Origin of the sequence: Mesorhizobium sp. B2-8-3 (assembly GCF_006440815.1) — a bacterium.
In the GTDB taxonomy this organism is placed as follows: domain Bacteria; phylum Pseudomonadota; class Alphaproteobacteria; order Rhizobiales; family Rhizobiaceae; genus Mesorhizobium.
In genome coordinates this window covers 1-435,994 of the sequence record NZ_VFTW01000004.1, presented here as the reverse complement: position 1 = coordinate 435,994, position 435,994 = coordinate 1, and the positions used below count along the sequence as shown (strand labels likewise).

The 435,994-nt window shown below is 64.6% G+C and carries 419 protein-coding genes, 3 tRNA genes and 9 pseudogenes; 228 read left to right on the top strand and 203 right to left on the bottom strand.

All coding sequences use genetic code 11. The features are described from left to right. The 7 genes and pseudogenes from FJ418_RS09905 to zigA all read right to left on the bottom strand — a co-directional run. The coding region (locus tag FJ418_RS09905) for an autotransporter-associated beta strand repeat-containing protein (protein WP_246682991.1) at nucleotides 1-6,065 on the bottom strand (6,065 nt) is incomplete at its 3' end. Nucleotides 6,066-6,759: 694 nt separating this feature from the next. Continuing rightward, nucleotides 6,760-6,951, bottom strand: a pseudogene (locus FJ418_RS09900) (invasion associated locus B family protein); the annotation flags it as partial. 205 nt (nucleotides 6,952-7,156) lie between these two features. Beyond that, entirely contained in the window at nucleotides 7,157-8,071 is a 915-nt protein-coding gene (locus FJ418_RS09895) for a zinc ABC transporter substrate-binding protein (RefSeq protein ID WP_140865107.1), read from the bottom strand. 18 nt (nucleotides 8,072-8,089) lie between these two features. Then, nucleotides 8,090-8,959 carry a metal ABC transporter permease gene (locus tag FJ418_RS09890; RefSeq protein ID WP_140786185.1) on the bottom strand — a complete coding sequence of 290 codons (870 nt, stop codon included), beginning with the start codon at nucleotides 8,957-8,959 and terminating at the stop codon, nucleotides 8,090-8,092. Next, the gene (locus FJ418_RS09885; RefSeq protein WP_140865105.1) at nucleotides 8,956-9,741 is read right to left on the bottom strand and encodes a metal ABC transporter ATP-binding protein; all 786 of its coding nucleotides are present in this window, start codon (nucleotides 9,739-9,741) and stop codon (nucleotides 8,956-8,958) included. The genes FJ418_RS09890 and FJ418_RS09885 overlap by 4 nt, the downstream gene beginning before the upstream one ends. After that, nucleotides 9,738-9,881, bottom strand: a complete 144-nt coding sequence (locus FJ418_RS31865) for a hypothetical protein (protein ID WP_181166889.1) — start codon at nucleotides 9,879-9,881, stop codon at nucleotides 9,738-9,740. Before FJ418_RS31865 ends, FJ418_RS09885 begins: the two co-directional genes overlap by 4 nt. Continuing rightward, nucleotides 9,878-11,095, bottom strand: a complete 1,218-nt coding sequence (gene zigA / locus FJ418_RS09880; RefSeq protein ID WP_140865103.1) for a zinc metallochaperone GTPase ZigA — start codon at nucleotides 11,093-11,095, stop codon at nucleotides 9,878-9,880. Before zigA ends, FJ418_RS31865 begins: the two co-directional genes overlap by 4 nt. 104 nt (nucleotides 11,096-11,199) lie before the next feature. Between zigA and FJ418_RS09875 the strand changes: the two genes are divergently transcribed. After that, the gene (locus FJ418_RS09875; RefSeq protein WP_181166888.1) at nucleotides 11,200-11,625 is read left to right on the top strand and encodes a Fur family transcriptional regulator; all 426 of its coding nucleotides are present in this window, start codon (nucleotides 11,200-11,202) and stop codon (nucleotides 11,623-11,625) included. A 57-nt stretch (nucleotides 11,626-11,682) separates the two neighbouring features. On the opposite strand, the gene FJ418_RS09870 is transcribed toward FJ418_RS09875, so the two are convergent. From FJ418_RS09870 to FJ418_RS09860, 3 genes are read right to left on the bottom strand one after another with little or no spacing between them, the layout of a single operon-like run. Then, nucleotides 11,683-12,558 carry an alpha/beta hydrolase gene (locus tag FJ418_RS09870; RefSeq protein WP_140865099.1) on the bottom strand — a complete coding sequence of 292 codons (876 nt, stop codon included), beginning with the start codon at nucleotides 12,556-12,558 and terminating at the stop codon, nucleotides 11,683-11,685. Between the two features lie 4 nt (nucleotides 12,559-12,562). Continuing rightward, on the bottom strand, nucleotides 12,563-12,886 hold the full coding sequence (locus FJ418_RS09865) for a nitrate reductase (protein ID WP_140865097.1): 324 nt from the start codon (nucleotides 12,884-12,886) through the stop codon (nucleotides 12,563-12,565). Nucleotides 12,887-12,917: 31 nt separating this feature from the next. Continuing rightward, nucleotides 12,918-13,880 carry a GTP-binding protein gene (locus tag FJ418_RS09860; protein WP_140786180.1) on the bottom strand — a complete coding sequence of 321 codons (963 nt, stop codon included), beginning with the start codon at nucleotides 13,878-13,880 and terminating at the stop codon, nucleotides 12,918-12,920. 181 nt (nucleotides 13,881-14,061) lie between these two features. Between FJ418_RS09860 and FJ418_RS09855 the strand changes: the two genes are divergently transcribed. The 3 genes from FJ418_RS09855 (at nucleotide 14,062) to FJ418_RS09845 (ending at nucleotide 17,651) form a co-directional block, all read left to right on the top strand. Continuing rightward, nucleotides 14,062-15,942, top strand: a complete 1,881-nt coding sequence (locus tag FJ418_RS09855) for a M23 family metallopeptidase (protein WP_181166887.1) — start codon at nucleotides 14,062-14,064, stop codon at nucleotides 15,940-15,942. Between the two features lie 283 nt (nucleotides 15,943-16,225). Further along, on the top strand, nucleotides 16,226-16,870 hold the full coding sequence (locus FJ418_RS09850) for a HupE/UreJ family protein (RefSeq protein ID WP_348643096.1): 645 nt from the start codon (nucleotides 16,226-16,228) through the stop codon (nucleotides 16,868-16,870). A 55-nt stretch (nucleotides 16,871-16,925) separates the two neighbouring features. Then, nucleotides 16,926-17,651 carry a hypothetical protein gene (locus FJ418_RS09845; RefSeq protein WP_140865093.1) on the top strand — a complete coding sequence of 242 codons (726 nt, stop codon included), beginning with the start codon at nucleotides 16,926-16,928 and terminating at the stop codon, nucleotides 17,649-17,651. Nucleotides 17,652-17,742: 91 nt separating this feature from the next. On the opposite strand, the gene FJ418_RS09840 is transcribed toward FJ418_RS09845, so the two are convergent. Genes FJ418_RS09840 through FJ418_RS09830 form a run of 3 tightly spaced genes read right to left on the bottom strand, consistent with a single transcriptional unit; the run spans nucleotide 17,743 to nucleotide 20,202 of the window. Further along, a complete protein-coding gene (locus FJ418_RS09840) occupies nucleotides 17,743-18,546 on the bottom strand; it encodes a metal ABC transporter permease (RefSeq protein WP_210242130.1) in 804 nt (267 codons plus the stop codon). Further along, entirely contained in the window at nucleotides 18,530-19,324 is a 795-nt protein-coding gene (locus tag FJ418_RS09835; RefSeq protein ID WP_140865091.1) for an ABC transporter ATP-binding protein, read from the bottom strand. The genes FJ418_RS09840 and FJ418_RS09835 overlap by 17 nt, the downstream gene beginning before the upstream one ends. Next, on the bottom strand, nucleotides 19,321-20,202 hold the full coding sequence (locus tag FJ418_RS09830) for a zinc ABC transporter substrate-binding protein (protein WP_140865089.1): 882 nt from the start codon (nucleotides 20,200-20,202) through the stop codon (nucleotides 19,321-19,323). Before FJ418_RS09830 ends, FJ418_RS09835 begins: the two co-directional genes overlap by 4 nt. Before the next feature lie 317 nt (nucleotides 20,203-20,519). On the opposite strand from FJ418_RS09830, the gene FJ418_RS09825 reads away from it, so the two are divergent. From FJ418_RS09825 to copD, 3 genes are all read left to right on the top strand, one after another. Continuing rightward, nucleotides 20,520-20,888 carry a DUF2946 family protein gene (locus FJ418_RS09825; protein ID WP_140865087.1) on the top strand — a complete coding sequence of 123 codons (369 nt, stop codon included), beginning with the start codon at nucleotides 20,520-20,522 and terminating at the stop codon, nucleotides 20,886-20,888. 110 nt (nucleotides 20,889-20,998) lie between these two features. Then, the gene (copC, locus tag FJ418_RS09820; RefSeq protein ID WP_140865085.1) at nucleotides 20,999-21,367 is read left to right on the top strand and encodes a copper homeostasis periplasmic binding protein CopC; all 369 of its coding nucleotides are present in this window, start codon (nucleotides 20,999-21,001) and stop codon (nucleotides 21,365-21,367) included. Nucleotides 21,368-21,451: 84 nt separating this feature from the next. Continuing rightward, nucleotides 21,452-22,342, top strand: coding sequence for a copper homeostasis membrane protein CopD (copD, locus tag FJ418_RS09815; RefSeq protein ID WP_140865083.1), 891 nt, complete (start codon nucleotides 21,452-21,454; stop codon nucleotides 22,340-22,342). Nucleotides 22,343-22,416: 74 nt separating this feature from the next. Here copD and FJ418_RS09810 read toward each other — a convergent pair whose 3' ends face one another. From FJ418_RS09810 to FJ418_RS09780, 7 genes are all read right to left on the bottom strand, one after another. Then, nucleotides 22,417-23,817: a PepSY domain-containing protein gene (locus FJ418_RS09810; protein WP_140865081.1), complete on the bottom strand. Its 1,401-nt coding sequence runs from the start codon at nucleotides 23,815-23,817 to the stop codon at nucleotides 22,417-22,419. Nucleotides 23,818-23,906: 89 nt separating this feature from the next. Beyond that, nucleotides 23,907-24,152, bottom strand: coding sequence for a hypothetical protein (locus FJ418_RS09805; protein ID WP_140865080.1), 246 nt, complete (start codon nucleotides 24,150-24,152; stop codon nucleotides 23,907-23,909). Between the two features lie 2 nt (nucleotides 24,153-24,154). Next, entirely contained in the window at nucleotides 24,155-24,769 is a 615-nt protein-coding gene (locus FJ418_RS09800) for an SCO family protein (RefSeq protein WP_140865078.1), read from the bottom strand. Continuing rightward, nucleotides 24,750-25,301 carry a copper chaperone PCu(A)C gene (locus FJ418_RS09795; RefSeq protein ID WP_140865076.1) on the bottom strand — a complete coding sequence of 184 codons (552 nt, stop codon included), beginning with the start codon at nucleotides 25,299-25,301 and terminating at the stop codon, nucleotides 24,750-24,752. The genes FJ418_RS09800 and FJ418_RS09795 overlap by 20 nt, the downstream gene beginning before the upstream one ends. Nucleotides 25,302-25,394: 93 nt before the next feature. Continuing rightward, nucleotides 25,395-25,784 carry a hypothetical protein gene (locus tag FJ418_RS09790; RefSeq protein WP_140860901.1) on the bottom strand — a complete coding sequence of 130 codons (390 nt, stop codon included), beginning with the start codon at nucleotides 25,782-25,784 and terminating at the stop codon, nucleotides 25,395-25,397. A gap of 321 nt (nucleotides 25,785-26,105) precedes the next feature. Beyond that, entirely contained in the window at nucleotides 26,106-26,573 is a 468-nt protein-coding gene (locus tag FJ418_RS09785; RefSeq protein ID WP_140860899.1) for a hypothetical protein, read from the bottom strand. Nucleotides 26,574-26,763: 190 nt separating this feature from the next. Continuing rightward, nucleotides 26,764-28,236 carry a PLP-dependent aminotransferase family protein gene (locus FJ418_RS09780; RefSeq protein ID WP_140865074.1) on the bottom strand — a complete coding sequence of 491 codons (1,473 nt, stop codon included), beginning with the start codon at nucleotides 28,234-28,236 and terminating at the stop codon, nucleotides 26,764-26,766. A 556-nt stretch (nucleotides 28,237-28,792) separates the two neighbouring features. On the opposite strand from FJ418_RS09780, the gene iolE (FJ418_RS09770) reads away from it, so the two are divergent. From iolE (FJ418_RS09770) to iolG (FJ418_RS09745), 6 genes are all read left to right on the top strand, one after another. Further along, nucleotides 28,793-29,722, top strand: a complete 930-nt coding sequence (gene iolE / locus FJ418_RS09770; protein ID WP_140858758.1) for a myo-inosose-2 dehydratase — start codon at nucleotides 28,793-28,795, stop codon at nucleotides 29,720-29,722. Then, nucleotides 29,712-30,554 (top strand): polysaccharide deacetylase family protein, encoded by an 843-nt coding sequence (locus FJ418_RS09765; protein ID WP_140865072.1) that lies wholly within the window; start codon nucleotides 29,712-29,714, stop codon nucleotides 30,552-30,554. Before iolE (FJ418_RS09770) ends, FJ418_RS09765 begins: the two co-directional genes overlap by 11 nt. 102 nt (nucleotides 30,555-30,656) lie before the next feature. Then, a complete protein-coding gene (locus tag FJ418_RS09760) occupies nucleotides 30,657-31,637 on the top strand; it encodes a sugar ABC transporter substrate-binding protein (RefSeq protein ID WP_140659507.1) in 981 nt (326 codons plus the stop codon). A gap of 195 nt (nucleotides 31,638-31,832) precedes the next feature. Then, entirely contained in the window at nucleotides 31,833-32,942 is a 1,110-nt protein-coding gene (locus FJ418_RS09755) for an ABC transporter permease (RefSeq protein WP_226892047.1), read from the top strand. 3 nt (nucleotides 32,943-32,945) lie between these two features. Next, nucleotides 32,946-33,764 carry an ATP-binding cassette domain-containing protein gene (locus FJ418_RS09750; RefSeq protein ID WP_140858760.1) on the top strand — a complete coding sequence of 273 codons (819 nt, stop codon included), beginning with the start codon at nucleotides 32,946-32,948 and terminating at the stop codon, nucleotides 33,762-33,764. A gap of 122 nt (nucleotides 33,765-33,886) precedes the next feature. Continuing rightward, nucleotides 33,887-34,879 carry an inositol 2-dehydrogenase gene (gene iolG / locus FJ418_RS09745; RefSeq protein ID WP_140858761.1) on the top strand — a complete coding sequence of 331 codons (993 nt, stop codon included), beginning with the start codon at nucleotides 33,887-33,889 and terminating at the stop codon, nucleotides 34,877-34,879. Nucleotides 34,880-34,902: 23 nt separating this feature from the next. On the opposite strand, the gene FJ418_RS09740 is transcribed toward iolG (FJ418_RS09745), so the two are convergent. Beyond that, the gene (locus FJ418_RS09740) at nucleotides 34,903-36,012 is read right to left on the bottom strand and encodes a Gfo/Idh/MocA family oxidoreductase (protein ID WP_140858762.1); all 1,110 of its coding nucleotides are present in this window, start codon (nucleotides 36,010-36,012) and stop codon (nucleotides 34,903-34,905) included. Between the two features lie 248 nt (nucleotides 36,013-36,260). Between FJ418_RS09740 and FJ418_RS09735 the strand changes: the two genes are divergently transcribed. The 9 genes from FJ418_RS09735 to phnN all read left to right on the top strand — a co-directional run bounded on the left by FJ418_RS09735 (nucleotide 36,261) and on the right by phnN (nucleotide 45,992). Continuing rightward, nucleotides 36,261-37,106: a MurR/RpiR family transcriptional regulator gene (locus FJ418_RS09735; protein ID WP_181166886.1), complete on the top strand. Its 846-nt coding sequence runs from the start codon at nucleotides 36,261-36,263 to the stop codon at nucleotides 37,104-37,106. 154 nt (nucleotides 37,107-37,260) lie between these two features. Next, entirely contained in the window at nucleotides 37,261-39,195 is a 1,935-nt protein-coding gene (gene iolC, locus FJ418_RS09730) for a 5-dehydro-2-deoxygluconokinase (protein ID WP_140659513.1), read from the top strand. A 33-nt stretch (nucleotides 39,196-39,228) separates the two neighbouring features. Next, the gene (iolD, locus tag FJ418_RS09725; protein WP_140865070.1) at nucleotides 39,229-41,073 is read left to right on the top strand and encodes a 3D-(3,5/4)-trihydroxycyclohexane-1,2-dione acylhydrolase (decyclizing); all 1,845 of its coding nucleotides are present in this window, start codon (nucleotides 39,229-39,231) and stop codon (nucleotides 41,071-41,073) included. Nucleotides 41,074-41,114: 41 nt separating this feature from the next. After that, nucleotides 41,115-42,029, top strand: coding sequence for a myo-inosose-2 dehydratase (gene iolE / locus FJ418_RS09720; protein WP_140708419.1), 915 nt, complete (start codon nucleotides 41,115-41,117; stop codon nucleotides 42,027-42,029). Between the two features lie 82 nt (nucleotides 42,030-42,111). Further along, nucleotides 42,112-42,324, top strand: coding sequence for a DUF3329 domain-containing protein (locus FJ418_RS09715; RefSeq protein ID WP_127859449.1), 213 nt, complete (start codon nucleotides 42,112-42,114; stop codon nucleotides 42,322-42,324). A 15-nt stretch (nucleotides 42,325-42,339) separates the two neighbouring features. After that, a complete protein-coding gene (gene iolB / locus FJ418_RS09710; RefSeq protein ID WP_140865068.1) occupies nucleotides 42,340-43,152 on the top strand; it encodes a 5-deoxy-glucuronate isomerase in 813 nt (270 codons plus the stop codon). Between the two features lie 249 nt (nucleotides 43,153-43,401). Then, nucleotides 43,402-44,109, top strand: a complete 708-nt coding sequence (locus FJ418_RS09705) for a DUF1045 domain-containing protein (RefSeq protein WP_140659518.1) — start codon at nucleotides 43,402-43,404, stop codon at nucleotides 44,107-44,109. A gap of 120 nt (nucleotides 44,110-44,229) precedes the next feature. Next, entirely contained in the window at nucleotides 44,230-45,369 is a 1,140-nt protein-coding gene (locus tag FJ418_RS09700; protein ID WP_140865066.1) for an alpha-D-ribose 1-methylphosphonate 5-triphosphate diphosphatase, read from the top strand. After that, on the top strand, nucleotides 45,366-45,992 hold the full coding sequence (phnN, locus tag FJ418_RS09695; RefSeq protein WP_181166885.1) for a phosphonate metabolism protein/1,5-bisphosphokinase (PRPP-forming) PhnN: 627 nt from the start codon (nucleotides 45,366-45,368) through the stop codon (nucleotides 45,990-45,992). The genes FJ418_RS09700 and phnN overlap by 4 nt, the downstream gene beginning before the upstream one ends. Nucleotides 45,993-46,154: 162 nt before the next feature. Here the strand turns inward: phnN and FJ418_RS09690 are convergent, their stop codons facing one another. The 7 genes from FJ418_RS09690 to FJ418_RS09660 all read right to left on the bottom strand — a co-directional run bounded on the left by FJ418_RS09690 (nucleotide 46,155) and on the right by FJ418_RS09660 (nucleotide 53,301). After that, nucleotides 46,155-46,970 (bottom strand): ATP-binding cassette domain-containing protein, encoded by an 816-nt coding sequence (locus FJ418_RS09690; RefSeq protein ID WP_140641633.1) that lies wholly within the window; start codon nucleotides 46,968-46,970, stop codon nucleotides 46,155-46,157. Continuing rightward, nucleotides 46,970-47,701: an ABC transporter permease gene (locus FJ418_RS09685; protein ID WP_246682990.1), complete on the bottom strand. Its 732-nt coding sequence runs from the start codon at nucleotides 47,699-47,701 to the stop codon at nucleotides 46,970-46,972. Before FJ418_RS09685 ends, FJ418_RS09690 begins: the two co-directional genes overlap by 1 nt. Nucleotides 47,702-47,710: 9 nt before the next feature. After that, nucleotides 47,711-48,457, bottom strand: coding sequence for an ABC transporter permease subunit (locus tag FJ418_RS09680; RefSeq protein ID WP_246680842.1), 747 nt, complete (start codon nucleotides 48,455-48,457; stop codon nucleotides 47,711-47,713). 174 nt (nucleotides 48,458-48,631) lie between these two features. Continuing rightward, nucleotides 48,632-49,474: a transporter substrate-binding domain-containing protein gene (locus tag FJ418_RS09675; RefSeq protein WP_210243146.1), complete on the bottom strand. Its 843-nt coding sequence runs from the start codon at nucleotides 49,472-49,474 to the stop codon at nucleotides 48,632-48,634. A gap of 185 nt (nucleotides 49,475-49,659) precedes the next feature. Beyond that, the gene (locus FJ418_RS09670) at nucleotides 49,660-50,655 is read right to left on the bottom strand and encodes an ABC transporter permease (protein ID WP_140786131.1); all 996 of its coding nucleotides are present in this window, start codon (nucleotides 50,653-50,655) and stop codon (nucleotides 49,660-49,662) included. After that, nucleotides 50,652-52,217, bottom strand: a complete 1,566-nt coding sequence (locus tag FJ418_RS09665; RefSeq protein WP_140865062.1) for a sugar ABC transporter ATP-binding protein — start codon at nucleotides 52,215-52,217, stop codon at nucleotides 50,652-50,654. The genes FJ418_RS09670 and FJ418_RS09665 overlap by 4 nt, the downstream gene beginning before the upstream one ends. 121 nt (nucleotides 52,218-52,338) lie before the next feature. Then, the gene (locus tag FJ418_RS09660; protein WP_140641641.1) at nucleotides 52,339-53,301 is read right to left on the bottom strand and encodes a sugar-binding protein; all 963 of its coding nucleotides are present in this window, start codon (nucleotides 53,299-53,301) and stop codon (nucleotides 52,339-52,341) included. A gap of 628 nt (nucleotides 53,302-53,929) precedes the next feature. Here FJ418_RS09660 and FJ418_RS09655 point away from each other — a divergent pair. The 4 genes from FJ418_RS09655 to FJ418_RS09640 all read left to right on the top strand — a co-directional run bounded on the left by FJ418_RS09655 (nucleotide 53,930) and on the right by FJ418_RS09640 (nucleotide 56,910). Then, a complete protein-coding gene (locus tag FJ418_RS09655) occupies nucleotides 53,930-55,036 on the top strand; it encodes a LacI family DNA-binding transcriptional regulator (protein ID WP_181166884.1) in 1,107 nt (368 codons plus the stop codon). 88 nt (nucleotides 55,037-55,124) lie between these two features. Continuing rightward, the gene (locus FJ418_RS09650; protein ID WP_140708439.1) at nucleotides 55,125-55,430 is read left to right on the top strand and encodes a DUF1778 domain-containing protein; all 306 of its coding nucleotides are present in this window, start codon (nucleotides 55,125-55,127) and stop codon (nucleotides 55,428-55,430) included. Continuing rightward, nucleotides 55,430-55,966, top strand: a complete 537-nt coding sequence (locus FJ418_RS09645; RefSeq protein ID WP_140865060.1) for a GNAT family N-acetyltransferase — start codon at nucleotides 55,430-55,432, stop codon at nucleotides 55,964-55,966. The genes FJ418_RS09650 and FJ418_RS09645 overlap by 1 nt, the downstream gene beginning before the upstream one ends. A gap of 143 nt (nucleotides 55,967-56,109) precedes the next feature. After that, a complete protein-coding gene (locus tag FJ418_RS09640; protein ID WP_140786127.1) occupies nucleotides 56,110-56,910 on the top strand; it encodes a class I SAM-dependent methyltransferase in 801 nt (266 codons plus the stop codon). A gap of 30 nt (nucleotides 56,911-56,940) precedes the next feature. Here the strand turns inward: FJ418_RS09640 and FJ418_RS09635 are convergent, their stop codons facing one another. Then, nucleotides 56,941-57,645: a YafY family protein gene (locus FJ418_RS09635; protein ID WP_140786126.1), complete on the bottom strand. Its 705-nt coding sequence runs from the start codon at nucleotides 57,643-57,645 to the stop codon at nucleotides 56,941-56,943. Between the two features lie 128 nt (nucleotides 57,646-57,773). On the opposite strand from FJ418_RS09635, the pseudogene FJ418_RS09630 reads away from it, so the two are divergent. Continuing rightward, nucleotides 57,774-58,405 (top strand): annotated as a pseudogene (locus tag FJ418_RS09630) (LysE family translocator). Nucleotides 58,406-58,426: 21 nt separating this feature from the next. Here FJ418_RS09630 and FJ418_RS09625 read toward each other — a convergent pair. The 7 genes from FJ418_RS09625 to FJ418_RS09595 form a co-directional block, all read right to left on the bottom strand. Continuing rightward, nucleotides 58,427-59,518: a 3-deoxy-7-phosphoheptulonate synthase gene (locus tag FJ418_RS09625; protein ID WP_140865058.1), complete on the bottom strand. Its 1,092-nt coding sequence runs from the start codon at nucleotides 59,516-59,518 to the stop codon at nucleotides 58,427-58,429. A gap of 451 nt (nucleotides 59,519-59,969) precedes the next feature. After that, a complete protein-coding gene (locus tag FJ418_RS09620; RefSeq protein WP_140708447.1) occupies nucleotides 59,970-60,764 on the bottom strand; it encodes an SDR family oxidoreductase in 795 nt (264 codons plus the stop codon). Nucleotides 60,765-60,792: 28 nt separating this feature from the next. Next, complete coding sequence (gene iolG / locus FJ418_RS09615) at nucleotides 60,793-61,785, bottom strand: inositol 2-dehydrogenase (protein ID WP_140865056.1); 993 nt, start codon at nucleotides 61,783-61,785, stop codon at nucleotides 60,793-60,795. Nucleotides 61,786-61,868: 83 nt separating this feature from the next. Then, nucleotides 61,869-62,639: an ATP-binding cassette domain-containing protein gene (locus FJ418_RS09610; protein ID WP_140641685.1), complete on the bottom strand. Its 771-nt coding sequence runs from the start codon at nucleotides 62,637-62,639 to the stop codon at nucleotides 61,869-61,871. 2 nt (nucleotides 62,640-62,641) lie between these two features. After that, nucleotides 62,642-63,718 carry an ABC transporter permease gene (locus tag FJ418_RS09605; RefSeq protein ID WP_140708451.1) on the bottom strand — a complete coding sequence of 359 codons (1,077 nt, stop codon included), beginning with the start codon at nucleotides 63,716-63,718 and terminating at the stop codon, nucleotides 62,642-62,644. A gap of 136 nt (nucleotides 63,719-63,854) precedes the next feature. Next, complete coding sequence (locus FJ418_RS09600) at nucleotides 63,855-64,796, bottom strand: sugar ABC transporter substrate-binding protein (protein ID WP_140641688.1); 942 nt, start codon at nucleotides 64,794-64,796, stop codon at nucleotides 63,855-63,857. Nucleotides 64,797-65,139: 343 nt separating this feature from the next. After that, nucleotides 65,140-66,171 carry a LacI family DNA-binding transcriptional regulator gene (locus FJ418_RS09595; protein ID WP_140865054.1) on the bottom strand — a complete coding sequence of 344 codons (1,032 nt, stop codon included), beginning with the start codon at nucleotides 66,169-66,171 and terminating at the stop codon, nucleotides 65,140-65,142. 182 nt (nucleotides 66,172-66,353) lie between these two features. On the opposite strand from FJ418_RS09595, the gene FJ418_RS09590 reads away from it, so the two are divergent. From FJ418_RS09590 to FJ418_RS09580, 3 genes are read left to right on the top strand one after another with little or no spacing between them, the layout of a single operon-like run. Continuing rightward, a complete protein-coding gene (locus FJ418_RS09590) occupies nucleotides 66,354-67,451 on the top strand; it encodes a fatty acid desaturase family protein (RefSeq protein WP_140865141.1) in 1,098 nt (365 codons plus the stop codon). Nucleotides 67,452-67,489: 38 nt separating this feature from the next. Then, the gene (locus tag FJ418_RS09585) at nucleotides 67,490-67,804 is read left to right on the top strand and encodes a MocE family 2Fe-2S type ferredoxin (RefSeq protein ID WP_127234133.1); all 315 of its coding nucleotides are present in this window, start codon (nucleotides 67,490-67,492) and stop codon (nucleotides 67,802-67,804) included. 4 nt (nucleotides 67,805-67,808) lie between these two features. Then, entirely contained in the window at nucleotides 67,809-69,038 is a 1,230-nt protein-coding gene (locus FJ418_RS09580) for an FAD-dependent oxidoreductase (RefSeq protein WP_140865052.1), read from the top strand. A gap of 6 nt (nucleotides 69,039-69,044) precedes the next feature. Here the strand turns inward: FJ418_RS09580 and FJ418_RS09575 are convergent, their stop codons facing one another. The 5 genes from FJ418_RS09575 to hslV all read right to left on the bottom strand — a co-directional run bounded on the left by FJ418_RS09575 (nucleotide 69,045) and on the right by hslV (nucleotide 73,258). Then, nucleotides 69,045-70,004 (bottom strand): DUF1402 family protein, encoded by a 960-nt coding sequence (locus tag FJ418_RS09575; protein WP_140865050.1) that lies wholly within the window; start codon nucleotides 70,002-70,004, stop codon nucleotides 69,045-69,047. 214 nt (nucleotides 70,005-70,218) lie between these two features. After that, nucleotides 70,219-71,529 carry an ATP-dependent protease ATPase subunit HslU gene (hslU, locus tag FJ418_RS09570; RefSeq protein ID WP_140658744.1) on the bottom strand — a complete coding sequence of 437 codons (1,311 nt, stop codon included), beginning with the start codon at nucleotides 71,527-71,529 and terminating at the stop codon, nucleotides 70,219-70,221. A gap of 5 nt (nucleotides 71,530-71,534) precedes the next feature. Continuing rightward, nucleotides 71,535-72,134, bottom strand: coding sequence for a DUF2585 domain-containing protein (locus FJ418_RS09565; protein ID WP_140865048.1), 600 nt, complete (start codon nucleotides 72,132-72,134; stop codon nucleotides 71,535-71,537). 4 nt (nucleotides 72,135-72,138) lie between these two features. Further along, the gene (locus tag FJ418_RS09560) at nucleotides 72,139-72,663 is read right to left on the bottom strand and encodes a GNAT family N-acetyltransferase (RefSeq protein ID WP_140865046.1); all 525 of its coding nucleotides are present in this window, start codon (nucleotides 72,661-72,663) and stop codon (nucleotides 72,139-72,141) included. 43 nt (nucleotides 72,664-72,706) lie between these two features. Continuing rightward, a complete protein-coding gene (hslV, locus tag FJ418_RS09555; protein ID WP_140865045.1) occupies nucleotides 72,707-73,258 on the bottom strand; it encodes an ATP-dependent protease subunit HslV in 552 nt (183 codons plus the stop codon). Nucleotides 73,259-73,476: 218 nt separating this feature from the next. Between hslV and hisB the strand changes: the two genes are divergently transcribed. From hisB to FJ418_RS09490, 11 genes are all read left to right on the top strand, one after another. Continuing rightward, the gene (gene hisB, locus FJ418_RS09550; protein WP_140865043.1) at nucleotides 73,477-74,073 is read left to right on the top strand and encodes an imidazoleglycerol-phosphate dehydratase HisB; all 597 of its coding nucleotides are present in this window, start codon (nucleotides 73,477-73,479) and stop codon (nucleotides 74,071-74,073) included. A gap of 4 nt (nucleotides 74,074-74,077) precedes the next feature. Continuing rightward, complete coding sequence (locus FJ418_RS09545) at nucleotides 74,078-74,554, top strand: DUF2628 domain-containing protein (protein ID WP_140865041.1); 477 nt, start codon at nucleotides 74,078-74,080, stop codon at nucleotides 74,552-74,554. Between the two features lies 1 nt (nucleotide 74,555). Further along, nucleotides 74,556-75,206, top strand: a complete 651-nt coding sequence (hisH, locus tag FJ418_RS09540) for an imidazole glycerol phosphate synthase subunit HisH (protein ID WP_140865039.1) — start codon at nucleotides 74,556-74,558, stop codon at nucleotides 75,204-75,206. Nucleotides 75,207-75,208: 2 nt separating this feature from the next. Further along, nucleotides 75,209-75,499, top strand: coding sequence for a DUF1330 domain-containing protein (locus tag FJ418_RS09535; protein ID WP_140641712.1), 291 nt, complete (start codon nucleotides 75,209-75,211; stop codon nucleotides 75,497-75,499). A gap of 3 nt (nucleotides 75,500-75,502) precedes the next feature. After that, nucleotides 75,503-76,249: a 1-(5-phosphoribosyl)-5-[(5-phosphoribosylamino)methylideneamino]imidazole-4-carboxamide isomerase gene (gene hisA, locus FJ418_RS09530; protein ID WP_140641714.1), complete on the top strand. Its 747-nt coding sequence runs from the start codon at nucleotides 75,503-75,505 to the stop codon at nucleotides 76,247-76,249. Next, complete coding sequence (locus tag FJ418_RS09525; protein WP_140641716.1) at nucleotides 76,246-77,085, top strand: arginase family protein; 840 nt, start codon at nucleotides 76,246-76,248, stop codon at nucleotides 77,083-77,085. The genes hisA and FJ418_RS09525 overlap by 4 nt, the downstream gene beginning before the upstream one ends. After that, nucleotides 77,082-77,876: an imidazole glycerol phosphate synthase subunit HisF gene (gene hisF / locus FJ418_RS09520; protein WP_181166883.1), complete on the top strand. Its 795-nt coding sequence runs from the start codon at nucleotides 77,082-77,084 to the stop codon at nucleotides 77,874-77,876. Before FJ418_RS09525 ends, hisF begins: the two co-directional genes overlap by 4 nt. A gap of 9 nt (nucleotides 77,877-77,885) precedes the next feature. Then, nucleotides 77,886-78,209: a phosphoribosyl-ATP diphosphatase gene (locus FJ418_RS09515; RefSeq protein WP_140641720.1), complete on the top strand. Its 324-nt coding sequence runs from the start codon at nucleotides 77,886-77,888 to the stop codon at nucleotides 78,207-78,209. Between the two features lie 37 nt (nucleotides 78,210-78,246). Further along, nucleotides 78,247-79,206 carry a type I pantothenate kinase gene (gene coaA, locus FJ418_RS09510; protein ID WP_140641722.1) on the top strand — a complete coding sequence of 320 codons (960 nt, stop codon included), beginning with the start codon at nucleotides 78,247-78,249 and terminating at the stop codon, nucleotides 79,204-79,206. Between the two features lie 359 nt (nucleotides 79,207-79,565). Next, nucleotides 79,566-81,248 carry a hypothetical protein gene (locus FJ418_RS09500; RefSeq protein ID WP_246682987.1) on the top strand — a complete coding sequence of 561 codons (1,683 nt, stop codon included), beginning with the start codon at nucleotides 79,566-79,568 and terminating at the stop codon, nucleotides 81,246-81,248. Nucleotides 81,249-81,587: 339 nt separating this feature from the next. Continuing rightward, nucleotides 81,588-83,186: a hypothetical protein gene (locus FJ418_RS09490; protein WP_140865031.1), complete on the top strand. Its 1,599-nt coding sequence runs from the start codon at nucleotides 81,588-81,590 to the stop codon at nucleotides 83,184-83,186. A gap of 98 nt (nucleotides 83,187-83,284) precedes the next feature. On the opposite strand, the gene FJ418_RS09485 is transcribed toward FJ418_RS09490, so the two are convergent. The 5 genes from FJ418_RS09485 to FJ418_RS09460 form a co-directional block, all read right to left on the bottom strand. Next, on the bottom strand, nucleotides 83,285-84,499 hold the full coding sequence (locus FJ418_RS09485; protein ID WP_140865030.1) for a glycosyltransferase family 87 protein: 1,215 nt from the start codon (nucleotides 84,497-84,499) through the stop codon (nucleotides 83,285-83,287). Nucleotides 84,500-84,573: 74 nt separating this feature from the next. Further along, on the bottom strand, nucleotides 84,574-85,191 hold the full coding sequence (locus tag FJ418_RS09480; RefSeq protein WP_140865028.1) for an alpha-ketoglutarate-dependent dioxygenase AlkB: 618 nt from the start codon (nucleotides 85,189-85,191) through the stop codon (nucleotides 84,574-84,576). A 202-nt stretch (nucleotides 85,192-85,393) separates the two neighbouring features. After that, entirely contained in the window at nucleotides 85,394-85,870 is a 477-nt protein-coding gene (lysM, locus tag FJ418_RS09470; RefSeq protein WP_140658730.1) for a peptidoglycan-binding protein LysM, read from the bottom strand. 78 nt (nucleotides 85,871-85,948) lie between these two features. Next, nucleotides 85,949-86,386, bottom strand: coding sequence for an alternative ribosome rescue aminoacyl-tRNA hydrolase ArfB (gene arfB, locus FJ418_RS09465; protein ID WP_140641734.1), 438 nt, complete (start codon nucleotides 86,384-86,386; stop codon nucleotides 85,949-85,951). 86 nt (nucleotides 86,387-86,472) lie between these two features. Continuing rightward, nucleotides 86,473-88,080, bottom strand: a complete 1,608-nt coding sequence (locus FJ418_RS09460; RefSeq protein ID WP_140865024.1) for a phosphoenolpyruvate carboxykinase — start codon at nucleotides 88,078-88,080, stop codon at nucleotides 86,473-86,475. Between the two features lie 340 nt (nucleotides 88,081-88,420). Here FJ418_RS09460 and FJ418_RS09455 point away from each other — a divergent pair, with 340 nt between their 5' ends. The 14 genes from FJ418_RS09455 (at nucleotide 88,421) to FJ418_RS09380 (ending at nucleotide 107,521) form a co-directional block, all read left to right on the top strand. After that, nucleotides 88,421-89,122 (top strand): response regulator transcription factor, encoded by a 702-nt coding sequence (locus tag FJ418_RS09455; RefSeq protein ID WP_006201274.1) that lies wholly within the window; start codon nucleotides 88,421-88,423, stop codon nucleotides 89,120-89,122. 147 nt (nucleotides 89,123-89,269) lie between these two features. After that, on the top strand, nucleotides 89,270-91,054 hold the full coding sequence (locus FJ418_RS09450) for a sensor histidine kinase (protein WP_140865023.1): 1,785 nt from the start codon (nucleotides 89,270-89,272) through the stop codon (nucleotides 91,052-91,054). Between the two features lie 14 nt (nucleotides 91,055-91,068). After that, entirely contained in the window at nucleotides 91,069-91,530 is a 462-nt protein-coding gene (locus FJ418_RS09445; protein ID WP_140865021.1) for an HPr kinase/phosphorylase, read from the top strand. Between the two features lie 164 nt (nucleotides 91,531-91,694). Further along, nucleotides 91,695-92,096, top strand: coding sequence for a PTS sugar transporter subunit IIA (locus FJ418_RS09435; protein ID WP_027166957.1), 402 nt, complete (start codon nucleotides 91,695-91,697; stop codon nucleotides 92,094-92,096). Next, the gene (locus FJ418_RS09430) at nucleotides 92,093-92,389 is read left to right on the top strand and encodes an HPr family phosphocarrier protein (RefSeq protein ID WP_140658726.1); all 297 of its coding nucleotides are present in this window, start codon (nucleotides 92,093-92,095) and stop codon (nucleotides 92,387-92,389) included. The genes FJ418_RS09435 and FJ418_RS09430 overlap by 4 nt, the downstream gene beginning before the upstream one ends. A gap of 323 nt (nucleotides 92,390-92,712) precedes the next feature. Beyond that, complete coding sequence (gene ahcY, locus FJ418_RS09420; RefSeq protein ID WP_140865017.1) at nucleotides 92,713-94,113, top strand: adenosylhomocysteinase; 1,401 nt, start codon at nucleotides 92,713-92,715, stop codon at nucleotides 94,111-94,113. A gap of 190 nt (nucleotides 94,114-94,303) precedes the next feature. Beyond that, nucleotides 94,304-96,883, top strand: a complete 2,580-nt coding sequence (locus FJ418_RS09415; protein WP_140865015.1) for a PAS domain-containing sensor histidine kinase — start codon at nucleotides 94,304-94,306, stop codon at nucleotides 96,881-96,883. 10 nt (nucleotides 96,884-96,893) lie between these two features. Next, nucleotides 96,894-98,405, top strand: a complete 1,512-nt coding sequence (gene tsaE, locus FJ418_RS09410; protein ID WP_140865013.1) for a tRNA (adenosine(37)-N6)-threonylcarbamoyltransferase complex ATPase subunit type 1 TsaE — start codon at nucleotides 96,894-96,896, stop codon at nucleotides 98,403-98,405. Continuing rightward, nucleotides 98,402-99,163: a nucleotidyltransferase family protein gene (locus tag FJ418_RS09405; RefSeq protein ID WP_140865011.1), complete on the top strand. Its 762-nt coding sequence runs from the start codon at nucleotides 98,402-98,404 to the stop codon at nucleotides 99,161-99,163. The genes tsaE and FJ418_RS09405 overlap by 4 nt, the downstream gene beginning before the upstream one ends. A gap of 85 nt (nucleotides 99,164-99,248) precedes the next feature. After that, the gene (addB, locus tag FJ418_RS09400; RefSeq protein WP_140865009.1) at nucleotides 99,249-102,383 is read left to right on the top strand and encodes a double-strand break repair protein AddB; all 3,135 of its coding nucleotides are present in this window, start codon (nucleotides 99,249-99,251) and stop codon (nucleotides 102,381-102,383) included. Next, nucleotides 102,380-105,892: a double-strand break repair helicase AddA gene (addA, locus tag FJ418_RS09395; RefSeq protein ID WP_140865007.1), complete on the top strand. Its 3,513-nt coding sequence runs from the start codon at nucleotides 102,380-102,382 to the stop codon at nucleotides 105,890-105,892. Before addB ends, addA begins: the two co-directional genes overlap by 4 nt. A 74-nt stretch (nucleotides 105,893-105,966) precedes the next feature. Further along, complete coding sequence (trxA, locus tag FJ418_RS09390) at nucleotides 105,967-106,290, top strand: thioredoxin (protein WP_095767992.1); 324 nt, start codon at nucleotides 105,967-105,969, stop codon at nucleotides 106,288-106,290. A gap of 130 nt (nucleotides 106,291-106,420) precedes the next feature. After that, a complete protein-coding gene (locus tag FJ418_RS09385) occupies nucleotides 106,421-106,702 on the top strand; it encodes a cupin domain-containing protein (RefSeq protein WP_140865006.1) in 282 nt (93 codons plus the stop codon). A 54-nt stretch (nucleotides 106,703-106,756) separates the two neighbouring features. Continuing rightward, nucleotides 106,757-107,521 carry a sulfite exporter TauE/SafE family protein gene (locus tag FJ418_RS09380; protein WP_140865004.1) on the top strand — a complete coding sequence of 255 codons (765 nt, stop codon included), beginning with the start codon at nucleotides 106,757-106,759 and terminating at the stop codon, nucleotides 107,519-107,521. A gap of 34 nt (nucleotides 107,522-107,555) precedes the next feature. Here FJ418_RS09380 and FJ418_RS09375 read toward each other — a convergent pair whose 3' ends face one another. From FJ418_RS09375 to FJ418_RS09350, 6 genes are all read right to left on the bottom strand, one after another. Then, entirely contained in the window at nucleotides 107,556-107,975 is a 420-nt protein-coding gene (locus FJ418_RS09375) for a VOC family protein (RefSeq protein ID WP_140865003.1), read from the bottom strand. 51 nt (nucleotides 107,976-108,026) lie between these two features. Continuing rightward, nucleotides 108,027-109,352, bottom strand: a complete 1,326-nt coding sequence (locus FJ418_RS09370; RefSeq protein ID WP_140865001.1) for a folylpolyglutamate synthase/dihydrofolate synthase family protein — start codon at nucleotides 109,350-109,352, stop codon at nucleotides 108,027-108,029. Nucleotides 109,353-109,489: 137 nt separating this feature from the next. After that, complete coding sequence (accD, locus tag FJ418_RS09365; protein WP_140864999.1) at nucleotides 109,490-110,416, bottom strand: acetyl-CoA carboxylase, carboxyltransferase subunit beta; 927 nt, start codon at nucleotides 110,414-110,416, stop codon at nucleotides 109,490-109,492. A gap of 95 nt (nucleotides 110,417-110,511) precedes the next feature. Then, on the bottom strand, nucleotides 110,512-111,351 hold the full coding sequence (gene trpA / locus FJ418_RS09360) for a tryptophan synthase subunit alpha (RefSeq protein WP_140641784.1): 840 nt from the start codon (nucleotides 111,349-111,351) through the stop codon (nucleotides 110,512-110,514). A gap of 2 nt (nucleotides 111,352-111,353) precedes the next feature. Next, nucleotides 111,354-112,574, bottom strand: a complete 1,221-nt coding sequence (trpB, locus tag FJ418_RS09355) for a tryptophan synthase subunit beta (protein WP_140641786.1) — start codon at nucleotides 112,572-112,574, stop codon at nucleotides 111,354-111,356. Nucleotides 112,575-112,600: 26 nt separating this feature from the next. Next, nucleotides 112,601-113,260 (bottom strand): phosphoribosylanthranilate isomerase, encoded by a 660-nt coding sequence (locus tag FJ418_RS09350; RefSeq protein WP_140865139.1) that lies wholly within the window; start codon nucleotides 113,258-113,260, stop codon nucleotides 112,601-112,603. A gap of 110 nt (nucleotides 113,261-113,370) precedes the next feature. On the opposite strand from FJ418_RS09350, the gene FJ418_RS09345 reads away from it, so the two are divergent. Continuing rightward, nucleotides 113,371-113,586 (top strand): hypothetical protein, encoded by a 216-nt coding sequence (locus FJ418_RS09345; protein ID WP_140641788.1) that lies wholly within the window; start codon nucleotides 113,371-113,373, stop codon nucleotides 113,584-113,586. Between the two features lie 254 nt (nucleotides 113,587-113,840). Here FJ418_RS09345 and FJ418_RS09340 read toward each other — a convergent pair whose 3' ends face one another. From FJ418_RS09340 to FJ418_RS09325, 4 genes are all read right to left on the bottom strand, one after another. Beyond that, on the bottom strand, nucleotides 113,841-114,599 hold the full coding sequence (locus FJ418_RS09340; RefSeq protein ID WP_140641790.1) for a M48 family metallopeptidase: 759 nt from the start codon (nucleotides 114,597-114,599) through the stop codon (nucleotides 113,841-113,843). 121 nt (nucleotides 114,600-114,720) lie between these two features. Continuing rightward, nucleotides 114,721-115,200, bottom strand: a complete 480-nt coding sequence (locus FJ418_RS09335; RefSeq protein ID WP_140658714.1) for a DUF2852 domain-containing protein — start codon at nucleotides 115,198-115,200, stop codon at nucleotides 114,721-114,723. 116 nt (nucleotides 115,201-115,316) lie between these two features. After that, nucleotides 115,317-116,459, bottom strand: coding sequence for a benzoate/H(+) symporter BenE family transporter (locus FJ418_RS09330; protein ID WP_140658713.1), 1,143 nt, complete (start codon nucleotides 116,457-116,459; stop codon nucleotides 115,317-115,319). Continuing rightward, entirely contained in the window at nucleotides 116,459-117,232 is a 774-nt protein-coding gene (locus FJ418_RS09325; RefSeq protein WP_140864998.1) for an alpha/beta hydrolase, read from the bottom strand. The genes FJ418_RS09330 and FJ418_RS09325 overlap by 1 nt, the downstream gene beginning before the upstream one ends. Nucleotides 117,233-117,446: 214 nt before the next feature. On the opposite strand from FJ418_RS09325, the gene infC reads away from it, so the two are divergent. The 8 genes from infC (at nucleotide 117,447) to FJ418_RS09285 (ending at nucleotide 124,637) form a co-directional block, all read left to right on the top strand. Further along, complete coding sequence (infC, locus tag FJ418_RS09320; RefSeq protein WP_095767981.1) at nucleotides 117,447-117,983, top strand: translation initiation factor IF-3; 537 nt, start codon at nucleotides 117,447-117,449, stop codon at nucleotides 117,981-117,983. A gap of 230 nt (nucleotides 117,984-118,213) precedes the next feature. Further along, the gene (locus FJ418_RS09315) at nucleotides 118,214-118,861 is read left to right on the top strand and encodes an isoprenylcysteine carboxylmethyltransferase family protein (protein ID WP_140641798.1); all 648 of its coding nucleotides are present in this window, start codon (nucleotides 118,214-118,216) and stop codon (nucleotides 118,859-118,861) included. A 336-nt stretch (nucleotides 118,862-119,197) separates the two neighbouring features. After that, entirely contained in the window at nucleotides 119,198-119,401 is a 204-nt protein-coding gene (gene rpmI / locus FJ418_RS09310; protein ID WP_027166935.1) for a 50S ribosomal protein L35, read from the top strand. Between the two features lie 91 nt (nucleotides 119,402-119,492). Then, the gene (rplT, locus tag FJ418_RS09305; RefSeq protein WP_042637600.1) at nucleotides 119,493-119,894 is read left to right on the top strand and encodes a 50S ribosomal protein L20; all 402 of its coding nucleotides are present in this window, start codon (nucleotides 119,493-119,495) and stop codon (nucleotides 119,892-119,894) included. Nucleotides 119,895-120,036: 142 nt separating this feature from the next. Next, complete coding sequence (pheS, locus tag FJ418_RS09300) at nucleotides 120,037-121,134, top strand: phenylalanine--tRNA ligase subunit alpha (protein ID WP_140864996.1); 1,098 nt, start codon at nucleotides 120,037-120,039, stop codon at nucleotides 121,132-121,134. Continuing rightward, a complete protein-coding gene (locus FJ418_RS09295) occupies nucleotides 121,131-121,583 on the top strand; it encodes a GFA family protein (protein WP_140864994.1) in 453 nt (150 codons plus the stop codon). Before pheS ends, FJ418_RS09295 begins: the two co-directional genes overlap by 4 nt. Further along, a complete protein-coding gene (pheT, locus tag FJ418_RS09290; RefSeq protein ID WP_140864992.1) occupies nucleotides 121,580-123,988 on the top strand; it encodes a phenylalanine--tRNA ligase subunit beta in 2,409 nt (802 codons plus the stop codon). Before FJ418_RS09295 ends, pheT begins: the two co-directional genes overlap by 4 nt. A gap of 46 nt (nucleotides 123,989-124,034) precedes the next feature. Next, on the top strand, nucleotides 124,035-124,637 hold the full coding sequence (locus FJ418_RS09285) for a nucleotidyltransferase family protein (protein ID WP_140864990.1): 603 nt from the start codon (nucleotides 124,035-124,037) through the stop codon (nucleotides 124,635-124,637). A gap of 280 nt (nucleotides 124,638-124,917) precedes the next feature. Here the strand turns inward: FJ418_RS09285 and FJ418_RS09275 are convergent, their stop codons facing one another. Then, on the bottom strand, nucleotides 124,918-125,913 hold the full coding sequence (locus FJ418_RS09275; RefSeq protein ID WP_140864988.1) for an aldo/keto reductase: 996 nt from the start codon (nucleotides 125,911-125,913) through the stop codon (nucleotides 124,918-124,920). A gap of 96 nt (nucleotides 125,914-126,009) precedes the next feature. On the opposite strand from FJ418_RS09275, the gene FJ418_RS09270 reads away from it, so the two are divergent. From FJ418_RS09270 to FJ418_RS09200, 15 genes and pseudogenes are all read left to right on the top strand, one after another. Next, nucleotides 126,010-126,900: a LysR family transcriptional regulator gene (locus FJ418_RS09270; protein WP_140708536.1), complete on the top strand. Its 891-nt coding sequence runs from the start codon at nucleotides 126,010-126,012 to the stop codon at nucleotides 126,898-126,900. 169 nt (nucleotides 126,901-127,069) lie between these two features. After that, a pseudogene (locus FJ418_RS09265) lies at nucleotides 127,070-127,360 on the top strand (YceI family protein); the annotation flags it as partial. 269 nt (nucleotides 127,361-127,629) lie between these two features. Continuing rightward, complete coding sequence (locus FJ418_RS09260) at nucleotides 127,630-128,616, top strand: Gfo/Idh/MocA family oxidoreductase (RefSeq protein WP_140641812.1); 987 nt, start codon at nucleotides 127,630-127,632, stop codon at nucleotides 128,614-128,616. 72 nt (nucleotides 128,617-128,688) lie between these two features. Next, nucleotides 128,689-130,344, top strand: a complete 1,656-nt coding sequence (locus FJ418_RS09255) for an FAD-binding dehydrogenase (protein WP_140864986.1) — start codon at nucleotides 128,689-128,691, stop codon at nucleotides 130,342-130,344. A 101-nt stretch (nucleotides 130,345-130,445) separates the two neighbouring features. Next, nucleotides 130,446-131,411, top strand: coding sequence for a 2-dehydropantoate 2-reductase N-terminal domain-containing protein (locus FJ418_RS09250; protein ID WP_140864984.1), 966 nt, complete (start codon nucleotides 130,446-130,448; stop codon nucleotides 131,409-131,411). A 96-nt stretch (nucleotides 131,412-131,507) separates the two neighbouring features. After that, on the top strand, nucleotides 131,508-131,828 hold the full coding sequence (locus FJ418_RS09245) for a hypothetical protein (RefSeq protein WP_246680844.1): 321 nt from the start codon (nucleotides 131,508-131,510) through the stop codon (nucleotides 131,826-131,828). An 80-nt stretch (nucleotides 131,829-131,908) separates the two neighbouring features. Next, entirely contained in the window at nucleotides 131,909-132,337 is a 429-nt protein-coding gene (locus FJ418_RS09240) for a sigma factor (protein ID WP_246682984.1), read from the top strand. A 124-nt stretch (nucleotides 132,338-132,461) separates the two neighbouring features. Continuing rightward, nucleotides 132,462-132,767 (top strand): helix-turn-helix transcriptional regulator, encoded by a 306-nt coding sequence (locus FJ418_RS09235; protein WP_140858820.1) that lies wholly within the window; start codon nucleotides 132,462-132,464, stop codon nucleotides 132,765-132,767. Beyond that, nucleotides 132,767-134,779, top strand: coding sequence for a hydrogenase 4 subunit B (hyfB, locus tag FJ418_RS09230; protein ID WP_181166891.1), 2,013 nt, complete (start codon nucleotides 132,767-132,769; stop codon nucleotides 134,777-134,779). The genes FJ418_RS09235 and hyfB overlap by 1 nt, the downstream gene beginning before the upstream one ends. Beyond that, the gene (locus FJ418_RS09225) at nucleotides 134,770-135,726 is read left to right on the top strand and encodes an NADH-quinone oxidoreductase subunit H (RefSeq protein WP_140864980.1); all 957 of its coding nucleotides are present in this window, start codon (nucleotides 134,770-134,772) and stop codon (nucleotides 135,724-135,726) included. Before hyfB ends, FJ418_RS09225 begins: the two co-directional genes overlap by 10 nt. Further along, nucleotides 135,726-136,388 (top strand): hydrogenase-4 component E, encoded by a 663-nt coding sequence (locus FJ418_RS09220; RefSeq protein WP_112098328.1) that lies wholly within the window; start codon nucleotides 135,726-135,728, stop codon nucleotides 136,386-136,388. The genes FJ418_RS09225 and FJ418_RS09220 overlap by 1 nt, the downstream gene beginning before the upstream one ends. After that, nucleotides 136,385-137,836 (top strand): hydrogenase 4 subunit F, encoded by a 1,452-nt coding sequence (locus FJ418_RS09215; protein WP_140864978.1) that lies wholly within the window; start codon nucleotides 136,385-136,387, stop codon nucleotides 137,834-137,836. Before FJ418_RS09220 ends, FJ418_RS09215 begins: the two co-directional genes overlap by 4 nt. Continuing rightward, nucleotides 137,836-139,380 (top strand): NADH-quinone oxidoreductase subunit C, encoded by a 1,545-nt coding sequence (locus FJ418_RS09210; RefSeq protein WP_140864976.1) that lies wholly within the window; start codon nucleotides 137,836-137,838, stop codon nucleotides 139,378-139,380. The genes FJ418_RS09215 and FJ418_RS09210 overlap by 1 nt, the downstream gene beginning before the upstream one ends. A 21-nt stretch (nucleotides 139,381-139,401) precedes the next feature. Further along, nucleotides 139,402-139,938, top strand: coding sequence for an NADH-quinone oxidoreductase subunit NuoB (gene nuoB, locus FJ418_RS09205; RefSeq protein WP_140864974.1), 537 nt, complete (start codon nucleotides 139,402-139,404; stop codon nucleotides 139,936-139,938). A gap of 247 nt (nucleotides 139,939-140,185) precedes the next feature. Next, nucleotides 140,186-141,421, top strand: coding sequence for an MFS transporter (locus tag FJ418_RS09200; protein ID WP_246682981.1), 1,236 nt, complete (start codon nucleotides 140,186-140,188; stop codon nucleotides 141,419-141,421). Nucleotides 141,422-141,468: 47 nt separating this feature from the next. Here FJ418_RS09200 and FJ418_RS09195 read toward each other — a convergent pair whose 3' ends face one another. Both FJ418_RS09195 and FJ418_RS09190 read right to left on the bottom strand, forming a co-directional pair. Beyond that, nucleotides 141,469-141,999: a dihydrofolate reductase family protein gene (locus FJ418_RS09195; RefSeq protein WP_140641834.1), complete on the bottom strand. Its 531-nt coding sequence runs from the start codon at nucleotides 141,997-141,999 to the stop codon at nucleotides 141,469-141,471. A 136-nt stretch (nucleotides 142,000-142,135) separates the two neighbouring features. Beyond that, nucleotides 142,136-143,035 carry an AraC family transcriptional regulator gene (locus tag FJ418_RS09190; protein WP_140864972.1) on the bottom strand — a complete coding sequence of 300 codons (900 nt, stop codon included), beginning with the start codon at nucleotides 143,033-143,035 and terminating at the stop codon, nucleotides 142,136-142,138. A 172-nt stretch (nucleotides 143,036-143,207) separates the two neighbouring features. On the opposite strand from FJ418_RS09190, the gene FJ418_RS09185 reads away from it, so the two are divergent. Next, nucleotides 143,208-144,161 (top strand): aldo/keto reductase, encoded by a 954-nt coding sequence (locus FJ418_RS09185; RefSeq protein ID WP_140864970.1) that lies wholly within the window; start codon nucleotides 143,208-143,210, stop codon nucleotides 144,159-144,161. A gap of 542 nt (nucleotides 144,162-144,703) precedes the next feature. Here FJ418_RS09185 and FJ418_RS09180 read toward each other — a convergent pair. Next, the gene (locus FJ418_RS09180; RefSeq protein WP_140864967.1) at nucleotides 144,704-145,348 is read right to left on the bottom strand and encodes a hydrolase; all 645 of its coding nucleotides are present in this window, start codon (nucleotides 145,346-145,348) and stop codon (nucleotides 144,704-144,706) included. Nucleotides 145,349-145,502: 154 nt separating this feature from the next. On the opposite strand from FJ418_RS09180, the gene FJ418_RS09175 reads away from it, so the two are divergent. Further along, entirely contained in the window at nucleotides 145,503-146,396 is an 894-nt protein-coding gene (locus FJ418_RS09175; protein ID WP_140864965.1) for a LysR family transcriptional regulator, read from the top strand. A 164-nt stretch (nucleotides 146,397-146,560) separates the two neighbouring features. Then, on the top strand, nucleotides 146,561-146,758 hold the full coding sequence (locus FJ418_RS09170; protein ID WP_140654505.1) for a hypothetical protein: 198 nt from the start codon (nucleotides 146,561-146,563) through the stop codon (nucleotides 146,756-146,758). Nucleotides 146,759-147,005: 247 nt separating this feature from the next. Here FJ418_RS09170 and FJ418_RS09165 read toward each other — a convergent pair. Next, nucleotides 147,006-147,082 (bottom strand) — tRNA-Arg (locus FJ418_RS09165). 188 nt (nucleotides 147,083-147,270) lie between these two features. Continuing rightward, nucleotides 147,271-148,761 (bottom strand): HAMP domain-containing sensor histidine kinase, encoded by a 1,491-nt coding sequence (locus FJ418_RS09160; protein WP_140654506.1) that lies wholly within the window; start codon nucleotides 148,759-148,761, stop codon nucleotides 147,271-147,273. A 254-nt stretch (nucleotides 148,762-149,015) separates the two neighbouring features. Between FJ418_RS09160 and rpmH the strand changes: the two genes are divergently transcribed. Genes rpmH through yidC form a run of 3 tightly spaced genes read left to right on the top strand, consistent with a single transcriptional unit; the run spans nucleotide 149,016 to nucleotide 151,355 of the window. After that, nucleotides 149,016-149,150, top strand: coding sequence for a 50S ribosomal protein L34 (gene rpmH / locus FJ418_RS09155; RefSeq protein ID WP_008833937.1), 135 nt, complete (start codon nucleotides 149,016-149,018; stop codon nucleotides 149,148-149,150). Nucleotides 149,151-149,166: 16 nt separating this feature from the next. Then, on the top strand, nucleotides 149,167-149,520 hold the full coding sequence (gene rnpA / locus FJ418_RS09150) for a ribonuclease P protein component (RefSeq protein WP_140641883.1): 354 nt from the start codon (nucleotides 149,167-149,169) through the stop codon (nucleotides 149,518-149,520). Between the two features lie 14 nt (nucleotides 149,521-149,534). Continuing rightward, nucleotides 149,535-151,355 (top strand): membrane protein insertase YidC, encoded by a 1,821-nt coding sequence (gene yidC / locus FJ418_RS09145; protein ID WP_140641885.1) that lies wholly within the window; start codon nucleotides 149,535-149,537, stop codon nucleotides 151,353-151,355. A gap of 445 nt (nucleotides 151,356-151,800) precedes the next feature. On the opposite strand, the gene FJ418_RS09140 is transcribed toward yidC, so the two are convergent. The 3 genes from FJ418_RS09140 to FJ418_RS09130 are packed head-to-tail and all read right to left on the bottom strand — an operon-like array spanning nucleotide 151,801 to nucleotide 155,088. Next, nucleotides 151,801-153,345 carry a DHA2 family efflux MFS transporter permease subunit gene (locus FJ418_RS09140; protein ID WP_140654507.1) on the bottom strand — a complete coding sequence of 515 codons (1,545 nt, stop codon included), beginning with the start codon at nucleotides 153,343-153,345 and terminating at the stop codon, nucleotides 151,801-151,803. Continuing rightward, complete coding sequence (locus FJ418_RS09135) at nucleotides 153,342-154,631, bottom strand: HlyD family secretion protein (RefSeq protein WP_140858832.1); 1,290 nt, start codon at nucleotides 154,629-154,631, stop codon at nucleotides 153,342-153,344. The genes FJ418_RS09140 and FJ418_RS09135 overlap by 4 nt, the downstream gene beginning before the upstream one ends. Continuing rightward, a complete protein-coding gene (locus FJ418_RS09130; RefSeq protein WP_140864964.1) occupies nucleotides 154,624-155,088 on the bottom strand; it encodes a MarR family transcriptional regulator in 465 nt (154 codons plus the stop codon). The genes FJ418_RS09135 and FJ418_RS09130 overlap by 8 nt, the downstream gene beginning before the upstream one ends. Nucleotides 155,089-155,254: 166 nt before the next feature. Here FJ418_RS09130 and FJ418_RS09125 point away from each other — a divergent pair, with 166 nt between their 5' ends. From FJ418_RS09125 to yihA, 3 genes are all read left to right on the top strand, one after another. Beyond that, on the top strand, nucleotides 155,255-155,569 hold the full coding sequence (locus tag FJ418_RS09125) for a hypothetical protein (RefSeq protein ID WP_140654510.1): 315 nt from the start codon (nucleotides 155,255-155,257) through the stop codon (nucleotides 155,567-155,569). Nucleotides 155,570-155,656: 87 nt separating this feature from the next. Continuing rightward, nucleotides 155,657-156,295 carry a CatB-related O-acetyltransferase gene (locus tag FJ418_RS09120; RefSeq protein ID WP_140864962.1) on the top strand — a complete coding sequence of 213 codons (639 nt, stop codon included), beginning with the start codon at nucleotides 155,657-155,659 and terminating at the stop codon, nucleotides 156,293-156,295. 32 nt (nucleotides 156,296-156,327) lie between these two features. Beyond that, nucleotides 156,328-156,963 (top strand): ribosome biogenesis GTP-binding protein YihA/YsxC, encoded by a 636-nt coding sequence (yihA, locus tag FJ418_RS09115; RefSeq protein ID WP_112098374.1) that lies wholly within the window; start codon nucleotides 156,328-156,330, stop codon nucleotides 156,961-156,963. Nucleotides 156,964-156,975: 12 nt separating this feature from the next. Here the strand turns inward: yihA and FJ418_RS09110 are convergent, their stop codons facing one another. Together FJ418_RS09110 and FJ418_RS09105 are read right to left on the bottom strand one after the other, a co-directional pair. Next, nucleotides 156,976-159,450, bottom strand: coding sequence for a DNA translocase FtsK (locus FJ418_RS09110; protein WP_140864960.1), 2,475 nt, complete (start codon nucleotides 159,448-159,450; stop codon nucleotides 156,976-156,978). Nucleotides 159,451-159,670: 220 nt separating this feature from the next. Further along, complete coding sequence (locus tag FJ418_RS09105; RefSeq protein ID WP_140641901.1) at nucleotides 159,671-160,369, bottom strand: TetR/AcrR family transcriptional regulator; 699 nt, start codon at nucleotides 160,367-160,369, stop codon at nucleotides 159,671-159,673. Nucleotides 160,370-160,502: 133 nt separating this feature from the next. Here FJ418_RS09105 and FJ418_RS09100 point away from each other — a divergent pair, with 133 nt between their 5' ends. Next, on the top strand, nucleotides 160,503-161,696 hold the full coding sequence (locus FJ418_RS09100; RefSeq protein WP_140864959.1) for an HlyD family secretion protein: 1,194 nt from the start codon (nucleotides 160,503-160,505) through the stop codon (nucleotides 161,694-161,696). A gap of 118 nt (nucleotides 161,697-161,814) precedes the next feature. Next, nucleotides 161,815-163,428, top strand: coding sequence for a DHA2 family efflux MFS transporter permease subunit (locus FJ418_RS09095; protein ID WP_140864957.1), 1,614 nt, complete (start codon nucleotides 161,815-161,817; stop codon nucleotides 163,426-163,428). A gap of 93 nt (nucleotides 163,429-163,521) precedes the next feature. Here FJ418_RS09095 and msrB read toward each other — a convergent pair whose 3' ends face one another. The 4 genes from msrB to FJ418_RS09075 all read right to left on the bottom strand — a co-directional run bounded on the left by msrB (nucleotide 163,522) and on the right by FJ418_RS09075 (nucleotide 166,300). Continuing rightward, nucleotides 163,522-164,025, bottom strand: a complete 504-nt coding sequence (gene msrB, locus FJ418_RS09090; protein ID WP_140864955.1) for a peptide-methionine (R)-S-oxide reductase MsrB — start codon at nucleotides 164,023-164,025, stop codon at nucleotides 163,522-163,524. Nucleotides 164,026-164,259: 234 nt separating this feature from the next. After that, complete coding sequence (locus FJ418_RS09085; RefSeq protein WP_140864954.1) at nucleotides 164,260-164,817, bottom strand: fasciclin domain-containing protein; 558 nt, start codon at nucleotides 164,815-164,817, stop codon at nucleotides 164,260-164,262. A gap of 224 nt (nucleotides 164,818-165,041) precedes the next feature. Further along, nucleotides 165,042-165,764, bottom strand: coding sequence for an anti-sigma factor (locus FJ418_RS09080; RefSeq protein ID WP_140864952.1), 723 nt, complete (start codon nucleotides 165,762-165,764; stop codon nucleotides 165,042-165,044). Further along, nucleotides 165,761-166,300: a sigma-70 family RNA polymerase sigma factor gene (locus tag FJ418_RS09075; protein WP_140864950.1), complete on the bottom strand. Its 540-nt coding sequence runs from the start codon at nucleotides 166,298-166,300 to the stop codon at nucleotides 165,761-165,763. The genes FJ418_RS09080 and FJ418_RS09075 overlap by 4 nt, the downstream gene beginning before the upstream one ends. A gap of 143 nt (nucleotides 166,301-166,443) precedes the next feature. Between FJ418_RS09075 and FJ418_RS09070 the strand changes: the two genes are divergently transcribed. Then, nucleotides 166,444-167,958 carry an amidase gene (locus tag FJ418_RS09070; protein WP_140864948.1) on the top strand — a complete coding sequence of 505 codons (1,515 nt, stop codon included), beginning with the start codon at nucleotides 166,444-166,446 and terminating at the stop codon, nucleotides 167,956-167,958. A 452-nt stretch (nucleotides 167,959-168,410) separates the two neighbouring features. After that, complete coding sequence (gene argB / locus FJ418_RS09065) at nucleotides 168,411-169,304, top strand: acetylglutamate kinase (RefSeq protein WP_140641918.1); 894 nt, start codon at nucleotides 168,411-168,413, stop codon at nucleotides 169,302-169,304. Between the two features lie 44 nt (nucleotides 169,305-169,348). Here the strand turns inward: argB and bchE are convergent, their stop codons facing one another. After that, on the bottom strand, nucleotides 169,349-170,917 hold the full coding sequence (gene bchE / locus FJ418_RS09060) for a magnesium-protoporphyrin IX monomethyl ester anaerobic oxidative cyclase (RefSeq protein ID WP_140864946.1): 1,569 nt from the start codon (nucleotides 170,915-170,917) through the stop codon (nucleotides 169,349-169,351). 289 nt (nucleotides 170,918-171,206) lie between these two features. Then, a complete protein-coding gene (locus FJ418_RS09050; protein ID WP_140864942.1) occupies nucleotides 171,207-171,683 on the bottom strand; it encodes an Lrp/AsnC family transcriptional regulator in 477 nt (158 codons plus the stop codon). A 135-nt stretch (nucleotides 171,684-171,818) separates the two neighbouring features. Here FJ418_RS09050 and phhA point away from each other — a divergent pair, with 135 nt between their 5' ends. Then, nucleotides 171,819-172,655 (top strand): phenylalanine 4-monooxygenase, encoded by an 837-nt coding sequence (gene phhA / locus FJ418_RS09045; protein WP_140641925.1) that lies wholly within the window; start codon nucleotides 171,819-171,821, stop codon nucleotides 172,653-172,655. Between the two features lie 93 nt (nucleotides 172,656-172,748). Here the strand turns inward: phhA and FJ418_RS09040 are convergent, their stop codons facing one another. The 3 genes from FJ418_RS09040 to FJ418_RS09035 all read right to left on the bottom strand — a co-directional run bounded on the left by FJ418_RS09040 (nucleotide 172,749) and on the right by FJ418_RS09035 (nucleotide 175,273). After that, nucleotides 172,749-174,188, bottom strand: a complete 1,440-nt coding sequence (locus FJ418_RS09040) for a GMC family oxidoreductase (RefSeq protein ID WP_140864940.1) — start codon at nucleotides 174,186-174,188, stop codon at nucleotides 172,749-172,751. Then, nucleotides 174,185-174,343: a hypothetical protein gene (locus FJ418_RS31860; protein ID WP_181166880.1), complete on the bottom strand. Its 159-nt coding sequence runs from the start codon at nucleotides 174,341-174,343 to the stop codon at nucleotides 174,185-174,187. The genes FJ418_RS09040 and FJ418_RS31860 overlap by 4 nt, the downstream gene beginning before the upstream one ends. Before the next feature lie 168 nt (nucleotides 174,344-174,511). Continuing rightward, on the bottom strand, nucleotides 174,512-175,273 hold the full coding sequence (locus FJ418_RS09035) for a GGDEF domain-containing protein (protein WP_140641929.1): 762 nt from the start codon (nucleotides 175,271-175,273) through the stop codon (nucleotides 174,512-174,514). A 150-nt stretch (nucleotides 175,274-175,423) separates the two neighbouring features. Between FJ418_RS09035 and FJ418_RS09030 the strand changes: the two genes are divergently transcribed. After that, nucleotides 175,424-176,131, top strand: coding sequence for a pyrimidine 5'-nucleotidase (locus tag FJ418_RS09030; RefSeq protein ID WP_140641931.1), 708 nt, complete (start codon nucleotides 175,424-175,426; stop codon nucleotides 176,129-176,131). A gap of 328 nt (nucleotides 176,132-176,459) precedes the next feature. On the opposite strand, the gene FJ418_RS09025 is transcribed toward FJ418_RS09030, so the two are convergent. From FJ418_RS09025 to FJ418_RS31855, 3 genes are all read right to left on the bottom strand, one after another. Then, the gene (locus FJ418_RS09025; RefSeq protein WP_140864938.1) at nucleotides 176,460-176,927 is read right to left on the bottom strand and encodes a hypothetical protein; all 468 of its coding nucleotides are present in this window, start codon (nucleotides 176,925-176,927) and stop codon (nucleotides 176,460-176,462) included. Further along, nucleotides 176,927-177,379, bottom strand: a complete 453-nt coding sequence (locus FJ418_RS09020) for a hypothetical protein (RefSeq protein ID WP_140864936.1) — start codon at nucleotides 177,377-177,379, stop codon at nucleotides 176,927-176,929. The genes FJ418_RS09025 and FJ418_RS09020 overlap by 1 nt, the downstream gene beginning before the upstream one ends. A 175-nt stretch (nucleotides 177,380-177,554) precedes the next feature. Next, nucleotides 177,555-178,364: a hypothetical protein gene (locus FJ418_RS31855; protein ID WP_181166879.1), complete on the bottom strand. Its 810-nt coding sequence runs from the start codon at nucleotides 178,362-178,364 to the stop codon at nucleotides 177,555-177,557. Here FJ418_RS31855 and FJ418_RS09005 point away from each other — a divergent pair. Both FJ418_RS09005 and FJ418_RS09000 read left to right on the top strand, forming a co-directional pair. Beyond that, entirely contained in the window at nucleotides 178,323-178,925 is a 603-nt protein-coding gene (locus FJ418_RS09005) for a sensor histidine kinase (RefSeq protein WP_181166878.1), read from the top strand. The two genes, FJ418_RS31855 and FJ418_RS09005, sit on opposite strands and share 42 nt — an antisense overlap. A 296-nt stretch (nucleotides 178,926-179,221) precedes the next feature. After that, nucleotides 179,222-179,845 carry a response regulator transcription factor gene (locus FJ418_RS09000; protein ID WP_246677222.1) on the top strand — a complete coding sequence of 208 codons (624 nt, stop codon included), beginning with the start codon at nucleotides 179,222-179,224 and terminating at the stop codon, nucleotides 179,843-179,845. Nucleotides 179,846-179,880: 35 nt separating this feature from the next. Here FJ418_RS09000 and FJ418_RS08995 read toward each other — a convergent pair whose 3' ends face one another. Further along, nucleotides 179,881-180,720 carry an LOG family protein gene (locus FJ418_RS08995; RefSeq protein WP_140641938.1) on the bottom strand — a complete coding sequence of 280 codons (840 nt, stop codon included), beginning with the start codon at nucleotides 180,718-180,720 and terminating at the stop codon, nucleotides 179,881-179,883. A 144-nt stretch (nucleotides 180,721-180,864) separates the two neighbouring features. On the opposite strand from FJ418_RS08995, the gene dapD reads away from it, so the two are divergent. The 3 genes from dapD to FJ418_RS08980 are packed head-to-tail and all read left to right on the top strand — an operon-like array spanning nucleotide 180,865 to nucleotide 182,824. Then, entirely contained in the window at nucleotides 180,865-181,719 is an 855-nt protein-coding gene (dapD, locus tag FJ418_RS08990; protein ID WP_140864930.1) for a 2,3,4,5-tetrahydropyridine-2,6-dicarboxylate N-succinyltransferase, read from the top strand. Nucleotides 181,720-181,743: 24 nt separating this feature from the next. Next, nucleotides 181,744-182,115, top strand: a complete 372-nt coding sequence (locus FJ418_RS08985; RefSeq protein ID WP_140641942.1) for a DUF805 domain-containing protein — start codon at nucleotides 181,744-181,746, stop codon at nucleotides 182,113-182,115. A 7-nt stretch (nucleotides 182,116-182,122) separates the two neighbouring features. Continuing rightward, a complete protein-coding gene (locus tag FJ418_RS08980) occupies nucleotides 182,123-182,824 on the top strand; it encodes a hypothetical protein (protein ID WP_140864928.1) in 702 nt (233 codons plus the stop codon). Here the strand turns inward: FJ418_RS08980 and FJ418_RS08975 are convergent. After that, complete coding sequence (locus FJ418_RS08975; protein WP_140864926.1) at nucleotides 182,799-183,833, bottom strand: 2-dehydropantoate 2-reductase; 1,035 nt, start codon at nucleotides 183,831-183,833, stop codon at nucleotides 182,799-182,801. The two genes, FJ418_RS08980 and FJ418_RS08975, sit on opposite strands and share 26 nt — an antisense overlap. Before the next feature lie 176 nt (nucleotides 183,834-184,009). Between FJ418_RS08975 and dapE the strand changes: the two genes are divergently transcribed. Further along, on the top strand, nucleotides 184,010-185,209 hold the full coding sequence (gene dapE / locus FJ418_RS08970) for a succinyl-diaminopimelate desuccinylase (protein ID WP_140864924.1): 1,200 nt from the start codon (nucleotides 184,010-184,012) through the stop codon (nucleotides 185,207-185,209). Between the two features lie 2 nt (nucleotides 185,210-185,211). After that, nucleotides 185,212-185,817, top strand: coding sequence for a transporter (locus FJ418_RS08965; RefSeq protein ID WP_140642079.1), 606 nt, complete (start codon nucleotides 185,212-185,214; stop codon nucleotides 185,815-185,817). 102 nt (nucleotides 185,818-185,919) lie between these two features. On the opposite strand, the gene truA is transcribed toward FJ418_RS08965, so the two are convergent. From truA to def, 4 genes are read right to left on the bottom strand one after another with little or no spacing between them, the layout of a single operon-like run. Beyond that, entirely contained in the window at nucleotides 185,920-186,675 is a 756-nt protein-coding gene (gene truA, locus FJ418_RS08960; RefSeq protein WP_140864923.1) for a tRNA pseudouridine(38-40) synthase TruA, read from the bottom strand. Nucleotides 186,676-186,698: 23 nt separating this feature from the next. Beyond that, nucleotides 186,699-187,205 (bottom strand): N-acetyltransferase, encoded by a 507-nt coding sequence (locus FJ418_RS08955; RefSeq protein ID WP_140641953.1) that lies wholly within the window; start codon nucleotides 187,203-187,205, stop codon nucleotides 186,699-186,701. Beyond that, entirely contained in the window at nucleotides 187,202-188,137 is a 936-nt protein-coding gene (fmt, locus tag FJ418_RS08950) for a methionyl-tRNA formyltransferase (protein WP_140709205.1), read from the bottom strand. Before fmt ends, FJ418_RS08955 begins: the two co-directional genes overlap by 4 nt. Before the next feature lie 58 nt (nucleotides 188,138-188,195). Continuing rightward, nucleotides 188,196-188,726, bottom strand: a complete 531-nt coding sequence (gene def, locus FJ418_RS08945) for a peptide deformylase (protein ID WP_140709207.1) — start codon at nucleotides 188,724-188,726, stop codon at nucleotides 188,196-188,198. 103 nt (nucleotides 188,727-188,829) lie between these two features. On the opposite strand from def, the gene FJ418_RS08940 reads away from it, so the two are divergent. Continuing rightward, nucleotides 188,830-190,083 carry a DNA recombination protein RmuC gene (locus tag FJ418_RS08940; protein ID WP_140864921.1) on the top strand — a complete coding sequence of 418 codons (1,254 nt, stop codon included), beginning with the start codon at nucleotides 188,830-188,832 and terminating at the stop codon, nucleotides 190,081-190,083. A 56-nt stretch (nucleotides 190,084-190,139) separates the two neighbouring features. Here the strand turns inward: FJ418_RS08940 and FJ418_RS08935 are convergent, their stop codons facing one another. Together FJ418_RS08935 and FJ418_RS08930 are read right to left on the bottom strand one after the other, a co-directional pair. Further along, nucleotides 190,140-190,544, bottom strand: a complete 405-nt coding sequence (locus tag FJ418_RS08935) for a GFA family protein (RefSeq protein ID WP_140641961.1) — start codon at nucleotides 190,542-190,544, stop codon at nucleotides 190,140-190,142. A gap of 36 nt (nucleotides 190,545-190,580) precedes the next feature. Continuing rightward, nucleotides 190,581-191,540 (bottom strand): cation diffusion facilitator family transporter, encoded by a 960-nt coding sequence (locus FJ418_RS08930; protein ID WP_140864919.1) that lies wholly within the window; start codon nucleotides 191,538-191,540, stop codon nucleotides 190,581-190,583. 223 nt (nucleotides 191,541-191,763) lie between these two features. On the opposite strand from FJ418_RS08930, the gene FJ418_RS32545 reads away from it, so the two are divergent. Both FJ418_RS32545 and sugE read left to right on the top strand, forming a co-directional pair. Continuing rightward, nucleotides 191,764-191,889, top strand: coding sequence for a hypothetical protein (locus FJ418_RS32545; protein ID WP_095819016.1), 126 nt, complete (start codon nucleotides 191,764-191,766; stop codon nucleotides 191,887-191,889). A 193-nt stretch (nucleotides 191,890-192,082) separates the two neighbouring features. Continuing rightward, the gene (gene sugE / locus FJ418_RS08920) at nucleotides 192,083-192,397 is read left to right on the top strand and encodes a quaternary ammonium compound efflux SMR transporter SugE (protein WP_140709213.1); all 315 of its coding nucleotides are present in this window, start codon (nucleotides 192,083-192,085) and stop codon (nucleotides 192,395-192,397) included. 176 nt (nucleotides 192,398-192,573) lie between these two features. Here the strand turns inward: sugE and FJ418_RS08915 are convergent, their stop codons facing one another. Next, a complete protein-coding gene (locus FJ418_RS08915; RefSeq protein ID WP_140641967.1) occupies nucleotides 192,574-193,002 on the bottom strand; it encodes a DUF6481 family protein in 429 nt (142 codons plus the stop codon). Between the two features lie 231 nt (nucleotides 193,003-193,233). Between FJ418_RS08915 and FJ418_RS08910 the strand changes: the two genes are divergently transcribed. The 6 genes from FJ418_RS08910 (at nucleotide 193,234) to FJ418_RS08885 (ending at nucleotide 198,690) form a co-directional block, all read left to right on the top strand. Next, nucleotides 193,234-194,289 carry an LLM class flavin-dependent oxidoreductase gene (locus FJ418_RS08910; protein WP_140864917.1) on the top strand — a complete coding sequence of 352 codons (1,056 nt, stop codon included), beginning with the start codon at nucleotides 193,234-193,236 and terminating at the stop codon, nucleotides 194,287-194,289. A 140-nt stretch (nucleotides 194,290-194,429) separates the two neighbouring features. Next, the gene (locus FJ418_RS31850) at nucleotides 194,430-194,570 is read left to right on the top strand and encodes a hypothetical protein (RefSeq protein ID WP_181166877.1); all 141 of its coding nucleotides are present in this window, start codon (nucleotides 194,430-194,432) and stop codon (nucleotides 194,568-194,570) included. Nucleotides 194,571-194,734: 164 nt separating this feature from the next. Further along, nucleotides 194,735-195,904: an AI-2E family transporter gene (locus tag FJ418_RS08900; RefSeq protein ID WP_140641971.1), complete on the top strand. Its 1,170-nt coding sequence runs from the start codon at nucleotides 194,735-194,737 to the stop codon at nucleotides 195,902-195,904. An 89-nt stretch (nucleotides 195,905-195,993) separates the two neighbouring features. After that, the gene (locus FJ418_RS08895) at nucleotides 195,994-196,815 is read left to right on the top strand and encodes an arylamine N-acetyltransferase (RefSeq protein WP_140864915.1); all 822 of its coding nucleotides are present in this window, start codon (nucleotides 195,994-195,996) and stop codon (nucleotides 196,813-196,815) included. Nucleotides 196,816-196,818: 3 nt separating this feature from the next. Then, nucleotides 196,819-197,817, top strand: a complete 999-nt coding sequence (locus tag FJ418_RS08890; protein ID WP_140864913.1) for an LLM class flavin-dependent oxidoreductase — start codon at nucleotides 196,819-196,821, stop codon at nucleotides 197,815-197,817. 72 nt (nucleotides 197,818-197,889) lie between these two features. Beyond that, on the top strand, nucleotides 197,890-198,690 hold the full coding sequence (locus FJ418_RS08885; protein ID WP_140864911.1) for an inositol monophosphatase family protein: 801 nt from the start codon (nucleotides 197,890-197,892) through the stop codon (nucleotides 198,688-198,690). Here FJ418_RS08885 and FJ418_RS08880 read toward each other — a convergent pair. Beyond that, on the bottom strand, nucleotides 198,680-199,699 hold the full coding sequence (locus FJ418_RS08880) for a LacI family DNA-binding transcriptional regulator (RefSeq protein WP_140641981.1): 1,020 nt from the start codon (nucleotides 199,697-199,699) through the stop codon (nucleotides 198,680-198,682). The genes FJ418_RS08885 and FJ418_RS08880 overlap by 11 nt on opposite strands. Before the next feature lie 219 nt (nucleotides 199,700-199,918). On the opposite strand from FJ418_RS08880, the gene FJ418_RS08875 reads away from it, so the two are divergent. The 9 genes from FJ418_RS08875 to FJ418_RS08835 all read left to right on the top strand — a co-directional run bounded on the left by FJ418_RS08875 (nucleotide 199,919) and on the right by FJ418_RS08835 (nucleotide 209,983). Then, nucleotides 199,919-201,499 carry a sugar ABC transporter ATP-binding protein gene (locus FJ418_RS08875; RefSeq protein WP_140864909.1) on the top strand — a complete coding sequence of 527 codons (1,581 nt, stop codon included), beginning with the start codon at nucleotides 199,919-199,921 and terminating at the stop codon, nucleotides 201,497-201,499. After that, the gene (locus FJ418_RS08870; RefSeq protein WP_140641985.1) at nucleotides 201,496-202,791 is read left to right on the top strand and encodes an ABC transporter permease; all 1,296 of its coding nucleotides are present in this window, start codon (nucleotides 201,496-201,498) and stop codon (nucleotides 202,789-202,791) included. The genes FJ418_RS08875 and FJ418_RS08870 overlap by 4 nt, the downstream gene beginning before the upstream one ends. Nucleotides 202,792-202,809: 18 nt before the next feature. Continuing rightward, the gene (locus tag FJ418_RS08865; RefSeq protein WP_140654562.1) at nucleotides 202,810-203,778 is read left to right on the top strand and encodes a substrate-binding domain-containing protein; all 969 of its coding nucleotides are present in this window, start codon (nucleotides 202,810-202,812) and stop codon (nucleotides 203,776-203,778) included. A 462-nt stretch (nucleotides 203,779-204,240) separates the two neighbouring features. Further along, complete coding sequence (dnaK, locus tag FJ418_RS08860; RefSeq protein ID WP_140641989.1) at nucleotides 204,241-206,157, top strand: molecular chaperone DnaK; 1,917 nt, start codon at nucleotides 204,241-204,243, stop codon at nucleotides 206,155-206,157. A gap of 222 nt (nucleotides 206,158-206,379) precedes the next feature. Further along, the gene (gene dnaJ / locus FJ418_RS08855) at nucleotides 206,380-207,510 is read left to right on the top strand and encodes a molecular chaperone DnaJ (protein ID WP_140641991.1); all 1,131 of its coding nucleotides are present in this window, start codon (nucleotides 206,380-206,382) and stop codon (nucleotides 207,508-207,510) included. A 165-nt stretch (nucleotides 207,511-207,675) separates the two neighbouring features. Next, nucleotides 207,676-208,278 carry a phospholipid N-methyltransferase PmtA gene (pmtA, locus tag FJ418_RS08850; RefSeq protein ID WP_140864907.1) on the top strand — a complete coding sequence of 201 codons (603 nt, stop codon included), beginning with the start codon at nucleotides 207,676-207,678 and terminating at the stop codon, nucleotides 208,276-208,278. Nucleotides 208,279-208,351: 73 nt separating this feature from the next. Continuing rightward, complete coding sequence (locus FJ418_RS08845) at nucleotides 208,352-208,948, top strand: NADPH-dependent FMN reductase (RefSeq protein WP_140864905.1); 597 nt, start codon at nucleotides 208,352-208,354, stop codon at nucleotides 208,946-208,948. Nucleotides 208,949-208,971: 23 nt separating this feature from the next. Continuing rightward, a complete protein-coding gene (pyrF, locus tag FJ418_RS08840) occupies nucleotides 208,972-209,655 on the top strand; it encodes an orotidine-5'-phosphate decarboxylase (protein ID WP_140709428.1) in 684 nt (227 codons plus the stop codon). Between the two features lie 40 nt (nucleotides 209,656-209,695). Beyond that, complete coding sequence (locus FJ418_RS08835; RefSeq protein ID WP_040986451.1) at nucleotides 209,696-209,983, top strand: DUF1330 domain-containing protein; 288 nt, start codon at nucleotides 209,696-209,698, stop codon at nucleotides 209,981-209,983. Nucleotides 209,984-210,000: 17 nt separating this feature from the next. On the opposite strand, the gene FJ418_RS08830 is transcribed toward FJ418_RS08835, so the two are convergent. The 8 genes from FJ418_RS08830 to FJ418_RS08795 all read right to left on the bottom strand — a co-directional run bounded on the left by FJ418_RS08830 (nucleotide 210,001) and on the right by FJ418_RS08795 (nucleotide 219,284). Then, the gene (locus tag FJ418_RS08830; protein ID WP_210243145.1) at nucleotides 210,001-211,269 is read right to left on the bottom strand and encodes a low temperature requirement protein A; all 1,269 of its coding nucleotides are present in this window, start codon (nucleotides 211,267-211,269) and stop codon (nucleotides 210,001-210,003) included. A gap of 83 nt (nucleotides 211,270-211,352) precedes the next feature. Beyond that, complete coding sequence (locus FJ418_RS08825; RefSeq protein WP_140864903.1) at nucleotides 211,353-212,411, bottom strand: D-alanine:D-lactate ligase-like protein; 1,059 nt, start codon at nucleotides 212,409-212,411, stop codon at nucleotides 211,353-211,355. A gap of 112 nt (nucleotides 212,412-212,523) precedes the next feature. After that, nucleotides 212,524-213,396, bottom strand: coding sequence for an SMP-30/gluconolactonase/LRE family protein (locus FJ418_RS08820; protein ID WP_140864901.1), 873 nt, complete (start codon nucleotides 213,394-213,396; stop codon nucleotides 212,524-212,526). Further along, a complete protein-coding gene (locus FJ418_RS08815) occupies nucleotides 213,396-214,034 on the bottom strand; it encodes a 2-dehydro-3-deoxy-6-phosphogalactonate aldolase (RefSeq protein WP_140642001.1) in 639 nt (212 codons plus the stop codon). The genes FJ418_RS08820 and FJ418_RS08815 overlap by 1 nt, the downstream gene beginning before the upstream one ends. Then, the gene (locus tag FJ418_RS08810; RefSeq protein WP_246682980.1) at nucleotides 214,034-214,966 is read right to left on the bottom strand and encodes a 2-dehydro-3-deoxygalactonokinase; all 933 of its coding nucleotides are present in this window, start codon (nucleotides 214,964-214,966) and stop codon (nucleotides 214,034-214,036) included. The genes FJ418_RS08815 and FJ418_RS08810 overlap by 1 nt, the downstream gene beginning before the upstream one ends. Next, a complete protein-coding gene (locus FJ418_RS08805) occupies nucleotides 214,963-215,730 on the bottom strand; it encodes an SDR family oxidoreductase (protein WP_140864898.1) in 768 nt (255 codons plus the stop codon). Before FJ418_RS08805 ends, FJ418_RS08810 begins: the two co-directional genes overlap by 4 nt. Before the next feature lie 152 nt (nucleotides 215,731-215,882). After that, nucleotides 215,883-217,232: an EAL domain-containing protein gene (locus tag FJ418_RS08800; protein ID WP_140654624.1), complete on the bottom strand. Its 1,350-nt coding sequence runs from the start codon at nucleotides 217,230-217,232 to the stop codon at nucleotides 215,883-215,885. Nucleotides 217,233-217,487: 255 nt separating this feature from the next. Beyond that, complete coding sequence (locus FJ418_RS08795) at nucleotides 217,488-219,284, bottom strand: GtrA family protein (protein ID WP_140864896.1); 1,797 nt, start codon at nucleotides 219,282-219,284, stop codon at nucleotides 217,488-217,490. Nucleotides 219,285-219,410: 126 nt separating this feature from the next. On the opposite strand from FJ418_RS08795, the gene FJ418_RS08790 reads away from it, so the two are divergent. The 3 genes from FJ418_RS08790 (at nucleotide 219,411) to gshB (FJ418_RS08780) (ending at nucleotide 221,956) form a co-directional block, all read left to right on the top strand. Further along, complete coding sequence (locus FJ418_RS08790) at nucleotides 219,411-220,415, top strand: glycosyltransferase (RefSeq protein ID WP_140859646.1); 1,005 nt, start codon at nucleotides 219,411-219,413, stop codon at nucleotides 220,413-220,415. Continuing rightward, nucleotides 220,415-220,789 (top strand): GtrA family protein, encoded by a 375-nt coding sequence (locus tag FJ418_RS08785; protein ID WP_140864894.1) that lies wholly within the window; start codon nucleotides 220,415-220,417, stop codon nucleotides 220,787-220,789. Before FJ418_RS08790 ends, FJ418_RS08785 begins: the two co-directional genes overlap by 1 nt. A gap of 225 nt (nucleotides 220,790-221,014) precedes the next feature. Further along, nucleotides 221,015-221,956 carry a glutathione synthase gene (gene gshB, locus FJ418_RS08780; protein ID WP_140864892.1) on the top strand — a complete coding sequence of 314 codons (942 nt, stop codon included), beginning with the start codon at nucleotides 221,015-221,017 and terminating at the stop codon, nucleotides 221,954-221,956. A 48-nt stretch (nucleotides 221,957-222,004) separates the two neighbouring features. On the opposite strand, the gene FJ418_RS08775 is transcribed toward gshB (FJ418_RS08780), so the two are convergent. Then, a complete protein-coding gene (locus FJ418_RS08775; protein WP_140783111.1) occupies nucleotides 222,005-222,895 on the bottom strand; it encodes a LysR substrate-binding domain-containing protein in 891 nt (296 codons plus the stop codon). A 186-nt stretch (nucleotides 222,896-223,081) separates the two neighbouring features. On the opposite strand from FJ418_RS08775, the gene FJ418_RS08770 reads away from it, so the two are divergent. From FJ418_RS08770 to FJ418_RS08755, 4 genes and pseudogenes are all read left to right on the top strand, one after another. Then, nucleotides 223,082-223,969, top strand: a complete 888-nt coding sequence (locus FJ418_RS08770; protein ID WP_181166876.1) for an MEDS domain-containing protein — start codon at nucleotides 223,082-223,084, stop codon at nucleotides 223,967-223,969. A 218-nt stretch (nucleotides 223,970-224,187) separates the two neighbouring features. Beyond that, nucleotides 224,188-225,930, top strand: a complete 1,743-nt coding sequence (locus FJ418_RS08765) for a GGDEF domain-containing phosphodiesterase (protein ID WP_181166875.1) — start codon at nucleotides 224,188-224,190, stop codon at nucleotides 225,928-225,930. Nucleotides 225,931-226,107: 177 nt separating this feature from the next. Next, nucleotides 226,108-226,674, top strand: a pseudogene (gene gshB / locus FJ418_RS08760) (glutathione synthase); the annotation flags it as partial. 64 nt (nucleotides 226,675-226,738) lie between these two features. After that, the gene (locus FJ418_RS08755) at nucleotides 226,739-227,803 is read left to right on the top strand and encodes a glycosyltransferase (RefSeq protein ID WP_140864886.1); all 1,065 of its coding nucleotides are present in this window, start codon (nucleotides 226,739-226,741) and stop codon (nucleotides 227,801-227,803) included. Between the two features lie 78 nt (nucleotides 227,804-227,881). Here the strand turns inward: FJ418_RS08755 and FJ418_RS08750 are convergent, their stop codons facing one another. Next, nucleotides 227,882-228,877, bottom strand: coding sequence for a LacI family DNA-binding transcriptional regulator (locus FJ418_RS08750; RefSeq protein ID WP_181166874.1), 996 nt, complete (start codon nucleotides 228,875-228,877; stop codon nucleotides 227,882-227,884). A gap of 229 nt (nucleotides 228,878-229,106) precedes the next feature. On the opposite strand from FJ418_RS08750, the gene FJ418_RS08745 reads away from it, so the two are divergent. The 3 genes from FJ418_RS08745 (at nucleotide 229,107) to FJ418_RS08735 (ending at nucleotide 233,391) form a co-directional block, all read left to right on the top strand. Beyond that, entirely contained in the window at nucleotides 229,107-230,039 is a 933-nt protein-coding gene (locus FJ418_RS08745) for a nucleoside hydrolase (protein WP_246682992.1), read from the top strand. Beyond that, nucleotides 230,040-231,695: an ABC transporter substrate-binding protein gene (locus FJ418_RS08740; protein ID WP_140864880.1), complete on the top strand. Its 1,656-nt coding sequence runs from the start codon at nucleotides 230,040-230,042 to the stop codon at nucleotides 231,693-231,695. It begins immediately after the preceding gene. A gap of 166 nt (nucleotides 231,696-231,861) precedes the next feature. Beyond that, on the top strand, nucleotides 231,862-233,391 hold the full coding sequence (locus FJ418_RS08735) for a YifB family Mg chelatase-like AAA ATPase (RefSeq protein ID WP_140864878.1): 1,530 nt from the start codon (nucleotides 231,862-231,864) through the stop codon (nucleotides 233,389-233,391). 129 nt (nucleotides 233,392-233,520) lie between these two features. Here FJ418_RS08735 and FJ418_RS08730 read toward each other — a convergent pair whose 3' ends face one another. From FJ418_RS08730 to FJ418_RS08720, 3 genes are all read right to left on the bottom strand, one after another. Further along, nucleotides 233,521-234,177, bottom strand: coding sequence for an outer membrane protein (locus tag FJ418_RS08730; RefSeq protein ID WP_140864876.1), 657 nt, complete (start codon nucleotides 234,175-234,177; stop codon nucleotides 233,521-233,523). A gap of 253 nt (nucleotides 234,178-234,430) precedes the next feature. After that, complete coding sequence (locus tag FJ418_RS08725; protein ID WP_140783154.1) at nucleotides 234,431-235,018, bottom strand: TetR/AcrR family transcriptional regulator; 588 nt, start codon at nucleotides 235,016-235,018, stop codon at nucleotides 234,431-234,433. A 30-nt stretch (nucleotides 235,019-235,048) separates the two neighbouring features. Beyond that, a complete protein-coding gene (locus FJ418_RS08720) occupies nucleotides 235,049-235,627 on the bottom strand; it encodes a DUF308 domain-containing protein (protein WP_140864874.1) in 579 nt (192 codons plus the stop codon). 172 nt (nucleotides 235,628-235,799) lie between these two features. Between FJ418_RS08720 and FJ418_RS08715 the strand changes: the two genes are divergently transcribed. After that, entirely contained in the window at nucleotides 235,800-236,315 is a 516-nt protein-coding gene (locus FJ418_RS08715; protein WP_246682979.1) for a GNAT family N-acetyltransferase, read from the top strand. Nucleotides 236,316-236,355: 40 nt separating this feature from the next. On the opposite strand, the gene FJ418_RS08710 is transcribed toward FJ418_RS08715, so the two are convergent. The 8 genes and pseudogenes from FJ418_RS08710 to FJ418_RS31845 form a co-directional block, all read right to left on the bottom strand. Further along, a complete protein-coding gene (locus FJ418_RS08710) occupies nucleotides 236,356-238,536 on the bottom strand; it encodes a malate synthase G (RefSeq protein WP_140864872.1) in 2,181 nt (726 codons plus the stop codon). A 305-nt stretch (nucleotides 238,537-238,841) separates the two neighbouring features. Continuing rightward, entirely contained in the window at nucleotides 238,842-240,863 is a 2,022-nt protein-coding gene (locus FJ418_RS08705; RefSeq protein ID WP_140864870.1) for a hydantoinase/oxoprolinase family protein, read from the bottom strand. A gap of 168 nt (nucleotides 240,864-241,031) precedes the next feature. Next, nucleotides 241,032-241,401, bottom strand: a pseudogene (locus tag FJ418_RS08700) (DUF559 domain-containing protein). Nucleotides 241,402-241,501: 100 nt separating this feature from the next. Beyond that, nucleotides 241,502-242,128, bottom strand: a complete 627-nt coding sequence (locus FJ418_RS08695) for a CDGSH iron-sulfur domain-containing protein (protein ID WP_140864868.1) — start codon at nucleotides 242,126-242,128, stop codon at nucleotides 241,502-241,504. Between the two features lie 134 nt (nucleotides 242,129-242,262). Next, nucleotides 242,263-242,634 (bottom strand): hypothetical protein, encoded by a 372-nt coding sequence (locus tag FJ418_RS08690; RefSeq protein WP_140864866.1) that lies wholly within the window; start codon nucleotides 242,632-242,634, stop codon nucleotides 242,263-242,265. A 429-nt stretch (nucleotides 242,635-243,063) separates the two neighbouring features. Beyond that, a complete protein-coding gene (locus FJ418_RS08685; RefSeq protein WP_140864865.1) occupies nucleotides 243,064-243,411 on the bottom strand; it encodes a hypothetical protein in 348 nt (115 codons plus the stop codon). A gap of 310 nt (nucleotides 243,412-243,721) precedes the next feature. Beyond that, nucleotides 243,722-244,246, bottom strand: coding sequence for a hypothetical protein (locus tag FJ418_RS08680; RefSeq protein ID WP_140864863.1), 525 nt, complete (start codon nucleotides 244,244-244,246; stop codon nucleotides 243,722-243,724). After that, entirely contained in the window at nucleotides 244,243-244,755 is a 513-nt protein-coding gene (locus FJ418_RS31845; protein WP_181166872.1) for a hypothetical protein, read from the bottom strand. The genes FJ418_RS08680 and FJ418_RS31845 overlap by 4 nt, the downstream gene beginning before the upstream one ends. A gap of 90 nt (nucleotides 244,756-244,845) precedes the next feature. Here FJ418_RS31845 and FJ418_RS08670 point away from each other — a divergent pair, with 90 nt between their 5' ends. Both FJ418_RS08670 and FJ418_RS08665 read left to right on the top strand, forming a co-directional pair. Then, the gene (locus FJ418_RS08670) at nucleotides 244,846-245,436 is read left to right on the top strand and encodes a hypothetical protein (RefSeq protein WP_140864861.1); all 591 of its coding nucleotides are present in this window, start codon (nucleotides 244,846-244,848) and stop codon (nucleotides 245,434-245,436) included. After that, the gene (locus FJ418_RS08665) at nucleotides 245,433-246,176 is read left to right on the top strand and encodes a hypothetical protein (RefSeq protein WP_140864859.1); all 744 of its coding nucleotides are present in this window, start codon (nucleotides 245,433-245,435) and stop codon (nucleotides 246,174-246,176) included. Before FJ418_RS08670 ends, FJ418_RS08665 begins: the two co-directional genes overlap by 4 nt. A 332-nt stretch (nucleotides 246,177-246,508) precedes the next feature. Here FJ418_RS08665 and lepA read toward each other — a convergent pair whose 3' ends face one another. Beyond that, nucleotides 246,509-248,314, bottom strand: coding sequence for a translation elongation factor 4 (gene lepA / locus FJ418_RS08660; protein WP_140783124.1), 1,806 nt, complete (start codon nucleotides 248,312-248,314; stop codon nucleotides 246,509-246,511). A 400-nt stretch (nucleotides 248,315-248,714) separates the two neighbouring features. Between lepA and FJ418_RS08655 the strand changes: the two genes are divergently transcribed. The 4 genes from FJ418_RS08655 to msrA all read left to right on the top strand — a co-directional run bounded on the left by FJ418_RS08655 (nucleotide 248,715) and on the right by msrA (nucleotide 251,570). After that, nucleotides 248,715-249,407, top strand: coding sequence for a DUF1223 domain-containing protein (locus FJ418_RS08655; protein WP_140864857.1), 693 nt, complete (start codon nucleotides 248,715-248,717; stop codon nucleotides 249,405-249,407). 86 nt (nucleotides 249,408-249,493) lie between these two features. Beyond that, nucleotides 249,494-249,805, top strand: coding sequence for a hypothetical protein (locus FJ418_RS08650; RefSeq protein ID WP_140864855.1), 312 nt, complete (start codon nucleotides 249,494-249,496; stop codon nucleotides 249,803-249,805). Nucleotides 249,806-249,964: 159 nt separating this feature from the next. Continuing rightward, nucleotides 249,965-250,744, top strand: a complete 780-nt coding sequence (locus FJ418_RS08645; RefSeq protein WP_140645991.1) for an alpha/beta hydrolase — start codon at nucleotides 249,965-249,967, stop codon at nucleotides 250,742-250,744. Between the two features lie 85 nt (nucleotides 250,745-250,829). Then, nucleotides 250,830-251,570: a peptide-methionine (S)-S-oxide reductase MsrA gene (gene msrA / locus FJ418_RS08640; RefSeq protein ID WP_140864853.1), complete on the top strand. Its 741-nt coding sequence runs from the start codon at nucleotides 250,830-250,832 to the stop codon at nucleotides 251,568-251,570. A 326-nt stretch (nucleotides 251,571-251,896) separates the two neighbouring features. On the opposite strand, the gene FJ418_RS31840 is transcribed toward msrA, so the two are convergent. After that, nucleotides 251,897-252,250, bottom strand: a complete 354-nt coding sequence (locus tag FJ418_RS31840) for a hypothetical protein (protein WP_181166871.1) — start codon at nucleotides 252,248-252,250, stop codon at nucleotides 251,897-251,899. Between FJ418_RS31840 and FJ418_RS08635 the strand changes: the two genes are divergently transcribed. The 3 genes from FJ418_RS08635 (at nucleotide 252,237) to FJ418_RS08625 (ending at nucleotide 255,904) form a co-directional block, all read left to right on the top strand. Next, nucleotides 252,237-253,940 carry a phospholipase D-like domain-containing protein gene (locus FJ418_RS08635; protein ID WP_181166870.1) on the top strand — a complete coding sequence of 568 codons (1,704 nt, stop codon included), beginning with the start codon at nucleotides 252,237-252,239 and terminating at the stop codon, nucleotides 253,938-253,940. The genes FJ418_RS31840 and FJ418_RS08635 overlap by 14 nt on opposite strands. 261 nt (nucleotides 253,941-254,201) lie before the next feature. Further along, on the top strand, nucleotides 254,202-255,128 hold the full coding sequence (locus FJ418_RS08630) for an ABC transporter ATP-binding protein (protein WP_140864849.1): 927 nt from the start codon (nucleotides 254,202-254,204) through the stop codon (nucleotides 255,126-255,128). Beyond that, nucleotides 255,125-255,904: an ABC transporter permease gene (locus tag FJ418_RS08625; RefSeq protein WP_140709343.1), complete on the top strand. Its 780-nt coding sequence runs from the start codon at nucleotides 255,125-255,127 to the stop codon at nucleotides 255,902-255,904. The genes FJ418_RS08630 and FJ418_RS08625 overlap by 4 nt, the downstream gene beginning before the upstream one ends. Nucleotides 255,905-255,996: 92 nt before the next feature. On the opposite strand, the gene FJ418_RS08615 is transcribed toward FJ418_RS08625, so the two are convergent. The 3 genes from FJ418_RS08615 to FJ418_RS08605 are packed head-to-tail and all read right to left on the bottom strand — an operon-like array spanning nucleotide 255,997 to nucleotide 257,621. Then, nucleotides 255,997-256,701: a DUF2807 domain-containing protein gene (locus FJ418_RS08615; protein ID WP_140864847.1), complete on the bottom strand. Its 705-nt coding sequence runs from the start codon at nucleotides 256,699-256,701 to the stop codon at nucleotides 255,997-255,999. A gap of 30 nt (nucleotides 256,702-256,731) precedes the next feature. Continuing rightward, complete coding sequence (locus FJ418_RS08610; RefSeq protein ID WP_140864845.1) at nucleotides 256,732-257,298, bottom strand: DUF1700 domain-containing protein; 567 nt, start codon at nucleotides 257,296-257,298, stop codon at nucleotides 256,732-256,734. Next, complete coding sequence (locus FJ418_RS08605) at nucleotides 257,295-257,621, bottom strand: PadR family transcriptional regulator (protein WP_140864843.1); 327 nt, start codon at nucleotides 257,619-257,621, stop codon at nucleotides 257,295-257,297. Before FJ418_RS08605 ends, FJ418_RS08610 begins: the two co-directional genes overlap by 4 nt. Before the next feature lie 107 nt (nucleotides 257,622-257,728). Between FJ418_RS08605 and FJ418_RS08600 the strand changes: the two genes are divergently transcribed. Then, nucleotides 257,729-258,724: a dienelactone hydrolase gene (locus FJ418_RS08600; protein WP_140864841.1), complete on the top strand. Its 996-nt coding sequence runs from the start codon at nucleotides 257,729-257,731 to the stop codon at nucleotides 258,722-258,724. A 27-nt stretch (nucleotides 258,725-258,751) separates the two neighbouring features. Here FJ418_RS08600 and FJ418_RS08595 read toward each other — a convergent pair whose 3' ends face one another. After that, a complete protein-coding gene (locus FJ418_RS08595; protein ID WP_140864839.1) occupies nucleotides 258,752-259,789 on the bottom strand; it encodes a phosphatidylglycerol lysyltransferase domain-containing protein in 1,038 nt (345 codons plus the stop codon). A gap of 262 nt (nucleotides 259,790-260,051) precedes the next feature. Between FJ418_RS08595 and FJ418_RS32350 the strand changes: the two are divergent. Further along, nucleotides 260,052-260,362 (top strand): annotated as a pseudogene (locus tag FJ418_RS32350) (GNAT family N-acetyltransferase); the annotation flags it as partial. 241 nt (nucleotides 260,363-260,603) lie between these two features. Here the strand turns inward: FJ418_RS32350 and FJ418_RS08585 are convergent. After that, complete coding sequence (locus FJ418_RS08585; RefSeq protein ID WP_140864838.1) at nucleotides 260,604-262,601, bottom strand: PhoX family phosphatase; 1,998 nt, start codon at nucleotides 262,599-262,601, stop codon at nucleotides 260,604-260,606. Between the two features lie 270 nt (nucleotides 262,602-262,871). On the opposite strand from FJ418_RS08585, the gene FJ418_RS08580 reads away from it, so the two are divergent. The 3 genes from FJ418_RS08580 to FJ418_RS08570 all read left to right on the top strand — a co-directional run bounded on the left by FJ418_RS08580 (nucleotide 262,872) and on the right by FJ418_RS08570 (nucleotide 264,289). Continuing rightward, complete coding sequence (locus FJ418_RS08580) at nucleotides 262,872-263,210, top strand: hypothetical protein (protein ID WP_140645897.1); 339 nt, start codon at nucleotides 262,872-262,874, stop codon at nucleotides 263,208-263,210. Between the two features lie 18 nt (nucleotides 263,211-263,228). Next, entirely contained in the window at nucleotides 263,229-263,930 is a 702-nt protein-coding gene (locus FJ418_RS08575) for a phosphatase PAP2 family protein (protein ID WP_140864836.1), read from the top strand. An 89-nt stretch (nucleotides 263,931-264,019) separates the two neighbouring features. After that, entirely contained in the window at nucleotides 264,020-264,289 is a 270-nt protein-coding gene (locus FJ418_RS08570; protein ID WP_140864834.1) for a helix-turn-helix transcriptional regulator, read from the top strand. A 70-nt stretch (nucleotides 264,290-264,359) separates the two neighbouring features. On the opposite strand, the gene FJ418_RS08565 is transcribed toward FJ418_RS08570, so the two are convergent. Further along, on the bottom strand, nucleotides 264,360-265,286 hold the full coding sequence (locus FJ418_RS08565) for a DMT family transporter (RefSeq protein ID WP_140864832.1): 927 nt from the start codon (nucleotides 265,284-265,286) through the stop codon (nucleotides 264,360-264,362). Between the two features lie 172 nt (nucleotides 265,287-265,458). After that, on the bottom strand, nucleotides 265,459-266,310 hold the full coding sequence (locus tag FJ418_RS08560) for an ATP/GTP-binding protein (RefSeq protein WP_140864830.1): 852 nt from the start codon (nucleotides 266,308-266,310) through the stop codon (nucleotides 265,459-265,461). Between the two features lie 113 nt (nucleotides 266,311-266,423). On the opposite strand from FJ418_RS08560, the gene FJ418_RS08555 reads away from it, so the two are divergent. Continuing rightward, nucleotides 266,424-267,209, top strand: a complete 786-nt coding sequence (locus FJ418_RS08555) for a helix-turn-helix transcriptional regulator (protein WP_140864829.1) — start codon at nucleotides 266,424-266,426, stop codon at nucleotides 267,207-267,209. Between the two features lie 49 nt (nucleotides 267,210-267,258). On the opposite strand, the gene FJ418_RS08550 is transcribed toward FJ418_RS08555, so the two are convergent. Next, nucleotides 267,259-268,191, bottom strand: a complete 933-nt coding sequence (locus FJ418_RS08550; RefSeq protein WP_140859439.1) for a CHAD domain-containing protein — start codon at nucleotides 268,189-268,191, stop codon at nucleotides 267,259-267,261. Beyond that, nucleotides 268,188-268,661 (bottom strand): CYTH domain-containing protein, encoded by a 474-nt coding sequence (locus tag FJ418_RS08545; protein ID WP_140864827.1) that lies wholly within the window; start codon nucleotides 268,659-268,661, stop codon nucleotides 268,188-268,190. The genes FJ418_RS08550 and FJ418_RS08545 overlap by 4 nt, the downstream gene beginning before the upstream one ends. A gap of 90 nt (nucleotides 268,662-268,751) precedes the next feature. On the opposite strand from FJ418_RS08545, the gene FJ418_RS08540 reads away from it, so the two are divergent. The 5 genes from FJ418_RS08540 (at nucleotide 268,752) to FJ418_RS08520 (ending at nucleotide 273,925) form a co-directional block, all read left to right on the top strand. Then, complete coding sequence (locus FJ418_RS08540; protein WP_140864825.1) at nucleotides 268,752-269,456, top strand: DUF1956 domain-containing protein; 705 nt, start codon at nucleotides 268,752-268,754, stop codon at nucleotides 269,454-269,456. Next, nucleotides 269,453-270,406 carry an HlyD family efflux transporter periplasmic adaptor subunit gene (locus tag FJ418_RS08535; RefSeq protein ID WP_140645906.1) on the top strand — a complete coding sequence of 318 codons (954 nt, stop codon included), beginning with the start codon at nucleotides 269,453-269,455 and terminating at the stop codon, nucleotides 270,404-270,406. The genes FJ418_RS08540 and FJ418_RS08535 overlap by 4 nt, the downstream gene beginning before the upstream one ends. Then, entirely contained in the window at nucleotides 270,403-271,323 is a 921-nt protein-coding gene (locus FJ418_RS08530) for an ABC transporter ATP-binding protein (RefSeq protein ID WP_140864823.1), read from the top strand. The genes FJ418_RS08535 and FJ418_RS08530 overlap by 4 nt, the downstream gene beginning before the upstream one ends. After that, nucleotides 271,320-272,456 (top strand): ABC transporter permease, encoded by a 1,137-nt coding sequence (locus tag FJ418_RS08525; protein ID WP_140864821.1) that lies wholly within the window; start codon nucleotides 271,320-271,322, stop codon nucleotides 272,454-272,456. The genes FJ418_RS08530 and FJ418_RS08525 overlap by 4 nt, the downstream gene beginning before the upstream one ends. A gap of 443 nt (nucleotides 272,457-272,899) precedes the next feature. Next, the gene (locus tag FJ418_RS08520) at nucleotides 272,900-273,925 is read left to right on the top strand and encodes a hydroxyacid dehydrogenase (protein ID WP_140864819.1); all 1,026 of its coding nucleotides are present in this window, start codon (nucleotides 272,900-272,902) and stop codon (nucleotides 273,923-273,925) included. Between the two features lie 359 nt (nucleotides 273,926-274,284). Here the strand turns inward: FJ418_RS08520 and FJ418_RS08515 are convergent, their stop codons facing one another. The 5 genes and pseudogenes from FJ418_RS08515 to FJ418_RS08495 all read right to left on the bottom strand — a co-directional run bounded on the left by FJ418_RS08515 (nucleotide 274,285) and on the right by FJ418_RS08495 (nucleotide 278,012). Beyond that, a complete protein-coding gene (locus FJ418_RS08515) occupies nucleotides 274,285-275,202 on the bottom strand; it encodes an NADP-dependent oxidoreductase (protein ID WP_140865124.1) in 918 nt (305 codons plus the stop codon). Between the two features lie 59 nt (nucleotides 275,203-275,261). After that, the gene (locus FJ418_RS08510) at nucleotides 275,262-276,662 is read right to left on the bottom strand and encodes a mercuric reductase (protein ID WP_140864817.1); all 1,401 of its coding nucleotides are present in this window, start codon (nucleotides 276,660-276,662) and stop codon (nucleotides 275,262-275,264) included. A gap of 220 nt (nucleotides 276,663-276,882) precedes the next feature. Further along, a pseudogene (locus FJ418_RS32345) lies at nucleotides 276,883-276,981 on the bottom strand (cyclic nucleotide-binding protein); the annotation flags it as partial. Nucleotides 276,982-277,051: 70 nt separating this feature from the next. Next, nucleotides 277,052-277,366 carry a hypothetical protein gene (locus FJ418_RS08500; RefSeq protein WP_140658173.1) on the bottom strand — a complete coding sequence of 105 codons (315 nt, stop codon included), beginning with the start codon at nucleotides 277,364-277,366 and terminating at the stop codon, nucleotides 277,052-277,054. A gap of 94 nt (nucleotides 277,367-277,460) precedes the next feature. Next, the gene (locus FJ418_RS08495) at nucleotides 277,461-278,012 is read right to left on the bottom strand and encodes a carboxymuconolactone decarboxylase family protein (RefSeq protein WP_140645915.1); all 552 of its coding nucleotides are present in this window, start codon (nucleotides 278,010-278,012) and stop codon (nucleotides 277,461-277,463) included. Nucleotides 278,013-278,107: 95 nt separating this feature from the next. Here FJ418_RS08495 and FJ418_RS08490 point away from each other — a divergent pair, with 95 nt between their 5' ends. After that, nucleotides 278,108-278,938 (top strand): AraC family transcriptional regulator, encoded by an 831-nt coding sequence (locus FJ418_RS08490; RefSeq protein WP_140864815.1) that lies wholly within the window; start codon nucleotides 278,108-278,110, stop codon nucleotides 278,936-278,938. Nucleotides 278,939-279,138: 200 nt separating this feature from the next. Here FJ418_RS08490 and FJ418_RS08485 read toward each other — a convergent pair whose 3' ends face one another. Further along, nucleotides 279,139-279,885 (bottom strand): glucose 1-dehydrogenase, encoded by a 747-nt coding sequence (locus tag FJ418_RS08485; RefSeq protein WP_140864813.1) that lies wholly within the window; start codon nucleotides 279,883-279,885, stop codon nucleotides 279,139-279,141. A 110-nt stretch (nucleotides 279,886-279,995) separates the two neighbouring features. Here FJ418_RS08485 and FJ418_RS08480 point away from each other — a divergent pair, with 110 nt between their 5' ends. Next, entirely contained in the window at nucleotides 279,996-280,883 is an 888-nt protein-coding gene (locus tag FJ418_RS08480) for a LysR family transcriptional regulator (protein ID WP_140864811.1), read from the top strand. A gap of 15 nt (nucleotides 280,884-280,898) precedes the next feature. Here FJ418_RS08480 and FJ418_RS08475 read toward each other — a convergent pair whose 3' ends face one another. Both FJ418_RS08475 and FJ418_RS08470 read right to left on the bottom strand, forming a co-directional pair. Then, the gene (locus FJ418_RS08475) at nucleotides 280,899-281,876 is read right to left on the bottom strand and encodes a threonine/serine dehydratase (RefSeq protein ID WP_140784676.1); all 978 of its coding nucleotides are present in this window, start codon (nucleotides 281,874-281,876) and stop codon (nucleotides 280,899-280,901) included. 320 nt (nucleotides 281,877-282,196) lie between these two features. Continuing rightward, complete coding sequence (locus tag FJ418_RS08470) at nucleotides 282,197-282,520, bottom strand: hypothetical protein (RefSeq protein ID WP_140658183.1); 324 nt, start codon at nucleotides 282,518-282,520, stop codon at nucleotides 282,197-282,199. Nucleotides 282,521-282,700: 180 nt separating this feature from the next. Here FJ418_RS08470 and mbfA point away from each other — a divergent pair, with 180 nt between their 5' ends. Then, complete coding sequence (gene mbfA / locus FJ418_RS08465) at nucleotides 282,701-283,684, top strand: iron exporter MbfA (RefSeq protein WP_140645921.1); 984 nt, start codon at nucleotides 282,701-282,703, stop codon at nucleotides 283,682-283,684. Between the two features lie 143 nt (nucleotides 283,685-283,827). Here the strand turns inward: mbfA and FJ418_RS08460 are convergent, their stop codons facing one another. Both FJ418_RS08460 and FJ418_RS08455 read right to left on the bottom strand, forming a co-directional pair. Continuing rightward, nucleotides 283,828-284,172 carry an antibiotic biosynthesis monooxygenase gene (locus FJ418_RS08460; protein ID WP_140864809.1) on the bottom strand — a complete coding sequence of 115 codons (345 nt, stop codon included), beginning with the start codon at nucleotides 284,170-284,172 and terminating at the stop codon, nucleotides 283,828-283,830. Continuing rightward, nucleotides 284,169-284,537, bottom strand: coding sequence for an NIPSNAP family protein (locus FJ418_RS08455; protein ID WP_140645923.1), 369 nt, complete (start codon nucleotides 284,535-284,537; stop codon nucleotides 284,169-284,171). The genes FJ418_RS08460 and FJ418_RS08455 overlap by 4 nt, the downstream gene beginning before the upstream one ends. A 170-nt stretch (nucleotides 284,538-284,707) precedes the next feature. Between FJ418_RS08455 and FJ418_RS08450 the strand changes: the two genes are divergently transcribed. Next, a complete protein-coding gene (locus FJ418_RS08450; RefSeq protein WP_140864807.1) occupies nucleotides 284,708-285,382 on the top strand; it encodes a winged helix-turn-helix domain-containing protein in 675 nt (224 codons plus the stop codon). Between the two features lie 207 nt (nucleotides 285,383-285,589). Here the strand turns inward: FJ418_RS08450 and ligD are convergent, their stop codons facing one another. Both ligD and FJ418_RS08435 read right to left on the bottom strand, forming a co-directional pair. Further along, nucleotides 285,590-288,091, bottom strand: a complete 2,502-nt coding sequence (gene ligD / locus FJ418_RS08440) for a DNA ligase D (protein WP_140864805.1) — start codon at nucleotides 288,089-288,091, stop codon at nucleotides 285,590-285,592. Nucleotides 288,092-288,103: 12 nt separating this feature from the next. Beyond that, complete coding sequence (locus FJ418_RS08435; RefSeq protein WP_140864803.1) at nucleotides 288,104-288,967, bottom strand: Ku protein; 864 nt, start codon at nucleotides 288,965-288,967, stop codon at nucleotides 288,104-288,106. Nucleotides 288,968-289,331: 364 nt separating this feature from the next. On the opposite strand from FJ418_RS08435, the gene FJ418_RS08430 reads away from it, so the two are divergent. The 3 genes and pseudogenes from FJ418_RS08430 to FJ418_RS08420 form a co-directional block, all read left to right on the top strand. After that, nucleotides 289,332-289,478: a hypothetical protein gene (locus tag FJ418_RS08430; RefSeq protein ID WP_108702809.1), complete on the top strand. Its 147-nt coding sequence runs from the start codon at nucleotides 289,332-289,334 to the stop codon at nucleotides 289,476-289,478. Nucleotides 289,479-289,690: 212 nt separating this feature from the next. Then, nucleotides 289,691-290,137 carry a thiol-disulfide oxidoreductase DCC family protein gene (locus tag FJ418_RS08425; RefSeq protein ID WP_140859425.1) on the top strand — a complete coding sequence of 149 codons (447 nt, stop codon included), beginning with the start codon at nucleotides 289,691-289,693 and terminating at the stop codon, nucleotides 290,135-290,137. 24 nt (nucleotides 290,138-290,161) lie between these two features. Beyond that, nucleotides 290,162-291,754: pseudogene (locus FJ418_RS08420) on the top strand (DUF4166 domain-containing protein); the annotation flags it as partial. 44 nt (nucleotides 291,755-291,798) lie between these two features. Here FJ418_RS08420 and FJ418_RS08415 read toward each other — a convergent pair. The 3 genes from FJ418_RS08415 to FJ418_RS08400 form a co-directional block, all read right to left on the bottom strand. Further along, the gene (locus tag FJ418_RS08415) at nucleotides 291,799-292,176 is read right to left on the bottom strand and encodes a DUF1850 domain-containing protein (protein WP_140859424.1); all 378 of its coding nucleotides are present in this window, start codon (nucleotides 292,174-292,176) and stop codon (nucleotides 291,799-291,801) included. Next, nucleotides 292,173-294,299 carry a TRAP transporter permease gene (locus FJ418_RS08410; RefSeq protein WP_140864801.1) on the bottom strand — a complete coding sequence of 709 codons (2,127 nt, stop codon included), beginning with the start codon at nucleotides 294,297-294,299 and terminating at the stop codon, nucleotides 292,173-292,175. Before FJ418_RS08410 ends, FJ418_RS08415 begins: the two co-directional genes overlap by 4 nt. Nucleotides 294,300-294,531: 232 nt before the next feature. Continuing rightward, the gene (locus FJ418_RS08400; protein ID WP_140859422.1) at nucleotides 294,532-295,491 is read right to left on the bottom strand and encodes a TAXI family TRAP transporter solute-binding subunit; all 960 of its coding nucleotides are present in this window, start codon (nucleotides 295,489-295,491) and stop codon (nucleotides 294,532-294,534) included. Between the two features lie 309 nt (nucleotides 295,492-295,800). On the opposite strand from FJ418_RS08400, the gene FJ418_RS08395 reads away from it, so the two are divergent. Both FJ418_RS08395 and FJ418_RS08390 read left to right on the top strand, forming a co-directional pair. After that, a complete protein-coding gene (locus tag FJ418_RS08395; RefSeq protein WP_140658202.1) occupies nucleotides 295,801-296,169 on the top strand; it encodes a YciI family protein in 369 nt (122 codons plus the stop codon). 11 nt (nucleotides 296,170-296,180) lie between these two features. Further along, nucleotides 296,181-297,428, top strand: coding sequence for an RNA polymerase sigma factor (locus tag FJ418_RS08390; protein WP_140859421.1), 1,248 nt, complete (start codon nucleotides 296,181-296,183; stop codon nucleotides 297,426-297,428). A 217-nt stretch (nucleotides 297,429-297,645) separates the two neighbouring features. On the opposite strand, the gene cysK is transcribed toward FJ418_RS08390, so the two are convergent. The 5 genes from cysK to hrcA all read right to left on the bottom strand — a co-directional run bounded on the left by cysK (nucleotide 297,646) and on the right by hrcA (nucleotide 302,686). Next, nucleotides 297,646-298,626 carry a cysteine synthase A gene (cysK, locus tag FJ418_RS08380; protein ID WP_140859420.1) on the bottom strand — a complete coding sequence of 327 codons (981 nt, stop codon included), beginning with the start codon at nucleotides 298,624-298,626 and terminating at the stop codon, nucleotides 297,646-297,648. A 189-nt stretch (nucleotides 298,627-298,815) separates the two neighbouring features. Then, complete coding sequence (locus FJ418_RS08375; RefSeq protein ID WP_140645935.1) at nucleotides 298,816-299,433, bottom strand: LysE family translocator; 618 nt, start codon at nucleotides 299,431-299,433, stop codon at nucleotides 298,816-298,818. A gap of 443 nt (nucleotides 299,434-299,876) precedes the next feature. Then, nucleotides 299,877-301,217: a sorbosone dehydrogenase family protein gene (locus tag FJ418_RS08370; RefSeq protein WP_140864799.1), complete on the bottom strand. Its 1,341-nt coding sequence runs from the start codon at nucleotides 301,215-301,217 to the stop codon at nucleotides 299,877-299,879. 117 nt (nucleotides 301,218-301,334) lie between these two features. Further along, a complete protein-coding gene (locus FJ418_RS08365; RefSeq protein WP_140864797.1) occupies nucleotides 301,335-301,532 on the bottom strand; it encodes a hypothetical protein in 198 nt (65 codons plus the stop codon). Between the two features lie 71 nt (nucleotides 301,533-301,603). Then, nucleotides 301,604-302,686, bottom strand: coding sequence for a heat-inducible transcriptional repressor HrcA (gene hrcA / locus FJ418_RS08360; protein WP_140645938.1), 1,083 nt, complete (start codon nucleotides 302,684-302,686; stop codon nucleotides 301,604-301,606). Between the two features lie 197 nt (nucleotides 302,687-302,883). Between hrcA and rph the strand changes: the two genes are divergently transcribed. The 5 genes from rph to FJ418_RS08330 all read left to right on the top strand — a co-directional run bounded on the left by rph (nucleotide 302,884) and on the right by FJ418_RS08330 (nucleotide 306,387). Further along, entirely contained in the window at nucleotides 302,884-303,600 is a 717-nt protein-coding gene (rph, locus tag FJ418_RS08355; protein ID WP_140658214.1) for a ribonuclease PH, read from the top strand. Nucleotides 303,601-303,793: 193 nt separating this feature from the next. Beyond that, nucleotides 303,794-304,204, top strand: a complete 411-nt coding sequence (locus FJ418_RS08345; RefSeq protein WP_140864795.1) for a VOC family protein — start codon at nucleotides 303,794-303,796, stop codon at nucleotides 304,202-304,204. Next, nucleotides 304,204-304,881 carry an RdgB/HAM1 family non-canonical purine NTP pyrophosphatase gene (gene rdgB, locus FJ418_RS08340; protein WP_140864793.1) on the top strand — a complete coding sequence of 226 codons (678 nt, stop codon included), beginning with the start codon at nucleotides 304,204-304,206 and terminating at the stop codon, nucleotides 304,879-304,881. Before FJ418_RS08345 ends, rdgB begins: the two co-directional genes overlap by 1 nt. Further along, nucleotides 304,878-306,050 carry a radical SAM family heme chaperone HemW gene (gene hemW / locus FJ418_RS08335; RefSeq protein WP_140864791.1) on the top strand — a complete coding sequence of 391 codons (1,173 nt, stop codon included), beginning with the start codon at nucleotides 304,878-304,880 and terminating at the stop codon, nucleotides 306,048-306,050. The genes rdgB and hemW overlap by 4 nt, the downstream gene beginning before the upstream one ends. A gap of 4 nt (nucleotides 306,051-306,054) precedes the next feature. After that, the gene (locus tag FJ418_RS08330; protein WP_140864789.1) at nucleotides 306,055-306,387 is read left to right on the top strand and encodes a low molecular weight protein tyrosine phosphatase family protein; all 333 of its coding nucleotides are present in this window, start codon (nucleotides 306,055-306,057) and stop codon (nucleotides 306,385-306,387) included. A 211-nt stretch (nucleotides 306,388-306,598) separates the two neighbouring features. Here the strand turns inward: FJ418_RS08330 and FJ418_RS08325 are convergent, their stop codons facing one another. Beyond that, complete coding sequence (locus tag FJ418_RS08325) at nucleotides 306,599-306,787, bottom strand: hypothetical protein (RefSeq protein ID WP_095767932.1); 189 nt, start codon at nucleotides 306,785-306,787, stop codon at nucleotides 306,599-306,601. 214 nt (nucleotides 306,788-307,001) lie between these two features. Here FJ418_RS08325 and rsmI point away from each other — a divergent pair, with 214 nt between their 5' ends. After that, nucleotides 307,002-307,892: a 16S rRNA (cytidine(1402)-2'-O)-methyltransferase gene (rsmI, locus tag FJ418_RS08320; RefSeq protein ID WP_181166869.1), complete on the top strand. Its 891-nt coding sequence runs from the start codon at nucleotides 307,002-307,004 to the stop codon at nucleotides 307,890-307,892. Between the two features lie 51 nt (nucleotides 307,893-307,943). Beyond that, nucleotides 307,944-308,321: a YraN family protein gene (locus FJ418_RS08315; RefSeq protein ID WP_140864787.1), complete on the top strand. Its 378-nt coding sequence runs from the start codon at nucleotides 307,944-307,946 to the stop codon at nucleotides 308,319-308,321. Between the two features lie 256 nt (nucleotides 308,322-308,577). Here FJ418_RS08315 and FJ418_RS08310 read toward each other — a convergent pair whose 3' ends face one another. Further along, complete coding sequence (locus FJ418_RS08310) at nucleotides 308,578-309,384, bottom strand: undecaprenyl-diphosphate phosphatase (RefSeq protein ID WP_140864785.1); 807 nt, start codon at nucleotides 309,382-309,384, stop codon at nucleotides 308,578-308,580. Between the two features lie 213 nt (nucleotides 309,385-309,597). Here FJ418_RS08310 and FJ418_RS08305 point away from each other — a divergent pair, with 213 nt between their 5' ends. The 11 genes from FJ418_RS08305 to FJ418_RS08255 all read left to right on the top strand — a co-directional run bounded on the left by FJ418_RS08305 (nucleotide 309,598) and on the right by FJ418_RS08255 (nucleotide 321,356). Next, the gene (locus tag FJ418_RS08305; protein WP_140645947.1) at nucleotides 309,598-310,290 is read left to right on the top strand and encodes a glutathione S-transferase family protein; all 693 of its coding nucleotides are present in this window, start codon (nucleotides 309,598-309,600) and stop codon (nucleotides 310,288-310,290) included. Continuing rightward, a complete protein-coding gene (gene queG, locus FJ418_RS08300) occupies nucleotides 310,271-311,422 on the top strand; it encodes a tRNA epoxyqueuosine(34) reductase QueG (RefSeq protein ID WP_140864783.1) in 1,152 nt (383 codons plus the stop codon). The genes FJ418_RS08305 and queG overlap by 20 nt, the downstream gene beginning before the upstream one ends. Before the next feature lie 13 nt (nucleotides 311,423-311,435). Beyond that, on the top strand, nucleotides 311,436-312,338 hold the full coding sequence (locus FJ418_RS08295) for an SDR family oxidoreductase (RefSeq protein WP_140864781.1): 903 nt from the start codon (nucleotides 311,436-311,438) through the stop codon (nucleotides 312,336-312,338). Nucleotides 312,339-312,594: 256 nt separating this feature from the next. Then, entirely contained in the window at nucleotides 312,595-313,674 is a 1,080-nt protein-coding gene (gene mepA / locus FJ418_RS08290; RefSeq protein ID WP_140864779.1) for a penicillin-insensitive murein endopeptidase, read from the top strand. Between the two features lie 609 nt (nucleotides 313,675-314,283). Next, nucleotides 314,284-315,303, top strand: coding sequence for a glucokinase (locus tag FJ418_RS08285; RefSeq protein WP_140645951.1), 1,020 nt, complete (start codon nucleotides 314,284-314,286; stop codon nucleotides 315,301-315,303). Nucleotides 315,304-315,435: 132 nt separating this feature from the next. Next, nucleotides 315,436-317,307: an ABC transporter ATP-binding protein gene (locus FJ418_RS08280; protein ID WP_140864777.1), complete on the top strand. Its 1,872-nt coding sequence runs from the start codon at nucleotides 315,436-315,438 to the stop codon at nucleotides 317,305-317,307. Beyond that, nucleotides 317,304-318,125, top strand: a complete 822-nt coding sequence (gene dapB / locus FJ418_RS08275) for a 4-hydroxy-tetrahydrodipicolinate reductase (protein ID WP_140864775.1) — start codon at nucleotides 317,304-317,306, stop codon at nucleotides 318,123-318,125. Before FJ418_RS08280 ends, dapB begins: the two co-directional genes overlap by 4 nt. A 30-nt stretch (nucleotides 318,126-318,155) precedes the next feature. Next, nucleotides 318,156-318,776, top strand: a complete 621-nt coding sequence (locus FJ418_RS08270; RefSeq protein WP_140864774.1) for a 2,3-bisphosphoglycerate-dependent phosphoglycerate mutase — start codon at nucleotides 318,156-318,158, stop codon at nucleotides 318,774-318,776. 141 nt (nucleotides 318,777-318,917) lie between these two features. Next, nucleotides 318,918-319,002: transfer RNA gene (locus FJ418_RS08265), tRNA-Leu, on the top strand. Nucleotides 319,003-319,377: 375 nt separating this feature from the next. Further along, complete coding sequence (locus tag FJ418_RS08260; protein WP_140864772.1) at nucleotides 319,378-321,051, top strand: cyclic nucleotide-binding domain-containing thioredoxin-disulfide reductase; 1,674 nt, start codon at nucleotides 319,378-319,380, stop codon at nucleotides 321,049-321,051. Continuing rightward, nucleotides 321,051-321,356, top strand: a complete 306-nt coding sequence (locus tag FJ418_RS08255) for a UBP-type zinc finger domain-containing protein (RefSeq protein WP_140681002.1) — start codon at nucleotides 321,051-321,053, stop codon at nucleotides 321,354-321,356. Before FJ418_RS08260 ends, FJ418_RS08255 begins: the two co-directional genes overlap by 1 nt. A gap of 10 nt (nucleotides 321,357-321,366) precedes the next feature. Here FJ418_RS08255 and FJ418_RS08250 read toward each other — a convergent pair whose 3' ends face one another. From FJ418_RS08250 to FJ418_RS08240, 3 genes are all read right to left on the bottom strand, one after another. Then, nucleotides 321,367-321,543, bottom strand: coding sequence for a hypothetical protein (locus tag FJ418_RS08250; RefSeq protein ID WP_140645956.1), 177 nt, complete (start codon nucleotides 321,541-321,543; stop codon nucleotides 321,367-321,369). Between the two features lie 528 nt (nucleotides 321,544-322,071). Then, the gene (locus FJ418_RS08245) at nucleotides 322,072-322,893 is read right to left on the bottom strand and encodes an aspartate/glutamate racemase family protein (protein ID WP_140864770.1); all 822 of its coding nucleotides are present in this window, start codon (nucleotides 322,891-322,893) and stop codon (nucleotides 322,072-322,074) included. A 39-nt stretch (nucleotides 322,894-322,932) separates the two neighbouring features. Further along, on the bottom strand, nucleotides 322,933-324,174 hold the full coding sequence (locus FJ418_RS08240) for a D-amino acid dehydrogenase (RefSeq protein WP_140864768.1): 1,242 nt from the start codon (nucleotides 324,172-324,174) through the stop codon (nucleotides 322,933-322,935). A 255-nt stretch (nucleotides 324,175-324,429) separates the two neighbouring features. On the opposite strand from FJ418_RS08240, the gene FJ418_RS08235 reads away from it, so the two are divergent. Further along, nucleotides 324,430-324,717 carry a GIY-YIG nuclease family protein gene (locus FJ418_RS08235; protein ID WP_140864766.1) on the top strand — a complete coding sequence of 96 codons (288 nt, stop codon included), beginning with the start codon at nucleotides 324,430-324,432 and terminating at the stop codon, nucleotides 324,715-324,717. A 144-nt stretch (nucleotides 324,718-324,861) separates the two neighbouring features. Here FJ418_RS08235 and FJ418_RS08230 read toward each other — a convergent pair whose 3' ends face one another. From FJ418_RS08230 to FJ418_RS08205, 4 genes are all read right to left on the bottom strand, one after another. Next, nucleotides 324,862-326,031: a cystathionine gamma-synthase gene (locus tag FJ418_RS08230; RefSeq protein ID WP_140864764.1), complete on the bottom strand. Its 1,170-nt coding sequence runs from the start codon at nucleotides 326,029-326,031 to the stop codon at nucleotides 324,862-324,864. Beyond that, on the bottom strand, nucleotides 326,028-327,464 hold the full coding sequence (locus tag FJ418_RS08225) for a pyridoxal-phosphate dependent enzyme (RefSeq protein ID WP_140645961.1): 1,437 nt from the start codon (nucleotides 327,462-327,464) through the stop codon (nucleotides 326,028-326,030). Before FJ418_RS08225 ends, FJ418_RS08230 begins: the two co-directional genes overlap by 4 nt. Before the next feature lie 460 nt (nucleotides 327,465-327,924). Next, nucleotides 327,925-329,265 (bottom strand): FAD/NAD(P)-binding protein, encoded by a 1,341-nt coding sequence (locus FJ418_RS08215; RefSeq protein WP_140864763.1) that lies wholly within the window; start codon nucleotides 329,263-329,265, stop codon nucleotides 327,925-327,927. A 475-nt stretch (nucleotides 329,266-329,740) separates the two neighbouring features. Continuing rightward, on the bottom strand, nucleotides 329,741-329,926 hold the full coding sequence (locus tag FJ418_RS08205; RefSeq protein WP_140645963.1) for a hypothetical protein: 186 nt from the start codon (nucleotides 329,924-329,926) through the stop codon (nucleotides 329,741-329,743). A 309-nt stretch (nucleotides 329,927-330,235) separates the two neighbouring features. Between FJ418_RS08205 and FJ418_RS08200 the strand changes: the two genes are divergently transcribed. The 4 genes from FJ418_RS08200 (at nucleotide 330,236) to FJ418_RS08185 (ending at nucleotide 333,503) form a co-directional block, all read left to right on the top strand. Then, nucleotides 330,236-330,598 (top strand): septal ring lytic transglycosylase RlpA family protein, encoded by a 363-nt coding sequence (locus FJ418_RS08200; protein WP_095767965.1) that lies wholly within the window; start codon nucleotides 330,236-330,238, stop codon nucleotides 330,596-330,598. A gap of 337 nt (nucleotides 330,599-330,935) precedes the next feature. Continuing rightward, nucleotides 330,936-332,213 (top strand): polyhydroxyalkanoate depolymerase, encoded by a 1,278-nt coding sequence (locus FJ418_RS08195; protein WP_140864759.1) that lies wholly within the window; start codon nucleotides 330,936-330,938, stop codon nucleotides 332,211-332,213. Between the two features lie 189 nt (nucleotides 332,214-332,402). After that, the gene (locus FJ418_RS08190; RefSeq protein ID WP_140645966.1) at nucleotides 332,403-333,020 is read left to right on the top strand and encodes a transglutaminase-like cysteine peptidase; all 618 of its coding nucleotides are present in this window, start codon (nucleotides 332,403-332,405) and stop codon (nucleotides 333,018-333,020) included. 228 nt (nucleotides 333,021-333,248) lie between these two features. Further along, the gene (locus tag FJ418_RS08185; protein WP_140864757.1) at nucleotides 333,249-333,503 is read left to right on the top strand and encodes a hypothetical protein; all 255 of its coding nucleotides are present in this window, start codon (nucleotides 333,249-333,251) and stop codon (nucleotides 333,501-333,503) included. A gap of 293 nt (nucleotides 333,504-333,796) precedes the next feature. Here FJ418_RS08185 and FJ418_RS08180 read toward each other — a convergent pair whose 3' ends face one another. From FJ418_RS08180 to FJ418_RS08165, 4 genes are read right to left on the bottom strand one after another with little or no spacing between them, the layout of a single operon-like run. Next, the gene (locus FJ418_RS08180) at nucleotides 333,797-334,159 is read right to left on the bottom strand and encodes a helix-turn-helix transcriptional regulator (protein ID WP_140864755.1); all 363 of its coding nucleotides are present in this window, start codon (nucleotides 334,157-334,159) and stop codon (nucleotides 333,797-333,799) included. A 10-nt stretch (nucleotides 334,160-334,169) separates the two neighbouring features. Continuing rightward, nucleotides 334,170-334,694 (bottom strand): Smr/MutS family protein, encoded by a 525-nt coding sequence (locus FJ418_RS08175; protein ID WP_140864753.1) that lies wholly within the window; start codon nucleotides 334,692-334,694, stop codon nucleotides 334,170-334,172. Beyond that, nucleotides 334,691-335,797 (bottom strand): murein transglycosylase A, encoded by a 1,107-nt coding sequence (locus FJ418_RS08170; RefSeq protein ID WP_140864751.1) that lies wholly within the window; start codon nucleotides 335,795-335,797, stop codon nucleotides 334,691-334,693. Before FJ418_RS08170 ends, FJ418_RS08175 begins: the two co-directional genes overlap by 4 nt. A 23-nt stretch (nucleotides 335,798-335,820) precedes the next feature. After that, nucleotides 335,821-336,528 carry a Tim44/TimA family putative adaptor protein gene (locus FJ418_RS08165; protein ID WP_140659563.1) on the bottom strand — a complete coding sequence of 236 codons (708 nt, stop codon included), beginning with the start codon at nucleotides 336,526-336,528 and terminating at the stop codon, nucleotides 335,821-335,823. A gap of 201 nt (nucleotides 336,529-336,729) precedes the next feature. On the opposite strand from FJ418_RS08165, the gene FJ418_RS08160 reads away from it, so the two are divergent. Both FJ418_RS08160 and secB read left to right on the top strand, forming a co-directional pair. Then, complete coding sequence (locus FJ418_RS08160) at nucleotides 336,730-337,224, top strand: FxsA family protein (RefSeq protein ID WP_140864749.1); 495 nt, start codon at nucleotides 336,730-336,732, stop codon at nucleotides 337,222-337,224. Nucleotides 337,225-337,512: 288 nt separating this feature from the next. Beyond that, complete coding sequence (gene secB / locus FJ418_RS08155) at nucleotides 337,513-338,016, top strand: protein-export chaperone SecB (RefSeq protein WP_140645973.1); 504 nt, start codon at nucleotides 337,513-337,515, stop codon at nucleotides 338,014-338,016. 324 nt (nucleotides 338,017-338,340) lie between these two features. Here the strand turns inward: secB and dnaQ are convergent, their stop codons facing one another. From dnaQ to FJ418_RS08125, 5 genes are all read right to left on the bottom strand, one after another. After that, on the bottom strand, nucleotides 338,341-339,198 hold the full coding sequence (dnaQ, locus tag FJ418_RS08150) for a DNA polymerase III subunit epsilon (RefSeq protein ID WP_281407561.1): 858 nt from the start codon (nucleotides 339,196-339,198) through the stop codon (nucleotides 338,341-338,343). Beyond that, nucleotides 339,125-339,730, bottom strand: coding sequence for a dephospho-CoA kinase (gene coaE / locus FJ418_RS08145; protein ID WP_140864745.1), 606 nt, complete (start codon nucleotides 339,728-339,730; stop codon nucleotides 339,125-339,127). Before coaE ends, dnaQ begins: the two co-directional genes overlap by 74 nt. Further along, nucleotides 339,730-340,563 (bottom strand): shikimate dehydrogenase, encoded by an 834-nt coding sequence (locus FJ418_RS08140; protein ID WP_140864743.1) that lies wholly within the window; start codon nucleotides 340,561-340,563, stop codon nucleotides 339,730-339,732. Before FJ418_RS08140 ends, coaE begins: the two co-directional genes overlap by 1 nt. Beyond that, a complete protein-coding gene (locus FJ418_RS08135; protein ID WP_140659567.1) occupies nucleotides 340,556-341,155 on the bottom strand; it encodes a Maf-like protein in 600 nt (199 codons plus the stop codon). The genes FJ418_RS08140 and FJ418_RS08135 overlap by 8 nt, the downstream gene beginning before the upstream one ends. Before the next feature lie 306 nt (nucleotides 341,156-341,461). Continuing rightward, nucleotides 341,462-342,283 (bottom strand): pyruvate, water dikinase regulatory protein, encoded by an 822-nt coding sequence (locus FJ418_RS08125; protein ID WP_140659568.1) that lies wholly within the window; start codon nucleotides 342,281-342,283, stop codon nucleotides 341,462-341,464. Nucleotides 342,284-342,686: 403 nt separating this feature from the next. Here FJ418_RS08125 and hemE point away from each other — a divergent pair, with 403 nt between their 5' ends. The 3 genes from hemE (at nucleotide 342,687) to rho (ending at nucleotide 345,757) form a co-directional block, all read left to right on the top strand. Beyond that, complete coding sequence (gene hemE / locus FJ418_RS08120) at nucleotides 342,687-343,715, top strand: uroporphyrinogen decarboxylase (RefSeq protein ID WP_140864741.1); 1,029 nt, start codon at nucleotides 342,687-342,689, stop codon at nucleotides 343,713-343,715. After that, nucleotides 343,712-344,257: a protoporphyrinogen oxidase HemJ gene (hemJ, locus tag FJ418_RS08115; protein ID WP_140864739.1), complete on the top strand. Its 546-nt coding sequence runs from the start codon at nucleotides 343,712-343,714 to the stop codon at nucleotides 344,255-344,257. The genes hemE and hemJ overlap by 4 nt, the downstream gene beginning before the upstream one ends. Before the next feature lie 234 nt (nucleotides 344,258-344,491). Beyond that, nucleotides 344,492-345,757 carry a transcription termination factor Rho gene (gene rho, locus FJ418_RS08110; protein WP_140645981.1) on the top strand — a complete coding sequence of 422 codons (1,266 nt, stop codon included), beginning with the start codon at nucleotides 344,492-344,494 and terminating at the stop codon, nucleotides 345,755-345,757. Nucleotides 345,758-345,975: 218 nt separating this feature from the next. Here rho and FJ418_RS08105 read toward each other — a convergent pair whose 3' ends face one another. Further along, a complete protein-coding gene (locus FJ418_RS08105; protein ID WP_246682978.1) occupies nucleotides 345,976-348,012 on the bottom strand; it encodes a thioredoxin domain-containing protein in 2,037 nt (678 codons plus the stop codon). Between the two features lie 109 nt (nucleotides 348,013-348,121). On the opposite strand from FJ418_RS08105, the gene mnmE reads away from it, so the two are divergent. The 7 genes from mnmE (at nucleotide 348,122) to FJ418_RS08070 (ending at nucleotide 356,137) form a co-directional block, all read left to right on the top strand. Continuing rightward, nucleotides 348,122-349,429 (top strand): tRNA uridine-5-carboxymethylaminomethyl(34) synthesis GTPase MnmE, encoded by a 1,308-nt coding sequence (mnmE, locus tag FJ418_RS08100; protein WP_140864737.1) that lies wholly within the window; start codon nucleotides 348,122-348,124, stop codon nucleotides 349,427-349,429. Between the two features lie 162 nt (nucleotides 349,430-349,591). Continuing rightward, nucleotides 349,592-351,466, top strand: coding sequence for a tRNA uridine-5-carboxymethylaminomethyl(34) synthesis enzyme MnmG (gene mnmG / locus FJ418_RS08095; RefSeq protein ID WP_140864735.1), 1,875 nt, complete (start codon nucleotides 349,592-349,594; stop codon nucleotides 351,464-351,466). After that, nucleotides 351,463-352,098 (top strand): 16S rRNA (guanine(527)-N(7))-methyltransferase RsmG, encoded by a 636-nt coding sequence (gene rsmG, locus FJ418_RS08090; protein WP_140864733.1) that lies wholly within the window; start codon nucleotides 351,463-351,465, stop codon nucleotides 352,096-352,098. Before mnmG ends, rsmG begins: the two co-directional genes overlap by 4 nt. A 17-nt stretch (nucleotides 352,099-352,115) precedes the next feature. Beyond that, nucleotides 352,116-352,913 carry a ParA family protein gene (locus FJ418_RS08085; RefSeq protein WP_140659574.1) on the top strand — a complete coding sequence of 266 codons (798 nt, stop codon included), beginning with the start codon at nucleotides 352,116-352,118 and terminating at the stop codon, nucleotides 352,911-352,913. A 66-nt stretch (nucleotides 352,914-352,979) separates the two neighbouring features. Then, nucleotides 352,980-353,873 (top strand): ParB/RepB/Spo0J family partition protein, encoded by an 894-nt coding sequence (locus tag FJ418_RS08080; RefSeq protein WP_140864731.1) that lies wholly within the window; start codon nucleotides 352,980-352,982, stop codon nucleotides 353,871-353,873. 817 nt (nucleotides 353,874-354,690) lie between these two features. Next, nucleotides 354,691-355,317 carry a DUF1326 domain-containing protein gene (locus tag FJ418_RS08075; RefSeq protein ID WP_140864729.1) on the top strand — a complete coding sequence of 209 codons (627 nt, stop codon included), beginning with the start codon at nucleotides 354,691-354,693 and terminating at the stop codon, nucleotides 355,315-355,317. Nucleotides 355,318-355,348: 31 nt separating this feature from the next. Further along, the gene (locus FJ418_RS08070; protein ID WP_140864728.1) at nucleotides 355,349-356,137 is read left to right on the top strand and encodes a DUF2182 domain-containing protein; all 789 of its coding nucleotides are present in this window, start codon (nucleotides 355,349-355,351) and stop codon (nucleotides 356,135-356,137) included. Nucleotides 356,138-356,366: 229 nt separating this feature from the next. Here the strand turns inward: FJ418_RS08070 and holA are convergent, their stop codons facing one another. Next, nucleotides 356,367-357,410 (bottom strand): DNA polymerase III subunit delta, encoded by a 1,044-nt coding sequence (gene holA / locus FJ418_RS08065; protein WP_140864726.1) that lies wholly within the window; start codon nucleotides 357,408-357,410, stop codon nucleotides 356,367-356,369. Nucleotides 357,411-357,950: 540 nt separating this feature from the next. On the opposite strand from holA, the gene FJ418_RS08060 reads away from it, so the two are divergent. From FJ418_RS08060 to lpdA, 4 genes are all read left to right on the top strand, one after another. Further along, nucleotides 357,951-359,183 (top strand): 3-methyl-2-oxobutanoate dehydrogenase (2-methylpropanoyl-transferring) subunit alpha, encoded by a 1,233-nt coding sequence (locus FJ418_RS08060; RefSeq protein ID WP_140864724.1) that lies wholly within the window; start codon nucleotides 357,951-357,953, stop codon nucleotides 359,181-359,183. A gap of 2 nt (nucleotides 359,184-359,185) precedes the next feature. Further along, a complete protein-coding gene (locus tag FJ418_RS08055) occupies nucleotides 359,186-360,199 on the top strand; it encodes an alpha-ketoacid dehydrogenase subunit beta (protein WP_140864722.1) in 1,014 nt (337 codons plus the stop codon). Nucleotides 360,200-360,214: 15 nt separating this feature from the next. Continuing rightward, entirely contained in the window at nucleotides 360,215-361,525 is a 1,311-nt protein-coding gene (locus FJ418_RS08050; RefSeq protein WP_140864720.1) for a dihydrolipoamide acetyltransferase family protein, read from the top strand. 239 nt (nucleotides 361,526-361,764) lie between these two features. Then, entirely contained in the window at nucleotides 361,765-363,162 is a 1,398-nt protein-coding gene (gene lpdA / locus FJ418_RS08045; protein ID WP_140864718.1) for a dihydrolipoyl dehydrogenase, read from the top strand. Between the two features lie 321 nt (nucleotides 363,163-363,483). Here the strand turns inward: lpdA and FJ418_RS08040 are convergent, their stop codons facing one another. Then, complete coding sequence (locus tag FJ418_RS08040; RefSeq protein WP_140864716.1) at nucleotides 363,484-364,587, bottom strand: saccharopine dehydrogenase family protein; 1,104 nt, start codon at nucleotides 364,585-364,587, stop codon at nucleotides 363,484-363,486. Between the two features lie 137 nt (nucleotides 364,588-364,724). Between FJ418_RS08040 and FJ418_RS08035 the strand changes: the two genes are divergently transcribed. Further along, on the top strand, nucleotides 364,725-365,153 hold the full coding sequence (locus tag FJ418_RS08035; protein WP_140836102.1) for an Lrp/AsnC family transcriptional regulator: 429 nt from the start codon (nucleotides 364,725-364,727) through the stop codon (nucleotides 365,151-365,153). A 238-nt stretch (nucleotides 365,154-365,391) separates the two neighbouring features. Continuing rightward, complete coding sequence (locus FJ418_RS08030; protein WP_140864715.1) at nucleotides 365,392-365,679, top strand: GIY-YIG nuclease family protein; 288 nt, start codon at nucleotides 365,392-365,394, stop codon at nucleotides 365,677-365,679. Nucleotides 365,680-365,965: 286 nt separating this feature from the next. Here FJ418_RS08030 and FJ418_RS08020 read toward each other — a convergent pair whose 3' ends face one another. Genes FJ418_RS08020 through FJ418_RS08000 form a run of 5 tightly spaced genes read right to left on the bottom strand, consistent with a single transcriptional unit; the run spans nucleotide 365,966 to nucleotide 372,176 of the window. Next, nucleotides 365,966-367,999, bottom strand: a complete 2,034-nt coding sequence (locus tag FJ418_RS08020; RefSeq protein ID WP_140864713.1) for an aldo/keto reductase — start codon at nucleotides 367,997-367,999, stop codon at nucleotides 365,966-365,968. Between the two features lie 57 nt (nucleotides 368,000-368,056). Further along, nucleotides 368,057-369,142: a sn-glycerol-3-phosphate ABC transporter ATP-binding protein UgpC gene (gene ugpC, locus FJ418_RS08015; protein ID WP_140864711.1), complete on the bottom strand. Its 1,086-nt coding sequence runs from the start codon at nucleotides 369,140-369,142 to the stop codon at nucleotides 368,057-368,059. An 11-nt stretch (nucleotides 369,143-369,153) separates the two neighbouring features. Continuing rightward, entirely contained in the window at nucleotides 369,154-369,990 is an 837-nt protein-coding gene (locus tag FJ418_RS08010) for a carbohydrate ABC transporter permease (protein WP_140864709.1), read from the bottom strand. Beyond that, entirely contained in the window at nucleotides 369,987-370,847 is an 861-nt protein-coding gene (locus FJ418_RS08005) for a sugar ABC transporter permease (protein ID WP_140864707.1), read from the bottom strand. Before FJ418_RS08005 ends, FJ418_RS08010 begins: the two co-directional genes overlap by 4 nt. Nucleotides 370,848-370,907: 60 nt before the next feature. After that, nucleotides 370,908-372,176 (bottom strand): ABC transporter substrate-binding protein, encoded by a 1,269-nt coding sequence (locus FJ418_RS08000; RefSeq protein ID WP_140864705.1) that lies wholly within the window; start codon nucleotides 372,174-372,176, stop codon nucleotides 370,908-370,910. 106 nt (nucleotides 372,177-372,282) lie between these two features. Here FJ418_RS08000 and FJ418_RS07995 point away from each other — a divergent pair, with 106 nt between their 5' ends. After that, nucleotides 372,283-373,152 carry a helix-turn-helix domain-containing protein gene (locus tag FJ418_RS07995; protein WP_140647233.1) on the top strand — a complete coding sequence of 290 codons (870 nt, stop codon included), beginning with the start codon at nucleotides 372,283-372,285 and terminating at the stop codon, nucleotides 373,150-373,152. A gap of 58 nt (nucleotides 373,153-373,210) precedes the next feature. Here the strand turns inward: FJ418_RS07995 and FJ418_RS07990 are convergent, their stop codons facing one another. The 5 genes from FJ418_RS07990 to FJ418_RS07970 all read right to left on the bottom strand — a co-directional run bounded on the left by FJ418_RS07990 (nucleotide 373,211) and on the right by FJ418_RS07970 (nucleotide 376,993). Next, nucleotides 373,211-373,465, bottom strand: coding sequence for a DUF1344 domain-containing protein (locus FJ418_RS07990; protein ID WP_140659076.1), 255 nt, complete (start codon nucleotides 373,463-373,465; stop codon nucleotides 373,211-373,213). A gap of 157 nt (nucleotides 373,466-373,622) precedes the next feature. Continuing rightward, nucleotides 373,623-375,002 (bottom strand): ATP-binding protein, encoded by a 1,380-nt coding sequence (locus tag FJ418_RS07985; protein ID WP_140864703.1) that lies wholly within the window; start codon nucleotides 375,000-375,002, stop codon nucleotides 373,623-373,625. Between the two features lie 39 nt (nucleotides 375,003-375,041). Beyond that, the gene (locus FJ418_RS07980) at nucleotides 375,042-375,719 is read right to left on the bottom strand and encodes a winged helix-turn-helix domain-containing protein (RefSeq protein ID WP_042645381.1); all 678 of its coding nucleotides are present in this window, start codon (nucleotides 375,717-375,719) and stop codon (nucleotides 375,042-375,044) included. Nucleotides 375,720-375,919: 200 nt separating this feature from the next. Next, complete coding sequence (locus FJ418_RS07975) at nucleotides 375,920-376,717, bottom strand: hypothetical protein (RefSeq protein ID WP_246682977.1); 798 nt, start codon at nucleotides 376,715-376,717, stop codon at nucleotides 375,920-375,922. 18 nt (nucleotides 376,718-376,735) lie between these two features. Next, the gene (locus FJ418_RS07970; RefSeq protein WP_140864701.1) at nucleotides 376,736-376,993 is read right to left on the bottom strand and encodes a hypothetical protein; all 258 of its coding nucleotides are present in this window, start codon (nucleotides 376,991-376,993) and stop codon (nucleotides 376,736-376,738) included. Between the two features lie 208 nt (nucleotides 376,994-377,201). Between FJ418_RS07970 and FJ418_RS07965 the strand changes: the two genes are divergently transcribed. Further along, the gene (locus FJ418_RS07965) at nucleotides 377,202-377,834 is read left to right on the top strand and encodes an isoprenylcysteine carboxylmethyltransferase family protein (protein ID WP_140659073.1); all 633 of its coding nucleotides are present in this window, start codon (nucleotides 377,202-377,204) and stop codon (nucleotides 377,832-377,834) included. A 324-nt stretch (nucleotides 377,835-378,158) separates the two neighbouring features. Here FJ418_RS07965 and FJ418_RS07960 read toward each other — a convergent pair whose 3' ends face one another. The 6 genes from FJ418_RS07960 to FJ418_RS07935 all read right to left on the bottom strand — a co-directional run bounded on the left by FJ418_RS07960 (nucleotide 378,159) and on the right by FJ418_RS07935 (nucleotide 384,003). Next, on the bottom strand, nucleotides 378,159-378,374 hold the full coding sequence (locus FJ418_RS07960; protein WP_140864700.1) for a hypothetical protein: 216 nt from the start codon (nucleotides 378,372-378,374) through the stop codon (nucleotides 378,159-378,161). Beyond that, nucleotides 378,371-379,126, bottom strand: coding sequence for a COG4280 domain-containing protein (locus tag FJ418_RS07955; RefSeq protein WP_140864698.1), 756 nt, complete (start codon nucleotides 379,124-379,126; stop codon nucleotides 378,371-378,373). The genes FJ418_RS07960 and FJ418_RS07955 overlap by 4 nt, the downstream gene beginning before the upstream one ends. A 25-nt stretch (nucleotides 379,127-379,151) precedes the next feature. Next, nucleotides 379,152-380,195 (bottom strand): ABC transporter ATP-binding protein, encoded by a 1,044-nt coding sequence (locus FJ418_RS07950; protein WP_181166868.1) that lies wholly within the window; start codon nucleotides 380,193-380,195, stop codon nucleotides 379,152-379,154. Then, on the bottom strand, nucleotides 380,192-381,988 hold the full coding sequence (locus FJ418_RS07945) for an ABC transporter permease subunit (RefSeq protein ID WP_181166867.1): 1,797 nt from the start codon (nucleotides 381,986-381,988) through the stop codon (nucleotides 380,192-380,194). Before FJ418_RS07945 ends, FJ418_RS07950 begins: the two co-directional genes overlap by 4 nt. 22 nt (nucleotides 381,989-382,010) lie before the next feature. Further along, complete coding sequence (locus FJ418_RS07940; RefSeq protein ID WP_140647225.1) at nucleotides 382,011-383,015, bottom strand: extracellular solute-binding protein; 1,005 nt, start codon at nucleotides 383,013-383,015, stop codon at nucleotides 382,011-382,013. A gap of 85 nt (nucleotides 383,016-383,100) precedes the next feature. After that, on the bottom strand, nucleotides 383,101-384,003 hold the full coding sequence (locus tag FJ418_RS07935) for a MurR/RpiR family transcriptional regulator (RefSeq protein WP_140864694.1): 903 nt from the start codon (nucleotides 384,001-384,003) through the stop codon (nucleotides 383,101-383,103). A gap of 244 nt (nucleotides 384,004-384,247) precedes the next feature. Here FJ418_RS07935 and FJ418_RS07930 point away from each other — a divergent pair, with 244 nt between their 5' ends. From FJ418_RS07930 to FJ418_RS07910, 5 genes are all read left to right on the top strand, one after another. Then, nucleotides 384,248-385,267: an LLM class flavin-dependent oxidoreductase gene (locus tag FJ418_RS07930; RefSeq protein WP_140864692.1), complete on the top strand. Its 1,020-nt coding sequence runs from the start codon at nucleotides 384,248-384,250 to the stop codon at nucleotides 385,265-385,267. 159 nt (nucleotides 385,268-385,426) lie between these two features. Next, entirely contained in the window at nucleotides 385,427-386,392 is a 966-nt protein-coding gene (locus FJ418_RS07925; protein WP_140659067.1) for a sugar ABC transporter substrate-binding protein, read from the top strand. Nucleotides 386,393-386,521: 129 nt separating this feature from the next. Next, nucleotides 386,522-388,024 (top strand): sugar ABC transporter ATP-binding protein, encoded by a 1,503-nt coding sequence (locus FJ418_RS07920; protein ID WP_140864690.1) that lies wholly within the window; start codon nucleotides 386,522-386,524, stop codon nucleotides 388,022-388,024. Beyond that, nucleotides 388,021-389,037 (top strand): ABC transporter permease, encoded by a 1,017-nt coding sequence (locus tag FJ418_RS07915; protein ID WP_140659065.1) that lies wholly within the window; start codon nucleotides 388,021-388,023, stop codon nucleotides 389,035-389,037. The genes FJ418_RS07920 and FJ418_RS07915 overlap by 4 nt, the downstream gene beginning before the upstream one ends. Nucleotides 389,038-389,049: 12 nt before the next feature. After that, nucleotides 389,050-390,048, top strand: coding sequence for a substrate-binding domain-containing protein (locus FJ418_RS07910; protein WP_140864688.1), 999 nt, complete (start codon nucleotides 389,050-389,052; stop codon nucleotides 390,046-390,048). Between the two features lie 351 nt (nucleotides 390,049-390,399). Here the strand turns inward: FJ418_RS07910 and FJ418_RS07905 are convergent, their stop codons facing one another. Beyond that, nucleotides 390,400-391,458: an ornithine cyclodeaminase gene (locus FJ418_RS07905; protein ID WP_140864686.1), complete on the bottom strand. Its 1,059-nt coding sequence runs from the start codon at nucleotides 391,456-391,458 to the stop codon at nucleotides 390,400-390,402. Between the two features lie 2 nt (nucleotides 391,459-391,460). Further along, entirely contained in the window at nucleotides 391,461-392,393 is a 933-nt protein-coding gene (rocF, locus tag FJ418_RS07900; protein WP_140864684.1) for an arginase, read from the bottom strand. A 127-nt stretch (nucleotides 392,394-392,520) separates the two neighbouring features. Here rocF and FJ418_RS07895 point away from each other — a divergent pair, with 127 nt between their 5' ends. Next, nucleotides 392,521-392,961, top strand: a complete 441-nt coding sequence (locus FJ418_RS07895; protein WP_140864682.1) for an Lrp/AsnC family transcriptional regulator — start codon at nucleotides 392,521-392,523, stop codon at nucleotides 392,959-392,961. A 255-nt stretch (nucleotides 392,962-393,216) separates the two neighbouring features. Here the strand turns inward: FJ418_RS07895 and FJ418_RS07890 are convergent, their stop codons facing one another. From FJ418_RS07890 to FJ418_RS07870, 5 genes are all read right to left on the bottom strand, one after another. Beyond that, entirely contained in the window at nucleotides 393,217-393,594 is a 378-nt protein-coding gene (locus FJ418_RS07890) for a hypothetical protein (RefSeq protein WP_140864680.1), read from the bottom strand. A gap of 214 nt (nucleotides 393,595-393,808) precedes the next feature. Further along, nucleotides 393,809-394,006 (bottom strand): hypothetical protein, encoded by a 198-nt coding sequence (locus tag FJ418_RS07885; RefSeq protein WP_140786359.1) that lies wholly within the window; start codon nucleotides 394,004-394,006, stop codon nucleotides 393,809-393,811. A 696-nt stretch (nucleotides 394,007-394,702) separates the two neighbouring features. Continuing rightward, a complete protein-coding gene (locus FJ418_RS07880) occupies nucleotides 394,703-395,785 on the bottom strand; it encodes a glycosyltransferase family 4 protein (protein WP_181166866.1) in 1,083 nt (360 codons plus the stop codon). 59 nt (nucleotides 395,786-395,844) lie between these two features. After that, the gene (locus FJ418_RS07875) at nucleotides 395,845-396,822 is read right to left on the bottom strand and encodes a hypothetical protein (protein ID WP_140864676.1); all 978 of its coding nucleotides are present in this window, start codon (nucleotides 396,820-396,822) and stop codon (nucleotides 395,845-395,847) included. Between the two features lie 334 nt (nucleotides 396,823-397,156). Further along, nucleotides 397,157-397,231, bottom strand: a tRNA-Gly gene (locus tag FJ418_RS07870). A 262-nt stretch (nucleotides 397,232-397,493) separates the two neighbouring features. Here FJ418_RS07870 and FJ418_RS07865 point away from each other — a divergent pair. The 4 genes from FJ418_RS07865 (at nucleotide 397,494) to FJ418_RS07850 (ending at nucleotide 400,319) form a co-directional block, all read left to right on the top strand. Further along, nucleotides 397,494-397,988: a prolyl-tRNA synthetase associated domain-containing protein gene (locus FJ418_RS07865; protein ID WP_140864674.1), complete on the top strand. Its 495-nt coding sequence runs from the start codon at nucleotides 397,494-397,496 to the stop codon at nucleotides 397,986-397,988. A gap of 121 nt (nucleotides 397,989-398,109) precedes the next feature. Beyond that, complete coding sequence (gene trxA, locus FJ418_RS07860) at nucleotides 398,110-399,102, top strand: thioredoxin (RefSeq protein WP_140865114.1); 993 nt, start codon at nucleotides 398,110-398,112, stop codon at nucleotides 399,100-399,102. Between the two features lie 276 nt (nucleotides 399,103-399,378). Further along, nucleotides 399,379-400,050: an LON peptidase substrate-binding domain-containing protein gene (locus FJ418_RS07855; RefSeq protein WP_140864672.1), complete on the top strand. Its 672-nt coding sequence runs from the start codon at nucleotides 399,379-399,381 to the stop codon at nucleotides 400,048-400,050. A gap of 23 nt (nucleotides 400,051-400,073) precedes the next feature. Continuing rightward, entirely contained in the window at nucleotides 400,074-400,319 is a 246-nt protein-coding gene (locus FJ418_RS07850) for a Trm112 family protein (protein WP_140647205.1), read from the top strand. Nucleotides 400,320-400,388: 69 nt separating this feature from the next. Here FJ418_RS07850 and FJ418_RS07845 read toward each other — a convergent pair whose 3' ends face one another. Genes FJ418_RS07845 through FJ418_RS32335 form a run of 3 tightly spaced genes read right to left on the bottom strand, consistent with a single transcriptional unit; the run spans nucleotide 400,389 to nucleotide 406,160 of the window. Further along, nucleotides 400,389-403,724: an error-prone DNA polymerase gene (locus tag FJ418_RS07845; protein ID WP_140864670.1), complete on the bottom strand. Its 3,336-nt coding sequence runs from the start codon at nucleotides 403,722-403,724 to the stop codon at nucleotides 400,389-400,391. Further along, nucleotides 403,721-405,211 (bottom strand): DUF6504 family protein, encoded by a 1,491-nt coding sequence (locus FJ418_RS07840; RefSeq protein ID WP_140864668.1) that lies wholly within the window; start codon nucleotides 405,209-405,211, stop codon nucleotides 403,721-403,723. The genes FJ418_RS07845 and FJ418_RS07840 overlap by 4 nt, the downstream gene beginning before the upstream one ends. Then, nucleotides 405,153-406,160: a hypothetical protein gene (locus FJ418_RS32335; protein WP_140864666.1), complete on the bottom strand. Its 1,008-nt coding sequence runs from the start codon at nucleotides 406,158-406,160 to the stop codon at nucleotides 405,153-405,155. Before FJ418_RS32335 ends, FJ418_RS07840 begins: the two co-directional genes overlap by 59 nt. 183 nt (nucleotides 406,161-406,343) lie before the next feature. Here FJ418_RS32335 and FJ418_RS07830 point away from each other — a divergent pair, with 183 nt between their 5' ends. Then, the gene (locus FJ418_RS07830; RefSeq protein WP_140647199.1) at nucleotides 406,344-406,781 is read left to right on the top strand and encodes a metallopeptidase family protein; all 438 of its coding nucleotides are present in this window, start codon (nucleotides 406,344-406,346) and stop codon (nucleotides 406,779-406,781) included. A gap of 253 nt (nucleotides 406,782-407,034) precedes the next feature. On the opposite strand, the gene FJ418_RS07825 is transcribed toward FJ418_RS07830, so the two are convergent. Then, nucleotides 407,035-407,241, bottom strand: coding sequence for a DUF1737 domain-containing protein (locus FJ418_RS07825; RefSeq protein WP_140864664.1), 207 nt, complete (start codon nucleotides 407,239-407,241; stop codon nucleotides 407,035-407,037). A gap of 28 nt (nucleotides 407,242-407,269) precedes the next feature. Continuing rightward, complete coding sequence (locus FJ418_RS07820; RefSeq protein ID WP_140864662.1) at nucleotides 407,270-408,148, bottom strand: CoA ester lyase; 879 nt, start codon at nucleotides 408,146-408,148, stop codon at nucleotides 407,270-407,272. A gap of 545 nt (nucleotides 408,149-408,693) precedes the next feature. Here FJ418_RS07820 and FJ418_RS07815 point away from each other — a divergent pair. From FJ418_RS07815 to FJ418_RS07800, 4 genes are read left to right on the top strand one after another with little or no spacing between them, the layout of a single operon-like run. Beyond that, entirely contained in the window at nucleotides 408,694-410,229 is a 1,536-nt protein-coding gene (locus FJ418_RS07815) for a DUF4173 domain-containing protein (RefSeq protein ID WP_246682976.1), read from the top strand. Between the two features lie 3 nt (nucleotides 410,230-410,232). Continuing rightward, a complete protein-coding gene (locus tag FJ418_RS07810) occupies nucleotides 410,233-410,931 on the top strand; it encodes a response regulator transcription factor (protein WP_140783192.1) in 699 nt (232 codons plus the stop codon). Further along, nucleotides 410,919-412,490, top strand: coding sequence for a HAMP domain-containing sensor histidine kinase (locus tag FJ418_RS07805; RefSeq protein ID WP_140864660.1), 1,572 nt, complete (start codon nucleotides 410,919-410,921; stop codon nucleotides 412,488-412,490). The genes FJ418_RS07810 and FJ418_RS07805 overlap by 13 nt, the downstream gene beginning before the upstream one ends. Nucleotides 412,491-412,517: 27 nt before the next feature. After that, nucleotides 412,518-413,684, top strand: a complete 1,167-nt coding sequence (locus tag FJ418_RS07800; protein WP_140864658.1) for an FAD-binding oxidoreductase — start codon at nucleotides 412,518-412,520, stop codon at nucleotides 413,682-413,684. Here the strand turns inward: FJ418_RS07800 and FJ418_RS07795 are convergent. The 4 genes from FJ418_RS07795 to FJ418_RS07775 all read right to left on the bottom strand — a co-directional run bounded on the left by FJ418_RS07795 (nucleotide 413,662) and on the right by FJ418_RS07775 (nucleotide 415,782). After that, nucleotides 413,662-414,159 (bottom strand): SRPBCC domain-containing protein, encoded by a 498-nt coding sequence (locus tag FJ418_RS07795; RefSeq protein WP_246682974.1) that lies wholly within the window; start codon nucleotides 414,157-414,159, stop codon nucleotides 413,662-413,664. The genes FJ418_RS07800 and FJ418_RS07795 overlap by 23 nt on opposite strands. Before the next feature lie 93 nt (nucleotides 414,160-414,252). Continuing rightward, nucleotides 414,253-414,702, bottom strand: coding sequence for an SRPBCC family protein (locus tag FJ418_RS07790; RefSeq protein WP_140864654.1), 450 nt, complete (start codon nucleotides 414,700-414,702; stop codon nucleotides 414,253-414,255). After that, entirely contained in the window at nucleotides 414,699-415,013 is a 315-nt protein-coding gene (locus tag FJ418_RS07785; protein WP_210243147.1) for a metalloregulator ArsR/SmtB family transcription factor, read from the bottom strand. The genes FJ418_RS07790 and FJ418_RS07785 overlap by 4 nt, the downstream gene beginning before the upstream one ends. 343 nt (nucleotides 415,014-415,356) lie before the next feature. Next, nucleotides 415,357-415,782 (bottom strand): GNAT family N-acetyltransferase, encoded by a 426-nt coding sequence (locus tag FJ418_RS07775; RefSeq protein WP_140864650.1) that lies wholly within the window; start codon nucleotides 415,780-415,782, stop codon nucleotides 415,357-415,359. A 184-nt stretch (nucleotides 415,783-415,966) separates the two neighbouring features. On the opposite strand from FJ418_RS07775, the gene leuD reads away from it, so the two are divergent. The 5 genes and pseudogenes from leuD (at nucleotide 415,967) to leuB (ending at nucleotide 420,250) form a co-directional block, all read left to right on the top strand. Then, nucleotides 415,967-416,572, top strand: coding sequence for a 3-isopropylmalate dehydratase small subunit (gene leuD, locus FJ418_RS07770; protein WP_140647189.1), 606 nt, complete (start codon nucleotides 415,967-415,969; stop codon nucleotides 416,570-416,572). 71 nt (nucleotides 416,573-416,643) lie between these two features. Continuing rightward, the gene (locus FJ418_RS07765) at nucleotides 416,644-417,585 is read left to right on the top strand and encodes a hypothetical protein (protein WP_140864648.1); all 942 of its coding nucleotides are present in this window, start codon (nucleotides 416,644-416,646) and stop codon (nucleotides 417,583-417,585) included. A 480-nt stretch (nucleotides 417,586-418,065) separates the two neighbouring features. Beyond that, nucleotides 418,066-418,464 (top strand): RidA family protein, encoded by a 399-nt coding sequence (locus FJ418_RS07760; RefSeq protein WP_140647187.1) that lies wholly within the window; start codon nucleotides 418,066-418,068, stop codon nucleotides 418,462-418,464. Continuing rightward, nucleotides 418,461-418,810 (top strand): annotated as a pseudogene (locus FJ418_RS07755) (VOC family protein). Before FJ418_RS07760 ends, FJ418_RS07755 begins: the two are co-directional and overlap by 4 nt. A gap of 336 nt (nucleotides 418,811-419,146) precedes the next feature. After that, entirely contained in the window at nucleotides 419,147-420,250 is a 1,104-nt protein-coding gene (gene leuB / locus FJ418_RS07745; protein WP_140647185.1) for a 3-isopropylmalate dehydrogenase, read from the top strand. Nucleotides 420,251-420,574: 324 nt separating this feature from the next. Here the strand turns inward: leuB and FJ418_RS07740 are convergent, their stop codons facing one another. Continuing rightward, nucleotides 420,575-422,440 (bottom strand): DEAD/DEAH box helicase, encoded by a 1,866-nt coding sequence (locus tag FJ418_RS07740; protein ID WP_140864646.1) that lies wholly within the window; start codon nucleotides 422,438-422,440, stop codon nucleotides 420,575-420,577. 666 nt (nucleotides 422,441-423,106) lie between these two features. Here FJ418_RS07740 and FJ418_RS07730 point away from each other — a divergent pair. Beyond that, nucleotides 423,107-424,141 (top strand): aspartate-semialdehyde dehydrogenase, encoded by a 1,035-nt coding sequence (locus tag FJ418_RS07730; RefSeq protein WP_140864644.1) that lies wholly within the window; start codon nucleotides 423,107-423,109, stop codon nucleotides 424,139-424,141. 505 nt (nucleotides 424,142-424,646) lie between these two features. Here the strand turns inward: FJ418_RS07730 and FJ418_RS07725 are convergent. Beyond that, complete coding sequence (locus tag FJ418_RS07725) at nucleotides 424,647-425,054, bottom strand: ACT domain-containing protein (protein WP_140864642.1); 408 nt, start codon at nucleotides 425,052-425,054, stop codon at nucleotides 424,647-424,649. 162 nt (nucleotides 425,055-425,216) lie between these two features. Here FJ418_RS07725 and FJ418_RS07720 point away from each other — a divergent pair, with 162 nt between their 5' ends. From FJ418_RS07720 to FJ418_RS07705, 4 genes are all read left to right on the top strand, one after another. Then, a complete protein-coding gene (locus FJ418_RS07720; protein WP_140864641.1) occupies nucleotides 425,217-426,122 on the top strand; it encodes a bestrophin family ion channel in 906 nt (301 codons plus the stop codon). 331 nt (nucleotides 426,123-426,453) lie between these two features. Then, nucleotides 426,454-426,864 (top strand): DoxX family protein, encoded by a 411-nt coding sequence (locus tag FJ418_RS07715; protein WP_140864639.1) that lies wholly within the window; start codon nucleotides 426,454-426,456, stop codon nucleotides 426,862-426,864. Nucleotides 426,865-426,876: 12 nt separating this feature from the next. Continuing rightward, complete coding sequence (locus FJ418_RS07710) at nucleotides 426,877-427,404, top strand: SRPBCC family protein (RefSeq protein ID WP_140858010.1); 528 nt, start codon at nucleotides 426,877-426,879, stop codon at nucleotides 427,402-427,404. 147 nt (nucleotides 427,405-427,551) lie between these two features. Further along, a complete protein-coding gene (locus tag FJ418_RS07705) occupies nucleotides 427,552-427,815 on the top strand; it encodes a YMGG-like glycine zipper-containing protein (RefSeq protein ID WP_095770014.1) in 264 nt (87 codons plus the stop codon). Nucleotides 427,816-427,888: 73 nt separating this feature from the next. Here the strand turns inward: FJ418_RS07705 and rpsP are convergent, their stop codons facing one another. From rpsP to FJ418_RS07670, 7 genes are all read right to left on the bottom strand, one after another. Continuing rightward, entirely contained in the window at nucleotides 427,889-428,290 is a 402-nt protein-coding gene (gene rpsP, locus FJ418_RS07700; protein ID WP_140658644.1) for a 30S ribosomal protein S16, read from the bottom strand. Nucleotides 428,291-428,337: 47 nt separating this feature from the next. Beyond that, nucleotides 428,338-428,664 carry a chorismate mutase gene (locus tag FJ418_RS07695; RefSeq protein ID WP_140658643.1) on the bottom strand — a complete coding sequence of 109 codons (327 nt, stop codon included), beginning with the start codon at nucleotides 428,662-428,664 and terminating at the stop codon, nucleotides 428,338-428,340. 7 nt (nucleotides 428,665-428,671) lie between these two features. Next, nucleotides 428,672-430,252, bottom strand: a complete 1,581-nt coding sequence (gene ffh / locus FJ418_RS07690; protein WP_140864637.1) for a signal recognition particle protein — start codon at nucleotides 430,250-430,252, stop codon at nucleotides 428,672-428,674. Nucleotides 430,253-430,522: 270 nt separating this feature from the next. Then, a complete protein-coding gene (locus FJ418_RS07685) occupies nucleotides 430,523-431,473 on the bottom strand; it encodes a type II CAAX endopeptidase family protein (RefSeq protein WP_140864635.1) in 951 nt (316 codons plus the stop codon). A 146-nt stretch (nucleotides 431,474-431,619) separates the two neighbouring features. Then, nucleotides 431,620-432,225: a DUF1236 domain-containing protein gene (locus FJ418_RS07680; RefSeq protein ID WP_140647871.1), complete on the bottom strand. Its 606-nt coding sequence runs from the start codon at nucleotides 432,223-432,225 to the stop codon at nucleotides 431,620-431,622. 86 nt (nucleotides 432,226-432,311) lie between these two features. Continuing rightward, nucleotides 432,312-433,391 carry a putative zinc-binding metallopeptidase gene (locus tag FJ418_RS07675; RefSeq protein WP_140864633.1) on the bottom strand — a complete coding sequence of 360 codons (1,080 nt, stop codon included), beginning with the start codon at nucleotides 433,389-433,391 and terminating at the stop codon, nucleotides 432,312-432,314. 69 nt (nucleotides 433,392-433,460) lie between these two features. Next, nucleotides 433,461-434,708, bottom strand: a complete 1,248-nt coding sequence (locus tag FJ418_RS07670; RefSeq protein WP_140864631.1) for an NAD(P)/FAD-dependent oxidoreductase — start codon at nucleotides 434,706-434,708, stop codon at nucleotides 433,461-433,463. A 155-nt stretch (nucleotides 434,709-434,863) separates the two neighbouring features. Between FJ418_RS07670 and FJ418_RS07665 the strand changes: the two genes are divergently transcribed. Next, on the top strand, nucleotides 434,864-435,667 hold the full coding sequence (locus FJ418_RS07665; protein WP_140707258.1) for a lytic transglycosylase domain-containing protein: 804 nt from the start codon (nucleotides 434,864-434,866) through the stop codon (nucleotides 435,665-435,667). Nucleotides 435,668-435,994 lie beyond the last annotated feature (327 nt).

The window sequence follows — 435,994 nt, the reverse complement described above, 5'->3', positions numbered from 1 at the left end:
ACCGATGTCGGGCCGGTAGCACCCGACTGGTTGCCGTTGATCAGCAGCGTCCCGGCATTGACGTTGGTGGCGCCGCTATAGCTGTTGGTGCCGGTGAGCGTGGTCACGCCGGTGCCGAGCTTGTTGACCGAACCCGTGCCAGAGATGGCCCCATCGAAGGTATAGGTGTTGTTCAGGTTGAAGGCGAGCGTGCCGTTGTTGGTCACGCTCGGTGTCGTCAAGGTACCCGCTGTCGCGCCGCTGCCCACCTGGAGCGTCCCGCCCTGGATCGTCGTGCCGGCGCTGTAACTGTGGTCACCAACAAGCGTCAACGTTCCGGTGCCCTGCTTGTCCAGGCTCTCGAAGCCGCTGATGCCCGCGCCCTGGACTGTGCGATTCACCGTGTTGATTACCCGAAGCGTGTCGCCCGCGCCCGTCTCGCCACCGGTGCCGGCGTTGACTGTTCCGGTGAGAACGGCGCCGTCGTTAAGCGTCAGCGTGTCGTTGCCGGCGTCAAGGTTCAGCGCTCCCACTCCGGTGTTCAAGGTCCCGGTCAGGTTGACAGTGTCGCTGCCACCGCCAAGGTCGCCATTGCCGCGCAGCGTGCCGCCATTGGCGATGTTGATCGTGCTTGCCCCTGCGTCGCCGGTGATTGCTACGGGGGTCGCGCCGACCGCCTGCACGGTGCCATTGATGTTCAAGGTCGAGCCGCCATCCATGGCGAGGGTCGGGGTGGTCAGCACCTTGCCCGCGTCGACCTGCAGCGTGCCGGCATTCACGGTCGTGCCGCCGCTGCTGGTCAGGTTGGTTGCCAATTCCAGCATGCCGGCATCGACCTGCGTCGTGCCGCCGATGCTGCTGTCGATCGCCGACGTCAGCCTGGTCGTGCCGGCGCCGATCTGGGCGATGTTGCCCGCGCCGCTCAGGTTGCCGGCAAAGTTGAACGTGTCGCTGCGATTGAACGACAGCGTCGAGGTCGAGTTGACGACAACGACATTGCCTGTGCCGGCGTTGCCCGACGTGCCGCCATTGCCGATGATCAGGTTCCCGTCATTGATGACGGTGTTGCCGGAATAGCTGTTGTTGCCCGTCAGCACCCACGTGCCGGCATCGTTCTTGGCCAGCGTCGTTTTCCCGGTCGTGGCATTCTGGTCGACGATCGTTCCGCCCATTATGTTGAGACCGGTGTTCGTGCCGCCCAGCGCCAGCGTGCGCGCTCCGGCCCCACTGTATAATGCGGACCCGGTATTGGTGAACTGGATCGCCCCGGTGCCGGACGATTCGATGAAGCTGACGCCGGTCTGCAGCGTGAACAGCCGGTCGGTGGTGTCGCCCGTGCCGGTATAGCGCAGCGTCGAACCGCTGCCGATCACGAGGCTGGATGCCAGGTTCGACGACTTCCCGATCGAACTCGCCTGGCCGCCATCGGCGAGCTTGTCGACGGCAAGCACGCCGCCGCTGATCGTGGTGATGCCGGTATAGGTACTGGTCTGGTTCTTCAGCACCCAGGTACCCGTGCCGCTCTTGGTGAGAGCGGTAGTGCCGCCCGTCGGGTTGTCGATCCGCGCCGAAAGCGAGTTGTCGGCAGTGCTCAGGCCCGCGAGCTGCAGCGTTCGGCTCCCGCTGCCTGACATGGTGACAGGCGCCGTGCTGGTAAAATTGATCGGACCCGGGCCAGAGGCGTACGCGTCGAGACCGCCGCCATTGGGGCCGAAGGTGAACTGCCGGTCGGTGCTGCCACCCGTACCGTTATAACGCAGCACGCCGCCATTGATGATCAGATTGCTCGGCGCGGAACTCGATGCTCCGATCGAGCTGTTGGTGCCACCATTGGCAAGGCTGGCCACGGCGAGGATGCCGCCATTGATGACAGTCGGGCCGGTGTAGCTGCTAGCGCTGCCGGACAACGACTGCGCGCTGGCCCCGTTCTTCACAAGCCCGCCGCTGCCGCTGATGGCACCGTTGTAATTGGCGCTTCCGATACCGCTTATCGTCAACGTGGCGCTGCCAAGCGTGATGTTGCCGCCAGTAATGCCCAGATTACCTTGGCTGATATAACCGACCGTATTGCTGAAACCGTTCAGATCCAGGGTTGCCCCGGTCGTGTCCATTCGCAGGCCGCTCAAGCCGAATGCGCTGGTCGACCCCGCGCGGAGGGTGCCGCCGTTGACGAAAGTCGCACCGTTGTAGGTATTGGCACCGGAGAGCACCAAGGTGCCGGGCCCGAACTTTTCGAGCTGCGTCCCCGTCGCCACCCCGCTGAACTCGAGTGTCGTGGCGGCGTTCTCCACGGTGATCCTGCCCGAGGTCAGTGTAAAGCCGCGATCGGTCGTGACGCTGGCGCCGGTATAGTTCAGTGTGCCATCGATCTGCAGATTGGTCGAGGCGCTACTCGAGGCGCCGATGTCGCTCGGCTGTCCGCCATTGCGCAGGCAGCTGACGTTCAGCGTGCCGGTGATGGTCGTGGCTCCCGTGTAGCTGTCGGTGCAGCCGCTGAAGGTCTGGCTGCCGCCCGCGACGGCGACGCCGCCGCTGCCGCCGATCGTGCCCGAAAAGCTGCCGTTGCCGTTCGTCGTCAGGGTCGCCGCGCCCAGCAGCACGCTGCCCCCGCCGCCGAGCCCGCCCACGGTGTTGTTGTTGTTGGCCAGATCGAGAGTCGCTCCCGTGGCCACTGTCATCGCCCCTGTGCCGAACGCACCGGCAGACCCTGCACGCAGAATGCCAGCGCTTACCGTGCTGCCGCCGGTATAATTGTTCGTGCCCGACAGCACCAAGACACCGGCGCCGCCCTTGGTGAGACCACCTGTCCCGGTGCCAACCCCGCTCATCGTCAGCGTGGTGCCGCCGATTACGTCGATAGCTCCGCCGCCGGTGCCGAGCGTGAAGCCACGGTCGCTGCTGGTGGTTCCGCCGATATAGCTGAGCTTCCCACCGTTTTGCAGCACAAGATTGGATGAAGCGTTGCTCGCCGCGCCGATACCGCTCGCCTGCCCGCCATCGGCAAGCGTGCTTATGGCCAGAGTGCCGCCGGCAATGGTGGTGACGCCGACATAGTCGTTGCTCGCGTTTGTCAGTGTCAGCGTGCCGGCGCCGGTCTTGGTGAAGCCGGCATCGTCCGGGCTGGTCACTTGGCCGGAGAACGTCAGGTTGGTGGCGGCGTTGGTGACCTCGAAGGTGCGCGATGGACCGCCGTTGACGAGGGTGAAGCCGCGATCGGTCGAGGCCGTTGCGCCGGTGTAGCGCAACGTGCCGTTCTCGATCACCAGGTTCGACGACGCGCTGGATGAGGCGCCGATGCCGCTCGCCGCGCCGCCATTGGCGACACTGTTGAAGGCGAGCGTGGCACCGCTCACCGTCGTCGCACCGGTGTAACTGTTGCTGCCCGTCAGCGCGACGACACCGGTGCCGGTCGAGCCTCCCGTGCCGCCCACCGTGAAGGAGGTCGGGCCACCGTTGTTGATAATGTTCGAGGCGACGGTGAAGGTGCCGCCACTGTTCTGCTGCACGCCAAGCGCGCTTCCACCGGCGCCTCCGGTCAAGGAGCCGCCCTGGATGGTCTGGTTCGCGGTGCCGACCGAGGGAGAGACGATTATAGTGCCGTCCACGCCGAGCGTATTGCCGGCGCCAACAGTGACGATGGAATTGGCCGCCGCCGTGTATTTGAGGCCGCCGAGCGCGACATTGCCGTTCACCGTGCCGAAATAGGGCGTATTGGCGTTGCCGGCTTCGTCGCTAAGGATATTGCCCGTCGCCCACAGGGCCGCGTTGTCCTCATCAACATAGGCGGTGAATGCGGTGATGAAGCCGCCCGACACTTGCGCATAGTCGGTGCCGTTGACGGTTGCCCAGCCGCCAAGCGCGCCGTTGGCATTGCTGGTGGCCATCGACGTTCCCGTGCCGATGCCGAAATCGACCAGACCGCCGGTACGGCTGACGGCGCCGAGTTTGACCGCCAGCACGCCGCCCGCGCCAGCGGTCGCGTTGATCCGGTTGTTGCCCGCCGTGACGTTCAGGCCATTGAAGCTTTGGCTGTTCGTCCCGGTGCCACCTTTCACGGTGAGCGTGCCGCCGCTCATATTGAGCGCCGAGGATATGGAAACGATATTGTCCGTCGGCGCGCCGGGCGCTGTGAAATCCAGCGCCAGCGTGCCGCCGCCGATGCTGGTCGCGCCGGAATAGGTGTTGGCGCCCGTCAGCGTCTGCGTGCTGGCACCTAGCTTGGTGAGGCCGCCGGCGCCGGTAATGACGCCGGCATAGGTGGCGCTGCCCGATGTGCCGTTCACCGTCAGGTTGTTGCTGCCGAGGTCCACGGTCCCGCCGGTGCCCGCCAAGGAGCGCGCGGTTATGTCGAAGCCACCCAGGTCAAGCGTGCCGCCATTGACGACAAGCGGATTGGAAGGCCCGAATGCAGCAGAGCTGCCGGCGGTGAGCGTTCCGCCCTGGACCGTGGTGGTGCCGGTGAAAGTGTTGCTGCCGCTCACCACCCAGGTGCCGGCGCCGTTCATGGTGAGGTTGCCGGCGCCGGAGATCACGCCGGAGAATGTGTTCGCCCCCGCGAAGCTGCCGCCGAGCGTCAGCGTATCGGCGACGCCGCCCGCGACAAAGCTCGTCGGTCCGCTGAAGGAGAGCGCGCCGGTGCCGTCATTGCTGATGGTGCTGGAGCCCGAGATCGTCAGCGTGCGGTTGGTCGCCGAGCCCGTTCCGGTATAGCTCAGCGTGCCGCCGCCGAAATTGATAGTGTTGCCGGTGCCGAACGAGCTGTTGGCACCGCTGTTCGCCAGGGTCCCGGCCCTGACGGTGATAGTGTTGATCGTGGTCGGCCCGGTGTAGGTGTTGGCGTCCCCGAGGGTGATGATCCGGCCAGCATTTCCGGTAAAGGCGATAGCCCGGGCGACCGAGGAACTAATGACGCCCAGCAGGTCCATGTCGCCGGACGCCGCGGAGAAATTCATGGTAAGTCCGTAGGCACCGCCGGCAAGAATATCGCCGGTCAGCGTCAGCGTCCCGGTGCCAGCGTTCTGGAGATAGTTGCCTCCGCTGGAGGTGTTGTTGAAACGCCAGTTGCGATTGGAGCTGTCGCCGTCACCGAAATAGACCAGATTGCCGCCCACTCCGCCACCGGCGCTTACAGTGATGGTACCCGACGCCGCATCCGTAGGCGCGCCGAGCGAGCTTGCCACCCCAAGGTCTGCTACCGAGGTGAAGCCGTTGGTGCCTTGGCCGAAAACCGTCTGACCTGTATAGTCGTTGGCGTCGTTGCTGATTGTGCCTAAAACCTGCAGCCCGCCGGCCCCGGTGAAGCGCGCTGTGAGCGCCCCACTACCTGCGACCGCACGTCCGCTGACGATCGTAACAACCCGGCTGGCGGCAAGTGCGCTGGTCGAGCTGATAGAGGTACCATTCGCAAGTGACACGCCATTGCCGGCCGCGCCGAGTGAGGCATCGCTGGCGAGCCCAAGTCCTCCGGCCGAGACGGTGATGTCACCCGTGAAGGTGTTCGCGCCGGTGAGCGTCAGCCCGCCGGCGCCGACTTTGGTGAAGCCTGATCCGGCGATCACCGAACTGATTGTGGTGGTTCCGGCAGTGGAAATCGTCGGCGTCGTGCCGGTGAGCGTCAGCGTGCTGCCAGCGATTGTATAGCCCGCGACACCGAAGGTCAGATTGTGGGCCGTCATCGGCCCCGCGAGCGTCACCGTCCCGGCGGTGCCGTTGAAGAAGGCATTGTCGCCGCCGACGGCGGCATTGTTCCAGCTGGCCATCGGCCCGGTGACACCATCACTGCTCGGATTCCAAAGCAGGGACGAGGTGTTCCAGGCTCCGGTACCCCCGAGGCCCACAGCGGTGCCGTTGACGTCCCAATAGAGATCGGCCGCCCCTGCAGGGACGGCGCCAAGCCCGGCCAATAGCGCGGCCGACACAAGCGCACCACGCAAGACCGGAGCTGCCGTCGAAGCCAGGTGGGCAAGATTCGGCGCATAGCTCGCCGCCTGGCCTTTCCATTTGGTCATACGGCCGCCGCGCAGCAGGCGATGGGCAAATGATGGTTCGCGCGTCGGCTCCGCCGACATGCCTGCTTTGCTGTTCACGATTCTATCCATCATATTCCCCCGCGTCGAATGGCCACTGCCGCAACCAGTCGTCGTAACATGCCGGCCGCCTTGCAAATCGATATGGCCGGGGCGGCAGCCGACCGATCCATGTGATAAGAGATTTGCTGAAGGGGTTGGTGGCGAACCGACAGCTGGCAAGGAGGGTTGCCTGCCCGCTTTGCCGGGCCGGAACGGGATGACCCTCGGCGGATCCTTGCATCAGTCGACTGACCGACGGCAATGACGCGCCACTCGCCTGACTAGGCTGCGCCACGACCTCATATATCCGCAATGCCCACTGCTGGCTTGATCTGCTCCAGCATCACCCTCTCCTCAGCCTGATCAGATTGCCAACCGCGATCGCACCTTGGTCCCGGGCAATGGCGGCGTTGCACTGGCGATCGAATCGGCACCCGCAAAGCAAGTCTGTCAAGAACATCACACATCAAGCAACTTATAAAGAGGTTAATTGAATTGTTTCGGATTTATTGATGTAAACATTAGGATGTTTAAATATAAGTCAGATCTTACATTCGACTGCAGAATCCCGAGCTTCGCTCGACGGCCTTCATGAAGACACCGCGCGGGTAGCCATCCGGAGAAATCCAGCGAACGAGACCCGGTGTAACGGGGAGCTGTTTTGCGAACACATTGCCGATGCCCAGGAGCAACGGTACGGGAAATAGAACGTCTACTTCAACAGCGCCATCGTCCTGTCGACGGCGCTGGGGAAGCCATTCAGCGAGAGTGCCAGATTGGTCTCCTTCCCCCCGTCCGCGACCACCTTGACCTTGAGGCTTTTGCCGTCGCGCAGGCTCGCCAATGTCTCGACGTCGAAACTCAGATCGACGAGGCAGCCGCCGGGCAGGCAGGTGCGGAAGCGAGCCCATCGCGGCTCCCACGCATCTTGAAACCCGTACCTGGATTCTGGAGGTCACCGTCACGCCGCAAGCCGGCCTCCCGATACCACTCTGGACAGAGCCAAGAGCCGCACGGCGCGGCTTCTTCGATCTCATCGCCAGAGGCGGAATCGCAGGGTGAATCCACGGATGGGGCGACGGCCCCATCCGCTTTTGGCATGGAATATTCTATTGCTGCGCCAGCGTTTGTTTCGCCATGGCAGCAGCCAATTGGTCGACGTTGTATTTGAACATCCTGGCGTAGGTTGGCGCGGGACCGTCCTCTTTCGAAAGGGCCTCGACGTAGAGCTCTCCGCCCGCTTCGGCGCCCGTGGCGCCCGCGATCTGCTTGACGGGACGAGGATCGTTGGAGTTTTCAAAGAAATAGGTCTTCACGCCTTCCTTCTTGATCTGCTCGATCAGCTTGGCGACGTCGCCGGCCGAGGCCTCGGCTTCAGTTGACAAGCCAAGCGGCGACAGGAAAGAAACCCCGTACTCACGTCCGAAATAGCCGAAGGCGTCATGGCTGGTCAGCACCTTGCGCTTCTCCTGCGGAATCGGGTCGATCTTGGAACGCGCGTAGGCGTCGAGTTCATGGAGCTTCTTCATGTATCTCTCGGCATTCGCCTTGAAATGTCCTGCCCCCTCGGGATCGGCCGCCTCGAGCGCCTTCTCGATGTTGCCGACCCAGACCTCGACATTGACCGGGCTGTTCCAGACATGCGGATCGGTCACGGTCTTGCCATCCTCATCCATCGTGCGGGTCTTGACGCCTTCGGAAGCGACGACCGGCGTTCCGGTGTAACCGGAACCGCTGATCAGGCGATCCATCCAGCCCTCCAGCCCTTCGCCACTGACGAAAACGACATCGGCGGCTTTGAGGTTCTTGGCGTCGTCCGGCGTCGGCTCGTATTCATGGGGATCGCCGTCGGCCGGTACGATTGTCTTGACTTCGACATTGCTGCCGCCGACTTCCTTGGCCACGTCGGCAAGCACCGTGAAGCTCGCAACGACATGCAGCGTCTTCGCGGAGGCAGCGGCCGCCACCGCCAACACGGCAACAGCGCTGAGCCCAAGCGTGGCCATCATGTTCAGTCTTCTCATCGAAACTCTCCTTGGTGATCAGCCCGTAAGGTGTGGGCGGGGAAACAGACGCCGCACGGCACCCGACGGAGCGGCAAGCAGCGAGACGCAATAGAGGAGGCTTGCGGTCAGGATGATGCATGGTCCCGAGGCGTAGCCGAGATGGAATGAGGCGATCAGCCCGACGAAACCGGAGAGCGCTGCCGTCGAAGCCGCGACGATGAACATTCCGGGCACGCTGCGTGCCCATAGCCGCGCGATCGCGGCGGGCAGCATCATGAGCCCCACCGCCATGAGCGTACCCAGGGCCTGAAAGCCGGCGACGAGATTGAGAACGACCAGGAAGAGAAAGACGAGATGGTGGAGCGACCCGCGTCCGCCGACCGCGCGAAGAAATCCCGGGTCGAAACATTCGGCGATCAACGGGCGGTATACGATCGCAAGGATGATCAGCGTGAGCGAGGCGATCGTCGCGACGAGGTAAAGCGCCGGCGCGTCGATCGCGAGGATGGTGCCGAACAGTACGTGCAGCAGATCCCGGCTCGATCCGCGCAGCGAGACGATCAGCACGCCGGCGGCGAGCGACGTGAGATAGAAGGTGGCGAAACTGGCATCCTCGCGCAGCGACGTCGTGCGGCTGACGATGCCCGACAGGATCGCAACGGCGAGCCCGGCGATCAGCCCGCCGATGCCCATGGCAGTCAGCGAAAAGCCCGCGAACAGGAAGCCGACCGCCGCGCCGGGCAAGACGGCATGGCTGAGCGAATCCCCGACCAGGCTCATACGGCGCAGCATCAGGAGCACGCCGACCGGGCCGGAGCCCAGTCCAAGGCAGAAACAGGCGACAAGCGCCCGGCGCATGAAGCCATAGTCGGCGAAAGGCGCCAAAATCAGGTCGTGCAGGCTCATGCCGCTTTGTTCCTGGCCCGGTGACAAACCTCGGCAAAGTCGTCCCAGTTTTCCGCCATGGCTCTTGCCTTGAGCAGATTCTCTGCGGTCATCACCGATGATGTCGGACCCCATCCGATCGGTTCGCGGGCGATCAGCAGCGTTTCGGGGAAATGTGCCCTCACCTGTTCGAAATCATGCAGGACGGCGATGATCGTGCGGCCGTCGCGGTGCCAACGCAGCAGGATATCCATCAGATCGCGCGTGGTCCTGGCGTCGATGGCGGTGAACGGCTCATCGAGCAGGATGACCCGTGCGTCCTGCAGCAGCAGCCGGGCGAACAGCACACGCTGGAACTGCCCTGCGGAGAGCGAGCCAATGGGACGACGTTCGAACCCTTCCAGGCCGACGGCCGACAGCGCCTCCCGCGCCTTCGCCGTGATCGCCGCGGTGATACCGCGAAACGCACCGACAACGTGCCACGCGCCGAGCATGACCGTGTCTCCGACGCTCAGCGGGAAACTGCGGTCGATCTCCGCCGCCTGCGGCAGGTAGCCGAAGTCGCGCGAGGAAAGTTCGGTGTGGTCGATATGTCCTTCCACGACAGGGAGCTGGTTCATCAGCGCCTTGACCAGCGTCGATTTGCCGGCGCCATTCGGGCCCGCGATCGCCGTCATGCTGCCCGGAAGAAATGAGCCGGAAAGATGATGCACGGCCGGGCGCCGATCATAGGCGACTGTCACGTTCGACAGGCTGATGAGGCGGCCGCCCGCCTCGGCGGCTGCGGGATCTGTCTTGTTCATGCCAGCGACACCGCCCAGGCAACCGCCAGCCACAGCGCGACGATGATGAGGACCAAGACCCCCAGACGCTCGAACGCGGACCAGACGAGAAAGCTGCGGGCGAAGATCGTTCGCCCCGCCGAGATTCGTGGCCAGTTCATGCGGCTTCCTCCGTCCAGCGCGGAAACGGATCGGACAGATGCTTCCATTGTGCCGGCGAGAAAGTTTCGGCGGCAACCAGGCAGGAATCGAGTTCATTCCGGATGCGCGCTTCGTTCATCGGGTGCGTTCCGATGAAGACGATCTCCTGCCGGCGGTCTCCCCAGACCGGATCGAAATAAGGCTGCATGGATTGGCGCCAGCCGTCGTTGTCGGGCCATCTGGCCTTCGGAACCGCCGACCACCAGAAGCCGCGCCGGCCGCTGCGGACCAACGCACCAGCCTGGCTCAATTCGCCAACATGCTGCGGGCGCGTGGCCAGCCAGAAGAATCCCTTGGCGCGGACGACGCCCGGCCATGCGCGGTCGATGAAAGCCTTGAATCTCGTCGGATCGAAGGGCCGGCGCGCCCGGTAAACGAACGAACTAATCCCGTATTCCTCGGTTTCGGGAACGTGTTCGGAAAAGCCGTTCAGCTCCTTGAACCAGAGCGGATGCTCATGCGCCTTGTCGAAATCGAACAGGCCGATGTCGAGGATTGCCGCAAGGTCCACCCGACCAAAATCAGTCTCGATGATCCGCGCATCCCGATTGAGCGCACGCACGATCTTTCGCGCGGCGTCGAGGTCGGCCGCCGTCGCGGCCGACACCTTGTTGAGCACGATGACATCGGCAAATTCGATCTGCTCGACCAACAGATCGACCAGCGCGCGGTTGTCCCCATTGCCAAGCGATTCACCGCGATCTTTCAGGAAATCGCTCGAGGCGTAGTCCTTCAGCAGATTGGCGGCGTCGACCACAGTGACCATGGCGTCGAGCCTCGCCACGTCCGACAGGCTGACGCCATTTTCGTCACGAAACTCGAAGGTGGAGGCAACCGGAAGCGGCTCGGAAACGCCGGTGGATTCGATCAGAAGATTGTCAAACCGGCCCTGCCTTGCCAGCGCCTGAACTTCCTTCAGAAGGTCGTCCCTCAAGGTGCAGCAGATGCAGCCATTGGTCATCTCGACCAGTTGCTCGTCGGTCCGCGACAGGTTCGCCCCGCCGTCGCGGATCAGCGACCCATCGATGTTGACCTCGCTCATGTCGTTGACGATCACAGCGACCCGCCGACCCTGGCGATTGCCGAGAATGGTGTTGAGAAGTGTCGTCTTTCCGGCGCCGAGAAAGCCGGAAAGGACGGTCACCGGCAATTTGCGCCCTGCCTCTGCCTGCATGTGATCTCCGGTAGATTTTCAATTCCAGTTGACCCCTGGGTAGGTTATGTTATTACATTGGTCAACAGAAAGTTATGTTATTTCATAACAGAAATGTGAACCGAATGCTCGATCTCAATCGCGTCGGCACGATCCCCGGCGGTCTGACCAAGAACCAGGCGCTCGTGCTGGAGATCATAGACAAGGCAGGTAAGCCGATCGGCGCCTACGAGATTTTGAGGGAACTTGGGCCTCGGGGGATCAAATCACCGGTGCAGGTTTACCGGGCGGTCAACGGTCTTATTCAATGCGGTATCGTCCACAAGGTCGAGAGCATGAACGCCTTTGTGCGCTGCACCGACGCGCACCCCCATCATGGACAAACAACGATCCTCGCGGTCTGCGACCGGTGTGGAACTGTTGTTGAACACCACGACGAGACAGTCGATCGTCGGCTTGTGGCCTGGGCCGAGCAAGAGGCCTTTCAGGTCGATACTGTCGCCATTGAACTCAAGGTGCGCTGCGCCAGCTGCAATGCCTCAGCTTCCTGAAGTGGCAGCCTGCGTTACGCCAACTTCACACCCTGGGTATCGTGAACCAGTCCGGCCTCAGTCGGATTCTGAAAGGAACGGGTTGATCGTCTCCCAGGTCTGGTTCGGAAACTCCTCGTAGAATGAGAGCTTGCCGCGCGGCAGTTCGACGGTCCGCACATTCGTCAGCGATGCCAGGCCCGTCATCTCCGCCTTGGACTTGCGTGGGGTTCCGCCGCCGTAGACGACGAGTATCTTCGTCAAGATTCGTCGCGCGCTTTCCAGGAAGGCATCGCGATCGGTGAACGGATCGAGTTCCCCGGCGACGAAGCGGAAGGAAGCGTAGCGGGCGCCGGGCGCGTCGGTGACGGTGCGTTTTTCGGCCATGCGCTCCGGCGTCAGCCAGGCCGGATCGGCATAGACATGGCCGCGCGCCATCATGCCGATGACAAGGCTGTTCACATTGAGCCGATAGAGAAAAGACCCGGCGAGCGGCAGGTCGACGGCCTTTGCCAGCCCGCGAAACAGCGCCATGCGCCTGCCGGTCATGGTTGGAAGCGGCCCACGCCAGGTCGGCGACAGCAGGCAAAGGCGACCCAAGCCACCCGGATTTTCGGCGGCCACTGCCAGCGCATAGCCCGCGCCATGACCGGCAGCGATGGTCGCAGCAGGCTGAACGACACTCTGCGTCACGAAGCGCAGGAATGTACGATAAAGTTCCGGGCGCCAGGCAATCCTGGGGCGAGGCAAGGCGCCGAAGCCGGGCCAGTCGATGGCCGTCGTGGCAAAGGATGCGCCGAGCCGCTCCTGCAGCGGTCGCATTTCGGTGCGGGTCGAGATCGAGCTGAGCGCCGGCAAAAGGAGCAGGTTCTTGCCCATTCCAAAACGGGTCAGGCCGACGGCAACCTTTTTGCCGTCCGCAATCCATTCAATTTGATCCTCGATCCAGTCCATGCCTTCAATGCTGTTTGACGCTGACCTTCGGGGATGAACTCTCCGCGTTTGCGTCGAGAAGCCGTTGCCCGATTTGCAGCGCGAGCGCGATGTCGGGCTCTGCGATCATTGCCACGGCCTTGCCGACGCGCAAGGAGCGTATCGGCCGCTCCAATATGCTGATGACCGTCTTCAGGTCGGGGCAGCCGGATTCGCGGCAGCGAACCTCCGTCACGGTGATTGCGACATCTTCCTTCAGATCAAGCCGATCGCGTATCCATTGTTTGATCCTGTCGGCATGAGATGATGAAGGTCCCCGTCTGGGCGCAAAGGGATTGACGAATTTCACCAGCTTCGCGGCCTCTCGTGATAGGCGAAGGTCACGCCCGGCACCCCATGAACCCGCTCTCGATGATACCCTTCGGCAGATTGCGGCCGATGAAGACAAGACGACTGGTCCGCTCCTCATCAGCCTTCCACGGCCGCTGGTGATCGCCTTCCAGCAGCATATGGACGGCTTGCACCACAAAACGGTCGTCGTCGTCCTTGAAAGCGAGAATGCCCTTCATGCGCAACATGTCCATGCCGAACTGCTGCGTGACCGTCTGCAGCCACGGCAGGAATTTTTTCGGGTCGAGCGGTTCCCTGGTGACCAGGGCGAAGCTGGTCACATGGTCATCGTGCTCATGCTCGTGGAACTCGTCGAGGAAATCCGGTTCAACTTCGAGGATACGGTCAAGGTCGAACGAATTGCGGCCGAGAACCTTGTCGAGATCGACGTCGCAACGCTGTGTGCGGTGGATGGAAACAGTGGGGTTGATGCGCCGGATGCGGCTTTCGACCTCCTTCAGGTCTTCGGCCGAGACGAGGTCGGTCTTGTTGAGCAGCACCGTATCGGCGAATGCCAACTGCTCCTGGGCTTCGTGCGCTTCGTCGATCTCGCCGAGCAGATGCTTGGCGTCGACCACAGTCACGATGGAATCGAGCCTGGTCTTGGAACGAACGTCCTCGTCGACGAAAAACGTCTGCGCGACCGGCGCCGGGTCGGCGAGGCCGGTCGTCTCCACCAGGATAGCGTCGAAACGGTCGCGACGGCGCATCAGGCTGTCGATGATGCGGATCAAATCGCCGCGCACCGTGCAGCAGATGCAGCCATTGTTCATCTCGAACACTTCTTCGTCGGCGTCGACGATAAGATCGTTGTCGATACCGACCTCGCCGAACTCGTTGACGATGACGGCAAACTTCTTGCCGTGATTTTCGGACAGGATACGGTTCAACAGCGTGGTTTTGCCCGCGCCGAGATAGCCGGTCAGCACGGTCACTGGAGTCTGGGTCTGCATGGCGGGAAACTCCGTTGAGGGGGCGGTTTTCATCTTGTTATCGGTTATAGTATAACGTATCAAGCACAAAGATGTGAGGGTTGAACGGGTGTCCTTCGGGACGCTTCCTCGTCATAGAGGGCGGGGATCGTTCGATCCTGACAAGATGTGGGGCGGGGACCAGAGAGGGGAAATCTGGCAAATGGCAGTGCCTGTCGTGCCCGCAGCGGGCAAGTATCGTCGGGGGCATGATGGCAATTCCGGCGCGTTCCGGCATCGCGGTATCGATTTGAGCCATGGTCCCCTGGCGGGCATTCACTGGCAGGAACGAACCGTGCGGTTTGCGTTTCGAACCCATGCGCGACTCGTGCTCGCGATCATGGTCGCGGCCATCGGCGCCACGGGTATGCTGCTTGGCACATTGCGTGTTGCCGTGCGTCCTCCGGCCTTTGCCCAGGCAATCCCGGCAAAACCACAAAGGACAAGACAAGGATCGACACCAAAGGACGATCGGCTGCCACCGCCGCATGTCGCCGGAACGGATGCGATCGCCAATCTGGTGGAAGCCGGCCCCAATGGATCCGCCAACGAATTCACCTATCGCCATGTCGAGTTTTCGCTGGGAAATCCATCTGCTGACGATCAATCGGATGCGGCGGAACCGCTGCTTTTTCAGGAAGATGCTGTTGCGCGGCCGAGTCCCTTCGATGCGCTGCTCGCAAAGCCACGGACCGACGCCTCATCAAACCGTGCTCCGAGCGCGGTCCCTCGGCCAATCCCGGGCAATTCCAAGATGATGGCGGCGCGAGGGACTCCTATCAATGTCAGCATGGCCGCGGAGCAGCCGGCGCCGCATATCAAACGGGTGGCGGCGATGCCGAAGTCCGATGTGGACGTTGCCGCTTTTCTAGCTGCCGCGGGTTTGAGCAATGCCGATGGCCATTTGCTGGCGGATGCGTTGAAGGAGCAGGCCATTGCCCCTTCCGACCGTGTCGACCTGATGCTTGAAACGCCGGCATCGAAAGCCGGAACCGCGCAACTCGCGGCGGTCCGGGTCCTTCGGGATAATGGTGCAGAGGCGATTCTTGCGCGGAGCGACGCTGGAGGTTTTCAGCCGGTCGCCAACCACGACTTGTTTGACCGTCTCGCTGCCGAGGCGACCGAAGCAGGCTTCCACGCGGGAGGCATGGACGGACTGGATGCGGATGGAAATGTCTCGCAACTGCGGGCGAAATATCCGCTTGTCATGCAGCGCCTTGAAAAGGAAAACGTGCCGCCCGCCGTGGCGAGCCAGATTATCGGGCTGGCGCGCAATTGCGGCCTCAAGCTCGATGGTGACTCGGCTGACGCCCACTCGATCGAGCTGATCTTCCGGACACGTGCTGATGGCAGCTCCGAACTTGTCTCGGCAAGATTCGACAGCGGAGATGGCGGCAAGACATTCTATCGCTATCGGCCGTCCGCAAACGAAGAGGCGGAATTCTTCGATGACCAGGGCCGGTCTGTTTCAAAGATGATGATGGCAAAGCCGGTCGCCAACGGAAGGCTTGGCGATGGTTTTGCCTGGCGGCTGCACCCCATTCTCAGGCGATGGCTGCATCATAACGGCGTCGACTACGCCGCCCCCTATGGCTCTCCGATCGTCGCCGCGGGGGACGGCAAGGTTGCCATCATCGGTTGGCAGCCCGGCTATGGCAAGTATGTGCGCCTGCAGCACGATGGCGGGTATTTCACGACCTACGCCCATATTTCCCGAGTGCCCGCGACGCTTCAGGTTGGACAATATGTGAAGCAGGGGCAGGTCATCGCCTATATCGGCTCGACAGGTCTTTCGACTGGGCCGCACCTTTATTACGAATTGCGGATCGGCGGCCGCTACTACGATCCTACATCCGTGCGGCTGACGGCCGGCACTCGATTGACCGGGCAGAGGTTTGAAGCCTTGCGAAAGCAGATCGACCACGTGGGGAGAATTTCGCGATATTTGGAGCAGGCCATGACGGCGGTCCCGAAGGACCGTGGACACCTCAGTCACGTGAACTTCGATCACGCGAATGCTCTCGCGGCGCCAGCCCGAAGCTGATCGCCTCCGTCTCTCGGCAAGTGTTCGATTCCGAAGACAATCTGCCCGCCAGATCTGCTCCGGACTGAACTCCCAGAGGGGACCGGGACTTCAAGCGCCTCTTCGTTTCAGCTTCGGCACCCTTGCGCTCTCACGCTCCGGCGCCGACGATTAACGCTCCGCTTCGAGTTCAACGCCAAAAATAGCCGTTTTCTGGTTCGCTGAATCCATTGAGCGTAAAAGTCTTATCTTGATGATTCCATCGATGGCAATTTGCCGCTTTGGCAACATGGCAGGTTCGTGAGTGGCGCAGACACTTGAAGAGAAAGCGGAACTGCCGTCCATCAGCAGCCCCCTCCGGTTTGGCTACCTTCCATACGGCATGGTGGCGGCGGCAACAGCTCTGACGGCCGGGTCCACGACGGCGCAAGCGCATATCATTCAGTCGGGGACGGGTGGATTTGGCAGCGGCTTCGAACATCCGCTGACAGGGCCTGATCATTTCCTGGCCATGTTTGCCGTGGGACTGTGGGGCGCCCAGATCGGTGGGCGTTCGATCTGGACGCTGCCGGTTGCATTCCCGCTGATCATGGTCGTCGGCGGAATTGCCGGAATAGCAGGTGTCCCGCTGCCCGGTGTTGAGATTGGCATTGCGCTGTCGATCATCGCCCTGGGGCTGGCCATCGCCTGCGCTTGGCGGCCGGCGGAATGGGTTGCGTTGCTAATGATTGCCGTGTTCGCCATCTGCCACGGCCACGCCCACGGCGCCGAACTGCCGAATGCAGCCGACCCGGCCGACTATGCAATCGGCTTCGTCATCGCCACCGGCTTGATCCACCTGCTGGGTATCGGATTCGGACTTCTGCTGGGCAAGGCATTCAGCGGACGGTTGTCGCAGGGCCTGGGCGGATTGATCGCGGCGGGAGGCGTTTATTTCCTTGTCGCCTGAAACATATCCCAAGCGATCGGCGTGGCGATTCCTGCTTCGATGGTCAGGCCCTGTCGTGGCCATCGCCGGCGCTGCCATGATCGGCCTACTTGCGACCTCTTCCGAAAGGACGCAGACGTCGTGGTGGATCCTCAACAGCGCCCTTTCTCCTGAACGCGTCTTGCCGCTGGTCGGACTGGGCGTCGCAACCGCTCTGGTAAGCCTGAGGCTTGGAGTTCTCACACTCGTGGCATTGCTGCTGGGCGAGGTGGTCGGGACTCTGCTTTACGATCGATTCCTTGATGTGATGGCCGGCGTACGGGGAGCGACGACTCACGCTTTCCTTACCGCGCCATTTTCGATGCTGATAATCGGCATCGTTCTCGTCGTTTCCGGTCGTTTCCGAACTTGCACAATACCCGCCGCGGCGTTGCTCATCGGCGCGTTGTTGGCCGTCGTCACAAAGTTCACCGACCCTACGTTGAACGATCTCCGAATACCGCTCTCGGGGACGATCATCGCCCTTTGGATCGTTGTCGCCGTCGGCCTTATCGGACGGATTTTCCCGCCTGCGTGGTACACGATCGGCACACGCATTCTGGGCAGTTGGCTGGTCGCGATCGGGCTCCTCCTTGGAGGAACGGCGATCGCCACCAAGCCTCCAACAACCATGTCCCAACCATCGGGGGCTGCTCCCGCCGATGGATTGCCCACTGGGAAATACCGCTACGAGCCTCCTGTTCAGCAATTTACGCGTCCGCGCGATTCCTTGAAGCAGGGCGAACACAAGCTGATGCCGTGAACGGTATCCCGGCCAGAAAAACATCTTGGTTGCGTGGCTGCGGCGGGCCGGCTGCTCTGGTGTTCGACGCTTTCAGCCGTTCATCAGGGAGTCATTGCGCCGCCTTCAAGCGCCGGATGAGACCGGCGCCCAGATAGGCAGTGGCACCGAGCGATGTGATCCAGAAGCTCGTCGGCCAGTCTGTTTCGAACGCAAGCCACAAGCTGGTCCAGGCGATGGCGACCGCTAGCGCGATCGAGACAAGGATGCCCCGCAGCACACCGCGGGTCAGGCGCAGCGTCGTTGCCGCCGGGGCGACCATCAGCGCGAAGACGAGAAGCACGCCGACGATTTGGGTGGCTTCAGCCGTGGTCACGGCGACAATGATCATGAACAATGTCGAAACCAGATCGAGGTTCACGCCCTTGGCCTCCGCCAGCTCAGGCTGCAGGCTGGCGAAGAGCAAGGGTCTGGAAATGAAGGTCAAGCCGACCAGGATCGCCAGGGAAAGCGCTGCAAGGATGACGACCGTCCGGAAACTGATGCCGAGCACGTTTCCAAACAGGACATTCGTCGCCTGGGACGCGAAAGCGGTGTAGAAATGCAGGAAAAGCAAGCCGAGACCGAGCGAAAGCGTCAGCACGATGCCGATCGCGACGTCGCGATGCGCTCTTTCGCCCAGAAGGCCGATGCCGATGCCGGCCAGCACGGTGAAGATAGTCAACCCGAAGAATGGCGACAGGCCGAGCAGGCCGGCGCCCGTTGCGCCAGGAAATCCGACATGAGCCAGCGCATGTCCTGCGAAGGTCTGGCCTCGCAGCACGAGGAAATATCCTACCGCCCCGGTCACGATGGCAACGACCGTGCATGCGGCGAAGGCGTTGCGCATGAATTCGTAGTCAAACATCGTGAACATGCGCGGCGCCCTCCAGTTCAACGTCGTCGGCCATCACGAAGATGCGTCCGCCTACCCGCACCACGTTGATGTGCGTTCCATAAAGCCTCGACAGGACCGGACCGTTGATGACCTCATCGACGCTCCCGATCGCGGCGTTGCCGTTCCCGAGATAGAGGACGGCATCGACGGCGCGAAGCAAGGGGTTGATCTCGTGCGAGCAGAAGATGACGGCGATACCCAGCCGCTCGCCGACCTCATGGACGAGTTCGATGATGGTGCGCTGATGCGCGGCGTCCAGGCTGATCAGCGGCTCGTCGAGCAGCAGCAGCTTGGGGTCGCCGATCAGCGACTGGGCGATAAGGATTCGCTGCCGCTCGCCCCCCGACAGCTCCGCGAACGGCCTCCTGGCGATATCGGCCGCGCCGACCTCTTCAAGCGCTTTCCATGCCGCGTCCTTCTCGAGCGCCGACGCCGCCGGCCAGCGCCAACGATGGCCGCCCGCCGCCGTGACGACGAGATCGAAGCCGCTGATGCCGGCATGGGTCACGGTGCGGCGCGCCTGCGGCATATAGCCTATGGCGGGATTGCCGCGTGTCGGCGGCCGGCCAAGGACGAAAATCGTTCCGCTGGCCGGACGGAAAAGCCCCAGGACCGCGCGCAGCATCGTTGTCTTGCCCGCCCCGTTGGCGCCAAGCAGCCCCACGAACGCACCCTGTGGAATGGAAAAGGAGACGTCGGTAAGAACCCGGCGTCCCCCATAGGTCAATGTGACCCTGTCGAAGGCGATGACATTCATTGTGTGCGGGCGGCCAGGGCCTTCTGCACGTCGCTGATCTGGCCGCCGAACCACGACTGGATCGTCTTGCCGGCGGGTTCCGTCTCGGTTACGCCTATGACGGTGACCTTGTTCTGCTTGGCAATGTCGAGGAGACGCGTCGTCGCTTCGTCCGTCACCTGCGAATTGTAGAAGAGGATCTTGGCCGATCCGTCCTTGAGGCTGTTCTCGAATGCCGCCACCTGCGTCGGGCTCGGCTCGGCATCGTTCATCACCGTGACCTGAAAATCGTAGTTCAGCATCTTGAGGCCGAGGGCATCGGCCATATAGCCGAACACCGGCTCCGTCGCAGTGACCTCGGTTCCGCCATAGGCCTTCTTGACGTCGTCGATCTGCTTGTTGATTGCGTCCAACGACGACTGAAACTTCGCCAGGTTGGCCTGATAGTGCGCTGCATTGGCGGGGTCGAGCTTTGAAAGGTCGGCGGAGAGTTGCTTGGCGATCGCGGGCAGCGTCGCCGGATTGTACCACAAATGCGGGTTGTCGCCCGACTTCTTGCCGATCAGATCCGCGGCCACGATGGTCGTGCGCTGCGCGTTGGTGGAGGCTGATAGAAGTTTCTCCATCCACGGATCGTAATCCGCGCCGTTGTAGATGATGATCTTGGCGTCGGCGATCGTGCGCGCCGTCGAGGGGCTGGTCTCGAACAGATGCGGGTCATCGTCGGGATTGGCAAGGATGCTGGTCACCGCGACATTGCTGCCGCCGATCTGATGGGCGAGATCGCCATAGAAATTCTCGGCCGCGACGATGTTCACCTTATCTTCGGCGCGAGCACCGCCGCCTGTCAGCAATGTCACGGCGAACAACAGCGCCGCCAAAAATGGAAAGGAACGCATGTCTTTCTCCCTTTGCAGAGCGAGGCAACCCCTGTCGCCGAAGCGATCACTGGGTAGGTTATGTTATTACGTCAGTCAACCAGAAAGCGATGTTATCACATAACGGAAATGTGAAATATGTGCGATCCGCTCTCGGCAGGTCCGACCTCCCGCGGCCTGACGATACCCAGGCACCGTAGGCCAATCGGTGCTCGCCGGCCGCCACGGTTTCGCCCGCGGCGCCCCATTTTTTGTTATCGTCCCGCTGGCCGAAGCCACGATAGCCAAGCCGAAATCACGTATGCTATAGCCCTGGAGGACAGGATCGGCTTGGCCAAATGACATTGTCGCGCAGACGATCGCCCGCACCAGTAGCGATCGCCGCTGTACTGGTTCTTTTCGTTCAGGCATTCGTAAGCGGTGCGGGAATCGGCGCGCAGGCCGCCACCGGGCCGCGCGATGCTTTCGGCAACATCTTGTGCACCGCCGATGCGGGAACCACTTCGCACAGCGGATCGCATAGCGGCGGCTGTGATTGCGACTGCTGCCTGTCCGGCTGCGATTTCGCAACGGCGATCATTCCCGAAGCGAACAGCGTCGAGCCGCTGTTGAACGCCTTCCTCATCACCTCCGACAGCAGGCGTTTTTCCGATGCATTGGTCCGGCGTTACGAGCTTCAGCCGCTCAGCTCACGCGGTCCCCCCTGACTGGAAACCGGCGGAAGCAACCGTGGCGGTTGCAGGATCGCTTCTAGATCTCGACCAATCTCCAATTCAATTCGGGCCGGCCTAGTCCGCCCACCATAAGGAAATGAACCATGCGCAATATCGTTCTCGCAACCGCATTTGCAGCCCTCTCTTCCGTCGCGCTTTCGGACGCCGCGTATGCCCATGCCCATCTCGAAGCGGCGCAACCGCCGATCAACGGGACGGTCAAGGAAGCGCCTACGGAGCTCGACCTCAAGTTCAGCGAGGAGCTCAACCTGAAGTTCACCGGCGTGAAGGTCACCGGACCCGATAAGAAGGCGGTCAAGACCGACAATGACATGCTGATGGACGGCGATAAGACCTTCATGGTCAATCTACCTGCCGGTCTCGCCGCCGGTGTGTACAAGGTCGAGTGGCATGCGCTGTCGCAGGACGGCCACAAGACGCATGGCGACTACAAGTTCACCGTGAAGCCGTGATCGGCCAGAGGGGGCACGATTCGTGCCCCCTCGTTCGCTCCGCCCGATGATGGACCACCCTACATCCGATCGCCCGGCCGCCCGATGACGCCGGACACCCTGCTCATGGCCTGCCGCTTCGTTCACGATGCGGCGCTGATGCTGCTATGGGGAGGCTTCGGCTATCTTGCAACGCTTGTCCCGCGACGTCTGGCCGAGCCGGTGGCGGAGAGGTTGACGATCTTTCGCCTTACGGCGGTCAGCCTGGCCCTGGTCACGACATGCGCGGCATTGCCGCTGCAGGCCGCGATGATCGGCGATGGCTGGCCGGATGCCGTCAACGGACAGGTGCTCGGCGACATCCTTGTCTCGACGAGCGTCGGCAAGGCGTGGCTTTGGCAACTGTCCGCTGCCGGCGCGCTGGCGATCGCGCAGAGCGCTTCCGCCCGCCTTGTGCCAATGGCGACGGCTGCGACGGCGGCCCTGGCCTTGGCCAGCCTCGCGCTCACTGGACACGCCGTCATGCAGGACGGCTGGCAAGGCGTTGTCCATCCGCTCAACGACATCCTGCACCTGCTTGCCGCCGGCGCATGGTTCGGCGCCCTGCTGCCGCTTGTACTCGTGCTGGCCAGATTCGGCCGGCCGGCATTTCGGGCGGAGACCGCGACAGCGCTTCGCCGTTTCTCGACGGCCGGCCACTGGGCGGTCGCGCTGGCGATCCTCTCCGGCATCGGCAACAGCCTTTTCATCGTCGGCTGGCCGTTCGGCTGGAGTTCGACCTACCGGGCGTTGTTGACGGCGAAGATCGCTGTCGTGCTCGTCATGACTTCGGTAGCGATTCTCAACCGCTATCGGTTTGTGCCCCGCATCGGCCGCGACCGAGCCTCGGCCCTCGCGGCAATCCGGACGGGCACGCTGGTCGAGATCGGCCTCGGCCTTGCCGCCATCCTGCTCGTCGCGATCTTTGGCATGCTCGATCCGAACGGCGGGGAGTGATCCTACCTGATGGCGGAGCCCGATTGTTCCGCGATATGGGCTCGTCCGCAAAAGCGGGCGAGCCCGTTCGAGCGTCAGGCTCCCGCCGGCTGAAGACCAGCTTCCTTGAAGCGCTTCGGCACCAAGCAGTCGATGATGGCGAAGACGACGATCGCGATGCCAGTCAGCGGGAAGATGACTGAGACCGCGAGTGCGATGACGATGATCGCCACTGGCGCCCGGTAGTCCTTCGGATAAAGCGGCGCGCCGAGGCGCCCCGTGGGGCGACGCTTCCACCACATCACGACGCCGGACAACGCCATGGTGATGACGGAGAGGCAAAACAGCACGTTGAGCGCCGTGTTCCACCAGCCGAGATTGGCCTGGTGCAGGGCAATACCCACCGCCATCGCCTTGCCGGCCAGACCGTAGTCGGCGAAGCGCACGTCGGCGAGGATCTTGCCGGTGTAGCGGTCGATATGCACAGTGCGGTCGCCGAACGGGTTCTTGGTGTCGGCATCCATCGAGTCGGCCGAGATCGTGTACACGCCGCCGTCGTCCTGCGGCGCGTTGATGCGAAACTGCTCGGTGAATCCATTGGCACGGGCGTAGGCGGCGACCGTGTCGAGATTGACGGAACCCATCTGCAGCCCGGCGGAACCCGCCTGCGAACCCGACATCGGCATCGGCGTCTGCTCCAGCGCCCAGGGCACTTCCTTCATCGCGCCATGGTTCATCGAGGCATGGGTCTTGTCGGAGAGCGGAACATTGTCCCATTTTGCCGCCGGAAAGGTGCTCCAGGCCTGCATGATCTTGGTGCCCCAGATGCCGGTCCAGGAGAGACCGGAGAGCAGGAAGAAGAACAGCACGATCGAGAGGTAGAAGCCCAGGGAGACGTGGATTTCCTTCCAGAACGAGCGCCCCCGCGCGGAGAGATTCGGGAACAGCACCTTGCCGAGCGAACGTCCGTTGCGCGGCCACCACATATAGAGCCCGGTGAGGATCAGCACGATGCCGAGGCCGGCGGCGACCTCGATCAGACGATCGCCGACATCGCCTAGCAGCAGCGTGCCGTGGATGTTGTCGGCCCAGTAGAACCAAGTATCATCCTTGACGATTGTATCCAGCGCCTTGGCGTCATGCGGATCGATGGCGACGACATTGTCCTTGCCATTGCCGTTGACGATGAAGACGGTGGCGCGGTCGTCCTCCTTCGGCACCACCATCAGCTTCAGCGCGCCGCCGGGAATCGCCGCGACGGCCGCTTGCGACTGCGCCTCGTAGGAAGCGCGCTCGCCACCGGGCGCCACGTAGTGCTTGGCGCCGAGAAAGGTCTCGATCGAATTGCCGTAGACCATGATGAGGCCGGTGCAGGCGAGCACCAGCAGGAACGGGATGACATAGAGGCCGGCATAGAAATGCCAGCGCCATATGGCGCGATAGAGCCTTGTGCTGACAGCCACGTCCGGCTGTGTCGCAAGCGTTGCGGTAGACATGATAACCTCTCCAGGAAGGCGGTCCGAGCGGCCGCCGTTGCAAATGTTTGAAGGGGGAACAGCCGCGTCCGGGACGCGGCCGTGCTATTTCAGTCGCGTGCGATGCCAGGCAGCACATGGTGGACGAGAACAGCCAGTTGGCCGAACAGCCATGCCACCACGAAGGCATCAAAGACGTCGAGGCCGTTGCGCTGCAGATCGAACAGCCGCGCGCCCGGTTCGGGAGACTTCGGGACAACCCAGGCGAACACGGCAAGGCCGGACGCCGCACCCGTGGCGAAGGTCAGTCCTAACTGCACCCAGGGACTGGAGCTTGTGCACTGGCCCAGTCTCATGCCTAGCCGCCGATCAGCCGACGCAGCTTCTGCACCCGCATCGCCATCTCCTCGCCATAGGAGATCGTCCCGGTGAACTGCCCTTCGGCATCCATCAGGAACATCGTCGCGGTGTGGTCCATGGTGTAGTCGCCGTCGTCGGTCGGCACCTTCTTGTAGTAGATGCGGTATTCCTTGCCGATTGAGGCGATCTCGGTTTCGGTGCCGGTAAGCCCGGTAATGTGCTTGTCGAAGGACTGCAGGTAGCGCGCCATGAATTCCGGCGTATCCCGCGTCGGATCGACGGAGACGAACAGCACCCTGAGCTTGTCGGCATCAGGGCCGAGGGTCTTGAGCGCTTCCGTCGTCTCCCACAGCGTCGTCGGGCAGACTTCCGGGCAGCGCGTGAAGCCGAAGACGATCGCGAACGGCTTGCCGCGCAGGTCGGCGTCCGAAAGCTTCTCCCCGGTCTGGGTGGTGAGCGTGAACGACCCGCCGATCGGCGAGACGTTCCGCTGCACCAGCCTTGGCCAGACAAGCATTGCGGTTATCCCGACCAGCATAAGCGCCAGGCAGGCGAGCGCGATGATCGAGCCCAATCGCTTTGCCGGACGAGCACTATTCGCCGTGGTCGTCATGCTCGCCTCCCATGGCGTCGACGGCGTATTCGACCTCGACCGTGCCCACCTTCTCGAAGGTTAGCGTGCCCTTGAAGGGCTGGCCCTGTTTGACCGGCTGCTTCAGGTCCATGAACATGATGTGGAACGAGCCGGGCTTGGGCGTGACCTCACCGCCGGCCGGTATCTCCAACCCGTCGGCGAGTTGCTTCATGGTCATGACGCCCTGGGCGTCCACAGCCATTTCGTGGACTTGCGTCATGCCGGCTATGTCGCCGGTTGCCGAGACGAGGCGATCGGCCGTCGATCCATGGTTCTTCAGCGTGAAGTAGCCGGCGGCAACCGCCGCGCCTTCAGGTGTGGCGCGCGACCAGGGATGGACGATCTCGATATCGCCGGCCTTGAACTCATGTGCCCACAAGGAGTGGGTTGTTGCGAAAATCAGTGCCAGCGTGAAAACGGCGATGCCTAGCCGTTCCTCGAACGAACGAAATCGGCCGAGCGGATGGGCAAACGAAAGCGTGCGCGCGAAAGCGCGGAATGGATGTTGCATCTGGATTGCTCCCAAGGCGGTCCCACCGATTTGACGGCGGAATCCGAAGCCTTTGATCTTGAAGGGTAATGTCCCGCCTACGCGGGTCGCCGATCAGACCAATATTGGGGGAGCGCGGGGATTGCCGGGCCGATAGCCCTGCTCGTTGAGGTCTATCGTCTTGGGGTGGGTGAACGCCAGTCGCTCGGCGATGCGAAGACCTGGCGCGATCTGGCCGATAGTCGTCGGCGCGGCCACGCCTGGCCAGAACATGCTGCAGGCAAAGGTGCAGCAGGAGGGGACTTTGGAGTGATCCGGCGAACTGTTGCCGCCCGAACCGTCATGACCCGGACCGTTGATGCAGAGCGGATTGCCGAAAGCATCCAGTTGCTGCCCAGCGCCAACCGCGCCGAGCGCGAAGGCGCCGACGACGGATTGGACGACAAGCACCAGCGCAAGCGCTAGCGCTCCAATCAGCCCTGCTCTCCTGGTGCGATAGCCCACAAACGGCCTCCAATGACCGATACCTATCATCACGCCGGAGTGATCAGAAATACTTTCCAAAGGTGCGGCGATTTGTGCAGGCCGTTTTGCGGCACCAAACGGCCTACGATTGGGCGATGAGGTTTGGACCCTGAGGGCAAGCCATGCGCAGGGCATCCAAGGCTGTTATAAGAAGTACAGCAGGCGCAATTCTTGCCCAACGCGGCAGACCCAACCAGATTGAGAAGGTGCGATCTATCATCGTGCGATGGATCCTGAACCGGTGGTCATTTACTCGAGCGGCCGCAGAGACGCTTCGCGACACTTCAACAATGTGAACCGTCACGCACAAGTAGTGAGCGAGCCCTGTTTGATCATCTTCGGCCACTCTGGACCAAGCGTGGTTCTGGCATCGACCGCATTAGTGCCCAGAGGGTCGCCGGCCTTAAACATCTTTATCGCGAAGGCCTGGGAATGATGGCCTGAGTAGATAGTTGGTCCTGGCTGATAGGTCGTTGTCGCATTCAACGATCCGCCGTAGAGAGTGCCCACTGTCGAATACGTTCCAGGCATCTGCGTCGCGGTGACAGTGTTCTGCGCCGCCGCATCGTAGATGATGTACTTATCGAATCCAGCTTTGATCGTCTCGATGGCCGCTTCTCTTACGGCGACTCTTTCCGCCCCTACACCACCACAGACAGGCGCCGCTCTTGCCGTCACGATGGCAGTGTCGCCTGATGTCTGCACAACACTAGTCCCTGCACATCCTGAAACGACTAGCGCACTACAAAGTGCCGGTACGACTTTCATGAAATTCCCCCATTCTTACCCAACCAAGTAATATCCCGGTCGCTGATAAAAAAGAAGGTGGTTGGTGCTGCGACAAGCCAAGCTCGGCGGCAACCACTCACTACGTCGCCGCAACTCGACCCGCCAAACTGAGATGAGATGGACATCAGATGTCAGGGTGGCTCTATTAATCTTCAAGAAAATCGAAGCCTCACCCCAGCGTCTCCCTTATCGCCGCCGCCAACCGCTCCACCCCGTCCCGCGTCTGCGCCGCGTCACATGCCGCATAGCCCAGCACCAGCCCTTGCGTCGGCGCCGTGTTCTGGAAATATTTCGACAGCGGTGAGACGTTGATCGCTCTTCTTGCCGCGGCCTGGCTGACCTTGATGTCGTCTATGCCTGGCTTGAGGTAGCCCACCACTTGGATGCCGGCTTCGGCGGGGGAGAGGGTGATCTCGTCGCGCAGGCGCTCGGTGACGATGTCGCGGAAAAGCTGGCGGCGCTGGGCGTAGATGCGGCGCATGCGCTTCAAGTGCCGGCTCATATGGCCTTCGGTGATGAAATCGGCCAAGGCGGCCTGCAGCAGCAGCGGCGCGAACTGGCCGGTGGTGGAGAGCGCGTTGACGATGCGGCCGGCGAGCTCCACGGGAAGCACCATGAAGCCGAGGCGCAGCGCGGGGAACAGGAGCTTGGCGAAGGTGCCGACATAGATGACGCGGCCGGAGCGGTCCATGCTCTGGATCGCCGGCACGGGACGGCCTTGAAAGCGGTATTCGCCGTCGAAATCGTCCTCGATCACCCAGGCGTTCGCGGTTTCGGCGATGTCGAGCAGGCGCAGCCGCTCCTCCATGCGCATGGTGATGCCAAGCGGATGCTGGCAGGCCGGCGTCACATAGATGAGGCGGGGCAACGGGTCCGGCGGGTCGAGATACCAGCCGCGCTCCTGGTCGACCGGGATGGGTAGGATTTTCGCGCCGGCCACGGTGAAGGCGGCCTTGGCGCCGTAATAGCCGGGCTCCTCCATCCACACCGTATCGTCGGGGTCGAGCAAAAGGCGCGCAAGAAGGTCGAAAGCTGCCTGCGCGCCGGTGGTGATGACGATCTGCTCGGGCCTGCAGCGCACGCCGCGCGCGGAGAAGAGGTAGCCGGCGATCGCGTCCTTCAGCGCTGGGTGGCCGGTGACGTCATAGGTGCCGAACAGCGTCTCGCCGCCATGGCTGGCGCGGCGCGCCACCAGCCGGCCCCAGACGCCGAAGGGAAAGCTCTGCGCATCCGGCATCCCGGGGTGGAAGGCGACGTGACCCGGCCTGCCGTGATGATAGGGCTGGCTGAGCAGTTGCTGGCCGCGCAGCGAGGGCTGGCGCAGCGGCACCGGCGGCTCCTCCGCCGGCGTTTCGCGCGGGCCGTCGGGCAGGTCGACGATGACCGGGCGGGCGCCCTGGCGGTTGGCAAGATAGCCTTCGGTGACGAGCTGGTCGTAAGCGGTAACGATGGTGTTGCGGCCAAGGCCGAGCTCGGCGGCCAAGGCGCGGGTGGAGGGCAGCTCCGAGCCCGGGGGAAGCGCGCGGCTGCGGATGATGGCGACGAGGCCGTGATAGAGCTGGCGCGAGAGATGCTCGGGGCTCGAGCGGTTTACCGCCAGCATGTCGAGGGGGAAGGCCTGGGGCTTGGGGTGCGGGCGCATGGATGGTTAGTCTACGCGGCCTGCTGGCAACGGAAGCTTCCAAAGAGCTCGCTCTGCAGCGTCGAGTTCCCGCCCACCCCCCTCTGGCCTGCCGGCCATCTCCCCCGCAAGGGGGGAGATCAGATGTCGTCCACGCCTTCGCCAATCGCCGACGTTGCAAGGGAAGAGCCGGCACTGAAACTGCCAATCTCCCCCCTTGCGGGGGAGATGTCCGGCAGGACAGAGGGGGGTGCCTCGCGCCGACGATGGCCGCCGGTGCTGCGTGAGCGCTTGCAAATCTCCCATCCCCCATCCTGCCACAGCCGAACGCCGGCACAAACTGGTTCCTTCATTTTCTGGAAAACTGGCCCTCGCGGGGGAGACAGAGCGGGATAGACTTCCCGCACTGACGTTGGGGTAAGACGTCGAAGACGAGGCAAGTTGGGCGGGGTGCTGGGAGGGCGTCCTGCCAAACGAAACGGCAGGGTTTCGCGCCCTGTCGCCAGCAATCGCAGCCATCTCCTCCCGAGACCAGACACCCCGCAGCCGTCCCCGGCTGCGGGGCGGAAAGCGAGCAATGACCACAGTTCGACTTGGCATAAACCCGATCACCTGGACCAATGACGACGTGCCGGAACTGGGCGGCGACACGCCGCTCGAGACCTGCCTCAGCGAAACCGCCGAGGCCGGCTATGCCGGCACCGAGCTCGGCGGCAAGTTCCCGCGCGACAGCCGCGCGCTCAGGCCCATCCTCGACCATTACGGGCTGGCGCTGGTCTCCGGCTGGTATGACGGCCGCATCTGCGAGAAGGATGTCGACGAGGAATTCGAGGCGATCCGGCCGCATCTGACGCTGCTTCGAGACCTCGGCGCCAGGCGCGTCGTCTATGCCGACACCTCGCACGGCCGGCATGGCGCGATCCACGACCCGATCTCGCAGCGGCCGAAGCTGATGGATGGGGAATGGAAGGCCTATGGCGCCAAGATCACCCGGCTCGCCGAGCGTTTTTCCGATTTCGGCGTCGGCATGGCCTTCCACCACCACATGGGCACCATCGTCGAGACCGACGCGGAGATCGACAGGCTGATGCACACAAGCGGCGAGGCGGTCGGCCTGCTTTACGATACCGGGCACTGCGCCTTTTCGGGCGGTGACCCGGAGCAATTGCTGCGCCGGCATGTCGAGCGCGTCGTGCATGTGCATTGCAAGGATGTGCGCCCGGCGGCGCTGAAGAAGGCGCGCGACGCCGACATGAGCTTCATGGGCGCGGTGATGGAAGGCATCTTCACGGTGCCGGGCGACGGCGCGATCGACTATCCGACGCTGCTGAAGATCCTCGCCGACCAGGGCTATTCCGGCTGGTTGGTGGTCGAAGCCGAGCAGGACCCGGCCAAGGCGCATCCCTTGACCTATGCCACGATGGGCTACCGCAACCTGAAGAGGCTGGCGCAAGGCGCGGGCTTCTACGTGCACGAGCGCGCACAGGAGGTCCGCCATGCCGGCTGAACGCAAGGTCGTCATCAACATCGACGATGTCGGCATGTGCCACGGCGCCAATGTCGCCTATCTGAAGCTGAAGCGCGCCGGCGCGGTCGACAGCGGCTCGGTGATGGTGCCCTGCCCTTGGTTCCTCGAGATCGCCGAGGAAGGCGCGAAAGACGCCTCGCTCAATCTCGGCGTCCACATCACGCTGACCTCCGAGAAGAAATATTACCGCTGGCGGCCGCTGACCAAGGCGAGCCAGGCGTCGGGCATCGTCGATGGCGACGGCTATCTGTTCCGCTCCGTGCCGGAATTGCGCGCCAAGGGTGAGCCGGAAGCCGTGGAGGCCGAGATGCGGGCGCAGATCGAAGCGGCATTGGCCGCCGGGCTCTCGCTCACTCATATCGATGGCCATATGGGCGCGGTGTTCTCGCCCGAATTCGTCGACCGCTATGCAGCGGTCGGCATCGACTACGGCCTGCCGACTTTGTTTCCGAGAAGCATTGCGGTCTACGGGCCGATCCATAATCTGGGCAAGCTGGACGACGGCGTCTATGCCGCGCCGGGGAAACGGCTGGAGCAAGCCGGCGAGACGCTGGCGAGCGCCGTTCTGGAAACGCCCTGGCATCGCAACCAGCCGGCCCACGCGCGCTACGAGGCGCTGTTCAACCAGATCGGCGAAGGGCTCAATTTCCTTTGCCTGCACGCCAATGCGCCCGGCGAGATCGAGGAGATCGAACCGAACTCGGCGCAGATCCGCATCGACGAATTCGAGCTGCTTCCAGACCCGGACTTCATGGCCTTCGTGGAAGGATTGTCCATCCGCCGCGGCTCGCTCCGGGATTTCCGGGCATGATCGTGCCCGCAAGGAGAGACCTGCAATCATGACGAAATGGCCTGACCAGGGAGGGTCGAGGCCAAGACTTTGGGAACACAACAACAACTGAGGAGAACCACTATGAGTGCCTTATTCTCGATCCGGAATGTGCTCGGCGCCGCGGCGCTCTCGCTTGCTTTTGCCGGCGTCGGCATTCTGCCTGCGCCAGCCCAGGTGAAGAAGGAAAGCGATGTGCGCATCGTCTTCGTCACCCACGGCCAGGCCAACGACGTCTATTGGAGCGTGGTGAAGAACGGCATGCAGGCCGCCGCCCAGCAGCTCGGCGTCAAGGTCGAATACCAGGCACCGGAAACCTTCGACGTGGTGCGCATGGCGCGCATGATCGAGGCGGCGACCGCGTCAAAGCCGGACGGGCTGGTCGTCTCCATCCCCGACATGGACGCGCTGAAGGCGCCGGTGGAAGCGGCCAAGGCCGCCGGCATCCCGGTGGTGGTCATCGACAGCGGCGAGGAAGCGGTGGAGCCCTGGGGCCTCGACCTCTTCGTCGGCGGCGGCTCGGAATACGACAATGGCGTCAAGGCCGGCGAGATCATGGCCAAGGCCGGCGTCAAGAAGGGCATCTGCATCAACCACGAAGTCGGCAATGTCAGCCTCGACAAGCGCTGCGAAGGCTATAATGACGGGCTGAAGAAGAGCGGCGGCTCCTCCGACGTGGTCGCGGCCACCATGGACCCGACGGACGTGACGCGCCGTGTCGAAGGCTACCTCACCGCGCATGCGGACGTCACCGGCGTGCTGACGCTCGGCCCGACCGTCGCGGCGCCGCTGCTCAAGATGTTTTCGGATGCCGGCACGATCGGCAACTACAAGATCGGCACCTTCGACCTGTCGCCCGAGATCCTCGATGCCGTAGCCAAGGGCACGATGATGTTCGGCATCGACAACCAGCAATATATGATGGGCTATTATCCCGTCGTCTTCCTGACCAACAAGGCGATGTACAAGACCTTCCCGACCTCCGCCGTGCGCACCGGTCCGTCCTTCATCATGAAGGATGATGCCGCGGCCGTACGTGATCTCAGCAAGGCCGGCATCCGCTGATGCTATAATGGCCCGCTGGCGCTCTAAGATAGAGCATGATGTCGTCCGAAAACCGCTTCACACTTTTCGGCATCATGCTCTGGCCGGCGGGCACTTGTTGGACGCGGAATCCGGACGGAAGCCAAGGCGAAGCCGCCGAACCTGCCGCTTCGGATTTTTCCTGGGGTGCCCTGGACGCTTATTGGGATGACGATCTTGACCGATGCACTGAACCCGGCCCATCCACCCGAGCCGAAGCCCGTTTCGCGACGCCTGGTGCGCCTGATGCGGCGGCCGGAGCTCGGCGCCATCACCGGCACGGTCATCGTCTTCCTCGCTTTCGGCATCACAGCCGGCAACAGCGGCCTGTTCTCGATGGCCGGCATCGCCAATTTCCTGCAGGTGTCGGCGCAGCTCGGCATCCTTGCCGCGGCGGTCGCGCTTCTGATGATCGGCGGCGAGTTCGACCTGTCGCTGGGTTCGATGATCGGCTTTGCCAGCGTCACAATCGGGCTTTGCGTCACCCAGTTCGGGCTGTCGATCCCCGCGGCGGTGGCGATCGCCTTCGTCATCGCCATCATCGTCGGCGCTTTGAACGGCATCCTTGTGGTGCGCACAAGGCTGCCCTCCTTCATCGTAACGCTGGCAGGCCTGTTCATCCTGCGCGGGCTGACGCTGGCCATCACGCGCACCGTCACCGGGCGCACGCAGATCCCCTATATCACCGACGGCCAGGAAGGCAGCTTCGTGGTCTGGCTGTTCGGCGGCAAGTTCGGCGCGCCGGTCTTCGCCTGGCTCGCCTCGCATGGCGTGATCGACGCCCGGCCCGACGGCTCGGCGATGGTGCAGGGCCTGTCGATGTCGATCCTGTGGTGGGTGGCGGTGACGGCCTTCGCCACATGGCTGCTGGTCAAGACGCGCTTCGGCAATTGGGTGTTCGCCGTCGGCGGCGACGACCGCGCGGCGCGCAATGTCGGCGTGCCGGTCGACCGGGTGAAGATCCTGCTGTTCATCGGCACGGCGCTGTCGGCGACGCTGTTCGCCGTCATCCAGGTGCTGGAAGCCGGCTCCGCCGACACGCTGCGCGGCACGCAGAAGGAGTTCCAGGCGATCATCGCGGCGGTGATCGGCGGCTGCCTGCTCACCGGCGGCTACGGCTCGGCGATCGGCGCCATGTTCGGCGCGCTGATCTTCGGCACGGTGGAGATGGGCATCTTCTACACCGGCATCGACACCGACTGGTTCCAGGTCTTCCTCGGCTCGATGCTGCTGATCGCCGTGCTGGTCAACAATTACGTGCGCCGCAAGGCGACGGAGGCGCGCTGACAGATGGCCGAGCCCGTTCCGCTCATCGAACTGCGCAACGTCACCCGCCGCTTCGGCTCGGTGACGGCGCTGCGCGACATGTCTTTCGCCGCGCATGCGGGCGAGGTCCACTGCCTGCTCGGCGACAACGGCGCCGGCAAGTCGACGCTGATCAAGACGCTGTCGGGCGTGCACACGCCGAGCGAAGGCCAGATGTATGTCGACGGCAAGCCGGTAACGTTCAGTTCCCCCAGGCAGGCGCTGGACGCCGGCATCGCCACCGTCTTCCAGGACCTGTCGATGATCCCGCTGATGAGCATCACCCGCAACTTCTTCCTCGGACGCGAGCCGGTGAAGGGCTGGGGACCCGCCAGGCGTATCGACATGAAGGCGGCCGATGCGATCGTCTATGACGAGCTCGGCAAGATCGGCATCAATGTGCGCGATCCGCAGCAGGCGGTGGGCACGCTTTCCGGCGGCGAGCGGCAGTGCGTGGCGATCGCGCGCGCCGTCTATCACGGGGCGCGGGTGCTGATCCTCGACGAGCCGACCTCGGCGCTCGGAGTGCACCAGGCCTCGATCGTGCTGCGCTATGTGGCGCAGGCGCGCCAGCGTGGGCTCGCCGTCATCTTCATCACCCACAACATCCACCACGCCTATCCGATCGGCGATGTCTTCACCATGCTCAACCGCGGCCGTTCGCTCGGCACGTTCCGCAAGGGCGAGATCACCGAGAAGGAGGTGCTCGACATGATGGCCGGCGGCCGCGAGATCCGCGAATTGCAGCAGGAACTGGAGCGCTTCACCAAACCGGGATCCGGCGCGGAAGCGGCTGCCCACTAGAGCATGATCCCGAAAAGTGGGAACCGGTTTTCGGAAAAGATCATGCTCCAACAAAGAGTTAGAGCAGGATGACGATTCAATGAAACGTCGTCCTGCTCTAAGGCATTACAGAAGGTAGAAAAATGATCGACGCCGCATTGTTCGGCGCCGGGCTGATCGGCTCGGTGCATGCGAAAAACCTTGCCCGGCATCCGGGGGTGCGCCTGCGCACTATCGTCGACCCGCGCCGTGACGCGGCTGAGCACATCGCCACCGGAACAGGCGCGGAGATCGCCGACACCGCAACGGTGATGAACGACCCGTCGATCAAGGCGGTGGTGATCGCTTCCGCCACCCGCACCCATGCCGACCTGATCGTCGAGGCCGCCGCCAAGGGAAAGGCGATCTTCTGCGAAAAGCCGATCGACCTCGACATCGCACGCACGGACGCATGCTTGGCGGCGGTCGAGAAGGCTGGCGTGCCCTTGCAAATCGGCTTCAACCGGCGCTTCGATCCGTCCTTCGCCGCCGTGAAGCGAAGGATCGAGGCCGGCGAGATCGGCGCGGTCGAGCAGGTGATCATCACCAGCCGCGACCCGGAACCGGAAACCGAGGAGGCATTGGCCGGCGGCGGCGGCGTGTTCCGCGAGATGACCATCCATGATTTCGACATGGCGCGCTTCCTGCTCGGCGAGGAGCCGGTGGAGCTCTTCGCCATCGGCTCGTCGCTGGTCGAGCCCTACTACGCAAAACTCGGCGATTACGACACGGCGATGTTCATCCTGCGCACCGCGTCGGGCCGGCAGTGCCACATCAACAACAGCGTGCGCGCCGTCTATGGCTACGACCAGCGCATCGAGGTGCATGGCTCGAAGGGCATGCTGCAGGCCGGCAATCGCACTCCGACCTCTGTCAGCCTCAGCGGCGAGAACGGGATCGCCGCAGACCGGCCGCTTTATTTCTTCGTCGAGCGCTATGCCCAATCCTACGAGGCGGAGGTCGATCATTTCATCCAGTCGGTCGCCGCAGGGCGGAAGCCGGCGGTCGGCGCGGCGGACGGGCGCAAGGCGATGATCCTGTGCGAGGCAGCACTTGCCTCGGCCAAGTCCGGCCGCTTCGAGCCGGTCCGATTCTAAGGCGTGACGCCTTGCCCGCTGCCCTATCTCACATCGACCCAGCGCTGCTCCTGGAACGAGCGCGCCATGGCATGCACGGTGCGCTCGATCTCCAGCCCCTCGTCGAAGTCGATGATGCGGGCCGGCCTGTCGGCGATGCGCATCAAGAGCTCGCGGCATTCGATCATCTTGAGGTCGTTGAAGCCGAGGCCGTGGCCGGGCGCCGGCAGGAAGGAATCGTAGGGCTTGTGGTGCGGCGCGACCAGGACGGTGCGGTAGCCCTGTTCGGTCGGCCGGTCGGCGGTGAGGTAGAGCTGGAATTCGTTCATCCGCTCCTGGTCGTAGAGGATCGAGCCCTTCGAGCCGAAGATCTGGATGGCGATGCGGCCCTTGCGGCCCCAGGCCGAGCGATTGACCATGAGCGTGCCGGCAACGCCGTTTTCCAGATGCATCAAGACGCTGGCGATGTCGTAGGTCTCGACCGCGCGGCGGGCGCCGGAAGCGGTCTTGCGGTCGGCATAGGGTTTGACCATGTCGCACATGACGCGGGAAACACGGCCGAACAGCACCTTGATCAGCGACAGCGGATGGACGGCGAAATCGTCAAGCGCGCCATAACCGGACGAAGCCTCGTGCTTCCAGAAGAACAGCGCTTCCGGATCGGCCATGAAATCCTCGTCCATCTCGATGCGCACGAGGTTGACGTCGCCGATGATCTTTTCCTCCAGCAGCGCGCCGATATGGCGGATGGCGGGGTTCTGGATGTAGTTGTAGCCGAGTACGGCGACCTTGCCGGATTGCTTCGCCGCGGCAGCCATGGTCTCGGCCTCCGCAAAACTCGGCGCCATCGGCTTCTCGCACCACAGATGCTTGCCGGCTTCCAGGATGGCGATCGCCATTTCGGGGTGGAACTGGTTGGGCGTGGTCAGCGAGACGATTTCGACGTCCGGATCCTCGACCACGGCACGCCAGTCGCCGGAGCCTTTTGCGAAGCCGAATTCGCCGGCCTTGCGCCGGGCAAGCTCGTCATTCACCTCGCCCAGATGCACCAGTTTCGGCTTCTCGACATCGGGAAAGACCGTGCCCACCGCATTCCAGGCGATGGCGTGGCATTTGCCCATGAAGCCCGTGCCGATGAGGCCCACTCCGACCATGTCGATTGTCTCCGCGCCAGAGCAATTCCAGGAAAAGTGCCGAGCGGTTTTCCGTCCGGAATTGCGTCAACAAACAGATGGAGCGGTTGCGTGAAAGCGGAATCGCTCCGGGGAAATACTAATGTGGATGAATTAGTCCATTTTGGTAAAGAATGGAACATCCAAATCATTTTTTATGGTGTTCTTGCGCGAACTCGTTATGATGAGGCAGGAGAGGGGCAAACCTTATGGGCGTGGGCGGAGCGACGATGGACGAACGGGTGCCTCGCGATTTCGAAACGCTGCGCGCGACGATCCTGGACAGGCGCGCGAGCCTGCCCAAGCGCATTGCGCAGATCGCCGCCTATGCGCTCGACAACCCCGACGACATCGCTTTCGGCACGGCGGCAAGCATCGCCGCCTCGGCCGGCGTTCAGCCCTCGACGCTGATCCGTTTTGCCCAGCAGCTCGGCTTCGACGGATTCACCAGCCTGCAGCAGGTTTTCCGCGAGCGGCTGCGCGAACGCAACTCCTCCTATGACGAGCGGCTGGCGGCGCTGCGCGCCAAGGCCGAGGACGGCGGCGGGCATCGGGCGATCTTCGACGGCTTCGTCGCCGCCGCCAGCACCTCGCTGGGCGATATTTCTCGCGCGCTCAACGACGCGCATTTCGAAGAAGCGGTGGCGCTTCTGGCGAAAGCCGAGACGATCTATGTCCTGGCCAAGCGCCGATCCTATCCGGTGGCGTCCTACATCGCCTATGCGCTGGGCAAGCTCAAGATCCGCAACCAGCTGGTGGAATCGGCCGCAGGGCTCAACGCCGAGATGATCGGCTTCGCCACGCCGCGCGACGCCGTCATCGCCATCAGCTTCTCGCCTTACGCGCCGGCAACCATCGACGAGACACGCTCGATCGCGGAACAGGGCGTGCCGATCGTGGCCATCACCGACTCGTCCTTCTCGCCGCTGGCGCAGTTCGCCAAGGTCTGGTTCGAGGTCGCCGAGGCCGATTTCGGCGGTTTCCGCTCGATCTCGGCAACGATGGCGCTGGCCATGGCGCTGACCGTCGCCGTCGGCGAGAAGCGCCGCGAAGCCGGGCGCCGGCGCAAGGGCTGAGCCTCGCCGAGGAGCGCTTTTCGGCATGGGAACGCTCATTCCATATTGACTGTAGATTGGAATTAATATTTCATATTGACGACACCACGCCGTCGCTGGCGCGTGCTGTCCAAAACGACGCTGCTCTATCCAACAAGGCCGATGGGAGGTTCGAATGGGCGAAGCCGTGGAAGGGAAATACCCGCCGCTCGACGTCATCACCATCGGCCGCGCCTCGGTCGATCTCTATGGCCAGCAGATCGGCTCGCGGCTGGAGGACATCGCCTCTTTCGCCAAGTCGGTCGGCGGCTGTCCGGCCAATATTTCCGTCGGCACGGCAAGGCTCGGCCTGCGCTCGGCGCTGCTGACGCGCGTCGGCGACGAGCAGATGGGCCGCTTCGTCCGCGAGCAGCTTCGGCGCGAGGGCGTGTCGGTCGACGGGCTGAAGACCGACAAGCAACGGCTGACGGCGCTGGTGCTGCTTTCGGTCGAGAGCGAAGGCGTCTCGCCGATGATCTTCTACCGCTCCGACTGCGCCGACATGGCGCTTGCCGAAGAAGACATCGACGAAGCCTTCATCGCCTCGGCACGTTCGGTCGTCGTCACCGGCACGCATTTCTCGCGGCCCAATTCGGATGCCGCGCAGCGCAAGGCGATCCGCCTGATGAAGGCCAAGGGCGGCAAGGTCGTGTTCGATATCGATTACCGCCCGAACCTCTGGGGCCTTGCCGGCCATGCCGAGGGTTTCGAGCGCTATGTCAAATCCGACCGCGTCTCGGCGCAGCTGAAGACGGTGCTGCCGGATTGCGATCTCATCGTCGGCACCGAGGAGGAGATCATGATCGCGTCGGGCGCCGACGATTGCCTGAGCGCGCTGAAGACGATCCGCGCGCTGTCGTCGGCCACCATCGTGCTCAAGCGCGGCGCCAAGGGCTGCATCGTCTATGACGGCCCGATCAGCGACGACCTAGAGGACGGCATCGTCGGCAAGGGTTTCCCGATCGAGATCTACAATGTGCTGGGCGCCGGCGACGCCTTCATGTCCGGCTTCCTGCGTGGCTGGCTGGGCGGCGAGAGTTTTGCCACCGCCGCGACCTGGGCCAATGCCTGCGGCGCCTTCGCCGTGTCGCGCCTGCTTTGCGCGCCGGAATACCCGACCTTCGAGGAGCTGCAGTTCTTCCTGAAGCACGGCAGCAAGCACCTGGCGCTGCGCAAGGACGAGGCGATCAACCACATCCATTGGGCGACGACGCGGCGGCGCGATATCCCCTCGCTGATGGCTTTGGCCTGCGACCATCGTGTCCAGCTCGAAGACGTTGCCGCCAAGGTCGGCGCCGACGTTTCGCGCATCCCAGACTTCAAGGTGCTCACCGTCAAGGCGGCGGCAAAAGCCGCCGCCGGCCGCGACGGCTACGGCATGCTGATCGACGAGAAATACGGGCGCGACGCGATGTTCGAATTCGCACGCCATCCCTTCGCCTGGCTCGGGCGTCCCGTCGAATTGCCCGGATCGCGGCCGCTGCGCTTCGAGTTCTCGCAGGATATCGGCTCGCAGCTCACCGAATGGCCGGTCGACCATTGCATCAAATGCCTGTGCTTCTACCACCCGGACGACCCGGAAGCGCTCAAAGTCGAGCAGCAGCAGAAGCTGCGCGCTTTGTTCGAGGCGGCACGGAAAGTCGGCCGGGAACTGCTGGTCGAGATCATCGCCGGCAAGCATGGCAAGCTCGACGACACCACCGTTCCGCGCGCGCTGGAGGAGCTCTATGCGCTGGGCATCAAGCCGGACTGGTGGAAGCTCGAGCCGCAGGCTTCGGCGGGCGCCTGGGCGAAGATCGAACAGGTGATCGTCAGGAACGATCCCTGGTGCCGCGGCGTCGTGCTGCTCGGGCTCGAAGCGCCACAGGACGAGCTGGTCGCGGCCTTCGCGGCAACCGCCAACGCGCCGATCGTCAAAGGTTTTGCCGTCGGCCGCACCATCTTCATCAACGCCGCCGAACAATGGCTGGCCGGCAGGATGTCGGATGACGAAGCGGTGGCCGACATGGCCGCGCGCTTCGAGCAGCTGACCGAGGCGTGGCTTGCCGCGCGCGGCCGCAAGGCCGCATAAGAAGACCGCTGAAGAATTGCGGAGGAAACGACAATGAGCAAGACCGTTCGCCTGACCATGGCGCAGGCGCTAACCCGCTTTCTCAGCCGGCAAATGACCGAGATCGACGGGAAGACGGTGCCGATCTTCGGCGGCGTCTGGGCGATCTTCGGCCATGGCAATGTCGCCGGCGTCGGTGAGGCGCTCTATCAGGTGCGCGACGAGCTGCCGACCTTCCGCGCCCATAACGAGCAGGCGATGGCGCATGCGGCGATCGCCTATGGCAAGGCGAATTTCCGCCGCCGCTTCATGGCAGCGACCACCTCGATTGGCCCCGGCGCGCTCAACATGGTGACGGCAGCGGCACTCGCGCATGTAAACCGGTTGCCTGTCCTGTTTTTGCCCGGCGACGTCTTCGCCAACCGCCTGCCCGATCCGGTGCTGCAGCAGGCCGAGGATTTTTCCGACGGTACGGCGAGCGTCAACGACTGTTTCCGCCCGGTATCGCGCTATTTCGACCGCATCACACGGCCGGAGCAGATCATCCCGGCGCTGAACCGCGCCATGCAGGTGCTGACCGATCCGGCCGAATGCGGCCCGGTCACGCTCTCGCTCTGCCAGGACGTGCAGGCCGAGGCCTATGATTATCCCGAAAGCCTGTTTGCCGAACGCGTCTGGACGCCGCGCCGGCTGCGCCCCGACCGCAACGAGCTGGCGGCCGCCGTCGCGGCGCTGAAGGGCGCCAGCAAGCCGCTGGTGATCGCCGGCGGTGGCGTCCTCTATTCGCAGGCTTCCGGAGAGCTAGCGAAGCTGGTGCAGGGCGCCGGCATCCCCGTCTGCGAAACGCAGGGCGGCAAATCCTCGCTGCCGGACGATCATCCGCTCAACATGGCCGCCGTCGGCGTGACCGGCACGTCGGCCGCCAACCGGCTGGCTGAGGAAGCCGATGTCGTGCTCGCCGTCGGCACCAGACTGCAGGATTTCACCACCGGCTCCTGGGCGCTGTTCAAGAATGCCGGCCGCACCATCATCGGCCTGAACACCCAGGTTTTCGACGCCGGCAAGCACTGGGCGTCGCCGCTGGTCGCCGACGCCGCTGAGGGTCTGGCCGAATTGGCTTCCGCGCTGAAGGGCTGGAAGGCGCCCGCCGCCTGGACCGACAATGCGCTGAAGGGCAAGACGGAATGGCAGGCCGCTGCCGCCAAGGTGACGGCCTCGACCAACGCGGCCTATCCTTCCGACGCGCAGGTGATCGGCGCCGTGCAGCGGGCGATGGGCTGCGATGTAACGCTGCTGCATGCCGCCGGCGGCCTGCCCGGCGAATTGCACAAGCTCTGGCAGGCAGGCGCGCCGGGCTCCTACCATGCCGAATACGGCTTCTCGACCATGGGCTACGAGATCGCCGGCGGGCTCGGCGTCAAGATGGCAAGGCCCGACCAGGAGGTCGTCGTCATGGTCGGCGACGGCTCCTATCTGATGCTCAATTCCGAGATCGCCACCTCGGTGATGCTTGGCCTGAAGCTCACCATCGTGCTGCTCGACAATCGCGGCTATGGCTGCATCAACCGGCTGCAGATGGCGACCGGCGGCGCCAATTTCAACAATCTCCTGAAGGACGCCCGCCACGAGGTGATGCCCGACGTCGACTTCGCCGCCCATGCGGCGAGCCTCGGCGCCGTCGCCGAGAAGGTGGCGTCGATCGCGGAACTGGAGACGGCGCTGGCCAAGGCAAAGAACAACGACAAGACGACGGTGCTGGTCATCGACACCGATCCGCTGGTGTCGACCGATGCCGGCGGCCATTGGTGGGATGTCGCCGTGCCGGAAGTCTCCTCGCGGCCCCAGGTCAACGCCGCGCGCAAGAAATACGAGGAAGCCGTGGACGGCCGGCGAGGCTGAGCCGCGTCCGTCTCATAATGAACTGACATCGGAGCGAAGACTTGAAAGCCAAACTGGGCATGTCCCCCATCGCGTGGTGGAACGACGATCTCGTGGAACTGAGCGATGACGTGTCGCTGGAGGAGTGTCTGCGCCAGTCGCGTTCGGCAGGCTTCACCGGCATGGAGATGGGCCGCCGCTTCCCCAACGATCCGAAGGTCATGCTGCCGATCCTGAAAGCAGCCGATGTCACGCTGTGCGGCGGCTGGTTCTCCGGCACGCTGGTCAATGAGGACCTGGCCAGGAACAAGGACCGCATCCAGCCGATGATCGACCTGTTCAAGGCGGTCGACGCGCCCTGCATCGTCTATGGCGAGGTCGGCCGCTCCATCCAGGGCGATCGTTCGAAACCCTTGGCCACCAAGCCGACGCTTACCGGCGACGAGATGAAGGCCTATGGCCGCCGCGTCACCGAATTCGGCGAATGGTGCGCGGACCAAGGCATGCCGCTTTCCTACCACCATCACATGGCGGCGGTGGTCGAGACCGAGCCGGAGCTCGACGCTTTCATGCGCCATTCCGGCGAAGGCATTCCGCTTTTGCTCGATGCCGGCCATCTGGCCTTTGCCGGCGGCGACGTGCTGCGCGCCATCGACAACCACCACAAGCGCATCAACCATGTCCATGTGAAGGACGTGCGCATGGGCGTCATCGACGGGCTCGACCGCTCAAAACAGTCCTTCCTCGATGCCGTGGCGCTCGGCGCCTTCACCGTGCCGGGCGACGGCTCGCTCGATTTCGGCGCCATCGTCCAGCGGTTCGCCGATCATGGCTATGAGGGTTGGTTCGTCGTGGAAGCCGAGCAGGATCCGAAGAAGAACCCGCCGCTCAAGATGGCTCAGGTCGGCCACAAGGAGTTGATGCGGGTGATGACGGCCGCCGGCTACACGGTCGAAACGCAGGGTTTTCCGGCCTGAACGGTGGATTGGTCATGAATGATGGATTAGTCCGGGCACTCGGTCTATCTGATGCGCTTTGGGCAAATCCTGGATTGGCGCGATGAAAGACTATGAGCACCCCTTCTTCCGGCCGCTGTGGCGCCGCATCGCCGTCGTCGCGGTCTGCCTGGTCTGGTCGGTGATCGAGTTCGCCTCCGGCACGCCATTCTGGGGCGTCATCGCGCTCGGCTTCGCCGGGTACGCGGTGTGGCAGTTTTTCTATCTCTACAAGCCGGCGGAGGAGGCGAAGCCTCCGGCCGAGCCAAAGGAATAATCCAAGGAGTTCCGTATGTCGAAACTGCTCGTCAAGGCCGACAAGGGCCACGGCCATGTCGCTCATGTCACGCCGCAAAGCGCCGGCTGGACCTATGTCGGTTTCGATCTGCATCGGCTGAAAGCGGGCGAGACGGTCTCCGGCAAGACCGGCGAGCGCGAGGTCTGCCTGGTCTTCGTCACCGGCAAGGGCAAGGCGTCGGCCGGCGGCAAGGACCTCGGCCTGCTCGGCGAGCGCATGTCGCCCTTCGAAGGCAAGCCTTGGTCGGTCTATGTGCCGGAAGGCGACGACTGGTCGGTGACCGCCGATACCGAACTGGAGCTTGCCGTCTGCTCGGCGCCGGGCTTAAGCGGCGGCCTGCCGGTGCGCGTCATCGGACCTGACGATCTCGGCCAGGAGGTGCGCGGCAAGGGCACCAACACGCGCTACGTCACCAACATCCTGCCCGAGGGCAAGCCGGCGGATTCGCTGCTGGTGGTCGAGGTGATCACGCCCGGCGGCCACACGTCGAGCTATCCGCCGCACAAGCACGACCAGGACAATCTCCCCGTGGAATCCTATCTCGAGGAGACCTATTACCACCGGCTCAACCCGCCGCAGGGCTTTGCCTTTCAGCGCGTCTACACCGACGCCGACCGCAACGGCGTGCGCGAGCTGGACGAGGCGATGGCGATCGAGGACGGCGATGTCGTGCTGGTGCCGAAGGGCTATCACCCCTGCGCGGCCTGCCACGGCTACGACCTCTATTACCTCAATGTCATGGCCGGACCGAAGCGGACGTGGAAATTCCACAATGCGGCCGAGCACGAGTGGCTGATGAAGGCCTGATCAAGCAGTTCGGCAAAGCCGTTGGTCCAGTTAAGAGAAATCGTCGGCTAACGACCTTGCGGCTGGACTTGCCTTCGAAAACCCACGAAAGCTTCGTCAATCCGTCATGGAAATCACCTATGGCAGCGGTTCCGGTGCATGTCGCCGCAAACGCTCCGGCGTTTTTGGGCCACGACTTGCCAAGACAATGACTTGAAGCGCGTCGCATATTCCTTTCGGGGCGCGCAGCGCGCTTGACGAGGAATGCCCATGCGCTACGCCATCTACTACACTCCGGGACAGGACGAGAAGCTGGCGCGCATTGCCGCCAACTGGCTGGGCCGCGACCCGTTTGGCGCGGCGACGCGACCGGTCGAGGCCGTGGGCGATCTGTCGGCCGCGGAAGTCGCCTTCCATACCGCCTCCGCCAGGCGCTACGGGTTCCACGCGACGCTGAAGGCGCCGTTCCGGCTGGCGCCGGACGAGACGGAAGCTTCGCTGCGCGCCGCTCTCGACAGCTTCGCCGAAGCCACGCCGCCAGTCGTCATCCCGCGCCTCGTGGTCGGCCAGATCGACGATTTCTTCGCCCTGGTGCCCGAAACCGCGTTCGCCCCGATCAACGATTTCGCCGGCGAGGTCGTGCGCGCCTTCGACGGCTTCCGTGCGCCATTGACCGAGGCCGAGATCGAGCGCCGCAGCCCAGATTCGCTGAAGCCGGACGAGTTCCGCAACCTTTGCCAATGGGGCTACCCATATGTTTTCGACACTTTCCGTTTCCACATGACGCTGTCGGGGCGCGTCGGGCCACAGGAAAGCCCACGTCTTCGCGCAGCGATAGACGGCCTGTTCGCCGACGTGCTGCGGCAGCCGGTGCCGGTGGATGCGCTGACATTATTCGTCGAAAGCGAGCCCGGCGCCCCGTTCATGGTGCTTTCCCATCATGCGCTTGGCCACGGCCCGGCCCGCAAGACCGCTTAGGGCGGGTCAGCGGAAACGCTGAACCGCCTGTCTCTTTGTTTACGCAATTCCGGACGGAAAACCGCAAGGCACTTTTCCTGGAATTGCTCTGATTGACCGCTCGAGATAGGACCGCCTGAGATGACCGCCGAAACCGTTCTCACCAATGCCCGCATCGTGCTGCCGGACGAAATCGTCGAGGGCTCGCTGTTGTTGCGCGACGGCCTGATCGCCGCCGTCGAACCGGGCGCTGCCCGCACCGGGGAGGACATGGGCGGCGACTACATCATTCCGGGCCTCGTCGAGCTTCACACCGACCATCTCGAAGGCCATTACGCGCCGCGCCCGAAAGTGCGCTGGAATCCGATCGCCGCCGTGCTTGCGCATGACGCCCAGGTCGCGACCGCCGGCATCACCACCGTGCTCGACGCCTTGCGCGTCGGCATGGACGAGGACGCCGACCTGAAGTCCGACGACGTTCGCAAGCTGGCCGACGCGATCGAGGACAGCGTGCGCCAGGACCGGCTCAGGGCCGACCATTTCATCCATCTGCGCTGCGAGGTCTCGGCGCCGGACTGCCTCGAGGCTTTCGCCAATTTCGAGACCGACGACCGGGTGAAACTTGCCTCGCTGATGGACCATGCGCCTGGACAGCGCCAGTTCGTCAATCTCGAGACCTATGCCTACTACTACCAGCGCAAGCTGAAGCTGACGGACCAGGATTTCAAGAAATTCTGCGAGAAGCGGATGGCGGAATCGACCCGCAACTCCGGTCCGAACCGCGTCTTCATCTCGGCCGCCTGCCAGGAGCGCGGCATCGTGCTGGCGAGCCATGACGACGCGACCGCCGGCCATGTCGAAGAAGCGATCGAGCAGGGCGTGCGCGTCGCCGAGTTCCCAACGACGGAAGAGGCGGCCAAGGCCTCCAAGGCGGCAGGGCTTGGCGTGCTGATGGGCGCGCCGAACGTCATGCGCGGCGCTTCGCATTCCGGCAACGTCTCGGCGCGCACGCTTGCCGCCGACGGCCTGCTCGACATCCTGTCGTCCGACTACATCCCCTTCAGCCTGATCCAGTCGGCCTTCTTCCTCGGCGATGTCGTCGAGGGCATCTCGCTGCCGCAGGCGGTCGCCATGGTCTCGAAGAACCCGGCCGAAGCCATCGGCCTTGCCGATCGCGGCGTCATCGAGCCGGGCCGCCGTGCCGACCTGGTGCGGGTGCGCGTCGACGATCATGTGCCGGTCGTGCGCACCGTGTGGCGCCAGGGCCGCCGGGTCGCATGATGGTCTCGGCCCTCATCGAGCGCGAGCTGGCCGAGAGCCTGCCGATCCGCAACGGCGTCTTCGTCGCGGTGGTGGGGCCGAGCGGCGCCGGCAAGGATACGCTGATCGGCTACGCCAAGCAGCGCTTCGCCGGCGAGACGCGGCTGGAATTCGTGCGCCGCGTCATCACCAGGCCGAGCGACACGGCAAGCGAGGACCACGACACACTGGCCGACGCCGCCTTTGCCGAAGCGGAGGCCGACGGCGCCTTCTCGCTGTGCTGGGACGCGCATGGCCTGCGCTATGGCCTGCCGGCCGATGTTGACTGGGCTGTCGCCAATGGTCATGTGGCCGTGGCGAATGTCTCCCGCGCGGTCATCCCGGCGCTGCGCGAACGCTACGCCAATCTGGCCGTGGTCGAGATCACCGCGGCGCCGGAGATCCTCGCGGAACGGCTGGCGGCGCGCGGCCGCGAATCACGCGGCGAAGTGCTTGCCCGCCTGGCGCGCAGCACGAACGTCAAGCTGACAGGACCGGACATCACGTCGATCGACAATGGCGGCGACAAGGAGGTCGCCGGCGAACGCTTTGCCGAAGTGCTGCGCAAGGCGATGGCGTTCTCCGACCTGTCGGACATGATCTAAGATGCGCTGATATTCAGGTGAGCCCGGCCTGCAAGTAGCGGCTCCCTGCGCTTCCGGTGCTCACGTACTTAAGTACGCTCCGCTCCGGTTCTCGGAAGCCACCACTTTCGGCTCGGCCTGACCTGAATCTCAGCGCATCTTGGCGCCGAGCAAGGTCCGTCTTCACTTGTTGAAGTTGGCGATGAACTGCTTGAACTGCGGCGTCGGCGGCCTGGCGAACATCTCCTTCGGCTCGCCGGCCGAATCCACGTCGCCCTTGTGCAGGAACATCACCTTGCTCGACACGTCGCGGGCAAAGCCCATTTCATGGGTCACGACCAGCATGGTGCGCCCTTCTTCGGCAAGCGAGCGCATGACGCGCAGCACCTCGCCGACCAGCTCCGGATCGAGCGCGGATGTCGGCTCGTCGAACAGCATCACCTTGGGATTCATCGCCAGCGCGCGGGCGATCGCCGCGCGCTGCTGCTGGCCGCCCGACATATGCGGCGGATAGTAATTGCGGCGCTCCCAGATGCCAACGCGCTTCAGCAATGCCTCGGCCTGCTCCAGGCACTCCGCGCGCGGCCGCTTCAGCACATGCGTCGGCGCGGCGACGAGGTTTTCCAGCACGGTCATGTGCGACCAGAGATTGAAGCTCTGGAAAACCATGGCGAGGTTGGCGCGGATCCGCTCCACCTGGCGGATGTCGGCCGGCATTTGGTGGCCGTCGCGGCCCCGCTTCATCCGGATGAGCTCACCATCCACGCGCACTTCGCCGGAATCCGGAGTCTCCAGGAGATTGATACAGCGCAGCATCGTGCTCTTGCCGGACCCCGAGGAGCCGAGGATCGAAATCACATCGCCCTTGTGGGCTTCCAGCGAAATGCCCTTGAGCACCTCGTGATCGCCAAAACACTTGCGCAGGTCCTTGACGCTGATGGCTGCCTTGTCGTCCGGGGACGATGCCGCTTGCGCGGCGGCGGCGACATTTGCGGACATCACAACACCTCCGGTACGGATTTGATTTGCTGGCTCTGCTCGGGCGGGGGGCGCAGATGCGGTGAAAGCCGGTATTCGACCCAGGCGAACAGCCGGGCGATCGACAGGTTGAGAAGCAGATAGATCACGCCGGCGCAGGTCAGCACCTCGATCGGCCGGAACGTGTCGTGCTGGATCTTTTGCGCCGTTCCCATCATCTCCATGATGGTGACGACGGACGCGAGCGCGGTCGCCTTGGTCATGAGGATGATTTCGGTCGAATAGGCCGGCAGGGCGAGCCGCAGCGCGATCGGCAGCGTGACGAGGCGAAGGCGCGTGAACGCCGACATGCCGAATGCCTTGGCCGCCTCGATCTGGCCGACAGGTACTGCCTGCAGCGCGCCGCGGAAAATCTCGCTCTCATAGGCGGCTGTGTTCAAGGCCATGGCGACGATCGTGCAATACATCGGATCGCGCAGGATCGGCCACAGGATCGGGCTGTGGCGAACGAAATCGAACTGGGAGAGCCCGAAATAGATCAGATAGAGCTGCACCAGCAGCGGCGAGCCGCGGAAGACGAAGACATAGGCGCGGGTAAAATATTCGCCGAACTTATAGCCGGAAGCCCGCAACCAGGTCAGGCCGGTGGCGATGAGGAGCCCGAAGGCGATGCCGAAGAACCAGATCTCGAGCGTCAGCGGCAGTGCCTTCAGCACACTCCACATGGTCGAAAGGTAGAAGTCGAAATCCACCGCCACCTCTTATTTCGGCCGGGTGAAGCTGCGGGAGGTGTAACGCTCGGCCCTGTCGAAGATCGGCGTCGAGATCGAGGTCATCACCAGGTAAAGGATGCCGGCGACCGTGTAGAAAAGCAGCGAATGATGCGTCGAGCGCGCCGCCTTGTTCGCGGTGAGCATCAGTTCGGCGACGCCGGTGACCGAGATCAGCGCCGAGTCCTTGATGGTCAATTGCCAGACATTGCCCAGCCCCGGCACCGCGAGACGCAGGACCTGAGGCATGATCACGAGGCGAAACCGCAACCAGGCCGACATGCCATAGGCGCGCGCCGCTTCCAGCTCGCCGCGGTGGATCGCCAGGAACGACCCGCGAAATACCTCGGCTTGGTAGGCGCCGGAAATGATGCCGACCGCGAGCACGCCGCCGAGGAAGCTCGGCATGTTCAAGATGTCCGTCGAGCCGATCGATCCGGTGGACCTTGCCACGCCGGTCAGGACCTGCGTGCCGCCATAGTAGAACAGATAGATGATCAGCAGTTCCGGTTCGCCGCGAAACACGGTGGTGTAGCTCTCGCCGATGAACCTCAACCCGCCGCGATGCGAGAGCTTGGCCGCCGCCACCAGCGAGCCCAGCACGGCACCAATCAGCATCGAGACGACGGTGACGGCGAGCGTCCAGCCGATGCCCCAGAGCAGTTGCACGCCCCAGCCGGCAGCCAACAGCTCATAGGCCGTCGACACCTGGTCCTTGAGATCGTTGAGAAACTCCACGTACGGCTCCTGCGGGCGTCGACGGGTTGCCCGCCTTAAAGCGCGTGTCAAAACGGGTTAGGCGACGCGCTTTAAGGCCTTGCCTTGATGCATGTCGTTCTCCCAAAACCGCTGCGCACTTTTGGGCGACATGCAAAGCAAACGGGAGCAGCCTTGGCTGCTCCCGTTGCGACATTACTTGGTAATGTCGATCTTGAACCACTGCATGGAATATTTCGACACCGAGCCGTCATCGAGCGCGGCCTTGAGCGCCTTGTTGTAAATGTCCTGCAGGTCCTTGTCGGTCTTGCGGAAAGCGGCGCCGATGCCCGGCCCGAGGATCGGGCCACCCTTGAATTGCGGGCCGACGAATTCCAGGTCCTTGGCGTCCGGCTTGGCCAGCGTGCCGAGGAAGTAGGTGGTGTCGGCGAAAGCGACGTCGATGCGGCCCGCCATCAGGTCGAGGTCATGCTCGTCGGTGGTCTTGTATTCATGGACGTTGGCGACGTCCTTGAGATACTTGTCGGCAAACGTCGCCTCGGTGGTCGAAACCTGCAGGCCGACATTCTTGCCGGTGAGCTCCTTGCGCAGCGTGTCGAGCGCCGCCTTGGATTCGGCGTCGTCCTTCGACAGATCGATCATCTTGCCGCTGTTGGACAGCTGCGCCAGCGGACCGTTCTTGTCGGCAAGGAAGGCGACCGGCGAAGAGGCATAGGGGATCGAGAAGTCAATCGTCTTCATGCGCTCTTCGGTGATCGACATACCATCCATGACGATGTCGAACTTGCCGGCCGTGAGGCCGGGAATGACGCCGTCCCAATCCTGCGCCACGATGTTGCATTCCAGCTTCGCGCGGGCGCAGACGTCGTTCAGGATGTCCACCTCGAAGCCGACGATCTTGCCGCTGGCATCCGTCTGGTTCCAGGGGGCGTAGGAGCCCTCCATCGCGACCGTCACGGTCTTCCAGTCCTTGGCCATTGCCGGGGTCGAGCAGGTCAACGCCAGCGCGGCGAGCGCGATCCAACGTGCTGATGTCACGGTAATTTCTCCCATATTCTGTTCTTGGAACCCTCAGATGCCAATTGCTTAGCCCAGCCCCAATTCTGCGACAAGGGCGGTTTTCCGGTTCACGCGTTGTTGCAATCCGCCCGCGAATCCGGGCCTGCCCGTTGGGTTTTCCCGCGAGCACCGATCCAATCAGGACCGTGAATGTTAAAGCGAGGCTACTCCGCCGGCGCGCCCGCAACGTTTTGGCGCGTCGCTTCGATCATGCGGCGGCGGGCGCGGAAGACGCCCCATTGCTGGTCGACCAGCACGCCGATCAGGATCACGCCGCCCATCACGGCGAAGTTGAGCGAGGAGGGAATGCCGAGCAGGTTGACTAGGTTCTGCAACTCCTGCAGCAGCACGGTGCCGAGGATGACGCCGACCAGCGAGCCTTCGCCGCCACGCAGCGAGAAGCCGCCGAGCACCGCCGCGGCAATGGCATAGAGCTCGTAGAACTGGCCGTGGCTCGCCGGCGAGATCGAGCGCGTGTACATGGCGAAATAGATCGCAGACAGCGCCGTCAGCACGCCGCAGATGACATAGGCCGCGATGATCACCCGGCCCGTGCGGATGCCGGAATATTTCGCCGCTTCCTCGTTCTTGCCGATCGCATAGAGGTAGCGGCCGAACACCGAGCGGTGCAGCACCACCCACATGACGATGCCGATGACGATCAGCGCGATGAAGCTGTTCGGCAGGCCATAGGAGCGACCCGCGGTCAGGAATTCGAGCGTCGGGAAATTCTGGCCGAAGGCGAAGCCCGCCGTGCCGTCGGCGGTGTAGAAGCGGGCCACGCCGCGATAGATGAGCAGGCCGCATAGCGTCACCACGAAGGGCTGCAGTTTCAGCCGCGTGATCAGCCAGCCATGCACGAAGCCGATGATGGCGCCAAGCACGAGGATCAGCACGAAGGCCAGCGGCCAGTTCACCTCGCGCACCGCGATGAAGTCGATGAACAGCGTGCCGAGCAGGGCGACCAGCGAGCCGACCGACAATTCGATGCCGCCGGTGATGATGACGAAGGCCTGGCCGATCGACAGGATGCCGAACAGCGCCACCAGGTTGGAGGTGTTGGCGAGGTTGATCGCCGACAGGAAGCGCGGGTTGATGGCCGTCACCACCGCGCCGACCACCAGGATCAGGATCAGCAGGCCGAGATCTTTCTTGCTCATTGCGCTCCTCCCGCCGCTTGCAGCAATTTCGGCTTCTTGCCGACCGCCAGCAAGAGCACGTTCTCCTGGCTGAAATCGTCCTTGTCGAGGATGCCGGAGATCTGCCCCTCATGCATGACCGCGATGCGGTCCGACACGCCGATCACCTCTTCCATGTCGCTGGAGATCATCAGCACGCCGACGCCGGCATCGGCCAGCGCCCGCATCAGCCCGTAGATCTCGGCCTTGGCGCCGATGTCGATGCCGCGCGTTGGCTCGTCCAGGATCATCACCTTCGGGTTCATCGCCAGCCATTTGGCCAGAACCACCTTCTGCTGGTTGCCGCCTGACAAAGTGCCGGTGAGGGTCAGGACCGACGGTGCCTTGATGCCGAGGTTTTTCTTCTGCTTTTCGGCCGTCGCGAGTTCAGCGCTGGCGGACACCAGCGAGCGCCTGGCATGCGCAGGCAGATTGGGCAGCGAGATGTTCTGGGCGATCGACAGGTCGAGCAATATGCCGGTCAGCTTGCGGTCCTCCGGCACCAGGAAGATGCCGTTCGCCACCGCGTCCGCCGCCGAGCCTACATCGAGCGGCTTGCCGTCGAGCGTGACACTGCCTGCCAACCGCTCGTCGATGCCGAACAGCACGCGCGCCAGCTCCGTGCGGCCGGAGCCGACCAGGCCCGCGAGGCCGAGGATCTCGCCGTGTCTCAATTCCAGGCTGACCGGCCGGTCGGGATAGGTGCTGGTGCGGATCGCGTCCGCCGACAGGGCCACGCTGCCCGGCGCGCGGGCAGCTTCGCCGGCCTTCTCGCGCTCCTTCAGCATACGGCCGATCATCAGCCTGACCATCTCGTCGTGATTGATCTGGTCCTTTGCCAGCGTGCCGGCCAGCGTGCCGTCGCGCAGCACCACCACACGGTCGGCGACGCGCTCGATCTCATGCAGCCGGTGCGAGATGAAGATGACGCTGATGCCTTCCGCCTTCAGGCCCTTGATGACGTCGAGCAGCTTTTCGGTCTCGGCGATCGGCAGGCTGGAGGTTGGCTCGTCGAGGATGACCAGCCGCGCCTTGATCGACAGCGCCTTGGCGATCTCGACCATCTGCTGCTGGGCGAGCGACAGCGAAGCCACCGGCGCGTCGGCCGAGAAATTGGCGCCGACGCGCTTCAGGAGCGGCGCCACCATCTCGCGCAGTTTCGCGCGGTCGACCAGCTTCAGCGGCCCGGCGCGCAGCGGCTCGCGGCCGAAGAAGATGTTGGCGGCGACGTCGAGGTTTTCGAAGAGGTTGAGCTCCTGGTGCACGAAGGCGATGCCGGAGCCGATGCTTTGCTCGACGGTCAATCCGTCATGCGCCGCGCCATCGACGGCAACGGTGCCGCTGTCCGGCCGCGTCACGCCGCCGAGGATTTTCATCAGCGTCGATTTGCCGGCGCCGTTTTCGCCGACGAGGCCGATGACCTCGCCGGGCCGGACCTCCATCGAAAACCTGTCCAACGCCACAACACCCGGATAGGTCTTGCGCACGGCCTCCAGGCCCAGGAACGGAGCGGCGATCGGTTGAGTGGTGTCGGTAGAGGTCATCGCGCCATAGTTTACCGCACGGGGCAGCAGCCGGTGGGCCACAGACTGACGGGCCTTGGCAGGTCCGTCAATACGAACGCCGGCTCAAGGTGGACCTCGAGCCGGCGCAACTGTCTTGGGCTTACTTGCCCGCCATCGCCTTGAGGTTGGCGGCGTAGGTGTCGACGTCATCCTTGCCGATGATCTTGGTCGGGATGATGATCAGGTTACCGGCCGGGATGCCCGACTTGTCGCCCTTGAGGTAGGCGGCCATCAGCTTCATGCCCTGATAGGCCCATTCGAACGGCTGCTGCACCACGGTCGCGGCGACAGTGCCTTCCTTGACGCCGCCCAGCGTGATCGGATCGTCGTCGAAGCCGACGACGGTGATCTGGCCGAGCTTGCCGGCATCGCGCAGCGCTTCGTAGATGCGCGGCGTGTTGTAGGAGTAGAAGCCGACCATGCAGGTGATGTCGGGGCTGGCGACCAGCGCGTCCTCGACATTCTTCTTGGCGCGCGCCTGGTCGATGTCGTCGCCGCGCACGTCGACCAGCTCGATCTTGCTGCCGGCGAGCCCGTCCTTCATGCCCTGGATGCGCTCCTTGGCGTTGTCGGCGCCGAGCAGGCCGACGAAGCCGAGGCACTTGCCGCCGTTCGGCATCGCCTTCTTGGCGATCTCGGCCGCCTGCTTGCCGGCATCGACATTGGACGAGCCGATATAGGCGACGCGTTTGGTCTGCGGCGCGTCCGAGTCGGTGGTGAACAGCGCCGTTTCCGACGCGATCTTGTTCAACCCGTCGGTCGAGGTCTTGGGATCGACGGCCGAGACCATGATGCCCTTGACGCCTGCCGTCACCAGGTCGTCCATCAGCCGCTGCTGGATGGCGACCGAGGACTGTTCCGGATATTTGAGCTCGAGATTGTAGTCGGGCAGTTCACCCTGCGCTTTCTTCACGCCGGCTTCCGCCGCCTTCCAGAAGTCTGACGCACCGTTGACGACGAAGGCCAGCGTCGGCTTGTCGTCGGCGCGCACGCTGGCGCTTACCGACAGGCCGACAAGCAGGGCCGCCGCGGCGACAGATGCGTTACGGATCATGGATTTCATAGTTCAACCTCCCTTGTAGAACTTGCCTTGTAGAACTCTTCGCTGATGTCTCGGCTGCGGCGCGGATAACCCTCCTCCTCAAGGGTGTGGCGCAAAGGTCCGCCGACTTAAGAACGGTGCCGATCCGGCCGCGGTCGAGACACTAGACACTCATGTGGCGTTCGTAAATAGTCCGATTTGTCTGACATTTTCGTGAGACGGAGTGCACACCCAATCCGGCATGCCGCCGGGTTCCAAGCAAGCATCCTTCGCACTTTGCCGGCACCGAACGGAAGCCCAGACGGTTACGACGAGTTGACAGTAGAACGCTAACAGCTATTAGTAAAGAGTATTAGTTATGAGGCCGCGAGGTGCGCTTTCGACGCGGAGGAGAACGCTGGTCGAAGGGCGCGCCGGGAGTGAGGGGAGCGAACGCCGCAACGCTTGAAACCGCGCGGAAAATACGGGAATCGTCAGCATTGCTGACCTTGTCTGGCGGTTTCGTCGCGAAGCGGCGCAGCCGGCGATTTGCCTGTCGCGCTTGCTAATATGTATTAGTCGAGCGCAATGTCGATAAACGCACCGCCTCGACCATCTTGCCGTTGCCGTCGGCCTTTGCTTTAGAGCCGGCTGGGTTTGGGAAACGACCATGAGCGAACCGACGGAACTGAGCGATCCCCCCGGAGCTTCCAAGCGCCGCAAGCCGGCCGCCAAGCCCAAGGGACGCATCACCATGACCGACATCGCGCGCGCCGCCGGCTGCTCGCAGGCGACGGTGTCGTTCGTGCTCAACAATTCGCCGGGCATCAGGCTGTCGCAGCAGACACGCGACCGGGTGATCGAGGCAGCCCGAGCGCTGGGCTATTCGCCGCCGGTCTTTTCAGCGCTGCGGCCGCCCGTGACGCCGTTCGAAGGCCTCGACGGCGTCATCGGCTTCGCGGTCGACCAGCTCGCCACCAGCCCCGAGGCGGTGGTCGCCATCGAGGGCGCCCGGCAAGCCTCCTGGAACGCCGGCAATGTGCTTCTGGTGGCGCAGACCATGGGCGACGCGGTGATGGAGCCACGCGCGGTTTCAGCACTGACAAGGCGCGGCATCTCGGCGCTGATCTACATGACCATCTTCACCCGCGAGATTGCCGCGCCGGATTTCCTCTACAGCCTCGACATCCCGGTGATCCTGCTCAACTGCTACACCGCCGACTATGCCTTCCCGGCCGTGGTTCCCTCCGAGATCGCCGGCGGCCAGAGCGCGACAAGGCACCTGATCGCCCACGGCCATCGCCGCATCGCCACCGTCACCGGCGAGCCTTGGATGCAAGCCGCGCAGGATCGACTGAAAGGTTATCGCCGCGCCTTAGCCACCGCCGACATCCCGTTCGACCCGGAACTGGTGGTCGAGGGCGACTGGTCGGCCAGCGCCGGCTATGCCGCGACGGTCAAGCTGCTCGGGCTCAAGGAGCGACCGACCGCCATCTTCTGCCAGAACGACCGCACCGCGATCGGCTGCTACGAAGCGCTGAAGGAAGCGGGCCTGCATATCCCGCAGGACATTTCGGTGGTCGGCTATGACGACGAGGAGATCGCCCGCCATCTCTTCCCGCCGCTGACCACCTCCATCCTGCCGCATCTGGCGATGGGCCAGTGGGCGATCGAGCAGCTGGAAACGCCGCCAACGCCCGGCCGCGGCCGCTATCCCATCACCAAGCTCGAGTGCCCGCTGGTGGAGCGGGAGAGCGTGGGGAGCGTGAAGGAATAGGTATCCCAGATCACCACTTCAAAGCCGGTACGTATTGACATTGTATTGACAGTCGCTAGGTATCTGATCCTGACATAGGAGGATTTCGATGGCGCATTCCAGTCATGTCGGCAGCAATCGCGACGCAGCGCGCAAGGACGACGTGATTCAGATCCGCGCCTCGGCGGGGATGAAGGCTATTCTCAACCGCGCCGCGAGTTTGCGCGGGCAGAAGCTGTCGGAGTTCATGCTGGACAGTGCCCGCAGGCAGGCCGAGGAGACGATTCTCGACCAGCGCGCCTTCTTTCTCGATACGGACGCGCATGAAAAATTTCTCAACCTGCTTGATGCTCCGAACAAACCGTCGGAGGAGCTTCGCGCGCGTATGACGCGTAAGCCGGCCTGGGAGCGCTGATGTCCGCTGGCCGACCGCAAGGATGGCGAGTCCGCGCTCCGGAACGGCTGACCATTGGCCACGACGTATCCGAATTTCACAATGGCAAGCATTCATCTCTCGATGACTGGCTGCGAAACCGCGCCTTGGTTGCCGAAGGACTGTCCGCCCGAACCTATGTCGTCTGTGACGCGGGCACTAAAAATCGCGTCGTCGGTTATTATGCGATCTCGACGGCGATGGAAGAACGGATCGCGCTGCCAAGCGCAAAGCTTCGGCGAGGCATGCCCGAGCAAGTGCCCCTGCTGCTGATCGGTCGCCTTGCGGTCGATCAGACGTTCCAGGGAATGGGACTCGGAGGCGACCTGCTTTCCGACGCGCTTAGGCGATGTCTCGCTGTCTCGGACATTGCCGGGGTTCGTGCTGTGGTGGCACACGCGATCGATGATGCAGCAATGGGTTTCTATCAACGACATGGCTTCATCGCGTCTCTGCTTGGCGAGCGGGTCATGCTGCTGCCAATCGAAACCGCTCAGGCGTTATTCTCGAACGTTTGAGCCTGATCCCATAGCCAGGCGAGCGTGAGATCGCCCACATAAACACCTGTGTGCACCACGCTATCCTTGCTCCGATTACGATCGCTCTGCGTCTTGGCAGCAATTCCGCCGAGGTTTAGCTTGGGCTCATATGGGAGGCTCCAATGACATCCAACTTCACCGTTCATGCCGCATCCGGCTATGAGCAGCTCATGGGGCGATGGAGCCGCAGGCTCGCGCCCAAGTTCATCGACTTCACCGGTCTGGCCGGCGGCGAAAAGATCCTCGATGTCGGCTGCGGCACCGGCAGCCTGGCCTTCGAATTGGCAAAATCGGCCGATCTTGCCGAGATCCAGGCCATCGACTTTTCGCCGGTCTTCGTCGACGCGGCCAGACAGCGCAACAGCGATCCGCGCGTCACCATCAGTCAGGCCGACGCCACGGCGCTGCCATTCGCCGACAACGCGTTCGACCGCGCGTTGGCGTTGCTGGTGCTGCACTTCGTGCCGGAGGCCGGTAAGGCGGTGGCCGAGATGCGCCGCGTTGTGCGGCCGGGCGGCGTCGTCGCGGCCGTGGTCTGGGATCATTACGGCGGCATGCCTGGCATGCGCATGATGATCGACACCGTCGCGGCGCTCAGTGAAAGCGGGCGCCAGATGCGCGGCCGCTATTGCTTCCAGCCGATGATGCAGCCGGGCGAGATGAAGCGGACCTTTGTCGAGCAGGATCTCATCGACGTCAGCGAGGCCGAGCTCATGATCCGCATGGACTACGCGGATTTCGACGACTTCTGGGCGCCGATCGGCGCCGGCGAAGGGCCACTCGGCAAATACATGACTACATTGGATCCGGCCGAGCGGGAGCGCGTCGAGGCCGCCGTGCGCGATGCCTATCAGGCCGGCCGGCCCGACGGGCCGCGGTCCTTCGCCAATGTCGCCTGGGCCTGTCGGGGCATCGTGCCCTGAAAGTCACCTCGACCGCGGCGGGGCGGCGCCTCAGTTGCCGGCAGCGGCCGAAGCATTGATCTCCCAGCCATCCACCCAGACCTGCCGCAGCCGGTCGCCCTCGCCCTTGAACCATTGGCCGGCCGCCCGGCAGTCCTCGATGCGGTCGCTGCGGAAATTGCGGATGGCCTGGCGCAGCTCGCACCAGGCGACGATGTTGGCGGTCTCGGCATAGTAGATCAGCGCGACCGGGCGGATGACACGGCCGGTCGCCCGCCCCGCCTCGTCGCGATAGGAGAGGTCGAGCTTCTCCTCGTCGCGGATGGCGCGGCGGACCAGAGCGAGATCGACGGCGGAAGCGGAAGGCGCTGCAAAACCCCAGGCATGAAGGGCGTTGGCGTCCAGCGTCTGCCGCAAGGGCGGCGGCACCGCGCCGGCGATCTTGGCCCCAACGCGCTTCGCGGCCTGCTTGAGCTCATCGTCGCCGGTGCGTTCGAGCAGCGCCAGCGACAGCACGATCGCCTCCATCTCCTCGATGGAAAACATCAGCGGCGGCAGGTCGAAGCCGGGACGCAGTATGTAGCCGATGCCACGCCCGCCCTCGATCGGCACACGCATCGCCTGCAGCGCGACGATGTCTCGATAGACCGAGCGGACCGTGACCTCCAGCCGCCCGGCGATCGTCGCCGCCGTCACCGGCTTCTTGGCCAGCCGCAGGATCTGGATGATCTCGAACAGGCGCGAGGCCTTGCGCATTTTTTCTCACCCGGCCGAAACGCAACTGACATATCCCCGTCAGTTGGGATCGCCTATAGGGCCGCCTACCGACTTGAAAATCAACAGGTTCCTTTTTGCGCAAGCGGGTAATGCGACGAGCAACTGACATGAGCTACGCCGAAAACCTCTGGCTGTTCTTCGTGCTTCTGTTCGGCATCATCGCCGTTCCGGGCATGGACATGCTGTTCGTGCTGGCCAACGCGCTGACCGGCGGCAGCAACAGGGGTCTCGCCGCCACCGGCGGCATCATGCTCGGCGGCGCCGTGCACACGCTGAATGGCGCCATCGGCGTCGGCCTGCTCATGCATTTCGCGCCGATCCTGTTCACGCCGCTGGTGGTAGCCGGCGCCGCCTACATGGCCTATATCGGCATTTCGCTGATGCGCAGCTCGATCACCGTCGGCGACGGGCCTACGGGAGCCGCTCGGCCTGGAAGGCGTTTCGCCAGGGACTGGTCACCTGCCTGATCAATCCGAAGGCCTATCTCTTCATCCTAGCCGTCTATCCGCAATTCCTGAAGCCGGCTTACGGCCCGATCTGGCTGCAGACGACAATCATGGGATTGCTGACGGGCGCCACGCAGGCGGCGATCTATGGCGGGCTCGCCGTCACCGCCGGCCGCAGTCGTGGGCTGCTGGTCGACAATCCGCAAGCGACAATCCTGGCCGGACGGGGCGCCGGACTGCTTTTGTTTGCCGTTTCGATATTCACTGCCTGGGAAGGATTGAGGGCGGCGTGAGCGCCGCCCTCACCTTTTCGCTCAAGCCGCGCCCTGACGGCTGGCGAGCATCTCGCGCTTCACCGACCGGCGCCATTCGACGGCGCCGGCGAGGCCGTGCAGCACCGTTTCGGTGGTCGCCCAATCGATGCAGCCGTCGGTGATGCTCTGGCCGTAGACCAGCGGCTTGCCAGGCACGACATCCTGACGGCCGGCGACGAGATTGCTCTCGATCATGACGCCGACGATGCGCTCGTCGCCCGCGGCAACCTGGCCCGCCACGTCATGCGCGACCTTTGGCTGGTTCTCCGGCTTCTTGGCGCTGTTGGCGTGGCTGACATCGATCATCAGCCGCGGCGCTATGCCGATCCGGCCAAGCTCGGCAGCGGCCGCTTCCACACTCGCCGCATCATAGTTCGGCTCGACGCCGCCACGCAGAATAACGTGGCAATCCTCGTTGCCGGTGGTTGCCGCAATGGCGCTGCGTCCACCCTTGGTCACCGCCATGAAATGATGCGGCTGGGCGGCCGACTTCACCGCCTCGGCGGCAATGCGCAAATTGCCGTCGGTGCCGTTCTTGAAGCCGACCGGGCAGGACAGGCCCGAGGCCAGTTCGCGGTGGATCTGGCTTTCGGTGGTGCGCGCGCCGATGGCGCCCCAAGCGACGAGATCGGCGATGTATTGCGGGATGGTCATGTCGAGGAACTCGGTCGCCGCCGGCAGGCCGAGATTGTTGACGGCCGACAGCACGTTGCGCGCCATGCGCAACCCCTTTTCGATGTTGAAGCTGCCGTCGAGGTCGGGATCGTTGATCAGGCCCTTCCAGCCGACCGTGGTGCGCGGCTTCTCGAAATAGACGCGCATGACGATCTCGAGCCGGTCGGCCAAGGTTTCGCGCAGCGCCGCCAGACGGCTGGCATAGTCAACGGCGGCGACCGGATCGTGGATGGAACAAGGGCCGACGATGACAAGCAGTCGATCGTCGGCCCCCGAGAGGATGGAATGGATGGCGTTGCGCGCGGTGGCGACGGTGCGCGTCGCCGTCAGCGTGCGCGATATTTCGCGCATCACCTCGTCCGGCGTGCTCAAGGCTCTGATTTCGGCGACCCGAAGGTCGTCTGTGGTGGTCAACACGGCTTTCTGCTCCTGGTTTAGGAGACCTGCCGGCTGAAACAAAAAAGCCGCCAGGTCTGGCGGCTTGTCGGATGTTTGATCTGCAAATCTTCAGATCGAGCGCAATCCTCCCGCCGCCAGCGAGCTGCTAAAGTACCAATAGGTGGCGGTCAGGTTGATCATGCGGCTCATATAGTCGATGCGGGAGTGTTTGTCACGCGGGTGATGAGAGCCAATTCGGAATGGCCGAATCTCGCGATTTCGTCATCCCAGGGCGAAGCAGGAGCGAAGCTCCGTCGCGGAGACCCTGGGATCCATTCCGTGACCTTGGCCGAGGGTTGCACCGGAGCAAATTCTGCGCCGCTGCGCCGCTTCAAAGTAACGGCATGGATCCTCGGGTCTGCGCGCGTCGCTTCGCTCCTTGCTCCGCCCGTGGATGACGAAGTGACGGTTTCCACCGGGCTCGCCGTCACTACTCCCCGATCACGCCAGCAATGTTCTGGTCATAATCGACCAACGAGCCGGTCATGACGCCGGCCTGGGGGCTCAGCATATAGGTGATCAGCCGGGCAAGCTGCGCCGGCTTGACCAGTTGGCCCATGGGCTGCGCTGCCTCGGCCTTTGCCAGCCAATCGTCGGGGGCGTCGTGCCACTTCTTCTGCACGATCGCCTCGCCTTCGGTGTCCATCCAGCCGGGCAGCACCGCGTTGCAGCGGATGCGGTTCTTCCGGTAGGAGCTCGCAACATTCTTGGTCAGCGTCATCAGCGCGCCCTTGCTGGTCGAATAGGGCGTCAGGAACGACTGGCCGGCATGCGCCGACATCGACAGCACGTTGACGATCGAGCCGGGCGCCTTGCGTTCGAGCAGATGCGCGACGAGGCCCTGCATCAGGAAGAAGGGGCCGCGCACATTGGTGTCGAAGATCTGGTCGAAAAGCTCTTCCGAGGTCTCGACCAGCGAGCCGCGCGCGGAAGTGGCGGCGGCGTTGACCAGCGCGTTCAGCGTGCCGAAATGCGCGATGGCCGTTGCCACGGCGCGCTTGCAATCGGCGACCTTGGCGACATCGGCGCTGATGAAGATGGCGTCGACGCCGTTCTTCTTCAGCGCCGCGACCGCCCTGTCGCCCTTTTCCTGCGAGCGGCCGATCAGGGCCAGCGCGCGGCAGCCCTCGTCGGCCAAGGCTTCCGCAACCGCGAAGCCGATGCCCTGCGCGCCGCCGGTGACGATGGCACGCGTTTCTGAATTGCGACCGGCCAAACCGTTCATCGCTCTGCTCCTCAATCCGTATTCAAATTCAATCGACGCGGACGGTCTTGCCCGTCTTCGCCGACTTCAGCGCCGCATCCGCCAGCTTCAGCGCGACGAGCCCGTCGGCTCCGCTCGGCGCTGCTTTCTTGCCCGACGTCGCCGCCGCGATGAAAGCTGCGATCTCATTGGCATAGGCGTCGAGATAGCGGGTCATGAAGAAGTCGTGTAGCGGCGGGCGGGTGTAGCCCTTGTCGTTGGCGAGTTCGATCGACACCGGCCGCTGGTTCTCGGCCGCGACCATGCCCTTGGAGCCATGCACCTCGATGCGCTGGTCGTAGCCATAGGTGGCACGGCGCGAATTGGAGATGACGGCCTGCTTGCCGGAGGCGGTTTCGAGGATGACGCTGACGCTATCGAAATCGCCTGCTTCGCCGATCTTCCTGTCGACCAGCACGGAGGCGTGGGCGCTCACCGCAACCGGCTCCTCGCCGAGCAGGAAGCGCGCCATGTCGAAATCATGGATGGTCATATCGCGAAAAATGCCGCCCGAGCGGGCGATGTAATCGAGCGGCGGGGCGCCGGGATCGCGCGACGTGATGGTGACCATCTCGACCGTGCCGATGGCGCCGTCATCGATCGCCTTGCGGACGGCGGCGAAATGCGGATCGAAGCGGCGGTTGAAGCCGACCATCAGCGTGGCCTTGGTCTTCTCGACCACGGCCAGGCATTTTTCGACGCGCTCGACGGAGAGATCGATCGGCTTCTCGCAGAAGATCGCCTTGCCGGCCTTGGCGAAGCGCTCGATCAGATCGGCGTGGGTGTCGGTCGGCGTGCAGATGATGACGGCGTCGATGTCCTTGGCCTTCTCGATCGCCTCGATCGTGCGGACTTCCGCGCCATAGGCGGAAGCGAGCTCCGTCGCCGCTTTCTCGAACGCATCGGCGACGGCGACCAGCTTGGCCTGCGGGTTGGAGGCGACGGCGCGGGCATGCACCTTGCCGATACGGCCGGCGCCGAGGAGAGCGAAGCGGAGTGTCATGGAATGTCCTTCGAGGGTGGGTTTTGTAGGCATATCCGCGCCTTCCGGCGCGGATGACTGGTTTGATCCCGTCGTGGCGCCCGTCAGGCGGCCTGCAGCTCCGCCTGTCCGGTCTTGGCGCCGGTGATGTAGGCGACGATGTCGTTGCCGTCGGTGTCTTGTTTGCGCAGATTGGCGACGATCTTGCCGCGACGGAAGACGACGATGCGGTCGACCAGGTCGAACACCTGGCGCATGTTGTGGCTGACCAGGATCAGCGGCTCGCCGTTTTCCTTCAGCGTGCGGATGATGTTTTCGACCTGCGCCGTCTCTTGCACGCCGAGCGCCGCCGTCGGCTCGTCCATGATGATCAGCTTGGAGGCGAAGGTCGCGGTCCTGGCGATCGCCACGCACTGGCGCTGGCCGCCCGACATGTGGCGAATGGTGCTGGAGAGGTTCGGGATCTTCACCGCGGTGCGGACAAGTGCTGCCTCCGTCGCCTTGCGCATCGCCTTGCGGTCGAGGATGGAGAAAGGCCCGAGATTGAACAGCACCTTCTCGCGGCCGAGGAACAGGTTGGACGGCACGTCGAGGTCGTCGGCCAGAGCGAGGTTCTGGAACACTGTCTCGATGCCCGCTTCGCGCGCTTCGATCGGGCCGGCGAAATTCACCTCCTTGCCGTCGAACCAGATCTTGCCGTCGGTGCGCTGCTCGACGCCGGTGATCTGGCGCACGAAGGTCGACTTGCCGGCGCCGTTGTCGCCCATGATGGCGACGTGCTCGCCCTTGCGCAGCTCGAAATTCGCCTCCTGGAGCGCGTGCACGCCGCCATAGTGCTTGGTGAGGTTTTCGGTCTTCAGAACGATGTCGGACATGGTCAAGCTCCTATCGCGCGGCGGCGCTGGCGCCATTGATCGAGAACGACCGCGCCGACGATGATCACGCCCTTGACCATCTCCTGATAGTAGGCGTCGAGGCGCAGGAAGGTGAAGCCGGAAATGATGACGCCGAAGATCAGCGAGCCGATCACGGTGCCGATGATGGAGCCGCGGCCGCCCGACAGCGAAACGCCGCCGATGACCGCCATGGCGATGGCGTCGAGCTCGTACATGACGCCCATGCCGGCTTGGGCGGTGAGGTTCTTGGAGGAGAGAACCACCGCGGCGATCGCTGCCAGGATACCGGCGATGGCATAGACCAGCACCTTGTGGTTGGCGATCTTGATGCCGGACATGCGCGCGGCATCCTCGTTGGAACCGATGGCATAGCAGTGCTTGCCGTATTTCGTGTAGGTCAGGATGAGCTGGAACAGGATTGCCAGCGAGATGAAGATGACGACGGGCATCAGGCCCTTGCCGATGGCCGCGAAGCTTTCGGTCGGGAACGAGATCGGCTGGCCCTTCGACCACCATTTGGCGATGCCGCGGGCGGTAACCATCATGCCCAGCGTGGCGATGAAAGGCGGGATGCGGGTGTAGGCGATCAGCAGGCCGTTGATGAGGCCGGCGATCAGGCCACAGCCGACCGCGACCAGCAGCGGCACGACGACCGGCAGGTCGGTCCAGCCATAGTCGATGAACATGGCCTTGGGATTGGGATTGCCGTTGACGGTCGCGACTTGCGCGAAGCTCATGGCGATCATGGCGGTGGCGCCGACGATCGAGCCCGAGGAGAGGTCGATGCCGCCGCAGATGATGACCTGGGTGACGCCGATGGCGATGATGCCGACGATCGACACCTGCAGGATGATGATTTCCAGACGCTGCTGGTTGAAGATCGCGTTGACGTTCTCGCGGGTGTTGAACAGGAAGCTGTCGCCAAGGAAGACTCGGCCGATCAGCTCGAAGGCGACGACGAGGATGACCAGCGCCAGAAACACGTTGAATTCGGCGGGCCATGGGCGCTTCTTGGCGTCATAGCTCAACCCGCCAATGCCATGCGATGTCTGTGACACGTCTTCTTCCTCCGAATGACCGCGCCCGTTCTCCCGCCCGGTGGGGCGGGAGAACGAAGGGAGCGGCGCCGCTTTAACAGAAGCCGATTTCAGCCGGTCCGATGCGTCGGCGCGCCGCTCATCGAGAAGTGCAGCCTCAGTTCTTCTTCAGGAACTTGTCGATGTTCGCCGGGGTGACAAGCTGGAAGGGCACATAGACCTTGTGCTCGACCTTCTCGCCCTTGGCGAGCTTCAGCGCTGCGTCGAGCGCGCCGGCGCCCTGGCCGGCGGCGTCCTGGAACACCGTCACATCAAGATCGCCGGCCTGCATCGCGGCCAGCGCGTCCTGGGTGGCGTCGACGCCGCCGACCACGACCGACTTCATGTCGACATTGGCGGCCTTCATTGCCTGGATGGCGCCGATGGCGCTTTCGTCGTTGTTGGCGATGACGCCGTCGAACGGCTTGCCGGACGACAGCCAGTTGGTCATCAGGTTCTGCGCCTGGTCACGATCCCAGTTCGAGGTCTGCTTGTCGATGATCTTTATGAAGCTGCAGTCCGGGGTGGCGATCACTTCCTCGATGTCCTTGGTGCGCTGCACCGCGGCCTGGTTGGAAAGCTCGCCCATGATCACATAGACATTGGCTTCCTTCTTGCCGGCTTCCTTGAACAGGCGGCAGGCTTCCTTGGTCTCGAGCGTGCCGGATTCGGACTCGTTCGAAGCGACGAAGGCCTGGTTGTCGGGCAGCGAGTCGACATTGACCGGCTGGCGATTGACATAGACCAACGGGATCTTGGCCGCGGCGGCCGCATCCGACATCGCCTGGGTGGCCGAGGTGTCGACCGGATTGACGATGATGGCGTCGACGCCCGATGCGGCAAAATTCTTGATCTGGTCTAGCTGCTTGGCCACGTCGTTCTGCGCGTCCTCGACCTGCAGCTCGACGCCGTCCATGCCCTTGGCCTGCGCGATCATGCCGTTGCGCAGCACGGTCAGGAAGTTGTCGTCGAACTTGGCCATCGAAACGCCGATCTTGGCGGCGAAGGCGGATGAACACATCAGCGCCGAAAGCGCGACGCCCAAAAGCAGTTTCTTCATTTTATCTCTCCTCCACTTGGTGTCCGGCTGCACCCATTTGAACCGGAATCCCCGGTTTGCCCGGGGAATCTCTCCCTGCGGCCATGCGGCGCTGCCAATCCGGTGGAACGCCTCTTCCTCCGTTCGAAACAGACGCTTCGGAACGAAAGAACCAAAAAGCCTAGTTAGTGAAATATTTATTCCATTTCGTTTGGAAACGTCAAGGGTGATTCCGACTGGGGCAGTCGGTTTTTCGATCGCGGTCGTCGCGGCGAAGACCCACGATCATCGCCGCATGGGCCAGAATCGCGGCAAACCGCCGTGAAAGAATCCATCAGCCTGATGGATTCCATCACCGCGGACGCTAGATATTTTCCGGCAGGTAGATGTCGAAGGGCAGGAAGGTCTGTCCCGGCGCATTGGCCGCGCCGCTTTCGATGGCATGGGCCATCAGCCCGACGAGTTCCCGGGAGAGTGCCGCAAGCGGCGTCGAGATGACCATGGTGAGGATGTTGTCGGCGAGCGCAGCGCGCGAGACGGCGTTGATCTCGTTGCAGATGACGATCGGCATCTCGGCCGGGCTCGCCGCCCTCAGCGCCGAGACCGCGCCCTCCATGCCGCCGCCGGCGACATAGCAACCGGCAAGATCGGGATGGCGCGCCAGAAGATCGAGCATGGCGCCATGCGTGACGTCATTGGCCTCGAGGTTGACCAGCGTCTCCATCACGGTGAAGTCCGGCGCGTGCTCGCGGAAATAGGAGCGGAAGCCGATCTCGCGCAATTCATGGCCGTGGAAGCGATGGCTGCCGACGAAGAGCGCGACCTTGCCTGGCTTCCTGGCGGCCTTGGCGATCATCCAGGCGGCGCTGCGCCCGACCTTGCGGTTGTCGAGACCGACATAGCCCTCGCGGATACCGGCGGCAAAATCGGACAGCAGCGAGAAGACCGGCTGCCCCCTCGCCTTCAGCGCCTCCACGACCGCCGTCAGCGTCGGATGATCCGGGCCGACGACGGCGATGGCTCTCGACTTCGCCGCCAGCCCACGCATTTGGGCGGCAATCTCGTCGGGTGCCAGCGAGGCGGCGAAATCGACTGTCGCAGCGCCGCGAAAGCGTTGCGATTGTGCGACCGCCAGCTCGAGCTCCCTGGCGAAATCGCCATAGAAGACGTCATTGCCCCTCAGCAGCAGGAAGCCGAGCCGGTATTCCGGCAGTTCCTGTCGCATGCGCTGCTTGATCAGTCCCGCCGCGTGATAGCCGATCTCGGTGGCGGCCTCGTAGACTCGGCGCGCCGTCTCCTCGCGCACAGGCAGGCGGCTGTTCAGCACTCTGTCGACGGTAGCGACGCTGACGCCCGAGACGCGCGCGAGATCGGTAATGGTCGGCCGCTTTGCCATGAATGCTCCATCGCTTATCCGGCTGAGGATATCTCATTCTGATAGGAAATGATAGAAACTATCTTTCTGATGTTGAGCCTATCATATGCTGGCGGTATGTTGAAGTGGAAGCTGGCCATGGACGAGCCCGGACCTGCCGGAGCCGTTCACCAGGCGCTGTTGGAGGAACCTCAATGACGGCCATGACATCTTCGGCGGCGCCGCCACGCGACTACAGCCTGACCGGCCGCGATGCAAAACGCGCTGTCGAGAAAGGGTTGGCGGCGGCCGAGTGGTACCACACCGAAATCCCGCGCAAGCGGATGAAGGAGCTGATGCAGCGCTCGGACCAGCCGGCGATCCGCGACACCATCATATGGCTGGCCGCTTTCATCGTCAGCGCCGCGGGCGGCATCTGGTTCTGGGGCAGCTGGTGGTGCGTGCCGTTCCTGTTCGTCTACGGCACGCTCTACGGTTCCTCGACCGATTCCCGCTGGCACGAATGCGGCCACGGCACGGCCTTCCGCACGCAGTGGATGAACGACGCCGTCTACCAACTCGCCTGCTTCATGATCATGCGCAACCCGGTGACCTGGCGCTGGAGCCACACGCGCCACCACACCGACACCATCATCGTCGGCCGCGACCCGGAGATCGCCGTCATGCGGCCGCCGGACCTGCTGCGCGTGGTGCTCAACTTCTTCGGCATTCTCGACGCCTGGCACGCGGTGGTCGACATGGTGCGCAACGCCGCCGGCGTCATCAGCGCCGCTGAAAAAACCTTCATTCCAGAGCAGGAGCAGCCGAAGGCGATCCGGGTGGCCCGCCTATGGCTCGCCATCTACGTCGCGACCATCGCCTTGGCCCTCTACCTGCATTCCTGGCTGCCGCTGATGCTGATCGGCCTGCCCCGGCTCTATGGCGCCTGGCATCACGTCATGACCGGCCTGCTGCAGCATGGCGGCCTCGCCGACAATGTCATCGACCACCGCCTGAACAGCCGCACGGTGCTGATGAACCCGATCAGCCGCTTCATCTACTGGAACATGAACTACCATGTGGAGCATCACATGTTCCCGATGGTGCCCTATCACGCGCTGCCGAAGCTGCATGAGATGGTCAAGCACGACCTGCCGGCGCCGACGCCTTCGATCCTGGCCGGTTATCGCGAGATGGTCCCGGCCTTCCTGCGCCAGTTGCGCAACGAGGATTATTTCCTCAAGCGCGCGCTGCCGCCGACGGCGAAGCCCTATCGCGAGGAACTGCATAACGATATTCCGATGGCTGCCGCCGCGGAGTGAGGCCCAAGGAAATTCAAGGATATTCGCTGGAGGACGAGATGAGCGACTGGGTCGAGGCCTGTGCGGCCGGAGACATCGACGAAGAGGACGTGATGCGGTTCGACCATGCCGGCCGCACCTTTGCCATCTACCGCAGCCCGGATGACGAATATTTCGCGACCGACGGCCTGTGCACGCATGAAAAGGTGCATCTGGCCGACGGGCTGGTGATGGACGACATCATCGAATGCCCCAAGCACAACGGCCGCTTCAACTACAAGACCGGCGACGCGCGCGGCGCGCCGGTCTGCGTCAACCTCAAGACCTATCCGGTCAAGGTCGACGCCGGCAAAGTCCTGATCCAGATCGGGTGAGATCATGCAAGCGGGGATGGTGATCATCGGAGCAGGCGAATGCGGCGGGCGCGCCGCGCTTGCGCTCCGCGATCTCGGTTTCGAAGGGCCGGTCACGCTGGTCGGCGACGAGCCGCATCTGCCCTATGAGCGGCCGCCGCTGTCGAAGGAAGCGATGACCGGCGAGGCGCCGGCCATCAAGGCGATCGCCAGCGACGCGCTTTTCGCCGAACGCTCGATCCGCCACATCCATTCCGTCCGCGCCATCGCGATCGATCGCGGCGTGCACGTCGTGCGGCTGTCGGACGGCTCTTCCCTGCCATATGAAAAGCTTTTGCTGGCGACCGGATCGGTGCCGCGCAAGCTGCCGATGCCGGGGCTTGGCGGCCGCTGCGTCTATCTCAGGACCTTCAACGACGCTTTAGCCATTCGCGCCCATCTCAGCGCCGGCAACCGCGTCGCCATCATCGGCGGCGGCTTCATCGGCCTCGAGCTCGCGGCCTCGGCGCGCAAGCTTGGCGCCACCGTCACGGTCATCGAGGCGCAGCCGCGCATCCTGATGCGCGGCGTGCCGGCCGAGATCGCCGAAATCATCCACAAGGCACATGAAGTCGAGGGCGTTGCGATCCGCACCGGCCAGGGAATCGCGGCGATTGACGATGACGGCGCGGAGGTCGGCATCACGCTGGCCGACGGACAGAAGTTCATCGCCGATCTCACGGTGATCGGCATCGGCGCCGTGCCGGTGACGGCGCTTGCCGCCGAAGGTGGACTAACAATCGACAACGGCATCGCCGTCGACGAGCATTTGCGCACCGCCGACCCGGATATCTTCGCCGCCGGCGATTGCTGCTCGTTCCCGCTCGCTGTCTATGGCGGCCGGCGCGTGCGGCTGGAGGCTTGGCGCAACGCCCAGGAACAGGGCGCACTGGCTGCGAAGAACATGCTGGGCGCCAAAGAGGCGCATGCCGCCGTGCCTTGGTTCTGGTCGGATCAGTACGGGCTGACCCTGCAGATCGCCGGGCTGTCGGACGAAGGCAAGAGCATCGTGCGGCGCGACTTCGACGACGGCGCCTTCATCCTGTTCCACCTGGCCGAAGACGGCAGACTGGTCGCCGCCAGCGGCATCGGCCCCGGCAATTCGGTGGCGCGCGACATCCGCCTGGCGGAGATGCTGATCGCCAAGAGAGCGAGCCCGGCGCCGGAAGCGCTCGGCTCGCAGGCGGTCAAGCTGAAGTCGCTGCTGGCGGCGTGAGGTTTTTTAGAAAAGCGCCTTCAGCTCGTCCAGCTTGTCGTTAACCAGCCAGCCGTAATAATTCTCCTCCGGCAGCTTTTCCGGCTCGCCGGCGGCGCTGCGCTTCTCGTTTTCGGCCTTCAGTGCATAGGCGCGCTGCTCGGGATTGCCGACATTGTAGAGCGTGGCGGTCAGGCCCGGATTTTTCGAGATGTCGAAGCCGGCGATGCCGCGATAGGCGTCGATCGACTTTTTGATGGTCGCGGCGACGTAGGGCAGCGTCAGGTCCGGGTCCATGATGGTCTTGTAGACCGCGTTGGGATCGACGACGTCGAGCCTGGGCAGGCCGGAGACCTTGTGCACCAGGTCGCTCATCTGCAGCGCCGTCAGCGGGTTCAACTGGCCGAGCCCGAACGTCTGGCCGGCATAATAAGGCTGGAAGAAGGTGGCGCCGAAGCGGTCATCGGGGAAATCCTCGCCGCCGACGCTCTTGCCGCGGAAGGAGCGGTTCCAGACCTGCTCGCGGCATTCCCAAAGGTCGTAGCTGTCGTCCATGCCGGCGCATTTCTTGAATTCCGGCCGCTGGATGAAATCGCTGACGTCCTCACCGTGATAGGCGAAGGAAAGCTTGCTCGACAGGTATGAGATCGCCTTGACGTAGTAGGTCTGCAGGCGGTCGTAGGCGTCGACATTGTAGGTGTGCTCGCCGACGATGGCGCCGACAATATGCATGGGATCTATGCCGTAGGCCGCCGCCACCTTCCTGATCTTGCCGCGCAGCTCGGCGTCGTTCTGCAACAGCGCGTAGACCTTGCGGTACTTGGCCTGGAAGGTGGTGTTGGTGGCTTGGGTGCGCCGGCTGGAGGCGCCCGGAATATCCGGCTGCACGCTGTTGCGGTTGCCCGGCGGCACCATTGTCGCGGCATCGGCGGTTGCCACCGCCGTCGCCAAGGCCATGCCGAGAAAAAGCAGGATAAGTTTCTTCATACGCCGCCGCTTTCGAATGCGCGGCAAACTAGGTAAAGCGCGTGGCAGAGTCGAGAGAAGGCTTCGAGCCACCCACCAGAATGGTGGCCAGATGCTTCCATTTGGCCACACTTCGCATTGGAAGGCGTTTCAGGCCGGCCTGAACCCGGCTCTAAATCGGGCATTGGCGAGGGGGCGTTTCGGGGCGAGCTTGAGCCCCGAAACCAAGACAGGCTTAAAGGATGAACCGCGACAGGTCGGTGTTGCGCGACAAGTCGCCGACATGCTTCTCGACATAGGCGGCGTCGATGGTGACGGCCGTGCCGTTGCGGTCCGGGGCGTCGTAGGAGATCTCGTCCAGCACGCGCTCCATCACCGTCTGCAGGCGCCGCGCGCCGATGTTCTCGACGCTGGCGTTGAGGTCGACGGCGATGCCGGCGAGCGAATCGATGGCGTCGTCGGTGAAGGTCAGCTCGACGCCTTCGGTCTTCATCAGCGCGATATACTGCTTGATGAGGCTTGCCTCCGTCTCGGTGAGGATGCGGATGAAATCCGCCTTCTCCAGCGCGCGCAGCTCGACACGGATCGGCAGGCGGCCCTGCAGCTCGGGCAGCAGGTCGGACGGCTTGGAGACGTGGAAGGCGCCCGAAGCGATGAACAATATATGGTCGGTCTTGATCGGCCCGTATTTGGTCGCGACCGTGGTGCCTTCGACCAGCGGCAGCAGGTCGCGCTGCACGCCTTCGCGCGACGGGCCGCCCGAAATGTCGCTCCTGGCCGCGATCTTGTCGATCTCGTCGAGGAAGACGATGCCGTCGTTTTCGGCCGATTCCAGCGCTCTGCGCACCACCTCGTCCTGATCGAGCAGCTTGTCGGACTCGTCATTGACCAGCAGCGCGTAGGAATCGCGCACCGTGGTCTTGCGGGTCTTGGTCTTGCGGCCGCCCATCGCCTTCGACAGCATGTCGTTGATGTTGAGCACGCCGACATTGGCGCCGGGCATGCCGGGAATCTCGAAGCCGGGCATGCCGCCGGTGCCGGTGTCGGCGACCTCGATCTCGATCTCCTTGTCGTCAAGCTCGCCGTCGCGCAGCTTCTTGCGGAACGAATCGCGGGTCGCCGGGCTCGCCGTCTTGCCGACGAGGGCTTCCAGCACGCGTTCCTCGGCATTGACCTGGGCGCGCGCATTGACATCGCCGCGCATCTTTTCGCGCGCCAGGCCGATGGCAACCTCGACGAGGTCGCGCACGATCTGTTCGACATCGCGGCCGACATAGCCGACCTCGGTGAATTTGGTCGCCTCGACCTTGACGAAGGGCGCGCCGGCAAGCCGCGCCAGGCGGCGCGAGATCTCGGTCTTGCCGACGCCGGTCGGACCGATCATCAGGATGTTCTTCGGCATCACCTCTTCGCGCATCTGGCCTTCCAGTTGCTGGCGGCGCCAGCGGTTGCGCAAGGCGATCGCCACGGCGCGCTTGGCGTCCTTCTGGCCGATGATGAAGCGGTCGAGTTCCGAAACGATTTCACGGGGAGAAAAGGTGCTCATAAGACTCAAATTCCACTTTGCCACTGTTTGATGGACTCGAACGGATGCAGCAGCATGATCACGTTGAGCGTCAGATTGTCCCGGATGATGTAGCCCGTGCCGAGCTCGAAGATGAGCGCCAGGGCCACGATCACCCATATAGGTAGCTTTCGCGCCATCACAAATCCCAGCGCCATGAACAGCGTGTCGGACACCGAGTTGATGATGGAGTCGCCGTAATAGTTGAGCGAGATCGTGCCGGCGCGGTAGCGGTCGATGATGAGAGGGCTGTTTTCCAGAAGCTCCCAGCCGCCCTCGATCAGGACCGCGAAAGCGAGCCTCAGCCCGACCGGCGAGCGTGGAAACAGGAACGTCGCCAGCGCGTAGAGCAGGAAGCCGTGGATGATGTGCGAGAAGGTGTACCAGTCGGCGATGTGCTGGGAATTCTCCGAGCTGTTGACCACGCCGTGCCAGAGCTTGACGTAGCCGCAGGTGCAGATCGGCGGATGACCCATGCCGTACAAGGCGCCCGCCTGGAAGATGACCAGGGCAAGCACGAGCAGCAGGCCCATTCGCCAGCTGTCCTCATAGGCCGATAGCGTCTTATTCCCTTCGGATGCGGTCATTCGGTCAGTCCCCCAAAATTTCGTCGTCTTCGGCCGCATCGACAGCCATCAGCACGACGTCCCCATATTGCGAATGCCTGCGGCCGATCGGCCTGAAGCCCGCCTTCTCATAGGCGCGGATGGCGCGGCCATTGTCGGGATGCGGATCGATGATGACGCGCGGCGCGCCTTCCTCGAAAAGCTCCTCGACGAACTGGCGCACGATGGCCGAGCCATGGCCGATGCCGACCAGCTCCGGCGGACCGATCGACAGATCGATGCCAACCGTGCCGAAGGGCTGATCGGCATAGGGATGATCGTCCTCCATATGCGGGTCATAGCTCTGCAGATAGGCGATCGGCCTGCCGTCGAGCTCGACGATGAGCGGTTCCACCGAGACCGAATCGATATGCTCGCGGATCTCGGCGATTTCCTTGGTCGGATCGTCCCACCATGCGGCAACATGCGGCTCGCGCAGCCAACTGGCGATCATCGGCAGGTCTTTTTCCGTGACCGGCCGAAAATCATATGTGTCTGCTGGTTCGACCATGATCCTGTCCGAAAACCGGCGGCCACTTTCGGGATCATGGTCGTCAGGCGGCATCGAGCGTTTCGACAACAAAATTGTTGTTGGTGTAGACGCAGATGTCGGCCGCGATCTGCATCGCCTTGCGGGCGATCGCCTCGGCATCCTTGTCGGTGTCGATCAGCGCGCGGGCAGCCGCCAGCGCATAGTTGCCGCCGGAACCGATGGCCATGACGCCATGCTCGGGCTCCAGCACGTCGCCATTGCCGGTCAGCGCCAGCGAGACCGACTTGTCGGCGACCAGCATCATGGCTTCCAGGCGGCGCAGATAGCGGTCGGTGCGCCAGTCCTTGGCGAGCTCGACGCAGGCGCGCGTCAGCTGGTCGGGATATTGCTCGAGCTTGGCCTCGAGCCGCTCGAGCAAGGTGAAGGCATCGGCGGTGGCGCCGGCGAAGCCGGCAATGACGCTGCCGCCCTTGCCGATGCGGCGCACCTTGCGGGCGTTGCCCTTCATGATCGTCTGGCCGAGGCTGACCTGGCCGTCGCCGGCGATCACGACCTTATTGCCCTTGCGCACGCTGATGATGGTCGTGGCGTGCATGGTGAGTTCGTTCGACATTTGAGCTCCGATGCGCGCTATCCCTTGAAAAGGCGATTGGCGCGGTACGAGTGAGTTTGATCGGCCATATGTATGCACAAGGCCAACGATTGCAAACCGCCCCTCGCCCGAGCGCCGATAGCGGCCGGAATGGCAACTGGCAATCGCCGGATCATGCTGATAGAAGGCTTTCGTTTTCAAGCCCTGGCGCCTCCGAACAGGGCAACAAGGACAGAGCGATGACGCGTTCGGCCGAACTCAGCCGCAAGACCAAGGAAACCGAGATTTCGGTCTCCGTCCATGTCGACGGCAAGGGAAAATCCGACATTTCGACCGGTGTCGGCTTCTTCGACCATATGCTCGACCAGTTGTCGCGGCATTCGCTGATCGACATGACGATCAAGGCCAAGGGCGACCTGCATATCGACGACCACCACACCGTCGAGGACACCGGGATCGCGATCGGCCAGGCGTTGAGCAAGGCGCTGGGCGAGCGGCGCGGCATCATGCGCTACGCCTCGATCGACCTCGCCATGGACGAGACGCTGACCAGGGCGGCGATCGACGTCTCCGGCCGGCCTTTCCTGGTCTGGAATGTCGCCTTCTCGTCGCCGAAGATCGGCACGTTCGACACCGAACTGGTGCGCGAGTTCTTCCAGGCGCTGGCGCAGAATGCCGGCATCACGCTGCATGTGACCAACCATTACGGCGCCAACAACCATCACATCGCCGAAACCTGCTTCAAGGCGGTGGCGCGGGCGCTGCGCGCGGCGCTGGAGCGCGATCCGCGCCAGCCCGACGCGGTGCCTTCCACCAAGGGATCCCTGAAAGGATAGCCCTATGGCGATCTATGTGGTGATGCAGCCGCCGGCTGGCGGCAACAAAGCCGAGGACGCGATCTTCGTGCGCGACAGTTTCACCTGGCTGGGCTTCCTGGCCGCGCCGCTCTGGCTCGCCTGGCACCAGCTGTGGATCGAGGCGGCCCTGACCTTCATCGTCATGGCGCTCCTGTCGGTGCTCGGCGAGAGGCTCGGGCTCGAAGCGGCCGGATCGCTGCTGTCGCTGCTGGTCTCGCTCTATGTCGGGTTCGAAGGCCGGGGCCTGCGCATCGCGGCACTTCGCCGGCGCGGCTGGCGGGAATGGGGCGTGGTCGAGGCCGGCAATCTCGGCGATGCCGAGACGCGCCATGCGCTGGAAACCGCCGGCGATGTCGAGGAGGCGGCGCCAATGCCGCGCATCGTGCCGGATGCGTCGCTGGCCCGTCCGCCACAGACAGGCATGGCGCTGGGACTGACCCATACGCCCGGAAGGCCCTGACATGCGGGTAGCCATCATCGACTACGGCTCGGGCAATCTGCGCTCGGCCACCAAGGCCTTCGAGCGTGCCGCGCATGAGGCGGGCCTTGCGGCGACGATCGAGCTGACGGCCGACGCCGAGCGGGTGCGTTCCGCGGACCGCATCGTGTTGCCGGGTGTCGGCGCCTATGCCGACTGCGCCGCCGGCCTGCACGCGGTGGCGGGTATGTGGGAGGCGGTGGAGGAAGCGGCAATCGCCAAGGGGCGGCCTTTCCTCGGCATCTGCGTCGGCATGCAGCTGATGTCGGAACGCGGCCTCGAAAAGACCGTCACCAAGGGCCTCGGCTGGGTCGCCGGCGACGTCAAGGAGATCACGCCGTCCGATCCGGCGCTAAAGATCCCGCAGATCGGCTGGAACACGATCGAGCTTACCCGCCCGCATCCGCTGTTTTCCGGCATCGAGACCGGCGCGAAGGGATTGCACGCCTATTTCGTCCATTCCTATTATCTGGACGCGACGAACGCGGGCGAGGTGCTCGCGGTGGCCGACTATGGCGGCGCGGTGACGGCAGCGGTTGCGCGCGACAATATCGCCGGCACGCAGTTTCATCCTGAAAAGAGCCAGGCGCTCGGCCTGGCCTTGATCACCAATTTCTTGAAGTGGAGGCCCTGAAAATGAGCAAGAAGGGCTATTGGATGGCGATGATCGATGTCCGCGATCCGGACGTCTACAAGCAGTATATCGAAGCGAATGCCGTCGCCTTCGCGAAATACGGCGCGAAGTTCCCGGTCCGGGCCGGCCGCTACGAGAGCCCGGAAGGAGCGACCGGCAACCGTCACGTGCTGGTCGAGTTCGACACCTACGACAAGGCGATCGAATGCTATCACTCGCCTGAATATCAGCATGCCTCGAAGTTCCGGCTCGCCGCCTCGACCGGCCATTTCGTCATCGTCGAGGGCGCCTGACCCATGATCCTGTTTCCGGCGATCGACCTCAAGGACGGCAAGTGCGTGCGCCTGAAGCACGGCGACATGGCCACCGCCACCATCTACAACGACGATCCCGCCGCGCAGGCGAAGGCCTTCGAGGACCAGGGTTTCGAGTGGCTGCATGTCGTTGACCTCAACGGCGCCTTCAAGGGCCAGAGTGTCAACTCAGCGGCGGTCGGCGCCATCCTGAAGGCGACGAAGAATCCGGTGCAGCTCGGCGGCGGCATCCGCACCTTGCCGCAGATCGAGGATTGGCTGGACCGCGGCCTGACGCGCGTTATCCTCGGCACGGTGGCGGTGCGCGAACCCGAACTGGTCAAGCAAGCCTGCAAGGTTTTTCCCGGAAAAATAGCGGTCGGCATCGACGCCAAGGGCGGCAAGGTCGCCGTCGAGGGCTGGGCCGAGGCCTCCGAGCTCGGCGTCATCGAGCTGGCGAAGAAGTTCGAGGGCGCAGGTGTGGCCGCCATCATCTACACCGACATCGATCGGGACGGCGTGCTGACCGGCATCAACTGGGATTCGACCATCGACCTCGCCGAGGCGGTGTCCATTCCGGTGATCGCGTCCGGCGGCCTCGCCTCGATCGCCGACATCGTGCGCATGACCATGCCCGACGCGCACAAACTCGAAGGCGCGATCTCCGGCCGCGCCCTATATGACGGACGTATCGACCCGGCCGAAGCGCTGGCGATCCTGCGCGGCGAGCGGGCGGAGGCAAGAGCGTGAACATTTCCATCATCCTGGCATCCTATGACAGCGGCCATTTCCACGGCGGCTGCGGCCAGGGCCCGGACGCGCTGATCTCGGGCGGGCTGGCCGAGGCGCTGAAGCTCGCCGGCCACGACGTCGAGGTGCATGACATCGGCAAGGTGGTCGAGGACGAAGAAGAGCGCGAGATCAGCACCGGATTCGCCGTCTGCAATGCCGTTTCGGGCCAGGTCCGCATCGCGATGGACAAGAAGCGGTTTCCGATCGTGCTGGCGGGCAACTGCCTGACCGCCGCGGGCGCCGTGGCCGGTGCCGGCGCTGACGCCATTATCTGGGCCGACCAGCATGGCGACCTCAACACGCCTGAGACCTCCACCACCGGCTTCCTCGACGGCATGGCGCTGGCTGTCGCACTCGGCCTGTGCTGGCGGCCGATGGCCAACCAGATTCCCGGCTTCAAGCCGGTCGATCCGTCGCGTTGTGTTTTGGTCAATGCGCGCGACCTCGACGAGGCCGAGAAGGAGCTGCTGAAAACGCTGCCCGTCATCCGGACCGAGTGCCCGGACTGGAAGGCTGCTGCGCAAAGGCTGAAGGCCGATGGCGCAAACCAGGTGCACATGCATGTCGACCTCGACGTGCACGATCCCGAGAAGCTGCAGGCCAACCGCTACACCACGCCCGGCGGTCCGGCGCCCGAACAGGTGCGCACCGCGATGTGCGGTCTCGCCGGTCCGCTCGCCATCGCCGGGCTGACCATTTCCGCCTATGATCCGGCCTTCGACCCCAAGGGCGACGTGCCGCCGCTGGTCGGCGAGCTGGTGGTCGACCTGCTCTCGACCCTGGAAGGCAAGTGATGCTCAAGGCCCGCGTCATCCCCTGCCTCGACGTCAAGAACGGCCGCGTGGTCAAGGGTGTCAATTTCGTCGACCTGATCGATGCCGGCGACCCGGTCGAAGCCGCCAAGGCTTATGATGCGGCTGGCGCCGACGAGCTCTGCTTCCTCGACATCACCGCATCGTCCGACAATCGCGAGACGATCTTCGACGTGGTCGCCAGGACGGCCGAGCAGTGCTTCATGCCGCTCACCGTCGGCGGCGGCGTGCGGCAGGTCGCCGACATCCGCAAGCTGCTGCTGGCCGGCGCCGACAAGGTATCGATCAACACTGCGGCGGTGAAGAACCCGGATTTCGTCGCGGAAGCCGCCGACAAGTTCGGCAACCAGTGCATCGTCGTGGCGATCGACGCCAAGAAGGTGTCTGCGGCCGGCGAAGCCGATCGCTGGGAGATTTTCACTCATGGCGGACGCGAGAAGACCGGCATCGACGCGGTCGAATTCGCCAAGACGATGGTCGATCGCGGCGCCGGCGAGATCCTTTTGACCTCGATGGACCGCGACGGCACCAAGGCCGGCTACGACATTGCGCTCACCCGCGCGATTGCCGACGCAGTGCGCGCGCCGGTGATCGCTTCCGGCGGCGTCGGAACGCTCGATCACCTGGTCGAAGGCATCCGCGACGGCCATGCCGGTGCGGTGCTTGCCGCCTCGATCTTCCACTTCGGTACCTTCACGATCGCCGAGGCCAAGGCGCACATGGCCAGAGCCGGCCTGCCGATGCGGCTGGACTCGTCGGCATATCGGACTTAAACCACTGCTATGGCTCAATTTTCGCTCGCCGAGCTGGAAACGATCATCCATCAGCGCGCCCATTCCGGCGACGCTGACTCATGGACGGCGAAGCTGTTCGCCAAAGGCATGGACAAGGCGGCGCAGAAGCTCGGCGAGGAAGCGGTCGAGACCGTGATCGCCGCCATCCGCGGCGACAGGCAGGCCCTCGTTTCGGAAAGCGCCGATCTTATATATCATTGGCTGGTCGTCCTTAGCATAGCGGGCATTCCGCTTGACGACGTGCTGAAGGAGCTCGAGAGCCGAACCGGCCGCTCGGGCATCGCCGAAAAGGCGTCCCGTCCCCGCGGTTGATGGCCCGGGGCTGACGGCGAGGAGGGTAGGAAACCCGATGGACCAGCTTGCTCCGACCGAGAAGTATTCCCCCTATCGATTCTTCTCCGCCGAGCAATGGTCGCAGTTCCGTGCCGACACGCCGCTGACGCTGACCGGGGAAGAGATCGACCGGCTGCGCTCGCTCAACGACCCGGTCGACCTGGAAGAGGTCAAGCGCATCTACCTTTCGTTGTCCCGCCTGCTTTCGGCGCATGTCGAGGCAAGCCAGCTTTTGTTCAGGCAGCGCCAAGCCTTCTTCAAGGCGCAGGATGTCGTCAAGACCCCTTTCATCATCGGCATCGCCGGCTCGGTCGCGGTCGGCAAGTCGACCACGGCGCGCGTGCTGAAGCAGCTTCTGGCGCGCTGGCCGTCGAGCCCGAAGGTGGACCTCATCACCACCGACGGCTTCCTGTTGCCCAACGAGATCCTGCGCCGCGAGAACCTCATGGAGCGCAAGGGGTTCCCCGAGAGCTACGACGTCGGCGCGTTGCTCAGGTTCCTGTCCGGCATCAAGTCGGCGCAAAACAGCGTCATCGCGCCGGTCTATTCGCACCTGACCTACGACGTGATCCCCGGCGAGTTCGTCACCATCGACCGTCCGGACATATTGATCTTCGAAGGCATCAACGTCCTGCAGCCGGGCAAGCTGCCGAAGGACGGCAAGATCGTGCCGTTCCTGTCCGACTTCTTCGACTTCGCCATCTATATCGATGCTGACGAGAAGCTGATCCATCAATGGTACATCCAGCGCTTCATGCGGCTGCGCGAAACCGCCTTCCGCAATCCGGACTCCTTCTTCCACCGCTATTCGCAGCTCTCCGAGGATGCCGCGCGGGCCATCGCCGAAGGGCTCTGGGCCAACATCAACCTGAAGAACCTGCGCGAGAACATCCTGCCGACCAGGGCGCGGGCCGATCTCATCCTGCGCAAGGGCGCCAACCACCTGATCGAGGAAGTGGCGTTAAGGAAATTGTGACCCCCTTAACGGCGCCTTAGGCAATCCCGACTAGCTTTGCGAGCCAAACTCCAGCGGGTGTCGGGAGGCAACCGGTGATCAATGCGGGCAATGCCGCCGGCCGCAAGGCCCGGTCTATTCACTGGTCATTCCGATCTTCAACGAGGAGGCGGTGCTGCCGCTGCTCGTGCGGCGGGATGAGCCTAACTCGACAAGCTCGACGCCAGCGCCGGAGCAGTGTTTTCCTATTGCGGGCATCGCTGCGTGACGTTCATGCCTGACAGTGCGCTTGGCGTCGAAATCTTCCGCTTCGCCTGTGCAACCGGTGCCGGATTCCTTCTCTCCGTTGGGCTGGCCGCAATTCTCACCGATCTTGCTGGATGCCCGTCGTCGGCGCCGGTGGCGCTTGCTTCCATTCTAGTGCCGGTTCTGAACTTCGCAGTCTTACGCAAGTTTGTCTTCGACGCTCCCATGGGCGCCAACGGCCCCCTCTGCCCCGAAGGAGAGAGCCGATGACCGCCGTCCTCGACAGACCGACAGCAGACGCGCCGATCGGCGAAGCGCGCAACACGTGGGCATGGACCTTGATTCTTTGCCTGCTGGTGCTGGCAGCCGCCGTTCCCTGGCAGATGCGATGGGGCGTCATACCCGACACGAGCTGGGTGATCACCATGTGCGAGCGGATGCTTGCCGGATCAAGGCTCTATGTCGACATTTTCGAAGTCAATCCGCCTTTCACGCCATGGATGTTCATGCCGGCCGTGGCGCTCGCGCACAAGGTCGGCATGTCGCCGGAAATCGCGGTTCATGTCTACGCCTATGCGATCTGCCTGGCAGGATTGGGCCTTGCCGCATGGATCGCCAGGCGGGCGGGTTTTGTCGAGAACCGCACCCTGTTTTCGCTGCTGCCTCTGTTTCTGGCGCTGCTGGTCATCTTCCCCGGCAATGCCTTCAGTGAGCGGGAGCATTTGGGGATCGCGCTGTTTTTGCCGTTGCTCATGCTGACGGCCTGGCGCGCGGCGCCAATCGACGGTCGAGTACCCAGCCTGCCGGTGGCCCTCCTTGCCGGATTGAGCGGCAGCATCCTGGTGCTGGTGAAGCCCTATTACGCGTTGGCCGTGCTCGTTCCGGCGCTTTACGCGGCCTGGAGCAGCCGGTCGATCCGGACGCTTTTCGCCGTCGAGTACTGGGTGATCGGACTGCTCTGCGTCGCCTATCTCGTTGCCGTGCAGCATTTCTATCCGGAATTCCTGAGTGTCATCTACCCGACGCTGGCCGACACCTATATGCGGATGCAGAAGATGCTGGCGCTGCTGACGACCTATGTGCCGATCTATGTGGTCGCGCTCCTGGCACTGCGCTTTCTTCGCCCGGGACTGCCTTTGTCGCCGCTGGTCACCGTGTTCACGCTTGCTTCTCTAGCCGCGACCGTGCCGCTGATCTACCAGGCCAAGGGCTGGTCCTATCACGCATTTCCGGCCTTCAGCCTGATTCTGGCGGCCCTCCTGCTGAGGATGGCGCAAACTGCCCCCGCAACATACAAGTCGCCGGGCACGGCAATGGAACTGGGACGCAAGGTGCTGCTGGCTGTCATCATTGCCGCCGCCGCCATCCCGTTCATGCAAACGCAGAAGCTCAGTGCCGAGTTTGTCGCCAAGATCGAGGCCGCGACGCATCAGCCGACCATCGCGCTTGTCGGCGCCGATATCTCGGGGGGCCATCCGCTTACCCGCACGCTCGGCGGCACGTGGATTTCCCGCGATTGCAGCGACTGGCTGGGTGAATCGGCGCTTCATCTTTCGGGCATCGCAACCCGGGAGGGCGACAAAGAGGCGGTATCCCACTACCGGCGGATCGTCGACCGCTACATCGAGGGCAAGCTCGCCGAACTCGAAGCCCGACAGCCCGCCGTGATAATCATCGAGAAAAAGGACAGGGATTGGAATGCGGAGCTTGCCCGGTGGCGGGACTACGTCAACTTCATGCGAGGCTACCAGCAGATTGCCGAGAATGACGAACTTCAGGTGCTGCTGCGCGATCCAGGAACTGCCCAGGCAGAGTGATCCGTAGTCGCCCTTTCGGGACAGGTCGCGAGGATCAAGTGTGAGTGGGTAGGCTCGGCAATTTCGCTGTGGCGACGCGGGCACGGGCTGACCTCATCCTGCGCAAGCACGCCAACCATCTGGTCGAAGAGGTGGCGCTGCGGAGGCTTTGGAGCGCGTCGCTGAAACGGATTTTGATGCATGTCGTTGTCGCAGAACCGCTGCACACTTCTGGGCGACATGCATTAGGAACCGATCGACGCTCGTCGAGGACGTCCTGGCTCCCGGTTAAAGCGCGCTTAACTGCCGATCCGTTAGAAACTGAGCCACAAACGCTGTGTTGCTATTGAGGCTCCCGGCATGGATGCGCCATTGGTTGCTTCGGACGAGCAGGCTGATCTGCGGCCCCGTCAGGCCGGAACTGCATTTCGTCTTGGCCTGCCGGCTGCAGCAACATTGTTCATCGCCCTCTATGCGATCGTCGTCTCGCGCGTCTTGCCGGGCAATGTCGACGTATCGTGGCTGCTGACCGTCGGCGACCGCGTGCTGAGCGGCGAACGCCTCTATGTCGACGTAGCCGAGGCCAATCCGCCCTTTTCCACATGGCTCTATTTGCCATTCCTGATTCTTGAGCGGTTGACCGGGCTTTCTGCGGAGCTCTGGGTGGGGCTCGGCATGGCAGTGCTGGCAGTCGGTTCGGTCTGGCTTTCAGCTCGAATTCTTGTACGTGCCGACCAAACGCTGGCGCGATTCGTCTGGACAGTTCCGGTCCTGGTGTTTCTTCTGCTTAGCCTGTCCCCGGCGGATTTCGGCCAGCGCGAACAAATCGCAGTCATCTGCCTTTTGCCTTGGCTGGCGCTGCTTGCGGCACGCGACCGGACAGCGGATTTCCGCGCCGGCAGCACGGCCGAGCGGCTCGCCGCCGGGCTTGGCGCCGCGATTTTCGTCATGATCAAACCGCCTTTCAGCGTGCTGGCGCTGGCTGTCCCGGTGCTGGTCCTTGCCGCGCAGCGACGCTCGGCGCGGCCTCTGCTGACGACCGAGAATGTCTTCGGCGCTGCTTTGACCGTCGCCTATCTGGTCGTGCTTGTGGTTTTCATGCAGCCGTTCTTCACCGATGTCCTGCCTTTGCTGCGCGAGGTCTATTTGCCGATGCGCTTGCCGGCCGTCGACGTGTTGATGCTCTTGCCGGTGAAGATTTCCGTGGCCATGGCCGGGGCAACGTTGGCCATGGCCTACCCTGACCGGCCCCATCGCGATGCGAAGATCCTGCTGCTGGCGGGTATTGGCTATGTCCCTGCCTTTGTCGTCATGGGCAAAGGCTGGACCTATCAGGCGATCCCGTTCCTGATGCTAGGCATGTTGGCGTTTGTGCTTCAGTTCATCCGGTTGCTGCCACAGCGCGACCTGCCTGCGCTGGCAAAGGCGGGTGTCGGGTTCGGTTTGCTTTTGCTCGTGACGACCGTCGCGCCACGGCAAGGCCTGGCATTCGTCCAATCGCGCGGCGATCTCGACGCGGCGACGGCCGCCATCAACCGGATCGCCGATCACCCGACCTTGATATCGATAGGCTCGGCGCTGCAGATCGGCAATCCGCTCGTCCGGATGGCCGGCGCTCGCATGGTTGGGCGTCACCCGTCCAGTTGGATGATCAATGATGCCCAGGTCTTGATCGAGTCCGGGCCGGATGCCGCGACCCGGCTCAGGCTCGAAGCCTTGCGGGCGGACTACACGCGGGCGATCGCCCGTGAGTTGGCGACCAAACGGCCCGATATCGTTGCCGATGACGGAACCGCAGGACCGGATGTACCCGTAAAGCTCCATCTGACGCAGCCGCACGCAGCGGCGCCGCTGCGTGACAGCCCTCTGATCGCAAAGGCGTTGCAAGACTATCGTCTGCTCTATCAGAACGCCGTGGTAACCCTGTTCATCCGCAGCGATATCGCCGAACGCAATTAGGGCGGCACTGGCCAGATCAATTGACGTTAAGGCATGTCTTTCCAAAGCAGTCCTTAAAGTCGCCAAGCCCATCGCTGCCCACGCATCCCGGAATTGCTTCAGGCTAGGGACGGTTCTCCCGAGGGTTCCGCCTTCCGGCCCCTCGTCCATATCGAATGCAGCATCCACGCGGCAAGAAACAGCGGGATCAGGACAGCGACGCAATATCCGCCCCAGGTGAAAAAATGCACGACGAAAGGCCCGAGCCAGCAAATCGCCAGGATCAGTCGAGGCGGCCTCGAAACCATCGTGGCGAGCATCGCGACCGCTACGGCCACACCGATCGTGTCGTAGGTGTAGCCGTAGGGCGTGGCAAGGATCGCAAGGACAGCGGTAAGCGCCACGCGTTGCTGGTGCGAGACTAGGCGCCCCGGCCACCAGAGCCAGATCGCCGCTGCAATGGAAGCGATGGTCGCGACCGCCTGCACGCCATAGGCGGAGGTCACGCCAAGGCCGACAGCCCTTGCCGTGAAGAACACCGTGATCGCGTTGTACTGATAGGGTTGCGGATAAGGCGCCTCCATGATCGCCGTCATCAAGGGACGGGTTTCGGTCAGGAACAGGCGCCAGACATCGAAGCCGAAGAACAGGCCGGTGGCGACGGCGATCGCGACGCTGGTCCCGACGGCCGCGAGAATGGCCCGCCAGTTGCCGCTGGCGAACAGGCAGAAAGGCACGAGAATGCCGAGATGCGGTTTGATCGTCAGCAATCCGAACAGTATCCCGGCCAGCAGCGGACGCTTGGGCGCCACGGCGAGGCCTCCGATCAAGAGCGCGGTGGTCAGCGCGCCGTTCTGGCCGAACACCGAGTTCCAGATCACGGCGGGACTGAGGACAATCGCCAGTTCCAGGGCCGCTCCGAGCTTCAGCGGCCGGATCGCCAGCCACAGACAGAGCACAGTCCCAACCGTCCAGACCAGGTAGGCAGGCAGGATCGGCAAGGTGGCAAGCGGAACACCGAGCAGGAGGATGTTCGGCGGATAGCTCCATTCCTGATTGGGAAGGTCGGGCGAGAACATGTCGCGCAGCGCCGCGCGGTAGGCGTCCACGTCGAAAAGAAGGGCGACGTGGCCCTCCATCGCCATGCGGGACCCAGCCCAAAGGTTGGTGAAATCCCAGTAAGGCAGCCGGTGCGACAGCGCGGAAAATCCCTTGCTGTTCAGGGTCCACAAACTGCTCAGGTAAAACTCGGTCATCCAAAGCGCGACGATCGATACCACCGTGACGATGGCCACGTCCAAGAGGCTTCGGGTTCTGATCCAGTCCGGCTGCATGGCGACCTCGATTTCGCAACCGACCTTTTAGTCGCAGTGTCCTTAAGATCGCGTTGCCCCGGCGCCTGGCATCCTCAGCCCGGTACCGTCACCCGCCGAAGCGTCAGATTGATGCGGCCGCCATTCTTCAAGAGGGCCGATGTCGCGGGATAGATGCGGTCGACGCCATGGAAGGCGAGGCGTCCCTCGCCGCCAAGCACGACGACGTCGCCGCTCTTCAGCCTGAACGACTTCGTGCCGTCTTCGCGCCTGTCCTGACCGACCCGGAACAGGCAGTCGTCGCCCAGCGAGACCGACACCACGGGCGCGGCGAAGTCCTGCTCGTCGCGGTCCTGATGCAGGCCCATTCTGGCGTCCGCCGCATAGAAGTTGACCAGGCATGCCTCGGGCGGATGCGGGTAGGCCGAGACCTCGCGCCACAGTTGCAGCAAGGCTTCCGGGATCGGCGGCCAGGGCTCGCCCGTCACCGGATGCGTGGGCTGGTAGCGATAGCCGCGCTCCTTGTCGGTGACCCAGCCAAGCGCGCCGCAATTGGTCATGCGCACGCTCATCTCCTTGCCGGTGCGCGGCATGGCCGGCACGTAGAGGGGTGCTGCCTGCACGACGCGCCTGATCTCCTCGACCAGCGCTTCCTGGGCCGGCCGGGCGATGTAGCCCGGCATATGGCGGACGCCTTTGGGAAGTACGAGCATGGGTCGATCCGTTTTATCCGCCCTGGAGCGTGATGCCGAAAAGCGTGAAGCGGCTTTCGGACGACATCATGCTCTATCTCTTTGATTTAGAGCCGGATGATTTCAGGTCGAACAGACCTGAAATCATCCGGCTCCAGCATGCTACCGGCAAAAGAAAACGGCGACCCGAAAGCCGCCGTTCGTTCAATCTTGGCGATGCCGCTCAGGCCTGGTCGATATCCGGTATGCGCAGCACCTGGCCGGGATAGATCTTGTCGGGATGCGTCAGCATCGGCTTGTTGGCCTCGAAGATGACGTTGTTCTTCGCGCCCTTCCCCTTGCCGTAATATTTCTCGGCGATCTTCCAGAGATTATCGCCCTTCTGGACGGTATAGAGCGTCGGTTCCTTGGCCGGCGCCGCCTTGCCGGCCTCGGGCGCGACCTTCAGCTCGTCCGCCTGCACTTTGGAGACGCCGAGCGTGTTGCCGACGGCGATCACCGCCTTTTCGAAGACCGACTGATCCTTGACCGTGCCCTTCAAAACCGCGGTGTCGCCCTGGACGGCAACCTCGACGCCGTCCGTGCCCAGCTTGTGGGAATCGAGCTCCTTCTTCAACGTATCCGCGTTTGGCGATGCCTCGTCGTCGCCGCCGATGCCGAGCTTCTTGCCGACGCCTTTGACGAAATCGAAAATACCCATGGCTGGTCTCCTCGCTGTTGCAGCAATCGGAACTTGCCATCTGCAACCCAGAATTGGAAGCAGCCGATTCAACCGTGCTTAATCGTTCTCGACACGGCCGCGCAGCTTTTTCACCGTCGATCGGCCCGCCTTGCTCTTGAGGCGGCGCTCCACGGCACCTTTGGACGGCCTGGTCTTCTTACGCGGCGGCGGTGGAGGCTCGGCCGCCTTGGCGATCAACGCCGTCAGCCGCGCCCGCGCATCGGCCCGGTTCTGCTCCTGGGTGCGGAAGCGGCCGGCCTCGATGACGATGACGCCGTCCTTGGTGGCGCGCTGGCCGGCAAGCTTGATGGCGCGCTCGCGCACCCGCTCGGACAGGCCGGAAGCGTTCGCCGCGTCGAAGCGCAGTTGCACGGCGGTGGCCACCTTGTTGACGTTCTGGCCGCCCGGACCGGACGAGCGGATGAAGTCCTCATGCAGGTCGCCCGCACGAATGACCGCTTCGCCGGAGATGATGATGTCGTCGTCGCTTGCCATGCACGCACTCATGACGCGATGACGGCAAAAAGAAAAGGCCCGGCGCGAGCCGGGCCCTGGAGGAAAGATATGAGAAGCGGCCGCTATTAAGCCGCTTCCTGCAAGCGCGGCGCGGCGCCGAGGATGGTGGCGTCGACGTGGCGTTCGAACTTCTCGAAATTGGTCGCGAACATGTTGACCAGCTTCGCGGCCTGGCGGTCGTAACCGGCCTTGTCCGCCCAGGTCGAGCGCGGGTCGAGAATGGCGCCGTCGACACCCGGGACGGCCACCGGCACTTCGAAGCCGAAATTGGCGTCGGTGCGGAACTCGGCCGCGTTCAGCGAACCGTCGAGCGCGGCGCCCAGCAAGGCGCGTGTCACCTTGATCGGCATGCGGCGGCCGGTGCCATAGGCGCCGCCGGTCCAGCCGGTGTTGACCAGCCAGCAGTCGACGCCGTGGCTGGCGATCAGCTCGCGCAGCAGATTGCCGTATTCGGACGGGTGGCGCGGCATGAACGGGGCGCCGAAGCAGGTCGAGAACGTCGCTTCCGGCTCGGTGACGCCCTTTTCCGTGCCGGCGACCTTGGCTGTATAGCCCGACAGGAAGTGGTACATCGCCTGCGCCGGCGTCAGCCTGGCGATCGGCGGCATGACGCCGAAGGCATCGGCGGTCAGCATGATGATGTTCTTCGGATGACCGGCGCGGCCGGTCTTCGAGGCATTGGGGATAAAGTCCAGCGGATAGGCGCAGCGCGTGTTCTCGGTCAGGCTGCCATCGTTGAAATCCGGAACGCGGCTGGCGTCGAGCATCACGTTCTCCAGCACCGTGCCGAAGCGCTGCGTGGTGGCGAATATCTCCGGCTCGGCCTCGGCCGACAGCCTGATCGTCTTGGCGTAGCAGCCGCCCTCGAAATTGAAGATGCCCTGCGGACCCCAGCCATGCTCGTCGTCGCCGATCAGCGTGCGCGACGGATCCGCGGAAAGGGTCGTCTTGCCGGTGCCGGACAGGCCGAAGAAGACGGCCGCGTCGCCGTCCGGACCTTCATTGGCGGAGCAGTGCATCGGCAAGACGCCCTTTGCCGGCAGCAGATAGTTCAGCATCGTGAATACCGACTTCTTCATCTCGCCGGCATAGGAGGTGCCGCCGATCAGCACGATCTTGCGGGTGAGATCGACCGCGATCACCGTCTCGGTGCGGGTGCCGTGACGGGCCGGATCGGCGCGGAAGGAGGGCAGGTCGATGATCGTCATCCGCGGCACGAAACGCTCGAGCTCCGCGGCTTCAGGGCGGATCAAAAGATTGCGGATGAACAGCGAATGCCAGGCGAATTCGGTGATGACCCGGGTCGGCAGCTTGAGATCGGCGTCGGCGCCGCCGACGAGGTCCTGCACGTAGAGGTCCTTGCCGGTTGCGTGAGCCTTGAAATCCGCGAGCAGCGCTTCGAACTGTGCTGGCGAGATCGCCTTGTTGTTGTCCCACCAGACTTGGCCGCCGGTCGCCTCGTCGCGGACGACGAATTTGTCCTTCGGCGAACGTCCGGTGTGCTGGCCGGTCTCGGCGACCAGCGCGCCCTGCGCGGTCAACCTCGCCTCGCCGCGCCGGATCGCTTCCTCGTAGAGTTTCGCCGCGCCAAAATTATAGCGTACCATGCCCGTTGTCTTCAGGCCGATCGCGTCGATGGCGCAGTCGGGGTTGCGTTTGCCGGCTTCCGACATCAAATTTCCTCTCTGGATTTGGCCGCATCTGACGGGTGGCTTCCCGGAGCCCACGCTGGGGCCGTCAGGTTCAGAACCAGAAAAAGCGAATGATATCAAATCATTAATCGATTTAAAAAATTTGAAAGTTGTTTAAATCGTTTATATGTGCAAAAAACGCAGAGGTTGCCCAAAGGATTGGCAGGCTTGGTGCGTCCAATCCCAATTAGGGTGCGATGTCGTGTGACGGCAGGCCGCTCGTGACTTCGGACAAGGCCCGTGCCACATTTTGTACCCAATTTGTCCTGCAAAAGCCCCTTCTCGACGACAGAAGGGACAGCTCATGAGGGAGCCGCTTGAAATGGCAACAATCGCGCTTGTCGACGACGACCGTAATATTCTGACCTCGGTGTCGATCGCGCTCGAATCCGAGGGCTATCGGGTGGAAACCTACACCGACGGCGCGTCGGCGCTGGAAGGCCTGGCGGCGCGGCCGCCGAACCTCGCCATCCTCGACATCAAGATGCCGCGCATGGACGGCATGGAGCTGCTTCGCCGCATGCGCCAGAAGTCGGACCTGCCGGTCATCTTCCTGACGTCGAAGGACGACGAGATCGACGAATTGTTCGGCCTCAAGATGGGCGCCGACGACTTCATCCGCAAACCCTTCTCGCAGCGCCTCCTTGTCGAGCGCGTGCGCGCCGTGCTGCGCCGGACCAGCGCCCGCGAGGCGGCGGCCAAGGCGCCGAGCCAGCAGGCCCGCTCGCTCGAACGCGGCCAGTTGGTGATGGACCAGGAGCGGCACACCTGCACCTGGAAGGGCGAGCCGGTGACGCTGACGGTGACCGAGTTCCTCATCCTGCATTCGCTGGCGCAGCGCCCCGGCGTGGTAAAAAGCCGTGATGCGCTGATGGATTCGGCCTATGATGAGCAGGTCTATGTCGACGACCGCACCATCGACAGCCACATCAAGCGGCTGCGCAAGAAGTTCAAGGCCGTCGACGACGACTTCGAGATGATCGAAACCCTTTACGGAGTCGGATACCGGTTCCGCGAAGCATGAGAATAGGCAGTAGGCAGTAGGGAATAGTCCGTAGTCAGTTTTGAATGATGCGAGCGGCCATTCGTGCATAGCCGCGGTCAGCCAATCATTGCTCCTACTGCCTACTGCCCACTCACTACCCACTAACTAAGCAGGGCCTGCTAGTCGATGGCAGTGGAAGTAGAGCGAGGCAGACGGGCGGGCGCGGCAAGGCGCCCGTCGCGGATCGTGCCCGCCTTCGTGTCGAAATTCACGGTGCCGATGCGCCGGTTTCTCGGCCATCACATCTTCTCCAGCCTGACCCGGCGCATCCTGTTCCTCAACCTGGCCGGCCTCGCTGTGCTGGTCACCGGCATCCTTTACCTGAACACCTTCCGCGACGGGCTGATCGACGCGCGCGTCGAAAGCCTGATGACGCAGGGCGAGATAATCGCCGGCGCGATCGCGGCCTCGGCGACCGTCGAGACCGATTCGATCAGCATCGATCCGGAAAAGCTGCTTGAGCTGCAGGCGGGCGAAAGCCTGGGGCCGGGGTCGGACCAGCTCGACAACCTCGATTTCCCGATCAATCCCGAGCGCGTGGCGCCGGTGCTGCGACGCTTGATCTCGCCGACGCGCACCCGCGCCCGCATCTATGACCGCGACGCCAACCTGCTGCTCGATTCGCGGCATCTTTATTCGCGCGGCCAGATCCTGCGCTACGACCTGCCGCCCGTCGACGACGAACAGCCCGGCGTCGTGGAGCAAGTCGAGAAATTCATCTTCGACTTCTTCCGCAACAAGGACCTGCCGGTCTACCACGAGCAGCCCGGCGGCAATGGCGCGGCCTTCCCCGAAGTGGTCAAGGCGCTGACCGGCAGCCCCTCGACCATCGTGCGGGTGAGCGAGCAGGGCGAGCAGATCGTCTCCGTCGCGGTGCCGATCCAGCGCTTCCGCGCCGTGCTCGGCGTGCTGATGCTGTCCACCGAAGGCGGCGACATCGACAAGATCGTCGCGGCCGAGCGCAAGGCGATCCTGCGCGTGTTCGGGGTGGCGGCGCTCGTCACCGCGATCCTGTCGATGCTGCTCGCCTCCACCATCGCCAATCCGCTGCGCCGGCTTTCCGCGGCCGCCGTCAGGGTGCGGCGCGGCGTCAAGAACCGCGAGGAAATCCCCGATTTTTCCGATCGCCAGGACGAGATCGGCAATTTGTCCATTGCCGTGCGCGACATGACGAATGCGCTGTACGCGAGAATCGAGGCGATCGAAAGTTTTGCGGCGGATGTCTCGCATGAATTGAAGAACCCGCTGACCTCGCTGCGCAGCGCGGTCGAGACGCTGCCTCTGGCGAAGAACGAGAACTCGCGTGGCCGGCTGATGGAAATCATCCAGCACGATGTGAGGCGGCTCGACCGGCTGATCACCGACATCTCGGACGCTTCGCGGCTCGATGCCGAGCTGGCGCGCGAGGATGCCGCAACCGTCGATCTGAAGAAATTCACCACCGATCTCATCGCGGTCTCGCGCGAGGCGACGCGCAACAAGAAGGCCGTCGAGATCGAGCTCAAGGTCGCCAAGCTGCCGGCCGGCGCCAAAGGCTATTTCGTTGTCGGCCATGACCTCAGGATCGGCCAGGTCATCACCAATCTGATCGAGAACGCGCGCTCCTTCGTGCCCGACGAGCATGGCCACATAGCGATCTCGTTGGCGCGCGCGGGCAAGTTCAACATCATCACCGTCGACGATAACGGCCCGGGCATCCGGGCGGAGAAGATCGATCGCATCTTCGAACGCTTCTACACCGACCGGCCGGCCGGCGAGGCATTCGGCCAGAACTCCGGCCTCGGGCTGTCGATCAGCCGCCAGATCGTCGAGGCGCATGGTGGCACGCTGACGGCCGAAAACATCCCCGGCACCAAGCCCGGCGAGATCAAGGGCGCGCGTTTCGTGGTGACGCTGCCGGCGGAAGGCTGACCGCCGAGCCGAACATGCCGGACGCCGCCGCAAAGCCCCGCAACATCCATGGCACGGCCATACTGGTCGGCGAGCGCGGCGTGCTGATCACCGGGCCGTCGGGCGCCGGCAAGACGACGCTGGCGCTGGCGCTAATCGATCATTGCCGCGCGCGGGGGCTTTTTGCCCGGCTGGTGGGCGACGACCAGTTGTTTGCCGTGGCCCATGGCGGCCGGCTGGTGTGCCGCGCGCCGGCGAGCATCGCCGGTCTCGCCGAGGTGCACGGCATCGGCCCGCGGCCGCTGGCCTTCGAACCGGCCGCCGTGATCGACCTCATGGTGCGGCTGGTCGAGGCGGCCGACATGGCGCGCCTGCAGGACGAAGCCGCGGAAACGATCGACGAATGCCGGCTGCCCCGTGTCGACGTCGCCCGGCAAAACGTCACCGCCGCGCTGCCCCTGCTGATGGCGCGGCTGTCGATCCAGCCTTTTTCATGATCCGCCCCGGGTTTTTTGCTGCGATGCGTCAAAATGGCCCGAGCTGCCGCAATTTTGGGCTTGTCAACCGGCCGTGCGTCGACAAGATAGCGCTCCCGCCGCCTGGAATGGCTGGCGAACATAAGATACGCCTGTGAAGAGGCGATGACGGGAGCCACCAGAGAATGATCGGACTCGTGCTCGTGACGCACGGTCAACTCGCTACCGAGTTCCGGCATGCCGTAGAGCATGTCGTCGGGCCGCAGGACAATTTCGAAACCGTGGCGATCGGCGCCGATGACGACATGGAGCAGCGCCGGGCCGACATCGTCGACGCCGTGGCGCGCGTCGACACCGGCGCCGGCGTCATCGTGCTCACCGACATGTTCGGCGGCACGCCCTCCAACCTCGCCATCTCGGTGATGGAATCGGGCCGCACCGAGGTGATCGCCGGCATGAACCTGCCGATGCTGATCAAGCTCTCCTCGATCCGCAAGGGCGACAACATGGCCGCCGCGCTCGACGAGGCGCAGGCGGCGGGCCGCAAATACATCAACGTCGCCAGCCAGCTCCTGAGCAGCAAATGAACGCACCGGCGCCGCGTACGGATGAGGTGGTGCGGGAGTTCCCGATCATCAATCAGCGCGGCCTGCATGCGCGCGCTTCGGCCAAGTTCGTCCAGGTCGCCAGCGGCTTCGACGCCACCATCCATGTCGAGAAGGACGGTGTGAAGGTCGGCGGCACCTCGATCATGGGCCTGATGATGCTGGCGGCAAGCCCGGGTTATTCGATCCGTGTCATCGCCAGCGGCCCGGAAGCCGTGCCGGCCATGGATGCGCTGGAGCAGCTGGTCGCCTCGCGTTTCGGCGAGGAAATCTGAAATTTTTGCTTTGGTACATGTCGTGATCCCAAAACCGCTGCACACTTTTGGGTGACATGATTTCTGCTTGTACATGTCGTGATCCCAAAACCGCTGCACACTTTTGGGCGACATGATTTCTGGTTGTGCATGTCGTGATCCCAAAACCGCTGCGCACTTTTGGGCGACATGCACCGCCCCGCAGAGACATGCGCGCATAAAGATTTCTTTATATCCCATTGTCGGGCGACGGCCGATCTGCTAGTCAGGCCGGCAACCGCGCCCTTCCACGCGCCTCCCGGCGCCGGCGCGTCTTTGAGAAAAAATCACACCGGAGCACTGCCATGACGGGTAGCAAGGACTATGTGGTCGCCGACATCTCGCTTGCCGGCTGGGGCCGCAAGGAGATCGAGATCGCCGAAACCGAAATGCCGGGCCTGATGGCCTGCCGCGAGGAGTTCGGCGCCAAGAGGCCGCTGAAGGGCGCGCGCATCACCGGCTCGCTGCACATGACCATCCAGACGGCGGTGCTGATCGAGACGCTGAAGGCGCTGGGCGCCGACATCCGCTGGGCCTCCTGCAACATCTTCTCGACCCAGGACCACGCGGCCGCGGCGATCGCCGAGGCCGGCATCCCGGTGTTCGCGGTCAAGGGCGAGTCGCTGGAGGACTACTGGGATTACACCGACAAGATCTTCCAGTGGGCCGATGGCGGCCTCTCCAACATGATCCTCGACGATGGCGGCGATGCCACCATGTACATTCTGGTCGGCGCGCGCGCCGAGGCCGGCGAGGATGTGCTGTCCAATCCGCAGAGCGAGGAGGAGGAATACTTCGTCGCGCAGATCAAGAAGCGCCTGAAGGCCTCGCCCGGTTTCTTCACCAAGCAGCGGGAAGCGATCCGCGGTGTCACCGAGGAGACCACCACCGGCGTCAACCGCCTCTACCAGCTGCAGAAGAAGGGCCTGCTGCCCTTCCCGGCGATCAACGTCAACGATTCCGTCACCAAGTCGAAATTCGACAACAAATACGGCTGCAAGGAATCGCTGGTCGACGGCATCCGCCGCGGCACCGACACGATGATGGCCGGCAAGGTCGCGGTGGTCTGCGGCTATGGCGACGTCGGCAAGGGCTCGTCGGCCTCGCTGCGCGGCGCCGGCGCCCGCGTCAAAGTCACCGAGGTCGACCCGATCTGCGCGCTGCAGGCGGCTATGGACGGCTATGAGGTGGTGACGCTGGAAGACGCGGCCCCCAACGCCGACATCGTCATCACCACCACCGGCAACAAGGACGTCGTCACGCTCGACCATATGCGGTCGATGAAGGACATGGTGATCGTCGGCAATATCGGCCACTTCGACAACGAGATCCAGGTGGCGTCGCTGCGCAACCTGAAATGGACCAACGTCAAGCCGCAGGTCGACCTGATCACCTTCCCGGACGGCAAGCGGATGATCCTTCTGTCCGAGGGACGCCTGCTCAACCTCGGCAACGCCACTGGTCATCCGAGCTTCGTCATGTCGGCCTCGTTCACGAACCAGGTGCTGGCGCAGATCGAGCTTTTCAGCAAGCACGGCCAGTACGAGAACCAGGTCTATGTGCTGCCCAAGCACCTCGACGAGAAGGTCGCGCGGCTGCATCTCGACAAGCTCGGCGCCAAGCTCACCGAGCTGTCCGGCGAACAGGCCGCCTATATCGGCGTGAAGCCGCAGGGCCCGTACAAGCCCGAACACTACCGCTATTAACCAAAACGAAATTATCTACCATATATTGAAGCCGGGTGGTTGACTTTCCATCCGGCTTTATTTTTTGCGCCAATGATTCTTCACGTCGATTCCGGCAAGCGTTATTGTTGTGATTCGCGGCTCGGGGACATGTTGGGCCGGGGACGCATTCAGGGCGGTCTTGCATTCAAGCGGCGAAGAGGACCAAGACATGCCGGGGGATTACCCGCCACGCGCGGGAAAGGCCGTTTCCGGCGGCCATGAGGATTCGAACGAGGCTGGCCCCGCCGTGAGCGGCGGCGGTTTTCGTGCCGGCTTGCGGCTGGCGTCGCTGCTTGCCACCTCGGCGCTTGCAGGCCCGCTGCTCGCCTTTGCCGCCCACGCCGAGACAGGCATCCCGGGAAAGGCCGCGGCGCCGGTCAGCACCGTCGAGGTCATGCAACTCGCCATGTTCGTCGGCGTCATGGGCGCCGCACTCGTCTCGGCCATCTTCCTGATCCGCGAGCGCGCACGCACCGCCTCGCAGAATCTACAGCTCAGGGCCCGCATCGCGGACGTCAACGCGGCGCTGCAGCGCTCCGAGGCGCTGCTCAACCTGCGCGACCAGCGCCTGGTGGTGTGGACCACGGACAACAAGAAACCCGAGCTCATCGGCAGCCTGCCGCTGGAAAGCGGCGCGCCCGACGACAGATCCGCTTTCCTGGCCTTCGGCCGCTGGCTGATGCCGCGCTCGGCGGCGGCGCTGGAGCACGCGGTTGCGGCGCTGCGCGAACAGGCTAGAGCCTTCGATCTCGTCATCGAAACGCAGGCCGGCGTGCCGCTGGAGGTGCATGGCCGCAAGAGCGCGGCGCATGTGCTGGTGCGCTTCGTCTCGCTGTCGGAGACGCTGCGCAACCAGGCCAGGCTGAAGATCGAGAACCAGCGGCTCAGCGCCGACTACGACACCATGGTCGGCCTGCTCGACGCGTTGAAGATGCCGGCGTGGCTGCGCGGCGCGGACGGGCGATTGCAATGGGTCAACCGCGCCTATGCCGAGGCGGTGGAGGCGGAAAGCACGGCCGCGGCCGTGCGCGACGCGAAGGAATTCCTCGGCGGCCAGGCGCGCGAGCAGATCGCCGAGCAGCACAAGTCGCGCCCGGTCTTCGAGCAGACGCTCTCCACCGTGATCGAGGGCGACCGCCGCATGTTCGCGGTCACCGATTTCGCCGGAGCCGACGGTTCGGCGGGACTTGCCTGCGACACCAGTGCCGCCGAGACGATCCGCGCCGAATATGAGCGGACCGTGCGCAGCCATGCCGACACGCTCGACCAGTTGAATACAGCGGTAGCGATCTTCGACACCGAGGAAAAGCTGCGCTTCTTCAACCAGGCCTTCCAGAAGCTGTGGGGTCTCGACTCGGGCTTCCTGCTCAGCGCTCCCTCCAACACGTTGCTGCTCGACAGGCTGCGCAGCGAAGGCAGGATCGCCGAGCAGCCCGAATGGCGGCGCTGGAAGGAAAACCTGCTCAGCGCCTATCGCGCCGTCGAATCGCAGGAGCATTGGTGGCATCTGCCGGACGGCAAGACGATCCGCGTCGTGGCGAACCCGCAGCCGAAGGGCGGCGTCACCTGGGTGTTCGAGAACCTGACCGAGAAGATGGATCTCGAAAGCCGTTACCAGACCGCCGTGCGGGTGCAGGGCGAGACGCTGGACAACCTCGCCGAAGGGGTGGTCGTGTTCGGTCCGGACGGCCGGCTGCGCCTGTCCAATCCGGCCTTCGTCGCGCTGTGGGGGCTGACTGTGGAAGCGGTCAAGCCGAAAGTCCATGTCTCGGCGATCCGCGACTTTTGCGACCAGCGCGCCGCGAACAGCCCGTGGGGCGGCTTCGTCGCCGCGGTCACCGGCTTCGACGACGAGCGCCGCGACCGCCGCGGCCAGATCGAGCTGGTCAACGGCACGGTGCTGAGCTACGCGGTGATCCACCTGCCCAACGGCCAGGTGATGATCACCTTCGTCGACGTCACCGACACCGTCAATGTCGAACGGGCGCTGAAGGACAGGAACGAGGCGCTGGAGAAATCCGACCAGCTGAAGAACGAATTCGTGCAGCACGTGTCCTATGAGCTGCGCTCGCCGTTGACCAACATCATCGGCTTCACCGAGCTTCTGTCGCTGCCCGCGACCGGGCCACTGACGCCGAAACAGCGCGAATATGTCGAGCATGTCGGCTCGTCGTCCTCGGTGCTGCTCACCATCGTCAACGATATCCTCGACCTGGCCACCGTCGATGCCGGCATCATGCAGCTCGACATCTCCGAAATGAACATCGACCGGACGATCGCCGCGGCCGCCGAACTGGTCGCCGACCGGCTGGACGAGCACCGGATCAAGCTCGAGATCGACGCGGCGGAGGCGCCGGCGAGCTTCCATGGCGACGAAATCCGCATCCGCCAGATTCTCTACAACCTGCTCAGCAACGCGGCGAACTACGCGCCGGAGGCAAGCACGATCCGGCTGACCTGCCGCCGCTTGGCCGACGGCGTCGAGTTCTCGGTGCATGACGACGGGCCGGGCATGCCGCCGGACGTGCTTGAATCGGTCTTCCGCCGCTTCGAGCCGCGCGCCAATGGCGGGCGTCGGCGCGGCGCGGGGCTTGGGCTCTCGATCGTCAAGAGCTTCGTCGAACTGCATGGCGGGACCGTGCGCATCGAGACCGGCCAGGACAGGGGCACGACCGTCATCTGCACCTTCCCGGACAAGCCTTCCGGAATCCCGGATACGCCGGCGGGCATCCGCGACGCGGCCGAGTAGCGCGGCCTATATGACAGGGATGGCGCTGGAGCGTTTTCTCGCCGACGAGGCGGCAACGGCAAGGCTTGGCGAGGACCTCGCCATGGCGTTGCGCGCGGGCGACGCGATCGCGCTGAAAGGCGATCTCGGCGCCGGCAAGTCGACGTTGGCCCGCGCGCTGATCCGGGCGCTCGCCGACGACGCCAATCTCGAAGTGCCGAGCCCGACCTTCACCCTGGTGCAGAGCTACGAGACGCGCGTTCCGGTGCATCATTTCGACCTCTATCGGCTGTCCGCTCCGGACGAGCTCGACGAGCTCGGCCTCGACGACGCGCTAAGCCAAGGCGCGGCGCTCATCGAATGGCCGGAACGGGCCGCAGACCGCTTGCCGGAAACGGCGCTGTGGGTCGATCTTGCCGAGCAGGGCGAAGGCCGGGTGGAGCGGCTTTCCGGGCAGGGACCAATCTATGACCGCGTGGCGCGATCGCTGGCGATGCGCGATTTCCTGGCCTCCGCCGGATGGGGCGAAGCCAGCCGCCGTCATTTCGTCGGCGACGCCTCCGCCCGCTCCTATGAGATCGTCGCGCTGCCCGGCCAAGCGCCGCGCGTGCTGATGAATTCGCCGCGCCTGGTGCTCGGGCCGCCGGTTCGCGGCGGCAAGCCCTATGCGGTGATCGCCCACACGGCGCAATCCGTCGCCGCCTTCGTCGCCATCGACCGGGCGCTCTATGCCGCCGGCGTCAGCGTGCCGGCGATCCACGCCCAGGATCTCGACCAGGGCTTTCTGCTCATCGAGCATCTCGGCTCGGAAGGTTTCCTCGGTCGCGACGGCCAGCCCATCGCCAAACGCTACGAGGCGGCGGCCGAGCTGCTGGCCATGATGCATGGCAAGACTTGGCCTACGCGCTTGGAAGCGGCGCCCGGCGTATTTCACGACGTGCCGCCTTTCGACCGGGAAGCCATGCTGATCGAGGCCGACCTTCTGGTCGACTGGTATGTGCCATGGATCACCGGCGAACCGGCAAACGACGCGTTGCGGGAAGGCTACCACAAGGTATGGAACGCACTTCTCGATCACCTGGCAGGCAGCGAATACACGCTGATGCTGCGCGACTTCCATTCGCCCAACATCATCTGGCGGGCCGAGCGCGCCGGCCTCGACCGGCTGGGCATCGTCGATGTGCAGGACGCGCTGATCGGGCCTGCCGCCTATGACGTCGCTTCCTTGGCCATGGATGCGCGCGTCACCGTCCCGCCCGAGATCGAGCGGCGCACCGTCGCGGCTTATGTCGCGGCGCGGCGCGCCGCCGGCGCTTTCGACGAGGCCGGCTTCGCCGAGGCCTATGCGATCATGGCCGCGCAGCGCAATTCGAAGATCCTCGGCATCTTCGTGCGGCTCGAAAAGCGCGACGGCAAGCCTTACTATCTGAAGCACCTGCCGCGCATTCGCGACTATCTGAGGCGGGCGCTGGCGCATCCGGCGCTGGCTGGCCTGAAGGATTTCTACATGGCCCACGGCCTGCTCGAGGAACGGGTCCCATGAAGCCGACGACGGCGATGGTGCTGGCGGCCGGGCTCGGCAAGCGCATGCGGCCGATTACCGATTCGATGCCGAAGCCGCTGGTGAAGATCGCTGGCAAGACCTTGCTCGACTGGGGGCTGGACAGTTTGGAAGCTGCCGGCGTCGCCAAGGCCGTCGTCAATGTCCACTACCTGCCCGAGCAGATCGTCGCCCATGTCGCCCATAGGCGCGCACCGAAGATCGTCATCTCCGACGAGCGCGAGGCGCTGCTGGAATCGGCTGGCGGCATCGTCAAGGCGCTGCCGCTTTTGGGCAGCGAGCCCTTCTACATCATCAACGCCGATACCTTCTGGATCGACAGCGGCCAACCCAGCCTCGAGCGCCTTGCCCTTGCATGGGACGCCGCCAGAATGGATATTCTGCTGATGCTTACCGATCTCGACTCAGCGACCGGGCATTGCGTCGGCACCGATTTCCTGATCGCGCATGACGGCGCGCTCAGGCGCTCAAAGGGTGATCCGACGGGCCTGATCTATGCAGGTGCTGCGATCATCCATCCGCGTATCTTCAAGGATGCTCCCACAGGCTCGCATTCGCTCAACATCTATTTCGACAAGGCGATCGCCGCCGGCCGCCTGTTCGGCATGAAGATGAACGGAAGCTGGATCACCGTCGGCACCCCGGGCGCCATTCCAGCCGCCGAGGCAGCCGTCGCCGGCGCGCTCGCATCCGCATCGGCCCGAAAATCGGCTCCGATTTTCGGAAAGCACGATGCGTAGAGTCTTCGGAAAGCACGATGCGTAGAGTCAAAGGGTTAGATCGTCCTTTGTGCGCCCAAACGGGCGCACGGCGATCTAATGCGGTATGAGCGGCGCGCGCCGCGTCCTTTCCATCCCGTCCGGAGCGCCGTTCCTGCCGACGCTGGCTGGAGCGTTGCTCGATGGACGCCTGATCCCCGGCTTCCGCTTCGACGGCGATCCGCTGGCGCTCGCCGACGCCACCATCTATGTGCCGACGCGCCGTGCGGCGCGTGCGCTGCGCGGCGCCTTCGTCGACATGCTTGTTGAATCGGGAGGGGGCAGACGCTCCGCCATCCTGCCGACGGTGCGCCCGCTCGGCGAATTCGACGAGGACGAGGCCGCCTTCGACGCCGAGGCGGCGCCGGCCATCGAGCTCGCGCCGCCGATCGCCGCGCAGGAGCGGCTGTTGTTGCTGGCGCCGCTCGTGCGCGCCTGGAAGGAAAGCCTGCCGGCGCATGTGAGAGAGCGGTTCAACGAGGAATTCGTCGTGCCGACCTCGGCCGCCGACGCCATCTGGCTGGCGCGCGACCTCGCCCGGCTGATGGACGAGATCGAGACCGAAGGCACGGACTGGGCGAAGCTCGCGACGCTGGTGACCGGCAACCTTGCCGGCTGGTGGCAGGTGACGCTGGATTTCCTCGGCATCGTCACCGACAACTGGCCGGAATTGCTGAGGGAGCGCTACCGTTCCAATCCGGCAGCGCATCGCAGCGCGCTGATCCGGCTTGAAGCGGCGCGGCTGAAGCGCAATCCGCCGGCCGGACCGGTGATCGCCGCCGGTTCGACCGGCTCGATTCCCGCCACCGCCGAACTGCTTGGCGTCATCGCCGGCCTGCCCAACGGCGCCGTCGTGCTGCCTGGGCTCGACCGCGAGCTGGACGACGCATCCTTCGCGGCGATCACGGCGCCCGGCGCGCGTCCGGCAACGCTCGGCCACCCGCAATACGGCCTCGCCAAGCTGATCGGAAGCATCGGCATTCCGCGCCGCGACGTCGAGGATATCGTCGCCGCGCCACCGCCGCTTGCGTTGCGCGCCGCCCTTGTCGGCGAGGCGCTGCGGCCGGCCGAAACCACCGAGTACTGGACCGAGACGCGGCCGCGCTTCGCGGCGCACGATGTCGAACAGACGCTTGCCGGCGTGACGCTGGTGGAAGCGGCGAACGAACGCGATGAGGCGGCGGCAATCGCCATCGCGTTGAAGCGCGCGGTGGAGATCCCAGGCAAGCGCGCGGCGCTCGTCACCGGCGACCGGGCGCTGGCGCGACGGGTTTCGGCCGAGCTTCTGCGTTTCGGCGTCGTTGCCGACGATTCCGGCGGTGCGCCGCTCGTCAACACGCCGGCCGCCAGCCTGCTCAGGCTCGCGCTGAGCGCAGCCTTCCGGCCCGGCGATCCGGTAAGCCTCCTGTCATTGCTCAAGCATCCGCTGCTTGGACTCGGTCTCGAACGCCGGAGCGTGCGCAAGGCGGCCGAACTCGTCGAGCTGGTGGCGCTGCGCGGCGGCACGGGGCGCCCCGATGTCGCCTCGCTCGGCGCGCTTTTCGAGACACGACTCGCGAAGCTGAGCGGCGACACCAGGCAGCCTTTCTGGTTTTCGCGCCTGACCGTGCGCGGTATCGAGCAGGCGCACGGCATGCTTAGCCGCCTTACCAAGGCGCTGCTGCCGCTCACCGCGATGCGGGATGAGAAGGACGCCGACATCGCGACGCTGACGCGCGCGAGCGTTGTCGCGCTGGAGGATCTGGGCCGCGCGGCTGATGGCGGTCTGGCGGAACTCTATGCCGGCGACGCCGGCGAAAAACTCGCCGAGCTGTTGCGCGGGCTGGTGGCGGCGTCCTCGCCCTTCACCTTCGCCGCTTCGGAATGGCCCGACGTGATGGAAGCGCTGATCGCGCCGGAGGCGGTGAAGCCGGCGCAAGGCACCGACCGCAACATCGCCATCTGGGGCGCGCTGGAAGCCCGATTGCAGAGCGTCGACACGCTGGTCATCGGCGGGCTCAATGAAGGTGTCTGGCCGCGCAAACCCGAGAGCGACCGCTTCATGTCGCGGCTGATGAAGACCGGCATCGACCTCGAACCGCCGGAACGGCGCATTGGCCTTGCCGCGCATGATTTCCAGATGGCGATGGGCGCGAGCGAAGTGGTGCTGACGCGTTCGGCACGTTCGGGCGACGCGCCGGCGGTGCCGTCGCGCTGGCTGCAGCGCATCCTGACCTTCATCGGCAAGGAGCCGGCGGCAGCACTTCGCGGGCGCGGCGACGCGCTGCTTGCCTGGGCGCGCGCGCTCGATGCCGGCGAGAAGAAGGATTTTGCCGCCCGCCCGCAGCCGAAGCCGCCGCTCAGCATGCGCCCGCAGCATTTCTCGGTCACCGAGATCGAGACGCTGCGCCGCGACCCCTACGCGGTCTACGCACGGCGCATCCTCGGCCTGATGCCGCTGGAGCCGCTTATCCGCGATCCGGGCGCCGCCGAACGCGGCACATTGTTCCACGAAATCCTGCATTTGTTTTCGCGCCGCGTCGAAGACCCCCGGGCACCAAACGCGCTGCAAAGCCTCATCGAAGCGGGTCGTGCCTGCTTTGCCGAGGCAAAGCTTCCGGCGGATATCGAGGCGATCTGGTGGCCGCGCTTCGAAAAGCTCGCCGAAAACATCATCGAATGGGAGCATGGCCGCGCCGATGCGGTGGCGAGGCGCTATGCCGAGGAACGCGCGCAGAAGACAGTGGTCGGCCGCACCGGCGTGACGCTTTCCGGCTATGCCGACCGCGTCGACCTGCTTGCCGGCGGCATGGCCGACATCCTCGACTACAAGACAGGCTCCTCACCCTCGAAAGCGCAGGCGCACACGCTGCTGTCGCCGCAGCTTGCGTTGGAGGGCGCGCTGCTGAGGCGCGGCGCCTTCAAGGAGCTTGGCATTCGCGAGCCCTCGCAACTCGCCTTCGTGCGGCTGAAACCGAATGGCGAGGTGTTCGAGGAATCGATCCTCGAATACAACCGCAAGCCCCGTACCGCCAACGACCTTTCCGAGGAAGCCTGGGCGCGGCTGGAGCGGCTGCTTTTCCATTATGCCGACCCGACCGCCGGCTATCTGTCGCGCGCCCTGCCGTTCCGCGAGGGCGAAGCCGACGGCGACTACGACCATCTGGCGCGTGTGCTCGAATGGTCGGCTGGCGGCGCCAGCGAAGACGAGGCCGACGGATGAAATATCCGATCCCCTCCGATACCGCGGCCAGCCAGGCGCGCGCCTCAGATCCGGCCTATTCCGCCTGGGTGTCGGCAAATGCCGGCTCGGGCAAGACGCATGTGCTGGCGCAGCGCGTCATCCGGCTCCTGCTCAACGGCACCGACCCATCGAAGATCCTGTGCCTCACCTATACGCGGGCCGCCGCCGCCAACATGTCGAACCGTGTGTTCTCGACCCTGTCAGAATGGACGGCGCTGCCCGATGCGGAACTTGGCGTGCGGATCGCGGCGCTGGACGGCCGCGGCGCCGACCGCGACACGATGCGGCGCGCGCGGCGATTGTTCGCCGAGGCGCTCGAGACGCCGGGCGGGCTGAAGATCCAGACCATCCACGCCTTCTGCGAATCGGTGCTGCACCAGTTCCCGCTCGAAGCCAATATCCCGGCGCATTTCGAGATGCTCGATCCGCAGATGGAGGCCTCACTGTTTGGCGACGCTCGTCGAGACATGATTTCGAGGGCGGGCGCCGGCGTCGAAGGCCTGGCGGAGGCCTTCGCCACCGTGCTGGAACGCGGCGGCGAGTTCGGGCTCGACACGCTGCTTGGCGAAATCGTCGGCAAGCGCGACGAATTGCGCGATTTCATCGCCAAGCTCGGCAGGGATCGGGATTTCCGGCCGTTGTTCGCCGAATTCGGTTTCAGGCCCGGACAGACGGCCGAGGGCATCGCCGCTTCGCTGTGGCCGCTGCCTGGCTTCGCCCCCGGCCAATTCGCCGAATTCGCGCAGGCCGCCGAAACCGCCGACGCGCGGCAGGTGCTGAACAATGTCATCCCCTATGCACGGGGCGCCTTCGCCGAAACCGACCCGATCCGCCGGCTGCGGCTGCTGGCAAAGGCCTTCCTGAAGGCCGACGGCGACCCCTATGAGCCGCCCAAGATCTTCAAGAAGGCGCTGGTCGACCGGCTGCCGGACTTGGCCGATCGCTATCTGGCCGCGGCCAAGGCGATCCTCGAGGTAACCGACCGGCTGGCGCTGTTCCGCATGCTGGAAGGGACAGCGGCGGCGCTCACCGTCGCCGGCTGGCTGATCGCGCGCTACGAGCAGTTGAAGCGCGGGCGGGGTTTTCTCGACTTCAACGATCTGATCACACGCACGGTCGGTCTCTTGTCGCGGCCGGATGCCGGACCGTGGGTGCAGTTCAAGCTCGACCAGGGCATCGACCACATCCTGCTCGACGAGGCGCAGGACACTAGCCCCGACCAGTGGGAGGTGGTGAAGAAACTGACGGAAGAGTTCTTTGCCGGGCTTGGCCAGCGCGAAGCGGTGCGCCGAACTGTCTTTGCCGTCGGCGACGAGAAGCAGTCGATCTACTCCTTCCAGGGCGCGGCGCCGGATTCCTTCGCCGAAAGCCGGCTGTTGTTCGCCGGCCGCGTGCGCGGCGCCGAAGCCGCCTTCGCCAATCTCAAGCTCACCTGGTCATTCCGTTCAAGCGACGACGTGCTTGCCGCCGTCGACCGGGTCTTCGCCGAGCCGGGTGTCAGGCGCGGCATCAGCCACGACCCCGATCCGCTGAGCCATAAGGCGATCCGCAATGACGCGCCGGGCTATGTCGAGGTGTGGCCTTCGATCGGCGCCGAAATGGTCGAGGAGCCCGACGATTGGACTTTGCCGGTCAACCATGCCAGCGCGCCGGCCGTGCGCGTGGCCGAGCATGTGGCTACAACCATCCAGACCTGGCTGCGCAGCGGCGAGGTGATCGAAGGCAAGGGCAGGAAACTGACTGCCGGCGACATCCTCGTCCTGGTGCGCAAGCGCGACCGCTTCGTCCATGCGCTGTCGCGCAGCCTGAAGAACCGGCAAATCCCGGTTGCCGGCGCCGACAGGCTGAGCCTGCCCGGCCATATAGCCATCCAGGACCTGATCGCGCTTGGACATTTCCTGATCCAGCCGGAAGACGATCTTTCGTTGGCCGCGGTGCTGCGCAGTCCGATCTTCGAGGTCTCCGAGGAGACGTTGCTGGCGTTCGCTGGCTCGAGGCCGAAAGGCCAGTCGCTGATCGCTTCGCTGCGGCACCATGCGGCGGAAGATGTCGCGCTCACCGCTGTCGTTAGCCGGCTCGACGCCTGGGCGAGCGAAGTGGCGTTCAAGCCGGTGTTCGAATTCTATGCCGCGGTGCTGGCGCGTGACGGCCTGCGCCGCAAGATGACGGCGCGGCTGGGGCCCGAAGCCGGCGATATCCTGGACGAATTCCTGAGTTTCTGCCTGGCCGAGGAACGCACTGGCCTGCCGGGGCTGGAGTCCTTCCTGTCGACGCTGGAAAATGCCGGTCCCGAGATCAAGCGCGAGATGGACCAGACGCGCGACGAGGTCCGCGTCATGACCGTGCACGCCGCCAAGGGCCTGGAGGCGCCGGTGGTTTTCCTGGTCGACGGCGGCTCGGCGCCGTTCAGCGACCAGCATCTGCCGCGGCTGATGCCGTTCGAGGGCTCGGGCGCGCACTGGAAGGGCAAGGGCTATCTGTGGCGCTCGGCCAGCGATGTCGCCAATGGCGTCTCAAAGGCGGCTTCGATCCGGGCGCGCGAACTGGCGGACGACGAATACCGACGGCTGCTCTATGTCGGCATGACGCGCGCCGAGGACCGGCTGATCGTCTGCGGCTATCACGGCAAGCGTCAGCCCAGCCCCGGCACGTGGCATTCGATCGTCAGCCGCGCGTTGCTTGGTGCGCCGGAAAGCGAGGAGCGCCGGCATCCGGCAACGAACGATGTGGCCGTGCACCGCTTCCACATGACCAAATTGCCGCCGGTGGCGCTGACCGGCGTCGACAAGGCGGGGTTGTTCGAGCATACCGCGCCATTGCCGGACGGCCTGTTCCGGCCGCTGCCGCCCTATGAGGAGCTGCCGCGGCCGCTTTCGCCTTCCGGCGCCTCGGCGCTGATCGACGAGGCGAAAGACACCGCGCCCGACACACGCTCGCCGGTGCTCGATGCCGCCGCCGAGCCCGGCTTTGCGGTGATGCGCGGCCTGGCCCTGCACAAATTGCTGCAGATGCTGCCCGGGATCGCCGAAGATGAAAGGCCGGGAGCGGCGGAGCGCTATCTGGCACGCGCCGGTGTCGATTGGCCGGAAAGCGAGCGCGACCGGGCGCTGGAAGCGGTGCTGTCGATCCTGTCCGACGACCGCTTCGGCACGCTGTTCTCGTCGTCCTCGCGCGCCGAGGTCGCCGTCATGGGCAGCCTCGAGGTGAAAGGCAAGCTGCGCTCGATCTCCGGCAAGATCGACAGGCTGGCTGTAACCCCGGAGAAAGTGTCGATCGTCGACTACAAGACCAATCGCCCGGCGCCCACGAGTCTGGCCGAAGTGCCGCCCGCCTATGTGCTGCAGCTTGCGCTTTACCGGGCGCTGCTCCAGCCGCTCTATCCGGGCCGCGAAGTAACGGCCGCGCTGCTGTTCACCGAGGCGCCGCGGCTGATCGAGCTGCCGGCGGCGGCCATGGACGACGCCCTTGCCCGACTCACGGCAGCGTGACACAAGAACTGCTTGAACATCGCCGCCACAACCACCACATTTGGTGCAACCCGAGTTTTCGAAAGGATTTCAGCATGGCCACCGTCAAGGTCGACAAGGGCAATTTCCAGGCCGATGTGCTCAACGCCAAGGAGCCGGTCGTGGTGGATTTCTGGGCGGAATGGTGTGGCCCCTGCAAGATGATCGCCCCGGCGCTGGAAGACATCGCCAACGAGCTCGGCGCGAAGATCAAGGTCGCCAAGCTCAACATCGATGAGAATCCCGAGCTAGCCGCGCAGTACGGCGTGCGCTCGATCCCGACGCTGATGATCTTCAAGGGTGGCGAAGTGGCCGACATGAAGGTGGGCGCCGCGCCGAAGACCGCGCTGTCGCACTGGATCAACGGCAGCCTCGCCTGAGCCAATCCGAAAGTTCAAGAACAAGCCCGGCCGATCGCGCCGGGCTTTTTCTTTGGCGTCATCGCTCGGCGCGCTCTGGCCCTCGCACGCGAGCACGTCATACTCTCTGCTTCAGAAAAAGGAGAGCGCCATGACCGGAACAGCCAAGGCCACAGTTCACGTCGACAACGAGCGCGTCATCGTCACCGAATACCGCTTCGCGCCCGGCGCCAACACCGGCTGGCACCGCCATGGCCACGATTATGTCGTCGTGCCGCTGATGGACGGCACGGTGAAGCTGGTGACCAAGGACGGCGAGTCCTTTGCCGAGATGAAGCAAGGCGCGCCCTATTTCCGGCGGGAAGGCGTCGAGCACGACGTCATCAACGCCAATGACGGCGAGTATGCTTTCATCGAGATCGAGCTGAAGTAGGCCGGCCGTGGTTGCCGGCTTGCACGGTTCCATTTCGGCCCCGTGCGGGATGTCGTGACTGTAGCATCTCTCCTCGCCTTTGCCGGTTTTGCGGCGGTGGCCGCATATGTCCAGACCCTGACAGGCTTCGCCTTCGGCCTGGTGATGATGGGCGCGATTACGCTTGTCGGCTTGCTGCCGCTGCCCGACGCAGCCGCAATGGTCGGCATGCTGACCCTGGTCAACGCCACGCAGATGCTGATCCAAGGCGGCTGGCGCGAGATTGCGCGCGGGGAGCTGCGGCTTATCCTGGTGGCAAGCCTGCCTTCGCTGCTCTTGGGGTATGCCCTGTTGGAATGGCTGGCGGACACGCGGGCCGACCTGCTGAAGATCGGACTAGGCCTGGTCATCATGGTGTCCAGCCTGCAACTGGCCATCAGGCCCGCCGGCTTGGCAAAACGGTCGTCGGATGCGAGTTTCGTCGGCTTCGGTGTCGTTTCGGGCCTGATGAGTGGGCTGTTTGCGACCGGCGGCCCACCGCTCGTTTATCATCTCTTTCGCCAGCCAATGGCGCACATACGTGTCCGTGAAACGCTCGTCACCGCCTTCGGCGCCGCGCAGGTGGTCCGGCTTATCCTGGTGATGGCAAGCGGCAACCTCCCGACCATGTCGCCAGTCGCGCTCGTCCTCGCCTTACCGGCCGTAATGCTGATGACCTATGCCGCGCGCCGCTGGCCACCGTCATTGTCGCAAGGGACGATGCGAAAGATCGTCTTTGTTCTGCTTTTCCTGTCAGGGCTCTCGCTGGCGCTGCCCGCCGCGATGCATCTTGCCGTCTAAGTTCAATTGCTCACGCCGGCGACGCATAGCTCCATCACCAGTCGGCGATGCGGTCGCCGCCGACGAATTGCGCGCTCTTGGCGGTGTATTCGAACAGCTCGATCTTCACGCCGTTGGGATCGGCGATCCAGGCCTGGAATGTGTCGTCGCAGGCAAGCTTCTTTGGCGTCACCGCGACGCCTTTCGACCGGATGTGAACGATCGCCGCATCGATGTCTTCCACCTCAAGGCAGAAGTGGTTGATCTGGTTTGCCTCGCTGTAGCTGGCTTCACTTTTCTCGAACACCTCGACGTGGCTGCGGCCACTGCAATCGAGGTAGAAGCCGAAGATCTTGCCGTCACGCAGGAAATTGAACCGCGTGTCCATGCCGAGCACGTCACGATAGAAGCGGCGCGTCTCCTCCAAGTCATGCGCGAAGATGCAGACATGGGCAAGCTGCTTCACCTTGATCATGGCCGGCTCCTTTCGACCCCCGCCGAAATCCAATACGCCATGCCGATCGCTTCAGGTCGGCGGCGTGCCGTTCTCGGCCAGCACGGCGCCGGCAAAATAGAGCGAGCCGCCGATCAGGATGCGCGGCGCCGGGCCGTCCCAACTGTCGCGCAACAGCATCAGCGCGCTGGCGACGGAGCTGACCGGCTCGGCTGACAGCCCGGCCTCTGCGGCACGCAGGGCCAGCTCATCATTCGGCACGCCGGCGTCGCTGTTGTTCACCGGCACGGTATAGACATGGCGGGCCAGCCCCTTGAAGGCGCTGAAATAGCCCGTCTGGTCCTTGGTGTTGATCATGCCGGAGATCAGAACCAGCGGCCTCGGATTCTTTTCCTCCTGCTCGGCCAGCGCCTCGGCGATGACGATGCCGGCGCCTGGATTGTGGCCGCCGTCCAGCCAGATCTCGGTGCCCTTCGGCGCCAGGTCGACGAGCTTGCCCTGCGTCAGCTTCTGCATGCGTGCCGGCCAGGCGACTTGGGTCATCGCCCGCTCGGCGGCGCGGTGGCCGATCTCGAAGCCGGCCGCCTTGACGGCGGCGATCGCCGCCGCGGCGTTGGCGTATTGATGGCGCCCCGGCAGGCGCGGCGAGGGCAGGTCCATCAGCCCGTCCCCGTCCTGATAGACCATGCGGCCGTTCTCCTCGAAAGCGAGGAAATCCTGGCCATAGACCACGGTCGGGCAATCCAGCCGCTCGGCGGTCTCGATCAGCACCTGAAGCGCGGTGTCGCTTTCCTGGGCGCCGATCACCACCGGGCAGCCGTGCTTCATGATGCCGGCCTTTTCGGCGGCGATCAGCTCGACGCGGTCGCCGAGATAGGCCTCGTGGTCCATCGAGATCGGCATGATCACCGAAACCGCCGGCCGCTCGATGACATTGGTGGCGTCGAAGCGGCCGCCGAGGCCGACCTCGATGATCGCCGCCTCCGCCGGATGTTCCGAAAACAGGATGAAGGTGACGGCGGTGAGGATCTCGAAGACGGTGATCTTCTGGCCGCCATTGGCCTCGGCGACACGCGCGATGGCCTCGGCGAAGATATCGTCATCGACGAGCTTGCCGCCGCCTTCGTCCGCCAGCCGATAGCGTTCGTGCCAGTTCACCAGATGCGGCGAGGTGTGGACGTGAACGAGATGGCCGGCTGCCTCCAGCAGCGCGCGCGAGAAGGCGGCGCAGGAGCCCTTGCCGTTGGTGCCGGCGATGTGGATGACCGGCGGCAGCCGGTCCTGCGGATTGCCGAGGCGCTCGAGAAGCCGCGTGACACGGTCCAGCGAAAGGTCGAAGCCTTTCGGATGCAGCGTCATCAGATGTTCGATTTCGCGTTCGGCGGAAAGCGTTGTCATGATGGAATCCTAGCGCACGGTCCCGAAACCGGGAATCGGTTTCAGAACGGCCATGCGCAAATCAGAGGCTACAGCACGCAACGGGCGGCGCAAATCGCGGTTCGCGGCGAGCGATGTCGCGTCAGGCCGATATCGCGTCAGGCTTGCGGCCGCGCCTCGGCATTGACCACCGCCGGCGGCAGGATCTCCGGCGCCAGCGGCTTCTCGGCCTCCGGCATCTTGAGCAGCATCTTCAAGAGCTGGGAAATGGTCTGGCGCATCTCGAGGCGCGAAACGACCATGTCGACCATGCCATGCTCCATCAGATACTCGGCGCGCTGGAAGCCATCGGGCAGCTTTTCGCGGATGGTCTGCTCGATGACGCGCGGGCCGGCAAAGCCGATCAGTGCGCCGGGCTCGGCGATCTGGACGTCGCCCAGCATGGCGTAGGAGGCGGTGACGCCGCCGGTGGTCGGGTTGGTCAGCACGACGATATAGGGCAGGCCGGCTTCCTTCAGCCGATCGACGCCGACCGTTGTGCGCGGCAATTGCATGAGCGACAGGATGCCTTCCTGCATGCGGGCGCCGCCGGAGGCGGCGAACAGGATCAGCGGCCGTTTGCGCTGCAGCGCGACCTCGAAGGCATGCACGATGGCTTCGCCGGCGGCCATGCCAAGCGAGCCGCCCATGAAGGCGAAATCCTGCACCGTGACGATGACCGGCAGGCCGTCGATGGTGCCGGCGCCGTTGAGGATCGCGTCTTCGAGGCTGGTCTTGGCCTTCGCCTCCTTCAGGCGATCGGTGTAGCGCTTCTCGTCGCGGAACTTCAGCGGATCGAGGACGACCTTGGGGTTTTCCAGCACCTCGTATTTGCCGTCGTCGAAGAAGTATTTCAGCCGCTCCTTGGCCGAGATCTTCATGTGGTGGCCGGAAGCCGGGATGACGAACTGGTTGGATTCGAGATCCTTGTGGAAGATCATCTCGCCGGTCTCGGGATCCTTGATCCAGAGGTTTTCCGGCATGTCGGTGCGCCGGCCGAGCATCGAATTGATCTTCGGGCGGACGTAATTGGTGATCCAGTTCATGGCTTCGGCTCCTGTCCTGGAAAGAACTTCAAGCTATTCCAGGAAAAGTCTGTGGCGGTTTTCCGGCCGGAATTGCTCAAGAACAAATAGTCAGGCTATTCGGCGGCGGCAAGGCGGGCCGAGCGGACGCCCTGGGCAAGGCCGCTGACCAAAGTGGCGACGGCTTCGGCCGGATCGGCGGTCTTCTCGCCCTTCGGTCCAAGCACATTGGCTATCGCGTTGACGATCGCCGTACCGACGACGACGCCATCGGCCGAGGCGCCTATGACACGCGCCTGCTCGGCGGTCTTGACGCCGAAGCCGACGCAGACCGGCAGCGCCGTATGGCCCTTGATGCGGGTGACAGCCGCCGAGACCTTGGCGGTGTCGGCCAAGGCCGAGCCCGTGATGCCCGTCATCGAGACGTAATAGACGAAGCCGGAAGTGTTTTCCAAAACCTTGGGCAGGCGCTTGTCGTCGGTGGTCGGGGTCGCCAGGCGGATGAAGTTGACGCCGGCTTTCAGCGCCGGAATGCAAAGCTCCTCATCCATCTCCGGCGGCAGGTCGACGACGATCAGGCCGTCGATGCCGCTCGCCTTGGCATCCGCGAGGAAGCGGTCGACGCCATAGATATAGATCGGATTGTAGTAGCCCATCAGCACGATCGGCGTCTCGTCGTCGCCGGCACGGAACTCGGACGCCAGCTTCAGCGTCTTGGCCAGCGTCTGGCCGCCCTTCAGCGCTCGAAGACCCGCCGCCTGGATCGCCGGGCCATCGGCCATCGGATCGGAGAAGGGCATGCCGAGCTCGATGACGTCGCTGCCGGCGCCCGGCAGCGCCTTCATGATGGCCAAGGCGGTATCGTAGTCCGGGTCGCCGCCCATGAAATAGGTGACCAAAGCCGGGCGGCCTTCGGCTTTGAGCTTGGCCATACGGCGGTCAATGCGGGTGGTCATTGTCAGATCTCCATGCCCAGCATGTTCGCCACCGTGTGCACGTCCTTGTCGCCGCGGCCGGACAGGTTGACGATGACGATCTGGTCCTTGTCCATCTTGGGCACGATCTTCATCGCATGGGCGATGGCATGCGCCGACTCCAGCGCCGGGATGATGCCTTCGACCCGGGTGGTGAGCTGGAAGGCTTCCAGCGCCTCGTCGTCGAGGATCGGCTCATACTGGACGCGGCCGGAATCGCGCAGCCAGGAATGCTCGGGGCCGACGCCCGGATAGTCGAGGCCGGCCGAGATCGAGTGGCCGTCGAGGATCTGGCCGTCCGAATTCTGCAACAGATAGGTGCGGTTGCCATGCAGCACCCCTGGCTTGCCGGCATTCATCGAGGCGCAGTGCTCGATGCCGTCGAGACCGCGGCCGCCGGCTTCGATGCCGATGATGCGCACATCCTTGTCGTCGAGGAAGGGATGGAACAGGCCGATGGCGTTGGAGCCGCCGCCGACGGCAGCGATGATGACATCAGGCAGCCGGCCTTCCTGCTCCAGCATCTGGGCGCGGGCTTCCGTGCCGATCACCGACTGGAAGTCGCGCACCAGCTCCGGATAGGGATGCGGGCCGGCGGCGGTGCCGATCAGATAATAGGTGTCCTCGACATTGGTGACCCAGTCGCGCAGCGCCTCGTTCATGGCATCCTTCAGCGTGCCGTGGCCGGCGGTGACCGGCCGCACCTCGGCGCCAAGCAGCTTCATGCGGAAGACATTGGGGCTCTGGCGGGCGACGTCGGTGGCGCCCATGTAGACGACGCACGGATAGCCGAAGCGCGCAGCGACGGTTGCCGAAGCCACGCCATGCTGGCCCGCACCCGTCTCGGCGATGATGCGTTTCTTGCCCATGCGCTTGGCGAGCAGGATCTGGCCGAGGCAGTTGTTGATCTTGTGCGAGCCGGTGTGGTTGAGGTCCTCGCGCTTGAAATAGACCTTGGCGCCGCCGAGATGCTTCGTCAGCCCTTCGGCGAAATAGAGCTTTGATGGCCGCCCGGCATAATGGGTCGACAGGTTCTGCAATTCGGCCTTGAACTCTGGATCGTTCTTGACCTCGTTCCAGTTCCTTTCCAGATCGAGGATCAGCGGCATCAGCGTTTCGGCGACGAAACGACCGCCGAAAATGCCGAACATGCCCTGCTCGTCGGGGCCGGTGCGGAAGGAATTGGGCATTGCCGGCTTGTTCATCGCCGATCTCCTGATTTTGGTTGCGCTCAGGCGGCGCGGTCGTCGCGCGCGGCCCTGACGGCCCGGAAAAACTGCTCGATCAGCGCCGGATCCTTGACGCCGGGACCGCTTTCCACGCCGGACGAAACGTCTATTCCGGGCGGGTTGGCCTGTCTCAGGGCATCGCCGATATTGGCGGCGTTGAGCCCACCGGAAAGCATGTAATCGAGCCCGGCGTCAAGGCCGGCAAGGATGCGCCAGTCGAAGGCGACGCCGTTGCCGCCGGGCAATTGCGACCCCTTCGGCGGCTTGGCGTCGAAAAGGAAACAGTCGGCGACGCCGACAAAGGGTTTTACCCGCTCCAGATCCGCCGCCTCGCTGACCGACAGCGCCTTCATGACCGGGAGGCCATAGCGGGCCTTCAGTTCCGCCACGTGCTCGGATGTCTCCGAACCATGCAGTTGCAGCATGTCCGGCTGCATCTTGGCGACGATCTCGTCGAGGAAGGCATCGTCGGCATCGACGGTGACGGCGACCGCCTTGGCCTTGCCGCGCGCCGCTTCGCGCAGGCGCCCGGCCTCGGCGGGCTCGACATAGCGCGGGCTCTTGGCGAAGAAAATAAAGCCGACATGGCTGGCGCCGCCGGCAAGCGCGGCGGTCATCGCGGCGTCGGTCTTCAATCCGCAGATCTTGATGTCGAGCGTCATGGCGCGGGATTGGCACGAAACGGCCAAAGAGTCGAGAAAAAGCATGCTGTTGCCGGTTCTGCGGAAAACACTACGTTGATATAGGAACCACAGGCGGGAGAACGATAAGCATGGCCGACCGGACCGTCGCCGAACTCAAGCAGAAGATCGCGCAGGCGCGCGAGGTGATCGCGCATCTGATGGACAAGGCCGCCTACAATGGCGCCGAGGCGCACCGGGCGCTGGAGTATTTCAGCGGCGACGCGTTCGATCGGAATTTCCTGCCCTGGCCGCATTCCGAGGAAGGGCTGCGACCGGAGGAGCTGAATGCGGCGAATGACGATTGAAACTGCTTATGCCGTGAACCCGGCAAGCGTCGGCGGGACAGCGCCCCCCTCTGTCCTGCCGGACATCTCCCCCACGAGGGGGGAGATTGGATTTCACGCCGGCTTTCGCCAATCACCAACATTACAGAAAGAGCGAGGCGCCCGAGCTGCTGATCTCCCTCCTTGTGGGGGAGATGCCCGGCAGGGCAGAGGGGGGCGCGAAGGAACTCGGCGTCTAGATGTTGCGCGCGCATCCGCGCGCAACATCAGAGTAGCTACTCAAAAACAATCGCCTGCAACGCCCCACCATTCCGCTTAAGCCAGTCCTTGCAGCGGTCGGTGTCGGGGCAGAGCTTCTCGCACAGTTTCCAGAATTTCGGGCCGTGGTTCATCTCTTTCAGATGCGCCACCTCATGCGCCACCAGGTAGTTTATCACCGCCGGCGGCGCCATCATGATGCGCCACGAGAAGGAGAGATTGCCCTCCGAGGTGCATGACCCCCAGCGACTGGAGGTATCCTTATACCTTATCGCCTTGGCGCGCTTGCCGATCGCCTCGGTGTGCTTCACCACCAGCTTCTCGATCTCCTTCTTGGCCTCGCGCTTGAGGTAATCGGCGATGCGGCGCGGCAGGTGGATGCGCTCGCCATGGACGATCAGGAGCGGGCCGCGCTCGTCGCGCGCGACGGTGACGGTGCCGCGCCTCGAAGACTCATGCACGATACGGTGCGGCACGCCGCGGATCGGGATTCTGATGCCCGGGCGCACCTGCGGCCTCGTCGGCACCTTGGCCAGCCGCTGTTCCAGCCAGTCCTGGTGGCGGTCGAGGAATTTCTCCACCTCGCCCCGGCGCAGGCCCGGCGGCACGGTGACGCGCAGGCCCTGGCCGCCGGAATCGATGCGCAGCGTGAGCCGCCGGGCCCTGGCGCTTTCGACGATTTTCAGCGGCAGCGTGCGGCCGGCGACGCAATGTTCGCGCTCCACGACAGGCGTGGGCTTTGGCTTGGTCAGATTGCGAAAGAAGCCGAGGGTCATGGCTGGACGATACGCGATTCGAAAAAAACGGCCAGTGGAGGGAAGGCACATGGAGAACAAAAAAGAAACGGCGCCGCTCGCGCGACGCCGTTTTATCAGCCTAAGAACCTGTCGCCGGATCTTAGTCGTCGAGCAGGGTCGTGCCCTTGCCGCGCTTGGGAGCGGTCTTGTCGGTCGAGCCGGTGGGGGTCGGCGCGGTCGACTTGTTGCGGTTCGCCATGAAGCGGTCGAACTCGTCCTGGTCCTTGGCGCGGCGGAGTTCGCGGACGTAGTCATCGAACTCGGTCAGCATCTCGTCGAGCTTGCGGCGCTCCTCGGCGAGGCGCTCGAGTTCCTTCTCGCGCCAGTCGTCGAAGGCGACGTTGCCGGTGCGGGCCGAGCCGTGGCCCCAGCGGGCCGCCTTGTCGGAACCGCGGCGGCAGCCGGCGAAGATGCCGTCCGTGGCGCGGTTGACGTCGCGCTTGAAGCCTTCCAACCGATCGCCCCAGATGATGTAGGCGAGCATGGCGAAGCCGAGCGGCCAGAACACCATGAAGCCGATGACCATCAGCGCGATGGTGGCCGGCGTCCAGGCCGGACGGATCAATGCACTTGTGTTCATTTTCTCCCAATCCTTCCATTGGAGACAGCCAAACCGGCTGCGTGGAATCGAAATGGGAAGGCGAAATCGGCTATTCAAGGCAAACCCGGCCAAAACCGGCGAAGCACCTGAAATGATTATCGCTTTTTGAGCTTCTCGAGGAAAAGCACTGCCATTCCGGCGACCAGCCCCCAAAATGCGGCGCCGACGCCGAAGAGCGTGAGCCCCGAAGCCGTCACGGCGAAGGTGACGGTGGCCGGCATGCGTTCGGCCTCGTCCTTCAGCGCGATCGACAGCGCGTTGGCCAAGGGCGCCGTCAAGGCGAGCCCCGCGACCAGCACGATCAGGCTTTGCGGCAGAACGGCGAAGATCGCCACGAGCGAGGCGCCGAAGATCGCGAAGATGAGATAGGCGAGCGCGTAGAACGGCCCGGTCTTCCAGCGCTCGGCCGGGTCGGGATGGACATCGGGACCGGTGCAGATGGCGGCCGAGATCGCCGCAAGATTGGTGGTCGCGGCGCCGAACGGCGCCGAGAGCAGCGAAAACAGACCGGTGACGCCGATCAGCGGACCGGGCTCCGGATGATAGCCCGCGGCGCGCAGCACGGCGAGACCGGAAAGGTTCTGGGATGCCATGGTGACCAGATAGAGCGGCAGGGCAAGGCCGATGATCGCCGAGGCGGTGAATTGCGGCGCAATGAACGTCAATGTCGACAGTTCCGGCGCCGGCAGGCTGCCGACGCGGCCAGTAAGGAAAGCGGCGAGGCCGCCGCCGATCAGCACCACCAGCACCGATAAGGCCGGGTTGAACAGGCGGATGACGAAGAAGGCGGCGATCAAGGGCAGGATCAGCCAAGGGTCGGCTGGAATGGCCTTCACCGCATTGACGGCGAAGCTGACCAGGATGCCGGCCAGCATGCCGGACGCGACCGAGGCCGGGATCTTCGCGATCAACCGGGTCAGCGGTCCGAACAGGCCGGTGGCGACCAAAAGGATGCCGGTGACGATGAAGGCGCCGACGGCCTGCGGAATGGTAAAACCGCTGGAGGCCGCGATCAGCGCCAGGCCGGGCGTCGACCAGGCGGTGATGACCGGCATCTTGGTGCGCCAGGATAGCCACAGACATTCCACGACCATGGCCAGGCAGATCGCCGTCACGCCGCTTGCGGTCTCGATCTGGGTGGCGCCGACCGCCTTGGCGGCGGCGATGACGAGGGCCAGCGTGCCGCCGAAGCCGACGATCGCCGCGACGAAGGCGGATATCGGGATGGAAATGCGCATTATTCCGCGGCCCGCTTGACCATGTCGCCTACGGCTCGCTTGAGCATATCGAGATCCTCGGGGCGGGACAGGCGATGGTCGCCGTCCGGGATCAGCGACAGCGTCACGTCGTCGGCGGGCAGCATCGCGGCCAGCTTCAGCGCATGGCCCGAAGGCACGTCCGGATCGGCCAGGCCCTGCAGGATGTGCACCGGGCAATGGGTGTCGATCGGCCCCGTCATCACCCGGTTGGCGCGCCCATCCTCGATCAGCGCGCGCGTGTAGATATAAGGCTCGTCCGAATAGTCGGACGGCTCGGCGAAGAAGCCTTTTTCCTCGAGATCGCGGCGCTGCGCGTCGGTCAACACCGGCTCGATCAGCTCGATGGTGAAATCAGGCGCCGGGGCGAGCAGAACGAGGCCGGCAACCCTCGTGTCGCCCGCCTTGCGCAGCTCCTGCGCCATGCGCAGCGCGATCCACGCCCCCATCGAGGAGCCGACCAAGATCTGCTTGCCCTGGCTGAACCGGCGAAAGACGGCAAGGCTCTCGGCCAGCCATCTGGAGATCGTGCCGTCGGCGAACGCGCCGCCCGATTCGCCATGGCCGGAATAGTCGTGGCGCAGATAGGCACGGCCTTCGCTCGTGGCCCAGGCGGCAAGCGTGTCCGCCTTCGTGCCCAGCATGTCGGACTTGTAGCCGCCCAGCCAGACCACGCCGGGCGCCGCGCCAGGCGCCTGCCTGACGGCGATGTCCGATCCGTCCACATCGATGAAAACCGGAGCGCTGGCGGCCATGAGCTTGTCCTCTCGGCCGGTCTTTTGGCACAGGCGGTGGTTCAACGAAAAGTGCTCGCGGCGTTTCTTTGCTTGGTGCAGACAATTGCCAGGCGGCAGGTGATTTTCCGGCGGGGCTATGCTATTGACTCACGCCCCGCGCTCACCACATAGGCGCGTCCACCTATTTTTTGTCTAAAGAACCCAGAACGAAACGGCCGAGGAGACCACGACCATTCGCAGACCTTTCAAAGCAGCGGCACCCACCAAGGACGGGCCGCGCTCCAACCGAGACATCCGGGTGCCCCGGGTCCAGCTTATCGATGCCGACGGCCAGAACCGAGGCGATGTTTCCATCAACGACGCATTGCTGCTGGCCGAAGAGGCCGGGCTCGATCTGGTCGAGATATCGCCCAACGCGGTACCGCCGGTCGTCAAGATCCTCGATCTCGGCAAGCTGAAATACGCCAACCAGAAGAAGGCGGCCGAAGCGCGCAAGAACCAGAAGGTCATCGAGATCAAGGAGATCAAGATGCGCCCGAACATCGACAGCCATGACTACGAGACCAAGATGAAGGCCGTGCGGCGCTTCTTCGAGGAAGGCGACAAGGTCAAGCTGACGCTGCGCTTCCGCGGCCGCGAGATGGCGCATATGGAACTTGGCATGCAGCTTCTGAACAAGGTGCGCGAGGAAGTTGCGACGATCGCCAAGGTCGAGGCGGAGCCGAAGCTCGAAGGCCGCCAGATGATGATGGTGCTGGCGCCGCGCTGACCGGGAAAGGCGCGACCGTCAAAGCGTCGCGTCTATCACGGTTTCGAGAGTTGCCGGGCTGTTCGTATCCCGCTCTAAAATCCGCCCGAATTGCCGGGCACGGCGTCCCGGCGATCGGCGGGGCGCCTGTTTTCCATCCGATCGCCGGCTACCTCGACGATCGCTTCGCGATCGCGAACAAATCGACGATCGGGTTTCTCGATCGCGAGCAAAATGCGATCGGATGGGTCATGGTCGATGAAGTGAAGGTCCCGGCCGACAACCAGAATGAAGGGTTGGGCGGCTATCAGCACATGCGCCGGATCGTGCTGGCGGTGCTGATCGTGGTGCTGTTCTGCGCATTGCTGTTCGGCCAATCGAGCTTTCCGCCCGAGACCTCGATGCACGAGTCGATCGAGATGTTCGGCGTGCTTCTGATCTTCCTCGGCATCGTCGGGCGCTTGTGGTCGACGCTCTATATCGGCGGGCGCAAATCGGCCGAAGTGGTCACCGGCGGGCCTTATTCGATCACCCGCAACCCGCTCTATCTGTTTTCGACGGTCGCTGCCGCCGGCGTCGGCGCGCAGATCGGCTCGTTCAGCGGCATCGTCCTGTTTTCGCTGCTCTGCGCCGGCGCCTTCCACATCGTCATCCTGCGCGAGGAGCGGTATCTCAAGGAAGTGCTCGGCGCGCCCTACCAGGCCTATCTCGCCAGGGTGCCGCGCTTCTTCCCGAACCTTTCGCTCTACCAGGAAGGCGATACCGGCAGCTTCAAGCCCCGCCTGCTCTTGAACACGCTGCTCGACGGGCTGGTGTTCCTTGTCGCGCTGCCGGCCTTCGAACTGATCGACGGCATGCAGCAGTCGGGGATGCTGCCGGTGTGGTTCACGCTGCCTTAGGAACGGTGATCTTCAGGTGAGGCCGGCCTGCAAATGACGGCTTCCTGCGCTTCCGGTGCTCACGTACGAAAAGTACGCTCCGCTCCGGTTCTCGGAACCCACCATTTTCGACTCGGCCTGACCTGAATCTCAACCGTTCCCGCCGGCGCACGGCGAGGACAGCGCGTCGCATGGCTTGAGGTGTTGCGCCCGCGCCGTCTTTGATCTATAGGACCGCCGTTCCAAGAAAACCGCCCGGCAGGGCATGCCGTGGCGGTTTCATTTGCTTTTCGGGCTTTGGTCGGCCCGAAGCGAAAAAAGAAGCGCGATGGTGCGCCACCAATATGGAGTAGCAAAATGCCCAAGATGAAGACCAAATCGGCCGCCAAGAAGCGGTTCAAGATTACTGCCACCGGCAAGGTGCTGTCGGCTGCCGCCGGCAAGCGCCACGGCATGATCAAGCGTTCCAACAAGTTCATTCGCGATGCCCGCGGCACGATGGTTCTGGCTGAACCGGACGGCAAGAAGGTCATCAAGAATTTTCTGCCGAACGGCCTCTGAGCATTCGGCCTGGACGCATTTGTTTGACGCAATTCCGAACGGAAAACCGCTAGACACTTTTCCTGGAATTGCTTTTTAAGGAGATCATGACATGGCACGCGTAAAGAGAGGCGTCACCGCCCACGCCAAGCACAAGAAGGTCCTGAAAGCCGCCAAGGGTTTCTACGGCCGCCGCAAGAACACCATCCGCATCGCCAAGCAGGCGGTGGAAAAGTCGCTGCAGTACGCCTACCGCGACCGCAAGAACCGCAAGCGCTCGTTCCGCGCGCTGTGGATCCAGCGCATCAACGCCGCGACGCACGAGCACGGCCTGACCTATGGCCGCTTCATCGACGGCCTCAACAAGGCCGGCATCGAGATCGACCGCAAGGTTCTTTCGGACATGGCCATCCACGAGCCGCAGGCTTTCGCCGCGCTGGTCGCGAAGGCCAAGGTTGCGCTCGAATATCTGAAGAACACCACGCCGAATGCTTTTGAGAGCGCTGTCGCCTAAGCCAGCGCTTCCCAAGCATTTTTAGTACTGATTTGGGGAACCCGCGCTGGCACGGCTGGCGCGGGTTCTTTTTTGCGCCTGACCTGTCACGTTTAAAGTGATTTTCACCTTTAGCGTGATTTCCAACGAAGCGAGTTTGACCGTGAACGACGCAACTACCGGCTTGGATACACTTGAAAATTCCCTTCTAGCCGAAATCGCGGCCGCGGCCGACGAGCCGGCGATTGAGGCGGTGCGCGTCTCGGCGCTGGGCAAGAAGGGCTCGGTTTCCGAAATGCTGAAGACGCTCGGCGCGATGAGCGCCGAGGAGCGCCAGGTGAAGGGCCCGGCGATCAACGGCCTGAAGAACCGCGTCACCGAGGCGCTCGCCGCGCGCAAGGCGGAGCTCAAGGATGTGGCGATCGCCGCCCGGCTCGCTGCCGAGAAGGTCGATGTCACGCTGCCGGTTCGCCAGTCGCCAGCCGAGCGCGGCCGCATCCATCCGATCAGCCAGGTGATCGACGAGATCGCGGCGATCTTCGGCGACCTCGGCTTCGCGATTGCCGAAGGTCCGGATATCGAGACCGATTATTACAATTTCACCGCGCTGAATTTCCCCGAGGGGCATCCGGCGCGCGAAATGCACGACACCTTCTTCTTCCAGCCGGACGAGAAGGGCGAGCGCAAGCTGTTGCGCACGCACACCTCGCCCGTGCAGATCCGCACCATGGAGCGGCAGAAGCCGCCGATCCGCATCGTCATCCCCGGCAAGACCTACCGGCAGGATTCCGACGCCACCCACTCGCCGATGTTCCACCAGGTCGAGGGGCTGGTGGTCGACAAGTCGGCCAACGTCGCCAACATGAAGTGGGTGCTGGAGGAGTTCTGCAAGGCCTTCTTCGAGGTGCCGTCGGTCAAGATGCGCTTCCGCCCGTCCTTCTTCCCGTTCACCGAGCCCAGCCTCGAGGTCGACATCCAGTGCGACCGTTCGCGTCCGGGCGAAGTGCGCTTCGGCGAAGGCTCCGACTGGATGGAGATCCTGGGCTGCGGCATGGTTCACCCCAACGTGCTGCGCGCCGGCGGGCTCGATCCCGACGAGTATCAAGGCTTCGCCTGGGGCATGGGCATCGACCGCATCGCGATGCTGAAATACGGCATGCCGGACCTGCGCGCCTTCTTCGACGCCGACGTGCGCTGGCTGGCGCATTACGGCTTCAGGCCGCTCGACCTGCCGACGCTGTTCGGGGGATTGTCGACATGACCGCACCCCATACCGGGGGTTGCCGCTGCGGCGCCGTGCGGTTCGAGGCTTCGGCCGAACCGCACCACATCAGCTATTGCCATTGCGGCGATTGCCGGCGCGCCACTGGCGCGCCGGTGTCGGCTTTTGTCGGCTTCATGGCCGACCAGGTAGCGCTCAACGGCAAATCGCTGAAAAGCTACCGCAACGGTCCGGTGGAGCGCACCTTCTGCGGCATTTGCGGCTCCCCGATCGCCTATATCGACCAGCGGCTCGACAACCAGATCTATTTCATGCTCGGCGCCATGGACATGCCGGCTTATTTCAAGCCGACGCTGCATGCCTATGTGCGTGAGCAGCTGCCCTTCCTGCACATGCCGGACGATCTGCCCAGACATCTGAAGACCAGCGTGCCCCGCCCCAACCAACAAGGGTCGGACGGGCAAGGACCAAACGGAACAGAACCATGAAATTCACCCTCTCCTGGCTCAAGGACCATCTCGAGACCGACGCCTCTCTGGCCGAAATCGTCGAGCGGCTGACCGCGATCGGCCTCGAAGTCGAGCATGTCGACGACAAGGCCGGCCTGAAGCCCTTCGTCATCGCCAAGGTGCTGACTGCGGTGCAGCATCCCGACGCCGACCGGTTGCGTGTGCTGACCGTCGACACCGGCGACGGCAAGCCGCCGGTGCAGGTCGTGTGCGGCGCGCCCAACGCCCGCGCAGGCCTGATCGGCGCCTTCGCGGCGCCCGGCACCTATGTTCCCGGCATCGACGTGACGCTCTCGGTCGGCAAGATCCGCGGCGTCGAAAGCCACGGCATGATGTGCTCGGAGCGCGAGCTGGAAATCTCCGACGAGCATAACGGCATCATCGATCTGCCGCAGGATGCGCCGGTCGGCACCAGCTTTGCCGCCTACGCGCATCTCGACGATCCGGTGATCGAGATCAACCTGACGCCGAACCGGCCGGACGCGACCAGCGTCTACGGCATCGCGCGCGACCTCGCGGCGAGCGGGCTTGGCCGGCTCACCGGCGGCGGAATCATGCCGCATGCCGGCGATGGCCTGTGCCCGGTCAAGGTCACGATCGCGGCACCGGAGCTCTGCCCCGGCTTCGCGCTGACGCTGGTGAAGGGCGTCAAGAACGGCCCGTCGCCGAAATGGCTGCAGCAGCGGCTGATCGCCATCGGGCTTCGCCCGATCAGCGCTCTGGTCGACATCACCAACTACGTCACCTTCGACCGTGGCCGGCCGCTGCACGTCTTCGACGCAAAGAAGGTCGCCGGCAACCTCGTGGTGCGCCGCGCCAAGGATGGCGAGAAGGTGCTGGCGCTCGACGGGCGCGAATACACGCTGACGCCGGAAATGTGCGTGATCGCCGACGACAATGGCGTGGAATCGATCGCCGGCATCATGGGCGGCGAGCATTCGGGCTGCAACGAGAACACCACCGACGTGCTGATCGAATCGGCGCTCTGGGATCCGATCACCACGGCCCGCACCGGCCGCGCGCTCGGCATCATCAGCGATGCGCGCTACCGCTTCGAGCGCGGCGTCGACCCGGAATTCATGGTGCCGGGCGTCGAGCTGGCGATCAAGCTGGTGCTCGATTTCTGCGGCGGCACGCCTTCTGAAATCGAGGTGGCCGGCTATGCCGGCCACAAGCCGAAGATCGTCTCGTTCCCGCTGTCGGAAGTGAAACGGCTGACCGGCATCGAGGTGCCGAGAGAGGAAGCTCTCGGCATCCTTACCCGGCTCGGCTTCGAGCCGAAAGGACTGAGCGACGTCGTCAAAGTGGAGGTGCCGTCCTGGCGGCCGGATGTCGACGGCAAGGCCGACCTGGTCGAAGAGGTGATGCGCATCCATGGCGTCGACAACATCTTGGCCCAGCCGCTGACCTCGCATGACGCGGTCAACGGCAGGATCCTGACCACGCTGCAGGTGCGCACCCGTTCGGCCAAGCGCGCGCTGGCCGTGCGCGGCATGATGGAGGCCGTCACCTGGTCGTTCATTCCGGCAAAACATGCCGAGCTGTTCGGCGGCGGCCAGACGGGGCTCAAGCTCGCCAACCCGATCGCCGCCGACATGTCCGACATGCGGCCCTCGCTGCTGCCGGGGCTGATCGCGGCCGCGCAGCGCAATGCCGATCGCGGCATCGGCGACGTGGCGCTGTTCGAGGTCTCCGGCACCTATGAAGGCGATGCGCCCGAACAGCAGCGGCGCGTCGCCGCCGGCGTGCGGCGCGGCACCGCCAAGCTCGACGGTTCGGGGCGCAGCTGGGCCGGCAATGCCGGGCCGGTCGGGGTGTTCGATGCCAAGGCGGACGCGATCGCCGCGCTCGAGGCCTGCGGCGCGCCGGTCGACCGGCTGCAGATCGAGCCGGGCGGTCCCGCCTGGTATCATCCCGGGCGCTCGGGTACGATCAAGCTCGGCCCCAAGACCGTGCTCGGCACCTTCGGCGAGTTCCATCCGAAAACGCTGGACGGGCTGGACGTGTCCGGTCCGCTCTGCGGCTTCGAGGTTTTCGTCGACGCCGTGCCGGAGCCGAAGGCCAAGCCGACGCGCACCAAGCCGAAGCTGGAACTCTCGCCCTTCCAGGCTGTGAAGCGCGATTTCGCCTTCGTCGTCGACCGGACGGTCGAGGCCGGCACGCTGGTGCGTGCGGCTTTAGCCGCCGACAAGAAGCTGGTCACCGGCGTTTCGGTGTTCGACGTGTTCGAAGGCGCCTCGCTGGGGGCGGCCAAGAAGTCGATCGCCATCGAAGTGTCGATCCAGCCGGTCGAAAAGACGCTGACCGACGAGGATTTCGAGGCGCTGGCAAAGCGCATCGTCGAGAACGTCAACAAGCAGACGGGCGGCGTGCTGCGGACCTAAAGAATTCAGAATTGCGGAGCGATGGCGAATCGCCCTCCAAAGGGCGATGGACCATCTCCGCTATTCCGGCCTTTCCTTCGAAGAACAGCGCGCGGCCTTCCTCGCCATCGTCGCGGCCGATCCAGTGCTCAGCGACACGCTGCCGCGGGTTCGTGAGCTTGCGCTGCCGGATTGGCTGGTGGTTTCCGGCGCGCTCTACAACAGCGTCTGGAACCATCTGACCGGCAAGCCGCCTGGATACGGCATCAAGGATGTCGACCTGTTCTATTTCGACGACGCCGATTTGTCCTACGAGGCAGAGGATGCGGTGATCCGCCGGGCGGCGAAGCATTTCGCGGGACTGTCGCTGCCGGTCGAGGTGCGCAACCAGGCGCGGGTGCATCTGTGGTATCCGCAAAAATTCGGGCAGGAGTGCCCGCGCTATGCGAGCGCGAGCGAGTCGGTGAGCTATTTTGCCTCGAAGACGCATGCGGTCGGGGTGCGGTTCGGACGGGACGAAGCGCTGGAGCTGGTGGCGCCGTTCGGGTTGGACGACATTTTTTCGTTTCGGATTACGCCGAACAGGGTGCTGGACAATCAGCGGACGCATGAAGCCAAGGGGAAAAGGGCGCGGGAGTACTGGCCGGAGATCAGTGTGGTGCCGTGGTAGGGGCAGTCCCCCGACGCGCTCAATTGGACAAAGAGCCCTCTGTCGGCGGGACAGCGCCCCCCTCTGGCCTGCCGGCCATCTCCCCCACGAGGGGGGAGATCAGAAGCTTCGGCGCTGTGCCTCTTCCTTCAACCTCGGTAATTGACGAAAGCGGCGGTGACAGCCAATCTCCCCCCAAGTGGGGGAGATGTCCGGCAGGACAGAGGGGGGCGCCTCGCGCCAGCGCCCCAAATAGAAGGGGCGCCGAAGCGCCCCTCCATTATCTCAACACGCCTCGCACTCACCCATTCACCAGCGCCAGCAGTTCCTCCGTGTAGCGCTTGCCGACCACCTTGTCGGGCGACAGCGCATCGCCGATCGCCGCTACTTCCGCCGCGCTCAGCTCGATGCCGGCCGCCGCCGTGTTTTGCTCCAGATGGCGTATCTTCCTTGCGCCGGGGATCGGCACGATGAAATCGCCCTGGTGCAGCACCCAGGCGAGCGCCAGCTGCGCCGGTGTGACGCCCTTTTCAGCCGCCAGCTTTTCCAGCACGGCGATGACCGCGTTGTTGGCTGCCATCGCCTCGGCCTGGAAGCGCGGCAGGGTGCGGCGCCAGTCAGCGGCGCCGAGCGCGTCCGGTTTGTCGAGCGTGCCGGTGAGCAGGCCGCGGCCGAGCGGGCTGTAGGGGACAAAACCGATACCGAGCTCGCGGCAGACGGCAAATATCTCGTCCTCGGGATCGCGGCTCCACAGCGAATATTCGCTTTGCACCGCAGCGATCGGATGCACGGCATGCGCCCGGCGCAGCGTCGCGCCGCTCACCTCCGACAGGCCAAGCGCACGAACCTTGCCCTCGCGCACCAGCTCGGCCATGGCGCCGACCGTGTCCTCGATCGGCACGTGGGGGTCGACGCGGTGCTGATAGTAGAGGTCGAGCACGTCGGTATTGAGCCGCTTGAGTGAGGCTTCGGCCACTGCCTTGAGGTGCTCGGGGCGACTGTCGACGCCGATCATGCGGTCCATGCCCGAGCCGTGCTCGGAAATCTTGAAGCCGAATTTGGTGGCAATCGTCACATGATCGCGCACCGGCTTCAGCGCCTTGCCGAGCAGGATCTCGTTCTCGAACGGACCATAGACCTCGGCGGTGTCGAAGAAGGTCACGCCGATCTCGACGGCGCGGCGCAGCGTGGCGATGGCTTCCGTCTCCGGCTGGCCGCCATAGCCGAAGCTCATGCCCATGCAGCCGAGGCCGACGGGGAAGACTTCGAGTTCAGTTCCTAGCTTGCGGGTTTTCATCACGCATCTCCTTGTTGCGGTGGGAGGGAGATAACGTCTTGCGATCCGTTCGATAATCGGTTCTCTTTCGCACGGCTTGCTCTATAAAATAGAACAATGAACCGGACCAACCTCTCCCAACTCGCCGTGCTCGCCACCGTCGCCCAATGCGCCAGCTTCCGCCGCGCGGCGCGCGAGCTCGGCATCGCGCCGTCGGCGGTCAGTCATGCCGTGTCGAGCCTGGAAGCACGGCTCGGCGTGCGGTTGCTGGCCCGCAGCACGCGCAGCGTCGCGCCGACCGAGGAAGGCGCGCAATTGCTCGAACGGCTAAGGCCGGCGCTGTCGGAGATCGATCTGGCGCTGGAAACGGCGGTCGAGGCGCGCGACCGGCCGGCTGGCAATCTGCGGCTGACCGTACCGCGCACCGCCGCGCATCTGGTGCTGACGCCACGGCTTGCCGACTTCGCCGCCGCCTATCCCGACATCGTGCTGGAGATCGTCATCGAGGATCGCTTCACCGACGTGGTCGAAGGCGGTTTCGATGCCGGCGTGCGGCTCGGCGAAAGCCTGCAGCGCGACATGATCGCGGTCCGTATCGGGCCGAATATCCGCGGCGCGGTGGTCGCAGCGCCGTCCTATTTCGCGGTGATGCCGAAGCCGCGCCATCCGAGCGAGCTGGCCGACCACCGCTGCATCCGCTTCCGCTTCTCCAGCGGTATCCTCTACCGCTGGGAATTCGAGAAGGACGGCGAGGAAATCGAGATCGCGGTCGAGGGGCCGCTGATCCTCGACGAGGATCACCTGATCGCCCAGGCGGCGGTCGACGGCGCCGGGCTTGCCTTCGTCTTCGAGCCCTATGTGCGAGCGCCGCTCGCCGACGGCCGGCTGATCCGCGTGCTGGAGGATTGGTGCCCGACCTTCGAGGGCTTTTTCGTCTACTATCCGAGCCGCAGGCAGATGCGGCCGGCGCTGAGGGCGTTCGTGGATTTCTTCAAGGTGAGCGGGTAGGAGTGCGGCAAGATCACGCTTCAAGGTTGATAAGCAAATTTTCAACCGTCGGCACCGCCCCTCATCTGCCTGCCGGCATCTTCTCCCCGTTGAACGGGGAGAAGGGGCTGGTCGCCAGGCCGGCGCCTTTCCTGCGACTTCTGAGATTAGCGAAACCACCGGCGGAAGCTTGCGCTCCGACGCGGTGTTCGACGCGGCCAACAATCCGGAGATCCGGTTCCGCTCGACCAGCGTCACCCGCACCGGCGACACGACGGCGCTTGTCACCGGCCGGCTGACGGCGCGCGGCAAGACGTTTCCGGAAAAATTCACGGCCGAGCTCGGCGGATTGAAGAGCGGGGCGAGCAAGTTCCACGTCACCGGCAAGGTGCTCAGGTCGCGCTACGGGATGGATGTCGGCACGCCGCTCTATTCCAACATCGTCGACTTCGACATGACGCTGATGGGGAGAAGGGGGTAGTTCCAAGCCCCGCGTCCTCGAGTTCGTCATCCTAGGGCGAAGCAAGGAGCGAAGCGACGGGCGCAGACCCTAGGATCCATTCCGTGACGCTAAAGCGTTGCAACGGTTACAGAATTCTGCGCCGCTGCACTTTACGTCAAGGGTTACGGAATGGATCCTCGGGTCAAGCCCGAGGATGACGAAGGCGTTTTGTGGCCCGCGTCTGCGATTGGCTTTTCCGTCGATTTCGGGCAAACCTCGTTACCTGTAAACCGACATGGAGAAGCGTGATGTTCCGATGGGGTGTTCTGTCGACGGCAAAGATCGGCCGCGAGCAGCTTTTGCCGGCAATCGTGGATTCGGAGAACGGCGTCCTGTCGGCGATCGCCAGCCGCGACCTGTCGAAGGCCAAGGCATTGGGCGAGCGTTTCGGCGCCCGCCATGCCTTCGGCTCGTACGAGGAACTGCTCGCCTCCAAGGACGTCGACGGCGTCTATATCCCGCTGCCGACATCGCAGCATGTCGAATGGACGGCGAAGGCGATCGAAGCGGGCAAGCATGTGCTGGTCGAGAAGCCTCTGGCGCTCGACGCCAAGGACATCCCGCCGCTGATCAAGCTGCGCGACGAAAAGAAAGTGCTGGTCTGCGAGGCCTTCATGGTCGTCTACCATCCGCAATGGATCAAGGTGCGCGACCTCATCGCCGGCGGCGCCATCGGCCGGCTGCGGCATGTGCAGGGCGCGTTTTCCTATTACAATGTCGATCCCAAGAACATGCGCAACCAGCTCGATCTCGGCGGCGGCGCGCTGCCCGATATCGGCGTTTATCCAACGGTGTCGACGCGCTTTTCGACCGGCAAGGAGCCGATCCGCGTGCAGGCGACGATCGAGCGCGACAAAACCTTTGGCACCGACATCTATTCCTCGATCCGCGCCGATTTCGGCGACTTCGAGCTGTCCTTCTATCTGTCGACGCAGATGGCGGCCCGCCAGGTTATGGTGTTCCACGGCGAGAAGGGCTTCATCGAGGTTTTTGGCCCGTTCAATGCCGGGCTCTACGAGCATCACCGCATCGAGCTGCACAACCAGAACCACACCGAAGCGCAAGTGTTCCGCTTCCCGGGCACGCAGCAGTACCGGCTGGAATGCGAGGCCTTCGTGCGTGCCGCGCAGGGTGGCAAGGACCGCGTCTTCACGCTGGAGGAATCCGTGCTCAACCAGAAAGTCATCGACGCCATCTTCCGCGCCGGAGAAAAGGACGGCTGGGAGAACGTCTAGCTCTTTTGTTTGACGCAATTCCGGACGGAAAACCGCCTTTCCTGGAATTGCTTTGCCGGCCACGGAGGAAAAATGGCTGACGCGGACGTGATCATTGTCGGCGCGGGGCTGGCGGGCCTCGTCGCCGCGGCCGAGCTGGCTGACGCCGGCAAGAAGATCGTCATCGTCGACCAGGAGCCGGAGCAGTCGCTGGGCGGCCAGGCCTTCTGGTCGTTCGGCGGCTTGTTCCTGGTCGATTCGCCCGAGCAGCGGCGCATGCGCATCCGCGATTCGCACGACCTCGCGCTCGAGGACTGGATGGGCACGGCCGCCTTCGACCGTCCGGAGGATTTCTGGCCGCGCAAATGGGCCGAGGCCTATGTCGGCTTCGCCGCCGGCGAGAAGCGCTCATGGCTGATCGAGCGCGGCCTGAAATTCTTCCCCGTGGTCGGCTGGGCCGAGCGCGGCGGCGGCAATGCGACCGGCCACGGCAATTCGGTGCCGCGCTTCCACATCACCTGGGGTACCGGGCCCGGCGTGCTCGAACCTTTCGTGCTGCGCGTGCGCGAGGTGCAAAAGCGCGGGCTGGTGGAGTTCAGGTTCCGCCACCGGGTCAACGAGATCGTCCGCACCGGCGACACCGTCACCGGCGTCCGCGGCGACGTGCTGAAGCAGAGCAGCGTCGAGCGCGGCCACAAAAGCTCGCGCGCCGTGACCGGAGACTTCGAGCTCCATGCACAAGCGGTGATCGTGGCTTCCGGCGGCATCGGCGGCAACCACGAGCTGGTGCGCAGGAACTGGCCTGAGCGCCTCGGCGCGCCGCCAAAGCGCATGATCACCGGCGTGCCCGACCATGTCGACGGGCGCATGCTGGCGATCACCGAGGCTGCCGGCGGCTCGATCATCAACCGCGACCGCATGTGGCACTATGTCGAGGGCATCAAGAACTGGGCGCCGATCTGGACGGATCACGCGATCCGCATCCTGCCCGGCCCCTCGTCGATCTGGCTCGACCCACGCGGCAAAAGGCTGCCGGTGCCGCTCTACCCGGGCTTCGATACGCTCGGCACGCTCAGCCACATCATGGGCACCGGCTTCGACTATTCCTGGTTCATCCTGACCAAAAAAATCATCCAGAAGGAGTTCGCGCTGTCGGGCTCCGAGCAGAACCCCGACCTCACGGGGAAAAGCTGGCGGCAGGTGCTGGGGCGCGCAACAAGCGGCATTCCCGGGCCGGTGAAAGCCTTCATGGAAAAGGGCGAGGACTTCATCGTCGAGGCTGACCTTGCAAAGCTGGTGGCGCGCATGAACGCGCTGGCCGGCGGCGCGCCGCTGCTGGAGGTCGCCCAGGTCGAGCGCGAGATCCGCGCCCGCGACATGCAACTCGACAATCCATTCTCCAAGGACGCGCAGATAACCGCGCTGCGCGGCGCCCGCGCCTATCTCGGCGACAAGCTGATCCGCACCGCCAGGCCGCACAGGATGCTCGATCCGGCGAACGGCCCGCTGATCGCGGTGCGCCTCAACATCCTGACCCGCAAGACGCTGGGCGGCTTGCAGACCGATCTCGACAGCCGCGTTCTCGACGCCGCCGGCGAGCCGGTGCCGGGTCTCTATGCGGTGGGCGAAGTGGCCGGCTTCGGTGGCGGCGGCGTGCACGGCTACGCGGCGCTGGAAGGCACCTTCCTCGGCGGCTGCATTTTTTCGGGGCGCAGCGCGGGGCGGGCGGCGGCAGCCACGATTGCGTGAACGCAGCGCCTGGGTGATCGCCGGTTCAGCGACAACGCTGTAGGCTTTTTCGCTCAATCGTTGTCGACCGAAGTCCCAACTCCAATCACAGCGGGAACAGCATGCGCATCATCGTCTATGGCATCGGCGCGGTCGGCGGCGCCATCGCGGCCCAGCTGAGTTTTTCAGGCCACACGGTCCTCGGCATCGCCCGCGGCAGGCAGCTCGATGCCATCCGCGCTGCGGGGCTGTCGCTTTCCACCCCGCAAGGCACCAGGATCGCGCGCTTTCCCGTCCATGCCGACCCGACGGAGATTTCCTTCAGGCCGGACGATGTCGTGCTCCTGACGATGAAGACCCCCGACACACTCGGCGCACTGCAGCGGCTCAACGCCGCCGGCGTAACGGCGCAACCCGTATTCTGTTTCCAGAACGGCGTTGCCAACGAGCCGCTGGCGTTGCGTTTCTTCGCCAATGTCTATGGCGCGACGGTGATGCTGCCGGCCGATTACGACACGCCTGGCCAGGTAGCGGCCTATTTCGCGCCCAGGATCGGCGCCTTCGATATCGGCCGCTATCCTTCCGGAATCGACGACACAGTCGAGAAACTGTGCGGGGTTCTGAGCGCGTCCGGTTTCATCGTCGACCCCAGGGACAATGTGATGAGCAGCAAATATCGCAAGCTGCTGGCCAACCTTCGAAACATCATCGACGCCGCGCTCGGGGATACCGAGCTGCAGCGGAAATGGTATGCGAAGGCACGAGCCGAAGCCGAGGCGGTGCTCACCGCCGCCGGAATCGACTGGGACAAGACCGACGCCATGGCGCGCGAGGAATTGAGCATAACCGCCATCCCCGGCCGAACGCGTGTCGGCTCCTCGACGCTGCAAAGCATCGTGCGCGGGACCGGTTCGCTCGAAACGGACTTCCTCAATGGCGAGATCGTCCTTCTGGGGCGGCTCAACGGCATGGCGACGCCGGTCAACTCGGCCTTATGCAAACTGTCGATCGAGCTGGCCAGCGGCCGGATGCGACCGCAATCGGCCGGCGACGACACGATCGTCTCCATGATCGGCGGAAGCGGCTGATCGCAGGAGACGAATCGAAAGATAGCAACCCGCCCGGGAATCCTTTCGAGCCCATGGAACGTCTTCCTCACGCAGATCCGCAAACAGGAGGCGACCATGACCTACAATCTCATCCGCTACGGCGTGAAGGACGCCAGCACCGCCGAGAACCGGGCGCTGGTGGCAAAGGTGTTCGAGGCGCTGGATGAAACGCAGCCGCAATCGGTGCGCTATCTGGTGCTCGAACTGGAGAATGGCGAATTCGTCCACCTCGTCGGTTACGACAAGGACAGTTCGGCGCTGACCGAACTGGACGCGTTCAAGGCGTTCGGCGCCGATCATGCCGGGCGGCGTTCGACGCCGCTTGCCAGGTCGCCGGCGAAGATCGTCGGCAACTATCGTATGCTGGCCAAAGCCGATGAAGCCGTGCCCGCCTGACCCGGGCACGGCTTGTGATCGGCGAGGCGAGAAAGAGGACGATGAGCTCAGCAGGGTTCGGCCGCGCGGAACTTGAAGCCATGCTCGTCGGCCTGCGGCCGAAACTGCACCGCTATGCGGCGCGCATGGCCGGCTCGGCGATCGAGGGTGAGGACATCGTGCAGGAGGCGGTGGTGAAGGCGCTTGCCGCCCATGATGGCGGCGCGCGCGTCGAGCGTCCCGAGCAATGGCTGTTCCGCATCGCCCATAATGCGGCGCAGGATCATCTGCGCCGCCGCCAGCGGGAGCGTTCGCGAATGAGCGAGGCCGACATGACCGCAATAGCGGACCTCTCCGCCAGCGCCGAGACGCGGCTCGCGACTGCCATGAGCCTGGGCCGCTTCATGCGGCTGACGCCGCTTATTGCGTCGCGGAGGCCGATATTCTCCTCGCCTCTGGCGAGCGGGCATGACGGCTCCGGACCACGTTTGCTACTTCGCAATCGATCTTCCGCTGGCAAATGCCCATAGCCGACCTGCGGCTGCGGTGGCATCAACATATATGTTTCATACATCAATCCTTGACGATAGAACATTTTAATGTAGGGTGCAGCACCGACACCTCATATCTCAGAACTGAACGAGAGAATCGTCGGTGATAACCGCACCGCAATTGCGCGCCGCAAGATCGTTGCTCGGCATCGATCAACGCCGGCTTGCCGAATTGTCCGGCCTGTCGGTGCCGACGATCCAGCGCATGGAAGCCAGCGGCTCGATCATCCGGGGCAATGTCGATTCGCTCATGAAGCTGATCGCCGCGCTCGAGGCGGCCGGCATCGAACTGATCGGCGAAGGCACGGTCAGCCAGGGCGGCGGTCGCGGCGTGCGGCTGAAGAGCGGGTTCGATCCGGCCAGGGCATCCGATGCCGGCGATGTCGAGCCTGGCGGGAGCCTGCCGTGATCTTGGCTGTGGCTCTTGTGCTGTGCGGTCCTGCCGCGCTTCTGGGAACAGCCATCCTTGCCGCGGCCGTCAGCCGGCACACCTTTGCGACGCGTCTGGTCTACGGCGCCGCGTTTGCCATTTCAGCCGCCCTGATCGTGATCGTTGCCAGCCATCTCGCCGGCAATTCCGGCGACGCGTCCGCCACCTTGCCGCTCGGCCTGCCCTGGACCGGCGCCCGGTTCCGCCTCGACGGCCTGTCGGCGTTCTTCCTCATCGTCGTCAATCTGGGCGGCGCCGTCACCAGCCTTTATGCCCTTGGCTACGGCCGGCACGAATCCGCGCCGCATCGCGTGCTGCCGTTCTATCCGGCGTTCCTCGCCGGCATGAACCTCGTGGTGCTGGCCAACGACGCCTTCAGCTTCCTCTTGTCCTGGGAGTTCATGTCGCTCGCCTCCTGGGCGCTGGTCATGGCGCATCACCGCGACGAGGCCAACCGACGCGCCGGCACCATATACCTGGTGATGGCGAGCTTCGGCACGATGGCGCTGCTGCTTGCCTTCGGCCTGCTGGCGGGACCGGCGGGAACCTATGCGTTCGACGCGATGCGGACGGCGCATCCGGGCCCGCTCGCGGCAGGCGCGGTGCTCGTTCTCATGCTGCTCGGCGCCGGCTCCAAGGCCGGCCTGGTGCCGCTGCATGCCTGGCTGCCGCTTGCCCATCCGGCGGCACCCAGCCACGTCTCGGCGCTGATGAGCGGCGTCATGACCAAGGTCGCCATCTACGGCTTCCTCCGCGTGGTGTTCGACCTGCTTGGCGCGCCGGCATGGTGGTCGGGCGTCGCCGTGCTCCTCATCGGCGGCGTGACGGCAGTGCTCGGCATCCTTCACGCGCTGATGGAAAAGGACCTGAAGCGGCTGCTCGCCTATTCGACCATCGAGAATATCGGCGTCATCTTTGCCAGTCTCGGCCTTGCGCTCGCCTTCAAGGCGAACGCCATGTCCTCGGCCGCAGCGCTGGCCCTCACCGCGGCGCTCTTCCATGTGCTCAACCATTCCTTCTTCAAGAGCCTGCTGTTCTTCGGCGCCGGCGCGGTGCTGATGTCGACCGGCGAACGCGACATGGAAAAGCTCGGCGGCCTCATCCACCGCCTGCCGGTCACCAGCTTCGTCTTTCTCGTCGGCTGCGTCTCGATCTCGGCGCTGCCGCCCTTCAACGGCTTCGCCTCCGAATGGCTGGTCTTCCAGGCCATATTGCGCAGCCCCGAGCTGCCGCAATGGGGGCTGAAGGTCATCGTGCCCGCGGTCGGCGGCATGCTGGCGCTGGCGGCGGCGCTGGCCGCGGCCTGCTTCGTCAAGGCATTCGGCATCACCTTCCTTGGCCGGGCGCGATCGGCGGCGGTGGAACGCGCGCATGAGGTCGACCGCTGGTCGCTGGCGGTGATGGTCGTACTTGCCGCCTTCTGCCTGCTCGCCGGCATCCTGCCCGGCTTGGTCATCGACGGCCTGTCGCCGGTGACGCTTTCGCTCATCGGCGACCGCATGCCGGTGCAGATGGCCGAGCCCTGGCTGTCGATCGTGCCGATCGCGGAGAGCCGCAGCTCCTATAACGGCCTGCTGGTCTTCGCCTTCATCGCCATTTCGGCGTCGCTCGCGGCCTTCTTCATCCACCGCTTCGCCTCGCATGCGCTGCGCAGGGGCATTGCATGGGGGTGCGGCTTCGCCGACCCGGTGCCGGCCGCGCAATACACCGCCGTCAGCTTCGCGCAGCCCATCCGCCGCGTCTTCGGCAGCTTCGCGTTCCGCGCCCGCGAGACGGTGGACATGCCGGCGCCGGGTTCCCTCGAACCGGCGCGCCTCAAGGTGGATATGCATGATTTGGCCTGGGAGATCTTCTACCAGCCGATCGCCGGCGCGATCGATTTCGCCACCGAGCGCCTGAACCACCTGCAGTTCCTGACCATCCGCCGCTACCTGACGCTGGTCTTCCTCTACCTCGTCATCCTGCTCCTGGTGCTTGCGCTATGGCCGTGATCCTGGAGCTTGCCGTGCAGGGCGCGCAGATGTTTTCGGTGCTGTTGCTGGCGCCGCTTCTGATCGGTTTCGTGCGCAAGGTGAAGGCGAGGCTGGTGCGGCGGCAGGGACCCTCGGTGATCCAGCCCTATCGCGATCTCGTCAGGCTGATGCGCAAGGAGGTCGTGCTGGCGGACAACGCGTCCTGGCTGTTTCGCGTAACGCCCTACCTGATCTTCGCCGCCACATGGGTCGCGGCGGCGCTCGTTCCGACCTTCGCCTCCGGCCTCCAGTTCAGCTGGGCGGCCGATCTCATCGCCATCGTGGCGCTGCTCGGCAGCGCGCGCTTCTTCCTGGCGTTGGCGGGGATGGAGGTCGGCACCAGCTTCGGCGGCATCGGCGCCAGCCGCGAGGTGATGATCGCGTCGCTGGCCGAACCCGCGATGCTGCTCATCGTCTTCAGCCTGGCACTGATGGCCGGCGCCACGCAGCTTTCGACTGTCGCCGCCTTCATGGGTTCGCCGCAGGTCGGGCTGCGGGTGTCGCTCGGCATGTCGCTGATCGCGCTGGTGATGGTGGCCATCGCCGAGAACGCGCGCATCCCGGTCGACAATCCCGCCACGCATCTGGAGCTCACCATGGTGCATGAGGCGATGATCCTGGAATATTCCGGCCGCCATCTGGCGATGATCGAGCTCGCCAGCTTCCTCAAGCTGCTGCTCTACATGTCGCTGATCTCCTGCGTCTTCCTGCCCTGGGGGCTGGCGAGCGCCGGGACGGGGCCGCAATCGCTGGCCATCGGCGCCGCCGCCTATCTCGCCAAGCTCGCGGCGCTTGCCATCCTGCTCGCCGTGTTCGAGACGGCGGTCGCCAAGATGCGCGTCTTCCGAGTGCCGGACTTCCTCGGTGCAGCGCTGATGCTGGCATTGCTCGGCACGCTCCTGCTGTTCGTCTCACGGAGCCTGTGATGAACGGTCTCACCTTCGACATCGCCCATCTGCTCGCCGGCAGCCTGGTGCTGATCTCCTTCATGATGCTCTACCAGGACCGGCTGTTCGCGCTGATCAACGTCTTTGCGCTGCATGCGGTGGTGCTGGCGCTCTCGGTGGCCTGGCAGGCCTATATCCAGGACGCGCACCATCTCTACATCACCGCCGGCATCGCTTTGGTCTTCAAGGCGATAGTCATTCCCGTCGGGCTGCATCGCATCATCCAGCGGCTCGGCATCCACCGCGACATCGAGACCGCCGTCGGCATCGGCCCGACCATGCTCGCCGGCATCGGGCTGGTGACGCTTTCCATGGTGCTGATGCTGCGGGTGACGCCCGAGGCCGACCCGCTCGCGCGCGAGGACCTCGCCTTCGCGCTGTCGATCATCCTGCTGGGGCTGCTGGTGATGGTGACAAGGCGCAACGCCGTCAGCCAGGTCGTCGGCTTCATGTCGCTGGAGAACGGCCTGGTGCTGGCCGCCACCGGCGCCAAGGGCATGCCGCTGGTGGTCGAGATCAGCGTCGCCTTCTCGATACTGATCGCCTTCATCGTCATCGGCGTCTTCCTGTTCCGCATACGGGAACGGTTCGATTCGGTCGATGTTGGCGCGCTCGACGACTATCGGGGAGAACGCCGGTGAGCGGGTTCTCCTTCGACGCCGTGGCCGCGATCCTTTTCATTCCGGCCGCTGCCGCGGCCATTCTGGCGGCATTGCCGAACTACCGCATGACGGCGATCGTGAACGTGATAGCGAGCCTGCTCACCTTGCTCGCGGCGCTGTCGCTGTTCGTCACCGAGCGGCCGGCGCCGGGGCAATATCTCATCGTCGACGATCTCAACATCGTCTTCATCGTGCTCAACACATTCGTCGGCTTCACCACCAGCGTGTTCAGCGCCTCCTATATCGCGCATGAGCTGGAGACCGGCCGGCTGACCGCGCCGAACCTCAGATTCTACCACGCGATGTACCAGATCATGATGTTCGGCATGAACCTCGCGTTCGTGTCGAACAATATCGGCCTGATGTGGGTCGCGGTGGAGTTCGCCACGCTGACCACCGTGCTGATGGTCGGCATCTATCGCACGCATGAGGCCCTGGAGGCGGCCTGGAAATACTTCATCCTCGGCAGCGTCGGCATCGCGCTGGCGCTGTTCGGCACCATCCTCGTCTATATGGCCGCGCAGCCGGTCGTCGGCGAAGGCACCAACGCCATGGTCTGGTCGGTGCTGATCGAGAAGGCGGCGCATTTCGACCCCGCGCTGCTCAGCGTCGCCTTCATCTTCCTGCTGCTCGGCTACGGCACCAAGGTCGGTCTCGCGCCGCTGCATGCCTGGTTGCCCGATGCGCATGCCGAGGGCCCGACGCCAATCTCGGCGGTGCTGTCGGGCCTGCTGCTCAACGTCGCGCTCTATGCCGTTTTGCGCTTCAAGCTTTTGCTCGCGGCAAGCCCGGCGGCGATCGGCCCCGGACCGCTGATGGTCACGATGGGGCTGACCTCGCTGATCTTCGCGGCCTTCATGCTCTACCGCCGCCGCGACATCAAACGCCTGTTCGCCTATTCCTCGATCGAGCACATGGGCATCATCGTCTTCGCCTTCGGCATGGGCGGCCCGCTCGCCAACTTCGCCGGCCTGCTGCACATGGTCATGCACAGCCTGACCAAATCGGCGATCTTCTTCGCCGTCGGCCATATCGCGCAGGTCAAGGGGACGCAGAATATCTCCGAGATCAGGGGCCTGACCGAAAGCCATCCCGGCCTCGGCTGGGCGCTCGTCATCGGCGTCGTTGCGATCGCCGGCCTGCCGCCGCTCGGCATCTTCATGAGCGAGTTCCTGGTCGTCAGCTCGACTTTCGCCAGGCATCCGTGGCTGGCGATCCCGCTGGTGTTCGGGCTGCTGATCGCCTTCGGCGCGCTGCTGTTGCGGCTGACGGGGCTTGCCTTCGGCGAGCCGCGCGGCGGCATGGCGCCGGTCGAGGCGTCCTACGTGCCGATGTACTCGCACCTCGCCTTGGTGTTTGCCGCCGGCATCTATCTGCCGGCGCCCCTGGTGGCGTGGTTCCAGCACGTCGCCGGGATTCTGGGGTGATGCGCGCGGTGAGGAAAAAAACGCCCGTGCTCGCCGATGTCATCGAAGCCGGTCGTCGGATCGAGCATCACGTTCCCTGGCCGCGCGCCGTGGTGACCGCGAAGGCCTGGAACCTCGCGGTCGAGGAGCTCGCCAATGGTCGCTGGAGCCTGCTCGGCCTGTGGGGGGAGCCGGACAAGGTGCATATGGCGCTTCTCGACGAAGCGCAGACCATCGGCGTCGTCAGCCTGGATTGCCGCGGCGGCCGCTACCCGTCGGTCGGCCAGCACCATGCGCCGGCCTTGCGGCTGGAACGCGCCGCCGCGGACCTGTTCGGGTTGGCGCCGCAGGGCCTGGCCGACACCCGCCGATGGCTCGACCATGGCCAATGGGGCGTCTCGCATCCGCTGGCCGTGCGGCCCGGCGGACTGGCGACCGCCGCCTCCTACCGGTTCCTCGCGGCCGAGGGTGAAAGCCTCCACCAGATCGCGGTCGGGCCGGTGCATGCCGGCATCATCGAGCCGGGGCATTTCCGCTTCACGGCCGGCGGCGAAACGGTAGTGCGGCTGGAAGAGCGGCTGGGCTATGTGCACAAGGGCATCGAAGGCCTGATGGCAGGCGCGCCGATCGACCGGGCCGCAAAACTCGCGGGCAGGACGTCGGGCGACAGCACGGTCGCTTATTCGCTGGCCTTTGCCCGCGCCGTCGAAGCCGCGCTCGGGCTCGAGGTTCCCGCGCGTGCAATCTGGCTGCGGGCGCTGATGGCCGAACTGGAGCGCCTTGCCAATCATCTCGGCGACATCGGCGCCATCTGCAACGACGCCGCCTTCGCGATCATGCACGCGCATTGCGGCGTGCTGCGCGAGCGCGTGCTGCGCGCCGCCGACGCCGCCTTCGGCCATCGCCTGATGCGCGACCGTATCGTGCCCGGCGGCACGGCGAGCGATCTGGACGAGGCGGGGACGAGCGCCATCCGGTCGCTGGTCGCGGAGATCAGGCAGCGCTTCCCGCATCTGGTCGAACTTTACGACAACACGGCATCGCTGCAGGACCGCACGGTGGCGACCGGCCGGCTCACGGTCGAGCTTGCCCGGCAATATGCCGCCGGCGGTTATGTCGGGCGGGCGTCGGGCCGCGATTTCGACGCGCGGCGCGATCTTGCCTACGCGCCTTATGACGAACTCGCCTTCGATGTGCCGGTGCTGCGGGAGGGCGACGTCAACGCGCGCGTCTGGATCCGCGTGCGCGAGGTCGAGCAGAGCCTGTCGCTGGTCGAGCAGATTCTCGGGCGGCTGCCCGCCGGCCCGATCCGCGCCGATATCGCCGCAGCGGGCGATATTGCGGATGGACCGCGTGAGGGCATGGCGCTGGTCGAGGGTTTCCGCGGCGACATACTGGCCTGGCTGCGCATCGGCGAGAACGGCACGATCGAGCGCTGCCACCTGCGCGACCCTTCATGGTTCCAATGGCCGCTGCTGGAAGCGGCGATCGAAGACAACATCGTCGCCGACTTCCCGCTCTGCAACAAATCGTTCAACTGCTCCTATTCGGGCCACGACCTCTAAGCCGGGCCAAGGCACACCGCCATGCGAAAACTGCTCTTCGAAAGCCTGATCCGCCCGCCCTTGACCGAGCGCCCGCCGCAATCGAGCGACGCGGCCGTCGACGAGCTGGCACGCGCCCTCGACGGGCTTGCCCGCAAGCGGCTCGGCCGGAGTCTGTCGATCCGCGCCGTGGACGCCGGCTCCTGCAATGGTTGCGAGCTTGAAATGCACGCGCTCAACAACGCCTTCTACGACATCGAGCGCTTCGGCTTCCGCTTCGTCGCGTCGCCGCGCCATGCCGACGTGCTTCTGGTCACCGGGCCCGTCACGAAAAACATGCGCGAGGCGCTGAAGCGGACTTTTGACGCGACCCCCAACCCGAAATGGGTGGTAGCGCTCGGCGACTGCGCCAGGGACGGCGGCTGCTTCGCCGGCAGCTACGCGGTCGTCGGCGGCGTGGCGGACGTGGTGCCGGTCGACCTGCGCATTCCGGGCTGCCCGCCACCGCCGATCGAGATCCTCAAGGGATTGATCGCGCTGCTCGACGGCGCCAACGGCAAGGCGGGCGCCCGCAGCTGACGGAGACGACGAGCCCGGCAATCGCATTTTCAGTGCGAGCCGAGCCGTGCTAGGATTTCGAAGAGAGGTCCGGGCCGCAAAATTCGAGAAGCTCGATTGCGCAGGCAGCAGGCCGGCCGTAGCGGCCGCCCGCAGATTTGGTGGGGCAAAAGATGGGAGGGGGCAGTTCGGCCGTATGGCCAAGGTTGGCGTTGGCCTGCACGCAGTGCCGGAGCGCCGGGCGCGGGCCGGGCGAAAGCAGGTCTTTTTGCACGAACCAACCGATGCGCCGGCAGGCATGCCCTCCGCGCCGGACCTGATCGTTATGCGTGGCCGCTGGACGATCCTTGCAGTCCTCTTTGCCGCTCGCGCCGCAATGGCGGTGCAATTCCAGAGCATCGCGGCCATCGCGCCGGAGCTGGGGAAGACACTGAACGCCAATCTCGCCGATATAGGCGTGCTCATAGGCCTCTATTTCGCGCCGGGCATCGCGCTGGCGCTGCCGGGCGGTGCGATCGGACGTCGCTTTGGCGACAAGGCGACCGTGCTTGCCGGATTGGTCATGATGCTGGCGGGCGAGGCACTGCTTTGCATCTCGACTTCATGGAGCGTGCAAATCGCCGGCCGGCTGATCGCGGGCATAGGCGGCGTGCTGTTGAACGTGCTCATGACCAAGATGATGGTCGACTGGTTCGCGGGCCGGCAGATCGCCACGGCGATGGCGATCTTCATCAACTCATGGCCGCTGGGCATTGCCCTCACGCTCGTCGCGCTGCCGCTGATCCAGGCTGAATTCGGAATTGCGGGCGCGCAGATCGCGGTCATGGCGCTTATCGGCGCAGCCCTGGCGCTGGTGGGGCTTTTCTACCGGCCGCCAGGCCAGTCCGCCGCTCCGGTTTCAGCGCAAGACGCGCGACTTGGGCTGCCGGTCGTCTGGGCCGTGCTGCTGGCAGGCTTGATATGGGCCTTCTACAATGTCGGCTTCGCCATGATCTTCAGTTTCGCGCCGTCGATGCTGGTCGAGCGCGGCTGGTCGACGGCCGCCGCCGGCTCGGCCGTCAGCATCGTGCTGTGGCTCGCGGCCCTATCCGTTCCCCTTGGCGGCTACCTCGCGGACCGCGCGGGAAGCCGCAATGCGCTGCTTGCCGCAAGCTGCCTGGCTTTCGCTGCGCTGATTGTGCTGTTGTGGCGGGGCTCGCCAGTGCCGCCCACACTGGTTGCACTCGGCCTCGTCTGCGGGCTCCCAGCCGGATCGATCATGAGCCTGCCGGCGCGGGTGCTGGCGCCGGCGACACGAGCGCTGGGAATGGGACTCTTCTACACGGTCTACTACGCCACGATGCTGATCGCGCCTTGGCTCGGCGGCAGGCTGGCGCTTTGGACTGGCCACGCAGGCGCGGCCCTCGGCCTCGGCTCGGCGGCACTTATGGCCTGTCCGATGCTTTTGTGGGGGTTTGAACGCTGGCTGCTCGTGCAGGCCCGAACGGCGCCGCGCGCGAGCTGAGACCTTACGAATTTTCGACAGGCGGTGGCGCGCCGGACGTCGCGAGATCAGGCTGGAGCGTAGGTCAACCTGATCACATCTTCGCCGATCCGATCATGCGCCATCAGGCGGAGCGGTGGGCGGGGTCCGGCGAAATAGGGCTTGCCGTGACCAAGCACGACCGGGTGCAGGTAGATCCGATATTCGTCGATCAAGCCCAGTTCGGCGAGGCTTCGCGCCAAGTCCGGGCCGGCGACTTCGATCTCGCCGTCGCGCTCGGCCTTCAGCTTCCGCATTGCGCCCTCAAGATCATCTTCGACGAGCGTGGCGTTGGGACCTACAGACTTCAACGAGCGCGAGACGACCCATTTCGGCTGGCGCCGCCACGCCGCCGCGTAGGCAAGCCGCTCGGCATCCCACTCGGGATGCTCGTCGTCCCAATAGCGCATGATCTCGTACATGCGGCGACCGTAGACGCTGCCCGACTGCCGCTCGGCCTCCGCGATGAAGTGGCGGAAGAGCGTGGGGCTTGGCCCGAACGCCGTATGATCGACATAGCCGTCCAGCGACTGGTTCATTCCGAACACGAGCTTGGCCATTGCCTGCTCCTCACATGTATTCGCGCGATCTGATTGCGTTGTGCAATCGGTCTAGGTTAGGTCGACTGATTTTATTTTGCAATTGGTTTTGACGCGCATGAACGCCGATTTGAAACCGGTGCCGGGCAGGCTGAACTCAAGCCACCACCGCCAAGCCCGGCGAAGCGCGCAAACGGGCTATGTCGCGCGCCGGCGGTTCTCCAAAGTGGCGGCGATATTCGCGACTGAACTGCGACGCGCTTTCGTAACCTACGCGGAAGGCGGCAGTCGTGGCGTCGATGTCCTGGACCAGCATCAGGCTGCGCGCGTCCTGCAGCCTGAGCTGCTTCTGGAATTGCAGCGGCGTCATCGCCGTCACGGCGCGAAAATGCTCGTGCAGGCTCGACGGACTCATGCCTACTTCCGCGGCAAGCCGCTCGATGCTGAACCGTCCCCGGAAGTTCTTCCCGATCCAGGCGATGGCGCGGCCGACCTGGGCCACCCGACCTTGGCCGGAGGTGATGTGCCGCATCCTGGCGCCGTCCGGGCCGGCGAGCAGGCGATAGAGAATTTCCTGCTCGGCAAGCGGCCCGAGCACGGGCAGCGCTGCCGGATCGTCGAGCAGGCGCAGCAGGCGCAGCGCCGCGTCGAGCAGACCGGCGCCGGCGTCGGACACCGTCTTGCCTATGGGCGGGGATGACGCTCCCGGCGGCAGTGGCACGCGCAACGCCAAGTCCCCCAGCATGACCGGATCGAAATCGAGATACAGGCAAAGATAGGGCTTGTCGGGCGTCGCCTCGACCACACGGCCTATGGCTGGCAGGTCGTAGGTCACGACTCCATAGCGCCCCGGTGCGTATCTGAACACGCGGTCGCCCAGGGTGACCTCCTTGTGCCCCTGCGCGACGAGGCACAGTTGCGGCCGGTAAACATTCGGCATCGGCATCGTCACCGTGGAGGATCGAACAAGCGTCACACGTTCGACGGGGGTGGCGTGGAAGCCATCCTTCGCGACGTGCCGGGCAATCACGGCCGCGATTTCGGTCAGCGTTTCCATGAATCGGACCATCGCACGCGCGCGGAAGGGCGGCAATGCGAACCCGCAGCTTCTGGAGGATTGGGCAGCAATCCCGGCGCATCAGGCTAACGGTTCGACGTCGCCCCGCATCACAGTGTCAGCGGCGCCTGGTTCACAGCAAACCTGGCCGCGGGACAAGGATGGAGCAAACATGAGAACCGATGATCTGAAGATCCCCACGGTCGCACTGGGCACGTGGGCCTGGGGCGACAGCGGCGAGACTGGCAACGGCTACTTCGGCAGCCACCTGACTCAAGCTGGCCTGGAAGAGGCCGCCGACAAGGCGCACGCGGCCGGGTTCACCCTGTGGGACACCGCCCTGGTGTACGGCATGGGCCGTTCCGAAACCGTACTCGGGGAGGTCCTGAAGCGCTACGCCCGCAGCGGCTACCAGCTCTCCACGAAGTTCAACCCGCGGATCGCGGGAACCAGCGACGATCCGGTGGCGGACATGCTGCAGCAGAGCCTGGCCAACCTCGGCACCGACTACATAGACCTCTACTGGATTCACAATCCAGCCGATGTGCCGCGGTGGACTCCGCACCTCATTCCGTTGCTGAAGAGCGGGAAGGTCAAACATGTCGGCGTCTCGAATCACAACCTGAGCGAGATCAAGCTCGCCGACCAGATCCTGCGCGAAGCCGGGTTCCGGGTCGAAGCCGTCCAGAACCACTATAGCCTCCTCTACCGCAGCTCTGAGCAAGCTGGCATCCTGGACTACTGCCGCAACCAAGGCATCCCGTTCTTCGCCTATATGGTGCTCGAACAGGGCGCCTTGACCGGCCGGTACAGCCCGGAGAATCCGCTGCCGGAAGGCAGCAGCCGGGCGAAGATCTACAACGGCATGCTGGCTCAACTGAAGGCTCTGACGGACAAGCTCGCCTCGATCGGCCTGAGCCAGGGTGCAGCAGCGCCCGATGTCGCGACAGCGTGGGCGATAGCCAAGGGCACGACGCCGATCGTCGGCGTCACCAAGCCCCATCATGTCGACGGTCTGGCCCGAGCCAGCAGCATCACGCTCACCAGCGACGACATCGCGGAGTTGGAAGCTCTTGCCGACGCCGCTAACGTGAACACCCGCGGCTTCTGGGAACAAGAGATGTAAGTCTAAGCCGTCGGACCGCCGCTCCGAGCGACACGGCAGGCGATCATTTACCTCCGCGTGATGATCGCCTGTGACCGAGCAGGTTGCCGGTTGCCTCCACCTGATTGTGCAAGTGCTCCAGAACGCGTTGCGCCATTCCGCAAAGTTCCGGATCACCTGCGCTGCGATGGTTGCCTTGTCTTGCGGTAGGAACCGCTCTTAGCGTTGCTGCACCATGTCGGGCGTGTCCTGGATCGCGTAGCTCACCGCGCACCGACCCTTTCCGGCCTCTGCCTTTGGCGCCATGGGCGGCCGCGCCTAGTCGCGCCAGATGACGCTTTCGGGATCGGCCAGCCACTTGCTCAACGACCAGAAAGAGGCGCGGCGGGCCAGATCGAGCCGTTTCGGCGGAAGGCTTCACCGCTGCCGGGTCAGCCGGGGCCAGCATCCGCGCACATGATTTATCGCTGACATCAAAGGCTTTCCCGTGAGGTGAGAATGGCGAGGGCCGGCAAACGGATCGATTCCGACCCTCATCGAAATGCTCGCCATCCCGGCCGGGATCAGCCAGCTACTGGCGTGTTGAGAAGCTGCTGCTCCCAAAGATACGCGATGCCGCTGCCGCCGAAGTGCTGGATGAGAATCTCGGTCAGCTCCTCGACATGCTCGGTGCGCGCCCAATCGCGTTGCCATTCGCCAGCGAGCGCCATCACGGTCATCACGTTCGCGCCGGCCGCGATCATTCGCTGGATGGCAACTTCGTGAGACTCCTTCGAAATCCCGCCCGACGCGTCGGTGATCACGGTCGCGTCCCAGCCTTCGCCGGCGGCTTGGATCACAGGCATTGCGACGCAGACCTCGGTCCACAGGCCGGCGATGATCAGCTGCTTGCGGCCGGTCGCCTTGACGACGTTCACCACATTCTCGTCCTGCCAGGTGTTCACCCAGGTGCGATCGATGACTTCCTGGCCCGGAAATACGTCGGTGATCTGCTTGAAGGGACGTCCGCCGCGCGCCGCGATCACGCTGGTGAGAATGGTCGGAACATTGAAGGCTTTTGCCAGCTTCGCCAGCGCGGTCGTGTTGTTGACCACCATGTGCGGATCGTGGCTGTTCAGGTTTGCGAGTTGATAAGGCTGGTGGTCGATCAGAACGAGGACCGAATCTTCGGGACGAAGAAGCGAATCGAGGCCGTTACGAGGGGTCATCAAGACATCCTTTCTCTGCCGCTATGGACGGCGATGGGTTCACGGGAGACATGCGCCAGCCGGCGACGTTGCCGGGACGCAATTTGCTGTTCCTTTAGGTGATGAGGTAGTGCCGTATTCAGGTAAGCTGTGTCGCGAAATAAGGAACGACGAAATGAACATCGAAGATCTCCAGACATTCGTCGCCGTGGCCGATGCAGGGGGCGTATCGGCCGCCGCACGCCGGCTCGGCGTCTCCAAGTCAATCGTGAGCCGGCGGCTTTTCCGGATCGAGGCAGAACTCGGCGTCCAGCTTCTTGCACGAACGACCCGCGGGGCCGCGCTTACGGAAGCGGGGATCACGTTCAGAGACCACGCGGCCAGAGCCAGCGCCGAGATCGATACCGCCAGGGAAACCATCCTGCCATCCGGCGACCTTCGCGGCCGCCTGAGGGTTGCCATGCCGCTTACTTTCGGCCCGACGCACTTCGCCCCCGTGCTTGCGGAAATGGCGCGCCAGCACACGCGGCTTCACATCCAGACCTCCTACAGCGATCGCTTCGTCGATCTCATCGCAGAGGGTTTCGATTGCGCGATCCGGGGCGCCTACCTTCAGGACTCCAACCTGATCGCGCAGCGCGTCGGGCCGATCCATGGAAAACTTGTCGCAAGCCCGGATTACATCAAAGCGCATGGGTCACCGGAGACTCTGGACGAACTCGTCACCCATCAGGCCCTCATGCAGGGAACGGAAGCCTGGCAGTTCATGGATGGCAGCAAGATTGTTACGGTCCAGCCGCAGGGCAAGTTCAAGGCCGACAGCGCCACGGCACTTGCCGCTGCTGCTGCGGCAGGCCTCGGCATCGCCTGGCTCCCCGATTGCATCACATATGAATATGTGGCCTCCGGTGCATTGGTTCCGATCATGACACGCTATCCGGTACCTCCGGGGGCCGCGTATGTCGTACGCCCGCCGGGTCAGCATCCCGCGCGGAAAGTGCGGGTGCTCACCGAAATGCTGACTGAGTATTTCAAACGGAACCCGAAGCTTTGGGGTCTCGACGGCTAAGAAGCTTAGCCAAGGATCTGCATTCGACGTCGGCATTCCTTCGGCGATATAGGCCCGAATGTTCCACCTGCTGCGACACAGCTTGACTTATCTAGGTGTTTGCTAGTCTGGCAGCCGGTCGCGCGCCAGTTTAGACATTCTGGCAGCGCAGGAGAATGACGCACATGAGTTGGAACCCAGCCATCGAGCCCGGCTGCCCCGATGAGGTGGGCATCGACGCCATCGAGACCCTCATCGTCGCGCCCTGCCAGCGCCGAAGCGGCAAGCCGGTTGGCGCGCGCAGAATTGGGGCAAGGGGCGCTTCGATCTGCCGGTCGATGACCGGGATGAGCATATTCCTCTTCCGGACTGACCGGCGCTGATAAGGTGATCGCCGGACACGGCTCGGGCGGTCGAAGACGACCTGAAGACGTCCGTCTTGCGGCGCATAGCGATCATCCAACGCCGAATGCGTGAGCTCCGCCTTTGGCCAAATTGCTCATCCGAGCGTAAGCGATTCGAACTTCTTCACCGCCTAACGTCGCCATTTCTACTCATATTTGTACTTGGGCTGTCTGCCGCTCTTCGCGCCGGCGTAGTTCGGCGGCATGGAGGGCAGTTGGCGGTATTTGGCGCGCCCGAAGAGATTCGAACTCCTGACCCCCAGATTCGTAGTCTGGTGCTCTATCCAGCTGAGCTACGGGCGCGCAACAGGCCGTGCATGACACAGGCCCCGCGTTCCGGTCGAGACGGCCGGCCGCGATGTGGAGTGTTCCCTAACGACTGAATTCGCGAAAAGCAAGCCGATCCGGCAAAAGTTTTGTCGCAGGCGGTTTTGCCGGCTTTGATCGAGGCGCGCCGCTGCCGACAGGCGGCTCAGCCGGAGGTGGCAACCTCAAGCCGGGCGGCGCAGGCCGTTGCGCGCCTGGTCGAGCCGGACAGGCTGGTCGGGGATAGTGACGGCGAAGACGGTGCGGCCGCCGATCGATTCGACGAGCTCGACGGTGCCGCCATGGGCGCGGGTCAGCTCGTGCGCGATCGCCAGGCCGAGGCCGGTGCCGCCGCTGCGGGCCGAGCCGCGGAAGGCGGCGAACAGGTTCTCGCGCGCCTTGGGCGGCAGGCCGGGGCCGGTGTCGGTGACGGTGATGCGGCTGACGCTGCCATGGCGCTCGGCCGCGACCGCCAGCCGGCGCACCACCGCGCTTTCGGTGTCGGCGGCCATCGCCTGAATGGAGTTGCGGCAGAGATTGGTGAGCACGCGGAAGAGATGGTCGGAATCGGCGTCGACCTCGAAGGCGAGCTCGACGCCATTGATGAACTCGATGCCCTCCTCGATGTCGAGCAGGCCGTGCACGTCGTCGACCAGCTGGCGCAGCCTGAGCCGCCGGCGCGACGGCGCCGGCTCCTGGGTGCGGCCGTAGTGAAGCACGCCTTCGGAATAGGAGACGGCGCGGTCGAGGGCGCGCAGAAGCTTCGGCGCGAAGGCCTGCACGGTCGGGTCCTTCACCTGGCGCAGCCGGTCCGACATCAGCTGCGCGGACGCCAGGATGTTGCGCATGTCGTGGTTGATCTTGGAGACGGCCAGGCCGAGGTCGGCGAGATGCTTCTGCTCCGACAGCATCTTCTGCAGCCGGTCCTGCATCTGCGACAGCTCGCGCTCGGCCACGCCGATCTCGTCGGCGCGGTCGGCGGGGCGGATGACGCGGCCGGGATCGTCGGGCGCCTCGGAGAAGGCCAGGATCGAGCGTGTCATTGTGCGGATCGGCCCGATCATGATCAGGTCGATCGCCGCATAGACCAGCATGGCGGTGAACAGCGAAATCAGCAGCGAGACGACGGCGACGTTGCGCGAATATCGAAGCATGGCGTCGCGCAGCCTGTAGTCCGGCATGATCAGCTCGAATTCCTTGTCGCTGTCGCCGACCGGGCCGAAGACCCGCAGCATGCGCTTGCCGCCGAAGAACAGCGTGTCGAGCGCGCCGGTCATGCCGTTGACCAGGCCGACATCGGCGATGTCGATATGCTCGTCGACCTGGGGCGGCATGTCGGAAACGACGAGCAGCCGCGAGACGCCGCCGTCGCGCACGGCGATCGCCTTGGCGCCGATCGCCATCAGCACGTCGTTCTGAGCGTTATGCGACAGCGCGTTGGGCTCGCCCTGCAAGAGCACGATCGACACGGCGGCGGCGGTGCTCAACCGCTCCTTCAGCCAATTGACCCGATAGCTGGCGATCCAGGGCAGGAAGATCAGGATTTCAGCCAAAAGCACGAAGGCGATGGTGAGGAAGAGGAGCTTGGTCGACAGGCCACGCGACAGCGGCACCCGGCGCGTCGAATTCGCCGCCGGCCTTGCCTTCTCGTTCGTGGGCAGAGTTTCACTCGTCATTGACGCGCATTCACAAAGGCTTGATCGGCCAAGATTATGCGATTTGCGGCTTTTTTGCCAATTTCAACCTTGGTCCAGCAAAAATGCCTCGGGGGCACCCCGGATTGACTTCCCAAAACCTTCTTCCTATAAGCCCGCTCACGCTCGGGCCATTCGTCCCGGCGCGGTTTCGATCGCGCCTAAGCCGGCCTGGCAAAGCTCCTGTTACAGAGTGACAGAATCAAGAAGGGCCGCACCCCGCGGTATTAAAACAAATGAAGCGTACCTACCAACCGTCCAAGCTCGTCCGTAAGCGCCGGCATGGTTTCCGTGCCCGTATGGCCACCAAGGGTGGCCGTGGCGTCGTTGCCGCCCGCCGCAATCGCGGCCGCAAGCGGCTCAGCGCCTGAACGAAAGACGAGATCGTTGCCCGCAACCGGCAAGCCAAAGGGGAAAACCCCCGGGCGGCTTCTGAAACGCGCGGAATTCCTGGCTGTGCGCGGCGGCGAGAAACGCCGCGGGCGGCTTTTTCTCGTTGAAGTTCTCGACCGCGGCGATGACCTTGCGCCGCGCGTCGGCTACACCGTCACCAAGAAGGTCGGCAACGCCGTGGTGCGCAACCGCGTCCGGCGGCGACTGAGGGAAGCCGTGCGCGTCCATGCCGCCGATGACATGGCGCCCGGCAGTGATTATGTCATCGTCGGGCGTGAAGACGTGCTTGCCATCCCGTTCGGCCAGTTGAAGGCCGAGCTTTCCCGCCGGCTGCGCGGAACACGATAGGCCAAAGGCTTTCGATGGAAAACAACCGCAATTTCTTCATCACCATCGCGCTGTCGGTGCTGATCCTGACCCTCTGGCAGGTGTTCTACATGAACCCGCGCATGGAGCAGCAGCGCGAGCAGACCCGCGTCGAGCAACAGCGCGTCGAGGCGCAGAAGAAGGAAGCGGGCGGCGGCGCCAACTCCGGCGCGGCCGGAACGCCGGCTCCCACCGCCGGCGCGATCCCCAACGCGCCCGGCGGCGATACGGTGACGGCGGCCAGCCGCGACCAGGCTGTTGCCGCGACCAAGCGCGTCAAGATCGACACGCCCAGCCTCGAGGGTTCGATCAACCTGACAGGCGCGCGCCTCGACGACCTGAAGCTCAAGCACTACACCGAGACGGTCGACAAAAACTCGCCCGAGATCCAGCTTCTCAACCCGCAGGCGCTGCCCACCGGCTATTTCGCCGAGATCGGTTTCGTCGGCACCGACAAGACAGGCGCGGTGCCTAGCTCGGACACGGTGTGGAGCGTCGAAGGCAATCCGACGCTGACCCCGTCGACGCCGGTGACGCTCACCTACACCAACGACAAGGGCCTGACCTTCAAGCGCACCATCTCGGTCGACGACAACTACATGTTCACCGTTTCCGACACGGTGCAGAATTCGGGAAGCGCAGCCGTCAGCCTGTTCAACTACGGCCGCGTCACGCGCTATGACAAGCCGGCCGTCGCCAGCACCTATGTGCTGCATGAAGGCCTGATCGGTGTCACCGGCACCGAAGGGCTGACGGAATACAAATACGCGGCCATCGAAAAGGACAAGGAAGTCAAGCCGGGCAAGTCGACAGACGGCTGGCTCGGCATCACCGACAAATACTGGGCCGTCACCCTGGTGCCCACCGAAAAGCAGCCCTTCCAGCCGCGCTACGGCTACTTCGAGGACGGGCGCCACCGCTATCAATCCGACTTCCTCACCGATGCGATCAATGTCGGTGCCGGCCAGTCCGCGACTGTCGAGACGGAGATTTTCGCCGGCGCCAAGGAAGTCGCCAAGATCAACGCTTATGAGGCTGACCGTCACATTCGCCAGTTCAACTTGTTGATCGACTGGGGCTGGTTCTACTTCATCACCAAGCCGATGTTCTGGCTGATCGACACGCTCTACAAATTCTTCGGCAATTTCGGCCTGGCGATCCTCGCCACCACCGTCGTCGTCAAGGCCATCTTCTTCCCGCTGGCGAACAAATCCTACGCCTCGATGGCGAACATGAAGAAGGTGCAGCCGAAGATGGTCGAGATCCGCGAGAAATACGCGGACGACAAGATGAAGCAGCAGCAGGCGATGATGGAGCTCTACAAGACCGAGAAGATCAATCCGCTCGCCGGCTGTTGGCCGGTGGCGCTGCAGATCCCGGTCTTCTTCTCGCTCTACAAGGTGCTCTACATCACCATCGAGATGCGGCACGCACCGTTCTTCGGCTGGATCCACGACCTTGCGGCGCCCGATCCGACGTCGATCTTCAACCTGTTCGGCCTGCTGCCCTTCGCCGCGCCCGCCTTCCTGCCGCATATGGGCGCCTGGGCGGTGGTCATGGGCATCACCATGTTCCTGCAGATGCGCATGAACCCGGCGCCGCCGGACCCGACGCAGGCGGCGATCTTCACCTGGATGCCGGTGATCTTCACCTTCATGATGGGTTCGTTCCCGGCCGGCCTCGTCATCTACTGGGCCTGGAACAACACGCTGTCGATCCTGCAGCAGGGCGTGATCATGAAGCGCCAGGGCGCCAAGATCGAATTGTGGGACAATCTGGCGGCGCTGTTCCGCAAGAAACCATCGCCAGCGGAATAGAAGGCGCCACGGGTTACAGATCAAAACCCCGGCCTTGGCCGGGGTTTTGTTGGAGATGCCGACGGGACAGCGCCAACCTTCGCGATTGGCCGTGGCCCTCTTCCCGGTCGTCATGTATGGGGCGGAGCAAGGAGCGAAGCGACGCGCGCAGACCCTGGAATCCATGCCGTTACGCTAAGGCGTTGCAACGGTTGCAGAATTCTGCACCGTCACACTCTGCAGCAAGGTCACGGAATGGATCCTCGGGTCAAGCCCGAGGATGACGACGTCACGGAAGTTTCGGCCAATCTCCAACGCCGGCATCAGTAGCGCCCGCGCCAACCTTCGCGATTGGCCCTGGCCCTCTTCCCGGTCGTCATTCCAAGGCGGAGCAAGGAGCGAAGCTCGAGTCAAGCCCGAGTATGACGACGTCGCGGGGGCCGGATGGCCGAGCTGAGCGGACGCCTCACTCCATAACAGCGCTGTGGTCGACCTTGGCCGGCGTGCCCGGCTTGCGCAGCAGAAGCACCAGCGGGATGGCGGCTAAAGACAGGATCATCATCAGCTTGAAGTCGTCGACATAGCTGATGATCGTCGCCTGCAGCGTCACCAGGCCATCGAGCGCGGCGCGGCCGGCGGCGGTGTAGGGGCTCAGCGCCTGCGAGACCGCCGGATCGCTGAAGGCCGGGTTGTACGGCGTCACATAGGTGGCGATGTTGGCGTGGTTGATCTGCTGGTTCTGCGTCAGCAACGCCGTGACGACCGAGATGCCGACGCTGGAGCCGATGTTGCGCGACAGATTGTAGAGGCCGGTGCCCTCAGAGCGCCGCTCCGGCGCCAGCGTGGCGAAGGTGATGGTGGTGAGCGGCACGAACAGGAAGCCCAAGCCGGCGCCCTGGATGAAGCCGGTGCTGATGATCGTCCATTGCGAGACGTCCGGCGTCCATCCGGTCATGTCGTACATCGCCCAGGCGGTGATGGCGAGGCCGATGAACAGCAGCCAGCGTGTGTCGACCTTGCCGACCAGCCTGCCGACGATGAACATGCATGCCATGGTGCCGAGGCCGCGCGGCCCCATGACGATGCCGGCCGTCACCACCGGATAGCCCATCAGAGTCTGCAGGTAAGGCGTCATCAGCGCCAGCGAGGCGAGATAGGTGATGCCGATGATGAAGATGAACACCATGCCGACGGCGAAGTTGCGGTCGAGGAACAGCCGCGGGTTCACGAAGGTGTCGCGCGCGGTGAAAGTATGGACGATGAAGATGTAGAAGGCCGAGGCGCAGACCAAGGCTTCGACGATGATCTCGGCCGAGGAGAACCAGTTGAGCTGCTCGCCGCGGTCGAGGAACATCTGCAGCGAGGCGATGGCGATCGAGAGCATGCCGAAGCCCAGCCAGTCGAGCCTGGCCTTCAAGTCGAGCTTGGTTTCCTGGACGAACATCGAGACGCCGATAAAAGCCAGCGCGCCGATCGGCACGTTGATGTAGAAGACCCAGCGCCAGGAGACGTTCTCGGTCAGCCAGCCGCCGATGACCGGGCCAAGCACCGGGCCGACCATGACCGAGACGCCGAACAGCGCCATGGCCGAGCCGCGCTCCTCGACGCTGTAGATGTCGAGCAGGATCGACTGCGACAGCGGCACGAGCGCCGCGCCGAACAGGCCCTGCAGCAGGCGAAAGCCGACGATCTGCGGCAGCGACTGGGCGAAACCGCACAGCACCGAGGCGACGACGAAGCCGGTGATCGCCACCAGAAGGATGCGCTTGCGGCCGAAGCGGTTGGCGAGATAGCCGGACGGCGGCGTCATCACCGCGGCGGCGACGATATAGGAGGTGAGCACCCAGTTGATCTGGTCGGCGCTCGCCGAGACGCTGCCCTGGATATAGGGCAGCGCGACGTTGGCGATGGTGGTGTCCAGCGCCTGCATGATGACCGCAAGGATCACACAAGCGGTGATGGCGCCGCGATTGGCGACCACGGGCGCGCCTGTCGCGGAAGCCGTCGTCATGACTTTGGTCCGGATTGCTTGAAGAGATTGGTGATGAAATCCGGCAGGCCGCGGGCGTGGCCGGTGTCGATGCTGACGACGGCGCTCATGCCGCCGCGCAGCGGCGGCTTGCCGTCCGGATCGTCGATCGTCACGCGCATCGGGATGCGCTGCACGACCTTGACCCAGTTGCCGCTGGTGTTCTGCGCCGGCAGCAGCGAGAAGCTGGACGAGGAAGCAGGGCTGATCGAGCCGACGGTGCCGTGCCAGACCTCGCCCGGATAGCCGTCGATGCTGATCGTCGCCGTCTGGCCGGGACGCACATAGGTGAGCTCGGTTTCCTTGGGCTCGGCCGCGATCCAGATGTCGGTCGACGACACCAGGCTGAAGGCCGGCTGCGAGGCCGGCAGGTACTTGCCGACCTGCAGCGCGTCGACATTGGTGACGATGCCGTCGAACGGCGCCTTGACGACGGAATCGTTCAGGTTGCGCTGCGCGTCGTCCACCGCCGACTGGGCCTGCAGATAGAACGGGTTCTGCTCGACCGGCTGGCCGGCGTCGCCGCCGAGCTGGGCAAGCATCGCCTGCGCCTGCGCCTTGGCGACAGTCACCTTCTGGCGGGCCGCAACGAGGTCGTGCTGGGCGCTGTCGAAGGTCGCCTTGGAGGCGGTCGAAGTCTTGAGCAGGTCCTGCTGACGCTGGAAGGCGGACTCGTAATAGGGGATGTCCGCTTGCGCCTGGTCGATCGACGCGAGCGACTGCTGGTAGCTCGCCTGCAGCGTCAGCACCTGGTTGCGCACGGTGCCGAGCTGCGCCTTGGCGCCCGCGAGCGCGGTTTCGAAGGAGGCAGGCCGCAGCCGGAAGAGCACATCGCCCTTCTTCACCGCCTGGTTGTCGTGCACGTCGATCTCCTGCACGGTGCCGGAAACGTCGGTCGAGACGCCGAGCGATTGCGCCTGGATATAGGCGTTGTCGGTGGTCATGATCTGGCCGCCGATGACGTAGTAGTAGCCGCCGGCCACCAGTGCGACGGGCAGCAGCGCAAACAGGATCGGCCGCGTCAGGCTGCGGCGCGGCTTTACGGGAGCGGGCGGAGCCACCGTGACGGCTGCCGGCTTCGGCTGTGCCGAGGGAGCCTCGGCTACCGGCTCCGGCGCCACGGGCGCTTCCAGCTCGTCGTCTTCGACGACAGGCGGGTTGGCGCGCCTCTGTTCGCGCTGGCTGTCCAGGCTGATGACCTGGTCGCTTACTCTTTCGCCGACATTTTCCTCGTCGGTGGGCTTTCTGGGTGAGGTTCCTTCAGACATGGACTTTCTCCCGGTCGAGGGCCGGCTGGGCGCAGGCCTGGAGCAGATTGGATTTGATCAGGCAAAGGGTTTGCAGCAGTTGCCGCTGCGCTTCCGCGGACAGGCCGGTGAAGGCCTCCTCGCGCGTCTTCTGGCCGTTGCTGCGCATCACTTCGATGAGCGGATGGGCCTTCGGGGTCAGATAGAGAAGCCACGCCCGGCGGTCGGCCGGATTGGGCCGACGCTCGATGAAGCCGCGCGCCTGCATCTTGTCGAGCAGCCTCGCGAGCGTGATCGGCATGATCTCGATGAGGTCGGCCAGCTTGTTCTGGTGGATGCCCTCACGCAGCGAAAGATAAGCCAGCACCTGCCACTGCGCGCGGGTCAGGCCAAAGGCTCGCGACCGCTGCTCGAACCGCTTCCTGAGCAGGCGCGCGACATCGTGCAGCACAAAGCTGATATTTGGCGAGGTGGACATGGGAGGACTTCGGAGGCTGCGGACAAACTTTCGTGAGCATGCTTATTATCATCATGCACATAATCCTGCTGGACGCGGAGCGCAAGACCGACTAAGGCGCTTGGTAAAAATATCGCATAGGCCAAAACCCGGCCGGGCCGGCCTGGTTTGCGGCAAGGACAAGACGATGAACCGGCTCAAGATCATCATGCTGGCGCTGCTGGCGGGATATGCTTTTCCGGCCGCCGCGAAGGACGCGGTGAGCTGCGGCGGAGCGGCGATGCTGGGTGGCGCGCAGCTCAATTGCAGCCACGTGCAACCCAAGGCGCCGCCGCAATTCTGCACCTTCAGCTGGGCGCTGCACACGACGGCCGGCGAGCAGAAAATCGTCGAAGGCAGCTTCTCGCTGCCGCCCGGAGCCTCGAACGTACAGGTCTATCAGGGCAGCGGTTTCGACAGCGCCCTTTCCAACCCGATCGTGATCTGCCGCGGCAACCATTGAACGGTTGGCGCTGCGGAACGGATCACGTTAGTTTGATCGCGCGCGGGTGCCGTCGGCCGCGCCCAAACACGCCTGCAAAGGACCGCGATGACCGGACCCAACCCCAACATCAAGCATCCGATTGCGATGCATCCGCGCGTCGGCTTCCTGAAGGGGCTGGTGAGCGCGCCGAATATCGAGATCGGCGACTTCACCTATTACGACGACCCCGATGGTCCCGACAAATTCGCAGAGAAATGCGTGCTGCATCACTACGACTTCATCGGCGACCGGCTGGTGATCGGCAAGTTCTGCGCCATCGCCGAGGGCGCGCGCTTCATCATGAACGGAGCCAACCACGCCATGTCCGGCTTCTCGACCTATCCGTTCAACATCTTCGGCCATGGCTGGGAGGAGGGTTTCGACCCGCGGACATGGTCGAACGAGATCCGCGGCGACACCGTCATCGGCAATGACGTGTGGATCGGCATGGACGCGGTGGTCATGCCGGGCGTCAAGATCGGCCACGGCGCCATCGTCGCCGCGAAATCGGTTGTCACGCACGACGTGCCGCCTTATGCGATCGTCGCCGGCAATGCGGCCAAGGTGGTGAAGATGCGCTTCGATGAATTCACGGTGCGGCGGCTTTTGACGGCAGCATGGTGGGACTGGCCGGTCAATAAGATCAGCCGCAACCTCGATGCCATCCGCGGCGCCGATATTTCCAAGCTGGAGGCAGCGGTTTGAACGCGCCCGACAAGAGCACGAACGAAACGGCGATAAGCCCGGAGCTGTTCACCCGCGGCTGGATCTTCATCCGTGGCGTGCCGTCGATGAAGTTCCTGCCGCCGGAAGGACCGCCCGAGATCGCCTTCGCCGGACGCTCCAATGTCGGCAAGTCGTCGCTGATCAACGCGCTGGTCGGGCACAAGGGCCTGGCGCGGACATCGAACACGCCGGGGCGCACGCAGGAGCTCAACTATTTCGTGCCCGACGGCTTTTCCGGCGAAGGCGCCGACCTGCCGCCGATGGCGCTGGTCGACATGCCGGGCTACGGCTACGCCAGCGCGCCGAAGGACAAGGTCGATGAGTGGACGAAACTCATCTACGAGTATCTGCAGGGCCGCGTGACGCTGAAGCGCGTCTATGTGCTAATCGACGCGCGCCACGGCATCAAGGCCAAGGACGAGGAAGTGCTGACCCTGCTCGACAAGGCGGCCGTGTCCTACCAGGTGGTGCTGACCAAGACCGACAAGATCAAGGCCGCCGGCGTGCCGAGGCTGATCGAGGAGACGCTGGCCAAGATCAAGAAGCGGCCGGCGGCATTCCCTGTGGTGCTGGCCACCTCGTCGGAAAAAGCCGCCGGGCTGGACGAGTTGCGCGCCGCCATCGCCCTGGTGGCGAACGGCGGCTGATTTCGTTGGACCTCAATCCATCTCGTCGCGTTCAGGCTCGCGGTCGCGCCGGCCGGTGAGTATCTCGCGCTTGCCGACATGGTTAGGAACGCCGACCAGGCCTTCCTTCTCCATGCGTTCGACCAGCGAGGCGGCGCGGTTGTAGCCGACGCCGAGGCGGCGCTGGATGTAGGAGGTCGAGCATTTCTTGTCGCGCTTGACCACCTTGACCGCTTCCTCATAGAGCGCGTCGCCATCCTCCTCGGCGATCGCGCTTTTGTCGAAAACCGGACCGGCGTCGGCGGCTTCCTCGGCTTCCTCCTCGTCGGCGGTGACGGTGTCGAGATATTCGGGACGTCCCTGCGCTTTCAGATGCGCCACGACCTGCTCGACCTCCAGGTCGGACACGAAGGGACCGTGCACGCGCGAAATGCGGCCGCCGCCGGCCATGTGCAGCATGTCACCCTGGCCGAGGAGCTGCTCGGCGCCCTGCTCTCCGAGGATGGTGCGGCTGTCGATCTTCGACGTCACCTGGAAGGAGATGCGGGTCGGGAAATTGGCCTTGATCGTGCCGGTGATGACGTCGACGGACGGGCGCTGCGTGGCCATGATCAGATGGATGCCGGCGGCGCGCGCCATTTGCGCCAGCCGCTGGATGGCGCCTTCGATCTCCTTGCCGGCGACCATCATCAGGTCGGCCATCTCGTCGACGATGATGACGATGTAGGGCATGGGCGCGAGGTCGATCGCGCGCTCCTCGAACAGCGGCGCGCCGGTGCCCTTCTCGAAGCCTGCCTGCACCTGCATGGTCACGACCTCGCCCTTGTCTCGGGCGCTTGCGGCGCGCTGGTTGTAGCCGTCGATGTTGCGCACGCCGAGGCGCGCCATCTTGCGGTAGCGGTCCTCCATCTCGCGCACCGCCCATTTGAGCGCTGTAACCGCCTTCTTGGGATCGGTGACGACCGGCGTCAGGAGATGCGGGATGCCGTCATAGACCGAGAGTTCCAGCATCTTAGGGTCGACCATGATGAGGCGGCATTCCTGCGGCGTCAGCCTGTAGAGCAGCGACAGGATCATGGTGTTGATGGCGACCGACTTGCCGGAGCCGGTGGTGCCGGCCACCAGCAGATGCGGCATCTTGGCGAGTTCGGCGATGACCGGCTCACCGCCGATCGTCTTGCCGAGGCCGAGCGCCAGCTTGCAGGAGGTGTTGCGGAAACCGGCCGATCCGACCAGCTCGCGGAAATAGACCGTCTCGCGCGTTTCGTTGGGCAGCTCGACGCCGATGACATTGCGGCCCGGCACCACGGCGACGCGAGCCGAGATGGCCGACATGGAGCGGGCAATATCGTCGGCCAGGCCGATGACGCGGCTGGATTTCACGCCCGGTGCCGGCTCGAACTCATAGAGCGTGACGACCGGGCCGGGGCGGACATGGATGATCTCGCCCTTGACGCCGAAATCCTCCAGCACGCTTTCGAGCAGGTCGGCGTTCTGCTCCATCCGCTCCTGCGACATGTAGAAGCCCTGGCCTTCCGGCGGCATCTGCAGAAGGTCCTCGGAGGGAAGCTCGTAACCGGCCATCGCAGACAGCGGCACAACCTCGCCGGCCATGGGCAGCGAAGGCGTCCGCCTGGCCGTCCTTGCACTCGACGGGGCGGAAACCGGCACGGGTTCGACAGGCGTCGGCTGGACGGCCGCGAAGGCCGGCGTGGACATCGAGGCAGAGCCAGCATTCGACACGTTGGAGCGCCATTCGATGACCCGGTAAAACGACGTCGCCTCGCTCATGAAGGGGGCATGGGCTTGGCTCGACTGGGCCGCCGGACGATGCGCCGGCATCGGCTTGACCGGCGGTTGCGCCGGAACGGCCGGCGCCTGACCGGCTTCGTTCAAACGCGCCCGCGCCAGGCGCTCGGCGAGGAAGGGCATGCCGAATTCGAAAAAGGCATGATCGGAAAGATAGGACCAGCGCAGTCCGCTTGGGCGCGGTTTTGGCGTCGGAGCGGCGGCAACCTGGGAGGGCGCCGCGGCCGGAGGGATTGCGGCAGGGGCAATCGCGGAAGGCGCGCGGACCGGTCTGGTTTGCATCGGCGCTGCGGCGGGAGCGGCTGCGACGGTGGGACTTTTGCGGACCGGAGCGGCGGCTGCCGGCCGCGCGGGCCGGACGGGCTCGGATACCTTGCCATGCGCGGCATCTTCCACCTGGGGGGCGGCGCGCCTGGAGAGATCGGTATCCGGTGTGCGGGTGAACCGTACATTGGGCGCAAGGAAGAAATAGTCCTGCCATGCCGGGCGGCTGAACTCGCCGCCATCGGCCGATTCGGAGGATGCGGCGCGAGCCGCGTCCGCTTCGCCTGCCGGCGCAACGCGCAACGCGACCACCTGCCCCGATTGCGCCTGCGGCTGCGAGGCCCCGCCACCGCGCCCGTTCGTGCCGTGATCGTCTTCGCCGTTGTAAGCGGAAGCGCCGGAAAGATTGGCACGGGAAAAGCGCGTGGATGTCATTCTCGAGACTCGCCGATTGAACGTCTCCCGAGACATAGGAAGCGATGGTTAACAGGTCCTTCCGAAAGTGGCTGCCGGACGATGCCGATCGAAATTTTGAGAGGGCCGCGGACGATCCCGACGACGTCGCGTTCAGCCGTCATTGCCCGCGCCGTCAAAGACGCGGCGAGGCCCTTCAGCCTTGCTTCGCACGCTTTGGGATCCACGTGCCCCGGGGCAATCAGGCCGATTGCAACGCCTTTTCCTCGGCGAAGAATTTTTCCGTGGCGTAGGCCTTGAGGAAGACGTCGACACCGGAGGTCACGATGTGCTCGATCTCCGCCTGGCTCGGCGCCTTGGTGCGGTAGGAAAAGATGCACTGGCGGAACAGTCCGGCGAGACAGAGCTCGGTGAACTGATAGGCGGCAAGGTCGACATCGTCGATCTTGAGCAGGCCGCGTTCGACGGCTTCAATAAGGAAAGCCATGACCTTGTCGTGGCCGCGCTTCGGGCCGCGCTCGTAGAAGCGCGCGCCGAGCTCCGGGATCCTGTCGGACGCGCCGACCACCGTGCGCTGGGCCTGGATGACCTTGGCCGAGGTGATCTTGACGGAAAGCACGGTGCCAAACTTCACCAGCGTCTTGCGCAGGTCGTCGAAGTGGTCGAGCACCTCATACATATTCTTGAAGATGGTGCCGCGCTCTTCCTCGATGAGAGCCTCGAACAGCTCTTCCTTGTTTTCGAAATAGACGTAGATCGTGCCTTTGGAGACGCCTGCCTCGCGCGTGATGTCGTTCATCGAGGCGGCCTCGAAGCCCTTGTCTATGAAGACGCGGCGGGCGCCCTCGATGATCTGGGCCCGTTTTACAGGATCCTGCCCGGCCGCCGGACGGCCCTTGCGCAAGTCGAGCAGATCGCTATCGGCTGTCGTTTCGACCATGGAAGTCATTCCCTAGAAAATATTTCGAACCGCTCGGTTCGATTTCCTCTTGATATGGTCCTCTTTCCGCGCTATGTCAACGGCGAATTCGAACCGAACGGTTCAGTCTGACTGACATTCCAGAGAGATCGCCATGTCCTCGAACGCGCCCGCCACCGCCGAAGTCCGCACGTTTCCCAACGCCAAGGTCCAGCCCTCGACCGAAGCCCCGGAAGCGCCTGTCCAGCCCGTCACCCCGGTCGCGCCTCCCGCGGCCGACGCGCCGGCCAGGAAGAAGCGTTCGGTGCGCTCTTTCCTTCTGCCTATCATCGGCCTTGCCCTCCTCGGCGCCGGGTCCTGGTACGGATACAACTATTGGACCGACGGCCGGTTCATGATCGCCACCGACGACGCCTATGTCCAGGCCGATATGTCGTTCGTGTCGCCGAAAATATCCGGTTACATCGACAAGGTGCTGGTGAGCGAGAACCAGCAGGTCAAGGCCGGCGATCCGCTGTTCGTCATCGACAATGGTGACTACAAGATCGCGGTCGCCCAGGCCGAGGCGCAGATCGCCACATTGAGCAAGACGCTCGACCGCATCGACGCCCAGACCAAGGCGGCCCAGGCCTCGCTGTCGCAGGCCGAGGCGCAGAAGGTCGCGGACCAGGCCGCCGCCGATAATGCGGCGCGCGCCCAGGTGCGCGCCGCGCAGCTGCTCAAGACCCATGTCGGCACGCAGGCCCAGCTCGACGACGCCCAGACCGCGCTCGACCAGGCCAAGGCGGCGCTTGTCGGCGCCGACGCGCAGATCGCCGCGGCGCAGGCCAATGTCGGCGTTCTGGAAGCGCAGCGCGCGGAATCGGCCTCGACGCTCGCCTCGCTGCGGCTCACACGCGACAAGGCGCAGCGCGACCTGTCCTTCACCGTGCTGAAGGCGCCCTATGACGGCGTCGTCGGCAACCGCTCGGTCGAGCAGGGCGACCTCGTCAGCCCCGGCCAGAAGCTCGCCGTCGTCGTGCCGATGGACAAGCTCTACATCGTCGGCAACTTCAAGGAGACGCAGCTTGGCCGCATGGTGCCCGGCGAGAAGGTCCGCATCACCGTCGACGCGATCGACGGCCAGACCTTCGAGGGCACCGTGTCTTCACTGGCGCCGGCTTCGGGCGCGGTGTTCTCGCTGCTGCCGCCGGAAAACGCCACCGGCAACTTCACCAAGGTGGTGCAGCGCGTGCCCGTCCGCATCGACGTCCCGGCCGACGTCTTGAAAACCGGCAAGCTGCGCGCCGGCCTGAGCGTCGTCGTCGCGGTCGACAGCCGCACCGCGCCGGCCTCGACGACCAACTAATTGGGGGGCGGTTCGGTGGCCATTCGAGCGCCGAGCCGCCCAGCCTGCTTTATCCGTTTCGACGCAATTCGGGACCGCCACGCGCTTGTCCTCGAGAATTGCCTAGGGAGGCCATGACATGGCAACCGCAACCATCACCGCAGGATCGGCACCGGGACGCCCGGTCGCTGCCGCGCCGGCCCTGCCCGCGGACCATATGCCTGTGCGCCGCGTCGTCGCCTTCCTGGCGATGGTGTTCGGCATGTTCATGGCGATCCTCGACATCCAGATCGTCTCGGCCTCGCTGTCGGAAATCCAGGCAGGCCTGAGCGCCAGCTCCGACGAGATCCCGTGGGTGCAGACCGCCTACCTGATCGCCGAGGTGGTGATGATCCCGCTGTCGGGCTTCCTCAGCCGCATGCTGTCGACGCGGGTGCTGTTCACCACCGCGGCCGCCGGTTTCACCGCGGCCAGCGCGCTCGCCGCCACCGCCACCAATATCGACCAGATGATCGTCTACCGCGCCATCCAGGGTTTTATCGGCGGCGGCATGATCCCCAGCGTGTTCGCGGCCGCCTTCACCATCTTCCCGCCCTCCAGGCGCGCCGTCGTCTCGCCGATGATCGGCCTGGTGGCGACGCTGGCGCCGACGATCGGCCCGACGGTGGGCGGCTATATCAGCCATGCCATGTCCTGGCACTGGCTGTTCCTGATCAATGTCGTGCCCGGCATCCTGGTGGCGACGGCGGCCTGGGCGCTGATCGATTTCGACAAGCCCAACCTGAAACTGTTCTCCAAGTTCGACTGGTGGGGCCTCGCCGGCATGGCCGCCTTCCTCGGCTGCATGGAATATGTGCTGGAGGAAGGCCCGAACCATGATTGGCTGCAGGAGCCGGCGGTGTTTGCCTGCGCCATCATCATGACCATCGGCGGCATCATCTTCTTCTGGCGCGTCTTCACCGCCGAGGAGCCGATTGTCGACCTCAGGGCCTTCAGCAACGTCAACTTCGCCTTCGGCTCGCTGTTCTCCTTCGTCGTCGGCATCGGCCTTTACGGGCTCACCTATCTCTATCCGGTGTTCCTCGGCCGTATCCGCGGTTACGATTCGATGATGATCGGCGAGGCGCTGTTCGTCAGCGGCCTGGCGATGTTCTTCACCGCGCCCGTTGCCGGCATCCTGTCGAACAAGATCGATCTCAGGCTGATGATGATGATCGGCTTCCTCGGCTTCGCCACCGGCACCTGGTGGATGACGAACCTCACCGCCGACTGGGATTTCTATGAGCTGTTGATCCCGCAGATCCTGCGCGGCTGCTCGATGATGCTGTGCATGGTGCCGATCAACAACATCGCGCTCGGCACGCTGCCGCCGGAACGGCTGAAGAATGCGTCGGGCCTGTTCAACCTGACCCGCAACCTCGGCGGCGCCGTCGGCCTCGCGCTCATCAACACGGTGCTGATCGACCGCAACGCCTTCCACTATGCGCGGCTCGCCGAGCATGTGCAGTGGGGCAGTCAGGCGGCGCAGGCCAAGCTGCAGAACATGACGCAGACTTTCGAGCAGACCGCCGGCCTCGACGCCACAAGTGCCGCGATCTCGAAACTGTCCGGCATGGTGCAGCAGCAGGCCGCGCTTTTGTCCTTCATGGACGTGTTCATGATGCTGACGGTGCTGTTCGCCTCGCTTGGATTCTTCGTTCTGTTCATCAACAAGCCGGCCCAGCAGGGCGGCGGTGGCGGCGGAGGTCATTGAGGAGCCGGAACCCCCGCCTGGCTTCCTCAACGCGTGACCCCGGAAATCGGCGACGATTTCCGGGGTCATTCTTTTCGGCAGGACTGGATTTGCTCAGGCGGCGGCCGGCTTGAAGCTCAGCGCCACGCCGTTGATGCAATGGCGCAGGCCGGTGGGCGGCGGACCGTCGTCGAAGACATGGCCGAGATGGCCGCCGCAGCGGCGGCAGTGGACCTCGGTGCGGGTCATGCCGAGAGAATTGTCCACGGTCTTGCCGATGGAGTTAGCGATTTCCTGGTAGAAGCTCGGCCAGCCGGTGCCGGAATCGAATTTCGTCTCCGACGAATAGACCGGCAGGTCGCAGCCGGCGCAGGCGAAGATGCCCTTGCGATGCTCGTTGAGCAGCGGGCTGGTGCCGGGATATTCGGTGCCCTCTTTGCGCAGCACGTCGAAGGCCTCGTCCGAAAGGATGGCGTGCCACTCGGCATCGGTCTTTGTGACCTCGAAGGTCTCGGCGGCAAGAGCGGGTTTCGGTCCGCCGGCGCGCAGCATCGCCCCGGATCCGACGATGAGAGCGATGGCGGCAGCCCCGCTCCAGAGAAAATCGCGACGGTTCATGGCCGTTCCTCCTGACGCATTTTGCCAAGATAGAGCGCCGCCCGGAAATCAAAAGCCGGTGACGCCCTATCCGTCATGTTGAGCAATTCCAGACGGAAACCGCGTGGCGCCTTGCTGGAATTGCCGCTCCGCGCCCCCTTTCGGGACAGCGCGGAGCACACCCTTGCCGGCGGCGCGGATCTTGGATGTCGCGGCCGGCGCTCAGCCATGTCTTCGCCGGCCAGGTCCGCTTTGTTACATCTTCGGCAAGAGAACCTTGTCGATGACGTGGATGACGCCGTTCGACTGGCGGACATCGGCGATGGTGACGTTGGCGACATTGCCGTTCTCGTCGGTAACGGTGACGTTGCCGCCCTTGGCCTTCAGCATCAGCTCGCAACCGCCGACCGTCTTGACCTGGTGGGCGCCGCCATCGGCCTTGGCCATCTTGGCGACATCGGCGGCCAGCGCCTTGGCGGCGATGACATGGCAGGTGAGTATCTTGGTCAGCTTGTCCTTGTTTTCGGGCTTGAGCAGCGTTTCGACGGTGCCCGCGGGAAGCGCCGCAAAGGCTTCGTTGGTCGGCGCGAAGACGGTGAACGGACCGGGGGTCTGCAGCGTATCGACCAGGCCGGCAGCCTTGACGGCAGCGACCAGCGTGGTGTGGTCCTTCGAATTGACGGCGTTCTCGATGATGTTCTTCTTGGCGTACATGGCCGCACCGCCGACCATCGGATTGGCGGCATAGGCAACGGCGCCGAGCGCGGAAAGGCCGATCGTGGAGGCAAGCAAAAGGGTGGCGAATTTACGCATGGTAATAAGTCTCCTCGGGTTGTTTTTCCCATCCTTGGGAACGCGAGGAGATACGGACCTTGGAAAGCTAAGTTTCGCCTCCGCCGGAAGAATTTTTCTTCTCGGCAAAATACGATACGGATTTTCATGGATGCAATCTGGCGGCGCGTTGAACTTGTTCGCTATAGCCACGGCCGAACATGGATTTGTGCCATTCTTGCAGCTGTAGAATTCTGCCTGAGCTGTCAGATGCCCTTCAGGTCACCCGCGGCGACGACCGGACCGGTCGGCTGACCGGTCGGCGAACCGCCCGAAGGCTCAAGGCTGACGGCGAGCACGGCGCCTCGCGCCAGCTTCTGCTGGACGGCCGGCGTGACCGCCATGCGCGCGGTCGGGCCGGCGGGGATGACGCCCATCGAGACCGGCGCGTTCTTGCCTTCGATCATCCACAATTCGAAATCCTTGCCGGCGCCGCGATCGCCGGAGACCAGCGACAGGCCGACCTCGTGGCGGGCGGCGTCATAGACGGCAAGGTATTTGACATTGCTGTTGTCGGCGGCGAGCGAGGCGACCAGCCTGGTCTCGGGCGGCTGGACCGGCGGGTTGACATAAGGCAGGGCGACATAGACGGCCAAGGCGGCGATGGCCGCCGCGGCGAGGCCGCGCCAGAAGGCCAGGCTCGCCCACAGGCCGGCGCTGGGCGCCGTGGGCGTGGATGCGGACGACGCGAACAGGCGGCGGTCGATCGCCGCCTTGATCGAAGCCGGCGGCTCGACCGCGGCATAGGCGGCAGCCATCGGCGTGAAGTGGGCTTCCCAGGCATCGACCAGGCGGGCGAACGCCGTCTCGGCGTCGATGCGGCGGGACGCGATCTGGCGTTCGTCGGCCGCCAGAACGCCGAGAACGTATTCGGCGGCGAGCAGCTCGTCGCCTCCACGTTCCGGTCCGTTGTCTTCCGCCAGCGTCATCTTTCCAGGCATTCTCTAAGTTTGAGCAGGCTTCGCCGCAGCCAAGTCCGCATCGTGTTCAGCGGAACCTTGAAGCGCTCCGCCAGCTCGGCATAGCTTTCGCCGCTCAAATAGGCGCCCCGGACGGCCGCCGCCCGGTCTTGTTCCAGCTCGTCAAGGCAATGGTAGATGCGTTCGGCCTCGCCGGCCGCCACTGCCATGGCCTCAGGTCCCGGCGTCGGATCGGCGACGTCGAAGGCCGTATCGATGTTGGCAGAAGGGCTGCGCCGCGCCCGGATGCGATCAATCGCATGGTTGCGCGCAACGGCCACCAGCCAGGAAATCGGGCTCAAATCGGAAACCGCGAAACGATCCGCCTTCATCCAGATTTTGACGAAGACCTCCTGCAGCGCTTCTTCCGCATCTCCCCTGTCCCGCAATACACGAAGGCAGACACCGAAAAGTTTCGCGCTGGTCTGCTTGTAGAGCAGATCGAACGCTGCCCGGTCCTTCATCGAAGTCCGGACGATCAGCTTGCTGATGTCCTGCGGCGCCATGCAGGCAAATTAGAAGGTTGCGATTTATTTGCAACGGGCGCCGGGAGCTTGGTCACCCCAAGGTTTGTCGTGCCATTGGCTTGTCGAATCCCGATACCGATTTGCAGGCTCATGAGATAGTCTTCGCCAAAAGAGGGGCGGCGATGTCGATTGAACACGTGCTTTGGGAGCGGGACGCGACCGGTCTCGCCGACCTCGTGCACAGGAATGAAATCTCGCCGCCCGAACTGGTCGACGCGGCGATCGCGCGCGCCGAGGCGACACGGCCCGACATCAACGCCATCGCCACGCCGCTTTACGAGGCAGCGCGGGCACGGGCGAAGGCCGTCGACCGCACGCTGCCGCTGGCCGGCGTGCCGTTTGCGCTCAAGGACCTCGGCATCGGGCTCAAGGGGGTGCCGATCCACGGCGGCAGCCGCATCCCGCCCTTCACGGCCGATTTCAGCTCGGTGATGGTCGAGCGTTATCTTGCAGCCGGCCTGATCCCGATCGCCACCAGCACCTCGCCCGAGCATGGGCTGAGGCTGATGACGGAGTCGGCCCGCTTCGGCATCACCCGCAATCCCTGGAACACGGGCCACACGACCGGCGGCTCATCGGGCGGATCGGCAGCGCTCGTCGCTGCGGGCGTTGTGCCGGCGGCGCACGCCTCCGACGGCGGGGGCTCGATCCGCGTGCCCTCGGCCTGCAGCGGGCTGGTGGGGTTGAAGACCTCGCGCGGGCGCGTGCCGCTGACGCCGCTCGTCAGCGAAAGCTGGTACGGCATGGTGGTCGACCATGCCGTCAGCCGCTCGGTGCGCGATACGGCGCTTCTGCTCGACCTCACCCACGGCGCCGATCCGCTCTCGCCTTACGCGGCGCGCGCGCCGCAGGGTTTCTTCGCGGTCGCCGCGGCGCGCGACCCGGGCAAGCTCACCCTCGCCGTCTACCGCAAGTCGCCGCTCGGCCTGCCGATCTCGGCCGAAACGCTCCAGGCGCTCGACACCGCGGTGGCGCTGGCGCGCGAAGGCGGCCACACCGTGGAAGAGATCGACCTGCCTTTCATCGGCCGCGATTTCATTTCCGATTTCTGCAAGACGGTCGCTTCTGCCGTTGCCGGCACGATCCGGGGCGAGGCGCAGCGCGTCGGCCGTCCGGTGACCGGCGAGGTCGAGCGTGCGACCCGCGTTCTCGCACGTCTCGGCGAAATGCTGTCCGCCGGCGAAATCTATGAGGGCGTGCAGCGGCTCAACGCCACGGCGCGGCGGCTGATCGAAGAGACCGCGCGCTTCGACGCCGTGCTGATGCCGATCATCGCGCATCCGCCTTTGGCCTGCGGTTCGATGGACCCCAAAGGCGCCGACGAATTCGTCGAGAACCTGCTCGACAAATTGCATCTCACCCGCCTGCTCAAGGTCAAGGCGCTGTTCGGCCAGCTGATGGACAAGAGCCTTTGGTTCACCCACTGGCCGGCGATCCAGAATGTCAGCGGGCAGCCGTCGATCGCGCTGCCGGTGCATGTCACCGCGGACGGCCTGCCGCTCGGCATCCAGGCGGCCGGCCGGCCCGGCGACGAGGAGACGCTGTTGTCCTTCGCCGCGCAGATGGAGAAGCTTTCGGGTTGGCTGAAGCGGCGGGCGCCGCTGAAAGTGCCTGGTGGTTCTGCGCAGGGATTTTGAAAACTGCCACTTATCACGGTAAGATTGTCATCGTCATTTCGGTGAGATCAGCGCAAACGCTGCGAATTGGCCGAAGCCTTCCGACCTCGTCATTCCAGGGCGGAGCAGCCGCGAAGCGGCGTCGCGGAGACCCTGGAATCCACGCCGTGACCTTGATCGTAGACTGCAGCAGAGCAGAATTCTGCACGGTTGCGGCGCTCATGCGTCACGGAATGGATCCTCGGGTCTGCGCGCGTCGCTTCGCTCCTTGCTTCGCCCGTGGATGACGAGGTTGGGCCGTTTCGGCCGATCTCCAAGGCATGCCACCTACCAACACAGATACGGCCTGCCCGTCAAAATCACTGTGCTGGGGAACTAGCAGATTTCGTCATTGTGACCGCAAAGCCGTTTGCGGCCTGCGGCAATTCCCGCTAAGACGCCGCCGTCCTTTCCTAGAAGCCGGGAACCAATCGATGACGGACATCGCCGCCACCGCCGAAATGCAGGCCGCGCTGCTTTCGCGCGCGCTGCCCTATATGCAACGCTACGAGAACAAGACCGTGGTGGTGAAGTATGGCGGCCACGCCATGGGCGACCATGAGCTCGGCAAGGCGTTCGCCCGCGATATCGCGCTGTTGAAGCAGTCCGGCGTCAACCCGATCGTCGTGCATGGCGGCGGGCCGCAGATCGGCGCGATGCTCAGCAAGATGGGCATCGAATCCAAGTTCGAGGGCGGCCTGCGCGTCACCGACCAGAAGACGGTCGAGATCGTCGAGATGGTGCTGGCAGGCTCGATCAACAAGGAGATCGTGGCGCTGATCAACGCCGAGGGCGAGTGGGCGATCGGGCTCTGCGGCAAGGACGGCAACATGGTGTTCGCCGAAAAGGCGCGCAAGACGATGGTCGATCCGGACTCCAACATCGAGCGGGTGCTCGATCTCGGCTTCGTCGGCGAGCCGGTCGAGGTCGACCGCACGCTGCTCGATCTTCTGGCGCGCTCCGAAATGATCCCGGTGCTGGCGCCGGTCGCGCCGGGCCGCGACGGCCACACCTACAACATCAATGCCGACACGTTTGCGGGCGCCATCGCGGGCGCATGCCGGGCCTCGCGCCTGCTCTTCCTCACCGACGTGCCCGGCGTGCTCGACAAGAACAAGAAGCTGATCGACGAGCTGACGGTCGCCGAAGCCAGGGCGCTGATCAAGGACGGCACCGTGTCGGGCGGCATGATCCCGAAAGTCGAGACCTGCATCGAAGCGATCGAGCGCGGGGTCGAGGGCGTCGTCATCCTCAACGGCAAGACGCCGCATTCGGTGCTGCTGGAACTCTTCACCGAGCACGGCGCCGGCACGCTGATTGTTCCGTAACAAGGGCAAGTTCACCGTTTTCATGAAACGGTGAACTTGCATAATCAGCCGGCTAATCTTTTTTCACCCGCCTCGGCTCGGACTTCGATAGCAGGCAAGGCCGGCCTGCGGACCGGCCGCCTGACGATCATCGATTCTTCCTCGGCGTCCTGTGGCGCGCCCCAGAACTCAGCAAGCGTTGGGCCGTCCGTGACGCGGCCATCGCGGGCGAGAAAACCCCAGACCTCACGGAACCAGACGCGACGCCCCATCTTCGTGTACCAGCGCATCGAATGGCGCTGCTCGGGATCGGGGTGGAAGAGGATGCGCGCCAGCGCCTTCGGCCGCGACTGCACCGCGACCTCGATCAGCTTGACGGCGAAGAACAGCATCCAGGGTTTCAGCCGGGTCATGTGCAACACCTGGTGCTTGTAGTCCCAGAGGCGCACGTCCTTCTGGATCACCTTGCGGTCGCTGGCGATGCGGAAGAACGGCGTCCAGCGATGCGGCGTGACATAGAGCGCCTGGATCTGGTCCGGATCATAAGCGATGAGCTGGCGGAAGCCGCGCCAGAGATCGCGCAGGGTCTCGTCCTCGAAGCCGGCGACCCAGGTCGCCATCGACAGGATGCCGTGTCGCCTGAGCAGCCGGATCGCCTCGCGGTCGGATTTGGTGCTGCCACCCTTGCGGATCAGCGACAGCGTCTCCTCGTCGGTGTTCTCCATGCCGAGCAGCCAGCGGATGATTCCGCCCTTGCGGTAGAGGTGGAGGATGTCGGCATCGCGCACGATGTCGTCGGCGCGGGTCGAGCCGACGATCAGCACCGGCACATTCTCGGCGATCATGGCATCGAGAAAGGCGCGCCAGGCCTTCTTGAAGGAGGTCGGGTTCTCGTCCGCCAGGTTGATCAGTTCGACGCCGTGCTCGCGATGGAGCCAGGCGATCTCCCTGGCGAATTTGACGGGGTCGCGGTGGCGCCAGCGGGTCCAGAAGCCGCGCTGGCCGCAATAGTTGCACAGATGCGGGCAGCCGCGCGAGAACTGCATGACCACGGCCCGCTTGCCGCCCCAATAGGAGTAGCGGCGATGATCGATCAGCTCCCAGCCGACGCGCCAGGCGTCGAGATCGCCGATCGTCATGGCCGGCTGCGTGGCGACGGGACGGCCGAGGTCGTCGCGATAGGCGATGCCGGCGACGCTTGCCACCGGCTGGCGCATCTCGATGGCCTCGACCAGCGCCGTCGCGGTCGCCTCACCCTCGCCGCGCACGATGAAATCGAAGACGTCCGTCGCCGCCAGGATGTCGCGCCAATGATAGGTCGGGAAGACGCCGCCATAGATGACGATGACGCCCGGTGCGCGGCCCTTGATCGTTTCGGCGATCTTCAAGGCGGTCGGGTGCGCCGAGGTCGAGCCGGAATGGCCGATCAGGACGAAATCCGGTTCGCCGCGCAGGGCATCGTCGACCAGCACGGCAAGCGGCATCGGCCCGAACTCGGCATCGACCAGCCGCACGTCATGGCCGGAATCGATCAGGGGACCGCCGATCGCCAGCAGCCCAAGCGGCGGCAAATGATCGTCGGGCACGCGGCTGCCGATGGCCGTGTGCGGTGGATTGATCAGCACGATGTTCATGGCGGACCTCTTGCGTTGGTCCGCTTGTGCTAGTCGCCTATGTCGAAGCCGCCTTGGCGCGGTTCAGCAGTTTCCACGCAGCTTTTCGGGAGAAGTTTTGTTCTGAAGCAATTCCGGACGGAGGGCTACGGCGAAGTTGCCGAGCCTAAACGCCTCACACTTTCCTGGAATTGCTTTTTGCTTGGACGCAATTTCCGACGGAAAACCGCATCGCACTTTTCCTGGAATTGCTTTTTGCCTGGACGCAATTTCCGACGGAAAACCGCGTCGCACTTTTCCTGGAATTGCGTCAGCGCCGCAGGTGGCTGAGCGGTACGTGGCCAGGTCCCTTGATGTTCTGCAGCACCAGTTGCGTGTGGACGTCGCGCACGCCGGGCAGGCGCATCAGCCGGTGCATGACGAAGGCATTCAGATCGTCCACCGACGGCACCATGACATGCAGCAGGAAATCGTGGTCGCCGGTCATCGTCCAGCAGGACGAGACTTCGTCCATGCGCTGCACGGCGGCGATGAAGCTTTCGGGCGAGCCGTCGCTGTGGCTGACCAGCCGCACCTGGATGAACACCTCGACCGTGAGCCCGACGGCGCGGCGGCTGAGCACGGCGGCAAAGCCCTTGATGATGCCGGTTTCCTGCAGAGCCTCGAAGCGGCGCGCGCAAGGCGTGGTCGACAGGCCGATCTCTTGCGCCAGCTCCGAGACGGGCTTGCGGCCATCGCGCTGCAGGATGTCGAGCATCCTTATCTCGAAACCATCGAATTGAGGCATGTTTTGTCGATCTCACGTCTATCTGAGTTCTTTTACCTCGAAATCAGCTAACGAGCTACAAACAAGGCGGATTTACCTCAGCGTTCGCTCCTAAACTCCTCTCCACGATCCGCGGATCACGATCTCGAGGAGGATATGATGACGATCAGCGTTGCCGATTACGCCGCCGAATGCGCGGCGCAGGGCCTTCGCGGCGACTATTCGGTCTGCCGCGGCGATTTCACCGTGGCGCAGGGCTACGACTATTCAGCCGAGGAACAGGCGGTGTGGCGCATGCTGTGCGACCGCCAGACGAAGCTGACCCAGAAGCTCGCGCACCACTCCTATCTGGATGGTGTCGCCGCGCTCGGCCTGCTCGACAGGATTCCGGATTTCGACGAGGTCAGCGAAAAGCTCACCAGGCTGACGGGCTGGGAGATCGTCGCCGTGCCCGGCCTGATCCCAGCCGGCCCGTTCTTCGATCATCTCGCCAATCGCCGCTTTCCGGTGACCAACTGGCTGCGGACGAAGAAAGAGCTCGACTATATCGTCGAGCCGGACATGTTCCACGATTTCTTCGGCCATGTGCCGATCCTGACCCAGCCGGTGTTCGCCGATTTCATGCAGATGTATGGCGAGAAGGCCGAGGACGTCATTGCGCTCGGCGGCGACGAGATGATCACAAGGCTCTACTGGTACAGCGCCGAATACGGCCTCATCCAGGAAGCCGGGCAGCCGCTGAAGGCCTTCGGCGCCGGGCTGATGTCGTCCTTCACCGAGCTGCAATTCGCGGTCGAGAGCAAGGATGCCCACCACGTGCCGTTCGACCTTGCGACGGTGATGCGCACCGGCTATGAGATCGACAAGTTCCAGCGCGCCTATTTCGTGCTGCCGTCCTTCGATGCGCTGCGCGATGCTTTCGCCCATGGCGACCTCGCCGGCATCGTGGCGCGGTTCAAGGGTCAGCCGGCGCTCGACCCGGCCACGGTCTGAGGTCGGTTTTCGCCCAACCGACATTCAGGGCGGTTCAGCCGCTGACAGGCGGCTGGGCCGCTTTGCATCGGCCAAGCCGGTCTTTTCGGTAGATCAGACGACGATCACCTTGCCGAGGTGCTCGCCCAGGCGGCAAGCGAGCGCGGTGATGGTCGTCGTCGGGTTGCACTGGCCGGAGGTGCAGAACACCGAGGAGCCGCCGACATAGAGATTGTCCATGCCGTGCACCTTGCAATTGGCGTCGACGACGCTTTTCAAGACATCGGTGCCCATGCGGGTGCCGCCCATGTGGTGGTGGCCGGCCGTTTCCTCATTGGTCGGATAATCGTCGCCATTGCCGATCCAGTCGTCGATGCGGACGCGGCCGAGATTCTTCTGCGCCATGGTCGCGCCGAAAAGCTTCAGGCCTTCGAGCAGCGTGCGGCGCTCGAGCGGCGACTTCTTCCAATGCAATTCGATGCGCGGCACGCCGGCGTGGTCGACATCGACCTTCGACAGCTCGATCTGGTTGGAGGCAAGCGGCGCCTGTTCCCAGGCGACGTAAAGCTGGGCCGCGCAGTGCAGCCTCTGGTCCAGCTGGGACGACATCCACTCCGCCATGTTGGGCGCGGTGCAGGCGAGATCGGCGATCAGCTTCTTGACATTGGGATAGGGCGACTCGATCAGCCGGATGCCGAAATTCATGATCCGCAGCCGCTCCATCGCGGCAAGCGTCGGCGAGAAGAAGGCTTCGTTCGAGGCGTCGACCTCGAACTCCGAGTAACTGGCGAGGATGGCATTGCCGCCCTCGAAGGTCGGATGCTCCATCCAGTAGCGGCCGAGCGCCGTCGCATTCGGCACCACGCCGCCATTCGAGCGCTCATTCGACCATAACAGCAGCCGCGAGTTTTCCAGCCCGCCGGTGCAGGTGACGAAATAGTCCGCGCCGAAGGTGCCGGCGTTCTGCCCGTTCGACCAGAGCTTCGCGCCGGTGACGCGCTTGCCGTCGCCGGTAAGCTCGGTCGCGTAGGTGTTGAGCACGACGGCGATGTTCTTGCTCTTGTCGAGTTCGTCGGCGAACTTCTCGCCGAAGCGCACCGCCGGGCTCTTGATCAACTGCACCCAGCGGATGTCGTCCGAAACCGGCACATCGGGGCGGAAGTCGGGAAGCTCGAGGATGTCGTGGACTTCGCCGAGGTAGGGTTCGATGTCGGCGCGGCTGATCGGCCAGCCGGTGTCCGGCGCCCAGGCCTTGGGCTCGAAATCTTGGCTGTCGAGCACGCGGCACCAGCCGGCCCAGTGGTTGGATGAGCCGCCCATGAAGCGCAGCCTGGTGATGTCGAGGTCGAAATAGAAATCGCCGACCGTCCTGCCGCGATAGAAATCCTGCGACTCGTCGCTGAATTCGCGCGAACCCGCCTCCAGGACGACGACCGGGATGCCCGCTGCGCCGAGCTTCCTGGCGATCGTCGTACCGGCCGGACCGGAGCCGAGGATGCAGGCCTTGGGTTTGAAGCCGGCCTGCTTGTAGGCTTCGTAGCTGTCGAAGATCATGCGAGATCGCTCCGCCGCAGGATCCAGCCATTGATCTCGACGATTTCATCGGGGTCGGCCACGGCCGGCTGGTTGCGGAACAGCGACAGCGCGGGCAGCGCGATCAGCGCCTGCACGATCGCGCGGCGCGACATTTTTCTTATGAACCTGCTCATGACACGTCTCTCGATAGGGGCGTCGATCCACGCATGCCGTTCCTGAACGGCACACATGCCGCCAAGGAGGCCAATTCCGTGCCAAACCTAGGTGAAAACGGGGTTACACCCGGAAGTTCAGCGCGGTTGAATATGGACATGGTTAGGGTTTTCCTAACGCCCGCGGCTTCATGCCGCCTCGGGGAGTTCGCGGTCGAGGATCGAAAGATTGCGGCCGCGGTTCTTCGCCTCGTAAAGCCTGCGATCGGCGGCGCGCATCAGATCGGAAACGGTAGCGCTCTCGCCGCAGCTTATGCCGCCGATCGAGACCGTGAGCGGCACGGTCCGCTCGTCGACGGGGCGGAAGCGGATCAGCTCGACCTCGCGGCGGATACGCTCGGCGATATGCTTGGCTTCCGGTTCGCTGGCGCCGACCAGGAAAGCCGCGAATTCCTCGCCGCCGATGCGGCCGAGCATGTCGCCGCTGCGAATGCCGCGTTCGATGGCGCCGGCAATCAGAAGCAGCGCTTCGTCTCCCGTCAGATGACCGTAGCTGTCATTGATCCTCTTGAAGTGATCGGCGTCGATGATGAGCAGCGCGCCGCGATCGCTCTTGCGCCGCGACCCGTCGAGCGCGGCAAAGAAGGTTTCGCGGTTGAGCATGCCGGTCATGTCGTCGCGGCTTGCCTTTTCCGACAGGCGCCTGTGCGCCGCCGCAAGCTGCGCATGGGCGCGGGCAAGCTCGCGATGGGCGTTCTGCAACCGGTCGCTCTGCCAGAAGCTGCTGGCGCTGGCGGCCCAGGCAAGCACGAGCGGGCAAACCGTCGATGCCAGCCAGACGGTGCGGCTCATCGGAAAGCCCATTGCCGGAACCACAATCAGCGTCAACAACAGCGAGGCAGCGACCGAAGCGAACGCCACGGCAGCGGCCCTCAAAAATATGCGACTCATCACTTGCTCCCAACGGATAGCCTCTGTGCCAGCAAGCGCTGAAGGCGACCTTTCCGAGACTTTTAAAATTTGAAGTGAGACGCCATTTTCACACTTCGTGACGCGCATAAGTTGTGGATAACCTCCGCGCCGGCGTGCCATAAGAAGCGTATGACGATGACACCCGATCCTGCCCGCTTTGCCCATGTCACGGACTGGGTGTTCGATCTCGACAACACGCTCTATCCGCATCACTCGAACCTGTTCGCGCAGATCGACGTCAAGATGACCGCCTATGTCGGCGAGTTGCTGACGCTTTCGCGCGACGAGGCGCGCAAGCTGCAGAAGGAGCTCTACCTGGAATACGGCACGACGCTGAACGGGCTGATGAAGCGGCACGGCATCGATCCCGACGATTTCCTCGAGAAGGTGCACGACATCGACTATTCGCGGCTGGTGCCGGATCCGGTGCTGGGCGCGGCGATCCGCCAGCTTCCCGGACGCAAATTCATCTTCACCAATGGCGACCGCAGGCATGCCGAGCGCACCGCGCGCCAGCTCGGCATACTGGAACATTTCGACGCCATCTTCGACATCGTCGCGGCGGGGCTCAATCCCAAGCCGGAGCGCCAGACCTATGAGCGTTTTGCCGAACTGCACTCGGTGACCGGACATAATGCGGTGATGTTCGAGGATCTGGCGCGCAATCTGGCCGTGCCGAAAACGCTCGGCATGACGACCGTGCTGGTGGTGCCGCGCAATTTCGAGCCGACCTTTTCGGAGATATGGGAACGCGACCCTGCAAACGAGGACGACGTCGATTTCGTCACCGACGATCTCGCCAGCTTCCTGACCGCGATCGTCGAGGTCGTGGCCTGAACGATGTTTGCATAGGGCAGGCCTTGGAGGTTGGCCGAAACGCCCATCGCGATCGTCATCCACGGGCGGAGCAAGGAGCGAAGCGACGCGCGTAGACCCGAGGATTCATTCCGTGGCTTTCGAGCGTTGCCGCGGTGCAGAATTCTGCTCTGCTGCATTCCACGGCCCAGGTCACGGAATGGATTCCAGGGTCTGCGCGACGCCGCTGCTCCGCCCTAGAATGACGAGGCTGGGAGGCTTCGGCCAATCCCCAGCGTTTGCCCTGATTTCATCGAATGAGCGGTGAATATCTGGCCTATCGATGGGCCTGCAATCTTGTATCGAGGACCTAATCGAAATCCGGAATCGTGCCGGGCGGCAGCCCCAATCGGCCGTTCAGCTCCTTCAAAAACCGGCACAAGTCCGGAGTGCCTCCAGCTCCCCTGCCGTTGCCATTGCCGTCGGACGAATAACCGTTGCCGTGGCCGTTGCCGCAATTGGCGTTGCCGTTGAAGCTGCCGCCATTGAAGTTGCCGCTGAAACTTCCGGCATTGCCGTTGCCGTTGAAGTTGCCGCTGTTGCCATTGCCGTTGAAGTTGCCGGAATTGCCGTTGCCGTTGAAATTGTCGGTGTTGCCAAGAGCGTTGGTCACGCCGACGCCGATCGGAAGGCCGGCAATCCTGACCAGGGTCGAGGCGTCGGCAGCCAGGATCGCGGCAAGCAGCGTGCCGAGCGCGAGGCGGTTTCCGTCAAGCAGCCTCGCCGCCACGCCGCGCTGGCGACGCCGAACGGGCGCGGCTGATCTCAAGCTGGTCATCAGCGGTTCCCCCGGCCGTTGGAGTTGCCGTTGAAGCCGCCGACATTGCCGTTGCCGTTGAAGTTGCCGCCGTTGAAGTTGCCGTTGCCGGCACCGATGTTGCTGTTGCCGTTGTATTGGCCGGTGTTGGAGTTGCCGTTGAAGGCGCCAATGTTGCTGTTGCCGCTTGTCGGCGAGGTGTTGCTGTTGCCGTTGAAGGCGCCGACATTGCCGGTGCCGCTGTTGAAGGCGCCGACATTACCGGTACCGCTGTTCTTGTAGCCGACATTGCCGCCGAAGTTGCCGAGCGGGTTCATGCTCTTGACGTTCGAACCGATGGCTTGGCCGTATTTGCCGACCGCCCCCTGGACAGCCGACATGCCGAAGGCCTGGCTGCCCGTCGCGGTGTCAGCCTTCGCCGCGGTTGCACTCAACAACCCCAGGCATAGCGCCGATATGATGTAGCGTTTCATTTGCGAGCTCCTTCCATGGCTTAGCTTTTTGAAAGTGCACCTGTTTCGAAAAGGACTGGGACCGCCGGCGACATGTCGCGATAGCCTTGCGCGGGGGACGGGCGCGTGGCTCGGCGATCCCAGAGACGTCTGCGTCTTTCCAAGTTAAAGCTTGGCGACGCTGAAGTTGGCGACGCTAGTGGTTGGCGTTGCCGTTTCCGTTGCCGCTACCGGCGCCCCAGTTGCCGTTGCCGTTGGCATTGCCGTTGCCGAGGCCGAAGTTGCCGTTGCCGTTCACGTTGCCGTTGCCGAGGCCGAAGTTCCCGTTGCCGTTGCCGTTGCCGTTGGCGGCGCCGGCATTGAGGTTGCCGTTATAGTTGCCGCTGAAGGCACCCATGTTGGCGTTTCCGTTGCCGTTGCCGTTGCCAGCGCCGAAATTGCCGTTGCCGTTGAAGTTGCCGTTGAAGGCGCCGGTGTTGGCGTTGCCGTTGCCGTTGCCGTTGCCGACGCCGACATTGCCGTTGCCGTTGCCGTTGCCGCTACCGACCGAAAATGCGGATGCCGAACCAGTCAGAGCCGACAGGACAGCCGCGGCCAGGATGATCTTTTTCATGACGTTCTCCTTGGTTTGTGTTGAGCTTCCCGGCCAGTTCAAGATGACCGAGAGGACGCTCCAAGGATGCACGCAGAAATAGCGCCCATGAATTCGGGCTGATCGGCAGGTGCCGTCGGTTTTTCTGCTGATCCCCGTGTCAGGGAAAGTTGAAGTAATCGGGAAAAAACTGACAGGCATAAAGGCATATGCCGGGTGTATATTGCGCGGAGCATCAACCCCTTGTGCCTCTTCTCGCGGGGCCGGCATTTCGCGGCGTTGACGGAAAAGAAGTCGATGGAGGGTGGCATCGACACCGGCAAAGACGATAGCTCGAGAAAGCGCCGTGGCCTGGCGCGGCATCTGGTTGCCGTGCAGGAAGAGCAGCGCCTGCGCCTGTCGCGCGAGCTGCATGACGATCTTGGCCAGCTGCTCGCCAGCGTCGCGCTCGAATTGCACATCGTTCGCGCCGGCTCGCCGGAGATGGACGCCCGCCTCGAGCGCGCCGCGATGCTTATCGACCAGCTGAGCGCCAGGGTGCATGACGCCGCCTGGAGCCTGCGACCCGCGGACCTCGATCGCCTCGGCTTCAAGGCTTCGGTCGAGGACCTGACAACCATGCTTTGCGGTCAACTCGGCATTGCATGCGAGATGGACCTTGAAGCCCTGTCGAGCCCGCCGCCTGCCGAGATCGCGCTCACGCTGTACCGCATTGCCCAGGAAGCGCTCACCAATATCGGCAAGCATGCCGCGCCGAGCCGCGTCAGCGTCACGGCGCACATCCAGGACGACCGGATGCGCCTGACGATCGAGGATGACGGCTGCGGCTTTGACGGCAGCGCCGAACCTGGTCCGGGCCATTTGGGACTTGCCGGAATGCGGGAGCGGCTGGCGCTGGTCGGCGGCGAATTGTCGGTTGAAACCGCCTGGGGCAAGGGGACCACCATTTACGCCGATGTGCCCCTCGCCGGCTGACCGGCGGCTTCGAGCCGGCAACGATGCGATCGGGTCTGAAACGGCATCTTCGGCGTCAGGTGGGATTACGTGAAGCGCTGCACATCCCGGACATTAGCCGCGGCTTACAGTGCGGCATCATTGGGTTAGGCGGGGGATGGCTTACCCGTTGCGGCCGTTAGGCCTGCCAGGACAGACGGGCGTCCCGCGCCAGGCGGGGCAGTTGCCTAGACCATCAAGAACAAGAGGGCCCGCTCCAGGCGAGAGGCTCTTTCATCGACTGATGGAGGTTAAAGGTGTGCTGCAGACGGATATTTGTGGTCGATGACCACCCGATCATCCTGTCGGGGGTCGGGGCGATGATCAACAGCCAGGACGATCTGACGATCGTCGGACTGGCCGGCAATGCCGACGATGCCCTCGAGGGGATCGGCAAGTCGCTGCCCGACGTCGCGGTGGTCGACATATCGCTTCCGGGCATCAACGGGGTCACGCTGATCGAGCGGCTTGGCGAACGCTTTCCCGAGGTCAGCTGCATAGCGCTGACGGCGCATGAGGATCCGGGCTGCCTGCGCCAGGTGCTTGCGGCCGGCGGGCGCGGCTTCGTGGTCAAGCGGTCGACCGCGACGGACCTGCTGCAGGCCATCCGATGCGTGTTGGCCGGCGACAACTATGTCGACCCGGCGCTTGCGGCGCGCATATTGAGCCCACGCGGCGCCGCGCAGGGCGATCCGGGCAATCTCAGCGAACGGGAGCGGTCGGTCATCCAGTTGGTGGCGCTCGGTTACAGCAACAAGGAAATCTCGTCGCGGCTCAGCCTCAGCATAAAGACGATCGAAACCTATCGCACCAGGGCAACCGACAAGCTCGAACTTCACTCCCGCGCCGCCATCGTGCGCTTCGCGCACTCGAATGGCTGGCTGATCGAACTGCCGGTGTAGGCGAACCGGCAGGTTGCGCTTCCGGGGCCGCGCTTTCAGAGCTTGTAGAAGCGGCGGATGATGTCCCAGGCTTCGTCGGCCGTGTCGACGAAATCGATGATGTCCTGATCGCCGGGCGAGATCGTGCCCTGCTCGGCGAGGAAGTCGAGATCGATCGCCCTTTGCCAGAATGCCTTGCCGAACAGGATGACCGGGACGCGCTCCATGCGTCCCGTCTGGATGAGCGTCAGCGTCTCGAAGAACTCGTCCATCGTGCCGAAGCCGCCCGGAAACACCGCGACCGCCTTGGCGCGCATGACGAAATGCATCTTGCGGATGGCGAAGTAGTGGAAGTTGAAGCAGAGCTCCGGCGTGACATAGGCGTTGGGCGCCTGCTCGTGCGGCAAAACGATGTTCAAGCCGATCGACGGCGCGCCGACATCGTCGGCGCCGCGGTTGCCGGCCTCCATGACGCCAGGCCCGCCACCGGTCACCACGACATATTCACGATAATAGGAGGTGGCCGACTGCTGCGAGCACAGGCGGGCGAATTTGCGCGCTTCCTCGTAGTATTTGCTGTTCGCCTCGAGGTTCTTCTTCTGCGTCTCGTTCTTCGCCGCCCAGGCCTCGCCACCCGGTTCGGGCAGGCGGGCCCCGCCGAACAGGATGACGGTCGAGCGAATGCCGCGTTCGGCCAGGATCATTTCCGGCTTGAGCAGCTCGAGCTGCAGCCGTACGGCGCGCAATTCACGACGCGTCATGAACTCGGGATCGTTCCAGGCCAGCCGGTAGGTCTCGGCGCGTGTCTGCGGGGTATCCGGCACGCCTTTCGAGCGTTCCAGATCCTCGTCCGAATGCGGCAGCGGCGTCCATCCCGCCTTTTCCATGGGAGTCATCGAATCCACCCGTCCAATTCCCTTACTTGCGCCGTCCCGTGACGCAGGCGCGATTGACCCCCATTGAGCCTTAACATAGGGTCCGCGCGACTTTTAAACAGGTTAAGGCGCAGCCCCTTAACAGCTTGGTAATGGAGCGAAATCATGTCGAAGCCCGATCTGGCGAGCCTCGAAAAGACCATCGAAAAGGCCTTCGAGGAGCGTGACACGATTTCGACCGCGACGCGCGGCGAGACGCGCGACGCCATCCAGACGGCGCTCGACCTGCTCGATCGCGGCGTCGCCCGCGTCGCCGAGCGGCGGGACGACGGCAAGTGGCACGTCAATCAATGGCTGAAGAAGGCGGTGCTGCTCTCCTTCCGGCTGAACCCGATGGAAATCATCAAGGGCGGTCCCGGCCAGGCCGTGTGGTGGGACAAGGTGCCATCCAAGTTCGACGGCTGGAGCGAAGTCGACTTCGAGAAGGCCGGCTTCCGCGCCGTGCCGTCCTCGATCGTGCGCCGCTCGGCCTATGTTGCGCCGGGCGCGGTGCTGATGCCGTCTTTCGTCAATGTCGGCGCCTATGTCGATAGGGGCACCATGGTCGACACCTGGGCCTCGGTCGGCTCCTGCGCCCAGATCGGCAAGAACGTGCATCTTTCCGGCGGCGTCGGCATCGGCGGCGTGCTGGAGCCGATGCAGGCCGGCCCGACCATCATCGAGGACAATTGCTTCATCGGCGCGCGCTCCGAAGTGGTCGAAGGCTGCATCGTGCGCGAAGGCTCGGTGCTCGGCATGGGCGTGTTCATCGGCCAGTCGACCAAGATCGTCGACCGCGCCACCGGCGAGGTCTTTTACGGCGAAGTGCCGCCGAATTCGGTGGTGGTCGCCGGATCGCTGCCGGGCAAGCCGCTGCCCAATGGCGAGCCAGGTCCCAGTCTCTACTGCGCCGTCATCGTCAAGCGCGTCGACGCCAAGACCCGTTCCAAGACTTCGATCAACGAATTGCTGCGCGACTGATCCTCCACCACGGAGCGGACGCTAGTGTCTGAAAGATCGCAATTCCTCTGGCTGTTCTTCAGCCTTTCGGGGCGGCTGAGCCCGGTCGCCTATGCGCTGGCCGGGATTTTGCTGGTGCTTGTCCAGTTTTTCCCGTTCTACCAGTTCGCGCGGGTGGAGCTGAACACGAGCGCCAGCCAGAACTGGGCCATGATATGCTGGGGCGTGCTGCTGATCTCGGCCTGGGCCACGTTCGCGGTGACGGCGAAGCGCTTCCATGATTTCGGCAAGCCGACCTATTTCGCGCTGATCTCGCTGATCATCGGTCCCATCCTGCTCATCATCCTCGCCTGTTTCCGCAGCGATCCCGGACCGAACCGCTACGGCAGGCGCACCAACGCGCCGGGCGATAGCTGAGGTCGCCATGCGCTACCGCACGCTCGATCCGACGCGGATCATCGAGACCGCCCAAAGGCTGGAGGAGCGTGTCGCCGAGCGGTTCCCGGAAAGGGGCCTGCGCGCCGTCGCCGCCGAACTGGTGTCGCTGTCGCGGGACCTCGCCAAGGCCGCCAAGCAGCTGGAAGCGCCGATCTGGTGGCTGCGCGGTGTCATCGTCGCGGCCTTCATTGCCGGCGTGGCGATGTTCCTGTTCGTCGGCACCATCCTGCCGCTCGACCGCATTTCGGGCGCCGACGATGCCGTGCAGTCGATGCAGGGCATCGAGGCGACGATCAACACCGTGATCCTGGCGGTGCTCGGCCTGCTGGCGCTGATCCGCGCCGAGGAGCGGATCAAGCGCAAGAAAGTGTTCCGGCAGCTGCACGGGCTGCGCTCGCTGATCCATGTCATCGACATGCACCAGTTGACCAAGGATCCGGCGACGCTGTCGGCCGATTTCAAGCCGACCTCGCACTCGCCCGCTCGCATCACCAACCCCGCCGACCTGGCGCGCTATCTCGACTATTGCTCGGAGATGCTGTCGATCACCGGCAAGGTCGCGGCGCTGTTCGCGCAGTCGGTCAACGACGATGTCGTCGTCAACGCGGTCAACGACATCGAGAACCTGTCCTCCAACCTGTCGCGCAAAATCTGGCAGAAGATCACGCTGATCGAGGACCGCCGCTGACCATTTCCGGCCTAAGACCAGGCGGACCGCGCTTTGCCGCTTCCGCCTGACGCACCAGCGCGGTGACGCGTTCGTTGACCGGCGTCGGGGCGCCCGATCGCCTGGCCAGGCGAATGACCGCGCCCTGCAATTCGTCGATCTCGGTCGGGCGGCCGCGTTTGAGGTCGTCCCACATCGACGAGCGCGCCTGAGGGTCGATCGCCAGCATGCGGCGCGCCAGAAGCCCGAACAGCCAGTCGGGCAACCGCAGCACTTTCGGCAGCAGCGCCGGCGGCAGGCCGGTGATGCGCGCCGGCGCTATGCCCGCCGCCCTCATCGCGGCGAGCGCCTCGTCGATCTCGGCGGCGAGGATGACGCGCCAGCTTCGGTCGGCCAGTTGCCTCGCCAGCGGCAGGTCGGAGAGCGCCACCAGGGCATTGTTGAGGTTCATCAGCAATTTGCTCCACTGCACCGCCTTCATGTCGGCGCGCGCTTCGACGGCAAGCCCGTCGACGTCGAGCAGACCGACAAGGCCATCGACGCCATCGTCGATCATCACCTCGCCCTGGCTGGCGCGATGCGCACGCAACGGCGCCTCGCCGTCGGGCGACTGGACGACGTTGAACATGACCATGCCGGTCAGCACCCGCCGTCCAGGGAGCGCGGCGCGCAACCTGTCCGCATTGTCGACGCCGTTCTGCAGGCTGACCACCACGGCATCCGGGCGCCCGTGGGCGGCGATCAGCCCGGCCATCTCCGCGGTTGCGCCGCTCTTCACCGTCACCAGGATGACGTCCGCGTCGGGGAGTGCTGCCGCCGGATCGTCCGTGGCCGAAATCGCTCGCGCTTCGACGCGGCGGTCGCGGCCGTCAAGATCGCTGACGCGCAGCCCGCATTCGCGCATGGCCTCGACGACGCGGCCGCGGCCGAGGAAGACGACCTTGCGTCCGGCGAGCGCCAGGCAGCCGCCGACATAGCAGCCAATGCTGCCGGCGCCGGCTATCGCGATGGCGCTTGTTTCACTGGCCATGCATTCGTCCTGGCTTGGCCCGCAACTTGCTATTATGCATGTCGTTTTCCCGGAAACGCTGCCCACACTTCCGGGCGACATGCATTTATACGCCATGAAAACCATATTGTCGGCGGCATGACCGGCGATGATCTGCCATCGTGACACGACAAACGCTTTCGACTATCGCTTTGCCCATGACATTGCCGACCGATCCCGCCGCGAATCTTGCCGCCCTGATCCGTTGCCCTTCCGTGACGCCCGCCGAAGGCGGGGCGCTTGCCGCGCTGGAGGGTATGCTGAAGCCGCTCGGCTTCTCGGTCGAGCGACCGGTCTTCTCGGAAGACGGCACGCCGGACATCGAAAACCTCTATGCGCGGCGCTCGGGCAACGGCCCGCATCTGATGTTTGCCGGCCATACCGATGTCGTTCCGGTGGGCGACGAGGCGGCCTGGACGCATCCGCCCTTCGCCGCCGAAATCGCCAATGGCGAGATGTATGGCCGCGGCGCCGTCGACATGAAGGGCGGCATTGCCTGCTTCATTGCCGCGGTGGCGCGCCATGTCGCGAAGAATGGCGGGCCAAAGGGCTCGGTGTCGCTGCTGATCACCGGCGACGAGGAAGGACCGGCCATCAACGGCACGACGAAGCTGCTCGACTGGGCGGCGGCCAAGGGCGAGAAATGGGATGCCTCGATCGTCGGCGAACCGACCAATCCGGATGCGCTCGGCGACATGATCAAGATCGGCCGGCGCGGTTCGCTGTCGGGCAGCGTGACCGTCAATGGACGCCAGGGCCATGCCGCCTATCCGCAGCTTGCCGACAACCCGGTGCGCGGGCTCATCAGCCTGGTCGACGCGCTGCTCCATCCGGTGTTCGACAAGGGAACCAAGGATTTCCAGCCGACCAACCTCGAAGTGACGTCGATCGATGTCGGCAATCCGGCGACCAACGTCATCCCGGCCAAGGCGACGGCCATTTTCAACATCCGCTTCAACGACACCTGGGATGCAGAGACCGTCCAGGCCGATATCCACAACCGGCTCGACCAGGCCGCCGGGCGCAAGAAATACCGGCCGGGCAAGAAGGCGCCGGTCGAGTACGAGCTCGTCTGGCGCGATCGGCCGAGCCATGTCTTCCTCACGCGTGACGAAAAGCTGATCGATACGCTGGGCAGCTCGGTCAAGGCGGTGGTCGGCAAGACGCCGGCGCTCTCCACCTCCGGCGGCACGTCGGACGCGCGCTTCATCAAGGATTTTTGCCCGGTGGTCGAGTTCGGCCTGGTCGGCAAGACCATGCATATGGTGGACGAGCGCGTCGCGCTTGCCGACCTCGAGACGCTGACGCAAATCTACGAACGCTTCATCGAAGACTGGTTCGGACAAGGCCTTTCGTGACCATGCTTTCGGCGGACGAAACCTATGCTTCGCTGGCCGGCGCCTGGCGGCTGATGTTCGGCAAGGCCGACGGCTTGCGCCTGCTCGACCTTTCGGCCGACGGTTTCTGGAATTCCTTCTTCGCCATTGTCGTGGCGGCGCCGGCGCTGATCGTCGGCTGGGTCGGGATAGCCAATGAGATCGGCGATCCGGACGCCTTCGCCGGACGCCTCGGCATGCTGATACGGCTGGCGACCGTCGATATCGGCTCTTGGGTGCTGCCGCTGGTGGCGCTCGCGCTGGTCGCGCCGCGCGCCGGCATCGGCGGCCGCTTCGTCCACTATGTCGTCGCTTCCAACTGGACGTCGGCGATCATCGCCTGGCTGATGCTGCCCTCGGCGCTGCTCAGGCTCTTCCTGCCTTCGACCAGCGACGTGAACAGCCTCGTGTCGCTGTTCCTGTTCGCGCTCTCGATGGTGCTGACATGGCGCATGACCAATGCATCGATCGGCAGGGGCGCCGCCGTGGGCACCACCGTGTTCGTCGGCATGTTCATTGCCTCGCTGCTCGTCCTGTTTGGCTTGCAGGCACTGCTCGGCATCGACATACCGGACGGCACGACGGGCTGATCTTTGCAAACCCTGGCAAAGTCATTTCGCCTGCGGAAATGGCCGAACGGGCGCGCAAGCACCACGAGACCCACTCGCAGAAGAAGCCGTGAAGCGCCGCCCTCAGGCGTCCTCCGGATAATCCACCCCGACGAGAAACAGTCCATCCGGCGGCGCAACCTGGCCGCAGGCGGCGCGGTCGCGCGCTTCGAGCGCCGCCTTGAGATCGGCGGCGCCCCAGGAGCCGTCGCCGACGCGCTTCAGCGAGCCGACCATCGAGCGAACCTGGTTGTGCAGAAAAGAGCGGGCCGAACCGCGCACCTCGATGAAGTGGCCATCGCGGCTGACGTCGAGGCGGTCAAGCGTGCGAACCGCGCTTTCGGCCTGGCACTGGGTGGAGCGGAAGGTGGTGAAATCGTGCCGGCCGAGGAGCACCTTGGCAGCCTCATGCATGGCCTCGGCGTCGAGGCTCTTCGGCACCCACCAGATCTTGCCCTTTTCCAGCGCCGCCGGCGCCCGGCGATTGAGGATGCGATAGAGATAGTGGCGGCCGGTGGCGGAAAAGCGCGCGTCGAAGCCGTCGGCGACCACGGCCGCTTTCAGGACGGCGACGCGCGCGCCGGCCGCCTGCAGATGGGCGTTCACCGCATCGCGCACCTTGTCGCCCGGCCACGCTTTGGCCAGGTCGACATGCGCCACCTGGGCAGTGGCGTGCACGCCGGCATCGGTGCGGCCGGCGGCACGTATTCTCACGGCCTCGCCGCAGAACTTTTCGATCGCCTGCTCGATCGCCTGCTGCACCGAGGGCTGGTCGGCCTGATGCTGCCAGCCGGCGAACTGGCTGCCGTCATATTCGATATCGAGCCGAAAACGCGGCATGCCAGCTGTGCTTTCGCCTTAACCTAGGCGGCTAAAGCGGTGAAGGCTGAAGCGTAGACCAGCTTGCCGGTCTCGGGCGAGTCGCCCCAGGCCAGCGCCTGCAGCGCCTCGCCCTGGTACTCGCTTTCGAACTTTCCGGCGCGGGCGTGGGTGTAGCCGAAGCGGCCGTAATAGACCGGATCGCCCAAAACCACGGCCAGCGTCTCGCCGGCTTCCTTGAGCCGCACATGCGCCTCGCGGATCAGCGCGCCGCCGATGCCGGTGCCGTGGAAGGAGGGCTCGACCGCCAGCGGCGCCAGCGCGACAGCGGCGAACTGCTTGGCGCCGTTCTGCACGAAAAGCCGCGAGAAAAGAATATGGCCGACGACCTGGCCGTCTTCCTCGGCAACCAGCTCGACGACGGCATCGCCGCCGGTGACAATCGCGTCGACCAGGCCGGCTTCCGCCTGCTGGCCAAAGGCATGCTCTTCGACGAGGCGGATCGCCTCGCGATCCCGCGGCGTCGCCGCGCGTATCGACATCATGCTCATGTGAGTTTCATTCCTTTTTCGATCTTGGCTCCGCGCAAAAACTCCTGCGCGGCGGCAGGCCTTCCGCCCGCCCGTTGAACTTCGACCAGCCTGACCGCGCCCGACCCGCAGGCGACCGTCAGCCGGTCATCGAGAATTCCTCCCGACTCGCCGACGCCATCCGAGAGCGTCGAGCGAAGCAGTTTCAGCCGCTCCGTGCGGCCGCCAATTTCGACCTCGCACCACGCGCCCGGAAAGGGCGAGAGGCCGCGAATGTGATTGTGGACTTCGCCAGAAGGCCGCGTCCAGTCTACGCGTGTCTCCGATTTATCGATCTTTCGGGCGTAGGTCACCCCTGCCGTCGCCTGTTGGGCAAATGTCAGACAATTTATCCCCAACTGGGCGAGCGCCTCAACCATCAGCGAAGCGCCCTGAACCATCAGCAGGTCGTGCAATTCGCCGGCCGTCATATCGGGTGCGATGGCGACTTTTTCAACCATTGCCACCGGCCCGGTGTCCAAACCTTCTTCCATGCGCATGATCATCATGCCGGTCTCCGCATCGCCGGCCATGATCGCGCGCTGGATGGGAGCAGCACCACGCCAGCGTGGCAAAAGCGAGGCGTGGCCGTTCAGACAGCCCAGCCTCGGCGCGTCCAGAACGGCCTTTGGCAGCAGCAGCCCGTAGGCGACGACCACGGCGACATCGGCCTGCAAGGCTGCGAAAGCCTGCTGCTCGGCCTCGCTTTTCAGCGACGTCGGCGTCCGAACGTCGAGCGCCAGCCGCTCCGCCTCGCGCTGCACCGGCGAGGGCGTCAGCTCCAGCCCGCGCCGGCCGGCGGCGCGCGGCGGCTGGGTGTAGACGGCCGCGATCTCGTGGCCGGCCTCGGCGATGGCGCGCAAGGTCGGCACGGAAAAATCCGGCGTGCCCATGAAGATGACGCGAAGCGGCATGACGTCCTGCGATCCTGTCTCGTGGCAGCTCCAGGTGCTCGCGCGGTCCAGACCGCCCCTACCCTACCATCTTGCCCGGCACCTTGTCCCTGGCGAGCTTCTTGAACTTCCTCACCACCATGTCGCGCTTCAGCTTCGAGATGTGGTCGATGAACAGCACGCCGTTGAGATGGTCGATCTCGTGCTGCAGGCAGGTGGCCATCAGGCCTTCCGCCTGCATCTCCTGCAGCTTGCCGTCGCGGTCGAGATACTTCACCCGCACCGAAGCCGGGCGCTCGACCTCGGCATAATAGTCCGGGATCGACAGGCAGCCTTCCTCATAGACGGAACGCTGGTCGGAACTTTCGAGCACTTCCGGATTGATGAAGACATGCGGCTCCGGCGGCTCGCCTTCCTTGGCGAGGTCGATGACCAGCAGCCGCCGCGGCTCGCCGACCTGGATCGCCGCAAGGCCGATGCCCGGCGCGTCATACATGGTGTCAAGCATGTCGTCGGCGAGCTTGCGCAAATCGGCATCGACGCGCTCGACCGGCTCGGAAACCTGGCGCAGGACGGGATCGGGAAGGATGATGAGAGGCTTGATCGACATGGCGTCTCACCTAAGACCTCGCTTGAAAAGCGTCAACCGGGGCATCTTTGGCTTGTTCACGTTTTGATCTGTGCCAGGAGGCCGAATCGGTTATGCTGGCCAAATGAACGACATGACCTCCATGCTTTCCGAGCCCATCGCGCGGCTTGGCGCCACGACCATCACGCTTGGCCAGGCGCTGGCTTTCGGCGCAATCCTTTTGCTTGCGCTGTTCATGGCGCTCGTGGTCGCCTTGTGGCGCGCGGCCGGGGCGCGCGCGGTGGCGGCCGCCGAAGCCGCCGACCATGCCCGCGATGCCGAGGCGAGGATGGCCGACATTATGCAGGCGCAGGCCGAGATGCAGGGGCGGATGGGCGCGATCGCCGAAGTGTTCGGGGCACGGCAGGCCGAGCTCACCCAGTCGCTCGGACAACGGCTCGACGCCATGACCGGGCGTCTTGGCCAGACCATGGCCGAGCAGACCAAGTCGACGCATGAGAGCCTGGCCAAGCTGCAGGAGCGGCTGGCGGTGATCGACACCGCGCAAGGCAACATCCAGTCCTTGGCCGGCCAGGTCGTGCAACTGCAGGCGATCCTCTCCAACAAGCAGACGCGCGGCGCCTTCGGCCAGTCGCGCATGGAGGCGATCGTCGCCGATGGGTTGCCGCACGGCGCCTATGAATTCCAGGCGAGCCTTTCCAACGGCAGCCGGCCCGACTGCCTGGTGCGGATGCCGAACGGCGCGCCGATGCTGGCCGTCGACGCCAAGTTCCCGCTCGAAGCCTGGAACGCCATCCGGGCCGCCGAGGGCGCCGACATGCAGAAGGCGGCGGCGCAGGCTTTTCGGCGCGACATCGAGATACATATCCGCGATATCGCTGAAAAATACCTGATCCAGGGCGAGACGCAGGACACCGCCTTCATGTTCGTGCCGTCGGAATCGGTGTTCGCCGAAATCCACGAGAACTTCGAGGCGGTGGTGCAGAAGGCGCACCGCGCCCGCGTCGTCATCGTCTCGCCCTCGCTGCTGATGCTGTCGATCCAGGTCATCCAGTCGATCCTGAAGGACGCCCGCATGCGCGAGCAGGCGCATCTGATCCAGGGCGAGGTCATCCGGCTGATGGAGGATGTGGCGCGGGTCGACGAGCGGGTGCGCCGGCTGCAGACGCATTTCGGCCAGGCGACCAAGGACATCGACGACATCCTGGTGTCGACGTCGAAAGTGACCAAGCGCGGCCAGAAGATCGAGGCGCTGGAGTTTGCCGAGGGCGAGGCCGAGCCGCCGCGCAACGGGCCGGCCAAGGTCGAGGCCGGGGCGCGCGTGGCCGATTCAAAGACGGGTCAGCTCAGGCTGCGCGTCGTCGAGGGCGACGAGTAGTCGCGGAAGATTCGGCCAACCGCCAAGGCTCGCGCCAGCTGGCCGATCCGATAGCGCTATTGCTCTTCCGTCGTCGCCATGCCCTCGAATTCCGGAAGCCAGCGCAGGGCCGACCGGTGCCATTTCTGCTGTCTGGGAACCAAGTCCTGACGCTGCCGCGCGGTCCCGACCCTGATCCCATAAACCTTCGGACCATCGCCGACCGACGTTGCATAAAGATGCGAGCCGCAGTCCGCACAAAAAGCCTGGGCGCGCCTGGCGCCGCTTGCCACGACCTTGATGTAGATCTTCGGCGCGCCCCTGGTGATCCGGTAGTCGCTTTCCGGCGCCGGAACGGTGACCCGAAAGGCCGTGCCGGTCAGCTGCTGGCAGTCGGTGCAGTGGCAGATCGAGGTCTTTTGCGGATCGACCTCCGCCTCATAGGCGATCGCGCCGCAGTGGCATCCGCCGTCGATTTTCATCGCCTTTTCTCCCTAGAAAATTTCGCCGCCTCAAGCCTAGCCCTCGTCCGAAGCCTCGGCGATGGCCTCGCGCCGCTGCTTCCATGTGCCAGTCGTTTGCGGCTTGACGAACAGCCTGGATATCTGCGGCATTTCCTGCTTCAGCCTTGCCTCCAGGCGCTCGACGCAGGCCTCGATCTCGGGCGCGGTGAGATGATCCTCGAATTCGATGCTCAAACCCGCGACGATTTCCTCCGGACCGATATGGACGCTCAGGATTCCGTTCGCCCGCTGGACCGCCGGATCCTCCTGGACGATCGCCAGCACCTTCTTCTGCACTTCGGACGAGGCAGGTTCACCCAGCAGCAGGCCCTTGCTCTCGCGCGCCAGGAAGATGGCCGTGGCGCCCAGGATGATGGCGATGCCGATCGAGCCGACGCCATCGAGCTCGGGGATTTCCAGAAGTTCGGCCGACAGGATGCCGGCGAAGGCGACGATAAGGCCAAGCAGCGCGGCGCTGTCCTCGAACAGCACCGTGTAGACGCTCGGATCCTTGCTCGATTGCACAGCCTGCAGCCAGCCTTGCTTACCCTTCTGCTGCCGGAACTCCTTCAGCGCCACCAGCCATGAGCTGCCCTCGAAGACGAAGGAGAGGGCAAGCACGATGTAGTTGACCTTGGCATTGACGACCGGTTCGGGCGCCATGATGTGGATAACGCCCTCATAGAAGGAAACGCCGGCGCCGAGCGCGAACACCAGAAGCGCCACGATGAAGCTCCAGAAATAGAGCTCGCGTCCGTGGCCGAGGGGGTGGGTGCGGTCGGGCGGCCGCGCGGCGCGGTGCATGCCATAGAGCAGGAGACCGCCATTGCCGGTGTCGACCAGCGAATGCACGCCTTCCGACAGCATGGAGGACGAACCGGTGAAGAACGCCGCCGCGAATTTGGTCAGCGCGATCGCCAAATTGCCGGCGAGCGCGGCATAGATCACTCGTCTCGACCCGCTATGTCCTGCCATTCGATCTCCCGGCGCGCCCGAGCATTGATGCCCGCCCAGGCGAAACTCCACAGACAATGCGCCAGTCAGTCCGAAGTTCAAGCCACCACAGCGCGCTCGAGCCAGCATGGCGTCGGGAAACCGGTTGACATCCGGCTGGACGGCTTCGCAAGCGAGGCGGGGCCTCTTGCGGTCCGGCATTTCTCTTGTTTCACTTGCACGTCCACAATCGGAGGAGCGAATCATGGCTAAAGGTGCGATGAAGGCGGGCAAGGAAGCCCGCAAGCCGAAGAAGGACGCCAAGAAGCCCGCTGCGGCCCCGGCTCCGAAGGCGCCGCCGGTCAAGGCGATGCGCATAAAGGAAAAGTAAGCGGCCGAAATTCGGTCGATCCGGCTCAATGCAGACTTTGAACCGGCGGCATGACAATGCTGCCGGTGTTTTGTTGATCGGGAAACAGGCCACCCCATATCAAGGGCGAGGACGACCTCGCTTCCCCGAAAACCGGCCGGGACGACCCGCCACCAAGCATCTCAAGCGATGCCGGAATGACGGAGTGTCTTCGATGTCCTGGATTCTTCTTTTCTTCGCCGGCCTGTTCGAGATCGGCTGGGCGATCGGCCTCAAATATACCGACGGCTTCTCGAAGCCGCTGCCGACCCTTCTCACCATTGCCTCGATGATCGTCAGCCTCGGCCTGCTCGGGCTGGCGCTGAAGACGCTGCCCGTCGGCACGGCCTACGCGGTGTGGACCGGCATCGGCACCGTCGGCACGGCGCTGCTCGGCATCTGGCTGCTCGGCGAGCCCGCGACGATTGTCCGGCTCGCCTGTATCGGCCTGATCGTCTGTGGCATCGTCGGGCTGAAACTGGTCGCCTAAAAGCGCGTCGCGTCGAAACGGATTCACGCGATGCGCTTTAAGCCTTTGTTTTCATGCATGTCGTTATCGCAAAACCGCTGCACACTTTTGCGCGACATGCATTAGCCCGTTATCCGCAGCACAAACGCGTTCAGGGCCGCTTTCGGCGACCCTGAGCCATTTTTCCTGGAATTGCTCTAGCGGGCGGAGAAGCCCGGAGGCGTGCGGCCGACGCGTGCCTTGCGAGCGGCGTAGCGTGCGTCACGCTTGGCCTTGCGCGCGGCCTCATCGGCGAGTTCGAAAGCGATGCGCTCGGAGTCCTCGGCCTCGCGGCGCTTGGCCTCTTCGGCCGCCGCAGCTTCCGCCGCAAGACGCGCCGCTTCAGCAATCGCCTCGCGCTCGGCCTTCTGGGCCGCTTCGCGCGCCAGCTTTTCCTGCTTCAGCCTTGCCTTTTCCGCCTCGCGGATGGCGCGGGCCTCAAGGATAGCCTTGCGTTCGGCCTGGCGAGCCAGCACTGTCGGATCATCCGCCGCCGGTTTTGCCTTGAAGCGCTCGAGCAGCGCCTTCTTTGCCTCGTTCGCGGCATTGCGCCGCTCGAAAATGTCTTTTTCCCTGTAGATAGCCAAGTGCACTTCCCTGCAGTCTATTCGCGACGCTTACATACGCGTGAAAGCGGCAAGTTCAAGCGCCAAAACGGTATACCAGCCATGAAAAATCCGGGCTTGTTGCCGCAGGGATACGGCTCGGCAGCACGCGATGCACTGTTCACAGATCGCACCTCTGGCGGGCAGAACGCTAGATGGCTACCTCTAGTGCCGACAAGCAACACCCATATGAACACCTCAGGATAAAACCAGATGGAACTCGGTCTCTACACTTTCGCCGATGTCAGCCCGGAGCCGGGTGTCGGCGCGATCGGCCCGCATGAGCGGCTGCGCATCGAGGAAATCGAGCTGGCCGACCAGGTCGGCCTCGATGTGTTCGGCCTCGGCGAGCATCACCGCCCCGACTATGCCGCCTCGGCTCCGGTCGTGGCGCTGGCCGCGGCGGCCGAGCGCACGAAACGCATCCGCCTGACCAGCGCGGTCACGGTGCTTTCCTCCGACGATCCGGTGCGCGTCTTCCAGCAATTCGCGACGCTCGACCTTCTGTCCGGCGGCCGCGCCGAGATCATGGCCGGGCGCGGCTCCTTCATCGAATCCTTCCCGCTGTTCGGCTACAATCTCGAGGACTATGACCAGCTCTTCGCCGAGAAGCTCGACCTGTTGCTCGCCATCCGCGACCAGGTGACAGTGACGTGGCAGGGCAAGCTGCGCGCGCCGATCAACAGCCGCGGCGTCTATCCGCGACCGTTGCAGGAAAAACTGCCGGTCTGGATCGCCATCGGCGGCACGCCGCAATCCGCCGCCCGCGCCGGCGTGCTCGGCCTGCCGCTGGCCCTGGCCATCATCGGCGGCGAGCCGGCACGTTTCGCGCCGCTGTTCGATATCTATCGCGAGGCGGCGCGGCGCGCCGGCACCGACCCCGCAACGCTTGCCACCAGCATCAACGTGCACGGTTTCATCGCCGAGACGACCGAACAGGCCGCCGACGACTTCTATGGACCGCAGGCCGAAGTAATGAACCGCATCGGCCGCGAGCGCGGCTGGGGCCCAACCTCGCGCGCCCATTTCGACCAGGCACGCGGACCCAACGGCGCGCTCTTCGTCGGCAATCCTGAAGCTGTGGCGGAAAAGATCGTCGCCCAGCACAAGATCTTCGGCAACGACCGCTTCCTGCTGCAGATGGCGATCGGCACCATGCCGCATGCCAAGATCATGAAGGCGATCGAGCTCTACGGCACCAGGGTGGCGCCGATCGTGCGCAAGGAGACGGCGAAGGCCGCGCCCGCCATCCTGGCGCCCGTCGCCTGAGCGGCAGTCGAAGCCGGTCTCCAGATGCTAGAGAAATTCCAGGAAAAGTGTGAGCGGTTTTCCGTCCGGAATTGCGTAGAAACAAAGAGATAGAGCGGTTCGCCGTTTCCGTGAAACGGTGAAACGCGCTAGGCCTCTGGATGCCCGGCGCCGACGGCCATCATTTCGGCATGGAGCGTCTCGGTTGCCTCATCGGCCGGGAATATGCACTCGACACGCAGTTCCTGGGCGGCGACGGTTTGCGGCTCGATCTGCCGTCGCGAAAGCCTGCCCCGTATTAGGCCCGGCCGGCGCGGCGGCTCAATTACATGTCGTGTACTAGCGCGACCGCATGAGCGATGCCGGGGGAAAGCCGGCTCATGGAACCTTGCCCGGAACTCCCGCGTTTCGCGCAGAAGCCTGCCATGCATTCATTGTTTGGGTGACGGGCTTGCAAGGGGAACCGATGAAAACCGAACCGATCGCTTCGGGCGCGAGCGTTGCCGAAAGCCCTGATCCGCGTGCCAACGCCCGGGCGGATATGCGCTTGACGCGGTCGCTGGTGATCGGGATTTTCATTCTGCTGACGATCGCAGCGCTCTACTTCGCCCGTGACTTCTTCATGCCGGTGATCCTCGCCTTCCTGCTGGCGCTGACGCTGACGCCGATCGTGCGCTTCCTGCGCAAGCACGGCGTACCGGAGGTGGTTTCGGCGACGTTGCTGGTGCTGCTTTCCATCTTTGTTTTCGTCGTCGCGGGCTATCTGCTCAGCGGTCCGGTCATCGACCTCATCAACAACAGCTATTCGATCGGCCAGCAGCTCACCGAGCGGCTGGCACCGTTCAAGCGGCCGCTCGAACGGGTGATGGATCTCGCGCATCAGCTCGAAGCGCTGACCGAGACTTCGCAGGAGCCAGGCGTGCAGCGGGTCGCGGTGGCGCCTTCCGGCGTTCTGTCCACGGCGGCCAGCAATATCCTGGAAGCCGGCACCTCGATCACCATCGTCTTCGTGCTGTCGCTGTTCCTGCTCGCCTCGGGCACGCTGTTCTACGAGAAGATCGTGCAGTCCTTCACCAGCATGACCCAGAAGAAGCGGGCGCTGCGCGTGGTCTATGACGTCGAGCACGAAATCTCGCACTATCTGCTTACCGTTGCCCTGATCAATGCCGGCCTCGGCACGACAATCGGACTGGGCCTCTGGGGGCTCGGCATGCCCACCCCGCTGGTCTGGGGCGCGGCGGCGGCGCTGCTCAATTTCCTGCCCTATGTCGGCGCGCTGATGACCGTCCTGCTCGTCGCCATCATCGCGCTGATCAGCTTCGACACGATCGCCTATGCGCTGCTGCCGCCGGCTTTCGTGGTGTTGTGCGATATCGTCGAAGGCCAGTTCGTGACGCCGACGGTGGTCGGCCGCCGCCTCGAGATCAACGCGGTGGCGATCTTAATCGCCATCGCCTTCTGGTCATGGCTATGGGGCTTCGTCGGCGCGTTGATGGCGGTGCCGTTGCTGGTCGTCATCAAGGTCTTCTGCGACCATTTCGAGGGCTTGAGCCATGTCGGCAACTTCCTCGCGGCGCAGCAGTCCATGGCCGTGGACGAGGAAGCGACCGAGAACAATCACAAATCCGCGCCCTGAAACCCTGGCATAATCTCAAACCTCGCACATTGTTTGCGGCACCGCCGGCGAGTGCCTATATCGGACCGGTCAAGCCGGACCCTGCCTGTATGAGCGACTTCGATCTCGATGGCTATTTCGCCCGCATTGGCTATGACGGGCCAACCAACATTTCGCTCGCCACGCTGCAGGCGCTGCACGCAATCCACCCGCGGGCGATCCCGTTCGAGAATATCGACGCCTTGATGGGCGTTTCCGTCGGCCTCGACGTCGCTTCGCTGCAGGACAAGATTTTTAGCCAGGGCCGCGGCGGCTATTGCTTCGAGCACAATCTGATCTTCATGCATGCGCTTGACGCACTGGGGTTCACGGTCAGCGGACTTGCCGCCCGCGTGCTCTGGGGCCAGCCTGACGACGCCATTACGGCGCGCAGCCATATGCTGCTGCGCATCGAGCTTGGCGGCCGTGCCTATATCGCCGATGTCGGCTTCGGCGGCCTGACGCTGACGGCGCCGTTGCTGCTGGAGCCGGGCCTCGAACAACAGACGCCGCACGAGGCCTTCCGCGTCGTCGGAACCGGCGACCGTTTCCGCCTGCAGGCCAATATCGGCGGTGATTGGCGCACGCTCTACCGCTTCGACATGAGCCAAGCCTATGAGGTCGATTACCGGGTCGCCAGCCATTTCCTGTCGACGCATCCGAGCTCGCATTTCCTGACCACGCTGGTGGCCGCGCTCGCCTTGCCCGACCGGCGCTATGCGCTGCGCAACAACCGGCTGTCGACACATCATGCCGGCGGCCGCAGCGAGCAGCGCGAAATCGCGATGGCCGCCGAACTCGCTGACGTGCTGGAGAACCAGCTCGCCATCGTCATTCCCGACCGCGCCGCCTTCGAGACAAGGCTGCGGGAAAAACGCATCGTGGAGACCTGACCAATGACGGACCTTTCGGTTCTCGACCTGTCGCCGATCACGCAAGGCAGCACCGCAACGCAGTCGCTCGCCAATTCGCTCGACCTTGCCCGCCATGCCGAGCGGCTGGGCTACAAGCGTTACTGGCTGGCCGAGCACCACAACATGCCGGGCATTGCGAGCGCCGCGACGTCCGTCGTGATCGCGCATGTCGCCGGCGGCACCAAGTCGATCCGCGTCGGCGCGGGCGGCATCATGCTGCCCAACCATGCGCCACTGGTGATCGCCGAGCAGTTCGGCACGCTGGCCGCGCTTTTTCCCGGCCGCATCGACCTCGGTCTCGGCCGCGCGCCGGGCACCGACATGCTGACCGCGCGAGCGCTGCGCCGCAACCTGGAGTCCACCGATAACTTCCCGCAGGACGTGGTCGAGCTGATGGGCTATTTCCAGCCGGCCGAGGAAGGCCAGCGCATCCGCGCGGTGCCCGGCGAAGGCCAGACCGTGCCGGTCTGGATCCTCGGCTCCAGCCTCTATGGCGCGCAGCTCGCGGCACTTCTCGGCCTGCCTTACGCCTTCGCCTCGCATTTCGCGCCGGCCGAGCTCGACCATGCGCTGGAGGTTTATCGCACGCGGTTCCAGCCCTCGGCGCAGCTCGACAAGCCCTATGTCATGCTCGGTCTCAATGTCTTTGCCGCGCCGACCGACGCCGAAGCGAAGCTTCTGTTCAGCTCGCTGCAGCAGGCCTTCGTCAATCTGCGCAGCGGCCGGCCCGGCCAGTTGCCGCCGCCGGTCGAGAATTACTACCGCGATCTCGATTCCGTCGCGAAGAGCATGCTTGCCCAGGCGCTGTCCTGCGCCGTCGTCGGTTCGCCGGAAACGGTGCGCCAGGGCATCGACGCCTTCATAGGCCGCACCGGCGCCGACGAATTGATGGTGACGGCGCAGTGCTTCGACCACGCGGCGCGCGTGCGTTCCTTCGAGATCCTCGCCGACGTGCACAAATCGATGTCGAAGGCGGCCTGAGAGGGCCGCTTTTGAATGACACACCGGTCTGTTAAGGGCGGGGACGGCCTTTCCTCAACAAAGAGTTCCCCCGTGACCCACGACCTCGACGACCGCATGCATTTTGCCATCGACCTGGCGCGGCGCGCCGGCGAGCTGGGCCTCAAATATTTTCGCGACCTCGACAATTTGACCGTCGAGAGCAAGGGCCATCAGGACCTGGTTTCCGAGGGCGACCGCGAGGTCGAGCTGTTCATCCGCGCGGCGATCGCCGAGGCCTATCCGCAAGACGGCATCGTTGGCGAGGAGCACGCGGCCGTGGCCGGAACAACCGGTCATGTCTGGGTGATCGACCCGATCGACGGCACCGCCAATTTCGTGCGCGGCATTCCCGCCTGGTGCGTGGTGATCGCCTGTGCCAGGGATGGCGAGACAGAGGTCGGCGTCATCCATGAGCCTTCGACCGACGAGACCTTCTACGGCCGGCTCGGCGGCGGCGCCTTCCTCAACGGCAAGCCGATCAAGGCCAGCGATGCCACCTCGCTTTCGGAAGGTTCGGTCGGGACCGGGCTCTCCAACCGCGCTTCGACCACGAATGTCGTCGTGCTCATCGGCTTGATCATGGGCGAAGGCGGCGTCTTCTACCGTAATGCTTCTGGAGCGTTGATGCTTGCCTATGCGGCGTCCGGCCGGCTGCTCGGCTATATCGAGGAGCACATGAATGCCTGGGACTGCCTGGCCGGCATGCTGCTGGTCGAAGAGGCCGGCGGCACGGTGCTGAAAGCGGATCCGAAGAGGGTGCTCGGCCAGGGCACGCGGGTGATCACCGGCGGCAAACACATCTTCCCCAGGCTGCAGCTGCTTTGCGAGACCGCCTTCGGATTTACGCGCTGACGGTCTGCGCGACCGCGCCCAGCGGCCGACAGGAATTGCGGATCATCAGCCGGCCCTTGAGGACGAGCTTGCGCGGCGGCGCGTCGCGATTGCCGGCCAGCCGGTCGAGCAGAAGGTTCGCCGCCTGCTCGCCGATCGCCTGCACGGGCTGCGCCACGGTGGTCAGCTGCGGCACGAACACGTCCGACCAGGGAAAATCGTCGAAGCAGGCGACCGAGATGTCCTCGGGGCAGGATAGGCCGATGTCGCGGATCGCCTTCATGGTGCCGATCACCATCGGGTTGTTGGCCGAGAAGATCGCGCTTGGCCGGTCGTGCAGCGACAAGAGCTGCATGGTCGCGTTGTAGCCGTCGATCTCGTGGAAATTGCCGGAGCGAACGAGTTCCTCAGCCACCGGCAGGCCGGCCGCCTGCAGCGCCTCGCGGTAGCCGATCATGCGGTCATGCATGGGGGATATGTCGGAGGTGCCGGTGATGTAGCCGATGCGCCGGTGGCCAAGATGGATCAGATAGGTGACGGCGTCGAACACGGCGCGCTGGTTGTCCAGCACCACCGCATCGGTGTCGACGCCTTCGCAGAGACGGTCGAGCAGCACCACCGGCACATTGGCGTCCTCGACGATGCTCTTCAAAATGCCGCCGTCGCCGACGCGGGCCACGATCAGCCCGTCGACCATGCGGTCGAGCAGCAGGCGTATCTGCTCGTCCTGCGTGTTCAAATCCTCGTCCGTGCAGCACAGCATGACGGCATAGCCGGCGCGGTCGAACGCCTGCTGGATGACCGAGACGACATCGGTGAAGAACGGGTTGGTGATGTGCGGCACGGTGAGGCCGATGGTCCGCGTGGTGCCCATCTTGAGGCTGCGGGCAATGGCATTGCGCTTGTAGCCGATGTCGCGGATCGCCTGCTCGATGCGCTGGGTAAGCTCGGGACTGACGGTGGCGGTGCCGTTGAGCAATGCTGACACGGTGGCCACGGACACACGCGCCGCCTCGGCCACATGCAACATGGTCGGCGCCGTAGATTTCCGTTGGTTTTTCCGCCCTGACACCGTCATTTTCGAAACGTTTAGCCACCCTTATTTGGCTAAACCTACGTAAACCCGGCGTTTTTCGCAAGAATTGAAATGCATCAATCCTCAATGAGGAGATAGGCGCTTGACACGTTCGAAACGTTTAGATTAGCGTTCGGGCAGTCGAAGACGACGGAGGGAGGCCGTCCTTTTACCATGCAGCGCGCTGATTCCATCACGACTGGCAACGCGACCGCCGACGGTCCCGCCGTCGTCCTGAGCGCGACCGGCATTTCCAAGCGATTTGGCGGCATCGCCGCGCTGTCCGATGTGAAGCTGGACCTTAGGCCCGGCGAGGTGCATGCGCTGATGGGCGAGAACGGCGCCGGCAAGTCGACGCTGATGAAGATCCTCTCCGGCGTCTATACCGATTACGAAGGCGCCGTGGCGATCGACGGTCAGGCGGTGCGTTTCACCGGCGTCCGCGACGCCGAGGATGCCGGCATCGCCATCATCCACCAGGAACTCAACCTCGTTCCCGAGCTCAGCGTCGCCGACAACATCTTCCTCGGCCGCGAAAAGCTGATCGCCGGGCTGGTCGTCGACCGCAAGGCGAGCAGCCGCGCGGCCAGCGCGCTGCTGCAGCGGCTGGGCATCGAGCTCGATCCGGAAGCGCGGATCGGCACGCTCAGGGTCGGCGAGCAGCAACTGGTGGAGATCGCCAAGGCGCTGTCGAAATCGGCGCGCATCCTGATCATGGACGAGCCGACCTCGGCGCTGTCGCCGGCCGAGTGCGAGAGACTGTTCCGCATCATCGGCCAGCTTGCGGCAAGCGGCGTCGCGATCGTCTACATCTCGCACCGCATCGACGAGGTGATGCATCTGGCAAGCCGGGTGACGGTGCTGCGCGACGGGCGCCATGTGCTGACTGAGGACATGGCGGGACTGGGCGAAGACGCCATCATCTCGGCCATGGTCGGGCGCGACCTCCTCGCTTCCTCCGGCCACGAAGGCGGCCCCGGCGACAAGGTGGTGCTCTCGGTCAGGGACCTGTCGCTGTCGAAGCCCGACCGGCATGGCTGGCGCACGGTGATCGACGGCGTCGGCTTCGACCTCGCCGCCGGCGAGATCCTCGGCATCGGCGGGCTGCTGGGTTCCGGCCGCACCGAGATCCTGGAAGCGATCTTCGGCTCCAGCGGCGGCCGCACCGGCGGCGAGATCCAGCTCGACGGCGCGCCGGTCGAGATCGGCTCGCCGCGCGAGGCCCGACGGCTCGGCATCGCCCTGGTGACCGAGGACCGCAAGACGCAAGGCCTGCATCTCCAAGCCTCGATCACCGACAATGTCGCCCTGCCTCTGGTCGGCGCGCTGGCGCGCTTTGGCCTGCGCTCGCGCTCAGGCGAGCAAGGCCTTGCGCGAGAGGCGGTCAGCGCGCTCGGCATACGCTGCGAAAGCATCGAGCAGGCCGCCGGCACGCTGTCGGGCGGCAACCAGCAGAAGGTGGTGATCGGCAAATGGCTGGCGACGCGACCGCGCGTGCTTCTGCTCGACGAGCCGACGCGCGGCATCGATGTCGGCGCCAAGCGCGAAATCTACGACCTCATCTTCAAGCTCGCCGGCGACGGTTTGGCGATTGCCGTGATCAGCTCCGAACTGCCGGAGCTTCTGCATCTCGCCGATCGCATCCTGGTCATGGCGGAGGGCCGCCAGCGCGGCATCCTGTCCCGCGCCGAAGCCAGCGAGGAAGCGATCATGCGGCTCGCCGCGCCGAGACGCACAGCGAGATCCGCCGCATGAACCTCATCAGCCTTCTCTCCCGCACCAAGCTTTACTGGGGGCTGATCGCCATCTTCCTGATCGGCGTGTTCGGCTCGCCAATCAGCTCCAAGGGCAACAACATCTTCTTGTCCTACGGCAACCTGCTCGACGTGCTGCGCCAGGTGTCGACCACCGGCCTCATCGCCACCGGCATGACGGCGGTGATCCTGACCGGCGGCATCGATCTTTCCGTCGGCTCGCTGATGGCGATCTGCTCGGTCGTCTGCGCCATGCTGCTGACGGTGCCGGGCGTCACGCCGTCGGCGGCGCTCGGCGTGCCGACAACGGCGCTGGTCGCCTTGTGCCTCGGCGCGCTCGTCACCCGCTTCATCCTGCTCAACATCGAGAAATCCCGCGCCGGCGCCGAAGCCGGCCGCGAGGTGCGGCTGGACAAGGCGCGCGGGCTGGTCATCCCGGGCGTGGTCGGCGTCATCCTATGCTGCCTTTCGCTGTGGTACCTGCTGCCGCAGGTCGAGACCAAGTTCGGTGTGCTCGGCGTGCTTCTGGTGGCGCCTTGCGTCGGCCTTCTGTTCGGCACCATCAACGGCTTCATCATCGTCGCCGGGCGGCTGCAGCCCTTCATCGTCACGCTGGCGATGATGGTGACGGCGCTCGGCATCGCAAGGCTGACCGCCGGCCAGAACAATGCGGTGCTGCCGGTCTATACCGGTTCCAATGCCACCGCCGAATTCGAGATCCTGCGCTCGCTGGTGTTCGGCGTCGTGCCTATGCCGGGCCTGTTCTTCCTCGGCGCGATCGTGATCTACGGCGCGGTGCTGCGCTTCACGCCCTTTGGCCGCTATGTCTACGCCATCGGCGGCAATGAGGAAGCGGCGCGGCTTTCGGGCATCGCCGCGGGGCGCGTCAAGATCGCCACCTATGCCGTGTCCGGCCTGCTCGCCGGCATCGCGGCGGTGCTCTACGTGGCGCAATACCGGCAAGGCAAGCCCGATGCCGGCGCGGGGCTCGAGCTCGACGCCATCGCCGCCGTGGTCATCGGCGGCACCAGCCTGATGGGCGGGCGCGGCAGCCTGATCGGCACCTTCTGCGGCGTGCTGATCTTCGGGCTGCTGTCCAACATCCTGCAACTGCACAACATCAATTCCAACCTTCAGCTGGTGCTGAAGGGGGCGATCATCATCGGCACCGTGCTCGTGCAGGAGCGCAACGCCGGCGACCTTCTCAGCTATCTGCGCCTGCCCAACGGACGGGCGGCGCAAAAGGAAACGGCCGCGGCCAAGCGACCGTCACAGGAGACCTCGTCTCTATAATCCGGAGGAAACAGGACCATGAAACGACGTGATATGCTGAAGCTCGCCACTTTCGCGGCGGCACTTCTGACGACCACCGCAATCTTGTCCGGCAACCATGCCTTTGCCCAGGACAAGAAGTGGAAGATCGGCTTCTCGCAGGTGACGACCATCGAGCCCTGGCGCGCCCAGTTCAACAAGGACATCATCGCGGAGGCCGCCAAGCATCCGGACGTCGAGCTGATCATCACCGACGGCGAGGACAAGACCGAAAAGCAGGTCGCCGATGTCGAGAACCTGATCCGCCAGGAAGTCGACGCGCTGCTGGTGTCGCCGAAGGAATCGGCCGGGCTCACCGGCGTGGTGCAGCAGGCGATCGACGCCAAGATCCCGGTCTTCGTGCTCGACCGCAATGTCGACACCAAGGACTACACGCAGTTCGTCGGCGGCGACAACGCGCTGATCGGCCGCGCCGCGGGCGAATACGCCGTCGAGCTCCTCGGCGGCAAGGGTAAGGCCGCCGGCAATGTCGTCGAGATCTGGGGCGGCATGGGAACGCAGCCGGCGCATGACCGCCATGACGGCTTCCATGAGTTCACCGACAAGGAGCCGGGCATCAAGTACCTGCTCGACCAGCAGTCGGGCGACTGGAAGCAGGACCAGGCCTACAACATCATGGCCAACGCGCTGAAGACCAACGAGAAGATCGACCTCGTCTACGGTCACAACGATCCGATGGCCTATGGCGCCTATCTCGCGGCCAAGGACGTCGGGCGCGAAAAGGACATCAAGTTCATCGGCATCGACGGCCTGCCCAACGAAGGCGTGCAGATGGTGAACAAGGGCGAACTGACGGCGACCTTCACCTATGTCACGCCGGGCGCCGAGGGCCTGCGCCAGGCGATCAAGTTCCTGAACGGCGAGAAGGTCGAGAAGACCATCACGCTGCCGACGGAAAAGGTCACCAAGGACAACGCCGCCAAGATTCTCAAGGACAACGGGCTCTAAGCCCGGGATACCCTGCCGGACCACGCGCCCGGCAGGGCTTTTGCCCGGGCGCCGGGCGCTCTTCAATTTCGTCGCCAGGTGCCGAAACCATGGCGGCGACGCGGATTTCCGGCTCTTTCGCGACCGAAAGTCACGCCCGCCAGGGCAAGCCTTGCCATGCCCGGAAGGCCTATCCGCGCGCCGTCAACCGCGCCTGTTTCAAAAAAGCGATCCGGAACAATGCGATAGCGCAATCTCGCGCCGGTCCTGCCGCAAGGCGCGGCGGCTCGCCTTCCGGCCCGCGTCGAGACGACGGACACCTTGCGCAGAATGCTTGCGCCTTGTGTCGCCTGTTCTTATATACGCGCCAGCCGTCCGGCCTCGAAAAGCGGGGACCGCGATGGGATTTCTTGTGAACAGGGGCTTTCGTCGGAACGCCTTTTGAAGGGTCCTGAGAGCCTGCTTAGAGGAGAGACTAGAACAATGGCAAAAGTTATCGGTATCGATCTCGGCACCACCAATTCCTGTATCGCCATCATGGATGGCAAAGACCCCAAGGTGATCGAGAACGCTGAAGGCGCGCGCACGACGCCTTCCATCGTCGCCATCTCGAATGACGGCGAACGTCTCGTCGGCCAGCCGGCCAAGCGCCAGGCGGTCACCAATCCGGAAAACACCATCTTCGCGGTCAAGCGCCTGATCGGCCGCCGCTATGACGACCCGGTGACGGAGAAGGACAAGAAGCTTGTCCCCTACAAGATCGTCAAGGGCGACAATGGCGACGCGTGGGTCGAGGCCGGCGGCAAGAAGCAGTCGCCCAGCCAGATCTCGGCCATGATCCTGCAGAAGATGAAGGAGACGGCGGAAGCCTATCTCGGCGAGAAGGTCGAGAAGGCGGTCATCACCGTTCCGGCCTATTTCAACGACGCCCAGCGCCAGGCGACCAAGGACGCCGGCAGGATCGCCGGCCTCGAGGTGCTGCGCATCATCAACGAGCCGACGGCCGCGGCGCTCGCCTATGGCCTGGAGAAGAAGGACGGCAAGACCATCGCGGTCTATGACCTTGGCGGCGGCACCTTCGATATTTCCGTGCTGGAAATCGGCGATGGCGTGTTCGAGGTGAAGTCGACCAACGGCGACACCTTCCTCGGCGGCGAGGACTTCGACATGCGGCTCGTCGAGTATCTGGCAGCCGAGTTCAAGAAGGAACAGGGCATCGACCTGAAGAACGACAAGCTTGCCCTGCAGCGCCTCAAGGAAGCCGCGGAAAAGGCCAAGATCGAGCTGTCGTCGACGACGCAGACCGAAATCAACCTGCCCTTCATCACCGCCGACGCCAGCGGCCCGAAGCACCTGACGATGAAGCTCACCCGGGCGAAGTTCGAAAGCCTGGTCGAGGACCTCGTGCAGCGCACGATCGAGCCCTGCAAGGCGGCGCTCAAGGATGCCGGCCTGAAGGCCGGCGAGATCGACGAAGTGGTGCTGGTCGGCGGCATGACCCGCATGCCCAAGATCCAGGAGATCGTGAAGCAGTTCTTCGGCAAGGAGCCGCACAAGGGCGTCAACCCGGATGAGGTCGTCGCTCTCGGCGCCGCCATTCAGGCCGGCGTGCTGCAGGGCGACGTCAAGGACGTGCTCTTGCTCGACGTGACGCCGCTGTCGCTGGGCATCGAGACGCTGGGTGGCGTGTTCACCAGGCTGATCGAGCGCAACACGACGATCCCGACCAAGAAGAGCCAGACCTTCTCGACCGCCGAGGATTCGCAGTCGGCGGTGACGATCCGGGTCTTCCAGGGCGAGCGCGAAATGGCGGCCGACAACAAGATGCTCGGTCAGTTCGACCTGGTCGGCATCCCGCCGGCCCCGCGCGGCGTGCCGCAGATCGAGGTCACTTTCGACATCGATGCCAACGGCATCGTCAACGTCTCGGCCAAGGACAAGGGCACCGGCAAGGAGCACCAGATCCGCATCCAGGCTTCGGGCGGGCTGTCCGACGCCGACATCGAGAAGATGGTGAAGGACGCCGAGGCCAATGCCGACGCGGACAAGAAGCGCCGTGCCCTCGTCGAGGCGCGCAACCAGGCCGAAGCGCTGGTGCATTCTTCCGAGAAGTCGCTCAAGGACTATGGCGACAAGGTCTCGGAGGCTGACCGCACCGCGATCGCCGACGCCATCGCCGCGCTGAAGGCCGCGGCCGAAGGCGACGACCCGGCCGATATCGAGGCCAAGTCGCAGTCGCTTGCCGAAGCTTCGATGAAGCTCGGCCAGGCCATGTACGAGGCCTCGCAGAAGGAAGCGGCCGAAGCCGACGCCAAGGCGGATGCCGCCAAGGATTCGGACGTGGTCGACGCCGACTTCGAGGAAATCGACGAAGACGACGACAAGAAGAAGTCGGCTTGAGCCGGCTGACGGCGAATAAGTGCAAAAGCCCGGCGCAAGGCCGGGCTTTTTTGCAACCTTCGTTGAAAAAGTGCGGACCTGCCTGAAAATGTGACGGAAAAACCCGGAGTGGCGCCGGCTTGGTACTAGCATCCGGGAAACATCGCTCCTAAATCCAAGAACGTGCCGGCAAACGTCGCCAACAATGCTTGAAGACATTGAGCATCCGGACAGCGGGAAAAAATGAAAGCTGATTTCTACGAAACGCTGGGCGTGCAAAAAGGCGCCGACGACAAGGAACTCAAGAGCGCTTTCCGTAAGCTCGCCATGCAGTTCCATCCCGACCGCAACCCGGGTGACGGTGCCTGCGAGCACAAGTTCAAGGAAATCAACGAAGCCTACGAGACGCTGAAGGACCCGCAGAAGCGCGCCGCCTATGACCGTTTCGGCCACGCCGCCTTCGAGCAGGGCGGCATGAACGGCGCAGCACATGGTTTCGGCGCCGGCGGCTTCGCCGACATCTTCGAGGATATTTTCGGTGACATGATGGGCGGCCGCCAGCGCCGTTCCTCCGGCGGCCGCGAACGCGGCGCCGACCTGCGCTACAACATGGAAATCACGCTGGAAGAAGCCTTTGCCGGCAAGACGGCGCAGATCCGCGTGCCGGCTTCGATCTCGTGCTCGGAATGCTCCGGCAGCGGCGCCAAGCCCGGCACGCAGCCGGTGACCTGCTCGATGTGCCACGGCCACGGCAAGGTGCGCGCCACGCAGGGCTTCTTCTCGATCGAACGCACCTGTCCGCAATGCCAGGGCCGCGGCCAGACGATCAAGGACCCCTGCCCGAAATGCGCCGGACAGGGCCGCGTCACCGAGGAGCGCTCGCTGTCGGTCAACATCCCGGCCGGCATCGAGGACGGCACCCGCATCCGGCTGGCCAATGAGGGCGAGGCCGGCCTGCGCGGCGGACCGTCCGGCGACCTCTACATCTTCCTGGCGGTCAAGCCGCACGAATTCTTCCAGCGCGACGGCGCCGATCTCTACTGCAAAGTGCCGATCTCGATGACGACGGCCGCGCTTGGCGGCTCCTTCGAGGTCACCACGCTCGACGGCACGCAGACCAAGGTCAAGGTGACGGAAGGCACGCAGAACGGGCGCCAGTTCCGCTTGAAGGGCAAGGGCATGCCGGTGCTGCGCCAGCCCAATGTCGGCGACCTCTATATCCAGACGGCGGTCGAGACGCCGCAGAACCTGACGCGCCGCCAGCGCGAATTGCTGGAAGAGTTCGAGCAACTCTCCTCAAAGGACAATTCGCCCCAGTCGAGCGGCTTTTTCGCCCGCATGAAGGACTTCTTCGAGTCGTTCGGCGAAGGCTGAGGTCTTGTCGACGCAAGTCGTTGTCCCAAAACCGCTTCGCGCTTTTGAGCGACTTGCGTCCGGCTTCCCAAGCGTCGTCAACACCTTATGCCAGGTTGACGCCTTGCCTTGTCCCACCCAACTGCTAAGTAGCGGATCGGGGGGTGAGCATTGAGGAGAGCTCGCATGGCACGTAGTCCCGGGTTGCGCAAAGCGCTGGCGGAAAAATTCGACGACGAGCTGAAGTTCTTCAAAGGCTGGATCGACAAGCCGAAAACCGTCGGCTCGATCGTTCCCACCAGTTCCATCACCGCCCGCAAGATGGCGTCGATCGTCAATCCGAGATCGGGCTTGCCGGTGCTCGAGGTCGGGCCCGGCACCGGGGTCATCACCCGCGCCATCCTGGCCCAGGGCGTGAAGCCCGAAAACCTCTACGCGGTCGAATATTCGACCGACTTCGTGCGCCATCTGCGCGGGCTCTATCCCGGCGTCAACGTGATCGAGGGCGACGCCTTCAATCTCAATGCCACGCTCGGCGACAAGCGCGACATGATGTTCGATTCGGTCGTTTCCGGCGTGCCGCTGCTCAACTTCCCGGTCGCCCAGCGCATCGCCTATATCGAAAGCCTGCTCGACCGCATTCCCGCCGGCAGGCCGATCGTGCAGCTGACCTACGGCCCGCTGTCGCCGATCCCGCCCGGCCGCGGCAACTACACGGTCAAGCATTTCGATTTCATCATCCGCAACATCCCGCCGACGCAGCTTTGGATCTACCGAAGGGAGGGATAAGGCGGTAGGGAATAGTCAGGGAACCACTCTCCTAATGCCTATTCCCTGCTGCCTACTGCCTTTTTGCGAAGCAATGCCCGTGATCCCAAGAATCCTCGTCTTCGCCGGCTCGGTCCGGACCGGCGCCTTCAGCGGCCGGACCGCCGATGCGGCGCAGAAGGAACTCGCCATGCAAGGCGCTGAGGTGACGCGGATCTCGCTCGGCGATTATCCGCTGCCGATCATGGACGAGGATCTGGAAAAGGAAAAAGGCCTCCCCGAGAATGCCATCAAGCTCGGCCGCCAGATCGCGGCGCATGACGGCTTGCTGATCGCGACGCCCGAATATAACGGCTCGATCCCGCCCCTGCTCAAGAACAGCATCGACTGGGTGAGCCGGATACGGCGCGACGGCAGCCGCGCGTACAGACCGCTTGCCGGCAAGCCGGTCGGACTCTGCTCGTCGTCGGAGGGCAAATTCGCCGGCATACGCTGCATCAATCATCTGCGCGCGGTGCTGGTGCGTTGCCAGATGGAGGTGATCACGCCGGAATGCTCGGTCTCTGAGGCCGACACGGCGTTCGCCGAGGACGGACAGTTCAAGGACGCCAGACTACACCAATCGATGGAGCGCCTATGCCGTACACTGATCGAAACCTCGCGCATGCTGTCCACCCGGATCGAGGCGTGATCAATTTCGCGGAGGCCGATGCAATGCGGGAGCGGCTGATCGTCGGGCTCGACCTGCCGACGCTGAAGGAGGCCGAGAAGGCGGTGCGCGAGCTCGAAGGCGCCGTTTCCTTCTACAAGATCGGCTACCAGCTCGCCTTCGCCGGCGGATTGGACTTCGCGCGGGAACTGGCCAGCGGCGGCACCAAGGTGTTCCTCGACATGAAACTGCTCGACATCGACAACACGGTGGCCAAAGGGGTCGAGAACATCGTCAGGATGGGCATGACGATGCTCACCATCCATTCCTATCCGAAGGCCATGCGGGCCGCCGTGGAGGCGGCCAGGGGAAGCGAGCTTTGCCTGCTGGCGGTCAGCGTGCTCACCTCGATGGACGAGCAGGACATGATCGACGCCGGCTATGAATACGACCCGCACACGCTGGTGCTCAGACGCTCCGAACAGGCGCTGCACACCGGCATGGGCGGCATCGTCTGCTCGGCCGAGGAGGCCGAGGCGGTGCGCCGGATCGTCGGACCCGACATGGCGGTGGTGACGCCGGGCATCCGGCCGGCCGGCAGCGACCATGGCGACCAGAAACGCGTGGTGACGCCGGCGCAGGCGATCCGCAACGGCGCCAGCCACCTGGTCGTCGGCCGGCCGATCGTCGCGGCGCCGGACCGGCGCGCGGCGGCCGAAGCGATACTCGCCGAAATGCAATCCGCCTGAGGTCCGGTCCTCGTCGCGAAAGAAAGACAGGAGAAAAAGAATGCCGAAGGGATATTGGATCGCCCGTGTCGATGTGCGCGACGCCGAGGGCTACAAGGACTATGTCGCCGCCGCGAAGCTCGCCTTCGACCGCTTCGGCGCGAAGTTCCTGGCGCGCGGCGGCGAGCATGAAAAGGCCGAAGGGCCAGGCCGCGCCCGCAACGTCATCATCGAATTCGAATCGCTTGCGGCGGCGCATGACTGCTACCACTCGCCGGAATACCAGCGCGCCGTCGCGATCCGCCAGAAAGTGGCCGACGGCGAGATCGTTCTGGTCGAAGGCATCTGACCAGCCTCGAAAACCCGTCAGTGCAGCGTGTGCCGCTCGTCGATGGCGAGCGATTCCGCTTCATGCCGGTGGCCATGGATCTCGTAGCCGACGACGGTGACCGCCGGCGCCAGCGTCAGGATGATCAGGCACACCGCCATGTCGACGCCGGCAATGGCGGCGGCGACGGCAAGTGCCACGACCGCCGCCGTGGCCAGCAGCAGCCAGATGTGGAACGGGTCGAAGCGCCGCACGAGATAATAGTAGAGCGCATAGATCATGCCGAGGAAGATGGCGAGCGGGATCGCGGTTGAGAGCAGCGTCGCCAGCGGACCGATATGGGCCTTGTGCTCGAGGAAATAGGCCGCGACATGCAGGCCGGCGCCGGTGGCGACGATCGCGGCCACGATCAGCATCTGGCCGTAGCCCCAGACGAATGAGCGGTCGCGGTGCTTATGCAGGACCGGTGCCGACGGCAGCATGTAGTAGCACCACCACATGCCGAAGGTGAGACCGGTGCCGGCGACGCCGACCAGCGCGGCATCGAGGTTCCAGCCCTGCTCCTCGACGACGGCCGACAACGAAGCCAACGTGCCGACAACCCCTTCGCCGAGCGCGATGATGGCGAACAGGCTGTAGCGTTCGGCCATGTGATGCGCGTGCCAGGGCGTGCCGCCATTCCTGCGCTCGGCGAGCACGGGCCCGGCAAGCTCGACCAGCAGCAGGATGATTGCAAGCACGGCGCTGGTCTCGATCGAGAAATCGACCAGGATCTGCACCACCCAGCCGACCTGGGCGATGGCTATGGCCGTGACATAGGTGAGGCAGATGCCGCGCCGCGCCGGATCCTGCCTAGCCGCGCGCAGCCACTGGAAGATCATGGCGACGCGCATGATGACGTAGCCCAGCACCATGACGGAATTGTCGAGATGCTCACCATGCTCGATCGAGGCGAACATGCGCGGCAGGCCGATGGCCAGCACCAGCACACCGATCATCTGCACCATGGTGATGAGGCGGAAGACCCAGTCGTCGGTGTCATAGGCCGAGGAGAACCAGGAGAAATTGATCCAGGCCCAACAGATGGCGAAGCTGGCGAAGCCGAAGCCGAGCAGCCCGGCCGCGTAGTGGCCCTCGGCCAGGGCATGCGCCAACTGCGAGGCGGCGAGGCCGAAAGCGGTGACGAACGTCAGGTCGAAGAGCAGCTCGAGCGGCGTGGCGACGCGATGCTCCTCATGCGGGTCGCGGCCGCTCATGCGCTTCAAATGATGGTGGAGACTTTGAACGCTGACCGGCGTTGTGTTCATTGCGCGGCTTTCGTTGACACAGCCGCGACAGTAGAGGCGATGAATCAAGCGTCAACGCGCGGCTATCGCGCCGAGAGCCTGTCTCAACCAAAGAGCCTGTTGGCCGCTGTCTCCGCCATCGCATCGGCGAGGCTCAGGCCCCACTGCCTGCGGCAATAGTCGCGGAAGTCGAAACAGGGCAGGCCGGGGCACACTTCGAACTCGATGAGATGCACCGTGTCGTCGGCCTCGACCCTGAAATCGACGGAAAAAACATCCCGAAGGCCAAGACCGCTTATCAGTTTTTGCGCAATGGCGCGGATTTTCCGGTCGGCCGCCGGCTGGCTCGAGCCGACCGGCTCGAGCTCCGGCTCGGCATAGGTGCCCGCATCCTTCGCGGCCTGGCCGGTTTCGCCATAGAGCGCCATGCTATCGGCCATGGTCTGAAAGTCGCCGCCGGAGTCGACGAAGAAGATGCCCAAAGCCTCGACGCCGGTTTCGGGTTTCAACCCGAGGAAGCTCGCGCGCACGTTGCGGCCGGCGACATAGGGCTGGACGACGACGTCGTCGCGATAATGGGAAAAGACACGCCGGCTAAGCTCCAACGCATGGCCGAGATCGCTGACGCGGGAATCCGGCCAGATGCCGATCTTGGCGCCGAGCCGGTTGGGTTTCACGAACCAACCGGCAGGCGACGGCGGCGGCTCGACAAGCCATTCGCCGTGTCGGGCAAGGCCTGCTTGCGGCGCCGGAAGACCGAGAACGCCAAGCACGGCGCCGCAGCGGAACTTGTCCTGGCAAAGCGCGAACAGCGAATCGTCGGCACCGATGGTGCGCAGGCCGTTGAGGCGGGCGAGCGCAGGGGCCGCGCCGCCACGGAAATAGGCGATGCCGTCGGTCAGCGTCCAGACCAGCGTGACGTTTGGGTCAGCCCCGGCGAGCGCGTTTGCGGCGGCATCCAGTTCCACCGGTACGAAGGCGAGGCCGCGTTTGTCGCAGGCGACGGCCAGCGCATCGAAATCGGGCGCGAGATCGGTCGACTGCGCCAGGTAGGACGATATCTCGGCGGCGCGATCCGGCGCATGGCCGTCCGCGACCAAGCGGTCGAAACAAGCCTTCTCGGGCTCATGGACGAGGATCAGCTTGGGATTGCTACGCGGCATGGGTGGACTGCTCTGGAGGGACGTCGGCCGCCACCATCGCATGGCGTCCATGATTGGCTTGCGGGAAACCGACCGGGCCGGACGGTTGCGCGACAGCTGCGCGCCGTTCTGCTCAGGCGATCAGCACGCGAGGCTCGAAGCGGCCTTTGACCGGAATGTCGAGCAGGAAGGTCATGCCGGCCTGCGGATCGAGCGCGCGCTGCTTCTCGTCCTTGCCTTTCCAGGCCGAGGTCACCGCCAACCGGTCGGCTTTCTGGCCGACAAAGGCGGGGCAGGACGCCTGCGTCACCGGCATGGCGATCTCGCGCAGCAGCGTGCCGTCGGGGGCATAGGCCTTCACCGCCCTGCCGCCCCAGATGGCGTTCCACAGCACGCCGTCGCGGTCGACGACCGAACCGTCGACATAGCCTTTCGAGGAGCGATGATCGACGAACACTTTCACTTCACCGGCGGGCAGGCCGGTCGCCGGATCGCAGGCGACGCGCATCAGAAGCCCGGTCGCGGTGTCGGTGTAGTAGGCGATTTTGCCGTCCTCTGAGAAGCAGATGGAATTCGAGACTGTGATGCCCGAAAACAGCCGGCGCAGCTCGCCCTTGAAGAACCAGTAGATCGAGCCGGCGCCCTTCTCCTCGTCCTTGCCCATCGTGCCGGTCCAGAAGGCGCCGCAGGGATGAACGCGGGAATCGTTGGAGCGCGTCAGCGGGTTGTCGGCCTCGATCGGCGTGTGCAGCGTCAGCCTGCCGGTCTTGACGTCCCGGACCTGCAGGCCGACCTCGGTGGCGATGAGCTGGCGGTCGTCGTCGATGACGGCGATGGCGCTGGCCATGACGCCGAGATCATGCACCTTCAGCGCGCCGGCAAGCGGCTTTTCCAGAAGCTCGCCGTTGACGATGTCGAACCAGAACAGCGTGTCGGTGGCGGGATCGTAGCTCGGGCCTTCGCCGAGCTCGCAGATATGGTCGGAAAAAACCGAAACGCCGTCCATCACGCCACTCCGAAAGCTTCATCCCAGGCGGCGACCGCGGCGCGGGCGCGCTGCGCCACATCCTCGACCGTCGCGCCCGGCTTGTAGAGGCTCGAGCCCAGGCCGAAGACGCTGACGCCGACCGCCTTGTAGCCGGCAAAATCCTTGTCGGAAACGCCGCCGACGGCGCCGACCAGCGTCGTTGCCGGCAGCACGGCGCGGATCGCCGCAATGCCGCTCGATCCAAGCACGCTGGCGGGGAAGAATTTCAGCGCCGAGGCGCCGAGCCGGATCGCCTGGAAAGCCTCGGTGGGCGTGAACACGCCTGGCATCGTCACCATGCCATGATGCATGGCGCGGCCCATGACCTCGGCATCGATGTTGGGGCTGACCAGCAGGCGTCCGCCTGCCTTGTGCAAAGCATCGACGTCCGTCGCCGTCAGCACCGTGCCGGCGCCGATCAGCGCGGTCTGCGGAAGCGCCTTGACCAGATCGGCGATGGAGACGAACGGCTCCGGCGAATTGAGCGGCACTTCGATCGCCTCGATGCCGGCGTCGTGGACCGCTCGGCCGATCGCCACCGCTTCGGCCGGCTTGAGGCCGCGCAGGATGGCGACAAGGCCGCGTTTCAGCTTCGGGAAGGGTGCGGTCTGGCTCATCAAGCGCCTCCAATCATGCCGTTCTCGCGCGCGGCCTCGACGAGACCAGCGCGCACCGCTTCATCGGCGTCGACAGAGCGAAAAGCAAGGCCGGCAAGGCCGAGCGCCGCGCCATAAAGCGTGGCCAGCGCGCCCGAGGCGACCAGCGCCACTGGTGCGTCGCTCGCGCCATAGCGGTGCCTTGCCGAGGCGATCTCGCCGCCGATCAGAAGTCCGGACAGGCATGCCGCCGCGTCGGCGGGCTGCAGATCCTGCAAGAGGCCGGCTGCGCGGATGGCAAACAGTTTCGAGGTGACATCACCACCCTCGCCCAGGGCCCGCTCGCACCACTGACGAAAGAATGGGCTGTCCGCGGCGACCGGAGCGGGATGCTCGCCCAGCGAATGTTTCAAGATCGAGTGCGTGGCGAGCACCGAAAACAATTCCCCGGTCGGCCAGGTGCCAAAACCTTCGACGGCGCCAGCGTCGACCGCGACCCATTTGGAATGCGTGCCGGGCATGCAGACGAGATGGTGTCCCTTTGCCGGCAAACCGGCGCCGGCAAGCTGGGTTTCCTCGCCGCGCATGACATCCGGCGCTTCGGCCAGGCGCTGCGCGAGGCCTGGCACGATGCGGATGTCGCGGCTCGAGTCCTCGATGCGGGCGGCGCCGCGCAGGATGGCGCCGATCGGCGCCGGTACGGTGACGTAGGGCGCCTCGATCCAGCCTTGCCGGGAACCGGCCATGCCACAGATGATGACGGGCAGCGTGTCCGGCGCGCCCATGGCGCCAAGATGGCCTTCCAGCACGTTGGCAAACCCTTTTTCGCGGGCGGTGATCAGACCGTCGTCGCCGCGCCGTTCGCCAAGAACCTTGCCCGAACCGTCGAGCAGCCAGGCCCTGAGCCTGGTCGTGCCCCAGTCGAGCGCGGCGACCGCGGGTGCCGGGCTCACAGGAAGCCTCCGTCGACGATCAACATCTGCGCGGTCAGCATGCGCGAAGCATCCGACGCCAGGAACAGCACCGTGCCCACCATGTCGTCGGGCTGCATCACTTGCCTGATGCATTGCTTGGCGACATGGGCGGCAAGCCCCTCATCGGTGACCCAAAGCTCGCGCTGCCGGTCGGTGATGACCCAGCCGGGCGCGACCGCGTTGACGCGGATGCGGTCGGCGCCGAGCTTGCCGGCAAGGCCCTTGGTCAGGCCGAGTATGCCTGCCTTGGCCGCGGTGTAGGCCGGCATGTCGGGGTGGTTGATCAGATAGGAGGTGGAGGTGAAGTTGATGATCGAGCCGCCGCCGGCGCGCTTCATGCCGGGCGCCACCGCCTGCGCGGTGAAGAAATGCGGCCGCAGATTGACGGCGAGGTTGTTGTCCCAGAACTCGACGGTGACGTCCTCGACCGCATGGCGGTCATCGAGCGCGGCGTTGTTGACGAGCGTCGTCACATCGCCATGCGCTTCAGCCGCCCTGGCCGCGGCGGCGCGCAGCGCCTCGATGTCGCGCAGGTCTGCCTTGAGATAGAGCGGGCGGCGGCCGATCTCCTTCTCCAGCCGGTCGGCAAGGGCAGTGCTTGGCTTGTCGGCGATATCGATGAAGGCGACTTTCGCGTTCTGCCGCATGAAGCCTTCCGTCAACGCGGCACCGATGCCGGAGCCGCCGCCGGTGATCAGCACCGAGGCGCCGTCGAGGTCGGCGAAACGCGCCGATGGCATCATGGTCTCTTCTCCCTTTGGCCGGCGCGCATCCTAGCCAGACAAAGCGCGGGGGCAAGGGGAGACCGTCCGATTTCCGGCCAAATGTCAGACAAATGATCGGCGCTGTGCCGGAGCGGCAGCCACCGGTCTTGCGAACGGCCGGAAAGCCGGGGTCAGATCGCCTTGGCGTGCAGCGCGCCGCGATAGGAATCGCGCAGATAGCCGAGCGTGGCGTCGGCGTCGGCCGGCTTGCCGAACAGATAGCCCTGCCCGCCGGCGCAGCCGAACTGGACGAGGCGGTCGGCCTGCGCCTCGTCCTCGATGCCTTCGGCGACGACATCCATGCCGAGCCCCTCGCACATGGCAAGAATGGCGCGGATGATGTGCTCGGACGGGCGGTCGTCGAGGATGGAGGAGACGAAGGCGCGATCGATCTTGAGCTTGTCGAAATGGAACTCGCGCAGGCGGCCGAGCGACGACTGGCCGGTGCCGAAATCGTCGAGCGAGACACGGATGCCGACACGGCGCAGATCCTCGACGATCTTCTCGGCCGAGGCCGGATCGTTCATCAGGCCGGTCTCGGTGATCTCGATCTCCAGCCGGCGCGGATCGAAGCCGGTGCGGTCGAGAATGGCCAGGATATGCAGGCCGGTGTTCTGGTCGACGAGCTGCGACGGCGACAGGTTGAAGGACAGGAACAATTCCTTCGGCCAGCTGCGCGCCGCCTCGGTCGCCTTGCGCAGCACCAGCTGCGACAGCGGGCCGATGATGCCGCGTTCCTCGGCGATCGGGATGAAGACGGATGGCGGCACGACGCCGAGGTCGCGGTCGGTCCAGCGCGCCAGCGTCTCGAAGCCGATGGTGCGGCGGCTGTTCAAGTCGACGATCGGCTGGAAATGCGGTTCGACCTCGCCGGCCGAGACGGCGCGGCGCAGCGCCTGCTCGATGCGGGTGACGCGCTTGGCCGCCTCTTCCATCTCGCGGGTGTAGACGACGACGCGGCCGCGGCCCGAGCGCTTGGCGTGATAGAGGGCGGTCTCGGCCTTGTTGATGAGGATCTCGGTGGTCTCGTCGCCGGAATAGAAAAGCGAGCAGCCGACCGAGGCCGAAAGCCTGGCGGTGCGTTCGCCGACATCATAGGGCGCCGACAGAATCTCGATCAGCATGCGCGACTTCTCGGCCGCCTGCTCCTCCGAGAACACCATCGGGTAGAGGTAGGCGAACTCGTCGGCGCCGATGCGGCAGACGGTGGAGTAGCCATCCATCGAGGCGCGCAGCCGCATCGCCACCTGGATCAGGATGTCGTCGCCGGCCTTGTGGCCGAACAGGTCGTTGATCGGCTTGAAGCCGTCGAGGTCGAGGATGCCGACGGTGAACGGCGCGGGATCGTCGGCGCGGTCGCTGATCAGGCGATCGACCTTGTCGAAGAAGCGACGATGGTTGCCGAGCCCGGTCAACGAATCCGTGAAGGCCAGATCCGTATTTTCCTTGCCTGGCTGACTGGTGCCAAACGTCGTTTGCATCATGCCTCTGTTCTGATGTCGGTATTTTCGGCCACACTGGCAGCAAAGCGTTTAGGAAAAGTATCGGAAAATCGATTTTCCGTTATGCAAAAGTTGCTTGCCTCGCTGGCGGTTGTTCAGCTTCGGGCAAAAAACGGTAATCTAGCCCAATAGTCGTTCATGCGTAATCTCTAATAGAAATATCGAACGATCTTTTCCGGGATGCTCCCGTTTGAGGCGAACGGATGAGCGCTTCGCACCTTTCGGGACATTGCTTTAGCCGGCTTGCTTTACGCGGTAGAGCTCGATCGGGCTGCCTTTCCCGCTGACCGGCTCGAGCCAGTCCGGCACGGAGCCGCGCAGCAGGCCGGCAAGGAAGCCCTGCGGGGCTTTCCGGGTCAGGATCAGGGTCTCGACATTGCCGGGGCAGACGGCGACGAGGCCGACGCGATGCGCCTCGACGATTGCTCGCGCGTTGTCGGCCGAGCCGAGAAAGGCGTCCAGCGCCAGGAGATTGCCGGCGACATTGCGGTGATAGGGACCGGCGAAGACGCGATGGTCGCTATAGACGAGGACCGGCGCTCCAAGATTGGAAATCGTGAGCACGGTGGTATCGGCCATGGCGCCAAGCGGCGCGAAGGTGGCCTTCTTCTCGCAGGTCTGATCCGTCGTGGTGCCGTCAGCGACGGCCTTGCCTTTTTCGAACGCGACCGAGGCGGCCGCGGCGACGCCTGTCCATACCGGATTGATCGAGACCAGCCAGACAGCCGCAAGGCGCAGCGCCACGCCAAGCGAGGAACTGGTTTCGGCCCGCGCCCGCCATTTGGCGATCCACGCCGACAGCGGGACGACCGCGAAGGCGATCGAGAAGGTGGTGCCGCGCACCTGCCAGGCGCCGACCACGAAAGCGACGGCGAGCAGTGCCGCGACGAGGCTGTCCTGCCGCCGCCAGCCGCCGCGGCGCAGACGCAGCGCCATCAGGACGATCGCGACCAGCGGCGTGGCATAACGTGCCGCGACACGCGCCGGATCGCGGACAAGCAGCGTGAACAGCGACTGGGCCTCGTCGATATGGTCGAGCCACAATTCCTTGAGGCGCGGGTCGAGCGAGGCGTAGGGCGCCGAGAGGCATTGCGGAAACAGCACCGCCACGACCACGCCGAGCACGACGCCCAGCGCGGCAAGCGACGCCAACCTGCGCCGCCAGCTGCCTGCGGCGGGTTCGGCGGAGGCGATTGCCGCCAGGCCGATGCCGGCAATGGCCGCGACGGCGAACTGCGCGACCGAGAAGGCATCGCACTGCGCCGCGCCCCAATCAGACGGACGGATGGTGACCAGGAAGACAAGCGCCGCGACGCCGGCGAAGCCGAGGCCGAAATCCCGGGCGATCGCCCGCTCGCCGTCCGGATCGGCGACGAACAACAACGACACGCAAAGGCCGATGGTGGCGACGTAGGGCACGGTTTCCATGCCGACGGCGAGCGTCAGCGCGGCGCAGAGGCCGGACAACAGCGCGGCCCAGCGCCGGGAAGGCGCCTCGAGCAGCAAAGCGAGGCTCGCCATGGTGAGCATCAGCTGGACGTTGTGATGATCGAGCGCGCCGGGATCGTAGATGCCGATGAAATAGTAGCCGGCCGCGCCAATCAGGATGGCGGGCAGCACCGCGCCGTCGCCGCCGAAGCTGCGCGCGGCGCGGGCGGTGAAGAACAAGGTCGACCAGAGCAGCAGCGCCGGCCACAGCACCTGCGCCACGTCCTCGCCAAGCGGCCTGCTGCCGGTGAGCGCCGAGGCGGCGAGCGCGATGGCGGCGATCGGCGCATCGACCAGCCTCGACCAGTGCATGACGAAGCCGCCTTCCAGCCCCATCCGGTACTGGTGCAGGTCGAACCAGCCCTGACCGGCCAGCAGGTCGCGGACCTCGACGAGGCGCAGCAGATTGTCGTTGTCGCCGCCGGCATCGGTCAGTTGGCCAAAGCCGGCCCACGCATCGACGGCGAAGGCGAGCAGGGCGGCAAGCAGCGCCAGCACCAGATCGGACTTCCAGGTGGCGGCGCCGGTTTCGGCTGTGCCCATTGCGGTGGCCTTTGCAGGGAGAGGATCGGTTTTAAACCTAGCCTTAACGGCTTCAATAAATAGTAAAACGGCTCGAGGGGCCGGCACAGGGACGGCTGGAGGCTGGTCGAGCGTCCGGAGACAGACATGCCGCATGCAGTCCGCCACGAGCCGGTTATTGCCGTGCTCCTGCCTTGCTACAACGAGGAGCTGACGATCGGCGAGGTCGTGCGGCGCTTCCGCGAGACGCTGCCTTCGGCCGCGATCTATGTCTATGACAACAATTCCAAGGACCTCACGGCGCTGAAAGCTCGCGCCGCCGGCGCCACCGTCGTGCGCGAACCGCGCCAGGGCAAGGGCAATGTGGTGCGGCGCATGTTCGCCGACATCGACGCGGACATCTATGTGATGGCCGACGGCGACGGCACCTACGCGCCGGAAGATGCGCCGCAGCTAATCAATGTGCTGCAGACGGAGCGCTCCGACATGGTGGTGGGCACCAGGCGCGGCGTCACCGACGATGCCGGCCGCAACGGCCACGCCTTCGGCAACCGCGTCTTCAACCGCCTTTACAAGGGCCTGTTCGGGACCGACTTCACCGACATCTTCTCCGGCTACCGGGTGTTTTCGCGCCGTTTCGTCAAGAGTTTCCCCGCCGTGTCCGGCGGCTTCGAGATCGAGACCGAGATGTCGGTGCATGCCTCGCAGCTCAAGCTGCCGGTGAGCGAGATGGCGCTCGATTACGGCCGCCGCCCGGAGGGCTCGTCGTCGAAACTGTCGACTTTCCGCGACGGCGCCAGGATCCTGTGGATGTTCGCCATGCTGGTGAAGGAGACGCAGCCGCTGCGCTTCTTCGGCACGTTCGCGCTGTTCTTCCTGGCGGCGAGCATCGGCCTGATGATACCCGTGCTGGTCGAATTCGCCGAGACAGGACTGGTGCCGCGCATGCCGACCTGGGTGCTGTCGATCGGCATGCTGCTTCTGGCCATGCTTTCGATGATGACCGGGCTGATCCTCGATTCGGTGTCGCGCGGCCGGGCCGAGCAGAAGCGCATCTTCTACCTGTCGATTTCCTCCGGCCGGGCCGAGCGCGGGATATCCGGGCAGGCCTCATCTAAAAGCGAGCCGGGCAAGGCCTCGCGGGCGGCATAGTGGGCCGCCTCGTCCGCTTCATCCTTACCGGCGGCATCGGTTTCGTCGCCGACGCGGCGGCGCTCTGGCTGCTGCTTGCCACCACGCCGCTCGGCCCGATAGCGGCGCGCGTGCTGTCGATCGGCTTCGCGCTCTGCGTCACCTGGCAGATCAACCGCCATTTGACCTTCTCGCCGTCGAGCCGAGGCTTGGCGCAGGAAGGCGCGCGCTATGGCGGCGTCGGCATCGCCACCGGCATCGTCAACTATCTGGTTTATTGCGCCATCCTGTTCGCCCTGCCGACGCTGCCGCCGCTCGCGGCTCTGGCCTTTGCCTCGATCGTCGCGATGGCGCTGTCGTTTATGGGCTATTCCAGGCTGGTCTTCGACCGCTGAGACCGTTTGGAAATTCTACTCTGGCGGCCATCTGATGGCGGTTTCTGCGCTTCCGGTGCTCACGGACCCAAACGTCCGCTCCGCTCCGGTTCTCGAAACCACCACCATATGACTCGCCAGAGCGAAGTTCGAAACGGGTCTCTGAGCGTCTGCACCAAGCGAGCACGATTGGCAGGCGCCGCCGATTTCCCTATATCGGGCGTCTGAGTTCCCCGGAGACCGCAAATGCCGCTGAAGATCGCCGTCCAGATGGACCATGTCTCGACCGTGTCGATCGCCGGCGACACCAGCTTCGCGCTGTCGCTGGAGGCGCAGCGGCGCGGCCACAAGCTTTTCCACTACACGCCGGACCGGCTGTCGATGCTGGGCGGCAAGGTGTTCGCGCGCATCGAGGAGATGCAGGTGCGCGACGAGAAGGGCAACCACTACGCGCTCGGCGAGAAGGTGCGCACCGACCTCTCCGAGATGGACGTGGTGCTGCTGAGGCAGGACCCGCCCTTCGACATGAACTACATCACCACCACGCATATACTGGAGCGCATCCATCCGAAGACGCTGGTGATCAACGACCCGGCCTGGGTGCGCAACAGCCCGGAAAAGATCTTCGTCACCGAATTCCCGGACCTGATGCCGGAGACGCTGATCACCAAGGACCCTCAGGAGGTGGCCGCCTTCCGCAAGGAGTACGGCGACATCATCGTCAAGCCGCTCTACGGCAATGGCGGCGCCGGCATCTTCCATCTGCTTGAAGCCGACCGCAATCTCGCCTCGCTGCTCGAGATGTTCGGCCAGCTGTTCCGCGAGCCCTATATCGTGCAGCGCTATCTCAAGGACGTGCGCAAGGGCGACAAGCGCATCATCCTGATCGACGGCGAGCCGGTGGGCGCCATCAACCGCGTGCCGGCCGATCACGATTCCCGCTCCAACATGCATGTCGGCGGCCGCGCCGAAAAAACCGAGCTGACGGAACGCGAGCGCGAGATCTGCGCCCGCATCGGACCGGCGCTCAGGGAACGCGGCTTCATCCTGGTCGGTATCGACGTGATCGGCGACTACATGACCGAGATCAACGTGACCTCGCCGACCGGCGTGCGCGAGGTGCAGCGTTTCGGCGGCGCCGATATAGCTGCCCTGTTCTGGGATTGCGTGGAGGAGAAGCGGGGGTAGCTTCGGCCTGCGCTATGGGTCAGTTCGGGCAGTGGCATTCGACTGACCCTATGGCATATCCAATAGATTCAAAAAGGCTCGCGCAGCATGATCTGGCGGTCCCTCATCGTCGCCTTCTACTGTCTGGTAGGCCACCACGAGTTCCCAGCAAATCTCCGGCCCGGCGAGTTGAGCAATTCCGAGCGAGGGGAGACGAGCTTCCGCGATCGCTTCGGGTAAAAGAGCCACGCCCATGCCTCGCCTCACCAACTCGAAGAGAGTTTCGAGATCGCTGACCTCGAAGGCAATGTGTCGGCCAATGCCGGCGCCGAGAAATCCTTGGTCAACCAGCCATCGCGTCCCCCAGGTCGGTTCGAAATCGACAAAGGGCTCATCTTTCAGAGCGGCAAAAGAGACGCCTTGCGCCCCCGCGAGGGGATGCCCTGGAGCACATGCCAGGACGAGAGGCTCGCAGGCAATCATATCGGTCTTGATATCGGCTGGTGACTCGCTGAGGGGGAAAAACGCCAGATCGAGACGACCGTTTCTCATTCTTTCGATGAGTTCCGAAGAGCTGCCTTGGCGGAGTTTGACCTCAACGCCGGGATGCAAGGCGTGGAATTTTTCGATGAGCGAGGGCAGATCAAGAAACGCCGGCAGACTTTGGACCGTACCGATGCTCAATGTTCCTCGTTCCAGATTGCGGACAGCTGCAACCGACTCGCGCGCATCCCGGATGGAATCCAGCGCACTCCTCGCCTTGTCGAGCAAGATTCGTCCAGCGTCAGTCAGCCTTACTTGACGCGTGCTCCGGATAAACAATTTGGCGTCGAGTTCTTCCTCGAGCAACCGGATCGAATTTGAAAGCGCCGACTGCACGATGTTCACGCGCTGCGCGGCACGGGTGAAGTGCTTTTCCTCCGCCACGGCGACGAAATGCTGCAGCTGTCGAATTTCCAAGGAAGCGTCCTTTAATTAAGCTATAAAATCGCTTAATGACATCAGTATAATCTATTTGAGTGATAGGCAAGGGATGCCCATCTTGGGTTTTCATGTCGCGGCGAGCGCCTCGTCGCTTTCCGGTCCATGTGCGACCCTATGTTGCGATTAAGGATATGCAACGCCTGCGCTGCAGGTGATTTTCCGATGACCTCCAGGCACTCCTCAGAATGGCATGACGGCGATGGGACCGGCCCACAGCGCAAGTCAGGGATAGGCGTTTTCGGCGAGATTTCTTGGGGCATGCATATGTGCGTTTTCTACGAAGCCGCACAAGATTTGCTAGATGCCAACGTCGCATACTTTCAGGCCGGGTTGGAGAACAACGAGTTTTGCCTATGGGCGATCTCCGAGCCGATCACAGAGGAAGAAGCCAGAAACGCGCTGCGAGGTTCCATTCCCGATATCGACGCGCGCCTATCTGCCGGCCAGATCGAAATGGTGTGTGCTGCCGAGTGGTACCTGCCCGGCGGTGAATTTGACCTGAAACGGATTATCCGGAGCTGGAACGAAAAGCTTGGGAACGCACTGACGAAAGGCTATGACGGAATACGGATCAGCGGGAACGCATTCTGGCTCGGCACCGACCATTGGGAGAAGTTTTGCCAATATGAGCACGACCTGGACCGGTCCGTCGCTGGCCAGAAAATGCTCGTCTTGTGCACTTATTCCATGGCGAAAAGCGGGATCGTGGACCTTCTCGAGGTGGCGCGCGCCCATCAGGGCACGATTATCAGGCAAAACAATGATTGGGAGTTTCTTGAGTCCCCTGAGCTCAGGCAACCAAAACACCAGGGCGGGAAGAAGCCCAACGGCGCGCCGGACATTCTGCCGAATTCATTTCCGGGACATGATGCGCTGACGTCAAGAGAGCGGACGGTGCTGGCCCAGATCGTCAAAGGGCACTCGAGCAAGGAGATCGCCCGCATCTTGAACATCGCCCCCCGAACCGTCGAGTTTCACCGCGAGAACCTAATCAAGAAGACCGGGGCGAGGAGCACCGTCGACCTGCTTCGCATCGTCCTGAGCGATTAGCGCGAACGAACACAGCAAGGTTCATTCCCGACGGACTTCGGAAGTTCCGCCAGTCTGCCAGCGGAGTACTCATTTTTCGCGCTCCCGCCTCACCACGTGGCGCACCAGGCTGGCGTCGCTACGCTGGACGTGAACATCTGCCCTGTTATTCCTCCCAGTAGAAAGTGTGACGGCGGCTGATACTTTCTGGCTGAACCCACATGTCTTGCAGGCGAGCCATGCCACCAAAATTCAAGGCCGGTTTCGGCGCGCTGGTTACCTCGACAGGGAATGAACGCTCGGACTGGCTTCGCGACCACTTACCGGAAACAATCACGAATAGGCTGCCTGATCTCTCACGAGATGGCGTGGCCATCAGTGATCTCCGCGACAAGGATTGCGCGCTGGTGTACGTCAACCGAGCCTTCCAGGAGATTACAGGCTACGTCAGCAGCGAGCTTGTCGGGAAAAACTGCCGCTTTCTGCAAGGTAGCGACCGGCTCCAGCCTGAAATACATGCGGTTAGCGAGGCAATTGCGAGGCGGACGAGCATATCCGTCACTTTGAGGAACTATCGCAAAGACGGCAGTCTGTTCTGGAATGATCTTCGGCTCGTGCCGGTCAGTGCGGATGGGCAGGAGGCAACGCACTACATCGGATTGATCCGCAATGTGACCGCAGTGAAGAACGCCGCTGAGCAGATCGAGCATAGTGCGCGCTCCGACCTTCTGACCGGTGCCCTCAATCGGTATGCCTTTATCGAGGAAATTGGAAATCTCCTGGTTGGCCGGCAGGAACAGATCCTGATCGCCAAGATCGACATGGCAGGGTTCCATGACATCAACGAAGGCTACGGCTACGACGTCGGCGATCAGGTCCTGAAGCAGATTGCGCAGCGGCTCGCCAGAGCGAGCATCGCCGTGGTCTCGCGGACCGGCTCAGACGAATTTGGCGTCGCGCATCCGCTGACGCCCGGCCAAAGTGCCGAGACCACCAATGCGACGATCCGATCGGTCCTTTCGCAAAGCTTCGTCGTTGCCGGCGCCACCATCAACATGCGGTTCGCCATGGGTTATGTCGTCGGACACCCGAAGGCCGATGCGATGACTCTGGCCCGCCAAGCCGGCGTTGCCTTGCGCAGATCAAAATCATCGGCTTTCCTGGAGGTTCGCGAATTCAAACCCGAGGATGAGCGGCAGGCCCGCAATCGGCTGCGCCTGACCCGCGAAATGCAGCAGGCATTGGCCAATGACGAATTCGGTTTTTATTATCAGCCGCAGGTCGAGCTGGACACGGGGACTCTGGTCGGCGCTGAGGCTTTGTTGCGATGGCATCACGGCCTGTTCGGAACTCAGCAGCCCGGTAGATTCATCGAGCACGCCGAAGACACGGGCCTCATACTTGACATCGGGTTCCGCGGTTTGCGTGCAGTCGTGGACTATGCGCAGCGGACAAACGACGGCCGGTCGACTGCGCTCAAGTTCTCGATGAACGTCTCGGCGATCGAATTCAAGCTTCGCGATATGCCGCAATTCGTTTCCGAGGTTCTGTCGGAACGCGAGGTCAATCCCGCCTGGATCACGCTTGAGCTTACCGAGGGCTTGATGGTCGAAAGCTCCGCTGAAATGCTGTCGATAATGAGAGACCTTCGTCAACTTGGGGTCGGGCTCTCGATCGATGACTTCGGGACGGGCTACGCGAACCTGCGCTACCTGGAAGAGCTTCCAATTACGGAGATCAAAATCGATCGCACCTTTGTCACAGGGCTTGGAGAGAGCCGCTCCAAGCAGATCATCGTCGAATCGATCATCAGGATCTCGAACGAACTCGGATTTCGTGTCGTAGCGGAGGGGATACAAACGGGCGATGACTGCGCACGTCTACGGGATATGAATTGCCGCTTCGGACAAGGGTTTTTCTTTGGCGAGGCCGTTGATGCCGCGACTTTCGCGTGCCTCCCGCCCCAGCTTGGACACCGTTAAGATCGTGCGTGGCTGGTATAACCTCAGCGTCGATATGTTCCCGTAATGTTCTTGCCCAAAGCAAAAATCTGTGGTTGTCTGGCTTGGTCTCGCTCGCGGCCTGACGCAGGGCCGCGAGCGAGCCCGTATCCGGGGGCTTGAGAAAAGATGGTGGCGCGGATTCGCACGGTCGCCCGGAAGTTCCCGGACCTGATGCCGGAGACGCTGATCACCAAGGACCCTCAGGAGGTGGCCGCCTTCCGCAAGGAGTACGGCGACATCATCGTCAAGCCGCTCTACGGCAATGGCGGCGCCGGCATCTTCCATCTGCTTGAAGCCGACCGCAATCTCGCCTCGCTGCTCGAGATGTTCGGCCAGCTGTTCCGCGAGCCCTATATCGTGCAGCGCTATCTCAAGGACGTGCGCAAGGGCGACAAGCGCATCATCCTGATCGACGGCGAGCCGGTGGGCGCCATCAACCGCGTGCCGGCCGATCACGATTCCCGCTCCAACATGCATGTCGGCGGCCGCGCCGAAAAAACCGAGCTGACGGAACGCGAGCGCGAGATCTGCGCCCGCATCGGACCGGCGCTCAGGGAACGCGGCTTCATCCTGGTCGGTATCGACGTGATCGGCGACTACATGACCGAGATCAACGTGACCTCGCCGACCGGCGTGCGCGAGGTGCAGCGTTTCGGCGGCGCCGATATAGCTGCCCTGTTCTGGGATTGCGTGGAGGAGAAGCGGCTGAAGTCGGCCGCGTAATTGCCGCATGTTGACTCTACAGCACGGGTATCGCCCTCCTACCGTATTCGAGATTGTCGGAGCAATGCTGCGTCATCGCCGCTATCTCCGGAAAGGGTACCCTTCGGCGAAGTTGCAACCTGCTCTTCAGGCAAGTTTGCTGTCGGACGATCCGTTCATATCCTATTCGGGAATGTCCGGCACGCCCCTCGGATTGGCAAGTCACATGCCTCTCCTTCCACGCAGCCACCGTGCCTGGTTTCTCATCTCGCCAACTTGGTCCATCGAAAACAATTCCAGCGTCAAAGCGATCCGGACCTATGCCGTTCTGCATAGACTTAGGAACCCCCGTCACTCGCTAATCTTCCTATCCAACACACAAGCCGAGGCTGATCTCTTGAACCAGTCCGGTGAGGCGGCCGTCCTGCACAACAAGACTTCAACAACCTCCGAATACATATTCAGGCCCCTCAAGAACGTCCCTGTAGAATTTGATGCAATCTACAATGCGCAACTGGCTTCGTGGAAACGCCACGACTTGTCTCTTGCCATCGAGCGTTGCGCATTTGTCTTTTATCGTGATTTAGTCGGGTCATCTACGACGGAGTCGGAAAGGGCGCGAATAAATCGGCACAAGGAGTTCGCGCCGGGTCACGTGTTTATCAATGAGTTTGACAGCACCGGCAAGCCTGTCCGATTGGCGCCGGCTCACGTGAACATGCATCTAAATCGTGCAGCCGTGGGAATTTGTCTCTCTGAAATGGAGGGACCAATGTTCGCCAGCACAGAATATCTTCTCGCTGGGCTACCTGTTGTCACGACCCCGAACCTTGGTGGCCGAGACCTTTATCTGGATGACGATTATTCGCTTACAGTTCCACCCGATCCTCGATCCATCGCGGAGGCTGTCTTAGCGCTGAAGGAGCGACGAATCCCCCGGGCTTATATTCGTTCGCAAACTTTGAAACGAGTTGAACGAGACCGCGGGCGGTTCATAGACCTTGTAAATGAGATTTTTCTGGAAAGCGGCTCTTTGCGCCGGATCGCCATGCCTTGGCCTTTCCGATATCCTGTCATGGAGTGGCTTCCACCCCACATCGCAATCGATCGATCGCTTTCAGGTACGGTCGATGCCTTCATCACCGCCTAATGCATGTCGCGCAAAAGTGACCTCGGTTTTGCGCGACATGCATTAGGTAGCGCTCCAGGCGTCGTCCCACTGCGCCAATTAGGCCGTCTTGCGCTCGACCACGCTGGGCTCCATCACGATCGCCGCGCGACGCCGGTCGGGCCCTTCGAGGAAGTCGATCAGCGCGTCGATGGCGATGGTGCCTGCTTCGAAGATGCGGCGGTCGATCGTCGACAGCGGGCGTTCCAGCAGCGGCGCCAGATAGATGTTGTCGAAGCCCATGACGGCGCAGTCGTCGGGGACAACAAGCCCCTTTTCGCGGAGCGCAACCGTGGCGCCGATGGCCAGCATGTCGCTCATGCAGCAGATGGCCGAAAACCGCGTGCTTTCCAGCAGGTCCCGCGTCGCCTGGCGCCCAAAACTGTGCTGGAACTCGCCGCAGCGGATGAGGTTTCGATCGACGGCGATGCCAGCCTGGCGGTGCGCTTCCTCGAAGCCGGCGAGCCTGATCCTGGTGTTCGAGCTTTCCGCCGAACCGCTCAGGAAGGCGATGCGGGTGTGGCCCTTGGCGATCAGGTAGCCGGCCGACTGGAAGGCGCCGTTGCGATAGTCGGTATCGACGGTCGCCGCCAGGCAATCGAGCTCCGGGACCTCGCGGTCCATCGACACGAACGGGATGTTCAGGCCCCGCAGCAGGCCGGCATTCGGGATCACGCCGCTCGCCGCCAGCACGATGCCGTCCACGCCATGGCCGGCGAGGAAGGCCAGATGCGCCTCCTCCTTATCCGGAATACCATCCGAGTTGCACAGGATCGTCGTATAGCCGCGCTGCCGGGCAGCGTCGTCGCAGGCGCGAACCAGCTCGGTGAAATAGGGGTTGAGAATATCCGGAACGATGATGCCGAGGACCTGCGAGCGACGGGTGACCAGCGAGCGGGCAATGGAGTTGGGCGTGTAGTTGAGCTCGCGCGCCAGCGACCAGATGCGGTTGCGCGTTTCCTCGCTGATGAAGGCGTCCTTGCGGTTGAGGACCTTGGAGACGGTGGCGATGGATACGCCGGCACCTCTCGCAATATCCTTGATGGTCGCCGCCACATGTCCTCGCATTGCTTGCCAAGCACCGTCGCCCTGATCCCGTAGCCTCTTACGTCGGCAAAGTCGACAGGCCAGGTGTCGAGCAGGAGCTCCGGCCGACCGATCGTGTTGACAGCTGGCCGGTATTGCCTTAGGTAAACGTTTAACTCCTCGATATATGAGACTTTCCAATGCCCGTTCCGCTGTCCCACAGTGCAAGCCCGGCAACGCAAGAGACCGCGACGTGACCATGCTTTCCAGGATCCCGCTGGTGATGGATGTCGACACCGGCACCGACGATGCCGTCTGCATCGCGGCGGCGACGCTTTGCGCGGACAGGATCGAGCTGGTCGGGATCGGCGCCGTCTGCGGCAATGTCGAGATCGAGAAGACGGCCAGGAACACGCTGGATCTGATCGATTTTCTCGGCTGCGACGCGCCCGTGCATGTCGGCGCTTCTCGCCCGCTCGCCAGGCCATTGTGCACCGCCGTCAGCCACGGCACGACCGGACTGGGCGACGTGGTGCTGCCCGCCGCGCGGCGCGGCTTTGCCGAGGGCGGCGTAACGGAATTGATCCACGAGGCGGCGAAGCAGCACCCGGGCAGGCTCGAGATCCTCGCCGTCGGGCCGCTGACCAACATTGCCACCGCGCTGATCGAACACCCTGAGCTGCCGTCGCTGATCAAACGCATCACCATCATGGGCGGCGCCATCCGCGGCGGCAACATGACCCTGGCCTCGGAGTTCAATCTCTATTGCGATCCCGAAGCCGCACGCATCGTCTTCGAATCCGGATGCGCGATGACGATGGTCGGCCTCGACGTCACGCTGAAGCCGGAGCTGCCGCGCCATGTGTTCGACCGGATAAGGGCTGCATCAGGTCCGCAAGCGGATGTGGTGGCGCGGGTGCTGGACTTCATGATGCGGCGCAAGGACGAATTCGGCGCCGACGACCCGAACCTGCATGACGTGATTGCGCTCGCCGCGATCGTAAAACCGTCGCTGTTCAGGTTCGAAAGCTATTACGTGCATCTGGAAACCAGCGGCGAGGTCACCCGCGGCATGACCATCGCCGATTTCAACAATGTATCAAAGAGGCCGCCAAACGCGCGGGTGGCCGTCGATATCGACGTCGACGGCTTCTGGGACTGGTTCGTCGATCTTTTCGGAGCTGGGAGATAAATGGGGCAGGATAGCGAGCATTGCGAATTCGACCGCCATCATGCGCTGGTCGAGGGCCTGGCGGCGGAGGTCCGGGGCGGATGCCTTCACCGGCGCGAGTTCCTGGCGATGGCAAGCATTTTCGGCGCGTCGGCGGTGGCCGCCTATGGCCTGATCGGGCTCGCCGCGCCGACGCCGGCGCGTGCCGCCGAGCCGAAGAAGGGCGGCGTGCTGCGCGTTTCCACCTTCGTCAAGGGGCAGAAGGACCCGCGCGCCTATGACTGGCCGGAAATGGCCAATATCGCGCGCCAGTTCCTCGACACACTGGTGCGCTACGACACCGACTACACGTTCAAGCCTTCGCTGCTGGAAAGCTGGAAGGTCAATGACGACGCCACCGAATACACGCTCAATCTGCGGCGCGGCGTGACCTGGAACAATGGCGACGACTTCACCGCCGAGGACGTGATCTTCAACCTCGAACGCTGGTGCGACAAGGCGGCCGAAGGCAATTCCATGGCCGGCCGCATGACCGCGCTGATCGACGCCAAGACCGGCAAGGCGCGCGACGGCGCCATCATCAGGACCGACGACCACACGGTGGTGCTGAAACTGTCCTCGTCCGACATCTCGATCATCCCGTCGATGACGGAGTATTCGGCGCTGATCGTGCATCGCGGCTATGAGAAGGCCGGCGCCAACCTCATCGCGCATCCGGCCGGCACCGGCGCGTTCGAGCTGGTCTCCTACGACGTCGGCACCAAGGCCGTCGTCAAGCGGCGCCAGAACGGCAAGTGGTGGGGCGGCGAGGCCTATCTCGACGGCATCGAGTTCATCGACTACGGCACCGATCCGGCCGCCTGGGTGAGCGCCTTCGAAGCCGGCGAGATCGACACCAATTTCGAGACCACCGCCGACTATGTCGCGATCATGGACGGCCTGGGGCTGGTGAAGTCGGAAGTGGTGACGGCGGCGACGATCCTTGCCCGCACCAATGTGACCAACAAGCCCTATGACGACATACGCGTGCGCCGCGCCCTGCAAATGGCGACCGACAATCAGGCCGTGCTGACGCTCGGCTATGGCGGCAAGGGCACGGTCGCCGAGAACCACCATGTCAGCCCGCTGCATCCGGAATATTACGCGCTGCCGAAGAAGACGCGCGACCTCGAAGGCGCCAAAAAGCTGATGGCGGAGGCCGGGCAGCTCGATTTCGAGCATGAGCTGATCACCGGCGACGAGGACTGGCACCGCAGCACGGGCGACGCCATCGCCGCGCAGCTGCGCGAGGCCGGCTTCAAGGTGAAGCGCACCGTGCTGCCGGGCTCGACCTTCTGGAACAACTGGACCAAATATCCCTTCTCGATGACGTCGTGGGGCATGCGGCCGCTGGGCGTCCAGAATCTCGCGCTCGCCTATCGCAGCGGCGAGGCGTGGAACGAATCCGGCTACGCCAATCCCGCGTTCGACAAGAAGCTCGACGAGGCGCTTGCCGTGCCGGACGTCGAAAAGCGCAAGGAGATCATGAAGGATGTCGAGCAGATCCTCCAGGATTCCGGCATCCTCATCCAGCCTTACTGGCGCTCGCTGTTCACCCATTCGGTGGCGGCGGTGAAGGACAATCCGGCGCATCCCAATCTCGAGCAGCATTTCGAGAAGGTGTGGCTGGACCGGTAGGCTGGGGGGCGACAATATGCCGGTTCGGCCACGCACCGTCGCTGCGGCAGAATCGATGTTCTTGTAATGTTCTTGCCTCAGCGACAAATCTGTGGTTGTCTGGCGTGAAGTCTTGCGTGGGCTGATCGCAGCGCCGTGCAGGAGCCTGGATCCGGGGGCGGGAAACATGGTGGCGCGGGTTCGCACGGTGGCTTTCCAGGGCATCGAGGCCGTGCCGGTCGATGTCCAGGTGATGGTCGGGCCGGGCAAGGTCGGCATGCAGATCGTCGGCCTGCCGGACAAGGCGGTGGCCGAAAGCCGCGAGCGCGTACAAGCGGCGCTGCACGCATCGGGCCTGTCGATGCCTTCGAAGAAGGTGACGGTGAACCTCGCGCCGGCCGATCTTCCCAAGGAAGGCAGCCATTACGACCTGCCGATTGCGCTTGGCCTGATGGCGGCGCTCGGCGCCATACCGGGCGACATGCTCGCCGGTTATGTGGTGCTTGGCGAATTGTCGCTCGACGGCACGATCGCCGGCGTGGCGGGCGCGCTGCCGGCGGCGATCGGCGCCAATGCCGAAGGCAAGGGCCTGATCTGCCCCTTCGCCTGCGGGCCGGAAGCGGCGTGGGCCGGCAAGGATTTCGACATATTGGCGCCACGCAGCCTGATCGCAGTCGCCAACCATTTTCGCGGCACGCAGGTGCTGTCGCGGCCCGAGGCCGGCATAAAGCTCGCCGCGCGCGACCTGCCGGACCTAGCCGACATCAAGGGCCAGGAGAGTGCCAAGCGGGCGCTCGAGGTGGCCGCCGCCGGCGGACACAACCTCCTGATGGTCGGACCGCCTGGCTCGGGCAAGTCGATGCTGGCGCAGCGCCTGCCCTCGATCCTGCCGCCGCTGGCGCCCAAGGAACTGCTCGAAGTGTCGATGATCGCTTCCGTCGCCGGCGAGCTCGGCGAAGGCAAGCTGACGGACCGGCGGCCGTTCCGCGCCCCGCATCACTCCGCCTCGATGGCGGCAATGGTGGGCGGCGGGCTGCGCGCGCGGCCAGGCGAGGTCTCGCTCGCCCATCACGGCGTTCTGTTCCTCGACGAGTTGCCGGAGTTCACGCCGCAAACGCTCGACGCGCTGCGCCAGCCGCTGGAAACGGGCGACTGCATGATCGCGCGGGCCAACCATCGCGTCACCTATCCGGCGCGCATCCAGCTGGTGGCGGCGATGAATCCGTGCCGCTGCGGCATGTCCGGCGAGCCCGGCTATCGCTGCTTGCGCGGCGACCGCTGCCGCACCGAATACCAGGCGCGCATTTCCGGCCCGCTGCTCGACCGCATCGACCTTCGGATCGAGGTGCCGGCGGTCTCGGCGAGCGACCTGATCCGACCGGACAAGGCTGAGACAAGTGCCGCGGTGGCGCAGCGCGTGGCCCGTGCGCGCGCCATGCAGCGCGAACGGCTGGAAAGACTGGGAGCGGGCGCCACCACCAACGCGCATTGCCCGCCTTCGATCATCGAGGAGATCGCCAAGCCCGATACCGCCGGCCTGACGCTGCTCAAGGACGCCAGCGAAAAGCTCGGCTTTTCGGCGCGCGCCTATCATCGCGTGCTGAAGGTCGCCCGCACGCTGGCCGATCTCGACGCCAGCGAAACCGTCGGCCGCATCCATCTGGCCGAGGCGATTTCCTACCGGATGAGCGCGGAGCGGATGGCGCAGGCGGCTTGATGAAGCGACCTGATGCCGCCGGAACGGGGAAGAGCTCTGTCATTTTTTGTTCAAGGCAATTCCTGACGGCGGCGCGATTTGGCGTGCAGCCGCGCCGGCATCATCATGAGCAAATTGCGATGCCCGGAATCAGAATTTGTAGGCTAAGGCAGCGCGAACGACACTGAAGTTCGTCCTCACGTTATACGGATCGATCGGGTCAAACCCGAAGTCTTTCTTGCCGAGGTCGACATAGAGATATTCCGCACGGGCGGTCCAATTGTTGCTGAAAGCGTATTCAACACCGCCGCCGACTGCATATCCTGTCTGGAATTTGGTCCTGGCTACACCGAAGACGTGCTCATCGATCTTCACATCACCCATCGCAACGCCGGCCGTGACATAAGGAAGCCAGCGATCAAAGGCGTAGCCGACGCGGCCCCGGATCGTTCCGAAGGCATCGACGCTCGCTTCTGCGCCAAGGCCGCCGCCGCCAACCCCCGGCGAGAATTCTTTCTTGAAACCCAGGTAGTTGATATCGCCTTCGATACCGAGAACCCACTGACCGTACTGATAATTGGCGCCAACCAAAGCGCCGCCGGTGAAATTGCCGATGTCTGCCGACCCAGGAATGCCGATGAAATCGCCATCGACCTTTCCGAAGGCCCCACCCGCATTCGCACCAACATAAAGGCCGGTCCAGGAATAGGGAACTTCCATGGAGGCCACGGGTTGGACGATGTCAGCGGCATTGGCCCCAGTCATGGCCACGCCCAGAACCAGGAAAGTCCCAAGGATAGAACGCATCGATTGTCTCCCAAGCGTCGCTCGTTATCGCCGCCACTGCAAAGAGCTTAATCTTAATTGTCTAATAAACCTGTAGCAAAACAGTCACTCAATGCGGGAAATGGGGATTGCCGAACGTCCAAGGCGGAACACTTTCTGATCTGCGGACAAAGTGCTGAAGCGGCAATTGATGCCGGTAAGGACGCCAACGGGACGCTCGGCTTCATGCGTGAACTTATCGCCGGAAAGGGGCGGATGCCGGCCGATCTCCTCCTCAATCGGTCGCCGGGATCAGCTTCTGCAGCGTCGGCGCCAGGATCATGCCGAAAGTCAGGACGTCGCCATAGGCCCGCGCGGAAATCATCGCCCCGTGCACAGTCGCCATGAAGGCCTCCGCTTCCGCGCGCGGGGCGGCGGAGATCGTCAATGCTCCCTGCGCGGCGCCGCGCTCGATGACGCCGGTCAGCCACCCCGAGAGAAACTGAAAATACGCCCGGACCTCCACGGCAACCTCCGGCGGAAGGGCGGGAAGCTCGCTGGCGAGCAAGGCGCAGACGCAGATCGGCCGGCTCGCGTCCTCGATGCACTGCGCCCAGAAGCCGGCATAGGTTCGCAGCAATTCCGGCGGCGCAGGCACATTGCGCTCAAGCTCCGTCATGCCCGTCACGGCATCCTCGAGGTAGCGCCTGACTAGGGTCTGCACGAGGTCGACCTTGCTGGGGAAATGATGATGGATGCTGGCTTTGCGGATACCGACGACCTCGGCGATATCGGCGTAGCTGAACCCGTTATAGCCGCCGGCGACGATGAAGCTTCGCGCGGCGGCCAGGATGTCATCGGCGGTGTTCGAGGGCTTATCCATAGACATGCCTAACGTCCGACGGAAGAAAGCTCAACTCGCCACCTGCCGCGACTTGCGAAGCATATCGCTGACGGAAAGCCACACGGCGGACACCAGGAAGTAGAAGGCGCCGAAGGCGGCGTAGGGCGCGACATTGGCGATGCCGATGGCCTCCGCGCCGCCCGCCATCTTGACGAAGAAGAGGCCGGCCAGCGCCGACTGGGCGCCGCTCAGGATCATCGCCCACTGCGCGCCGTTGGTCTTCCAGCGGCGTAGGGCGGTGAGGAGCTGAAATGCGCCGGAGACGACCGCCCAGACCCCATAGACCGCAAGCACCGCGTTCATGCTGCGGCCAAGCGCGAGGGCGACCGCGATCGCGGTGAGGATGCTGACGGCGAAATTGAGGAGCTGCGACTTGTTGCGGCCGAGCCCTCCGCTGCGCTGCGCGTCGACATAGTTCGCGAGCGCGTCCCATAGGGGATAGGCAACCAGCATGACCGCGGCGAGCGGCGGAACCGACTTAGCGACGGTGAAGGCTACCGCGACCCAGGCCGCCGATACGGCAAACCGTAGATAGTAATAGTTTTTGAGCCAGCCGCTCGACGACTGGGCGCGGTTCTGGCCGCTCATATGTGCAGACAGACGGATACCTTTCCTCGAATGTCGTTATCTACCTACTAATAGGTAGGCAAATATTCGTCAAGCGATTTGCGAGGTCGCCGCCTCGTTGAGCGCTCGACGATGCGTTCGCATCCCGGTAACCTGCGTGGTATGGTGGAACGGATCCGCGCGGGGGCGAAGGATGATTTCAGTTCTGCCGGCGCGCAGCGCCGAAGACTTCGAGACCATGGCCATGCTCTGCGGCAGGCTAGCGCAGTGGGATGTCGACGCGTCCGCGCCCCATGGTGTCTCGGAGGAGGATATAAGGACGCTCTTCCAGCCCGGCACCAGCGGCCATAAACTGGCAATGCAATTCGGTGTGCCGGATGCCATGGCCTTCATTGCGCGATCGGGCAACGTGCCGGCGGGCTGTCTCGCCTTCGGTCCGTTCGGCGATGGCACGGCGGAACTTCACAAGTTCTTCGTCGATGCATCCTTCCGGGGACAAGGCATAGGTCGCGCGCTGATGGGCGCGGTCCTGGCGGAGATCGACAAGAGCCCGGCCCGCATGGTGCTGATCCACACCACTTTCTATATGGAAAGCGCGATTGCCGTGTACGAGGCGTTCGGCTTCAGGCCCTGCGCGCCGTTTCGCGACACGCCCGCGCATGTCAGGCACACGGACGTCTTCCTGTCGCGCACGATCAAAGGCGGGTGAGGGCCGCAACCGCCGACCAGCCGGCGGTAAGCCAGCAGACTCAAGCAGAATCCTGCCTGCCGCGCGCCTTCAGCTCCAGCCGCCGCTTATGCAGCACCGGCTCGGTGTAGCCGTTGGGCTGGCTCGCCCCTTTGAACACCAGGTCGCAGGCGGCCTGGAAGGCGATGGAATTGTCGAAATCCGGCGCCATCGGCCGGTAGAGCGGGTCACCGACATTCTGGCGGTCGACGATCGCCGCCATGCGCTGCAGCGAATCGCGGACCTGGATTTCCGAGCAGACCTTGTGGCGCAGCCAGTTGGCGATGTGCTGCGAGGAGATGCGCAGCGTCGCGCGGTCCTCCATCAGGCCGACATCGTTGATATCCGGCACTTTCGAGCAGCCGACGCCCTGGTCGATCCAGCGCACGACATAGCCCAGAATGCCTTGCGCGTTGTTGTCGAGCTCGCGCTGGATCTCGTCCGGCGTCCAGTTCGGCCGCACCGCGACCGGCACCGACAGGATGTCGTCGAGCTTGGCCTTCGGCCGGCTCTTCAGCGCCGCCTGCACGGCGTGCACATCGACCTTGTGATAGTGCGTGGCATGCAGGGTCGCGGCCGTCGGCGACGGCACCCAGGCGGTGTTGGCGCCGGCCTTGGGATGCGCGATCTTCTCGACCAGCATCGCCGCCATCAGGTCCGGCATCGCCCACATGCCCTTGCCGATCTGGGCATGGCCGGCAAGCCCGCATTCGAGCCCGGTGTCGACATTCCAGGCCTCATAGGCGGAGATCCAGGCGGCCTGCTTCATGTCGCCCTTGCGGATCATCGGGCCGGCTTCCATCGAGGTGTGGATCTCGTCGCCGGTGCGGTCGAGGAAACCGGTGTTGATGAACACCACGCGCTCTCTTGCGGCGCGGATCGCTTCCTTGAGGTTGACGGTGGTGCGCCGCTCCTCGTCCATGATGCCCATCTTGATGGTGTTCTTCGCCATGCCGAGCAGCGCTTCTACGCGGTCGAAAATCTCGACGGCGAAGGCGACCTCTTCTGGCCCGTGCATCTTTGGCTTCACGACATACATCGAGCCCGCGCGGGAATTGGCGCGGCGGCCACCTTCGCCGACATCGTGCAGCGCGATCAACGCGGTGATCGCGGCGTCCATGATGCCTTCCGGCACCTCGTGGCCCTCGCGATCCAGGATAGCCGGATTGGTCATCAGGTGGCCGACATTGCGCACCAGCATCAGCGAGCGCCCCGGCAGCAAGAGCTGGCCGCCATTGGGCGCCGTGTAGCGGCGGTCGGGGTTGAGCGTGCGGGTGAACGTCTTGCCGCCCTTGGTGATCTCTTCGGCAAGGTCGCCCTTCATCAGGCCGAGCCAGTTGCGATAGACGACGACCTTGTCCTGCGCATCCACGGCGGCGACCGAATCCTCGCAATCCTGGATGGTGGTCAAGGCCGATTCCAGGATGACGTCGGCGATGCCCGCGGGATCGGTCCTGCCGATCTGGTTGGCGCGGTCGATTGCAATCTCGATATGCAGGCCGTTCTTCACCAGAAGCACGGCTTCGGGATTGGCGGCATCGCCGCGATAGCCGGCGAACTGTTTCGGGTCGGCGAGCGTCGTGGCGCCGGCGCCTTCGCCCACCTTGAGCGCGCCATTGGCGACCGAGAGCCCGTTGACGCCCGCCCATTTGCCTGATGTCAGCGGCACCGACTGGTCGAGGAAATCCTTGGCCCAGGCGATGACCTTGGCGCCGCGCGCCGGGTTGAAGCCCTTGCCCTTCTCGGCGCCGCCGGTCTCGGGAATGGCGTCGGTGCCGTAGAGCGCGTCATAGAGCGAGCCCCAGCGGGCATTGGCGGCGTTGAGCGCATAGCGCGCGTTCATCACCGGCACGACCAGCTGCGGTCCGGCGACGACGGCGATCTCGGGATCGACATTGACGGTCGAGACGCTGAAGGCCGGGCCTTCCGGCACCAGGTAGCCGATCTCCTTCAGGAAGCCTTTGTAGGCCTCCATGTCGATCGGCGCGCCATTGGCGCGATACCAGCCGTCGAGCTTTTCCTGCATGGCGTCGCGTTTTGCCAGCAGCGCCCGGTTCTTCGGCGCAAGGTCGTGGACGATCTCTGAAAAGCCGGTCCAGAATTTCTCCGGGTCGATGCCGGTGCCGACTGCCGCCTCCTCGGCCACGAAGTCATGGAGCTCCCGGGCAATCCGCAACCCGGCGATCTCGATGCGGTCGGTCATCTGCACGTCTCCAGATAGTAGGCTTGCCGGGCGTTTGGCATGTTTGGGGTTGCGGGGTCAATTCGGCTTAGGATGTAGGGAGGATTTGGCGGGGCGGCGAAGCTGCTGATCTCCCCCCTCGTGGGGGAGATGCCCGGCAGGGCAGAGGGGGGCGCGAAGGAACGCCAATCTTGTCACTTCTATCCCGTGCAAATGTCACCCAGACTGGCTGTCGGAGAGGCGGAAGAACGGAGACGCTGGCGGGACAGCGCCCCCCTCTGGCCTGCCGGCCATCTCCCCCACAAGGGGGGAGATTACGCTCTCCCTCACACCGCAATCCGCGGCCGTCCCGACGCCACCGCCACGACATGTGCCTCGATGAACATGCGCTGGCCTTCGATGGTCGAGACCTTGAACTCGGTGGCGATTTCGATCTCGGCGCTGTCGGTACCGGCGTCCTTCGCGCGCTCGGCCGCCAATGCCCGCACATCGGCCTCAGCCGCCGCGATCGCCTTGTCCTCTTCGGTGAAGTCGCGCACCGTCTGGCCCGAGGCGAGGCGGAACAGGCCTTCCTTGGGCTGGCTGACGCGGGCTTCGGCCGAGACGCGCACCTGGCCGACCACGGCGCCGAGCGCGTTGGCGACGTCTGTGTCTTCCGGCACGATGCAGCCATTGCCGACCAGCACGGCCAAGCCGGCATAGTGCAGCGGCGCCGACGCGCCGAGGCCGATCACCGGGCGGTCGAGCGCGACGGTGAAGCGGGCGATGCCGGGATGGGCGTCGACCGCGCGCTGCACCAGCGCGTGCGCGACGGTGGCGGCGCCGTCCAGCCCGTCCTCGGCGAAGGCGGTTTCGAGGATGTATTCGGCCGACCAGCGGGTCAGCGTCACCAGCACGCGCTCGGCGATCGCTTCCGGCGTCGCGGCGATCGTCTGGCCGCGGCCGTCGCGGCGGCGGGCGAAGAGCTCGGCGCCGAGGCGGGCGGCGGCGGCGTCCCAATTGGCCTGTTTTCCCACAACATGGGCGGCATCGGACGGCGTGAAACCGCTGATGTGCACGAGCCCCCGTGCGACCAGCCGGTTCAGCGTGGCGTTCTGGGCGTTCGAAGCGAGCAGCCTGTCGAGCGCGAGCGGCACGGAACCGATCGTCTCGTACAGCTTCGCTTCCGGCGCGGTGAGGCCGGCGGCGAGCCGGTCCGGCACGCCGGTGCGCATGGCTAAGCGCCCGTCCATGCGGCCAGGGTTCGGCGCGCGCAGCTGCCGCTCCAGCTCCGACGTCACCGCCTCGCCATGCACCATGCCCGACAGCGCCAGCGGCACCAGGCGGCGCGGCCCAAGCAGGATTTTCGGGTCGAGCGCGCCGTCTTCCAGCGCGACTTCCGAGTCGCCGCCGAGGCCGAAAGTGCGCATTGCGACCGCCTCGACCATGGTGCGGAAGCCGCCGACGGTGGCGCCTTCCGGATCGAGGCGCGGGCGGCCGCCGTCGAGCACGGCGACGTCCGTCGTGGTGCCGCCGATATCCGAGACCATGGCGTCGTCCAGCCCGGTCATGTGGCGGGCGCCGACAAGGCTGGCGGCCGGGCCGGACAGGATCGTCTCGATCGGCCGCTGGCGGGCAAAGGCCGCCGAGACCAGCGCGCCGTCGCCGCGCACCACCATCAGGGGTGCCGCGATGCCGCGATGGCCAAGAAAACCTTCGGTCGCAGCGACCAGCCGGTCGATCATCGAGATCAGGCGGGCGTTGAGCAAGGTGGTGAGCGCCCGGCGCGGGCCGCCGAGCTTGGCCGACAACTCGTGGCTGGCGGTGACCGGCAGGCCCGTCTTGTCGCGGATCAGGTCGCGGGCCGCGAGCTCATGCGCCGGGTTGCGGGTGGCGAAATAGGCGCAGACGGCAAAGCCCGACACCGAGCCGCCAAGCTCGGGGAGCGCCGCCTCGAGGCCGGACAGGTCGAGTTTCGCCGCATTGCCATGCACGTCATGGCCGCCGGGGCAAAACACCACCGGGTCGGTGCCGAGCGCCGTCTTCAACCCGTCGCGCGCAAGGTCGGCCTCGGAAAAGCCGATCATGACCAGCGCCACGCGCCCACCCTGGCCCTCGACCAGCGCGTTGGTGGCCAGAGTGGTGGACATCGAGACCAGCTTGATGGCGGCCGGATCGGTGCCGGATTCCTGAAGCACCGCATCCACCGCGCCGGAAATGCCGACGGCGAGGTCGTGCCGCGTGGTCAGCGACTTGGCCTTGGCCAGGACTTTTCCCTTGGGACCGCCTCCCTCCGACCACAGCACGGCATCGGTGTAGGTGCCGCCGGTGTCGATGCCGAGGAAGAGGGGATGAGGCTTGGCGGTCATTTTGGGCGGGCGGTCCGGGCAAGAGGGCTTTGTGGCGAAGCCCTTAGCCGATACGGGCTGGCCGATAAAGGCGGGAGAGGTGGGCCAGGGGGAAGAGCTAATCTCCCCCCTTGTGGGGGAGATGGCCGGCAGGCCAGAGGGGGGCGCTGTCCCGCTGACCTGACCGCGCTATTCGGATGGACTTCCAAGCCCGGTCACGATCACGATATGCTGGCAAACATTATCGATGTCGCGAATGACATCTTCGTTCCAGAACCGCAGAACGGTCCAGCCATCTTTCTCCAGCCTCGCAGTCCGTGCCTCATCGCCTGCGACGGGCTTCTCCGTGCTGAGACCCGTCGACCTCGACGACGAGCTTCTTCTGCGGGCAAGCGAAGTCTACGATATATCCGGCGATCGGGAACTGGCGCCGGAAGCCTAGGCCCATCAACCGATGGGCGCGAAGCTCGTTCCAAAGCTTCAATTCGGCTCCTGTCATCACCTTGCGCATTGATCTGGCGTTGGCACGGTGTTTTGGTGACAGCGGCGTATGGGGCATTTGCATCGCTCGGTGATTGTTAAGGTTCGCGCTCTACGGCGCCCCCCTCTGTCCTGCCGGACATCTCCCCCACGAGGGGGGAGATTGGCAGCTTCGACGCCTACCCCACAAACCCCACCCTTTTATGGCTCCCGTCGCAGAATGGCTTGTTGGCCGAATGCCCGCAGCGGCAGAGAAACACCTTGGTGGTGCGGGCGATCGTATGTCCTGTCCCGGTGACGATCTCGGCATTGCCTTCGACCTTGAGCGGGCCGTTGACGGTGGGCGTCACGGTCAGCGGGCCATCCCGCGCCTCCAGCACCTGCGCTTCCTTCAGCGGCGGCTCGCCGGTGGCGATGAAGCCGGCCTTGATGTGGCTGTTGTCGCAGAACGGCTTGTTCTGGGAGAGGCCGCAACGGCAGAGCGTGGCGCGAAAGACGGTTTCGTCACCCAGCACGATCTCGGCATGCACCGCCAGCGGGCCGTTTTCCCTCAACCACACCGTGTTGACCACCGGCGGCTTCTCCTGCGGTCCGCCATCCTTTCTGGTGTAGGTGATGGCGCCGGACGGGCAGTTCTGCGCCAGCGCCACGACCTGCTCGACGCTGGCCGCTTCCGGATGGATCCACTCGCCCGGCGCGTTGGGCACGAAGACATGCGGGTTGCCGAGCACGCAATTGCGCGAATGGATGCAGCGCTTGCCGCTGAAAGAAACGTCGAGCTTCTCGCCTTCGACCGTGCCTGCCATTTGGGTGGGGTCTCCTGTTGGTGGGTGGAGACGAGGCTAGGGCGGGGGCGAGAGGGGCGTCAAGCTGGCCGGATGCACAGCCTGCTCCTTCTCCCCTGTGGGCCCCTGTGGGAGAAGGGGAAGAAGGCGCGACTCTACTCCTCCAGATCGATCTCCTCGGTCTCGCCGCCGCTGCAGGTGTAGCAGCAGTCTTCGCATTTTTCCTTGTTGCCGGGGCCGACGCCCCAATAGGTCGCCTCGTCGCCGTCGACCCAGGCGCCGTAGCAGATGGATTCGCCCTCGTTGCAGGAGATCGGCAGTTCTTTGGTCTCGCCGTCGTCGAGGTAGAAATCCTTGCCGTTGCCCGGCCAGACATAGTCGCGGTCCTGGCTGTAGAGCTCGAGCCGCATGGCATTGGGATGGCTGTTCTTGATCTGGAAGGTGACGTCGCCGGCATGAGCGGCAGCCGAAAACAGGACGGCAAGCGAAAACGCGGCGGCAAAGCGGCGCGCGGATAGCAAAGACATGAAAACCCCCGATGACGAATCGGCCCCCACGGCCGATGGTTGGATGATGACATGGCCGGCGCGTATGCCAAGGGGCGGCAGCGAAAATGGCTGACGGAATTGGGGGTGATTGTTGAGGCTGTGGCGATTGGCTGATCTCCCCCCAAGAGGGGAGATGGCCGGCAGGCCAGAGGGGGGCGCTGTCCCGCCGACGTGTCTATGCTTGGGTTCCTCGCTCCCGCCGAAGGCGGGGCGAGGTGGCCGCGAAGCGGACGAAGAGGGCGCCTTCGTAGGGCGCTCCCCCTCTCCGTCTCGGCTTCGCCGAGCCACCTCTCCCCACTCCGCGGGGCGAGGAACCTTGTTCTTGCAGCGCCGCGATCCTTCGCGCCCCCCTCTGCCCTGCCGGGCATCTCCCCCTCTTGGGGGGAGATTGGCAGCTTCAACGCCCCGCTACTCCACCAAATCAATCGTCTCGGTCGAGTGCTCGGTGCAGATGAAGCAGCAGGTGTCGCAGCGCTGGTCGTTGTCGGGGCCGACGCCGGCGGTGACGGAATCGTCGCCGTTCACCCAGGCGCCCCAGCAGATGTGCTCGCCCGGCTCGCAGGAAATCGGCACCGACTTTCGCGCCTTCGGCCGGATGAGGAACACCTTGTCGTCGCCCGGCCAGACTTTGCCGCTGTCGCGGCCGAACAGCTCGACCGCGACCCCGTCCGAACGCTGGTTGCGCACGAAGACAGACATGTCGGCGGCGAAGGCCGGCGAGGTGAGCAGAAGGAAGGCGAGCAGAGCGCGAATCATGGCGAGGTCCCCGAGGGGAGTAGAGCACGGGTGAAGTGCGTAATCTCCCCCCTTGTGGGGGTTGAGGAGCGGTCCGCGTAGCGGATGGGAAGCCAATTGCTTGGCTTTCCGAGCAACGAAAGCCCGGCAGGGCAGAGGGGGGCGCGAAGGAACGCGGCGTTTGTGTCAATCAAAGAGAACCTGGCCGCGAAAGCTTACCCTTTGAGATGCCGGCGGGACAGCGCCCCCCTCTGGCCTGCCGGCCATCTCCCCCACGAGGGGGGAGATCAGCAGCTTCGGCGCCCCGCTCCTTCTAAAACGCAGGCGATCGCTACCTCCTCACCACCACATGCGGCGCGAATGTCTTCACGGCATCCACCATCTCCTCGCCGCGCACGTCGAGCGAGGAGATCTCCATATGCACGATGGTCCGGCCGAAGGGCATCAGGCCGAAGGCGTTGGCGGAGGAATAGCGGATTGCGTCGGGCGGCTCCTCGGTGAGCTCGAAATTGAGCATTGCCGCGCCCTTGCCGCCGGCGGCAAGCCGCACGCTCCGCACCTTGCTCCACGGCACCAGCACGTCGCCGGCGCGGGCATCGCGGAAGCCGTGGCTGTCCAGCACCACCTTGACCGAACTGTCGAAGGCGCCGCGCGCGATGAATGCGCCGAGCCCCAGGCAGGCTGCGCCGAGCAGCGCGATCCACAGCACATGCCCGCCATCGGCGCCGGAGGCCACGCCCTGCAGCGCGCCGAAGCCGAAAATGCCGCCAAGCAGGAACGGCCCGATGGCGGGAAGGATCTTTCCCGACGGGCTGTTGCGGATTTCGAGCGGCGCGGCCATCGCCTTTGCAGTCAACGCTCCGGCTTCAGCAAAGTCCAGATCCAGCCGATGAAGGTCAGCACCAGGAACGGATAGCCGGCCGCCGGCAGCGGCGCGGAGGTGGGCAAAAGCGGCGCGCCCCACAGGATCATGAAGACCGAAACAGCGAAGAGCAAAGCGGCGACGGACGCCGTGAGCCGCATCCAGAGCGCGAAGGTGGCTTGCGCGCTGACCATCGCCAGCCCCGCCGCCCACAGCGCGATGCCGCCGGCATAGGAAGGCACGCTGGCCTGCAGCCCCGCCGCATTGCCGGCCAGAAGCAGGCTTTCGCCCGCGAGGAAGGTGAGGAAGCCCGCCGCGACGAGGTCATTGCCGAGCCGCTGGTATTTCATCGTGAGCAGCGCCGTGGCGACGACGATGCCGACGCCGTCGATGGCCCAGACCGTCTCGCGCAGCGCATCGCTGGCAACAAAAGTGCCCGCCAAGCCAAAAGCGCCGCCGATGGCGAGACCAATCGCGGCGACGATGTCTGAGGTGGAGCGCATGTGATGTCTCCCCAAGCCGGGGAAGGATACAACGGGGTGCGGGGATGGTGAAGGGTGTGGCTGTCTTGTTGGTCTATCCTAACGATCGACTTGGCAAAGTATCTGTTGATTCTCCCATTGTTTTGCCTGTTTATCGCGGGCTTGGGGGAATCGATGGCCCAATGGCTAGACATAAAGTCGGACAAACACGCCGCTGAATCGGTGGCAGAGTTTCTTGCTGCTACAAAGACTATTGAAGGGACTAGTGGTTGGTCCTGCGATGCTCATACCGAGGAATGCCGGCTCAAATACCTTCTCGCAATTGACGGCATCCCCGTCAGCGCCTCGCTGGATATCATGTCCTTTCCAATGAGCACCAATAATGGCTTCACTATCACACTTAACGTGCCGCCTTGCATCGCAAGATTGGATTTTGATCCACTTGAGAAATTTCACGACAACCCCGTAGGGGATTTTTCAGAATTCGAAAGCAGAATTTACGGACCGCATTGCCATGCATGGCCGGACAACGCCTGCTTTTGCGAGGCAAACGCGCTTCCAAAGGAACTTTCCTACGCTCGGCGCCTTGACCCTGCTATAATGTCGTATCAGTCAGCACTGTTTTGGTTTTGTCAGAGTGTCAACATCGTCTTTCATAACGGTGTCTTCGTTGACCGCCCGTCGCGCGGACGATTGCTATGAACAAAATTGAAGCGCTGAAAGCTCTGGTCGACCAGAACTGCTTTAAGACGTTTCTCGTTGACAACGAGATCGCCGTGGCAACCGGCTGCCTGTACCCATCCAATGGATCCGTGACGGTTTACGTGTCAGGCGGTGCAGACCTTTGCGTGGTATCGGATAGAGGTGCAACAGCGCATACTGTAGAGGCACATGGTATCAAGGTTCCTGACATTGCTCGCTGGCTCGGGCCAATCTGCAAGCAGAATGGATTGCGGCTTGAGGGAAACCAGATCACGTCGCCAGCGATCGATGTCGCCCATGTTCCGACATTGGTTTCATTAGTGGCCAATACCGCTTCAATTGCAGCGCGTTACGCCTTAGATAAATATACCAATGAGGTCGGCGTTAAGCTTATCGAGCGGCTGTATGAATCACTCGTTGTGACTTTTGGGCGCCGTAACATCGCAAGAGAAGTTGAGGTCGCTGGCGCCAGCAATCGTATTTATCACTTCGATTTTCAGGTCGGCGTCGAGCGCGACCGGATCCTGTTCGATCATGTAAATCCGCATCCTAGTTCGATCAACGCCAAGGCAGCGGCCCACATGGATATTGGTCGTAGAGATGACGATCCTTCGCACTATCTAGTCTATGACAAGGCCGCAAAGTGGAATGCAGCCGATATAGGATTCCTACAATCGCTGGCTCAAATGATCCCTGTAGGGAGAGTTGACGATGTCTTTCAGCATCGCGTCCAACACTGAACGTGGGTACTCAACCTCAGCTAATCCGTTTTCCATCGACGAAGATATTGCGGCGAACGAGTGACGGTCGCGTCCCCGTTTGAATGCGAATCGAGAAACCTTTGAGAATGAGGCGAATTGCCTCTTCCTCGGTTCGGACAAGGACCTCGTTCCTTTTGTGGTGTTTGATATTCCGGGCTTCCGGATCCCCAAGAACGAACAGTCCGTCTTTTTGGGCTGGCGGCCATTTCACGCCATCGGCAGCCAACCTATAAATTCGCATCACTATTCCCTGATGTTATGGAATGGTTCGTTGTTTGCTGGTCGTTTGACGGCCTATGTGGACATCGTCCTCAATCCCCCATCTTAAGCGCCTGGATAAACGCCTCCTGCGGGATATCCACTTTGCCGAACTGGCGCATCCGCTTCTTGCCCTCTTTCTGCTTGTCGAGCAGCTTGCGCTTGCGGGTCACGTCGCCGCCATAGCATTTGGCGGTGACGTCCTTCCTGAGCGCCGAGATGGTCTCGCGGGCGATGACCTTGCCGCCGATGGCCGCCTGGATCGGGATCTTGAACAGATGGTGCGGGATCAGCTCCTTCAGCTTCTCGCACATGGCGCGGCCGCGCTTTTCCGCCGCCGTCCGGTGCACCAGCATGGATAGCGCGTCGACCGGCTCCTCGTTGACCAGGATCGACATCTTCACCAGGTCGCCCTCGCGATAGTCGGTCAGATGGTAGTCGAAAGAGGCGTAGCCCTTGGAGATCGACTTCAGCCGGTCGTAGAAATCGAACACCACCTCGTTGAGCGGCAGGTCGTAGGTCAGCATGGCGCGTTTTCCCACATAGGAGAGATCGGCCTGGATGCCGCGCCTGTCCTGGCAGAGCTTCAGGATGCCGCCGAGATAATCGTCGGGGGTGAGGATGGTGGCGCGGATCCACGGCTCCTCGATCGAGGCGATCTTGACCACGTCGGGCATGTCGGCCGGGTTGTGCAGTTCCTTCACTGAGCCGTCATTGAGGTTCAGGCGGTAGACGACGGAGGGCGCCGTGGCGATGAGGTCGAGGTTGAACTCGCGCTCCAGCCGCTCCTGGATGATCTCCAGATGCAGCAGGCCAAGGAAGCCGCAGCGATAGCCGAAGCCGAGCGCGGCGCTGGTTTCCATCTCATAGGAAAAGCTCGCATCGTTGAGGCGCAATTTGCCGACGGCGGCGCGCAGATCCTCGAAATCGGCGGCGTCGACCGGGAACAAGCCGCAAAACACCACCGGCTGCGCCGGCTTGAAGCCGGGCAGGGCCTTTTGCGTCGGGCGGCGGTCCTCGGTGATGGTGTCGCCGACGCGGGTGTCGGCCACTTCCTTGATCGAGCCGGTGAAGAAGCCGAACTCGCCGGGGCCGAGCTCGTCGACATTGACGCGGGCCGGCTTGAACACGCCGGTGCGCTCGACGAGGTATTTTGCGCCGGTGCCCATCATGCGGATGGTCTGGCCCTTCTTCATGACGCCGTCGATGATGCGCACCAGAACGATGACGCCGAGATAGGCGTCGTACCAGCTGTCGACCAGCATCGCCTTCAGCGGGGCTGCGATGTCGCCCTCGCGCGGCGGCGGCAGCTGGTGGACGATCGCCTCCAGCACGTCGGGCACGCCAAGGCCGGTCTTGGCCGAGATCAGCACGGCGTTGGAAGCGTCGAGGCCGATCACCTCCTCCACCTGCTCGCGGATGCGCTCGGGCTCGGCCGCCGGCAGGTCGACCTTGTTCAGCACCACGACGATCTCGTGGTTGTTGTCGATGGCCTGGTAGACATTGGCCAGCGTCTGCGCCTCGACGCCCTGGGAGGCGTCGACCACCAGCAGCGAGCCCTCGCAGGCGGCCAAGGAGCGCGAGACCTCGTAGGCGAAGTCGACATGGCCGGGCGTGTCGATGAGGTTCAGCACATAATCCTCGCCGTTCCTGGCGCGGTAGTTCAGCCTCACCGTCTGGGCCTTGATGGTGATGCCGCGCTCGCGCTCGATATCCATCGAGTCCAGCACCTGCTCCTTCATGTCGCGCTCCTCCAGCGTGCCGGTGAGCTGGATCAGCCGGTCGGCAAGCGTGGATTTGCCATGGTCGATATGGGCGACGATGGAGAAATTGCGGATGTGGTCGAGGGGCGTCGTCATGCGGCGCGCTTTAGCAGGGGCAGGGTTGAGGGGCAAGCGGTGGGGCTTTTTCCTTCGCCTTCTCTCCCATGCGGGAAGGTGGATCGGCGCGCATCTGAGACGGATCCAAGCGTCGCGATCCTTCACACCCCCCTCTGGCCTGCCGGCCATCTCCCCCGCAAGGGGGGAGATTGGCTGTTCCGCCGCCGGCATCTCCCTTTCGACCTGGGAGATTGGCGAAGGCCTGCGCGACATCTGATCTCCCCCCTTGCGGGGGAGATGCCCGGCAGGGCAGAGGGGGGTGCTGTCCCTCCAACGTTCCGCACTGAGGCACCCACATCACAAACCGGTGAAGCTGTAACGAAGCCCTGCGCCGTCGCGAAATGGGAGCATGACCCGCCGCAACGGAGACTGCTTCCCCATGATCGGATTGAAGACAAGGACCGGCCTGCTCGCCGGGGCGATGCTTGCCGCCACGCTCGGCGCCGCTTCGGCACAGCCGCTGACCGTGGTCGAGCTGTTCACCAGCCAGGGCTGCTCGTCCTGCCCGCCGGCCAACGCCAACCTGATCAAGGTCAAGGACCAGCCGGGCGTGCTGGCGCTGTCGTTCAACGTCACCTACTGGGACTATCTCGGCTGGAAGGACACGTTCGGCCGCAAGGAATTCACCGATCGCCAGGTGACCTACGAGCCGTCGCTCGGCCGTGACGGACCGTTTACGCCGCAAGTGGTGGTGAACGGCAGACGCGACGGCGTGGGCGCGGCGCCGGGCGAGATCCAGAGCCTGATCGCCAAAGGCGGCCACACCCAGGGTCCGGAGCTTTCGCTCGACAAGGCCAAGGTCAGCATCGGCGCCGGCAAGGCGCCGGGCGGCGGCGCCGACATCTGGCTGGTGCGCTACACGAGAGGCGTCGTCGAGGTGCCGGTGGCGCGCGGCGAGAACACCGGCCGAACGCTGCCGCACGCCAATGTCGTGCATGCGCTGACGAAACTCGGCAGCTGGAACGGCAAGGCCACCACGCTGCCGCTGCCGGCGGCCACCGGCGGCTTGAACACCGCGGTGCTGGTGCAGGCGCCAGGCGGCGGCCCGATCCTGGCCGCGGCCGCCAACTGATTTCTTTTTCCCTACGCGCGGGGCCGCAGGCAGCGGCAACGCATAACCCGGCCCGCTTCCGCGCGCCAAAACCCAAGGAGACTATCATGACCAAATACCTGACCCTGCCGGCGCTCGCCCTCGCGCTTTCCGCGTCCGTCTTCGTCGCCGACGCCCGCGCCGACGACACGACCAATGCGATGAAGCCCGCCAACGCGATGGCGACCGACGCCATGAAGCCGGCGACGGACGCGATGAAGCCGGCTGACGCCATGAAGCCCGCCGACGCCATGAAGCCCGACGCGATGAGCACCGAGGCGATGAAGCCGGCTACCACCGACGCGATGAAGCCGGCCACGGATGCCATGAAGCCGGCGGATGCGATGAAGCCGGCGGACGCCATGGCTCCGGCTCAATAGGTCCGGTCTTTGCAGCCTCGGCGCGTCGGCAGACGAGGGCGCGCCAAGGTTGGTCTCTCGCGGCGCGAGAGCCAGTTGTTTTGTACACAATTCCGGACGGAAAGCCGCTGCACGCTTTTCTGGAATTGCCAAGTTTGCGACCCTCGCAAGGAACCCACTATCATGTTGAACAGACGTACTTTCTCCGCCGCACTCGCCGCTGGAATGGCAACGACGCTGTTGGCCGGCGCCGACAAGGCGCGAGCGCAGACGGGCTCCAAGGTTCGCAATGTCATCCTGGTCCACGGCGCCTATGCAGATGGCTCGTGCTGGTCGGAGGTGATCGGAGTTCTTCAGAAGGCCGGCTTCAACGCAACCGCCGTCCAACACCCGCTGACCACCCTGGAGGCGGGCGTCGAGGCGACGCGCCGCGCGATCGCGCTCCAGGATGGACCGACGATCCTTGTCGCGCACTCCTTTGCCGGCATGATCATCACCGAGGCAGGCGTGGATTCGAAGGTTACGTCGCTGGTCTATGTCGCGGCGCGTGCACCGGATGCCGGTGAAGACTACACGGCGCTCGCCAAGACTTTTGCGGCGCCGCCCGCCTCCGCCGGCCTTGTCTGGTCGGGAGGCTATGGCAAGCTCGGAGAAGAGGCTTTCCTGCGAGATTTCGCCGGCGATCTTCCTAGCGAGAAGGCGCGCATCCTTTATGCCGTGCAGGCACCGATCTCGGACAAGCTATTCTCCGGAAAGACGACGCAAGCGGCCTGGCGCTCGAAGCCAAGCTGGTACGCCGTCTCGACCGAGGATCGCACGATCAACCCGGATCTCGAGCGCTTCATGGCCAAGCGCATGAACGCAAAGACCATAGAAGTGAAGGCAAGCCATTTGTCGCTGATTTCTCATCCGCATGAGATCGCCAACCTCATCGAGGCTGCCGCCCGGCATGTCGGATGATTGGATTTGACCGGCGCAAGGCAATGTGCGCCGCCGGCGGCACCATATATCGTATAGTCGTACCAACAGGCATGGGAGATTTGACATGACCGACATTCGGAAAACGGCCGGGAGCCGACCGGCGAATTTCGTCAAGAGCGCGCTCGCGGCGATCATCCTGACGGCGGCTGCCGCGACCTTCTGGCAAAGTCCGGCCCGCTCGGCCGAGGACGCGGTGGTGATCCCGCCGCCGGCGATGGATGAAAAGGCGGCGAGCGGCACCGAGAAGGCGATCTTCGCCGGCGGCTGCTTCTGGGGCGTGCAGGGCGTGTTCCAGCACGTCAAGGGCGTGAGCAAGGCGGTGTCCGGCTATACCGGCGGCAGCGCCGAAAACGCCGTCTATGAAGTGGTCGGCACCGGCCGCACGGGGCACGCCGAATCCGTCGAGATCACCTACGACCCGTCGAAGGTCACCTACGGCCAGCTGCTGCAGGTCTATTTCTCGGTCGCGCACAATCCGACGCAGTTGAACTACCAGGGGCCGGATTCCGGCACGCAATACCGCTCGACGATCTTCGCCGAGAATGACGAGCAGAAGAAGGTCGCCGAGAGCTACATCGCCCAGCTCGACAAGGCCAAGGTGTTCGGCAAGCCGATCGTCACCACGCTCGAAACCGGCAAGACCTTCTACCCGGCCGAGGATTACCATCAGGACTTCCTGACGCTGAACCCGACCTATCCCTATATCGTCTACAACGACCTGCCCAAGATCGAGAATCTGAAGGCGCTGTTCCCGCAGCTCTACAGCGAGAAGCCGGTGCTCGTGCTGGCCTCCAGCAAGAGCTGAGGAAGGCCGGCCGGTTTCCTGACACAGGGGAATCTCGACCGTCAGGTATGCCTGTGTCGGCAGGTGACATGCCTTGGCGATTGGCGGAAACGCCCATCGCGATCGTCATCCACGGGCGGAGCAAGGAGCGAAGCGACGCGCGCAGACCCGAGGATCCATTCCGTGACGTCCGAGCGCTGCTACGGTGCAGAATTCTGCTCCGCTGCGCTCTTCGATCAAAGTCACGGAATGGATTCCAGGGTCTGCGCGACGCCGCTTCGCGGCTGCTCCGCCCTGGAATGACGAGGCTGGGAGGCTTCCGCCAATCCCCGGCGTTTGTGCCGACTTCACGGAAAGGAACGGTGAGCCCCGATGGCAACCTCGCCGCTCGCACTTTCCTGGAACCACCCCAAGCCGGTTTGGGCGGAGTGTCGGCGAAACCATCCGCCTTTGTTTTGCCAGCAAACAGAACACAATGTGAAGCAGTTCATAGAATTATACTTGGCGCTGCAAAACATTGACATCCGATCTTCTGCCACCGCATAATCATCGCCGTCACCTTTCGAACATTCTGTTTCAACTGATCCGGAACCCTGTTTCCGGGGCGAATTCTTGTTGGCTGCATTGATGAGCCGGGTATCCCAGCCGCGCGCTTTGGGAACAACGACAGATGGGGAGGAACGACAAATGGCCATCGACATAAAAGTCTCCGTCTACACCAATGGCGACGACGCCTTCGTCGCCTGGGCGCCCAGCGACTTCATCGCGGGATGCCGGGGCTTCCTTCTGGAGCGCGGCCGCAAGGCCGGCGCGACCGAGAAGATCGAGCCCGTCGAGAACCGCGTCGGCTTCACCAAGGACAAGCCGAAATCGGGCGACCACCGGCCGTCGGACGTGTGGCCGTTCCAGCGCTTCAACTGGACCGACCACGCGGCCGATGTCGGCAATGTCGTGCGCTACCGGGTGACCGCGATGATGAGCGCCGGCCCCGGCAAGCCGCTGACCAAGGGCGTGTCGAGCGACTGGACGGACTGGCATACGCTCGCCACCGATGCCGGCGGCGGCTTTTCCTGCTACTTCAACCGCGGCCTGGTGCTGTCGCAATTCGTCACCCGCTACATGGCCAAGAACAAGCTCTCGCCGGCGGCCTTCAAGAAGAGCCTGCAGACCAATGGCGACGCAAAGTTCCGCGCTTTCCTGGAAGGCGATCTCGGGCTGCGCATGATCGGGCTGACGCAAGGCGCAGGCGACGAACTGCATGCGGCCCTCTACGAGCTCGGCGACGCGACGCTGGAGACGGCGCTGATCGGGCTCGGGCCGCGGCTCCATCTTATCCTCGCCAACGGCTCCGACAAAAGCGGCGACGGCAACAAGGACGCGCGCAAGAACCTCAACGACCACGGCATCGCGACCATCGACCGGATGCTGAAATCGAAAGGCCTCGGCCACAACAAGTTCGTCGTGGTATCGCAAGACGGCGAGCCGAAGAAGGTGTGGACGGGCAGCACCAACTGGAGCACGACCGGCCTGTGCACGCAGGTCAACAACGGCCTTCTGATCGAGGACGCGGCGGTGGCGGAGCATTTCCGCAAGCATTGGGACCTGCTCAAGGATGCCTCGCCGCCGAAGACCGACCCGGCCAATTTCACACCGGCGCTGATGGCGGACAACAACGCACCGAAAACCTTCACGGTGGGTACCGCCAACGCGACCGTGTGGTTCACCCGCACCTCCGACGGGGCCGACATGGCGGCGCTGCGCGATGTGATCACATCGGCCAGGCAGGCCGTGCTCTTCCTGATGTTCACGCCGGGCAAGCAGGGGCTGCATACGCTGGCTGGCCAGCGCGCCAAGGAAAAGGGCATGTATGTGCGTGGCGTGGTCTCGACGCTGAGCGCGGAGGAGGGCGGCACCGAGCAGAATTTCCTCGACATCGACCTGGTGAGCAGCGACCGGAAGTTCACGCCCGACCGCTACGCGGTGGCGCAGCCGCAGGGCCTCGACGCGCCGCTCGGACCGTGGATCGCAGAGGTCAACCGGCCGACCTTCCTGTCGCAGATCGGCCATGCCATCGTGCATTCGAAGATCCTGGTGACCGACCCGCATTCAGACGACTGCGTGGTGGTGACCGGCAGCCACAATTTCTCGGCGCCGGCGAGCCAGAAGAACGACGAGAACCTGGTGATCGTGCGCGGCCACAGGAAGCTTGCCGCCGCCTATGCCACCTATGCAATGTCCGTCTACAGCCACTACCGCTACCGCTCCTACATCCGCGAGATGCGGGCGCAGGGCAGGACGCCGTGGAGCTACCTCGACGACGACGATCAATGGCTGAAGACCGAGCTCAGGACCAAGGCGCAGGAGATCGCGTTCTGGACGCAGCAGACCTGATTTCCTTCGCCCCGTTTACGGGGAGAAGGTGCCCGAAGGGCGGATGAGGGGCGGCACCGGCATCTGCGGTTCGGCAGCCGGGAGCACGATTGGTTGAAGGTCAGCGCCGCCCCTCATCGCCCTGCCGGGCATTTCTCCCCGTAAACGGGAGAAAGAACCTCCTCACTGTCGAAAGTTGTCAGGAACGGCGTCGATTCACGGTTGCACCGGGCGGCATCCGACCTATATCAGGTCACCTTTTCCAGCCGGCCGTATTTCAGCATGTCATCCATCATCTCGATCTCCGGTGTCACGAAAACCTATGCCACCGGCTTCAAGGCGCTGAAGGAAATCAATCTCGACATCGAGCGCGGCGAGATCTTCGCGCTGCTGGGGCCGAACGGCGCCGGCAAGACGACGCTGATCTCGATCGTCTGCGGTATCGTCAACCGCTCTTCGGGCACTGTCACGGTGGACGGCCACGATATCGGCAAGGATTATCGCGCGGCGCGCAGCCTGATCGGGCTGGTGCCGCAGGAGCTGACCATCGACGCCTTCGAGACGGTCTGGGCGACGGTGAACTACAGCCGCGGCCTGTTCGGCAAGGCGCCCAACGCGGCCTTCGTCGAAAAAGTGCTGCGCGACCTCTCGCTGTGGGACAAGAAGGATTCGAAAGCGATCACGCTGTCCGGCGGCATGAAGCGCCGGCTGATGATCGCCAAGGCGCTGTCGCACGAGCCGCGCGTGCTGTTCCTCGACGAGCCGACCGCCGGCGTCGACGTCGAACTGCGCCAGGACATGTGGGCGATGGTCAGGCGCCTGCGCGAAGACGGCGTCACCATCATCCTCACCACGCATTACATCGAAGAGGCCGAGGCGATGGCCGACCGGGTCGGCGTCATCAACAAGGGCGAGATCATCCTGGTCGAAGGCAAGGCCGAGCTGATGCGCAAGCTCGGTCGCAAGCAGATGAAACTGGAGCTGCGCGCGCCGCTTGCCGCCGTTCCGGACGGGCTTTCCCACTATTCATTGGAGCTGTCGGACGACGGCAACCAGCTCACCTACACCTATGACAACCAGAGCGATCGTCCGGGCGTCGCCTCGCTGATCCGCGACCTCGAGGCGGCCGGCATCCAGTTCCGCGATCTCGACACCAAGAACAGCTCGCTCGAAGAGATCTTCGTCAATCTTCTGAGGCAAGAGCCATGAACCTGCGCGCTGCCCCTAATTTTCGTGCGGTATGGGCGATCTACCGGGTGGAGATGGCGCGCGCCTTCCGCACGGTGCTGCAGAGCATCATCTCGCCGGTCATCTCGACATCGCTCTATTTCGTCGTCTTCGGCTCGGCCATCGGCTCGCGCATCAACGAGATCGACGGCATCGCCTACGGCGCCTTCATCGTGCCGGGCCTGATGATGCTGTCGCTGCTGACGCAATCGATCTCCAACGCCTCCTTCGCCATCTATTTCCCGAAATTCGTCGGCTCGATCTACGAGCTTTTGTCGGCCCCGGTCTCCTATCTGGAGATCATCATCGCCTATGTCGGAGGCGCCGCGACCAAGTCGATCATCCTCGGCCTGATCATCCTGGCCACCGCGGCACTGTTCGTGCCGCTCAGGATCGAGCATCCGTTCTGGATGATCGCCTTCCTGGTGCTGACGGCGGTGACTTTCAGCCTGTTCGGCTTCATCATCGGCATCTGGGCAAAGACCTTCGAGCAGCTGCAGCTGGTGCCGCTGCTCATCGTCACGCCGCTCACCTTCCTCGGCGGCAGCTTCTATTCGATCCACATGCTGCCGGGCATCTGGAAGACGATCACCCTGTTCAATCCCGTCGTCTACCTGATCAGCGGGTTCCGCTGGAGTTTCTACGGCAAGGCTGATGTCTCGGTCGGCGTCAGCCTCGGCATGACGCTGATGTTCCTGGCCATCTGCATCGCGATCGTGGCGTGGATCTTCAAGACGGGCTACCGGTTGAGGAACTGACCCGTTCAGGCCTTGGGTTTGCAGCGTGAGCCGGATCTTTGCTGGAGCATGATCTTTTCCGAAAACCGGTTCCCACTTTTCGGGATCATGCTCTAGTGCTGCGAGATGCTGCCGCTGCCGCGCACCTCGGAACGCCGCATCGTCGGATGTCCGTAGATATCGACGTCGCCGCTGCCGGAGATCAGGACATCGGCGTCCGCCTGCGCGGTGATTTCGGCATCGCCGCTGCCGCGAATGTCGATCTTCGCGGATTGCGCGGTCAGATCCTTGAGGTGCCCGCTGCCTGAACCAGAGACCCTGAGATCGATGGTCTGAGCCGTTCCGGCGGCGGTAACACTGCCGCTGCCGCGGATGTCCAGCAGCAGCGCCGGCTGGTTGATCTTGTCCAGGGCAAGGTCGCCGCTGCCCAATATCTTCCAGTCCGTTATCGTGGGTCCCGACAGGGTGACGTCGACCCGGTTGTTGAACCAGCCGGGATTGCAGTCGAGGCTGATCTTGCTGCCTTCCATCCGCACATGATCGACCAGAACCGAATCGCCGCTGACGACGGCTTGCGCCTTGTCCCCGGGCTGGTAGCGCACCGATGCCGGCACGGCGATGGTGAAACTGTCGCCGGCGCTGAAGGTCAGCGTGACCTCTTTCGTGGTGGACGTGGACTTTCCACAAGTGGATTGCTCGCCGATCCACGAGCCGCCGGCATAGACCCAGTCCGGCCCGGAAAGTCCGATGCCCATTGCCAGCAAGACGATTGACCCGATCAGCCCCGCTGACGCGACGAATGCCAGTTTTCCAGTCATTGTCCGGTTCCTTCAACGTGATGACAAAGTTCAAGCCTGGTTGCGGTCAAGCTGTGCCAACCGCGAATGCAGGCGCGCATAGCGTCCGACGACGCGTATGCCGGCATTGAAACCGAGCAGCAGCAACGCGCCGCCGCCGACAAAACTGCTCACCAGCCCGGCGCCGATGAAGAGGCGGCCGAGTGTCGCCGCGAGCGTGCCCGCAGGGTCGAAGAGCAGCGTCGAAAGGACGATCTTGATGCCCAGCGCGCCGATGGCGACGAGCGTGATGCCGAGGCCTATACTGAGGATGACCGCGGTCAAGAGCAACGGCAGCAACAGGACGAGGTCGACGAAGGCAAGGCCGGCAAGCGCGAGCGTCGCCGCCAGCATGTTGGACATGCTCCAATGCGCCTCCAGGCGGCGCAGTCCGGCTTCGGCGCGCAATTCGCGGGCGAGTCTGGCCGGGTCGCCCAACGCCGCCGCGACTTCCGCTTCGCTGCGGCCCGACGCATCGGCGAAATGGGCGCTGTAGTCGCCGACGATGTCGTCGATCTCATGCGCCGGCAGGCCGGCAAGCCTCTGCCGCAGCGTCTGCAGGAAAGCATCCTTGGTCATGGCAGATCCTCGAGAAGTTTGTCGATGGCGCGGGCAAACGCGCGCCAATCGCGGCGATGTGCTTCGAACGCCTGCTGGCCCTGCGGCGTAAGCCGGTAATATTTGCGGGGCGGCCCGTTGCTCGATTCCACGATGCGCGTGGCGACCAGGCCGTCATTCTGCATGCGGCGCATCAGCGGATAGATCGTGCCTTCCCCCATGCCGACAGCGGCGACGAGCTGGCTGGCGATCTCATAGCCGTAGCTTTCGCCGCGCGACAGCACAGCCAGCACGCACAGATCGAGCGCGCCTTTTCGCAATTGCACCTGGATCGAGTCGGTCATGCCAGCTTCCGGTTCACCGGCCGTTCCGGTTTACAAGATAGATATAACAAGCTACCTTCTTATGCAAGGTACTTGTTTATGCAGCCCGCCGAACAGGAGGCACTCTCATGATTCACCCACGCTTCCTTCTCGCCGCCATGCTGAGCCTCGCCGCCTCGCTGGGACACGCCGCTGGCCTGAAATTCGTTCACATTGCCGACGACGCCGACGGCCCCGCAATCGACGCGGCCGTGTGGTCGCCTTGCGCTGAGGCTCCTCAAAAGGTGAAGGTCAAGGGCACGACCGTTTCCGCCGTGCTCGACTGTCCAATCGCGGCTGAGAAAATGCCGCTGATCGTCATCTCGCACGGCTATGGCGGCTGGTATCTTGGCCATCACGACACCGCCGAAGCGCTTGCAGACGCCGGTTTCATGGTCGTGGCCATCAATCACCCGCACGCAAATCATGCCGACATGAGCGAAGCGAACGGGCTGAAGCCGCTTCGGCGGCGTCCGGCCGATATCAAGCGCACGATAGACTTCATGCTCGGCGCTTTCCCCGACGCTGCGGGGATCGACGCACAGCGGATCGGCTTTTACGGTTTCTCGCAAGGAGGCTATACAGGCCTCGTCATTGGCGGCGCCAATCCGGACTTCAACAAACTACCCCCGCGCTGCGCCGATCCGAAGGCGGTGAACTGTCCGCCGTCAACAAGCCAGGTCCAGACTGCCGGGCACAGCCTGCCGGCGGAATCATTGACCCACGATGCGCGCATCAAGGCGATCGTCGTCGCCGATCCGTTGAGCGTCGTTTTCCAGACCGCGGACAGCGTCAAGGACGTCCAGGTTCCGCTCCAGCTCTGGGCGTCGCAGCTGGGCGGCGGCGCCGGCGCATCGCCGAAGGACATCGCAACGCTTGCCGGCTTGCTGCCCGCGAGGCCGGACTTTCGCACCGTGCCCAACGCCGTCCATTTCTCATTCCTGACGCCGTGCCCGCCGCAGAGCCGCAACGACGCCTGCGTCGACGCCCCGGGATTCGACCGCGCGGCGTTTCATAAGGCGTTCAACGCGGAGGTGCTGGCGTTTTTCCGCAAGCATTTGATAGATCGGCAGCAATCCCAATAAGTGCCTTGGGGCCCGGCGTTTGCCGGCTCAAATCGCCTTCAGCAGGCGCAGCAGCCCCAGCATTTCCACGAAAGTCCCTTTGCGGAAGGCGATGTAGGTCGGCTCCTCGACGCCGTGGAAGCGGCGCTTGAAGGCCGCCTGGCCCTGCAGGTTGAAGCGCGAGCGGTTGACCCAAGGCGAGTTGTAGGCGCGCTGGAAGGCGCCGCGCCAGAAATCCGATTCGGCGAAGCCGCTCGGCTCGATATCGAGCAGCGGCGAGAGGCCGAGCGTCACCTCAGAAATGCCTTCCTCGCGAAAGCGGTCGACGGCGAATTTGGTCAAGCCGATTTCAGCATGCGGCGTCGCGTCGACCTGCTTGCGCTTGAAGGAGGTGGTGTAGCCGATGACCTTGCCGTCGCGAAACAGCGGGTCGAAATCGAGAATGGCGAGAAGCCGGCCTTCGGGGCCGTGCAGAAGGAAGCGGCGCATGTCGGCGCCGAGCTCTTCGGAGAAGCGGCGGTTGAGGAAACCCATCTCCCAGCGCTTGATGATGCGCTCCTTGCGCCAGTCGGCGGAAAGCTGAATGATCTCCTCCTGCAGCCCGTCGCCCCTGTCCTCGGCGAGGATAAAACCCTTCTTCATCAGCCAGCGTTCGGAATAGCGCACGGTCTCGTTGCGCTTGCCGGAAAAATCATGCGCCGGCAAAAGCAGCCTGGTGTCGATGCCGAGGCGATTGACCTGGTAGCCGAGACCGGCCAGCACCTTGGCGGTATCGGCGCCGACCTGGACGAACCACGGGCCGCCGCCGGCCTCGACGAATCGCTTGATATAGGCCGGGCGGTCGGCCGGGTCGGCGACCGGATCGCCCAGCGCGAAATGACGGCTCATCTTGGTGCCGAAGGCGATATAGCCGTCGCCATCGCTGAAATAGGACAGTTTCTTCTGCACGGCCGTGGAATAGGCGAGCGAGAAATCGCCGTGGCGGCGCACCAGCGCCAGGCGCTCGGCATCGGTCAGTTCGCGCCGCGGAACCTTGGGCGCCACGGCGTCGAGAAGCCTGTCGAAATAGATGCGCAGGGGCGCCATGAGCTCCGCGTGCCAAGAATGGATGACCTGCCGCCCTCAGGTCGCGAATCGCTGGCGACCGCTGCCGGCCACGTCGCGCCAGCGCGATATAGGATGCAATTGGCGGCGAATGAAGGGCAAACGTCCGAAAGCGTCCAGTATCGTCCATCGGCCGGGCGAAACGCGCCATGCGCGCGTCGGCTTGGCGCAGTCCCTCGGCGTCGCGCAACCGGGCGTGACGCGCAGCGTGGCGCTGTTTGCTCGCGTCTCTCACCAAGCCCGGCCGTTCACGCTGGAGGCGCCGAGCCTCGGCGATTTCTGGGGCATCAGGATCGACGGCAGGCTGGCGGCGATGGCCGGCGAGCGCATGAGGCAGCCCGGTTGCCCGGAACTCAGCGGCGTCTGCACGCATCCGGATTTCCGCGGCCTTGCCCGCCTGCTGTCGGTGTTCGTGGCGGGCCGGATCGCGGCACGCGGCGAGGTCGCGTACCTGCACGCCTATGACAGCAATGCTGCGGGATCGGGCTTTACGAGTCGATCGGCTTCCGCCTGAGGAACAGGATGAACATGGCGATGCTTCAACGCGCGAAGTGACTGCTCGGCTTCGTCATCCACGGGCGGAGCGAGGAGCGCAGCGACGCAGCGCAGACCCGAGGATCCATTCCGTGACATGCGAGCGTTGCAACGTGCAGAATTCTGCTCCGCTGCGCCCTGTGATCGCGGTCACGGCATGGATTGCAGGGTCCGCGACGGAGCTTCGCTCCTGCTTCGCCCTAGAATGACGACGTTGGGGAGGCTTCCGCCAATCCCCAACGTTTGCGCTACCCTCAGCGCATCACACCGCGATCTTGCCGCCGCCCTGCTTCGTAATCGCAACGACGGACGGCCGCACCGGCATGTCCGGCTTGAAGTCCGGCCAGCGGGTCGACGGGTCCTCGTAATAGGACGGGCGGCCAAAGCCTTCCCAGTCCTCGCCGCCGTCGCCCGGATGCTGGACGGCGACGAAAGCGGTCTGGTCGTCCGGCGCGAAGAGCGGGCCGCACATTTCGGCGCCGATCGGCACGCGGAAGAACAGTTTTGAAGTCGCGCGCGCCGGGCCTTCGGTGTCGACCGCCCACAGGCCATCGGTGCGGCCGGTGGCCTTCGGACCCTGGCCGTCGGTGGCGACCCACAGACGTCCGGCCGAATCGACGGCGCAATTGTCCGGCATGCCGAACCAGCCATGGGCGGTGGTCGCGGTGGAGAAGGTGGCGCCGACATCGGCCACCGACGGATCGCCGCATTTCAGCAGCACTTCCCATTTGCCCTTGGGGGCGGCGAAGTCGCCGCCGTCCTCGATGATCTCGATGATGTGGCCGAAGGCGTTGCCGGCGCGCGGATTGGCGGCGTCGACCTGCTCGGCCTTGCGCTTGGTGTTGTTGGTCAGCATGACATAGACCTTGCCGTTGCCGGCATTCGGCTGGATGTCCTCCGGCCGGTCCATCTTGGTGGCGCCGAGCAGGTCGGCGGCGCGCCGCGTCTCGATGAGCACGTCGGCCTGGGACGCAAAACCGTTCTCGGCCGTCAGCGGGCCCTGCCCGAACACGATCGGCATCCATTCTACCGAGCCGTCCTCGGCGAACTTCGCCACATGCAGCGTGCCGTCGTCGAGCAGGTTCATGTTGGCCGCGCGGTCATCGGGATTGAACTTGCCGGCGGTGACGAATTTGTAGACGTAGTCGAAGCGTTCGTCGTCGCCGAGATAGAAGACGACGCGGCCATCCCTGGCGACGATCGATTCGGCGCCCTCATGCTTGAAACGGCCCATGGCGGTGCGCTTCCTCGGCACCGAAGCCGGATCGTTGACATCGACCTCGACGATCCAGCCGAAGCGATTGGGCTCATTCGGCTCCTTGGCAAGGTTGAAGCGATCATAATGCGCGCCCCACTCATAGGCGCCTTCGGGGATGCCGAGGCGCTTGTAATTGGCGGCTTCCCTGTGGCCCTCCGGCAATTCGCCCGAGAAATAGCCGTGGATGTTCTCCTCGGCCATCACATAGGTGCCCCAGGGCGTGACGCCGCCGGCGCAGTTGTTGACGGTGCCTATGACCTTGGCGCCGGACGGATCGGCATTGGTCTTGACGCGATCATGGCCGGCGACCGGGCCGGACAGCGCCATCTCGGTGTTGGAGGTGATGCGGCGGTTGAGCTTGCCGTCGCGCACGACCTGCCACTTGCCGCCCTGCTTGCGGATTTCGACGATCGTGCCGCCATGCGCGGCCATCTCGACATCGACCTGCTCCTTGGAGAGCGGCGCCACCTCGGCGGCCTTCTTGCCGTCCTTCTCGACGATCGAGACGATGCCGGGGAACATCAGATGCGGGTTGGTGTATTCGTGATTGACCACCAGCAAGCCGTGCTCGGCGGAGCCGTCGATCGGGATATAGCCGACATAGTCGTTGTTGTAGCCGAACTGTCTGGCCTGGGCTTCGGCCGATTGTTTTGCCGGATCGAACTCCGGTGAGTCGGCGAACAGCGGATCGCCCCAGCGCAACAGCACGTCGGCGTCATAGCCCGGCGCGACATGGTGCTTGTCGTCGATGCCGGCCTCGAGCTCGTCGAACTTGAAGGCCGAAGCCTCTGCGGCGCGCGCCTCGTCGGCGGCGATCAGCGCTAGCGGGCTGACGGTGGCGGCAATGGCCGAGACGGCCAGCGAGCCCATGAGAAAGCCGCGGCGCGAGAAACGCGCGGCGATGATCTCGCCCATGGTGCGGTTGTCGGTCGGATTGACGGGCGGGCCGTCATTTTCCTCGAGCAGGCTGGTGCGGAAGCGGGTCTCAGGGGTCACGGTCATGGGATTCCTCTGGCTTCTTGAGGTGGCTGGGATTTTGACCTTTCGACCCCTAAAGCGCGCCGATCACATTTTCGTGACATGGCTTCGATGTACCCCCGGTGATTGGCGAAGTCGTCGATGTCGGTCCCTTTCACCCGTATAGTGACGGGGAGAAGGGGCTTGCCGCGGCCTTCGCCCTATCCTCCACCACCCAGCTTGACGGTTTCGTCCGCTTCGGAAACAAAGGCTGCGGCCGGCGTGGCGATGGCGCTTCAAGAAGGGGACGACAAGGTGAGTTTCTGGGGACTGGCGCAGCTCGGCATTTCGACGGTGATGTTCCTGCTGGCGGCGATGGCGGCCAAGCATTGGGGGATGGCGCCGAGCCTGGCCAAGCTTCTTTTGACCCTGGCGCTCTACACGGCCGGCAATCTGATCATGCTGCGGCTGGTGCGCGAGTTCGGCATGTCGGTGTCGTTCAGCCTGTCGGCGGTCATCCAGCTCGTCTCGGTCAATGCCGTGGCGCTCGCCTTCTTCGGCGAACGGCTAAACGCCTTGCAAGCGACCGGCATGGTGCTGGCGGTCGCCGCCGTCGCGCTGATCACGCTCGGGCCCTATATGCAACGGCTGTAGCTGGACCCAAGGGCCCGAATGAAATCGACCGCCAACGCGCTGCTCAACAAGTTGGAATTCCCGGTGCTGCTGGCCGGGCTGGCGATCGCCGGCGGTCTATGGGGCCTGGTGGAGCTCATCGAGGTGGCGCGCGCCACCACGCCACATGCCTTCGATACGGAAATCCTGCTTGCCTTCCGCCATGCCGGGCAGCCGGACAGTCCGATCGGTCCACCCTGGCTCGAAGGCGCGGTGCGCGACGTCACCGCGCTGGGCAGCACCGCCGTGCTGGCGCTGATCACGACGGCGACGATCGTCTATCTGCTCTTGCTCCGCAGACCCCTGACAGCTCTGTTCATGTTCGCGGCCGTGGCGGGCGGGCAAGTGCTTTCCAGCCTGCTCAAATTCGAGGTCGACCGGCCGCGCCCCGATCTCGTCTCGCATCTCGTCACCGAGACTTCGCTCTCGTTTCCCAGCGGCCACGCGATGCTGTCGGCGGTGACCTATCTGACCCTCGGCTCGCTGGCGGCCCGCTTCCTGCCGGACCGCAGGACGAAAGTCTTCGTGCTTGGCCTTGCCGTGCTCACCACGGTGCTGATCGGCGCCAGCCGCGTCTATCTTGGCGTGCACTGGCCGTCCGACGTGCTTGCCGGCTGGTGCGCGGGCTTCGCATGGGCCATGCTGTGCTGGCTTGCGGCGCGCCTGCTGCAGCGACGCAAAGTAGTGGCCGACAGCGACTGATCGATGGCTGAGGCATATAAAATGATGCTTGAAACATTGTAATATTTACAATATACATCTCCTACAGCTTCAAAGACGGATTCCGGCCGATGATCACTGCCGCACAGATGCGCGCCGCGCGGGCGTTGACCGGCATCGACCAGAAGACGCTCGCCGAGCGCGCCGGCGTCTCGCTGCCGACGATCCAGCGCATGGAAGCGAGCGACGGCGTCGTCCGAGGCGTGGTCGACACGCTGACGAAGGTCATCCAGGCGCTCGACGAGGTCGGCGTGGAGCTGATCGGCGAGAACCAGGCCAGCGAGCGCGGCGGCAGGGGCGTGCGCCTCAAGACTACCGCGTCGCAGAACCCGCAGGGCTGAGCCGCCACCGCGGCGGTGCGGAAGAATCGGCGCCGTTGCGGCCGGATTTACCGCCCAATGCCGCGCTCTCTCACATCGCCGCTTCGATCGGCTCGGCAAGCTTCGGATTGGCGCGCGCGGCAATCAGGCAGCCGGCGACGATGAGGCATGCCCCCGTCAGCGTGGTCCAGGCCACCGTTTCGCCGAAAAAGAACCAGCCAAGCGCGATCGCCCAGATGAAGGCCGAGTATTCGGTCGGAATTAGATATTGCGCCTCGGCACGGGCGTAGGACCAGCTCATCAAAAATTGCCCGGCGAGCGACAGCAGCGCCACCGCGCCCAAGGGAAGCCAGAGATCGCTCGGCAGCGCAACCGCGAGCCAGGGTGCTGCGAGACCGAGGATGATCGCGACGAAGAGGTTCTGGAACAGCATGATCTCGACCGGCCTGGCCAGCAGCGCCTGTTGCCGGGAGAGGATCAGATTGTAGGCGTAGAATACCGTCGATGCGAGCACCGCGGCCGTGCCAAGCAGGGCGTCCTGCGAATGGCTTGCCGCACCGAACTGGCCGGCCAATATGATCGCGACGCCCGCCATGCCGGCCAGCGACGCCCAGATTGCCTGCCGCCTTATGCGTTCGCCCAGCAACAAGGCCGCAAGCAAAAGCGCAAACAGCGGCGCGACGAAGCTGAGCCCGATCGCCTCGGCGAGCGGCAGCCTCGCCAGACCCCAGAAGAACGAGACCAGGACGACGCCGACAATCGCGGCGCGCAGGGCATGCAGGCCCAGCACCGGAAGGCTCGGCTTCGAACGCGACCCCGCCGACCAGGCGGCGCCCGCGACCAACGTGGCAACCAGGCTGCGCCACAGCAGCGTGTTGTAGACGCCGACCGCGAGGGCCAGGGACTTCATTGCCGCATCCATGCCGGAGAGCAGGAAGATCGCCAGCGCGCATATGAGCACGGGGATCATCGGCGAAACGGCGCCGGTCAGGCTGGATGTCTTCACGGCTTCGCTCATGTGACGGATGGGAGCCGGATAGTACGGAGCAAGCGGCGAAACCAGATGGCAGCGCCGTCGACATGGCGGTCCAATCGCGATTGGCGAGGCGAAAAACTCGCCTCGCCGCTGCAGTGCCGAGATGCGAAACGCTGTCCCGCTGGCGTTGCAATGCTTCTCCGCCGCGACGTGCTCAATCCAGTGACAGCGCCACGACTTCGCCCTCGCCCATCAGCGGCACGAAGATCCTTTCACCGTCCGTGCCGATGTCGGCGCTGCCTGGCTTGAATTGCGCCACGGCTATCGGCGCGCCGCCTGTCTTGTAGCTGTAAAGCGTGCCGGTCATGTAGGCGGTGGCGTAGATGGTGTCGCCAATGGCGATGACGCCGTCGAGGTCGGCGAAATTTTGAGCGCCGGGCAGCGGCGTGACCTTCTTCGTGGCGAGGTCGACCGACAGCAGGCCGCCCGGCTCGGCGGTGCTGAAATCGGTCTTGTTGATGCCCTTGCCCCAGGACGCGACGATCAGCCTGCCGCCGTCGGCGAACACGCCATTGGGCGAGGCGAGCAGCGCGTCCTTGACGAACAATTCCGGCCTGTCGCCGTCGATGCGATAGACCGTGTCGGCCAGCATGTCGCTGACATAGACCTTGCCGGCGCTGTCCTGCGTCATGTCGTTGAGAAACACGGCGCCCGGCACGTCGATTGTCTCGACCAGTTTGCCGCTGGCGAGGTCCACGACGCGCACCTTGGTGATGTCGGCGGCATAGAGCCTGCCACCGGCGATCGCCATGCCCTTGGGCGCGTCCATGCTGTCCACCCAGTGGCGAGCGATGACCTTGCCGTCCATCGACAGAAGCGACAAGTAGCCATTGCCGTCCGGGTCGCCGGGATTGCCGGCAATGTTGGAGACGACGATGCGGTTGTGGGCGGCATCGACAAGCGCGGATTCCGGCTGCTCGAAGCCGGTGGCGCGCCAGAGTTCGCCGGCCTGCGCGACAGACACGACGATCGTTGCGACGACGGTGGAAGCGATGAGACGTTTCATGGGTGCTCTCCTGCAATGACGGCGGAGAGCTAGTATTTTCGATACTTTTCCGGAAGCCGGAACAAGACTAGTATCGTTCTTCGATACCAAATCGGATGAAGGAGGCGCATTCCATGAACGGTCCGATCTTCGAGGCGCTGAAACGGACGCTGAAGGCCAAGGGCCTGACCTACCGGACGTTGGCCGAACGCATGGGCGTTTCCGAGCCGACGGTGAAGCGCATCTTCCATGAGCGGAACTGCAAGCTCGACCGGCTGATGGAGATCTGCGCCGCGGCCGATGTCGAGCTGGAGAACGTGCTCGGCGCGATGAACCGGGGACCGGGCCCGGCCAACCGCGTCGGGCCGGAGATCGAGCGCCGCCTGGCGGCGCGGCCGGCGCTGCTCTTCGTCTTCATCATGCTGTCGGAGAAATTCACGGCCGAAGGCATCATGCGCTCGCAAGGCTTGAGCGAAGCTTCGATGTTCCTCTACCTGCGCGATCTCGAGGAACTCGGGTTGGTGGCGCTGGGGCGCGGCCTGTCGGCAAGGCTGCTCGTCGACACGCCGATCCAGTGGGATTTCGAGGGACCGCTGAAGCTGCATTTCGAGATGACCAACAAGAATTTTGTCGGCTGGGCGCTCGGCCATATGGAGCAGGGCGCGACCTTCATCAGCTTTTCCAGGCGCATGCGGCCGCAAACGGCGGAGATGCTGCGGCGCGAGGCCGAGGAGCTCGCCGAGCGCGCCAGGCTGCTTGCCCATCACGACCAGCACACCACGCCGGAGGACCAGCTCACCGGCTACAAATGGACCTTTGCTTTCGGCGCGACGCCGTTTCCCGCGATCATGCCGATCGGGCCGCATCCGAGGGATGCGGGCGCGCGGGCGGAGAAGGAGAAACGGGCGCTGCCGGCGTAGCTCTGCCGCTTCTCCCTTTTGGGACCCCTTGTGGGAGAAGAAAAGGGCGTCACGCCGCTTTCGCTTCTTCCTGGGGTCCGGCGAGATCGTCGCGCGCCTTGCGGGCGAGTTTTTTGGCCGAGCGTTTCGGGCTGTCGCCGAACAGGTCGGCGGCATCGGCGAGGCAGGCCTTGGTCAGGCTCTTTTCGGAGCGCTTCAGCAGCTTGCGCAGCAGCTTCGTGTCGTCGGCGGAGCCGAGCGGCTCGCCTTCGGCGGCGAGCAGGGCGCGCATGACGAAGACGTCGTGCAATTCGCCGAGCTGCTCGCCGAACCTGTCGACCGCCTTGCGGCGCGCCTTGATCGGCGTCGGCCACAGGCGGCCGAGCAGCGACAGATGCATGGAATGCGTCTTGACCGCCTTGCGCAGGTCGTGAAAGTCCTCGTCCTCGCCGCGCGACTCCGCCTTGTCCAGCGCCTTCTTCGCCCGCCGCAAGGTGGCGCGGGCGCCGTCGGCGAGGATGTCGGCGGCCTGTTCCGGCTGGTCGGGCAGGGCCAGCCTGTCGATGCGCTCCAAGCCCTCCCGGCAAGCGGCTATCGCCGCATTGATGGCGGCGTCGAGGCCGGGACCGGCATGGAGCTCATGCTGGCGCAGCACCAGCCGCTCGCGCACGGGATCGAGACCGCCGCCGGCGGATTGTTCCGGAAAGGCATCGGCCAGGCGATCGATGGTTTCGATCAAGGCGGTTGCCTCGCGCGGCCCGGCCAGCAGCGCCGATACCTGCTTATAGCATTCGTTCTCGGTCTGGCAGAACGGTTCGTCCCCGGAACGAACCAGGCGCAGCAAGGCGCGCACACTCTTCAGCCGCTTGCGGCATTTGTGCAGTCCCTGCTCCGGCTTCTCGCGCGCCATCTCGAGATGGGCGATTGCCTTGCCGATCTCATCGGCCAATATGCGCCTGACCTCGCCGGTCAGCGGCAAGCGCGGATCGATGCGGAAGCTCATGCGGCGATCTCCGGAATCCCCCCGAGGGCCAGCGACGCGTTGTAGAATTTCGACTCGCCGGTGACCTCGCGACCTAGCCAGTCGGGCAGCATTTCCTCAGATACGTCCTCCGGCGTCTCCAGCTCCGCGATCACCAACCCCGCGAGCTTTCCGCCGAAAACATCGACTTCATAGAGATAGCCGCGGTGTCTAACATGGTGGCGTGTCTTCTCGATGACACGCCCCAGCGCAAATGCCATCAGTTCCTCGGCCTCGACAAGCGGGATCGAATATTCGAACTCATCGCGCTCGCGCGCCCTGTCGCCGAACTTCAGCGTCAGCCTGGCGGAGCGCCCGTCGCTGATGCGCACGCGCACCGTGCGGCCGGGCTGGGCGGCGACATAGAACTGGCGAATGCGGATTTCCGCCTCGACCCTGTCGCGCCAGGCCGGACCGGAGACCAGGAATTTGCGCTCGACTTCCTTGCCCATGGCCGGGCACTAAAGCCTGTGAGGGTCGAGAAGGCAAGCCGACTCGGAGTCAAACTTGACTTTAATCAATCGAATGATTAAAGTCTGAATATGAACAAGCAGCCAAGCATAAAAAGGCAGCCGCGCGAGGCCACCACCGCCGAGCAGACGCGCACCGCGCTGGTGCACGCGGCGCTCAAGCTGTTCGGGCGGCAAGGTTTCGACGGCACCTCGACGCGCGAGATCGCGGCCGAGGCCAAGGCCAATATCGGCTCGATCGCCTATCATTTCGGCGGCAAGGAAGGCCTGCGCGCCGCCGCCGCCGATTTTATCGTCGACACCATCCAGGGGATCGCCGGCCAGGCGCTGGGCGGTGATCAGGCCGCCGCGTCGCCGGAGCCGGAAGCCGCCCGCGCCCAGCTTTTCGCAGCGCTCGAGCGGATGGTGGGCTTCGTCGTGGCCAGTCCGCAGGCCGGCGAGATCGTACAATTCGTACTTCGCGAGCTCTCGCATCCGACCGCCGCGCTCGACCGCATCTATGCCGGCGTGTTCGAGCCGACGCACCGGCGGCTGTGCCAGATCTGGGAGCAGGCGACCGGCGAACCGGCCGAGAGCGAGACGACCAAGCTCACCGTCTTCACCATGATCGGCCAGGTCATCTATTTCCGCATCGGCCGCGAGGCGGTGATGCGCCGGATGGGCTGGCGCGGGATCGGCAATGAAGAGGCCGCCAAGGTGGTGGCGGTCGCGACCGACAACCTCAGGGCGATGCTGGCGGCACGCGATGCGCGCGCCGGCAAGAAGGGCAAATCATGAGCTTTCTCTGTTCGCTGCCGCTCGCGGCCCAATTGTTCGGCGCCTGCGCGCCGGCGGCGCCCTTGGCCGTCGGCTATGTCGAAGGCGAATATGTGCTGATGGCGCCGATCGAAGTGGCCCAGGTGGCGACGGTGACGGTCAGGCGCGGCGACCGCGTCGAGAGCGGCACGCCGGTGGCGACGCTCGAGGACGCCGACGCCAAGATCGAGGTCGCGCAAGCGCAGGCGGCGTTGGCGCAGGCGCAGGCCCAGCTTGCCGACCTGCAGGTCGGCAAGCGCCCCGAGGAAATCGCGGTGCTCAAGGCCGAGGTCGACATGGCAAAAGCCCAGGCCGCCGACGCCAAGCGCAAATACGACCGGGCGAGCGACCTCTACAAGCGCGGCACCGGCACCCAGGCCGACTACGACACCGCCTCGGCTTCGCTGGAGACCGCCACGGCCCAGGTCGGCCAGGCGGAAGCCAATCTCGCCGTCGGCAACCTGCCGGCGCGGGCCGAGACCATCAAGGCCGCCGACAACCAGGTCAAGCAGGCGCAGTCGACCCTGGAGCAGGCCGAGTGGCGGCTGTCGAAGCGGGTGCTGACGGCACCCTCGCCCGGGCACGTCAACGACGTCATCCGCAATCCCGGCGACACCGCAGGGCCGACCGCTCCGGTGATCTCGGTGCTGCCGGACGGCGCCGTGAAGCTCAGCGTCTATGTGCCGGAAAGCGCCTTCTCGTCGGTCAAGGTCGGCACCGAGCTCAACGTCCATTGCGACGGCTGCGGGACGGGGCTTAAGGCACGCGTCAGCTATGTCTCGCCCGATCCGGAGTTCACGCCGCCGGTGATCTATTCGCTCGAGAACCGGCAGAAGCTGGTCTATCTGGTCGAAGCGCGGCCGGACGGCAATGCCGGGCCCTTGCAGCCCGGCCAGATCGTCGATGTCGATCTCGCGGATCTCGGGCAATGAACGCAATCGACGTTCGCGGCCTGGTCAAGCGCTTCGGCGACAAGACCGTCGTCGACCATGTGACGATGACGGTCGCCGAAGGCGAGATCGTCGGTTTCCTCGGGCCGAACGGCTCGGGCAAGACGACGACCATCCGCATCATGTGCGGGCTGCTCACGCCGGACGAGGGCGACGGCACGGTGCTGGGCTTCGACATCCGCAGCGACGCGCTCAAGATCAAGCGCGAAGTCGGCTACATGACGCAGAAATTCTCGTTCTACGAGGATTTGACGATCGGCGAGAACCTCGAATTCGTGGCGCGACTCTACCGGCTGAGGCCTGTCGAGGAGTATGTCGCGCGCACGCTTCAGGAGCTCGGCCTGGCGAGCCGCCGCGACCAGCTGGCCGGCACGCTTTCCGGCGGCTGGAAGCAGCGGCTGGCGCTGGCCGCCTGCATCATGCACAAGCCGAAGCTGCTCCTGCTCGACGAGCCGACGGCCGGCGTCGACCCGAAGGCGCGGCGCGAGTTCTGGGACGAGATCCATCGGCTGGCCGGCGGCGGGCTGACCGTGCTCGTTTCCACCCATTACATGGACGAGGCCGAGCGCTGCCACCGCATCAGCTACATCTCCTACGGCAAGATGCTTGCCACCGGCACGGTGGACGAGGTGGTGAAGAATGCCGGGCTGACCACTTTCGTGCTGCAGGGGCCGCGGCTCGACCAGGTGGCCGAGGCCCTGCAGGGCCGTCCGGGCGTCGACCAGGTGGCGCCGTTCGGCGCGACGCTGCATGTCGTCGGTTCCGACAAGGCGGCGCTGGAAAAGGCGCTCGCCGATGTCGAGAAGGAGCATAAGGGCGTCACGGTGAAGCCCGGCGAGACAAGCCTCGAGGATGTGTTCATCCAGTTCATGGCCGGCTCGAAGGACAACATGGCATGAACGCGGTCTTCTCCTTCGCCAGGCTCGGCGCGCTGCTGATCAAGGAATTCATCCAGATGCGGCGCGACCGCATCACCTTCGCCATGATGCTGGGCGTGCCGCTGATCCAGCTGGTGCTGTTCGGCTATGCGATCAACAACGACCCGAAGAGCCTGCCGGCCGCTCTTGTGGCGACCAGCAGCGATCCCTATACGCGCGCCATGGTCTCGGCGCTGCAGACGACGGGCTACTACCGCTTCGACCATGTCGCGCAAAGCGCGGACGAGGCCGAATTCCTGATGTCGCGCGGCGATGTCTCCTTCGTCGTCACCATTCCCGCCGATTTCGCCCGACGGGTGGAGCGCGGCGACAATCCGCAGATCCTGATCGAGGCCGACGCCACCGATCCGGCGGTGGCCAGCGGCGCGATCTCGACGCTGGGCACCGTGGCCGGCCAGGCGCTGCTCAGGGCGCAAGGCACGCAGGAGACCGCCAAGGAGGCGGCGCGCGGCCAGCTCGATGTCGTCGTGCACCGGCGCTACAATCCCGAGGGCATCTCGCAATACAACATCGTGCCCGGCCTGCTCGGCGTCATCCTGCAGATGACGATGGTGATGATGACCTCGATCGCGCTGACGCGCGAGACCGAGCGCGGCACGATGGAAAACCTTCTGGCCATGCCGTCGAGCCCGCTGGAGATCATGCTCGGCAAGGTGCTGCCCTATCTGGTGGTGGGCGCGGTGCAAGTGGTGGTGGTGCTGGCCGCGGCGAAGCTTCTGTTTGCCATCCCCTTCACCGGCTCGCTTTCTCTGTTGTTGTCAGCGGTGCTGGTGTTCGTGCTGTCGCTGGTGCTGCTCGGCTATTCGATCTCCACCATCGCCCGCACGCAGATGCAGGCGCTGCAGCTCACCTTCTTCTTCTTCCTGCCCTCGATCATGCTGTCGGGCTTCATGTTCCCCTATCGCGGCATGCCGGGCTGGGCGCAGACTTTTGGCGAGATCTTCCCGCTGACGCATTTTCTGCGCATCACCCGCGCGGTCATGCTGAAGGGCGCCCAACTGCCGGCGGTGGCGACCGAGATCGGCTGGCTGGTGGTGTTCGTGGCGCTGTTTGCCGGCGTGGCCCTGGTGCGGTTCAGGCGGACGCTGGATTAGGGGCGGAGGACAACGCGGGGCGAGCGGGAGTGGGTCGAGACGGTCCTTTGTTGTGGTCAGAACCGGACATCGATGAACGGCATGTTCTAAGCCGGATCAGGCCCCGAGCCAGGCAATGGCTGCTTTGCGCCTCCGTTCAGACGTTTCGGGTGATGCAGCTGTTTCCCAAAAGCCGTCATTGCTGGCGCGTATCAGATGCAGGACCTATGCTGCACTATTTTTTTGGAAGGTCGTGTGCGAGGCTTGGGCTGTGTGCTGGAAACAAGAATGCTGAAGATGCGTTGCCAGCGATCGCGGTTGAGCGCTCAAGCCGCTGCCAAGGCAAAGCGGGGCAAGGCGCGCGCAGCCGTCCAATACCTGCCAGCGCATCTGCGACGCGGATTGAATCGACAAGAACTGTTCCGTCGGGACAATTCGAAGGTATCTGAGGAGATCGCACCATCATGAGCGCTCAAGACTTGCCCAGCGTTCTCGCATTTGAACGCTACGACCCGACTGACGCCTCGCTGGACTGGTTGCGCGAGCGTGGGGTCAACGTCATTTTCGGCAATGCGCTCTGGGAAATGCCGTTCAAGCGCTTCACCGAGGATGAGCTGATTGCCAAGGCACAGGGCTGTGTCGCCTTGATGGGGGCAAGCGGCACCCGCATCACCCGGAGCGTCTTACAGGCGCTTCCGGATCTGCGCTATATCTCGAAATATGGCATTGGCGTTGACAGCATTGATATCGACGCCGCAACAGAGCACGGCATTCTGGTTTCCAGCACGCCGAACGACTTTCAAATCTTTACGGTCAGCGAGCACGCGGTCGCCCTAATGTTGGCTGTTGCCAAGCAACTCGGCACGTGGACGCCCGAATTCATGCGGCGTGGCGGGTGGCGCGGCCTGACACATGGCGCTACGCTGCGCGGCGCCACCGTCGGCATCCTCGGCCTCGGCCGCATCGGCCGTGGCGTGGCGCAACGGCTGTCGGGCTGGGAGGCTCGCATCCTGGCCTATGATCCCTTCCTTAAGGAAGCGCCTCCGGGTATCGAACTCGTAGACTTCTTCACTCTGGTGAAGCAATCCGACTTCTTGACGCTGCACGCAACGCCGAGCCCGGATAACCATTACATCCTGAACGCCGCCGCGTTTGCGAAGATGAAACCCTCAGCCATTGTCGTTAACACCGGGCGCGGATCGCTGATCGACTACGCGGCCCTGCGAGCAGCGCTGGCCAATGGCCAAATCGCGGGTGCAGCACTCGACGTGTTCGACCAGGAGCCGCCGAAGACCGACGATCCGCTGTTTTCGCGGCCCAACGTCTTGTGCACGCCGCATGTCGCCGCCTGGACGACTGAAGGAACTCAAGCCATCGGCTGGCATGCGGCCAAGAACCTGTGGGCGATGATGAGCGGCGAAGGACAAGCCGATATCGTCAACCCGCAAGCCAAGCAGCGCACGAGTGCGGCCTTGCTCGGCGACGTGTGATTTCAGGAGGCTGCGTGAATGCCCAATCCCTTCCTCGATTGAGGTACCCGCAAGGCTGCACTCGATTGCGTCGCGTGCTTCCATGTTTCGGCGTCGGGTCATGTCTCGAACGATGCCGACCTAACCTGAATGTCAGCTCTCGCAGATTCGCAGCCCGAAACCCGCCAGTCTTCTCTCTGCCCCAAAGCGGGTCCAACCGCGCGACAACTTGAAAGCCCCTCGCCGCCGCTGGATTGGGGGCGGAGGACAATTGCAAGGGGCGAGCGAGAGTGGCTCGAACGGCCTTGTTGTGGCCAGAACCGGACATCGATGAACGGCACGTTCTAACCCGGAGGAAACCATTCGCCGTCCCCAAGTCCTCACGGACGAACGCGGATGATCGTCTTTCCCCTGCGTCGCTCGGTGGGGTTGAAGGCGGCGACGGCATCGTCGAGGGTCGAGACGTTGCCGATGTTCGTCCGCAGACGTCCGTCCCGCACCCGCTGGACGATCTCGCTCAACTGGGCACGATCGGACTCGACGACGAAGTCGACCGCCAGGCCGTCAGCGGGCCGCGCCTCTACCGGCCCGACGACGGACACCAGCGTTCCTCCGGCCCGAATCATGCCTGCGGACCGCTTGCCGATGTCGCCGCCGATGACGTCGAACACCAGATCGATTTTGCCGGCATCTTCCAGGGCGTCGTTGTCGAGGTCGATGAACTCCCTCGCGCCAAAGTCGAGCACCGCCTGACGGTCAGCGGCGCGGCCGGTGCCGATGACGTAGGCGCCGGCCTCTCGCGCGAGTTGCGTCACCATCGACCCGACCGCGCCCGCTGCGCCATGCGCAAGCACGCTCTGCCCGGCCCGGAGGCGGCCGTGCTCGAACAGCCCCTGCCAGGCGGTCAGGCCCGAGATCGGCAGGCTCGCGCCCACCGTGAAGTCGACGTCGCCCGGCAGCGGCGCGAGGTTGCGCGCCTCGATGGCGATATACTGCGCCAGGGTGCCGTCGCGATACCAGTCGGCGAGGCCGAACACCCGCTGTCCCACCGACAGCCCCGTCGTGCCGTAGCCCAGGGCGATGACCACGCCGGCCAGCTCGTGCCCGGGGATCGACGGTGTTCGGTCACGGTCGCGGCGATCGGTCCAGGTCGAGGGCCACGCCAGCTCGGTCGGGACGAATCCCGACGCATGAACCTGAACCACGACATCATTTATCGCTGCCTGCGGCTCGGGCCGGTCCACCAGCGTCATCCCGGCCGTTCCCGCGGCCTGGTCGGTCACCACGATTGCCTTCATGATAATTTCCTCCTCGGTCATTTGTCTCTCCGGTGGCTCCCCGGGATGAAGCTTCCAACCTATTGTCCGGGCCTCGGCGGCAGGTTCGCCAGCAGGGGCCCAAGTCCCTCCGCGATCGTCAAATGCGTGATGACGGCATCGCGCAGCTTCGGATAAGGCAGGTTCGCCAGTATCGCCGTCTGCACCGCCGCCAGCACCTCGCCTGCCTCGGAGCCGATCATCGTGAAGCCGAGGATACGGTCGTCATCGCCGGCCACGACCACCTTCATAAAACCCTGCTTTTCATCCGTCGCTTCGGTGCGCAGCACGGCGCTCATCGGCAGATTGGCGACGCGCACGATGACGCCCTGGCGCTGCGCTTCGCCCTCGCTCAAGCCGACGCGGGCGAGCGGCGGATCGGTGAACATCGTGTAGGGCACCAGCCGGTCGCGCGTCGTGCGATGGCCGCCGGCCAGATTGTCCCGGACGATGCGGAAATCGTCGACCGAGACATGCGTGAATTGCGGACTGCCGGCGCATTCGCCGAGCGCCCAGACATCGGGCGCGACGGTCTCCAGCCGTTCGTTGACCCGGATGAAGTCACGGCTGTCCAGCGCGACGCCGGCCTCTTCGAGGCCGATACCGGCGGTGTTCGGCACGCGCCCGACGGCAGCGAGCAGATGACTGCCCTCGATCGTCCGCTTGCCCGAAGCCGTGCGTATGGTCACGCTGACCTGTTCGCCGGAGCGGCCATGCACGCCCAGCGGCTCGGTGCCGACAAAGAACTCGATGCCTTCGTCCTCAAGAAGTTTCCGCATCTCGTCGGCGACGTCGCGGTCCTCGCGGCCGATGAGCTGAGGCCCGGCTTCGATCACCGTCACCCGGCTGCCGAAGCGGCGATAGGCCTGCGCCAGTTCCAGCCCGACATAGCCGCCGCCGAGCACGATGAGATGCGGCGGCAGGGTGTCGAGCTCGAGGGCGCTGATATGGGTGAGCGGCTGGGCTTGCTCGAGACCGGGAATACCGGGGATCGCCGCATGCGTGCCGACATTGACGACGACCTTGTCGCCGGTGAGCACCCGCGTGCCGCCGTCGTTCAGCGCAACTTCGATCGTCTTTTGTCCAACGAAGCGGCCGCTGCCCATGATCAGCTCCGCGCCGCTGCTCTTATAGGCATCGAGGTGGAAGGCGATCTCGCGATCGACCATCTCCTGCTTGCGCCGGCGAACCTTCGCCATGTCGGTCGAGACGGGACCGGTCGACGTGCCGAACTGGCCGGCGTTGTGGGACAGGTAGGCGACCCGCGCGCTCCACACCTCATTCTTGCTGGGCATGCAGGCCACCGCAGGACAGGAGCCGCCGACCCATCGGCGCTCGACGACCGCGACGCGCTGGCCGGATCGGCCCAGATGCCAGGCAAGCGCCTTGCCGCCCTGGCCGCTGCCGAGGATCAGAAAATCAAAATGTTCTGGTTGGGGCATGAGGGTTCTCCGCTATAGTTATGGAAGTTGACACTGGACATATCGCGGCCGACGGATTTGGCCGCCTGCTTGCCGCAACACCTTCGATGCCGAACTCGCTCCCGGGCAAGCGGCTAGCGCTGCCCGCCCGAGGCGGCGTCGGCATGGGATGTGTGGACGAGGGCGATACGGGTCATGTGAGAGGTCCTTATCTTGAGTGTGCAACCACTGCACCACGTGGCCGATCCGAAGTGACGGCGAGCAATTTGAGCCTGGCCGGTGCGATGCAGGCAAACAGCGGCACCTGTCGCAGGACACCGACTTCATCCTTGAGAGGCATCTCCATACACCCGCTGTTCCGTCTCAGGCCGAAGCAACCGATTGCGGGCGGGACGTCGGCCACCACCTATTCAAGCTGCGCCGCCATTCGTTGATCCTCGGCCGGCACAATCCCCAGGCTGGCTCAAGCGCGGACCGGATCTCACTTTCGCCCAGTAGTACCAGACTTCGAGACCCTGGAAGCCGAGCACGAACGGAACAACGATGAATACGCCGCTGACGAGGCGGTCGACGACAACCTGCAGCCAACAGGGCAGGACGAAGATTGCAATCCCGTGGCGTTCGGGATGGCGGAGCCCAACGAGGAACGGCATGGCAATCAGGCTCAGCGCGACGAGGTAGTCGAGCAAGGCCTGAGCGGTGTTGGTGACGAAACGAATATTCATGACACGCTGCCATTGAGGAGGGCCTGCACAGGCCGTGGACCGTGTGATTGCGGGGAGCGCGGCGCCCAAGGATCGAGCGCCACGCCCTTCGGGATCAGGCGGCAGGTCGCAGCGCGACATCGACCTTGGGAAAGTCGATATCGGTCAGCGCCACGTTGTTGGTGTAGTTGGTCAGCACGTTGATCGCGACGTTCGCGATCACCTCGATGATGCGGGCGTCGTCAAGACCAGCCGAACGCACGGCGGCGACTTCGGCGTCCGTGACCTGCCCGCGCTTCTCAAGCACGCGGCGCGCGAACGATGCGATGACGGCGTCGATGGCGGTTTCCGCCTTGCCCTCGCGGGCCCTGCGGATGCCTTCCGGCGACAGGCCGGCGCCCTTGCCCATCAGCGTGTGCGCCGAGAGGCAGTACTCGCACTCGTTCGCCTGCCCAATGGCGAGCGCAACGATCTCCCGCTGCTTGGCGGTCAGCACGCCTTTGCCGAGCGCATCGGAGAAGGCAACATAGCCGTTGAGCACCGCGGGCGATCGCGCAAAAGTCGAGAATAGGTTCGGCACCATGCCGATCTTGGTCTTGACGGCCGACAACGTGGCCTTGACGCCGGGATCGGCATGGGCAGTTTCGATGGGAGCGATACGGGGCATGTGAGGGGTCCTTTTCTGTAACATGCGGGCTTGCACTGCCCTATATGTCGGATTAAAGGTGATGGTTGGTGCCAAATACGTTGCCGATCGTCCCAATGGATCCCTTCGCTGCCCTGTTCGACCACGTCACGCCGAGAGCCCGGACCTTCTTCACCGGTAACCTTTGCGAGACGAGGCACTTCACCGATGAAGGCCACTTGCACCTTCTCAAGGGAGGCGTGCTCACGCTCGCCCGGGCCGGCCAGGTCGACCTCCAGCTTGATGAGCCATCCCTCCTGTTTTTTCCTCGTGGCCGCGTCCACAGTTTCACGGTTGATCCGGACCGCGGCGCCGATCTCGTTTGCGCGACCGTCGAGCTCGGCGGCGCCGAGGGCAACCCGATCGGACAGGGCCTGCCCGAACTCGTGGTCCTGCCGCTCGCGTCGCATCCCGCGCTGGCGCCGGTCTGCGATCTGCTGATCGGCGAAGCATTCTCCGAACTGAGTGGCCGCCAGGTGGCGCTCGACCAGCTGTTGGACTACCTCCTGATCCTGATCGTGCGACACGTCACCGACAGCGGCCGGGTAGCGACCGGCGTGCTCGCCGGACTCGGCGATCCGCGCCTTGCCAGGGTGCTGACGGCAATGCACGATGCGCCCGGGAAGCCATGGACCCTGGAAGATCTCGCCGGGATCGCCGGCATGTCACGCACGCGGTTCGCCGAGCATTTCCGGACACGGATCGGCCAGACGCCTATCGACTATCTGACGGTCTGGCGCATGACGGTCGCACGTCAGCTTCTTGCCAGGGGTAAGCCGGTCAAGAGCGTGGCCTTGCAGGTCGGCTACCAGAGCGGCGCCGCTTTCTCTCGCGTGTTCAGCCGGGTGACGGGACGGTCGCCGCGCAGTTCGAATGTTCTCAGGGCCGCGGATGTCCGCTCCAGCTGACAAGCCGGCATCGTTCGTCGGGATGGGAACGTCCGCTGTCGTGAGGGCTTCGGATGCCGACCTTCTGCAAGAGGTGCCGGCGATGAGCGTTCTCCGCTGCGTTCCGGAACAACAATGAAGATGTCGAGGCAGGCGGACGTGCCCATTCCATTGCCGCAACACTTTGCAAGATCGATGCCGAGTTCACTCCGGACGAACGGCTAACGCTGGCCGCCGGAGGCAGTGATACGCTCACCCGTCAGCCAGGCTGACTGGTCGGAAGCCAGGAAGACGGCGACGCGGGCTATGTCGTCGGGCTGCCCCACCCGGCCCATCGGCAAAGTCGCTCCGATGTTCTTGGCGGTTTCGTCATCGATGCCCACGACTGCGAGGCCTTCGGTTTCCGTCATGCCCGGTGCGATCGCGTTGACGCGGATCCTGCGGGTGGCCAACTCGTTGGCGAGCGCCCTGGTGATCGTGTCCACGGCGCTCTTGGAGGCCGAATAGACGACGGAGTTCGGCACCGGATTGGTGCTCGAAATCGTGCTGAGATTGATGACGCTGCCGCCATGGCCGTCAAAGGCCCGTGCCGCTTCCTGAGTCGTCAGGATCGTGCTCAGCACGTTGGTGTTGAACTGACGATGGAACTCGGCTTCCGTCACGTCCTCCAGCGGCCCGAAGCGGTACACGCCGGCATTGTTGACGAGGATGCTGGGCGTCCCGAACGTCGCCTTGGTCTCGGCAAAGAGCCGCTTCACGTCGGCGCTGTTGCTGACATCCGCCTGGACCGCCACGGCCTTGCCACCTTCGCGCAGGATGTCTGCGACCACCCGGTCCGCATCCTCCTTGCTCGAAGCGTAATTGACCATCACGGCGGCGCCCGCCTCGGCAAACCGACGCGCTATCGCCGCACCGATCCCCTTTGACGCGCCGGTCACGATCGCTACCTTGTCCTTCAGCTCGTTCATGATCTTTCTCCTTCGCTCATCGCCGCCACGCGGCGTGTTGCTGAGGAGGTAAATCATGCGTCGTGTGACCGGTAGCGCCGCCGGGTTCATATGATATATACGTATCTGGTATGAATGACCGATTTCAGCAACTGGCGATCTTTGTCCGCACCGTCGAGACGGGCAGTTTTTCCAAGGTGGCCAGGGAGTTCGGGCTGTCGCAACCTTCCGTCTCGCGGACAGTGGCCGCGCTTGAGGACCGGCTGGGCGTCAAGCTGCTTACCCGGACCACTCGCCAACTCTCGCTCACCGACGCGGGCGAGGCTCTGTTGTCTCGCGCCCGAGAAGCGCTTGCCGGGGTCGAAGAGGCGGAAAACGCCGCCCGCAGCGCCGACAGGCTGTCCGGCACACTGCGCGTGGCGCTGTCGCAAGGTTTTGGAGCGCGGCAGATAGTGCCGCGGCTGCTTGCCTTCCTCGACAACCATCCCTTGCTGAAGATCGATCTCATGATGTCCGACCGTTACGAGAACCTCATCGCGGAAGGCGCCGACATGGCGCTTCGCCTTGGCGAACAGCCGGATTCCAGTTTCGTGGCGCGCAAGCTCGCCACCGCCCGGCGCCTATTCGTCGCCTCGCCCACCTACCTCGCCCGGTGCGGTATTCCGAAGACCCTCGCCGAGCTCAGCCGGCATCATCTCATCAGCGGGCCCAGCGACATGAACGAGCAGAACTGGAACGCGCATCGGGACGGCATCGCCGAGATCCAAACCGTCAATCCCCGGGTGCGGACCCGTTCGACCGTAGGCGTCCTCGCTTGCGCGAGCGCGGGCCTCGGCATCGCAATCGCCTCGACATGGATGTGCGCGGAGGAGCTTGTCTCCGGTGCACTGGTGGAGCTCCTGGCAGACTACCGTCTCGACCCTGTAGCGGCTTACGTCGTGTTCCCGGCCGGACGGCGCCCTTCGCAAAAGGCGCGCGCCTTCAGCGACTATCTCGAACAGGCGCTGGCGAGCGGATGATCGCGGCGCGGCGCTTTATGCGGCGGCCATAATCCCGGCATAGGTGACGAGATCGACATTGCCGCCGGAGAGCACGACGGCAACGCATTTGCCGGCGAGGTCGATCTCGCCGGAGGAGAGCGCGGCAAACGCGACGCAGCCGCCGGGCTCGACCACCAGCTTGAGATGAGCCATGGCGTCGCGCATCGCCTGTCTGACCGCGTCTTCGGAGACGGCAATGCCGCCGGCGAGATTCCTGCGGTTGATCTCGAAGGTGATGGCGCCGGGCTCGGCGGTCAGCAGCGCATCGCAGATCGAGCTATGGCCGGGATCGTTCGCGACCCGCTCGCCCTTGGCCAGCGAGCGGCGCGTGTCGTCGAAATGCTCGGGCTCGACCGCCCAGACGGCGGTTCGCGGCGAAGCGTCCTTGACGGCGACCGAGATACCGCTCGACAGGCCGCCGCCGCCGCAAGGCACGACGACGGCGTCGAGCGCTGCGCCGAGCGCTTTCGCCTGCTTCATCAGCTCCAGGCCGATCGTGCCCTGGCCGGCAATGATGGCCGGATCGTCGAAGGGCGGCACCAGCACCATGCCCTTCTCGATATAGGGGCGGACAACGGCCATGCGGTCATCCTTGAAGCGGTCGAACGGCACCACCTCGGCGCCCATCTTGCGGACATTGCCGATCTTCATGGCCGGCGCATCGGCCGGCATGGCGATGACAGCCTTGACGCCGAACATGGCGGCCGAGGCCGCCACCCCTTGCGCATGGTTGCCGGAAGAGAAGGCCACGACACCGCGGCCGCGCTCCTCCTCGCTCAGGCTCGAAAGCTTGTTGTAGGCGCCGCGGATCTTGAAGGAGCCGGTGCGCTGCAGCGTCTCGGGCTTGAACAGGATGCGGCCGCCATAGCGCTTGTTGAGCTCGGGCGACTCGATCAGCGGCGTTTCGACGGTCAAGCCGGAAAGCCGCGCCGCGGCGGCGCGGATGTCGGAGATGCCGGGGAGGGTGGTCATAGAGGGCCTCGCAGGATGAGTCCCGCCATGGTGCACGGAAATCATCCCGGCGCGCCAACGAAAAAATGTGACGGAGACAAGGTTGGTTTGGCGGTTTTGGAAGTTGGCGTTCCTTCGCGCGGCCCCTCTGTCCTGCCGGACATCTCCTCCACAAGGGCCCACAAGGGGGAGATCAGACGTCACGCCGGCTTTCGCCAATCTCCTAGGTCGCAAGAATGGGCGGGGCGCCGAAACAGCTAATCTTTCCCCTCGTGGGGGAGATGGCCGGCAAGCCAGAGGGGGGCGCTGTCCCGCCGACATTTCGCCCTGTCGGCGACCGCTCATCCCAGCAGCGTCTTTGTCCTTTTGCTGCCGCCGAGCTTGCGCCAGGAGTTGAAGCGGTGGGTGGCAGCGGCGAAGGATATCTTCATCTGCTGGGAAACCGTGTAGCGCGACTTGCCTTCGTCGAACATGCGATAGCAGCACTCGGCGCCTTCCTCGGTCAGCTTGCCATCCGGCGTCTTGTTGTGCGGGTTGGCCGGGTCGAATTTTTCGAGCTGCTCCTCGACGAGGCCCTTCAGGCGCTGCAGGTCGGCCTCGATGCTGGCGATGAGATCGAGAACCGGTTTGGCATCGAATGCGTGCGGGGGCTTTTTGTTCGTCATGCCGGGGATTCCTTCAATTTTGGTGGTTGCAAGCTATATAGGCGAACATTCGGCAATAATGAAGAGTTGAGCCGGGCTCCGCTGGATCACCCATTCGCGTCGCGGCCCGTGCCGTTCGCAATTGACGTCCGGCAAGCAAGATCCTAGTTTAGAATAATTCTAAACTAGAGTGATCCCATCATGCTTTCTCGTGTTTTCGGCTTCGGCCGCCGTTCGTTCGATTCGCTGTCGGAGCAGGAGATCCTGGCGCTGGCGATCTCTTCCGAGGAGGATGACGGACGCATCTACCGCGCCTATGCCGATGGCCTGGCGCAGGACTTTCCGCAATCGGCAAAAGTGTTCGAGGCGATGGCCGAGGAAGAGGACGGCCATCGCGATTCGCTCATCGAGCTTTACCGCAAGCGCTTCGGCGAGCGCATCCCGCTGATCCGGCGCGAGCATGTGAAAGGCTATTTCGAGCGCAAGCCCGACTGGCTGGTGAAGCCGCTCGGCATCGAGCATGTGCGGCGCCAGGCGGAGGCCATGGAGCAGCAGGCCTATCGCTTCTATGTAGAGGCGGCCAAGCGCACCACCGACGCCTCGACGCGAAAGCTGCTCGACGATCTCGCCGTGGCCGAGCAGGGCCATGAGAGCTCGGCGCATGAATTGGAGCAGGAGCATGTGCCGGGCACGGTCAAGGTCGAGGAGGCGAGCGCCGAGCAGCGCCAGTTCATCCTCACCTATGTGCAGCCGGGGCTGGCCGGGCTGATGGACGGCTCGGTGTCGACGCTGGCGCCGATCTTCGCCGCGGCATTCGCCACGCACGACACCTGGCAGACGCTTCTGGTCGGCCTCGCCGCCTCGATCGGCGCCGGCATTTCGATGGGTTTCACCGAGGTCGCCTCCGACGACGGCAAGCTGTCGGGGCGCGGCTCGCCGATCAAGCGCGGGCTGACGGTCGGCCTGATGACTTCGCTGGGCGGCCTCGGCCACGCGCTGCCCTATCTGATCCCGCACTTCTGGACGGCCACCGCCGTGGCGGCGGTGGTGGTGTTCTTCGAGCTCTGGGCTATCGCTTTCGTCCAGAACCGCTACATGCAGACCCCGTTCTGGCGCGCCGCCTTCCAGGTGGTGCTGGGCGGCGCGCTGGTGTTCGGGGCGGGCGTGCTGATCGGGAACGCTTAAAGCGCGTCGCGCTGAAGTGGATCCAGGCGACGCGCTTTAAGGCTTTGTTTTCATGCATGTCGTTGTCGCAAAACCGCTGCACACTTTTGCGCGACATGCATTAGGTTTTCCCTTCTCCCGCAAGGGGGTAAGGGAAGGCGCGTTCACCCATTCACCGCGCGGCTATCCCTTGGCGCTTCCGCCCTTTCGATCATCCCGTAGTCGCGCACGACATGGGCGATGCGCAGACGGTAGCCGGCAAAGATGCCGCCCCGCCCCGCCTTCTGCGCCTGGCGGTGCTCCTCGGTGTTGCGCCAGGCTTTCACCGCTTCCTCGTCGCGCCAGAAGGACAGCGACAGCACCCGCCTGGGATCGGCAAGGCTCTGGAAGCGCTCGACCGAAATGAAACCGTCTATGCCGTCGAGCAGGGGCTTAAGCTCCGCGGCGATGCCGAGATAGGCGTCGCGCTTGCCTTCCGCCGGCTCCACTTCGAAGATGACTGCGATCATGCCTCCATCCCTTCCCTGACCGTCACGTCGGTGCGAAAGACCTGCCGCGGACCATGCGGGCCGGACACCAGCTTCAGGAAGACGCGGTCCTCCTTGAGGATGAATTTCTCGCGCCGCGCGAATTCGTAGTTTGCCTTGCCGGCCGGGTCGGCGGCAAGCCGCGCGCGATAGACTTCATAGTCCGCGAGGCTCTCGACGTTGTAGGCGGCATAGGCCGTGGTGGCCGAGCCTTCGTGCGGGGCGTAGTAGCCGATCAGGTCGGCGCCGCAACGCGGAATGGCCTGACCCCAGGCGCGCGCATATTGCTCGAACGCCGCCTTGCCGAACGGATCGATCTCGTAGCGGATGAAGCAGGTGATGGTCATGTCGGTCTCCTCGTATGGTTGGTTCTTCGACGACGACGGTTCGATCCCGGTCGAAACATCGCTTGCGTCATTGTGCTAGGCATCTTCCTGTCAGGAGAGTTTGCCGGGCTGCTTGAGCTGACTGGACAATAGTGCTTCCCTGACGGGAATGCTTCGATAAGGATCGAACCATGCGTGAAGGACCGGACATCGCCCGCATCGCCAGCCTGGTCGGCGATCCGGCCCGCGCCAACATGCTGAACGCGTTGATGGGCGGCACGGCGCTGACGGCGTCGGAACTGGCGCTCGAGGCCGGCGTATCGCTGCCCACCGCTTCCTCGCATCTGTCCAAGCTGATGGATGGCGGGCTGCTGACCTTGGCCAGCCAAGGGCGCCACCGCTATTACGGCCTTGCCAGCGCGCAGGTGGCCGGCATGATCGAGGCGATCATCGGCGTCGCCGAGGCGGTCGGCCCGAAGCGTGTGCGGCCCGGCCCGCGCGACGTGGCCATGCGCGTGGCGCGCGTTTGTTACGATCACCTCGCCGGCGAGCAGGCGGTGGCGATGCTCGACGGGCTCTTCGACAGGAAACTTTTGCTGCGCGAGGACAACGAGATCAGGCTCTCGTCATCCGGCGTCTCGCATTTTTCCGCGCTCGGCATCGAGACCCATGCCAAGGCGCGGCGGCCGGTGTGCCGCGCCTGCCTCGACTGGAGCGTGCGGCGCTCGCATCTCGCAGGCACGCTGGGCGCCGCCATCCTCGACAAGATCATCGCCGAGAAATGGGCCCGGCGCGAAAAGGACAGCCGCGCCGTGGTGTTCTCGCCGACGGGCAGGGAGGCGTTCGAGAGGGTGTTTCTCTCCTAGGCGGACAATCTCACGATGCTGGCGGGACAGCACCCCCCTCTGCCCTGCCGGGCATCTCCCCCGCATGGGGGGAGATTGGCAGTTCTGGCGCTCCGCCATTCTCCTAACGTTGGAGATTGGCGAAAGCCGAGACGACATCCAATCTCCCCCCTTGCGGGGGAGATGGCCGGCAGGCCAGAGGGGGGTGCTGTCCCTCGGCGCTGAAAATTATCCCCGCCTCAGCGGCTTCCCCAGCTTGAAGAACTCCGCCCACGGATCCGCCTTCTTCAATTGCTTCAGCGTCGTCTCGTCCCCCAGCGGGAAAGCATTCGGCGCCAAGCCCTTTTCGATCTCAGGCCAGGTCACCGGCATCGATATCGTTGCGCCCTTCTTGGCACGCGAGGAATAGGGCGCGACCGTGGTCGAGCCCCTGCCGTTGCGCAGATAGTCGACGAAGATCTTGCCGGTGCGCGCCTTCTTCGACAGCGTCGCCGTGTAGCGGTCGGGCGCGGCCTGCTCCAGCGCGCGGGCGAAATCATGGGCGAAATCCTTGACCGCGTCCCACTCCGCCGAGGGTTTCAGCGGCACCAGCACATGATAGCCCTTGCCGCCGGAGGTCTTGACCAGGTTGGGCAGCGACAGCTCGTCGAGCTGCTTGTGGATGTCGAGCGCCGCCTCGCGCACTTTGCCGACATCGACGCCTTCGTCCGGATCGAGGTCGAAGATGATCTGGTCCGGCTTCTCCAGCGCGTCGAGAGTGCAGCCCCAGATATGGACCTCGACCACGCCGTACTGGACAAGCGCGGCCAGTCCATCGAAATCCTTGATGAACAGGATCTCCTCGCCGTCAATCGGATCTTTCATCCTGGCGATCTTGTCGCTCATGCCGGGCGAGGCGTGTTTCTGAAAGAAGCGCTGGCCGTGGATGCCGTCCGGCGCGCGCACCAGGCTCAGCGGCCGGTTGACGACGAATTCAGCCATGCGCGGCCAGACCAGCGCGTAGTGACCGAGCAGGTCCTGTTTCGAAACCTTCTCGTCGGGCCACAGCAGCTTGTCGGGATGCGACAGCTTTATCGAGGTCTTCGCCGTTCCGGCCGAGGCTTTCGACGCGGTCTTTGTACCCGGCTTCGCTCCGGTTTCGGCCTTCTTCGGCTTTTCCTGCACGACTTCCTCCGCCGGCTTGTCCTCGCGAAGCCCCTGGAACGAGGCGTGGCGGATTATACGGTCGGATGTCCAGCTGCGGAACTCCACCTCGCCGACAAGTTCCGGCTTGACGAAGGTGAGGCCCTTGCCCTTGGGCACGGCGGCCGAGAACGGCGAGCCCTTCGCCTTGAGGCCGTCGAGCTTCTTCTTCAAATCGGTCATCACCTTGCCGGAAAAGCCGGTGCCGACACGGCCGGCATAGTGCAGCTTGCCGCCTTCGTTGAACCCGACCAGCAGCGAGCGCAGGCCGCGTCCGGTCTTGTCCGAGGGCAGATAGCCGCCGATGACGAATTCCTGGCGCAGCGTGCATTTGGACTTGATCCAGGAGAGCCCCCGCCCGCTGCGGTAGGGCGCGTCTGCGCGTTTCGACACCACGCCTTCCAGCCCCATGCGGCAGACATGCTGCAGCATGACCTTGCCCGGCTCGTGGAAATGGTCGCTGAAGCTCAGCGCCGAATGTTCGGGCTGCTCGCCGAGCAGTTCGGCCAGCGCCTGCTTGCGTTCGACCAAGGGTTCGCGGCGCAGATCCTGGCCGTCGAGCCGCATCAGGTCGAAGACATAGTAGACGAAGCGGTCGGCGCGTCGCGCCGACAGATCCGCCTGCAGCAAGGGGAACGATGACACGCCGCTATCGGCCAACACCACGATCTCGCCGTCGATGATGGCGTCGCGGCATTTCAGCCCCGCCAGGGCACCTGTGACCGGACCGTCGAACTTGTCCGTCCAGTCGAGGCCGGCGCGGGTGAGCAGCCTGACGTCGCTGCCGGCGATCTGCGCCTGCATGCGGTAGCCGTCGAATTTCACTTCATGCAGCCAGTCCTCGCCGGCGGGCGCATCCCTTTCCAGCGTCGCCAGCTGCGGCTCGATGAAGTCGAGACGCTTGCCAGGCCCGGCCTTGGCCTTGGCGGCAGCCGGCCTGTTGGATTGCCAGACTTTCGGTTTCTCGCCCCTGGCGGCCTTGCCTTCGCCGACCTCCTCGATGGTCAGGCCCGACTTCACCGATTTCGGCTCGTCCTCGAGAACATCCTCGCCGGGCCGGGCGGCGGCATCGTCGGATTTGATCAGCAGCCAGTTGTCGCGCTTCTCGCCCGGGCGGGGCCGCAGCCTGACCAGATGCCAGCGGCCGTTGAGCTTGTGGCCCTCGAGCTCGAAGTCGATATGGCCCTTCTTCATGCCCTTGGCCGGATCGCCATCCGGCATCCACTTGCCTTCGTCCCAGACGATGACCGAGCCGCCGCCATATTGGCCCTTCGGAATGGTGCCTTCGAAGGACGCGTAGTCGATCGGATGATCCTCGACATGCACGGCCAGCCGCTTCTCATGCGGATCGAGGCTCGGGCCGCGCGTCACCGCCCAGCTCCACAGCACGCCGTCATGCTCCAGCCGGAAATCATAGTGGAGCCGCGTCGCGGCATGCTTCTGGACGACGAAGATGCCTCCGCCTTGCTTTTGCCTGCCGACCTTGCCGGCCGGCTCGGCGGTCTTCTTGAAGTCGCGCTTGGCGTGATACTGCTCGAGGCCGGCCATGCCGCCATCCTCCTATGCGGATTTGCGTTTTGGCGCGGACGCTTTGGCTTTCGGCCGCCGCGCCGAAGTCTTTGAAGACTTGCCCGCTTTGCCGCCGCCTTCCGCGTTGAGGCTCTTCTTCAACGCATCGAACAGGTTGACCACATTGGACGGCTTCGGCGGCGCCTTGGCCTTGGGCGCCTTCTTGCCCGCCTTCTTGGCGCGGATCAGCTCGAGCAGCGCGTCCTCGTAGCGGTCGTCGAATTTCGACGGGTCGAACTTCGTCTTCTTGCCGTCGATGATGTGCTGGGCGAGGTCGATCATCTCCTTGTCGGTCCTGGCCGCCGCGATGTCCTCGAACACCGTCGCCGGCCGGCGCACCGTGTCGTCATAGCGCAAGGTGGTCAGCACCATGCCCTTGCCGAGCGGCTCGATCACCACCGGGCGCTCTCGCTGATAAAGCACGATGCGCGCCAGGCCGGCCATCTTCCGAGCCGCCATGGCGTCGCGAATGACGGCGAAGGCTTCTTCCGAGACCTTGTCGGCCGGTGAGACATAATAGGGCGTGTCGAGGTAGATCTGCTCGATCGAGGATTTCTCGACGAAGCCGTCGAGGCTCATCGTATGCGAGGATTCGATCTGCACCGCCTCGATCTCGTCCTCCTCGATATGCACAAAGTCGCCGTCGCTCACCTCATAGCCCTTGATCTCGTCGCCCTCTTCAAGCGGCTTGCCGGTACCGGCATCGACATAGATGCGTTTGACGGTGTTGCCGGTCTTGCGGTTGAGGATGCGGAAAGAGACTTTCTCGGCATGGGTGACGACGTTGGTCAGCTCGATGGCGCAGGTGACCAGCGACAGTTTGAGATAGCCCTTCCAGGCCGGGCGTGGCGCCATGGCGAAACTCCTGCGGCGAACTTCTGCGATGCAACTTTACCGCAACGGGCGGAGGCTTGCTCGGGTTCCGAGAGGGACCTGGCCGGTGCCGCTTGCGGCAAGCAATGATATTTCCCGGCGCCACCCGAGCGTGAAACAGAAGCACGCGCAAGCGACATCGGAACGAAACATATGTGATGCAAAAGTCACACGGCCTGGAAAGGCGACGAAAGGCACCGAAAGACCGCGAATCAGCCGCAATCCAGCCACGATGCAACGTGTTTCGGACCAGAAATTAACATCACGTTCACCGACTATTCACGCCTCGACGCTATGCTCTCGAACAATTCGGACGGACATCCGAAAGCGGGACAGGGACAGTAAAATGAACTTCTGGAACCACATCGCCGGCTACGCCGCCGCCATTCGCGAATTCGTCGCGCCGACCTATCGGCCGGAGCGCTATTACATGCGCGGCCCGGGCCCTGCCTGCGCGCGCCGCGGCAACTCGCTGGGCGTCAGCGCGAACTGATCATGACCCGCGAACGCGCCCACCACAGCCGCATCTGCCGGCCGGCCGCCGACCAGCGCACTACCACCTATCGCGCCGAACGCCTTGCGCTCGCCGCCACATGGCGTGCGACAACGCCGCGACTTTGACGCCGCCGCCGGCTGGCTTAGTGTCTCCCCTGGCTTAGGGTCCCCTTGGTCTAGCGTAAGGGGTCACAAGCAGCCGAGGCCGCCATGACCGACCTGCCCGAACGTCCTACCTTCCCGCGCCAGGCCTACGACGCCAGCCAGCCGCTGATCGTCTTCGACGGCGTCTGCGTGTTCTGCTCGGGCTTCGTCCAGCTCATCCTCAAGCTCGACCGGAAAAAACGCTTCCGTTTCGCAACGGCGCAATCGCCGCTGGGCGAGGCGCTGTTTCGCCAGCACGGCCTGCCGACCGACGATTACGACAGCAACCTCGCCATCATCGACGGCGCGGCCTTTACGAAGCTCGACAGTTTCGTCGCGGTCATGGCCGCGCTTGGCTGGCCATGGCGCATTGCGAAGACGCTGCTCATCCTGCCGCGGCCGCTGCGCGACTGGCTCTACGACCGCGTCGCCAAAAACCGCTACGCGCTGTTCGGCCGCAAGGACAGTTGCGACATTCCTTCGGCCGAGTTGCGGGAGCGGTTGATCGGCTGACGGCGATTGGCTTGGGGGCATGGCATGAAGCTTCTCATCGTCGGCGGCTACGGCACCTTCGGCGGACGCATCGTCCAATTGCTGGAGAACGAGCCGCGCCTCGAGCTGATCATCGCCGGCCGGTCGCTCGCCAAGGCCGAGGCTTACTGCAAACACCGAGGCATGACCAAGGCCAGGCTGGTGCCGGCGACGTTCGACCGCGACGGCGAGCTTGGCGCGCAACTCGCCGGCATGCTGCCCGACATCGTCGTCGACGCCAGCGGTCCGTTCCAGGCCTATGGCGAGGGGCGCTACCGGCTGGTCGAGGCCTGCATCGCCGCGCGCATCCATTATTTCGACCTTGCCGACGGTTCGGACTTCGTCGCCGGGGTCTCCGCTTTCGACGCGGCAGCCAGGGCGGCCGGCGTCGTCGTGCTGTCCGGGGTGTCGAGCTTCCCGGTGCTGACGGCCGCCGTGGTGCGGCATCTTTCGACCGGCATGGCGCGCGTCGACACCATCCGTGGCGGCATCGCACCGTCGCCTTTCGCCGGCGTCGGCGAGAACGTCATCCGCGCCATCGCGAGCTATGCCGGCCGGGCGGTGCGGCTGCAGCGCGGCGGCAGGCCGGCCGAGGGTTACCCGCTCACCGAGCAGATGCGGTACACGATCGCGCCGCCCGGGCGTGTGCCGGTGAGGAACACCTTGTTCTCGCTGGTCGACGTGCCGGACCTGCGCGCGCTGCAGGCGCTGTGGCCGGAAGCGAGCACGATCTGGATGGGCGCCGGGCCTGTGCCCGAGGTGCTGCACCGCGCGCTGATCGGCTTGGCCTGGATGGTCCGCGCCGGCCTGGCGCGATCGCTGTCGCCGCTGGCGCCGCTGATGCGCTGGGCGACCAACCGGCTGTCATGGGGTGAGCATCGCGGCGGCATGTTCGTCGAGGTCGACTGCGTGGATGCAGAGGGCAGACCAAGCAAACGATCCTGGCACCTGTTGGCCGAGGGCGATGACGGCCCGCTGATCCCGTCCATGGCGGTCGAGGCGATCGTCCGCAAGGCGCTCGACGGCCGCATTCCAGCACCAGGCGCCCGGGCGGCGGTGCGCGACGTCGAGCTCGCGGACTATGAAGCGCTGTTTGCCGGCAAGACGATCCACACCGGCTTCAGGGGCGACACCGACAAGGGAAAGGCTCTCTATCCCGACCTGCTCGGCGATGCGTGGAAAAGCCTTCCAGCTGAAATCCGCGCCATGCATGAGGGAGCGGCTATGGCGGAAGGAAGTGCGAGCGTGGAGCGCGGCGGCGGTATTCTTAGCCGGCTTGCCGCGCGCATGGCCGGCTTCCCACCTGCTGCAGCCGATGTCCCCGTCAAGGTGCGTTTCGTTATCGACTGGCAAGGCGAGACCTGGACGCGGACTTTCGGAACTCACGGTTTTTCGAGCCGGCAATTTGCCGGACGTAGCCGCTCGGAGCGGCTGCTTTGCGAGCGCTTCGGCCCCCTCACCTTCGCCATGGCGCTGGTGGCCGGCGAGGACCGCCTGTCGCTCGTGCTGCGGCGCTGGAGCTTTCTCGGCCTGCCATTGCCGATGTGGCTTTGCCCCCGGTCGAACGCGTACGAAACCGTCGAGGACGGCCGCTTCCGCTTCCATGTCGGGATATCGCACCCGGTCGTCGGGCTGATCGTGCGCTACCGCGGCTGGCTCGAGCCGGCGCACGGTTCGAGCACGGTGGGTTCGCCGGCCGTCTCGCCCAGTTCCCGGCAGCCGGCGGCCGTGCACAGCGCCCAGCCTTCCCCGGTGGCGCCGGACGCCGCGAGCACCAGGCGCGGCTGGGGTCCGATCCGTGGCGCATAGACCCACCAGCCGCTCCGCAACGCCGAGCCCTCCGGCGGCTCCATGCCGGCGCCGGAGCCCTTGACCCGCGCCTCAACGACCTGCAGCCCGGCCGGCGTCACCGTCCAGTCCTCCTGCCAGCGCGTCCGCTCCACCGAATGCGTCCAGGACAGCGTGAAGGCGGCGACGGCGAGCGTCACCGTCTTGCCGGCGGCGAGGACACATAGGCTCATGCGGTGCCGGCGGCGGACAGCCGGCGGGCGCGCCAGCAGTGCCAGCCGATCCAGGCCAGCGCCAGCACCCAGCCGGTCTCGTCGGTGAGCGGCAATGCGGCCACCAGGAGCAGGCCGGCGCAGAACGCGACGAGACGCTCCCACCAAGCCATGCGGCGGGCGAGGAAGCCGACGGCGGCGGCGCCCCAGAGCACGATGCCCATGCAGGCCTTGACGACGATGTAGGCGACCTCGACGGGATAGCCGAACGAAGCCGCGATCGGGCCCGCGTCCTGCAGCATCAGCGCCGGCGTGTAGACCGCCATGAACGGGACGACGAAGCCGGCGATGGCGAGCTTGGTCGCCTGGATGCCGATCTTGAGGCCGCTTTCCTTGGCCATGGGTGCTGCGGCAAAGGCGGCCAGCGCCACCGGCGGGGTGAGATCCGCCATGATGCCGAAATAGAAGACGAACATGTGGCTGACCACCAGCGGCACGCCGAGCGACAGCAGCGCCGGGCCGGCGAGCGAGGAGGTGATGATGTAATTGGGGATGGTCGGAATGCCCATGCCGAGAACCAGGCAGGTGAGCATGGTCAACACCAGCGACAGGAACAAATTGTTCTCGCCGATGGAGATGATCCAGCCGATGAAGGTGGAAGCGATGCCGGTGAGCGTCAGCGTGCCGATGACGATGCCGACGATGGCGCAGGCGATGCCGACGGGCAGGGCGTTCTTCGCTCCTTCGGCAAGCGAGTCGACGCAAATGCGCAGCGTCTCGCGTCCACCCTTGAAGGCGAAGCAGGCGATGACGAGCGCCGCGATGACGAGGCTGAGCACATTGACGCCGAAGCGCATGAAAGACGCCGCGGCAAGCCCGAGCGCCAGCCAGAAGACGAAGCGGAAGGCGAGCGGCCCGATCAAGGCTGCCAGCGGCGTGCCGAGGATGAGCACGATGGTGAGCGCCAGGCCCATCGTGCCGGCGAAGATCGGCGTGTAGCCGGCAAAGAGCAGATAGACCAGCACGGCAAGCGGCAGCACCAGCGGCCAGTGCTTCCTGACCGCTTCCCACGGATTGGGCAATTCCGCCTTGGCCATGCCGTGCAGGCCGGCCTTGCCGGCCTCCAGATGCACCTGCCAGAAGCAGGCGCCGAAATAGAGCAGCGCCGGGATGATCGCCGCCTTGACCACCTCGGCGTAAGGGATGTTCAGCGTCTCGGCCATGATGAAGGCGACGGCTCCCATCACCGGCGGCATGATCTGGCCGCCCATCGAGGAGGTCGCCTCGACCGCGCCGGCAAAGGCGGAGCGGAAACCGAAGCGCTTCATCAGCGGGATGGTGAACTGGCCGCTGGCGACGACATTGGCGACGCCCGAACCGGAGATGGTGCCCATCAGCGCGGAGGACAGCACGCAGACCTGGGCCGGGCCGCCACGCCACGAGCCGACGAGGCCGAGCGCGAAGTCGTTGAACAGCGCGATCATGCCGGCCCGTTCGAGGAAGGCGGCAAAGACGACGAAGATGAAGATGTAGGCGGCCGAGACATAGACCGGCGTGCCGTATATGCCTTCGGTGCCATAGGCGAAGGTGTCGACCAGCTGCGCAAAATCATAGCCGCGATGGATGAAGGGCGCCGGCAGGTGGTTGCCGACGAAGCAATAGGCGAGGAAGAGGAAGGCGATGACGGCCAGCGGCAGGCCCATCAGCCGCCTGGCGGCTTCGAAGACGAGCACCACAAGCAACGCGCCGACGATCAGGTCCGGCGTGGTGAGGAAGCCGGAGCGGCGGATGAGGTCGGCGTAGAAGACCCAGTTGTAGAGGCCGGTGCCGAAGCCGAGCAGGCCGAGCACCCAGAAGCCCGCCTTCGCCGCGGCGCTCCTGGCGCGCAGGTTGGCGACGAGGCCGAAACCGAGCAGCAGCAGGAAGCCGACATGCATGGCCCGCACCACCTGGCTGGGCAGGCTGCCATAGGCGGCGATGTAGATCTGGAAGACGGAAAAAGCGACCGCAATGAGGAAGGCCGCCTTGCCGGCGAGGCCTTCGCCAAAGCCGGGCGGCAGGCCTTCGACCTGTTCTTCGGCGACCGGGAGATGGAAAGTGGGCGGGCTGCCGTCGCTTGTTGTTGCGGACTTCGCTTCGCTCATTGGGTGCAGTCCAGGATGAACAAATGGCAGCGCGAGGCACCCCCCTCTGCCCTGCCGGGCATCTCCCCCGCAAGGGGGGAGATCGGCAGCTTCGGCGCCAGCGCTCCACCTGCGACGTTGGCGATTGGCGAAAGCCGCGATGACAGCCAATCTCCCCCCTTGCGGGGGAGATGGCCGGTAGGCCAGAGGGGGGTGCCTGGCGAAGACATCTCAGCTAGTCGCGCCACTCCTCCTATTTCAGCAACCCTTTTTCCCTGTAATATTTCTCCGCGCCGGGATGCAGCGCCACGGGCATGCCGTCCAGCGCCTTGGCCGGATCGATCGCCTTGGCGGCGGCATGCGCGGCAGCCAGCTGGTCGAGATGCTCGAACAGCAGCTTGGTCATCTGGTAGGCGGTCTCGTCGGAGACGTCGGCGCGGGTAATGAGGAAATTGCCGACCGCGGCGGTCGCGACATCTTCCGTCTGGCCCTCATAGGTGCCTTTCGGGATAACCACGGAAAGATAGGGCGCCCCGATCTTGGCGACGTCCTCGGCCGGCACGGCGACGACGTTGATGGGAAGCGAGGTCGCGAGATCGCGGATGGAGGCGACGCCGAGGCCGGCCGACTGCAAGGTGGCGTCGAGCTGGCGGTTCTTGATCAGCTCGACCGACTCGGCGAAGGGCAGATATTCGACCCGCCCGAGATCCGCGTATTTGAGACCGGCGGCGGCGAAGATGGCGCGCGCGTTGAGCTCGGTGCCGGAGGCAGGCGCGCCGACCGACAGGCTCTTGCCCTTGAGGTCGGCGAGCGTCTTGATGCCGGATTCCTGGCTGGCGACGATCTGGATGTAATTGGGATAGATCGCGGCAATGCCGCGCAGCTTGTCGAGCTTGCCCGGGAAGCCGGCCTCCGTGTTGCCCTCGGCGGCCATCTTGACGGAATCGCCGAGCGCAAAGGCGATCTCGCCCTTGCCCTGCTGCAGCAGGTTGAGATTCTCGACCGATGCCTTTGTCGCCTGAACCTGGGTGCGCGCGCCCTCTATGCCCTTGCCGTAAATCTCCGACAGGGCAACCCCGAGCGGATAGTAGACGCCCGACGTTCCGCCGGTGAGCACATTGATGAATTCCTGCGCCCCGGCCGTCGCGACACCGAGACCAAGCGACAGCGCCAGCGCGCCGGCGGCAACAAATTTCGTCCTGAAATCGAGCATATGGTTTCCTCCTCCTGAAACGGCCGCGTCGCCTCCCCGGCGCGAAGCTCGTGAGTTTAAACGGGAGGAGCCAAATGCCAACCCGCAATTGCAGACCTTTCTGCTTGACCATGATCTTTTCCAAAAACCGGAATCCACTTTTCGGGATCATGGTCTAGACGAATGGTTGAGTGGCGGCGAAAAGCGCCGGCTTGCGCTCGCCTGCTTTGGGGACGAAAAGATTTTCGAGGCGCCTGTCGAAATCGGCCGCGGCCGCACGACATAGGTCGGCACGCGACGATGCGGCCTTCAACAAAACCGGAGAAGACCATGCGATACATGCTTTTGATCTACAATGACGAAGCCGCGATGGCGAATGCGCCAAAAGAGCAGACCCAGCAGACCCTCGCCGCCTACGGCGCCTATACCGAGGCGCTGAAGAAATCCGGCGCTTATATCGCCGGCGAGCGGCTGCGCCCGACCCAGGCGGCCACCGCGGTGCGGCTGGCGAACGGCAAGACCAACGTGCTCGACGGCCCCTATGCCGACACCAAGGAGCAGTTGGCGGGTTTCTACATGATCGAGGCGGCCGACATCGACACGGCCATCGAGTGGGGCGCGCGTTGCCCCGCGTCCAGCAGCGGCACGGTCGAGGTGCGGCCGATCTGGGAAATGGCCGAGTACATAGCCGCCGCATAGCGAACCCTGTGATGGATGATCGCTCCGAGATCGCGCGGGCGGCGGCCGAGGCGGCCGCCCGGCGCAGCTACGGCAAGCTGGTGGCCTGGCTCGCGGCCCGCACGCGCGACGTCGCCGGCGCCGAGGACGCGCTGGCCGACGCCTTCGCGGCCGCGCTCGAACGCTGGCCGCGAACCGGCGTCCCGGCCCAGCCGGAAGCCTGGCTGCTCGCGGTGGCGCGCCGGCGCGACGTGGACGCGGTGCGGCGGCGGCTGACCGGCGAGGCGGCCCGCGATCATCTGCAGCTGATGGCCGAGGAAATGGAGGCGCGCATGCGCGGCGAGGAGCTGCCCGACGACCGGCTGCGGCTGATGTTTGCCTGCGCCCATCCGGCGATCGAGGCCAGCGTGCGCGCGCCGCTGATCCTGCAGACGATCCTCGGTTTCGACGCCGCGACGATCGCCTCGGCCTTCCTGGTTTCGCCGGCGACGATGGGACAGCGGCTGGTGCGGGCCAAGGTGCGCATCCGCGAAACCGGGATTCCGTTTCGCGTGCCGGAGCAGGCGGAGCTGGGCGAGCGGCTGGGCGCTGTGCTGGAGGCGATCTACGCCACTTTCGCCGAAGGCTGGTCGGACCCGACCGGCACCGATAGCCGGCGGCGCAACCTCGCCACCGAAGGCATCTGGCTCGGTCGGCTGGTCGCCTCGCTGATGCCGGACGAGCCGGAAGCGCTCGGGCTGCTGGCGCTGATGCTGTTCGCCGAGGCGCGCCGCTCGGCGAGGCGCGGCCCGGAAGGCGATTTCGTGCCTTTGGCCGAGCAGGATATCGCGCTCTGGGACGACGGCCTGATCGACGAGGCGGAAGCCTTGCTGGTGCGCGCCGCGCAAAGGAGCATAATCGGCCGCTACCAGCTCGAGGCCGCCGTGCAGTCCGCCCATACGGCGCGCCGGCGCGGCGGCGGCACGGACTGGACGGCGATCCGCCAGCTTTACGAAGCGCTGCAGGCCGTGGCCGGCTCGCCGGTGGTGGCGATCAACCGCGCGGTGGCGATCGCCGAAACCGAGGGTGCGACGGCTGGATTGGCGGCGCTTTACGTGCTTGGCGAGGACAAGCGGCTGCAGGACTACCAGCCCTATTGGGCCGCTCGCGCCGGGCTGTTGGCCAGGCTCGGCAACATCAAGCAGGCGGCCCAGTCCTACGACCGGGCGATCGGCCTCGAGCGCGACCCGGCGCTGCGGCGTTTCCTGCAGGGCGAGAAGGCGAAGCTTGTTGGGGGTTAGGCAATCTGTTGAGGCCGGAGGGACAGCGCCCCCCTCTGTCCTGCCGGACATCTCCCCCACGAGGGGGGAGATTGGCCGCCACGCCGGCTTTCGCCAATCTCCGACGTTGTAAAATCGAACCAGGCGCCGAAGCTGCTAATCTCCCCCCATGTGGGGGAGATGCCCGGCAGGGCAGAGGGGGGCGCGAAGGATCTCGGCGCTGGGGCTTTTGCGCGCCCTAAGCCCCCAGCCCGTCGAACAGGATGGTCGAGAGATAGCGCTCGGCGAAGGAGGGGATGACGACGACGAGGTTCTTGCCCTTGTTCTCCGGCCGCGAACCGACGACGATGGCCGCCTGGAGTGCTGCGCCCGACGAGATGCCGACCGGCACGCCTTCGAGGCGGGCGACGAGACGGGCATTGGCGACCGAATCCTCGTTCGAAACCCTGACGACCTCGTCATAGATCGAGGTGTCGAGGATTTTCGGGGCGAAGCCGGCGCCGATGCCCTGGATCTTGTGCGGACCGGGCTGGCCGCCCGACAGCACCGGCGAGGCCTCCGGCTCGACCGCCACGACCTGCAGCGAAGGCTTGCGCTTCTTCAGCACCTGGCCGACACCGGTGATGGTGCCGCCGGTGCCGATGGCGGAAACGAAAATGTCGACTTCGCCATTGGTGTCGTTCCAGATTTCCTCGGCCGTGGTGCGGCGGTGGATTTCAGGATTGGCCGGATTCTCGAATTGCTGCGGGATGATGGCGTTGGGCAGTGTGGCGGCGAGCTCGTCGGCCTTGGCGATGGCGCCCTTCATGCCTTTCGGGCCTTCGGTCAGCACCAGCTCCGCGCCGAGCAGCGCCAGCATCTTGCGGCGCTCGACCGACATGGTCTCCGGCATGGTCAGGATCAGCTTGTAGCCCTTGGCGGCGGCGGCGAAGGCGAGCGCGATGCCGGTGTTGCCGGAGGTCGGCTCGATCAGGGTGGTCTTGCCGGGCGCGATCTTGCCAGCCTCCTCCAGCGCCTCGATCATGGCGACGCCGATGCGGTCCTTGACCGAAGCGATCGGGTTGAAGAATTCGAGCTTGGCCATGAGATTGGCGACGATGCCCTTCTCCCTGGCGAACTTGTCCAGCCTGACCAGCGGCGTGTCGCCAATCGTCTCCGTGATCGAATTGAAGACGCGGCCGCGGCCGGGCACGCGCGCGGAGGTGATGGGCTTGTTCATTGGTTCGCTCCCAAGGCAATGGCACAGGCAAAAACAGAATAGGGCTTTCAGCCGCGCAAGATAGGCCGGCGACCGAAAATATCCGAGTGGGGCGGTTGCTCAAAAGCGCCCACGACCGGAAAAGCATTTTCCGCCGCGGCGGGTTTCAGGAATGGTTTGGCTGAATCCGGGACGGGTTGAGATTGGAGCCTACTGCCTCGCCGCGATAGCCGCGGCCGCGCCCATCATGAAGCCGGCGGCGGTGCGGTTCAGAACCTTCAGCGCGCGCGGCGATTTCAGGAACCAGCGCGCCTTGGCGGCCAACGCCAGGTAAGGCACCAGCACCACGAACAGCACCGCCACGGTGAGCATCGCAAGGATGGCGTAGTCGGCGAGCGTGATCGTCTTCAGGTCGACGATGGTCGGCGTGATGGCGAGATAGAAGATCATCGTCTTGGGATTGCCGAGCGTCACCGTCAGCCCGGCGATGAAGCTCGACACGAGACCGCCCTTGGCCTTCCGCGCCTCGACGGTCTCGGGCGTGATGCCGCTGGTCCAGAAGCGCCAGGCGAGGAAGGCGAGATAGGCGACGCCGGCCCATTTGATGGCGAGGAAGACCATGCCGAAGGTCTGGGCGACGAAAGCAAGCCCGAGCACCACGGCGGTGAGATAGGTGAGGTCGCCGAGCATCAGGCCGAACGACATGGCGAGCGACGAACGGAAGCCGGAGCCGAGTGCGCGGGCGACAAGCGCCGTGACGCCCGGGCCGGGAATGGCGGCGGCGACGCCGAGGGCGGCGCTGTAAGCGAGGAATCCGGTGAGTGTCATGGTTCTGGCCTGGCCGTAGGATCTATGTCGAAGCCGGGCTTCTATCATTACACCGGGTCGATGGTAATTCCCTCACGGCGGGATTCGTTGCGCCAGCTCGGCCGGAGCTGGTTTTCCCAGCACGAGGAATTGACCGATCCCTTATACCTGCGTTGGTGGAGTGGCATGCCTCGAAGATTGGCCGAAACGCCCACCCAGTCGTCATCCACGGGCGGAGCAAGGAGCGAAGCGACGCGCACAGACCCGAGGATCCATTCCGGGACTTCTGAGCGCTGCTGCGGTGCAGAATTCTGCTCCGCTGCATTCCTTGATCAGGGTCACGGAATGGATTCCAGGGTCTCCGCGACGGAGCTGCGCTCCTGCTTCGCCCTGGAATGACGAGGTTGGGAGGCCTCCGCCAATTCCAACGTTTGCACTGACCCTAAAAACCCTCCGTGGAGGAGCTACCCACCATAGGTAACACGCCAGATCGTCCCGTTGCCGTCCTCGGTGAGGATCAGCGCGCCGTCCCTGGCCACGGCGACGCCGACCGGCCGGCCCCAGACCGCGTCGTCGGAAATGACGAAGCCGGTGGCGAAGTCCTCGTATTCGCCGGTCGGCTTGCCGTCCTTGAATTTCAGCCGCACCACCTTGTAGCCGGTGCGGACGTTGCGGTTCCACGAGCCGTGCAGCGCGACGAAGGCATCGCCCTTGTAGTCAGCCGGGAAATTGCCGCCGTCGTAGAAGGCGATGTTGAGCGGCGCCGAATGCGCCTGCATCAGCACATCCGGAACCGTGACCTTGCCGGCGAGGTCGGGGCGCGCGCCCTTGTGGCGCGGGTCCTCGTTGTCACCGATGTAATACCAGGGCCAGCCATAGAAGGCCCCGTCCTTCACGGCGGTCGCGTATTCGAAGGGGATGTTGTCGCCAAGCTCGTCGCTCTCGTTGACGACGCACCAGAGCGCGCCCGTCGCCGGCTGCACGGTCATGCCGGAGCAGTTGCGCAGGCCGGTGGCGACGGTCCTGCGGTTGTTGCCGTCGGGATCGAAGGCCAGCACGTCGGCGCGGCCCTGTTCAGGACCCCAGGCCTCGCCCAGCGGCTGCGATCTCGCCCACGCCTCGACACCGCCCCTCGGCTTTGCGCCCATGTCCTCGGCGATGTTGGAGCCCGAGCCGACCGACAGATAGAGCGTCTTGCCGTCGGGCGAGAAGGCGATGTCGCGCGTCCAGTGATGACTGGCGGGGATCTTTGCGACGATGGTCTCCGGCTTGCCGGACGCCTCGAGGTCGCCGTCGCGATAGGCAAAGCGGACGACGCTGTTGCTGTTGGCGACATAGACCCATTGCGGCTTGTCGCCCGGCGGATAGAAGGCGATGCCGTAAGGCCGGGCCAGGCCCTTGGCGAAGACCGATTTTTGCGCGGGCTTCGCGCCGCCTTCCGCAAGGCGATAGACGCGGACCTGGTTCGCCCGGCTGTCGGCGACGAAGAGGTCGCCGTTCGGCGCCACGCGCACGACGCGCGGACTGTCGATACCGGAAGCGACCAGCTCGGCGGAGAAGCCGGGCGGAAGTTTTGGCTTGGCACCTTCGGGGCGATCGATGACGCCGCCGCCGTTCGAGGCGGACTCCGTCACATCGGGTTTCGGCAAATCCTCAGGTTTCAGCAGCCGGCGCACGCCCGGGCGGTCGGCCTTCCAATCGCCGAAGGCCTTTTCACCGCTGAGCAGGGGTTGATCGGCCTGCTGCGCAAAGGCGCCGGTGGCAAAGACCAGCGCGAGGCCCGCAAGGCCGGCGATCCGCATCATGGCTGTCCTCCGTCGTCTGCCAGCGCGCCTCAATCGATCAAGCGCCCAGAGCCAGGACATATTGGGCAAACGATCGAAAAGAGAAGCTTGCGCACGCGGATTTGACGGGCCTCGGGCTCAGGCCTCCTCGGCATCCAGATCGTCGTCGAGGCGCTTTTCCAACTCGACGAGGTCCGCCGGCAAGGGCAGACCCATTGCGCGCATCTCCCGCAATTTCTCGCGCAGCTGCTCCTGGATCTCGTGCTCGTCCCCGGGCTGGTTCACCATCTCCTCAAGCAGCAGGCTGATCTGGGCCTTGAGCGATTCCAGCGCCATGTTTTTCTCCTTTGCACCCTCAGGTGTGTCGAGATTCAGGTCAGGCCGACATCACCAGTATACCGATACACCTAGCGCAGCATCCGTGAAATCAGCTGCGCGGTGTAATCGACCATCGGCACGATGCGGGCGTAGTTCAGGCGGGTCGGGCCGATGACGCCAAGCGCGCCGATGACGCGGGCGTCCTTGTCGCGATAGGGCGCAACGACCAGCGACGAGCCGGACAGCGAAAACAGCTTGTTCTCCGAGCCGATGAAGATGCGCACGCCAGGTCCTTCCTCGGCGAGGTCGAGCAGCTGCAGCAGCCCGTCCTGCGTCTCCAGATCCTCGAACAGATGACGCAGGAGCTCAAGATCGGCCTGGGCGGTGACGTTTTCCAGGAGGTTGGCGCGGCCGCGCACGATGAGGCGCGCCGGCAGGCCGCTCTCGGCGCCGGCCCAGACCGCCAGCCCCTTCTCGACCAGATCCTGCGACAGCGTGTCGAGCGCCGTCCTGGTCTCGTCCTTGATGCGGGCGATCTCGACGCGCGCCTCGGCAAGCGTGCGGCCCCTGATATGGGCGTTGAGGAAGTTCGAGGCCTCGTGCAGCTGCGAGACGGTGATGCCGGCCGGCAGGTCGACGACGCGGTTCTCGACATCGCCGTTCTGCGACACCAGCACGGCAAGCGCCTTGGTGGGCTCGAGCTGGATGAATTCGATGTGCTTCAGCGCCACCTCGTTCTTGGAGGCGAGCACGAGGCCGGCGCCGCGCGACATGCCGGACAGCATCTGGCTGGCCTCGGTCAGCATATGCTCCAGCGTCGCGCCAGAGCCGGAGGCGCGCACCTGCGCCTCGATGACGCGGCGCTCGTCGTCGGAAAGGTCGCCGAGCTCCATGAAGGCGTCGACGAAAAAGCGCAGGCCGGTCTGGGTCGGCAGCCGCCCGGCGGAAATATGCGGCGCGTAGATCAGGCCCAGATGCTCGAGATCGCTCATGACGTTGCGGATGGTGGCGGGCGACAGCGAGGAGGGCAGGATGCGCGACAGGCTGCGCGAGCCGACCGGCTCGCCGTCGCGCAGATAGGAATCGACAATCCGCCGGAAGATATCGCGCGAGCGCATGTCGAGTGATTGAAGTACCGGCGACTGCGACGTCGGATCGACTGGTTTGTTCATTCCGGCGAGAAACCTCCTTCCGAAAGATATAGACTTAAGCCACAGCGGCGCAACCCGGTGCCGCGTTTGCGGTCACGGCGCCGCGTTTGCGGTCGCCCGGCCCGTTTTCCCGCGCGGCGTCCTTTTCCTTTGCGACTTGCCCCGCATGCGTCTACAAGCCGGCCACGATTCCGCAAAACCACAAGAAAGAAGGCCGAATGCGCCCCTCCAAACGCCAAGCCGACGAAATGCGCGCCATCTCCTTCGAGCGCGGCGTGTCCAAGCATGCCGAAGGCTCGTGCCTGGTGAAGTTCGGCGACACGCATGTGCTGTGCACGGCGAGCCTGGAGGAAAAAGTGCCGTCCTGGATGCGCAATTCCGGCAAGGGCTGGGTGACGGCCGAATACGGCATGCTGCCGCGCTCGACCGGCGAGCGCATGCGGCGCGAGGCCTCCGCCGGCAAGCAGGGCGGCCGCACGCTCGAGATCCAGCGGCTGATCGGCCGTTCGCTGCGCGCCGTGGTCGACCTGCAGGCGCTGGGCGAGCAGCAGATCACCGTCGACTGCGACGTCATCCAGGCCGACGGCGGCACACGCACCGCCTCGATCACCGGCGGTTGGGTGGCGCTCTATGATTGCCTGCGCTGGATGGAAGCGCGCCAGATGGTGAGCGTCTCCAAGGTGCTGAAGGACCATGTCGCGGCGATTTCCTGCGGCATCCATGACGGCCAGCCGGTCATCGATCTCGATTACCTCGAGGATTCCTCGGCCGGCACCGACGCCAATTTCGTCATGACGGGCAAAGGCGGCATCGTCGAGATCCAGGGTACGGCGGAAGGCGAGCCGTTTTCCGAGGAGCAGTTCGCGGCGCTGATGGGGCTGGCGAAGAAGGGTATCTCGCGGTTGGTGAGCTTGCAGCAGATGGCGGTGGCCTGACGTTGAATGCGATGAGGTCGGCGATACTTCACACCCCCCTCTGGCCTGCCGGCCATCTCCCCCGCAAGGGGGGAGATCAGGTGTTGTCTCGGCCTTCGCCAATCTCCAACACTGAAAGGTTTGCGGCGGCGCCGAAGCTGCTGATCTCCCCCCTTGCGGGGGAGATGGCCGGCAGGCCAGAGGGGGGTGCCTCGTGACTCCCTCGGCAATTTTGGAATCGGCGCTCTATGTGACGGATCTCAATGCCGCCGAAGCCTTCTACCGCGACATCATCGGCCTCGAGGCCTTGGGCAAGATCGAAGGCCGCCACGTCTTTTTCCGCTGCGGCAACGGCGTATTGCTTCTCTTCAACGCGGAGGCGACGAAAATCCCGCCGGCGCCCGACGCCAGGCTGAAGGTGCCGCCGCACGGCACGGCCGGCGAAGGGCACCTCTGCTTCGCCGCGACCGCCGATGAGATCGCCGCATGGCGCAGTCATCTCGCGGCCAGGAACATCGCCATCGAAAGCGATTTCGAGTGGCCGCAGGGCGGGCATTCGATCTATATCCGCGACCCGTCGGGCAATTCGATCGAGTTCGCCGAGCCAAGGATCTGGGGTCTTTGATGCATTCCCTCAATGGAAAGAAGATCGTCGTCGCCAGCCACAATCAAGGCAAGCTGCGCGAATTCGCCGACCTGATGGCGCCGTTTGGCTTCGAGGCGAAATCGGCCAAGGAATACGGCCTGCCCGAACCTGACGAGACCGGCACCACCTTCGAGGAGAACGCCTATATCAAGGCATACGCAGCCGCCAAGGCCACCGGCCTGCCGGCGCTGTCGGACGATTCAGGGCTGTGCGTCGACGCGCTCGACGGCGCGCCGGGGGTCTACACCGCCAACTGGGCCGAGAAGCCCGATGGCAGCCGGGATTTCGGCATGGCCATGCAAAAGACGGAAACGGCGCTGCAGGAAGCCCGCGCGACCGAGCCCGTCCAGCGCACCGGCCGCTTCGTCGCCGTCATCTGCCTGGCATTTCCGGACGGCGAAGCCGAATATTATCGCGGCGAGGCGGAAGGCACGCTTGTTTGGCCGCCGCGCGGCACGCTCGGCTTCGGCTACGATCCGGTGTTCCTGCCCAACGGTTTCGACAAGACCTTCGGCGAGATGAGCGCGCAGGAAAAGCATGGCTGGAAGCCCGGCCAGGCCACGGCGCTGTCGCACCGCGCCCGCGCCTTCCAGAAATTCGCGCAAGCACGCCTGGATTTGGCGCGCCTTGATCTGGCGCGACCAGGATCGGCATGAGCGCGGTCACCATACCGCTCGACCGGAGCCCCGGCTTCGGCGTCTATATCCACTGGCCGTTCTGCGCGGCCAAGTGCCCTTATTGCGACTTCAACAGCCATGTCCGCCACCAGCCGGTCGACCAGGAGCGTTTTGCCCGCGCCTTCGAGACGGAGCTTGCGACCATGCGCGACCGCACCGGCCCGCGCGAGGTGACCAGCATTTTTCTCGGCGGCGGCACGCCGTCGCTGATGAAGCCGGAAACCGTCGCGGCGGTGCTGGAGGCGGTGGCCAGGAACTGGACGATGCCAGCCGGCATCGAGGTGACCCTGGAAGCCAACCCGTCCTCGGTCGAGGCCGAGCGCTTCCGCGGCTACCGCGCCGCCGGCGTCAACCGCGTCTCGCTGGGCGTGCAGGCGCTGAACGACAAGGATTTGCGCTTCCTTGGCCGGCTGCACAATGTCGAGGAGGCGCTGCACGCCATCGGCCTGGCGCGTGAGATCTTTCCACGTCTGTCCTTCGACCTGATCTACGCGCGGCCCGGCCAGACGCCGGAGGCGTGGGGAGCGGAGCTGGAGCAGGCGATTGGCTATGCCGTCGACCACCTGTCGCTCTATCAGCTGACCATCGAGGAGGGCACGCCCTTCCACGCGCTTTACGCGGCACGCAAATTCACGCTGCCCGACAATGACCATGCCGCCGACCTCTACGCGCTGACGCAGGAGTTGACGGCGGCGCATGGCCTGCCGGCCTATGAGATTTCCAACCACGCCCGACCGGGCGCCGAGAGCCGGCACAATCTGACCTATTGGCGCTACGGCGAATATGTCGGCGTCGGGCCGGGCGCGCATGGCCGCTTCGTCGAGAACGGCCGCCGCACGGTGACGATAGCGGAAAGAATGCCGGAGACCTGGGCCAATCTGGTCGAGGCCAGAGGGCACGGCGACACCGGCGGCGAGATTTTGACGCGTTCCGAAGAGGCGGACGAGTTCCTGCTGATGGGCCTAAGGCTCGCCGAAGGCATCGACCTGCAGCGCTACGAGGCGCTCGCCGGGCGCGGTCTTTCGAGCGCGCGGCTCTCGGTGCTGCAGGAGGAGGGACTGGTGGCGCCGGTCGGCAACGCTCGCCTGCGCGCCACGACCGCCGGCATGATCGTGCTGGATGCGGTGGTGGCGGATCTGGCACGGTAGCTTCTTGAAGAAAATCCTCTTCGTCTGCAGCCAGAACCGGCTGCGCAGTCCGACGGCCGAGCAGGTGTTTTCCAAACGCCGCGACATCGAGGTCGAATCGGCCGGCACCAATCACGACGCCGACAACCCGCTGACGCATGAGATGGTCGCCTGGGCCGACATCATCTTCGTGATGGAGAAGGCGCACCGCGCCAAGCTACAGAAGAAATTCCGGTCGAGTCTGAAGGGCGCCAGGGTGATCTGCCTCGACATTCCGGACGATTACGACTTCATGGATCCGGAGCTGGTGCGGTTGCTGGAAGTGAGGGTCGGCAGGCATCTCTGCAGGCATCTCTGAGGATGTGGCGCTTCCCGGCGCGTTCGTCATTCTCGGGCTTGACCCGAGAATCCATGCCGTGACCAACGCGCAGGACGCTGCGGAACAGAATTCTGCACCGCTGGCGGAACGTCTATGTAACGGCATGGATTCCAGGGTCTGCGCGCGTCGCTTCGCTCCTTGCTCCGCCCTGGAATGACGAGGCGCGAGGTCGCAAAGGTTGCCAGTTAGTTCAAGCGTCGTGCTTCTGGCGGTGCTTGCCGCGGTGCTTCTCGCCATGCGCCTCGCCGTGACGGACAGGCTTCTGGTCGGCCTTGTCGCGGCGCGCGCCGGACTCGGCGGCGATGGGGTGTGGAGGGATGCCCTCGCGGGCAGTCTTGCTTTCAAGTCGGCTGATAAAAATATCGAAGCGATTGGGCATCGTTCGGTCCTGCCTCCTCCCGGGGAATCAGGGGTTAAATTCGCCGATGTGGGTTTCGTTCCGCACTGTGGCAAAGGCAAGGCGATTTCGTTGCGTCGACCTCACGTTTTGCAACGGGGCGTCAGCCATGCGAAACAGACTTGGTTCTTTCGCAATTCCGGACGGAAAACCGCGACGCACTTTTCCTGGAATTGCTCGGAATGAGGGGCATTCGGTGACCGGCGACAAACGCAGCTATCTGATCGGGCAAAGCGAGATCGCGGCGCGGGCGCTTCAGCCGGCGCTCTATCTGGTGGCGACGCCGATCGGCAACCTGGCCGACATCACGCTGCGCGCGCTGGAGACGCTGGCCAGCGCCGACATCGTCGCCTGCGAGGACACGCGCGTCTCGCGCGTGCTGCTGGAGCGCTACGGCATCCGTCGCCGCACCACCGCCTATCACGAGCACAATGCGAGCGAGGCGGGGCCGAAGCTGATCGAGGCGCTGGCGGCCGGGCAGAGTGTGGCGCTGATTTCGGACGCCGGCACGCCTTTGGTCTCCGATCCCGGCTACCGGCTGGTCGGCGAAGCGCTGGAACAAGGTATTCGTGTGGTGCCGATCCCCGGGCCTTCGGCGGCGCTCGCGGCCCTGACCGCTTCCGGCCTGCCATCCGATGCCTTCCTGTTCGCCGGTTTCCTGCCGGTGAAGACCGGGCAACGGCTGACCAAGCTCGAAACGTTCAAGGCGGTGCCGGCGACGCTGATCTTCTTCGAATCGCCGCGGCGGCTGGCGGAGACGCTTGGCGCCATGGTGGAGGCGCTCGGCGGCGGACGCAAAGCCGCCATCGGCCGCGAGCTGACCAAGACGTTCGAGGAGATGCGCACCGGCACGCTGGCCGAGCTGGCCGACCACTATGCCGCGGCCGACACGCCGAAGGGCGAGATCGTCGTCTGCGTCGGCCCGCCGGAGGCGGCGGTGGACCAGCCGGCCGACATCGACCGGCTCCTGCTCTCGCTTGCCGCCGAAATGCCGGCCTCGAAGGCCGCGGCCGAAGCGGCGAAAATGACCGGCGGGCAGAAGCAGGCGCTCTACCGGCGGCTGCTGGAGCTGAGGGACAGACCATGATCCCAAAAAGTGGAACCCGGTTTTTGGAAAAGATCATGGTCAAACAAAGAGATGCCTGAGCGCACGGCCGGTCATCGCCGAAAAGCCTATCGGCGCGGGCATCGCGGCGAATGGCTGGCGGCGCTGGCGCTGATGCTGAAAGGCTACCGCATCCTTGCCCGCCGCCACCGCACCAGGCTCGGCGAGATCGACCTGATCGCCAGGCGCGGCGACCTCGTGCTGTTCATCGAGGTCAAGGCGCGCCGCACGCTGATCGAGGCGATGGAAGCGATCGGCCATGAATCGGAGCGGCGGATCGAGGGCGCCGCGGATCTTTGGCTGTCGCGCCAGCCGGATTACGGAAAGCTTTCGATGCGTTTCGACATGGTGGCGGTGCTGCCCTGGCGTTGGCCGGTGCATGTCGAGAACGCGTTTTATGGACGGAATTGATCCCCTTCGTTCGTCATCCTAGGGTGGAGCAGTCGCGAAGCGACGTCGCGGAAACCCTAGGATCCGTGCCGTGACCTAGACGCGCTGCCACCGTGCAGAATCTGGATCAAAGAGCGTCACGTCTAACGAAAGCTATTCGCGACCGCCGCGTTCTACGGTCCGCGTCACGGCATGGATCCTCGGGTCTGCGCGCGTCGCTTCGCTCCTTGCTCCGCCCGTGGATGACGAAGGCGTTTGGTGCGCCGCCTTAGTGTAATCACCCCCAAACCATCAGCGCCACCAACCCGACGATACCGACCACCAGCCGCCACCAGCCGAACAGCGAATAGCCGTTGCGCGAGACGTAGTCGAGCAGGAAGCGCACCACGATCAGCGCGGTGACGAAGGCGGCGATGAAGCCGACGGCGATGATCGGCAGGTCGGTCGAGGTCAGCACGTTGCGGTTCTTGAAAAGGTCGAAGGCGAAGGCGCCGACCATGGTGGGCATGGCGAGGAAGAAGGAGAATTCGGCCGCCGCCCGCTTGTCGACGCCCATCAGCAGCGCGCCGACGATGGTCGAGCCGGAGCGCGAGGTGCCGGGGATCAGCGACAGGCACTGGAACAGGCCGATCTTCAGATAAAGGCTGGTCGGAAAGAGCTCGACGTCGTGATGGACCGGCTTGAAGTTGATGCGGTCGACGACGAGCAGCACGACGCCGCCGATGATCAGCATGATGCAGATCAGCTGCGGCGATTCGAACAATATGGTCTTGATGAAATCATGCGCCAGCGCGCCGATGACCGCCGCCGGCAGGAAGGCGATCAGGATGCCGATGACGAAATGCCGGGTCTGCGGATCGCTGGGCAGTTTGATCAGCATCTGCCAGAGCTTGCTGAAATAGACGCTGAGGATCGCCAGGATCGCGCCGAGCTGGATCAGGATCTCGAAGGCCTTGCCGGTGGAATGGAAGCCGAGGAAATGGCCGGCAAGCAGGATGTGGCCGGTCGACGACACCGGAATGAACTCGGTCAGGCCCTCCAAAAGCCCGAGCAGCAGCGCTTCGACGATGGTCTGGCTTTCCATGGCAACCTCTGATCTCGGATGACGGCTAGAGCACGACGCCTAAAAGTGTGAAGCGGTTTTCGGACGACATCATGCTCCAAGGGAAGGGCTTGCTTGTCATGGGGCGGAAGTGTCCCTATAGGTCGCAACACCCATGACAGCCCCAGGAATCGGGCGGCCAAGACTTACCGGCGCGGCCGGCCAATTGCCAGTGCGCCTTTTCATCGCGGAACCATGCTGACGCTTTTCCATCATCCCATGTTCGCCACCTGCCGCTTCGCGCGCCTCGCCTTCGGCGAGTATGGCGAGGAACTGGCGCTGATCGAGGAAAAGCCGTGGACGCGGCGCAAGGAGTTTTTGGCGCTGAACCCGGCCGGCACGCTGCCGATCCTGCTTGCCGAAGGCGACGTGCCGATCGTCGGCGCCATGGTGATCGCCGAATATCTCGACGAGACGCGCGGCGTCTTGAAGCGCGACAAGCGGCTGTTCGCCGAGGACCCGATGCAGCGCGCCGAGATCCGCCGGCTGACCGACTGGTATCTGAGCAAGGCCGAAAGCGAAGTGACGCGGCATCTGGTGCGCGAGCGGGTGCTGAAGCCGGTCATGCCGGAAACCGCCGGCGGCGGCTCGCCGGACTCGGCGGCGATCCGCGCCGCGCGCGCCAACATCCGCCAGCACATGAAATACACCAACTGGCTGGCCGGCACGCGCCATTGGCTGGCCGGCAACAAGGTGACCTATGCCGACCTCGCGGCGGCGGCGACGCTTTCGGTGCTCGATTATCTCGGCGAGATCGACTGGCGCGAGCATGCCGCCGCGCGCGAATGGTACACGCGGGTGAAATCGCGGCCGTCGTTCCGGCCACTGCTTTCCGACCGGGTGCGTGGCTTGTCGCCGGTGTCGCATTATGCGGACCTCGATTTCTGAGAGCCTGCGCGCGCTGATCGACGCCGAGGCGCGCCGCGCCGGCTTCGAGGCGGTCGCCGTGACCCGGCCGGACGCGATCCCGCTGGCGCCGGCGAGACTCGCCGAATTCGTATCCGACGGTTTCCACGGCTCGATGGAGTGGATCGCCGAGACGGTTCAGCGGCGGGCCGAGCCCTCGACGCTGTGGCCGGAGGTGCGCTCGATCATCGTGCTGGCGATGAATTACGGCCCGGACCGCGATCCGCGTGATATCCTCGCGAAGTCCGACCGCGGCGCGATCTCGGTCTATGCGCAAAACCGCGACTACCACGACGTGATGAAGGGCCGGCTGAAGGAGATCGCCGGCAAGATCGTCGCGCGCGCCGGCGGCGACGTAAAAGTGTTCGTCGATACCGCGCCTGTCATGGAAAAACCGCTGGCGGAAGCCGCCGGGCTCGGCTGGCAGGGCAAGCACACCAATCTGGTCAGCCGCGCGCATGGCTCGTGGCTGTTCCTCGGCACCATCTTCACCACCGCAGAGCTTGAACCGGACCAGGCCGAGATCGACCATTGCGGCTCCTGCCGCGCCTGCCTCGACGCCTGCCCTACCGACGCGTTCCCGGCGCCTTACCGGCTCGATGCGCGGCGCTGCATCTCCTACCTGACCATCGAGAACAAGGGGCCGATCCCGCGTGAATTCCGCGACAAGATCGGCAACCGCATCTATGGCTGCGACGACTGCCTGGCCGCCTGTCCATGGAACAAATTCGCCAGCGCCGCTTCGGAGGCCAAGCTTGCCGCGCGCGCCGATCTGCGCGAGCCGAAGCTGTCGGAACTGTTGCTTCTCGACGACGCGGGCTTCCGGTCATTCTTCTCGGGCTCGCCCATCAAGCGCATCGGCCGCGACCGTTTCATCCGCAACGTGCTGATCGCCGCCGGCAATTCGGGCGATGCATCGCTAACGCCCATTGTGCGCCGCCTGCTCGACGATGCCTCGCCGCTGGTGCGGGGTGCGGCAATCTGGGCCCTGTCGCGATTGCTGTCCGATCGCGAATTTGGCGACCTCGCCGCCACGGCCTCGAAGACCGAGACGGATGCGACGGTCCGCGAGGAATGGCTGGCGGCTTTGGCAAATCCGGCGAAGGCCGACTGAAGGGGGTTCATCGATGAGCGAAAGACGCTTCTTCATCTTCGGCGCCGGCTATTCGGCCAAGGCTTTCGCGCGGGCCAACGCGTACCGCGCGCCGGTCTTTGGCACGACCCGGGCGCCGGAAAAGTTCGAGGCGCTGCGGTCGGCCGGCATCGAGCCGCTGCGCTTCGACGGCGCGCTGTCGCCCGAGCTCGGCGATGCGCTTGCACAGACCACGCATCTCATCGTCTCGGTCGGCCCCGACGACGCCGGCGACCCGGTGCTCAACGCCACCGGCGAGACGATCCGGGCAAAGATGCCGGCGCTCGAATGGATCGGCTATCTCTCGACCGTCGGCGTCTATGGCGACCATGGCGGCGCCTGGGTCGACGAGACCAGCGCTTGCCGCCCGGTGTCGAGGCGCTCGGTGATGCGGGTGGCGGCCGAACAGGAATGGCTGACGCTTGGCCGGGAGATCGGCAAACCGGTGGCGATCCTTCGGCTTTCCGGCATCTACGGACCGGGCCGCAACGCGCTGGCCAATCTCGAGGACGGCACGGCGCGGCGGCTGGTCAAGCCGGACCAGGTGTTCAACCGCATCCATTGCGACGATATCGCCGGCGCGCTTTGGCTTCTGGCTGAAAACAATCTCGGCGGCATCTTCAACGTCACTGATGACGAGCCGGCGCCGCCGCAGGATGTCGTCGCCTATGCCGCCAGGCTGATGGGCGTCCCGCCGCCGCCGGAAATTCCCTTCGAGACCGCCCAACTTTCGCCCATGGCGCGGTCTTTCTATGGCGAGAACAAGCGCGTCGCGAATCAGGCGATCAAGGCGGCCGGCTATCGCTTCCGGTTTCCGAACTATCGGGTGGCGCTGGAGCGGATGTGGGCCGAGGGCAACTGGCGTAACGGAGCGCCGCGCAGCCCGATCAGAGCATGATCCCGAAAAGTGGGAACCGGTTTTCGGAAAAGATCATGCTCCAACAAAGAGTTAGATCAGGATGACGATTCAACGAACGTCATCCTGATTTTGAGGATGATGCCGAAAAGTGTGAAACGGGTTTTCGGACGACATCATCCTTCTTTGATTCAGAGCCGCATGATCGATGCGGGACGCGCGACGTGGTACGATTCGTTCCTGATCGGGTTCGCCTGACCGGGCGGCAATGGATAGACTGGAGAGGGACCCCAGCCTGATGAATTTGCGATCGCTGCCTGACCGCAAACCGTTCCTGACCGCCGCGCTGGCGCTGGTGGCCCTGGCCGCGCTGGCGGCTGTCGCCATTTCAGCCGAACCCCGCGCGAAGGACCTGTTCGGCGCCCGGAAACTGCCGGCCGTGGCACCCGCGCAATCCTTCGGCTTCTACTCCAAGGGCTGCTTCACCGGCGGCGTGGCGCTGCCGATGGACGGGCCGACCTGGGAAGTGATGCGCCCGTCGCGCAACCGCCGCTGGGGCCATCCGGCGATGATCGCGCTGATCGAGAAGCTTTCGCGCGACGCGGTAGCCGATGGCTGGCCGGGGCTTCTGGTCGGCGACGTCTCGCAACCACGCGGCGGACCGATGATGACCGGCCATGCCTCGCACCAGATCGGTCTCGACGCCGACATATGGCTGACGCCGATGCCAACGCGGCCGCTGACCATCGCGCAGCGCGAATCGATGAGCGCGACGCTGATGGTCGACGACAAGACGCATCTGGTGAAGGACGCGCTGTGGACGCCGGCGCATACGCGGCTTTTGAAGCGCGCGGCGAGCTATCCGGAGGTCGAGCGCATCCTGGTCAATGCCGGCATCAAGAAGAAGCTCTGCGACACCGTCACCGGCGACCGCTCCTGGCTGCGCAAGATCCGGCCATTCTGGGGCCATGACTATCATTTCCACATGCGCATCGGCTGCCAGCCGGGCTCGCCTTTCTGCAAGGCGCAGGAGACGACGCTGGAGGACGATGGCTGCGGCAAGCCGCTGGCCTGGTGGTTCACCGAGGAGCCGTGGCGGCCGAACAAAAATCCGGACGCGCCCAAGGCGCGCGACGTGATGACGATGGCCAATCTGCCGAAGCAATGCCAGGACGTGGTCAATGCGCCGGACGCGCCTTCGCTGGAGGCGGTGACCTATCATGGCGGCGGCGCAGCGGTCGCCGTGGCCGAGCCGCAGCCGACCGAGCCGGCGGAGATGATCTCCAGCGGCAACACCTCGGTTCCGTCGGCGGCAAGCGCCTTCGCGCCGACGCCCAAGATCGGCATCCCGTTGCCGCGCCCACGGCCGGGGAACTAGTGGCACTGCACAGGGATTTTGACCGGTCGGCTCTGTTTGCGTTGGCAGGTGGCATGCGTTGGAGATTGGCCTAAACGCCCATCGCGATCGTCATTCTAGGGCGGAGCAAGGAGCGAAGCGACGCGCGCGGACCCTGGAATCCATGCCGTTACCTTCGCCAAGGCGTGCGACGGAGCAAAATTCTTCACCGCAGCAACGCTTCCAAGTCACGGAATGGATTCTATGGTCTGCGCGCGTCGCTTCGCTCCTTGCTCCGCCATAGAATGACGAGATTGGGGTGGCTTCAACCAATCTCCAGCGTTTGCGCTGATTCACGGAAATGAACGGAAAATCTCGTACCAAGACAAACGGCAACCTTTCAAAATCCCTGTGTCGGGGAACTAGCGCGTTTCACCGTTCACGGAAGCGGCGAAACGCCCTATCTCTTTGCTTTGACGCAATTCCGGACGGAAGGTTACGGCGAAGGCGCCGAGCTTAACCGCTCACACTTTTCCTGGAATTGCTCCAAGCGCAAGCGGGCTTCCCCTTTGCGGGCTCATGCGCTAGTCAATCGATTGAAATGGGCGATGGAAACGGCACAGCGGCGCCGCAACGAGGACGATCAAGAGCATGGCAGGCGAGAACGAGACAGGGCTGCGGTTTCCGGTCCTGATCGGCGATATTGGCGGCACCAATGCGCGCTTCTCGATCGTGCTCGACGCCAATTCGGAAGCGACCGAGCCGCAGATCGTCCAGACCGCCAATTTCAAGACCATCGACGAGGCGATCCAGGCGGCGGTGCTCGACCGCTCGTCCATCCAGCCGAACTCGGCGGTGCTGGCGATCGCCGGGCCGGTCGACGGCGACGAGATCCCGCTCACCAACTGCCCCTGGGTGGTGAAGCCCCGGCAGATGTTCGCCAATCTGGGCCTGAGCGAGGTCGTCGTGCTCAACGATTTCGAGGCGCAGGCGCTGGCCGTGGTGGCGCTCGGCGAAGAGCACATGGAAAAGATCGGCGGCGGCACGCCGGAACCCAATGCGAGCCGGGTCGTGCTTGGCCCCGGCACCGGCCTTGGCGTCGCCGGGCTGATCCATGCGCTCAACCACTGGATCCCGGTGCCGGGCGAGGGCGGGCATATGGATATCGGCCCGCGCACGCCGCGCGACTTCGAGGTGTTCCCGCATATCGACAAGCTCGAAGGCCGCATCTCCGGCGAGCAGATCCTGTGCGGACGCGGGCTGGTCAACGTCTATCGCGCCGTCGCCAGGACGGACGGCAAGCCGACGCCTTTCACGACGCCGGCCGAGGTCACGGCGGCCGCGCTCGCCAAATCCGATCCGGTGGCAGAGGAGGCGCTGGCGCTGTTCGTCACCTGCCTCGGCCGCACCGCGGGGGATCTCGCGCTGGTGTTCATGGGCCGCGGCGGCGTGTTCCTGACCGGCGGCATCGCGCAGAAGATCGTGCCGGCGCTGAAAGCCGGCAATTTCCGCGCCGCCTTCGAGGACAAGGCGCCGCACAGCGCGCTGATGCGCGAAATGCCGGTCTATGTGATCACCCACCCGCTGGCGGCGCTGCTCGGACTCGCCGCCTATGCCAGGACACCTTCGCTGTTCGGCGTGCAGACGGCGGGCCGGCACTGGCGGGCTTGATCGCGCCAGCGTTCAGGCTGGCGATCGGCCGGCGCGACGAAGTTTCGCCATAGGCAAGCCGCAGCCGGGGCGCTAAGAGGATGCCGAAATGCGGCCCATCCGACACGCGGAAAACCACGAAGCGCCCCTGATTTGACTGTTCAAACTTCCCTCAAACTGAAAATCCAGCCCACCGAGGTCAGCGCGGTGCTGCGCCGCATCCTGGCCGAAAACGGCAAGGAATATCGCTGGACCTATGTCGTCGCCGTCGCCTGCCTGCTGATCGTTTCCGGCACCACCGCCTTCACGGCGTGGATCATGGCCCCGATGATCAACCAGATCTTCTACGAACGGCGCAGCGACATGATCGTCTGGATCTGCGCCGGTTTCATGGGCGCCTCCCTGCTGCGCGGCTTCGCCGGCTATGGCCAGGCAGTGGCGCTGGCGACGATCGGCAACAATCTGGTCGCGCGCTACCAGAAGCGCAGCTTCGACCATCTGATGAAGCTCGGCGTCAACTTCTTCAACGAGACCCGTTCCGGCCGGCTGGCGGCACAGGTCAACGAGAATGTCGGCGGCATCCGAGACCTGCTGTCGCTGACGCTAACCTCCATCAGCCGCGACGCGGTCTCGCTCGTCGCCCTTCTCGGCGTGATGATCTACCAGGATCCGGTGCTGTCGCTCAGCTCGCTGCTGATCGGGCCGCCGTTGATCTGGGCCGTCGTCTACATCACGCGCCGTCTGCGCAAGATCAACCGCGAATCCGTGCTGATCAACTCGCGGCTGAACGGATCGGTGCAGGAGGCCACCCAAGGCATCGCCATCGTCAAGGCCTTCACCCTGGAGGACGAGCTGGCGCGCCGCATCGGCATCATGGCCGACACGGCCGAGCAGCGTAACAACAAGATCGCCCGCGTCGCGGAGCGGCTGTCGCCGATTTCCGAAATCCTGGGCGGCCTCGCCATTACCGCCGTGCTTGCCTATTCCGGCTATCGGGCGCTGGTGCTCGGACAGCCGCCGGGCGCCGTGTTTTCCTTCATCACCGCGCTGATCCTGGCCTATGACCCGGCAAGACGCCTGGCCCGGACACAGGTCGGCATGGAACGTGCCCTGGTCAACGCGCGCATGATCTACGAACTGCTCGACCTCGAGCCGAAGCAGGGCGATGCTCCCGACGCGGTCGAGGCGAAGGTCACTACCGGCGAGGTGCGCTTCAACCATGTGACATTCGGCTACAACGCCGACACCCCGGTGCTCAGGGATTTGAGCTTTACCGCCGCGGCCGGCAAGGTCACGGCCGTCGTCGGCGCATCGGGCGCCGGCAAGTCGACGATGGTGGCGCTGCTGCAGCGCTTCTACGACGTCGACGAGGGCTCGATCGAGGTCGACGGCCAGGATATTGCCAAGGTGACCAAGCATTCGCTGCGCCAATCGATCGCCTATGTGGCGCAGGCGCCTTATCTCTTCGAAGGCACGATCCGCGACAACATCCGCTACGGCCGGCTCTCGGCCACCGACGCCGAGATCGAGCAGGCGGCGAAACAAGCGGCGGCCGACGAGTTCATCCGCCAGCAGCCGGAAGGCTACGACACGCCGGTCGGCGAAGGCGGCTCGACCCTTTCCGGCGGCCAGCGCCAGCGCGTGTCGATCGCGCGCGCGATCGTTCGCCAGGCGCCGATCCTCTTGCTCGACGAGGCGACCTCGGCGCTCGACAACGAGGCGGAGGCGCGCGTGCAGGAAGCGCTGACCCATGTCATGGAAGGCCGCACGACGATCGTGATCGCGCACCGGCTGTCGACCGTGGTCAATGCCGACCACATCATCGTGCTGGAAGAGGGGCGGCTGGTCGAGGAAGGCACGCATGCGACGCTGATGGCCGACCCGCACAGCATCTATGCCCGTTTCCACCGGATCCAGGGCAAGAAGGGGCTGGGGCTTGTCGACGACGTCAAGGCAAGCCAGACTTCGGGCCAAACTCCGGCGCCGCGCAGCCGCGCCAAGAAGACCGTCAGGAGAAGCGCATGAGCGAAGCCGGCGATATGGGCCTGGTTGTAGTGGGCGCCGCCGGCCGCATGGGCCAGACGCTGATCCGCGCCATCCACACCATGCCCGGCGCGCGCGTCGCCGCCGCGATCGAGCGGCCGGACTCGGCGCATCTCGGCAAGGATGCCGGCGAGCTCGCCGGCATCGGCATCATCAACGTGCCGATCGCCGACGATCCGCTGCCGGCCTTCGCCAAGGCCGACGGCGTGCTCGATTTCACGGCTCCAAGCGCGAGCGTCGAATTCGCCGGCTACGCCGCGCAGGCGCGCATCGTCCATGTCATCGGCACCACCGGCTGCTCGGCCGACGACAATGCCAGGATCGCCGCCGCCGCGCGCCATGCCACGATCGTCAAATCCGGCAATATGAGCCTCGGCGTCAATCTTCTGGCGGTGCTGGTCGAGCAGGCCGCGAAGGCGCTCGACGCCGACGATTTCGACATCGAGATCCTGGAAATGCACCACCGGCACAAGGTCGACGCGCCGTCCGGCACGGCGCTGCTGCTCGGCGAAGCGGCGGCGAAGGGGCGCGGCATCGATCTTGCCGACAACAGCGTGCGGGTGCGCGACGGCCATACCGGGGTGCGCAAGACGGGCTCGATCGGCTTTGCCACGCTGCGCGGCGGTTCCGTCGTCGGCGACCACAGCGTGATCCTTGCCGGCACCGGCGAGCGCATCACGCTTTCCCACCATGCCGAGGACCGGGCGATCTTCGCCCGCGGCGCGGTGAAAGCCGCGCTTTGGGCGCGCGCGAAGAAGCCCGGACTTTATTCCATGCGGGACGTGCTCGGCCTGAGCTGATCCCTATCCAAACATTCTATAGGAGCTGACATGTCGGGAACTCTCGTGCTCGTGCGCCACGGCCAGAGCGAATGGAACCTGAAGAACCTGTTCACCGGCTGGCGCGACATCGGGCTGACCGAGCAGGGCACAGCCGAGGCGCTTGCCGCAGGCGAGAAGCTCAAGGCGCGCGGCCTGAAATTCGACATCGCCTACACGTCTGCCTTGAAGCGGGCGCAGGTGACCTGCCAGCACATCCTCGACATCGTCGGCCAGAGCGACCTGAAGACGATCCGCGACCAGGCGCTCAACGAGCGCGACTATGGCGACCTCTCCGGCCTCAACAAGGACGACGCGCGCAAGAAGTGGGGCGAGGAGCAGGTGCATATCTGGCGCCGTTCCTACGACATCGCGCCGCCCGGGGGCGAAAGCCTGAAGGACACCGGCGCGCGTGTGTGGCCCTATTACCTGCACGAAGTGCAGCCGCATGTGCTGCGCGGCGAGACGGTGCTGGTCGCCGCGCACGGTAACTCGCTGCGCGCGCTGATCATGGCGCTGGACGGCAAGAGCGGCGAGGAGATCGTCAAGCTCGAGCTCGGCACCGGCGTGCCGATCGTCTACAAGCTCAACGCCGATTCCACCGTGGCAAAGAAAGACGTGCTGGAGGGGTGAGGCAAGCCGGCTCAGGCAATGCGGTCTATTTTTGTTTTGTTTGCATGTCGATATCCCAAAACCGCTGGGCACTTTGGGCGACATGCAACGAAAAAAGCGCGTTGACACATATCGTTTGCCCGCTTACATCAGCGCCCACCAGCCCAGATGGCGGAATTGGTAGACGCGCACGGTTCAGGTCCGTGTTCCGCAAGGAGTGGAGGTTCGAGTCCTCTTCTGGGCACCATCCTTCGCTCTTCGAGCTTCGGATGGCAGGCCATCCCGGAGTTCCAAGAGCGAAGGGGTCGCCATTCATCCCGACCGCCAACGGGATGCAAGTCTCAACGTTCGCGATTAGCCGTAAGCTTCCAAACTTCGTCATTCCAGGGCGGAGCAAGGAGCGAAGCGACGCGCGCAGACCCTGGAATCCATGCCGTGACGTCGAGGCGTTGCAGCGGTTACAGAATTCCGCTCCGTTGTACTATATGACCCGCGTCACGGCATGGATTCTCGGGTCAAGCCCGAGAATGACGACATGTGGCCGTTGGCCCAATCTCCCCTTCCGACCAGTCCCCCAACAAACCGCTTCAAACCCGCCGCCTCGGGCGCTACGGTCCGCCCCATGGCCCCTTCCGTCAGCCCAACCATCGCCGCGCGCCGCGACCAGATGTTTCCCGTGCTCACCGATGCGGATATCGAGCGCATGCGCCGCTTCGGCGAGGCCACGGCCTATGCCGCCGGCGATCATATCGTGACGGCCGGCACGGTCTCGCCCGGGGTGATCCTCATCCTTTCGGGCAGGGTCGACATCACCCAGGCCGGCGGGATCGGGCCGCGCGAGCCGATCATCACCTACGGCCCCGGCAGCTTCGTCGGCGAGCTGGCGCAGCTGTCGAACCGGCCGTCGCTGGTCAACGCGGAGGCGGACGGACCGGTCGAGGCCATCGTCATCCCCTCGCAGCGGCTGCGCGACCTGATGGTGCAGGAGGCCAATCTCGGCGAGCGCGTCATGCGGGCGCTGATCCTGCGCCGCGTCGGCCTGCTCGAAAGCGGCGCCAGCGGGCCGGTCGTCATCGGCCCGCCGGGCAATGGCGACGTGCTGCGGCTGCAGGGCTTTTTGCGGCGCAGCGGGCTTCCCCATCGCGCGCTCGATTCCGACACCGACCCTTGCGCGAAAACGCTGATCGAGCGGTTCCATGTCGACCCGCATCATCTACCGATCGTGCTCTGCCCCAACGGCAAGCTGATGCACAATCCGGGCGAGACCGAGCTTGCCCGCTGCACCGGCCTGCTGCGGCCAATCGATGCCGGCAAGGTCTATGACGTGGCGATCGTCGGCGCCGGGCCGGCGGGGCTGGCAGCGGCCGTCTATGCCGCCTCGGAAGGGCTGTCGACCATCGTGCTCGATTGCCGCGCCTTCGGCGGGCAGGCGGGCGCTTCGGCGCGCATCGAAAACTATCTCGGCTTCCCGACCGGGATCACCGGCATGGCGCTGATGGCGCGCGCCTATAACCAGGCGCAGAAATTCGGCGTCGAGATGGTCATACCCGACGAGGCGAAGCTGCTCGACGACGCCAGCGACGGCGCCCGCTACAGGCTTGCCATCGGCGATGGCGAGAGCGTGCGCACGCGCGCCGTGGTGATCGCCAGCGGCGCGCGCTACCGCCGCCTCGATATCGCCAATCTGGCGCAGTTCGAGGGGACGTCGGTGCATTACTGGGCCTCGCCGATCGAGGCCAGGCTTTGCCGCGACCAGGAAGTGGCGCTGGTCGGCGCCGGCAATTCGGCAGGACAGGCGGCTGTCTATCTGGCGAGCCAGGTGCGCAAGGTGACGCTCTTGGCGCGCCGCGACAGCCTCGACGCCACCATGTCGCGCTATCTCGTCGAGCGCATCGCGGCGCAGCCCAACATTGAGGTGCTGCCCGAGACCGAGACTACGGCGCTGGAGGGCCGTGACGGCAATCTCGAAGTGCTGCGCTGGCGCAACCGGGCGAGCGGCGAAGAGACGACGCGCGCCATCCACCACCTCTTCCTGTTCATCGGCGCCGATCCGAACACCGACTGGCTGGCGAATTGCAATGTGGCGCTGGATGCCAAGGGTTTCGTGCGCACCGGACCGGAGACGACACCCGGGCACGGGCTGATGGAGACCAGCCGAAGCGGCGTGTTCGCCATCGGCGACGTGCGCTGCGGCTCGACCAAGCGGGTCGCCGCCGCCGTCGGCGAAGGCGCGCAGGTGGTGGCGGCATTGCATGCCTATCTGGCGCGGAACGGCGAATTGGCGAGGAGAGCGTGATGGATGAATGCCGGCATACGAAGGACATCAAAAAGGTCACGCCGAGCGCGCTGGGCTGCGAGGAATGCCTGAAAAGCGGCTCTTGGTGGGTGCATCTGAGGCTCTGCCGGACCTGCGGTCATGTCGGCTGCTGCGACGACTCGCCCAACCGCCACGCGACAAAGCATTTCCATGCCACGCAGCATCCGATCATCGAAGGCTACGACCCGCCGGAAGGCTGGGGCTGGTGCTTCGTCGACGAGGTTTTTGTCGACCTCGAGGGCGATACGACGCCGCAGAATGGGCCGATCCCGAAGTTTGTTTGAGGGTACGCTTTCAGCGCACCGAACCCGTCACGGTCTGATCGATGGCGTCGGGCACGGATTTGCGATCGTTGCCGGCGAAGATGCCGATGAGGAGCAGGCTGAGCACGACCGGCACAAACAGGATGGCGACGCGCGCCTGCACGTAAAAGATGGCGCGCCATTCATTTCGCTTTTCGTCGTTCATCATGCTCGCTCTGTGATGCCTCCCGGAGAGGGGGCATAGAGAGGAAGCGTTAAACATCTCCTTCCGATTCGGTTAACGGGCTACGATCTTCTGGAATCGCGAAGGGTAGCGCTGGCCCCCGCTCCGTCTCGGCGCTGCGCGCCGAGCCACCTCTCCCCCGCCTTTGGCGGGGGCGAGGAACCCTAGCTTGCGAAGGGTCGCGGCTTCGGCATGCGTCGGAGATTGGCTGAAACGCCCATCGCGATCGTCATCCACGGGCGGAGCGGGAGCGAAGCGGACGCGCAGACCCGAGGATCCATTCCGTGACTTCCGAGCGCCGCCGCGGTGCAGACTTCTGCTCCGCTGCGTTCTTCGATCAAGATCACGGAATGGATTCCAGGGTCTGCGCGACGCCGCTTCGCGGCTGCTCCGCCCTGGAATGACGAGGCTGAGGGGCTTCGGCTAATGCCCAGCGTTTGCACCAATTTCACACGGTGAAAGCCCTTCGGCAAACGGCGACTTTTCAAAATTCCTTGTCGAGAAAACCAACGCTCAAACGGCTTTCAGCGCAAACAACCGGCCACCGGCCGGCACGACGTCGTCAATGCCGGCGAGCCGCAGGCAATGCCAGGCCATGGCGTGATTGGAGGAGGTGACGGGAATGCCGATGCGTCGCTCCAGATCGGCGACCGCCTCGGCGACGCGCAGACTGGTGCAGGAGATGAAGATCGCCTCCACCCCCGGCACTTCAGCCATGCGTTCGGCCGCCGCCTCGATCGAGGCGAGCGAGATGCGGGCTGCCTCGCGGTCGTCACGGCGGTCGAAGGTGGCGACGGCCGCGATGTCGAGGCCGCGTCCGGTGAAATAGCGGACGAGGCCCTGGTTGATCTCGGGCGCGTAAGGGGTCAGCAGGCCGATGCCCTTGGCACCCAATGCCTTGAAGGCGGCCAAGGCGCCGGTGACCGGCGTGGTGCAGGCGACGCCCGACCGCGCCTTCCTGATCTCGGCGAAGACGGCTTCCTCGCCGAGCGTCATCGTGGCCGAGGTGCAGCCGAAGCCGACGACGTCGAGCGGGATGCTGGGCAGGATGAGGTCGACGGTGGGCGCGATGCGCGGGCCCATGGCGCGCAGCGTTTCCGGCGTGATGTCGTTGTCGTTGAACAGACGCGCCTCGTAGAAGGCGACGCCCGGAATGCGCACCAGCGCGCGGAACTCATGCTCCAGCGTCTGATCGGTGGCGAGGATCGCCAGGCCGATCGCCGCGCGCGAAGCGAGGCCGCCGTCGATCTCCGACGGCAGGACGCCCAAATCGACTGGCATGGGACCGACAGGCCCTGAAGCGGCAAGCGGCGCGGCGGCGAGATTGGCGGACATGGCGTTCCCTTTCTTGTCGGAGCGGGATCGATCCCGCTCTCAGTTCAAAAGTCCATCCATCGAAATGGCCGGCTTGCGGCCGGCGATCAGGTCGGCGGTGATGCGGGCCGAGCCATGCGACATGGTCCAGCCGATATGGCCGTGCCCGGTGTTGAGATAGAGGTTGCGCAGGCGCCGCTGGCCGAATTCGGGCAAATTGTTGGGCGTCATGGGCCGCAGGCCCGCCCACATCTCGGCGCGGTCGTAATCGGCGCCTTCGGGATAAAGCTCCGCGGTCACGCCCTTCATGAAGGCGAAATCGGCCGGCTTGTGGCTGGTATCGTAGCCGGCGAACTCCGCCGTGGCGGTGACGCGCAGCCGGTCGCCGAAGCGCGACACGGCGACCAGGTTGTGCTCGTCGATGGCGGCGATGGTCGGCGGCGCCGGCCGGTTGCCAACCGGAATGGTCAGCGAATAGCCCTTGATCGGATAGATCGGCAGGCTGATGCCGACGGTCTTGGCGATCAGTGGGCTGTAGGAGCCGAGCGCCAGCACATAGGCGTCGCCCTTGACCGCGCCCTTGTCGGTCGTCACCTGGACTACGCCGTCGCCGGATGTCTCGATGCCGGTGATGGTCGTGCCGGTGCGGATCTCGCCGCCGCGCTCGGCCACCTTGGCGGCAAGCGCGCGGGTGAATTTCGCCGGGTCGCCGGTCTCGTCGGTCGGGCAATGGATGCCGCCGGCGATTTTTTCCCTGGCCGAAGCCAGCGATGGGTCGAGCGCGACGATGGCGTCGCGGTCGAGCACCTTGATCAGCTGGCCGTCGGATTCGAGCAGCCGCATATGCTCGACGCCTTTGTCGAGCGCCTGCTGGCTGCGATAGAAATAAAGGATGCCGCGATCGTTGCGGTCGTATTCGATCGCCTCGTCGGCGACGACCTCTTGCAGGACCGATTGCGAATAGACGGCCAGCCGATGCTTGAGCAGCGTGTTACGCTTGGCCTTTTCCGCCGTGCATTCCATCAGGAACAGCCATGACCAAGAGTAGAGCCGGGGATCGGCCGAAAGCCTGAAGCGCAGCGCCTGGTCCTTCAGCACCAGCGATTTCAACAGGATCAATGGCGCCTTGGGCGACGACCAGACGAAGGAGTGCCCCGGCGCAATCATGCCGGCATTGCCCCAGCTCGTCTCGGCGGCGACCTGCTGCTGCCGCTCGAGGATGACGACCTCGTGCCCGTCCTTCTGCAGCTGGTAAGCCGTGGTGACGCCGACAACGCCGCCACCCAACACGACCACGCGCATAGCGCCTCCCGGAGATCGCAAAGTGGGGGCAGTTTAGAATGTAGATTGCGGTGTGCAATGGCACACATACCGAGATGTCGGCAGGGCAGCGCCCTCTCTCGTGAGCAGGGCTATCGCAAATGGCGCTTCGTCATTCTAGGGCGGAGCAAGGAGCGAAGCGACGCGCGCAGACCCTAGAATCCATACCGTGACATTGGCCATAGAATGCAACGACCCAGAATAGCCGTTGGTAGTAGCGCCAGGTAAGATCGAAGCATGACAGGCTACGTCTACATGACCGCGAGCCAGAAAGGCGGCACGATCTATATCGGCGTCACCAACGACCTTGCTCGCCGCATGCCCGAGCACAAGACCGGCCAGGGCTCCACCTTCACCAGCCGTTACGGTGTGCAGCGCCTCGTCTGGTACGAAGAGCATTTCGACATCACCGACGCCATCCAGCGTGAGACGTCATTGAAGCGCTGGCCGCGCCAATGGAAGGTGGAATTGATCGAGAAGAGCAACCCGGAATGGTTCGAGCTGTTTCGCGGAATTGGCTGGTGAATGTTCTGGACCGTGGCGGCTCTCAACCGTCACGGCATGGATTCTAGGGTCTGCGCGCGTCGCTTCGCTCCTTGCTCCGCCCTAGAATGACGAAGGATGGGCTGCCGGGACAGAGGGGGGCGCGAAGGATCTCGGCGAAGCCGTTTAGCCAGCCAGCGCCTGCTCCAGGTCCGCGATCAGATCATCGCCGTCCTCGATCCCACACGACAACCGCACCAGCGAGTCCGAAATGCCGATCGCGCCGCGCTTTTCCGCCGGGATCGAGCCGTGCGTCATCAGCGCCGGGTGCTCGATCAGGCTTTCGACGCCGCCCAGGCTTTCGGCCAACGTGAAGAGCTGCGTGCGTTCGAGGAAGCGTTTGGTGCCGGCCAGGTCGCGGTCGAGGTCGACCGAGATCATGCCGCCGAAGGCGTGCATCTGCTGGACGGCGATGGAATGCTGGGGATGGCTGGCAAGGCCGGGATAGATGACCCGGCGGACATCTTTTCGCGTTTCCAGCCATTGCGCTATTTTCAGGCCGTTGGCCGAGTGACGCTCCATCCTGAGCGCCAGGGTTTTTATGCCGCGCAGCGCCAGAAAGCTGTCGAACGGGCCGGAGATGGCGCCGATGGCGTTCTGCAGGAATTTCAGCTGGTCGGCGAGATCCTTGTTGTCGCCGACCACCGCCACGCCGCCGACCATGTCGGAATGGCCGTTGAGATATTTCGTCGTGGAATGCACGACGATGTCGATGCCGAGCTCCAGCGGGCGCTGGATATAGGGGCTGCAAAAGGTATTGTCGGCGACGGTGAGCAGCCCCTTGCGCTTCGCCAGCGCCGCCACCGCTTCGAGATCGACGATGCGCAGCAGCGGATTGGTCGGCGTCTCGACCCAGAGGAGCTTGGTGTCCGGGCGGATCGCCGCCTCGACCGCGGCAAGGTCGGTGAAATCGGCGAAGCTCACCTCAAGGCCGGCGGAGCGCTTGCGCACCCGCTCCATCAAGCGGAACGAGCCGCCATAGATGTCGTCGGTGGCGACGATATGGGCACCGGAATCGAGGAGCTCCAGCACGGTGCCGATCGCGGCCAGGCCGGAGGCGAAGGCGAAGGCCTTGCTGCCGCTCTCGAGGTCGGCGACCGCGCGCTCGAAGGCGAAGCGCGTCGGGTTCTGGCTGCGGGCGTACTCAAAACCCTTGTGCACCCCGGGCGACTGCTGGCCGTAAGTGGAGGTGGCGTAGATCGGCACCATCACCGCGCCGGTCAGCGGATCATGGCTCTGGCCGCCATGGATGGCGCGGGTGGAAAAGGCCAGGCGGTTATTGCCGGTCGAGGTCATTTTGCGCGGCGCCTCAGATGGTTGATCAGGTCGATACGAGTTATCAGGCCGATGAACTCTTCGCCATCGAAGACAATGGCGACCTCGTTGCGGTCGAAGACCGGCAGCAGCGTGTCGAGCGTTTGGCTGGCCTGCAGCGTGTGCAGGTTGGAGGTCATGGCCGATCGCACCGGGCCGTTGAAGCGGTCCCAGCGGCCGTCATAGGGACCGTCGACCTTGGCCAGGATGTCGCTCTCATCGACGATGCCGACCAGCCTGCCCTCGTCCAGCACCGGCAGCTGGGAGACGTCGGAGCGGCGCATGCGGCCATAAGCGTTGAGTAGGGTTTCTTCCGGGCCAACGGTCACAATGTCGCCGGTGCGCGGCGAGCGCATGACCAGGTCGCGCAAATCGCCATGCTGTTCCTGGTCGGCGAGGCCCTGCTCGGCCAGCCAGATGTCGTCGAAGACTTTCGACAGGTATTTGTTGCCGCTATCGCAGACCAAGGTGACGACGCGCTTCGGCACCGTCTGCTCGCGGCAGTAGCGAAGTGCGGCCGACAACAGCGTGCCCGACGACGAGCCGGCCAGGATGCCTTCACGCGACAACAGATCGCGCACCGCCAGCATGCTCTGCTTGTCGGGAATGGAATAGGCTTTTTTCACCAGCGACAGGTCGGCATTGGGCGGCACGAAATCCTCGCCGATACCTTCCACCGTCCAGCTGCCGGCCTCTTCCATCTTGCCCGTCTTGATCAGCGGCGCCAGCACCGAGCCCACCGGATCGGCGAGCACCATCTCGGTCTTCGGCGAGTGTTTCGCAAAATAGCGGCCGAGGCCGGTCAGCGTGCCGCCGGAGCCGACGCCGACGACCACCGCGTCGACGTCGCCTTCGAGCTGCGAAAAGATTTCCGGTCCGGTCGTCGTCTCATGCGCCAGCGGATTGGCGGGATTGGCGAACTGGTTGGCATAGAAGGCGCCGGGCAGTTCGGCGGCGATCTTCTCGGCCATGTCCTGGTAATATTCGGGATGGCCCTTGCCGACGTCGGAGCGGGTCATGCGCACCTCGGCGCCGAGCGCGCGCAAATGCTGGATCTTTTCGCGCGACATCTTGTCGGGCACGACGAGGATGATGCGGTAGCCTTTCGGGATGCCGACCTGGGCCAGGCCGAGGCCGGTGTTGCCGGCGGTCGCTTCGACGATCGTGCCGCCACGCTTCAGCGCGCCCGATTTCTCGGCCGCCGCGATCATCGACAGCGCGATGCGGTCCTTGATCGAGCCGCCGGGATTCTGGCTTTCGAGCTTGATGAACAGCCGGCACTTGCCGGTGTCGAATTTGGTCAGCTCGACGACCGGCGTCTGGCCGATCAGGTCGAGCACCGAGGCGTAAGGCGGACGCAATCTCGACAGATTGGCGTCCACGCCGCCGGGCGCCGGTTGTCTCTGCTCGCTCATCTCAGATGCTCCATGGAAGCGGTTCGATGCGGGTGTTCGCAATCTCGCGCATCCTTGTTGGATCATGATCTTTTCCAAAAACCGGTTCCCACTTTTTGGGATCATGCTCTAGCCGCCGGAATCCATTCCGGTTTCGCGGATCGCGCGAGGTGTCTTTTCAAGCCCTTTTCGTCTGGAAAGAAGATAGATCGTGCCAATCCGGCGGCGAGTGGGGGAATGGAATTTCACGGGGTGCGCGCTCTATCGCCTCTCCTGTTGAACTTGGCGGGACAGCGCCCCCCTCTGTCCTGCCGGACATCTCCCCCACTTGGGGGGAGATCAGCAGCTCCGCCCCCAGCGTCTTCTTCTGCAATGTCGGCGATTGGCGAAAGCCGAGGCGACAGCCAATCTCCCCACTTGTGGGGGAGATGGCCGGCAGGCCAGAGGGGGGCGCCGTGGAGCGCCAACCTCGACGAAAAAATCACCCCAGCAATTGCTTGCTCAGCTTCGCGCATTGCACGCGGATGTCGGGAATGGCGTCGATCTCGAAGAAGGTGCCGCGCGTCAGCGGCCCGACGGCGAGCAGCTTCGACGACACCGTGCCGTCGGCCGCGATCAGCTCGCATTTGGCGGTGACATCGAGGCCGAGACGCAGCGGATCGGGCCGCGCCACGCCGCGCTCGACCAGCGAGCGCACGACGCCGTTCGACGTTCTCGAAATATCGCGGGCGATGCCCATGCAATCATAGATGCGGGCGACGTCCAGGGTCTCGACATCCTGCGTGCCGCGCGGCTGGATTTTCACGGCGAAGCCACCGTTCGCCTCGACGTTCACGACCCTTCCGGCGATGAGGCGGATGCGGTCCGACCTTACCGCCTCGGTGACGCGCGCGTAGACTTCCGGCGCCATGCGGTGGCGGTGGATATCCCACCAGGCCTTGGTGTGCTCGACGAAGCGGCGCTTGGCCGAGGACGGCCAGTTCTGCCAGATCGTCTGGTTGAACGGCCTCAGGCCATCGACGACGTCGCGCCAGTCGCCGCCAGCCTTCTCGATCTCGCGGATCAGATTGCGGAACCAGCCGACGAAATAGGAGAGTTCCGTGCCGAGCGGAATGTCGGCGATATCGAGCTTGATCGGATTGCCCTTGCGGTGCGGCGACGGCAGCAGCCCGCGCCGCGACACCGCGACGATGGCGCCGCGATGGCCGCGCTGTTCCAGCGAGAGAAACGCGTCGACCATGCTCAGGCCGGTGCCGAGCAGCAGCACCTGGGCTTGCGGATCAAGCGTGGTGTCGGCCTCCGTCCCCATCCGGACGGCGTGGCCCTGGAAGGCGCCGGGCTGCTCGTCGTGACCGGTGGCCAGGACGGCAAGATGCGCGACGACGCTGGTGCCGTTGGCCAAGGCCACCTCGACGCCCGACGCGGTCGGCGCGATCGACAGGCTCTCCTCGCGGATCAGCCTGAGCCGGCCGGTGTCGCGCTCGCGCTCCACGAGGCCGTCGAGCAATTCCTGCAGATAGCGGGCATAGAGGCTGCGCGGCGCATAGAACGGCCCCTGGTCCGGCCTGGCGAAGCCGCGTTCCAGCACCCAGCGCGCGAAATGCATCGGGTCGTCGGCATAGCCGCTCATGCCGGAGGCGTTGACGTTGAGCACATGCGCCGAAAGCAGCGTCGAATAGGCCATGCCCTGGCCGAAATGCGGCCGCTTCTCGATCAAGGTGACGCGCAGGTCCGGATTGGGCGATTTCAACAGATGCGCGGCCAGCACGACACCGCTGGCGCCGCCGCCGACAATGATGATGGAATTGGCGCGTCCAACCATGACTGCTCGCCGAAACCGAGCGATCAACGCGCGGCAAGCGCCGCGAGCGGCCTTGGCCGCAAGCCACGAACGATCGCCGGAACGGGCTTTTGAAGGTCGCGCATCGTTCTCTCACTCCCAATGTTGATAAGATTACTATACTAACCGAGCCGGGCACGAAACCAGAGTTCCAATTGCCGCGCCCTTTGAAGCATGAATTTGCCCGGATGGCGTGACAGGCGGATTTTCGTTCGGCCTGAGAACGGCGGCCTACGTTCCTTCGTCATTCCAGGGCGGAGCGACGCGGAGCGGAGCGTAGACCTCAGAGTGACGACACAAGAGACGCTCAGCCAACGCGCAAGGGTGGTGGTTGCCGGCGAACGCGACCGCTTGCCGCCGCGCGACGAGAGCTTCTACCGGGCCTGGCAGTACTGGTCGCAAAGATCGGGTCGCAGACTAACCTTTGTCGCCAGCCGTCTCCGCGCGGCCGGCAAGATCAGATGCGGGAGCGGTTCGCCCAGCGCAGCCCGACCACGCCGACCAGCATGGTGACGAGGCCGATATAGAGCCATTGCGTCTGGCCGGTCATGAAGCTGCCCTTGACGAGGCCGAGACCTTGCAGCGACCACAGCGCACCCAACCCCAGCACAATCAGCGCCAGCACAAACCTGATCAATCGCATCGGCTTGACCCTCTCCGGAAGTCGATCCTGAACGGCAATGGGGACGCAACAAAAGACGCGGAGGAACCGAAGCAGTTCCGTTCCTCTGTACTTGAATCCTGACGACCGATGTTGGCCGGAACGATCCGGATATCGGTCCGATATTCATTGAGAATACGCCTTCCCGGTGCCGGAAATATCATGACAAACTGTTTCGCGGCGACTCCAAACGTGTGCCATCGCCATGGAACCGCCAGATCAATGCCGCATTTCCTGCCTCATTCGGCACATATCGGCGGGGCCTACCTCTAACGGAGCCACCCCCAAAGCATGAAGAAAACCAACCAGACCGCGCTTGTCGCGGTAACGATCGCGGCTGGCCTGATGGCCGGCGCCTCTTCCGCCTCCTCCGCCGCCGCGCAGTGCGGCCGCGCTTCCTGGTATGCGCTGCATTCCAGAACCGCCTCGGGGGAACGCATGAACCCCTCGGCACTGACTGCCGCCCACCGCTCCTTGCCCTTCGGCACCAAGCTCAGGGTCACCAACAAGAACAACGGCCGCAGCGTCGTCGTGCGCATCAACGATCGCGGTCCGTTCGTGAAAGGACGCATGCTCGATCTCTCCCGCGGCGCCGCCGGCCAGCTGGGCTTCATCGGTTCGGGCCATACCGCCGTCTGCATGGCGCGCGTCTGAGCTTTGTTTTGATGCATGTCGTTGCCCCAAAACCGCTGCACACTTTAGGGCGACATGCATTGTCCGTCGGACCATGATCCAATGCGGACCAAGTGGTTCGGGATCATGGCCGATGTCCGGCATGAGGGCCGGACACATATCCTTCACATTTCCGCAGCGCACATTGAGCCGGCTCGCCCGCTCAAGCCCGATTTTCAACAGGTTGAACCAAAGAAGCATTCGTCAGACAAAATGACGTATTGCATCGCAAAAATATCTTGTTAGCCTCGCCAGGAGACATTCAAGGCTCGGCGCTGTCCGTCGTCCTTTTGGTCGTTGGACGGCAGCGGGGTTCGCGATGTTCTACCAGCTCTATGAAATGAACCATGCGGCGCTGCAGCCGGCTCGCCTCTATGCCGACGCGGTACGGCTCTTCTACTCCAACCCGCTCAATCCGATTTCCCACACCCCCTTCGGCCGCTCGGTCGCGGCGACCGCGGAGCTCTTCGAGCGGACCACCCGCCGCTACGGCAAGCCGCAATTCGGCCTGGACAAGACCGTGGTCGACTGGAAAAGCGTCGCCGTCGCGGAAAAGACGGTCTGGTCGAAGCCGTTCTGCAACCTGATCCGTTTCGAGCGCGCGCTGCCCGCCGGCCGCAAGCCGGACCCCAAGCTTTTGATCGTGGCGCCGATGTCTGGCCATTACGCGACGCTGCTGCGCGGCACGGTCGAGGCGATGCTGCCCTATGCCGACGTGCACATCACCGACTGGGTCGATGCCCGAATGGTACCGGCGGCGCAAGGCAGCTTCGATCTCGACGACTACATCGACTATGTCATCGAGATGTTCCACGCGCTCGGCCCCGACACGCATGTGATGGCCGTGTGCCAGCCTTCGGTGCCGGTGCTGGCGGCGGTGGCGCTGATGGAAAAGCGCGGCGATCCCTTCGTGCCCGCCACCATGACGTTGATGGGCGGCCCGGTCGACACGCGCCGCAACCCGACCGCGGTCAATCTTCTGGCCAAGGAAAAGGGCATCGACTGGTTCCGCGACAATGTCGTGATGCATGCGCCCTGGCCGGTGCCGGGCTTCGGCCGCACGGTCTATCCGGGCTTCCTGCAGCTTTCGGGCTTCATGAGCATGAATCTCGACCGCCACATCATCGCCCACAAGGACTTCTTCATGCATCTTGTGAAGCATGACGGCGACAGCGCCGAAAAGCACCGCGACTTCTATGACGAATATCTGGCGGTGATGGACCTGACGGCGGAATTCTACCTGCAGACGGTCGACACCGTGTTCGTGCGCCACGCACTGCCGAAAGGCGAGATGAAGCATCGCGGCGAGACGGTCGACTGCGCGGCGATCCGCAACGTGGCGCTGCTCACCATCGAGGGCGAGAACGACGACATTTCAGGGCTCGGCCAGACCCAGGCCGCGCATGATCTGTGTGTCAACATTCCCGCCGACAAGCATGTCCATTACATGCAGCCGGCCGTCGGCCATTACGGCGTCTTCAACGGCTCGCGCTTCCGCTCCGAGATCGTGCCGCGCATCGCCGACTTCATCTCCAGCTATGGCCGCCAGCAGCGGGTGGCGGTGAGGCCGAAGCTGGTCCGTTCGGCCAAAAGCTGAACGCCGGAGCCCGGATCAGCCCTGCCGCCGCCCGGCGGCCGGCCGTGTTGCGCCCACGCCTCTGTTGCGAAAGTGCCGCTACGGGATCGTCCAGGTAACCATGCCGTCAAACTGGCCGTCGTCTCCAATTGACACGGACTGTAAATCGCCTTTAACGTTTCGTTAATAAAGAACAGGGCGGCGGGGACAATGACTTCCTCAGCGATGACGCGGATTCTGCGTTTGTGTGCGGTCGCAGGGCTGACGATCTCTGCGCATTGGGCCGTGCCTGCCTGGGCGGCGGGCGCGATGGCCACGGGCGGGCTGACCTCGCAGCCGATCGGCCACTATGATTTCTGCAAATCGCATCCGAACGAGTGCAACATCCGCCCGGCCAATCTCGATCCGGCCAGGATGACCGACGGTCTGTGGCGCCGGCTGACCAGCGTGAGCGCCAAGGTCAACGCCGCCGTCAAGCCGTTGAGCGATCTCGATCACTATGGCAAGGACGAAGTCTGGGCCTACCCGGACGACGGCTATGGCGACTGCGAGGACTATGTGCTGGAAAAGCGCCGCCAGCTCTACCGCATGGGCATGTCGCTCGCCGATCTTTTGATCACCGTCGTACGCAAGCAGGACGGGGAAGGCCATTCGGTGCTGACGGTGCGCACCGACAAGGGCGACTACGTGCTCGACAACCTGACCGACAAGGTCAAAGCCTGGGACGCGACCGGCTACCGCTTCCTCAAGCGCCAGGCGATCGACAACACCGGACGCTGGGTCTCGATCCGCGACGGCCAGGCGGTGCTGGTCGGCTCGGTGCAGTAGGCGCCAACTTCGGTTTCGTCATATTGTAGGGCGAAGCCAGAGCGCAGCGATGCGCCGCAGTTCCGGCCGCCAAACTACCCTATCCTCCTCAAACCATTCTATGGTCTGCGCCGCGTCGCTTCGCTCCCGCTCCGCCCGTGGATGACGAAGTCTCACAGCTCCATGAACCATTTCCTCCCGGCTGGCGACACACGGCCGTGGACGGAAACCAAACCATGGAGAATTCAAATGACTGCTTTTCTGCGGAACACCCTGCTTGCCGCCGTCGCGGTATCGGCCCTGACCGGATCGGCTCTGGCGGACGAGACTGTCAAAAGCTGCGCCAAGACCAACTTCAATGATTTGTGGAGCGGTCGCTGCTGCAGCGTCGGTTCCGCGAACTGCCCGGGCGGCGGCAATGGCCGCGACCATCAGGGCCATCAAGGTAATGGCGGCCGGGGCAGCACCAATGACGGCAGCACGAACGGCGCCGGCAAGCTCTGATTTAGAGGTGAGGGCTTTCCACAGCGTCGCACATGGAAGCCTTGGCTTCGCGCCTTCGTCATTCTATGGCGGAGCAAGGAGCGAAGCGACGCAGCGCAGACCATAGAATCCATTCCGTGACCTAAGAGCGTCGCGGCGGTGCAGAAAAACCTCTGTTCTGCACCGCCTTTACCCTTCGCGCGAGGTCACGGAATGGATCCTCGGGTCTCCGCGTCCGCTTCGCTCCCGCTCCGCCCGTGGATGACGAAGTTCGGGCGGCTTCGGCTAGCGGCATCCCGTTTTATGCGGGCAAACTATCCCCTCAGCGCAGCTCGGACCAATGCCGTGATCTTCCTCAGTTCCGCTTCATCGAGCCTCTCGATGCTGTCGGCCAAAAGGTTGGCCAGCTCGGTGGCCGCCGGCGACAGGCCGGACGTGTCGATCCTGACCCTTGGGTGCGAGCTTTCGGCGAGGCGGGCAAGTTCCTCGGCGTCGTCCCAGATGATGTTGAAGTAGCCGATGATCTTCTGGATTAGCGTCCAGGTCGGCGCGCCGCGGCGGCCGTGCTCGAGCGCCGACAGATAGGCGGCGCTGACGCCGATGGCTTCGGCCATCGCCTTCTGGCTGACGCCGCGTTCGGCGCGCAGCGCCCTGAGCTTCTCGCCGAACGGGGTCATACCAGGTCCCTCATAGGCGCGTCCGCCGCAGCCGCACATAGAGCGCGCCCGAGCCGCCATGGTTGCGGGCGGCGTGATCGTGGCTGGACACAAGATGCCGGAAGGCCGGCGTCGACAGCCAGGCCGGAACGGCGCGGCGCAGGATGCCGTCGCCGCCGGAGGACGAGCCCTTGCCGGTGATGATCAGCACGTAACGGATGCCGCCGGCATGCGCCCGGTTGAGGAAGGTGAGCAGCAGCGAATAGGCCTCGTCCTGCGTCATGCCGTGCAGGTCGACGCGGCCTTCGATCGGCAGCCGGCCTTTTTTCAGCTTATGCAGCGTCTGGTCGTCGAGCGCGTGCGAGACATGCTGCGGCTTGGGTTTTGCGGCAGCGGCCGGAACGCCGTTGACCGGAGCGGCGGCCGGCGCCGGTTTCGGCTCGACGATGTCGGGGATCTCGACGGCGGTCTTGCCTTTCAGCGGCCGGGCCGAACGCGCCACCAGGTTCCACAGGATGCGGTCGTCGTCGCTGAGATGATCGTCGCGGCGGCTCACCGGCGCGCTCCATCGAACAGGCCGCGGGGCACCAGCGCATAGAAGTCGGCCGCGTTGCGGACCACGCCGGCGATTTCGCCGGCGGCATCGCCCGAGCCGGCGAAGAGATCGCCCCGGGCCGGGCCGGTGATGGCCGAGCCGGTGTCCTGCGCGATCATCAGCCGCCGGAACGGTTTTTGGTCGAAGGCGGTGAGCGTCGGCGCGTCGATATAGAAGGGTGTGCCGAATGTGTGCAGCAGGCGGTCGACCGCGACCGAACGCCCGGGCGTCAGCGGCACCTTGGCGGCGGCGATGGGCCCAAGCGCTGTATCGTCGACTTCGGCTTCGCGGAAGAAGATGTAGGAGCGGTTCCGCCACAGGATCTCGTCGACGCGGTCGGGATGCGCCTTGAACCAGGCTCGGATCGACTGCATCGTCACCTTTTCGAGCGGGATCTCGCCGAGATCGCTCAAGGTCTTGCCGGGGCCAGAAAAGCGCTGGCCGGACTTGGCGGCATAAGTGACGCGGCAGAGCCTGCCGTCGGTCATCTTCAATCTAGCTGCGCCCTGCACATGGATGAAGAAGGCATCGACCTTTTCGGCGAGCCAGGCGATCTCGAGGTTCTGGCCGGAGAGCGCGCCGCGCTCGATTTCGCCGCGGTCGAAATATTCGACCGGAGCAGCATCCGTCCGCCGGGCGAAGGCCAGATAGGCATCCATGCCGGCCGGCCGGTTGCCGTCGTCGATGTCGATCAGGTCGGCGGGGCAGGACAGCAGCGGCACGGTGAACCGCTCGGTCCTGACCGGCGAGGCCTCGACCTCGGGTTCGTAAAAACCGGTGACAAGGCCGGCGCCGCCATTGTCGGGTACGACCAGAGCGGGAACGAAATGCCGTTCGAAGAACGACCGCGCCTCGGACCTGCTCGGCGCCGAAACGGCGCGCGCCTCGGCATAGGCCTCGGCAAAAGCATTGAAATCGACGCCGAGCGATCCGGTGCGGTAAGGTTTTATCGGGGCGTGGAAGGCCGAGCGGCGGAACGCGGCCAATGCCGCAGCGTGGTCGTCTTCGCCCCAGCCCGAAAGGTCGGTAAAGGATTTTTCGCTGAAAGTGGGAGAGAGCGGCACGACTGGGGCCCCGCCGCTTGATCTCAATCTTCTTCTTCGGTGGCGACGAGCTTCCAGTTCGGGTCGCGCGAGCGGGTGTCGCGGGCGAAGGTCCAGACATCCTTGACCTCGGCCACGGTTTCCGGGTCGCCGTCGATGACGGCGCCGGCCTTGTCGCGGGTCGCCGAGATCAGCTCGGAGACGATGCGCAGCGTGATATGCGCTTCCGAACCCTTCATTTCGGCTGCGACGATGTCGGCCTTGTCGATGCCGACAAAGGAAGACTGGATCTTTTCGGATTTGGCCTCGCGTTCGCCGATCGCGGCGACGAAACCATCATAGACTTCGCGCGACAACAGGTTCTTCAGCGTCTTACGGTCGCCGTCGGCATAGGCCATGACGATCATCTCGTAGGCCATCTTGGCGCCGTCGACGAAGCCCTTCGGCTCGAACGACGCATCATTGTCCTTGATGGAGCGCAGGCCCTTGTTGAGATCGGTGTCGGGTTTGGCGAAGGCGTCGATATCGGCATAGGTCTCGGGCGCGGTTTCGCCCGGCGCGCGCTTGCGCGGCAGCGACACGACATTTTCAGGCTTTTGCGCCGCATCGGCCTCGCGCGTGCGGCTCGCCGAATAGGGATCGAAGGGCGGACGCTCGTTTCCGGTGCGACGTCCAAGCACGTTGCGCAGCTGGAAAAAGATCACAACCGCCGCAATCAGGAAGAAAATCGTGCCGAAGTCGAAGAAACCCATATTTTCCGCCAACCGATCCCTGTCCGTGCCGGACCGGCGTAACCCCTGGGGGACCGCGGTCGCATAGCGTTCAACACCCAAAGCATATAGAACGGCAGGCGCAATCATTCAAATCAAAGGCAGCCATACCTATCTAAGGGCGCCAAGGCCAGCGGCGATTGTCCGCCAGCGCCGCAAAAGAAGAAAGCGATCGGTCGAGACTTGCGCATTTCGTTCATCCCGCTGTTCCTGCTCCTGCTGCCGCTGCTGGAGATCGCCGGCTTCGTCGTTGTCGGCCGCGAGATCGGCGCTTTGGCGACGGTCGGGCTGGTCATCCTGTCCACCGTCGCGGGCAGCCTGCTGCTCCGGCACCAGGGTTTTGGCGTCATGGCGCGGGTGCGGACGGAGATGGATGCCGGGCGCGACCCCAGCCGCCAGCTCGCGCATGGCGCTATGATCGTGCTGGCGGCGATCCTGCTGATCATCCCGGGCTTCGTCACCGACATCTTCGCCATTCTTCTGTTGCTGCCGCCGGTGCGCGACTTCGCCTGGCGCGCGCTCAAGAACCGCATCGTCATGGCGACCAGCTTCAGCAGCGGCTTTTCGGCCCGCCGGCGCGACAATGTCATCGACCTCGACGACACAGACTATTCGCGCGACGACTATCCGAACCGGCCGGACCACAATTCACCCTGGCGGCGGCTGAAGAACGACTAGTCCTCGACAGGGACTTTGACCGGCCGGCTCTGGCAGATGGCATGCCTTGGAGATTGGCCGAAACGCCCATCGCGATCGTCATTCCAGGGCGAAGCAGGAGCGAAGCGACCCGCGCAGACCCTGGAATGACGAGGTTGAGGAGCTTCAGCCAATCCCCAGCGTTTGCGCTGTCCTGTTCCTCCTGCCGATAAGGGCGGCAAAACTTGTTTTGTCCGGCCGACCATGGTAGCGAACCCGCGATTTCAATCCGGTCAGCAATGCTGCCCAGGCAAAAGGACTTAAAGGCTAATGGCCAGCAACGATGACGCGGCGACCGGCGCCGCCAACGGCAACGGCACCCAGAACCAGCCCTCGCTCAATGTGCTTGCGCAATATGTGAAGGACCTGTCCTTCGAGAGCCCTGGCGCGCCGAATTCGCTGCGCGGCCGCGACAAGGCTCCGGGTATCGCCATCAATGTCAACGTCAACGCCAATCCGCTCTCGGACAAGCAGTTCGACGTCAATTTGACGCTGAACGCCAAGGCCTCCTTCGACCAGGAAGTGCTGTTCAATGTCGAGCTGGTCTATGGCGGCGTCTTCGCCATAAACGGTTTCCCGCAGGAGCATATGCTGCCGCTGCTGTTCATCGAATGCCCGCGGCTTTTGTTCCCGTTCGCCCGCCAGATCATCGCCGACGCCACCCGCAATGGCGGCTTCCCGCCGCTGATGCTCGACCCGATCGATTTCGCGCAGATGTTCCAGCAGCGCATCGCCGAGGACCAGGCGGCGGCGAGCAAGATCCAGGTGAGCTGAGGCGAATCGGCGCCACACCGTATCGAGAGCCCGGCTTCGCGCCGGGCTTTTTTGTTTGATCAGGGCCCAGCGAGCAGTTGCCAACCTTCGCGATTGGCCGTGGCCGCCTTCCCGTTCGTCATTCCAGGGCGGAGCAAGGAGCGGAGCGACGCGCGCAGACCCTGGAATCCATGCCGTGACGTCAAGGCGTTACGGCGGTTACAGAATTCTGCACCGTCGCACCCTACGGCCGAGGTCACGGCATGGATACTCGGGTCAAGCCCGAGTATGACGACGTCACGGGGGGTTTCGGCCAATCTCCAACGTCGGCGCCAGCGCGCCCGCTCAGCCCGCGGTCGCCACTTTCAGCCACAGCGCCTTTTCACCCAGCGTCGAAACCAGCCCGGCATGCGCCGCGCGATCCGCTTCGCTCAACCGCGACGACAGGGCGATCGGCCGGGCGCCGATCGAGATGTCGATGTCGGCCACCTCGCCGGCGCCGTTCATCCGCACCGCCACGGCCTCGAGCACCAGCGCCGCCTGCTTGCCGCCGATCAGCTCGATATAGACCTCGGCCAGCAGTTCGGAGTCGAGCAGCGCGCCGTGCTTGGTGCGGCGGGTGTTGTCGATGCCGTAACGACGGCAGAGCGCATCGAGGGAGTTCGGCCCCATCGGATGCTTGCGGCGCGCGAGCGCCAGCGTGTCGACGATGCGGCCGGGATCGATGGCCGCCTGGTCGAGCCGGCTGAACTCGATATTGAGGAAGCCGATATCGAAGGTGGCGTTGTGGGCGATCAACTTGGCGCCGTCGGTGAAGTCCAGCCATTCCTGCGCGATTTCGGCGAAGGTCGGCTTGCCGACAAGGTCGGCGGCGCTGATGCCATGCACGGCCTGCGCCTCGGCGTGGATCGCGCGCCCTTGCGGATTGATGAATTTGTGGAAGGTGCGGCCAGTCGGGAAGCGGTTGACCAGCTCGATGCCGCCGAGCTCGATGATGCGGTCGTCGCGCAAATCGAGGCCGGTGGTTTCCGTATCGAAGATGATCTCACGCATTCGAATCAGTTGTCCTTGGCACGGGCAGCATCGTGCTTCGGCGAAAAATGGCAATGGCGGCTGCTGACAGCAAGAGTCAGGAGGGTGGTGTCTCCTTCTTATCCCCCGCCAGTTCGGCGACGATCGCCTCGACCGCCTTTCGAGCGGCATCGAAGCCGTGGCCAGTGTCGATGATGAAATCGGCCTGGCGGCGCTTTTCGGCGTCGGGCACCTGCTTGGCGAGGATCGACGAAAACTTCTCCTCGCTCATGCCCGGCCTGGCGAGCACGCGTTCACGCTGGATTTCGGGCGAGGCGGTGACGACCACGACCTTGTCGACGCGGCCGCGGCCGCCGGTCTCGAACAAAAGCGGGATGTCGAGCACGGCGAGCGGCGCGCCGGCGGCGCGGTGTTTGGCCAGGAACGCGTCGGCATCGGCGCGCACCAGCGGATGGACGATTGCCTCGAGCTTCTTCAGCGCGTCCGGATCGGCGAGCACTTTTCCGGCGAGCTTGACGCGGTCGACCACGCCTGCCTGCGTCGTGCCCGGGAAGGCCGCCTCGACCAGGGGGGCGGCCTTGCCGGAATAGAGGCGATGCACGGTCTCGTCGGAATCATGCACCGGCACGCCGGCCTCGGCGAACATTTTCGCCGTCGCCGACTTTCCCATGCCGATCGATCCGGTAAGGCCGAGCACGATCATCAATGGCCCCCGATATCGGCGACGATCACGCTTCGCAGCTCGGACGTAACGTCGGGTTTCCGGCCGAACCAGCGTTCGAAACCGGGCACCGCCTGATGCAGAAGCATGCCGAGACCATCGACGGTTTTCAGGCCACGCGCCCTGGCGGCGGCGAGCAAAGGCGTCTCCAGCGGCACATAGACGATGTCGGTGACGATGGCATGGTCCGGCAACGCGCCCGGATCGGCGGCCAAGGTTCCATTGCCATGCATGCCGAGCGAAGTGGTGTTGATGAGCAGGCCGGCATCGGCAAGCAGCTCGCCGAGCGCATCGGCGCCGTGCGCCGAGATGCCGGCGCCAAAATGGCGCCCGAGTTCCTCGGCTCTGGCGAGCGTCCGGTTGACGATGCGGATATCCTTCACCGCGCGCTCCTTCAGCGCATGGATGACCGCGCGCGAAGCCCCGCCGGCGCCGAGCACAACGGCCGGGCCATTGGCCGCCCAGCCGGGCGCATACTGGTCGAGGTTGGCGGCAAAGCCGTAGCCGTCGGTGTTGCCGCCACACAGAATGCCATCCTCGAACCATAGTGTGTTGACCGCGCCGATCGCGTCGGCCGCGTGATCGCGGCGGGCGACGCCGGCGAAGGCCGCCTCCTTGTGCGGGATGGTGACGTTGCCGCCGCGAAAACCATTGTCGGCAAGCGCCTTCAGGAAGGACGCGAAATCATCCGGCGCGACGTCGATCGCTTCATAGCTGCCGTCGATGCCGTATTGCGCCAGCCAATGGCCGTGGATCTTCGGCGAGCGCGAATGCGCGATCGGATGTCCCGTGACGAAGGCCTTTTTCTCAGCCATCGATGGCTCCCAATGCGCGCAGCTCCTTCAGCACCGGCAAAAGCGGCAGGCCGACAATGGTGAAATAATCGCCCTCGATCTTCTCGAACAGCTGGATGCCTTCGCCCTCGACCTGGTAGGCGCCGACGCTGGACAGCGCCTTGGCGCCGACGCGCGCCAGATGCCGGCCGATGAAGGCGGGATCGAGCTTGCGCATCGTGAGGCTGGCGACGCCGACATGGCGCCACAGCACCTCGCCGTCGCGGCAAAGCACGGCGGCGCTGTTGAGCTGATGAGTCTTACCCGACAACGTTAGGAGATGACGCCGCGCGCTTTCCATGTCGGCGGGCTTGTGAAAGATCTCGTCGCCCAGCGACAGCGTCTGGTCGCAGCCGAGCACCAGGGCGCCCGGCTTGCGCTCGCTGACCTCGGTCGCCTTGGCTTCCGCGAGGATCGACGCGACATCCTCGGGTGAAGCGCCGCTGTCCTTCAGCGGAGCCTCGAGCGCGCGCTCGTCGACATTTGCCGGCACCGCCTCGATGTCGAGGCCGGCATTGACGAGCATCGCCTTGCGGTAGGGACTGCCTGAAGCGAGGAGGATTTTCTCGGCCATGATTTTTCGCCCAACTAGCTCCCTGACGCTGTTGACCCATCGTTTGTCTGGGGGTCCAGCACAAACTTTGGAGAATGGCCAAAGCCTTACGACCTTCGTCATCCTAGGGCGAAGCAGGAGCGAAGCTCCGTCACGAAGACCCTAGGATCCATGCCATAACCTCAGCCGAGGGGCGCAGCGGAGCAGAATTCTACACCGTCGCAACACTTCGACGTCACGGCATGGATCCTAGGGTCTGCGCCGCGTCGCTTTGCTCCTTGCTCCGCCCTAGGATGACGAAGCGGCCGGCGTCTCGGCAAATCTCAGTTAGCGCGTCTTTCCCCGCAGGGCAACGATCGCGGCCGCGGTTTCCTCGATGGAGCGGCGGCTGACATCGATCATCGGCCAACCATGCCTGGTGCAGAGCTGGCGGGCGTAGGCGAGCTCCTCGTTGATGGCGGCGCGGTCGACATAGGCGGTCGGCACAAAGGCGGCGCTGTTGCCGAGGATGCGATTTTGCCTCACATGCGAGATGCGTTCGGCCGTGGCGATCAGGCCGACGACCAACGGCGTCCTGGCGGCGATCAGGCTTTCGGGCAGCGGCACGCCGAGCACGATCGGGATGTTGGCGGTCTTGATGCCGCGATTGGCAAGATAGATGCTGGTCGGCGTCTTCGAAGTCCGCGATATGCCGATCAGCACGATATCGGCATCGTCCATATTGGCCGGCAGTTGGCCGTCATCATGCTCCATGGTGAAGTTCAAGGCATCGATGCGGCGGAAATATTCGGCGTCGAGCACGTGCTGGGCGCCGACGCGGCGGCCGGCCGGCGTGCCGAGATAGGACTGGAAGACCGTCAGCACCGGCTCCAGCACCGACACGCAAGGCAGGCCCATCGCCGCGCAGCGCTCGTCGATCGAGCGCGCCAGCTTCTGGTCGACCACCGTATAGAGAATGATGCCCGGCTCCTCCTCGATATCCTCGAAGACCTTGGCGATCTGCTTTTCCGTGCGGATCAGCGGATAGATATGCTCGATGGCGCGCGCATCCTTGTATTGCGCCGACGCCGCGCGGCCGGCCGCTAGCAGCGTCTCACCGGTGGCGTCGGAGATCAGATGCAGGTGGAAGAAGCTCTGAGGTTTGTTCACAGGGGATGGGTCCAGACTGTGGGCAATTGTGGACAAGGCTGGATGGGCAGGCCTCGGGTCGGGAAGCGACTGTATCAGATGGCCGCTTGTCCACAATTCGACCCGCTGTAGGCTTTGTCGCGGCGCTGGGGACAAATCTGGGGATCAACTTTTCTTGGCCGATTTCGTCCACAGCGGGAAGTCCAGACCCGAAAGGCCAAGCTTTTGACTCGAAAGCCTGAATCCGCCTTGTCCCCAGATCCCTCCAAATTGCGAAAGCGAGTACGCGACAATATGCTGACTGGCCTTTTCGAGCCGCAGGCTGGACAGGTCGCAATCATCACAACCAACAGACTCTTAGAATCAGAAGACTCTTTTAAAATAGATATTTGATTTAAGAGACACCCGGAGGGGACAGCGCCAAATGGCTGTGAAACGGATCATGCTGGACGTCCTCAAGGGCGAGACGGTTGCACCGCCGCCGCTCTGGATGATGCGTCAGGCGGGCCGCTATCTTCCCGAATACCGGGAGACCAGGAAGCGGGCAGGATCCTTCCTCGATCTCTGCTACGACCCGGATCTTGCCGTCGAGGTGACGCTGCAGCCGATCGAACGCTTCGGCTTCGATGCCTCGATCCTGTTCTCCGACATTCTCGTCGTGCCCAACGCCTTGGGGCGGGATGTCCGCTTCGAAGAGGGCCGCGGCCCGATCCTGAAGCCGATCTCGGCATCGGAGATTCCCGCGCTGGATGGCGGTATGTTTCACGTGAATCTCGCACCGGTCTACGAGACGGTGCGCCGGTTGCGCGCCAAACTGCCCGACGAGACGACGCTGCTCGGCTTCTGCGGAGCGCCCTGGACGGTGGCGACCTATATGATTGCCGGGCACGGCACGCCCGACCAGGGCCCTGCCCGGCTTTTCGCCTATCGCGAGCTCGAGGCCTTCGCACTGCTTGTGAAGATTCTGGCCGACCACTCGGCCGCCTATCTCATTCGCCAGATCGACGCCGGCGCCGATGCGGTGCAGATTTTCGATTCGTGGTCGGGCGTGCTGGACGAACCATCCTTCGAGGCCTTCTGCGTCGAGCCGGTGGCCGAGATCGTCCGGCAGGTGAAGGCGGCTCACCCGAACGTGCCAGTGATCGGCTTTCCGAAGGGCGCCGGCGAGCGCTATCGCGACTACAGGAGGAAGACCGGCATCACCGGTCTCGGCCTCGACTGGACCGTGCCGCTGTCGATGGCGAAGGACTTGCAACGCGACGGAGCGGTGCAAGGCAATCTCGATCCGCTGCGCCTGGTCGCCGGCGGCAAGGCGCTGGCCGACGGCGTCGATGCGATTCTAAGAACGCTGGGTGGTGGACCGCTGATCTTCAATCTCGGCCACGGCATCACGCCGGAGACGCCGGTGTCGCATGTCGAGGCGATGGTGAAAATGGTGAGGAGCCGCCGATGAGCAACGAGAACAGCGCGAGCAGTGGGAACAGCACTGGCCAGGCGATGAAGCGCATGGCGATCGGCTTTGCCGTGCTCGTCGTGCTGAGCGCGCTGCTCTATTTCGTGGCGGGCGACGGCTTCTACCCCTGGGCAAAGGCGATCCATGTGATTGCCGTCATCGCCTGGATGGCCGGCATGCTCTATCTGCCGCGGCTCTTCGTCTATCACGTCGATGCCGAGAAAGGCTCGGTGCAGTCCGAGACCTTCAAGGTGATGGAACGCCGGCTGCTGCGGGGCATCATCAATCCGGCGATGGTCGTGACCTGGGTGTTCGGGCTTTGGCTGGCCTGGAAGGGCTTTGGCTTCCAGGGCGGCTGGCTGCACGCCAAGATCGCGCTGGTGCTCGCCTTGTCGGGGCTGCATGGCTATCTCGCCGCCGCGGTCAGGAAATTCGCCGAGGACAAGAACGAAAAATCGGCGCGGCACTGGCGGATCGTCAATGAGATCCCCACATTGCTGATGATCGTCATCGTCATCCTGGTCATCGTGAAACCGTTTTAGATCGGGAGCATGATCGTTCCGAAAACCGGTTTCCACTTTTCGGGATCATGCTCCAGGCTTCCTTCGATCCAGCAGAAGCCCAGCAAAAGGCGGCTTGCTCTTTCAGGCGACCGACGATAAAAGACGGGTCTTCCTTCCCGTCATGCGCCGCCCCTTTCACTCGCTTTCGGCCGCGCCCGGCATTTGTCGTATTCAGCCGATTTTTCTCCCCAAAGCCTACCCAGAGTCTATCTGATGCAAGAAATGAAACTCGCAGAGTTCAAGAACAAGAAGCCGCCAGAGCTGATCGCCTATGCCGAATCGCTCGAGGTGGAGAACGCCAGCGTCATGCGCAAGCAGGAGCTGATGTTCGCGATCCTGAAGAAGCTCGCCGCCCAGGACATCGAGATCATCGGCGACGGCGTGGTCGAGGTGCTGCAGGACGGTTTCGGCTTCCTGCGCTCGGCCAACGCAAACTACCTGCCGGGTCCCGACGACATCTACATCTCGCCGTCGCAGATCAGGCGCTTTTCGCTCAAGACCGGCGATACGGTCGAGGGACCGATCCGCAGCCCGAAAGAAGGCGAGCGCTATTTCGCCCTGCTCAAGGTCAACACCATCAATTTCGACGATCCCGAAAAGATCCGTCACAAGATCCACTTCGACAATCTGACGCCGCTCTATCCGACCAAGCGGCTGAAGATGGAGATCGACAATTCGACCTCCAAGGACATCTCGCCGCGCGTGATCGATCTGGTCGCGCCGATCGGCAAGGGCCAGCGCGCGCTGATCAACGCGCAGCCGCGCACCGGCAAGACGGTGCTGATGCAGAACATCGCCCATTCGATCACCGCCAACCATCCGGAATGCTATCTGATCGTGCTTTTGATCGACGAGCGTCCGGAGGAAGTGACCGACATGCAGCGCTCGGTGAAGGGCGAGGTCATCTCCTCGACCTTCGACGAGCCGGCGGCGCGCCACGTGCAAGTCGCCGAAATGGTGATCGAGAAGGCCAAGCGTCTGGTCGAGCACGGCCGCGACGTGGTCATTCTGCTGGATTCGATCACGCGTCTCGGCCGCGCCTACAACACCGTCGTGCCGTCATCCGGCAAGGTTCTGACCGGCGGTGTCGACGCCAACGCGCTGCAGCGCCCGAAGCGCTTCTTCGGCGCCGCCCGCAACATCGAGGAAGGCGGCTCGCTGACCATCATCGCGACCGCGCTGATCGATACCGGCAGCCGCATGGACGAAGTCATCTTCGAAGAGTTCAAGGGCACCGGCAACTGCGAAATCCAGCTCGACCGCAAGGTGGCCGACAAGCGCATCTACCCGGCGATGGACATCCTCAAGTCGGGCACCCGCAAGGAGGACCTGCTGGTGCCGCGCGCGGACCTGCAGAAGATCTTCGTGCTGCGCCGCATCCTCGCGCCGATGGGCACGACCGACGCGATCGAGTTCCTCATCGACAAGCTCAAGCAGACCAAGACCAACGCCGACTTCTTCGATTCGATGAATACGTGATTGGGGTGAGCGCGGTAGTCCGCCCCTTTTCTTCGTCATTCTAGGGCGGAGCAAGGAGCGGAGCGACGCGGCGTAGACCCTAGAATACGTGCCGTTCCTTTTGGGCCTTGCAACGGTGCAGAATTCTGCGCCGCTGCTTTCTATGCGAGCGTCGCGGCATGGATCCTCGGGTCAGGCCCGAGGATGACGAAGAAACCGGTCTCGGCCTCGCTGGCTTTTTAGCTTCGCCGCAGCAACTTCTCCAACTCACCCGCATCCGTCACCACCGGCAGACACACCTGCCCGCTACAGAACCAGGCGCCTGCCTTGTCCGTCGGCGGCAGCACGCCGCCCGGCAATAGCGGTCGATTCGCTTCCGTACCGATCGGCACGACGATGTCCACCCGGCGTGGGTCGGGATTCCGATTCGCAACCGGAACGAGGCTTGGGGTATCTGGCCTATCTATGATCACGAGTTTCAATGGCTCGAGCGCCAGCGCGCAGGCGTTGACGATGCCGGCTTGGCCATAGCCCTGCTGGGACGCGCGGCCCATGGCGTGCTCGGCGGCCGTCCAGGCCTTTTCCCAGAGATCGAAGTCGCCGGTGAGCGACGACAGCCGCACCAGCGCCTCGACGATCTGGCTGGTGGCCGACGGGATCGCTTCGTCGACATCGCCGCGGATGCGGATCGGAACGTCGCCACTGTCCGACGCCGTCAGCCAGTAGCCGGTCTTTTCGTCGTCCAGGTGCCAGCGGTCGAGCTCGCCGATGAACTGCCTGGCGCGATCCGAATAGACCGGGTCGCCGGTCGCCTCGAACAGCGCGATCGCCGCGTTGGTCATGGCGGCATAGTCGCTGGACAGCGCCGGGAACAGTCTCTTCGCGCCGAGCATGGAATGCGGCAGGCGGCCATCCTGGCTGGCCCCGACGATATGGGCGAAAGCCTTGGCTGAGGCAGCGATCCACTCACGGCGCCCAAGTGAGCGGCCCGCCTCGGCGAGTGCCGCGATCATCAGCCCGTTCCAGTCGGTGAGCGCCTTGCCGTCTCGGCCAGGCCTGATCCGCTGCTCGCGGATATCCAGCAGCTTTGCTTTCAGAGGGGTAAGCTGAGCGTAGTCGGCGATGCCCTGACTTTGCTGTGCTTCGGTCTGGCGAATGATTGGCTTGCCTTCCCAGCCATGCGGGGCGACCAGCTCGAAATACCGGAAGAAGGTCGACGCATCGTCGCCGAGCGCGGCTTCGACCTCCTCGCGGTTCCATGTGTAGAAAAGCCCCTCCTCGCCGTCGCTGTCGGCATCGAGGCTGGCGGCGAAGGCGCCGCCATCGACCAACATCTCGCGCAGCAGCCAGCCGACGGTTTCTTCGATTCGTGTCCGGAACAAGTCGTTCCCGGTGGCGGCATGGGCCCAGTTGCACAGGCGAATGAGCTGGGCGTTGTCGTAAAGCATCTTCTCGAAATGCGGCACCAGCCATTCGGCGTCGGTCGAGTAGCGGCTGAGGCCGCCGCCGACGTGATCGTAGATGCCGCCTGCGAGCATTTTTTCGAGGCTAGCGAGCACGGCATCGCGATGTTCCGGCTGGCCGTCCCGCAGCCAGGACAGCCAAAGCGCGTGCATGAACGGCGCGTTGGGGAACTTTGGCGCGCCTTTCAAGCCACCGAGTTCGCGGTCGATCATGCCGTCGATGCGGCCGGCGAGATCGGCCAGCGTATCGCGGTCGAGCACGGCCTTGCCCGTCGCGCCGGCAAGCCGCTGCTCGACATGGGCGGTCAGCCCGTCGGCGCTTTCGGCAAGGCTCTGCCGCTTTTCGCGCCAGGCCTTGTCGACCGCTTCCAGCACCTGGATGAAGCCTGGCCTTCCGTAACGCGCCTCGCGCGGGAAATAGGTGCCGCCCCAGAAAGGCTTGCCATCGGGCGTCAGGAACATGGTCAGCGGCCAGCCGCCCTGCTCGCCCATGGCATGGAGCGCGGCCATATAGATCTGGTCGATGTCCGGCCGTTCCTCGCGATCAACCTTGATATTCACGTAGAGCCGGTTCATGACGGCCGCCACGGCGTCGTTCTCGAAGCTTTCATGGGCCATGACATGACACCAGTGGCAGGCGGCGTAGCCGATGGAGAGCAGGATCGGCCGCCCGAGTTGCTTGGCTTCGGCAAGGGCAGCGGGCGACCAGCCGCGCCAATGCACGGGATTGTCGCTGTGCTGCTGCAGATAGGGGCTGGCCTCTTCGGCAAGCAGGTTTCGCGCGGGCAAGGTCACGATGGGCGGGCTCGGCATTTGGGTTTGATGCGGCAAAGCGTGATGCCGAAAACCGTGAACGATTTTCGGCCTACATGCTTTACCTTTAATCTAGGCGGTTCGGCAGGTCCGGCAAATGGTTTCACCAATGGCTTCGAAGGATTCGATCGTTGCGCTGTCCAGCGGCCGTCTGCCCGCCGGGCTTGCCGTCATCCGCGTCTCCGGCCCAAGGACTCGATTCGTGGTCGAAACGATTGCGGGCGCCGTTAAGGACCGGTTTACCATGTTGCGCAAGCTCAAGGCCGCGGGCGGCTCGGTTATCGATCACGGGCTCGTCCTGTTCTTTCCAGGTCCCGGCAGCTTCACCGGAGAGGATGTTGCCGAGTTCCAGGTCCATGGCAGCCGCGCCGTCGTGGCCAAGATGCTGGAGACGATCACGGGCTTCGAAGGCGTGAGGCATGCCGAGCCTGGCGAATTCACCCGGCGCGCCTTTCTCAACGGCAAGTTCGACCTTGTCGAGACAGAGGCGCTCGCCGATCTGGTCAATGCCGAGACGGAAGCACAGCGCCGCTTCGCCTTGCGCAACGCGGAAGGCACGCAGAGCGAGCTCTATTCGAGCTGGCGCCGCCGGCTGATCCATGCGCGCGCCATGATCGAGGCGGAAATCGACTTCGCCGACGAGGAGGACGTGCCAGGTTCCGTTTCGGAGGCGGTCTGGTCCGACGTGTCGGCAATGATCGGCGAAATCGATCGGCATGTTGAAGGCTTCAAGGCAGCGGAGATCATCCGCGACGGGTTCGAGGTTGTGATCCTCGGTGCGCCAAATGCCGGCAAGTCCAGCCTGTTCAACGCGCTGGCCAGGCGCGACGCGGCGATCGTCACCGACGAACCGGGCACGACTCGCGATTTGCTCGAGGTCGCCATGGACCTCAACGGGCTGAAGGTGCGGATTGTCGACACGGCCGGCCTGCGGGACGCCGCGGGCAAGGTCGAATCAATAGGCATCGAGCGAGCCAGGGCCAAGGCCGGGGAGACAGACCTGATCCTGCTGTTGGAGGACATGGCTGACCCTGTTCCCGTCGGCGATGTTGCGAGCGGGGCGCCGTTGCTGCGTGTCGGGACGAAGTCCGATATCGCCGGTGCCGGCGCTGGCGCTTATGATCTGGCGATCTCTTCCAGGGACGGCACCGGGCTCGGCGCTCTTCTCGACGAGATCGGAGCCCGTGCCGCCAAGGCAGCCGGGGACGCGAGTGAAGTCCTCCCGTCGAGGCTGCGGCACGTCGAGCTGCTCAAGGAGACGACGGGCTTCTTGCGAGCGGCGTTGGCCGGACACAGCCAGGAACTGAGGGCCGAGGAATTACGATTGGCGGCGGATCGCCTCGGCCGGATCATCGGCGTGGTCGATGTCGAGGATCTGCTCGACATCATCTTTTCGCAGTTCTGCATCGGTAAATGATTCACGTGAAACACGACGCGGGATCTGTACGGCGATGACTCACGTGAAACATTCGGGCTTCGGATGCGTGTTTCACGTGAAACGAGTCGGGCCTTCGTCCTTGACAGCGCGTGACGACGGGAACATGTGTCGGGCGATCTCTGAAAGCGGATTCTTGGAAAAATGACCGATCACTATGATGTGGTGGTGGTGGGCGGCGGCCATGCCGGCTGCGAGGCGGCGAGCGCTGCCGCGCGCGCCGGCGCCAGGACCGCGCTGGTGACGCTGCGCTTCGATGCGATCGGCGTCATGTCCTGCAATCCGGCGATCGGCGGCCTCGGCAAGGGCCATCTCGTGCGCGAGATCGACGCCATGGACGGGCTGATGGGCCGCATCGCGGATGCCGCCGGCATCCAGTTCCGCCTGCTCAACCGCCGCAAGGGGCCGGCCGTGCGCGGTCCGCGCACCCAGGCCGACCGCAAGCTCTATCGACTTGCCATGCAGGCCGCGATCGACGAACAGGCCAATCTCGACGTGGTCGAGGGCGAGGTTCTCGATCTCGCAATCGAGGACGGGCACGTGGCGGCCGTGCTGGTTTCGGGCGATCGGCGCTTGGCCTGCGGCGCGGTCGTGCTGACCACCGGCACGTTCCTGCGCGGGCTGATCCATATCGGCGAGCGGAAGATCGTCGCCGGCCGCATGAACGAACAGGCAAGCCATGGGCTTTCGGCCACCATGGCGCGTGCGGGCTTCAAGCTCGGGCGCCTGAAGACCGGCACGCCCCCTCGCCTCGACGGCCGCACCATCGATTGGGCGTCGCTGGAAAGCCAGGCGGCGGACGAGGATCCGGTGCCGTTCTCGCTGATGACGGACGCAATCGTCAATCCGCAGATCCGTTGCGGCATCACACGGACCATGCCGGCGACGCATGACCTGATCCGGGCCAATCTCGGCCGCTCGGCCATGTATTCCGGCTCGATCGAAGGCGTCGGGCCGCGCTATTGTCCCTCGATCGAGGACAAGATCGTCAAGTTCGGCGACCGCGAGGGCCATCAGATCTTCCTCGAGCCGGAAGGCCTCGACGACGACACCGTCTATCCGAACGGCATCTCGACCTCGCTGCCGGAGGATGTGCAGCTCGACATCCTGAAGACCATTCCCGGGTTGGAAAAGGCGACGATGCTGCAGCCGGGCTATGCCATCGAATACGACCATGTCGATCCGCGCGAACTGAAGACGACGCTGGAGACGAAGCGCGTGGCCGGCCTGTTCCTGGCCGGGCAGATCAACGGCACGACGGGCTACGAAGAGGCCGGCGCGCAAGGCCTGCTCGCCGGCATCAACGCGGCGCGCAAGGCTTCGGCAAGCGAGCCGGTCGTGCTCAGCCGCACCGAGGCCTATATCGGCGTGATGGTCGATGACCTGACCAGCCGCGGCATCGCCGAGCCTTACCGGATGTTCACCTCGCGGGCGGAGTTCCGGCTGTCGCTGCGCGCCGACAATGCCGATGAGCGGCTGACGCCGCTGGCCGACAAGCTCGGGATCGTGGCCCCGCCGCGGATGCAGCGGTTCGGCGAGATCGCGCTGAAACTCGATCAGGCCCGCACGCTGGCAAAGTCGGTGGCGCTGACGCCGAACGAAGCGGCGCGGCATGGGCTGGAGATTAACAAGGATGGCGTGCGCCGCTCGGCCTATGAGCTTTTGGCGCATCCGGGCGTCGACTTGGCGTGGCTGGCTGGCGTCGAGCCGCGCTTTGCCGCGCTTGACGCCAAGACGGCGGAACGACTCGAAACGGAAGCGAAATACTCGGTTTACCTTGATAGGCAGCAGGCCGATGTCGCCCAGATCAGGCATGAGGAATCGCGGCTCATCCCCGAGGCGATCGATTTCTCTGATGTTCCTGGACTTTCAAACGAGTTGAAGCAGAAGATGAAGACGCGCCAGCCGCGTTCGATCGCCGATGCTCAGCGGATGGAAGGCATGACGCCCGCTGCGCTGGCCATCATCGTGGCTCATGTCCGCAACGCCGAGCTCGCCGCGCGAAGGGACGTGGCGTGAGCGCCTGGGATGATCTGCAAAAGGCGGCGGGTCCGGTTTCACGTGAAACATTCGATCGGCTTCGGGCCTTCGAAGAGCTGTTCCTGAAATGGAACCGCAGCATCAATCTGGCGGCGCCGTCGACGCTCGACGATGTCTGGCGCCGCCACATCCTGGATAGCGCCCAACTCGCGCGAATCGCACCCACTGCCACGCGCTGGGTCGACCTTGGTTCGGGCGGCGGGTTTCCGGGATTGGTGCTCGGCTTTCTGCTGGCCGAGCGTGCGGGCGCATCGATCGAGCTGGTCGAGAGCAACCGCAAGAAGGCTTCGTTTCTGCAATCGGTCATCGGTCAGTTCAATTTGCCGGCACGGGTCCTGGCCAAGCGCATCGACGACAGCTATGCGCTTGTTTCCGCACCGGAAATCGTAACTGCCAGAGCGCTGGCGGCCCTTCCGGATCTGCTCGACCTGGCTGCGCCGTGGCTGACCAAAGGGTCACGCGCGCTTTTCCATAAAGGCCGGGATTACCGTGCCGAGGTGGAAGAAAGCACTCACCGCTGGGGCTTCGATCTGGTAGAACATTCGAGCATGACCGACCCACACGGCGTCATCCTTGAAATCACCGAATTGCGCCCGGCGAAACAGCAATGAATTACTGGCATAGGCCCATGAGCACAGCACCGCGTATCATCACTGTTGCCAACCAGAAAGGCGGCGTCGGCAAGACGACGACGGCCATCAATCTGGCCACGGCGCTGGCCGCGATCGGCGAGCGCGTGCTGATCGTCGATCTTGACCCGCAGGGCAATGCCAGCACCGGCCTCGGCATCGACCGCAAGGACCGCACCGTCTCGTCCTATGACGTGCTGACCGGCGAGCTCGATCTGGAAGCGGCCGCCGTGCCGACGGCGGTGCCAGGTCTGTCCATCGTGCCCTCGACGCTGGACCTGCTCGGCATCGAGATGGAGATCGCCTCGGCGCCCGACCGTGTGCTCAGGCTGCGCAACGCGCTACGCGCCGCCGCCGAGCGCGCGGCGCCGTTCGGCTATGTGCTGATCGACTGCCCGCCCTCGCTCAATCTTTTGACTTTGAATTCAATGGCCGCGGCCGATTCCGTTCTCGTGCCGCTGCAATGCGAGTTCTTCGCGCTCGAAGGTCTGAGCCAGTTGCTGGAGACGGTCGAGCAGGTGCGCAGCAGCATCAACCCGGATCTCACCATCCAGGGCATCGTGCTCACCATGTATGACGGGCGCAACAACCTCGCCAACCAGGTGGTGCAGGATGTGCGCACCCATATGGGCGACAAGGTCTATGAGACGATCATCCCGCGCAATGTTCGCGTTTCCGAAGCGCCGTCCTATGGCAAGCCGGCGATCCTCTATGACCTGAAATGCTCGGGCAGCCAGGCCTATCTGCAGCTCGCCTCCGAGGTGATCCGCCGCGAGCGCAAGCTGCGCGCCGCCTGAGCCGTAGGCGCGACAGCAGTTTTGGTTAATTAGCCAATTCGATTCCGAAACGATCTGGACAAACCAATGAGCGAAGACCAATCAAGAAAAAGACTGGGCCGTGGCCTCGCGGCGCTGATCGGCGAAATCGACCGTCCGGCGGCGCCGGAAAAGCCGAGCGCGGCGGTCGCGGCGGACGGCAAGGTGCCGATCGAATTCGTCAGCCCGAACCCGAAGAATCCGCGCCGGCATTTCGGCGATGCCGAGCTCACCGACCTCGCGCAATCGATCCGCGAGCATGGCGTGGTGCAGCCGGTGGTGGCGCGCCCCTCGCCTTCGCAGCCCGGCCGCTACGAGATCATCGCCGGCGAGCGGCGCTGGCGAGCGGCGCAGCGCGCCGGCCTGACCGAGATTCCGCTGATCGTGCGCGACGTCAACGACCGCACCGCGCTGGAGCTGGCGATCATCGAGAATGTGCAGCGCGCCGACCTCAATCCGGTCGAGGAGGCGCAAGGCTATCAGCAACTGATCGACGAGCACGGCTACACCCAGGCCGATCTCGGCCAGGTGATCGGCAAGAGCCGCAGCCATGTCGCCAACACGCTACGGCTTCTGAAGCTGCCCCCGGTCATCCATAGCATGCTGGTCGACGGCGATCTCTCGGCCGGTCATGCCCGCACGCTGGTGACCGCGGAGGACCCGGCCGGGCTCGCCAAGCGCATCGTCAAGGAAGGGCTTTCGGTGCGCCAGGCGGAAGCGCTGGCGCAGATGCCCGCCGGCCCGACACCGGCCAAGACCAAGTCCACGGCGGGCGCGCCGGACAAGGACCCCGACACGCTGGCGCTCGAGAAGCTGATGACCGATACGATTGGCATGATCGTCAGCATCGAGCACAAGGGCAAGGGCGGCACGCTCAAGGTCAACTATCGCTCGCTGGACCAGCTCGACGAGTTGTGCCGGCGGCTGAAGGACGAGCGGTAGGCGGCTGCGGCGCAACGGTATTTGCCGGAACCTGAGGTTTTGGCTTAAGGCTGGATATGCGTGATATATCGGTGATAAACATGGCTTGGGCGATGCGCCGGCCCTTTTTTGTTGCGCGCCGATCATTGGCGAAGGCGATGGTGGCGGCAGATCTCCGACTTGAGGGGGAGTTGCCCGGCAGGACAGGAGGGACGCTGTCCGGCTAGCGTACCAGCGCTTCTCTAGCTAGCCGCAAGCGATGCGTCGTCATCCTCGGGCTTGACCCGAGGATCCATTCCGTGACCGGCGCCGAAGGACTCAGCGGCGCAAAATTCTGTAAACGTTGCAATGACTTAGCGTCACGGCATTGATTCCAGGGTCTGCGCGCGTCGCTCCGCTCCTTGCTCTGCCCTAGAATGACGATGGAGATGGTCGGCGTTCCTTCGCGCCCCCTCTGTCCTCCCGGACATCTCCCTCACAAAGGCCCACGGGGAGATCGGCCGGCGCGTCGGTTTTCGCCAATCACAAGCGTTTTGCAGCACAATCGCGAAACACAGCCTGTCGCGCCAGTGCCTCGGACAGGTTCTGCCGTTTGCGTGTCGGCAGCACCGCTGTCTGCAGCCGCACGCGGCCGAGCGACCCAGCGTTCCAGCGCCGGGGCCCTCCGCTTGACAGTCCGGGGCAACGGCGTACCTTCTATTAGCTCGAACTTAAGTTATGCCCCGGCGTGCCGATCAGTCGCGATGAGGGCTCTCTGCCGTTCCGATCGTGTTCGTGAAACGGCACCGCCTCGCCAAAGCGATATGCCCGACGCGCCTGACGCAAATGGGAGGTGCAAATGGCGGTCAGTTGGCAATTGTCCGGAAATTACTTCGAAAACTGCAGCTGCGACGTCGTATGTCCTTGCCTGCTGTCCACCCAGGCGCAGCTGACGTCGAAGCCGACGAAAGGCGTTTGCGACGTCGCCCTGGTCTTTCATATCGACAAGGGCAGTTTCGGCGACGTTCGACTGGACGGGCTCAATGTCGCGATGGTTGCTCACACGCCAGGTCCGATGGCGGAGGGCAATTGGACGGCGGCGGCCTATATCGACGAACGGGCCGATGACCGGCAAACAGAGGCGCTAGGCGCCATCTTCACCGGCGCCGCGGGTGGGCCGATGGCTGCCTTCGCGCCGATGATCAGCACCAATCTCGGAGCGAGGAAGGCGCCGATCAAATACAAGATCGACGGCAAGAAGCGGTCGGTGGAGGTTGCCGGCGTGATGCAGCTGGCGGTCGAACCGTTGCCGACAATGCGCGAGGACGGCGAGATGTGGGCGGCCACCGGCCATCCCGTCAATCCAGACTGGCTAGGCCTGGCGATGGGCGTGGAAGGCAATACGTTCAGCGACCATGGCATGAGTTGGGATAATTCGCGGCGAAACGCGCATTACGCTCCGATCAATTGGTCCGGCCAGCAATAGTCCTTGGCCGCATGGCCGGACGGGCTCGCCCATGACGCTGACACTGCAGCGAAACATCGTTCTCGCGCTGCTGATTGCGAGCGCCGCGGCGTCGTGGACTGTGCTCATCCGACAGCAGATCGGCATGGACGCGGACATGCGCATGGAAATCTACTCGCCCACCATGGGCATGACGGCGCCGCTCTTTCTTGCCGTCTGGATCGTCATGATGATTGCCATGATGTTTCCGACGGCCGCCCCGATGATCCTGACGTTCCACCAGGTTCAAGCGGCCAAGCGGGGGCGCGGCGAGACCTTCGTGTCCACCTGGGTGTTCGTGGCCGGCTACATGCTGGTTTGGAGCGCGATTGGCGTTCTCGCCTTTGCCGGCGCGGCCGGCGCGGAGATGCTTGGCGGGCGGATGGGAATGTCCGCCGCGATGGCCGCGCGCATCGGTGGCGTGCTGCTGATCGTTGCGGGTGCCTATCAGCTCTCCCCATTGAAGGATATTTGCCTGGCCAAATGCCGCACGCCCATCGGTTTCATCCTGACCTCATGGCGCGACGGTCATTGGGGCGCGGCACGCATGGGCATCGAGCATGGGGCCTTTTGTCTTGGCTGCTGCTGGCTCCTGTTTCTCGCCCTCTTTCCGCTCGGGATCATGAATGTCGCCGCAATGGCCGTGGTCACCTTGCTGATCTTTGCGGAAAAGACCTTCCCGTCGGGAGAGCGGATAGCCAAGGTGTCGGGAATCGCTCTGCTCCTCTACGGCGCGGCGGTGCTGGTCTTTCCACAGGCGCTGCCGACCTTCCAGCCGATGGACGCGATGATGATGAATTGAGAATTGAGCAACGACATTGCAGGACGTATCTTTCGTCATTCTAGGGTCTGCGCGCGTCGCTTCGCTCCTTGCTCCGCCCTAGAATGACGAAGAATACGCTGGTGGGACAGCACTCATTTGGCCTGCCCGTCCTTCGCAGCAGCTGCGCAGCAGCTCCGGAGGGTGGGCAGGCCATCTCCGCTACAAGGAGGGAGTTAGCTGTCGCCCGGCCGTCGCCAATCGCCGGCGTTTACCTTTGCCCCAGCCTCGCACTCTCGATCGCTATCCCGAGCAGCGCCTGGCGCGCCAGCGCTTCCGACAGATCCGGCCGCTTGCGGGTCTGCAGCACCGCCGTCTGCAGCCGGCCGAGCGCGCGACCGAGCGCCTCGACGGTCCAGCGTTCCAGCGCTTTTTCCACCAGCTTGCGGCGCGAGAAGAAGACGGGCGGACGGGCGCCGGCGACGACCGAGGCGGCGTTGCGGCCGCCGGTCTCCATCTGGCCGCGCATCGCCTGGATCGCCTGCAGTTGCCGCATCGCCGAGGACAGGACCAGGAAGGGATGGCCGCCCGACTGGCAATGGCGGTTGAAGGCGAGGTCGAAGTCGCCGACCTTGCCGTCCAGCATGGCGTCGACCGCGGCGTCGAAAGACGCGCCGGAGACATCGCCGGACAGGGCGTTGACGTCGCCGACGTCGATCTCCTTCTGGCCGTGCGCATAAAGCACCAGTTTCTCGATCTCGCCGCGCGAGGCGAGCCGGTCGCCGCCGAGATTACGGCGCAGCGCCTGGCGGGCGTCGAGCGTCATCGACATGCCGGCCTTGCGCAGTTCGTCGTCGATCACCGTATCGAGGTCGCGGGCCTCGTCGGCATAGCAAGGCAGAGCGATGGCGTTGCCGGCGGCCTCGACGATGGCCCTGAGACCGGTGCCTTTCTTCAGGTCGCCGGCTTCGATGAGGATGATGGCGTCGCGCGCGGGCTCGGCGGTCAGCGCCTTGATGTCGTCGGCAAGCGCCTTCTGGCCGCCGGCATTGCGCACCCAAAGCAACCGCCGGTCGGAAAACATCGGCACGGTGCGGGCTTCGTCGAGCAGCCGGCCCTCGTCGCGGTCGACTTCCGCGCCGTCCAGCCTGACCACGGAGAATGGGTCGTCGAGCGGCAGGCCGGTTTTCGCGGCGAAGGTCTTCGCCCGCTCGGCGACGAGGCCGCGGTCGGGGCCGTAAAGCAGGACGATTCCCATGGCCGGATCCGGCCTCGCCAGCCACGAATCGACCTCGTATCCCTTCTTCTGTGCCATGCGGGTGGGTTAGCACGGGGCGGGGGCCGAGTGAACGGAGAAGCGGCGGGCAGAGAGCGTGATCTCCCCCCTTGTGGGGGAGATGGCCGGCAGGCCAGAGGGGGGCGCTGTCCCGCCGGCGTCTTGATGTTTGATCCTTGGCCTTGACCGAATGTCGACTTTCGGAAGCCGGGTTTGCGCGCCCTCCGTTGCCTTATGACGACGAATGACTACGGAGAGTTGGCGTTCTGTCACGCCCCCCTCTGCCCTGCCGGGCATCTCCCCCACAAGGGGGGAGATTAGCTGCTACGGCCGCCGCGCATATCCCGCTTACTTTTTCTGACAGCAATCGCCCCGCAAACTTCCGCCAAATTGCGCGCAGCGCGAAAACATCGACAAGAAATTTCGCCGCCATATCTGCATCTTGGCGCTTGCGTGCCGCATCGGTTCCACGAGCCGACGGCCGAAGGGGAAGGCCGTGCCCAGACCCGGCGAATTGGCACTGGTGCGGCGGCGCGGATGTGCAAAGATCGCACCGGCAACATTGGAGGATGTGAGCTCATGGCCGATGCTGGAATGTTGCGCTTCCATGTGCCCGAGCCCGAGGTTCGGCCCGGCGGCACGCCCGATTTCTCGAATGTGACCATTCCCAAGGCGGGCTCGGTGCCGCGTCCGGAGATCGACGTCGATCCGCGCACCATCCGCGACATGGCCTTTTCCATCATCCGCGTGCTCAACCGCGCCGGCGAGGCGGTCGGGCCATGGGCCGGGCTGCTCAGCGACGAGGAACTGCTCGAAGGCCTGCGCCATATGATGACGCTCAGGACCTTCGACGCGCGCATGCAGATGGCGCAGCGCCAGGGCAAGACCTCCTTCTACATGCAGCATCTGGGCGAAGAGGCAGTGAGCTGCGCTTTCCGCAAGGCGCTGAAGCCGGGCGACATGAACTTCCCGACCTACCGGCAGGCCGGCCTTTTGATCGCCGACGGCTATCCAATGGTCACGATGATGAACCAGATCTATTCCAACGAGGCCGATCCGCTGAAGGGCCGGCAGCTGCCGATCATGTATTCGTCGAAGGAGCACGGCTTCTTCTCGATCTCCGGCAATCTGGCGACGCAGTATATCCAGGCGGTCGGCTGGGCGATGGCCTCGGCGATCTCCAACGATTCGCGCATCGCCGCCGCCTGGATCGGCGACGGCTCTACGGCCGAGTCGGATTTCCATTCCGCGCTGGTCTTCGCCTCGACCTACAAGGCGCCGGTCATTCTCAACGTCGTCAACAACCAGTGGGCGATCTCGACCTTCCAGGGCATCGCACGCGGCGGCTCCGGCACGTTTGCAGCGCGCGGGCTTGGCTTCGGCATTCCGGCGTTGCGCGTCGACGGCAATGACTATCTTGCGGTGCACGCCGTGGCGAAATGGGCGGCGGAGCGGGCGCGCGCCAATCTCGGGCCGACGCTGGTCGAATATGTCACCTACCGCACCGGCGCGCATTCGACGTCGGACGATCCATCGGCCTACCGGCCGAAGGCGGAATCGGATGCCTGGCCACTCGGCGATCCGGTCATCCGGCTGAAGAACCATCTTATCCACAAGGGCGTCTGGTCGGAGGATCGTCACACCCAGGCCGAAGCCGAGATCCTCGAGACGGTGATCGCCGCGCAGAAGGAGGCCGAGGGCCACGGCACGCTGCATGCCGGCGGCAAACCATCGACCCGCGACATGTTCGAAGGGCTCTACGAAGAGATGCCGCCGCATCTGAGGCGCCAGCGCCAGCAGGCGGGGGTCTGACCATGCCCAGGAAGACCATGATCGAGGCGATCCGCGACGGGCTCGACGTTTCGATGGGGCGCGACGAACGCGTTATCGTCTATGGCGAGGATGTCGGCTTCTTCGGCGGCGTCTTCCGCGCCACGCAGGGCCTGCAGGCGAAGTATGGCCGCAGCCGCTGCTTCGACGCGCCGATCAACGAGTCCGGCATCGTCGGCTCGGCCATCGGCATGGCCGCCTACGGCTTGAAGCCCTGCGTCGAGATCCAGTTTGCCGACTACATGTATCCGGCCTACGACCAGCTGACGCAGGAAGCGGCGCGGCTGCGCTACCGCTCGAACGGCGATTTCACCTGCCCGATCGTGGTGCGCATGCCGACCGGCGGCGGCATTTTTGGCGGCCAGACGCACAGCCAGAGCCCGGAAGCGCTGTTCACCCATGTCTCCGGCCTGAAGACGGTGGTGCCGTCCAACCCGCATGACGCCAAGGGGCTGCTGATCGCGGCGATCGAGGATCCGGATCCGGTGATCTTCCTTGAGCCGAAGCGGCTCTACAACGGACCGTTCGACGGCCATCACGACCGGCCGGTGACGCCGTGGTCGAAACACGAGCTCGGCGAAGTCGCCGACGGCCATTACACGATCCCCCTCGGCAAGGCGGCGATACGCAGGCAAGGAGGCGCGATCACAGTGCTTGCCTACGGCACCATGGTCTATGTCGCGCAGGCGGCGGCCGAGGAGACCGGCATCGACGCCGAGGTGATCGATCTGAGAACGCTTTTGCCGCTCGACCTCGACACGATTGTCGCCTCGGTGAAGAAGACCGGCCGCTGCGTCGTCGTGCACGAGGCGACGCTCACCTCCGGTTTCGGCGCCGAGCTGGTCTCGCTGGTGCAGGAAAACTGCTTCTATCATCTGGAAGCGCCGGTGGCGCGGGTCGCCGGCTGGGACACGCCCTATCCGCATGCGCAGGAATGGGACTATTTCCCCGGCCCGGCGCGGCTCGGGCGCGCGCTTATCGAAACATTGGAAGCTTAGAGCGGGGAGGCCTGGTTGGGCGAACATATCATCAAGCTGCCCGATGTCGGCGAAGGCGTCGCCGAGGCCGAGCTCGTCGAATGGCATGTCAAGGTCGGCGACCTCGTGCGCGAGGACACGGTCCTCGCCGCCGTCATGACCGACAAGGCGACCGTCGAGATTCCGTCGCCGGTCGATGGCGAAATCCTTTGGCTCGGCGCCGAGATCGGCGACACGGTGGCGATCGGCTCGCCGATCGTGCGGCTGAAGGTGGCCGGCGGGGGCAATGTGAAGGCGGTCGCCGCGCCTGCATCCGAGGAGAAAGCGCCGGCTGAGCCGGCCGAGGCAAAACCGGCGCCGGCCGCGCCGAAGGCGGCACCAAAGCCGACAGAGGCGCCGAAGACGACCGCCGCCGCGCCGAAGGCCACGCGCCCTGCCTCCGTTTCAGCCGCGCCGCGCGCGGAAGGCGAAAAACCCTTGGCCTCGCCGGCCGTCCGGCTGCGCGCCAGGGAGGCCGGTATCGATCTGCGCCAGGTCGCGGGCAGTGGTCCGGCCGGGCGCATCAGCCATGAAGACATCGATGCGTTCGTCGCGCGCGGCCCGCAATTGGCCCGCGCGACCGGGCTTGCCCGGAAGGACGGCGTCGAGGACATCAAGGTCGTCGGCCTGCGGCGCAAGATCGCCGAAAGGATGTCGCTGGCGAAGTCGCGCATCCCGCACATCACCTATATCGAGGAGATCGACGTCACGGCCTTGGAAGAATTGCGCGCGACGCTGAACAAGGAGAAGCGCGGGGCCAAGGGGGCGGAAAGGCCCAAGCTGACGCTGCTGCCTTTCCTGATGCGGGCGATGGTCAAAGCGATCGCCGAGCAGCCCAATCTCAACGCGCAGTTCGACGACGATGCCGGCATCATCCATCAGCACGAAGGCATCCATATCGGCATCGCCGCCCAGACGCCCAACGGGCTTGTGGTGCCAGTGGTCAAGCATGCCGAGGCGCGCGATCTGTGGGACTGCGCTGTCGAAGTCAACCGGCTGGCCGACGCGGCGAAGTCCGGCACGGCGACGCGCGAGGAGCTTTCAGGCTCGACCATCACCATCACCTCGCTCGGCGCCATGGGTGGCGTCGCGACCACGCCGGTCATCAACTATCCGGAAGTGGCGATCATCGGCGTCAACAAGATCATGGTGCGGCCGGTATGGGACGGCACGCAGTTCATCCCGCGCAAGATGATGAACCTGTCGTCCAGCTTCGACCACCGCGTCATCGACGGCTGGGATGCCGCGGTGTTCGTGCAGCGGATCAAGGCGCTGCTCGAGACGCCGGCGCTGATCTTCGTGGATTGAGGGGGCGGAACGATCGAGATGCCGGCGGGACAGCGCCCCCCTCTGCCTTGCCAGGCATCTCCCCCACGAGGGGGGAGATCAGACGTTGCCGCGGCTTTCGCCAATCTCCGACGCAGCAGGAATGGGCGGCGCTCCGAAGCTGCTGATCTCCCCCCTCGTGGGGGAGATGTCCGGCAGGACAGAGGGGGGCGCGAAGGATCGCGACCTATGTTCCCCAGGCCGCAACATAAGGTGCCATCATGAAAGAGATCTCCTGCAAGCTGCTGGTCATCGGCGCCGGTCCGGGCGGCTATGTCTGCGCCATCCGCGCCGGACAGCTCGGCGTCGACACGGTCATCGTCGAGGCAGGCAAGCCGGGCGGCACCTGCCTCAATGTCGGCTGCATCCCGTCCAAGGCGCTGATCCATGCGGCGGAAGAGTTCGAGAAGGTCGCGCATATGGCCGGCGGCAAGGATCCGCTGGGCATCAAGGTCGCCGCGCCGACGCTGGAGCTCGCAAAAACCGTCGCCTGGAAGGACGGGATCGTTAGCCGGCTGAATAGCGGCGTTGCCGGATTGCTCAAGAAGGCCAAGGTCAAGACCGTGCAAGGCTGGGCGACGTTCCGGGACGGCAAGACGGTCGAGGTCGAGACCGAGACCGGCACGCAGGTCGTCCGCGCCGAAACGGTGGTGATCGCCACCGGCTCGGCGCCGGTCGAATTGCCGTTCCTGCCCTTTGGCGGGCCGGTCATCTCGTCCACCGAAGCGCTGGCGCTGACCGACGTGCCGAAGAAGCTCGCGGTCGTCGGCGGCGGCTATATCGGGCTCGAGCTCGGCATGGCTTTCGCCAAGATGGGCGCCAAGGTCACCGTGGTCGAGGCCTTGCCGCGCGTGCTGGCGCAATATGATGCCGAGTTGACCCGGCCGGTGCTGAAGCGGCTCGGCGAGCTCGGCGTCGAGATGATTACAGGAGCAAAGGCGAACGGATTGTCGACCAAGGGCGACGCGCTGCTGGTCGAGACGGCCGACGGCAAGAATGCCAAACTCACCGCCGACAGCATCCTGGTGACGGTCGGGCGCAAGCCGCTGACCGAGGGCTGGGGCCTGGAGCAGATCGACCTCGACAAGGCGGGAAAATTCATCCGCATCGACGACCAGTGCCGCACCTCGATGCGCGGCATTTTTGCCATCGGCGACGTCACCGGCGAGCCGATGCTGGCGCACCGTGCCATGGCGCAGGGCGAGATGGTGGCCGAGATCGTCGCCGGCCACAAAAGAAGCTGGGACAAGCGCGCCATTCCGGCGATCTGCTTCACCGATCCGGAGCTGGTCACCGCCGGGCTGTCGCCCGAAGAAGCGAAGGCGCTCGCCGGCGAGATCAAGATCGGCCAGTTCCCCTTCGCCGCCAACGGCCGGGCGATGACCAAGCAGGGCGAGGACGGTTTTGTGCGGGTCGTGGCGCGCGCGGACAACCATCTGGTGCTGGGCATCCAGGCGGTCGGGCAAGGCGTGTCGGAACTGGCGGCAGCCTTTGGTCTCGCGCTCGAGATGGGCGCGCGGCTGGAAGATATCGCCGGCACGATCCATGCGCATCCGACGCAGGGCGAAGGTTTCCAGGAAGCGGCGCTGAAGGCGCTCGGCCACGCGCTGCATGTTTGAGTCCGGCGGCGATCGACCCCCACTCCGTCGAGCTGCGCTCGACACCTCCCCCGATCGACGGGGGAGAGGAAAGGCGCGAACTTAGTCTGCCAAGCTCCCTTCCTCTCCCTCCGGAGGGGGGAGAGGTGGCGCCGCGAAGCGGCGACGGAGTGGGGGAAGGCGCTGCTCAGATGCGCTGCCGCTGACAACTCGCTACGGCGCCTAATCAAGGCGATGTATCGCCCCGGCTGAAATAACAACGGCCGGCGCAGGTCGACCCCCACTCCGTCGAGCTTCGCTCGACACCTCTCCCCCGATCGACGGGGGAGAGGAAAGGCGCCCTCAGCCCGCGAGCCGGCTCGCCATCTCGTGCTGGGCGTAGGCGCGGCCGAAGCGGTTGGCGAGGAAGGTGTCGAGGGCGATGTCTTCCTGGCGCACGAAACCCTTCGCCGGCAGGCTGCCGTCGGCCAGCATGTCGAGCACGGCGCAGATGCCGGAGGCGGTGGTGATCTGGATGGCGCTGCGCACGATGCTGCCGACGCGCTGCGAATAGATCTTGTTGGCGTAGGTCTCCTGCAGCAGCCGGCCGTTGCGGCGGCCCGAGACGGTGACGAAGACGATGACCACGTCCTGCAGCGTCGAAGGCAGCGCGCTTTCAAAGATGTCCTTCAGCACGTCGCGGCGGTGGCGCAGCCCCAGATCGTTGAGCAGCGCCTTCATGATCGCGGCGTGGCCGGGATAGCGGATGGTGCGGTAGTTCAGCGTGCGCACCTTGCCCTTCAGCGTCTCGGCGAGCGTGCCCAGACCGCCGGAGGTGTTGAAGGCCTCATAGGTGACGCCGTCGAGCGAGAATTCCTCGCGCTCCTCCAGCGGCGGCACTTCGATCAGCTCGCCCTCGACGATCGCCTCGCAGGGCTCGCAATATTCGTTGATGACGCCGTCGGTGCTCCAGGTGAGGTTGTAGTTCAGCGCGTTGGACGGATATTGCGGCAGCGCGCCGACGCGCATGCGCACGCTTTCCAGCGTGTCGAAGCGGCTGGCGAGATCGTTGGCGACGATCGAGATGAAGCCCGGCGCCAGGCCGCATTGCGGGATGAAGGTGCTTTTGGCGTCGCGCGCCAGCTCCTTGACGCGGCGGGTCGAGACGACATCCTCGGTCAGGTCGAGATAGTGCACGCCGGCGGCGGCGGCCGCCTCGGCGATGCGGGTGGTGAGGTGGAAGGGTGCGGCGCTCAGTACGGCGAATTTGCCGGCAAGCACTTTTTCGAGTTCGCCCGTGGCGGCGATGTCGAGCTCCTGCGTCTCGACGCCAGCCGGCAGTTCGGCGGCGGCAAGCTGGGCGGCCGAGCGGTCGACGAGCGTGACGCGATAGTCGCCCGTGGCGCTCAGCATTTCGGCGATGGTCGAACCGATCTTGCCGGCGCCGACGACAGCGATGTTCTTCATGATCAATATCCCCTGCCAATCCTGATTTGGGCCAATTCGATTGGCGAGAATCTTCGCAGCTTGCCTGTCGAAAGGAAGCGTGGAATCTGGCAATATGAAGCCGAACTTTAAGCGATCTGCCGAAAGGTTTCGTCGAAATGATCACAGAAGCCGAACAAGCCCTGCTTACCCTGCTGCGCGCCAACGCCCGCGCCTCGACGGCTGAGCTGGCCAGACAGCTCGGCGTGTCGCGCACGACGGTGCAGAGCCGCATCGAGCGGCTGGAGCAGCGCGGCATCATCGCCGGCTATGGGGTGAGGCTGTCGCCCGATTATGAGCAAGGGCTGGTCAAGGCGCATGTGCTGCTCACCGTGACGCCGAAGCTCGCCGACAAGGTGGTGCGCAGCCTGGAAGCGATGGCGCCGGTCCGCACGGTGCATTCGGTGAGCGGTAATTTCGACATGATCGTCATCGTCGACGCGCCGTCGATCCGGGATCTCGACGCGCTGCTCGACCGGATCGGCGCGATGGACGGGGTGGAGCGGACCTCGTCGTCGATTATTTTGTCGACAAGGGTGGATCGGTAGGGGGGCCTGAGATGTTGGCGGGGCGGCGAAGCTGCCAATCTCCCCCCTTGCGGGGGAGATGGCCGGCAGGCCAGAGGGGGATCGCCTCCCGTAGAGCGCCGATACCTCCTTCGTCATTCTAGGGCGGAGCAAGGAGCGAAGCGACGCGCGCAGACCCTAGAATCCATGCCGTGACATTGGCCATAGAATGCAACGGTCCAGAATAGCGGCTGGCGACGGCGCCAGATAAGATCGTCACATGACAGGCTACGTCTACATGACCGCAAGCCAGAAAGGCGGCACGATCTATATTGGTGTCACCAACGACCTTGCTCGCCGTATGCCCGAGCACAAGACCGGCCAGGGCTCCAGATTCACCAGCCGTTACGGCGTGCAGCGCCTCGTCTGGTACGAAGAGCATTTTGACATCACTGACGCCATCCAGCGTGAGACGTCATTGAAGCGCTGGCCACGCCAATGGAAGGTGGAATTGATCGAGAAGACCAATCCGGAATGGTTCGAGCTGTTTCGCGGGATCGGCTGGTGAGCGTTCTGGACCGTGGCGGCTCTCAACCGTCACGGCATGGATTCTAGGGTCTGCGCGCGTCGCTTCGCTCCTTGCTCCGCCCTAGAATGACGAAGGAGGCGCCGGCGCGAGGCCCCCCTCTCAAGGGGGGAGATTGGCAGCTTCGACGCTGGCACCTTTTCTGCAACATTGGTGATTGGCGAAAGCCGGCGTGACATCTGATCTCCCCCCTTGAGGGGGAGATGTCCGGCAGGGCAGAGGGGGGCGAAGGGACGCGACGCCCGTCATCTCGCTCGTGGTCTATCCCCTAAGCCCGCCGCCTTTCCGGTCCCTCGTCCAGCCAGGCCACATCCTCCGGCGTCAGCTTGATATCCAGCGCCTTGAGGCTGTCCTCCAACTCGTCCAGCGTGCGGGGGCCGATCAGCGGCACGGACGGAAAGGGCTGCGCCAGCACGTAAGCCAGCGCGACATGGATCGGGCTCTTGCCGAGCTTTCGGGCCAGTTCGATGGCGCGGTCGCGGCGGCCGAAATTCTTTTCCGAATACCAGACCCGCACCAGCTCCTCGCTGTTATGCTTGTCGCGGCCGGCGCGGTCGGTGAAGAAGCCGCGGCCCTGGCTCGACCAGGCGAAGTTGGGCATCTGCCGCGCCGCCAGCCAGGCTTTCCAGGCGTCGGTCGACGAGGTGACGCAGCCGGCCCAGATCGGCTCCAGCATCTCGGCCAGCGAGAAATTGTTGGAGAGCGCGCCGGGCTTCTGCCTGCCGTTCTTTTCGGCGTAGGCAATCGCTTCATCCATGCGCTCCATCGTCCAGTTGGAGCCGCCGACCAGGCCGCGGATGCGGCCGGCCTTGGCCTCCGCGTCCATGGCGTCGACGAATTCGCCGACCGGCACGTCCGGGTTGTCGCGATGCATGAAATAGATGTCGACATGGTCGGTCTGCAGCCGGTCGAGCGACTGTGCCAGCTGCTTGCCGATCACGTCGGGATAGCAGAGCGGCGAATGCGCGCCCTTGGCGATGATCACCGATTGCGCGCGCATGCCGCGATTGGCGAGCCATTGGCCAAGCAGCGTCTCGGTGTAGCCGGCGCCATAGACAAAGCCGGTATCGAACAGATTGCCGCCGGCCTCGAAATAGGCGTCGAGCAGGATCGAGCCGGAGGAGAAGGTGCGGAAATCCTCGAAGCCGAGCGCAAGCCGCGAGACGGGTATCGACAGGCCGGGAATGTCACGCTTGCCGATGGCGGCGCCGTTGGTCCTGAGCCGCCGGCCGGAAATGGTGTTGACACGCTTAGCCGGCTTCTCGATCTCGTATTCGAGCCCGACAGCGGCGCGCCATCTGTCGAGGACGCGCAGCGTGCCGAGGCTCTCGGCCCAGGACATGCCGGGCCAGGCGAATTCCTGCCGTCCGGCGAGGATCGCCTCGCCGGCGGCGTCGACCTCGAAGGAATAGAGGTGGCGGGTCTCGCCGAGGCTGATCACCTCGCGAGCGGCCCCGGACCGGATCACCTCGATCCGGCCCGGTCCGACATCGCGGTTGCCACCGGCGAACCAGAAATCGGGCACCTCGATGCGGCCCTTGGTGCCGAGGATGCGCAGCACATTGTCCTGGTCGAGCGAGATGCTGCCGGAGATTTCGGCGACGATGCCGCCGGAGAAATGCAGCAGCGCGGAAGCCCACTCGTCGACGCCGGACTGGCCGAGATGGGCGGCGCCCACAACCTTGTCGGGCTCGGCGAAAGGCTGGCCGATCGCGGCGCCAGCGATCAGCCGCGCCATCGACACCGGATAACCGCCGACATCGAGGATGCCGCCGCCGGCGAGCTCGCTGGCGTAAAGCCGGTGCTCCGGCATGAAGCCCGGCATGGCGAAGCCGAAGCTCGACTTGATCATGCGCACATCGCCGACGGCGCCCGACTTGATCAGCTCGACCAGCTGCAGCGTCTGCGGATGCAGCCGGTACATGAAGGCTTCGCCGAGGAAGGTGCCGGCCTTGCGCGCCGCATGCATCATGGCGTCGGCTTCGAAGGCGGTCAGGGCCAGCGGCTTTTCGCATAAGACATGCTTGCCGGCCTCGGCAGCCTTGATCGCCCATTCGGCATGGCCGGGATGCGGGATCGAAATGTAGACGGCGTCGACGTCCTTGTCGGCAAGCAGCGCCTCATAGCCGTCGAGGATGCGCGCGCCCGGAAAGGTCTCGGCAAGCCCCGCTTTGCCCGGATTGCGGGCGCCGAGCGCCACCAGTTCGCCGGTGCGCGACTGCGCCACGCCGCCGGCAAAGGATTTGGCGATGCTGCCTGGCCCGAGGATGCCCCAGCGGATTTTCGTGGATGAGGATGTCATATCAAATACTCCATGGGTCGCCGCCACGCCTGGCATGCCGGCAAAGAAACTTGCGGGTCAACGGATCCTTGCGCCCTTCTTGTCGAAGAGCAGCGCGCGTTCCGCCTTGATCGAAACCGTGAAATGATCGCCGCTGGCGCGCTGGCGCGAGGCCTCGCGCTCGACGATCAGCTCCTCCGGCCCGGCATTGGCGTAGACGTAGCTCACCGAGCCGAGATGCTCGGCGACGTCGGCCTTGACCGGGATGTCGCAATCGCCCTCGCCCGCCTCGAAGAAATGCTCCGGCCTGACGCCGAGCACGACCTCCGCATCAAGGGCGGGAAACGCTTCGGCGAGCGGCTTGCGCAACCGCGCGCCGCCATGATGGATGAGCTCGACGATTGCCGCGCTGTTGGAGATCTCCACGACCTTGGCGCTGAGGAAATTCATCTTCGGCGAGCCGATGAAGCCGGCTACGAAACGGTTTGCCGGGTCGTCGTAAAGATCGAGCGGCGCGCCGATCTGCTCGACATTGCCGGCCTTCAGCACGACGATACGGTCGGCCAGCGTCATCGCCTCGGTCTGGTCGTGCGTCACATAGATCATGGTGACGCCGAGTTCCTTGTGCAGGCGCGAGATCTCGACGCGCATCTGGACTCTTAGCTCAGCGTCGAGATTGGAGAGCGGCTCGTCGAAGAGAAAAACCTGCGGCTCGCGCACGATGGCGCGGCCGATGGCGACGCGCTGGCGCTGGCCGCCGGAGAGCTGTTTCGGCCGGCGTTGCATCAATTCGTCGATGCGCAGGATCTCCGCCGCTCGGCTAACCCGGCGATCGGTGTCGGCCTTCGGGTTGCCGTTCATCCTGAGGCCGAAGGAGAGGTTCTGCTCGACCGTCATATGCGGGTAGAGCGCGTAGGACTGGAAGACCATGGCGATGCCGCGCTCGGCCGGCTCGACATCGTTGATCACCTTGCCGCCGATGGCGATGTCGCCGCCGCTGATGTCCTCCAGCCCGGCGATCATCCTCAGAAGCGTGGACTTGCCGCAGCCGGAGGGGCCGACGAAGACGACGAACTCGCCGTCGGCGATGTCGATGTTGGCGCCGTGGACGACTTCGAAGACGCCGAAGCGCTTGACGACATTGGTGAGGGTGACGGCCGCCATTGCGCTCCTTCCTACTTGACCGCGCCGGCGGCGATGCCGGCGATGAAATGACGCTGCAACAGCACGAAGACGACGAGCATCGGCACCGTCAGCATGACGGCGCCGGCCATGATGCCGCCCCACGAAACCTTGGTCAGGCCGATCAGCGTGCCGAGCGCCACCGGCGCGGTCATCGCGCCCGGCTGGCTGTTGATCAGCAGCGGCCAGAGATAGTTGTTCCACGAGGCGAGGAAGAGAATGATCGCGAGCGCCGCGAGCATCGGGCGGGCCAGCGGCAGCGCCACGAACAGGAAGATGCGCCATTCCTTGACGCCCTCGACGCGCGCCGCGTCGAACAGCTCCGCCGGCATCATCGAGAAGGCCTGCCGCATGAAGAGCACGCCCAGCGAATTGAACAGTGGCGGCACGATCAGCGCGATCCAGGTGTTGGCCAGAGCGAAGTCGCGCGCCACCATGATGAATTGCGGGATGAGCACCACCGCGTAGGGCAGCGTGATGGTGCCGAAGATGATCGCCACCACCGCGCCCTTGCCGTGGAATTCGTAGCGCGCCAGCGCCCAGCCGGCCATCGAGGTGAGCAGCACCGAGAGGATCGTGTAGGTCACCGCGACCGAGACCGAGATGCCGATGGCGCCGATGAAATTGGTGTCGCGCTGCAGGTTGGCGACATTGTCGAGGAAATTGTCGTGCGGCAGAAGCTCGATGCCGGGGCTGAAGATGCCGTTGTCGGGCATGGTGGAAAACACCACCATCATCCACAGCGGGAACAGCCAGACCAGCGCCAGCGGCGTCAGGAAAAAATGCAGCGCAATGACGCGCCCGAGCCTTGCCTGCGAGCGCGAGGTCATTTCGGCTCCCTCATCAGCCAGAGCTGCACCAGGGTGATGGCGATGGCCAGCCCGGCCATGGTGTAGGCGACGGCGGAAGCGTAGCCGAAGTTGAGCGACCGAAAACCCTGGCGATAAAGCAGCAGGCCGAGCGTCTCGGTGCCGCCGCCCGGTCCGCCGCGCTCGGTGATCAGGAACGGCTCGGTGAAGAGCTGCATGGTGCCGATGATCGACAGCACGGCGCAAAAGACGATGACCGGCTTCAGCAATGGCAAGGTGATGTAGAAGAACTGCTTCAGCCGGCTGACACGGTCGAGTGTCGCCGCCTCGTAGACCTCCTCGGGGATAGACTGCAGGCCGGCCAGGATGATGATGGCGTTGTAGCCCGCCCAGCGCCAGGTCACGGCGATCATGATCAGCGCCATGGCCGGCGTGACGTTGGAGAACCAGTCGATCTTGGGCAGGCCGACGCTGTTCAAGAGCTTGTTGACGATGCCGAAATCGAGGCTGAACATCAGCCGGAAGACGGCCGAATAGGCGACCTCGCCGACCACCACCGGGGCGAAGAAGGCGAAGCGGTAGAGGCCGCGCGCCTTGAGCAGCGGCGAGTTCAGCAGCACCGCCATGACGATCGCCAGCGCAATCATCACCGGCACCTGGATGACCAGGATCAGCAGCGTGTTCTTCAGCGCGTTGTAGAAGGCGGGGTCGCCGATCAGGCGGCCCCAGTTGAAGGCCGGCGCGAAGCGCCACGGCACGGTGCGCGTCGCCTGGAAGGAGATCAGGAAGGACGAGATGATCGGCCAAATCCAGAAGATGGCGAAGATCAAAAGGTAAGGCGTGAGGAAGCGGTACGCGGTGGCGTTCTGCGTGCGCATCGTCTTCCTCCTTTCTCTGTCTTTCCCTTCTCCCACAAGGGGAGAAGGAAAAAGCGACGCCTACTTCACCGGCAAACCAGTCGCGGCGGCGATCTGCTTGGCGGCGTCGTCGAGCGCGGCCTTGGCGTCGGGGTAGCCGCTTGCCAGATATTTGGTCTGCACGGCGCGCATGATGATCTCGGCGTCGCTCTGGAACTGCGTGCCGCGGCTCGGCACCACCTTGGGCAGGGTCGCCAGGATATCCTTCCAGACCGCCTGGTCGCCCCAATAGGGCTGCCCTTGCGCGACATAAGGATCGTCGAGCGCCGAGATCAGCGAGGGCACCAGTCCGAAATCCTTCAGCATGGTGATCTGGCCCTCATTGGTCTCCAGCGTATATTTCAGGTAGGCGTAAGCCGCCTCCTTGTTCTTCGAGGCCGAGGTGATGGCCAGCGACGAGCCGCCGAGATTGGCGGCGCGCGGGCCGTCGGCGGTCAGGCTCGGCATCAGATAGACGCCCCATTTGCCGCTCTCCTTCGGCGATTCGGTGCGGATCGTGCCTTCATACCAGCCGCCATAGACCTGGCTGGCGACGGTGCCGGCGGTGTTGTTGGTGATCTTGGTCGACCAGTCGGCCGACGACATGATGCCGGCGTCCTTCATCTCCTTGACCTTGGTCAGGGCGTCGACGCATTTCGGCTCGGCCACGGTGATCGACTGGCCGTCCTCGGCAAAGTAACCGCAGCCCTGCTCGTTGGAGATCATGCGGAAGAATTCGGTGTCGCCGTTGAAATCGGCATTGGTCATCGACACGCCCGGATTGGCGGCCTGGATCTTCTTGCCGGCGGCGATGAAATCGTCCCAGGTCTTGATCGAGGCCGGGTCGACGCCCCCCTTCTCGTAGAAGTCGCGGCGGTAGAAGACGGCCACCGGGCCGGAATCCCAGGGCATCGCGTAAGCCTTGTCGCCGACTTCGAGCTCGGTGCGCTTGAAGTCGGGGAATTTCTTCTGGTCCTCGGCGCTGTAGCCCAGCGTGTGCAGGTCGACGAAGCAGTCCGGGAACTGGCTCCAGTAATTCTCCGCCTCGCCGTTCTCGATCGAGACGATATCGGGCAGGCCGACGCCGCCGGCGGCGCAGCCGGCGATCGATTTGTCATAGGTGGGCTGGTTGCCGAGGTCCTGAACCGTGACCTTGATGTCGGGGTATTTCTTGTTGAAGCCCTCCACCGTCGCCTTCAACGACGAGGCGGCGATGTTCCAGCTCCAGATGGTGATCTCGCCGGACTGCGCCAGGGCCGGGCCGGAGCCCAGGGCAAGCATAAGCGCGGCGCAGGTCAGTGTAGTGCGCATTGAAATCCTCCCATTTCATTTGCTCTCTCACTGTGAGCGTGGCTAGACTATGCGGCGCGGAAGGCTTGTCCCCGTCGAAGGGAATAAGAAGTTGGCGGAAAGTAAGATGCCGGGGCGTCCATTCTACCAGCCTGGCGCGAGCAGCGTCGAAGGACTGCCGCTTGTTTTGCAGATGTTCCACAACCACCCGTTGGTGATGCTGAAGCCGCACTGGCACGCCCAGGTCGAGGTGAATTTCATCGTGCAAGGCTCGGTGCATTATCGCATGGCCGAGCACGAGATTGCGCTGTCTGCCGGCGAGATGTGCCTGTTCTGGGGCGGCCTGCCGCACCAGATGGACGACCTCTCCGACGACGCCGTCTATGCTGGCGCGCATCTGCCGCTGGTGCATTTCTTCCGCCTGCATCTGCCGGCCGACATACGCCATCGGCTGATGACCGGCGCGACCCTGGTGACCAACGCCACCGACCAGTCGGACAACGACAATTTCAAGCGCTGGAACGAATATGCGCGCTCGGGCGATCCGGCCAGGGCCGAGCACGCCGTCAACGAGCTGCTCTTGAGGCTCGAGCGGGTGCGCTTCGAGCCCTACCGCCTGGTGCCAGGAGCGGCCGCCGGGCAAGGGGCGGGCAATCCCTTCGACCAGCAATCCTCGCGCAATGTCGGGCGCATGTGCGATTACATCGCCGAGAATTTCCTCTACGACATCGACTGCGTGACCATTGCCGCCGCCGCCGACATCCATCCCAAATACGCCATGAGCCTGTTCAAGAAATCGACCGGCATGACGCTTAACGAATATGTCAATCTGCTGCGCCTGAGCTACGCGCAGGCGCTGTTGATGCATGAGGACGCCAATGTGCTGAGGGTCGCCATGGAATCGGGCTTCGGCTCGCTCAGCGCCTTCAACAAATCCTTCCGCAAGCTTGCCGGCATGTCGCCTTCCGATTTCCGCCGGGCAGGCGCCGCGCGGTAGCATCGCCGAATGGCGTCGCCGGCAGGGAGAACCCTGCCGGCGTGTCGTGCTTGTCGGCTCAGTTGGCCGGTTGGACGGCCGAAACCAAGAGCTTGCCGCCCTTGGCGGAATAAGTGACGGTGACCTTTTCGCCGACCTTCAGGGTCTCAACCTCGATGTTTTCGGGCAGGGCAAAGGTCTTGCCGTCGCTCAGCGTGAAGGAATCGCCCTTCTTGTCGACGCTGGCGATGGTGCCGCTGGCCGCCTTGGCATAGGCCCCGGTCGCGGAGGCGAGAGCCACGATCGCTGCGGCTGCGATGACGGATTTTTTCATCTTCTTTCCTTTCTTCTCTGAGGTTGCTGGCCCGAACCTCGCCGGGCCGCGCTCCCGATCCGGCGGGAACGGCACAAGCCTAGAGACCGGAGTTTTCGTGCGGCTGGCGGGGGCTATACAAATGCGTAAGGCGGCCGGGACGCGGGCTCCGCCTGCCTCAGGCATCTGGAACTCGCACGGCCGGAAGGCTGATTGTCACGCCGAGACCCGGGTTGCGGTCCTCGAGCGTTATTGCCGCACCATGCAGGTCGGCCACCGCCTTGACCAGGCTCAAGCCCAGGCCGCTGCCCGGCGTCGTGCGGCTCGCATCCAGCCGGTAGAGCCGGCGGAACACCTTTTCGCGCTCTTCGGCGGGGATGCCCGGACCATTGTCGCGGACATGGACGAGGACGTGGCTGCCTTCCCTGGTCACCGAGAGCTCGATCGCGGTGCCCGGCGGGCAATGCCTGAGCGCGTTCTCGACCAGATTGGCGAGCATCTGCATCAGCAGGTCGCGGTCACCGTGAATATACCATTTCGTACCCGGAATAATCCCAGTGAATAAGGATTTGCCGTCATCCTCGGCAACGTCGGCATAGACTTCGCCGATGGTCTCGACGATCGGGCCGACATCGAGATCGACGAAGCGCGCCTTGCGGGCGCCGGCTTCGATTTGGGCGATGCGAAGCAAAGCGTCGAAGGTGCTGTTGATCTGCTGGCTCTCAGCGCGGGCGTCGGTCAGCTCGGTCGAGACGTCCTCGCCCGACACCGTCTTGTCGGCCGCCGATTCCAGGATCATCTGCAGCCGGTTGAGCGGCGTCTTGAGGTCATGGGCGATGTTGGCGCTCACTTCGCGCATGCCGTCGACCAGCGCCGACAGGCGCTCGAGCGCCGCATTCACCTGGGCCGAGACGGCGTCGATGTCGTCGCCGCTGCCGATCAGCGGAATGCGCGCATCGAGGCGACCATGCGAGACGTCGACCATGGTGCTGGCAATGCCGTCGAGGCGCCGCTGGACGCGCGAGGCAAGCACGGCGCCGCCGACGATCGCCAGGACGGTGATGAAGAGCGTGGCCCAGCCGAAGCTCATCAGCACGATCCTTTCCAGATCCTCGGTTTCCGAAAGCGAGAAGGCGACCGTCAAATTGTTGTCGCCGACCACGCCCGAATAGGCGCGATACTCGGTGTCGGGCGGCACGCCCGGCAAATTGGCGGCGAACATGGAAAAGCCGTCCGGCAGCGCGGAGGCTGTGAAATCCCCGGCAAGGCGGTTGCCGTCCTTGTCGGTGAGGGAAAAGATCTCGTCCTTGTCCTGGCTGAACTGGGCATGGTCCCTGACCGTGGAGACGAGATCCTCCTCGTCGCTCTCGGCATAGGTCGCGGCGATCAGCGAATAGGTCTCCTTGATCGATTGATCGAGCTGCCTGGCGAGCGAGGCGCTCATCAATTGATAGACGATCGCGCCGGACAGGATGAAGGCCAGCAGGAACAGAAAGGCGAAGGTCAGCGCCAGCCTGAACGGCGTGCTGCGCAGCAGGCTGGAGCGTGTCTCGTTCATGCGATCGCGGTGGGTCGCCCCGCACGTGCGGCCGTGAGATCAGGCCGGGACATGCAGGCTGTAGCCGGTGTTGCGCACGGTGTGGATCAGCGGCACGTCGAAGGGCCTGTCGACCTTGGCCCGCAGCCGGCTGATATGCGTCTCGACGACGCTGGTCTTGGGGTCGAAATGAAAATCCCAGACGCGCTCCAGAAGCATGGTGCGGGTGATGACGCGGCCCTCGCCGCGCATCAGCACTTCGAGCAGGCTGAACTCGCGCGGCTGCAGGTCGATCGGCTGGCCCTGCCTGGTCACGCGGCGCAGGATCAGGTCCATTTCGAGGTCGGCGACGCGCAGCGCCGTCTTCTGCTCCTGCGCCGCCGGCCGGCGGCCGAGCGCATGGATGCGGGCGAGCAGCTCGGAAAAGGCGAAGGGCTTGACCAGATAGTCGTCGCCACCCGCTTCGAGGCCCTCGACGCGGTCGTCGACGCCGCCGATGGAGGTCAGGAAAATGGCTGGCGTGCGGATACCGGCGGCGCGCACCGCCTTGATCATCGACAGGCCGTCGAGGCCGGGAACCATGCGGTCGGCGACGATCACGTCATAGGCGTTGCGGGTCGCGGCGAAGAGGCCGTCATGGCCGTCGCGCAGCAAATCGCAGACATGGCCGGCCTCGGTCAGTCCCCTGACGATGTAATCGGCGGTTCTCGGATCGTCTTCAACAAGCAGAAGTCGCATCGCCCCGTGCTGTCCTTGCCGCCTCAACCTCACCGGCATGGTAGCGCCGGCTGCGGCTTTTTCTTGGCCGGTCTCTATCTCTTCGTTTGACGCGGTTCCTGACGGAAAATCCCGCGCCACCCGTTGCTGGAATTGCTCTAACCATCTGTTTTTACGCGCTGCCGGAGCGAAGGCCGCAACACATTTTTGCGAGAAGCGTTTTAGTCGAGCAGGGCCTGTTCGTCTTCGTCGATCAGGTTCCTCAGCGTCATATAGAGAACGATGACCACGATGCAGCCGAGAAAGGTCAGGCTGGTGGCGGTGGTGCCGAAGCCCATGCCGCCATATTCGACCGGTTGCGACAGCAGGTCGCCGAAGGAGGCGCCGAACGGCCGGGTCAGGATATAGGCGAGCCAGAAGGCCAGGATAGAGTTCAGGCCGAGGAAAAACCAGGCGAGCGCGATCGCCGCGATGACACCGCCGAAGATCACGCCGGTGGTGAGATAACCCATGTCGAAACGCTCGGCCACCAGATCGCCGGCGGCCGTGCCGAGCGAGAAGGTGAACAGGATCGCCAGCCAATAGAAGATCTCGCGCCTGGTGGTGAAGATGGTGTGGATCGAGAGCGTCTTTTCGCTGGCATACCAGGCCGCGAAAGTCAGTGCGAGGGCGACCGAGAAGACGATCGTCGTCGTCTCCAGCCGCACGCCGAAATTGTCGACGAGGTTGTCGGTGACCAAGGTGCCGACGACGCTGATCAGCACGACCGCGAGCCAATAGGCCCAGGGCACGTAGCGCTTCCGCGCGAACTGCAGGACAAGCGCGACCACCAGGATGCCGCTCATGATCAAGGATGTCGCGGTAAGGCCGAGGCCGAGATTGACGGCGAGATAGTCGGCCGCCGTCTCGCCCATGGTCACCGCCATGATCTTGATCAGCCAGAAATCGATGGCGACGTCCGGGACGCGGTTCAATTCGGACTCGTGTGCGTGGCTTGCCACGGTCATGGCGATATCCATTTCCGGTTCCTCCGCCGCTTACTTGCCAAGAATCTTCATGGCCTGGGCGAAGAAGTCGTCGGCGCGCTTGTCGTCGTCGGCGTTGCAACGCTCGATGCCCTTCGTCTCCAGTTCGGAAACCTTGTTCTTGTCGGCATCGCTGGGTGTCGCCTTGGCCTCGGCGGCGCGCAGGTCCTTCAACGCGGTCTCGCAAGGCGTCGGAGCGGCAACGGCCGAAGACAAGGGAACGATGATCGCGGCAGCGGCAAAGGCGAAAGCAAGGGCAAATTTGTTCATGACATTATCCCGAGGTTGATGATCCATTCGCCGCCCGAAATCGCGTTTGGCGGCGATCGTCAGGCTAGACGGGCGAATTCACCGCGGCCTGTCCGCGCGCTTACAAATTCGTAAGGTCGGCCGAAAACCTCCATCGGGCCTCGTCATCGCGCGGCGGAACAGCTAGAGAAGCCTCGGCGCCCCTGTCGGCGCCGGAGCGGTGAGAAGAATGGCCTATACGTCCCTCAAATCGGCGCCGAAGGCGTTCGACCAGCACAAGCGCCTGATCGTCGTGCAGGCGGCCGCCGTGCTTGCCGTCATCCTGCTCCTGTTCAGCAAGCCGGCGCTGGCCGAAGGGTCGGACGGGCACGAAATCGTCGAGACGATCGGGTTCGCGATGGTGCTGATCTGTTTCCTTGGCCGGCTGTGGAGCATCCTCTTCGTCGGCGGCAGGAAGAATGACGAGCTGATCATGTCCGGTCCGTTCTCGATGACCCGCAACCCGCTCTATTTCTTCTCGACCGTCGGCGCTGCCGGCATCGGCCTGATGTTCGGCTCGGTGCTGGCCGCCGCGATGCTTGGCCTGGCGAGCTTCCTCGTCTTCCGCTTCACCGCGCGCAAGGAGGCCGAATACCTCGCCGGCAAGTTCGGTGCGGCTTACGCGGCCTATGCCGACCGCACGCCGCGCTTCTGGCCGAATCCGCTGCTTTACCGCGACGAGGCGCAATGGCTGTTTTCGACGCGCGCGCTGAGGAACACGTTCCGCGACGGGCTCTATTTCCTGGCGCTGTTCCCGGTCATCGAGGCGGTGGAGTATTTCCGCCTCAGCGGTGACTTGCCGACGCTTTTCACGGTCTATTAGGTTTCCGGCGCGGATTTGGCCGGCGGCTATGCTTTGCCTTGGCAGGCGGCATGCTTTGAGATTGACTGAAGCGCCCATTGCGATCGTCATCCTATGGCGGAGCAAGGAGCGAAGCGACGCGCGCAGACCATAGGATCCATGCCATTACTTTGAAGCGTCACAACGGTGCAGAATTCTGCCTCGCTGCATTCCACGGCTGAGGGCACGGCATGGATTCCAGGGTCTCCGCGACGCCGCTTCGCGTCGCTCCGCCCGTGGATGACGAGGTTAGGAGGCTTCCGCCCACCTCCAGCGTTCGCGCTGCTTCACCGAAATGAACGATGATCAGCGCGGCCTGCCGCGCGCGGCGCGGCGCGTGCTCTGCAGAAGAATTGCCAGGCAGCCGGCGAGAAGCAGCCAGCCGCCGACGAGCGGCGGCAGCCCCAGGAACTTCACCGCGGCGGCGATCAGTGCAATGAGGATCAGCGCCAGCAGCGCCAGGCTGCCGTCGTCGACGAACATGCCGACGAGCTCCTTGAAGACAAGACGGATCATGGTCATCGGGCGACTCCTTCGGCGGGCGTCGGATAGGCGCCGCGCAGCCAGCGCACGATGGCGAAGGATGCGGCGGCAATGATGGCGAAGATGGCGAGCAGAGCGAGGTCGGCGCCCGGCCACTCGGCGCCGAGGCCCTCGCCGGTCCAGAACACGCCGAAGCTGGTCAGCATCAGCCCGACGACGAATTTCAGGGCGTTTTCCGGCACGCGCGCCAAAGGCCGGTGCACGGCGAGGCCGATCAGCATCACCAGCACGAAGGCGGCCAGCGCGCCGAGGCCGGCATAGAGCGTCTGGCCATGCGCGGCGCCGACGGCGATGACGATGAACACCACTTCGACGCCTTCGAGCAGCACCGCCTTGAACGACGCGACGGCCGCCAAATAGTCGGCGCGGCGGTCGTCGGCCTGCCGCTGCAGCGCGGCCGTCTCCTTGGAAAAGGCCTGCTCCTCGTCATGCAGCGCGATGACACCGACGCTGCGCAGGATCGCCTTCCTCAGCCAGCGCATGCCGAACAGGATCAAAAGCACGCCGACGACGAATTGCAGGACGGTGATGGGAACGAGCGCCAGCAGCGGTCCGAACGCCAGCACCAGCGCCGCCAGCACGGCAAGCGCCAGCGCCGCGCCGGTCAGCGCCGGGCGCCAGCTGCGCGTCACGCCGACGGCGAGCACGATCGTGAAGGCTTCGACCACCTCGACGAAGGAGGCCAGGAAAGAGGCCGTCATGGTGGAAAGTATGGGTGTCAGGCCATGCATGCAGGCATCCTACAGTTCGGAATCATCAGTTGGCGAGAACGATACAGCGTTCGGGCGGCAGCGAGAACGCCAGCGAGGAGCCGACCGGCGGCGCTTCCGGCCAGTCGAGGCGGACGCGTTGCGGGCCGAGTTCCACCGCCAGCCGCCAGCAGCGCCCCTGGAAGGCGCTCGACAGCACTTTGCCCTGCAGCCGGTTGCCGGGATGCGCCTCGGCGGGCCGCGCGTCTTCCGGCCGGACCACAAGCATGCCGTCGCCTGATTTCGCCCCGGGCGTGCGCAGGCTGTCGGCGGCGGCGCCCCGCACGCTGAACAGCCCGTCGCGCACGGTGCCGGGCACCACCGAAAAGCCGCCGATGAAACCGGCGACGAAGGAATCGGCCGGCCGCTCGTAGATCGCCCTCGGCGTGTCGAACTGGGCGATGCGGCCGTCGCGCATCACAGCGATGCGATCCGAAACGGCCATGGCTTCGGCCTGGTCATGCGTCACATAGATGACGGTGGCAGCTTCGCGGCGCACCAGCTCCATCATCTCGATGCGCATGTCCTCGCGAAGCGCTGCGTCGAGATTGCTGAGCGGCTCATCGAACAGCATCAGCGCCGGCCGCGCCGCAAGGCAGCGGGCGATGGCGACGCGCTGCTGCTGTCCACCCGACAGTTCCGAGGGGTAGCGATCGCGATAGGGTGCGAGCCGCGCGACCTCCAGCGCATGGCCGACGCGGACGGCGATCTCCGCTTCGGCGAGCCGCTGCGCGCGCAGCCCGAACGACAGGTTGCCGGCCACCGTCATATGCGGCCACAGCGCGTAGTCCTGGAACACCATGCCGATCCTGCGCTTTTCAGCGGGCAGGACGGATCGTTCGCTCCAGACGACACGGTCGCCGAGCGCGATCGTGCCGCTGTCGGGGTCGACCAGCCCGGCAATGCTGCGCAGCAGCGTGGTCTTGCCGGAACCGCTCGGGCCGAGCAGCGAGACCACCTCGCCGGCCCTGATGGCGAGGTCGAGGTTGCTGAGCACGGCGCGCCCGCCGAGCGACTTCGAGATGCCGGCGCAATGGAGCGAAGCGGTCATGCCGGCTCTCCCGACGCGGCCGGAGTGCCTTGCGGCCGGCCAAATGCAATGAAGCGCTTGAGCGGATACCAGATCAACGCCGCGGCGCCGCCGGCGGCGGCCATGGCGGCGAGCGCGATGGCGCAGGCCAGCCCGTCGCGGTCATGGCTGAACAATTTCAGGATGAGCGTCGGCGCCGGCGGACCGCTTTGCGGGATCAGCATCTGCGACATCGGCAATTCGAACACGGTGCGGATGAAGGTAAGCAGGAAGGCCGTGACGACGCTGAGCAGGATCAGCGGCAAGGTCACCGAGATGAGACGCCGGACCGCGCCGACGCCGGAGATCCGCGCGGCGTCGGTCAGGCTCGGCGCCAATTGGCCGACGGCCGAGAGGATGACGACCAGGCAATAGGGCAGCGCCGCCGCGACATAGCCCATGACCAGCAGCGAGCCGTCGCCGTAATGCGGGAACGGCCAGTCGCGGAAACCAGGCAGCCGGTTCCAGACCAGGATGTAGCCGAAGCCGAGCACGATGCCGGGGATCGCGACCGCGCCGAGCGAGAGGCCAAGCACCGCGGTGCGCATGACCGGGCTCGAACGATCGAGCTGGGCCGAAAGCAGCAAGGCCAGCGTGCTGGCGATGACCGCCGCAAAGCCGGCGTAAAAGAGGCTGCGCATCAGCCCTTCATTGGCCGCCGTGTGCAGGCTAAGCGCCGCGCCGAGATTGGCGAGGGTGAAATTGTCCGGCGCCAGACCGTTGCCGAGCGTGCTGGTGAGCGCCCGCACCGTGATGGCGCCGAGCGGCAATATGAGCGCGAGGAAGGCGACCAGCAGTGCCATCGCAAGAGCGAGCCAGCGCCAGGCGCCAAGCCGATAGCGCCGGACCGGCCTGGCTCGTCCGGAAATCAGCCGCGGATCGGCGCGGCGGCGCAGCAGCCTGTCGGCCACGACGACGAGCAGAACCAGCGCCAGCAGCACCAGGGCCTGCGCGCCGGCGGCAGGGAAGTCGACGGGATAGTCGCTTGCCGCGGCATAGATGCCATAGGTCAGCACGCCGAAGCTCGACATCCTGGCAATCGTCGAGGCCAGGCCGAAATCGGAGAGCACTTCGGCGAAGGTGGCGATGAAGCTCAGCACGATCGCCGGCGCCAGCAAGGGGCCGTTGACGCGCAGCCAGATCCTGAGCGGCCCGGCGCCCGACAGGCGCGCGGCGTCCTCCAGCTCGCTGCCGAGCCCCGCCAGCGCGCTGCCGATGATGAAAGCCGCGAGCGGGAAGAGGCTCAGCGTGTGCACGAAGACCAGGCCGGCCAGCCCGAAGAAGGAAGCGCCGAGCCAAGGCGGCAAAAGGCCAAGCTGCGCCAGGTAGCCGCCGGACGACATCAAGAGCACCCAGGCCAGCGCCTTCAGATAGGACGGCGTCAGGAACACCAGCCAGGGCACCAGCGAAAGCGGGCCGCGCAGCGGGATGCCGCAACGCTGCACCAGCACGGCGAAGGCGCCGCCGAGCATGGTCGTCGTCAGGGCCGCAAGCAGGCCGAGCTCCAGCGAATGCAGGATCGAGCCGGCGATATAGGGTGAGGAGAAGACGCGCGCGAGCGGCTCGGCGCTGAAGAGGCCTTGCGCGCCGTCGACCGCGAACAGCCCAGGCACCACGGCCTGCAGCAGCACGAGCGCCAGCGGCAGGCCGATCAACAGAGCGAAGACAGCATAGACCGCCAGCGGCCCGCCAAGGCGCGCCAGCGCGGGCAGGCGTCCGCGCGCCCACCCGCTCGAGCCGATGCCGCCGGCGGCGGCATCGAATTTCTGCACCATCGTCATTGCCAGGCGAGCGCGGTCACTGGACGAACTTTTCCTTGTACCACTGCTTCCACTCCGTCTCGTGCGCCGAGGCCGTCGCGTCGTCGAGATGGGTGTAGGCGATGCTGGTCTCGCGACCGGGCTTGGGGTTCACGCCCTTGACGATCGGAATGTAGAAGAAGTCGGTGTCGTCGCCGTTCTGCATCGCGGCCTGGCCATCGGCGCTGGTGACGAATTCGATGAACTTGCGCGCGGCATCCATATGCTGCGTCCTGGCGCTGATGCCGAGGCCCTGCGGCAGCGAGACCGAACCCTCGCTCGGATAGACGGCGACGACAGGCTCGCCGGCGGCGATCTTGGAGAAGATGGCGCTGTCCTGGTTGATACCGACCGAGGCGTCGCCGGTCAGCACCGCCTTGTTGACCTTGCCGCCGCTGGAGAGCCCCGAGAGCGACTTGTTGGTCAGCGTCTTGGCGAGCAGCTCCTTGCCGGCATCGACGCCGTTGGTCTGGAACAGGCCGGCAAGCCACTGATAGGCCGGGCCGGAGAGGTTCGGGTCCTTGGCGGCGACGCTGCCGGCGAAGCCCTGCAGGTCGGCCCAGGATTTCGGCATCTTGTCGGCCTTGACCTTCTTGGTGTTGACCTCGATCGCGGTGGTGCTGGTGCCGGTCGGCAGGAAGGCGTGGCTCTGCGGGATCAGCGACTTGCCGAGATCGGTCCAGGCGATCTTGTCGAATTCATCGGCCGGCACCGGCTGCAGCACGTGGTCGGCCGCCATGCGCTCCATAACGGCGGAGCCGTCGAGCCAGACGATGTCGAATTGCGGGTTATTGCCCTCGGCGGCGATCTTGCCCAGCGTTTCGCCGGTGCTGCCGGGCTCGACGATGTCGACGGTCAGCCCGGTCTTGGCCTGGAAGGCCTTGGCGACCGGACCGGCAAAGTCGAGCGCGTCATAGAGCACCAGATCCGCGGCACAGGCCGGCGCGGCGATGGATAGAACCGTCAAACTCAACGCAAGTCCAAGCGTTGTCTTTATAGTCATCTCGCTCTCCTGTTGTTTCGAGAAGGCAAAGTAATGCCAATTGTATAGTATACCTCTTTAACTGACATTTTTATGTCAGCGGCATTTACTTCTTGCGCGTCCCGCGTTTTATCCATGCCTTGTCGATCGCGCCGCGCAGGCCGCTCAACCGGTCCAGGCTGTCGAACGCGGTCTCGCCGGCCTTCGCCGCCAGGGCGATGATCGTTGCCTCGATGAGCACCATGGTGCCGCCATGGGTGGCGAGGTGGTCGGCCTTGCCGCGCGGGACCGGCAGCGTCGCAGCCACCTTGTCGGAGACGAGCGGCCCGAGATTGTCGCTGATCAGCACCACCGGCACGTCATGCAGGCCGGCCTGGTCGAGGACGATCTCGACCTCGCGGTAAAGCGGTGCGTAGGCCATCATCAACACGGCATCGCCGCTTTCCAGCCACAGCAGGCGGTCGGCAAGCGCTACGCCCGACACAGAAAGCGCGCTGCTCGGCAGGCCGATCCTGTTGAATTGCAGGGCCGCGTATTCGGCCATGGCGCCCGAGGGGCCGATGCCGAAGATGTGGCGGCGACGGGCGGCGGCCAGGAGATCGACGGCGTTGGCGAAAGACGCTTCCATCTCCGGCCGCTTCAGCGCCTCGAGCGCGCTTTCATGGAGGCCGACGACATGGCGCAGCGCCGCGGCGCTGTCGTTGCCCGTCTCCTGCAAGGTGCGGGCCAGCCGCCTGCCGGGTGAGGCCGTTCCGGTCAGGTCCGCCAGCAGTACCTGGCGCAGCGCCGACAGGCTGTCGAAGCCGAGCGAGCGGGCGGTGCGCACCACGGTTGCGTCGCTGGCGCCAGCAAGCGCGGCGATCTCGGCCGCCGATCCCAGCAGCACCGCCTGCTTCTGGCCGACGAAGAAACGCGCCATGCGCTGCTCGGCCGGCGGCAGGGTTTCGAAGGCCGCCTCGACGCGATCGTCGAAAGCGCTTTGCCGGTCGGCGGAATCGTCGGATGTCATGATGGTCGGCCGTTCGCCAGGAGGTTCTGTAGCAATCGCTACGGCACTGACACTCCGAAATGTTCATTACATCCGTGTGACAACGCCGGCCGTGGATCATGGGACCGACCGGCGCGCTGGGGGCCTTACCCGTTGACGGTCTGTATCCGTTCGGTGTCCGTTGTATCGCGCCACTGCCCTGGCTATCTGCTGGAGCAACAGGGAGTTCGAGCGGCCGATGGATCGCTCCAGCAGGAATGGAACCATGAAGAAGATCGGATTTCTGTCGTTCGGGCATTGGTCGCCCTCGCCGCAATCGGGCACGCGCTCGGGCGCCGACGCGCTGCTGCAGTCGATCGACCTCGCGGTCGCGGCCGAGGAGCTCGGCGCCGACGGCGCCTATTACCGCGTCCACCATTTTGCCCGGCAGCTCGCCTCGCCGTTTCCGTTGCTTGCCGCGGCGGGCGCCAAAACCCGCCGTATCGAGCTCGGCACCGCCGTCATCGACATGCGCTATGAAAACCCGCTCTACATGGCCGAGGACGCGGGCGCTGCAGACCTCATCGCCGGCGGGCGGCTGCAGCTGGGCATAAGCCGCGGCTCACCTGAGCAGGTGATCGATGGCTGGCGCCATTTCGGCTATGTGCCGGAAGAGGGCAAGAGCGACGCCGACATGGCGCGCCGGCATTCGGAGATCTTCCTCGACCTGTTGCGCGGCGAGGGCTTTGCCCAGCCCAACCCGCGACCGATGTTCCCCAACCCGCCGGGCCTGCTCAGGCTCGAACCCTTCTCGGCTGGTTTGCGCGACCGCATCTGGTGGGGCGCCGCCACCGACGCGACCGCGGTATGGGCGGCCAAGCTTGGCATGAACCTGCAAAGCTCGACGCTGAAATTCGATGAGAGCGGCGAGCCGCTGCATGTCCAGCAGGCCAAGCAGATAAGAGCCTACCGCGCCGCCTGGAAGGAAGCCGGCCATACAAGGGAGCCGCGCGTCTCGGTCAGCCGCAGCATTTTTGCCCTCGTCAACGACATGGACCGCGCCTATTTCGGCGGCAGCGAGGGCGAGGACCATTTCGGCTATATCGAGCCGGAGAAGCGCGCTGTGTTCGGCCGCACCTATGCCGACGAGCCGGACAAGCTGGTGGAACAGCTCAAAGAGGACGAGGCGATCGCCGAGGCCGACACGCTGCTCTTGACCGTGCCCAACCAGCTCGGCGTCGACTACAACGCCCATGTCATCGAGTCGATCCTGAAGCACGTCGCGCCGGCGCTGGGGTGGCGGTGAGGCTTAATCTCCCCCGCAAGTGGGGAGATCGGCAGCTTCGGCGCCGGCGCTCCTCCTCCCATCCTTACCCTCGACGTTGACATCTGATAAAATAACAATCTACTTTGTCGCGTAATCGGTTACGTAACCGATTACGGCTCAATCAAGTGGAGGAGACTAATGAGCAAGATTTCGAACACGCACGGGTTTGGCCCATTCTCACGCCGCCAGTTCCTGAAGACCAGCGCCTTAGCTGCCGGCGCGCTCGCTCTGCCGCTCGGCCCGGCGCTTGCAGCCGACAAGCCGAAGGTCGGCCTGGTCATGAAGTCGCTCGCCAACGAGTTCTTCAAGCAGATGCAGGCCGGCGCCGAGGAGTATGCGGCGAAGAACAAGGACAAGTTCGATTTCGCCGCCGTCGGCATGAAGGACGAGCGCGACTTCGCCGCCCAGGTCGACGCCATCGAGAACTTCATCACCCAGAACTACAACATCATCGTCGTCGCCCCGGCCGATTCGAAAGCCATGGTCACGCCGATCGCCAAGGCGCTGAAGGCCGGCATCAAGGTGATCAACATCGACGTCTCGCTCGACACCGAGGCCAAGAAGAAGGCCGGCATCGACCTCGCCTTCTTCGGGCCGGACAACCGCGCTGGCGCCAAGCTCGCCGGCGACGCGCTCGGCAAGGCGCTGGGCAAGGGCGGCAAGGTCGTCATCCTCGAAGGCAATCCCGAGGCCGACAACGCCAAGGAACGCAAGCTCGGCTTCGACGACGCGGTGAAGGAAAACGGCCTCGACCTGCTCGATTCCAAGACCGCGCATTGGGAGACCGAGGAAGCCAACACGCTGATGACCAACTTCCTCACCCAGCATCCGGACATCCAGGGCGTGATGGCGGCCAACGACTCCATGGCGCTCGGCGTCGTCAAGGCGATCGACGCGGCCGGCAAGTCCGGCCAGATCAAGGTCGTCGGCTTCGACAACATCCCGGCCGTCGGCCCGCTGCTGAAGGACGGCAAGATGCTCGCCACCGTCGAGCAGTATGGCGCGCAGATGGCGGCCATGGGCATCGACTACGGCCTGCGCGAGCTTGCCGGCGAGAAATTCTCCGGCTGGGTCAAGACCGACATCAAGCTGATCACCGCCTGAGGCGAGCCGCCGCCGGGACTCCCTCCGGTGTTCTGCTTGTCTCGTCATCGTCGCCGGCGACCTGCCGGCGACGATGGCCGCGCGCTCGTACCGCCGTTGCGGTAGAAGAGCGCTGTTCAGGATTGCCGCATGAACGACGTGATTCTTTCCCTTGAAGGGGTCGGAAAGATCTTTCCCGGCGCCGTCGCGCTGAGCGATGTGTCGCTGTCGATCGCGCGCGGCGAGACCCATATCATCCTGGGCGAGAACGGCGCCGGCAAGTCGACGCTGATCAAGCTCCTGGCCGGCATCTACCAGCCGGACTCGGGCAGGATCGCCTTCAACGGCCAGCCCTACCAGCCGAAGACGCCGCATGACGCGCAGCAAAGCGGCATCCGCATCGTGCACCAGGAACTGAACCTTTTGCCCTATCTCAGCATCGCCGAGAATTTGATGCTGGAAAGCCTGCCGCGCCGCGCCTTCGGCATCGTCGACCGCAAGGCGCTCAACAGCCGCGCGGTGGCGCTGCTCAAGGAAGTCGGCCTCGACATCGATCCGCGCACGCGCGTCGAGGCCTTGGGCGTGGCGCAGATGCAGCTGGTCGAGATCGCCAAGGCGCTGAGCTACGACTCGAAGCTCTTGGTGCTCGACGAGCCGACGGCGACGCTGACGCCGCCCGAGATCGAGCGGCTGTTTTCCATCATCAAGCGGCTCAAGGCCAAGGGCGTCACCATCATCTACATCTCGCACCGGCTGCACGAGGTGTTCGAGATCGGCAACCGGGTGACGGTGTTGCGCAATGGCAGGCTGGTCGCGACCCGCGATCTTGAGGGCCTCACCGTGCCCGACCTGGTGCGCATGATGATCGGCCGCGACATCGCCGATGAATATGGTTTCGACGTTTCGATCGTGCCGGGCAGGGTCGCGCTCAGCGTCGCCAATCTGAAGCGCGACGCCGCGACGCCCGCCATTTCCTTCGACGTGCGCCATGGCGAGATCCTCGGCGTCGCCGGCCTGGTCGGCAGCGGTCGCACCGAGGCCATGCGCGCCTTGTTCGGCGCCGATCCCAAGCTCGACGGCGTCGTCGAGATCGACGGCAAGCCGGTGGCGATCGCCGCGCCCAAGGACGCGGTGCGGCACGGCTTGAGCCTGCTCACCGAGGACCGCAAGGGCCAGGGCCTGCTGCTCGACATGGCCGTCGACAAGAACATCACCATCACCGATCTCGCCAAGGTTTCGCGCAACGGGCTGCTCAACCGCCGGGCGGAGAGCTCGGCGGCAAACGATTTGGTCGGCCAGCTGCGCGTCAAGGCGAGCTCGATCGAGCAGGCGGTGCGCAACCTTTCCGGCGGCAACCAGCAGAAGGTGGTTCTGGCCAAATGGCTGTTCCGCGGCACCTCGACGCTGATCCTCGACGAGCCGACGCGCGGCGTCGATATCGGCGCGCGGCGCGAGATCTACCAGCTGCTCTGGATGCTGGCGGCGCAGCAGAAGGGCATCATCATGGTGTCTTCCGACCTGCCCGAATTGATGGGCATGTGCCACCGCATCGTCGTCTTTTCCAGGAACAGGATCGTTGGCGAAATGCCGCGATCCGAATTCGACCAGGAGCGCATCCTGTCGCTCGCCTATCAGGAGTATGTGCGACCATGAGCGAGACGTCCGAGATAGCCGTGGCGGCGCCGGTTTCTCCCGCAAGGGCAAAATTCCTGCGCTTCCTCGTGCGCGATGCCGGCGTGTTGCTGGCGCTGGTCCTGATCACGCTGTTCTTCTCGGCGACCGCGCCTTATTTCGCCACCTCCGGCAACGCGCTGAAGATCTTCGTGCAGATCGCCATCAACACGGTGCTGGCGGCCGGCATGACCTTCGTCATCCTCACCGGCGGCATCGACCTTTCGGTCGGCTCGGTGCTGGCGCTGTGCACGGTCGTCGGCGCCACCGTGATGATCGACGAGAACCTGTCGCCGGCCGTCGCAATCACGCTGGCGCTGCTCGCCTGCATGGCGACGGGCGCGGTGTGCGGCTTCCTCAATGGCTGGATCTCGACGCGCTGGAAGATACCCTCCTTCATCGTCACGCTCGGCATGCTCAACATGGCCGCGGGCGCCGCCCGCGTCGTCAGCGACAATTCGACCATCACCGGCCTGCCGCAGAGTTTCGTCGATTTCGGCAATCTGATCATCGGCGGCTTCCTGCCGTCGATCTTCCTGGTGGCGGTGCTGGTGATCGCGGCCGGCTGGTTCGTGCTGCGCTTCACCGTCTTCGGCCGCATGATCTTCGCCGTCGGCACCAATGACGAGGCGGTGCGGCTGTCGGGCCACAACCCGGATTTCTACAAGGTCGCCGCCTTCACCATCAGCGGGCTCACCGCCGGCATCGCGGCCATGGTCTATCTTCTGCGCCTCAACATCGGCAGTCCGATCGCCGGCGTCGGCTACGAGCTCAATGCGATCGCCGCCGTCATCATCGGCGGCACCAGCCTCAGCGGCGGCAAGGGCTCGATCATCGGCACGCTGGTCGGCGCCTGCATCCTGCAGGTGCTCTCCACCGGATTGCAGCTGCTCGGCGTCGGCGACAATTTCAAACCCATCGTAATCGGCCTTGTCATCGTGCTCGCGGTCATCCTAGACGCGTATCGGGAGAGGCTGTTGCGGAGGATCCGCTGAGGGGAACGGGCCATGACGACGATCGCCGATGTCGCGCGCCATGCGGGGGTATCTGTCGCTACCGTCTCGCATGTGATGAACCATACCCGTCATGTCGAGCCGGAAACGGCAGAGCGCGTGCGCGCCGCGATCGCGGCGCTGCGCTACAGCCCGAACTCGGTGGCGCGGAGCCTGCGGCGCGGCGAGACCAAGACCATCGGCCTGCTGCTTCCGGACAATTCCAATCCGTTCTTCGCCAGCGTCGCGCGGCAGATCGAGGATGCCGGCTTCGTCTCCGGCTACACGGTGATCCTGTGCAACTCCGACGGCAATGCCGAGAAGGAGGAGCGCTATCTCTCGGTGCTGATGGCCAAGCAGATCGACGGGCTGATCTTCGCCGGTTCGTCCGACCACGCGCGGGTGTTCGCCCGCCTCCTGCCCAGCGTGCCGGCGGTGCTGCTCGACCGCGAGATCCAGTCGGTCAATGTTGATTCGGTGCTGGTCGACCACGACCATGGCGGCTATCTCGCCGGCAGATACCTGGCCGGGCTCGGGCACAGGAAGATCGGCGTCATCGGCGGTCCGCGCGATTCGAGCTCCAGCCCGGCCCGCTTGCGCGGCTTTGTCCGCGCGCTCGAGGAGGCAGGCCTCGAGCTGCCGCCGTCCTTGATCGTCGATTCCGACTATCATTTCGCCGGCGGCCGCCTGGCGATGGAGCAGCTGATGGCGCAGGCGCCCGACATCACGGCGCTGTTTGCCTGCAACGATCTGATGGCGATGGGCGCGCTGACGGTGCTGCGCTCGCGCGGATTGCGGGTTCCCGACGACATGTCGATGGTCGGCTTCGACGACATCCCCTATGCCGTCACCACCTGGCCGCCGCTGACGACGATCGCGCAGCCGGTCGAAAAGATCGGCACGCGGGCGGTGAGCCTGCTGCTGGAACGGCTCGGCGATCCGGCCGCGCCCTCGCGCCGCGAGGTGCTGGCGCCGGTGCTGGTCGAAAGGGAAAGCTGCGCGGCGCGGCGGTAGTGCTGGCAATTGTCGACGCCGGCGCCAGCCCCCGCTCCGTCTCGGCGCTGCGCGCCGATCTACCTCTCCCCCACTGCTATGCACACCTTCTGTGACTGGCGTGACTGATCAGGCGGAGGCTTGATTGCCAGGTGGTTCCCCCAATCCGTCGCTGCTTCGCAGCGCCACCTTTCCCCCCTCCGGAGGGAAAGGAAGGGAGCGTTGCTGGACGAGCGTTGACGGCAAGAAGCTTGGCGCCTTTCCCTCTCCCCCGTCGAACGGGGGAGAGGTGGCTCGGCGAAGCCGAGACGGAGTGGGGGTCGACCAGCGCTACATAAGACGGAGAGGGGGGGACGCCCTATGCGATTGGCTTCAAGCCGCCGGCTGCACGGCCGCCCTCAGCAGCATCCCGAACAGGTCGCGCGGCTCGTCGGGGTCGGCGAGCAGGTCGAGCTCCTCGTAGAGGCCGGTGGCCTGGAGCTGGTCGCGGACGTAGCGCAGCGCGGAAAAATCTTCCGTGGCGAAGCCGACGGAATCGAACAGCGTGATCTGCTTGGCCGATTTGCGGCCCTCAGCCTGGCCGGTCATCACCTGCCACAGCTCGGTCACCGGATGGTCGGCGTCGAGCTGCTGGATCTCGCCCTCGATGCGGGTCTGCGGCGGGAACTCGACGAAGATATCGGAGCGCAGGAGGATGTCGCGGTGCAGCTCGGTCTTGCCGGGGCAGTCGCCGCCGACGGCATTGATGTGGACGCCGGAGCCGACCATGTTGTCGGTGAGGATGGTGGCGTACTGCTTGTCGGCGGTCACCGTGGTGATGATGTCGACGCCTTCCACGGCATCCTGTCCTGTCGCGCAGATGGTGATGTCGAAACCCTTGCCGGCGAGGTTGCGGGCGCATTTTTCGGAAGCCTGGCGGTCGATGTCATAGAGCCGCAGCCGGTCAATGCCGAGCAGCGCCTTGAAGGCGATGGCCTGGAACTCGGACTGCGCGCCGTTGCCGATGATGGCCATGGCTTGGCTGCCCTTCGGCGCCAGGTATTTGGCCGCGACGGCCGAGGTTGCGGCGGTGCGCAGCGCCGTCAGGATGGTCATCTCGGTGAGCAGCATCGGATAGCCGGAGCCGACATCGGCAAGCACGCCGAAGGCGGTCACCGTCTGGCGGCCCTCGCGCATGTTCTTCGGATGGCCGTTGACATATTTGAAGCCGTACATCTTGCCGTCGCTGGTCGGCATCAGCTCGATGACGCCGTCATGGCTGTGCGAGGCGATGCGCGGGGTCTTGTCGAACAGCTCCCAGCGCCGGAAATCCTCCTCGATATAGGCGGCGAGCTCGGTCAGGAAGCGCTCGACGCCGATGGCGAGCACAAGCTTCATCATGCGGTCGACGCTGACGAAGGGGACGATGGCAAGGCGCGAAGGCTGGGTCATGGTTAGAGGCTTCCAGAGTGGCTGCGGGTCGGGCGGTCCATGATGCGGCGGCCCATCAGGCTGGCGGTGAGGTCGACCATCAGGGTCGCGGTGCGGCCGCGCTCGTCGAGGAACGGGTTCAATTCGACCAGGTCGAGGCTCGAAACCAGGCCTGAGTCGGACAGCATCTCCATCACCAGATGCGCCTCGCGGAAGGTGGCGCCGCCGGGCACCGTGGTGCCGACGGCGGGCGCGATCGAAGGGTCGAGGAAATCGACGTCGAGGCTGACATGCAAGAGCCCGTTCTCCTTCTCAACGCGGGCCAGGAAGGCGCGCAGCAAGGGCGCGATGCCGTGCTCGTCTATGGCGCGCATGTCATGCACGGTGACCCCGGCTTCAGTGAGCGCGCGGCGCTCGGCCGGGTCGACGCTGCGCAGGCCGATGGCGCAGATGCGGGCCGGGTCGACCGCTTGCGGCAGATCCGGGAAATAACCCTTGAAACCCGCCTGGCCGCTGGCATAGGCGAGCGGCACGCCGTGCAGATTGCCACTGGTGGTGGTGTCGAGCGTGTGGAAATCGGGATGCGCGTCGAGCCACAGCACGAAGAGCGGCCGGCCGCGCTCGGCAGCGCGGCGCGCCACGCCGGACACGGTGCCGGCGGAGATCGAATGGTCGCCGCCGAGGAAGATCGGCATGGCATCCCTGGAAGCGGCGTAGGCGGTCTCGGCGATCGCCGCCGTCCAGGCGGAGATTTCCGGCAGCGCCTTCAGCGCCAGGTTGCCGTGTACCACGGGCCGCGCCGCGGCCTTCTCGACCGCGCCCCAGTCCTTGACCTCGTGGCCGAGCTCGGCCAGCACCGAGACCAGCCCCGCCGTGCGCAGCGCGCTCGGCCCCATTTCGCATCCCATCCTGCCCGCGCCGTCCTGCACCGGCGCGCCGACGATCCTGCAGCGCATTTTTCTCACCTTGCGATTGATCGAAGGAGTGAACCATCACCCGCTGGCGGTTTGAACAGCGAAAATTGGCATTTCGAGAAGACTAATCTATCATATTGGTCAAATGATTTGATCGAAATGGGAAGCCATGGGCGCTCTAGACGAGAAGCTGGTGACGCTGCTGAGGCATGATGCTCGGCGCAGCGTATCCGACCTCGCCATCGATCTCGGCGTGTCACGCGCCACGGTCAGGTCGCGCATGGAACGGCTGGAAAAGTCCGGCGAGATCATCGGCTACACGGTGGTGCTGCGCGCCGACGCGGTCGACCAGAAGATACGCGGCGTGATGACGATCGAGATCGAGGGCCATGCCGCCGACCGCGTCGTCAAGGCGCTCGGCGGCCTCGCCGAGGTCTCGACCATTCATACCACCAACGGCCGCTGGGACCTGGTGGTGGAGCTCGGCACCGCCACGCTGACGGATTTCGACGCTGTGCTGCGGCGCATAAGGCTGATCCCCGGCATAACGGGAAGCGAGACAAGCCTGCTCTTGGCGACGCCGAGAACGACGCGGGCGCGGCTGGCGTAGTCGAGCGGGCCGGCCGGCCCCTCCGTCACATCACGGATTCGCGAAGGCCGCGACGACCGGCGGCCCAACGAGCGTTATGCGACGTGTCAGGCGACGGGATTGCGCATGGCGGAGAAAGCGAAGACCGCCAAAGAGCGTAGCCTGGTATGACGGATGCCGGCGCCGTCGCTGCAGCGGCATTCTACGGCAGCGCCGGTGTGAAGCCTGGGAAGGCCCGGTCACACCGGCAGCCGCCTTGCGAAGAACGCATGTTCGTCAGCCGTTCGGATAATAGCCGCCGTCCGAGCCGTCGCCCATATAGGTTCCCTGGCCGGTGGCGTCCTGAAGCCGCTGATCCAGCTCATTGATCTGCCCGATCGCCGATCCGCCGCGCTGGATGCTGTCGGCTCGCTGCATCAGCTCGCGGGCCTTGCCTTCAGAGATCTTGCCGAGCTCCCTGGCGTTGCGGATACCTTGCTTGACGCCAAGCAGCTGCTCCGTTGCGGCTCTCGCCTCCGGATCCATCGGCACTGACGCCGTGGTTGTCGTGTCGACCGCGGCTCTATGGTGGCGGTGCACGGCATAGGCGCTGGAAAGCGGCATGGCCGCGAAGATCGAGGCGGCCGCAATGAGTTTTGGGATGAAAGAACGCATGATGACATCTCCCTGCGATGGAAGAAGCGGTAAAACCGCTTTTTCCGAAACGGGCCGTCCTGTCGCGTCGTGTCGCGGTGCTGGCCATTCACCGCCGGCGTTTCTCGGCCCAAAGCAGACATATAGAAGCCGCCCCGGCGTTGAAACGAGGGTGGAACGCAAACGTTATCCGATGTGAACGGGCGTTGAATCGCCAATGCGCGGGCCGGGGTCTTCAGGCGACGCTGGCGAACGGGATCGGCGAACTGGCAGTCTGTCCGCCAAGCCCGGCATTGGCCAGGTCGGCAAGCTGCTCGGCTTCGCCGCGCGTCAGGCCGATCAGCGGCCGGCCGACCATCTCCGCCGGGATGTCGAAAGCAAGATCACACACAAGCCAGTCGTCGCACGGATCCCGCATCGCTGCGAACCGCATTGACGCTCCTTGTTTCAGCGTAGCTAAAGCGGGCTCGGTGTTCACAGAATCGCTGACCGGCCTAAGTCTTTGTTTGGCCCACGTGGTTGCCCCGGAACCGCAGCGCGCTCCCACGACACGCATGGAAGTTGAAACAGAGTCCGATTGTTCCGGCGCAGGCCAGTAAAGTATCGATAGAAGGCTGGAATATCGGGAAAGTACCGCCGGCCGCGGTGTCGAGAGGAGTTCATTCGCCTGGCTGGCGAATTTCTCCGCTTGCTCGCGCGTGAGACCGAGCAGCACCATGTCCGGCATCTGCGCCGGGCAACCGGACCGCAGATCGTACACCATCCATTGGCCGCACGGATCCTGTAAGGCTGTGAACCTCATGGCCGTTTTGTTTAGCTATGCCCCAACGTAACGACTTGCGGGAATGGTTCCCCGCGAGACTGCCCGGCCAGATAAATTCCGGCACTTTCGCTCAACATATAATTGTCGGGCGCCCGGCAAAAGAGGCTCTACAGTCCCTTCGGCATGCGACCCAAGTCTGATGGGTTGCCGATATTTTCGGGGTGGCGAATGCTACTACCCGGGAGAAATATCGCGTGATCCATCTGCTTGATCCATTTTGCGGGAAGTCCGTGACGGAAGGCGCACAGGCGATCGGTTCAGGCGGGGACATCTTTCGGGCCATGCGCGGCACCAAGACGCGCTGCCCTATTCATGCCTACGTTTGCGCGAGATGGATTTGATGATTTTTTTGAGACGAGACGGCCATCTCCGCGCGAGCTTCCTTTCCAGATAAGCGATGCGCCCGCGCAGCGCCGGCAAGCTTTCCCTCTCCAGCCACATCGCGTCAACCTCGCTTGCCAGGCGTTCGAGATAGGACGCGAACGGACCCACCGCCGGCTCCGGCACACCGGATTCCAGCGTTTTTCGATAAAGGCCTTCCAGCCCGTCGACCGCAATCTGGAGGGTTCGTTCGCGCCGCACCTTTGCCGTCACCTGGGCCGCGTCCTCCGGCGAATAGAGAGCGAGCTCCCGGCGCAGCCATGCCTCGTTGATCGGCGTCGCGCCGCTGTAGTAGCGGGGTCCGAAATTCAAGAAGGAGCTGCGGTCGAAGTTCTCCACGGTCACCAGTCCACCGGCCTGGGTTGGCGCCAGTGTCATCACCGCGCAACCGGTCGCCATTGCTTCCAGCGCGGATTTGCCGCTTGCGAAGACGAGATCATATTGCTGCAGCAGCATCTCCGGCCGCGGTTGGCTGTTGCCATAGGCCGCGCCGATCTTGTCGAGTTGGAGACCGAGCGCGGCACAACCGGATTCCAGTTGCGAAAGCTCGATCGCGGGCAGGCCACTGCTCTGGAAGAGCAGCGCCCGGCGCATCTCCCGAGGCGGCGCGCGCACCTCGGAGAAGCGCGTCGTGTTGACAAAGTTCGGCACGCAGGAAACACGCCCGGGATCGAGATCGAACTCGGCGATGGCGCGTCGCACCATCCATTCGCACATCATCACGTAGCAGTGGATGCGCTGGTGCATGGGCGGCTGCTCCACCCATGGTATGGCGCCGTGACAATAGTAGACGGCAGGCGTTGTTTCGAAGCGCGCCATGGCCGCCATGGCCGGCAGATGATGGTGGGCGTGGATCAGGTCCGGGGTCCACGGCACGTCGTCCAGGCGCGATACCACACGCACGCCGCTTGGCCAGAGCAGTTTGGCGACACCGCCGAGACGAGGACTGAAAACCGTGATTTCGTGGCCGCGCTCGGCCATTTCGCGGGCGACCTCGACCGTGACCATCTCCGACCCGTGGAAGTCGACAAGCGCGCGTTGGGTCATCAGGAGCCGAATGCCGGCCCCTATAAGCGGCACGGAGGCACCGCGACGATAAGGCCGGCCCTTGCGGCGTCGTTGAGATAGCCGATCCCGAAGGGCAGGGCCGGACCGTCGCCCCTGTCGCCATAGGCCGCGGCCAGCTCCGACTGATCATATTTCGCGAACACCGGAATATCGGCGACAAAGCGTCCATGCAGTTCGATATGCCATCCCCAGTCGCGCAACAGGCGGTAGGGGATGCCGCTTGGATCCTGCACCAGGACATCGGTCCGTTCCCGCAGAAGACCGCGAAGCCGCTCGAAGGGCGGTTCGTGCAGGAGATAGCTCGCGCTCTTGACAAAGGTCGCCAAGCGGCGCGTGGCCCCGAGGTGACGGCTGAGCGGACTCTCGCGCGCCCAGTGTTCGTCGCGAAGGTCCTGCTGGAAATAGGTGAGGCGGATTGGCGCCGCCCGGTCACCGAACAGGATATGGATCCCCGTGCCGTCGACGGGATCGATCCGGTGCAGCGGCAGCCCGGCATGGGCGATCTGCGCGATCAGGAGCGGCAGGACGCCCCCTATGCTGCTGCCCGTCAGCTGCGATCGCAGGTCCTTGGTGACGAAATAGGAGCAGTCGAGATAGTGCCGCAAGATGTCCACTATGCCGGCCAACGCGAAGTCGTCCGGTCTTTCCGCGAGCGGCCAGGGACCGCATGGTTCGGCGCCAACCAGGATATATTCTCGAGCTTGCGGGAAAAGGTGAAGGGGGAACAGCAGGTCCGGGCCGCCGAAAGGATAGAAAATGGTCTCGACCATGGTCCGGTGCGCCGCAAGGTTATTCTGCGCCCAGTGCCCCGCCGGCTCGGCGAAACGTCGCTTGAAACGCGCGAACAAGCCATGAATCGCTTCGGCAGGCCCGGATCCGGAGGGAGCCCGAACAAAACCCTGCAATAGAGGCGAGAGCGCCTCCGCCAGCCCGTTGCGGGCCTCCAAATCGGCCTGTGAGCAATCAGGCTGGTACACGCGGCACCCGCGCAGCGCACGCCCCCGTGGTGACCGGATCGACAATCGCGGCGCACCGAGTAACCGTTGATGAGAGAGGAAAGGTCATGGGTATGGAGCCTGTTCAGGCCAGATACTGCGGCAAGCGTGCCTGCGTTACGCGACAAGCGCCCCGCCAAGGCCTGCCTTGCCGTTGTTAGCGTATCTCCGGTGCGAGGGGCAATCGCGAAATAATCCGCGAAAAGCTCCGCCAAGTGGCAGCCATGAGTGTCCAACGGTGTATGTCAGCGGCAAAAATGAAAAGGGCCGGATCGATCCGGCCCTTTTTCATAGCGCTTAACTTCCTTGAGGAAATTGGAGCGGGTGAAGCGATTCGAACGCTCGACCCCAACCTTGGCAAGGTTGTGCTCTACCCCTGAGCTACACCCGCTCGCGCGGCCTTGGGCCGCAAGCCGGGCCTATATGGCCGAAGAGCGCGGCGATTGCAACAGGGAAATGACGGTGTTCTTGGAGCGAATTCCTCACGCGGCGAAGTTCGCTTCGAAATGATCGAAGCGGGGCCAAAACCGGGCCGGTTGCGAGTCCCCGGGCAAAGCCGCCGTTCGCCTTGCCTGGAATCGCTGCGGCAGCCTTGCCCCGAGGGCGCCGTTGGCCGTAAACGGCATGACCCCTTTCTGATTGCGCGAGGACCGATGCCGAAGACCGAAGCCGAGCTCAACGAATTTCTTGCCGATCTCGGCATTGCCGTGACGACGGTGCGGCACCCGCCGCTGTTCACGGTCGCCGATTCGCAAGGCCTGCGCGGCGAGATTCCCGGCGGCCACACCAAGAACCTGTTCCTCAAGGACAAGAAGGACAATTACTTCCTCGTCACCGTCGGCGAGGACGCCGTGGTCGACCTGAAACAGATCCACCACCTGATCGGCGCCACCAGCCGGGTGTCCTTCGGCAAGCCGGAAATGCTGATGGAGCTGCTCGGCGTCATCCCCGGCGCGGTCACCGTTTTCGGCTTGATCAACGACACGGAAGGGAAGGTCAAGATCGTGCTCGACCAGGCGTTGATGAGCCACGACGTCATCAACGGCCACCCGCTGACCAATGAGGCGACGACCTCGATCGCCGCCGCCGACCTGATCAGATTCGTCGAGGCAACCGGTCACGATCCTGTTATCCTGAAGGTCTCATGACCTTGAAAGTCCCACTACCTTGAAACTCAGGGGCTGATCGCCACATGGAAGGCGGTTTTTGAAATCCGACAATGACGCGCCGGGCGCCGACGCCCGAGAGCGTGACCGAAAGGGCGAGAATATGAGTGACGACAATCCATATAGCGGCGCGTTCGGCGGCAATGGCGGCCAGTACGCCCAGACGGTGCAATATGGCGGCGGCGACCGCGCCAAGGTTTCGCTCGGCGACGCGCCGGCGGCGGCCGACCTGATCAAGGACACCACGACCGCCACCTTCGCCGCCGACGTCATCCAGGAATCGCGCCGCCAGCCGGTGCTGGTCGACTTCTGGGCGCCATGGTGCGGGCCCTGCAAGCAGCTGACGCCGCAGCTCGAAAAGGCGGTGCAGGACGCCGGCGGCAAGGTCAAGCTGGTCAAGATGAACATCGACGATCATCCCTCGATCGCCGGCCAGCTCGGCATCCAGTCGATCCCCGCCGTCATCGCCTTCAAGGACGGCCAGCCCGTCGACGGCTTCATGGGCGCTGTTCCGGAAAGCCAGATCGCCCAGTTCATCCAAAAGGTCGGCGGCAAGGGCGGCGGCGCGCCGCAGATCGCGGACGCACTTGCCGCGGCGGCCGAGGCGCGTACGGCCGGCGACGTCCAGACCGCGGCCGACATCTACGATGCGATCCTCGAGCAGGCGCCGGAGACGATCGAGGCGGTCGCGGGCCTGGGCGAGATCCTGTTCGATGCCGGGGATGCGGAAGGCGCCGAAGCCGTGCTGGCGCGGGCGCCCGAGGACAAGAAGGACGCGCCGGCGCTGGCGGCGCTGCGCGCCAAGATGACGCTTGCCGCGGAAGCGGCCGCGCTCGGCAATCCGGCCGAGTTCGAGCGCCGGCTCGCCGCCGACCCGGCCGACCATCAGGCGCGCTTCGACCTGGCGATGATCCAGAACGCGCGCGGCGAGCGCAACGCGGCCGCCGACAACCTGCTGGCGATCGTCAAGGCCGACCGGACCTGGAACGACGACGGCGCCAGGGCGCAGCTGTTGAAACTGTTCGAGGCCTGGGGAATGACCGACGAGGCGACGCTCGCGGCACGCCGCAAGCTCTCGTCGCTGCTGTTTTCCTAGAGCGGTTCGGCGTTTCACAGAATCGCCGAACCGCTTTAAAGTTTGGTTTTGCGCAATTCCGGACGGGAGGCTACGGCGACGTCGCCGAACCTGACCGCCAGGCACTTTCGCGGAATTGCCGTGAATTTTTTGCCGGCTGTCGTGGCCGGCAGGCTTGCGCAGCGGGACGTCAGCGCCAGATAAGGGCGGGGCCGGATGCCGATAGAGGCGAGTTTGCCGGTGCGAGAGGAGATTGCAGCTTGATGCGCTTGCCGGCGTTGCTTTGGGAGGGTCGCGGTGCGCGTCGGTAACGCACTCTATCGGCTTGGCAAGGATCTGCCGGCGGCAATCCCGGTGTTCCCGCTTGCCGGGGCGCTGCTTCTGCCGGGCGGCCGCATGCCGCTCAACGTCTTCGAGCCGCGTTACCTGCAGATGATCGACCTGGCGATGGCCGGCTCGCGGCTGATCGGCATGGTCCAGCCCAGCCTTGACGGCGCATTGCGCGATGACGGCGAGCCCGAGCTGTGCAGCGTCGGTTGCGCCGGGCGCATCATCTCGCTCGCCGAGACCGGCGACGGGCGCTACCTGATCTCGCTGCAGGGCGTATGCCGGTTTCGCATCGTGCAGGAGCTCGCGGCAAAGGCGCCGTTCCGGCAGTGCAAGATCAGGCCGTTTTTGGCCGACCTCGAGGAAGACCCGGCCGGCGCCGAGGTCGACCGGCCGGCGCTGCTCAAGGCGTTTCGCGCCTATCTGCAGGCCAACGACCTCGAGGCCGACTGGGAAAGCGTCAGCCGCGCCGAAAACGGCATGCTGGTCAACGCGCTGTCGATGATGGCGCCTTATGGACCGGCCGAGAAACAGGCGCTGCTGGAAGCGCCGGACCTGAAGACGCGCGCCGAGACGCTGATCGCCATCACCGAAATAACGCTGGCGCGCGAGGATGATGAATTTGGGTCAAGCCTGCAATAGGTTGCCGGTACGGGAATGGGTTCATGGCTGACGGACGTGACGGACGGAAGGCCGAGGTCGACCCGAAGCTGCTGGAGCTGCTGGCCTGCCCGCTGACCAAGGGGCCGCTGACCTGGGACCCCGAGCGCAGCGAGCTGGTCTCGCGCGTGGCGAAGCTCGCCTATCCGGTGCGCGACGGTATCCCGATCATGCTGCCTTCGGAGGCGCGCACGATCTCGGCCGAGGACATGCTGGCGCCGCGGACGCCGCGGCTCGGCGGGCCGTCATGAGTGGGCTTGCGCAGGCGGCGATTGCGCTTCTTGCCTCTGCTGCGTTCCCTTTTGTGCTGGAAATCGCTGCTACTGAAAATTCCGCCCCTTCGGCATGACCTGGCGTGCCGTGCCCGACAGCGTGGCGGTATCCTGGCGGACCGGCAGGCCGCGGCTTGCGGCGGCCTCTGATCCAGCCGGCCGTTCGGCGGGGTTATGCTCGATGACCGGGCGGTTGGACTCCAGCAACACGCTCAGCCAGGAGGTCAGATCCTCGATCCGGTCGGCGACGATGTGGATGACGTCCGATTCATGCTGCAGCTTGCCGGTGACGCGGATGAAGCGGGCGCCCATGACGACGGAGCGGAAGCGGTCGAAGACGCGTGGCCAGATGATGACGTTGGCGATCGATTTTTCGTCTTCCAGCGTGAGGAAGATCGCATTGCCCTTGCCTGGGCGCTGGCGCACCAGCACCAGTCCGGCGACGGAGACGCGGCGGCCGTCGCGCACCGACGGCAGGCGGGCATTGGCGGTGACGCCGGCGCGATCCAGCCTTTCGCGCAGGAAGGCGACGGGATGCTCCTTCAGCGACAGGCCGAGCGAGCGGTAATCGTGCACGACATGCTCGCCGAGCGGCATCTTCGGCAGTTTCGTTTCCGGCTCCAGCTCGCGTAAGCCGAGAGCGGGCCGGTCGAACAGCGGCAGTTTCTCGGCGGCGCTCCTGCCGTCGAGCGCCCGCACCTCCCAGAGCGCGGCACGGCGGTCGAGGCCGATCGAGCGGAACGCATCAGCCTGCGCCAATCTCTCGATCTCGCCGACATCGAGGCCCGAGCGCAACCAGACATCCCTGACCGACCGATAGCCATCGCCGCGCTGGGCAACGACGATATCCATGCGCTCCTCGGACAGGCCCTTGATCTGGCGGAAGCCGAGGCGGACGGCATGCGCCGTCTCGATGACGCCGCGCATCGAGGCGTGGCGCTCGAGGATGCGGGACGGATCGAAGGCGGTGGCCTCCAGCGTGCAGTCCCAGACGGAATGGTTGATGTCGACCTCGCGCACCTCGACGCCATGGTCGCGCGCATCGCGCACGAGCTGCGCCGGCTGGTAGAAACCCATCGGCTGGGAATTCAGGATCGCGGCGCAGAACACGTCGGGAAAGAAGGTCTTGAACCAGCAGGAGGCGTAGACCAGCAGCGCGAAGGAGGCGGCGTGGCTTTCGGGAAAGCCATATTCGCCAAAGCCTTCGATCTGCTTGAAGCAGCGCTCGGCGAAGTCTCTGGGATAGCCTTTCTCGACCATCCCTTCGACCATCCGCGTCTCATAGTTGCCGATCGTGCCGGTTCTCTTGAAGGTCGCCATGGCGCGGCGCAGTTCGTCGGCCTCGCCCGGCCGGAAGCCGCCGGCGACAATGGCGATCTTCATCGCCTGCTCCTGAAACAAAGGCACACCGAGCGTCTTGCCAAGGATCTCTTCCAGCTCAGGCTTGGGGTATTCGGCCTTCTCCTTGCCCTGTCGTCTACGCAGATAGGGATGCACCATGTCGCCCTGGATCGGACCGGGCCGCACGATCGCCACCTCGATGACGAGATCATAGAATTCGCGGGGCTTAAGCCGCGGCAGCATCGACATCTGAGCGCGGGATTCAATCTGGAAGACGCCCAGCGTATCCGCCCGGCAGATCATGTCGTAGACGCGCTGGTTCTCCGGCGGGATAGAGTCCAAGCTGTAGGGCCGGCCGTAATCGTCCCGCGCCTGCGGATAGTGCTGCGTGAGCAAGGTCAGAGCGCGCTTCAGGCAGGTCAGCATGCCGAGCGCCAGCACGTCGACCTTGAGGATCTTCACCGCGTCGAGATCGTCCTTGTCCCACTCGACCATCTTTCGCTCCTCCATCGCCGTCTTGACGATGGGCACGACCTCGTCGAGACGGTCCCTGGTGATGACGAAGCCGCCGACATGCTGGGAAAGATGGCGGGGGAAGCCCATGATCTCGTTGGCGCGCTCAAGCACCTGCCTGGACAGCGGATCGGTGCGGTCGAGGCCGCCGGCATTGGCTTCTTTTTCGCCAAGCTCGGAGGTCGACCAGCCCCAGATGGTGCTGGACAGCGCGCTGCGGACATCTTCCGACAGGCCCATGGCCTTGGCCACCTCGCGCAAGGCGGAGCGGCCGCGATAGCTGATGACGGCGGCGGCCAAGGCGGTGCGCTTGGTGCTGTATTTCGTATAGATGTACTGAATGACCTCTTCACGCCGCTCATGCTCGAAATCGACGTCGATGTCGGGCGGCTCGTTGCGCTCTTCCGAGATGAAGCGCTCGAACAAGGTGTCGATGCGTTCGGGGCCGACCTCGGTGATGCCGATGCAGAAGCAGATGATCGAATTGGCGGCCGAGCCGCGGCCCTGGCAGAGGATGTCCTGGCTGCGGGCGAATTTGACGATGTCGTGGACGGTGAGGAAATAGCGGGCATAGTTCAGGCGCTCGATCAAAGCGAGTTCGCTGTCGATACGTTTCAGCACATAATCGGGAACACCGGCCGGATAGCGCCTGACCGCCCCTTCCCGCGCCAGGCGTTCGAGCTCGGCCTGCGGTCCGAGCCCGGATTCGGTCGGCTCGTCCGGATAATTGTATTCGAGGTCGCTGAGCGAGAAGGTGAGCTCGTCGGCGAAGCGCAGCGTCTCCGCCAGCGCCTGCGGGTGGCGGCGGAAAAGCCGCGCCATCTCCAGCGGCGGCTTCAGGTGGCGCTCGGCATTGGCGGTCAGCTCGAGCCCGACCTCGGAAACCGGGGTGTTGAGGCGGATCGCGGTGAGCACGTCCTGCAGCGGTCGGCGGTCGGCGGCGTGATAGAGCACGTCGTTGGTCGCCATCAGCGGGACGCGGGCGTGTTCGGCCATCGACGCCGCCTGCTCGATGCGGAAGCGATCGTTGCCGGCATAATCCGGTGCCACGGCCAGCCGAAGCGCCGCGCCGAAACGATCCTTAAGCCGGCTAATAAACGACAAGCCGTCCTCGGTGCCTGCCGACAGGCCGGGCAGGACCGCCAGCGACATCCGATCGCCCCATTCGAGCAGGTCGCTCAAGCGGAGCAGCGTCGCGCCCTTCTCGTTCTCGTCGCGCAGATTGGCCTGGGTCAGCATGCGGCAGAGATGGCCCCAGCCCTGGCGGTCGCGGGGATAGGCGAGGATGTCCGGCGTGCCGTCGCCGAACACCAGGCGACAGCCGGGATGATAGGCCATCTTCTCCACCCTGGCCTGCTGCCAGGCGCGCACGACGCCGGCGACCGTGTTCCTGTCGGCAAGCCCGATCGAGGCAAAACCGTAGAATTTCGCCGTGACCACCAGCTCCTCCGGCTTGGAGGCGCCGCGCAGGAAGGAGAAGTTCGACCTTATGCCGAATTCGGCATAGGGAATGACGGTCAGCGCGTTCATGCGAACACCCCATGCATGAACCAGCGCGGCGGCGCGGCCTGCGCGGCGCTGCTGTAGAGGCCCTGGCGGTAGAGCCAGTAGCGGCGTCCCTCGCTGTCCTCGATGCGGTAATAATCGCGGGTCGGCGCCTCCTCCTCACCGGGCAGCTGCCGCCACCATTCGGCGGCGATGCGCTCCGGCCCTTCGGCGCGGGCGACGCGGTAGAGCGCGCGCCGCCAGCGGAAATTCATCGGCGGACCTTCCGGGATCTCGGTCGCCGGCACCTCGATCGGCTCGGGCGAGCGGAACAGGCGAACCGGCCGCTCCGGCGGATAGATGGTCATCGGCGGCGCCGTTCGTGGGGGTGCCGCCCGGCCGGCCGCCGGGGCGCGTCTTTGCGGCGCTTCGGCGAAAGGCACGGTTTTGACGGCGCGTTCCGGCAGATGGCTTTCGACGGCCACCGGCTTCAGCACGGCGGCCTCGCCGAGACGGGCGCGGACGCGGTCGGCGAAGAGCGCGATGTCGGCGTCATCGTCGTTCGTCTCGCCGGTGAGGTCGCCCTGAGCCAAGTCGAAGGCCGCGACCGACAGCACGGACAACCGCACGAGGTCGAAGCCGAAGCCGGCGTCGATGGTCTGCTCCAGCGCGGTGAGCCGCTCATGGAACAGTCTTTGGATCAGCCGCGGCTCGCGCATCGGGCGCGAGGTGCCGACGGCGATGCGGCTGACGGCGCCGTCGACGCGGAAGAGAAGCAGCGCCAGCGTGCGCGCGCCCTCGCCGCGGCGTTCGAGGTCGGTCTTCAAGGCGATCGCCAGCCGGCTCACCAGCCGCTCGATGTCGTCGGTGAGCACGACCGGCTCGGCAAGGTGGCGCTCGACCGAGAGCGGCGCGACGGGAAGGCGCGGCGACACGGCCTCGTCGAGGCGGCCGAGCGCCTGGTCGAGGCGCAGAAGCAAGGTGGCGCCGAAGCGGCGGGCGAGCGGCGCGCGGGGCGCGGCCATCACCGCGCCGGCGGTGCGCAGGCCCACACTTTCCAGGCCGACGCGGGTTTCCGGCGTGATGCGCAGCGCCGACAGTGGCAATGGCGCCAGGAGCGCCTCCTCCTCGCCGCCGGCGATGATGCGGTCGCCATGGAAGCGCGCCGCCGCCCAGGCGGCGCCCGGCGTCGAAGCCAGCCCGGCGCGGACATCGAAGCCCTGCTGGAAGAAGCGGGTGAGGATCTCGTCCTGCATGGCGCGCTCGCCGCCGAACAAATGCGTGCAGCCGGTGACGTCGAGGAACAGCCCGTCCTCGCCGTCGATCGCCACCAGCGGCGTGTAGCGGTCGCACCAGTCGGCAAGGCCTTCGAGCAGCCGGCGGTCGGCTTCCGCATCGGCCTCGACCACATCGATCGAGGGATGCATGGCGCGCGCATCGGCGATGCCCATGCCGCGCTTCAATCTGAGCGCCTCAGCCCGCTCGTCGAGGGCCGCGATGCGCTGGGTGTTGTTGTCGCGATGGCTGATCACAAGCGGCGGGTGAGGTGACGGCAGGTGATGCGGGGGCCGGGAACGCCAGGACCTCCCCAGGCGCTGGCGCAGGATCCGCTCCGCGGCCAGATGCGGGAACCACAGCGACAGAATTCTCTGTTCTTTCTGCAAAAGCGTGCTCATTTGGGTTCCACTCCAGTGTGAATTGTCCGGGCAGGGCCGTGCGGCTCTTGCCGATATCGAGTTTGAAGGCGGGGCGGCCGATCGAGCCGGCGAGCGGCCCGGCGACGGTTTCGCGGCTTGCCGCCGCCGCCGCCGAGACGATGAGGCGCACCGGGGCGGCAGTGGGGTCGGCCTCGCCGGCCTGGCGCAGCAAAAGCAGCGGCCGGCCGGCATTCTGGGCGCGGGCGTGCAGCCGGCGCGTGGCGGTGAGGTCGAGCCGCCGCGGACTTCCGCGGATCTCGAGGATGACCGCGGCAAAGGCCGTCATGCGGGCGGCCTCCTCGGCGATCCACAGCGCATCGAGCAGTTTTGGCGCCTCGGAAAACAGCAATTGCTCCGGCTCGATGCCGAACAGGGCGTGAAGGCCCCTGGCATAGGGAAAGCCGGCCTCATGGAAGATTTCCGCCGTCCCGACCCAGAGGATCGGCAGGCCCTGCTTCTCTCTGAGGACCAGGCTTACGAGCGACAGCGCGAAGCCGGCAACGGCGCCGGCATCGCGGGTCTCCAGGCCATGGATTTCGCTGAGCGCCGCCTTGGGCAGGCCGCCGCCGAGGGCGGCGTCGAGGCGACCGATGCCGGTATGCAGGAAGGCGTCCGCCGAAGCCACGGCGAGGCCACGCCGGACGATCGTCCTGTCCGATCGAGTGGCATCCACAATACCACCGGCCGCCGACCCTTCCAGGCGCTCGGGCAGCGTTCCTTCGATCTTCGCGATCTGGCGACGCAGGGCAAAAACAGTGTCCCGCGCCACGGCGCTCATCGCCATGACGTTTACTTCCGACAGCAATTGTTCCTGTTATGTTCCTATAGATTCCAGAGGGTGCCGGAAGAGTCAAGCGGAGTCATAAGGAATTTATTCCTTCGCCCTTTACCCTGAAAGCGAACGCCCAGCCGGCTCATTTGCCTCTATCGGCGCGAAAGCCTATATGCCGGGATCAAAGGAAATTTCATGGCCCGCATCTATAAGACACGCACTTGGCACGACCAGCTCTCGCCGTCGATGGACGAGATGGAGCTTCTGGCGCTGGAGACCTATGCCCATCTGCCGGACGAGTTCCGCAAGCTCACCGGCGAGATCATTATCCAGATCGCCGATTTCCCGACCGACGAGATCATGGACGACCTGTCGCTGGAGACGCCTTTCGACCTGCTCGGCCTGTTCGAAGGACGTGGCATCGCCGAGCGCTGGAACCCGCAGACCGGCGAGGGGCCGAACCGCATCACGCTCTACCGCCGCGCCATACTCGACTACTGGGCCGAGAACGAAGAGACGATGGGCGACATCGTCACCCACGTGCTGATCCACGAGATCGGCCACCATTTCGGCCTGTCGGACGACGACATGGAGCGCATCGAGGAAGCGGCCGAGCAGGCGGCGGCGGGCTGAGCGTGCACTTCGTCATCCTAGGGCGAAGCAAGGAGCGAAGCGACGCGCGCAGACCCTAGGATCCATGCCGTTCCATCAACACCAAACCCGCGGTGCAGAACGGAACGCTTGCCGCCCGACACCCGCAAACGTCCCCTATATTCTGATCCGCTGCGCCTTTCGGCTCAGGTAACGGCATGGATTCCAGGGTCTGCGCGCGTCGCTTCGCTCCTTGCTCCGCCCTAGAATGACGAAGTGGGGGTTGCCGCCCTTTCTACCAGTCGCTCAGCTTGGTGTCCGGGCCGTAGTCCTGGCCTTCGACATCCTTCACCACTGCCTGGCCGCAACGCATCGACTTGGTCTTCTTGTCATAGGCGTAGGTCGGCGAGCCGAACAGGTGCCAGCCCTTGTCCAGCGCCGCCGTCACCTTGTGGCAGAAGGTTGAATCGTCCGGGCCGGACAGAAAGCGGTAGAGTTTCATTTTCGAGCCTGTCTTGAATATCGGCGCATCATGCGCCGATGATTATCGCCTTCGCCAGAAGTTTCTCGGCTTCCGCCAGATGCAGCCGCTCGACCATGCGGCCGTCCATCGCGATCACGCCCTTGCCGGCATTTTCGGGCCGCGCGAACGCATCCCTGATCGCACGCGCCCTGGCCAGCGCCTCGGGCGACGGCGAAAAGGCATGGTTCGCCGGCTCGATCTGGGCGGGATGGATCAGCGACTTGCCGTCGAAACCCATGGCCGCGCCGTCGGCGCATTCGCGCGCCAGGGCGTCGAGGTCGCGAAAATCATTGGCGACGCCGTCGATCACGTCGAGGCCGCCGGCGCGCGCGGCGAGCACCAGTTGCATCAGCCAGGGCATCAGATAGCGCCGGTCGGGCGTCGCCAGGATGCCGGTCGCCTTCACCAGGTCATTCGTTCCGGCAACGAAACAAGCGAGGCGCGACGCTGGATCGCGGCCAAGCTCGGCGATGGCGCCGATGTTGAGCAGCGCCTTGGGCGTCTCGACCATCGCCCACAGTTTCACGCCGTCCGGCGCGAAATTGTCGTCGAGCAGGTCGCCGGCCTCGAGGATGTCGCGCGGCGTGCCGATCTTGGGCAGGAGAATGCCGTCGGGCTCGGCCTTGGCCACGGCCAACAGATCGTCGGCGCCCCATTCGCTGGCGAGCGGGTTGATGCGCACCACCATCTCGCAGCGTTTTTCGCGCCCGACGAGAATGCGGGCAATCTTGTCGCGCGCCGCCTTCTTGTCGGCGGGCAGGACGGCGTCCTCGAGATCAATGATGACGGCGTCGCAGGCAAGCGAAGCGATCTTGGCGAGCGCCTTGTCGTTCGAGGCGGGAATGTAAAGCACCGAGCGGCGCGGGCGGTAGGGTTCCTGAGCCATGGCCGATCTATGCAGGGTGATGGCGGATGAGGCAAGGCGGGGAGTAATCTTCTCCTTGAGGGGCCGCAAGGGTGAGATGCCCGGCAGGGCGGAGGCGCACGCTGTCCTGCCAACCCGTCCTTCGTCATTCTAGGGTCTGCGCGCGTCGCTTCGCGCCTTGCTCCGCCCTAGAATGACGAGGATAGATCGCAGCTTCACGCGCAAGAACCCTCTCTATCGCCTTTGACGGCATCCCAGGGGCTGGCACCGCCATATGCGATGCCGTACTCGAGCGTCTCGGGCGCCGGCGCCAGGCTGTCCTGCACCAAATCTGCAAATCTGTGCGGAAAACCTCCTCCAATCCGCCGCGCGTTCACCGTGCCCGTCGGCGAAACCGGCGGCATGCGAACACCTCACACATCCCGCTGGTTCCTGCCGCGCCGGCTCCGCGACGAAGGCTGGTGGCTCGTCGAGCCGCAAAGGCGGCGCGTCACGGCGACGGTGCTTCCCTTCAGATCGCGGCCGGCATGCGGCGGCGGCATGACAGCAGCCAGGAAGGCCCAGCGATGACGACGATGACCATGATGGCGCCGGCGAGCAAGACATCGCCTGTCCCGAGCTACTGCCGCCGTGTCGGCGCCGCCGCGCTGCTGGTGGCGCTGGCCGATTTTCTTTTCTACGGCCAGCCGGTCGGGATCACCGTCTTCATCTTCGCGACCGTGCTCGCCGCCACGGTCGTCGCCATGCACCCGGCGGCGCTCAGCGACGGCCGGGTCTGGCTGAAGCCGGCCGCGCTGTTCGCCGCGCTGTTGCCTCTCGTCGAAAATGTCAGCCCGCTTTCGCTGCTGGTCGCTGTCGCAGCACTTGCGGTCTTCGCGCTATCGTTGGCCGGGCGGCTGCGCAGCGAACCTGCCCGAATAGCCCGCCAGCTCAGCCTGTTCCTGATCGCAGCGCCCTTCCGCTTCGCCCGCGACTTCTTCCGCTGGCGCAAGGCAGCGCGGGAACTCGGTCAGCGGCGGCTTCAGCTTACGGCGATTGTCGTCTGGATCATGCCCTTGACGCTTGGCGTCGTCTTCCTGGCGCTGTTCGGCGCCGCCAATCCGATCATCGAGCACTGGCTGTCGCTGATCGACCTCTACGCGCTCCTCGAAAAAATTGAGTTCGCGCGGCTGATCTTCTGGCTGATCGTGCTTGCCGGCGTCTGGGCGCTCCTGAGGCCGCGCCTGCCGCGCTTCGCCTTCCGTGTCAGGCGCGTTTTGCCTGCCACGCCCGCAGCGAGACCGGCGAAGGCCGAGGACATCCTCTTCGGCAAGGCGGCCATCCTGCGCGCGCTGATTGTCTTCAATGGCTTGTTCGCGGTGCAGAGTGCGCTCGACGCAACCTATCTCTGGGGCGGAGTCGCCCTGCCCGACGGGATGACCTATGCCGCCTATGCGCATCGCGGCGCCTATCCGCTGGTCGCCACCGCGCTGCTCGCCGCCGGCTTCGTGCTGGCGGCGCTGCGCTCGGGCAGCGAGACGTCCCGGGATCCGCTGATCCGCGGGCTGGTCTATCTCTGGGTGGCGCAGAACATCGCGCTGGTGATCTCCTCGATGCTGCGGCTCGATCTCTATATCGACGTCTATGCGCTCACCTATCTGCGCATCGCCGCCTTCATCTGGATGGGACTGGTGGCGGCGGGGCTGGCCCTCATCGTCGCCCGCATCGCGCTTCAAAAATCCGGCGAATGGCTGCTTTCCGCCAATCTTCTGACGCTTTCGGCGACGCTTTATGCCTGCTGCTTCGTCAACTTCGCAGCAACGATCGCCAACTTCAATGTCGACCATTCCCTGGAAATGACCGGATCCGGCACTCCGCTCGACACGCCGTATCTGCATTCGCTCGGCGCTGTCGCCATGCCGGCGCTGGACCGCTACCACACACACAAGATCGGAATGCCGACCACTTATCTGGCCGACCAGGTGATGATCGACGATTATCTCGCCGAACAAAAGAAGTGGCGCGCCTGGAGCTTTCGCGACTGGCGGCTGGTACGGGTTCTCGACAACAGAGGCCCGCTCGTGCTTCCTCCATCTGCGCAACCGTCCGCACCGGGCCATTGATCGATGCCGCACAATATCCTCGTCGCCGACGACGACCCGCATATCCGCGAGATCATCTGCTTCGCGCTGGAAAAGGCCGGCATGAAGACGGCCGCCGTCGCCGATGGCGCCGCAGCACTCCAGGCGGTCGAGCGCCGCGCGCCCGACCTCATCGTGCTCGACATCGGCATGCCGGAGATGGACGGGCTCGAGGTCTGCCGCCGGCTCAGGCAAAAATCCGACGTGCCGGTGCTGTTCCTGTCCGCGCGGGATGAAGAGATCGACCGCATTCTGGGTCTGGAGATGGGCGGCGACGACTATGTGACCAAGCCGTTCAGCCCGCGCGAGCTGGTCGCCCGCGTCAACGTCATCCTGCGGCGCGCGCGGCCGGCCGCCGCGGAGGAAGAGGCGGACGATCGTGAATTCACGCATGGCAAGCTCATGCTCGTCCCGGCAAGCCATGAAGCAAGTTTCGGCGGCAAGCCGCTCACCTTGACGGCGATCGAGTTCGCGATCCTGAAAGGCTTCCTCGCCCGTCCGCAGCACGTGCTTGGCCGCGACGCGGTGATGGCCAATGCCTATGCCTCCAACATCCATGTCTCGGAACGCACGGTCGACAGCCACATCCGCAACGTGCGGGCCAAGCTGGCCGCGGTCGGCTGTATCGATGCGATCGCGACGGTGCACGGCGTCGGCTTCCGGCTCGGCCGATGCGGTGGTTGAGCAAGGAAAGGTGGCGGCCGCGGCTCGCCACCGTCGTCGTCGTCATCCTGATCCTGGTCATGGCGTTGCCGCTGGTCGGGCTGTTCTTCTTTCGGCTTTATGAGAACCAGCTGATCCGCCAGACCGAGGGCGAGCTGATCGCGCAAGGGGCGGTCGTCGCCGCCGTCTATGCCAGCGAGGTGCGCGCGGCCGGCATCGCCCCGGAAAGACTGGGGGCGCCGGTCTCGGCCGATCCGGCAAGGGACAACAACTATCCCTATGATCCGATCGAGCCGCGCCTCGACCTTGCCTCGGACGATGTCATGCCGTCGCGGCCGGCGGCGTTTCCCGCCACGCCCGATCCCGCCTTCGCGGCAATAGGCGCGCGGCTCGACGGCATTCTCGACGAGACGCAGAAAACGACGCTCGCCGGCTTCCGGCTGCTCGATCCACGCGGCGTGGTGATCGCCGGCGGCGACGAGGTCGGCCAGTCGCTCGGCGAGATCGAAGAGGTGCGGACCGCGCTTTCCGGCGCCTATGCCAGCGAGCTCAGGCTGCGCATCCCCGACCAGCCGACCCCGCCGCTCTATTCGGTCAGCCGCGGCACCAAGGTCCGCGTCTTCGTCGCCATGCCGGTCGAGCTCGACGGCCGGGTCGCCGGCGTCGTGTACCTGTCGCGAACGCCGAACAACATCGTCAAGCACCTCTATGGCGAGCGCGGCAAGGTGACGTTGGCGGCCATCGCCATCCTCGGCGGCACACTTTTGATCGCGCTGGTGTTCATCCGCACCGTCAGCCGGCCGATCTACGCGCTGATCGACCGCACGAAGCGCATCGCCGCCGGCGACCGCGACGCAATCAGGCCGCTCGACCATCACGGCACGCGCGAGATGGCGGCGCTGTCCGCGGCCTTCCTCGACATGGCGCAAAAGCTGCAGGCGCGCTCCGACAGCATCCAGACCTTCGCCACCCATGTCTCGCATGAATTGAAATCGCCGCTGACGGCGATCCAGGGCGCGGCGGAGCTGCTCAGGGATTCCGGCGGCGCGATGGACGAGGCCGAGCGGCGGCGCTTCTCCAACAACATCGTCACCGACGCCGGGCGGCTCAATCTCCTGGTGCGCCGGCTGCTCGACCTGGCGCGCGCCGAGAACCTGGAACCGAGCGGCGACAGCACGACGCTCAATGCCGCGCTCGCGCTGCTGCCGGTCGATACAAGGCTGGAGGCTCGTATCGAGGCCGGCGGCGACATCGGGCTCGGCATCTCGGCCGAGAATCTCGGCATCGTGCTCGCCAACCTCATCGACAACTCGGCGAGGCATGGCGCCCGACAGGCGGCGATCCATGCCTCAGCCGATGGCGAGCGCGCGTCGGTCCAGATCGGCGACGACGGCGACGGCATCTCGGCCGCCAACCGCGCCAGGATCTTCGAGCCGTTCTTCACCACGCGGCGCGAGTCCGGCGGCACCGGCATGGGGCTCGGCATCGTACTGGCCCTCCTGAAAGCGCATGATGGCACGATCAGGCTGGTTGACTCCGAGCGCGGCACGCGCTTCGAGATCGACTTGCCGGTTGCGTGAAGACGCGACCGAATGATCGGAGAAAAAATGCGCTACGACATCGTCATCATCGGCGGAGCCATCGTCGGGTCCTCGGTCGCCTACTATTTGCGCGAGGAGGGCTTTACCGGCTCGATCGCGCTGATCGAGCGCGATCCGCAGTTTCCGCACGCGGCGACGACCTTGTCGCTCGCCTCGATCCGCCAGCAATTCTCCATCCCGGAAAACATCCGCCTGTCGCAGTTCACGCTGAAACTGTTCCGGCGGCTGAAGGAGATTTTCGGCGCCGACGCCGATATCGGCTTTCGCGAGGGCGGCTACCTTATCCTCGCCGGCGAGGCCGGCCTGCCGATCCTCAAGTCCAATCACCAGACGCAGGTCGCCGAGGGCGCCGATATCCTGCTCGAGGACGCCGGGCAGCTGGCGCGCCGCTTCCCGTGGCTGTCGGTCGAAGGCATCACCGCCGGCGCCTTTGGCCGCAGCGGCGAGGGCTGGTTCGACGCGCATGCGCTGCTGACGCTGTTCCGCAAGGCGCTGCGCGACAAGAAGATCGATTTCATCACGGCATCCGTCACCGGCATTGCGCGCGACGGCAATCGCGTCACCAGTGTACGCCTCGACAATGGCGAGACGCTGGAAGCGGGCATTGTCGTCAACGCCGCCGGGCCGAATGCCGGCAAGGTGGCGGCTTTCGCCGGGCTTGCGCTGCCGGTCGAGCCGCGCAAGCGCAACGTCTTCGTCTTCGAGGCGCGCGAGAAATATGCCGACATGCCGCTGCTGGTCGATCCAAGCGGAATCTATGTGCGGCCGGAAGGCTCCGTCTACCTCACCGGCGGCGCCGAGCCGGAGGAGGGCGATGTCGCGCCCGACCCGAAGGATTTCGACGTCAACTGGCCGCTGTTCGAAGAGGTGGTCTGGCCGACCTTAGCCGCCCGCATCCCGGCTTTCGAAGCGATCAAGCCGACGCGCGCCTGGGTCGGGCATTACGACTACAACACGCTCGACCAGAACGCGGTGATCGGACCGCACCCGGAGGTCCAGAACTTCCTCTTCGCCAACGGGTTCTCCGGCCACGGCCTGCAGCAGGCGCCGGCAGTGGGGAAGTCGATCGCCGAGTTGATCGTGCATGGCGGGTACAGGACGGTGGACTGCAGGGCGTTTGGATATGAAAGGGTGGTGGAGGGAAGGGCGTTCAGGGAATTGAATGTGATCTAGCGTCAGCGCTCCCTTCCCCCACAAGGGACAAAGGGGGGGAAGGGACGGCCGCGCCGGCAAAATAGCCCTGCAGCCACCCAAGCACCCGCGCCCAGCCTTCGGCATGTTCCGCCGCCGCATCCGGGAAACCCGCGAAGCCGCCATGGCAGACGGTGAGCCGCGTGTCGCCGCCGATCGGCTCCAGCAGATAAGCCACCGTCGTCTCGTGATGCCCCAGCGCCGGATGGTCCCAATCGTAGCGCCGCGTCTGCACGATGCGGCGCGGCATCTCGATTTCGAGGAATTTTCCGCCGGCGGGGAGGTGTCTACCGTCGGCGGCCTGCACCGTGACGTTCCAGCCGCCGCCGACACGCAGATCGGCGGACCAGTCGGTCATGCGGTAGGTTTCGGGCGAACCCCACCAGCGCTCGACTTCACTGGTGACCAGCGCCGCGATAACCTCGCCCGGCGAGGCGCAAAGCTCGGCCGAGGCCATGACTGTGTCTGCATTCGCCATGGCTTGCGGTAACGACAAGTGAAGCATCAGATTCAACTCCACCAAGGATTGTCTCGTATCCGAAACGAACGTTCACCCCTTTGACGGCGGGCGCTCGAAACCCTTGCCGGTTTCAAGCAGGCTCTTGAGGCTCGCCAGAACCAGCGGCCAGCCCTTGGAGACGTTCGGGATCAGCCTGTGCGGGCCGTCGGCCTCGTGGATGACGGCGAGCTTCATCAACTCGCCGTCGGGCTCTATGGTGAAGGTGCAGCGGGTGTAGCCGTCCTCCTTGACCTCGGGCATCCATTCGTTGCGCCATTTGATGACCAGGCGTCTTGGCGGGTCAACCTCGAGGATCTCGCCCGAGTCGGCGACGCGCCCGTCGGGGAAGACCAGTTTCCAGCTCGAACCGACCTTCCAGTCGCTCTCCTGATGGGAGCAGAGGAAGAACTGCCGGTTGAACTCGGGATCGGTCAGCGCCTGCCAAAGTTTTTCAGGCGTCGTGCGGATATAGGTGACATAGACAAAGCTGTTCTCGCTCACGGCTCTTCCCTTTCAAGGCGTTGCTTCAGGTGGCTGAGGGCAGCAAGCCGCCCCCGCTCGAACTTGCCGATCCAGCGCTCGGCGATCTCGTTGATCGGAACGGGGTTGAGGTAGTGCTCCTTCTCGCGGCCGCGGCGCATGGTGGTGACGAGGTTGGCCTCCTCGAGGATCGCCAGGTGCTTGGTCACCGCCTGGCGCGTCATGTCCATATGCTCGCAGAGCGCGTTCAGCGTCTGCCCGTTCCGGGCATGGAGACTGTCCAGCAATTGCCGGCGGGTCGGGTCGGCCAAAGCGCGAAAGACGGCATCCATGCTCATGGCTCTAATATGCAACTATTTGGTTGCATGTCAAGCGGTGGCAAAAATATTCTGCCGCCTGATGACTGCTTGCCTAAGTTTTCTTGCTTGCCGGATTGTGCCTGTCTTGAGGTGGCTTCGCTTTTGAGCAGCGCCTTCCCCCACTCCGTCGCTGCTTCGCAGCGCCACCTCTCCCCCCTCCGGAGGGAGAGGAAGGGAGCCAGGGTCGGCGAACTCGCACGGTTCCTCTCCCCCGTCGATCGAGGGAGAGGTGTCGAGCGAAGCTCGACGGAGTGGGGGTCGATCTGGCTCGCCGGTTCCAGGCAGGAGTCGGCTCCGATATCGGTGGCGGTTCAGGTCAGCTTTTGCGGGAGAACCAGAAGGCGTCCGCCATGCGCGTCATGCCGATGCGCTCGTAAAAGCCGACGGCGTCGGGCATCGAGATCAGGCTGATGGCGACCGAAGGCCCGAGCTGCCGCTGCGCCTCGTCCATCAGGCCCTTGCCGACGCCGAGACCCTGTGCCGAGGCGGATACTGCGAGTTCGGAGATGTAGCAGACCCAGGAAAAATCGGTGATGCCGCGCGCGACGCCGATCAGCGGCTTGCCCTCGATGTCGAGCCGCGCTGTCAGCACCAGATTGGCATTGCCGAGCATTGTCTTCAGGCGCGCTTCGTCGTCAACGGGCCGTGTTGCACCGAGGCCGGATTCGACCAGCACACGGCGGAATTCGGCGACGTCGAGGGCAGGCTCGCTGGCGTAAAGGACTTTGGAAGGCTCAACCATGATCGCAGACTGCACCAGCCGGCCAGGATTTCGAAGCCGTTTTTTAGGTATTGCAGCTCCGGCGCGCATGCCATGCTCGACTTGGCCCAAGGCCCGCGCACGAACAGTTGCCTTTCATTTGCCGCCGGCTTTGTGTAAACCGTCCGGCAAAATTCCCCGCAAGCCAAGAAGACGGGCAAGGATCATGGATAAATTCACCAAGCTCACCGGCGTCGCCGCGCCCATGCCGATCGTCAATGTCGACACCGACATGATCATCCCGAAGGATTATCTCAAGACGATCAAGCGCACCGGGCTCGGCACCGGGCTTTTCGCCGAGATGCGCTACAATGAGGACGGTTCGGAGAACCCGGATTTCGTGCTCAACAAGCCGGCCTACCGCAAGGCGCAGATCCTGGTCGCCGGCGACAATTTCGGCTGCGGCTCGAGCCGCGAGCATGCGCCCTGGGCGCTGCTCGATTTCGGCATACGCTGCGTGATTTCGACCTCGTTCGCCGACATCTTCTACAACAACTGCTTCAAGAACGGCATCCTGCCGATCACCGTCAGCCCGGAAGACCTCGACAAGCTGATGGACGACGCCTCGCGCGGCTCCAACGCGACGCTGTCGATCGATCTGGAAGCCAAGGAAATCCGCGGGCCGGACGGCGGCGTGGTGACGTTCGACCTCGACGACTTCAAGCGCCATTGCCTCTTGAACGGCCTCGACGACATCGGGCTGACCATGGAGAAGGCCGGCGCCATCGCATCCTTCGAGAAGAAGAATGCCGAGCAGCGCCCCTGGGCCTGAGCACCTAAGCTATATCGATAGGCCCCGGCCATGGCAGGCCGGGTTCGTGGCGGCTGAATGGAGGGACAGTCATGACACGCTCGCTTCTGGCTGCTTCGGTGGCACTCGCTCTCGCCACAATCGGCGCGAATGCGCAGACCGCCGCGCCGGCCACGCAGCCGACGCCCGCGACGTCCGACCAGCCGGCCGCCGATCAAGGCGCGTCCGACCAGGGATCGGGCAGCGACCAGGCCGCGTCGGATGACGACAAGCAGGCGCCGATCCCGTTCGAAGGCGGCCAGCTCACCATCACTCAGCCGGAGCAGGACGGCGAGAAGGTGCTGTCCTATGACGGCAAGCAGCTGGCCAGCAATTACGACGTCTTCTTCGACAGGATCGTCAAGATCGGCGACGTCAACGTGGCGCTGGTCGATGTCGGCGACGGCGGCAACCAGTGCGGTCCGGCCAAGGTCATCGTCTGGAAGCCGAAGGACGGCGAGATCCAGACCACCACGGTCGAGCAGGACGAATGCGGCGCGCCGCCGGCGGCAGTCTCCGACAGCGCCATCTATTTCGTGCCCTATCTGCTGCCCGGCGATTCCAAGCCGGCGCTGCAATGGTCGCCCACGGAAGGGCTGACGACCTCCGGCAACCTGACCTACACGCCCGAACCCGGCACCGGCTGGAAGGACGTCGACCCGTCGAAATACGACAACATCATCGACGCCTTCCACAACGAGGCCGTCTACAAGGCCGGACAGGCGCTGCTGGGCGACGACATGCCCGACATGGCGACCAGCCTGCTGGTCGGCGGCGGCACCGAAAAGACGGCATCGGGCGCCTTCTACGCCACCGGCTGCGTGCCGCATGACTGCGGCGGCAATGACGGCTTCATGGCCGTCGACCCGGCCAAGCAGAAAGTCTATTTCGCCCGCCGCGGCGACAATGGCGAGCCGCAGGCCTGGCCACCGGTCAAGGACTGGCCGGACGACATCAAGAAGGCCTATGACGACGCGCAAGGGTCGGGGAATTAAGGTATGCTGATATTCAGGTGAGGCCGGCCTGCAAGTGGCGGCCTCCTGCGCTTCCGGTGCTCACGTACTTAAGTACGCTCCGCTCCGGTTCTGGGCAGCCACCACTTTCGACTCGGCCTGACCTGAAGCTCAACATACCTTAGACCGGTGTCTTGCTGACCACCCGTCAGCTTCGCCATCCTCGGGCGGAGCGACGCGCAGCGGAGCGCAGACCCGAGGATCCATGCCGTAACGGTTGCCGCAGAGTGCATCGGAGCAGAATTCTGCACCGCTGGCGGCGCTTCGACGTCACGGCATGGATTCCAGGGTCTGCGCGCGTCGCTTCGCTCCTTGCTCCGCCGTGGAATGACGACCGGAGGAAGGCCCAAACCAATCTCCAAGGCTTGCGCCTGCCTTCGTGACAATGCTCCGCCCGGCTTGGCCCACGATCTGCGCCGCTCCGCCTGCTAAATTCAGGCCTGCAACCCAACGAGGCCGCCCATGCGCAAGCTCATCTCCACCGGCTCCCCCTTCGAGAAGACCGCCGGCTATTCGCGCGCGGTGGTGCAGGGCGACTGGTGTTTCGTCTCGGGAACGACCGGCTACGACTATGCCACCATGACGATGCCGGATACGGTCGAGGCGCAGACGCGCAATTGCCTCGCGACCATCGCCAAGGCGCTGGCCGATGGCGGCTTCGACATGGCCGACGTGGTGCGGGCGCATTACTACATCACCGACCAAGCCTTCGTTGACGTGGTCTTCCCGATCCTCGGCGAGGCGTTCGGCGACATCCGCCCGGCGGCGACGATGATCGTGTGCCAGCTCAACAAGCCGGAGATGAAGATCGAGATCGAGGTGACGGCGCTGCGGCGCACGGCACAGGGGCCGGAGCGATGACTGTCCGGCGCATCGTAGCCAACATCGCCACAAGGGACATCGCGGCGGCGAAGCGCTTCTATCATGACGTGCTTGGCCTCGACATCCTCATGGATCAAGGCTGGATCGCCACCTATGGCTCCGAGGAACGGATGCAGGCGCAGGTGAGCTTCATGGCCGAGGGCGGTCAGGTACGCCGGTGCCGGACCTTTCGATCGAGGTCGACGATGTGGATGCGGCGCTTGCGGGTATGAAGGCCGCCGGCTTCGCCGTCGAATATGGCCCGGCTGACGAGCCCTGGGGCGTGCGGCGCTTCTATGTTCGCGATCCGTTCGGCAGGCTGGTGAATATTCTGTCGCATCGGTAGGCGCTGCCGGTCTTCTTTGAGACGCTGGCGGGACAGCACCCCTCTCTGTCCTGCCGGCTTTCGTCGCTCGGAAAGCCAAGCAATTGGCTTCCCGTCCGCTGCGCGGACCGCTCCTCAACCCCCGCAAGGGGGGAGATTGGCAGCTTGGCCGCCCCGCTCCTCTTTTTCAACGTCGGCGATTGGCGAAGGCCGAAGTGCATCGATCTCCCCCCTTGCGGGGGAGATGCCCGGCAGGGCAGAGGGGGGTGTGAAGGATCTCGGCGCTCGTCCCCTTGCGCCGCAAGCGCTTGCCGTTTAGCAAGGCGCCGGTTCAATGCTCTCACCGGACGGTTCTCCATGGCTTCGAAAAATCTCTTCCTGCTCGCCGGCGACGGCATCGGCCCCGAGGCCATGGCCGAGGTGAAGAAGCTGATCAAGGCCATGAACGACAAGCTCGGCAGCGGCTTCGCCACCGACGAGGGGCTGGTCGGCGGCTGCGCCTACGACGCGCATGGCGCGGCGATCTCCGATGCAGACATGGCAAAGGCGATGGCGGCGGATGCGGTGCTGTTCGGCGCCGTCGGCGGGCCGAAATGGGATGCCGTGCCTTACGAGGTGCGCCCCGAGGCCGGCCTGCTGCGGCTGCGCAAGGACATGGAGCTGTTCGCCAACCTCAGGCCCGCGATCTGCTACCCGGCTTTGGCCGCCTCTTCCTCGCTCAAGCAGGACGTGGTCGAGGGCCTCGACATCCTGATCGTGCGCGAGCTCACCGGCGGCGTCTATTTCGGCGAGCCGAAACAGATCATCGATCTCGGCAACGGCCAGAAGCGCGGCATCGACACCCAGGTCTACGACACGTTCGAGATCGAGCGCATTTCGGGCGTCGCCTTCGAGCTGGCGCGGACGCGCAAGAATCACGTCACCTCGATGGAAAAGCGCAACGTCATGAAGTCGGGCGTTTTGTGGAACGAGGTGGTCAGCCAGACGCACAAGGCCAGATACAGCGACGTCAAGCTCGACCACATGCTGGCCGACGCCGGCGGCATGCAGCTGGTGCGCTGGCCGAAGCAGTTCGACGTCATCGTCACCGACAATCTGTTCGGCGACATGCTCTCCGACATCGCCGCCATGCTGACCGGCTCGATCGGCATGTTGCCGTCGGCCTCGCTCGGCGCGCCGGATGTGAAGACTAAGAAGCGCAAGGCGCTCTACGAGCCGGTGCACGGCTCGGCGCCCGACATCGCCGGCAAGGGCATCGCCAACCCGATCGCCATGATCGCGTCCTTCGCCATGTGCCTACGCTATTCCTTCGGTATGGTCGCCGAGGCCGACAAGCTCGAAGCGGCGATCGCCGCCGTGCTCGACGACGGCCTGCGCACCAAGGACATCTTCTCGGAAGGTATGAAGGAAGTCGGCACCACCGAAATGGGCGACGCCATCATCGCCAAGTTCCTGGGGTGAAACCAGCCGGTCAGCCCGACGTTGCGGGAGCCGGCAGCCACCACGCCTTCGTCATTCCATGGCGGAGCAAGGAGCGAAGCGACGCAGCACAGACCATGGAATCCATTCCGTGACCTATGAGCGTCGCAGCGGTTCAGAAAAAGCCTTCGTTCCGCACCGTTGCGACTCTTCGCGCGAGGTCACGGAATGGATCCTCGGGTCTACGCGTCCGCTTCGCTCCCGCTCCGCCCGTGGATGACGAAGTTCGGACGCTTCAGCTAATCTCCGAGGTTGGCGATCTACCCGGCGCTCGCCGCGGGTCGGCTTCCAACTTCCGTCGCGATCTTACGCTGGCCGCTTCTTCTGCTTCTTGCGCTTTGCCGACTGGTCGGATTTCGGCTTGTCGAACTTCGCCTTTGCCGGCTTCTTCGCGCAGGGTTTCGCCTCGCCGCCAGGCTGTCGCTCGCCCGGTTCCCGCTTCTCGAATCTGGGGCTCTTCTGGTCGAAAGCACCCTTGCCGCGATGCGGCTTCTTGTCCGGCTTCGGCGGCTGGTAGCCGGCGCGCGACAGGTCCGGCGTGCCGTCGATCCGCCTGACCGCGATGTTGCCCTGCAGCTTGCGGTCGGGGCCGATCGCGGCGACGAATCGGTCGGCCCAGTCGGCGGCGATCTGCACGAAGGTCTCTTCCGGCTGCATCTTGATGGCGCCGATCTCGCGCTTGGACATGCCGGCGGTGCGGCATAGCATTGGGATCAGCCAGCGCGGCTCGGCATTCTGGCGGCGGCCGACCGAAAGCGAGAACCAGACGCTGTCGCCGAAATCGTCACGGCGGCTGGGTGTTTCGTCGCGGCGCGCGAATTTCTCGCCCGCCAATCTTTCATGCGAAGGCGTGAACGACGCGACGTCGAGCAGGTCCTCAGGCGCCGAGCGGCTGCTGCGGCAAAGCCGCACGAAGGCCGCCGCCACTTGTTCGACGCCGTGCTGGTTGAGCAGCGTCTCGATGAAGGAGCGCTCCTCCTCGTTGATCGGTTCGGCAAGCGCGGGGTCGGCCAGAATGCGCTCGTCGTCGCGGCGCAGCACATCGTCGGCCGAGGGCGGGCTCGCCCATGTCGCCTTGATGCCGGCATTGTGCAGCAGCCGCTCGGTGCGCCTGCGGGCATTTCCAGGAACGATCAGGGCGCTGACGCCTTTGCGCCCGGCGCGGCCCGTGCGACCACTGCGATGCAGCAGCGTCTCGGGGTTGGTCGGCAGATCGGCATGCACCACCAGCTCGAGATTGGGCAGGTCGATGCCGCGCGCCGCGACATCCGTTGCGATGCAGACTTTTGCGCGGCCGTCGCGCATCGCCTGCAGCGCGTGGCTGCGCTCGTTCTGGCTGAGCTCGCCCGACAGCGCCACGACGGAGAAATTGCGGTTGTTGAAGCGCGCCGTCAGGTGGTTGACCGCCGCGCGTGTGTTGCAGAACACCAGCGCGTTTTGCGCCTCGTAGTAGCGCAGCACGTTGATGATGGCGTTTTCCCGGTCGGCCTGGGCAACGCTGAGCGCTCGGTATTCGATGTCGAGATGCTGCTTTTCCTCGCCGCCGGCGGAGATCCGCACCGCGTCGCGCTGGTAGCCCTGGGCGAGCGTTGCGATGGAGCGCGGCACGGTGGCGGAAAACATCAGCGTGCGGCGCTCGGGCGGTGCGGCATCGAGGATGAATTCGAGGTCTTCGCGAAAACCGAGGTCGAGCATCTCGTCGGCCTCGTCCAGCACCACGGCCTTCAGCGCCGACATGTCGAGCGCGCCGCGCGTGATGTGGTCGCGCAGCCGCCCGGGCGTGCCGACGACGATGTGGGCGCCGCGTTCCAGCGCGCGCCGCTCGGTGCGCATGTCCATGCCGCCGACGCAGGAGGCGATCTGCGCGCCAGTCAGTTCGTAAAGCCATTCGAGCTCGCGCCGCACCTGCAGCGCCAGCTCGCGTGTCGGCGCCACGACCAGCCCCAGCGGCGCGCCGGCGCCGGCGAAACGCTCAGCACCGCCAAGCAGGGTCGGCGCCACGGCGAGGCCGAAGGCGACGGTCTTGCCGGATCCGGTCTGCGCCGAAACCAGCGCGTCGGCCTGGCCGAGCTCCGTCTCCAGCACCGCCTTCTGCACCGGCGTCAGCGCTGAATAACCGCGCTTTTCCAGCGCCTCCGCCAGCGCAGGAACGATCGTTTCGAAACTGGACATTTTCTTCTTTCGGAATTCGGGGTTCTGTGCTCGTCGTGGAGCACAAGGCCGGCACTGCGCCAGCCAAAGGATATTTGGGCGTTCGTACTTCTTGCGGCCTCACTTGTATAGTGCATCGGCTCCACCGGGACCGCGACCATGCTGTGCCGGCTGGCGAAACCGCTCGCGAGAGCGCCCCTCTCCCCGTCACTATACGGGGAGAGGATGCCGGCAGGCAGGTGAGGGGCAGCGCGACCGCTGATAGGTAAGGCAGGGGCGAGGCTTCAGGCCTCACTTCCGGACGAGCTAACTGTCGAAGTCGGCGCCGCCCCTCATCCGCCCTTCGGGCACCTTCTCCCCGTATAGTGACGGGGAGAAGGAGAGCGTTGCGCCAATTGACTCTTTCATCAAACCGCGTAAAAGCCCGCGTCGAACGGGATCGTTTTTCGATGCGCGGCCTTTTGATGGCTCTTCTTGCATTCGACTCCCCCAGCCACAATGTAACGCATTGGGCTGGGCGCTTAGACGCGTCCGTCCGTTCCAGCAAAACTACGGCCAAAACCACCACCAAAACGGTGTGATTCCCTTGGCCTAACCACCCTCTCCCGGGTCCGGCCCGGGGGCGGAACCCGCATGAGGCCGGCGGGTTTCTCCAACAACCAAGCGGAGAGGGACAGGAGATATCAGATGAGTTTCAAGGTTGCGGTAGTCGGCGCCACGGGCAATGTGGGCCGCGAAATGCTCAACATTCTGGACGAACGCGGCTTCCCGGTGAGCGAAGTGGTGGCGCTGGCGTCGCGGCGCAGCCAGGGCACCGAAGTGTCCTTCGGCGACCGCACGCTGAAGGTCAAGGCGCTCGACCAGTACGATTTTTCCGATACCGACATCTGCGTCATGTCGGCGGGCGGCAATGTGTCGAAGGAATGGTCGCCGAAGATCGGCAAGCAGGGCTGCGTCGTCATCGATAATTCGTCGGCCTTCCGATACGATCCGGACGTGCCGCTGATCGTGCCGGAGGTCAACCCGGACGCGATCTCGCTGTTTACACGCAAGAACATCATCGCCAACCCGAACTGCTCGACCGCGCAGCTCGTCGTGGCGCTGAAGCCGCTGCATGACGTCGCCACCATCAAGCGCGTCGTCGTCGCCACCTACCAGTCGGTCTCCGGCGCGGGCAAGGAAGGCATGGATGAGCTGTTCACCCAGACCCGCGCGGTGTTCGTCGCCGACCAGGTCGACGTCAAGAAGTTCACCAAGCGCATCGCCTTCAATGTCATCCCGCATATCGACGTCTTCCTCGACGACGGCTTCACCAAGGAAGAGTGGAAGATGGTCGCCGAGACCAAGAAGATGCTCGACCCCAAGATCAAGCTGACGGCGACCTGCGTGCGCGTGCCGGTGTTCATCGGCCATTCGGAAGCCGTCAACATCGAGTTCGAGAAGCCGATCACGGCGGATGAAGCGCGCGAGATCCTGCGCGAGGCGCCCGGCTGCCAGGTGCTCGACAAGCGCGAGAACGGCGGCTACATCACGCCGCTCGAATCGGCCGGCGAGGACGCAACCTTCATCTCGCGCATCCGCGAGGATTCGACCGTCGACAACGGCCTGTCGATGTGGGTTGTCTCCGACAATCTGCGCAAGGGCGCGGCGCTGAACGCCGTGCAGATCGCCGAGCTGCTGGTCGAGCGCGGCCTCATCCAGCCGAAGCAGAAGGCGGCTTAATCTCGCTCACGGGCCGCACCGCCGCTGCCGCGGCTGGCCTCCGCGGGGGCGCCGGAAAGCCGGCGGCCCGCGGTCGCGGGCTCGGCCTTCGGCAGTTTGTTTTCGCTCACGGGCCGTGTCGCCGCTGCCGCGGCGGGCCCTCCGCGGGGGGCGCCGGACGACCGGCGGCCCGCAGTCGCGGGCTCGGCCTTCGGCAGTTTGTTTTCGCTCACGGGCCGTATCGCCGCTGCCGCGGCGGGCCCTCCGCGGGGGGGCGCCGGACGACCGGCGGCCCGCAGTCGCGGGCTCGGCCTTTGGCCGGGACGCCCTTCCTTCTCCCCGTTCAACGGGGAGAAGGTGCCCGAAGGGCGGATGAGGGGCAGCGCCGGCCTATGAGTGACCGGACCGAAATCACCCTACGCCCGGCCATCGGCTCCGATGCCGCCACCATCGCGAAATATCCAGCAGGCCTTCCTTGTTGGCCGAGCCGTCGCCGAAACCATCTCTACGCGCTCAGGCGCTGAGTTCACCCGCCGCTTTCCGCCGCCAACCGCTGCAATGTGGCCAGCGCCTCCTCCGCCCGCTCCGCCGGCACGAAGAGATGGTCGTGATAGAAGGCCGAGACCGGATTGACGCCCATGCCGGCCGCCGCGAGCCGTCTCGTGATGGCGGCGAGGAAGCCGACGGCTTCCAGCGAGGAGTGGATGTCGAGCGTGATCATCCGGCAGCGGAACGTTCCGGCAAGGCCGGCGGCCTTCGCCTCGTCTTCGGTCGTGATCAGGGTCAGGCCTTCCCGCTCGCGAAATTGCATGATGGGATCGAGTCTCGCCGGGACCGGCGTGTCCGGCGCCAGCGTCGCGAACACATAGACGTCGGCAAGCAGTTGCGGCGTCATTGACGCGAGCAGTTTTTGCAGCTCGGTCTCGCCCGTCATCGTCGCTCCTCCTCTTGGCAGTCGCAGTCGTATGTCTCAATACATGCAAGGGCCGACGGTCCGGCCGTGCCGACGACATCTCGATGTCGCTTGCTGTCGCGCCGCGGGCATCGACCGCACAATAAGACATCAAAGCCAAGCCGGCTTGCAAAGGTTAACCCGATGATCGTCCGACCGCGCCCGACATTCCTGCAATTGTTCTTCATCATGCGTGGTTCGGTGGTGCCGCGCATCCTGCCGCAGATTTTCGGCTTCGCCCTCTATTCGGCGGTCATCCTGCTGCTCGCGCGGCAGTTCCATCTCGACCTCAGCGCTTTCAGCATCGCGCCTTTCGGGCTCGTCGGCGTGACGCTCTCGATCTATCTGTCGTTCCGCAACAACGCCGCCTATGACCGATGGTGGGAGGCGCGCAAACTCTGGGGCGCGCTGGTTTTCGAGATACGCAACCTGGCGCGCGCCACCACCAGCCTGGTCGGCGACCGCGCCGAGCAGCGCGCGCTTCTGATGGAGGCGCTTGCCTTCTGCCACCTGCTGCGCGGGCAACTGCGCAAAATCGACAGCATAAAGGATGCCCGCGCCTTCATCGGCGACGAGGTCGACAAGGCCGCCGCCCGCACCAATCCGGCCGACGACATGGTCCGCCGCATGGGCCGGCGCGCCAATGCGCGGCGCGAGGCGGGCGCGCTCGACCCGATCGGCTTCCGCATCCTCGATGAAAGGCTGGCCGCGATCGCCGCCATCCAGGCCGGCTGCGAGCGGATCGCCGGCACGCCCTTGCCCTTCGCCTATACGCTGCTGGTGCACCGCACGGCCTATGTCGTCTGCCTGCTCTTGCCGACCGGCCTGGTCTCGACCACGGGTTGGGCGACGCCGCTGTTCACGGCGCTGATCGCCTATACGTTCTTCGGCCTCGACGCGCTGTCGGAAGAGCTCGAGGACCCGTTTGGCATCGAGGCCAACGACTTGGCGCTCGACGGCCTTTGCCGCGTCTGCGAGATCTCCGTGTTCGAGGCGCTGGACGAGACGCCGCCGAAGATGATCGCGGCCGACAAGTTCTACTTCTCTTAGGAGGTCGACCCACGAGGGCTCTGCCCTCGGAGATTGGTCGAAAGCGCTGTGTTCTCTTCGTCATTCTAGGGCGGAGCAAGGAGCGAAGCGACGCGGCGCAGACCCTAGAATCATGCCGTGGCGTTGGTCACGGGCGCCATCGGGCCAGAAGTTAAGATCGCCTGGCTGGAGCTTCATTCTAGAGCGCTGCATTCTTCGTTCGACGTCACGGCATGGATACTCGGGTCAAGCCCGAGTATGACGAAGGCGTGTAGGATCGCGGCATGTTCCTTCGTCCTTGGATCGAACCCGGCAAATGGCCGGCATTCGAAACCATCAGGAGGGAATATCCATGAGCATTTCCGAAGCCGCGCCTGCTTCAAAAGGCGCTTTGTGGGCCGGGCGCGCGCTCAGCGGCGTCATCGTCCCGTTCATGATCTTCGACGGCGCCATCAAGCTGCCGCCGCTCGACATCGTCACGCAAACGATGGCGCAGCTCGGCTGGCCGGCCGATCCGAATGTGGCGCGCATGCTGGGCGTCATCGGCCTGATCTCGACCGCGCTCTACGCATGGCCACGCACGTCGGTGCTCGGCGCCATCCTGCTCACCGCCTATATGGGCGGCGCGATTTCGACGCATGTGCGGATTGGCAACCCACTGTTCTCGCACACGCTGTTCGGCGTCTATCTCGGCATTATCCTGTGGGGCGGACTCTATCTGCGCGACGCAAGAGTGCGCGCGCTGATCCCGTTTTCGCGATAGGGAGGAGAAGAGATGTTTGCCACTATCCTCATCATCCTGGCCGTCATCATCGCCGCCGTGCTGGTCTATGCCGCGACCCGGCCGAACGATTTCGTCGTCACCCGCTCGGCCAGCATCAAGGCGCCTGCCGAGACGATCTTCCCGCTGATCGACGATTTTCGGCGCTGGCCCGAATGGTCGCCCTACGAAAAGCTCGACCCCGGGATGAAGCGCACTTTGTCCGGCGCCGAAAGCGGCAAGGGCGCGGCCTATGCCTGGGAGGGCAACAGCAAGGCCGGCAAGGGCCGCATGGAAATCGTCAACTCGGTGCCGTCCTCGCTGGTTTCGCTCAAACTCGATTTCGAAAAGCCATTCAGGGCCAACAACACTGTCGATTTCTCGCTTTCGCCGTCCGGCGAGGGCACCACGGTCACCTGGGCAATGCGCGGCGCAAGGCCTTTCATTGCCAAGCTGATGGGCCTGTTCATGAATTTCGACACGCTGATCGGCAAGGATTTCGAGGCTGGGCTGGGCAATCTGCGGCGCCTCGCCGAGCGGTGAAAACCACGAAGTTTCAATGCGTTGGCGCTCAGTACCGTAAATCCGGCCGGCGCGTAGCCGGCCAATCTTCATCATCTGCGGGATCAATTCAGCTGTTCGTGAGTTTAGGGCATGGCGGCGAGGACGGCGCTTGAGAGAGGAACAGCAATGAAGAAAGCAATTACCATCCTGGTGCTGACGGTGGCCCTTGGCGCCTGCTCGCAAACAGAAAAGGGTGCTGCGATCGGCGGCTTGGGCGGTGCGGCGGTCGGTGCCGCGGTGGCAGGCGATCCGGTGCAAGGCGCGGTGGTCGGCGGCGCTGTTGGCGCAGTGGCCGGCGCGCTGATCGGTCATGCCAGCGAAGCCGGCCAGTGCCGCTACCGCGACCGCTACGGACGCGTTTATGTGGCGCGCTGCCCGTCCGGCTATTGAGGCATCGGACCGGACAATCGAATAAAAAACGGCGGGCATGGGCCCGCCGTTCTCGTTAATGAAAAAGCCGTGATTACTCGGCGGTGGCGGCTTCAGCCTCGGCCGGCGCAGCGGTCGCCGCGGCGGCGGCAGCGGCCGCGTCTTCCTGGGCCTTCTTCAACAGGGCGGCTCGTTCTTGCGCCTTCTTGCCGGGCAGGGCCTTGTTCGGGTTCGAGCGGGTTTCGCGCTTGGCAAGGCCGGCCTCGTCGAGGAAGCGCAGCACGCGGTCGGTCGGCTGGGCGCCATGCGACAGCCAATGCTTGACGCGATCGGCGTCGACCTTGACGCGCTCGCCGTCCTTCGGCAGCAGCGGGTTCCACGAGCCGAGCGACTCGATGAACCGGCCGTCGCGCGGCGAACGGGCGTCGGCGACGACGACGTGGTAGTAAGGACGCTTCTTCGAGCCCGCACGGGCCAGTCTGATCTTCAGTGCCATTGTTTTCTCCTAAAAGCTCTGATTTCGTTGAATAAGTCGGGGTTTCTTCAACCCGTTTTCGTCACACCATTGGAAGCGGCGATCTGTTCGTGATGCCGGATCACCTCGCGGACGACGAAGTTCAGGAACTTCTCCGCGAAATCCGGGTCGAGGTTCGCATCTTTCGCCAACTGGCGAAGGCGGGCGATCTGCTGCTGCTCGCGCGACGGGTCGGCGGGCGGCAGGCCATGCTCGGCCTTCAGGACGCCGACCGCCTTGGTGCAGCGGAAGCGCTCGGCCAGCATATGGATGAGGGCGGCGTCGATGTTGTCGATCGAAGCGCGGTAGCCAGCCAGGATGGCGCGTGCGTCGGCCATGTCTTTCTCCTCGTTCATCGCCCCCTCACTTCTTTTTCCCAAGGCCGGGCAGCCCGCCGCCGCCGACGCCCGGAAGACCCGGAAGCTTCATGCCGCCGGGCAGGCCCGGCAGTCCGCCGCCACCGGGCAGGCCGCCCGGCATGCCTTTGCCGAGACCGGCGGACTGCGCCTGCTTCTGCAGGGCCTCGAGCTGCTTGGGATCCATCCTGGAAAGATCGGGCATGCCGCCGCCCGGCATCATGCCGCCAAGGCCCATTTTCGAGGCGAGGCCGCCCATCATGCCGCGCATGAGGCCGCCGCCTTTGCCCTTGCCGCCCATTGCCTTCATCATGTCGGCCATGCCGCGGTGCATCTTCAACAGCTTGTTGATCTCGGCCGCGTCGGTGCCGGAGCCGGCGGCGATGCGCTTCTTGCGCGAGTGTTTGAGCATGTCGGGGTTGGCGCGCTCGGCCTTGGTCATCGAGGAGATGATGGCGAGCTGGCGGCCGAACATCTTGTCGTCGAGACCGGCGGCGGCCAGCTGGTCCTTCATCTTGCCCATGCCGGGCATCATGCCCATGATGCCGCCCATGCCGCCCATTTTCGACATCTGCTGAAGCTGTTGGGCGAGGTCGTTCAGGTCGAACTTGCCCGATTGCATCTTCTTGGCCATCGCCGCCGCCTGCTCGGCGTCGATGGTCTCGGCGGCCTTCTCGACGAGCGAGACGATGTCGCCCATGCCGAGGATGCGGTCGGCGATGCGCTTGGGGTGGAATTCCTCCAACCCGTCCATCTTTTCGCCGGTGCCGATCAGCTTGATCGGCTTGCCGGTCACGGCGCGCATCGACAGCGCCGCGCCGCCGCGGCCGTCGCCGTCCATGCGGGTCAGCACAAGGCCGGTGATGCCGACGCGTTCGTCGAAGCTCTTGGCAAGGTTCACGGCGTCCTGGCCGGTCAGCGAGTCGGCGACCAGCAGGATCTCGTGCGGGCTCGACACCTTCTTGATGTCGGCCATCTCGACCATCAGCGGCTCGTCGATATGGGTGCGGCCGGCGGTGTCGAGGATGACGACGTCATGGCCGCCAAGCCTGGCGGCCTGCACAGCGCGCTTGGCGATATCGACCGGGCTCTGGCCGGCGATGATCGGCAGGGTGGCGACCTTGGTCTGCTCGCCGAGCTGGCGCAGCTGCTCTTGTGCTGCGGGCCGCCGCGTGTCGAGCGAGGCCATCAGGACCTTCTTGTTCTGCCGCTCGGTCAGGCGCTTGGCGATCTTGGCCGATGTCGTCGTCTTGCCGGAGCCCTGCAGGCCGACCATCATGACGACGACGGGCGCCGGCGCGTTGAGGTCGATGGCGACGCCCTCGGCGCCGAGCATCTCGACCAGCTCGTCATGGACGATCTTGACGACCATCTGTCCGGGCTTGATCGACTTCAGCACCGCGGCGCCGACCGCCTTCTCGCGCACCTTGTCGGTGAAGGAGCGAACCACTTCCAGCGCGACGTCGGCCTCGAGCAGCGCCCGGCGCACCTCGCGCAAAGCCGCCGAGACATCCGCCTCGGACAGCGCGCCGCGGCCAGTCAGGCCGTTCAGGATGGAGCCAAGACGCTCCTGGAGGGATTCAAACATCTGCGGTCCTTGATCTCGGTGGGTTTCGACCGAGAGGTAGTGCGTTCGCGCCGGGTCGCCAAGCAAAAGCGCAAAGCCAAAAAGCACCCGGGGGCGCATCGCGCTGCCGGGTGTTGGCCTCCAGGATCTCTTTACAGCACCAGCCTCAAGAGGCTTCGGCGTCCTGGTCGGCTTTCGCGAAAGAAAACTCGTCGCGGAATTCAGCGGCTCTAGACAGGAAATTGGCCGCGGAGTCAAGGCTCGGGCCAAAACGCCGCCATTTGGGGCACCTCATAGCGGGCTTTGCCGGGTCGCCCCGACCCGCAGCGGCGAGCGCCGGTGCAAAAGCAGCAGCATCGTCAGAAGCGTGCTGACGACGCCGATCGCGGCGATGAGAACGGCGTCCAGATTGGTCCAGCCGGGACCTTCGAGGGGCTTGGCATTGAGCAGCGCGAAGGAATTGTAGCCCTCCTGGTGCGAGATCAGCAGGAAGCCGGTCAGATTGTTGCCGAGATGGGCGCCGAAACCGGCGCCCAGATTGCCGGTGACATAGACCAGGAGCGTGAGCAGCAGCGCAAAGGTGCCGATCGAGACCAGCACGCAGGCATTGATGGCAAGTGTCGAGGCCGAATTCCAGTGCAGCGACGCGAACAGCAGCCCGGGCAGCAGCGCCCAGACCAGCGGGCTGCTGAAGCGATAGGCGAGGCCGCGCAGCAGATAGCCGCGAAACAGCATCTCCTCCGACGAGGTCTGCAGGAAGGCGAGCAGCACGATCGGCACCAGGAAGAGCAGCCAGGACGAAAAGGCGATCGGTCCGCGCGCGATCTCGGGCTGCAGCCAATAGAGCAAGACCTCGGAAAAGAGCGAGGTGATCATCACCGCGGCCAGGCCCTTGAGGAAATCGCCGCCCGCGACGCGGCGGCTGACGCCGAACAGGGCCGACAGCGGCTCACCGTGGACGAAGCGCATCGCCACCCACAGGCCGATCCAGATGCCGGCAAAAGAGGTCAGCGCGCTCAGGATGCCGGTGGGCGATGCCAGGAAGTCCTGCATGTAGCGCCCGGTCGAGGGGCCGGGGAGACGCCAGACAATGTAGAGATAGGTGCCGGCAAACAGCACCAGAGCCGTCATCGCCATCCAGAAGGCGATGACGATCGCCGTCCCGAAGAACAGGCGCAGCAAATTGGTCTTTTCGTTCGGCGAGCGGCGATAGCGCTCGAAGGCGGCATTTTCGATCGTCACGCGGCTCCCCTGCCGAAGGCTTTCGCCACATGGGTCTAGGAGATCGGCAGTTACCGCGCAATTACCGTCCACGCGGAGTTGCCGCGAGCAGGATCAAAAAACGGCCGCCAGCGATGGCGGCCGTTATCTGACAGCGATCAGGCCGATCAGCGCATCACATAGACGATGCGCCGCGTGCCAGGGTCGACCAGCGCCGGCTGGTTGTTCACATAGACGTAGCGATACCGGTAATCGGGGATCTCGCGCAGCTCGACCGTGTCGGGCAGTGTGGCGCCGGTCACCACCTCGCCGTCGAGATAGACCGGGTCGACCCGGTGCGTGGCGACATAGGTGCCGACCTCGGCCGGCGGCCTGCCGATCGACTCGATGGCGTCGTCGTTGGAAACGATGGCGCCGGTGTAGGTATCGGTCGTGTAGATGTTGTCGGTCGGCGGGGCGACGACGGCGATCTCGGCATTGGCCGGGCGGCGGGTCACGACGACGCGGCTGCCGCCGAAATCGCCCGTCACATAGTCGGAATAGACCCAGCCCTTGCCGTCGGCTTCGGCGATCGTGCACCATTTGCTGCCTTCGATGCAGCCGTTAAGCGTGGCCGACTGCCCTGCCGCCAGCACGCCGATAACCGGATATTGCGGCCCGGGGCCGGCGCGAACGTTCAAGTCGGTCACCGCCTGTACGGGAGTGTCGGCGAAAGCTGCGCCCGAGATTGTGAGCAGCGCACCGGCCAGAGCCGGAAACAACACGCGTGTCATGGTTCTTCTCTCCGTTTTCAACGCTCCCTCGGGATCGGAAACGAAACAAAGGCTTATGCGTTCCGGCTAAAGTGCTTTGCGCCCGCTCACGAATTGTTCCAGGCCTTTTTCGGCGCGCCTGTCAAAAGATCGTGCACGAATGCGAGTTTGCGCGCCGCCACCTCGGAAATCACGAAGGGGTAAAGATCCGGCAGACCCATGCAGCGGTTGATCGAGTTGGATGCCTCCGACAATACCAGCCAGCGGGCCAGGATCCTTTCAAATGGCTCCGGATCCAGGTCGGGATCGGCGGGCGCCGGGTGCAGACGGCCACCAGTGTCGCCGCGCGGGATGGCGTCGGCATCCACGGTCTCCAGCCGGCCCAGCGGAAAATTCAGCGCATGGACCATTTCCAGCGTGTCGGCGATGTGGAGATGATGCGCCCAGGTCTCGGCCCAGTCCTCCCAGGGATGGGATGCGGCATAGGCGGAGATGTGGCGTTGCTGCCAGTCCGGCGGCGCGCCATTGGCGTAGTATGCCTTCAGGGCCTGCTCATAATCGGCCTGCTCGTCGCCGAAGAGCGCGCGGAAGACTGAAAGCCGAGCGGGATCGCCACGGATCAGCCGATCCCAATAATAATGGCCGAGCTCGTGACGGAAATGGCCGAGCAAGGTGCGGTAATTCTCGCCCATCTCGACGCGTCGTCGCTCGCGCTCGACAGAATCGGCCTCGGCAACGTTGAGCGTGACCAAGCCGTTGTCATGGCCGGTCAGGATGCGCTCTCCGCCCGGACCGGCGCCGATCGGGTCGGCGAGGAGGTCGAAGGCAAGGCCGATCTCATCCTTGGCGTCGGCCTTGGGAACGACCGGCAGGCCAAAGGCGAGCAGTGAATAGACGGCCCGCTTCTTCGCTGCTTCGACCCGGATCCAGCGCCGACGGTTGCCGTCGATGGAAAGGTCGGGAATGACCTGGTTGAGGGCGCAGGCGCGGCAGAAAGTCCGGCCAGCCTCGGCCCGCCAGTTGCAGGCGCACTCGTCGGCATTGCCGCATGCGGCAACGCCGCTCGCACCCGCCAGCAGGAAACGTGCTTCGTACGGGTCGTAGAGCACCAGGCTGGAACAGTTCAGACACTGGGCGTTCTCGAAATAAAGGCGGTGGCCGCAGTTTGGACAGTCGAACAGCTTCATCTTGTTTTCAACATGCGGAAGAGGTGGAAGCCTCGTCGAAACGTCCGCCGGGCCTCCGGCGTTCCGAAGCTATTTCGTAGCGAGCTGGGCAATGACCTGCCGGGCCACGCTTTCGCCCGAAAGCCTGGCGTCGCCGCAGGTCTGGATCAGCGGGCCGGCGACATGCTCGCCGGCGAAGAAGATCTTTTCCGCCAGCGGCTGCAGCAGCGTCGCGCGCGCCTCCGAACGGCCAGGGCGCGCCGCGGCATAGGCGCCGCGCACAAAGCGCTCCGCGCCCCAGTTGGTCATCATGGCGCGGCCGACATGCTTCCTTACGTCGCCGCCGAAGATGCCGCACAGGCGGTCGACGACGAAATCGACCCCGGCCGCCTCGCCGGCGGCCGACATTTCCCAGGCGAAGTCGCCGCCGACGAAACCGACCATCAGGTCGAGATCGAAGGGGAAGCAGAGGAAATAGATGTCGTGCCTGGCCATGCGTTCGATCAGAAGGTCGTCGAAAGGTTCAAGGCCGAGCCGCGTGCCCTTGATCTCCACCGGCAGCTTGGTCAGCATGCCCATGGGCAGGTCGAAGAAGGCGCCGAAATGCGCGTCGGGCAGCGCCGGCGAGAACTCGATCTCCTCGAAGGCGAGCACGGCCGGCGAGGCGGTGACGATCACCGCCTTCGCGCGCACCGTGCCGCGGTCGGTGACGCAGGCGACGCCCGGTACATCCCAGAGGATCTTGCGCACCGGCGTCGACAGCTCGACCGGCACATCGAAGCCGAAGCGCGCGACCAGCGCGCCGAACCCTTCCTTGCTGAAATAATTGGGGTCGAGGTCGGCGGCCGCCTGGAAGTCGCGGATCGAGATCTCGTCCTCGTCGGCGCCGAAATCCATCGGGCCGGCGAAGGTGGCGGCCGCGCGCGGCGCCTGGCCCTTGGCGAGCAGCGCCGACAGCCGGTCGTCGTCGCCTTCCTCGACCTGGTGATTGGCGAGCAATTCGAACAGCTTGGCATCGGCCGCCTTCATCTCGGCCTCTTCCTCCTCGCCCGCCTTGCGCTTGCGGTAATAGAGGTGGTCGACATTCATGTCGTGGTGATGCAGCGTCCAGCCGGCCGCCTGGGCGTCCGGAAAATAAGGATTGCGGTCTGCCGCGTGCAGCCAGGCGCAGCCAATGTCGAAGGGCACGCCGAAATGGCGGTCGCTGGTCCAGGCACGGCCGCCGATGCGATCCATCGCCTCAAGAAGAAGGAAGGAAAGCCCGGCCGCTCGAAGCGTCTTGGCCGCGGCAAGCCCCGCGGAACCGGCGCCAATGATCACGACGTCAACGTCTTTCATGAGGCAAGCCCGCCACACCTGATGCCTGATCGTAGGCAAATTGCCCTTCTTTCGCCAGTGTCGGGTGTCACGTCCCCGGCGGGGGCGGTGACAATCAGGCGTTTCGCTGGCAAATTCGCAACCGAGACGTGATTCAAGGCAACCAGGAGACGGATATGGCATTTTTTGCCAAGGGAAGGATTTTCGTGGCCGCCGCGGCGGTGGTGGCGATGTTTGGGCTGGCGACAGGCGCCGAGGCCGCGGCCAGCTGCGGCAAGAACGGCGCCGGCTTCGACGCCTGGAAGCAGGACTTTGCCGCCGAGGCCAAGGCCAATGGCGTCGGCCAAAGGGGCCTTTCGGCGCTGGCCGGGGCGACCTACGCGACAAGGACGATTTCGGCCGACCGCGCCATCCACAAGGCTTTCAGCGGCTCGGTGGAGGCCTTCATGAAGCGCCGCGGCGCTTCCGCCATCATCTCGAGAGGCCGTGCGCTGAAGAAGGCGAACGCGGCGATGTTCGCCAATATCGAGCGGACCTATGGCGTGCCGCCGGGCGTGCTGCTGGCCATCTGGGGCATGGAGACCGGCTTCGGCGCCTCGATGGGCAACCAGAACACGGTGTCGGCCATCCTGACGCTCGCCTATGACTGCCGCCGCCCGGATTATTTCACCCCGCACGCCATCGCGGCGCTCAAGTTGGTCGATCGCGGCGCGCTCAGCGCCGCCTCGGTCGGCGCCATGCATGGCGAGATCGGCCACACCCAGTTCCTGCCCGGAAACGTGCTGAAATACGGCGTCGGCAGCGGCAACCTGCGCGACCGCAACACGGCGCTGGCTTCCACCGCCAACTACCTCAAGGGCCATGGCTGGCACGCCGGCGCGAGCTATGAGGCCAATATGGGCGCAATCGCCGGCTGGAATTCGGCAAGCGTCTACCAGCAGGCCATCGCCCGCATCGCCGAGGCGATCGACGCGGATTGATCTTTGAATCTCTGTTGAGCAGAACAGCCCGGCCATGCGCCGGGCTTTTTTGTTGGACTTGGAGATTGGCGAAAGCCGGGATGATGGCCAATCTCCCCCCTTGCGGGGGAGATGTCCGGCAGGACAGAGGGGGGTGCTGTCCCTCCAGCCTGTCCGGCAATCCTCACCATTTTCACGCTGGCGCCCAGCTGCAAATCAGAGAGGCAGCGATCCTTCACACCCCCCTCTGCCCTGCCGGGCATCTCCCCCGCAAGGGCAGGGCTATCGCATATGAGTGATCGCATTGATGAGATAGTCGTCGTTCCAGGCGCATTTCTTGATGCGATG

Coding starts and splice junctions, on each gene's coding strand:
- FJ418_RS09895 (WP_140865107.1), bottom strand. CDS start 8,071: ATGAGAAGACTGAACATGATGGCCACGCTTGGGCTCAGCGCTGTTGCC.
- FJ418_RS09890 (WP_140786185.1), bottom strand. CDS start 8,959: ATGAGCCTGCACGACCTGATTTTGGCGCCTTTCGCCGACTATGGCTTC.
- FJ418_RS09885 (WP_140865105.1), bottom strand. CDS start 9,741: ATGAACAAGACAGATCCCGCAGCCGCCGAGGCGGGCGGCCGCCTCATC.
- FJ418_RS31865 (WP_181166889.1), bottom strand. CDS start 9,881: ATGAACTGGCCACGAATCTCGGCGGGGCGAACGATCTTCGCCCGCAGC.
- zigA (WP_140865103.1), bottom strand. CDS start 11,095: ATGCAGGCAGAGGCAGGGCGCAAATTGCCGGTGACCGTCCTTTCCGGC.
- FJ418_RS09875 (WP_181166888.1), top strand. CDS start 11,200: ATGCTCGATCTCAATCGCGTCGGCACGATCCCCGGCGGTCTGACCAAG.
- FJ418_RS09870 (WP_140865099.1), bottom strand. CDS start 12,558: ATGGACTGGATCGAGGATCAAATTGAATGGATTGCGGACGGCAAAAAG.
- FJ418_RS09860 (WP_140786180.1), bottom strand. CDS start 13,880: ATGCAGACCCAGACTCCAGTGACCGTGCTGACCGGCTATCTCGGCGCG.
- FJ418_RS09855 (WP_181166887.1), top strand. CDS start 14,062: ATGGCAGTGCCTGTCGTGCCCGCAGCGGGCAAGTATCGTCGGGGGCAT.
- FJ418_RS09840 (WP_210242130.1), bottom strand. CDS start 18,546: ATGTTCACGATGTTTGACTACGAATTCATGCGCAACGCCTTCGCCGCA.
- FJ418_RS09835 (WP_140865091.1), bottom strand. CDS start 19,324: ATGAATGTCATCGCCTTCGACAGGGTCACATTGACCTATGGGGGACGC.
- FJ418_RS09830 (WP_140865089.1), bottom strand. CDS start 20,202: ATGCGTTCCTTTCCATTTTTGGCGGCGCTGTTGTTCGCCGTGACATTG.
- FJ418_RS09825 (WP_140865087.1), top strand. CDS start 20,520: ATGACATTGTCGCGCAGACGATCGCCCGCACCAGTAGCGATCGCCGCT.
- copC (WP_140865085.1), top strand. CDS start 20,999: ATGCGCAATATCGTTCTCGCAACCGCATTTGCAGCCCTCTCTTCCGTC.
- copD (WP_140865083.1), top strand. CDS start 21,452: ATGACGCCGGACACCCTGCTCATGGCCTGCCGCTTCGTTCACGATGCG.
- FJ418_RS09810 (WP_140865081.1), bottom strand. CDS start 23,817: ATGTCTACCGCAACGCTTGCGACACAGCCGGACGTGGCTGTCAGCACA.
- FJ418_RS09805 (WP_140865080.1), bottom strand. CDS start 24,152: ATGAGACTGGGCCAGTGCACAAGCTCCAGTCCCTGGGTGCAGTTAGGA.
- FJ418_RS09800 (WP_140865078.1), bottom strand. CDS start 24,769: ATGACGACCACGGCGAATAGTGCTCGTCCGGCAAAGCGATTGGGCTCG.
- FJ418_RS09795 (WP_140865076.1), bottom strand. CDS start 25,301: ATGCAACATCCATTCCGCGCTTTCGCGCGCACGCTTTCGTTTGCCCAT.
- FJ418_RS09785 (WP_140860899.1), bottom strand. CDS start 26,573: ATGAAAGTCGTACCGGCACTTTGTAGTGCGCTAGTCGTTTCAGGATGT.
- FJ418_RS09780 (WP_140865074.1), bottom strand. CDS start 28,236: ATGCGCCCGCACCCCAAGCCCCAGGCCTTCCCCCTCGACATGCTGGCG.
- iolE (WP_140858758.1), top strand. CDS start 28,793: ATGACCACAGTTCGACTTGGCATAAACCCGATCACCTGGACCAATGAC.
- FJ418_RS09765 (WP_140865072.1), top strand. CDS start 29,712: ATGCCGGCTGAACGCAAGGTCGTCATCAACATCGACGATGTCGGCATG.
- FJ418_RS09760 (WP_140659507.1), top strand. CDS start 30,657: ATGAGTGCCTTATTCTCGATCCGGAATGTGCTCGGCGCCGCGGCGCTC.
- FJ418_RS09750 (WP_140858760.1), top strand. CDS start 32,946: ATGGCCGAGCCCGTTCCGCTCATCGAACTGCGCAACGTCACCCGCCGC.
- iolG (WP_140858761.1), top strand. CDS start 33,887: ATGATCGACGCCGCATTGTTCGGCGCCGGGCTGATCGGCTCGGTGCAT.
- FJ418_RS09740 (WP_140858762.1), bottom strand. CDS start 36,012: ATGGTCGGAGTGGGCCTCATCGGCACGGGCTTCATGGGCAAATGCCAC.
- FJ418_RS09735 (WP_181166886.1), top strand. CDS start 36,261: ATGGACGAACGGGTGCCTCGCGATTTCGAAACGCTGCGCGCGACGATC.
- iolC (WP_140659513.1), top strand. CDS start 37,261: ATGGGCGAAGCCGTGGAAGGGAAATACCCGCCGCTCGACGTCATCACC.
- iolD (WP_140865070.1), top strand. CDS start 39,229: ATGAGCAAGACCGTTCGCCTGACCATGGCGCAGGCGCTAACCCGCTTT.
- FJ418_RS09715 (WP_127859449.1), top strand. CDS start 42,112: ATGAAAGACTATGAGCACCCCTTCTTCCGGCCGCTGTGGCGCCGCATC.
- iolB (WP_140865068.1), top strand. CDS start 42,340: ATGTCGAAACTGCTCGTCAAGGCCGACAAGGGCCACGGCCATGTCGCT.
- FJ418_RS09705 (WP_140659518.1), top strand. CDS start 43,402: ATGCGCTACGCCATCTACTACACTCCGGGACAGGACGAGAAGCTGGCG.
- FJ418_RS09700 (WP_140865066.1), top strand. CDS start 44,230: ATGACCGCCGAAACCGTTCTCACCAATGCCCGCATCGTGCTGCCGGAC.
- phnN (WP_181166885.1), top strand. CDS start 45,366: ATGATGGTCTCGGCCCTCATCGAGCGCGAGCTGGCCGAGAGCCTGCCG.
- FJ418_RS09690 (WP_140641633.1), bottom strand. CDS start 46,970: ATGTCCGCAAATGTCGCCGCCGCCGCGCAAGCGGCATCGTCCCCGGAC.
- FJ418_RS09670 (WP_140786131.1), bottom strand. CDS start 50,655: ATGAGCAAGAAAGATCTCGGCCTGCTGATCCTGATCCTGGTGGTCGGC.
- FJ418_RS09665 (WP_140865062.1), bottom strand. CDS start 52,217: ATGACCTCTACCGACACCACTCAACCGATCGCCGCTCCGTTCCTGGGC.
- FJ418_RS09660 (WP_140641641.1), bottom strand. CDS start 53,301: ATGAAATCCATGATCCGTAACGCATCTGTCGCCGCGGCGGCCCTGCTT.
- FJ418_RS09655 (WP_181166884.1), top strand. CDS start 53,930: ATGAGCGAACCGACGGAACTGAGCGATCCCCCCGGAGCTTCCAAGCGC.
- FJ418_RS09650 (WP_140708439.1), top strand. CDS start 55,125: ATGGCGCATTCCAGTCATGTCGGCAGCAATCGCGACGCAGCGCGCAAG.
- FJ418_RS09645 (WP_140865060.1), top strand. CDS start 55,430: ATGTCCGCTGGCCGACCGCAAGGATGGCGAGTCCGCGCTCCGGAACGG.
- FJ418_RS09640 (WP_140786127.1), top strand. CDS start 56,110: ATGACATCCAACTTCACCGTTCATGCCGCATCCGGCTATGAGCAGCTC.
- FJ418_RS09635 (WP_140786126.1), bottom strand. CDS start 57,645: ATGCGCAAGGCCTCGCGCCTGTTCGAGATCATCCAGATCCTGCGGCTG.
- FJ418_RS09620 (WP_140708447.1), bottom strand. CDS start 60,764: ATGAACGGTTTGGCCGGTCGCAATTCAGAAACGCGTGCCATCGTCACC.
- iolG (WP_140865056.1), bottom strand. CDS start 61,785: ATGACACTCCGCTTCGCTCTCCTCGGCGCCGGCCGTATCGGCAAGGTG.
- FJ418_RS09610 (WP_140641685.1), bottom strand. CDS start 62,639: ATGTCCGACATCGTTCTGAAGACCGAAAACCTCACCAAGCACTATGGC.
- FJ418_RS09600 (WP_140641688.1), bottom strand. CDS start 64,796: ATGAAGAAACTGCTTTTGGGCGTCGCGCTTTCGGCGCTGATGTGTTCA.
- FJ418_RS09595 (WP_140865054.1), bottom strand. CDS start 66,171: ATGGCAAAGCGGCCGACCATTACCGATCTCGCGCGCGTCTCGGGCGTC.
- FJ418_RS09590 (WP_140865141.1), top strand. CDS start 66,354: ATGACATCTTCGGCGGCGCCGCCACGCGACTACAGCCTGACCGGCCGC.
- FJ418_RS09585 (WP_127234133.1), top strand. CDS start 67,490: ATGAGCGACTGGGTCGAGGCCTGTGCGGCCGGAGACATCGACGAAGAG.
- FJ418_RS09580 (WP_140865052.1), top strand. CDS start 67,809: ATGCAAGCGGGGATGGTGATCATCGGAGCAGGCGAATGCGGCGGGCGC.
- FJ418_RS09575 (WP_140865050.1), bottom strand. CDS start 70,004: ATGAAGAAACTTATCCTGCTTTTTCTCGGCATGGCCTTGGCGACGGCG.
- hslU (WP_140658744.1), bottom strand. CDS start 71,529: ATGAGCACCTTTTCTCCCCGTGAAATCGTTTCGGAACTCGACCGCTTC.
- FJ418_RS09565 (WP_140865048.1), bottom strand. CDS start 72,134: ATGACCGCATCCGAAGGGAATAAGACGCTATCGGCCTATGAGGACAGC.
- FJ418_RS09560 (WP_140865046.1), bottom strand. CDS start 72,663: ATGGTCGAACCAGCAGACACATATGATTTTCGGCCGGTCACGGAAAAA.
- hslV (WP_140865045.1), bottom strand. CDS start 73,258: ATGTCGAACGAACTCACCATGCACGCCACGACCATCATCAGCGTGCGC.
- hisB (WP_140865043.1), top strand. CDS start 73,477: ATGACGCGTTCGGCCGAACTCAGCCGCAAGACCAAGGAAACCGAGATT.
- FJ418_RS09545 (WP_140865041.1), top strand. CDS start 74,078: ATGGCGATCTATGTGGTGATGCAGCCGCCGGCTGGCGGCAACAAAGCC.
- hisH (WP_140865039.1), top strand. CDS start 74,556: ATGCGGGTAGCCATCATCGACTACGGCTCGGGCAATCTGCGCTCGGCC.
- FJ418_RS09535 (WP_140641712.1), top strand. CDS start 75,209: ATGAGCAAGAAGGGCTATTGGATGGCGATGATCGATGTCCGCGATCCG.
- hisA (WP_140641714.1), top strand. CDS start 75,503: ATGATCCTGTTTCCGGCGATCGACCTCAAGGACGGCAAGTGCGTGCGC.
- FJ418_RS09515 (WP_140641720.1), top strand. CDS start 77,886: ATGGCTCAATTTTCGCTCGCCGAGCTGGAAACGATCATCCATCAGCGC.
- coaA (WP_140641722.1), top strand. CDS start 78,247: ATGGACCAGCTTGCTCCGACCGAGAAGTATTCCCCCTATCGATTCTTC.
- FJ418_RS09500 (WP_246682987.1), top strand. CDS start 79,566: ATGCCCGTCGTCGGCGCCGGTGGCGCTTGCTTCCATTCTAGTGCCGGT.
- FJ418_RS09490 (WP_140865031.1), top strand. CDS start 81,588: ATGGATGCGCCATTGGTTGCTTCGGACGAGCAGGCTGATCTGCGGCCC.
- FJ418_RS09485 (WP_140865030.1), bottom strand. CDS start 84,499: ATGCAGCCGGACTGGATCAGAACCCGAAGCCTCTTGGACGTGGCCATC.
- FJ418_RS09480 (WP_140865028.1), bottom strand. CDS start 85,191: ATGCTCGTACTTCCCAAAGGCGTCCGCCATATGCCGGGCTACATCGCC.
- lysM (WP_140658730.1), bottom strand. CDS start 85,870: ATGGGTATTTTCGATTTCGTCAAAGGCGTCGGCAAGAAGCTCGGCATC.
- arfB (WP_140641734.1), bottom strand. CDS start 86,386: ATGGCAAGCGACGACGACATCATCATCTCCGGCGAAGCGGTCATTCGT.
- FJ418_RS09460 (WP_140865024.1), bottom strand. CDS start 88,080: ATGTCGGAAGCCGGCAAACGCAACCCCGACTGCGCCATCGACGCGATC.
- FJ418_RS09455 (WP_006201274.1), top strand. CDS start 88,421: ATGGCAACAATCGCGCTTGTCGACGACGACCGTAATATTCTGACCTCG.
- FJ418_RS09450 (WP_140865023.1), top strand. CDS start 89,270: ATGGCAGTGGAAGTAGAGCGAGGCAGACGGGCGGGCGCGGCAAGGCGC.
- FJ418_RS09445 (WP_140865021.1), top strand. CDS start 91,069: ATGCCGGACGCCGCCGCAAAGCCCCGCAACATCCATGGCACGGCCATA.
- FJ418_RS09435 (WP_027166957.1), top strand. CDS start 91,695: ATGATCGGACTCGTGCTCGTGACGCACGGTCAACTCGCTACCGAGTTC.
- FJ418_RS09430 (WP_140658726.1), top strand. CDS start 92,093: ATGAACGCACCGGCGCCGCGTACGGATGAGGTGGTGCGGGAGTTCCCG.
- ahcY (WP_140865017.1), top strand. CDS start 92,713: ATGACGGGTAGCAAGGACTATGTGGTCGCCGACATCTCGCTTGCCGGC.
- FJ418_RS09415 (WP_140865015.1), top strand. CDS start 94,304: ATGCCGGGGGATTACCCGCCACGCGCGGGAAAGGCCGTTTCCGGCGGC.
- tsaE (WP_140865013.1), top strand. CDS start 96,894: ATGACAGGGATGGCGCTGGAGCGTTTTCTCGCCGACGAGGCGGCAACG.
- FJ418_RS09405 (WP_140865011.1), top strand. CDS start 98,402: ATGAAGCCGACGACGGCGATGGTGCTGGCGGCCGGGCTCGGCAAGCGC.
- addB (WP_140865009.1), top strand. CDS start 99,249: ATGAGCGGCGCGCGCCGCGTCCTTTCCATCCCGTCCGGAGCGCCGTTC.
- addA (WP_140865007.1), top strand. CDS start 102,380: ATGAAATATCCGATCCCCTCCGATACCGCGGCCAGCCAGGCGCGCGCC.
- trxA (WP_095767992.1), top strand. CDS start 105,967: ATGGCCACCGTCAAGGTCGACAAGGGCAATTTCCAGGCCGATGTGCTC.
- FJ418_RS09385 (WP_140865006.1), top strand. CDS start 106,421: ATGACCGGAACAGCCAAGGCCACAGTTCACGTCGACAACGAGCGCGTC.
- FJ418_RS09375 (WP_140865003.1), bottom strand. CDS start 107,975: ATGATCAAGGTGAAGCAGCTTGCCCATGTCTGCATCTTCGCGCATGAC.
- FJ418_RS09370 (WP_140865001.1), bottom strand. CDS start 109,352: ATGACAACGCTTTCCGCCGAACGCGAAATCGAACATCTGATGACGCTG.
- accD (WP_140864999.1), bottom strand. CDS start 110,416: ATGAACTGGATCACCAATTACGTCCGCCCGAAGATCAATTCGATGCTC.
- trpA (WP_140641784.1), bottom strand. CDS start 111,351: ATGACCACCCGCATTGACCGCCGTATGGCCAAGCTCAAAGCCGAAGGC.
- trpB (WP_140641786.1), bottom strand. CDS start 112,574: ATGAACAAGCCGGCAATGCCCAATTCCTTCCGCACCGGCCCCGACGAG.
- FJ418_RS09350 (WP_140865139.1), bottom strand. CDS start 113,260: ATGACGCTCGACATCAAGATCTGCGGATTGAAGACCGACGCCGCGATG.
- FJ418_RS09345 (WP_140641788.1), top strand. CDS start 113,371: ATGGCCGACCGGACCGTCGCCGAACTCAAGCAGAAGATCGCGCAGGCG.
- FJ418_RS09340 (WP_140641790.1), bottom strand. CDS start 114,599: ATGACCCTCGGCTTCTTTCGCAATCTGACCAAGCCAAAGCCCACGCCT.
- FJ418_RS09335 (WP_140658714.1), bottom strand. CDS start 115,200: ATGAACACAAGTGCATTGATCCGTCCGGCCTGGACGCCGGCCACCATC.
- FJ418_RS09330 (WP_140658713.1), bottom strand. CDS start 116,459: ATGCGCATTTCCATCCCGATATCCGCCTTCGTCGCGGCGATCGTCGGC.
- FJ418_RS09325 (WP_140864998.1), bottom strand. CDS start 117,232: ATGGCCGCCAGCGCTCCGGTTTTCATCGATGTGGACGGATCGGACATC.
- FJ418_RS09315 (WP_140641798.1), top strand. CDS start 118,214: ATGGTCGATGAAGTGAAGGTCCCGGCCGACAACCAGAATGAAGGGTTG.
- rpmI (WP_027166935.1), top strand. CDS start 119,198: ATGCCCAAGATGAAGACCAAATCGGCCGCCAAGAAGCGGTTCAAGATT.
- rplT (WP_042637600.1), top strand. CDS start 119,493: ATGGCACGCGTAAAGAGAGGCGTCACCGCCCACGCCAAGCACAAGAAG.
- FJ418_RS09295 (WP_140864994.1), top strand. CDS start 121,131: ATGACCGCACCCCATACCGGGGGTTGCCGCTGCGGCGCCGTGCGGTTC.
- pheT (WP_140864992.1), top strand. CDS start 121,580: ATGAAATTCACCCTCTCCTGGCTCAAGGACCATCTCGAGACCGACGCC.
- FJ418_RS09285 (WP_140864990.1), top strand. CDS start 124,035: ATGGACCATCTCCGCTATTCCGGCCTTTCCTTCGAAGAACAGCGCGCG.
- FJ418_RS09275 (WP_140864988.1), bottom strand. CDS start 125,913: ATGAAAACCCGCAAGCTAGGAACTGAACTCGAAGTCTTCCCCGTCGGC.
- FJ418_RS09270 (WP_140708536.1), top strand. CDS start 126,010: ATGAACCGGACCAACCTCTCCCAACTCGCCGTGCTCGCCACCGTCGCC.
- FJ418_RS09260 (WP_140641812.1), top strand. CDS start 127,630: ATGTTCCGATGGGGTGTTCTGTCGACGGCAAAGATCGGCCGCGAGCAG.
- FJ418_RS09255 (WP_140864986.1), top strand. CDS start 128,689: ATGGCTGACGCGGACGTGATCATTGTCGGCGCGGGGCTGGCGGGCCTC.
- FJ418_RS09250 (WP_140864984.1), top strand. CDS start 130,446: ATGCGCATCATCGTCTATGGCATCGGCGCGGTCGGCGGCGCCATCGCG.
- FJ418_RS09245 (WP_246680844.1), top strand. CDS start 131,508: ATGACCTACAATCTCATCCGCTACGGCGTGAAGGACGCCAGCACCGCC.
- FJ418_RS09240 (WP_246682984.1), top strand. CDS start 131,909: ATGCTCGTCGGCCTGCGGCCGAAACTGCACCGCTATGCGGCGCGCATG.
- FJ418_RS09225 (WP_140864980.1), top strand. CDS start 134,770: ATGGCCGTGATCCTGGAGCTTGCCGTGCAGGGCGCGCAGATGTTTTCG.
- FJ418_RS09220 (WP_112098328.1), top strand. CDS start 135,726: ATGAACGGTCTCACCTTCGACATCGCCCATCTGCTCGCCGGCAGCCTG.
- FJ418_RS09210 (WP_140864976.1), top strand. CDS start 137,836: ATGCGCGCGGTGAGGAAAAAAACGCCCGTGCTCGCCGATGTCATCGAA.
- nuoB (WP_140864974.1), top strand. CDS start 139,402: ATGCGAAAACTGCTCTTCGAAAGCCTGATCCGCCCGCCCTTGACCGAG.
- FJ418_RS09195 (WP_140641834.1), bottom strand. CDS start 141,999: ATGGCCAAGCTCGTGTTCGGAATGAACCAGTCGCTGGACGGCTATGTC.
- FJ418_RS09190 (WP_140864972.1), bottom strand. CDS start 143,035: ATGGAAACGCTGACCGAAATCGCGGCCGTGATTGCCCGGCACGTCGCG.
- FJ418_RS09185 (WP_140864970.1), top strand. CDS start 143,208: ATGAGAACCGATGATCTGAAGATCCCCACGGTCGCACTGGGCACGTGG.
- FJ418_RS09180 (WP_140864967.1), bottom strand. CDS start 145,348: ATGACCCCTCGTAACGGCCTCGATTCGCTTCTTCGTCCCGAAGATTCG.
- FJ418_RS09175 (WP_140864965.1), top strand. CDS start 145,503: ATGAACATCGAAGATCTCCAGACATTCGTCGCCGTGGCCGATGCAGGG.
- FJ418_RS09170 (WP_140654505.1), top strand. CDS start 146,561: ATGAGTTGGAACCCAGCCATCGAGCCCGGCTGCCCCGATGAGGTGGGC.
- FJ418_RS09160 (WP_140654506.1), bottom strand. CDS start 148,761: ATGACGAGTGAAACTCTGCCCACGAACGAGAAGGCAAGGCCGGCGGCG.
- rpmH (WP_008833937.1), top strand. CDS start 149,016: ATGAAGCGTACCTACCAACCGTCCAAGCTCGTCCGTAAGCGCCGGCAT.
- yidC (WP_140641885.1), top strand. CDS start 149,535: ATGGAAAACAACCGCAATTTCTTCATCACCATCGCGCTGTCGGTGCTG.
- FJ418_RS09140 (WP_140654507.1), bottom strand. CDS start 153,345: ATGACGACGGCTTCCGCGACAGGCGCGCCCGTGGTCGCCAATCGCGGC.
- FJ418_RS09135 (WP_140858832.1), bottom strand. CDS start 154,631: ATGTCTGAAGGAACCTCACCCAGAAAGCCCACCGACGAGGAAAATGTC.
- FJ418_RS09130 (WP_140864964.1), bottom strand. CDS start 155,088: ATGTCCACCTCGCCAAATATCAGCTTTGTGCTGCACGATGTCGCGCGC.
- FJ418_RS09125 (WP_140654510.1), top strand. CDS start 155,255: ATGAACCGGCTCAAGATCATCATGCTGGCGCTGCTGGCGGGATATGCT.
- FJ418_RS09120 (WP_140864962.1), top strand. CDS start 155,657: ATGACCGGACCCAACCCCAACATCAAGCATCCGATTGCGATGCATCCG.
- FJ418_RS09110 (WP_140864960.1), bottom strand. CDS start 159,450: ATGACATCCACGCGCTTTTCCCGTGCCAATCTTTCCGGCGCTTCCGCT.
- FJ418_RS09105 (WP_140641901.1), bottom strand. CDS start 160,369: ATGGTCGAAACGACAGCCGATAGCGATCTGCTCGACTTGCGCAAGGGC.
- FJ418_RS09100 (WP_140864959.1), top strand. CDS start 160,503: ATGTCCTCGAACGCGCCCGCCACCGCCGAAGTCCGCACGTTTCCCAAC.
- FJ418_RS09095 (WP_140864957.1), top strand. CDS start 161,815: ATGGCAACCGCAACCATCACCGCAGGATCGGCACCGGGACGCCCGGTC.
- msrB (WP_140864955.1), bottom strand. CDS start 164,025: ATGAACCGTCGCGATTTTCTCTGGAGCGGGGCTGCCGCCATCGCTCTC.
- FJ418_RS09085 (WP_140864954.1), bottom strand. CDS start 164,817: ATGCGTAAATTCGCCACCCTTTTGCTTGCCTCCACGATCGGCCTTTCC.
- FJ418_RS09080 (WP_140864952.1), bottom strand. CDS start 165,764: ATGACGCTGGCGGAAGACAACGGACCGGAACGTGGAGGCGACGAGCTG.
- FJ418_RS09075 (WP_140864950.1), bottom strand. CDS start 166,300: ATGGCGCCGCAGGACATCAGCAAGCTGATCGTCCGGACTTCGATGAAG.
- FJ418_RS09070 (WP_140864948.1), top strand. CDS start 166,444: ATGTCGATTGAACACGTGCTTTGGGAGCGGGACGCGACCGGTCTCGCC.
- argB (WP_140641918.1), top strand. CDS start 168,411: ATGACGGACATCGCCGCCACCGCCGAAATGCAGGCCGCGCTGCTTTCG.
- bchE (WP_140864946.1), bottom strand. CDS start 170,917: ATGAACATCGTGCTGATCAATCCACCGCACACGGCCATCGGCAGCCGC.
- FJ418_RS09050 (WP_140864942.1), bottom strand. CDS start 171,683: ATGCCTCAATTCGATGGTTTCGAGATAAGGATGCTCGACATCCTGCAG.
- phhA (WP_140641925.1), top strand. CDS start 171,819: ATGATGACGATCAGCGTTGCCGATTACGCCGCCGAATGCGCGGCGCAG.
- FJ418_RS09040 (WP_140864940.1), bottom strand. CDS start 174,188: ATGATCTTCGACAGCTACGAAGCCTACAAGCAGGCCGGCTTCAAACCC.
- FJ418_RS31860 (WP_181166880.1), bottom strand. CDS start 174,343: ATGAGCAGGTTCATAAGAAAAATGTCGCGCCGCGCGATCGTGCAGGCG.
- FJ418_RS09035 (WP_140641929.1), bottom strand. CDS start 175,273: ATGAGTCGCATATTTTTGAGGGCCGCTGCCGTGGCGTTCGCTTCGGTC.
- FJ418_RS09030 (WP_140641931.1), top strand. CDS start 175,424: ATGACGATGACACCCGATCCTGCCCGCTTTGCCCATGTCACGGACTGG.
- FJ418_RS09025 (WP_140864938.1), bottom strand. CDS start 176,927: ATGACCAGCTTGAGATCAGCCGCGCCCGTTCGGCGTCGCCAGCGCGGC.
- FJ418_RS09020 (WP_140864936.1), bottom strand. CDS start 177,379: ATGAAACGCTACATCATATCGGCGCTATGCCTGGGGTTGTTGAGTGCA.
- FJ418_RS31855 (WP_181166879.1), bottom strand. CDS start 178,364: ATGCAGCTCGCGCGACAGGCGCAGGCGCTGCTCTTCCTGCACGGCAAC.
- FJ418_RS08995 (WP_140641938.1), bottom strand. CDS start 180,720: ATGACTCCCATGGAAAAGGCGGGATGGACGCCGCTGCCGCATTCGGAC.
- dapD (WP_140864930.1), top strand. CDS start 180,865: ATGTCGAAGCCCGATCTGGCGAGCCTCGAAAAGACCATCGAAAAGGCC.
- FJ418_RS08980 (WP_140864928.1), top strand. CDS start 182,123: ATGCGCTACCGCACGCTCGATCCGACGCGGATCATCGAGACCGCCCAA.
- FJ418_RS08975 (WP_140864926.1), bottom strand. CDS start 183,833: ATGGCCAGTGAAACAAGCGCCATCGCGATAGCCGGCGCCGGCAGCATT.
- dapE (WP_140864924.1), top strand. CDS start 184,010: ATGACATTGCCGACCGATCCCGCCGCGAATCTTGCCGCCCTGATCCGT.
- FJ418_RS08965 (WP_140642079.1), top strand. CDS start 185,212: ATGCTTTCGGCGGACGAAACCTATGCTTCGCTGGCCGGCGCCTGGCGG.
- truA (WP_140864923.1), bottom strand. CDS start 186,675: ATGCCGCGTTTTCGGCTCGATATCGAATATGACGGCAGCCAGTTCGCC.
- FJ418_RS08955 (WP_140641953.1), bottom strand. CDS start 187,205: ATGAGCATGATGTCGATACGCGCGGCGACGCCGCGGGATCGCGAGGCG.
- fmt (WP_140709205.1), bottom strand. CDS start 188,137: ATGCCGCTTCGCGTCATCTTCATGGGCACGCCGGATTTTTCCGTGCCG.
- def (WP_140709207.1), bottom strand. CDS start 188,726: ATGTCGATCAAGCCTCTCATCATCCTTCCCGATCCCGTCCTGCGCCAG.
- FJ418_RS08940 (WP_140864921.1), top strand. CDS start 188,830: ATGAACGACATGACCTCCATGCTTTCCGAGCCCATCGCGCGGCTTGGC.
- FJ418_RS08935 (WP_140641961.1), bottom strand. CDS start 190,544: ATGAAAATCGACGGCGGATGCCACTGCGGCGCGATCGCCTATGAGGCG.
- FJ418_RS08930 (WP_140864919.1), bottom strand. CDS start 191,540: ATGGCAGGACATAGCGGGTCGAGACGAGTGATCTATGCCGCGCTCGCC.
- FJ418_RS32545 (WP_095819016.1), top strand. CDS start 191,764: ATGGCTAAAGGTGCGATGAAGGCGGGCAAGGAAGCCCGCAAGCCGAAG.
- sugE (WP_140709213.1), top strand. CDS start 192,083: ATGTCCTGGATTCTTCTTTTCTTCGCCGGCCTGTTCGAGATCGGCTGG.
- FJ418_RS08910 (WP_140864917.1), top strand. CDS start 193,234: ATGGAACTCGGTCTCTACACTTTCGCCGATGTCAGCCCGGAGCCGGGT.
- FJ418_RS31850 (WP_181166877.1), top strand. CDS start 194,430: ATGCCCGGCGCCGACGGCCATCATTTCGGCATGGAGCGTCTCGGTTGC.
- FJ418_RS08900 (WP_140641971.1), top strand. CDS start 194,735: ATGAAAACCGAACCGATCGCTTCGGGCGCGAGCGTTGCCGAAAGCCCT.
- FJ418_RS08895 (WP_140864915.1), top strand. CDS start 195,994: ATGAGCGACTTCGATCTCGATGGCTATTTCGCCCGCATTGGCTATGAC.
- FJ418_RS08890 (WP_140864913.1), top strand. CDS start 196,819: ATGACGGACCTTTCGGTTCTCGACCTGTCGCCGATCACGCAAGGCAGC.
- FJ418_RS08880 (WP_140641981.1), bottom strand. CDS start 199,699: ATGTTGCATGTGGCCGAGGCGGCGCGTGTGTCCGTGGCCACCGTGTCA.
- FJ418_RS08875 (WP_140864909.1), top strand. CDS start 199,919: ATGCAGCGCGCTGATTCCATCACGACTGGCAACGCGACCGCCGACGGT.
- FJ418_RS08870 (WP_140641985.1), top strand. CDS start 201,496: ATGAACCTCATCAGCCTTCTCTCCCGCACCAAGCTTTACTGGGGGCTG.
- FJ418_RS08865 (WP_140654562.1), top strand. CDS start 202,810: ATGAAACGACGTGATATGCTGAAGCTCGCCACTTTCGCGGCGGCACTT.
- dnaK (WP_140641989.1), top strand. CDS start 204,241: ATGGCAAAAGTTATCGGTATCGATCTCGGCACCACCAATTCCTGTATC.
- dnaJ (WP_140641991.1), top strand. CDS start 206,380: ATGAAAGCTGATTTCTACGAAACGCTGGGCGTGCAAAAAGGCGCCGAC.
- pmtA (WP_140864907.1), top strand. CDS start 207,676: ATGGCACGTAGTCCCGGGTTGCGCAAAGCGCTGGCGGAAAAATTCGAC.
- FJ418_RS08845 (WP_140864905.1), top strand. CDS start 208,352: ATGCCCGTGATCCCAAGAATCCTCGTCTTCGCCGGCTCGGTCCGGACC.
- pyrF (WP_140709428.1), top strand. CDS start 208,972: ATGCGGGAGCGGCTGATCGTCGGGCTCGACCTGCCGACGCTGAAGGAG.
- FJ418_RS08835 (WP_040986451.1), top strand. CDS start 209,696: ATGCCGAAGGGATATTGGATCGCCCGTGTCGATGTGCGCGACGCCGAG.
- FJ418_RS08830 (WP_210243145.1), bottom strand. CDS start 211,269: ATGAACACAACGCCGGTCAGCGTTCAAAGTCTCCACCATCATTTGAAG.
- FJ418_RS08825 (WP_140864903.1), bottom strand. CDS start 212,411: ATGCCGCGTAGCAATCCCAAGCTGATCCTCGTCCATGAGCCCGAGAAG.
- FJ418_RS08820 (WP_140864901.1), bottom strand. CDS start 213,396: ATGGACGGCGTTTCGGTTTTTTCCGACCATATCTGCGAGCTCGGCGAA.
- FJ418_RS08815 (WP_140642001.1), bottom strand. CDS start 214,034: ATGAGCCAGACCGCACCCTTCCCGAAGCTGAAACGCGGCCTTGTCGCC.
- FJ418_RS08805 (WP_140864898.1), bottom strand. CDS start 215,730: ATGATGCCATCGGCGCGTTTCGCCGACCTCGACGGCGCCTCGGTGCTG.
- FJ418_RS08800 (WP_140654624.1), bottom strand. CDS start 217,232: ATGCAAACGACGTTTGGCACCAGTCAGCCAGGCAAGGAAAATACGGAT.
- FJ418_RS08795 (WP_140864896.1), bottom strand. CDS start 219,284: ATGGGCACAGCCGAAACCGGCGCCGCCACCTGGAAGTCCGATCTGGTG.
- FJ418_RS08790 (WP_140859646.1), top strand. CDS start 219,411: ATGCCGCATGCAGTCCGCCACGAGCCGGTTATTGCCGTGCTCCTGCCT.
- gshB (WP_140864892.1), top strand. CDS start 221,015: ATGCCGCTGAAGATCGCCGTCCAGATGGACCATGTCTCGACCGTGTCG.
- FJ418_RS08770 (WP_181166876.1), top strand. CDS start 223,082: ATGACCTCCAGGCACTCCTCAGAATGGCATGACGGCGATGGGACCGGC.
- FJ418_RS08765 (WP_181166875.1), top strand. CDS start 224,188: ATGCCACCAAAATTCAAGGCCGGTTTCGGCGCGCTGGTTACCTCGACA.
- FJ418_RS08755 (WP_140864886.1), top strand. CDS start 226,739: ATGCTGCGTCATCGCCGCTATCTCCGGAAAGGGTACCCTTCGGCGAAG.
- FJ418_RS08745 (WP_246682992.1), top strand. CDS start 229,107: ATGCTTTCCAGGATCCCGCTGGTGATGGATGTCGACACCGGCACCGAC.
- FJ418_RS08740 (WP_140864880.1), top strand. CDS start 230,040: ATGGGGCAGGATAGCGAGCATTGCGAATTCGACCGCCATCATGCGCTG.
- FJ418_RS08735 (WP_140864878.1), top strand. CDS start 231,862: ATGGTGGCGCGGGTTCGCACGGTGGCTTTCCAGGGCATCGAGGCCGTG.
- FJ418_RS08730 (WP_140864876.1), bottom strand. CDS start 234,177: ATGCGTTCTATCCTTGGGACTTTCCTGGTTCTGGGCGTGGCCATGACT.
- FJ418_RS08725 (WP_140783154.1), bottom strand. CDS start 235,018: ATGGATAAGCCCTCGAACACCGCCGATGACATCCTGGCCGCCGCGCGA.
- FJ418_RS08720 (WP_140864874.1), bottom strand. CDS start 235,627: ATGAGCGGCCAGAACCGCGCCCAGTCGTCGAGCGGCTGGCTCAAAAAC.
- FJ418_RS08715 (WP_246682979.1), top strand. CDS start 235,800: ATGATTTCAGTTCTGCCGGCGCGCAGCGCCGAAGACTTCGAGACCATG.
- FJ418_RS08710 (WP_140864872.1), bottom strand. CDS start 238,536: ATGACCGACCGCATCGAGATCGCCGGGTTGCGGATTGCCCGGGAGCTC.
- FJ418_RS08705 (WP_140864870.1), bottom strand. CDS start 240,863: ATGACCGCCAAGCCTCATCCCCTCTTCCTCGGCATCGACACCGGCGGC.
- FJ418_RS08695 (WP_140864868.1), bottom strand. CDS start 242,128: ATGGCAGGCACGGTCGAAGGCGAGAAGCTCGACGTTTCTTTCAGCGGC.
- FJ418_RS08690 (WP_140864866.1), bottom strand. CDS start 242,634: ATGTCTTTGCTATCCGCGCGCCGCTTTGCCGCCGCGTTTTCGCTTGCC.
- FJ418_RS08685 (WP_140864865.1), bottom strand. CDS start 243,411: ATGATTCGCGCTCTGCTCGCCTTCCTTCTGCTCACCTCGCCGGCCTTC.
- FJ418_RS31845 (WP_181166872.1), bottom strand. CDS start 244,755: ATGCGCTCCACCTCAGACATCGTCGCCGCGATTGGTCTCGCCATCGGC.
- FJ418_RS08665 (WP_140864859.1), top strand. CDS start 245,433: ATGAACAAAATTGAAGCGCTGAAAGCTCTGGTCGACCAGAACTGCTTT.
- lepA (WP_140783124.1), bottom strand. CDS start 248,314: ATGACGACGCCCCTCGACCACATCCGCAATTTCTCCATCGTCGCCCAT.
- FJ418_RS08655 (WP_140864857.1), top strand. CDS start 248,715: ATGATCGGATTGAAGACAAGGACCGGCCTGCTCGCCGGGGCGATGCTT.
- FJ418_RS08650 (WP_140864855.1), top strand. CDS start 249,494: ATGACCAAATACCTGACCCTGCCGGCGCTCGCCCTCGCGCTTTCCGCG.
- msrA (WP_140864853.1), top strand. CDS start 250,830: ATGACCGACATTCGGAAAACGGCCGGGAGCCGACCGGCGAATTTCGTC.
- FJ418_RS08635 (WP_181166870.1), top strand. CDS start 252,237: ATGGCCATCGACATAAAAGTCTCCGTCTACACCAATGGCGACGACGCC.
- FJ418_RS31840 (WP_181166871.1), bottom strand. CDS start 252,250: ATGTCGATGGCCATTTGTCGTTCCTCCCCATCTGTCGTTGTTCCCAAA.
- FJ418_RS08630 (WP_140864849.1), top strand. CDS start 254,202: ATGTCATCCATCATCTCGATCTCCGGTGTCACGAAAACCTATGCCACC.
- FJ418_RS08625 (WP_140709343.1), top strand. CDS start 255,125: ATGAACCTGCGCGCTGCCCCTAATTTTCGTGCGGTATGGGCGATCTAC.
- FJ418_RS08615 (WP_140864847.1), bottom strand. CDS start 256,701: ATGACTGGAAAACTGGCATTCGTCGCGTCAGCGGGGCTGATCGGGTCA.
- FJ418_RS08610 (WP_140864845.1), bottom strand. CDS start 257,298: ATGACCAAGGATGCTTTCCTGCAGACGCTGCGGCAGAGGCTTGCCGGC.
- FJ418_RS08605 (WP_140864843.1), bottom strand. CDS start 257,621: ATGACCGACTCGATCCAGGTGCAATTGCGAAAAGGCGCGCTCGATCTG.
- FJ418_RS08600 (WP_140864841.1), top strand. CDS start 257,729: ATGATTCACCCACGCTTCCTTCTCGCCGCCATGCTGAGCCTCGCCGCC.
- FJ418_RS08595 (WP_140864839.1), bottom strand. CDS start 259,789: ATGGCGCCCCTGCGCATCTATTTCGACAGGCTTCTCGACGCCGTGGCG.
- FJ418_RS08585 (WP_140864838.1), bottom strand. CDS start 262,601: ATGACCGTGACCCCTGAGACCCGCTTCCGCACCAGCCTGCTCGAGGAA.
- FJ418_RS08575 (WP_140864836.1), top strand. CDS start 263,229: ATGAAATCGACCGCCAACGCGCTGCTCAACAAGTTGGAATTCCCGGTG.
- FJ418_RS08570 (WP_140864834.1), top strand. CDS start 264,020: ATGATCACTGCCGCACAGATGCGCGCCGCGCGGGCGTTGACCGGCATC.
- FJ418_RS08565 (WP_140864832.1), bottom strand. CDS start 265,286: ATGAGCGAAGCCGTGAAGACATCCAGCCTGACCGGCGCCGTTTCGCCG.
- FJ418_RS08560 (WP_140864830.1), bottom strand. CDS start 266,310: ATGAAACGTCTCATCGCTTCCACCGTCGTCGCAACGATCGTCGTGTCT.
- FJ418_RS08555 (WP_140864829.1), top strand. CDS start 266,424: ATGAACGGTCCGATCTTCGAGGCGCTGAAACGGACGCTGAAGGCCAAG.
- FJ418_RS08550 (WP_140859439.1), bottom strand. CDS start 268,191: ATGAGCTTCCGCATCGATCCGCGCTTGCCGCTGACCGGCGAGGTCAGG.
- FJ418_RS08545 (WP_140864827.1), bottom strand. CDS start 268,661: ATGGGCAAGGAAGTCGAGCGCAAATTCCTGGTCTCCGGTCCGGCCTGG.
- FJ418_RS08540 (WP_140864825.1), top strand. CDS start 268,752: ATGAACAAGCAGCCAAGCATAAAAAGGCAGCCGCGCGAGGCCACCACC.
- FJ418_RS08535 (WP_140645906.1), top strand. CDS start 269,453: ATGAGCTTTCTCTGTTCGCTGCCGCTCGCGGCCCAATTGTTCGGCGCC.
- FJ418_RS08530 (WP_140864823.1), top strand. CDS start 270,403: ATGAACGCAATCGACGTTCGCGGCCTGGTCAAGCGCTTCGGCGACAAG.
- FJ418_RS08525 (WP_140864821.1), top strand. CDS start 271,320: ATGAACGCGGTCTTCTCCTTCGCCAGGCTCGGCGCGCTGCTGATCAAG.
- FJ418_RS08520 (WP_140864819.1), top strand. CDS start 272,900: ATGAGCGCTCAAGACTTGCCCAGCGTTCTCGCATTTGAACGCTACGAC.
- FJ418_RS08515 (WP_140865124.1), bottom strand. CDS start 275,202: ATGAAGGCAATCGTGGTGACCGACCAGGCCGCGGGAACGGCCGGGATG.
- FJ418_RS08510 (WP_140864817.1), bottom strand. CDS start 276,662: ATGCCCCAACCAGAACATTTTGATTTTCTGATCCTCGGCAGCGGCCAG.
- FJ418_RS08500 (WP_140658173.1), bottom strand. CDS start 277,366: ATGAATATTCGTTTCGTCACCAACACCGCTCAGGCCTTGCTCGACTAC.
- FJ418_RS08495 (WP_140645915.1), bottom strand. CDS start 278,012: ATGCCCCGTATCGCTCCCATCGAAACTGCCCATGCCGATCCCGGCGTC.
- FJ418_RS08490 (WP_140864815.1), top strand. CDS start 278,108: ATGGATCCCTTCGCTGCCCTGTTCGACCACGTCACGCCGAGAGCCCGG.
- FJ418_RS08485 (WP_140864813.1), bottom strand. CDS start 279,885: ATGAACGAGCTGAAGGACAAGGTAGCGATCGTGACCGGCGCGTCAAAG.
- FJ418_RS08480 (WP_140864811.1), top strand. CDS start 279,996: ATGAATGACCGATTTCAGCAACTGGCGATCTTTGTCCGCACCGTCGAG.
- FJ418_RS08475 (WP_140784676.1), bottom strand. CDS start 281,876: ATGACCACCCTCCCCGGCATCTCCGACATCCGCGCCGCCGCGGCGCGG.
- FJ418_RS08470 (WP_140658183.1), bottom strand. CDS start 282,520: ATGACGAACAAAAAGCCCCCGCACGCATTCGATGCCAAACCGGTTCTC.
- mbfA (WP_140645921.1), top strand. CDS start 282,701: ATGCTTTCTCGTGTTTTCGGCTTCGGCCGCCGTTCGTTCGATTCGCTG.
- FJ418_RS08460 (WP_140864809.1), bottom strand. CDS start 284,172: ATGATCGCAGTCATCTTCGAAGTGGAGCCGGCGGAAGGCAAGCGCGAC.
- FJ418_RS08455 (WP_140645923.1), bottom strand. CDS start 284,537: ATGACCATCACCTGCTTCATCCGCTACGAGATCGATCCGTTCGGCAAG.
- FJ418_RS08450 (WP_140864807.1), top strand. CDS start 284,708: ATGCGTGAAGGACCGGACATCGCCCGCATCGCCAGCCTGGTCGGCGAT.
- ligD (WP_140864805.1), bottom strand. CDS start 288,091: ATGGCCGGCCTCGAGCAGTATCACGCCAAGCGCGACTTCAAGAAGACC.
- FJ418_RS08435 (WP_140864803.1), bottom strand. CDS start 288,967: ATGGCGCCACGCCCGGCCTGGAAGGGCTATCTCAAACTGTCGCTGGTC.
- FJ418_RS08430 (WP_108702809.1), top strand. CDS start 289,332: ATGAACTTCTGGAACCACATCGCCGGCTACGCCGCCGCCATTCGCGAA.
- FJ418_RS08425 (WP_140859425.1), top strand. CDS start 289,691: ATGACCGACCTGCCCGAACGTCCTACCTTCCCGCGCCAGGCCTACGAC.
- FJ418_RS08415 (WP_140859424.1), bottom strand. CDS start 292,176: ATGAGCCTATGTGTCCTCGCCGCCGGCAAGACGGTGACGCTCGCCGTC.
- FJ418_RS08410 (WP_140864801.1), bottom strand. CDS start 294,299: ATGAGCGAAGCGAAGTCCGCAACAACAAGCGACGGCAGCCCGCCCACT.
- FJ418_RS08400 (WP_140859422.1), bottom strand. CDS start 295,491: ATGCTCGATTTCAGGACGAAATTTGTTGCCGCCGGCGCGCTGGCGCTG.
- FJ418_RS08395 (WP_140658202.1), top strand. CDS start 295,801: ATGCGATACATGCTTTTGATCTACAATGACGAAGCCGCGATGGCGAAT.
- FJ418_RS08390 (WP_140859421.1), top strand. CDS start 296,181: ATGGATGATCGCTCCGAGATCGCGCGGGCGGCGGCCGAGGCGGCCGCC.
- cysK (WP_140859420.1), bottom strand. CDS start 298,626: ATGAACAAGCCCATCACCTCCGCGCGCGTGCCCGGCCGCGGCCGCGTC.
- FJ418_RS08375 (WP_140645935.1), bottom strand. CDS start 299,433: ATGACACTCACCGGATTCCTCGCTTACAGCGCCGCCCTCGGCGTCGCC.
- FJ418_RS08370 (WP_140864799.1), bottom strand. CDS start 301,217: ATGATGCGGATCGCCGGCCTTGCGGGCCTCGCGCTGGTCTTTGCCACC.
- FJ418_RS08365 (WP_140864797.1), bottom strand. CDS start 301,532: ATGGCGCTGGAATCGCTCAAGGCCCAGATCAGCCTGCTGCTTGAGGAG.
- hrcA (WP_140645938.1), bottom strand. CDS start 302,686: ATGAACAAACCAGTCGATCCGACGTCGCAGTCGCCGGTACTTCAATCA.
- rph (WP_140658214.1), top strand. CDS start 302,884: ATGCGCCCCTCCAAACGCCAAGCCGACGAAATGCGCGCCATCTCCTTC.
- rdgB (WP_140864793.1), top strand. CDS start 304,204: ATGCATTCCCTCAATGGAAAGAAGATCGTCGTCGCCAGCCACAATCAA.
- hemW (WP_140864791.1), top strand. CDS start 304,878: ATGAGCGCGGTCACCATACCGCTCGACCGGAGCCCCGGCTTCGGCGTC.
- FJ418_RS08325 (WP_095767932.1), bottom strand. CDS start 306,787: ATGCCCAATCGCTTCGATATTTTTATCAGCCGACTTGAAAGCAAGACT.
- FJ418_RS08315 (WP_140864787.1), top strand. CDS start 307,944: ATGCCTGAGCGCACGGCCGGTCATCGCCGAAAAGCCTATCGGCGCGGG.
- FJ418_RS08310 (WP_140864785.1), bottom strand. CDS start 309,384: ATGGAAAGCCAGACCATCGTCGAAGCGCTGCTGCTCGGGCTTTTGGAG.
- FJ418_RS08305 (WP_140645947.1), top strand. CDS start 309,598: ATGCTGACGCTTTTCCATCATCCCATGTTCGCCACCTGCCGCTTCGCG.
- queG (WP_140864783.1), top strand. CDS start 310,271: ATGCGGACCTCGATTTCTGAGAGCCTGCGCGCGCTGATCGACGCCGAG.
- FJ418_RS08295 (WP_140864781.1), top strand. CDS start 311,436: ATGAGCGAAAGACGCTTCTTCATCTTCGGCGCCGGCTATTCGGCCAAG.
- mepA (WP_140864779.1), top strand. CDS start 312,595: ATGAATTTGCGATCGCTGCCTGACCGCAAACCGTTCCTGACCGCCGCG.
- FJ418_RS08285 (WP_140645951.1), top strand. CDS start 314,284: ATGGCAGGCGAGAACGAGACAGGGCTGCGGTTTCCGGTCCTGATCGGC.
- dapB (WP_140864775.1), top strand. CDS start 317,304: ATGAGCGAAGCCGGCGATATGGGCCTGGTTGTAGTGGGCGCCGCCGGC.
- FJ418_RS08270 (WP_140864774.1), top strand. CDS start 318,156: ATGTCGGGAACTCTCGTGCTCGTGCGCCACGGCCAGAGCGAATGGAAC.
- FJ418_RS08260 (WP_140864772.1), top strand. CDS start 319,378: ATGGCCCCTTCCGTCAGCCCAACCATCGCCGCGCGCCGCGACCAGATG.
- FJ418_RS08255 (WP_140681002.1), top strand. CDS start 321,051: ATGGATGAATGCCGGCATACGAAGGACATCAAAAAGGTCACGCCGAGC.
- FJ418_RS08250 (WP_140645956.1), bottom strand. CDS start 321,543: ATGATGAACGACGAAAAGCGAAATGAATGGCGCGCCATCTTTTACGTG.
- FJ418_RS08245 (WP_140864770.1), bottom strand. CDS start 322,893: ATGTCCGCCAATCTCGCCGCCGCGCCGCTTGCCGCTTCAGGGCCTGTC.
- FJ418_RS08240 (WP_140864768.1), bottom strand. CDS start 324,174: ATGCGCGTGGTCGTGTTGGGTGGCGGCGTTGTCGGCGTCACCACGGCT.
- FJ418_RS08235 (WP_140864766.1), top strand. CDS start 324,430: ATGACAGGCTACGTCTACATGACCGCGAGCCAGAAAGGCGGCACGATC.
- FJ418_RS08230 (WP_140864764.1), bottom strand. CDS start 326,031: ATGACCTCGACCGGCAATAACCGCCTGGCCTTTTCCACCCGCGCCATC.
- FJ418_RS08225 (WP_140645961.1), bottom strand. CDS start 327,464: ATGAGCGAGCAGAGACAACCGGCGCCCGGCGGCGTGGACGCCAATCTG.
- FJ418_RS08215 (WP_140864763.1), bottom strand. CDS start 329,265: ATGGTTGGACGCGCCAATTCCATCATCATTGTCGGCGGCGGCGCCAGC.
- FJ418_RS08205 (WP_140645963.1), bottom strand. CDS start 329,926: ATGCGATTGATCAGGTTTGTGCTGGCGCTGATTGTGCTGGGGTTGGGT.
- FJ418_RS08200 (WP_095767965.1), top strand. CDS start 330,236: ATGAAGAAAACCAACCAGACCGCGCTTGTCGCGGTAACGATCGCGGCT.
- FJ418_RS08195 (WP_140864759.1), top strand. CDS start 330,936: ATGTTCTACCAGCTCTATGAAATGAACCATGCGGCGCTGCAGCCGGCT.
- FJ418_RS08190 (WP_140645966.1), top strand. CDS start 332,403: ATGACTTCCTCAGCGATGACGCGGATTCTGCGTTTGTGTGCGGTCGCA.
- FJ418_RS08185 (WP_140864757.1), top strand. CDS start 333,249: ATGACTGCTTTTCTGCGGAACACCCTGCTTGCCGCCGTCGCGGTATCG.
- FJ418_RS08180 (WP_140864755.1), bottom strand. CDS start 334,159: ATGACCCCGTTCGGCGAGAAGCTCAGGGCGCTGCGCGCCGAACGCGGC.
- FJ418_RS08165 (WP_140659563.1), bottom strand. CDS start 336,528: ATGGGTTTCTTCGACTTCGGCACGATTTTCTTCCTGATTGCGGCGGTT.
- secB (WP_140645973.1), top strand. CDS start 337,513: ATGGCCAGCAACGATGACGCGGCGACCGGCGCCGCCAACGGCAACGGC.
- dnaQ (WP_281407561.1), bottom strand. CDS start 339,198: ATGCCGCTCGAAAGGCGGTCGAGGCGATCGTCGCCGAACTGGCGGGGG.
- coaE (WP_140864745.1), bottom strand. CDS start 339,730: ATGATCGTGCTCGGCCTTACCGGATCGATCGGCATGGGAAAGTCGGCG.
- FJ418_RS08140 (WP_140864743.1), bottom strand. CDS start 340,563: ATGGCTGAGAAAAAGGCCTTCGTCACGGGACATCCGATCGCGCATTCG.
- FJ418_RS08135 (WP_140659567.1), bottom strand. CDS start 341,155: ATGGCCGAGAAAATCCTCCTCGCTTCAGGCAGTCCCTACCGCAAGGCG.
- hemE (WP_140864741.1), top strand. CDS start 342,687: ATGGCTGTGAAACGGATCATGCTGGACGTCCTCAAGGGCGAGACGGTT.
- hemJ (WP_140864739.1), top strand. CDS start 343,712: ATGAGCAACGAGAACAGCGCGAGCAGTGGGAACAGCACTGGCCAGGCG.
- rho (WP_140645981.1), top strand. CDS start 344,492: ATGCAAGAAATGAAACTCGCAGAGTTCAAGAACAAGAAGCCGCCAGAG.
- FJ418_RS08105 (WP_246682978.1), bottom strand. CDS start 348,012: ATGCCGAGCCCGCCCATCGTGACCTTGCCCGCGCGAAACCTGCTTGCC.
- mnmE (WP_140864737.1), top strand. CDS start 348,122: ATGGCTTCGAAGGATTCGATCGTTGCGCTGTCCAGCGGCCGTCTGCCC.
- mnmG (WP_140864735.1), top strand. CDS start 349,592: ATGACCGATCACTATGATGTGGTGGTGGTGGGCGGCGGCCATGCCGGC.
- FJ418_RS08085 (WP_140659574.1), top strand. CDS start 352,116: ATGAGCACAGCACCGCGTATCATCACTGTTGCCAACCAGAAAGGCGGC.
- FJ418_RS08080 (WP_140864731.1), top strand. CDS start 352,980: ATGAGCGAAGACCAATCAAGAAAAAGACTGGGCCGTGGCCTCGCGGCG.
- FJ418_RS08075 (WP_140864729.1), top strand. CDS start 354,691: ATGGCGGTCAGTTGGCAATTGTCCGGAAATTACTTCGAAAACTGCAGC.
- FJ418_RS08070 (WP_140864728.1), top strand. CDS start 355,349: ATGACGCTGACACTGCAGCGAAACATCGTTCTCGCGCTGCTGATTGCG.
- holA (WP_140864726.1), bottom strand. CDS start 357,410: ATGGCACAGAAGAAGGGATACGAGGTCGATTCGTGGCTGGCGAGGCCG.
- FJ418_RS08060 (WP_140864724.1), top strand. CDS start 357,951: ATGGCCGATGCTGGAATGTTGCGCTTCCATGTGCCCGAGCCCGAGGTT.
- FJ418_RS08055 (WP_140864722.1), top strand. CDS start 359,186: ATGCCCAGGAAGACCATGATCGAGGCGATCCGCGACGGGCTCGACGTT.
- lpdA (WP_140864718.1), top strand. CDS start 361,765: ATGAAAGAGATCTCCTGCAAGCTGCTGGTCATCGGCGCCGGTCCGGGC.
- FJ418_RS08040 (WP_140864716.1), bottom strand. CDS start 364,587: ATGAAGAACATCGCTGTCGTCGGCGCCGGCAAGATCGGTTCGACCATC.
- FJ418_RS08035 (WP_140836102.1), top strand. CDS start 364,725: ATGATCACAGAAGCCGAACAAGCCCTGCTTACCCTGCTGCGCGCCAAC.
- FJ418_RS08030 (WP_140864715.1), top strand. CDS start 365,392: ATGACAGGCTACGTCTACATGACCGCAAGCCAGAAAGGCGGCACGATC.
- FJ418_RS08020 (WP_140864713.1), bottom strand. CDS start 367,999: ATGACATCCTCATCCACGAAAATCCGCTGGGGCATCCTCGGGCCAGGC.
- ugpC (WP_140864711.1), bottom strand. CDS start 369,142: ATGGCGGCCGTCACCCTCACCAATGTCGTCAAGCGCTTCGGCGTCTTC.
- FJ418_RS08010 (WP_140864709.1), bottom strand. CDS start 369,990: ATGACCTCGCGCTCGCAGGCAAGGCTCGGGCGCGTCATTGCGCTGCAT.
- FJ418_RS08005 (WP_140864707.1), bottom strand. CDS start 370,847: ATGCGCACGCAGAACGCCACCGCGTACCGCTTCCTCACGCCTTACCTT.
- FJ418_RS08000 (WP_140864705.1), bottom strand. CDS start 372,176: ATGCGCACTACACTGACCTGCGCCGCGCTTATGCTTGCCCTGGGCTCC.
- FJ418_RS07995 (WP_140647233.1), top strand. CDS start 372,283: ATGCCGGGGCGTCCATTCTACCAGCCTGGCGCGAGCAGCGTCGAAGGA.
- FJ418_RS07990 (WP_140659076.1), bottom strand. CDS start 373,465: ATGAAAAAATCCGTCATCGCAGCCGCAGCGATCGTGGCTCTCGCCTCC.
- FJ418_RS07985 (WP_140864703.1), bottom strand. CDS start 375,002: ATGAACGAGACACGCTCCAGCCTGCTGCGCAGCACGCCGTTCAGGCTG.
- FJ418_RS07980 (WP_042645381.1), bottom strand. CDS start 375,719: ATGCGACTTCTGCTTGTTGAAGACGATCCGAGAACCGCCGATTACATC.
- FJ418_RS07975 (WP_246682977.1), bottom strand. CDS start 376,717: ATGGATATCGCCATGACCGTGGCAAGCCACGCACACGAGTCCGAATTG.
- FJ418_RS07970 (WP_140864701.1), bottom strand. CDS start 376,993: ATGAACAAATTTGCCCTTGCTTTCGCCTTTGCCGCTGCCGCGATCATC.
- FJ418_RS07965 (WP_140659073.1), top strand. CDS start 377,202: ATGGCCTATACGTCCCTCAAATCGGCGCCGAAGGCGTTCGACCAGCAC.
- FJ418_RS07960 (WP_140864700.1), bottom strand. CDS start 378,374: ATGACCATGATCCGTCTTGTCTTCAAGGAGCTCGTCGGCATGTTCGTC.
- FJ418_RS07955 (WP_140864698.1), bottom strand. CDS start 379,126: ATGCATGGCCTGACACCCATACTTTCCACCATGACGGCCTCTTTCCTG.
- FJ418_RS07950 (WP_181166868.1), bottom strand. CDS start 380,195: ATGACCGCTTCGCTCCATTGCGCCGGCATCTCGAAGTCGCTCGGCGGG.
- FJ418_RS07945 (WP_181166867.1), bottom strand. CDS start 381,988: ATGGTGCAGAAATTCGATGCCGCCGCCGGCGGCATCGGCTCGAGCGGG.
- FJ418_RS07940 (WP_140647225.1), bottom strand. CDS start 383,015: ATGACTATAAAGACAACGCTTGGACTTGCGTTGAGTTTGACGGTTCTA.
- FJ418_RS07935 (WP_140864694.1), bottom strand. CDS start 384,003: ATGACATCCGACGATTCCGCCGACCGGCAAAGCGCTTTCGACGATCGC.
- FJ418_RS07930 (WP_140864692.1), top strand. CDS start 384,248: ATGAAGAAGATCGGATTTCTGTCGTTCGGGCATTGGTCGCCCTCGCCG.
- FJ418_RS07925 (WP_140659067.1), top strand. CDS start 385,427: ATGAGCAAGATTTCGAACACGCACGGGTTTGGCCCATTCTCACGCCGC.
- FJ418_RS07920 (WP_140864690.1), top strand. CDS start 386,522: ATGAACGACGTGATTCTTTCCCTTGAAGGGGTCGGAAAGATCTTTCCC.
- FJ418_RS07915 (WP_140659065.1), top strand. CDS start 388,021: ATGAGCGAGACGTCCGAGATAGCCGTGGCGGCGCCGGTTTCTCCCGCA.
- FJ418_RS07910 (WP_140864688.1), top strand. CDS start 389,050: ATGACGACGATCGCCGATGTCGCGCGCCATGCGGGGGTATCTGTCGCT.
- FJ418_RS07905 (WP_140864686.1), bottom strand. CDS start 391,458: ATGACCCAGCCTTCGCGCCTTGCCATCGTCCCCTTCGTCAGCGTCGAC.
- rocF (WP_140864684.1), bottom strand. CDS start 392,393: ATGCGCTGCAGGATCGTCGGCGCGCCGGTGCAGGACGGCGCGGGCAGG.
- FJ418_RS07895 (WP_140864682.1), top strand. CDS start 392,521: ATGGGCGCTCTAGACGAGAAGCTGGTGACGCTGCTGAGGCATGATGCT.
- FJ418_RS07890 (WP_140864680.1), bottom strand. CDS start 393,594: ATGCGTTCTTTCATCCCAAAACTCATTGCGGCCGCCTCGATCTTCGCG.
- FJ418_RS07885 (WP_140786359.1), bottom strand. CDS start 394,006: ATGCGGTTCGCAGCGATGCGGGATCCGTGCGACGACTGGCTTGTGTGT.
- FJ418_RS07880 (WP_181166866.1), bottom strand. CDS start 395,785: ATGGTCACGGTCGAGGTCGCCCGCGAAATGGCCGAGCGCGGCCACGAA.
- FJ418_RS07865 (WP_140864674.1), top strand. CDS start 397,494: ATGCCGAAGACCGAAGCCGAGCTCAACGAATTTCTTGCCGATCTCGGC.
- trxA (WP_140865114.1), top strand. CDS start 398,110: ATGAGTGACGACAATCCATATAGCGGCGCGTTCGGCGGCAATGGCGGC.
- FJ418_RS07850 (WP_140647205.1), top strand. CDS start 400,074: ATGGCTGACGGACGTGACGGACGGAAGGCCGAGGTCGACCCGAAGCTG.
- FJ418_RS07845 (WP_140864670.1), bottom strand. CDS start 403,724: ATGAACGCGCTGACCGTCATTCCCTATGCCGAATTCGGCATAAGGTCG.
- FJ418_RS32335 (WP_140864666.1), bottom strand. CDS start 406,160: ATGGCGATGAGCGCCGTGGCGCGGGACACTGTTTTTGCCCTGCGTCGC.
- FJ418_RS07830 (WP_140647199.1), top strand. CDS start 406,344: ATGGCCCGCATCTATAAGACACGCACTTGGCACGACCAGCTCTCGCCG.
- FJ418_RS07825 (WP_140864664.1), bottom strand. CDS start 407,241: ATGAAACTCTACCGCTTTCTGTCCGGCCCGGACGATTCAACCTTCTGC.
- FJ418_RS07820 (WP_140864662.1), bottom strand. CDS start 408,148: ATGGCTCAGGAACCCTACCGCCCGCGCCGCTCGGTGCTTTACATTCCC.
- FJ418_RS07815 (WP_246682976.1), top strand. CDS start 408,694: ATGACGACGATGACCATGATGGCGCCGGCGAGCAAGACATCGCCTGTC.
- FJ418_RS07810 (WP_140783192.1), top strand. CDS start 410,233: ATGCCGCACAATATCCTCGTCGCCGACGACGACCCGCATATCCGCGAG.
- FJ418_RS07805 (WP_140864660.1), top strand. CDS start 410,919: ATGCGGTGGTTGAGCAAGGAAAGGTGGCGGCCGCGGCTCGCCACCGTC.
- FJ418_RS07800 (WP_140864658.1), top strand. CDS start 412,518: ATGCGCTACGACATCGTCATCATCGGCGGAGCCATCGTCGGGTCCTCG.
- FJ418_RS07795 (WP_246682974.1), bottom strand. CDS start 414,159: ATGGCCTCGGCCGAGCTTTGCGCCTCGCCGGGCGAGGTTATCGCGGCG.
- FJ418_RS07785 (WP_210243147.1), bottom strand. CDS start 415,013: ATGGATGCCGTCTTTCGCGCTTTGGCCGACCCGACCCGCCGGCAATTG.
- FJ418_RS07775 (WP_140864650.1), bottom strand. CDS start 415,782: ATGGTTGAGCCTTCCAAAGTCCTTTACGCCAGCGAGCCTGCCCTCGAC.
- leuD (WP_140647189.1), top strand. CDS start 415,967: ATGGATAAATTCACCAAGCTCACCGGCGTCGCCGCGCCCATGCCGATC.
- FJ418_RS07765 (WP_140864648.1), top strand. CDS start 416,644: ATGACACGCTCGCTTCTGGCTGCTTCGGTGGCACTCGCTCTCGCCACA.
- FJ418_RS07760 (WP_140647187.1), top strand. CDS start 418,066: ATGCGCAAGCTCATCTCCACCGGCTCCCCCTTCGAGAAGACCGCCGGC.
- leuB (WP_140647185.1), top strand. CDS start 419,147: ATGGCTTCGAAAAATCTCTTCCTGCTCGCCGGCGACGGCATCGGCCCC.
- FJ418_RS07740 (WP_140864646.1), bottom strand. CDS start 422,440: ATGTCCAGTTTCGAAACGATCGTTCCTGCGCTGGCGGAGGCGCTGGAA.
- FJ418_RS07730 (WP_140864644.1), top strand. CDS start 423,107: ATGAGTTTCAAGGTTGCGGTAGTCGGCGCCACGGGCAATGTGGGCCGC.
- FJ418_RS07725 (WP_140864642.1), bottom strand. CDS start 425,054: ATGACGGGCGAGACCGAGCTGCAAAAACTGCTCGCGTCAATGACGCCG.
- FJ418_RS07720 (WP_140864641.1), top strand. CDS start 425,217: ATGATCGTCCGACCGCGCCCGACATTCCTGCAATTGTTCTTCATCATG.
- FJ418_RS07715 (WP_140864639.1), top strand. CDS start 426,454: ATGAGCATTTCCGAAGCCGCGCCTGCTTCAAAAGGCGCTTTGTGGGCC.
- FJ418_RS07710 (WP_140858010.1), top strand. CDS start 426,877: ATGTTTGCCACTATCCTCATCATCCTGGCCGTCATCATCGCCGCCGTG.
- FJ418_RS07705 (WP_095770014.1), top strand. CDS start 427,552: ATGAAGAAAGCAATTACCATCCTGGTGCTGACGGTGGCCCTTGGCGCC.
- rpsP (WP_140658644.1), bottom strand. CDS start 428,290: ATGGCACTGAAGATCAGACTGGCCCGTGCGGGCTCGAAGAAGCGTCCT.
- FJ418_RS07695 (WP_140658643.1), bottom strand. CDS start 428,664: ATGAACGAGGAGAAAGACATGGCCGACGCACGCGCCATCCTGGCTGGC.
- ffh (WP_140864637.1), bottom strand. CDS start 430,252: ATGTTTGAATCCCTCCAGGAGCGTCTTGGCTCCATCCTGAACGGCCTG.
- FJ418_RS07680 (WP_140647871.1), bottom strand. CDS start 432,225: ATGACACGCGTGTTGTTTCCGGCTCTGGCCGGTGCGCTGCTCACAATC.
- FJ418_RS07675 (WP_140864633.1), bottom strand. CDS start 433,391: ATGAAGCTGTTCGACTGTCCAAACTGCGGCCACCGCCTTTATTTCGAG.
- FJ418_RS07670 (WP_140864631.1), bottom strand. CDS start 434,708: ATGAAAGACGTTGACGTCGTGATCATTGGCGCCGGTTCCGCGGGGCTT.
- FJ418_RS07665 (WP_140707258.1), top strand. CDS start 434,864: ATGGCATTTTTTGCCAAGGGAAGGATTTTCGTGGCCGCCGCGGCGGTG.